The 376,016-nt window shown below is 49.7% G+C and carries 306 protein-coding genes, 4 pseudogenes and 1 CRISPR repeat array (1 of these 311 running past the window's edge); of the genes and pseudogenes, 165 read left to right on the plus strand and 145 right to left on the minus strand.

Going from position 1 to position 376,016, the window contains the following annotated elements; genetic code table 11:
- The 11 genes from HJG54_RS32940 to HJG54_RS32990 form a co-directional block, all read left to right on the plus strand.
- On the plus strand, window positions 1–3,221 hold the end of the coding sequence (locus tag HJG54_RS32940; protein WP_316436086.1) for a non-ribosomal peptide synthetase/type I polyketide synthase. The gene continues 4,393 nt to the left of window position 1, outside the view; 3,221 of the gene's 7,614 nt are visible here — the last part of the coding sequence; its start codon lies off the left edge, out of view; it ends in the stop codon at window positions 3,219–3,221.
- Window positions 3,222–3,223: 2 nt separating this feature from the next.
- On the plus strand, window positions 3,224–3,619 hold the full coding sequence (locus HJG54_RS32945) for a hypothetical protein (protein WP_316436087.1): 396 nt from the start codon (window positions 3,224–3,226) through the stop codon (window positions 3,617–3,619).
- Window positions 3,620–3,731: 112 nt separating this feature from the next.
- Complete coding sequence (locus tag HJG54_RS32950; RefSeq protein WP_316436088.1) at window positions 3,732–4,490, plus strand: FkbM family methyltransferase; 759 nt, start codon at window positions 3,732–3,734, stop codon at window positions 4,488–4,490.
- A 31-nt stretch (window positions 4,491–4,521) separates the two neighbouring features.
- Window positions 4,522–5,469, plus strand: coding sequence for a glycosyltransferase family 8 protein (locus HJG54_RS32955; protein ID WP_316436089.1), 948 nt, complete (start codon window positions 4,522–4,524; stop codon window positions 5,467–5,469).
- Window positions 5,470–5,507: 38 nt separating this feature from the next.
- Entirely contained in the window at window positions 5,508–7,295 is a 1,788-nt protein-coding gene (locus HJG54_RS32960; RefSeq protein WP_316436090.1) for a methyltransferase, TIGR04325 family, read from the plus strand.
- Window positions 7,296–7,477: 182 nt separating this feature from the next.
- Window positions 7,478–8,839 (plus strand): hypothetical protein, encoded by a 1,362-nt coding sequence (locus HJG54_RS32965; protein ID WP_316436091.1) that lies wholly within the window; start codon window positions 7,478–7,480, stop codon window positions 8,837–8,839.
- A gap of 90 nt (window positions 8,840–8,929) precedes the next feature.
- Window positions 8,930–12,235 carry a non-ribosomal peptide synthetase gene (locus HJG54_RS32970; protein ID WP_316436093.1) on the plus strand — a complete coding sequence of 1,102 codons (3,306 nt, stop codon included), beginning with the start codon at window positions 8,930–8,932 and terminating at the stop codon, window positions 12,233–12,235.
- Complete coding sequence (locus HJG54_RS32975) at window positions 12,232–15,456, plus strand: condensation domain-containing protein (RefSeq protein ID WP_316436094.1); 3,225 nt, start codon at window positions 12,232–12,234, stop codon at window positions 15,454–15,456. The genes HJG54_RS32970 and HJG54_RS32975 overlap by 4 nt, the downstream gene beginning before the upstream one ends.
- On the plus strand, window positions 15,457–17,244 hold the full coding sequence (locus HJG54_RS32980; RefSeq protein WP_316436095.1) for an ABC transporter ATP-binding protein: 1,788 nt from the start codon (window positions 15,457–15,459) through the stop codon (window positions 17,242–17,244).
- Between the two features lie 108 nt (window positions 17,245–17,352).
- Window positions 17,353–18,183 (plus strand): class I SAM-dependent methyltransferase, encoded by an 831-nt coding sequence (locus tag HJG54_RS32985; RefSeq protein WP_316436097.1) that lies wholly within the window; start codon window positions 17,353–17,355, stop codon window positions 18,181–18,183.
- A 42-nt stretch (window positions 18,184–18,225) separates the two neighbouring features.
- On the plus strand, window positions 18,226–19,506 hold the full coding sequence (locus HJG54_RS32990) for a glycosyltransferase family 4 protein (RefSeq protein WP_316436098.1): 1,281 nt from the start codon (window positions 18,226–18,228) through the stop codon (window positions 19,504–19,506).
- Window positions 19,507–19,704: 198 nt separating this feature from the next.
- Here HJG54_RS32990 and HJG54_RS32995 read toward each other — a convergent pair whose 3' ends face one another.
- The 5 genes from HJG54_RS32995 to HJG54_RS33015 all read right to left on the minus strand — a co-directional run bounded on the left by HJG54_RS32995 (window position 19,705) and on the right by HJG54_RS33015 (window position 24,314).
- A complete protein-coding gene (locus HJG54_RS32995) occupies window positions 19,705–20,352 on the minus strand; it encodes an acyltransferase (RefSeq protein ID WP_316436100.1) in 648 nt (215 codons plus the stop codon).
- Between the two features lie 34 nt (window positions 20,353–20,386).
- Window positions 20,387–21,253 carry a glycosyltransferase family 4 protein gene (locus HJG54_RS33000; RefSeq protein ID WP_316436102.1) on the minus strand — a complete coding sequence of 289 codons (867 nt, stop codon included), beginning with the start codon at window positions 21,251–21,253 and terminating at the stop codon, window positions 20,387–20,389.
- Window positions 21,254–21,501: 248 nt separating this feature from the next.
- Window positions 21,502–22,602 (minus strand): exostosin domain-containing protein, encoded by a 1,101-nt coding sequence (locus tag HJG54_RS33005; protein WP_316436103.1) that lies wholly within the window; start codon window positions 22,600–22,602, stop codon window positions 21,502–21,504.
- Between the two features lie 12 nt (window positions 22,603–22,614).
- Window positions 22,615–23,541 (minus strand): DUF6625 family protein, encoded by a 927-nt coding sequence (locus tag HJG54_RS33010; RefSeq protein WP_316436105.1) that lies wholly within the window; start codon window positions 23,539–23,541, stop codon window positions 22,615–22,617.
- A gap of 47 nt (window positions 23,542–23,588) precedes the next feature.
- A complete protein-coding gene (locus HJG54_RS33015; protein WP_316436107.1) occupies window positions 23,589–24,314 on the minus strand; it encodes a class I SAM-dependent methyltransferase in 726 nt (241 codons plus the stop codon).
- 790 nt (window positions 24,315–25,104) lie between these two features.
- On the opposite strand from HJG54_RS33015, the gene HJG54_RS33020 reads away from it, so the two are divergent.
- The 5 genes from HJG54_RS33020 (at window position 25,105) to HJG54_RS33040 (ending at window position 30,987) form a co-directional block, all read left to right on the plus strand.
- A complete protein-coding gene (locus HJG54_RS33020; RefSeq protein WP_316436108.1) occupies window positions 25,105–26,406 on the plus strand; it encodes a glycosyltransferase in 1,302 nt (433 codons plus the stop codon).
- Window positions 26,407–26,421: 15 nt separating this feature from the next.
- Window positions 26,422–27,573: a glycosyltransferase family 4 protein gene (locus tag HJG54_RS33025; RefSeq protein WP_316436110.1), complete on the plus strand. Its 1,152-nt coding sequence runs from the start codon at window positions 26,422–26,424 to the stop codon at window positions 27,571–27,573.
- Window positions 27,574–27,577: 4 nt separating this feature from the next.
- Window positions 27,578–28,873 carry a glycosyltransferase gene (locus HJG54_RS33030; protein ID WP_316436112.1) on the plus strand — a complete coding sequence of 432 codons (1,296 nt, stop codon included), beginning with the start codon at window positions 27,578–27,580 and terminating at the stop codon, window positions 28,871–28,873.
- A 72-nt stretch (window positions 28,874–28,945) separates the two neighbouring features.
- On the plus strand, window positions 28,946–29,581 hold the full coding sequence (locus tag HJG54_RS33035; protein WP_316436113.1) for a class I SAM-dependent methyltransferase: 636 nt from the start codon (window positions 28,946–28,948) through the stop codon (window positions 29,579–29,581).
- A 20-nt stretch (window positions 29,582–29,601) separates the two neighbouring features.
- Complete coding sequence (locus HJG54_RS33040; RefSeq protein WP_316436114.1) at window positions 29,602–30,987, plus strand: hypothetical protein; 1,386 nt, start codon at window positions 29,602–29,604, stop codon at window positions 30,985–30,987.
- 211 nt (window positions 30,988–31,198) lie between these two features.
- On the opposite strand, the gene HJG54_RS33045 is transcribed toward HJG54_RS33040, so the two are convergent.
- Window positions 31,199–32,419, minus strand: coding sequence for an RNA-guided endonuclease InsQ/TnpB family protein (locus tag HJG54_RS33045; protein ID WP_316431235.1), 1,221 nt, complete (start codon window positions 32,417–32,419; stop codon window positions 31,199–31,201).
- A 33-nt stretch (window positions 32,420–32,452) separates the two neighbouring features.
- On the opposite strand from HJG54_RS33045, the gene tnpA reads away from it, so the two are divergent.
- Window positions 32,453–32,917, plus strand: a complete 465-nt coding sequence (gene tnpA, locus HJG54_RS33050; protein ID WP_316436116.1) for an IS200/IS605 family transposase — start codon at window positions 32,453–32,455, stop codon at window positions 32,915–32,917.
- Window positions 32,918–32,977: 60 nt separating this feature from the next.
- Here tnpA and HJG54_RS33055 read toward each other — a convergent pair whose 3' ends face one another.
- Window positions 32,978–33,304: a 3-oxoacyl-[acyl-carrier-protein] synthase III C-terminal domain-containing protein gene (locus HJG54_RS33055; RefSeq protein WP_316436118.1), complete on the minus strand. Its 327-nt coding sequence runs from the start codon at window positions 33,302–33,304 to the stop codon at window positions 32,978–32,980.
- 29 nt (window positions 33,305–33,333) lie between these two features.
- On the opposite strand from HJG54_RS33055, the gene HJG54_RS33060 reads away from it, so the two are divergent.
- Entirely contained in the window at window positions 33,334–33,765 is a 432-nt protein-coding gene (locus tag HJG54_RS33060) for a response regulator transcription factor (protein WP_316436120.1), read from the plus strand.
- Here the strand turns inward: HJG54_RS33060 and HJG54_RS33065 are convergent.
- The 5 genes from HJG54_RS33065 to HJG54_RS33085 form a co-directional block, all read right to left on the minus strand.
- Window positions 33,733–35,241, minus strand: a complete 1,509-nt coding sequence (locus HJG54_RS33065; protein ID WP_316436121.1) for a mannitol dehydrogenase family protein — start codon at window positions 35,239–35,241, stop codon at window positions 33,733–33,735. The two genes, HJG54_RS33060 and HJG54_RS33065, sit on opposite strands and share 33 nt — an antisense overlap.
- Window positions 35,198–36,352: an ABC transporter ATP-binding protein gene (locus HJG54_RS33070; protein ID WP_316436124.1), complete on the minus strand. Its 1,155-nt coding sequence runs from the start codon at window positions 36,350–36,352 to the stop codon at window positions 35,198–35,200. Before HJG54_RS33070 ends, HJG54_RS33065 begins: the two co-directional genes overlap by 44 nt.
- A gap of 120 nt (window positions 36,353–36,472) precedes the next feature.
- Window positions 36,473–37,294, minus strand: a complete 822-nt coding sequence (locus tag HJG54_RS33075) for a carbohydrate ABC transporter permease (RefSeq protein ID WP_316436126.1) — start codon at window positions 37,292–37,294, stop codon at window positions 36,473–36,475.
- 45 nt (window positions 37,295–37,339) lie between these two features.
- Window positions 37,340–38,260, minus strand: a complete 921-nt coding sequence (locus HJG54_RS33080) for a carbohydrate ABC transporter permease (RefSeq protein ID WP_036011584.1) — start codon at window positions 38,258–38,260, stop codon at window positions 37,340–37,342.
- Between the two features lie 102 nt (window positions 38,261–38,362).
- Window positions 38,363–39,631 (minus strand): sugar ABC transporter substrate-binding protein, encoded by a 1,269-nt coding sequence (locus HJG54_RS33085; protein ID WP_316436129.1) that lies wholly within the window; start codon window positions 39,629–39,631, stop codon window positions 38,363–38,365.
- A 235-nt stretch (window positions 39,632–39,866) separates the two neighbouring features.
- Here HJG54_RS33085 and HJG54_RS33090 point away from each other — a divergent pair, with 235 nt between their 5' ends.
- The 3 genes from HJG54_RS33090 to HJG54_RS33100 all read left to right on the plus strand — a co-directional run bounded on the left by HJG54_RS33090 (window position 39,867) and on the right by HJG54_RS33100 (window position 42,647).
- A complete protein-coding gene (locus HJG54_RS33090; RefSeq protein WP_316436131.1) occupies window positions 39,867–40,670 on the plus strand; it encodes an SDR family NAD(P)-dependent oxidoreductase in 804 nt (267 codons plus the stop codon).
- A gap of 62 nt (window positions 40,671–40,732) precedes the next feature.
- Window positions 40,733–41,539, plus strand: coding sequence for a pentapeptide repeat-containing protein (locus HJG54_RS33095; protein WP_316436133.1), 807 nt, complete (start codon window positions 40,733–40,735; stop codon window positions 41,537–41,539).
- A 133-nt stretch (window positions 41,540–41,672) separates the two neighbouring features.
- Complete coding sequence (locus tag HJG54_RS33100) at window positions 41,673–42,647, plus strand: sugar-binding transcriptional regulator (protein ID WP_316436135.1); 975 nt, start codon at window positions 41,673–41,675, stop codon at window positions 42,645–42,647.
- Between the two features lie 481 nt (window positions 42,648–43,128).
- On the opposite strand, the gene xylB is transcribed toward HJG54_RS33100, so the two are convergent.
- Together xylB and HJG54_RS33110 are read right to left on the minus strand one after the other, a co-directional pair.
- A complete protein-coding gene (xylB, locus tag HJG54_RS33105) occupies window positions 43,129–44,598 on the minus strand; it encodes a xylulokinase (protein ID WP_316436136.1) in 1,470 nt (489 codons plus the stop codon).
- Window positions 44,591–45,931 (minus strand): NAD(P)/FAD-dependent oxidoreductase, encoded by a 1,341-nt coding sequence (locus tag HJG54_RS33110; RefSeq protein WP_316436138.1) that lies wholly within the window; start codon window positions 45,929–45,931, stop codon window positions 44,591–44,593. Before HJG54_RS33110 ends, xylB begins: the two co-directional genes overlap by 8 nt.
- A gap of 1,102 nt (window positions 45,932–47,033) precedes the next feature.
- Here HJG54_RS33110 and HJG54_RS33115 point away from each other — a divergent pair.
- The 7 genes from HJG54_RS33115 (at window position 47,034) to HJG54_RS33145 (ending at window position 54,277) form a co-directional block, all read left to right on the plus strand.
- Window positions 47,034–47,384: a PAS domain S-box protein gene (locus HJG54_RS33115; RefSeq protein WP_316436140.1), complete on the plus strand. Its 351-nt coding sequence runs from the start codon at window positions 47,034–47,036 to the stop codon at window positions 47,382–47,384.
- 23 nt (window positions 47,385–47,407) lie between these two features.
- Entirely contained in the window at window positions 47,408–48,625 is a 1,218-nt protein-coding gene (locus tag HJG54_RS33120; protein WP_316436143.1) for a PP2C family protein-serine/threonine phosphatase, read from the plus strand.
- A gap of 17 nt (window positions 48,626–48,642) precedes the next feature.
- A complete protein-coding gene (locus tag HJG54_RS33125) occupies window positions 48,643–49,236 on the plus strand; it encodes a slr1658 superfamily regulator (RefSeq protein ID WP_316436144.1) in 594 nt (197 codons plus the stop codon).
- 63 nt (window positions 49,237–49,299) lie between these two features.
- Window positions 49,300–49,659 (plus strand): slr1659 superfamily regulator, encoded by a 360-nt coding sequence (locus HJG54_RS33130; RefSeq protein WP_211628332.1) that lies wholly within the window; start codon window positions 49,300–49,302, stop codon window positions 49,657–49,659.
- Between the two features lie 33 nt (window positions 49,660–49,692).
- Entirely contained in the window at window positions 49,693–52,326 is a 2,634-nt protein-coding gene (locus HJG54_RS33135; RefSeq protein WP_316436145.1) for an ATP-binding protein, read from the plus strand.
- Window positions 52,301–53,812 (plus strand): ATP-binding protein, encoded by a 1,512-nt coding sequence (locus HJG54_RS33140; RefSeq protein ID WP_316436146.1) that lies wholly within the window; start codon window positions 52,301–52,303, stop codon window positions 53,810–53,812. Before HJG54_RS33135 ends, HJG54_RS33140 begins: the two co-directional genes overlap by 26 nt.
- Window positions 53,813–53,896: 84 nt before the next feature.
- A complete protein-coding gene (locus tag HJG54_RS33145) occupies window positions 53,897–54,277 on the plus strand; it encodes a response regulator (protein WP_316436148.1) in 381 nt (126 codons plus the stop codon).
- A gap of 294 nt (window positions 54,278–54,571) precedes the next feature.
- On the opposite strand, the gene HJG54_RS33150 is transcribed toward HJG54_RS33145, so the two are convergent.
- The 5 genes from HJG54_RS33150 to HJG54_RS33170 form a co-directional block, all read right to left on the minus strand.
- The gene (locus HJG54_RS33150) at window positions 54,572–55,405 is read right to left on the minus strand and encodes an enoyl-CoA hydratase/isomerase family protein (RefSeq protein ID WP_316436149.1); all 834 of its coding nucleotides are present in this window, start codon (window positions 55,403–55,405) and stop codon (window positions 54,572–54,574) included.
- A 124-nt stretch (window positions 55,406–55,529) separates the two neighbouring features.
- A complete protein-coding gene (locus HJG54_RS33155; RefSeq protein ID WP_316436150.1) occupies window positions 55,530–55,790 on the minus strand; it encodes a hypothetical protein in 261 nt (86 codons plus the stop codon).
- A 252-nt stretch (window positions 55,791–56,042) separates the two neighbouring features.
- The gene (locus tag HJG54_RS33160; RefSeq protein WP_316436151.1) at window positions 56,043–56,357 is read right to left on the minus strand and encodes a muconolactone Delta-isomerase; all 315 of its coding nucleotides are present in this window, start codon (window positions 56,355–56,357) and stop codon (window positions 56,043–56,045) included.
- 120 nt (window positions 56,358–56,477) lie between these two features.
- The gene (locus tag HJG54_RS33165) at window positions 56,478–56,837 is read right to left on the minus strand and encodes a Uma2 family endonuclease (protein WP_316436152.1); all 360 of its coding nucleotides are present in this window, start codon (window positions 56,835–56,837) and stop codon (window positions 56,478–56,480) included.
- 325 nt (window positions 56,838–57,162) lie between these two features.
- On the minus strand, window positions 57,163–58,182 hold the full coding sequence (locus tag HJG54_RS33170; protein WP_316436153.1) for a calcium-binding protein: 1,020 nt from the start codon (window positions 58,180–58,182) through the stop codon (window positions 57,163–57,165).
- 309 nt (window positions 58,183–58,491) lie between these two features.
- On the opposite strand from HJG54_RS33170, the gene HJG54_RS33175 reads away from it, so the two are divergent.
- The gene (locus tag HJG54_RS33175) at window positions 58,492–58,584 is read left to right on the plus strand and encodes a DUF4058 family protein (protein WP_316437108.1); all 93 of its coding nucleotides are present in this window, start codon (window positions 58,492–58,494) and stop codon (window positions 58,582–58,584) included.
- 138 nt (window positions 58,585–58,722) lie between these two features.
- On the opposite strand, the gene HJG54_RS33180 is transcribed toward HJG54_RS33175, so the two are convergent.
- From HJG54_RS33180 to HJG54_RS33215, 8 genes are all read right to left on the minus strand, one after another.
- Window positions 58,723–59,382, minus strand: coding sequence for a calcium-binding protein (locus HJG54_RS33180; RefSeq protein WP_316436154.1), 660 nt, complete (start codon window positions 59,380–59,382; stop codon window positions 58,723–58,725).
- 332 nt (window positions 59,383–59,714) lie between these two features.
- Window positions 59,715–60,491, minus strand: a complete 777-nt coding sequence (locus tag HJG54_RS33185) for an alpha/beta fold hydrolase (RefSeq protein WP_316436155.1) — start codon at window positions 60,489–60,491, stop codon at window positions 59,715–59,717.
- Between the two features lie 53 nt (window positions 60,492–60,544).
- Window positions 60,545–61,273 (minus strand): peptidylprolyl isomerase, encoded by a 729-nt coding sequence (locus tag HJG54_RS33190; protein ID WP_316436156.1) that lies wholly within the window; start codon window positions 61,271–61,273, stop codon window positions 60,545–60,547.
- A 105-nt stretch (window positions 61,274–61,378) separates the two neighbouring features.
- Window positions 61,379–62,128 carry a hypothetical protein gene (locus tag HJG54_RS33195; RefSeq protein ID WP_316436157.1) on the minus strand — a complete coding sequence of 250 codons (750 nt, stop codon included), beginning with the start codon at window positions 62,126–62,128 and terminating at the stop codon, window positions 61,379–61,381.
- A 423-nt stretch (window positions 62,129–62,551) separates the two neighbouring features.
- Entirely contained in the window at window positions 62,552–66,856 is a 4,305-nt protein-coding gene (locus HJG54_RS33200; protein WP_316436158.1) for a BTAD domain-containing putative transcriptional regulator, read from the minus strand.
- Between the two features lie 143 nt (window positions 66,857–66,999).
- On the minus strand, window positions 67,000–68,298 hold the full coding sequence (locus tag HJG54_RS33205) for a calcium-binding protein (RefSeq protein ID WP_316436159.1): 1,299 nt from the start codon (window positions 68,296–68,298) through the stop codon (window positions 67,000–67,002).
- Window positions 68,299–68,389: 91 nt separating this feature from the next.
- Window positions 68,390–69,217 (minus strand): SDR family oxidoreductase, encoded by an 828-nt coding sequence (locus tag HJG54_RS33210; protein WP_316436160.1) that lies wholly within the window; start codon window positions 69,215–69,217, stop codon window positions 68,390–68,392.
- A 369-nt stretch (window positions 69,218–69,586) separates the two neighbouring features.
- Window positions 69,587–70,465, minus strand: a complete 879-nt coding sequence (locus tag HJG54_RS33215; protein WP_316436162.1) for a DMT family transporter — start codon at window positions 70,463–70,465, stop codon at window positions 69,587–69,589.
- A 114-nt stretch (window positions 70,466–70,579) separates the two neighbouring features.
- Here HJG54_RS33215 and HJG54_RS33220 point away from each other — a divergent pair, with 114 nt between their 5' ends.
- Window positions 70,580–71,038: an Lrp/AsnC family transcriptional regulator gene (locus HJG54_RS33220; protein WP_316436163.1), complete on the plus strand. Its 459-nt coding sequence runs from the start codon at window positions 70,580–70,582 to the stop codon at window positions 71,036–71,038.
- Window positions 71,039–71,078: 40 nt separating this feature from the next.
- Here HJG54_RS33220 and HJG54_RS33225 read toward each other — a convergent pair whose 3' ends face one another.
- The 4 genes from HJG54_RS33225 to HJG54_RS33240 form a co-directional block, all read right to left on the minus strand.
- A complete protein-coding gene (locus HJG54_RS33225; protein WP_316436165.1) occupies window positions 71,079–72,506 on the minus strand; it encodes a SulP family inorganic anion transporter in 1,428 nt (475 codons plus the stop codon).
- Between the two features lie 283 nt (window positions 72,507–72,789).
- Window positions 72,790–73,512: an orotidine 5'-phosphate decarboxylase / HUMPS family protein gene (locus HJG54_RS33230; protein WP_316436166.1), complete on the minus strand. Its 723-nt coding sequence runs from the start codon at window positions 73,510–73,512 to the stop codon at window positions 72,790–72,792.
- Window positions 73,513–73,587: 75 nt separating this feature from the next.
- Window positions 73,588–74,205 (minus strand): 6-phospho-3-hexuloisomerase, encoded by a 618-nt coding sequence (gene hxlB / locus HJG54_RS33235; protein WP_316436167.1) that lies wholly within the window; start codon window positions 74,203–74,205, stop codon window positions 73,588–73,590.
- Window positions 74,206–74,325: 120 nt separating this feature from the next.
- Window positions 74,326–74,520 (minus strand): DUF4278 domain-containing protein, encoded by a 195-nt coding sequence (locus HJG54_RS33240; protein ID WP_316436169.1) that lies wholly within the window; start codon window positions 74,518–74,520, stop codon window positions 74,326–74,328.
- Window positions 74,521–74,644: 124 nt separating this feature from the next.
- Here HJG54_RS33240 and HJG54_RS33245 point away from each other — a divergent pair, with 124 nt between their 5' ends.
- Entirely contained in the window at window positions 74,645–77,056 is a 2,412-nt protein-coding gene (locus tag HJG54_RS33245; RefSeq protein ID WP_316436170.1) for a response regulator, read from the plus strand.
- A gap of 43 nt (window positions 77,057–77,099) precedes the next feature.
- Here the strand turns inward: HJG54_RS33245 and HJG54_RS33250 are convergent, their stop codons facing one another.
- A complete protein-coding gene (locus tag HJG54_RS33250; RefSeq protein ID WP_316436171.1) occupies window positions 77,100–84,329 on the minus strand; it encodes a PAS domain-containing protein in 7,230 nt (2,409 codons plus the stop codon).
- A 644-nt stretch (window positions 84,330–84,973) separates the two neighbouring features.
- Here HJG54_RS33250 and HJG54_RS33255 point away from each other — a divergent pair.
- The 4 genes and pseudogenes from HJG54_RS33255 (at window position 84,974) to HJG54_RS33270 (ending at window position 87,781) form a co-directional block, all read left to right on the plus strand.
- Window positions 84,974–85,411, plus strand: coding sequence for a hypothetical protein (locus HJG54_RS33255; RefSeq protein ID WP_316436172.1), 438 nt, complete (start codon window positions 84,974–84,976; stop codon window positions 85,409–85,411).
- Between the two features lie 47 nt (window positions 85,412–85,458).
- A pseudogene (locus HJG54_RS33260) lies at window positions 85,459–85,821 on the plus strand (acetyl-CoA C-acyltransferase); the annotation flags it as partial.
- Window positions 85,822–86,038: 217 nt separating this feature from the next.
- Window positions 86,039–86,761 carry an SDR family oxidoreductase gene (locus tag HJG54_RS33265; RefSeq protein WP_316436173.1) on the plus strand — a complete coding sequence of 241 codons (723 nt, stop codon included), beginning with the start codon at window positions 86,039–86,041 and terminating at the stop codon, window positions 86,759–86,761.
- A 138-nt stretch (window positions 86,762–86,899) separates the two neighbouring features.
- Window positions 86,900–87,781, plus strand: a complete 882-nt coding sequence (locus HJG54_RS33270) for an alpha/beta fold hydrolase (protein ID WP_316436174.1) — start codon at window positions 86,900–86,902, stop codon at window positions 87,779–87,781.
- 148 nt (window positions 87,782–87,929) lie between these two features.
- Here HJG54_RS33270 and HJG54_RS33275 read toward each other — a convergent pair whose 3' ends face one another.
- Window positions 87,930–91,196, minus strand: a complete 3,267-nt coding sequence (locus HJG54_RS33275) for a PAS domain S-box protein (protein WP_316436175.1) — start codon at window positions 91,194–91,196, stop codon at window positions 87,930–87,932.
- 743 nt (window positions 91,197–91,939) lie between these two features.
- On the opposite strand from HJG54_RS33275, the gene HJG54_RS33280 reads away from it, so the two are divergent.
- Together HJG54_RS33280 and HJG54_RS33285 are read left to right on the plus strand one after the other, a co-directional pair.
- Window positions 91,940–95,530, plus strand: coding sequence for a PAS domain-containing protein (locus HJG54_RS33280; protein ID WP_316436176.1), 3,591 nt, complete (start codon window positions 91,940–91,942; stop codon window positions 95,528–95,530).
- A gap of 57 nt (window positions 95,531–95,587) precedes the next feature.
- Window positions 95,588–99,247 carry a PAS domain S-box protein gene (locus HJG54_RS33285; protein ID WP_316436178.1) on the plus strand — a complete coding sequence of 1,220 codons (3,660 nt, stop codon included), beginning with the start codon at window positions 95,588–95,590 and terminating at the stop codon, window positions 99,245–99,247.
- A 92-nt stretch (window positions 99,248–99,339) separates the two neighbouring features.
- On the opposite strand, the gene HJG54_RS33290 is transcribed toward HJG54_RS33285, so the two are convergent.
- A complete protein-coding gene (locus tag HJG54_RS33290; RefSeq protein WP_316436180.1) occupies window positions 99,340–99,687 on the minus strand; it encodes a hypothetical protein in 348 nt (115 codons plus the stop codon).
- Window positions 99,688–99,772: 85 nt separating this feature from the next.
- On the opposite strand from HJG54_RS33290, the gene rppA reads away from it, so the two are divergent.
- From rppA to HJG54_RS33310, 4 genes are all read left to right on the plus strand, one after another.
- The gene (gene rppA, locus HJG54_RS33295; protein WP_036011629.1) at window positions 99,773–100,456 is read left to right on the plus strand and encodes a two-component system response regulator RppA; all 684 of its coding nucleotides are present in this window, start codon (window positions 99,773–99,775) and stop codon (window positions 100,454–100,456) included.
- Window positions 100,449–101,678, plus strand: a complete 1,230-nt coding sequence (locus HJG54_RS33300; RefSeq protein ID WP_316436182.1) for a sensor histidine kinase — start codon at window positions 100,449–100,451, stop codon at window positions 101,676–101,678. Before rppA ends, HJG54_RS33300 begins: the two co-directional genes overlap by 8 nt.
- Window positions 101,679–101,929: 251 nt before the next feature.
- The gene (locus tag HJG54_RS33305) at window positions 101,930–102,670 is read left to right on the plus strand and encodes a trypsin-like peptidase domain-containing protein (RefSeq protein WP_316436183.1); all 741 of its coding nucleotides are present in this window, start codon (window positions 101,930–101,932) and stop codon (window positions 102,668–102,670) included.
- Between the two features lie 30 nt (window positions 102,671–102,700).
- The gene (locus HJG54_RS33310; protein ID WP_316436184.1) at window positions 102,701–103,099 is read left to right on the plus strand and encodes a hypothetical protein; all 399 of its coding nucleotides are present in this window, start codon (window positions 102,701–102,703) and stop codon (window positions 103,097–103,099) included.
- 114 nt (window positions 103,100–103,213) lie between these two features.
- Here the strand turns inward: HJG54_RS33310 and HJG54_RS33315 are convergent, their stop codons facing one another.
- Together HJG54_RS33315 and HJG54_RS33320 are read right to left on the minus strand one after the other, a co-directional pair.
- Window positions 103,214–103,651: a hypothetical protein gene (locus HJG54_RS33315; RefSeq protein ID WP_316436185.1), complete on the minus strand. Its 438-nt coding sequence runs from the start codon at window positions 103,649–103,651 to the stop codon at window positions 103,214–103,216.
- 660 nt (window positions 103,652–104,311) lie between these two features.
- Window positions 104,312–104,527, minus strand: coding sequence for a hypothetical protein (locus tag HJG54_RS33320; protein ID WP_316436186.1), 216 nt, complete (start codon window positions 104,525–104,527; stop codon window positions 104,312–104,314).
- A 781-nt stretch (window positions 104,528–105,308) separates the two neighbouring features.
- Here HJG54_RS33320 and HJG54_RS33325 point away from each other — a divergent pair.
- A complete protein-coding gene (locus HJG54_RS33325; protein WP_316436187.1) occupies window positions 105,309–106,916 on the plus strand; it encodes a helix-turn-helix domain-containing protein in 1,608 nt (535 codons plus the stop codon).
- Window positions 106,917–107,099: 183 nt separating this feature from the next.
- Here the strand turns inward: HJG54_RS33325 and HJG54_RS33330 are convergent, their stop codons facing one another.
- The 5 genes from HJG54_RS33330 to HJG54_RS33350 are packed head-to-tail and all read right to left on the minus strand — an operon-like array spanning window position 107,100 to window position 115,955.
- On the minus strand, window positions 107,100–107,615 hold the full coding sequence (locus tag HJG54_RS33330) for a hypothetical protein (RefSeq protein WP_316436188.1): 516 nt from the start codon (window positions 107,613–107,615) through the stop codon (window positions 107,100–107,102).
- A 15-nt stretch (window positions 107,616–107,630) separates the two neighbouring features.
- The gene (locus HJG54_RS33335) at window positions 107,631–110,810 is read right to left on the minus strand and encodes a response regulator (RefSeq protein WP_316436189.1); all 3,180 of its coding nucleotides are present in this window, start codon (window positions 110,808–110,810) and stop codon (window positions 107,631–107,633) included.
- 18 nt (window positions 110,811–110,828) lie between these two features.
- On the minus strand, window positions 110,829–114,557 hold the full coding sequence (locus HJG54_RS33340; RefSeq protein ID WP_316436190.1) for a GAF domain-containing protein: 3,729 nt from the start codon (window positions 114,555–114,557) through the stop codon (window positions 110,829–110,831).
- 49 nt (window positions 114,558–114,606) lie between these two features.
- A complete protein-coding gene (locus tag HJG54_RS33345) occupies window positions 114,607–115,572 on the minus strand; it encodes a chemotaxis protein CheW (RefSeq protein WP_316436191.1) in 966 nt (321 codons plus the stop codon).
- Between the two features lie 5 nt (window positions 115,573–115,577).
- The gene (locus HJG54_RS33350; protein WP_316436193.1) at window positions 115,578–115,955 is read right to left on the minus strand and encodes a response regulator; all 378 of its coding nucleotides are present in this window, start codon (window positions 115,953–115,955) and stop codon (window positions 115,578–115,580) included.
- 993 nt (window positions 115,956–116,948) lie between these two features.
- Between HJG54_RS33350 and HJG54_RS33355 the strand changes: the two genes are divergently transcribed.
- Entirely contained in the window at window positions 116,949–118,157 is a 1,209-nt protein-coding gene (locus tag HJG54_RS33355) for a response regulator (RefSeq protein WP_316436194.1), read from the plus strand.
- Between the two features lie 103 nt (window positions 118,158–118,260).
- Here HJG54_RS33355 and HJG54_RS33360 read toward each other — a convergent pair whose 3' ends face one another.
- On the minus strand, window positions 118,261–118,902 hold the full coding sequence (locus HJG54_RS33360) for an FMN-dependent NADH-azoreductase (RefSeq protein WP_316436195.1): 642 nt from the start codon (window positions 118,900–118,902) through the stop codon (window positions 118,261–118,263).
- Window positions 118,903–118,912: 10 nt separating this feature from the next.
- Window positions 118,913–119,083: pseudogene (locus HJG54_RS35680) on the minus strand (Rid family hydrolase); the annotation flags it as partial.
- 252 nt (window positions 119,084–119,335) lie between these two features.
- Between HJG54_RS35680 and HJG54_RS33365 the strand changes: the two are divergent.
- From HJG54_RS33365 to HJG54_RS33500, 29 genes are all read left to right on the plus strand, one after another.
- Window positions 119,336–119,989 (plus strand): helix-turn-helix transcriptional regulator, encoded by a 654-nt coding sequence (locus HJG54_RS33365; protein ID WP_316436197.1) that lies wholly within the window; start codon window positions 119,336–119,338, stop codon window positions 119,987–119,989.
- A 1,163-nt stretch (window positions 119,990–121,152) separates the two neighbouring features.
- Complete coding sequence (locus HJG54_RS33370; protein WP_316436199.1) at window positions 121,153–121,812, plus strand: Pvc16 family protein; 660 nt, start codon at window positions 121,153–121,155, stop codon at window positions 121,810–121,812.
- A 143-nt stretch (window positions 121,813–121,955) separates the two neighbouring features.
- Entirely contained in the window at window positions 121,956–123,176 is a 1,221-nt protein-coding gene (locus tag HJG54_RS33375) for a phage tail sheath family protein (RefSeq protein ID WP_316436201.1), read from the plus strand.
- Window positions 123,177–123,271: 95 nt separating this feature from the next.
- A complete protein-coding gene (locus HJG54_RS33380) occupies window positions 123,272–123,697 on the plus strand; it encodes a phage tail protein (RefSeq protein WP_316436203.1) in 426 nt (141 codons plus the stop codon).
- Window positions 123,698–123,714: 17 nt separating this feature from the next.
- Window positions 123,715–124,080 carry a hypothetical protein gene (locus HJG54_RS33385; protein WP_036011669.1) on the plus strand — a complete coding sequence of 122 codons (366 nt, stop codon included), beginning with the start codon at window positions 123,715–123,717 and terminating at the stop codon, window positions 124,078–124,080.
- An 8-nt stretch (window positions 124,081–124,088) separates the two neighbouring features.
- Window positions 124,089–124,241: a DUF6760 family protein gene (locus HJG54_RS35685; RefSeq protein WP_420717444.1), complete on the plus strand. Its 153-nt coding sequence runs from the start codon at window positions 124,089–124,091 to the stop codon at window positions 124,239–124,241.
- Window positions 124,238–125,458 (plus strand): hypothetical protein, encoded by a 1,221-nt coding sequence (locus tag HJG54_RS33390; protein ID WP_316436205.1) that lies wholly within the window; start codon window positions 124,238–124,240, stop codon window positions 125,456–125,458. The genes HJG54_RS35685 and HJG54_RS33390 overlap by 4 nt, the downstream gene beginning before the upstream one ends.
- Window positions 125,458–126,141: a CIS tube protein gene (locus HJG54_RS33395; protein ID WP_316436206.1), complete on the plus strand. Its 684-nt coding sequence runs from the start codon at window positions 125,458–125,460 to the stop codon at window positions 126,139–126,141. Before HJG54_RS33390 ends, HJG54_RS33395 begins: the two co-directional genes overlap by 1 nt.
- A gap of 42 nt (window positions 126,142–126,183) precedes the next feature.
- Window positions 126,184–127,242, plus strand: coding sequence for a phage late control D family protein (locus tag HJG54_RS33400; protein ID WP_316436208.1), 1,059 nt, complete (start codon window positions 126,184–126,186; stop codon window positions 127,240–127,242).
- On the plus strand, window positions 127,239–127,886 hold the full coding sequence (locus HJG54_RS33405) for a phage baseplate assembly protein V (protein WP_316436210.1): 648 nt from the start codon (window positions 127,239–127,241) through the stop codon (window positions 127,884–127,886). Before HJG54_RS33400 ends, HJG54_RS33405 begins: the two co-directional genes overlap by 4 nt.
- Before the next feature lie 14 nt (window positions 127,887–127,900).
- Complete coding sequence (locus HJG54_RS33410; protein WP_316436211.1) at window positions 127,901–128,293, plus strand: PAAR domain-containing protein; 393 nt, start codon at window positions 127,901–127,903, stop codon at window positions 128,291–128,293.
- Between the two features lie 48 nt (window positions 128,294–128,341).
- A complete protein-coding gene (locus HJG54_RS33415) occupies window positions 128,342–128,746 on the plus strand; it encodes a GPW/gp25 family protein (protein ID WP_036011681.1) in 405 nt (134 codons plus the stop codon).
- Window positions 128,743–131,820, plus strand: coding sequence for a putative baseplate assembly protein (locus tag HJG54_RS33420; RefSeq protein WP_316436213.1), 3,078 nt, complete (start codon window positions 128,743–128,745; stop codon window positions 131,818–131,820). Before HJG54_RS33415 ends, HJG54_RS33420 begins: the two co-directional genes overlap by 4 nt.
- Before the next feature lie 66 nt (window positions 131,821–131,886).
- Window positions 131,887–132,867 (plus strand): baseplate J/gp47 family protein, encoded by a 981-nt coding sequence (locus HJG54_RS33425; protein WP_316436215.1) that lies wholly within the window; start codon window positions 131,887–131,889, stop codon window positions 132,865–132,867.
- A gap of 11 nt (window positions 132,868–132,878) precedes the next feature.
- Entirely contained in the window at window positions 132,879–133,577 is a 699-nt protein-coding gene (locus HJG54_RS33430; RefSeq protein WP_316436217.1) for a phage tail protein, read from the plus strand.
- 35 nt (window positions 133,578–133,612) lie between these two features.
- Complete coding sequence (locus tag HJG54_RS33435; protein ID WP_316436219.1) at window positions 133,613–134,623, plus strand: hypothetical protein; 1,011 nt, start codon at window positions 133,613–133,615, stop codon at window positions 134,621–134,623.
- Window positions 134,624–134,827: 204 nt separating this feature from the next.
- Window positions 134,828–136,336 (plus strand): DUF4157 domain-containing protein, encoded by a 1,509-nt coding sequence (locus tag HJG54_RS33440; RefSeq protein ID WP_316436221.1) that lies wholly within the window; start codon window positions 134,828–134,830, stop codon window positions 136,334–136,336.
- Window positions 136,337–136,503: 167 nt separating this feature from the next.
- Window positions 136,504–138,633, plus strand: coding sequence for an ATP-binding protein (locus tag HJG54_RS33445; protein WP_316436223.1), 2,130 nt, complete (start codon window positions 136,504–136,506; stop codon window positions 138,631–138,633).
- A gap of 171 nt (window positions 138,634–138,804) precedes the next feature.
- Window positions 138,805–139,284 carry a GNAT family N-acetyltransferase gene (locus HJG54_RS33450; RefSeq protein ID WP_316436224.1) on the plus strand — a complete coding sequence of 160 codons (480 nt, stop codon included), beginning with the start codon at window positions 138,805–138,807 and terminating at the stop codon, window positions 139,282–139,284.
- Between the two features lie 277 nt (window positions 139,285–139,561).
- Complete coding sequence (locus tag HJG54_RS33455; RefSeq protein ID WP_316436225.1) at window positions 139,562–140,437, plus strand: helix-turn-helix transcriptional regulator; 876 nt, start codon at window positions 139,562–139,564, stop codon at window positions 140,435–140,437.
- Between the two features lie 100 nt (window positions 140,438–140,537).
- Window positions 140,538–141,149 carry an FMN-dependent NADH-azoreductase gene (locus HJG54_RS33460; RefSeq protein WP_316436226.1) on the plus strand — a complete coding sequence of 204 codons (612 nt, stop codon included), beginning with the start codon at window positions 140,538–140,540 and terminating at the stop codon, window positions 141,147–141,149.
- A gap of 17 nt (window positions 141,150–141,166) precedes the next feature.
- Window positions 141,167–141,583 carry a nuclear transport factor 2 family protein gene (locus tag HJG54_RS33465; protein WP_316436227.1) on the plus strand — a complete coding sequence of 139 codons (417 nt, stop codon included), beginning with the start codon at window positions 141,167–141,169 and terminating at the stop codon, window positions 141,581–141,583.
- A 151-nt stretch (window positions 141,584–141,734) separates the two neighbouring features.
- Window positions 141,735–142,550 (plus strand): SDR family oxidoreductase, encoded by an 816-nt coding sequence (locus HJG54_RS33470; protein WP_316436229.1) that lies wholly within the window; start codon window positions 141,735–141,737, stop codon window positions 142,548–142,550.
- A 707-nt stretch (window positions 142,551–143,257) separates the two neighbouring features.
- A complete protein-coding gene (crtW, locus tag HJG54_RS33475; protein ID WP_316436230.1) occupies window positions 143,258–144,043 on the plus strand; it encodes a beta-carotene ketolase CrtW in 786 nt (261 codons plus the stop codon).
- A gap of 28 nt (window positions 144,044–144,071) precedes the next feature.
- Window positions 144,072–145,340, plus strand: a complete 1,269-nt coding sequence (locus HJG54_RS33480; RefSeq protein WP_316436232.1) for a glycosyltransferase — start codon at window positions 144,072–144,074, stop codon at window positions 145,338–145,340.
- Between the two features lie 143 nt (window positions 145,341–145,483).
- Window positions 145,484–146,113, plus strand: coding sequence for an SGNH/GDSL hydrolase family protein (locus tag HJG54_RS33485; RefSeq protein WP_316436234.1), 630 nt, complete (start codon window positions 145,484–145,486; stop codon window positions 146,111–146,113).
- A 204-nt stretch (window positions 146,114–146,317) separates the two neighbouring features.
- Entirely contained in the window at window positions 146,318–147,838 is a 1,521-nt protein-coding gene (locus HJG54_RS33490; RefSeq protein ID WP_316436235.1) for an ABC transporter substrate-binding protein, read from the plus strand.
- 200 nt (window positions 147,839–148,038) lie between these two features.
- On the plus strand, window positions 148,039–148,899 hold the full coding sequence (locus tag HJG54_RS33495) for an ABC transporter permease (RefSeq protein ID WP_316436236.1): 861 nt from the start codon (window positions 148,039–148,041) through the stop codon (window positions 148,897–148,899).
- 26 nt (window positions 148,900–148,925) lie between these two features.
- A complete protein-coding gene (locus HJG54_RS33500) occupies window positions 148,926–149,753 on the plus strand; it encodes an ABC transporter ATP-binding protein (protein WP_316436238.1) in 828 nt (275 codons plus the stop codon).
- Here HJG54_RS33500 and HJG54_RS33505 read toward each other — a convergent pair.
- A complete protein-coding gene (locus tag HJG54_RS33505) occupies window positions 149,750–151,843 on the minus strand; it encodes a LysR substrate-binding domain-containing protein (protein ID WP_316436239.1) in 2,094 nt (697 codons plus the stop codon). The genes HJG54_RS33500 and HJG54_RS33505 overlap by 4 nt on opposite strands.
- Window positions 151,844–152,496: 653 nt before the next feature.
- Between HJG54_RS33505 and HJG54_RS33510 the strand changes: the two genes are divergently transcribed.
- The 7 genes from HJG54_RS33510 (at window position 152,497) to pflB (ending at window position 162,984) form a co-directional block, all read left to right on the plus strand.
- Window positions 152,497–154,200 carry a fumarate reductase/succinate dehydrogenase flavoprotein subunit gene (locus HJG54_RS33510; protein ID WP_316436240.1) on the plus strand — a complete coding sequence of 568 codons (1,704 nt, stop codon included), beginning with the start codon at window positions 152,497–152,499 and terminating at the stop codon, window positions 154,198–154,200.
- A 112-nt stretch (window positions 154,201–154,312) separates the two neighbouring features.
- The gene (locus tag HJG54_RS33515; RefSeq protein WP_036011745.1) at window positions 154,313–154,540 is read left to right on the plus strand and encodes a 4Fe-4S dicluster domain-containing protein; all 228 of its coding nucleotides are present in this window, start codon (window positions 154,313–154,315) and stop codon (window positions 154,538–154,540) included.
- Between the two features lie 34 nt (window positions 154,541–154,574).
- Entirely contained in the window at window positions 154,575–155,561 is a 987-nt protein-coding gene (locus HJG54_RS33520; RefSeq protein ID WP_316436241.1) for a HEAT repeat domain-containing protein, read from the plus strand.
- Entirely contained in the window at window positions 155,554–156,657 is a 1,104-nt protein-coding gene (locus tag HJG54_RS33525; protein ID WP_316436242.1) for an Mrp/NBP35 family ATP-binding protein, read from the plus strand. The genes HJG54_RS33520 and HJG54_RS33525 overlap by 8 nt, the downstream gene beginning before the upstream one ends.
- 184 nt (window positions 156,658–156,841) lie before the next feature.
- Window positions 156,842–157,807: a YeiH family protein gene (locus HJG54_RS33530; protein ID WP_316436243.1), complete on the plus strand. Its 966-nt coding sequence runs from the start codon at window positions 156,842–156,844 to the stop codon at window positions 157,805–157,807.
- A gap of 349 nt (window positions 157,808–158,156) precedes the next feature.
- Window positions 158,157–160,583: a phosphoenolpyruvate synthase gene (ppsA, locus tag HJG54_RS33535; RefSeq protein ID WP_316436245.1), complete on the plus strand. Its 2,427-nt coding sequence runs from the start codon at window positions 158,157–158,159 to the stop codon at window positions 160,581–160,583.
- A gap of 172 nt (window positions 160,584–160,755) precedes the next feature.
- A complete protein-coding gene (gene pflB, locus HJG54_RS33540) occupies window positions 160,756–162,984 on the plus strand; it encodes a formate C-acetyltransferase (RefSeq protein ID WP_316436246.1) in 2,229 nt (742 codons plus the stop codon).
- 44 nt (window positions 162,985–163,028) lie between these two features.
- Here the strand turns inward: pflB and HJG54_RS33545 are convergent, their stop codons facing one another.
- Window positions 163,029–163,652: a response regulator transcription factor gene (locus tag HJG54_RS33545; protein ID WP_316436247.1), complete on the minus strand. Its 624-nt coding sequence runs from the start codon at window positions 163,650–163,652 to the stop codon at window positions 163,029–163,031.
- A gap of 440 nt (window positions 163,653–164,092) precedes the next feature.
- Window positions 164,093–164,695: a Crp/Fnr family transcriptional regulator gene (locus tag HJG54_RS33550; RefSeq protein WP_316436248.1), complete on the minus strand. Its 603-nt coding sequence runs from the start codon at window positions 164,693–164,695 to the stop codon at window positions 164,093–164,095.
- A 121-nt stretch (window positions 164,696–164,816) separates the two neighbouring features.
- On the opposite strand from HJG54_RS33550, the gene HJG54_RS33555 reads away from it, so the two are divergent.
- The 7 genes from HJG54_RS33555 (at window position 164,817) to HJG54_RS33585 (ending at window position 171,050) form a co-directional block, all read left to right on the plus strand.
- Entirely contained in the window at window positions 164,817–164,966 is a 150-nt protein-coding gene (locus HJG54_RS33555) for a hypothetical protein (RefSeq protein ID WP_316436249.1), read from the plus strand.
- 438 nt (window positions 164,967–165,404) lie between these two features.
- Window positions 165,405–166,238, plus strand: a complete 834-nt coding sequence (locus HJG54_RS33560; RefSeq protein WP_316436250.1) for a sensor histidine kinase — start codon at window positions 165,405–165,407, stop codon at window positions 166,236–166,238.
- Between the two features lie 90 nt (window positions 166,239–166,328).
- A complete protein-coding gene (locus HJG54_RS33565) occupies window positions 166,329–166,814 on the plus strand; it encodes a DsbA family protein (RefSeq protein ID WP_316436251.1) in 486 nt (161 codons plus the stop codon).
- 340 nt (window positions 166,815–167,154) lie between these two features.
- Window positions 167,155–167,991, plus strand: a complete 837-nt coding sequence (locus HJG54_RS33570; RefSeq protein WP_316436252.1) for a hypothetical protein — start codon at window positions 167,155–167,157, stop codon at window positions 167,989–167,991.
- Window positions 167,992–168,019: 28 nt separating this feature from the next.
- Window positions 168,020–169,678, plus strand: coding sequence for a hypothetical protein (locus tag HJG54_RS33575; RefSeq protein WP_316436254.1), 1,659 nt, complete (start codon window positions 168,020–168,022; stop codon window positions 169,676–169,678).
- A gap of 427 nt (window positions 169,679–170,105) precedes the next feature.
- Complete coding sequence (locus HJG54_RS33580) at window positions 170,106–170,294, plus strand: hypothetical protein (RefSeq protein ID WP_316436256.1); 189 nt, start codon at window positions 170,106–170,108, stop codon at window positions 170,292–170,294.
- A 204-nt stretch (window positions 170,295–170,498) separates the two neighbouring features.
- Complete coding sequence (locus HJG54_RS33585) at window positions 170,499–171,050, plus strand: hypothetical protein (protein ID WP_316436258.1); 552 nt, start codon at window positions 170,499–170,501, stop codon at window positions 171,048–171,050.
- A gap of 57 nt (window positions 171,051–171,107) precedes the next feature.
- Here the strand turns inward: HJG54_RS33585 and HJG54_RS33590 are convergent, their stop codons facing one another.
- The 3 genes from HJG54_RS33590 to HJG54_RS33600 form a co-directional block, all read right to left on the minus strand.
- Window positions 171,108–172,262 carry an iron-siderophore ABC transporter substrate-binding protein gene (locus tag HJG54_RS33590; protein WP_316436259.1) on the minus strand — a complete coding sequence of 385 codons (1,155 nt, stop codon included), beginning with the start codon at window positions 172,260–172,262 and terminating at the stop codon, window positions 171,108–171,110.
- 28 nt (window positions 172,263–172,290) lie between these two features.
- On the minus strand, window positions 172,291–174,831 hold the full coding sequence (locus tag HJG54_RS33595) for a TonB-dependent receptor (RefSeq protein ID WP_316436260.1): 2,541 nt from the start codon (window positions 174,829–174,831) through the stop codon (window positions 172,291–172,293).
- Window positions 174,832–174,962: 131 nt separating this feature from the next.
- Window positions 174,963–175,976: a helix-turn-helix transcriptional regulator gene (locus HJG54_RS33600; protein WP_316436262.1), complete on the minus strand. Its 1,014-nt coding sequence runs from the start codon at window positions 175,974–175,976 to the stop codon at window positions 174,963–174,965.
- Between the two features lie 940 nt (window positions 175,977–176,916).
- On the opposite strand from HJG54_RS33600, the gene HJG54_RS33605 reads away from it, so the two are divergent.
- Window positions 176,917–177,165, plus strand: coding sequence for a hypothetical protein (locus HJG54_RS33605; RefSeq protein WP_316436264.1), 249 nt, complete (start codon window positions 176,917–176,919; stop codon window positions 177,163–177,165).
- 369 nt (window positions 177,166–177,534) lie between these two features.
- Here HJG54_RS33605 and HJG54_RS33610 read toward each other — a convergent pair whose 3' ends face one another.
- Window positions 177,535–180,276, minus strand: a complete 2,742-nt coding sequence (locus HJG54_RS33610) for an MGH1-like glycoside hydrolase domain-containing protein (RefSeq protein WP_316436265.1) — start codon at window positions 180,274–180,276, stop codon at window positions 177,535–177,537.
- A 1,244-nt stretch (window positions 180,277–181,520) separates the two neighbouring features.
- On the opposite strand from HJG54_RS33610, the gene HJG54_RS33615 reads away from it, so the two are divergent.
- The 5 genes from HJG54_RS33615 to HJG54_RS33635 all read left to right on the plus strand — a co-directional run bounded on the left by HJG54_RS33615 (window position 181,521) and on the right by HJG54_RS33635 (window position 186,310).
- Window positions 181,521–182,171: a DUF1269 domain-containing protein gene (locus HJG54_RS33615; RefSeq protein WP_316436266.1), complete on the plus strand. Its 651-nt coding sequence runs from the start codon at window positions 181,521–181,523 to the stop codon at window positions 182,169–182,171.
- A gap of 60 nt (window positions 182,172–182,231) precedes the next feature.
- A complete protein-coding gene (locus HJG54_RS33620; RefSeq protein ID WP_316436268.1) occupies window positions 182,232–183,032 on the plus strand; it encodes a DUF1269 domain-containing protein in 801 nt (266 codons plus the stop codon).
- A 97-nt stretch (window positions 183,033–183,129) separates the two neighbouring features.
- Window positions 183,130–183,756 (plus strand): hypothetical protein, encoded by a 627-nt coding sequence (locus tag HJG54_RS33625; RefSeq protein WP_316436270.1) that lies wholly within the window; start codon window positions 183,130–183,132, stop codon window positions 183,754–183,756.
- 466 nt (window positions 183,757–184,222) lie between these two features.
- Window positions 184,223–185,068, plus strand: coding sequence for a bile acid:sodium symporter family protein (locus tag HJG54_RS33630; protein WP_316436272.1), 846 nt, complete (start codon window positions 184,223–184,225; stop codon window positions 185,066–185,068).
- A 255-nt stretch (window positions 185,069–185,323) separates the two neighbouring features.
- Complete coding sequence (locus HJG54_RS33635) at window positions 185,324–186,310, plus strand: MBL fold metallo-hydrolase (protein WP_316436274.1); 987 nt, start codon at window positions 185,324–185,326, stop codon at window positions 186,308–186,310.
- A gap of 72 nt (window positions 186,311–186,382) precedes the next feature.
- On the opposite strand, the gene HJG54_RS33640 is transcribed toward HJG54_RS33635, so the two are convergent.
- The 6 genes from HJG54_RS33640 to HJG54_RS33665 all read right to left on the minus strand — a co-directional run bounded on the left by HJG54_RS33640 (window position 186,383) and on the right by HJG54_RS33665 (window position 201,172).
- Window positions 186,383–187,522, minus strand: a complete 1,140-nt coding sequence (locus HJG54_RS33640; RefSeq protein ID WP_316436275.1) for a glycoside hydrolase family 5 protein — start codon at window positions 187,520–187,522, stop codon at window positions 186,383–186,385.
- Window positions 187,523–187,945: 423 nt separating this feature from the next.
- Entirely contained in the window at window positions 187,946–188,596 is a 651-nt protein-coding gene (locus tag HJG54_RS33645; RefSeq protein WP_316436276.1) for a DUF924 family protein, read from the minus strand.
- Window positions 188,597–188,752: 156 nt separating this feature from the next.
- A complete protein-coding gene (locus HJG54_RS33650; protein WP_316435597.1) occupies window positions 188,753–189,337 on the minus strand; it encodes an IS630 family transposase in 585 nt (194 codons plus the stop codon).
- Window positions 189,298–189,783, minus strand: a complete 486-nt coding sequence (locus tag HJG54_RS33655) for a helix-turn-helix domain-containing protein (protein WP_316430114.1) — start codon at window positions 189,781–189,783, stop codon at window positions 189,298–189,300. The genes HJG54_RS33650 and HJG54_RS33655 overlap by 40 nt, the downstream gene beginning before the upstream one ends.
- Window positions 189,784–189,912: 129 nt before the next feature.
- Window positions 189,913–199,980: a neuraminidase-like domain-containing protein gene (locus HJG54_RS33660; protein ID WP_316436277.1), complete on the minus strand. Its 10,068-nt coding sequence runs from the start codon at window positions 199,978–199,980 to the stop codon at window positions 189,913–189,915.
- Between the two features lie 127 nt (window positions 199,981–200,107).
- The gene (locus HJG54_RS33665) at window positions 200,108–201,172 is read right to left on the minus strand and encodes an encapsulin (protein ID WP_316436279.1); all 1,065 of its coding nucleotides are present in this window, start codon (window positions 201,170–201,172) and stop codon (window positions 200,108–200,110) included.
- 96 nt (window positions 201,173–201,268) lie between these two features.
- Between HJG54_RS33665 and HJG54_RS33670 the strand changes: the two genes are divergently transcribed.
- Complete coding sequence (locus HJG54_RS33670) at window positions 201,269–201,535, plus strand: hypothetical protein (RefSeq protein WP_316436281.1); 267 nt, start codon at window positions 201,269–201,271, stop codon at window positions 201,533–201,535.
- 85 nt (window positions 201,536–201,620) lie between these two features.
- On the opposite strand, the gene vapC is transcribed toward HJG54_RS33670, so the two are convergent.
- From vapC to HJG54_RS33700, 6 genes are all read right to left on the minus strand, one after another.
- Window positions 201,621–202,031 (minus strand): type II toxin-antitoxin system tRNA(fMet)-specific endonuclease VapC, encoded by a 411-nt coding sequence (gene vapC, locus HJG54_RS33675; protein ID WP_316436282.1) that lies wholly within the window; start codon window positions 202,029–202,031, stop codon window positions 201,621–201,623.
- Between the two features lie 314 nt (window positions 202,032–202,345).
- The gene (locus HJG54_RS33680) at window positions 202,346–202,669 is read right to left on the minus strand and encodes a hypothetical protein (RefSeq protein ID WP_316436284.1); all 324 of its coding nucleotides are present in this window, start codon (window positions 202,667–202,669) and stop codon (window positions 202,346–202,348) included.
- Window positions 202,670–202,913: 244 nt separating this feature from the next.
- Window positions 202,914–210,761 (minus strand): SpvB/TcaC N-terminal domain-containing protein, encoded by a 7,848-nt coding sequence (locus tag HJG54_RS33685; protein ID WP_316436286.1) that lies wholly within the window; start codon window positions 210,759–210,761, stop codon window positions 202,914–202,916.
- A gap of 737 nt (window positions 210,762–211,498) precedes the next feature.
- Complete coding sequence (locus HJG54_RS33690; protein ID WP_316436287.1) at window positions 211,499–212,392, minus strand: AraC family transcriptional regulator; 894 nt, start codon at window positions 212,390–212,392, stop codon at window positions 211,499–211,501.
- Window positions 212,393–213,053: 661 nt separating this feature from the next.
- On the minus strand, window positions 213,054–213,452 hold the full coding sequence (locus tag HJG54_RS33695; protein WP_036011777.1) for a hypothetical protein: 399 nt from the start codon (window positions 213,450–213,452) through the stop codon (window positions 213,054–213,056).
- A gap of 434 nt (window positions 213,453–213,886) precedes the next feature.
- Window positions 213,887–215,980 carry a potassium channel family protein gene (locus HJG54_RS33700; RefSeq protein WP_316436289.1) on the minus strand — a complete coding sequence of 698 codons (2,094 nt, stop codon included), beginning with the start codon at window positions 215,978–215,980 and terminating at the stop codon, window positions 213,887–213,889.
- A gap of 702 nt (window positions 215,981–216,682) precedes the next feature.
- Here HJG54_RS33700 and HJG54_RS33705 point away from each other — a divergent pair.
- Window positions 216,683–217,045 (plus strand): response regulator transcription factor, encoded by a 363-nt coding sequence (locus HJG54_RS33705; protein ID WP_316436291.1) that lies wholly within the window; start codon window positions 216,683–216,685, stop codon window positions 217,043–217,045.
- On the opposite strand, the gene HJG54_RS33710 is transcribed toward HJG54_RS33705, so the two are convergent.
- From HJG54_RS33710 to HJG54_RS33725, 4 genes are all read right to left on the minus strand, one after another.
- A complete protein-coding gene (locus HJG54_RS33710; RefSeq protein ID WP_316436292.1) occupies window positions 217,002–217,808 on the minus strand; it encodes a DUF928 domain-containing protein in 807 nt (268 codons plus the stop codon). The two genes, HJG54_RS33705 and HJG54_RS33710, sit on opposite strands and share 44 nt — an antisense overlap.
- Window positions 217,809–217,843: 35 nt before the next feature.
- Entirely contained in the window at window positions 217,844–220,183 is a 2,340-nt protein-coding gene (locus HJG54_RS33715) for a CHASE2 domain-containing protein (protein ID WP_316436293.1), read from the minus strand.
- Between the two features lie 104 nt (window positions 220,184–220,287).
- Complete coding sequence (locus HJG54_RS33720; RefSeq protein WP_316436294.1) at window positions 220,288–221,370, minus strand: DUF1822 family protein; 1,083 nt, start codon at window positions 221,368–221,370, stop codon at window positions 220,288–220,290.
- A 90-nt stretch (window positions 221,371–221,460) separates the two neighbouring features.
- Complete coding sequence (locus HJG54_RS33725) at window positions 221,461–222,156, minus strand: hypothetical protein (protein WP_316436296.1); 696 nt, start codon at window positions 222,154–222,156, stop codon at window positions 221,461–221,463.
- Window positions 222,157–222,961: 805 nt separating this feature from the next.
- On the opposite strand from HJG54_RS33725, the gene HJG54_RS33730 reads away from it, so the two are divergent.
- From HJG54_RS33730 to HJG54_RS33745, 4 genes are all read left to right on the plus strand, one after another.
- The gene (locus HJG54_RS33730) at window positions 222,962–224,506 is read left to right on the plus strand and encodes an NF038122 family metalloprotease (protein WP_316436297.1); all 1,545 of its coding nucleotides are present in this window, start codon (window positions 222,962–222,964) and stop codon (window positions 224,504–224,506) included.
- Window positions 224,507–224,830: 324 nt separating this feature from the next.
- Window positions 224,831–227,599 carry an S-layer family protein gene (locus HJG54_RS33735; protein ID WP_316436298.1) on the plus strand — a complete coding sequence of 923 codons (2,769 nt, stop codon included), beginning with the start codon at window positions 224,831–224,833 and terminating at the stop codon, window positions 227,597–227,599.
- A complete protein-coding gene (locus HJG54_RS33740) occupies window positions 227,596–230,409 on the plus strand; it encodes a CHAT domain-containing protein (protein ID WP_316436300.1) in 2,814 nt (937 codons plus the stop codon). The genes HJG54_RS33735 and HJG54_RS33740 overlap by 4 nt, the downstream gene beginning before the upstream one ends.
- Before the next feature lie 383 nt (window positions 230,410–230,792).
- On the plus strand, window positions 230,793–231,146 hold the full coding sequence (locus HJG54_RS33745; RefSeq protein ID WP_316436302.1) for a hypothetical protein: 354 nt from the start codon (window positions 230,793–230,795) through the stop codon (window positions 231,144–231,146).
- Between the two features lie 11 nt (window positions 231,147–231,157).
- On the opposite strand, the gene HJG54_RS33750 is transcribed toward HJG54_RS33745, so the two are convergent.
- The 14 genes from HJG54_RS33750 to cas3 all read right to left on the minus strand — a co-directional run bounded on the left by HJG54_RS33750 (window position 231,158) and on the right by cas3 (window position 251,854).
- Window positions 231,158–232,945 (minus strand): ABC transporter ATP-binding protein, encoded by a 1,788-nt coding sequence (locus tag HJG54_RS33750; protein ID WP_316436303.1) that lies wholly within the window; start codon window positions 232,943–232,945, stop codon window positions 231,158–231,160.
- Window positions 232,942–234,765, minus strand: coding sequence for an ABC transporter ATP-binding protein (locus tag HJG54_RS33755; RefSeq protein WP_316436305.1), 1,824 nt, complete (start codon window positions 234,763–234,765; stop codon window positions 232,942–232,944). The genes HJG54_RS33750 and HJG54_RS33755 overlap by 4 nt, the downstream gene beginning before the upstream one ends.
- A gap of 69 nt (window positions 234,766–234,834) precedes the next feature.
- On the minus strand, window positions 234,835–235,398 hold the full coding sequence (locus HJG54_RS33760) for a Uma2 family endonuclease (RefSeq protein WP_316436306.1): 564 nt from the start codon (window positions 235,396–235,398) through the stop codon (window positions 234,835–234,837).
- A gap of 252 nt (window positions 235,399–235,650) precedes the next feature.
- A CRISPR array of direct repeats spans window positions 235,651–239,456; the repeat unit is 37 nt; unit sequence GTTTCAGTCCCGTTGCCGGGATTCAAGTATTGGCGAC.
- Window positions 239,457–239,850: 394 nt separating this feature from the next.
- Entirely contained in the window at window positions 239,851–240,144 is a 294-nt protein-coding gene (cas2, locus tag HJG54_RS33765) for a CRISPR-associated endonuclease Cas2 (protein ID WP_316436307.1), read from the minus strand.
- Window positions 240,141–241,118: a type I-D CRISPR-associated endonuclease Cas1d gene (gene cas1d / locus HJG54_RS33770; protein ID WP_316436308.1), complete on the minus strand. Its 978-nt coding sequence runs from the start codon at window positions 241,116–241,118 to the stop codon at window positions 240,141–240,143. Before cas1d ends, cas2 begins: the two co-directional genes overlap by 4 nt.
- 19 nt (window positions 241,119–241,137) lie before the next feature.
- On the minus strand, window positions 241,138–241,734 hold the full coding sequence (gene cas4, locus HJG54_RS33775; protein WP_316436309.1) for a CRISPR-associated protein Cas4: 597 nt from the start codon (window positions 241,732–241,734) through the stop codon (window positions 241,138–241,140).
- 70 nt (window positions 241,735–241,804) lie between these two features.
- Window positions 241,805–242,632 (minus strand): CRISPR-associated endoribonuclease Cas6, encoded by an 828-nt coding sequence (gene cas6, locus HJG54_RS33780; RefSeq protein WP_316436310.1) that lies wholly within the window; start codon window positions 242,630–242,632, stop codon window positions 241,805–241,807.
- Between the two features lie 3 nt (window positions 242,633–242,635).
- Window positions 242,636–243,337: a type I-D CRISPR-associated protein Cas5/Csc1 gene (gene cas5d / locus HJG54_RS33785; RefSeq protein ID WP_316436311.1), complete on the minus strand. Its 702-nt coding sequence runs from the start codon at window positions 243,335–243,337 to the stop codon at window positions 242,636–242,638.
- 14 nt (window positions 243,338–243,351) lie between these two features.
- Complete coding sequence (gene cas7d / locus HJG54_RS33790; RefSeq protein ID WP_316436312.1) at window positions 243,352–244,350, minus strand: type I-D CRISPR-associated protein Cas7/Csc2; 999 nt, start codon at window positions 244,348–244,350, stop codon at window positions 243,352–243,354.
- 66 nt (window positions 244,351–244,416) lie between these two features.
- Window positions 244,417–247,830 carry a type I-D CRISPR-associated protein Cas10d/Csc3 gene (gene cas10d, locus HJG54_RS33795; protein ID WP_316436313.1) on the minus strand — a complete coding sequence of 1,138 codons (3,414 nt, stop codon included), beginning with the start codon at window positions 247,828–247,830 and terminating at the stop codon, window positions 244,417–244,419.
- Complete coding sequence (gene hepT / locus HJG54_RS33800; RefSeq protein ID WP_316436314.1) at window positions 247,814–248,266, minus strand: type VII toxin-antitoxin system HepT family RNase toxin; 453 nt, start codon at window positions 248,264–248,266, stop codon at window positions 247,814–247,816. The genes cas10d and hepT overlap by 17 nt, the downstream gene beginning before the upstream one ends.
- Entirely contained in the window at window positions 248,263–248,940 is a 678-nt protein-coding gene (gene mntA, locus HJG54_RS33805; RefSeq protein ID WP_316436315.1) for a type VII toxin-antitoxin system MntA family adenylyltransferase antitoxin, read from the minus strand. The genes hepT and mntA overlap by 4 nt, the downstream gene beginning before the upstream one ends.
- A 263-nt stretch (window positions 248,941–249,203) precedes the next feature.
- A complete protein-coding gene (locus HJG54_RS33810) occupies window positions 249,204–249,401 on the minus strand; it encodes a hypothetical protein (protein ID WP_316436316.1) in 198 nt (65 codons plus the stop codon).
- A 275-nt stretch (window positions 249,402–249,676) separates the two neighbouring features.
- Window positions 249,677–251,854, minus strand: a complete 2,178-nt coding sequence (cas3, locus tag HJG54_RS33815) for a type I-D CRISPR-associated helicase Cas3' (protein ID WP_316436317.1) — start codon at window positions 251,852–251,854, stop codon at window positions 249,677–249,679.
- Between the two features lie 88 nt (window positions 251,855–251,942).
- Here cas3 and HJG54_RS33820 point away from each other — a divergent pair, with 88 nt between their 5' ends.
- Together HJG54_RS33820 and HJG54_RS35690 are read left to right on the plus strand one after the other, a co-directional pair.
- On the plus strand, window positions 251,943–252,815 hold the full coding sequence (locus tag HJG54_RS33820; protein WP_316436318.1) for a WYL domain-containing protein: 873 nt from the start codon (window positions 251,943–251,945) through the stop codon (window positions 252,813–252,815).
- Between the two features lie 80 nt (window positions 252,816–252,895).
- On the plus strand, window positions 252,896–253,177 hold the full coding sequence (locus HJG54_RS35690; protein WP_420717438.1) for a WYL domain-containing protein: 282 nt from the start codon (window positions 252,896–252,898) through the stop codon (window positions 253,175–253,177).
- Here the strand turns inward: HJG54_RS35690 and HJG54_RS33830 are convergent.
- A complete protein-coding gene (locus tag HJG54_RS33830; protein WP_316436321.1) occupies window positions 253,167–253,334 on the minus strand; it encodes a hypothetical protein in 168 nt (55 codons plus the stop codon). The genes HJG54_RS35690 and HJG54_RS33830 overlap by 11 nt on opposite strands.
- Window positions 253,335–253,516: 182 nt before the next feature.
- On the opposite strand from HJG54_RS33830, the gene HJG54_RS33835 reads away from it, so the two are divergent.
- Entirely contained in the window at window positions 253,517–254,227 is a 711-nt protein-coding gene (locus HJG54_RS33835; RefSeq protein ID WP_316436322.1) for a DUF4058 family protein, read from the plus strand.
- An 80-nt stretch (window positions 254,228–254,307) separates the two neighbouring features.
- Here the strand turns inward: HJG54_RS33835 and galT are convergent, their stop codons facing one another.
- Window positions 254,308–255,387, minus strand: coding sequence for a galactose-1-phosphate uridylyltransferase (gene galT, locus HJG54_RS33840; protein WP_316436323.1), 1,080 nt, complete (start codon window positions 255,385–255,387; stop codon window positions 254,308–254,310).
- A gap of 364 nt (window positions 255,388–255,751) precedes the next feature.
- On the opposite strand from galT, the gene HJG54_RS33845 reads away from it, so the two are divergent.
- Window positions 255,752–256,213 carry a DUF4383 domain-containing protein gene (locus HJG54_RS33845; RefSeq protein ID WP_316436324.1) on the plus strand — a complete coding sequence of 154 codons (462 nt, stop codon included), beginning with the start codon at window positions 255,752–255,754 and terminating at the stop codon, window positions 256,211–256,213.
- 103 nt (window positions 256,214–256,316) lie between these two features.
- Here the strand turns inward: HJG54_RS33845 and HJG54_RS33850 are convergent, their stop codons facing one another.
- Complete coding sequence (locus tag HJG54_RS33850; RefSeq protein ID WP_316436325.1) at window positions 256,317–258,188, minus strand: glycoside hydrolase family 2 TIM barrel-domain containing protein; 1,872 nt, start codon at window positions 258,186–258,188, stop codon at window positions 256,317–256,319.
- Window positions 258,189–258,923: 735 nt separating this feature from the next.
- Here HJG54_RS33850 and HJG54_RS33855 point away from each other — a divergent pair.
- The 12 genes from HJG54_RS33855 (at window position 258,924) to HJG54_RS33910 (ending at window position 277,836) form a co-directional block, all read left to right on the plus strand.
- Window positions 258,924–259,730: a phytanoyl-CoA dioxygenase family protein gene (locus HJG54_RS33855; protein WP_316436326.1), complete on the plus strand. Its 807-nt coding sequence runs from the start codon at window positions 258,924–258,926 to the stop codon at window positions 259,728–259,730.
- Window positions 259,730–260,791, plus strand: a complete 1,062-nt coding sequence (locus HJG54_RS33860) for a glycoside hydrolase family 43 protein (protein WP_316436327.1) — start codon at window positions 259,730–259,732, stop codon at window positions 260,789–260,791. The genes HJG54_RS33855 and HJG54_RS33860 overlap by 1 nt, the downstream gene beginning before the upstream one ends.
- A 395-nt stretch (window positions 260,792–261,186) precedes the next feature.
- The gene (gene glf, locus HJG54_RS33865) at window positions 261,187–263,808 is read left to right on the plus strand and encodes a UDP-galactopyranose mutase (protein ID WP_316436328.1); all 2,622 of its coding nucleotides are present in this window, start codon (window positions 261,187–261,189) and stop codon (window positions 263,806–263,808) included.
- 36 nt (window positions 263,809–263,844) lie between these two features.
- On the plus strand, window positions 263,845–266,073 hold the full coding sequence (locus tag HJG54_RS33870) for a family 1 glycosylhydrolase (protein WP_316436329.1): 2,229 nt from the start codon (window positions 263,845–263,847) through the stop codon (window positions 266,071–266,073).
- Between the two features lie 433 nt (window positions 266,074–266,506).
- Complete coding sequence (locus HJG54_RS33875) at window positions 266,507–267,073, plus strand: hypothetical protein (protein WP_316436330.1); 567 nt, start codon at window positions 266,507–266,509, stop codon at window positions 267,071–267,073.
- A gap of 11 nt (window positions 267,074–267,084) precedes the next feature.
- Entirely contained in the window at window positions 267,085–268,725 is a 1,641-nt protein-coding gene (locus tag HJG54_RS33880) for a RecQ family ATP-dependent DNA helicase (protein ID WP_316436331.1), read from the plus strand.
- Between the two features lie 246 nt (window positions 268,726–268,971).
- Window positions 268,972–269,232: a hypothetical protein gene (locus HJG54_RS33885; protein ID WP_316436332.1), complete on the plus strand. Its 261-nt coding sequence runs from the start codon at window positions 268,972–268,974 to the stop codon at window positions 269,230–269,232.
- A 134-nt stretch (window positions 269,233–269,366) separates the two neighbouring features.
- The gene (locus tag HJG54_RS33890) at window positions 269,367–270,500 is read left to right on the plus strand and encodes a hypothetical protein (RefSeq protein ID WP_316436333.1); all 1,134 of its coding nucleotides are present in this window, start codon (window positions 269,367–269,369) and stop codon (window positions 270,498–270,500) included.
- A gap of 340 nt (window positions 270,501–270,840) precedes the next feature.
- Window positions 270,841–272,991: a CHASE3 domain-containing protein gene (locus HJG54_RS33895; protein ID WP_316436335.1), complete on the plus strand. Its 2,151-nt coding sequence runs from the start codon at window positions 270,841–270,843 to the stop codon at window positions 272,989–272,991.
- Entirely contained in the window at window positions 272,984–274,498 is a 1,515-nt protein-coding gene (locus tag HJG54_RS33900; protein WP_316436336.1) for a sensor histidine kinase, read from the plus strand. The genes HJG54_RS33895 and HJG54_RS33900 overlap by 8 nt, the downstream gene beginning before the upstream one ends.
- Before the next feature lie 71 nt (window positions 274,499–274,569).
- The gene (locus HJG54_RS33905; RefSeq protein WP_316436337.1) at window positions 274,570–275,022 is read left to right on the plus strand and encodes a response regulator; all 453 of its coding nucleotides are present in this window, start codon (window positions 274,570–274,572) and stop codon (window positions 275,020–275,022) included.
- Window positions 275,023–275,850: 828 nt separating this feature from the next.
- Entirely contained in the window at window positions 275,851–277,836 is a 1,986-nt protein-coding gene (locus HJG54_RS33910; protein ID WP_316436338.1) for a response regulator, read from the plus strand.
- Window positions 277,837–277,908: 72 nt separating this feature from the next.
- Here HJG54_RS33910 and HJG54_RS33915 read toward each other — a convergent pair whose 3' ends face one another.
- Together HJG54_RS33915 and HJG54_RS33920 are read right to left on the minus strand one after the other, a co-directional pair.
- Window positions 277,909–278,232: a hypothetical protein gene (locus HJG54_RS33915; protein ID WP_316436339.1), complete on the minus strand. Its 324-nt coding sequence runs from the start codon at window positions 278,230–278,232 to the stop codon at window positions 277,909–277,911.
- Window positions 278,233–278,449: 217 nt separating this feature from the next.
- Window positions 278,450–281,155, minus strand: coding sequence for a CHAT domain-containing tetratricopeptide repeat protein (locus HJG54_RS33920; protein ID WP_316436341.1), 2,706 nt, complete (start codon window positions 281,153–281,155; stop codon window positions 278,450–278,452).
- Between the two features lie 499 nt (window positions 281,156–281,654).
- Here HJG54_RS33920 and HJG54_RS33925 point away from each other — a divergent pair, with 499 nt between their 5' ends.
- Window positions 281,655–281,924 (plus strand): hypothetical protein, encoded by a 270-nt coding sequence (locus HJG54_RS33925; protein ID WP_316436342.1) that lies wholly within the window; start codon window positions 281,655–281,657, stop codon window positions 281,922–281,924.
- A 59-nt stretch (window positions 281,925–281,983) separates the two neighbouring features.
- Here HJG54_RS33925 and HJG54_RS33930 read toward each other — a convergent pair whose 3' ends face one another.
- The 3 genes from HJG54_RS33930 to HJG54_RS33940 all read right to left on the minus strand — a co-directional run bounded on the left by HJG54_RS33930 (window position 281,984) and on the right by HJG54_RS33940 (window position 284,182).
- Window positions 281,984–282,211 (minus strand): hypothetical protein, encoded by a 228-nt coding sequence (locus HJG54_RS33930; RefSeq protein ID WP_316436343.1) that lies wholly within the window; start codon window positions 282,209–282,211, stop codon window positions 281,984–281,986.
- 112 nt (window positions 282,212–282,323) lie between these two features.
- The gene (locus HJG54_RS33935; RefSeq protein ID WP_316436344.1) at window positions 282,324–283,514 is read right to left on the minus strand and encodes an MFS transporter; all 1,191 of its coding nucleotides are present in this window, start codon (window positions 283,512–283,514) and stop codon (window positions 282,324–282,326) included.
- A complete protein-coding gene (locus HJG54_RS33940) occupies window positions 283,511–284,182 on the minus strand; it encodes an HAD family hydrolase (protein WP_316436345.1) in 672 nt (223 codons plus the stop codon). Before HJG54_RS33940 ends, HJG54_RS33935 begins: the two co-directional genes overlap by 4 nt.
- 87 nt (window positions 284,183–284,269) lie before the next feature.
- Here HJG54_RS33940 and HJG54_RS33945 point away from each other — a divergent pair, with 87 nt between their 5' ends.
- On the plus strand, window positions 284,270–285,469 hold the full coding sequence (locus HJG54_RS33945) for an ROK family transcriptional regulator (RefSeq protein ID WP_316436347.1): 1,200 nt from the start codon (window positions 284,270–284,272) through the stop codon (window positions 285,467–285,469).
- A 10-nt stretch (window positions 285,470–285,479) separates the two neighbouring features.
- Here the strand turns inward: HJG54_RS33945 and HJG54_RS33950 are convergent, their stop codons facing one another.
- Complete coding sequence (locus HJG54_RS33950; protein ID WP_316436348.1) at window positions 285,480–286,451, minus strand: NAD-dependent epimerase/dehydratase family protein; 972 nt, start codon at window positions 286,449–286,451, stop codon at window positions 285,480–285,482.
- Window positions 286,452–286,582: 131 nt separating this feature from the next.
- On the opposite strand from HJG54_RS33950, the gene HJG54_RS33955 reads away from it, so the two are divergent.
- Window positions 286,583–286,945 carry a MerR family DNA-binding protein gene (locus HJG54_RS33955; protein ID WP_316436350.1) on the plus strand — a complete coding sequence of 121 codons (363 nt, stop codon included), beginning with the start codon at window positions 286,583–286,585 and terminating at the stop codon, window positions 286,943–286,945.
- Between the two features lie 18 nt (window positions 286,946–286,963).
- Here HJG54_RS33955 and HJG54_RS33960 read toward each other — a convergent pair whose 3' ends face one another.
- The 8 genes from HJG54_RS33960 to HJG54_RS33995 all read right to left on the minus strand — a co-directional run bounded on the left by HJG54_RS33960 (window position 286,964) and on the right by HJG54_RS33995 (window position 292,166).
- Window positions 286,964–287,371, minus strand: coding sequence for a WxcM-like domain-containing protein (locus HJG54_RS33960; protein WP_316436351.1), 408 nt, complete (start codon window positions 287,369–287,371; stop codon window positions 286,964–286,966).
- Window positions 287,372–287,457: 86 nt separating this feature from the next.
- Entirely contained in the window at window positions 287,458–287,970 is a 513-nt protein-coding gene (locus tag HJG54_RS33965) for a DUF1579 domain-containing protein (RefSeq protein WP_316436352.1), read from the minus strand.
- A 63-nt stretch (window positions 287,971–288,033) separates the two neighbouring features.
- Window positions 288,034–288,453: a VOC family protein gene (locus tag HJG54_RS33970; RefSeq protein WP_316436353.1), complete on the minus strand. Its 420-nt coding sequence runs from the start codon at window positions 288,451–288,453 to the stop codon at window positions 288,034–288,036.
- A 309-nt stretch (window positions 288,454–288,762) separates the two neighbouring features.
- A complete protein-coding gene (locus HJG54_RS33975; protein WP_316436355.1) occupies window positions 288,763–289,686 on the minus strand; it encodes a transglutaminase-like domain-containing protein in 924 nt (307 codons plus the stop codon).
- A gap of 30 nt (window positions 289,687–289,716) precedes the next feature.
- Window positions 289,717–290,115, minus strand: coding sequence for a GFA family protein (locus HJG54_RS33980; RefSeq protein WP_316436356.1), 399 nt, complete (start codon window positions 290,113–290,115; stop codon window positions 289,717–289,719).
- Window positions 290,112–290,600, minus strand: coding sequence for an SRPBCC domain-containing protein (locus HJG54_RS33985; RefSeq protein ID WP_316436357.1), 489 nt, complete (start codon window positions 290,598–290,600; stop codon window positions 290,112–290,114). Before HJG54_RS33985 ends, HJG54_RS33980 begins: the two co-directional genes overlap by 4 nt.
- A 144-nt stretch (window positions 290,601–290,744) precedes the next feature.
- A complete protein-coding gene (locus tag HJG54_RS33990; RefSeq protein ID WP_316436358.1) occupies window positions 290,745–291,734 on the minus strand; it encodes an SRPBCC family protein in 990 nt (329 codons plus the stop codon).
- A gap of 60 nt (window positions 291,735–291,794) precedes the next feature.
- Window positions 291,795–292,166, minus strand: a complete 372-nt coding sequence (locus HJG54_RS33995; protein WP_316436360.1) for a metalloregulator ArsR/SmtB family transcription factor — start codon at window positions 292,164–292,166, stop codon at window positions 291,795–291,797.
- Window positions 292,167–292,450: 284 nt separating this feature from the next.
- On the opposite strand from HJG54_RS33995, the gene HJG54_RS34000 reads away from it, so the two are divergent.
- Complete coding sequence (locus HJG54_RS34000; RefSeq protein ID WP_316436362.1) at window positions 292,451–292,918, plus strand: DUF29 domain-containing protein; 468 nt, start codon at window positions 292,451–292,453, stop codon at window positions 292,916–292,918.
- Window positions 292,919–292,942: 24 nt separating this feature from the next.
- Here HJG54_RS34000 and HJG54_RS34005 read toward each other — a convergent pair whose 3' ends face one another.
- Both HJG54_RS34005 and HJG54_RS34010 read right to left on the minus strand, forming a co-directional pair.
- Window positions 292,943–293,413, minus strand: a complete 471-nt coding sequence (locus HJG54_RS34005) for a DUF1772 domain-containing protein (protein ID WP_316436363.1) — start codon at window positions 293,411–293,413, stop codon at window positions 292,943–292,945.
- Window positions 293,414–293,419: 6 nt separating this feature from the next.
- The gene (locus tag HJG54_RS34010; protein WP_316436365.1) at window positions 293,420–294,052 is read right to left on the minus strand and encodes an FMN-dependent NADH-azoreductase; all 633 of its coding nucleotides are present in this window, start codon (window positions 294,050–294,052) and stop codon (window positions 293,420–293,422) included.
- Window positions 294,053–294,434: 382 nt separating this feature from the next.
- Between HJG54_RS34010 and HJG54_RS34015 the strand changes: the two genes are divergently transcribed.
- From HJG54_RS34015 to HJG54_RS34080, 14 genes and pseudogenes are all read left to right on the plus strand, one after another.
- Entirely contained in the window at window positions 294,435–296,750 is a 2,316-nt protein-coding gene (locus HJG54_RS34015; protein WP_316436366.1) for an NACHT domain-containing protein, read from the plus strand.
- Between the two features lie 166 nt (window positions 296,751–296,916).
- The gene (locus HJG54_RS34020; RefSeq protein ID WP_316436367.1) at window positions 296,917–297,399 is read left to right on the plus strand and encodes an allophycocyanin; all 483 of its coding nucleotides are present in this window, start codon (window positions 296,917–296,919) and stop codon (window positions 297,397–297,399) included.
- A 695-nt stretch (window positions 297,400–298,094) separates the two neighbouring features.
- Window positions 298,095–298,508 (plus strand): hypothetical protein, encoded by a 414-nt coding sequence (locus HJG54_RS34025; protein WP_316436368.1) that lies wholly within the window; start codon window positions 298,095–298,097, stop codon window positions 298,506–298,508.
- 8 nt (window positions 298,509–298,516) lie between these two features.
- Entirely contained in the window at window positions 298,517–298,972 is a 456-nt protein-coding gene (locus HJG54_RS34030) for a response regulator (RefSeq protein WP_316436369.1), read from the plus strand.
- Window positions 298,973–299,240: 268 nt separating this feature from the next.
- Entirely contained in the window at window positions 299,241–299,549 is a 309-nt protein-coding gene (psb34, locus tag HJG54_RS34035) for a photosystem II assembly protein Psb34 (protein WP_316436370.1), read from the plus strand.
- A gap of 191 nt (window positions 299,550–299,740) precedes the next feature.
- A complete protein-coding gene (locus HJG54_RS34040) occupies window positions 299,741–300,715 on the plus strand; it encodes an orange carotenoid protein N-terminal domain-containing protein (RefSeq protein WP_316436371.1) in 975 nt (324 codons plus the stop codon).
- A 305-nt stretch (window positions 300,716–301,020) separates the two neighbouring features.
- On the plus strand, window positions 301,021–301,575 hold the full coding sequence (locus HJG54_RS34045) for a pentapeptide repeat-containing protein (RefSeq protein WP_316436372.1): 555 nt from the start codon (window positions 301,021–301,023) through the stop codon (window positions 301,573–301,575).
- Between the two features lie 4 nt (window positions 301,576–301,579).
- Window positions 301,580–302,077 (plus strand): SRPBCC family protein, encoded by a 498-nt coding sequence (locus tag HJG54_RS34050; protein WP_316436373.1) that lies wholly within the window; start codon window positions 301,580–301,582, stop codon window positions 302,075–302,077.
- A gap of 372 nt (window positions 302,078–302,449) precedes the next feature.
- On the plus strand, window positions 302,450–302,581 hold the full coding sequence (locus tag HJG54_RS34055) for a hypothetical protein (RefSeq protein ID WP_316436374.1): 132 nt from the start codon (window positions 302,450–302,452) through the stop codon (window positions 302,579–302,581).
- 420 nt (window positions 302,582–303,001) lie between these two features.
- The gene (locus tag HJG54_RS34060) at window positions 303,002–303,199 is read left to right on the plus strand and encodes an NblA/ycf18 family protein (protein ID WP_036011902.1); all 198 of its coding nucleotides are present in this window, start codon (window positions 303,002–303,004) and stop codon (window positions 303,197–303,199) included.
- Between the two features lie 135 nt (window positions 303,200–303,334).
- Window positions 303,335–303,457 (plus strand): annotated as a pseudogene (locus tag HJG54_RS34065) (chlorophyll a/b-binding protein); the annotation flags it as partial.
- Window positions 303,458–303,483: 26 nt separating this feature from the next.
- A complete protein-coding gene (locus tag HJG54_RS34070) occupies window positions 303,484–303,615 on the plus strand; it encodes an AAA family ATPase (protein ID WP_316436378.1) in 132 nt (43 codons plus the stop codon).
- A gap of 257 nt (window positions 303,616–303,872) precedes the next feature.
- Window positions 303,873–304,172 (plus strand): P-II family nitrogen regulator, encoded by a 300-nt coding sequence (locus tag HJG54_RS34075; protein ID WP_316436380.1) that lies wholly within the window; start codon window positions 303,873–303,875, stop codon window positions 304,170–304,172.
- Window positions 304,173–304,533: 361 nt separating this feature from the next.
- Entirely contained in the window at window positions 304,534–304,935 is a 402-nt protein-coding gene (locus tag HJG54_RS34080) for a fasciclin domain-containing protein (protein WP_036011914.1), read from the plus strand.
- Between the two features lie 113 nt (window positions 304,936–305,048).
- On the opposite strand, the gene HJG54_RS34085 is transcribed toward HJG54_RS34080, so the two are convergent.
- The 7 genes from HJG54_RS34085 to HJG54_RS34115 all read right to left on the minus strand — a co-directional run bounded on the left by HJG54_RS34085 (window position 305,049) and on the right by HJG54_RS34115 (window position 313,990).
- On the minus strand, window positions 305,049–305,396 hold the full coding sequence (locus tag HJG54_RS34085; protein ID WP_316436382.1) for a hypothetical protein: 348 nt from the start codon (window positions 305,394–305,396) through the stop codon (window positions 305,049–305,051).
- A gap of 31 nt (window positions 305,397–305,427) precedes the next feature.
- The gene (locus HJG54_RS34090; protein ID WP_316436384.1) at window positions 305,428–306,117 is read right to left on the minus strand and encodes an OmpA family protein; all 690 of its coding nucleotides are present in this window, start codon (window positions 306,115–306,117) and stop codon (window positions 305,428–305,430) included.
- Between the two features lie 161 nt (window positions 306,118–306,278).
- The gene (locus tag HJG54_RS34095; protein WP_316436386.1) at window positions 306,279–307,064 is read right to left on the minus strand and encodes a hypothetical protein; all 786 of its coding nucleotides are present in this window, start codon (window positions 307,062–307,064) and stop codon (window positions 306,279–306,281) included.
- Window positions 307,061–307,546, minus strand: a complete 486-nt coding sequence (locus HJG54_RS34100; protein ID WP_316436387.1) for a hypothetical protein — start codon at window positions 307,544–307,546, stop codon at window positions 307,061–307,063. The genes HJG54_RS34095 and HJG54_RS34100 overlap by 4 nt, the downstream gene beginning before the upstream one ends.
- Window positions 307,547–307,689: 143 nt before the next feature.
- On the minus strand, window positions 307,690–309,996 hold the full coding sequence (locus HJG54_RS34105; RefSeq protein ID WP_316436389.1) for an EAL domain-containing protein: 2,307 nt from the start codon (window positions 309,994–309,996) through the stop codon (window positions 307,690–307,692).
- 617 nt (window positions 309,997–310,613) lie between these two features.
- Window positions 310,614–312,404 (minus strand): AAA family ATPase, encoded by a 1,791-nt coding sequence (locus tag HJG54_RS34110; protein ID WP_316436391.1) that lies wholly within the window; start codon window positions 312,402–312,404, stop codon window positions 310,614–310,616.
- A 110-nt stretch (window positions 312,405–312,514) separates the two neighbouring features.
- Window positions 312,515–313,990 carry a helix-turn-helix domain-containing protein gene (locus HJG54_RS34115; RefSeq protein ID WP_051926146.1) on the minus strand — a complete coding sequence of 492 codons (1,476 nt, stop codon included), beginning with the start codon at window positions 313,988–313,990 and terminating at the stop codon, window positions 312,515–312,517.
- A gap of 562 nt (window positions 313,991–314,552) precedes the next feature.
- Between HJG54_RS34115 and HJG54_RS34120 the strand changes: the two genes are divergently transcribed.
- Complete coding sequence (locus HJG54_RS34120; protein ID WP_051926169.1) at window positions 314,553–314,996, plus strand: helix-turn-helix domain-containing protein; 444 nt, start codon at window positions 314,553–314,555, stop codon at window positions 314,994–314,996.
- Window positions 314,997–315,073: 77 nt separating this feature from the next.
- Here HJG54_RS34120 and HJG54_RS34125 read toward each other — a convergent pair whose 3' ends face one another.
- From HJG54_RS34125 to HJG54_RS34140, 4 genes are all read right to left on the minus strand, one after another.
- Window positions 315,074–315,826, minus strand: a complete 753-nt coding sequence (locus tag HJG54_RS34125; protein WP_316436393.1) for a phycobilisome rod-core linker polypeptide — start codon at window positions 315,824–315,826, stop codon at window positions 315,074–315,076.
- A gap of 148 nt (window positions 315,827–315,974) precedes the next feature.
- The gene (locus HJG54_RS34130; RefSeq protein ID WP_316436395.1) at window positions 315,975–316,691 is read right to left on the minus strand and encodes a phycobilisome rod-core linker polypeptide; all 717 of its coding nucleotides are present in this window, start codon (window positions 316,689–316,691) and stop codon (window positions 315,975–315,977) included.
- Window positions 316,692–316,951: 260 nt separating this feature from the next.
- Window positions 316,952–317,383, minus strand: coding sequence for a hypothetical protein (locus tag HJG54_RS34135; RefSeq protein ID WP_316436396.1), 432 nt, complete (start codon window positions 317,381–317,383; stop codon window positions 316,952–316,954).
- 129 nt (window positions 317,384–317,512) lie between these two features.
- Window positions 317,513–318,094 (minus strand): phycobiliprotein lyase, encoded by a 582-nt coding sequence (locus HJG54_RS34140; protein ID WP_316436397.1) that lies wholly within the window; start codon window positions 318,092–318,094, stop codon window positions 317,513–317,515.
- Window positions 318,095–318,312: 218 nt separating this feature from the next.
- Here HJG54_RS34140 and HJG54_RS34145 point away from each other — a divergent pair, with 218 nt between their 5' ends.
- Window positions 318,313–318,495: an NblA/ycf18 family protein gene (locus tag HJG54_RS34145; protein WP_316436398.1), complete on the plus strand. Its 183-nt coding sequence runs from the start codon at window positions 318,313–318,315 to the stop codon at window positions 318,493–318,495.
- A gap of 6 nt (window positions 318,496–318,501) precedes the next feature.
- On the opposite strand, the gene HJG54_RS34150 is transcribed toward HJG54_RS34145, so the two are convergent.
- From HJG54_RS34150 to HJG54_RS34225, 17 genes are all read right to left on the minus strand, one after another.
- Window positions 318,502–319,605: a class I fructose-bisphosphate aldolase gene (locus tag HJG54_RS34150; protein WP_316436400.1), complete on the minus strand. Its 1,104-nt coding sequence runs from the start codon at window positions 319,603–319,605 to the stop codon at window positions 318,502–318,504.
- 272 nt (window positions 319,606–319,877) lie between these two features.
- Entirely contained in the window at window positions 319,878–320,174 is a 297-nt protein-coding gene (locus HJG54_RS34155) for a hypothetical protein (protein WP_316436401.1), read from the minus strand.
- A gap of 28 nt (window positions 320,175–320,202) precedes the next feature.
- Window positions 320,203–320,514, minus strand: coding sequence for a hypothetical protein (locus tag HJG54_RS34160; protein ID WP_316436402.1), 312 nt, complete (start codon window positions 320,512–320,514; stop codon window positions 320,203–320,205).
- A gap of 61 nt (window positions 320,515–320,575) precedes the next feature.
- A complete protein-coding gene (locus tag HJG54_RS34165; RefSeq protein ID WP_316436403.1) occupies window positions 320,576–321,004 on the minus strand; it encodes a hypothetical protein in 429 nt (142 codons plus the stop codon).
- Window positions 321,005–321,386: 382 nt separating this feature from the next.
- On the minus strand, window positions 321,387–321,875 hold the full coding sequence (locus tag HJG54_RS34170) for a polymorphic toxin-type HINT domain-containing protein (RefSeq protein WP_316436404.1): 489 nt from the start codon (window positions 321,873–321,875) through the stop codon (window positions 321,387–321,389).
- A gap of 194 nt (window positions 321,876–322,069) precedes the next feature.
- Entirely contained in the window at window positions 322,070–322,369 is a 300-nt protein-coding gene (locus HJG54_RS34175) for a hypothetical protein (RefSeq protein ID WP_316436406.1), read from the minus strand.
- 214 nt (window positions 322,370–322,583) lie between these two features.
- Window positions 322,584–323,021, minus strand: a complete 438-nt coding sequence (locus HJG54_RS34180) for a hypothetical protein (RefSeq protein ID WP_316436407.1) — start codon at window positions 323,019–323,021, stop codon at window positions 322,584–322,586.
- 10 nt (window positions 323,022–323,031) lie between these two features.
- On the minus strand, window positions 323,032–323,328 hold the full coding sequence (locus HJG54_RS34185) for a hypothetical protein (protein ID WP_316436408.1): 297 nt from the start codon (window positions 323,326–323,328) through the stop codon (window positions 323,032–323,034).
- Between the two features lie 216 nt (window positions 323,329–323,544).
- Complete coding sequence (locus tag HJG54_RS34190) at window positions 323,545–324,051, minus strand: hypothetical protein (protein WP_316436409.1); 507 nt, start codon at window positions 324,049–324,051, stop codon at window positions 323,545–323,547.
- Window positions 324,052–324,055: 4 nt separating this feature from the next.
- The gene (locus HJG54_RS34195; RefSeq protein ID WP_316436411.1) at window positions 324,056–326,983 is read right to left on the minus strand and encodes a polymorphic toxin-type HINT domain-containing protein; all 2,928 of its coding nucleotides are present in this window, start codon (window positions 326,981–326,983) and stop codon (window positions 324,056–324,058) included.
- 17 nt (window positions 326,984–327,000) lie between these two features.
- Window positions 327,001–327,405 carry a competence protein ComJ gene (gene comJ / locus HJG54_RS34200; protein ID WP_316436413.1) on the minus strand — a complete coding sequence of 135 codons (405 nt, stop codon included), beginning with the start codon at window positions 327,403–327,405 and terminating at the stop codon, window positions 327,001–327,003.
- Window positions 327,336–327,524: a competence protein ComJ gene (gene comJ / locus HJG54_RS35695; RefSeq protein WP_420717423.1), complete on the minus strand. Its 189-nt coding sequence runs from the start codon at window positions 327,522–327,524 to the stop codon at window positions 327,336–327,338. The genes comJ (HJG54_RS34200) and comJ (HJG54_RS35695) overlap by 70 nt, the downstream gene beginning before the upstream one ends.
- A 72-nt stretch (window positions 327,525–327,596) precedes the next feature.
- Window positions 327,597–327,917 (minus strand): NucA/NucB deoxyribonuclease domain-containing protein, encoded by a 321-nt coding sequence (locus tag HJG54_RS34205; RefSeq protein ID WP_316436414.1) that lies wholly within the window; start codon window positions 327,915–327,917, stop codon window positions 327,597–327,599.
- 347 nt (window positions 327,918–328,264) lie between these two features.
- A complete protein-coding gene (locus HJG54_RS34210; RefSeq protein WP_316436415.1) occupies window positions 328,265–329,005 on the minus strand; it encodes a hypothetical protein in 741 nt (246 codons plus the stop codon).
- Between the two features lie 145 nt (window positions 329,006–329,150).
- Window positions 329,151–334,814, minus strand: coding sequence for a S8 family serine peptidase (locus HJG54_RS34215; protein WP_316436416.1), 5,664 nt, complete (start codon window positions 334,812–334,814; stop codon window positions 329,151–329,153).
- 483 nt (window positions 334,815–335,297) lie between these two features.
- A complete protein-coding gene (locus tag HJG54_RS34220) occupies window positions 335,298–335,924 on the minus strand; it encodes a chromophore lyase CpcT/CpeT (RefSeq protein ID WP_316436417.1) in 627 nt (208 codons plus the stop codon).
- A 60-nt stretch (window positions 335,925–335,984) separates the two neighbouring features.
- Entirely contained in the window at window positions 335,985–336,515 is a 531-nt protein-coding gene (locus HJG54_RS34225; RefSeq protein ID WP_316436419.1) for a phycobiliprotein lyase, read from the minus strand.
- A gap of 435 nt (window positions 336,516–336,950) precedes the next feature.
- On the opposite strand from HJG54_RS34225, the gene HJG54_RS34230 reads away from it, so the two are divergent.
- On the plus strand, window positions 336,951–337,097 hold the full coding sequence (locus HJG54_RS34230; RefSeq protein WP_316436421.1) for a hypothetical protein: 147 nt from the start codon (window positions 336,951–336,953) through the stop codon (window positions 337,095–337,097).
- A 12-nt stretch (window positions 337,098–337,109) separates the two neighbouring features.
- Here the strand turns inward: HJG54_RS34230 and HJG54_RS34235 are convergent, their stop codons facing one another.
- Complete coding sequence (locus HJG54_RS34235; protein WP_316436423.1) at window positions 337,110–337,898, minus strand: pentapeptide repeat-containing protein; 789 nt, start codon at window positions 337,896–337,898, stop codon at window positions 337,110–337,112.
- Between HJG54_RS34235 and HJG54_RS34240 the strand changes: the two genes are divergently transcribed.
- The gene (locus HJG54_RS34240) at window positions 337,892–338,680 is read left to right on the plus strand and encodes a phycobiliprotein lyase (RefSeq protein ID WP_316436424.1); all 789 of its coding nucleotides are present in this window, start codon (window positions 337,892–337,894) and stop codon (window positions 338,678–338,680) included. The genes HJG54_RS34235 and HJG54_RS34240 overlap by 7 nt on opposite strands.
- Before the next feature lie 86 nt (window positions 338,681–338,766).
- Window positions 338,767–339,666, plus strand: a complete 900-nt coding sequence (locus HJG54_RS34245) for a HEAT repeat domain-containing protein (RefSeq protein WP_316436425.1) — start codon at window positions 338,767–338,769, stop codon at window positions 339,664–339,666.
- Between the two features lie 17 nt (window positions 339,667–339,683).
- Here the strand turns inward: HJG54_RS34245 and HJG54_RS34250 are convergent, their stop codons facing one another.
- The 5 genes from HJG54_RS34250 to HJG54_RS34270 all read right to left on the minus strand — a co-directional run bounded on the left by HJG54_RS34250 (window position 339,684) and on the right by HJG54_RS34270 (window position 343,868).
- On the minus strand, window positions 339,684–340,301 hold the full coding sequence (locus tag HJG54_RS34250) for a HEAT repeat domain-containing protein (RefSeq protein ID WP_316436427.1): 618 nt from the start codon (window positions 340,299–340,301) through the stop codon (window positions 339,684–339,686).
- A gap of 75 nt (window positions 340,302–340,376) precedes the next feature.
- Window positions 340,377–341,675: a HEAT repeat domain-containing protein gene (locus HJG54_RS34255; RefSeq protein ID WP_316436429.1), complete on the minus strand. Its 1,299-nt coding sequence runs from the start codon at window positions 341,673–341,675 to the stop codon at window positions 340,377–340,379.
- A 290-nt stretch (window positions 341,676–341,965) separates the two neighbouring features.
- Entirely contained in the window at window positions 341,966–342,460 is a 495-nt protein-coding gene (gene cpeA, locus HJG54_RS34260; RefSeq protein WP_036009800.1) for a C-phycoerythrin subunit alpha, read from the minus strand.
- A 64-nt stretch (window positions 342,461–342,524) separates the two neighbouring features.
- The gene (gene cpeB, locus HJG54_RS34265) at window positions 342,525–343,079 is read right to left on the minus strand and encodes a C-phycoerythrin subunit beta (protein WP_036011943.1); all 555 of its coding nucleotides are present in this window, start codon (window positions 343,077–343,079) and stop codon (window positions 342,525–342,527) included.
- 339 nt (window positions 343,080–343,418) lie between these two features.
- Window positions 343,419–343,868, minus strand: a complete 450-nt coding sequence (locus tag HJG54_RS34270) for a hypothetical protein (RefSeq protein WP_316436434.1) — start codon at window positions 343,866–343,868, stop codon at window positions 343,419–343,421.
- 182 nt (window positions 343,869–344,050) lie between these two features.
- Here HJG54_RS34270 and HJG54_RS34275 point away from each other — a divergent pair, with 182 nt between their 5' ends.
- Both HJG54_RS34275 and HJG54_RS34280 read left to right on the plus strand, forming a co-directional pair.
- Entirely contained in the window at window positions 344,051–344,782 is a 732-nt protein-coding gene (locus tag HJG54_RS34275) for a 15,16-dihydrobiliverdin:ferredoxin oxidoreductase (RefSeq protein WP_316436436.1), read from the plus strand.
- A 58-nt stretch (window positions 344,783–344,840) separates the two neighbouring features.
- Window positions 344,841–345,584, plus strand: coding sequence for a phycoerythrobilin:ferredoxin oxidoreductase (locus tag HJG54_RS34280; protein WP_316436437.1), 744 nt, complete (start codon window positions 344,841–344,843; stop codon window positions 345,582–345,584).
- Between the two features lie 43 nt (window positions 345,585–345,627).
- Here HJG54_RS34280 and HJG54_RS34285 read toward each other — a convergent pair whose 3' ends face one another.
- From HJG54_RS34285 to HJG54_RS34295, 3 genes are all read right to left on the minus strand, one after another.
- On the minus strand, window positions 345,628–346,521 hold the full coding sequence (locus HJG54_RS34285; RefSeq protein ID WP_316436439.1) for a DUF1963 domain-containing protein: 894 nt from the start codon (window positions 346,519–346,521) through the stop codon (window positions 345,628–345,630).
- 731 nt (window positions 346,522–347,252) lie between these two features.
- Window positions 347,253–347,837 (minus strand): IS630 family transposase, encoded by a 585-nt coding sequence (locus tag HJG54_RS34290; protein WP_316435597.1) that lies wholly within the window; start codon window positions 347,835–347,837, stop codon window positions 347,253–347,255.
- Window positions 347,798–348,283 (minus strand): helix-turn-helix domain-containing protein, encoded by a 486-nt coding sequence (locus tag HJG54_RS34295; RefSeq protein ID WP_316430114.1) that lies wholly within the window; start codon window positions 348,281–348,283, stop codon window positions 347,798–347,800. Before HJG54_RS34295 ends, HJG54_RS34290 begins: the two co-directional genes overlap by 40 nt.
- A gap of 1,329 nt (window positions 348,284–349,612) precedes the next feature.
- Here HJG54_RS34295 and HJG54_RS34300 point away from each other — a divergent pair.
- A pseudogene (locus HJG54_RS34300) lies at window positions 349,613–349,957 on the plus strand (phycoerythrobilin:ferredoxin oxidoreductase); the annotation flags it as partial.
- Window positions 349,958–350,189: 232 nt separating this feature from the next.
- Here HJG54_RS34300 and HJG54_RS34305 read toward each other — a convergent pair.
- Entirely contained in the window at window positions 350,190–350,939 is a 750-nt protein-coding gene (locus HJG54_RS34305) for a Uma2 family endonuclease (RefSeq protein WP_316436441.1), read from the minus strand.
- Window positions 350,940–351,475: 536 nt separating this feature from the next.
- On the opposite strand from HJG54_RS34305, the gene HJG54_RS34310 reads away from it, so the two are divergent.
- From HJG54_RS34310 to cpcA, 3 genes are all read left to right on the plus strand, one after another.
- Window positions 351,476–351,706, plus strand: a complete 231-nt coding sequence (locus HJG54_RS34310) for a hypothetical protein (protein ID WP_316436443.1) — start codon at window positions 351,476–351,478, stop codon at window positions 351,704–351,706.
- A 387-nt stretch (window positions 351,707–352,093) separates the two neighbouring features.
- Entirely contained in the window at window positions 352,094–352,612 is a 519-nt protein-coding gene (locus tag HJG54_RS34315; RefSeq protein ID WP_316436444.1) for a phycocyanin subunit beta, read from the plus strand.
- A gap of 73 nt (window positions 352,613–352,685) precedes the next feature.
- Entirely contained in the window at window positions 352,686–353,174 is a 489-nt protein-coding gene (gene cpcA, locus HJG54_RS34320) for a phycocyanin subunit alpha (protein WP_036009782.1), read from the plus strand.
- Between the two features lie 110 nt (window positions 353,175–353,284).
- On the opposite strand, the gene HJG54_RS34325 is transcribed toward cpcA, so the two are convergent.
- From HJG54_RS34325 to HJG54_RS34335, 3 genes are all read right to left on the minus strand, one after another.
- Entirely contained in the window at window positions 353,285–353,725 is a 441-nt protein-coding gene (locus HJG54_RS34325; RefSeq protein WP_316436445.1) for a PIN domain-containing protein, read from the minus strand.
- Window positions 353,715–353,972 (minus strand): CopG family transcriptional regulator, encoded by a 258-nt coding sequence (locus HJG54_RS34330; RefSeq protein ID WP_316436446.1) that lies wholly within the window; start codon window positions 353,970–353,972, stop codon window positions 353,715–353,717. Before HJG54_RS34330 ends, HJG54_RS34325 begins: the two co-directional genes overlap by 11 nt.
- A 104-nt stretch (window positions 353,973–354,076) precedes the next feature.
- Window positions 354,077–354,538: a DUF29 domain-containing protein gene (locus HJG54_RS34335; protein WP_316436447.1), complete on the minus strand. Its 462-nt coding sequence runs from the start codon at window positions 354,536–354,538 to the stop codon at window positions 354,077–354,079.
- A 509-nt stretch (window positions 354,539–355,047) separates the two neighbouring features.
- Here HJG54_RS34335 and HJG54_RS34340 point away from each other — a divergent pair.
- The 7 genes from HJG54_RS34340 to HJG54_RS34370 all read left to right on the plus strand — a co-directional run bounded on the left by HJG54_RS34340 (window position 355,048) and on the right by HJG54_RS34370 (window position 358,322).
- On the plus strand, window positions 355,048–355,239 hold the full coding sequence (locus HJG54_RS34340; protein WP_316436448.1) for a hypothetical protein: 192 nt from the start codon (window positions 355,048–355,050) through the stop codon (window positions 355,237–355,239).
- Window positions 355,240–355,294: 55 nt separating this feature from the next.
- Window positions 355,295–355,591, plus strand: coding sequence for a type II toxin-antitoxin system RelE family toxin (locus HJG54_RS34345; protein ID WP_316436450.1), 297 nt, complete (start codon window positions 355,295–355,297; stop codon window positions 355,589–355,591).
- Window positions 355,588–355,833, plus strand: a complete 246-nt coding sequence (locus HJG54_RS34350) for a hypothetical protein (RefSeq protein WP_316436452.1) — start codon at window positions 355,588–355,590, stop codon at window positions 355,831–355,833. The genes HJG54_RS34345 and HJG54_RS34350 overlap by 4 nt, the downstream gene beginning before the upstream one ends.
- Window positions 355,834–355,861: 28 nt before the next feature.
- Window positions 355,862–356,089 (plus strand): hypothetical protein, encoded by a 228-nt coding sequence (locus HJG54_RS34355; protein ID WP_316436453.1) that lies wholly within the window; start codon window positions 355,862–355,864, stop codon window positions 356,087–356,089.
- A 38-nt stretch (window positions 356,090–356,127) separates the two neighbouring features.
- Window positions 356,128–356,472, plus strand: a complete 345-nt coding sequence (locus HJG54_RS34360) for a type II toxin-antitoxin system VapC family toxin (protein ID WP_316436454.1) — start codon at window positions 356,128–356,130, stop codon at window positions 356,470–356,472.
- A gap of 60 nt (window positions 356,473–356,532) precedes the next feature.
- The gene (locus HJG54_RS34365) at window positions 356,533–357,378 is read left to right on the plus strand and encodes a HEAT repeat domain-containing protein (protein ID WP_316436456.1); all 846 of its coding nucleotides are present in this window, start codon (window positions 356,533–356,535) and stop codon (window positions 357,376–357,378) included.
- 131 nt (window positions 357,379–357,509) lie between these two features.
- On the plus strand, window positions 357,510–358,322 hold the full coding sequence (locus HJG54_RS34370) for a HEAT repeat domain-containing protein (RefSeq protein WP_316436457.1): 813 nt from the start codon (window positions 357,510–357,512) through the stop codon (window positions 358,320–358,322).
- Window positions 358,323–358,417: 95 nt separating this feature from the next.
- Here the strand turns inward: HJG54_RS34370 and HJG54_RS34375 are convergent, their stop codons facing one another.
- Window positions 358,418–358,663 carry a hypothetical protein gene (locus HJG54_RS34375; protein WP_316436458.1) on the minus strand — a complete coding sequence of 82 codons (246 nt, stop codon included), beginning with the start codon at window positions 358,661–358,663 and terminating at the stop codon, window positions 358,418–358,420.
- 682 nt (window positions 358,664–359,345) lie between these two features.
- Here HJG54_RS34375 and HJG54_RS34380 point away from each other — a divergent pair.
- From HJG54_RS34380 to HJG54_RS34405, 6 genes are all read left to right on the plus strand, one after another.
- On the plus strand, window positions 359,346–359,516 hold the full coding sequence (locus HJG54_RS34380; RefSeq protein WP_316436460.1) for a hypothetical protein: 171 nt from the start codon (window positions 359,346–359,348) through the stop codon (window positions 359,514–359,516).
- A 265-nt stretch (window positions 359,517–359,781) separates the two neighbouring features.
- Entirely contained in the window at window positions 359,782–360,096 is a 315-nt protein-coding gene (locus HJG54_RS34385) for a hypothetical protein (protein ID WP_316436461.1), read from the plus strand.
- A 192-nt stretch (window positions 360,097–360,288) separates the two neighbouring features.
- Entirely contained in the window at window positions 360,289–360,867 is a 579-nt protein-coding gene (locus HJG54_RS34390; protein ID WP_316436462.1) for a WD40 repeat domain-containing protein, read from the plus strand.
- An 18-nt stretch (window positions 360,868–360,885) separates the two neighbouring features.
- Entirely contained in the window at window positions 360,886–361,956 is a 1,071-nt protein-coding gene (locus HJG54_RS34395) for a WD40 repeat domain-containing protein (RefSeq protein WP_316436463.1), read from the plus strand.
- Window positions 361,953–362,951, plus strand: a complete 999-nt coding sequence (locus tag HJG54_RS34400; RefSeq protein WP_316436464.1) for a L,D-transpeptidase family protein — start codon at window positions 361,953–361,955, stop codon at window positions 362,949–362,951. The genes HJG54_RS34395 and HJG54_RS34400 overlap by 4 nt, the downstream gene beginning before the upstream one ends.
- A gap of 231 nt (window positions 362,952–363,182) precedes the next feature.
- Window positions 363,183–363,419, plus strand: a complete 237-nt coding sequence (locus HJG54_RS34405; RefSeq protein WP_316436466.1) for a hypothetical protein — start codon at window positions 363,183–363,185, stop codon at window positions 363,417–363,419.
- Between the two features lie 40 nt (window positions 363,420–363,459).
- Here the strand turns inward: HJG54_RS34405 and HJG54_RS34410 are convergent, their stop codons facing one another.
- The 3 genes from HJG54_RS34410 to HJG54_RS34420 all read right to left on the minus strand — a co-directional run bounded on the left by HJG54_RS34410 (window position 363,460) and on the right by HJG54_RS34420 (window position 365,722).
- Window positions 363,460–363,942, minus strand: coding sequence for a glutathione peroxidase (locus tag HJG54_RS34410; RefSeq protein ID WP_316436468.1), 483 nt, complete (start codon window positions 363,940–363,942; stop codon window positions 363,460–363,462).
- A gap of 29 nt (window positions 363,943–363,971) precedes the next feature.
- Complete coding sequence (locus HJG54_RS34415; protein ID WP_316436469.1) at window positions 363,972–364,502, minus strand: phycobiliprotein lyase; 531 nt, start codon at window positions 364,500–364,502, stop codon at window positions 363,972–363,974.
- Between the two features lie 560 nt (window positions 364,503–365,062).
- A complete protein-coding gene (locus tag HJG54_RS34420) occupies window positions 365,063–365,722 on the minus strand; it encodes a HEAT repeat domain-containing protein (RefSeq protein ID WP_316436470.1) in 660 nt (219 codons plus the stop codon).
- Window positions 365,723–365,970: 248 nt separating this feature from the next.
- Between HJG54_RS34420 and psb34 (HJG54_RS34425) the strand changes: the two genes are divergently transcribed.
- From psb34 (HJG54_RS34425) to HJG54_RS34455, 7 genes are all read left to right on the plus strand, one after another.
- A complete protein-coding gene (gene psb34, locus HJG54_RS34425; RefSeq protein ID WP_036009753.1) occupies window positions 365,971–366,138 on the plus strand; it encodes a photosystem II assembly protein Psb34 in 168 nt (55 codons plus the stop codon).
- Between the two features lie 230 nt (window positions 366,139–366,368).
- Window positions 366,369–366,950 carry a phycobilisome protein gene (locus HJG54_RS34430; RefSeq protein WP_316436471.1) on the plus strand — a complete coding sequence of 194 codons (582 nt, stop codon included), beginning with the start codon at window positions 366,369–366,371 and terminating at the stop codon, window positions 366,948–366,950.
- A 54-nt stretch (window positions 366,951–367,004) separates the two neighbouring features.
- Window positions 367,005–367,709, plus strand: a complete 705-nt coding sequence (locus tag HJG54_RS34435) for an ankyrin repeat domain-containing protein (protein WP_316436472.1) — start codon at window positions 367,005–367,007, stop codon at window positions 367,707–367,709.
- 268 nt (window positions 367,710–367,977) lie between these two features.
- Complete coding sequence (locus tag HJG54_RS34440) at window positions 367,978–368,532, plus strand: phycobiliprotein lyase (RefSeq protein WP_316436473.1); 555 nt, start codon at window positions 367,978–367,980, stop codon at window positions 368,530–368,532.
- A gap of 365 nt (window positions 368,533–368,897) precedes the next feature.
- Window positions 368,898–369,758 carry a phycobilisome linker polypeptide gene (locus HJG54_RS34445; RefSeq protein ID WP_316436474.1) on the plus strand — a complete coding sequence of 287 codons (861 nt, stop codon included), beginning with the start codon at window positions 368,898–368,900 and terminating at the stop codon, window positions 369,756–369,758.
- A 141-nt stretch (window positions 369,759–369,899) separates the two neighbouring features.
- Entirely contained in the window at window positions 369,900–370,640 is a 741-nt protein-coding gene (locus tag HJG54_RS34450) for a phycobilisome rod-core linker polypeptide (protein ID WP_316436475.1), read from the plus strand.
- A gap of 98 nt (window positions 370,641–370,738) precedes the next feature.
- Window positions 370,739–371,497: a phycobilisome rod-core linker polypeptide gene (locus HJG54_RS34455; protein ID WP_316436476.1), complete on the plus strand. Its 759-nt coding sequence runs from the start codon at window positions 370,739–370,741 to the stop codon at window positions 371,495–371,497.
- Window positions 371,498–372,767: 1,270 nt separating this feature from the next.
- On the opposite strand, the gene HJG54_RS34460 is transcribed toward HJG54_RS34455, so the two are convergent.
- Window positions 372,768–374,705 (minus strand): protelomerase family protein, encoded by a 1,938-nt coding sequence (locus tag HJG54_RS34460; RefSeq protein WP_316436477.1) that lies wholly within the window; start codon window positions 374,703–374,705, stop codon window positions 372,768–372,770.
- Between the two features lie 269 nt (window positions 374,706–374,974).
- Here HJG54_RS34460 and HJG54_RS34465 point away from each other — a divergent pair, with 269 nt between their 5' ends.
- Complete coding sequence (locus HJG54_RS34465; RefSeq protein ID WP_316436478.1) at window positions 374,975–375,640, plus strand: transposase family protein; 666 nt, start codon at window positions 374,975–374,977, stop codon at window positions 375,638–375,640.
- Window positions 375,573–375,896, plus strand: a complete 324-nt coding sequence (locus HJG54_RS35700) for a transposase family protein (protein WP_420717425.1) — start codon at window positions 375,573–375,575, stop codon at window positions 375,894–375,896. The genes HJG54_RS34465 and HJG54_RS35700 overlap by 68 nt, the downstream gene beginning before the upstream one ends.
- The last annotated feature ends 120 nt before the right edge of the window (window positions 375,897–376,016 follow it).

Below are 376,016 nucleotides of genomic sequence, written 5' to 3' on the forward strand. Positions count from 1 at the left end.
ATTTGCGCCAAGTGCTGTACCTGGTGGAATCGCAAGAAACTGCAGCTGAACTGTTGCAACAAACGGTTTATACCCAGCCTGCACTGTTTGCTGTGGAGTATGCGTTGGCTCAACTTTGGCAAAGCTGGGGAGTTCAGCCTGCTGCGATGATTGGGCACAGCATCGGCGAGTTCGTCGCGGCCTGTTTGGCAGGTGTGTTCTCACTGGAAAATGCCCTGACCTTGGTAGCAACACGCGGACGCATGATGGCCGAATTACCGCCTGGAGCCATGCTTTCTGTTCGTCTAGCTGCTGCCGAGGTTGAGCCACACCTATCTGCCGATCTAGCCATCGCGGCGATCAACGGTCCTGCCCTTTGTGTGGTCTCTGGCCCAACCGCACAAATTGCTCAATTACAGCAGAAGTTAGAAGCCGCCGAAGTTGCCTGCAAGCTGCTCCACACGTCCCATGCGTTCCATTCGCCGATGATGGAGTCGATAATCGAACCCTTTGGCCAATTGGTTCGTACCGTTCAACTTTCACCACCCCGCATTCCGTTTGTTTCAACCGTAACAGCTAATTGGATCACCAATTCTGAGGCTACCGATCCGACCTATTGGGCCAACCATCTGCGGGCAACTGTGCGCTTTGCAGAAGGTGTACAAACTCTCTGGCAACAGCCTCAGCGGGTCCTGTTGGAGGTTGGACCACGCACCACTGCCGCCACGTTAGCTCGGCAGCAAGCCACCGATCTCAATCAACAAATCGCGATTTCTTCGCTGGGTAGCACGACTGAAGACAACACCGAAGCGGCCACTCTCCTGCAGGCAATGGGACAGCTCTGGTTGGCTGGCGTATCGTTTGATTGGCAGAGTGTATACGCCAACGAAAAACGCCGGCGGATTCCATTGCCGACCTATCCGTTTGAACGCAAACGCTACTGGATCGATCCTAAACCTGTAGCTTCAGCCGTTTCTGCTGGAGCAATTATCTCTGAGCCAATCCAGACCACTCCCCTGTCCCCCGCGGAATCTACCCATACTTCACTTAAATCCCTTCCCGCAGTCTCTACACCTATGTCTGATTCCCTTGTGCAACGCATTATCCCTTTACTCAAAGAAGTAGTGCAAACAACTTCTGGCTTGGAGATTGCGAACGTCAGCGATGACCTCACCTTCCTGGAGATGGGGCTAGACTCTTTGTCACTAACTCAAGTGGCAATGGCCTTTAAGAAACAGTTCAAGCTAAAAATCACGTTTCGGAATTTACTGGAAGACTATCCGAATCTAGCAACCTTAGCGGCATTTCTCGCTCAAACCTTACCGCCCGATGTTCTGCCTGCACCGGAGTCTAGGCCTGTTGCTGCATCTACCCCTCTATCTCCCCTTACAGACCTGACTGACTTCATGCCTGAAGCTACTTCCCCTGCTTTGAATGGCAATGGTTACAGTAAGGGCAACGAGAATGGTAAGGATGAGCGCAATGTCACTCCTTCCCAGATGGCAACTGCTCACATCGGAACCAGTGCGATTGAGACATTAGTGGCGCAACAGTTGCAAATTATGAATCAGCAGCTTGAACTGTTGCGTCAAGCTGGAATGGCTTCTGCCGCAACTTCTGCTGCTCCGGCCCTGCCCCCCACTCCGGCCCCTGCCCCGCTGCCGCCGGTTTCCCCTGCTCCGACTCCAACCAACGATCGCCGACCCGGAGCCAAAATTGAGAAAACCAGTAGCGGTAGCCTGACGCCAGACCAGCAGCAGGCTCTCGACCGCATCATTGCCCGCTACACGATTCGCACTCAGGAATCCAAGCGCCAGACTCAAGAGCACCGTCGTTACCTTGCTGATCCACGCACGGTTTCGGGATTCTGCCCAACCCTGAAGGAAATGGTTTATCCAATTATCACCGACCGCTCTGCTGGCTCTAAGCTGTGGGATGTAGACGGCAATGAATATGTGGATTTGACCAACGGCTTTGGCCTTAACTTCTTTGGTTGGAATCCAGACTTTGTGAAGGAAGCCGTGATCGCCCAAATGGAAAAGGGTATTGAGATCGGTCCCCAAACTCCTTTAGCTGGAAAGGTTGCCAAGCTGATCAGCGAATTTACGGGTATGGAGCGGATTGCTTTCTGCAATACAGGGTCCGAGGCAGTTATGGCAACGCTGCGCCTCGCGCGTACCGTCACAGGACGTGATTTGGTTGCCACCTTTACCGGAGATTATCATGGCACCTTCGATGAAGTGCTGTACCGACCGGGACCAAACCTAAGAACCATGCCAGCGGCTCCAGGTATTCTTCCCTCGATGTTTGAAAATCTGCTGGTGCTTGATTACGGTACTCCTGAATCGCTAGAAATTCTGCGAAACCGAGCAGATGAACTGGCGGCCATTCTGGTGGAACCGGTTCGTAGCCGCGATCCTGGGTTGCAGCCAAAAGAGTTTCTGCAAGATCTGCGCCGTTTGACCGAACAGTCGGGCACAGCGTACATCTTCGATGAAGTGGTCACCGGTTTTCGATCCCATCCAGGCGGTGCTCAAGCCTATTTTGGTGTCCAGGCAGACATGGCAACCTATGGCAAAGTCGTCGGAGGTGGGTTGCCAATCGGGATTGTAGCGGGTAAGGCCGAGTACATGGATGCCTTAGATGGAGGCTTCTGGCAGTACGGCGATGATTCTATTCCGGAGGTGGGCGTTACTTTCTTTGCGGGCACCTTTGTCCGCCATCCGATGGCCCTAGCGGCAGCAGAAGCCGTGTTGCTGAAACTAAAAGCAGGTGGCATAGAGCTGCAACAATCACTAACAGAAAAAGTTGACAAATTTGCAACGCATTTAAATCAGCATTTTGAGCGGGTGGGTGCACCAATCAAAATCGACCATTTCACGTCTTATTTCTACATTTCTTATCCCACCGAACTGCCCTACGCTCAGCTTTTATTTTACCTATTGCGAGAAAAAGGCGTTCATATCTGGGATCATCGCCCCTGCTTCTTTACCCTGTCACACACAGATGCCGATATTGAATTTGTAACTCGTGCCTTCAAAGATAGCGTGGCAGAGTTACAAGCCATCGGATTTCTTCCAGGTGTTACTCCGGTCAATACAGTACCAAACGGCAAGATTGATCGGAACTGCCCACCCCAGCCGGGTGCTCGTTTAGGCAAAGATCCTGAAGGTAATCCAGCTTGGTATATTCCTGATCCCAATCGACCTGGAAAATATTTGCAAGTTGCAGGAGTGACATGAATATGTCCTTAGTGACCTCCCATGCTAGTTTGCTGGAGCAAATTGTAGATGAGCTAGAAAGATTGACGGAGCGACCCCTAAGGCAACAACACACCTGTTTTGAAACCTATATTTTTGCCCCTTCGCTTTTCCAGAATCGCCATTTTGCCTGTGAGCCAAGTTCGCTATTCCTCCTTCACGAAGAAAATGAAGTCTCCCGTCATGATAAAGATTGCTCAATTCTTATTTCACTAATTTCATTTCCAGGCGAAGATAGAACAGTAAGTGTAAATTTGTGTGCTCTCAAACTACCCCTTTTAAATTTCAGAGAAGGTGGCAATAAGAAGGAGATAAAAACTAAGGATTTATCAGAAAAAGCAGTCTCAATTGTCCACCGTAAATCGTGCTCACTTAGATAAAGATCCGGAAGAAAATTCTACTTGGTTATCCTCGATTCCAATCGATATGGAGAATATTTGCAAGTCGGAACTGCCTCCTAAATAGTTACTCTCTGAGACACAGAAAAGTAAGATGAAACTTCTAGATCAAGTGATTGAAAAAGTAATTAATAAATTGGAGTATCATGAATCTCCGCTAGCAGCGAAGTATCGCTCGTTCATCCATTTTGCTTTCGAAATTGAAGGAATCAAAATTCCAATGGGCGATCATATTTCGCCTAAGGTGCAAAGAGCCTTTCATTATAGCTGCTATGAAAGACCAGAAATTGAAACCTTGAAGTCCTATCTTGCATCTGATGACGTTGTGATGGAGCTAGGAACAGGTTTGGGCTTACTGTCTATTTACTGCGCCCAAAAGATTGGCTCTGATAGAATTTTTAGCTATGAAGCAAATCCTAGGCTAGAACCCTACATCAGAAAAAATTACCAATTAAATCAGGTTTCCCCTTCGCTTGATATTTGTCTATTAAGCAACACAACTGGCGAACAAGATTTTTACATCACGAAAGACTTTTGGGCATCATCTACTGTACCTCCGGTACACTATGAGGTTGCAGAAGTTGTCAAAGTTCCTGTTAAAAGCTTTGATGTGGAAGTACAGCGCATTGATCCAACTTTTCTAATTGTTGATATCGAAGGAGGAGAATACTCTCTAATCGAAAATTTCAATCTTCGTAACAGCAATATTTGTAAAATCATGATCGAAATTCATACTATGTCTTTAAGCTCACATGAAGTTGAAGCTTTAAAGTCTAAATTGTTCAATGCAGGATTTAAACTTGTTTCCGACTACGTTGATATTGGACAAGAAGTTGCTTTTCTTCAACGCTGAATTAACTTAGAACCTAGTTTGGGCCAACTATATGCAGATAAGTTCATCATCGAGCAAAATTAACGGCTTATATGCACAAAAGCAAGATTCAGTTGTGGTGGTTTGCGCGGCTGATAACAACTATGCGATGCCACTTGCTGTAACGATTCGTTCTGCATTGGAGCATCTTGAAAGTAACAAAAAAATGCTTCTTTTTGTGATTGATGATGGCATCTATCCACGTGTCAAGTGCCGAATTGTCAAGTCGTTACCTGCTGAACGATGTGAAGTTCGTTGGCTACCCAGACCTGAGCAAGCTGAGATGCAAACCATTCTGAATGAGGAGAATGCAAAGTTTACAGTTTTCTCGAAGGCAACACTTTATCGGCTCATGATTCCTGAGCTGCTACCACGGGAGTTCTCAAAAGCAATCTATTTAGATTGTGATTTAGTTGTCAAAGCAGACATTAGTAAGCTGTGGGAAATGGATCTGGGAGACAACTATCTGCTTGCTGCCTGCACAAAATATGTACGTATTGTCTCTCACTCTAGAGGTCTCGCCAATTGGCGAGAGTTAGGATTTGCCCCAGACGATAAACACTTAAGTGCTGGAGTTCTAGTTCTTAATCTCGACAAATGGCGGTCGAATAATTTGTGTGCTATAGCTCTAGACTATATTGTTCACAATCACCAATATATTCGGGGTATGGATAACGATGTTCTGGTCGCTATTGTTCGGAACGGTTGGGGTGAATTAGATTTACGGTGGAACAACACAGAAGCTCGAAGAATGACCCAGGAAGAAATTGATGATTCCTATATCCTACATTACACCTCTCCTGAAAAACCCTGGTCGGTTCCGCAGAATAATCCTGCTACTGACTTGTTTTTTCACTACCTGCGAATGACTGATTGGAAAGGCTACCGTCAGGACATCCCTCAACGGCTCTGGCGTCGCTTGAAGCGAGAGGTAAAGCAATTGCAGCAACGCGCCTTTTAGCTTTCACTTTTTCTATCTGGAAACCTAGGAATTGTTGTATGTCTTCTACCCAATTTCAACCGTGCTATCCAACTTCTCTGTCTGTACCCGAACGGATTATCAAGGCAGAAACAGGCAGTTTCAGTCAGCAGTTTAATCAAACCTCTTTCCGATTCTCGCATAACCTAGCTGACCATCCTCTATTTGAAATTCCGCGTTTAGTTGAATTAGCAGAATTCGTTTCAACCCACTTAGGACCGGAGAAAGTAACCTGTCTGGTAGGGGGACAAGTGCCGGTTGGCTGCAAATGGTCAGATCGAGTCCATAAAGGTCGGGTAGAAGAAGCAATTGCTCATATCGAAGAATCGGGTTCGTTGGTGTTGATCAACGATGCTGAAGTTGATCCAGAATATTGCGCCTTACTTGAGCAGATTATTCTGGAGCTAGAGACGCTCACAGGTGTTCCGCTACGGCAAGAAATCACCTGGATGGACGCCTATATTTTTATTACCTCACCCAATACCATCACTAACTATCACATTGATCACGAGTCTAATTTCCTATTTCAAATCAAAGGTGAAAAAGAGGTTAATCTCTTTGACCAGAAAGACCGCTCCATCCTCACTGAAGAGGAGCTAGAAGCCTTTTATGTGGGCAATGTGGAAGCTGCGGATTATCACCCTGAACACCAGTCTAAAGCCAGTGTCTATCACCTCACACCTGGTGAAGGGGTTCATCATCCGGTTAATGCGCCCCACTGGGTGAAAACCAAACAGCAATTTTCAGTCACCCTGAGTATTAACTTTTACTTACGATCGTTTGATTTGAAAGCTAGGATTTACCAAGCAAACTACTTTTTGCGTAAGCTCAAGCTCAAACCAACCCCACCCGGGCAATCGGTCTGGCAAGATACACTTAAAATTCAGTTGATTGGGCTATTTTCTACCCAAAAACCGATTACAAAACAGGATGTTCACAAATCAGGTATCAACCAGATCAAGAAATTACTTGGACTACCAGTTCGAGCGGTTCGTAAGCTGCAACAGTTCCCTGAAACCTTGCTGCTGAATGCTCCTGTTATTTCTGACTACTATCGGTTTTACTGGTGCTTTCCACGCAAAACAGCTGCTTGCCGAGGAGTATACAGCACCTTTGCAGAGGCATTGCAGGCCCTTCCAGCCAACGCTCGCATTAGTCACAATCAGCCTGACATGCATGAGCAAGCCTCTGTCTCAGAATATACAGCTTGTCGGGTATTAGGACGATTGGATCCCTTTGACTACCCGATGTTGCCCTGGTTACGACAAGCCTTAGAGGACAGTACTACAGTCTTTGACTTAGGCGGTAATGTGGGAGTTAGTTACTATGGCTTCCAAAACCACATCACCTTTCCTGAGAACCTATGCTGGACGGTGTGTGAACTTTCGGAACTAGTGAACGCCGGAGAAAAATTAGCGCGGGAAACCAACAGTTCTGCTCTTAAATTCACCACCGAGCTAGTGGATGCAGACGGTTACGATATTTTGTTGACTATAGGAACGCTGCAATACATTGAGCCGACTTTGGCAACTCTTCTAAGTCAGTTTAAAACCAAACCAAGGCATCTTTTGATTAATCATACACCCTTCTATGAAGGTCCAACGTTTGTAACCTTGCAAAACTTGGGTTATGCCTTTAGTCCATACAAAGTTGAGAATCGGTTGAGCTTTATTCAAGCGTTGCAGTCCGTTGGCTATGAACTAATAGATAGCTGCCAACTCGATCGCCAATGCCGGATTCCTTTTCATGCCAATCGCCAAGTTACTGCTTACTATGGCTTTTATTTCAAATTGATTGAAATTCATTGATTGAAACTTAACGTTAAGGTACTGCCCTTCTTGATTGATTAGCAACTCTGAAAATTTTAGTATGACTATGTTCATCTGCCATTAACTTGACTATGGTTTGTTCCCAGTGGAGACTACCTGCCCTGATGCTGTTAATTCTAGTTCTACCTCTTGCCAACTTGGGGTGGAAAAGCTGGATGGCAATGACTCCACAGCCCCCGGCAAATCCTTTGAATAGCGACAATACGAGTTCTGACTTTTCGCAGGGAAGCTATTACGAGGTTTCAATTCCGTTGGCACAATCAACAGATCAGGAACTACTGGCTCACTATAGGCTATGGGTTCCGGCTAATGTCGTTTCCCTGCGTGGATTAATTGTGAAACAGCATGGCTGTGGTGATCCAGCCAAAGTGACGGGACTTGATCACGCCAACGACTTACAGTGGCAGGCATTGGCCGCGAAGCATCAGTTTGCCCTTCTAGGTACTCAACTTCCGGCCGTTTACCCCATGTGTGTAGACGAAGCGGCTGAAGATAGAGTTGCAGAGCAGTCCTATCTAGATGCTTTAAGCGCGTTAGCCGAGAAGAGCCATCGTCCAGAGCTAGACCAGATCCCCTGGGCTTTGTGGGGACACTCAGGTGGGGCAGATTGGGCCATGCAAATGCTGCATCATTATCCGGAGCGAGTCGTTGCCGTTGTTAACGTTCGATGTGGAGGCATTCTACTCTCCTCCGGTACATCGGAGATCTTGAATTTGAATCCTGAGTCCGTCCCCGAAATGCTTGACGTGCCTGTTCTTTGGACAATTGGCGAGAGAGAACCTCACGTACAACAATGTGTAACGTTGCCTGGGCAGATTTTCTCTAAGTTCAGAAAAGCGGGAGCAATTTGGGCCATTGCAGTAGAAGCGAATGCAGGTCACGAATCTGGTGATACGCGGTTTCTTGCTATTCCCTATCTAGACGCCATCTTAGCGGCACGGTTGACGGACCGTACTCCATTACAGCCAATTGATGCCGCTCAAGGATGGTTGGGCAATCCATCTACCCATGACGTAACACTAGCCGAACAGTATCAAGGGAATGCGTTAGAAGCGGCTTGGTTGCCTGACGAGAAAACAGCTCGTGTCTGGCAGCAGTATATTACTGGAAATACTTGGGCTCAGTTGAGAAATGGGTTCTGCCGAGTAGGAGAAAAATTTTCTGTCTTGAGACTAATGCAGTACTCCGCCGAAAGCTGCTATTCCAGTAAGATTACACCAACTCGAAAACCTGATGCTCCCACCCACGTTCGGGTGACAAGATTGGGCGAAGAGGTTGTTCTAACCTGGCGCTTCTTGCCAGATTTAGAAAATGGATTACCCGCGTTTCGAATTTACCGGGGTAGTGCTTTACTCAAAACAATTCAGGGGCAGGGTTACAACTTTGGAGATGCGCCAGTGCCTCCTGATGTTGTGCTAGAGTTTCGCGATCAAATAATCAAGGAAGGTGCTATTTATACCGTGTCAGCAGTGAATACTTTGGGTGAAAGTGTTTCTCAACCAATGCAATTAAGTGAGCAATGAGATAGCTAATAAAAAGTGGTTATTTTATAAAACGAATATTTGACAGATTTTTCGCATGGTTCTAGTGTCTGGTCGGTTTAGAGGTGATGTATGAATTCGTATTCTGTTGGTCAGCAGTTGGCGGTAGCGGCAGTCGATTTTGATCCCTTTGCTGGCGGAGAAATTTTACTAACGGCTTTAGCAACCGAATCTCAAAAAGAAATTTGGGCATCGGTGCGGATGGGAGATGATGCGAATTGCGCATATAACGAATCACAGATTCTACGTCTGCACGGAACATTAAATATTGAAGCCCTACAAGTTGCCCTTCAGGAACTGGTAGGGCGACATGAGTCCCTACGCATGACCTTCAGCCCAGATGGAACGACGCTCTGTATCAATGTCAATCAATTGCTAGCGGTGCCGCTGGTTGATCTATCCGGCTGGAATGAGCAGGAACGGAGTGTCCAGTTGGATCAGTTGCTGCGTGAGGAGGTGAAGCAGCCCTTTGACTTGGAGCATGGACCGCTATTCCGGGTGCAATTACTTCGATTGTCAGCAGGTGAACATTGGCTGTTGATGACGGCTCATCATATTATTTGTGATGGTTGGTCTTGGAGCGTCTTAATTCCAGATTTAGGCAAAATCTACTCGGCTTTAGTGCAGGGTGAAATGCCTGAGTTAGAAGCAGCCGATCGGTTTAGTGACTATGCACTCACGCTGGAAGAAAATGCAGGTAGCGAGGAAGCGGTTGCAACAGAAGCATTCTGGTTAGAGCAATTCTCCCAGTCAATTCCAGTTCTAGATTTTCCAACCGATCGACCTCGTCCGGCGGTTCGTACCTTTGATGCGGCTCGTGAGGACTGGACACTGCCCTCATCATTAGTCACCGCTCTGAAACAGCTCGGTACCGCAGCAGGCTGTAGTTTCATGACAACGATGCTGGCGAGTTTTGAGGTATTCCTGCATCGTTTGACTGGGCAGGACGACATTGTGGTCGGTGTTCCTGCTGCTGGTCAAGCTGCGTCTGGTCACTATAATCTGGTCGGGCATTGTGTGAACCTCTTACCGCTGCGTACCACGGTAGAGGGCCAGTTACGATTTAGCGATTACCTGAAACAACGGCAGTCTACCGTTCTGAATGCCTACGACCATCAACAGTTTACCTTCGGTAATTTAGTTAGAAAACTCTCGATTCCTCGTGATTCTAGCCGCATTCCCTTGGTACCAATCGCCTTCAACATTGATCAAGGTTTGACTGGCGACCAACTGCCTTATGCCGGACTAGAGGTTGAATTTTGTTCCAATCCACGCGCCTATGAGAACTTTGAACTGTTTATTAACGCAACAGAACTGAACGGCGAGGTTACGTTAGAGTGCCAGTACAATACCAATCTGTTTGATCCGAAAACCATCCACCGCCGCTTAGCAGAATTTGAAACGCTGCTGACAGCAATTGCGGCTAATCCTAATCAAACCATTGCTATCCTGCCGCTGCTACCCGAAGCAGAATGGCAACTCTTGCAAGCTTGGAACCAAACACAAACAGCTTATCCAAGCCAAAGCACCGTTCACGAGCTGTTTGAGGCTCAGGTGGAGCAATCTCCCAATGCCGTTGCCGTTATTTTTGCCGAGCGCCTAGGCGATGTAGAGCACTATCAGCAACTTACCTATCAAGAGTTGAACCAGCGGAGTAACCAGTTGGCTCATTATCTACAAAGGTTGGGAGTGGGTCCTGAGACACGGATTGGGATCTACATGAACCGTTCCCTAGATGTAATTGTAGGAATATTAGGTGCCCTGAAAGCTGGAGGAGCCTATGTTCCGCTAGATCCTGCTTACCCAGCAGAGCGAATTAATTTTATGCTGCAAGATACGCAGGTGCAAATTGTACTGACGCAGCAGTCTCTAGCGCAGAAATTACCGCAAACGACTCCAGTTAAAGTTTGTCTAGATGCGGATTGGCAGAATATTGTCCAGGAGAGTTCCAGCAACCTTAGCAAGAATACAACAGCCGATAGCTTGCTGTATATCATGTATACCTCTGGCTCGACTGGTAAGCCGAAGGGGGTGTGTATTCCCCATCGAGGTGCTGTGCGGCTAGTCAAAGGCAATGACTACACCAGCTTTAGTTCAGATGAAGTTTTTCTACAGCTCGCTCCTCTCGCCTTCGATGCTTCAACATTAGAAATTTGGGGCGCATTACTGAATGGGGCAAGGGTGGTCATCTTTCCAGGCGATCAACCATCGATGGATGAACTAGCCTATGTGATTCAACAGTATCACATCACGACGCTCTGGCTAACAGCTGGTTTGTTTCATCTCATGGTCGATGAGAACCTGGAGGCACTCAAGCCACTGCGATATTTGCTGGCCGGGGGAGATGTTCTCTCGGTTCCCCATGTCAAGAAATTCCGACAGCAGGCAAAGGAATGCAGATTGATTAACGGCTATGGACCAACTGAGAATACAACCTTTACCTGTTGTTACCCGATTCCAGAACCTGAAGCAATTGGTTTATCTGTACCCATTGGTTGTCCAATTGCCAATACCCAGATTTATATTCTCGATCGCTATGGGCAGCCGGCACCGATTGGGATACCCGGTGAACTTCACATCGGTGGGGATGGATTGGCACACGGCTATTGGAATCGCCCAGAACTGACCGAAGCCAAATTTGTTCCGAACCCATTGAGCGATGGACCAGAACGGCTGTACAAGACGGGTGACATGGTGCGGTTGCTGCCGGATGGCATTGTTGAGTTTCTGGGACGGATTGATCAACAAGTCAAAATTAGAGGCTTCCGGATTGAGTTAGGAGAAGTAGAAGCCGCTTTGAATCAGTATCCAGCAGTGCAGAGCTGTGTCGTGGTAGCCCACAAAAAAGCGCCCGCTGATGAACGTCTGATCGCCTATGTTGTCCAAAATGTTGTTCAGAATCAAGGCAGAAGTGCAACAACGGCTGAACTGCGTAATTATCTAAAGCAGCAGTTGCCTAACTACATGATTCCTACAAACTTTGTGGTACTGGATAGCTTGCCGCTGACTGCCAACGGTAAGGTAGATCGCAAGGCGCTGCCTGAACTAGATGTTGTCCGTGATCTAACTGAGAGCTACGTGGCTCCTCGCACACCCACTGAACAGCAAGTAGTAGAAATCTGGCAGCAAATTTTGCAGCTAGAACGAGTTGGGATCTATGATAATTTCTTTGATTTGGGTGGACATTCGTTGGTGGCGACCCAAGTTCTTTCTCGCCTACGGCAAAAATTAGGAGTAGATTTGCCCTTACGAACGTTTTTTGAGGTGCCAATGGTTGCTGATTTAGCAGAACGGGTTGAAACCGTTTGTTGGCTAATGAAAGCTACATCAGAACCAAGTTCCGATACTACCTCTAGTTATGACGAGGGCGAGCTATGAAATCCTTAGAATTACTTTTGTCTGAGTTACGGTCGCGGCAGGTTCAACTTTGGCTAGAGGGCGATCGTCTGCGTTATCGTGCGCCTGAAGGAAGGCTCTCACCTGACGATCTGGCTGAGTTACGTGATCGTAAACGTGAACTTATTGAATTTTTGCAGGACATCAAGCAATGTTCTAGTGTTGAACAATCTGCGTTGCAACCGGTTTCCAGAACAGGTGATTTGCCGCTGTCTTTTGCTCAGCAGCGGTTTTGGTTTCTCTATCAGTTTGAACCCGATAGCCCTGCCAACAACATGCCCGTTGTCATGCGGTTTACGGGCAATTTGAACGTCGATATTCTTAAGCGCAGTGTTGCAGCAATAGTTCGCCGCCACGAAATTCTACGCTCCCGCTTTCCCATGGTTGAGGGGAAACCCGTGCTGGTGATTGATTCGGAGCTAGAAGTGGAATTACACCATGTTGATCTGCGAGCCATTCCGGATGCGCAGCGCGAGGAAGAAGCACACCACCGAGCCACTGAAGCAGCACGTCAGCCCTTTGATCTAGAGCAGGGCCGCCTGCTACGGTTGACCCTATTTCAACTGGCAGAGCAGAATCACCTGCTGCTGTGGAATATGCCTTGCATTATCTGCGATGGGACTTCCTCTGATCTGTTCTATCGAGAGCTGACTACGATCTACCGGGCACTGGCTCTGAACGAACCTGTGGTTTTACCAGAGTTGCCGATTCAGTATGTAGATTTTGCTCACTGGCAGCGGCAACATTTGCAGGGAGAGGTTCTCGAATCTCATTTGAACTATTGGAAGCAGCAGCTAAACAATCCTCTGACCGCCTTACCGCTACCGACCGATTATCCGCGACCGTCTGGCTTACGGACCTGTTGCGGTGATCGCTATGCGCGAATGTTGCCCAAATCGTTGCATCAGGCCTTGCTTTACCTCAGTCAGCAACTAGGCACAACCCTATTTGTGGTCTTGCTGTCCGCCTTTGATATACTCCTTCATCGCTATTCTCAGCAAGATGACGTTCTCACCACCTTTGTCAGTTCTGGTCGTAATCGAATCGAGACAGAGAACCTGATCGGCTTTTTCTCGAATACGCTGATTCTGCGGACTCAGTTTGAGCCAGAACTCACGTTCCGGGAATTGGTCCAGCGCATTCATCGTCAAAATCTGGATGCCTATGCGCACCAGGAATTACCGTTCGAACGTCTCATCGATGCTCTAAGCCCAGATCAACGGCAAGGGCGATCGCCGCTGTTCCAGACTAAATTTACGCTTAACCCGCCTTGGACCAATGGACAGGGAATGGCCGCTGTGGTCTTACCCGATTTGCACATCGAATCGTTGTTTGGCTATATCTATCACGGAAAAACTAAGTATGACTTCATCCTGGTGACGCGGGAACAAGACCAAGGCTTAGGAGCTGTGATTGATTACAATGCAGAGCTGTTCTCGGCTGCAACGATTGAACGGGCGATGGATCACTTCCAGATGATTCTTGAGAATGTTGTCGTTGACCCAGATCAGGCAATCGCCACTTTACCGCTACTTACTGCGGCAGAACATCGGCTTCTAGCCGATTGGAGCCGAATTAAAAAGGATCTCACCTCTATCCTGGTCGGAACTGAATTGCTTGAGCACCTAAAGCAATCGGGAGTGGCAATCGAGCAATGGATGACTCAGGTGCAGAGCCATGTGCTTGACCGTCATTTACAGCCTGTGCCTATCGGAGTCAGCGGTGAGTTATATCTGAGTGACAAGATTTGTAACCAGGATGGACTAAAGCTTGATTCCCTGCCTGCTGGGAGCTTGATTACTAACTCTTCGACACATTCCTCAATCCAGGATTTAGCCGTCTGTCTTTATCCAACCGGAGTCACAGTCCGCTATTTGCCTAGTGGTGAGTTAGAGTTAGCCTCTACTAGTCAGAGTACCGATAGTAACTCAATTCCAAACCAGTCTAATGTTCTAGATTCCTCTACTCGGCCAATCAGTTCTCCAGATCGAATTGAGCAAGCGCTGACCGAGATTTGGCAAAGTCTTCTAGGTATAGAAACCATTAGCATGCGAGATAATTTCTTTGATCTGGGAGGGCATTCCTTATTAGCCGTGCGGCTGTTTACCCAAATTGAAGAGAAATTTGAGCAGCGACTGCCTCTATCCACCTTGTTACAGGCTCCAACGATTGAACAACTCTCCGCGGTGTTGCGACAACAGGAAGCAGAAATTTCCTGGTCTCCCTTAGTGGAAATCCAGACGGGCGACGCTGAAAAACTGCCCTTATTCTGCGTGCATGGGGGAGGTTTCAATGTTTTAGTCTACCGTGACCTTGCTCTAAATCTTGGCCCTGATCGCCCAGTCTATGGTCTACAAGCCCAAGGATTGCATGGCCGAGGTGGAATTAAAAGCAACCGACTTGAAGATATTGCAGCTGATTACATCAACGAAATTCGTCGTGTACAGCCCCAAGGTCCCTATTACCTCTCAGGGCTGTCTAATGGTGGCAACATTGCCTTGGAAATGGCTCAACAGTTGCAAACGCAAGGAGAGCAAGTTGCCCTACTGGCTATGTTTGACAGCTATGGCCCAGATGGTATTACTCTCTTACCACCGCTTCCTCGACTAATTTCCTCGCTGGGGTATGCCCTACGCTATAGTCTGCCTCGGTTTGGTAGCCGTATTAGAGAAAAAGGACTGGGAAACCTTTTGCAAGCTTTGAAACAGCAAATTCTCTCTGCCTCACAACCAAGCACCACAGCAAGCGATTCAGAAGTAAGGAAGTTATCATCTACCAAGACTCTTCCGTTCAATCACTTGCATGCTTACTTCGCTGAAAATTGGATGAACACTATCAGTCAGCGTATTTTAGAATATTCACCTTGGTCGTTCTTGACACCAGCAACGCAACTAAAAAGCGTAGAGGGTTCCCTCTCTGACACACTCAGAGCGCTGGAGGAAGAGTATAGTAAAATCCACAAATCCTATAAGTTGCGTCCCTACAGTGGCAAAATTACGCTCTTTCTAGCTCAGGAATGCCCACCCGGCTACAAGCGCGATCCGGCCTTAGGGTGGAATAAGATTGCAACATCTGGTGTAGAGGTATATTCTATTCCAGGGCATCACATGTCCATTATGCAGTCGAGGATTTTAGCTGATTGCCTCAAAGACTGCATAGACTCTACTCTTCGGCAAGAGAATCATCAAGCAGAGGAAGCCTAGATGCTTAAGTTCATCACTAAATTTCTCTATGTTCTCCAGGATAAGAAAAAGGCTCTCTTGATCATGATCATCCTGTTCCTTGTTGTTTCCCTCATGGAAGCCTTAGGAACTGGAATGGTTGGACCATTTATCACGTTAGCAACTCATCCCAATGCAGTTCAGGAGAATGTTTTGCTCAACCGAATCTATACAGCTTTCTCCTTTGCTTCCCCTCACCAGTTTTTGATACTAACGGGTTGCTTGATTATTGTTGTTTTTTATCTCAAAGCGATTCTCAGTTTTAAGGCTCAAAAATATATTTTTGATTTTAGCTTTGGGCAGCAAGGAGAGTTGAGTTCGCGGCTGATGCGTTTGTACTTAGCTGCGCCATACACTTTTCACCTCGATAGAAATAGCGCAGCATTGATTCAGAATATTGTCAATGAAACTCATACGGTAGCCAATGGGCTGTTGATTCCCCTGCTCATGTCTATATCTAACTTGGTCATTATTGCAGCGTTGGTTGTTTTACTAGTGGCAACTAACGTTTTAGCCACCTTGGTAATTGCTGGAATTTTGATCGCTTCATTTGTGCTATTCCATCAGTTCAAGGACCGGTTAAGCCAATGGGGGAAGGATGGATCTGACGCTCGAACAGCTATGATCCGTGTGATTAATCATGGTCTAGGCGGTTTGAAAGAAACGCGAGTAATTGGCTGTGAAGCACATTTTGAAAAACAGTTGCAGGAGCAGGCCCAGAAATTTGCTACCAGTTCTAGTCTAGCTGTTAGTTTTTCTAATTTGCCTCGCTATATGATCGAGGCCGTTTTAATCACCTTTTTGATCATTTTTACGTTTTTATTTCTTGTTCTCAATCAGCAAAATGCTCAGAATCTAAGTGCCGTATTAGGGATTTTTGCCCTAGCTTCAATTCGCCTATTGCCAGCGGCGGGAAATCTACTGTCTTCGATCAACGGAATTCGCTACAACAGCTATGCGTTGGATAAGTTATACCTTGACCTAAAGGAACTAGAGCAGTTTCAGTCACGAACATTCGATGCGAGCGGCATGACTCGGCAGGCAGCAGATTCGAGTTACTGCGAGCATATGACGTTTTTGCATCAGATCGCACTTAACAACGTTACCTATGCCTATCCAAATTCCTCGGCTAACGCTCTGCAGGGTATCTCCTTGAACATCCGGAAAGGGCAGTCAATTGGTTTGATTGGCAAATCAGGTGCCGGTAAAACAACTCTCGTTGATGTGATTCTGGGACTGTTGATCCCCCAATCTGGCGATATTCAAGTCGATGGTGTTTCCATATACGAAAATCTGCGAGCTTGGCAGAATATCATTGCCTATGTTCCTCAGTCTATCTTTTTGATTGATGACACATTAGAACACAATGTTGCTTTTGGTGTACCCAAGCACTTGATTGATCAAGACCGATTATGGAAAGCGATTGAAGCTGCTCAATTATCTGAATTAGTTGAGCAACTCCCTTCAGGAATTGACACGATGGTCGGAGAGAGGGGTGTGTTACTCTCTGGAGGGCAGCGTCAGCGGGTGGGGATTGCCAGGGCGCTATATCATGAACGCGAAATTTTAGTATTTGACGAAGCTACAGCGGCTTTAGATAACGAGACTGAGGAATTAGTTACAGAAGCTATCAAGTCCCTTAGTGGTATCAAGACCATGATCATCATTGCCCATCGTCTATCTACGATTGAACACTGTGACTGTATTTATTCACTTCAAGAAGGTCGAGTTTTCAAATCAGGAACTTATGAGGAAGTGGTGCTCACCTAACCAACAATTCAATTGATTCCAAACTTAGGAATCATACCAAACAAATCAAACGAAATTATTCAGTTGTAATTCTATCAATCTCAGATTGAAGCTTGTAACTTAAGCCATATGAGTACTTCTTTAGATTTGACAGGGTTGCCAGAACAGGCAGAACAGGAAATTAGAAGATTAATCGGAAACATTGAGAAGCCCTTTCTCACGGTTGAAGAGCTTTGGGAAAAAATTGACCAAGCCTGGGATGAGCAAGGGTGCAATAATATAAAGCTTGACTGGGAACGAATTGCTTTGTTCTATAACCATCCAGTATGGTTATTGAATGGTCTATTTTCTGAGCAAGACACTATATCTTTAAACTATCGTTATGCAATTTTAGATTGGATTAGTGCCAATCGGCAGAACATCACCTCCGTGGTTGATTATGGTGGTGGGTTTGGTACCGTTGCTCGAATAATTGCTGAAAAAGAGAAGGATTTATTGATTCATATTTATGAACCTTACCCCCATGCTTTTGCACTTGAAAGGCTCAAGAAATACCAAAACATAAGATTTGTTAATATATTGACAAATTCCTACAACTGTCTAATTAGTTTAGATGTGCTTGAACATGTGCCGGATCCATTAAAGATCCTTGGTGAAATGATTAATTCAGTTAATGTAGGAGGATATTTGATCATTGCAAATCATTTCCATCCTGTGATCCAATGTCACTTACCCTGTACTTTCCATTTACGCTACACTTTCAATTACTTTGCCAGACTAATGGGTCTCCAGTTCCTTGGATCTTGCCAAGGAAGCCACGCCTTCGTGTATAGGAAAGTTTCTGATCACCCAGTTAACTGGCTTCTCGTTAGACAAGCAGAAAAGATTTCAAAAATTGCATTTCCCCTCCTGTCGAGAGTTCACCCCAGGTATCAAAAACTCAAAGCAAAATTCTATTAACCGCCTTAATTTAATTGAATTAAATTAAATTGGAAGTATTCAATGAAAGTTTTACACCTCAGCTCCTTTGATAGTTCTGGTGGTGCCGCCCGCGCTGCTTATCGCATTCATGTAGGGCTGAAGCAGATTGGCATTGATTCTCAAATGCTGGTTCAGTATCAAGCGATCCGGGATCAGACTGTATTAACAGTTGAGGATAAAGTTAAGGCTAAACTGCGATCAATCTTAGATTCATCGATCTCTAAGTTTCGCTCTCCGACTCACTACCTGTTCTCCCCACAGTGGATTCCTGATGCGGTCGCGGCCAAAGTTGCTCAGATCGATCCTGATATTATCAATCTCAACTGGGTTTGTAATAGTTTTCTCAGAATTGAAACCTTACTACGATTGCAAAAACCGCTGGTTTGGACATTGCAGGATATGTGGCCGTTTACCGGTGGCTGTCACTACAGTTTAGGTTGCGATCGCTATCAGGTAACCTGTGGTCATTGCCCTCAGCTCAACAGCACTAAGGAGCAGGATTTATCGCGCTGGGTTTGGCAGCGAAAAGCAAAGGCATGGCAACACTTAAACCTAGCCATTGTTGCTCCCAGTCAGTGGATGGCGAAGGCAGCCAAGGGCTCTTCTCTATTCAGAAATTTGCGGATTGAGGTGATTCCATTTGGATTGGATACCACAGTCTTCAAACCGCTCGATATGCGAGTTGCACGGGACCTGCTGAACTTACCGCAAAATAAACAGCTAGTTCTCTTCGGCGCGATCGATGCAACTGGCGACAAACGGAAAGGATTTCACTTGTTGCAGGCTGCTCTAGAACGCTTACGTCAAGCTGACTGGAGTGAGCGCATTGAGCTAATCATATTTGGCTCGTCTGCTCCTGATAACCCACTGGATTTGGGGTTTGAGGCGCATTTTCTAGGCCATTTACATGATGATTTGTCACTGCGGATTGCCTACGCTGCAGCCGATGTGATGATTGCGCCTTCAATTGAAGAGTCCTTTGGACAAACAGCTTCGGAAGCTCTGGCCTGTGGAACCCCCGTTGTTGTGTTCCGCGATACCGGCTTAGCCGACATTGTGGATCATCTGCAAAATGGTTATATAGCCCAGCACTGCGATATTCAAGATTTAGCACAAGGTATTGCCTGGATTTTGTCAAGTGAGCAGCACCATGAACTTCGGGTTGCAGCACGTAGGAAAGCTGAGCAAGCGTTTAGCTTTGAAGTAGTGGGAAAACAGCATCTAAGCTTGTACGAAGAAATTTTGCAAGAAACCAGGTGCAACCAAGGTTTACTTGAAGCTTTTACTCATTCAGTCCTATAAGCTCGTGGAGAAAAGCAATAGACTATCGGGTATTGATTTGTTCTAAACTTGAACCCACAATATTCTAACCAGCATCATAAACAATATCGGGAGAGAAGCCTTCATCTCTCTGAGCATAAGCTGCAGCATCGTAACCAAAAATTCGAGCATTTTCTTTTGATTCCATGAAATAGCTCCATTTCTACTGTTTTATCACTCTTATCGCCGAACCCAGTCATTAGGGCATTCAAATGCGCGAATAATCCTAGCCGGAACGCCAGCAGCAATACATCGCTCTGGAATTTCCTTGGTAACAATTGAGCCAGCTCCAACAACAGAATGATTACCGATTTTGACGCCAGGTAGTATTACGGCTCCTGTACCGATCCAAACATTTGAACCGATGTGAACACTAGCATATCTCCATTCATTTGGAGTAATTTCGTGTAAATCAGTATCGTAAATTGTGACTCTGTCACCAATTTTTGCATAGGAACCAATCACAACTTGTGTAGAAGCCCAAATTCTTACCCCTTCATTGATGAATGAATAATCTCCAATTTCCAAATGAGCGCCTGGACATCGAACATCCAGCACTGTCTTGATTCGATTGTTCAGAAACTCGCATTCTTTACCAAGAATGCAACGAGCTTGTTGATGGATATTGAATTCTGGCAAAAGCTTTCCAGAGAATAAAGGAGGTGCTGAAAAATCAACTTTTTTCTGCAAAAGCTTCAGATAAGCCGCAGCTAGCAGTCTTTTGCCTGCTAAATAGCAATGTTTCAGTTCTCTCCGGAGTTCTTCATTTAGAGAGCGATTGCTAGAGTCACCTGTAAAATATTCAGATTTTTCAGAATTTTGATTCATATTTCTGTACGGGGTGACCATCAAGCTCCTAGGTTTAAGTAGCAAGTTCAACATACAGCTGACCGTATTGTTTGGCTACTACGTCCCATGAATAATTTTCTGCTACGAAGTTTCGAGCTTTCTGAGCGAAACACTGACGTTGCTCATTAGACCAACATGAAATTTCTCGTAATCGATCAGCCCAGAGCTGTAACTGATCCCCAGGTAACATCCATCCGGTCACATCTGGAATAATAGCTTCAGGCATCGAAGTCTTGGGTTGAGCCAAAATTGGTACTCCCATAGCTGAAGCTTCCAATACAGTCAACGGCAGCCCTTCTAATTCAGAAGGAAATACTAGCGATATTGTGCCTGCCATTAAGTCTCTCACCATGCTTCTAGGTGCATATCCTAGCATCTTCAGGTTGGGGTATGCTTGGGCTGCTTCAGTATAATGCTGCTTTTCCTGACCATTGTAGAAACCGCCTACCATGACGAAATCTAGATGGGGCAAAAGCGATGCCAACTGCATGAAAATATCAGGTCGCTTGCGAGGAGTCAAAATGCCCACAAACAGCACATAGGGTTGATTAATGCCTAGTTGTTCTAGATCAATAGGTTGGCTTTTTGTTGGCGCAAAAAAGTTTAGGTCCACACCGCTGGGGATTACTGCATCGACTTTACGGCCAAATTTTGCGTAAATATCTTCTGCAACCGCATGGCTGACAGCAGCTAAAACATCAGCTCGGTAAATTGATGTCACATACTGCTGATAATATTGGTCGTTTTCATGCGGTTGAATCGGAGCAGTAAAGATATGTACACACTTGCCAAAGCTCCGGGCTTTAGCTAGAGTTGCCGCCACTAAGTTTCGAGGAGTTGCCGAAGCATGATGAACAATATCAAACGGCTGCCGCAGCACGTCAATTGGCTTGATCTTGTGGATATGAGGTTGGCTCCAAAGTGATTGGCTCAGGGTCTGGTCTTCGTCAGACGTGGGGCTGCTGAAGGAGTAGAAATCAATCTGGGGATTACGAAATGTCAGTTCCCGCAGTGAAGTTGATACTGGAAACTTCCATCGGTCTAAATTAATTGGATATAAAACTCTCATCATCGTTTTTAAAATACGTTGCCAGTCGCCAGTGGAAGATGTAAGGGGTTAGTGGCTAGTCAGACAGCTAATGCAGAACTTTCTAAAACTTCAAAATAGCGATATAAGTGCGAGAAAAACCCTTCGGGTGATAGCTTACTCTTCCACAGTTCTCTGCATTCATGCTGTAACTCAATAAATCTTGTAGGAGATATAGATGCATGAAACTCAGCGATCTTCTGATCGATCACTGTAAGTTCAGTTTCTTTAACATAAACACAATATTTTTTCCAGTCGATATCGAACTCCAGCGGAAATACGCAGTCAGTATCTAGAATAACTGGGATTCTTCCACAGCAGAGTGTTTCATATAACCGATTCGAGTGATTGCCCGAACCACGACAGCAGAAAATATAGTCACTATTCAACATATTTTGGGTAAACACATTTCTGTAATTCTGCGTTTGACTCGGTTCGCCGCCTATTAACCCAGCCTGCTGCCGTATCACAAAATTCATTTCCACCAGAGGTGACTGACTGAGGCGTGAGAGAGCTAATGATCTGATAATATGACCTGTGTAATAGGGGGGAATTTCTTGCTTTGGTTTAGGTACCACCTTTCTAAGATGATAGAGCATAGTTTTCGCATGGGTTTTGAAGCTTTTGCCAGCGGCATACCCGCAGAAACCGATAACTGGTTTTTCTCTTTTTTGTCTGACTGTCATCTGCCCATCAAAGCAGGTTTTGACTAGATCCTCCGTCCAGGTGGGTGAGAGGAACTCATTTGACTTTCGAGTAGAGCGATATAAGGAATCGCGAAAAGAGAGATCTATATCGAAAGGCACTGGAAGATGAGAGCAATCTCCCGAGAAAAATCCAATGACTGGTTTAGAGAAAGCTTTCGAGACTGCGATTAACTGATTTGACCTGGTTGCTACTTCTTCCTGGGCAAAAAACTCCAGATCATTGGGTAATATGGCGAAATCAGCTTCTGGTAAGGGCGCAATTTCAAAGTATGAAGATGCTGACTGTATAAAATCTTGAAGCGCTGGGATAGCAATGGTTGCATTCCAGAGTTGATGGCACTGCTGTGACGGAATTCCCCAGAATGGGTAAAGCAGGGGGATGAGGGGAGCGCGCTCTGAAAAATATTGTCTATCTGCAAAAAATTTGAGTTTCATGCCATCGCTCGCTTAATGTTTTGCAAGACTATAGAATAACTCTGTTGCTTTGGCGGGCAGAGGGGTAAAACCTTTAGAGCTAATACACCAACCCTGACTAAGATCGGTTAATGCGGGATCAATTAGATGGGGCAGAGTCTCCCACGCTGCTTTATCCCCAAATCGCTTGGGTAAATATTTACTTGATTTCCAATTCATAAAATGTAAATATAAAAACTCACCGCCAAATTCATTTGTTAGCTTGCCTTGATACCAGTACCACTCATCGGGATAATTATAGGTTCCATCCATCCAGGGCCATTCAACCAGAGGTGAGGCGAAGCGTTCTTTGAAAAGATGATGTCGTTTGTAGGGATCGATTAGCCCCCATAGCTTCAACAGTGCAGATGGCAGTAATCGATAGCCCTTTAGTACTCTGGTCAGCCAGTATTCATCGACCCCCTGAATTTGGGGGTGAGTCATTAGTTGCTGCCAACTCGGAATCTGTTGGAAAGCATGAATCCATCGGTCCTCGTTCTTCAGCAGAAATAGATGACCCGAAACTCGGTCCTGCAAGGTCGAGATTGTGTTGTGGCAAAGAATGTCATCCGTATAAAACCCGCGAATATCGCCATAAATGACATCAAGATCACCAAAACCGAAATAATCGTAGCCAGCCAGATATTCGTGATGAATCAAACCGTATGCTGGTTTAACATCACAGAGCTTATAGGGATACTCTACTGTAAATGAAATATTGAGGCGCTCGGAAATTAATTGCTGGTACTGCGGATAGGTGAAATTAACAAAACGAATATTTGGAGGAGTGCAATTAGGTAAGGGGCAATCAGTAAAGAACAACCAGTCGATGCTTGGATTCCATCGACAGGATTCCAAATAGAATGGAAACCATTCAGGCCATTGCCCGAAATAGGGAATGATGAGCAGAATTTTTTTCATCAGAGGCAGTTAAGTGAGTTAGCTTCATGCCAATGGGTTTCAATCTTTTAAGGTTGACGACAAACAACAACGATGTCTTCCGCCAAGAGGGGAATCTTGCTCAAAACGAAGTCTCGAACTTTCTCGCGAAGTGCGTTACCAGTATGGTCGAACTTACACATCTGAATCTGCTCGACCTGTAACCCCGCCTGATGCACCACTTTCCAGATTGTGTAGGGGGTAAACCAGTAGCGATGATCACTATTGATCACTTCTAGGCTTTTGAAAGCCAGTCTAATATTGCTCGCCTTGAATGCATTAGGTACAGTAATCACAATCCGGTCGATACAGTTACCGTAGGTTGCAGCGAACGTTCGCAGAAACAGCACCGGGCTATCCACATGCTCGATCACCTCGCCGAAAATCACATAATCCCAATGCTTGGAGGCAATTGCGTCGATCGGATGAGGATCTGTGATATCTCCGTAACAGATGTTTGTAATATTGAGCTGCGTGCGTGCGAATTCAATTCCTGCTTGATTGATATCGATGCCCAAACATGTGGAGGCCGATTGGGAAATGCGGCCATGCAGCCAACGATTGTTTTGCAGCCGCTGCTGAATTAGCGGCACATGGTCTAAGCAACCAATATGCAGTGCCGTCTTTCCACGTACCAGGTCTTCTACAAATCCCATTCGGTCTTGCGGACCTTCCGCCTGCTCCACTTTCAGCGGCAGCACGTCATTGAACTCCTTGCCCTCGACGTAGGGTAATGTCTCTGCTGTTAGTTCCATAATTATTGCTATCAGTGCTTGCTAATGCTAAATTAACAGGTGCTCTAAATTCTCGTAAAGAAACCGTCACAAACTAACTGAATGGCTCACTTTAATTGCTTTCCGTATTATTCTGACTTCTTGCAAGCATCCAAACTTTCAACATCCCTAGCTCAGCTTAAACCCTGATTAGCTGAAAATAAGTAATTGACTTTTTAAGCAAATTAATCTTTATCAACCTGCTCGACATTCTACTTCAGAAGGACCAGAAAGGGGAAGCTTTAATGATACTCAGTATGTAAGTTTTTCATAGCATTTGATTAGGATATTGCTTCTACCTTACTCGGGCACCGCATAGAATGGCTATACGATCGCAATGCTTGGCGAATGCTATAGGCTATTTCTAGTCGAGAAATTATCGACGGAAATATGCTTGGCACTGTAAAAGAAAGAAGTTAAACATGTTTCTCGACTAACTTATACGTTATTTCAAACAACTCTGAGTTACGTTGTAAATTCAAAACGCTCAGTGTCAGTTTAAGAGGATGTTTGAAAAGTAGTCTATTGTGACTTTAAGCGCTCATTGATCTCCCTGCCTCCCTTTCGAACAGAGGAACCAAATTCGCAGTTCCCTTTTATGCAAGAGGAGTTTAGGGGAATTTAGCCCCTTTGCCACACACGGTAAGACCTTTAAACTCAACGTACCTTCTAGCGGGATATGATAACGAGTTGAATGGGAGAGTTGAAAAAGAAAGTTGAAAAAGAGAGTTAAAAAGATACAGTTCTTTAAATGCACTATTTTCAATTGGATATGATCGCAGAGTCTGATGCGGGTCAAGGTGCAGAAGCATTGATGCTATTCTCGCCTTGGTGCTATGGTCACTATCCCAGTTATTTGTATCACTTAATTCGCTATTGGCAGCATTCTCATCGTCAGAGTATCCAGGGTGCTTCTAATAATGCTCTCAATAGCACTCTCAGCACTCTCAATATTGTCGTTGTGCCAAGGTTTTTTCAGGAGCATCAAGACGTGGTTGAACTAGCCACGGCTGGGCCTGCAACGATTCGGTTCATTGCGACCACGTTAGAAGAGCAGAAAAATGTGGAAACCGCTGCTTCTGGATATAGACGAGCCTTCGCTCAATATGATTTGATGGTTCGTTATGCGGAGCGGTTGAAGGCATCTCAGGGTTTAGTGATGTACTTTGACTCGTGCCAACTGCCATTTGTGGCTGGCTTGAAACTGCCCTGCCCGTTTTCTGGCATCTATTTTCGACCCACTTGGCACTATGGTCAGTTTACGTTAGTTGCCCCTACTTGGCGAGAGCAGATGCAGCGATGGCGAGAGCGGTTTTTCCTGAACCGACTGTTAGCCCATCCTCAGTTTAGAACGCTTTTCTGTCTGGATCCGTTTGTAGTCGATAGGATCAACAAAGGGCGTCGAACTGCCCCAGCGGTCTATTTGCCAGATCCGGTCGAGTTTAAGGCGGCTGCCATTGGCGAAATTGCAGCTCTGAAAGCTCGTTTGCAAATCGAACCGGGTCGGCGCATCCTGATGGCTTTTGGTCGGTTGGCCGATGCTCGTAAAGGAACCTCTGAGCTGGTTGCGGCCCTATCTTTACTGCCGATTGAGCGTTGTCGTCAACTCTGTCTACTTTTAGTGGGAGAACCCGACCCAAACGGACAGGCCACTTTAGAGCAATGGCTTTTGCCGCTGCGTCAGTCTCTGCCGATTCAGATTGTCACCAACTACAGCTACGTGCCTGAATCTGAGGTGTCTCACTATTTTCAACTCGCTGATCTGATTCTGGCCCCTTATCAACGGCATGTGGGCATGAGCGGTATCCTGTTACTGGCCGCTGCTGCTCAGAAACCTGTTCTCAGTTCTAACTATGGTCTGATGGGGGAACTCGTCATTCGCTATGGCTTGGGGCTAGCGGTAGATACCACCTGTCCGAAGCAAATTACCCAAGCTCTCTATCGCTTTCTGCTAGAGCCAATTGACTGTTTGTTTAATTCCAAGCAAGCCCGCTGCTTTGCCGAGCAGAATTCTCCTGAGCAATTTGCCAGTACGATTTTTCAGCATCTCCAATCTCACCCAATCAGCGCCTAACTGAGAACCTAAACTATGGACGGAACGGGTTTACGGATTGCTTGGCTATTTCCCTCGCTCGCTTTTGCCAATTACTGGCATCCCGTCTTGAGTGAGTACACGAAACTCTATCCCCAAACTATCGTTTACACTGGCGAATGGCATGGGTTTGCGGCGGGTTTCGAGAATACTTTTCAGCTAGTCACCGTGGGTCAGATGCAGTTCATCGCCGCGCATCGGTCTAAAGTTGGCTACAGCCAGGGCTTTATCAAAGCTTCTCCTGCGATTGTGCCGCATCTGCTTCAATTTAGACCCAACGTAATTTTCACAACCGGCTTTTGCATTTGGACAATATTGGCCGTTTTATTCAAGCCAATTGGTCGTTGGCGGATTGTCTTGCTTTATGAAGGCAGTGCCCCCGGTGTCGATTATTGCCATTCACCGTTCCGACTGTTCCTCAGACGCATCCTTGGCTGGTCGGCCGATGCCTGTATTACCAACAGCTTGGCCGGGCAGGAGTATCTCACCAAAGTTTTAAACATCAGCAAGGCGAAGGTGAGGGCGCAACCCTACCAAGTCCCGAATGCACAGGCATTATTGACCCAGGTTTCCGATCCTGATCTCAGCTTGTCGTCTCGGCGGCCTATCTTTCTGTTTACTGGTCAGCTCATTCCCCGCAAGGGTTTGCGTCAGTTGTTAGAAGCCTGCCAGATTTTACAGCATTGGAGATACCAAAACTATACGCTGTTAATTGCCGGAGATGGTCCCGAGCGGGAGGAACTCCAAGCCTTCAGTCGAGCCGCGCAACTCGAATCCTGTGTTCAGTGGCTGGGATGGATTAGCTATGGTCAGCTCGGAGCTTACTTTCGCATGGCGGATGTGTTTATTTTGCCAACGTTGGAAGATACCTGGGGCATGGTAATCCTAGAGGCAATGGCGTTCGGTAAACCGATTCTCTGTTCCCAATGGGCGGGAGCCTCGGAATTGGTGATAGAAGGAGAAAACGGCTATCGATTTGATGCCCATGATCCCCAGACGATTGCAGCAGCGATGCGTCGGTTAATAGACTGTCCAGAACTGATCCCCCGAATGGGGCAGCGATCCCAGGAGTTGATTGCGACCTATACGCCAGAGGCATCTGCTCTGTTTCTCGCCAAGGTTACAGATGCAGTAATAGGAGTGATATAGCATTATGAACGGTCAATTACAAATAGATTCTACGCTTGAATTGTATCCCAACCCATCGCTGAAAGTGCTTTTATCTGCCTATGCCTGCGAACCAGGGCGGGGATCAGAACCAGGTGTGGGCTGGAATACGGCTAAGGAAATTGCTCGACGACATCAGGTTTGGGTTTTAACTTCTCATACCCATCGTAGCGCCATCGAAGCTGAACTGAGTCAGAACCCGATTCCCAATCTGTATTTTATCTATCTGGACCCCTTTGGTTGGGTTTATGATTGGTCTAAAGAAGGTAAACGGGCCCATTGGGATGTTCATTTGCATTACTATTGCTGGCAAATCTATGCTTACTTCACAGCGAAGCGGTGGCACAGCATTATCAACTTTGATCTCGTACATCATGTTACCTATGTCAAATACTCCAGCCCTAGCTTTGTAAGCCTGCTGCCAATCCCGTTCATTTGGGGACCGGTGGGCGGCGGCGAAACGGCACCTGTTGCTTTCTGGCACGATTTTAGTTTGCGGGCTAAGGTTTATGAAATCGTCCGCATGGTGGCTCATCGCCTGGGTGAGTATGATCCCTTTGTGCGGATGACAGCACGGCGAAGTCAGGTGGCTTGGGCAACCACAAACGATACCGCCATCCGACTCCGTAAAATGGGTGCTGCTCTGGTTGAAGTAGGTTCAGAATCTGGCTTGTGCCAACCAGAGATTGAACAGTTGGGCCAATGGTCTCCTCTAGAGGGCGAGCCAATGCGCTTTATTAGCATGGCGCGGTTACTGCATTGGAAAGGTCTTCATCTGGGCATCAGGGCGTTTGCTCAGGCTAAGCTGCCCGATGATACAGAATACTGGATTTTTGGTGAAGGGCCGGAACAGAAGCACTTACAAGCACTCAGTCATCAACTGCGGCTGGGTAATCGGGTCAAGTTTTGGGGCCGACTGGCTAGGGAAGAATCGCTGGCTAAATTGGGCAAATGCCAAGTGCTGGTTCATCCTAGCCTGCATGATTCCGGCGGATGGGTTTGTTTGGAAGCGATGGCAGCGGGGCGTCCAGTCATTTGCTTAGATTTAGGTGGTCCTGGTGTTCAAGTTACGGCAGCAACAGGCTTCAAGATTCCAGCTCTCGATCCAGAGCAGGTGGTTCATGATATGGCCGAGGCGATGACGAAATTGGCGGCTAACTCGGAGTTACGCCAGCAGATGGGACAGGCAGGTCAGCATCGAGTTCGAGAAGCATATAGCTGGTCACGCAAAGCCGAGCACTTAGCGGAAGTGTATCGTCGGTCGCTGAGATGGCCCGCTTGAAGAGCCAAAACACAGCATTCTAAATGCTGAATCTGTGGCTGCTCATTTAGTTCATCTAATTATCAATCAACTATGAAAACCTACGAAGAATTAAACCTGGCCCAAACCGAGAGTGAAACGGATTCGTTTACGCTAGATCGATATCGGCAGTTTTTTCAACATTTTCCTAGAGGCGTGGAGACGGTATTGGATGTTGGGTGTAATACTGGCAGAGGCGGCCAAATTCTGAAAGCATTGCAGCCCAGCTTGAAAATTGCCGGGTTAGATTGTGTTGAGAGCAGACTAAAACGTATCCCTAAGTCAATCTACGATCGAGCGATATGTTCCTATTCAACGAGTATCAACAGTCAAGATGCTGAATTTGATGTTGTAGTTGCTGGAGAATTTATCGAACATCTTTATCCAGATGATGTCACCCAGACGCTAAAGGAGTTTTATCGTATCCTCAAACCGAATGCACGCTTACTGCTGACAACGCCTAATCCTGACTACCTGCGATTGAAGTTAACGGGTGGGAGTGTTTTAGGTGGAGCGCATGTATCTCAACACTTCATTGGGAATCTGCGGCAACTTTTGGAGAGCTGTGGATTTGTGAATATTCGCATTTTAGGCAGTGGCAAGGTCTCGCGATTGCTCGGTGAACGTTGCCCTGTACTAGCGTTCTACGGTAGCTACCTAGCGATTGCTGACAAAGCCTCTCAATCTTAGCGGTGTCTATAGCCTAATTTATGCAAACCGCAGCCTCTTACGAAACAAAACGGCAAGCTTATATCAGCAGCACCAATCTGGTGATTTTGGCTTTTGCTTCGGCCTTTTTTCCCAGAGTGCTGATGATGGTCAAGTTTCCATCTCTGGTGAATTTTTTGCATTTTGCAATTGTACCCTTAGCTTTTGCTGTTGCTATCAGTAAAGCTCGTTCGACCGATCGGCAGCAGATTGCTGTTTCTAAAAAAATTCTGTTTGCGCTTTTTCTACTGCTATCAGTTGGCTTTGCTAGCGCCTTTATCAATGATGCTGGCATTATCAACGTGATTCTGCATTTTTTGCTATTTGCAGAACCGTTTATGCTACTGTTAGCGATTATTTGTATTCCTATGTCACCTGAAACGTTAACGCGATTTCGAGCGTTTGTGGTAGGTTTTGGTTTTGTCAATCTGACATTTGCGCTGATTCAAAAATTTGTCCTCAAGTGGGATACTTGCTTTTGCTCACCGGGGGGATGGGGGGATGGAGATGCCATCAAAGGTGTCTTTATTAATCAGGGCTCGGGTCATGTGGTTAGTGCTTCGATCTCGGCTTCGCTGGCAGCCTACTTCTTCTTTGCGGCATCAAATCGGCCTTTGTGGTTGCGAGCGTTAGTGCTAGCAGCAGCGTTCATTCATATTCTTGTCTCGGATGCTAAGCAAGTGATTCTAGTTGCCGGTGCGGCTTTTGCTTTGCTATCGCTCTTTAATATGAAAGATGTTCGAAAAGCAATTCTTTACACGATTCTGTTTATTCTGGCAGTTTATGGATTCAGTTGGGCTGTAGGGCAATTTGAGTTTCTCTCTGCCTATTTAACCTGGGCTAGACCAGAACTCTATGGCCCAGATGGAGAAGCAACCCAGTTTAAGTTATCGGGAATTAGTATTGTTTCTAGTCATATGAAATCACCGTTCAACTGGTGGTTTGGTTTGGGTCCCGGTCATACAATTGATCGGTTAGGGGGCTGGATGCTCAAGGATTATGCTAGCTTACTCACTCCATTAGGAGCAACGAGCACCACGATCGCGAATGAAGTTTGGCGATTTATGGGACAAAGTTGGTTAGCCAATGGGAGCAGTATGTTTGCGCCCTTTTTCGGCTGGGCAGCGATCTGGGGTGATTTGGGTGTAATTGGATTGGGTGCCTATTTGTATCTTGCTTGGCTGATTTGGCATGATCTATGCCTGGATGATGATATTTCTAAATGGCAAATGCTGACCGTTTTTGTAAATGGTCTAATTTTTACTCAAATGCAAGAGCCAGGCTACATGCTGTTTATTGCTGCTTTAGTCGGCTTGCGGTGGCATGAAAAAACGGCTAAAAATCGGCAAAGCATTAGTAGGGATGAAGCGTTTGTTGAAGCTGTATGATTGCGCTTGCAAATATCCTTCAAATGCTTTCCTTGTATCATAACTGATTCATGAGTGTCCTCATGTCTGTTTAGGCAACCATAAAAAGCGAGGACGATTCCCCATCAGTTGCTCGTAATCACTATCCATAGATAGGGCTTTTTCTTCCTGCCGCACTCGATCTACCATCAGCAGCGCATTGATAAAAGTGACATACTCCCGACGCTGACAGCTACGCTGTACAGCGCGGGCTTCTACGGTGACTCTCGACTACCGCCAAGACATTTCCCGTAAGTTGACGCGCCTGATGACCCACGGCACGTTTTTTGATATTAATCGCAGCGTTCAAATCCCGACAGAGGAAAAGCCCACAATTGGGGCAACAATGCACCCTATCAGCAAGCGGTTTCGGAACTCTCTCACCACAACCAGAACAGTCAATACTTGTACCGTTTGGGTTCTCAGGTAAGGTTAGCTTCCCGGCTCTCTCAGCCTTGTTAGCCCCAATCGCCAAGAATTGACCCCATCCAGCATCTAGCACTGATTTGGCTAGTCTTGTCTTTGCCAGCCCTTTAATATTCAGTTTTTCGTGAATGATGACGTCATACTTTTCAAGCAACCAACTCCACACTTTGAAATGGAAATCTTTCCGTTGCCGTGCAATCTTTAGATGCAGTTTTGCTACCCGATTGACAGCCTTTTTGCGACGGTTTGAACCCTTCTGTTTGCAGGATACAAAGCGCTGCAACTTGGCTAGTTTCTTCTGCGCTTTGCGGAAGTATTGAGGGACTTCCACCCGCTCATTGTTGGATGTAACCAAAAACTCTTTTAGCCCCAAGTCAATGCCAACCGAATTATCCCAATCTACATCAGGACTAGACTCAGGAACAGAATCATCTTGCAGGCTGAGGGTGACATACCATCCGTCCGCTTTGTGAGTGATGATGGCTGACTTAACCTCAAACCCTGTGGGTAGTGGACGATGCCAAATCACCTGGACTCTACCAATCTTAGGTAGTTCAATTTTGTTGCCGTCAATCCAATCAATCAAAGCTTGAGGATAGGTAAAACTGCGGTATCTACCAGCACCCTTAAATCTTGGCCTCCCTGACTTCTTTCCGTTGCAGTCCCCTTTGATGTAGCGATCAAAAGCGAGTTTTACCCGCTTCACCATGTCTTGCAGCATTTGAGAATGAATCTCTTTGTACCAGGGTCTATCTTGCTTCAAACCGACTAGAGCGCGTTTCTGCCCGTAGTATTCAGGTTGCTCTCTCGGTTCAGCAATACTGCAAACCAGAGGGCATGAGTTGATTGCACAGCGATTCATTTCCCACCAATCAAACCGATCTGCCAGCATCCAGTTGTATTGATGCCGCAGCCTATCAAGCCACCTGTTGAGCGTGGTTTGTTGTTCGGTCGTTGGAAGTAGTTTGTATTGGTATGCAAGTCTCATGCTACGATTATAACACGCTCATTAGAAATGACAATGCCAAAAGACAGTTACATTGCAAGATCTAGAGGTATTAGCCGTTTGTACGCTCACCTAGTATTAACTCCAAAGTACAGAAAAAGCGTAATTAGCCTCGAAATGCTTGAAAGGTTGATAGAAATTGTCAAAGATCTCTGCGAGAAATGGCAGTGTGATTTGATTGAATGCAACGGTGAGCCGGATCATTTGCACGTTTTGTTCAGATACGCTCCACAAATGCAACTCAGCAAGTTCATCGACAACCTGAAAAGTGTATCCAGTAGACGAATTAGATCAGAGTTTGAATCTGAACTGAGAAAAGTTTACTGGAACTGGGATAAAGGTTTCTGGAATGAATCCTACTCGATTGACTCGTGTGGGCATGCACCTCTCCCTGTGCTGATTCGGTATGTTGAGAATCAAAGCAAATTGCTCCTTCGCTCCGCTCAGTCACGCGACTCTCCCACGCGACGTTCACCCTAACGGGTAGAACGCGGGGCTTCCCGTCTAGGAGCTAAAAGTGAAGTGCGAGAAGTACTTGGGCTACCACTTTAACAAGACAGCTTCTTGAGCAAATCCCGGCCCCATGCCAATCATCAAACCGTAGGAGCCATTGGGAATCTGTTGCTGCATCAGCTCATTCAACATGTAAATTACTGTACCCGAAGATATGTTACCAATTTTTGCTAATGTATTCCAGCTGGGCTGTACCCGCTCGTCTGCTAAAGCAAATTCCGACTGAATAGTTTTGATTACTTTGGGACCACCAGGGTGAATAACCCAGTAGTCAATGTCGCTGATTGAGAGCTGGTGTTTCTCCAAGAGCTGATGCACCACTTTATGAACACCAATGGCTGCAAACTCAGACACTTCTGCCTTCAAAATATTGCGGAAGCATCTTGCGGATAACCGTTCAAGTAATCTGCCACCCGTGCCAAGCCAACCGTACCGCCCGCACAGCCGTAGCCAAACAACGGCAGGCGTTTGATCTGTGGAGAAAAGGGAATTCGATTTATCAGCCGGGTTTCATGGTTCAGAAGGGCTATACCCAGATTGGCCCTGGGCTTTCTAGCGCCGTGTTTCAGCGACCTGCCTCTCCCCCCTCAACCGAACGGGCTGTTGACTGGGAGCTACTAACGCCACGAGAGCGCGATATTGTTGGCTGGATTGTGCAGGGAGCCAGCAATCGAGAAATTGCGCAGGCGCTTTATATCTCGGAAAAAACCGTGAAAAACAATATCACCAATATTCTGAGCCGGTTAAATTTGCGCGACCGCACTCAGTTGGCGATTGTAGCATTACAGCAGGGATTGGGTGGTAAGCAATTGTGACAACGTTGCTTGTGCTCCAAGTTCAGATAGATTCTGCAGATGATGCGTCACGGCTGCAACGAAATGGGAGGATTGGCAGAGATCGCCAAACAGCTCAGATAGGCTGAGCAGATGACTTGGATCAGCTCCTCCCGACTGAGCGCGTTGAGTCAGGGTATCCGCCATTGGATCATCTACTGAAATTGGCTGGCCTTGGTCATCTTGGCCATTTAAGTAGCGGAACCAGGCCGCGATCGTCAGGCTCAAGTAGTCAATTGCTCCATCCTGCTGCAGCTTGTCTCGCAAAGAGCTGAGTACCCATTTGGGCACTTTCGCCGAGCCGTTTAAACTGACACGAGGCAGTTGGTCTCGAATCTTGGGATTGGCAAACCGTTCAATTAAAGTTTGCTTGTATTGGTCGAGATCGATGCCAGGCACGGGTTGAAGCGTGGGCGTGACTTCTGCCATTAGGTGCTCAACCGCCTGCCGAATCAGTGGATCTGCCATTGTTTCATGAACATAGGAGTAGCCCATCAGCGTACCCAGGTAGCCAATTAGCAGGTGGCTAGCGTTGAGTAGCCGGATCTTCATCATCTCGTAAGGATGAACATCGTCCGTAAATTGAACCCCAACGGTTTCTAACTGTGGTCTACCGGCACAGAAATTGTCCTCAACCACCCATTGCAAAAACGGTTCTGCAACGACCGGCCACGCATCCTCAATGCCAAATTGGTCTCGCACCATTTCGATGTCTGCTGGAGTTGTGGCAGGAGTAATGCGATCGACCATGCAGTTGGGAAAGGCAACGTGGTCAGCAATCCAGCGACCTAATTCTGGATCCCGCAATTCTGCAAAGCTGGTCAACATTTTCTTGACAATGTTGCCGTTACCCTGGAGATTGTCGCAGGACAGAACCGTGAAGGGCGTTAAGCCCTGCCGCTGCCGTTGATCAAGAGCGGCTGTGAGAAAACCATACACACCCATCGGCTGGTCTGGATGCTGAAGGTCATGCTGAATCGTGGGATGATTGACATCAAATTCGCCGCTGCCTTCGATGTAGTAGTACCCGCCTTCGGTAATGGTGAGGGTAACGATCCGGCAGTTGGGATGGGCCAATGCATCAATTACGACCTGTCGATTCTCCGGTGCAAATAGGTACTGAGTGATTGCCCCAATCACTCTAGCGTCATCGCGTTCAGGCGAACGTTCGACCAGAGTGTACAAACAATCCTGGGAATTTAAGGCATCCCGCATCCGTTTGTCCCATTCCAGCAGGCCCACTCCACAGATGCCCCAATCGCTATTGGGAGTTTGATGAAAGTATTGATCGAGATAGAGAGCCTGGTGCGCTCGATGAAATCCACCGACACCGATATGGATGATACTATTGGTGATTTGATGGCGATCGTATTGAGGAACGTGAACGCGGCTGGCTAAGTCAGGCAAGGATGCTTCATTCAGCTTGATAGCTGACTCGGTTTTGATAGGGTTGTTCATGAGTTTCGCTCATTAAGTGATGACGACGAGTTTTGGGAATAGACTCACCGTTTTGATCAAACAAATGACAAAAATCACCGTTGATGTGGACGAAGGCGCGATCATGCGTGCGGCTGGGATTGTCGCCGTCAGTTTGCACAATCAGCGTGTCGCCACCGGCAATCCTGACGTAGAGAAATGTTTCTCCACCCAATCGCTCGACGACCAGCACCTCACCCGTCAAGGTTGGCTGGTTTGGATCAAGCCTCAGGTGTTCGGGTCGGATGCCCAAAGTGGCTCTGTCTCCTACAGAGAGGCTGCTTGGTTTAACCGGAATCGTGACGCTGGCATCGCCAGGAAGCTGAACCGTGGTTCCCGAATCATTGACAGCCGATACCGTGACCGTCAGGAAGTTCATTTTGGGTGAACCAATAAATCCAGCGACGAACAGATTGCGGGGTTGGTGGTATAGCTCCAGCGGTGAGCCAACTTGTTCAACCACACCACCCTGCAACACGACAATCTTATCAGCCAGCGTCATTGCTTCCACCTGATCGTGAGTCACATAAATCATTGTGGTTTGTAGACTGTCGTGCAGACTGGCCAACTCCAGCCGCATCTGCACCCGTAACGCGGCATCCAGGTTGGATAGAGGTTCATCAAACAGGAATACCTTAGGATTGCGAACTAAGGCACGCCCAATCGCCACCCGCTGTCGCTGGCCCCCAGATAGTTCCTTGGGTTTGCGGTTGAGTAGGGGTTCCAATTGCAGAATGCGAGCGACATCCCGTGCCCGTTCTAGCCGCTGTTGTTTGGGTACTCCCGCCAGACGCAGGCTAAATGCCATGTTTTCTGCCACAGTCATGTGAGGATACAGGGCATAGGTCTGAAATACCATTGCCAATCCTCGTTTATCGGGCGGCACATCATTTACCCTTTCTCCATCAATCAACAAATCACCAGACGAAATATCCTCTAGCCCCGCAATCATGCGCAGCAAGGTTGATTTCCCGCAGCCCGACGGCCCGACAAATACTACAAACTCGCGATCATTAATATCGAGGTCAATGCCTTTGATGATTTCAACATCGGTGTACTGTTTATGGATATTTCTTAAAGTAACGGTAGACATGAACGGCTCCTAATTGGGTAATTCATTAATTAAAGGTGGGGGAGAATTTCAATTTCATCTTCCCTATCTTCTCCATCTTCCCTATCTTCCCTATCTTCCCTACCTTCCCTATCTTCCTCTCTACTTGACGGCTCCAAATGTGAGACCTCGAACTAATTGCCGTTGGCTCAACCAACCAAAGATCAAAATGGGTGCGATTGCCAACGTGGATGCAGCCGACAATTTTGCCCAAAACAAGCCCTGGGGGCTAGAGAAAGAAGCAATAAAGGCGGTGAGTGGAGCTGCATCAAATGTGGTTAAGTTGAGGCTCCAGAAAGCTTCATTCCAGGCCAGAATGATCGACAGCAGAGCCGTAGAAGCAATTCCTGGCAACGCGAGGGGTAGCAAGACATGACGCAGCTCTTGTTGAGTGCTGGCACCATCCATGCGATCGGCTTCCAGAATTTCTTTAGGCACTTCTTTGAAAAAGCTGTAAATCATCCAAACGACAATCGGTAGGTTGATCAGCGTGTAGATAATAATCAGACCAATGCGAGAATCCAATAAACCCGCTTCCCGACACAAAATGTAGACCGGAACCAACACCCCAACCGAGGGCAGCATTTTGGTGGACAGCATCCACATCAACGTCCCCTTCGTGCGTTTGGTTGGAAAGAATGCCATTGCATAGGCAGCAGGGATGGCCAGCAGCAGTGCCAGGAAGGTTGATCCTAGCGAAACAGCAATACTATTCAGCGCATAGTTGAAATAGTTCGCCCGGTCTTGAATTGCCACATAGTTCTCCAACGTGGGCCGGAAAAATAACTGCGGGGGTGTGGCAACCGCAGCGACTTCCGTTTTGAAACTGGTGAGAAACATCCAGAAAATCGGGAAAAACAGGAGGACAGCTACTAACCAGCCCAGCACTGCCCATAGCCATTGACGAGAGTTTTTACGTGCCATTTCAAGTGTCCTTTAAGTTCCTATTAAGTCCCTATTGAGTTCCCCTTAAGTATCTAAATTGCGAGCTACACTCCGCATTAGAAAGATCGCGACGATGTTTGCCAGAATTACGGCAATCAAACCACCGGCTGAAGCACCACCCACATCAAATTCCAGCAGTGCTTTCAGGAAGATGTAGTAGGCAAGGTTTGTGGTTGCCAATCCAGGGCCACCTCCGGTCGTAACAAAAATCTCCGCAAAAATGGTGAGGAAGAAGATTGTTTCGATCATGGCCACCACGGCGATTGCGCGGCTGAGGTGGGGCAGCATTACAAACCGGAACAGGGCGATTGGCTTGGCTCCATCCATGCGAGCTGCTTCGATCTGTTCGTGATCTAGCGATTGAATGGCTGTTAACAAAATCAGCAACGCAAAGGGCAACCATTCCCACGACACAATGATGATGATCGCCAGCAATGGCAAATTGGCGAACCAGTCAATTGCCCCCAGACCCAAGCCCCTGGTAATTTGAGCAATCAGCCCATTCACCGGGTGCATCAGCATGTTTTTCCAGATCAGCGCACTGACGGTGGGCATGACAAAAAAGGGAGAAATTGCCAGCACTCGCGCAATTCCCTGACCGGGAAACTCCTGATCGAACAGAATAGCAAGTAATGTACCCAGTCCAATCGTGATCACTAGAACTGAGACAACCAAAATGATCGTGATGCCAATCGAAATCCAAAAGCCCGGATCACTCAGGATGAACGTGAAATTACCCAGCCCGATGAATTCTCGCGCATCTGGATTCAGTAAGTTATACCGCTGAAACGAAAACCCGATTGTCATTGCCAGTGGCACAATCATCCACAACAGCAAGGCAATCACCGAAGGGGCAACCAGCGGCAATGTTGAAACCTGACGGCGAGTGCGTTGCTCAGGCGGTCGAGTTTCAGGATGACGGTCTACAGCTAATGAAGAGGACATAATTTAATAACTGTAAATGGAATTGCCTCGAAATTCTACTTGCAAGGGTGCAGTCAGGTCGATATTTCTGATGGATATGAAGATTGTTCGCCAAATATGTCCCTACCTGATATATCCTGTGTGTCTCATAAAGCGTTCTGTTGAGGTTTGGGATTGCTGCAATGCTCGCTCGACGGATGTATTGCCGGTCAATGCAGCGGCCATCGTTTGCCCAACCGATGCTCCAATCGCCTGGAATTCTGGAATATCCACATACTGCACTCCTTTGTAAGGCGTGGGCTGGGCAGCGGGTTGGGTGATATCAGCCGATTGGATCGATCTCAGCACAATCGAGGCAAAGGGAGCCGCTTTTTGATAGTTGGGATTCTCGTAGGTAGAAGTCCGCGTTCCTGGTGGGACAGCCACCCAACCGTTCTGGTTGGCAACTAATTGGATGTACTCTTTTGATGTCGCCCAGGCAATAAATCGTTCCGCTGCTTCGGGTGATTTTGAAGTTTTGGGAATTGCCAGTGCCCAGGCCCACAGCCAGTTAGAACCGTTGGGATAATTTTCGATCGGGGCGCGAGCAAAACCTACCTTATCATACACGTTCGATTCTTTCGGATTGGAAATCAACCCTGCGGCAACGGTTGCATCCACCCACATGCCGCACTTGCCGGTGGAGAACAGCGCTAAATTCTCATTGAATCCGTTAGAGCTGGCTCCTGGCGGACCGTAGTTTTGCATCAGATCGACATAGTAGCCAATTGCTGCTTCCCAGGCGGGCGTATTAAGGGTGGGATTCCAATTCATGTCAAACCATTGGCCGCCAAAGGTATTCACCAAGGTGGTGAGGAATGCCATGTTTTCGCCCCAACCCGGTTTTCCGCGTAAACAAATTCCATAAACTCCATTCTGAGGATTGTGGATTTTGCTGGCCCACTCCTTCACCTGAGCATAGGTTGGCTGTTCAGGAACCGTAATTCCAGCATTCGCAAATAGATCCTTGCGGTAATACAGCATTGAGCTTTCTGCATAGAACGGCACTGCATAGAGTTGACCGTCACTGGAAAGCCCTTCTCGGACGGGTTTGAGCAAATCGTTCACATCGTAACTGGCAGGCAAATTTAACGGCCTTAACCAATCGCGTCTCGCCCAGATTGGCGTTTCATAGGATCCGATGGTCAACACGTCAAATTGCCCGCCCTGACTGGCAACATCAGTCGTGGTGCGTTGGCGTAACACATTTTCTTCCAACACCACCCATCTCAGTTCAATATCAGGATTCGCTTCCTCAAACTGATTGGAAAGCCCCTGCATGATGATCATGTCGCCGTTGTTGACGGTGGCAATTGTCAATCTTGTTTTTCCTGCCGCTTGTGAACTTGGCATACAAGCATGCAGTGATTGCACTAAAAATAGACCAATGATGAAAACAATAATGATCTTGGCGGAGCGGAAGATACGCATCGCTAGCTCCTTCTATTAAAACTTGAGCAAGTAATTTTGGTTTTATGCTCTGTCTTTGAGCAAAAGCTCAATAATAGAAATCATACAGAGCTGAGTTCTAAAACTTAGGCGTTGGCAGATATTTGAAACAATTCTTGATTAATAAGGAGTTAAGAACGTGACGGCAAGCGCAACGTATCAGTTTGCAGGAAAAACTATTTTAATTACAGGCGGGGCTGGCGATATTGGTAAAGCGACGGCGCAGCGTTTTGCAGCCAATGGAGCTGGCGTCGTTCTGTTAGATCTGAATCAAACCAAAATGGCAGATGTAGTTCAAGAATTGCAACATTACCATGTGCCCATTGATGCCTTTTACTGTGATGTAACGAGTGTTGATAGCGTAGCGCAGGCATTTTCCCAGGCTGTAACACAGTGTAAACGGATCGATTATATATTTAACAACGCAGGCTACCAAGGAGTATTTGCCAAAACTGACAACTACCCTGAGGATGATTTTCAGAAGGTGATCGATATTAATGTAATCGGCGTTTTTCACGTTCTCAAAGCTGCCGCCCAGCATCTACGTAATTCAGGCGGTGGTGCGATTGTCAATATGGCAAGCCATGCGGGTGTCGATGGACCTCCCAACATGCTGGCCTATGCGGCCTCTAAGTTCGCGGTGATTGGCATGACTCAAACTGCTGCCAAAGATTTAGCGCCCTATGGAATTCGAGTCAATGCGCTTTCGCCTTCGCTGATTGGACCCGGCGTGATGTGGACCCGGCAAACTGAATTGCAGGCGGCAGTGGGTTCGCAGTATTTTGATTCCGATCCCAAGGTTGTCGAACAACAAATGATTCATTCGGTGCCCATGCGTCGTCTCGGCAGTTTAGAAGAGGTAGCGAACGGGGTCGCCTTTCTGATGAGCGATGAAGCAAGCTATATCACTGGATTTAACCTGGACATTACGGGAGGGCAGTAGGGAGTGATTAAGAATGACCAAAAGCAATTAAGAGCATTCAAGTAGAGGCGGTTGGATGTAGCATGAGACGCAAACAGGCTTTTAATCGGGTTGAGAGAATGATGCAGCAGATCCCAACTTGGTCATTTGCAACAGGTTCTGTGCTGATTCTGGCTGTGATTGCGCTTTGGTTGGAAGTAGATACGATTCAGTCATGGCGGGATGCGGTAAAGGTGCTGTTTGAGCATGCAGAATCGATCGCAATTGTGGCAGCCGTGGTCTTCTTTTTTAAGGAAGCTCCCAACCGAAAGGCGCAAAAGCACTATGAAGCCTGGCAGGTGATTGATCATGCAGCGGCAGCTCAGGTGTCAACCAGCTATGCTCGCATTCAAGCCCTTCAGGATCTGAATCAAGATGGCGTTTCCTTGAGGGGCATTCATCTTCCGGGTGCTCACTTGCAGGAGATTAACCTACAGGGAGCGATTCTCACCTGTGCCGATCTCAGCCATGCCGATCTGGTCAAAGCAAACCTCGCGAACGCCAACCTCAGCCATGCCAACCTCGGCTACGCCAACTTGATCGATGCAAATTTGCGAGGTGCGAACCTGATGGATGCGGACCTCAGCTATGCAATTCTAGGAATCGCCGATCTCAGTGGGGCGAACCTGATGGATGCGGACTTGGTGGGTGCGAACCTGATGGATGCCGACCTCAGCCACGCCGATCTCAAAGGCGCGACCCTCACCGATGCAGACTTAAGCTGTACCGATCTGAGGCAAGCCAAGAATTGGACGCTAACCCAAATTAAGTCGGCTCTGTTCTGGGAGAAAGCGATTCACGAACCATCCGTTTGGCGGAAACTGAACCTGGATTCGGAATTCAATCTGTGAAAACTGCAGTATCATCAAGAGAAGTTTGAGCAAAAAATCATCCTTTGGGCAGTTGCTATTTCTGAAGTTGATCCTAATTAGGCCAACCGAATGACTGTTCAGATCCTAGGGTACTGGTACATTGAGGTGGGGCATGAGAGATCCCGTTTCTGAACGCCGCGATCGCAAATTGGACCTTGCAGCTCATGCTGCCTGGCTCTATTATATTGCTGGCAATACTCAAGAAGAAGTAGCCGTTAAACTGCGTGTTTCTCGTCAAGCGGCTCAACGTCTGATCTCCTTGGCTGTGAGTGAGAAGCTAATCAAGTTTCGCCTCGACCATCCTTTAAAAGGATGTATTGAATTAGCTGAAGCATTACGGGATAAATTTCAACTGTCTTTGTGCGAAGTTGTTCCCAGCAGTGGTAGTGATGTTGACTGCTGCAAGGGCATTAGCACCTGTGCTGCCAATTACCTGGAAACCTATCTGACCGCCAAAACTCCAACTATCCTGGCTTTCTCCTCTGGACGGACGCTAAGGGCTATGGTGGAGCAAATTCCCACAATGGATCAGCCCCAACACAAAATTGTCTCGATTATTGGTAATATGTCCCACTGTGGGCGGGCCGGTCGCTATGAAGTTGTGATGCACCTGTCCGATCGCGTTGGCTCCCAAGCGTTTCCAGTCCCGACACCCGTGGTGGCCACGAATGTTGAAGAACGGCAGCTCTTACAAACGCAGCGCTCGTTTATCACAGTGAAAAATCTGGCAGAGCAGGCTAGAGCAACCTTTGTTGGCATTAGTCATGTTGCTTGGAATGCCCCACTCCATCAGGACGGATTCATTAATGACGACGAGGTTGCTGAACTGATTGACTTGGGAGCCGTCGGAGAGATTGCCGGTTGGGCATACGATTGCCAGGGAGTTTTGCTGCAGCAAGGAACCAACCGTCGGGTTGCCAGTGTACCGCTGCAACAGCCCGCTCAACGGCTGATGATTGGTGTAGCAGGCGGTGAAAAAAAGGTGGAAGCGATTTTAGCTGCTCTGCACGGCAAACTGATTACTGGGCTGATCACCGACGAGAGGGTAGCTCAAGTGATTCTTGCCAAACTGAACTTGCTAAACTGAAGCCAAACCGAAAGCGTGACAAAGCTAGAACAAAATTCAGAATAAAGGTCACTATAAGGTACGCGACAAAACTGCCAAAGCACAAAATATATCAACTACCAATATTTCAACGATTGGTCCGCGGTTGCCGATAGAGCGGTTTATCTAACCAGAACATCATAGTCTGCTGATTATCAAACGGCTTCAAATTTCTAAGTTTAGAGAAGATGCTGCGGCAATCGGAGGGGCGGTACTGGTTTACCAATCGCTGTTTCAGATGCCCGATTTGTTGCTGCTTTATCAATAGCCATGTCATACCAATTCTTAGTTTTAAGTTTTGGCTTCCGGTGAGTCAGCCGAACCGAGTTTTGAATTACGGAAGCTGCATACCGCAACTCATCGAATGCTGTAATCTGTAGCCCGATTAAAGGGAAATGGTATCAGATGGATGGTATCTTCACTATCGAAGGATTTGGAAAATTTTGTATAAAAATTACTCTATTCAGTAGCGAACTACTTTCAAAGCTTCATACAATCGTTTGTATTTCTGAAATGCAGATTCATACACTGAATTTTCTTTTGGCTGTACAACATCACTCATTTGCGGCAAGATCTGGAATGCGGTTTCTAAGTTGGCATATGCTCCAACTCCTACCATGGCTAAAATTGCCGCTCCGTAGGCAGCACCTTCTTCGGCTTGGGGGGCAATCAATTCGGTTTGCAACACATCCGCCAGAATTTGTAACCAAACGCCTGATCGTGCTCCTCCTCCGGTTGCTAACAGTTGATGGAGGGGGGTAATGGTGTGAATCACATCCAATGCTTCTCGCAGGCTAAAGGCAACGCCCTCCAGAATCGCCCGAATCAAATCAGCTTGCGTATGGGCCAACGAGAGATTAGCCCAGCTTCCCCGAGCATCTGGATCGAGATGAGGGCTGCGTTCTCCTGCCAGATGGGGCAAAAACAAAACGTTCCGTGCGCCGGCGGGTGATCTGGCTGCCAGTTCCATCAAATCGGGATAGGATATATGCGGCACCAACGTATCTCGATACCAGCGCAACGAGCCACCTGCCGCTAATGTCACACCCAACAGGTGATAGCCACCATCGGCATGACAAAACAAATGCACCCGGCCGGCGGGATCAGGAACAGGACGATTGCAGGGGGCAAAAATCACCCCCGATGTGCCGATACTGAGACTGCCCCGGTTCAGATTGCTAGCAGAAATGCCCAATCCAATAGCGGCAGCGGCATTATCACCTCCGCCAGCAATGACTGGTAGTCGATTGGGTAATCCTACACGGGTTGCTATTTCTGGTTTCAGGTGTCCGGCGATTGCAGTCGATGCAACCACGGTCGGAAACCAAGCCAGATTCAGATCAAGTGCCGTCAGAATATCTGTGTCCCACTGGCGGGTTGCCAGGTTCAAGCAGCCTGTTCCTGAGGCATCCGAAGGTTCTGTAACGGCTGCTCCGGTTAACACATAGCCTAAGTAATCCTTGGGCAGCAAAATTTGCTGTACTTGAGCATAGGCTTGAGGTTCTGCGGTTCGCAACCAAACCAGTTTTGGAAGCTGAAAACCGGTAATGGCAGGGTTGCCCGTGCGTTGAATCAACTCTTGCCGGGGAATCGTCGCTTCGATGGCGGCCACGGCTTTGCCAGTCCGCTGATCATTCCATAAAATTGCCGGTCGAATTGCCTGCCCGTTAGCATCGAGCGCAACCATGCCATGCATTTGTCCTGACAAACCGAGGCCAATCGGGCGATTTTCGCCAAGCTGTTGCACCACATCTGACAAAGCTGCCAAACTAGCTTCTACCCAATCGGATGGTTTTTGCTCGGTCCAGCCAGGTTGTGGGGTGAGCAGTGCATAACTTTTCGTGGTCTGAGCAATCAATTGCCCATGCAGATCAACGGCAATGGCTCGCACTCCTCCTGTCCCCAAATCCAGACCGATCACAACATCAGCCAAGTTTCCCTCCCAGTTCCGAATGATTCAACGTTTGCTCCTGTGTAATTAAACGCGATCCACCTTTGCGGCTGAAGTAATTCCAGAACCACTGAATCATCACAATCAGTTTATTGTCAAACTCAATCAGGTAATAAATGTGAGCAAACACCCAAATCAGCCAAGCCAGAAATCCAGAAAGTTTTAACCAGCCCAGGTTCACCACAGCCGCATTTTGTCCAATTACCGCCAAGCTACCAACATCGGTGTAGTGGAAGGCGGGCAGTTCTCGTTGCTGCAAACGATGCCGAATCAGTTTAGCCACATAAGCACCTTGCTGCATGGCTACAGGAGCAACTCCGGGCAGGGGTTGGTTACCCTGATGGGCATAATGAGCCAGATCGCCAATTACAAAAATATCGGGTTGTCCCGGCACACTCAGATCCGGATTGACAATTACCCGTCCGGCCCGATCAAGCGTTGCACCGGTTCGCTCAGCTAGCACTTGACCCATGCCCGAAGCGCGAACGCCAGCCGCCCAAAGTACCGTTTTGGCTGGAATGATCTCAGTTTGTTCACCCCGACGCACTGTAACTGCATCCTCTGTTATGCCTGTAACTAGGGACTGGGTTTGTACTGTCACTCCCAATTCTGCTAAAGATTTTGCTGCAACGGCTGAAAGCTTGGGCGGGTAGGTTGGTAAAACGCGATCAACTCCTTCCAGTAACAGAATCCGAGTTTCTCGGGTATCAATGCTGCGAAAATCGTGTTTCAACGCATGATGGGCCAATTCCCCTAAGGCTCCAGCTAACTCTACACCCGTAGGGCCGCCACCTACCACCACAAAGGTCAACCAAGCCCGTCGCTTTGCTAAATCGGATTCTGTTTCAGCCGCTTCGAAGGCTCGAAAAATCCGTCGCCGCATTTCGATTGCATCTTCAACGGTTTTGAGTCCCGGTGCCACCTCTGCCCATTGATCATGACCAAAGTAATGGTGACTAACGCCCGTTGCCACAATCAAGGTATCGTAAGGCAATGTTCCAGTTTGTAAACTGACGTGATGGCGTTCGGGATCAATATCTATTACCTCATCCATCAACACTCTGACATTCCGGTAATGGCTGAGAATCGCTCGTAGGGGGGATGAAATGTCACCAGGAGAGAGCTTTCCGGTCGCAACTTGGTAGAGTAACGGCTGAAAAAGATGAAAGTTGCGCTTGTCAATTAAGGTAATCTCAAACTGTTTAGAACGTCCCAGAGCTTTAGCGGCATATAAGCCACCAAACCCGCCGCCAACAATCACAATTCGATGAGCAGCGGGATCGCGATCCGCATTCGTAATCGGAAGCTGTTCCATGTCAGTCAGGTGCCCGTCAATAGGTCTATGCAAAGCAGATTTAATTTGCGGAGGTTACTCTTTTTGCTTGTTACTCTTTTCTCTGTAGCGACAATTTGACAGAGCGAAATAGATGCGAGTTTCCGCAGTTGCAGAAAGTTGCAGAAATTGCAGAACTTATTGCAGGATTCTCAGAACTGAGGCTTGTATAAATCGCTCTTGCTCTAAGTGTATTAGAACTTCTGCAGATTGTTTAGCCACAGTACCATTGTTTTGGCTCAGCTTCACTAAAATTCATCCTAAAGAAGTACATTACTATGTGTTTACAGAAAATTACAAATGAATTTACGGATATAGATAAAGGGTAGACCAGGATTTGTAAACGCATTTGTTTAAATTGAATACATAGATCTTAATCTCGTTTGGGTGAGGGGTGAGGGGTGAGGGGTGAGGGGTGAGGGGTAAGGGGTGGGGGGTGAGGGTGTTGACTATCAAGCGCTCGGGTTAGTAACACGATATCAAAGCCAGAACCATGAGTTTCGACACATTGATGCATATCTGCCACTTTGAACGTGATTTTGAGCCCGAAGATATGCAGCCATCGGGAAACAATCGGGAAGAAGGAGATTCAGCAAGCAATAAAAATACTGGGAAATAAATGATGATCAACATGACTGAGGATCGCCTTGGTTTAAGAGGATGTTTAAAAAGTATCAAAAGTGTTGCATTGCCCCTCACTGCCCACCAGTGGGGGACTTCCGATCCCGTATTTCTGGTTCACAGTCCCCCCTCGCGCTTCGAGCGCGGCAACGAACAGAATGGGGGATGTAGGAGGCGGTTCGGGTTGCATCGGCGACCTTTAAAACACCCTCTAAGACAGGTTGCTGCTTTCCCAGGTATGCCTAATCTCCAAGCGATTTTATTTACTAACCCGAGCGCTTGATAGTCAACACCCTCCCCCCTTACCCCCCACCCCTCACCCCTCACCCCTCCCCGAAACACTATTCACTATTTACTGCTCTCCTTAGTAAACCTTGAAGAGTTTCTGTGCTTTTGCCAAATATAGAAGAACTGCTGATAAACTGCTTTCAGCATTCTTCACCATCAATCCGTCTACCCAGCTATGAAGACGATCGAGCAGCTTAAACAAGAAACGCAGGTTCCTGTCATTGTAGTCGATGAGCAGGGGTTTATTACCTATATCAATCAATGTTTTCAAGAAACCTATCTTTGGGATATCGAATTGATTGGTAAAACCTTACTCGATGTGATTCCTGATAGTTTTCATGACGCTCACAACTTAGGCTTTTCTCGCTTCTCAATGACTGAAAAGTCGAATATTCTTGACCATCCAATCAATGCCAAAGTAATCACCAAAGATGGTCGTGCAGTTTGGTCAGAGCACTGGTTGATCGCTGAGCAGCTAGAAGGAACCTGGTGGTTTGGCGCGACGTTACGGCCTTTAGATCTGTGAAGCTTGCGGGAGGGCAGTCAGTCATGGAGCGTGATTTAGCGATCATCGTCAGAGAGCTACGGGCAACGTTGGGGAAAATGGAGCTAGCGCTAGGCTCGATTGATGAGGCGATTGTTTGGACAGGCGAAGATGCAACGATTCAGTGGTGCAATACTCGCTTTGATCAGTTGGTTGACAAGCTGCACATCGCCATTTTGGGCAATAGCCTTCTAGAGTTGCTGCCCCTCACCTGTCAAGGAGACCCAGTGACAACTGCCAATCATCCGGTCGTTGCCGTCTTACAAAACGCCTACAAAACCACCGAGTATGAGTTTCACCCGTTTGATCGACCCTTGATTTTAGAAATTTCTGGCGCTTGTCTGGAGTTCAAGACCGGCGAAAGGGCAGCTGTGCTCACCATTCGGGATGTTACCGAGCGTAAGCGGATGGAAGAAACCTTGATCCTGGCAAATCAAGAAATTACCGCGTTGAATCGGAAATTAGAAGCTGAGAATCTGCGGATGAGTGCCGAACTCGATGTGACTCGCAAACTTCAGCAAATGATTCTGCCCCGATCAGAAGAACTGGCGGCGATTACGTCATTGGACATTGCCGGATTTATGGAGCCAGCGGACGAAGTAGGCGGTGATTATTATGATGTGCTGCAGTGCGATGAGGTGATTACAATCGGGATTGGCGATGTTACCGGACATGGATTGGAAAGTGGAATTTTGATGGTGATGACCCAAACCGCGGTGCGAACTTTGTCAGAGATGCGAGAAGCCGATCCAGTTAAGTTCTTAGATACGCTCAATCGAGCGATTTATCAAAATATCCAGCGGATGAACTCGGATCGCAGTTTGACCTTGGCAATTTTGAACTATGCCGACCATCAACTCAGCATTAGCGGTCAGCATGAAGAAACGTTGATTGTGCGTGCCAATGGTGTCATCGAGCGCATCAATACTAAAAATCTAGGTTTTCCAATCGGATTAGATGATGCGATTGCTCCGTTTATCAGTCATGCCTCGATTCGTCTGGAATCGGGCGATGGGATTGTGTTGTATACCGACGGCATCACGGAGGCAGAAAATTTGGCAGGCGAACAGTACGGCATCGAACGACTTTGTGGCACCGTAGCCCAGAACTGGCAGGCAACTGCTGAGGAGATCAAACAGCGGGTAATTGCCGATGTGCATCACCATATTGGCGAGCAAAAGATTTTTGATGACATTACATTGCTGGTGCTGAAGCAAAAATAGGAGGGAAGATGGTTATTATGAACGAAGTTGAAATCTATGGCGACTTCAAACTGGTCTCTGCTACCAAAAAGCAGGAGTTTTTGCAAATCAACTTTTCGCCTAGCTCGGTATCGATTCAGCAACGCTGGCGTAACAACGGCCTATCAGCCGATTTTGCAGCCGATTATTTAACCACGTTTTTCCCGGCTGTCAGCGATAGCTCTAGCGCCCGTCGCAAACAGGCAGAAATCAAAAGTGCCGTTAGCTATGTGGCAAACGAACTGTTAGAGAATGCGATGAAGTTCAACTATACCGACTATCCAATTCAGTTCGGCATGCATTTGCTGAATGAACCAGAAGTGACTGTAATTCTATATACTACCAACAGTCTTTCAGAAACAGCGATGAAAAAATTCAAGCAGTTTATTCAAACTCTAAGTGAATCCGATCCCGCCGAACTCTATTTGCAACAGCTGGAGAGAAGTGCCGAGAGTGAAGCAGAGACAACGTCAATGGTAGGGATATTAACCATGATCACCGATCATGCTGCTAAGCTCGGCTGGAAGTTTGAGCCTGCTCCAGACGATCCTACCATTTTGATGGTTACGACAATGGTTCAGCTTGCGGTTTAGTAAGAAATTGCGTTCATTCCCGTTTTAATTGCTTTGAACTTGGTTATAGGAGCTGCAATATCGATGGTGACTCAAGAGGTGCAAGGAGAAAATTACAACGTTGTTTATGATCACACAGTGGCGACCATCTATTTTCAAGGATCCCTGCGGTTGAGCGGCATGGCCGACTATCAACCGATTGCCGATTTGCTCAATCAGGCCAGCGAACAGGCTGATACCTCAATCACTCTAGATCTAAAAGCATTAAATTTTCTCAACAGCTCTGGAATCAATATGCTGTCTAAGTTTGTGATTGGCATGCGGAAGAAGAATACGGTGCAAGTAATTGTCAGGGGATCGGAGGAGGTGCCGTGGCAGGAAAAGTCACTGCAGAATCTGCAGCGGCTGATGCCAACACTTCAGCTTGAGTTGGAAGCGCCGTAGTTACTATTAATTTTCACGGGAATCAATCAGCCTATGTCACTGTCCAGAGAGGAGCTACTGCAACAAATTGAACAGCTACAGATGCAGCTGGAAGAGTTGCAGGCTGAAAATGCCGATCTGGAAATCTTAGTGGAGACGATCACCGAACATTCCACCAGTTTAGAAAATCAAATCTACGAAAAAAACGAGCAGATGACGAGCTATCTGCAGCAGGTCGATAAGGTGACGGCAGCGGCAGCGGCAATCGAAGCCGACAGCTTTAAGCCGGAAAGTCTGGATGAAGTGGCGACTCGTGATGATGAGCTAGGACGACTGGCGCGAGTATTTCAGCAAATGGCGCAGACGATCAAGACCCGAGAAAAAGAGCTGGCGGAAGCGAAAGACCAGCTCGAAGCGGTTCTGGATGCGGTTCCCGGTTCGATTTCCTGGCTGGATGATGGCGGTGTATACATTGGCGTGAATCGCCATTTGGCCGAAAATTGGAATCTATCGCAGGATGCGTTTGTGGGACAGGAAGTCGGGTTTGTGCAGGGCAGTTCGCAACTCGCTCAATTTATGCGGCAGTTTCTCGCTAGCCCAGAAAATACCGCCTCTCAGGTGGTCGAAATGGATGTCAACGACTCCAAACGCTACTACCTGATTGCTGCCCGTAAGTATCTTCAGGGTAAGGCCACGGTTTCGGTCGGAATTGATCTGGAACGTCAGCTCAAACGTGCCCTGCTGCTGGAACAAATTACGCAGGATATCCGCCAAAGTCTTGATATTCAGCAAATCTTTCAGGCGACGGTGAATCAAATCGGTCGGGCCTTTAGTGTCGATCGCTGTTTGCTTTTCAGCACGGCTGCTGCCGGTCGCTTTCGGGTTGTAGCGGAATATTTGGTTCCAGAGTGTCAATCGCTGCTCGGCATTGAAGTTGCCCGTCAAGAAGCACCCAGCTTGATTCGTAGTTTTGCCCAAGATCGAGCCATTGCTAGCGCCGATGTCTATGCTGACCCTACCTTAGCAAGTGCAACCGATCTTTACCAACGCTATGCTATTCGCTCGCTGATGACGGTTAGAACCTCCTACCAAGGTGAACCGAATGGTGCGATTGTGATTCATCAATGTAGCCGTTCTCGTCAGTGGAGCCAAGATGAAGTTGAACTGTTAGAAGCCGTGGCGGCCCAAGTCGGAATTGCGATTGCCCAAGCCAAACTGCTAGAGCAGGAAAAGCAGCAGCGACAGGCTCTCGAAGCCGCCAAACGCAGTGCGGAAATTGCCAATCGCTCTAAAAGCGAATTTTTGGCCAACATGAGTCATGAATTGCGAACGCCACTCAATGCAATTTTGGGATTTGCTCAGCTAATGGAGCGGGATAGGACGCTGACAAATGAACAGCGCGATTCGTTAGCCATCATCAACCGCAGTGGTGAACATTTGCTGAATTTGATCAATGACGTGCTGGAGATGTCCAAAATCGAAGCGGGACGGGCGGCATTAACCCCAGATCCATTCGATCTGCATCAGCTTTTGCAAACGCTGCAAGAAATGTTTCAAATCCGCGCCAGTGCCAAACGGTTGTCATTGCAATTTGATGTGGCAAAGCATGTGCCGCGCTACATTGTCAGCGACGAGGGTAAACTGCGTCAGGTTTTGATCAATCTGCTCAGCAACGCGATCAAGTTTACCGAGACGGGCAGCGTCAAACTGCGGGTGAGAGCGAAACAGGAGCCAACAGGCACCGAGCGATATGTCCTGCACTTCAAGCTAGAAGATACGGGCCGAGGCATTGCCCCCAACGAAATGAATCAGATTTTTGAGCCATTTGTGCAGGCACGCAGCATTCAAATTGAGGGTGGTACGGGACTGGGACTGGCGATTAGCCGTCAGTTTGTGCGGCTGCTGGGAGGAGAAATCCGGGTCAAGAGTAAGCTAGGGCAAGGCTCAATTTTTAGCTTCAAAATCCAGGCGACATTGGCCGATGCCAGCCAAATTGCTGCCCAACCGCTTCAGCAGCGTGTGCTGGGACTGGCTCCCGATCAGCCAACTCGCCGCATCTTGATCGTAGATGACAAGCCAGAAAACCGCGATTTACTCGATCGCCTGCTGACAAAAGTTGGCTTTGCGACTCGGACGGCCAAGAATGGAGCGGAGGCGATTTCCTGCTGGCAAGAATGGCATCCGGATCTAATCTGCATGGATATGCGGATGCCAATCATGGATGGCTATGAAGCAACACAGCAGATCAAATCGCAACCGCAAGGAAAAGACACCGTGATCTTGGCCCTCACTGCCACAGCCTTCGAAGAACAGCGGGCGCAAATTCTGGCCGTCGGCTGCGATGACTTTGTGCGGAAACCGTTTCGAGAATCGCTGATTTTGATTAAACTGGCCGAATACCTTGGCGTGCAGTATCTTTATGAATCGAGTCAAGCGGAATCGAAGCCAGTCCTTCCGGCCTTGACCGCTGAGTCGTTGCAGGTGATGCCGCCCGCCTGGATTGCCGCATTGCGTCAAGCCGCAATTGAAGTTGATGCGGAAGCGATTTTACAGTTGCTTCAAGCCATTCCCCCCACGCATGAGGCGCTCGCGGCTGGACTCACCCAGCTAACGCGACAGTTCTGCTTTAGCGAGATTTTAGACCTGACGCAAGAGGATAGCCATGTCGAATCCAGCGATATCCCCTAAGGCCAATATTTTAGTAATCGACGATACGCCCGAAAATCTCTACTTGCTATCCTCGATGCTGACCGAGCGCGGTTACAAAGTCCGTAGCGTCACCAAAGGATCTGACGGCTTACGCGGTGCGCAGGCGGCTCCCCCTGATTTGATTTTGCTGGATGTGCGCATGCCCGAAATGGACGGCTACGAAGTCTGTCAACAGTTGCAGCAGCACGAGCGCACCAAAGAAATTCCGGTGATTTTTATTAGCGCCTCTGGAGAAGTGTTGGATAAGGTGCAAGCCTTTGGTGTTGGCGGTGTGGATTACATCACCAAACCATTTCAGGTGGAAGAAGTGCTGGCCCGGATCGAAACGCATTTGATGCTGCGTCGGCTCCATGCCCAGCTTGAAGCCCAAAATGCTCAACTCGAAACGCAAAACGCTCAGCTTCAGCAAGAAATTCGCGAACGCGCCGCCGCCGAAGAAAAGTTTGCCAAAGCCTTTCGCGCTAGTCCCAGCCCGATTGCAATTCTCACTCTGGCAGAGCAACGGTTTATTGAGGTCAACCCCAGTTTTCTGCGAATGAGCAGCTACACTGAAACTGAAATCTTGAACCGAACCATCGTAGAACTGAAGCTAGTGACGGCCAACACCTATGAACAAATAGTGCAACTCTTTCAAGAGAAAGGCGTTTTACAGAATCAAGAACTTGAGATTTGTACTAAACATAACGAAATTAGAACGGTTCTGCTGTCAATGGAGCAAATTGAACTAGCAGGAATTCCGTGTATTTTGAATATCATCAATGACATCACAGAATACAAGCGTCTAGAAAACGAATTTATCTCTCTGGTCAGCCATGAGCTGCGAACGCCACTCAATTCATTAATTGGTTCACTCGATCTGTTGCGAACGGGCAAACTCGGCAGCTTGAGCGAGAAAGGACAGCAGGTTCTCGACATTGCCATCAGCAACTCGGTCCGCCTGATTCGTTTGGTGAATGACATTCTCGATCTGGAGCGGATTAAGTTGGGCAAAATCACCATGCAGAAAGTGCAGTGCCAAGCAGAGAGTCTGTTAGCTGAAGCAATCGAGGCGATGCAGTCGATGGCAGAACAGGCCAAAGTTGTACTCAAGGGCGAGGCAATTGCTGCTGAATTCTGGGCTGACCCTGATCGCCTGCTGCAAATGCTGACCAACCTGCTCAGCAACGCCATCAAGTTCTCTGAACCGAAACAAACCGTTTGGCTGCGTGCGTGCGTGCAATCTGACCAACTCCACATTCAAGTTGCCGATCAGGGCCGGGGAATTCCTACCGATCAACTTCAACGCATCTTTGAGCCATTTCAGCAGGTGGACGCTTCCGACTCACGCGAAAAGGGCGGCACTGGCTTGGGCTTGGCTATCTGCCGTAGCATTGTGGAGCAGCATCAGGGCCAGATCTGGGTAGAGAGCAGCCTGGGTGAGGGCAGTACGTTTCATATTTTGTTGCCGTTAAGAATGGATGAGTGAATAGGCCAATAATAGACGGGTAGATGATAAACGAAGCAATGATTAGTAGAAGGCGATCTGGTTGATCAGAGGAAACGCAGGAAGATGAGTAAACGAGTTTTACTGGTAGATGATGAGGAGGATGCTCGGACGATTGCCCAACTGGCGCTAGAAATGAGTACGGATTGGACGATTCTAACGGCGAGTTCTGGACCAGAGGCGATCCGATTAGCTGCATCCGAGCATCCAGATGTGATTCTACTCGATATGATGATGCCAGGAATGGATGGACGAACGACCTTACAGCAGCTCAAAACCAATCCAGCAACGCAATCGATTCCGGTAATTTTGGCAACGGCGAAAGTGCAACCTTCGGAGCGAGCCAGTTTAGAAAAACTAGAGGTAATTGCTGTTTTTACAAAGCCAATTCGTCCATTGGAGCTGGCCGAGCAAATTTTGGAAGCGTTGAATAAAGAGGAGATGTAATTACTGTCATCCTAGCGTCTGCACCACTTCTGCCCAATCCAGAGCCAGAATCCTAACCCGCTGAGACCAATTGCGACCAGATGCCAACCGGTTGAATATTAGAGGCGATTCCAGTAAGCATTCCAATCACGAGAGCGAAACTACCCATTACCATTCGAGCCGTGGATTCATGATGCCGCCAGTTGAAATGCAGTTTAGGAAATTGAAATAGTCTTTACTGATTACGATGAAAATATCTCATGTGCTGCTCGATTTTAGTCGAAAATAACAACTCCATTACCAAATCATCGCCAATCAAACGCGAATTGAGTGATACAACGCGCTTCTACTTACTTTCACCGCAGCATAGTTAGGTTGCCGCTTTTGCAAAAATGCAGCTAATCCTTCTCGCCCTTCAGGTGAGTTTGCACTCATGGCGATTTGCTGCCGTTCTGCTAAGAGTTGTTCAGTCAGAGTGTTATGGTACGCTTCATTCATCAGCCGCTTCACCCGTCCCAGCGCCTCGATGGGCATCTGCGAAACACGGGCTGCTAAGGCAAGCGCTTCAGCTTGAAGTTGCTGGTGCGGCACCACTTTCGTGACTAAACCTAATTCCAGCGATTGAGCCGCAAAAATCGCTTCATCCAGCATGACAATCTCTAAAGCGCGTCCCATACCGATCAAGCGAGGCAAGGTAAATGTGCCGCCAACCGGCAACGATAATCCATGCGATGTATTCGACTGTTTGAGATAGGCGCTATCGACCATGATCCGCAAATCGCAAGCCAGTGCTAGAAACAAACCTGCCCCTGCAGCTGCACCATTGATGGCGGCAATTACGGGTTTAGACATGGTGCGAATCTGTTCTACACAGTCATGTAGGATGGCTGTTAATGCCAAAAATGCATCGCCCGGATATTTGGGATTTGTTTCTACTGCAAACTTCAAGTCGCCGCCGGAACAAAAGCCCAGCCCGCTACCTGTGATTAAAATGGCGCGAATCGCTGGATTTTGGCTGGCTGAGGTGAGTTGTTCTTGCAGTGCAACTGCCATCTCCGCGTCGATTGCATTCAGAACGCTCGGACGGTTCAGAGTCAAAATTAAAATATCACCTTGAATAGCAACAAGCAGAGGAGTAGAGGTGTTCATGATGGTTAGGATGGGTTGCTAGGTTGTTCTGAGGTTGCTTATAGTGTAAAAAGCAATCGGGAAAAGGCAAGCGGATTTTGCTAAATTGGATTCGGCTGCGTACTGTCGAACGAGCGATTAAAGATCAAGGCATTGGATATGGTTTGCTCAGCCTTTGTGGCAGTAGCTGCCTGTTGAGCTTGATGCTGAACGGTTCGTAGTTTCTCTGGGCATTCCTGCTGCAATTGCGCCAATCTGTCCGGATGACGAGTGCGATCGATCCAAACGGCTTACTGTTGATAGTAACTCCGTTCATGGTCAGGGCCGCATTTGCCCCTGTTCCTAGAATTGCCAGCAAACCAGTCGTGAGGATGAGAGTGGTGGGAAGAATTTGTTTGAGTTGCATAATCGTTGTTCCTCGAATTAATGGGTGAGCTTTGTTGTTGAACAAACTTTAAGATTCTACGATTTGCCATTGGCAAACTAATTTGCCGTTTTCAATTACCCATTCCGCAGTCAGCTTGGATTTTGCTGCTGTCTTTCGGTTAAAAGTGGGGATGGGATGAGCGACAGAGCGAGAAAGAGATTTCATGAGTCGAATTCCTTGAGTGAACTTATTTTCAGAATAGAAACGAATCGGGAAGACTTCGGGAAGAAATCAATTTAGAAGACGTTGACGTACATCAGTAGCAAAGTCTTCATAGCGTCTTAGAGAAGTCACTTGCACCTGTACATGCTGTCCCATCTTTTTCATGATCGGTAAATCGAACAGAATTTGATCTAAGACATCGGGCGATGCAACATCGACTACGGCAATTACGCGCCGCATGCCTACACATTTCCACAAATCCAGCACGATTCCTTGCTGTTTGGCTCCCAGCGCAGCTTCGGCTTCTTCAGCCCAGACGGTAAACAGCTCTTGCTGAGACAGGCCAGTCGGGTACTCGACTTGGAAATCCAGATGATACAACATAGTGAATATTCCTCTTGAATTGCTTTTTGGCAAGAAGTTGAGCTAGTGTGTTCTCTCTTGTTCTCTTTATAAAAAGCAATCGGGAGGAAATCGGGAGGCTATCTAGCATTTGCGCAAGATCTATAGAAGTACAGCTACCGCGAGCGTCACATCAGGAAATACTAGGGGACTAATACTGCCTGAAATGAACTCCTGGCGAGACTGGTATTTTCCATCTATGGGGTCACGAAACACAACCAGGATGCTTTGCTTCAGATTGACCACCCAATATTCAGGAATGCCTGCTGCTGCGTAGATGTCAGCTTTCACATCTAAATCTTTATCTAGGCTAGTGTTGGAATATTCTATTACCCAAAAAATGTTTTCTGGGTAGGGGTGATGATTCAGGTAGTTGTCTTCTACTCGTTGAACGATAGCGATGTCGGGTTCAGGTTCAGAGCTGTTGGGTAGAGTGATTGGTGCACCGATGCGAATTTGCACGCGATTCCCCAAAACCCCTGCCAGTTGCTCCTGCGTGGTGGTACGCTTACTCGCATGGGAGTTACTTCTGGCGGCATTTCGACAATCACTCCGTTCAGTAGTTCGACATGGCAATCGTCCCAGATTCCCACCTCGACCATGCGATGATATCGTTCAAGCGTGATTTTTGCTGGAACGAGTGAAGCTAGGTTAGGCAACGCTTGCGTCATGGTGACATCTCAACAGGAATCTCGCTGCGTATTTGTTGATTTTACCATCAGACAAATGTTAAAAGATAGCCTCCAGTAATTCCAGAGACTATCTTGCTGCGTTCTTCTGTTAGTGTCTAGAGATAGTTAAGCTGAGACAAACTAAAGTTCGTTGGAGAATTCCGCACAATCGCGACTAAATCATCTGCTCGTCCCAACTGCCCATTATTATCGAGATCGCGGTAAATTCCGGTACCATTGAAGCCAAGCGGCCTACCACCCAGAACATATTTGCTTGCCGAGCCTTCTAGGAAAATCTTGTCTTCGCGGGTGAAATCTTGGATCAAGGCATAATCTCCATTCTTTCCACCTACATAAAAAACATCGTTCTGATCAGCGAGAACAAACTCATCAGCACCAGTGCCGCCGAGCAACGAATCCTGTTCACTGACTCCTTTACCTAATGCACCACCTGATGCACCTTTGATCGTATCAAGACCCGCCGCACCCTCAAGGAAGTCATTGCCTTGCTCACCCTCTAGAAGGTCATTGTCAGCCTCACCGAACAGTCGATCGGTGTGAATGCCACCGCGCAGAGTATCACCACCACGACCGCCAATCAGTCTGTCATCTCCAGCCAACCCGACCAGGAAGTTACCCCGCTCATTGCCTTGGATGCGATTATGCAGATCGTTGCCTGTGCCCCTCCATGCTAGAGGTAAACCACCACCATCAACACCTCCAGAAATCAGGGTTAAGTTTTCGACATTAGCGCTGAGCGTAAAACTGGTGTTTGTAAAGACAATATCGAAGCCTAAATCCGCTGCTTCAATTACAATATCAGTACTAGCATCGACAAAATAAGTATCATTACCTGCACCTCCCTCCATTTGATCAATGCCTATTCCACCATCGAGAGCATCGTTTTCGCTGCCCCCTAGTAGGTGATCGTTACCACCCAATCCTTCCAGGATATCTTCACCTGCGAAACCTATAATTGTGTCATCTCCTGCGGCACCTACGAGTCTGGGATGAAATACACCTTCATTGTCAAATGTACCATTGTCGTTGAATGTCGAACCTACAACGTTAGCCAAAACATCGTCCATTGAATTTCTCCTAAAACTTGAATTACTTTTGTAAGGAAGTTGAGTCATTGCTCTCTTTTCCTATGTTCTATTTATGGAAAGAAATCGGGAAGAAATCGAGAATTGACTAAACTAATCAAGCAGTAAATCTATCTAACATTAATAAGACTAAAAAAGGACGCATTTTCTACGTCCGTTAAAGTTGTAAATATTCGCACTATAATTTGGTACCGACTCCCCTCATCCATCACTGTCTACTATAGCTTCAGCATTAACTTCCACTAAAAATTCTTCCTTCGCCAGAGTTGTACACCTAAAATTAGAGAGTGGACTAGCCTATAGACAGTGAGTCAACCTATGCCAAGCCCCTTTTCAGGGATGAATCCCTATCTAGAACAACCCGAATTCTGGTCAGACTTCCACAATCAGCTAGTGGTGGGGATCTGGCTCGCTCGTTGGTGCTGCTGCTAATTCCAAAGTACCGCGTCATAACTTGACTAAGCTGATGAATTTGCATAATCAAATCTCTAAGATGAGTAAATGAATTAATCGAAATTAATCGAATACTATGTTTCAAGCCAAATAGTGACAGATATTCTTATCGCTAAGTCATAGTTCTAGAGGGATGAAATCTCTACCTGAGATATTGGGATTTCCTTGGAAGGTGGCAATTTTGCCAAAACCACCGAATCCGGAAGCTGAACGATTGGTGTTTAAAAACAGCGATCCCGTGCTGCGGCTGTAAACAATTGAGGCGCTTGATGTCGCCGCTAGACTATCATTGGCAACACTGGCAAAGTCTATATTGATGTTATTGAACGCTAAACCTGTAATTTTGTCGGTGCCAGCAACGAAGTCGGTTACAATATCCTGATCTGTTCCTCCAAAGGCAAGCCGAAAATCAAAGATATCAGCTCCTCCCCCACCTGTCATCCGGTCGCTGCCTAAACCACCGATGAATACATCATTTCCGGCACCTGCGGTCAATGTATCATCACCACTAAAACCTTGCAGGATATTGTTACCAAAGAAATCATTGATTGTGTCATTGTCCCCATTTCCTGATAAGTTATCGTTGCCAACTCCACCGTCAATAAAATCATTGCCATTGCCGCCAGCAACGGTATCATTGCCATCACCTGCAAAAATGGAATCGTTGCCGCCTGCTGCTTCAATCACATCATTTAAATCGAATCCATTAATCAGATCTGCTTGTTCAGTTCCGACCAGTTTAGAAGCACTGCCAAATCCATCATTGATAATTGCCATAGGTTTCTCCTTTTCCTACATATGATGTTTCAAGATAAATTGCATTGATCTTTATTTGAATTGTCCTCTCAATGCTTTATCTCAATGCTTTAAAGGTAGAAGGTAAAAGGGAAGAGATCGGGAAGATTGCTATTCAAGTAAAATTTATTGTGCTCAGGAGAACGGCTTTCAGAGAGGCTATTGCTCATAATAAAATAGCCCCTAGCGATGCCAGAGACTATGATATAGAGCTGTATCAGTGAATGACCGTGATCAAGCACTGCTTAATTCATGGCAAAGATTGTCTATTGCCTTGAATACGAATGGGATAGACCTGGATAAAACGCCACATCCTACTCAAGCAAAAAGCGAGATACTGCCTCGGCATACATCCTCGGTGCTGTGGTCATACCTTCGTGTGCCTGACCGGGTAGCGCTTCGATGCGGACATCTGGAAGGACAGCAGCCAGCGCATCAGTGATATAGAGATCGCGGGGACTTTCGGTACCGATTTGCAGTAGCACCGGAACTGGAAGGTTGCGAAAACGTTCGGGATTGAAGCCGTATTGGCTCAGCGCACGCAGATCACCCAGCGATGCCTTAGCGTCGGCGATGATCGGTGGCCACAGCTCTGTCCTTCGCAATTGCTCCAGCTCTTCAAGTGGGATCAACAGCTGATCGTGGAAGAATGATAGGGCGAAACCTTCCCAGTTGCCGGATTCTGCCAGTGCCTCCAACCGCTCCATAGCTTGCTGATCAACAATGCGGGGCCGAGGAGCTTCGTAAAGCACCAGCTTGCGCACGCGATCGGGAACTTTGACGGCTGCGGCCAGCGCGGTTTGAGCACCATAGGAGTGACCCAAGAGAAAAACAGGTTCGTCGATTGCTCGAATCAGCGTCACGACATCGGTACTCTCATCATCAAGGCTGTGACCTTCAGTGGCGTCCGTTTCACCTCGACCGCGACGGGCGATGGCGTAGACGGTAAATTGTTTCTCAAACAAAGGTTTTACGAATTCCCAGTTAGTGATATGGTCACTGAAGGAACCATGTACGAGCACTAGAGGTGGCCCGCTGCCATATTGGTCGTAGGAAACTGTGGTGTGAGTGGGTGAGGTGAAATATTGCATGGGTTGATCTCCAATTAGTTAGAAGTGCCAAAAAATCTAGAAGGTTGAACTGCTTATTTGGGAAAGATTGAATCGATTTGCATTTGTTCTTGTATCCAAGCTTCAAACAGTTCACGCAGCAACCGCTGACGCATTGGGACATTTAATTGGGCTGGAATCAACTTCTCTAGCCGAACGATCAGAATCCAGTTTCCTAGAGCGAGGGGCGACCAAAGTTGGCCAGGTTGGCTGATGGCTAACAGATGGGCTAATGCTGGATGCAAGCTGCCCAACTCGACTGGACCAATCGTGCTATTGATTTGGGCTTCTGGTGCTTGCGAGTATTCGTAAGCTACGTCGGCAAAAGATTGTTCGTTCTCCTGAATCCGAAAGTAAAGTTCTTCAGCTATTTCGGCATCTTGAACGCGAATCATTGAGTAGATGACTCGATCCAATTCAGTTTTGCGTCTCAGGAAATAAGACTCCAACTTGTGTTTCCACTGTTGATGTTTAAATTTCTCGATCTTGAGCAATCGGGGAATGAAAACGGTTTCTAAAAACTCCTGATCTATACTGTGATGCTTGAGCCAAGCTTGTCGATCCGTTTCGTCAAGCAGTTGATTTTCTTCATAGAATTGCTGGTGTGCGAGTGTCAGTTCGTCTTCGGTACAGGTCATGGATGCAATTGCATCATCGATGATGCTCTCACGCTGTAATTGGGGCATCATCCGGTAGCTGGCGAGCCGTGGAAAAATGTCTGCTTCACTGATGATGCGGTTACGAAGCTGTAAACTTGCGGTCATGCGATTGGGCTGCCTCTCGAGATAGTTGAACAAGATCTACGTATTTGTTAGATACGAATGCCATATCATTGCTGATACAGCATTCATCGCTGATTTGGAACTGATCTAGATTACGACTGGGGCAACGGTCATGGTGTAATTTGCGTTGCCTGAAACTTGAGAAGCTTGCAGAAAGTAGTTTCCTACCTCTAATTCGCGAGTGAATACCTCCGATCTAGTGCCTCCTCTACGCGATGTCGTCATTGCCTCCCCTGGATCGACGATCCGATTGTTGTTTCTGTCTTGAATCAACCTAAAATCAGCATCAGCAGTTAGATCCTTGAGTTCAAAGCGATAAGAGCCTTTGTCGAGGACAGCCAGTATGGCGGTATCTGTGTTGTCAGTGTCACCTACAGAGCCTTTAAAAGATTGGAGGCGACTGTTGTTGAACAAAGGACTAAACGAATGTTCTCTAGCAAGGATTTTGCTGGGTGTGCTGACCGGGTCAGCCGATAGTTTCAAGCTGTAGGGTCTGGAGATACCAAAGTCAATCGTCTGCTTTTCCCGACTCACTCTGGCGATATAGCTGCCTGGATCAACATCTGAAGCAAAAGCTGATAGGTTAATTGCTTCATTTGTTCTAGTATTGGAATTAATGGCAATCTGCTTGTCGGCTCCATCAACTACACCATTGCCATTGAAATCGCGAAATACTTGAACGGTAAGAGATTCGGGGCCAACCACTCCCAGATTGATATTGCGATCGCTAGTTACACTAAAACTGTAAGTGTCTTCAAAGTTAGAAAGATTAATGGTGCGAGTTGGATTACTGACACCGCTTGTGAGGGATAGGGCACCAAGATTAAATTCGGCCATTGTATTACTCCTTTGGGATTTTGTGTCAAAATTCAATTTGAACGAAACGAGGATACAGATACAGCGTTTTTTCATTCATGTGAGCTACAGGAGGTGCGGGAGCAAAGCCCCCACGCAGGAGCAGTGCCCCTGCACCCCGTTTTTCGTACTTCACTAGTCTGAAAAAGGCTGTAAGAAAAGCCAAGAACTAAAATGATTGAAATCAACTCTTGACTCATTTGCTTGGCAGCATTACCTCGTTTCATCTGAAACTAAACTAACGATCCCAGCGATCCAGAACTGATCCAGAACCGCTCCAGAACTGCTCCAAAAGCGAGGTATGCCAACCCGTTGAAATTGAGAAAAGTCAGAAAAAGTCGGATTACTCACGTGGGATGGTTTTCTAGAAGCTGAGTCAAGTTGCTCTGCTGTGACGCCTCCAAGCTATCCCACTGCCCCCAATGCTCTCAGCGTTTGCTTTTGTGCCTCGGTTAAGCCTGTGACGCCGCTAATGTTCATGCCTTCGTAGGGGCGATCTACCCTTAACGTGTTCAGGCACTCTCCCGTTTTTACATCCCATAGCTTAATGGTTTCATCCGCACTGCTGCTGGCCAAACATTGATTTTGAGGATTAAACGCCACCGAGACTACCCAATTGGTATGTCCATGCAATGTTTTCCAGAGTGTTCCAGTTTGAATATCCCAAAGTTTAACCGTTTGATCGGTGTCTCCACTGGCCAGAAGCGCCCCATCAGGACTGAAGGCAACAGACCAGATGCCGCTATTGCCCGCTTGCAGTGTTCTCAGCAATTCGCCTGTACGAATGTCCCAGAGTTTGATCGTGTTATCACTGCTGCTGCTCGCCAGCAACTGACCATTTGGGCTGACGCTAACTGACCACAAGCGGTGCGTATGACCAACCAAGGTATTCAACAGTCGGCCTGTCTCAACCTGCCAAAGCTTCAAGGTATTATCACCGCTACCGCTCACCAGAAGCAGCGAATCCGCTGCATGATACTCCTGCTGTTCGGAACCGGCAACTGCGTCGGAACATTCCTGCTGATTGGCTGAAAAAAGCACCGGGCAACATTTGACCGACCAGACGCCGCTAGCATGCCCCTGTAGAACTCTGATTAGTTGACCCTTGGAGGCATCCCATAACCTGACTGTGTGGTCGTAGCTGCCGCTAGCCAGGATCGCTGGCCGCTCGTCCAGGGTAGTGCGATTGGACATGGTTTGATTAGGCAATGGGCAAAATTCAACCGAGAGTACCCAGCTTTTGTGACCCGATAGGGTATGGAGCAGTCGCTTAGTCTGGACATCCCACAGTTTGATGGTTTGGTCATCACTGCCGCTAGCCAGGGTTTGTCCGTCAGGACTCCAGGCTACCGATCTGACCCAGTTGGTATGCCCCTGCAATGTTGTTGTCAGTTGGCCGCGGTTGGCATCCCACAGCCTCACTGTCTGATCGTAATGAGCACTCGCCAGCATTTGTCCATCCGGACTCCAGGCGATGGCTCTGGTCCAGTTGGCACTTCCCTGTAAGGTTCTCATCAGGTGCCCTGTCTGGGTATCCCACAGCTTCACCGTTTGGTCAGGGCTGCCACTCGCCAGCAGGTTGCCATCTGGACTAAATTTCACCGACCAGATGCCGCTAGAATGACCTTGCAGCGTTTTCATCAGCTCACCCGTATTGGCATTCCATAACCTCACACAATGGTCTGCACTGCCACTGGCTAACCGCTGTCCATCCGGACTCCAGGTCACTGAACAGACGCCATCGCTGTGTCCCTGTAATATCCGCATGGCTTGTCCGCGCTTCACATCCCACAGCCGAATCGTGTGATCCATACTGCCGCTAGCCAGGGTTTTGCCATCCGGACTCCAAGCTACCGACCAGACCCAATCCGTATGAGCCTGTAGCGTTTTCAGCCGTTGTCCTTTGCCCACATCCCAAAGTTGGATAGTTTGATCATCGCCGCTGCTCGCCAGCAGGGCACCATCCGGACTCCAAACCACTGCCCTGACCCAGTTGGTATGGCCTCGCAGAATTCTTAAGGGCTGCCCAGTTTGGACATCCCACAGCTTGACGGTATGATCGTAATTACCAGCCGCTAGAGTCTGACCATCCGGGCTAAAATTTACAGAACAAATTCCGATCGTATCTTCTAAGGTTCTAATTAATCTGCCACTCGGTATCTCCCAAAGCTTGATACTTTTGTCATCGTTGCCGCTTGCCAAGATGTGACCATCTGGACTAAAAGCAATCGAGCTGATTTGATCCGTATGTCCTTCTAGCGTCAAAAACAATTGTCCATCGCTAATTTGCCACAGCCGAATGTTGCCATTGGTTTCTCCGGCGGCCAGCAGCTTTCCGTCGGGACTAAAGGCAACCGACAGCACTGCGCCAATAATTTGGGTAAAAACGGATTTGGTAAACATCGAGTTGGCGAAATTGACGCGATGTAGCTGGCTTCTTTGCAAATAGGCGTGACAGATCAGCAGCCCAGAAAAATCGAAATCAACTAAATCAATACCAAGATGAGAACAAAGGTTGATTAAGTTGCCCGCCGCATAGACCGGCGAAGTTGACCAACGTTGCAGCAACGTGAGAATTTCACACAGGCGTTTTTCGAGTTTGACGGGTGTACCAAAAACCGTAAACAACTTGGTAGCAATCGCTCCTAAAATCAGATGGTTTTGGGTTTCTCTAACATACTCTTTCACCGTTGTTTTGAGCAGCGCATGGCTACCCAACCAATCGATATCCTTATCGGTGATTTCGGTGGCAATCTGGTCTGCCAGCCGCTCGGTAACATATTCCATCACCACGGGCTGTTGCGTGTAGTTACCTGCTCGCACTTCAATTAGAGAACGCCACTGCAACGATTCCAGTGCCTCTAGTACGGCAATCCGAGACACCTTAGGAACAATATCTTCAATCAGTTCAGCAACGCTTGTCCATGCTCGATTGATCGCCAACCAGTACATGATCGTTGCTTCTAGTCTGGAGAGCCGCTCGAAGTGCTGATCCAACAAGCGACGAATTCCGTTGAAAACAACCGTATCTTCTTCTAAGAATGCAGTGATCTCACCGCTGAATATATCTTTGATGCTAGTCACGACAATCTTGAGCGCCAGGGGATTGTAGCCATACTGCTCGGCTAGCCTTTGTTTGTCTACTTCAGACCCAGATAAGCCTCTGGTTTCGATGATCGCTCGAGCGGTTTCTGAGGAGCCACCTAATTGGAGCGTGCGCACGGCTGCCGTCCCCTCCAGAACTGCAACTTCGGCAGGTTTCTCACGGCTGGTGAGTAAGACGCAACTCTGGTGCTGTACCTCTCCCAGTAGCTTGAATAATTCACCATACGCCTCGTAACCTGGACGATATTGCCCCGCTCGATTGCCCTCTTGAAAAATCGTTTCCATGTTATCGAGGATGACCAGACAGCGGCGCGCCTTCAACCAATGAATCAACCGCCTCGTCTCTGCTTTGATGTCCTGTTGCTCAGACAGAAACGGCACCAGTTCAGCTAATAGAATATCGAGTGGGGGCGCATTACGCAGCGATCGCCAAATTACGCACTGGAAGGGCAAATGGCTAGTAGCTTGCTTTTGCGTAGCAGTTGGGTGGATGGGAGGCGAGTTAGTTATATTTTTATTCCCACTCTCACTTATTATCTCGTTCGTATTCTCGTTGTTGATTAGTTCCTTTGCTACCTTCACGGCCAAAGCGGTTTTGCCGATTCCACCCATACCCAAGAGCAAAATCAGACGACAACGATCATTCACAATCCACTCATGCAAGGTTGCCCGTTCCGTTTCTCGCCCGTAGAAGACAGAGACATCGATTGCTTCACCCCAGTCTGTCTGAATCGGAGCAGCAGGTGGCGGCGAGGCAGTGGCAGTGGTAGGCGTGGCAGCAGTGAAAACAGTGGAAACAGTGGAAACGGTAGCAGATGAATCTTTTGCTGAATCCTGCAAAACAGGCTGCTCTAGAAGAGTTTGATCATCCTCATCTAGAAGGCGCTGATAGAGAGTACGGGTTGTCAAACTCGGATCAACACCCAACTCCTCGCGCAGCACCGTCATGCATTGATGATAAACCTGCAACGCTCTGGCCCGATCGCCATTCAACCCATACAATCGCATCAGGGTGCCGTAGGTGGCTTCATTTAGCGCATCGACCCGCAGCATTTGTTGCGCATAGGTCAGCGCAGTTTGATAATCGTGCTGTTCTTCTAGTAGATTAACGAGTTGAGTTAATGTCCGCAGGTAGAGTTGCTGCAATCGTTCCCGTTCGGCCAACAGCCACTCATCGTCATAATCGGGTAACAGATCACCGCGATATAAGGCAATGGCTTTTTCTTGCTCAGCTCGGACGATCCGCCAAGCGGTTGCCAGCTCTGCTGCTTTCACGGCTGCTTCAAATTCAGCGACATCCACGGTGAAATTGGCGTTAGACAGCCATTGTAATGTTTTGGTGTCTACCTGCAAATACTCGTCTGGATTCGGCAAGGCATGACGCAAATGACTCAATTCTTTACGCAGATTAGCTCGTGCTTGAGCATCACTTGATTCAGGCCAAAGGTGAAAGGCAATCCGCTGACGGGGCTGGGGAGTATGACAATTGAGCACCAAGTAGGACAACAAAGCCTGCGTTCGTCCTCTAGCGATTTCTGTAATCGAACGTTCGCCATAGATTAGGGAAAAGCCTCCTAATAGCCTGATGATCAAGGTTCGAGACATAGTGCTCAGCGATCTGGCAGCAGAGAGCAGCCCTTTGCAGGTGAGGCTTCCCATTCTAGTTAATTTTATTATCATTTCATGAGAGTTAAAGAATCTCATTACTCCGAATAAAATAACAGCGCATTCTAGGTTGATGCTCAGAATCAAGCTGCGATCACAGGTACTTCCATGCCCTTGAAACTAGTGAAGTCAACCGCCACAAAATCCTCAGCTCCAATCTGATTGGCACGTACTCCTTGGAGGATGGCGAGTTTTTCACCCCCTAGGCCAATCACCGTATTGCCTCTTCTTTGAGTAATGTCCAGCATCTCAACAGTGACGGCGTTTGCCAGCCCTAACTGATCAACACCATTGCGGAAGTCTTTGATCACATCCACACCTGTTTCCGGAGCCAGCACAAATGTATCGCTGCCTGCCCCGCCGATCAAAGTATCCCTACCTAAACCACCAAAGAGAATGTCGTCGCCTGTTCCGCCATCGATAATGTCATTACCGGCACCGCCAACTGCAATATCGTCACCATCTAACGTAGAGATGCGATCGTTGCCGCCTCTACCGTCGAAGATCCCACTACGGTTGAGTTGCCCTATCAGGTTTTGGCTGGTATTGGTGCCAATGTTCGTAGGAGTGCTGTTGTTTAAATTTGCAGAACGAGGTTGATTGGTTATGAGCGGTGTTGTATCAAGAAACATGGTGTAGCTAACGTTAGCAGAGGAAATAGCTCGCGGAATAATGACATAGTCACCCACAGGCAAGGAAGCAACTTCAAGGCTCTGACCTAAAACGAGTCCTGCAACGTTTTGAGTCCCTGATCTGGTAATAACAGAACCATCAAGTCTTGCTAGCCTCACATCTCTTGCTGCTGTTCCTCCTGAGCTGGTATTTAGAAAGGCACTAAGTTTGGTCGGTACATTTACTCTAAAACGGTAGGCATCTTCAATATCGCCAATTCCTAATGTTCCCTGTACTGCCCGGTCATCATTAAGAACATCAAGATTTTGAGGTTGAGGAAGCTGATTGGGTTCCCGATCTGGCCCCAGTCCTGCTGTTGCTCTAAGGTTGAGCGTGTAATTAGTATTGCGTGACCCATCGCCCAGAATCCGCAGGAAATAGTCGCCTGTGTCTAACCCATCGACATTAAAGCTACCGCCATTACGGCTGACATTAAACTGTTTGATGACTTCGGAAGAATCAACAAAGTTGTTGCTATTGAGACTACGAATTAGCTCTACGCTTGTGCTCGTGCTCAACCCTGTGATGGAGACGTTAAGGTTGCCAAAGTTGCTAAGAATAGAGAGTCTGAGAAAGTCAACTGGATCATCACCGCTATTGATAGAGTCAGAGTGTGAATCGAAAAATACTAAGCCATCGGCTGCATTGGCAGGTATCTGCACACCGAGATCGGTTGCCTGAAAGAGGGTGTTATTGGTATCACGTGCCATGATCAGTTCTCCTGAATAAATGTGTTGTCGGCGTTAGGTTATGTATTAATGAACGCATTGATGTTGTGCAAAGTGAAAAGTCGTTACTGCTTTAGCGGCCAAGTTGAATATCTAAGGGATACACTGTATCTATAATCGATGCACCTCCATCTACATGGAGAATCTGTCCCGTGATAAAGCTTGCTTCTGGACTACAGAGGAGCATGACGGCATTGGCTACATCCTCTGGTGTTCCCAGTCGCCGCATCGGTGTCCAGCCGCTTTCATGCCACTTCTGAGTCGCTTCCTGGATTTCGGATGGAAGTGAGCGCAACACACCGCCTTCAATGGGATTGGGTTCCCCGAAAATACAGCCGGGACTGATGCCATTTACGGTGATGCCGCGTGGAGCTAGAGCCACGGCAAAGTAACGACACAGCGAATCCAGCGCTGCTTTTGCGGTTCCCATTGCTGCCCAGGGTTGCCAGCTTCCGGTACGCCCACTCGGCGCATAGGTGATGGTTACAATTCTGCCGCCGTCAGGCATTAAATCGGCGATTTTTTGCACACTCAGCAGAAAGGCTTGAGCTTGAGAATCGATTGCGGTCCGCCAGTGGTCTAGCGACATTTCTAGCGGTGACTGATAGAACAACGGTAGATCAGGCCGAGCATTGCTGACAAAAATGTCGAGCTTCCCAAATTTGTCCTGAACTTGGCTGAATAACCGATCAATTGCTTCGGACTGGGACACATCGGCTTGCACAACAAAGCCATCCGCCCCTCGCTGCTGAATTTGCAACAGCGTATCGTGAGCGGCTGCCTGATTTTGATAATAGTGAACGGCAACCTGAACTCCTTGCTCAGCTAGCTTCAGAGCAATTGCCCTGCCAATGCCGCGTGAACTGCCTGTAACTAATGCAAATCTATTGGTAAAGAACATGATAATTTCCCAGGTTAATTAAGAAGAAAAAACGTTTATTAGAACGTTCAGTCAACCGGTAATCTGTAGCGAGTATAACGCCATCAATACTATTTGCGTCAACGTAGAAAAGACAGCTAGCTTGCCTCTCTGTTTTACACTAAAGTCAACGATTAAATTAATACTGAATTTTCGGAACCCCTGTTGTCAAGGTCAGCATCGCTTGGATTGGATAGTATTAAATACCACAGCAAGTGAGTTGCATGGCTGTCTCCCCAAGGTTTGTAAGTTAGATTGATTTTTGAGATATTTTTGATATTTTTAAGGTAGACAGCAAAAGGGAAGAGATCGAGAAGATAACAAAGGATGTTGAAAAGTTCAAGAGCCGGATTAGCCGCTAGATTTTCGACGTTGCTGGAAATTGACCAGCACCACTCCCAAAATTGCCAACCCACCTCCGAGAAGAGAGGTTAAGCTAGGAATTTCTTGTAGCCAAAACCAAGCAATCACAATCGCTATTACTGGAACAAAATAGAGGAAACTGGTGGCTTGCGATGCTGGAATATTAGCTAAAACATAGGACCAGGTGAAATAAGCCAGAGCAGCCGGACCAATACCCAGATAAATCACAGCCAGCGTAGCAGCAGATGGCGCAGCACTCACGGTGGATAGCAATCCAGGGGAAAAAGGCAGTAAGAAAACTGTTCCTGACAGCAGCGCGTAGATTGTAAATTGAATCGGGCGATAGCGTTGCAGAGCCGGTTTTGAGATCACAAAGTAAACAGCCTGAGCGAAAGCGGCAAGTAGCACTAATCCCGCTCCCCAATTGAGCTGCATGTCGCCCGCCTCTCCCAAGGCAAGAATGGCCGCGCCGGTAAAGCTAATCGCAATTCCTAGCCAACCTTGCCACGAGGAGCGCTCTCCCAGAAAGGTCGTTGCTAGCAGCGTTGTCCAAATCGGGGCCGTGTTGACTAGCAAGCTAGCCGCACCTGCCGTAACGGTTTGTTCACCCGCATTGAGGGCAAGATTATAGACCGTGATGCCAATAAACCCTGCCAGCGCAATCAGGGGAAAATCTTTTGGTTTCGGACGAGGAACTCGCTGAATCATGGCATAGATCAACAGAATCACAGATGCCACGAGAAATCTGAGCAATGCCAAATGAATTGGACTATAGGCTACTAGAGCAGCCCGAATCCCAACGAAAGCAGAGGCCCAGAGCACGACAGTCAAGATGATTGCCCCTGTTAGAAGAAGTTGGTGTTTCATAATTGCACCATAGAAGATGATGCAAACATTATGAAAGCAATATGGCCCAATTTACAGATGCTAGCGAAGGTTATAGGATGGTTTTAACCTCTTTATTGACGGCAGAAAATAGTGATGACTTACGAAACGAAAGTTGATTTGGATGAGATTGATTGGCAGCTTCTCGACGCGCTTCAGGAAGATGCCAGATTATCCTACACGGAGTTGGGAAAACAAGTGGGACTAACCCGTCCGGCTGTGGCGGAAAGAGTTCGACGACTCGAAGAGCGGGGTGTAATTACAGGCTACCGAGCTGAGGTTGATCCGGTTAAGCTAGGGTTGCCGATTCTGGCGTTTGTGCGGATTGGGGCAATTGGAGATGTGTTTGCATCGGTTGCCAAAGTTGTAGTTGAAATCCCGGAAGTATTGGAGTGTCATCGGGGGACAGGAGGAGAATGCTTTATCTTGAAAGTGCGAGTCGCTTCTTTGCCGCATTTAGAAGCCGTTATCGATCGACTCACCAAATTTGGGCAAGTTACAACTTCAATTGTGTTGTCTTCAGTTCTAACACAGCGTCCGATATCGCATAGGTAGGCTAATCAGATATCACATTACTTTTATGAATCAGTTTAAGTTATGGAGTACGCATCAAGTGACTTAGTACAACCAAAGTCATGAAGCTTCCTAGAATCATTAGGACAATCAAGGTGATTCTGGCAACAGGACGCCTGCGAGTCATAAAAGACAGCAGAACTACCGCAATCCAACCCACTAAAATTCCGCACAGAAAACCAACAGAAGCCGTTATGCCTAGAATCAGAACTACAATGCCATAGTCTAGACTAGATAACCTCGATCGCGCCTCAATCAACCACTCGACCAACATCGAAATTCCCAAATACAGCAGCAATCCCCCCAAAACTGCCTTTGGGAAATAGGATAACAGTGTTGGACCCAAACCGAGTGCAGCTAGGCAAACGATAGCGCTAATCACTCCCATTAGGCGAGTTCTGCCCCCCATTTTATGGGCCAAAATAGAATCACTTAAAGTATGGAAGCAGACAATGCCGCTGTTGAGGCCGACAACCAAATTTGCCAATCCAGTCACTTTTAGTTCACGGTTTAGATCAATGGTTTGCTGAGTGGCTAATGCCAAACCTCTAGAGGCTAACAGCACAGACAACGCACTAATCATCGCAACCGTGATCATACCGCTCAGCTGATCTGTAACTATCGACCAGTGAATTTGCGGCAGATGAGACAGATTCAGCGGTTCCCAAGCCCCTTTCATAGAAAAAGGTCCAAGCAATAGACCCTGTCTGCTTGCTTCGACAACAGACATGTTGATAACTGATAAGAACCCATAAAAAATACCGATGCTACCCAATAAATTGATGGGCATGACCAGAAAATGGGTATAGCGTCGTGAAATAACTAATAGATGAACGGCAAATAGTAAGCCAGGTGCCCATCGAATCCATTCTGAGGAATGAAAAAGTGAAAATAGACGGGAAATACTGAGAGAATCATCGGTCATCACCTCAAATGCGCCCTGAACCAATAGCCACCCTGTACTGGCGAGAAAACCGCCGACTACAGAATGAGGCACTCGCTTTACCCATTCTCCAACTCTTAGCAGTCCTAGACTCAGCAGAAAAACTCCTGTTACCAAAGAGGTGAGTGCAATAGTGGCAATGATGGTGATTAAAATCTCTGTGTCGGATGTGGAAGCAGGCAGCCGTTTGACGATTGTCGCAGCACTCCAGCCCAGAATCGCCGCAGGCACCGGATCTAAGTCGGCAATGATGCCCGGAAAAGAACTGGTCAAAGCCACCAGAGTCCGCGTGATTGCACTACTAAATAGCACCATGCCAATCCCAACAGGCAGATAGCTGGAAAGACTACCAGAGAAAATCAAGCTGGCAAATGAGATATTTAGCAATACTCCGACTGTCCCAGTGACGATACCTGTGGTGAGGCTAGGCATTAACCGATGGGGCTGAACTATTTGCTGCAATAGCTGCCGTTGAAATTGGGTTTGAGTTCTTGGGGAATGGGGCATAATTCCTCGATTGGCGGCTGGAAATTAGCCACTAGTGGATGAAGCGATTGAACAGCAGATCAGCAATCCCTTCTTAGAGGATGTTTTAAAAGTCGCTATTGCAACCCGAACCGCCCCCTAAATCCCCCATCAATGGGGACTTTGAACCAGAGATACGGGATCGGAAGTCCCCCACTAGTGGGGGATTTAGGGGGCGATGCAGTACTTCTGATACTTTTCAAACACTCTCTTAGATTGCTGACTGGTGACGTTGTTTGAGAACTGCCTGACGTTTAAGATCTGCCTAAGCGGTAATCAGCGGCTTTACGGATTGGGGAAGCTGCTCGATTTCGTTCAGAAATTGATCGATCGCCCCATGGGGATTGGGACTGCGGGTAATTGCACTTCCTACAGCAATCGCAAAAATTTTGCCTGCTGCAACATAGGGGCGCAAATCTTTGACATTACTGGGCTTGAGTCCGCCCATCGCTACGACTTGAGTTGGGGAATCTTGCAGCTGTTGACAGACTTTTGCAATCAGAGCGCTGGGAGTCTTTCCGGCAGCCTGTTCGCTCCATCCCGTATGGCAACTAATCAATTTGGCTCCCATGTCAGCGAGTTCCTGTGCTCTTTGCATTTTCCAGTCGTCATCTAGGCAAGCCATCAAATCAAAAGCGACCTGCTTATTGTCGGCATTGGCACCCGCGATCGCCTCTTGAATGGCCTCATTCGGAGCGGTTGCCATCACGGTGACTAAATCCGTTCCAGCCGCATAGTAGAGTTTCCCTTCGGCAATATAGGGAACATCGTAGCCCTTGAAATCTGCAACCAAAGTTTGTCCATTGCCGAGCCGTTGCCGAAATTCAGTCACAATCGGAACACCCTCTAGCGCGGCCTGAATCAGCGTTGGTCTACCAATTTCATGAATCATTTGGCGATCCGGATGAACAGCCAGAATTGTATCCAGCATCTTCAAGCATTCGGCTGTCGAGGTATAGTCGTAAGCAATCCATAGGTAAGGTTTCATGGTAGTTCTCCGTCCCGGTTGAGGGAATCAGATAGATAACAAAAAGTTTGCGAACGTTGAATCAAACAGCCTACGTTACTCTAAATTAGTGTGCATTGCCCAAAGAGACTGTGTGCTCTTATTTAGGGTGCGAGATAAAACATGGAATAGGGCATCAAGTAAAAGCAATGTAGATTGTTCAAACAACGATCCTGCGAATTGCTGCGACCGTGCTGCTTCTCGCTCGTGCTTTGTTACGGCTGCCAGTTCGACGGTCAGATCGGCGAGTGCGGCAAGAGGCGAGGTTTTGTTGGCAGTAATAACCGCAAGCTGCGCTCCAATAGTCTTTGCGGTTACAGCCATCGCACAGACGCTCCCCGTGTTTCCTGACCCAGAGCAGGTGATTAGTAGGTCTCCTTGTTCAATGGCAGGTGTAATCGTTTCACCGACTACATAAACTTGGCAACCTAGATGCATGATGCGCATTGCTGCCATCCGCATCACCAAACCACTGCGGCCTCCGCCAAACACAAAGATCCGGTTTGCTTCAGTAATGGCTTGAGCCAGGTGTTCGAGCGCGGCATAAACTGTCTCATTTAGCACTCGTCGATTTTCGTCCAAAATTAGCTGAACGGACTGGGCAAAGCCTTCATACGGAACTGAGTTACTCGTTTGAGTTGAATAATGAATGTCACGATAAGTGAGTTGCATCATGGGTCTTTCCTTTGAATTGACTTGTAGTTGGCTTTTGGCTGTAGCTGGCTGTATCCGGCTGTAGGCAGACTGGTTTCAAGGTAGAAAGCAATCGGGAGGAAATCGGGAAGATGGCAATATTCATTTCGAATAGAACAGCGTCTTGCGGTAAGGCACTCCCATAAATTGCAGTTGACAGTTCAGAGCGGTGCTAGGATTAGCAGGTCGAGTCAGCGAGTAAGGAATACCGCGATAGCGGGCGATGATCTCGGAAGATGGGATTACTTCAGCGTGAACGTCTGAGTGGTATTGGTTGCCACGATAGGTTAGCTGCATGGTTGGTTCTCCTAAGGTTTATTAGTTGGATTGATTTCTGAGCTGCTTTTAAGGTAAGAAGCAAAAGGGAAGAGATCGGGAAGATGGGGACAGGCGGCAGCAAAATTTTGGAGACGAATCGAGAATGCGGATCTTGCTGATTGAAGACGACGAAATTCTGAGTGATTTGCTGGTGCGCTCGCTGACTCAGCAACGCTATGCCGTTGATCACATTGACGACGGCAGCATGGGATGGGAATATGCCCAAGGCGCTGACTATGATTTGATTCTGATGGATGTGGGTTTGCCCAAACTCGACGGCATTTCCCTCTGCCAACGGCTGCGATCGCAGGGTTGCAAAACCCCGATTCTGCTGATTACGGCCAAAGATGCTGCTACCGATCGAATCCGAGGACTGGATGCCGGAGCTGACGATTATCTGATTAAGCCGCTCGATTTTGGTGAACTGCAAGCGCGGGTGCGGGCATTGCTGCGGCGTGGCGAAGTTGCTCCTACAACGGTGTTAGAAATTGCCGGTCTTCAGCTCGATCCTAGCCAGAAGCGCGTCGTTTATCAGGATCAGCCCTTAAAGCTGACGCCAAAAGAATACGGCTTGCTAGAGCTATTTCTGCGCAACCCCACCCGTTTGTTCAGCCGTACCTATATGATTGAGCACCTGTGGACATTCGACGATTTACCTTCAGACGAAGGCGTAAAAGCCCATATTAAAGGACTGCGACAAAAGCTCAAGAAAGCCAGCGATCTAGACTGGATTGAAAATATTTACGGCATGGGCTATCGGCTCCATCCTCAAATCCTTGCACGCCCCACTCCGCCCCACACGCCTGCTCCGCCATTGAGTGCTCCATTGCCAGAGCAGTCTGGTTTACGCGACCGGCAAGGTGTGCAGCAGCAAATGGAGCAAACTTTTGCTAAGCTCTGGCAGCAGTATCAGGGCACAATGCAGCAGCGGCTTGCAATCTTGCAGCAGGCAGCAATGGCAGTGCCAACTCTGACGCCTGAACTGCGTCAAGATGCCGCCCATGCGGCCCACAAGTTAGCCGGGGTTTTGGGTGCGTTTGGCAAAGACGAAGGCACTGAACTGTCTCGAACGATTGAACGAATATTAACAGAAGATACTGCATCAGAATTGCAAACCTTACCCACACTGCTGCATCGATTAGAAGCACACTTAAATCTACCTGTTGTTCAAACGCATGAAAATACGGCCATAGATTTAAATATTCAATCACAAAAGCAATCACAATCACAATCACAAACGCAATCACAGTCACAATCACAATCACAATCACAGCTAAAACTTTCCTCAAGTACCGAAACCGTTCCAGCACCCTTGCAGATTTTACTGATTGGGGTTGATCCGCAACTACATCTGGCGCTTCAGCAGCAAACAACGATTGCCGCTTGGCACAACTGTTCAACCGTCACTGAGGCTCACCGTTGGCTCAACGATCATCAGCCCAATTTGTTGATTCTCAGTCTCGACGCTCAGCTAGAGGGGTTGGCGCTATTGGCAACTACCCGCACCGTACCATCGATCGTTCTAACCTCGGCAACCAATTTGAATGACCGAGTGGCGATGGCTCAGGCGGGAGCGCGGCGGATTTTTGTGCAGCCCGTGACTGCTACGCAGATCTGGGAAACCGCTGCCCATCTGCTGCAATCAACGGAAACAACTCGCATTTTAGCGGTTGATGATGACCCCATACTGCTGGCAACGCTGCCGCCACTGCTGTCGCCTTGGGGGTTTTCTGTAACCGGACTGGCAAATCCAGAGGAATTCTGGCAGAGCTTGGAGGCCGTTAATCCCCATTTGCTGATTCTCGACGTGGAAATGCCCTATTTGAGCGGTATCGAACTCTGTCAGGCAGTGCGCACTGATTCCCGCTGGCAAGACCTGCCGATTTTGTTTCTGTCTGCTCGTAGCGATCGCTCTACAATTCAGCAGATTTTTGCTGCTGGAGCCGATGATTATGTCAGCAAACCAGTTGTGGCGGAAGAGCTAGTGACGCGCGTCAGCAACCGGCTTGACCGTATTCGCCTCTTGCAGCGGCTTTCAACTCAAGATCCAATCACCGGGTTGCTGAATCAACCTCAGTCGCAGCGTATCCTGGAAACACTGATCCAGCAGGCCACTCCTGAGTCCCCGCTCAGTGTTGCTACTCTGACGGCAACAGACTTAGAGAACATCAACCTGCACTACGGTCACATAAGCGGTAATCAAGTATTGCAACAGTGGGCACGACTGCTGCGAACTGAATTGCAGAGTGCAGAACTGCTTGCCTACTGGGGATCTGGTGTATTTGTTGTTGCTTTACCCGGACTCGATGCCGAAGCTGCCAAAGTTTATCTAGAAACGATAACTCGGCAACTGCGACAGCAGATTTTTTCCGCTTCCATAGCAGATTCACCAATCCAGTTTGATCGCTTTCAAGTTAATATTCGCTGTGGCGTAGCCCAATGTCCACGAGACGGTGTGACCGTACAGACTCTTTATCAAGCAAGCTGCCAGCCGCTTCAGCAGGGTGAGACTTGAATGCAGCGCGGCGATCGTCCGCCATCGGTTTGTCAACAACGAATTAATCAGGATTACCTTCAGTTTGTTTGGGTTTAATCAGGCTGGTAATTGTCTGGATTAATGCTTGGGGATCGATGGGTTTAGCCAGGTGCTGTTGAAAGCCTGCGGCCATAGCTTGCTGATAGTCAATTTCTCCGGCATAGGCCGTCAGCGCAATTGCGGGAATCGTGCCGCCCTGTTCTGGTGGCAATGTTCTAATCTGTCGCACCAACATGTACCCATCCACATCCGGCATGCCAATATCGCTCAGGAGGATATCTGGTTGGAACTGCGTCAGTGTTGTGAGTGCCTCGCTGGCGGTCGCTGTAGCGAGCACATTGGCTCCATGCAGCTCTAGCAAAAAGGCCAGAAACTCGCGGGTATTAGCATCATCATCGACCACCAGGATGCGAATGTCCTGCAAATTCAGCGATGGTTCAGCCGCGTCTGTATTTGGACCTGTCGCTAATTGATGGGGCATCAGCGGCAGCCGAACGGTAAAGGTCGCGCCCTGCCCTTCACCCGCACTGTCGGCCTGCACCGTGCCCCCATGCAGTTCTACCAGATAGCGGACAATCGCCAGCCCCAACCCCAGCCCACCAAAGCGGCGGGTGGTAGCCGAACTCTCCTGGCGAAAGTGGTCAAACACATAGGGCAGGAAGTCTGGTGCAATCCCCTTGCCGGTGTCGGTGATGGTGATGCGGGCGTAGGGGGAGGCAGATGCGGCTCGTGAGCCTTGCTGAACGAGGGAAGGTGGGGAAGGTGGGGAAGGTGGGGAAGATGGGGAAGATGGGGAAGATGGGGAAGAGCTTGCTTCCCTATCCCCCCTCGTTCGATGACGCTCACGAGTTGCATTCCCCCTCGTTCGGCGAGGCTCACCAGCTGCATCTGCCTCCTCCCCCTCTCGCTCCAGCCGTACCTCCACTCGCCCTCCTTCTGGAGTGAACTTGACGGCATTGGAGAGCAGGTTCCACACGACCTGCTGCAAGCGACCGGCATCACCCGAGACCGCTCCGACATCGGGGGCAAACTGGGTATGAAGCTGAATCGCCTTGGCCTCTGCGGCTAGTCGTACCGTTTCCATCGCCGCTTGAATGGTGGCGACCAGGTCAACCGGCTGGGGGTCTAAACTCAACTTGCCGCGCAGGATGCGGGAGATATCGAGCAGGTCGTTGATCAGTTGGGCCTGCATCTGGGCGTTGCGTTCGATCACCTCGATGGCCCGCTCGCTCTTGTGGGCATCCAACTGACCAGAGCGGAGCAGCTTGGCCCAGCCGACGATGGGGTTGAGGGGAGCGCGCAGTTCGTGGGAGACGACGGCAAGGAACTCGTCCTTGATGCGGTTGGCGGCTTCGGCAGCTTCACGGGCGGCTTGTGCTTGCTGTAGAATGCGTTCACGATCGCGTTCAGTCTGAACGCGATCGCTGATATCCTGCATCATAATATTAACGCCTAAGACTTGACCTGCTGAATCAATCAGCGGGTAGTAGCTAGACAACCAGGTGCGCTCAACTCCGGGCAGGGCAGGGGCTGTACCGCGAACCTCCTGATTTAGAATGGGGAGCCGTGTTTCAACCACTTGCTGATATAACGGCTCTATTGCTTCCCTCAAATCTGGAACAATTTCCCAAACGTTCCGCCTCAGATGCTCTGCTACAGGTAGACCGGTCATGTCCGCCATTTGTTGGTTAAGGCGAACAAATCGCTGATTTAAATCGAGGAAACATAATCCAACAGGTGCAGTTGCATAGATCGCGGCAATTTCTGCCACCTGTTGTTGAGCAATGGCTTCGCTTTGCCGGAGTGCCGCTTCTGCCTGTTTGCGATCGGTGATGTTTGTACAGAGGATAGTGATCCCCTCATAGGTTGGATAGACTCGATTCTCAAACCAGGTGCCCCAGGTGTCGTAGTAATACTCAAACTGTACCGGAGTCTGTTCGCGCATTGCCTGATGCAGGCGATCGTAAAACTCCGTTCCAACCAAATCGGGGAAGAGATCCCAATGGCATCTGCCCAAAATTTGATCGCGAGACTTTCGCATTGTGGTCGCCGCTTGAGAATTGAGATAAACGACGCGCCAATCGCGATCGAACAAGACAAAATCTTCGCGGATGCTTTCTAAAAGTGCGTATAGCCTACGTTCTGCAATTTCTGCCTGCTGGCGCAGAGTTTGTTCTTGTTGCAGCAACCGTTCCCGTTCTTGTTCAGCTTGCTTGCGCTCGGTAATGTCAAGAAAATAAGCAACGCCGCGATCGTGATAACCCGGTAATAAAGCACCGCCAATTAAGATGGGAACTTGAGTGCCATCCTTGCGGATGTAGGCTTTTTCAAACGGAGGACAAACCCCTTCTGCCAACAGGTGGGCTTGCATCGCTGTGTCAATTTCATGAAACTCTGGTGGCGTGATGTCGATCCAACGAACTTGTCCAGATTGCAGTTCTTCTCGGCTATAGCCCAGCATTTGTATTGCCATTTCGTTGCCGTCAGTAATGCAGCCAGACGCATCCCAGAACAGGATGCCGACCATGTTGGACTCCACCACACCCCGAAAGCGCGCTTCACTTTCGCGTAAATTAATCTCACTCTGCTTCAGTTCTGAAACATCAATGGCGGCACAGGTAATGCCAATAATTTGATTATTTTCATCTTGTAATGGTTCTACGGTTAAGTCGTAGTAGTAGTTCGTTCCCTCTCTTGTAATTTTGATTTCTTCACGCGCACCGATTCCCGTTTCCAGAACTTGTTGTTTGATCGCGGTGAGAGGTTCTGCATCTTCGGGTGGTAAATAGTCGCGATCGTGCTTGCCAAGCATCTCATGTAAATCATGCAGCACCGGGTTGTGAATCCAGGTGTACTTCAATTCATGATCCTGGTTAAATACGGTAATTGGGGCGTTCTGTAATGCTACACGCAGCCGTTCTTCAGCCTCGCGTAATGCCAATTCAGTTTGTTTACGTTCGGTAATGTCACTAAAGAAGATGGCGACTCCATCCTCCAGCTTGACGGTCATATTGCGGAACCAGCCAGTAATGCCGTCTGCGTTGTAAGACAGTTCAATGTCATGAGGCTCTCCGGTTTCTACGACTCGCACATAGCGTTCAAATAATTCGCTGTTCAATTCATTGCCTGGAAGTACTTCCAGCAGTCGTTGACCGACTAATTCTTCCACCGGATGCTTGAGAATTTCCGCTGCTTTGGGATTCACATAGGTCCAGACAAAATCGACGATTGCTCCGGTTTCATCGCGCAGGCTATCGAGAATGGTAAACGCATCGAGGGAAAGCTCCTGACTGACGCGAAGCCGTTCTTCGCTGCGACGCAGGGCTTCCTCGGCTTGTTTGCGATCGGTAATGTCGTAGTTGATGCCGTCGAAGCAGATCGGCGTGCCGTCCGGTGCGTAGATTGCTTTTCCAGCCGATCGAATCCAACGAATTTCCCCGGTGTCTGGATTTACAGCCCGATGGTCAATCTGGTACAAAGTCCGATCGCGCAGCGACGCTTCAATTGCCAAGCGGGTTGGCTCTCGATCGTCTGGATGCAAGCGGCTCCAGAATAGCTCGACGGTGGGTTCAACATCTGGTGGAACGAAGAAAAACTCCCTGGTGCGATTGTCCCAATTCAGAGTATTCAGCGGTAGCGAGTTTAGCCATAGCCCAATGCCAGTATTGTCCAGCACAAAAGCAAGGCGCTCGCGGTTTAGACGCAAGTCTTCCTCTGCTTGTTTGCGAGCGGTGATATCTAGATCGGTTACTCCCACACCAATGGCTTCTCCGTCTGGGAGACACACTGGAAAATAGTTCACTAAGCAATGTCGTATCTGATCAGCGGGATTGGTTGCCCCGACCACTTCCTGATTCAGCAACGGCGTTTTGGTTTCCATCACCTGTTGAAAAATCGGCTCAACAGTCGATGCCCAATTAGGCAGCACTTCCCGTAGGGTGCGTCCGAGATGCTCGCTCAACGGGATGCCATTAATTGCTGCTAGGGCATCATTGGCATAAACATACCGCCAATTGCGATCGAAAAATGCCATACCAACGGGTGAACTGGCAATAAAAGCATTGAGAATGGTTTCACTCCGGCGCAAAGCCGTTTCGATCGCCACGCGCTGGGTAATATCGACAAAGGCTCCCAGCACGCCTCTGACGTTGCCCTGCTCATCCCGCAAAGGAGAGCAGTAACAGAGCAGTTTAACCACTGTGCCGTCAGGATGAACCAGATCCAAAACCTCATCTTTAACTTCGGTGTTATGGATTGCGGCATATTGCATCGGCAAGTTTTCGATGGGGATTTCTGCACCCTCTCGGCACAAGCGATAGATCGGGCGCTCTTCGAGTGGCGCACTCTGGGAAGCATTTGCATCGATCGGAACGCGCGTCAGTTCAGACAGATAGGGATTGACGCGAATCGTGCGGCACTCCGGGTCGAGGGCAATCGCGACGCCAACGGGCAGCAAATGAAACAGGGTTTGCAGTTCAGTAACGCGATGGCTCAATTGCTGATTCAGCTGCTGAATTTCGGCCTCGGCTTGTTTCCGTTCGGCTTCGATGCGCTTGCGGTCACTGATGTCCGCCAAAAAGACCGTCACGCCCTCGGGCGAAGGATAACCCCGGTTCTCAATCCAGCAATTTTTGGGGGAATGAAAATACTCAAACTGCACCGCGACCTGTTCGCCCATGGCTCGATGCAGTTGAGGGTAAGCATCGGCTTCAACCGCCTCGGGAAACACGTCCCAAACGTTAAACCCAAGCAGGGCTTCTCGCGGCATTCCAGCGATTTCGCAGACGCGATCGTTGACGTAGGTGAAACACCAGTTGCGATCGAGCGTGTAAACTCCATCGCTAATGCTAGCCAACACCATTTCTACCTTTTGCTGAGCCGCTTCTGCTTCTAGCCTCAGGGCTTGTTCTCGTTGGGTTGCCTCTTGTCGCAGTTGGGCCAGCTTCAAGTTGGCTTCGACTCGCGCTAGCAGTTCACGGGCAGAAAAGGGTTTAGTCAAGTAATCATCAGCGCCGGCTGCCAGTCCTTCGATCCGCGCTTCTTCACCAGCCCGGGCCGACAAGAGGATGATTGGGATGTCTTGTGTCGTCGGGTCAGCCCGCAGCGACCGCAGTAGCTCGAACCCGCCCATTTCTGGCATCATCACATCGGTCAAAACCAGGTCGGGACGCTGCTGCCGAATTGCCGTTAGCGCCGCAACTCCATCCGCGACGGTTTCTACCTGATACTGCTGGCCCAACAGTCGCTTCAGGTAGTCCCGCATATCGGCATTATCGTCGGCTAGCAGAATTCGCGCCGTTGCAGCAGAGAGCTTGGGCTGAGCTGGCAGGGGTAGGGGCAGTTCCGGGGTCAGAGCCTCTGAACTGCCGTTGGGTTGGGCCGACCAACGTAACACCTCCTCCACGTAAGGCGTTGCGCCAGTCGCCGTAGAAGCCAACGTTCGAGTTGCGCCGATGCGTTCGGCTTCGCCGCGTTGTAGACGAGCACTAGGCAGATGAGCACAACCCATCGGAATTGCGACCGTGAAGCAGGTGCCCTGACCGACCGCACTACTCACCCGAATCGTGCCATTATGCAGCTTGACTAATTCCTGCACCAACGCCAACCCAATGCCCGACCCCTCATAGCTGCGTCCTCTGGCTCCCTTCACCCGATGGAACCGCTCAAAAATGTGGGGTAACTCTTCCGCCGGAATGCCAGTTCCCGTGTCTCGCACTTCTAGTTCAACTTGGTCATTGACCGCATGTAGGGAAACGGCAATTTCCCCTTCGAAGGTGAATTTGAAGGCATTTGAGAGCAGATTTAAGACTATCTTCTCCCACATTTCCCGATCGACGTAAACCGGCTCAGGCAGTGGAGGACAGTCTATCTGCAAGCGCATTCCGGCCCGCTCGATCGCTGAGCGAAAGCCCCCAGCTAAATCAGCCGTCAACGTTGCCAGGTCAGTTGGCTCATAAACGGCTTGAATTCGACCCGCTTCAATCCGGGAAAAGTCCAACAGCGTATTGACCAGCTTTAGCAGACGTTGGGAGTTGCGGTAGACAATTTCGAGCTGTTCTTTCAGGGTGGATGGGTGCTCGCCTACTCTCCCATACTCCCCCTCTTCCAAACTTGCCAGGGTATCCTCCAGGGGATTGAGCATCAGGGTCAGCGGGGTGCGAAACTCGTGGCTGATGTTGCTAAAAAAGGTGGTCTTGGCCCGATCCAGTTCTGCCAAGGCTTCGGCGCGTTGGCGTTCTTCTTCGTAGGCGCGAGCATTGGCGATGGCCAAAGCAATTTGTCCAGCAACCTGATTGAAAAAATCACAGTAGGACTCATCCAGGCGGCGACGAGGGCTGGCGACCGCGATCAGCACCCCAGTGACCTTTCCTTGGCTTGTAACAGAAAACGGCACTACCATTGCTTCCTGCGGTGGTTCTGGCCACGGGCTGCCAGGAAGGGCACCAAAGCGAGTGGGTAGATCGGTGATAGTTTGAGATTGGCCCGTCTGCACTGCCCGCGCGATCAACCAGTTATCCAGATCAGGTGCTGCCGTCAGGTTGATGCTCGCAGGACTGATGGTGCTATCGGGTATAACCTCAGTGCTACCGCAGAGGTGGGCATATGTTCCGTCCTGGTCAATTAGATAGAGAAGCGCAAACGGAATGTCCAGCGGATCTGATCTGAACGCCTCAAGCATCAAACTACATGATTCTTCGGCAGTTTTAGCAATTCCGGTTTTTGCAGCTATATTCCGCAGCAGTTGGGCACGACGCTCGTTCAACACCCGATAGGTTGTTTCAGTCACAACGTTGAATACCCCTTCCACAACCCCTGCTTGCCCTTGAATTGGGTTGAAGGTGTACTCAAAGAAGCATTCTTCGGTGTAGCCAAACCGATACATTGATAGCAAGGTGTCTTTGTGAAAGGTGCCCTCGCCTGTTGCCAAAACACTCGCTAGCTCTGCTCCAATGTCGTCCCAAATTTCGGACCAAACTTCCTGTGCAGGACGCCCCAATGACCAGGGATGCTTATCCCCTACAATGGGTCGCCAAGCGTCGTTGTATAGCAGCGAGTGCTCTGCCCCCCAGTAGATGGCAATAGGAAAACGGGAATTGAGGCAAATGCCCAGCGTTGAGCGCAAGCTTTGGGGCCAGGTTTCAACCGCACGCAGTGATGTTTGCGACCAGTCATACGATCGCATCAGCCTTGCCATTTCGCTGTTACCAACAAAAATAGTTTCGGGAGTATTAGCGCTCATCTCATCGGACATAGGTACGGATTCGAAGCAGAGTAGACACTATAGGCTGAGCGGGGCTACTATCTCTTCAGCCGCAGCTATTCCAAAAGCTAATCCCTGATAGCCAACCCCACTATACCTCCGTGCAGATTCTCTACCATTTGGTAGATTCAGAAATCTATCCAGAGATGGAGATTGGCAACAGGTGGGTGGTTTGAGCCAACGTAAAATACCTACTTCATTTCATCATAGTCTTCTACTTGCGACGGACGCTAACCGAGTCAAGACAGGTTTAGGTTGAAATGGTAATAAAGCATGTATTTCTGTATCATGTATCACAAACACTCTCTGGCTATGATTGATTACATTATTTTTTCTATTGTCGTTTTTTCTTTACTGGGTTTAGCTTTTTCTGAATGTTTACTGTTTATTAGCTAAAAGCCTGGTTAGAAAAGTAGCGACCTATCTTGCACTAGTCCCCCCATCCCCAAGCGTTTCGCTTTAATGGTTCTGTAAATGCATGGATCACAGACATGAATCAATATAGCCAAAATTCTACTCAATGCATTGTTTCTTGTCTAATTTCTTTTCCATTTGCTGCTATTTGATTTCTAATTTTTCTTTTAACAACGGCGGCGATTCGATCTGGAGATGCAGATCTGGTGCTGGCAGGTGGCATGGAGTCGATGTCCCAGAGCGGGTTTTTCCTGTCCCACCGGGCGAGATGGGGCTATAAATTTCTGCTGGGAAGTCCAGAACCCCTCACGGATATTTTGCTGTACGACGGTTTGACAGACCCCACCACAGCAGAGGCAATGGGAGCGCAAGCTGAACGGTTAGCCGCCGACTACGGCATTACCCGGCATGATCTCGACGAAATTGCTCTATATTCGCAGCAACGAGCAGCGATCGCCACTGAAAAAGGACATTTCAAGCAGGAAATTGCTCCCATTCAGATTGAAAGCAAAAAGGGGATGCAGTGGATCGAGCAAGACGAAGGCATCCGTTTGGATACCACCCTGGAAAGTCTGACCAAGCTCAAGCCTGCTTTTCAGCCAGACGGGGTGTTTACGGCGGGCAACAGCAGCCAAATCTCAACGGAGCGGCAGCACTAGTCTTAGCCAGTCAAGATGCAGTTGATCGCTATCAGCTTAAACCGTTAGCGCGAATTCTGGGTGGAGCTTGGGCGGGGGGCGAGGCATGGCGCTTTCCAGAGGTGCCGATTCTGGCGGTGCAGAAGCTGTTAGACAAGCTGAAGTTGCAGATTCACGATTTTGACCTATTTGAAAACAACGAAGCCTTTGCCCTCAGCAATGTGTTGTTTCACCGCATGCTGGATGTGCCCTACGAAACGCTCAATGTCTATGGTGGGGCGATCGCACTGGGGCATCCGATCGGGGCTTCGGGTGCTCGCATTATCGTTACCTTGCTCAATGCCTTGCGCCATCAAGATGGGCACCTTGGTTTAGCGGCGGTCTGTCACGGTACAGGGGGCGGCACGGCGATCGCCCTGGAACGGCTTTGAGAGTTAATTTGTAAACAACCGTTTCGATCCCCCTAAATCCCCCTTAGCAAGGGGGACTTGAGCATCGGAGCCGAGTTCCCCCCTTGTGAAGGGGGGCTAGGGGGGATCAAACCATACCGATGGTTTCGGAGCTTTAGGTTCACTTTATAAATTGGCTTTGAAACCAGGCTTTAGATACGTAAAACACCGATTTCAGCACAGAAAAGGAGATTCAGGGATGCTTTCGTTAGGGTTGGAAGATAAAACCGTCTTGGTTACTGGGGGAAGTCGAGGCATTGGAGCGGCGATCGTGCGCCTGTTAGATATATTGGGAGCCAGGGTCGCCTACACCTACCGCAGTGAGCACAACGACCCGCCCCAAGGACTGGCGCTTCAGGCAGACGTGACTGACCCTGCTGCCATGAATGCCGTTGCTGAAAAGGTTGAACATAGCCTCAGCCCAATTTATGGGGTGGTTGCCAATGCGGGAATGACGCGCGACAAGGTTTTTCCGAAACTGACTACCGAAGATTGGAATGGCGTTGTGGACACCAACCTGAACGGTCTCTACAATACTCTAAAACCAATTATTCCTAAGCTGTATGAACGGCAGATGGGAGCAGTAGTGTGCATCACCTCGATCTCCGGCGAACGGGGGAATGTAGGTCAGACCAACTATGCCGCCTCTAAGGCAGCGGCGATCGGGTTTACAAAATCTCTCTCGCGGGAAGCGGCGCGGTATGGAGTACGAGCCAATGCTGTTGCTCCGGGATTCATTGAAACCGATATGCTGAAACCGATCCCCGATGCCATTAAAGAACGCATTCTCGCTGAAATTCCCTTCCGACGCTTTGGCAAACCGGAAGAGATTGCCTGGGCAGTGGCATTCCTGCTCTCGCCGATCGCCAGCAGCTATATTACGGGCACGGTTTTGCGGGTCAACGGTGCCCATCACACCTGATCTTGAACCCCGAATCCTGATATACCATTCCCCATCCACCGTTCGGCTGAGCCGCTCACGGCGAAGCCCATCCACCCTAACGCCTGCCGCGACGCTACGCGAACCACCCACCTACTCAAGTAATTCTGGGAGTTTCCTGTGGAACCTAACGTTAAAGAACAGCAGATTGAAATTAACGGCCTGACCATTGCTTATCTGGTCTCAGATCACCCTGAGGTTGAGCAGTCTGCTCCGCCGCTGGTGTTGCTGCATGGAAATGGTGAGAGCGCCTTTGATTGGATGTGGGTGTTGCCTAAACTTGCCTGCCGCTACCGGGTTTATGCACTCGATTCTCCGGGTACCGGGCAGAGCAGTAAACCCGATCGCGCTTATTCGTTGGATTTCCTGACGCGGGTTGTGCTCGATTTTCTAGAAGCCCTGAACCTGGAGCGAGCAATTCTGGTGGGCAACTCCTTGGGAGGACTCATCGCCTTGCGAATTGCCCTCAACGATCCCGAAAAAGTAGCGGCTCTCATCCTGGTAGATAGTGCCGGCTTGGGAGAAGCCATTAACCCCTTATTGTCACAAATGACGCTGCCCGTCTATGGAGAAGCGGCGATCGCCTGGAGTAAGCCGATCCTCAATGCCAAACTGCGGGTCTGGGCGAGAACGGCTCTGCTGTTTGCCAACCCTCTGACTGCCCCCCAAGATTGGATCACCGTCCAAGAAAAACTTACCCAAACACCGGGATTTTTAGAAGCAACTCTCTCGTCACTGCGGGCAATCGCCAACCCTTTCAGGCAGAATTGCATCTTGCTCGATGATTTACCTCAGTTGCAGATGCCAACCCAGATCATTTGGGGCGAAAAAGACTTGATATTGCCGAAATATCAGGCTGAGGATGCGGTACGCCGCCGCCAGAAAGGACAGCTCAGTATCATTCCCAATGCGGGACATGTGCCCCATATTGAGCAACCTGATTTGTTTGTGGAAGCTATCAATCGGTTCCTCAATCAACTCTCTTATACCATTTCCCTTTGATTGGGCTACAGATCACCAAGCTCAACCGGCTAGATTGGACAGGGTCCGTAACTCAAAACTCAAAACTCAAAACTAAGAACTAGTATTATACCGAAGCATCGGGATAGCCTCATCAACCTTTGGATAGTTGAGTGAGTTTTTATTTCGCTCAGGAATGCGAAAGCAAATTAGCGATTGCCCCGATTAATACCTGAGGTTCGATCGGTTTGGCAATGTGTCGTTGAAAGCCTGCGGCCATAGCCTGCTGATAGTCAATTTCTCCAGCATAAGCAGTCAATGCAATTGCGGGAATCGTGCCTCCTTGCTCTGGTGGTAAGGCTCTGATCTGCCGCATCAGCATGTAGCCATCCACATAGGGCATGCCAATATCGCTCAACAGCACCTCTGGCTTGAATTGCGTCAGTGTCGTGAGTGCCTCGCTGGCGGTGGCGGTGGCGATCACCCTTGCCCCGTGTAACTCCAGCAAGAAGGCCAGAAACTCGCGGGTATTGTCATCATCATCCACGACCAGAATGCGAGTACCCTGCAAATTCAGAGAGGATGCAGAGGGTTTTGGATCTGGCTTCGTCGCGGGTTGATGGGGCATCAGCGGTAGTGTGACGGTAAAGGTAGCGCCCTGTCCTTCGCCGGGGCTGTCTGCCTGCACGGCTCCTCCATGCAGTTCTACTAGATAGCGGACAATTGCCAGTCCTAACCCTAGCCCACCGAAGTGGCGGGTGGTGGCCGAACTCTCTTGGCGGAATTGGTCAAACACATAGGGCAGAAAATCAGCAGGAATGCCCTTGCCGGTGTCAGTGACAGTGATTTGGGCTTGAGAGTCACTGCGTTCCAGTCGAATGTCTACTCGTCCTCCTTCTGGAGTGAACTTAACGGCATTGGAGAGCAGGTTCCACACCACTTGCTGCAAGCGGCCGGCATCACCGGAGACTGGCCCGACATCGGGGGCAAACTGAGTGTGAATTTGAATCGATTTGGCGTCTGCCGCCAGTCGCACGGTTTCCATTGCGGCTTGAATGGTGACAACTAGATCGACGGGTTGGGTATCTAAACTCAACTTGCCGCGCAGAATGCGGGAGACGTCTAGCAGGTCGTTGATCAGTTGAGCCTGCATTTGGGCATTGCGCTCAATCACTTCCAACGCCCGATCGGTTTTTTCTGCGTCTAATTGGCGGCTTCGCAGCAGCTTTGACCAACCGAGGATCGGGTTGAGGGGCGTTCGTAATTCATGGGATACCACGGCTAGAAACTCATCCTTGATCCGGCTCGCGGCTTCGGCGGCTTCGCGGGCAGCTTGTTCGCGGGCAAGGAGCTGTTCTCGTTCCTCTGCAAGGCGCAAGCGAATGGCTTCGGCGCGTTTGTGTTCGGTGATGTTGAGGACGGTTCCAATAAAACGCACGGGTTCGCGGTTTGAGTTGAAATAAACTTGTCCTTTAGCAGCGACCCACCGTTCGATGCCATCTGCAATCCCAATCGTGCGGTATTCTGCGTCATAGTGACCGCCACTTTCTGGCTCAAACGACCGTTGCACGATGTTACGTACCCGGTCCCGCTCGTCGGGATGCAGGCTCTTGTAAAAGATGTCGATACTGGTTTGAGCATCGGCAGGTAGGCCAAACAGAGCTTTCCAGGTTGTGTCGCAAACCAGTTCGTTGGTAGCCAGGTTCCAGTCCCAGGTGCCGAGTTGCGCTGATTCTAGCGCCATCCGCAGACGATCTTCACTTTGGCGCAGTGCTGCTTCTATCTGGTTGCGTTCAGCTTCAACTCGCTTGCGGTCGGTGATGTCCAGCAGGACACCGCGGGTTGAAACTAGGGTGCCGTTTGCATCATAGCTGGCACTACCTCGGGCGAGAATCCAACGTACAGTGCCATCGGGCCATTGGGTGCGGTATTCATTTTCGGTGTGGGTTGGACCGGCCTGTAAATCGCTGACGATAGTTTGAATCAACGAGCGATCGTCGGGGTGAACGGCATCCAAAAACACCTGCATCGTCATTTCGGTATGGGCAGGTAGGCCAAACATCGCTTTGGCGCGGTCGGTCCAGGTGAGGCTGTCGGTTGCCACATCCCAATACCACATGCCCAAATTGGCTCCTTCTGTTGCCAGTCGAAGCTGCTCTTCACTTTTCCGCAGAGCAGTCTCAGTCAAAACCCGCTGCGTAATATCGATAAAGGCGGCCAGTACGCCTCGAACATTGCCCTGCTCATCCCACAACGGAGAGCAATAGGAGAGCAGCTTAAACAGCGTGCCATCTGGATGCACAAGATCTAGAACTTCATCCCTCACCTCGGTGTTATGACGGGCAGCGTACTGCATGGGCAAATCTGCAACCGGGATCTCGGCTCCATTCCGACACAAGCGATAGGCCGGACGAACTTCCGGTGGTGCACTTTGGGAGGCGTTGGCAGTAACTGGGACCCGAATCAGTTCCGACAGGTACGGATTGACGCGAATCGTATGGCAATCTGGATCTGCCGCGATCGCGACGCCAATCGGCAGCAAGTCGAACAGGGTCTGTAGCTCGTTGATCCGATGAGTGAGCTGCTGATTTAGGGTTTGCAGTTCAGCTTCCGTGCGTTTGCGTGCCGTAACGTCTCGATAGAAAATGCCGAGGCCGTCTTGCGAGGGGTAGGCATAGATTTCTAGCCAGACATCGTAGTCAGGAGCGGAATAATAGCGATGTTCAAAGTGAACGGGGACCTGCTCTGCCATGGCCCGCCGGTACTGGTGTTCCACAGCGGTGCCAACCGAGGCTGGCCATTCTTCCCAGTGGGTTTTGCCCAGCGATTCCGCACGCGGCTTGTGGTTGATCCGTTCGGCTGCGGCATTCAGGTAAATAATCCGCCAATCCTGGTCAAGCGCCACAAAAGCATCGGACATATGTTCCAGCAGATGGGTGAGCCGCTGTTGAGCCGCTTCTGCTTCAATTCGTAGCTGCTGCTCGCGATGCAGTGCTTCTTCCCGGGCCTGTGCGGCTAATTTTTCCTGCGTAATGTCTCGCACTTCGATGATGGTGCCAATAACGCGATCGTCCTCGCGAATTGGACTAGCAGTGTAAGCAACCGGATAAAAGTGGCCGTCTTTGTGGATAAAGACCTCTTCTCCCTGCTCCTGATTATTTTGGGGAAAGGCACGGTCGATTGGGCACTCGCATAAGGGGTAGGGGCGACCATCCGGGCGCGTATGGTGAATCACATCGTGCAGGGTACGCCCTTTTGTTTCGTCTAAACGGTAACCAGTCAGCGTTTCTGCTGCTGGGTTCATATATATACACTGCTGGTGCTCGTCCATAATGAACAGGGCGAGCGTAGCGTTATTACAGATTACTTCCAGAAGACGCTTATAAAAATCAGAAGTTTGAGATTCTTGAGGTAAACGATGGTATTCACTCAATGATACAATTTGATCGGATTTCATACTCGTTTTGCTTCGAACTTCTGAATATTAAGCTAATTATTTACTTAACTGTCAATATAAAAAATTAACTATGTTTCTAGTAGTGTTCTGTTGCTGATAGCCATCGCTGATAGCTTTTACTAGTTTTTATATTCTCAAGCATTACTATGAGCAGTCTAGGATAGACTGCCTCCTTGCACATCCTCTACCATTGGGTAGGATTTGTAATCTACCCTTGGAGTGAGCTTTAGCACTCAGTTAAGATGTGGTTGGACTATGGCAAAATTTAACCTGATTTAACCTATAGTTGAGCAAGATCTAAGCTGAGACAGGATGTAAGCTGAGGCAAGAGCTAAGCTAATGGAGCGGCTGAAGCTGTTAAAGATGCCTCTTGATCTCTACCCCAGGTGGGGTACGCTGCTGCTCTATCTGTTTTATGCTTCCTCCTAAAGGTAGAGAAAACAACCATGCCAGTTACAATGGGCCAGTTACAACGCCGTCAACCGAGAGATTTAGGGGCCACCTAGGGGAGGAAAATCATATCCCGTCTATTTCCAGATCTGGATATATGGTAGGTTCGCAGAGAAAACTGTTAAATTCAATTTTCAGAAAGCTATAAAACGCTATAAATAGAGAAAGTTATAAACAAAGATTGGTATGCGGTTAGTATACGATTAATAACGGATAGTAACAAATACTGATATTGAATTCCCAAATCCGATGATAAAGGGTTGGGCAAGTAGACTGGAAGGAATGCAAAGACCATGACATCTGAGATGGGGCAACTGAACTTAGACGATATTTTAATCACCGAAGGATTGTCCCATCGCTCGCCCAGATCGCCTGATCTGAAGGCAGAAAATGCTGCCCTCCGCACTTTGGCACGACAATTGCTTGAGCAACCTCAAACCATGCTCAAAACGTTAGTCACCCTTGCCAAAGACCTCTGCCAAGCAGGTACAGCCGGAGTGAGTTTGCTAGAAAGCACATCCAGCGGCGAAGCTATCTTCCGCTGGGTGGCGATTGCCGGAGCGCTAGAACGCTACGAGCGGGGAACAATCCCTTGTCACCTTAGCCCTTGTGGTGTCTGTTTAGAGCGCCAATCGCCTCAGCTTTACGCCTATCCGGCACGACATTTTACTGAGCTGCAATTTATCGACCCCCAGATTGTGGAGGGTCTGGCGATTCCGTTGATGGCCGTGGGTGAACCCCTAGGCGTGATTTGGATTGTCTCCCACGATGCCCAGCGGCAGTTTGATGCTGAAGATGTGCGGGTGATGACCAGTCTGGCGGATTTTACCGCTACCGCCCTGCATAATGACCAGATCCGTCAGTCCTTACAGCAACGCGAAGCAGAACTCCGGGTCGTCACCAATACTGTCCCGGTTCTGATTTCCTTTGTGGATCGGGAGCAGCGCTACCGCTTCAATAACCGCACCTATGAAGAATGGTTTGGGCAATCTGCCGCCGCGGTTTATGGTAAGACGCTCTGGGAGGTGCTGGGTGAATCGGCGTATCGCACGCTTCGTCCCTATGTGGAGCAGGTTTTGAGCGGGGAACTGGTGACATTTGAGAGCGAGGTTCCCTATCAAGATGGCGGCAGGCGCTATGTACAAGCCACCTATGTTCCCCGCTTTGACAGCCAAGCTACGGTCGAAGGATTTGTGGCGTTGGTAAGTGACATTAGCGAACGCAAGCAAGCTGAGGCTGCCCTCCGCCAAGGTGAAGAACGCTTGCGGATTGCCCAACAGGCTGCTAAAGCTGGCGTCTGGGACTGGGATGTCCTCACGAATCAAGTGACTTGGTCCGAGGAATATTACCAGCTCTATGGTCTGGATCCGGCCACTACTCAACCCTCCTACGAAAACTGGCTGGCAGCAATTCTAGAGCCAGATCGCGCTCATGCCGATCGCGCTGCCCGTGAGTCCCTAGAGCATCAGACCAATCTCAACGTCGAGTTTCGGATTCTTCACCCTACCCAGGGGGAACGCTGGATTACGGCGATGGGTCAAACTTTCTATGACGCTAACCACCGGCCCATCCGCATGACCGGAATTGCCCTAGATACAACTGACCGCAAACGCGCAGAAGAAGCGCTGCGCCAGAGTGAATTCAAGTATCAAACCTTGGTAAAAAACATGCCAGGGATGATTTACCGTTATGTTCCTAACCCGCAGGGTAAGGATAGCTTTACCTATGTCAGTTCTGGTTCTCGTCAGCTGTTTGAATTAGCACCGGAAACCATTCTGCAAGATGCGAACGCCCTCTGGTCCCTGATTCATCCTGAGGATTTACCGTCGCTACAATCCTCTGTAAACACTGCTATCGTCAACTCAACCGACTGGCAGTGGGAAGGCCGCATTATCACCCCGTCTGGCCAACTTAAGTGGATTCAGGGCAAGTCTCGTGTGGAAGAAACCGAGCATGGCAAGGTGTGGGATGGCTTGCTGATTGATATTAGCGACCGCAAACAAGCCGAACTTGAACGCGAACAACTGCTGACTCGTGAGCGTCACTACATCAACCAATTGCAGGGCTTAACCACCGCTGCCCTGACGATCAACTCTGCCCTTTCGGTGGAGCAGGTGCTGCAACTGATTACCGATCAGGCCGCTGCCATTATTGGAGCGCATCAATCGGTCACCAGCATGGCCTTGAACCAGAACTGGGCGCAGGCCATTACTGCGGTTTACCTATCTGACAAATACGCCCAGTGGCGAGGCTATGACGAGAAACCAGACGGCTCCGGCATCTACGCCTGTGTGTGTCATCTGAATCAACCTATGCGGCTAACCCAAGCTGAACTAGAGTCCCATCCCCGCTGGCAAGGGTTCGGCCAAGCGGTCGCCAATCACCCTCCCATGCGCGGCTGGCTGGCAGCTCCCCTAGTTGGACGAGAGGGCCAAAACATTGGCCTAATTCAGCTTTCCGATAAGTATGAGGGAGAGTTCAGCGAAACCGATGAAGTGATTCTAGTGCAGCTAGCGCAAATGGCTTCGGTTGCTGTTGAAAATGCCCGACTGTATGAAGCGGAACGGCAGACCCGAGCCGCTGCCGAAGCATCTCGCGAAGAGGCCCAAGCTGCCAATCGAATTAAAGATGAATTTCTTGCTGTACTTTCCCATGAACTGCGCTCGCCCCTCAATCCAATTCTCGGCTGGGTCAAACTGCTGCGAAATCGCAAGCTGAATGCAGAAAAGACAACCGAAGCGCTAGCCAGCATTGAACGCAACGCCAAACTGCAAGCTGAACTCATCGAAGATTTGCTCGATGTCTCCCGCATCTTGCGCGGCAAACTCAGCCTCAATATGGTGCCCGTTGATCTCAAGTCCACCATTGCAGCCGCTATGGACACTGTGCGACTGGCCGCAGACGCCAAGCGAATTGAGCTGCACTTCACCGTCAGCACCGGAGTAGACGCAACCCCCTCCCCACCTCAACTGCTGCAGGTGATGGGCGATGCAGGCCGCCTACAGCAGGTCGTGTGGAATCTGCTCTCCAATGCCGTCAAGTTCACCCCCGAAGGAGGGCGAGTGGAGGTACGGCTGGAGCGAGTTGATGAGGGAGATAGGGGAGGTAGGGGAGATAGGGGAGCAGAGTCTTCCCCATCTTCCCCATCTTCCCCATCTTCCCCATCTCCCTCCCCTTCCCCTCCCTACGCCCGCATCACCGTCACTGACACGGGCAAGGGGATTGCGCCGGAGTTCCTGCCCTATGTGTTTGACTACTTCCGGCAGGAGGATGGTACGACGACGCGCCGGTTTGGTGGTTTGGGATTGGGGTTGGCGATCGTGCGTTACTTGGTGGAGTTGCATGGCGGTACCGTTCAGGTCGCTAGTCCGGGTGCAGGTCAGGGAGCTACCTTTACGGTCAGATTGCCGCTGTTAAAGAGCGAAGAGACGGTGCGGGAGAGGAAAGCAGCCCCACGCGCTTCTGCCCTGTCCCATTCCCTGGCTGGCTTACGCATTCTAGTCGTGGATGATGATGCGGATACGCGAAACTTGATTGTTTTTCTGTTACAGCAGGCGGGAGCAGCGGTAACAGCCGTTGCATCAGCTAGCGAGGCGTTTGCACTTTTAACTCAAGCAAAACTAGACCTGCTGTTAAGCGATATTGGTATGCCAGACATAGATGGCTATATGTTGCTGCGGCAGGTACGTGCCTTACCCCCAGAACAGGGAGGCACTATTCCCGCGATTGCCCTCACTGCCTATGCTGGAGAAATCAATCAGCAGCGGGCAGCTGCCGCTGGATTCCAGGGTCATATTGCTAAACCAGTGGAGCCGGAAGCATTGATCCAGGCAATTACAGCATTAAACCCTCGCCCTCTGCCGCTGATCAGCGAAACTGGCTAAGATCAAGGCTGTCCTACTTTCACCGTTTCATCGCCGCCCTTCTTGCCGACTCCGCCCATGTCTGACCCAGTCCCTGAACCTGCCTTGTCCCCATCTCAAGCTGCTGAATTATTTGCCTTATCCGCAACGGACCAACCCGAACTAGCAATTACTGAACCCCAGACGGCCCCTGCCTGCCCAAAAGGGCAGGAGATGCTGAGGGTGCTGCTGGATAGTGTGCAAGCAGGAATTGTTGCCTGTAATGCCGAGGGCATTTTGACGCTCTTTAATCGGACTGCCCGTCAATTTCATGGTCTGCCAGAACAACCCCTGCCGCCGGACCAATGGGCCGAATATTACGACCTATATAGACCCGATGGCAAAACTCGCATGCCCAAAACAGAGATTCCCCTGTTTCGTGCTTTGCAGGGGGAAATTGTTGATCAGGTGGAGATGGTGATTGCTCCCAAAACGGGTATGAGACGGACCTTGCTAGCGAGTGGGCAGGCAATTGTGAATGCCCAAGGGGAAAAACAGGGAGCTGTGGTAGTGATGCATGACATCACGGAGCGGAAACTAATTGAAAACGCATTGCGGAAGAGTGAAGCTCAACTGTCTAGTATCTTTCAAACCATTCCCAATGGCATAGTTATCCTGGATCAGAAGGGCCGGTTGATCACGGCCAATTCAGCCGCAGAACAGATTTTAAGGCTAACTCGGAGCGATTTGACAGAGCGGCTGTACAACGACCCATCTTGGTCGATTACGACCGTGGATGGGCAGCCCTTTCCTGATCAGGAATTGCCGTTTGTCCAGGTGATGCAAACCGGCAAACCTGTCTATGCCGTTGAACATGCTATTACCCACTCTGACGGTACCAGGATTATTCTGTCCATCAATGCCTCTCCTTTATTCGACACAGACGAGAACATCACCCATGTAATTACTGCGATTAGCGATATTACCGAGCGCAAACAGGCCGAAGCCAGCCTGCGGGAGTCGGAAGAACGCTATCGGTCTGTGATTGAAGCGGCGGCTGAAGGAATTGTGTTACAGCATAGCGATGGCACGATCTTCACCTGTAACGCCAGTGCCGAACGAATTTTGGGTCTGACGGCAGCCCAGATGATGGGACGTACCTCTCTAGATCCCCGCTGGGCTGCGATCTACGAAGATGGTTCCCCGTTCCCCGGTGAACTGCATCCGGCGATGGTGACGCTGCGAACTGGCGCACCCCAGTCCAATGTTGTGATGGGAATTTGCAAACCCGATGGCAGCTTGACCTGGATTTCTATCAACACCCGTCCGTTATTTCAACCCGGTCATTCAATGCCCTTTGCGGTGGTCGCTTCCTTTTTTGACATCACCGAACGCAAACAGGCGGAGGCCGTGCGCTTGCGTCTTGCCGAGGAACAGGCCCAACTGATGCGCGAGCAGGCAGCCCGTTTAGAAGCTGAAGCAGAACAGCGCCGCGCTAGCTTTTTGGCCGAGGTGAGTACGGTATTGGCTTCATCTCTAGATTACGAACAAACCCTGCAAAGTGTGGCTCAGCTAGCCGTTCCCTATTTTGCTGACTGGTGCAGTGTGGATCTGTTGAATGACGACGGTACTATTAGTCGCGTTGCAGTAGCTCATTCCGATCCAGAAAAAGTGCAATTGGGATGGGAATTAGCCCAACGCTTTCCCAGACATTTAGACGATGGATACGGCATTTCCCAGGTAATGAAAACTGGACAGAGCGAAATTGCCATCGAGATTACCGATGAGCAACTGGCGGCATCTGTCCCTAATCCTGACTACTTAGAAATTCTGCGCGGCGTAGGCTTAAAGTCCTGTATTATTTCGCCGCTGCCAGCTCGAGAACGAGTGCTGGGTAGCATCACGTTTGTGTTTACCGAATCGAACCGCCACTACAACCTAGACGATCTGAGGCTAGCGGAAGATTTAGCGCGTCGAGCCGCCATCGCTATCGATAATGCCCACCTTTATCACATGGCGCAGCAGGCCAAACAAGCCGCCGAAAAAGCTGCTGAACGCACGGCTCGCTTGCAAACCGTAACCGCTGCTCTCTCAGAATCTCTCACGCCGGAGCAGGTCGCAGAGGTGATTGTAGAGCAGAGTATGGCAGCCCTCGCAGCAGATGCGGCCCTTGTGGCCCTCCTCAACCCAGAGGGGACTGCCCTAGAAATTGTGCGAGCGGTGGGGTATGCCGCCAGTCCGGAGGAGATTCAGCAGCCCTTTCCTATCCAGTCTGCTCTTCCGTTGGCGGAAGCGGTCCGAACCGGGCAGCCAGTCTGGGCCGAGCCATTATCCGAACGGCTAGCCCGCTATCCCCATCTAGCAGAGACCTACCAGCGCTTTCCCTTCCAGACTTGGGTTTCGCTGCCGTTAATAGTTGAAGGCAAAGCCGTGGGTGGGCTATCGCTGTCATTTCTGCCGTTTAAACAGCTCAGTCAGGACGAGCGCGAGTTCATTCTGGCCCTCAGCCGTCAGTGTGCTCAGGCAATTTCCCGCGCCCAGTTGTATGAAGCAGAACGTCAGGCCAGAGCCGAAGCAGAGCAAGCCAACCGAGTCAAAGATGAGTTTCTCGCGATTCTTTCCCACGAGCTACGCACCCCCCTCAACCCGATTTTGGGCTGGTCAAAGCTCCTGCAAATTCAGCCCCTCGACGAACAAAAGACGCGACAGGCGTTAGCCACGATCGAACGCAACGCCAAACTGCAAGCTGAACTCATCGAAGATTTGCTCGATGTCTCCCGCATCTTGCGCGGCAAACTCAGCCTTGATGTAGCTCCAGTTGATCTCAAGTCCACCATTGCAGCCGCTATGGACACTGTGCGACTGGCCGCAGACGCCAAGCGAATTGAGCTGCACTTCACTATCAGCACCGGAGTAGACGCAACTCCCTCCCCACCTCGACTGCTGCAGGTGATGGGCGATGCAGGCCGCCTACAGCAGGTCGTGTGGAATCTGCTCTCCAATGCCGTCAAGTTCACCCCAGAAGGAGGGCGAGTGGAGGTACGGCTGGAACGCAGTGACTCTCAAGCCCAAATCACTGTTACTGACACGGGCAAGGGGATTGCGCCGGAGTTCCTGCCCTATGTGTTTGACTACTTCCGGCAAGAAGATGGGACGACGACGCGCCGGTTTGGTGGCTTGGGCTTGGGGTTGGCGATCGTGCGTCATATTACTGAACTGCATGGAGGGACCGTTTGGGCAGAGAGTTTGGGGGAAGGATTGGGAGCAACCTTTACGGTGCAATTGCCTTTAATGACCAGTGCGGGCAGTGTTGATCAGCAAGAGGAATCTCCAATGATGGCTAACTTGACTGGATTAAAAGTCTTAGCCGTCGATGACGATGACGATATTCGAGAATTGATTGAATTTATTTTGCAGCAAGCTGGAGCAGAGGTGCGGGTTGTTGCTTCTGCCGTTGAGGTTCTACAACAGCTAGACCTATTTGCACCAGATCTACTGATTTGCGATATCGGCATGCCTGAAATGGATGGATATATGCTGATGCGGCAGATTAGAGATCGCCAAATCAGGCAAGCAACTGGACAGTTTTCTCAAACTCTGCCCAAAGCCATTGCCCTGACAGCCTATGCCGGAGAACTTGATCAGCAACAAGCGCTCACCGCCGGATTTCAACTTCACCTGGCTAAACCGGTCGAGCCGGAGCAGCTAATTCGGGCGATTGTGACTCTGCTGCATCAGCATCCAGCGAGCGCAGATTAGCCGCGAGCCAGCAGTCCAAGCCTCTGCTCTGTTGCAGTAAAACCTGAAGTTGGGCTGTGATAGTTGAATGGTAAGCCCTTATTTCACCTGCCTTACTTCACCTGATAGCGAATCAGGGCTTTCACCTGCTGAGGAGAGAGTTTGAGCTGCTGTGCGATGACTGCTTCTAGCTGACGGGCATCGGTTGCGGAAATCTCAAACGTTTGCTGTTTGATCACGCTGGTGACGGCTCGCACACTAACTTGAGAAACGCCGCGATCGCGATCGATAGCAACCTTGATCGACAGAACTTGTTCGGTAGGCGATGGCTGCGGCTCGACTTGCAATGCTGGTGCAGTTGGGTTCGGGCGATTTAGCAACTGCTGCCCAATCAGGCTGCTGCCTGCCCAAAATAGCAGGCCCAACAGCGGCAATGCAAGCCAATCCAGTCCAAAACGCATCGGTGAATTATCTGGCAAACTTACTTGGCAGACTTATCTGGCAAACTTATCTGGCAAACTAAAGAAATCGAGCCGCTTACAGCCTATGGTCATTCTACTAGTGGAGGACGATCCGGAACAATTAGAGCCGCTGCATGCTGCCCTGTCGCAAGCTGGGCATGTTGTGGATGCGGTTGCGGATGGGGAAACGGCCCAGTGGCTATTGACTTCTAAGTCGTATGATCTGCTGATTTTAGACTGGATGCTGCCAAATGTGAGTGGCCTGCAACTCTGTCAACACTACCGCCAAATGGGCAACACGGCTCCGGTGCTGATGCTGACTGCCAAAGACACGACGCCTGACAAAGTGGCAGGGCTGGATGCGGGAGCGGATGACTATTTGGTGAAGCCGGTGGATCTGATCGAGCTGTTGGCGCGAGTGCGGGCACTGGGTAGGCGGTCGCCGCTGTGGAATGGTGAAACTTTGGTGCTGGAAGATTTACAGTTGCATACCAATCGGTTGATGCTCGAACGCGATCAGCAGACGACTCAGCTTTCGATGCGCGAATTTCAGCTGATGGAGTATCTGATGCGCCATCCCAATCAACTGCTCTCGCGGGATCAGATCGAGCGAGCGCTGTGGGAGTGGGGCACGCAGCCGGAAAGCAACGCCGTTTCAACTCTGGTGCGTCGTTTGCGACAGCGGCTGGAATCGGTTGGGGCAAAAGATTGGTTAGAGACGGTATACGGCATGGGGTATCGGTTTGCGCCGCCCAAAGCCGATGTTTAATCAGAGCCGGCAACGATTGGCCTATTGGTTCACCCTGTCGATGGGCGGGATTTTGATTTTCTTTGCGGCAGTTGTCTATTCGCGAGAAGTGCAAACCCAATTGCGAACATTTGATCAGGATCTGTATGCCCGCAGCAAAGCAATCACGACTGCCAGTAACTACCAGTTTGCTCAAAACCAGTGGCGCGTTGATTTGGGCAGCCCGCAAGGCGAGATTGTCTATATTCGCTGGTACGATGCCACGGGTAGGCTACAGCAGTTTGTCGGCGATCGGCCCAGGCAACAGGCAGTTGGAGCGCTTGGCTTTGAAACGCTGGTGCTGGATCAGCAGGCGCTGCGTCAAGTGACGTTGCCCGTGTATCGTCAGCGTGCGCTGCTTGGCTATTTGCAGGTGGCGGTGTCGCTTGCCCCGGTTCATGCAACATTGCAGCAGACCCAGTTGTTTCTGGCCCTGGGTGTTCCAGTGACGCTCGGTTTGATTGGCCTGACCGGCTGGGGGTTGGGCGGATTAGCCATGCAGCCGATTCGCCGTTCCTATACTCAGCTTCAGCGATTTACTGCTGATGCGTCTCATGAATTGCGCGCGCCGCTGGCGGCCATTTTGAGTAACGCCCAGGTGGGTCTGTTGGCCCCCGCGGATGATACAGTCCGGCCTCGGCAACGGTTAGAAAAAATCGTTGACACCACTAAGCGGATGAATAGCTTGGTCAACAATTTGCTGTTTCTGGCGCGTCACGATGGCAAACTTGCTCCGGAAGCATTGCGAAGCGTGGATCTGGTGTCTCTGCTGCAACCGTTAGCGGCGGATTATGCCGCTCAAGCCGCAGACCAGGAATTAAGCTTCGTCAGCCAGTTGCCAAATCAACCGATACCTTTGCAGGCTGATCCGGAATTGCTGCAGCAAGCAGTTAAAAACCTGCTCGATAACGCGATCAAATACACTTTGGCAGGCGGCACAATCGAGCTACAGGTGTTTAGCCAAGGGCGACGGGCCATGATTCAGGTGCGAGATAGCGGCAGCGGCATTCCGGCAGTTGATTTGCCGCATATTTTCGATCGGTTTTACCGAGTTGATCAGGCTAGAACGCGAGAAACCGGCGGTTTTGGGTTAGGGCTGGCGATCGCGCAGCAAATTGTGCAGGCCCATGGCGGACAAATCAGAGTCAGTAGTGTCCTAGGGCAGGGATCCATGTTTGCGATTGAACTGCCACTGAAGCCATAGGGTGTGACCAAAGAGCGTGACCAAAGAGCGTGACCAAAGAGCGTGACACTTTCTTGTCATTTTTGCGGCTCACAATATCAGGTAGAGGTAAGAAACAGTCCGATGCGCTGCGTGAATGACCGCTGATTTGTCCGCTCAAAACCGTTATGCCTGATCCAAGCTAGCTGTGGTTTTAGGCATTGGTCTGACCGGATGTAGCGAGCCGCCGCATTTCTAGAATGCTTACTTACTGCCATTTCCTAACTCCTCACATGAACAAGTCAGCTGTTTATCTATCCACATTGCTGGTCGGTTCGATTGTTAGTGTCTCGCTTCTGAATCGTCCGACTCCTATTCAATCGCAACCGCTTGAACCAATGGCCGCTCAGTCTAGCCAGACCAATACCAATTTTGTTACCGCTGTCGTTCAAGAAGTTAGTCCGGCAGTTGTGCGGATTGACTCAACTCGATCATCGTTCCGGAATCAATCTGGTATTGCGCGCGGTACTGGCTCAGGCTTTATTTTTGATGCTAGCGGTTTGATCTTAACGAATGCCCATGTAGTCAATCGGGCTACGAGCGTCCGAGTTACCTTAAACGATGGACGCACCTTTACCGGACAGGTCCTGGGGGCGGATGCATCTTCAGATGTTGCGGTTGTGCGCATTCCTGCTAACAATTTGCCGGTTGCGCCCTTGGGCAATTCAGCTCAAGTCCAGCCGGGGGAATGGGCAATCGCCATTGGCAACCCGCTAGGGCTAGATCAGACCGTCACTGTCGGCATTGTCAGCGCTACCAATCGAGCGGGCAGTGCGATCGGCTCCCCTAATCAACGGGACAGCTTTATTCAAACCGACGCGGCCATCAATCCTGGTAATTCTGGCGGGCCACTGCTGAATCAGCAAGGCGAAGTGATCGGCATTAATACGGCGATTATTGGCCGCACACAAGGCTTAGGGTTTGCTATTCCGATTGATCGAGCGCAGGCAATTGCGGCTCGGATTGTGGGTTGATTCAAGATCAATTCAAGGAGAAGATCATTTATGCTGAAACTTTTTCATCTTGGTTTAGCGGTTACGACTGCCTTTGGGATTGCGTCTGCTGCAATGACCCCTCCCGCCCTAGCGACTGAAGCCAACTCGACCCGCCGTTCTACCAATCCTGAACAGACAGTTGCAGCGGTTGCAATTTTGGGTACGGGTGCGGCCTTGATTGCCTATAGCGCCACGCGGGGTAATGATTTGCCTGAGTTCAATCACTCTGAGAAGGGTGACCAGACCAACTTCCAACTCCAAAAGAAACTGCTGCGGCTGCTGCACAACGATCGCAATGCTGCCAAGCGGCTACTGGCTCACGTTAAGCAAACGCATCCTGATCGCTCAGCAAATTGGGTGTTGGAGAAAGTGATTTATGACTTAGAGCGCGATCGAAACCGACATTAATTGCAGTTGATTAGTTAGCTGTTTTTGCGATTATTTTTGCTAACTGTTTTTGCTAACTATAAAGCCCTCTAAATAAATTTCTAGAGGGCTTTATTTTAGTTGAACGCGAGGCGTTTATCGCGCTGAAGTTAATTCAGAATTAGACTCTTCTGTAGCTCTAATTGATTGAATTACTTCTGGTGGAATCTCGATCGCAAACTCAGTTGGAACAGCCAAAGGATTGGCCAATTGAGTTGGCAAAACTTCTGGCTGCATGTCTGCCTCTAGCGGCTCAGATTTGCGATCAAACCGTCGCTTGAGAAACACACCTCCTGCCAACAACCCACCCAAAACAGCAAAGCTTGCTCCGACAATTCCCAATTTGTTGAGATCGTTCAGATCGGCTTGGGTTGTAGTTGGATCAGCCGTTGGATTGCTCGAAGGTGCGCTGTCGGTTATCCCGCCTTGCTGACTGAAGATACAGGGTTTGGCCTGAGCCATTTCTGGCAGCAAAACTGCACCCACCAGAGCAGACGTTGCTACAACCGCTGCAATCGTAGACTTTAGTTTCATGATTGTCTCCTGTGAAAGTTGTTGAAATTAGCACTCAATTTAGACATGTAATCATCAGACAAGGGCCATCAGATTTACAGTCATTCAGAAACACAATCAGATGAATGAATACAGCGTAAAGTCCACTAATAGTATAGAGACAAACTGAGGTTTTATTTCAGTTTTTGTTGATACAAAATCTTGATGATTAAGCGCTTAGAAAATGGAATGTTTTATTTTTAATTCATTTTTAATTTAATTCATGTCCAATCATGTATAAGACTAGATGAATTTACTCTACTGCCTAGGGCATCTCTCTTGAGTTAGGAGAATGGGATCTAAAAATAAGTAGGTAGGCTAAATTAATCTTCGCTCCACAATGCCGGGTCTCGACTCCGCTCAACCCTCTGCTTCCCGAAACGTTGCGCATTGAGCGGAGTCGAAATGCGTCTTCTCAATCATTGCGCCCACCTACTTACAGCCTTTTTCAGGCTAGTGAAGTACGAAAAACGGGGTGCAGGGGCAGTGCCCCTGCGTGGGGGCGAAGCCGCCACACCCCCTGTACCTCACATGAGTGAAAAACGCTGTAATTCGCTATTTGTATCAGCCTCTGCTTAGTTTCACATCAATCCTAGGAAAGACATGAGTAAATTATCATTTCATCAGTAAGACAACAATCATTCAATCACTGCTGCGTTCGCTAGCCAATACTTGGGCTATTGCCTCTGGCAGGTCTTCTAACCCTGTGTCTGCTTCGGTGGCTTTAACAGGCGAGACAAATGTGTAGCTGGGGTCGCATTCGCCAGTATCATACACTTGCACCACCCACTTGTCGGGCAGTCCTGCGACGCCAATTTCCACCACATACCAAGTTTCCCCGATGGGTCGTACACTCAATACAGAAAACCATTCCTGCTCATCGGCTCATTCCGCTGCCTGAGTTGGAAGCTATCAGGGATGTACTCAGTTCTCAGAACTACTTTGCTGCAATCGACTGCCACAAACGCTGGAGGCAGGGTACAGGTATTTTCTACGACAGGAATGAGTGCTTATGGGTCAGGGGACTAGTATGTTGCCTTGCTATTGGTCGTCTGACAAATCTTCATTGCTGCACTAGTCAGCATAAAAATACTAAAGCTAACTCCTGTTGCATTGCTTGTGCAAGGAGTTGTTGATATTTTATCTGTAACTTTGGTTACTAAACGAAAACTCAGAATACTCATCGTGAACCCATTTCAGATAAAGCTTAAGAAATTGTTTAATCGCTTAAATTGAACAAAATAAGGCAATGTTCTTATTTATAACTGTGGAGATAGCGCTGACTCACCCAAATTGAGATAGCACGTTGTCTAGTCAGATTCGCCCAGTCCATTGGTTCCCTGCTCGGTTCATTGCTCAAAGTTTGCTTACTGCGGAAATGCAGAAAAGGGATCTGGGATGCCCTGTGTATACACCCTGGCCTAACCGAAGGCAGGGAAATAACCCAACCGTGGTTTAAAGTCCCCCTTATCAAGGGGGATTTAGGGGGAACAAACCCAAGTCTAGTGAGCAAAACAAATTCATCTTTGATCTACTCAACCTAGTGTTGGGGGCTGTTTTGCTGGCCTTGTCAATCTTGTCAATCTTTTCGATCGTGTCAATTTAATCGCATCAACCTTGTAATTCACCGTGTAATTCTATGGCGCACAGTATTACAAACCGTTGTATCCAATGTGGTGATTGCATGCCCCAATGTCCCAAGGGGGCGATCAAATCGGTAGATGAGGAACTATGGATTGATCCGATGCTGTGTGACGACTGTAAAGATTATGCAGATGAACCACAATGCGTCAGTATTTGTCCGATTGACCGCCCCCCTGTGCCGCTACAGGCCAAGAAAGGACGCTGCAAAACTACGGCCACCACCTTGCCTAGCCCCAGCTTGTTTGCCAACGGCAAAAGTAATCCGTTTGCCTCTGCGATTGTGGTATGGGAAGCATGTAACGTGCTAGCTCAAGGTCAATCCCTGTCGTGGAAGCCGGATTCAGATGGCAAGCTGTGCTATGAGCGGCAGGTGAATGGCGGACGAGGATCAATTGCGTTTCGCCTCACCCAGCCCCTCGACGCAGAGGATTCCCTGCCGTTTGACAGTACTACGGCTGAAGCTGACCTTGCCGCTTGGGATGTACGTGTCGCGTGTTTGCATCTAATTTATGCTGCCCATGCCACTGCGCTGGAGCAACCCTGGCAACAGGACTTTGTGATTAGCGATCGTCAGATTGAAGAGTACCTGGGCTTAGAGAAGCGCAAAGACCTCAGCAAGCTGGCTAAACTGACCCTGATCAAACAATTGGTCGAACAGCCCTGCAAACTCCAGCTCGATATTCACTGGTCGCAACAGGGCCGAGTCCGAGAGTTGTCGCTGCATCAGAGCCGCCTCTGGCATTTATTAGAAATTCACCATTATTTTCAGGAAGATGACCTGGGCTGCAAACACCTGACGGGACTCACCTTCCGTATCAAAGCAGGTGCTTGGGCTAAACACTTTCTCAACCGGCAGGCCGCCAGAGAAGGGACCGCCTTTTATCAGTATGGCAGTCTGCCAAAGTCCCTGCTGCGCACGGTTACAAGCATTTGGCAACAGCACGAAGGAGCGGCACGGATGATGCTCTGGCTGCTATTTAAAGCAAAGTTAGGCAATGAGCAGCGCCTGACAGTGCCTACCTTGATGCGCATTGCCTACGGAGAAACGAAACTGTTACAGGCTGCCAGCCAACGAGAAGAACGCAAACGCCTGCTGCGCTCGTTTGAAAGCGATCTGGAAGTGCTGCATCAATATGGCCTTAAACCTCTGTTCGATCCCCACACCTATCCATCCGACATTCAACCCCTCTGGGTCCGACTAGCCGAGTTACCCGACGATGCTGAAGCCGCTTTAGAGTTTTGGATCAATGACGGTAGCCGCGAGAACCGTCTCACTGATGCTGCTCCACGGGACAAATGGCACCGGCTGATGCAGGCGCGGTTACTTTCGTTTGAATTACCAGACGGGTGGGACGTGCAAGCATCTCAAGCTACGCAGCGCAAATTACGACAGTCACAGCGCAAACAGGTCGCTCATCCCCGCTCTACCCTTTCAGCTCAGCAGATTGCGGCTGCTAGAAAAACGTTGCAACTGAGCCAGCGAGAGTTAGCCAACCATGTTGGTAAGAGCCAGAGCTGGGTGCGCGATATCGAAAGTGGACGCTTACAGGTTAGCGCTAAAGATACTCAAACGCTGTTAAAGGTGCTGGGTATGGCACTATAAATTAAATTTTTTGGCGTTGCTGAATTTAGGATGATTTTGCTCCTCAATTCCCCAATTTCAATTTATAGTTCGTAAATTGGAGATGCTCCTCCGACTTCCAATCCATAGCCCTGAGGGCAAGCCAGAAAGGGAGATCGGAATCTTCTAACTCCTGGCTCCTACCCCCTCGATGAATTTCTCAACTCATTGAGAACTGCTATATAGCGCTTGCTGTAAATCCAGCAGCAGAATGGTGAGAGTAGTTCCTTTATAAGGTAATACAACCATATGCTTTGCAATACTGCCAATGGTTTGACGGTAATGGGGCGGTAGGATTTGAACCTCAGATAGCGGCATTTCTAGTAAGATGGGTAGCCCATCAACTGGAATTGCGCAGCGCTCGCCAGTTTGGGACCAAACAATTACGACATAGGAATGCGGTTTTGTGAAGGGTTGCTGCTGATTAATACCCCTAGCGCTCGATTGAACTAGGTGATGCAACTCTAACCAAATCAGGGGATGATTCTCCCATAGGGCTAATGAGTTTGTTTCGCTGCCCTGGCTGGCTAACGCAGAGGATGCAATCACCTTGAGAATGGCGGTTGCTGGCAGCGCCAGCCAATGATTTGCCACTTGAAAGATGGCAGCTTTGCACGCTTTCGTTGCCGGCTTGAGCTTGCCGGGTGAGCCGGGTAAGAACACGGGAAGAGCAGAATTCATGAAGCTACTCCATGTTTAAAGCTTGTGTGGAGAAGAGGAGTGCAGCAGGCAATCGACCGTTGTTAATAGCTCATGGCGGACATAGGGTTTTGTGAAATAGGCAACAGCACCCAGAGCTAGCGCAAGCTGACGGTGCTTGGCACTATTACGTGATGTCAGAACCACGATAGGAATGGTTGTCAATGCTGCATCCTGTTGAACTTGGCTGAGGAACTCAAACCCGTTTAAACGCGGCATTTCCAGATCGCAAATCACCAAGTTAATGTTGGGATGTTGTCGCAGTTGTGCTAGTGCCTCTAGTCCATTCTCAGCCTGATGAACAGTGTACCCAGACTGCTGGAACAACCGGGTCAGGTCATGGCGGAGGGTCAGTGAATCATCCACTACCAAAATTGTTGCCGGAGGCGGTTGAACTTGCGTTTGGGTTGGTTCTAGTGGAGACGTAGGCTTGCCTGATGCTAACGCAACTGAAAAGCGGGAAACGGCTGATATGCCAGCGGGCAGTGCATATTCTGGGAGGGATTCCACCTCGGTGGTGAGCTGCATCAGGACTTCAACGTCGATTGCCAGTGCCAAGCGGCTATTACTCAAAATGCAGCAGCCATACACATAGGGCGGCGGCGCAATTGCCGATCCTAACGAGCGAATGACCAGCTCTTGCTCTCCCAGCACCCGGTCCACTACAAGCCCCCGGTAGCCATAGATCGTTTGCAGCAAGAGGACGGGAGTGATTTCAAATTGATCAAATTTCTTGGGCTTCAAAGCAGAGGTTGAAAATTGGCATTCGGAATGGGTCTGAGTATAGAGCTGGAAACTAGTTTCAGCATAGTGAACTAATTCAGATAGAGAATACAACGGCACTAGCAATTCCTCTTCTTGCTGCCAGTGCATCACCAACTGCTCGCCTCCGAGGACACTAATTTGACTCGGTTTGGGAACGATAATTTGTTCAACTCGCTCAACGGGGAGTGCATAGAAAAATCCTTGCGCTTGACATACTAGGAGCCTGGTTGTAGTTAACGAGAGCGGAATTTTGAGGGTAAAGGTAGTTCCCTGTTGGGGAGAGGTGCTGATGGTGACAGAACCATTGATTGTCTGTAATTGATTTTTAACCACATTTAGACCAATACCACGACCAGAGAGGTCACTGACCTGAGATGCGGTTGAGAACCCTGGTTGAAATAGTAAATCTAATAACTGAGACTCGGGAATGGTGCTTGCCTGTTCAGCCGTAATCAACCTTAACGCAATGGAGTGCCGGACAACGCGCTGTAGATCAATGCCCTGTCCATCATCCTTCACGTCGATCACGGTTTGATTTCCATGTTGACTTGCCCGAATTTCAATCCGTCCCACCTCTGATTTGCCACGAGCACGCCGAACCTCAGGGGGTTCAATGCCGTGATCAAACGCATTGCGCAGCAGGTGCAGTAGCGGATCGTATAGCTTCTCCGCCACAGATTTATCAACTAACACATTCCCACCGCCTAAAATCAACTCTACCGGCTTGCCGTGAGCCGATCCGAGTTGCTGGAGTACCCGTGGAAAGCGATTTAACAGATCGCGGAGGGGATGCATGCGCAGGGCCGTTAAATCCTCGCGCACCTGTCGCAGGACTCGTCGTTGGGCGTCAAGGGTGCGTCTGGATTGTCGCGCTAACTGCTCTACCGTCTCGCTGATTTCGTTGAGTTGTCCGGTTTGATTGAGGGCGGCCCGCATCAGCAGGCGCAGATCCGGATAGCGATCGACCTCCAGCGCATCGAAACTGGCTATCAAAGCAGGTGTGGTCCAGGATATCCCCAGATCGGACGCAATCGAGGCAACCGGTACCGCAGTCGAGCCGAGTAATCTGCCAGACTCAACCAGACTTAGCCAGCGCTCAATCCAATCCTGCAATTGGTACAGAGTTTGTTGATGTTGCTGCAAGGACGACCGTAACTCCTGAATTGTTGTTCGCAACTGTTGGTCGTGATTGGTCTGTTTGCTTTGGTTGATCAGCAACTCGCCCGCCAAATAATCGAGATGCTTCAGCTGTTCGACCTCAACCCGTACCGGCTCAGGAGATGGTCGCTGCATTGGCTCTTTCACCGACTCTGGCAAAGGCGGTGTGGACTGGGCTGTTGAACTGGTTGGCGGCGGTTCAGTCGGCAATTCAGTCGGCAAATCAGTTGGCAAATCAGTTGGCAGATCAGTTGGCAAATCAGTTGGCAATGAGGGGGAATGGGGCGGTGTAATGGTCGTAGCAGCGGACTCCTCAGTGCTATCGCTCTGACCGAACAAATCATCGAGACTGAGTGACGAACTAACTGGTTTTGCTGCTCCAGACTCGCTAAATAAGGGTGCGATGGCAGGTGCTAGAGAAATGACTGGATGGGTCTCTGCCGCAGGAGATGAGCAGGCCGGGGATGGCATGGCGAGGGCTTGCAGCGCCGGTGAGGGAGTAATGGGTTGAGCTGAATCTGGTGATCGATCTTCTGTCAACCGTCTGGCTCGCGCTTGTGAAAAATCCTCCAGCGCCAATTGGGCAATGGTCATGACTTGATCGGGATGTGCGGCTAATGCGGTCAGGGCTGTTTGGGCTATTGCTGCGAATTCAGGCAACTCCAACGACTCTGCCAAACCCAGAAATACTTCTGCCTTTTTGCCCAGCTCGGATGCGACGGCCTCAGGGCTGCCGTGCTGGAGGGTTTGGGCTAGTTCTTGCAGTCGTTGTGCCATCACCGTTTCAACCACCGATCGCACCACATCAAACCCTAGTTCCATCGCCGTGGGCAGCGGTGCCGCTGGATCAAATCCATCCCCTAGTTTGTGTTTCAATTTTGCCACCGTAGCAGTAGCCCGATGCAGCACCTCTTGCCGATCGATTTGCCCAACTGTCAGCTCAGCTATCAGCGCCAGCCGCAGACATTCATAGCCCTCAAACAGGATGGCTTCTACTTCTGCATCGATGTCAATATTGGGGTTGTACAGTGCCTTGAAGATCCCCTCCAGCCCATGGGCAACCTGCTTAACGGTGTCCAACTCAACACTGGCGGCAGCGCCCTTCAACGTATGCGCCGATCGCATTAAGCTGTGCACTTTGTGGGTGGAGTGGTCTTCGCGCAGCGTCAGCAACTCCAGCTCAATCCGTTTAAGGATATCTTGAGCTTCGGTAAGGAAGGTAGCATAGCCTTCGGTCAGCGTTGGGTCTGTCATAGCCTCAGTTCCACCTTCTCAGTTCACCTTGAATTGCTTGGCGCTCGCTTGCAGGGCTTTTGCAGTATCTAGAAGCTGCTGGAAGGAGATGGCGATGTGGCGGGATTCGCTAAAGGTCTCGTTAGCAATCGTTGCCACATGGCTCATGGTTTGGGTCACGGATTGCGATTGTTGAGTTTGTGCCTGGGTCGATTGGGTAATGCGCTGCACTAATTCCTGGATCTGGGCAGTTGCCGTGACGATGGCGTTCAGGGTCTGCCGCGCTTGAGTGACACGGTTCGTGCCGCCCACTACCTGCTCAATCCCCAGCTCCATTGCCGTGGCAACCGCCGTGGTCTCGGTTTGAATCTCCTGCACCAGCTTTTCAATATCAGTTGTTGCATCCGCCGACTGTTGGGCCAATGAACGCACCTCATCTGCCACCACCGCAAAGCCCCGTCCATAGTCGCCAGCTCGGGTTGCTTCTATCGCCGCATTCAAGGCCAATAATTGAGTTTGGCTGGTGAAATTATGAATCAAGCTGACCACTTTCGAGATTTTTTGGGAAGACTCACTCAAACGCTTGATTTTCTGGCTGGTTTCAGACACGGTGGCTCGAATCGACTGAATTCCTTCCACAGTTAGGTTCATCGCCAAATCGCCTTGTTGCACAATCTCGTTGGCTTGTTGGACTGCTACTTCCACCTGTTTAGCATTGTCAGCGACGGCTTGAGTGACCTGCACCATGCCTTGTACCTGTTCTAGGGCTTGCGTTAGCTCCTGAACAGCTTGCTGTGCCTGTTGTGAAAGCTGGGCAATCGAGGTTTTACTGGCCTGGGAGGTCTGCTCTACGCTGTCCGCACTCGCTTGTACCTGTAAAACAATTTTGCGCAGCGATTGCAGGGTGTTATTGTACGCCGCGGCAACTGTTCCGACTTCATCTTCGGTGATAGGGGCACGCACCGTCAGATCGCCCTGCAAGGCCGGTCCGAGCGAAGCCAGTAACTGGACTACGGACTGCTGCAAGGTTTCTTTAGCGGTCTTCTCTCGCTCGGCGGCTGCGGCCAACTGCTGAGCTTGTGCCTGTAACTGTTCTAGATATCCCGCCTGCTGCAAGGCAATCCCCAACTGGGCACCCAACTGGGACATCAGGTTGATTTCTGCCTCTTCCCAATGCCGCGGCCCCGTGTTTTGATAGGCCGCCAACAGACCCCAAAGCTGCTCTCCAGCGAAAATCGGCACAACCAGGTAGGCTTTCACCTCAAACTGTTCCAGGATTTCAATGTGGCAGGGTGAATGCTGCGTCATGTAAATATCGTCAACGGCGAAGTTTTCATGATTGCGATAGCGCCCACCCTGGGTTTCCTGCAAATGGGTATCATCCCAAACAGTTTTGACAGTAGGACTGACCAACTGTCCCCAGCCGGCTCCAACAGATTCGGCGATGAACTCACCGCCCCAGTCGGGCTTGAAGCGATAGATGGCTACCCGATCAACTTGCAGCAACTGCCGGAGTTGTTGCGTGGTGGTACCAAAAATCGTTTCCACATCTTTGGACAAGCGGATCTTGTCGATCAGGGATTGTCCAACCCGGTCGATAATTCGCAAGAAGTTGCGCTGGCGCTCGGCGGCTTTGGCCAGTTCTGCCGTTTGGGTTTGCAGTTGCGCCAAATACTCGGCTTGCTGAATTGCCACTCCCAATTGGTCTGCCACTCGCATTAGCAACTGCACTTCTGCTTCATCCCAGTGACGAGGTGCGCTGTTTTGAAACGCCGAAAGCAAGCCCCAAAGTTTCTGGCCTTGAAAAATTGCCACGACCGCACAGGATTTTACCTCGAAGGATTCCAAGGCTTCAATGTGGCAATCAGTTAAAGGCCGCTTCGGTTTTTGCGGGTTAAATTTGCCCTCTTCCCAAATCGTTTCACCCAGGTAAATATCATCCACCACGAAGGGTTGATTCTGCTGAAACCGACCGCCTTGTTGTTCGTTCAAGTAGGGGTCTTCCCAACCACTGCCCACTAGCTTGCGCCAGCCACCTGCCTCGGATTCGGTAATGAAATCGCCAAAATAGTCCTCCCGGAATTTATAAATGGTCACTCGCTCGATGCCGAACAGTCGCCGCACTTCCTGGGTTGTGGTGCTAAAAATGCTTGCTAGATCGGACACTTGTCGAATCTTAGTGATGACGCGGTTCAACGCCTGCTCTTGCTGCGCCACCTGCGATAGCTGGGCCGCTTGTTCCGCTTGCTGAATCGCAATCCCTAGTTGATCCGCGATCCGGGTTAAGATCAAAACTTCTGAGTCCTGCCACTGGCGCGGACCCGTATTTTGGTAGGCCGCCAACAGGCCCCACACTTTCTGTCCCTGATAGATGGGAACGATCAGATAAGCGCGGACTTCATAGCGTTGTAAAATCTCGACGTAACATTCGTCTAGTCCAGAGTTGAGGATATCCTCGATCACAAAATGGCTGCGGTTTTGGCTCTGCCCTCCTTGTGTTGCACGCATGTAGTCGTCTTGGTGTGGCCAGTCAAACAGGAAGGTGCGCATGCCACAGCGTCGATCACTGTCCTTCAGAAAGGCGCGATCCGGCTCTTTCACTACCGGTGTCCAGCCGCTGGCCACAGATTCTGCCACAAACTGACCGTTCCAATCTGGATTAAAGCGATAAATCGCCACTCGATCGCACTTCAGCAACCGCCGCACTTCCTGGGTAGTAGTGCGGAAAATGGTATCCACATCCAACGATTGCTGAATTCGGGTCATGGCTCTGGAGAGAACCTGCTCCCGCTCGGCCCACTGCTGCTGCTGAGCACGAAATTCCACTGGTTGCAATGCCAAGGTCAGTTCAATCGCCACTTGTGCCAGCAAATTTACTTCTACTTCTTGCCAGACTCTCACCTGAAGGCATTGGTGCGCTGCCAGCAGTCCCCAAAGCTGCCCATCCACCCAAACCGGCACCGCCAAACTGGATTTTACCTGGAATTTATCTAACAACTGCTTCCAGTAGGGCGAAGGATTCACTTGGGTAATATCGGCAATGGCGACTGCCTGCCGGCGAGCATATTCAGTCGCTTGATCCAAGCCAAACCAGAGGGCAGACATGGTTTCGCCTAAGGCAGGCGTCCAGCTCGACTCTAGGGCTTCTGCCACCACGACGCCTTGACTATCCGTGCTAAAGCGATACAGCAACACCCGATCAGCTTGTAAACACTCTCGCACTTGGGCAACCGTAATCTGAAAAACCTCTTCCAAATCAGTGGCTTGACGAATCTGACGCGCGATCCGCAACGATTGCTGCCGAATTGCCTGAAGAGACTCTTGCACCGCAGATGCCAATAAGTGATCTAATTCAGTAGACGCAGCTTGGACCAGTTCTACAGTGTGCTGCATCTTTTCTTGCAGTTCAGGACGATCGTATTCTCCTGCGGTTTCCAGTTCTTGTTTGACCGTTATTACTTCAGTTGTCACCTGTTGCATTGTCTGACTCAGCCTGCCCACAGCAGATGGAGGTGACGTAACATGATTGTTTCCTTGATCGTTAAAGCGATCATTCAAGCCAACTTGACCTATGCGAGCATCAACGGAATCAGCGAATACAGAAGTACCCGATGGATTTAACCAATTGGCCTTCGATGTGGATACATGAACCACACCCATTGGCGGCACCCAACTGTGTAGCGTTTGGCTAGAACCCGACTCTGAATGCTCACGGTTCACGGTGTGGTTTAAATCAGGATTGGTTTGATTAGTTGAAGAGCTGGTCATAACAAAATCTCCATTCCGAGCTAAAGTCGGGGTATCTTATACGAATTGGCTAGGATAAATGCACGCAATGGACTTGCAAGAGTGGATCTTGAATCAAGGCGTTCGCGTTCAGAACAGGGATTCCTGATGGGCTGAAATAGCCTTGCATAATAGATAACAGTTTGGCGGGAAAGGCTGAGGTCGGTAGCTGTAATCGCTGCGGATTGTGGGTTTCAATTTCGCTTAATCGCGGTACAACGATTCCAAAATAGTTACGATCAGTTTGAATCACAATGGTTGTCAAGGTTTCCATTGACGGGAGATTCAATCCAGAGGCAAAATTCAATTGCTGTGCTAAGTCCACCAGCCACAGCATCTCCCCCCGCCAGTTGTAAATTCCCAGAACGCAATTCGGCATATGGGGAACCGGCAAAATCTCTACCACAGGTATTTTTAGCACCTGCTGAATCTGGCTGAGCGGCAACAGGGCTGTTTCCTCGGTATTCAAGTAGAAGCACAAAAATCGTTGTTCATTCGCCGCAAAATTGGTTGCAGTAAGATGAGCAAGATCGAGTGTTTCTGGATCAAATGCAGAACTGGCCAAGAGAGAAGACGGGAGTGCATCACTATTTTCCTCCTTTTCCTCGTTGGGTACAAGGCCTTGATTCAGCCACCGGATCAGGGAGGGGGCGCTATAGTCCATTTCAGGAGATGCGGTCACTCTTCCCTCTAGCTCAATCTCTTCGTACCACGTTGGTACGCTTTGCCCTCGTTGATACCCACCCACTTTCACTAATCGAATGGATTCCGGTTGCAGGTCAGCAAGATTCTGACGAATAAAGGCAATCATTTCTTCTTGATCTGGAACTGGCAATGCTTCTAAAAGAATGCCTAGACAATGATGATTCCAGCCCACTTTTGCAGTAATGCCTTTGGGATTCAGAATATGGTTAATTAGCGCAGCAATCGCGCTCGGATCGCCTTTCCTAGCTAGCGATAGAATATCTTGAAGCTCTAAGAATTGCGGAATACTCATCGGGTTTATCCTTTCAGGAGTTGCTGAACAGTCTGTACGAGCTGCTGCTGATCCACAGGTTTGGGCAAATAGGCATCTGCTCCTAGCAAATTTCCCCACAACTTATCGCCCTCGGTGCCCTTAGACGAGCAAATCACCACTGGAATGGATACTGTGACAGGATTGGTCTTCAGCTCAAGGCAGAGTTCAAACCCACTTTGCCCAGGCAAAATCACATCTAGCACGATCAAATCCGGCTTGAGCCGATGCAGTTTTTCTTGGGCTTCCTCAACGCTGCCAACACTCACCACCGTTAAACCAGACTGCTGCAAGTAGTCCGTCAACCGTTTTGAGTCGGTTAAACTATCTTCAACTAATAATACTGTGCTCATCATTTTTGACATTATTTACACCGAGTACTTATCCTGATTCGGAAAACTTAAATCAGCAAAAATATCTATAAAGCGCAAAAAATTAATAGATTCTTAATTTAAGGTTGATTGGATTATCTTTTTACCAGCTTATGAACTAAATCTTCATCATATAAAAGATGTATCTAATATGCTCAAAGATAAAAAATGAAAACTAAAGTTCTAGCCAATTCAACGCAATACGAGTGGGTTGCAGCGTAACCTATACGGCAACTGCTAGCATATCTAACTATTACACTCAAGCGAGTACAACTGAGGCAAGCTAAAGTGGTTGAAGAATTCAGAGAAACACATGCTTCTATCGTTTATGAAACGGTTTTTAGAATTTTTAACCTTGCGGAGATACCCTGAAGCGATGCCAATTTCGTTACGTTCGCGTGTGAAAACAGTGATCTCATAGATGTTATTACAACGAATAGCACGTAATTATCATCAAATCAGAATCTCACTAAATATCTTTACCAATTCTTTATCTTGGGTAATGACTTTGCTATGCAATCCTATATCAGTTGTAGGATGGAAGTCAGAAACCAGAAGTCAGAAACCAGAAGTCAGAAACCAGAAGTCAGAAACCAGAAGTCAAGAACTAGAGTGTTTCTTAACTCTCGACAATGAATTTTTCAACTCATTTAGGGCTGCTACAGGCAATCTTTGAAGTGATTCATTTTACTCCAAAGGCATTTGTTAAGTTTTTTGTCCAGTTTCATGATTGCCAATAGTTTGTTGGAATAAACCTTAAAACCCTGTTGTGAGAACGAAGCGCAAGCATTTGAGCTGGGCAGATTTGCCTAGCCTAATTTCCAAACAACAGCGCAACGGATGAAAAGGCATTTAAAGCTATTAGCCTAGGCACTAAAGTCGGCTTGATAGATCATCTATATACCGAGTTGATTATGAATACTCCTCAAACCTGATGCAATTGAGTATTCTCAGAATAAATGTTTAATTTTTTCAGTATGCGATCCAATGATTATTCCAAAATCGTTTAGCTTCACTCAATTTCAAAATACAGCATTTATCACGGTTGAAAGCATCACTGCTTTAGCAAATCAACTTCTGTTTTGTAGCCAAGAGGAATTCACCGGTCAATTAGATTTACAATTTCAATCGACTCAGAAGGTATGGAGTTTGTATTTTAAGAAGGGGTCTTTGATTTGGGGAGCAGGTGGCGTTCATCCAGTTCGTCGCTGCTATAGGCAATTAGTGCAGTGTAATTTAATACCTGCGATTGCACCAAACTATATGAAGGATACCCTCTGGTCAAGCGATGAAGTGCTGGCATTATTGATGCAAGACCAGCTTCAACCAAACGATATGGATGCAATCGTTCGAGGTCTAGGGCAAGAAATCTTGTTCGATCTTTGCCAGCAGTGGCAATACTTGCCCTCCTCTAAGCTCCAGATGAAATTTAACTATACGCAGTCCAACCTTCAGTCGGCTGCTGGAATTCCAGTTAAGGAAGTTTGGTCGCAGTCCCTACAGGATTGGTGGGCATGGCAGCAAAGCGGGCTAGCGGCTTACTCTCCTAATCAAGCTCCCTTAATCTGGGACGGGAAAGGGTTACAGCAGCAAGTTTTATCAAGTACCTACCGAACCCTTGCCGCTATGATCAACGGCCAGCAAACGTTAAGGGATATAGCCGTTCAATCGAACAAAACCGTATTAACCTTGATGAGAGCATTAATTTCCTATATCGATCAAGGACTAATTAGACTAGTAGAAATTGAAGACCTACAGCTACCGCAAGCGGCTTTGCTGTTACGATCAGCCTCTGGTTCTTCTCTCGCCAGTTCAAACCCATTACTAAAGATACCTCTGATCGCTTATGTTGATGATCATGAAGAAGACGGGAAACAAATGCATAGAATTCTCAGCGACTTAGGGTATCGCTGCATTCATATTCAAGATCCAATTCAGACATTACCTCTTCTGCTTGATCATAAACCTGATTTGATCTTCTTAGATCTAGTGATGCCGATTATCAATGGGTATGAAGTCTGTGCTCAAATCCGTCGTATTTCAAAATTCAAAGATACACCGATTATTATTCTCACCAGCAGCGATGGCATTGTTGATCGAGCCAGGGCAAAATTTGTTGGCTCAACAGGCTTTTTAGCCAAGCCCATCAAGGTTGACAAGGTAGAAGCTGTGCTGCAAAAGTACTTACCATGGTAGCAGTCAATTTGGTAAGCCAGAACTGATCTGCCCCACTGCCACCCGTCAGTAAGCTATCTTCTCGGCAGAGGTGGTCGAGCAGCTCGTTGTTTGAATTTGTGCTCTACTGAGTTTTCAAAGCTGCAATGAACGTTTGGATTTCCGCATGGGCGTTTGCCAGCGATTGCTGACGCGCCTCTGCTCCTCCTGCCAGGTTATCAGCATGAATAAAAGTGATATCTGTAATGCCTAGCACTTCAAATATTGCGCGCAGATAGGGTTCTTGAAAATCTTGATAGGCATAAGCCGTGCCAGAGCGGTAATTATCACTCCTGGCTGTGACAATCACCATTTTCTTATGCTTGACTAACCCCTCATAGATCAAGCCATTTCCAGTGTCCTTGACAGCCAGTGTCCGATTTATTCTGACAATTTGATCAATATAGGCTTTAAAGTTGGCTGGAATACTGAGATTATACATGGGGATACCAAAGATGTAATAATCAGCCGCCAAAAATTCGTCCACTAGTTGATCCGAAAGGGCGATCGCAGCAGTGAGTTCAGGCGTTCTAGCTTCGGGTGATGCAAATGAGGCTGCGATCCAATTTTCGTCGATGAAGGGAACTGGATAGTGACCCAAATCGCGGTAGGTAATGGAATCCTCTGGAAACGCTTTTGTCCAAGATGTGATGAATCTTTTGGTTAACTGACGCGAGATGGAACGATCGCCTCTCGGACTAGAGTCAAGATGCAGAATATGGGCCATTGATTAATTCCTATTTTAGAGAACGGGATACTGATCGAAACTGCTGCCTTTCGGCATCATCCACTGAAAGCAGCGTAATTTTCACCACTTGATCTGGAGTTGCTCCAACCGCCGCTAGAGCGGTTTGCAGATTAAAAAACGCCTGCTTGAGTTGAGCTGCAAAGCCGGCTGCAATTGGATTACCATGCTCATCTTCACCTTATTGTCCGGCAATCTAAACGAGGGTGCTATCAGCGGGAACTAAAACTATCTGGGTATAGCCATAGTGAGTAGGATTGACCAATCCATCTGGATTGAGGTGCTGAATTGTTTTAATCATGGTGAATTGTTCAGAAGCGCAGGTTGAGTTAATTGGCTTATTAAAGCAAAAGCTTTAGAAAGTATTGTAGATGGATAGATTGACTTTGTAAAGAATTTTCTTTATTTTGTAAATATGGGAACCAATGCTCAGAAAAAATCAGCCACCAATCGGACCCGGCGAGCTATCGTCAATATTCTCAAGCAGCAAGGGGCTACAGATGCGCAAGAACTAGCTGCTCACTTGGGTATTTCAGCGATGGCGGTTCGGCAGCACCTCTATGCGCTGCAAGCAGAACAGTTGGTGACCTATCACGAAGAAGCGCGCGAAATGGGGCGGCCTGCTAAGCTCTGGCAACTCACTCCTGCCGCCGATCGCTTATTTCCTGATGGTTATGCCGACCTGACGCTAAGCTTGCTCGATTCGGTCAAGGAAGCCTTTGGTGAGGCTGGGCTAGAGCAACTCCTAGATGTGAGAACGCGCCATCAACTGGAGGCGTACCAGTCTGCTATTCCCGCTCAAGCCTCCCTGAGCCAAAAACTAGAAGCTTTGGCAAGCCTGCGAACCGAAGAGGGCTATATGGCTGAGGTCCAAACCCTTGATGATGGTACGTTTCTGCTGATTGAAAATCACTGCCCGATTTGTGCCGCTGCCACTGCCTGTACGGGGCTATGTGCCAGAGAATTAGAAATATTTCAGCGTATTTTGCTAGATGCGGTTGTGGAACGAACAGAGCATATTATTGCTGGTGAGCGACGCTGTGTGTACCGAGTTTCACGTCAAGACTAGAGTCAATTCTGCACCCTATAGCTTTTTCTACTCTGGTAAGGTACGAGGCGTGTGTGTGGAAGCTGCAGATTATTCATAAATAAGTACAGCAAATTGGGCTAACATTCCAGCAATCGACGCAATTTTATAACTTTCGTTGATGGCAACGCAGTTCGCTACGACTAAAGATATACCCCTAATGGCTGCTACCGCTTCCAAATGGCTAGATCAGAATCTTTATTTCGTGGATGTACGATTAATCCGTTTTTCAGATGTCTGCATAGAGCGGATCAGTTTAGGATGCAACTAAGTAGGTGGGCGCAATGATTGAGAAGACGCATTTCGACTCCGCTCAATGCGCAACGTTTCGGGAAGCAGAGGGTTGAGCGGAGTCGAGACCCGGCATTGTGGAGCGAAGATTAATTTAGCCTACCTACTTATATAAAAATTATGAAGTACAAAAAATGAGGTGCAGGAGCCGCGCCCCGGCGTGGGGCGAAGCCCCCACACCCCCCATACCTCACATGAGTGAAAAATGCTGTAAGTCAATTTGCTCGAATTCATCTGCTCAATAAAGTGGGTGTCAGAGCCTTATCTGAGAACTGCAATAGTTCAAGGAAAAAATCTTTTTAATCCTTTAGCAAATGGTTGTTTTATAGAAATTAATAGAAGACAAAGTTTTATTTCTTTTATTTTGCAATAAATTCAGCTAATTCTATTAGCAAATAATGTGCTGTTTAAGATTTTAGAAATTTGAATTTCTGCTTATCATATATTTGATTAAATGACCTAAATTATTTTGCTTCGCTCTGCTCCTCTTGCTTTAGGCATGAGAGCAGAGTTTCTAATTTAAAGTTTTACCAGGCATCTGTTAAAAATTCTATTGAGATTTTATGGCGTTACTTCAGACTTTTTCTGACTTTTTCAGGCTGACTTGTTTGCTCAAAAGTTCTAAATTGAATTCAAGGTCAAGTCGAGCAATCAATCGGAAATGGAGAAACTAAACTTGATTTTTACAAGTTCGGTTGCTCTGTCTAATCTAAGATTGCTAGCCCATGATTGGCACATATAAAACATTACAAATTAGACAGATTGTAGGTAAACCAGAAGAGGCAAAGCAATGAAAGAGTATAGAGGTTATGAATCAGTAATTGTTCTTCAATTCAATAGACTTCGGTAATCTTATGATTGATGACTTAAGCAAAACGCTTTCCACTGTCCTGACTACGGCTGGAGCGCATCAGTTAACCACCGCCTTGATATCGTTCGATCGTCCCACTGCCCAATTTAATCCACAGCAAACAGCTATCAATCTATTTCTATTTGATATTCGTGAAAATGTCGAACTTCGCAGTAATGAACCCATCGTTACGCGCAGTGATACGCAAGCCACGATTCGCCGTCCGCCAATGCGGGTGGACTGTAGTTACTTGGTCACAGCGTGGGCAGTCGGAGGCACAGAAGTTGCACTTCAGGAGCAGCTTTTGTTGAGCCAGGTGCTTCAGGTGCTGGCGCGTCACCCGACAATTCCCCCATCCTATTTGCAGGGTAGTTTAAAACGGGCTTCAGCGACTCTAGCGAATCGTGTTGTGAATTCATCCAATGTTGATCCGTCAGGAGAACCATCTCCGGTTCCCTTAAGTGTGGCAGTCCCAGCCGCTTCTCGACAGCCAACAGAGTTCTGGACTTCGCTCGGTATTCCGGTGCGGGCTTGTCTAGTGGTGACTGCAACCATTGCTCTTGATTTAAATGATCCGATCCCAAACACATTTCCACTGGTCATCAGTCATGCTATCGAACTAGGGACTATCGCAGGAGACACTGTTTCCAAAAAAACTTTCTAGATTGTTACAAGTTCAGCAGCCTGCCTAACCCCCTCAAAATTCCTCGTTGATTTGCAGTTGAGTTGAGAATTCGCTTTAGTTAAGTGAATCCCTACTGTGTATTCTGACTATGTTTTTAATCATCATTTCACTAGGAGAAAATCATGTCTCAATATTTATCACCCGGTGTTTACGTTGAAGAAGTACCACCATCGGCAAGACCGATTGCGGGAGTAGGAACCAGCACAGCAGGTTTCGTTGGTGTTGTCCCCGATGAAGTCGTTATGCCTGCCCAACCGGGCAAGTTTACGACTACCAGCGAAAACAAAACCGTGCCGTTACTCTATCCGGTAGCCGAGGCGGGAAAACCCCTTCTGATCACTAGTTGGGAACAGTTCAAGAATGCGTTTGGCGACTTTCAGTCCAAATCCTCTAATGCCAACGCGACTGATGCAGACTTTGCAGCGTACCAGCAGTTACAACATGCTGTATATGGATTCTTCAACAACGGTGGCACACGCTGTTGGGTGATTCGAGTAGCAGAATCTTCTGATCTGGCTGATCCTAGTAATCTACTCACACAATTAGCAGCAATTGATGAAATTACCATCGTTGCCATTCCTGGAGCTACAAAGCAAGCGCAGCACACTGCTATCTTGAGTCATTGTTTTAGTTTGCAAGACCGGGTTGCAATTCTCGATGGCATTAACGATGCAGATTTGACACCGGAGTCAATCGCTCCTGCCGGACGTAGTGAAGCAGGCAGCTATGGCGCGATTTATTTCCCGTGGATTCAAGTCTTTGATCCGATCGCCAAAGCCAATATGACGATTCCGCCCTCTGGACATATTGCCGGAATTTATGCTCGCAGTGATAGTAGTCGAGGCGTATTCAAAGCACCCGCGAACGAGATGATTGTGGGAGCGCTGGATGCCGATCGTCGCCTCAGCAAAGCGGATCAGGACGGACTCAATCCAGAGGGAATTAACGTCATTCGCGTTTTCAATGGCACGGTGAAGGTCTGGGGTGCGCGTACTCGTGCGGACGAAGCCAATTCAGAATTTCGCTACATCAGCACCCGTCGCTTTATGAACTTCCTGCGGGAATCGATCGATCAGGGCACTCAGTTCGTGGTGTTTGAACCGAACAGTCCTGCTCTGTGGCAACGCATCACCCGCTCCGTTAGTGACTTTTTGCTGACCCAATGGCAATCGGGCGCACTGTTTGGAGAAACGCCCAAGCAAGCTTTCTTTGTTAAATGCGATGCTGAAACCAACCCACCGAACGTGCGGGAACTGGGTCAGGTGGTGACTGAAATTGGTGTGGCGATCGTCAAGCCTGCGGAGTTTGTTGTCTTCCGAATTCAACAGACCACTGGAAACTAATCCATTAGCATTACAGGTAATAGACATTGAAACTTCTGTTTATTTCTATTGCCTTATTCCACTATCCATTCACTTAATCACGGAGAAATTTAATCATGGCAAGACTTGATCCTTACAAGAACTACCGCTTTCTGGTTGAAATTGACGGTATCGTGCAGGCGGGTTTTCAGGAGTGCAGCGGTCTGAGTTCGGAAGTTCAGGTTGTGGAATATCGGGAAGGCGGCGACCCAATGAATGTGCGAAAACTGCCAGGAACTGCGAAGTACTCGGATATTACGCTGAAGTGGGGCATGACTGATTCTCGCGAACTTTATGACTGGCATCTGACCGCTGTGAACGGACAACTCCAGCGCAAGAATGGCTCGGTGATTGTCCTTGATGATGCGGGTCAGGAAAAAGTTCGCTGGAACTTCTTTAGCGCCTGGGCAACTAAGTACGCTGCACCTGACTTGAATGCAAAAGGGAATGATGTGGCAATCGAGACGCTAACGATTTGCTGTGAACGAATGCAACGAGTTTAATCACTGGAGAGACAACAATGTTACGAACAGAATACGAATTTAGTTTACCTAATGGATTTATTGATAGTGAGGGCAACCTGCACAAGGAAGGCGTAATGCGGTTGGCGACTGCCGCAGATGAGATTGTACCCCTCAAAGATCCGCGAGTACAGAATAATCCTGCATATCTGCTGGTGCTGCTGCTATCACGGGTTGTGACGCGACTCGGTGCGGTCGAACTCATCAATCCCAAAGTCATTGAGGGTTTGTTTGCCGGAGATCTGGCTTATCTCCAGGAATTCTATAACCGCATCAATGGCAACGGTACGCGATCGCTCCACGTCACCTGTCCCCACTGTCAACAAGCCTATCAGGTGGAGCTTGATCAACCGGGGGAATTGTAGGCTACCCGATCGGTCGCCTCTACGAAGAGGTAGCCTACCTGGCTTACCATTTTCACTGGTCACAGGAGGTGCTGGTGGAAATGGAGCATCGAGAACGACGGCAGTGGGTCGCAGAGGTTGCCCGAATGAATCAACGATGTAATGAAGGTGGTTCATCATGACAGAACTGCAAGCAAAACTCCTCCAGCGTCAGCAAACCCCTGCGGGCGTGATCAATACCTGGCAGCAGCACTGTCATGATGTGGCTCTACAAACCCACATTGATCGCCTAATGAGACGGTTGACGCTACCCGAACGACTGTTGCATCGTTATACGGTTGGAGTAACAAAACCCGCACTCGGCCAACGGTTCAATGTACGCCGAGTTGAGAGCATGAGCTGGGAACAGGCTGAAGTGGAATGGCGCTTCCACGGCACTCCTGAAGCCTCATCCTCGCTCATGACAGTGAAGCCGGATGCAGATCAACGAGTTGTTCCAGTCTTCTTTTCGCAATCGATGAATCTCATCGAAACAAAGAATTCTGCTGTTAATAATTCTGTATCTCACCCATCAGTGATTGCGTCTTCAAATGAAGCAAAATTCGTAACTTCTGTATCTACTCCGGAATCCTCAAAATCCTCGATGTTTCCTTTAACAGGAGGTGATTCACCTGCCACCTTTCGGATTCGTCGGACAGTGTCTCGTTCAATAGAATCCCAACCTGTTTCTGATACTCAGCAGACTACATTGCCACTGGTGCGATTGCCTCAATCCTCTGGGAAAGGAACAATTCCATCTGAAATGATGCTTGCAATTCAGCCAAATTCCGCAGCAACGCAGTCTGATTTACCCGTGATGAAACCGCAGTCGAATGTAGCGTCGCCGTCTGAGCAATTCAATTCCCCATCTCTCAAACGGCAGCCGATTTTAGCTGTGGTGCGATCACTCCAGCCACCGGAGCCAGCATCACAACTGAAGCAAATACTGAAGGTCAAAGCAACGCCCGCTTTAGTTAACCGCCGTTCAATGTCCCCGGCACAAGATATCACCCTTCCAGTGATTAAAGTAGAGTCCAATTCTTTGGGGAGGTTGGCTGACATGGTGCAGCCCTCACCGGTGAGGCAGCAATCGCTTCAGCAGGAAGGTTCTCACTCAGAGTCATCTGGGGCAATCGCCGCTCTACCGCTGGTGATGCCGATTGCCCGGTCTAAAATGGATGATTCTGCGGTTGCAGTGAATGAGCCAGCATTGCAAGTAGGAAATGCGATCGCCACACCCTCACCTCTCCGAGATCCCCAACCTGCTCAACCCGTCAATATCGAGAAAGTTGCGGACCAAGTGAGTCGGCTGCTCTCTCGCCGCTTAATGATTGAACGTAAACGTCGAGGTGTTCACTGATGAGTACGAGTCTGGAAAAGTTAACGATTACGCCAATCGTGATCAAAAATAATCAATTAGAACAGCGCCTGCCGCCCATTTCGGTGCTATTTAATCCCGAAAGCTACACAATTAGCAAAACGGTTAACTGGTCAAAAAAAACGTCCGAACAGTTCAATGCTCCTTTGTCCTTCTTTAGCGGTGGAGATAGCCGTGTACTGAGTCTTCAACTGTTCTTTGATGTCACAATTCCCGTCAATGCTCAGGGGCAGACGGTGGTGCTGGAGGATGTGCGGCAGGAGAGTAACAAAATTGTTGCCCTAACGCGAATCGAGCGCGATGAGCAGCACCCGCGCATCTGTGAGATGGCCTGGGGCAACTCGCCGGTTGGTTCTGACTTTCCCTTTGTTGGCATGATCACCAGCCTGACGCAAAAATTTAGCCAGTTCTCTCGCAACGGCAAGCCGATTCGGGCAACATTAGATGTGACATTTACGGAATATCTAAATCCTGAGTTAGACAAGCGCAAGACTGATCCTGAATTGACCACTCAGGTGATCCGAGGAGGGGCAACGCTGGATGGCATTACTGCCGAGCTTTACCACGATCCTAAACGATGGCGCGTGATTGCTGAAGCAAACGGGATTGATGATCCTCGTCATCTCCAGGTTGGCCGAACACTGCTCATTCCCAACATCAATTAGTCGCAAGATTCATGACAAAATTATCGCTTTGAGGTTGGAACTATGCCGCTGCAAACTTTGCTCAATAGTCGGTTTCAGATACTCGTCAATCAATCCAAACTGCCGATGGCAGTGGAAGCTTACCTCGATAGCATTACGGTAGAGATCGATCGCAACTTACCCGGTTTGTTTCAAATCGAGTTTATAGGTCTGGATTTTGCAGAAGTTCCTGCTCATTTCTCACCGGGAGCGATTGTTGATATTCAACTAGGATTTGACCAGCCCGAACCGTTAATTAAAGGTGAAATTTTGGGACTAGAGCCGCAGTTTAGCAGTGCTCAGCCTCCTCGGCTCACGGTTTGGGGATGCGATTCCCTGCATCGATTACAGTGGGGAACCAAAACGCGCACCTTTTTGAATACAACCGATAGTGCGATCGCCCAGAAGATTGCTTCTGAAGCATTATTAGTTCTGCAAACCGCGGAAAGTCCGGTGGTGCATGAATATGTAATGCAGGCAAACCAAACGGATCTGCAATTCCTTTTGCAGCGGGCACAGCAGGTTGGCTATGAACTATTTATGGCGGATGGAACGCTGTTCTTTCAGCCGATTTTGCAAAATACATCGCCTCGACAAGTCCTCACATTGGGACAAAACCTGCTGGAGTTTTACCCTCGGTTCTCGCTCATGTCACAGGCGGCTAAGGTCACGGTAAAAGGGTGGGATATATTTCAAAAACAGGCAATTGCTGAAACTAAAAATGCCGGGAAATTTGCTCAGGTGAACGATTCTAATCTTGCAGTGCGTGGAGAAGTGCTAGCTCGAAGATCTGGAGCCGCCGCAGCAGTAATAACCAATCGCCCCGTAAACACTTCAACGGCACAGCAAATGGCTCAGACACAACTCGACCAAACTGCCCTGGAACTGGTGACAGCCGAAGGAACCTGCGTTGGCAATTCACAAATTCGACCAGGAACGATGGTTTTGATTCAGGGTCTAGATGGACAACCGGGCGGTCAATACAGTTTTGAGGGCAAATATTACGTCACGGGAGTCACCCATCGCTTCGACGTTGTTCAAGGCTATCTCACCGACTTTAAAGCAAAGAGGAACGCACAATGAACTGGCTCGATCATCTGACAGAATCGTCAATTGCTCGTATGGAAACGCAGCGAATTTATGGAGTCGTGATTGCTGTGGTCACAAACAATAAAGACCCGCAAAAGCTAGGACGAATGAAACTCAGGTTTCCCTGGCTCTCTGACCAGGAAGAAAGTAACTGGACTCGCATGGCAGTACCGATGGCAGGACGCGATCGCGGCTTCTTTTTCTTGCCTGAAGTGAACGATGAAGTATTAGTTGCATTTGAACAAGGTGATCCCAACTATCCCTACATAATAGGCGCATTGTGGAACGGCAAGGACGTTCCCCCTGAGACAAATCAGGATGGTCAAAATGATACTCGCGTTATTAAATCTCGCAGTGGTCATATTGTGCGATTGAATGACAAACAGGGAGCAGAAAAGATCGAGATTATTGACAAAACGGGCAATAACCGGATTACGTTAGATGCCACAAAGAATACGATTTCAATTCAAAGTGATCAAGACATCGAACTTTCTGCACCACAAGGAGCGATTAAATTAAGAGCAAATAAAATCCAAATAGAGGCAACTGCAACTACAGAGATCAAATCACAGGCAGAAATGAACTTCAAAACAAATGGAATTCTGAATCTTAAAGGAACATTAATTAATTTGAATTAAACCTGAGAGGATCTATGGGACAACCTGCTGCTAAATTAGGCGATCGCATTCTTGCTGTTGATACTCACTTTGTTCTCGTTCCTGGGCTGCCCAGCCCTATATTACTTCCCCATCCCTTTACAGGAACCATCAACAGCAACCTGAGCAATAACGTCAACATCATGGGGCGACCCGCTGCCACCGTTGGCAGTCAAGCAACCAACCTGCCGCCCCACATTCCTGCCCCTCCTGGCACCTCGTTTCAAATTCCGCCCAGCAATTTAGGCACGATTCAGTTCGGAAGTTTAACCGTGAACATTAACGGCAAAATGGCAGCGCGAAATGGCGATACGGCACTGACCTGTAATGATCCTGGTGACTTGCCGGTGGGTAAGGTCGTGGCAACTGGAACAGTGATGATCGGTTAGATGCTTTTAGATATTTTAGATTAGATACTTTAGAACAGAGCAGGAACAATGGCTAAATTATTTCTAGGACGCGGTTTAGGATTTCCAATTCAATCGATCGAGGATGGCAGTTTGCAAATGGCAGACTATGAAGAGAGCGTCCGCCAGTCGATTTTAATGATTTTAGGAACTGCCAAGGGGGAAAGAGTGATGCGCCCTGACTTTGGCTGTGATATCTATAACATGGTGTTTGAAATGCAAACGGCGACGACGGCTGGACGAATTTCTCAGGCAGTTCAAGATGCGTTGCTGAAACTGGAACCTCGCATTGATGTGATTGATGTCCAGACGATACCAGAATCGGATGGGGATGGCGAGCGCCTCGTTGTGAATCTTCGCTATCAAGTCCGCGCCACAAACAATGCATTTAACCTGGTCTATCCCTTTTATTTAGAAAGGAGCGTCGGTGCATGATTTCCCGTACCTTCAAAGTCGATCCTAGAACAGCAGAAGACATTAGCCAACAACTTAGGCAATTGATATCTATTTACATGCCGGAGCAGTTTCCGACAGCGGATAAGGTTGCTAATCAGGGAGTTCAAGCTGCTCTGATCGCCGCCGCTGCTCGCCATGCTGAACTGATCATTCAACGGTTGAATCAAGTTCCTAACAAAAACCTGCTGGCATTTCTGAATCTGCTTGGAGCTTCTCAACTCCCCCCCCAAGCGGCGCGGGTGCCTTTAACCTTTTTTCTAGCTCAAGGGAGCAGTACTGATGCCGTCGTGCCTGCTGGAACGTCGGTTGCCACCCCTGCCAGCAACGGGCAAGCAGCACTGACCTTCCAAACCGAGCAGGAACTGATTGTGACGGCAACCCAACTCACGTCCGTGTTGGTTCGTGATCCGCTGAGCGATCGCTTTGCCGATTACAGTGCGATTGCCTTTACCTCCAGTCTGGATGGTGTTCCGATCTTTGCGGCGAATCAGCCAATCGAACACAGTTTCTTTATTGGCAGCAATGCGCTATTTTCCCTGCCCAGCATCCAGTCAATTTCTCTAACGCTACAGCTTAAGGACATTACCAATTTCGACTCAAAGCAACTTCAGTGGGAAGTTTGGGATGGGCAGTCTGGTGTGGCGTTAAAGCTCGATCAGGGCAACGTTACAGCCAATGACACAGTTCTAAATGACACAGTTCTGTCGGACACGATCGCCTTTCGGTTTACAACGCCCCCTGCTATTCCACTGCAATCCATTCAAGCGGTTCCCCCTAATCGCTGGCTGCGCTGCCGCCTATCACGTCCGATTACACCACTTATTTCTCAAGGAGTTTCTGCACAGCAGCTCCCCGAAATTCAGTCGATGCGGCTCCAGGTAACGGCGGGGCGATCGCAGCTTCCCATTGAGGCGGCTTTCAGCAATCAAACGCCAGTGGATTTGAAACAGCCCTTCTTCCCATTTGGACAGAAACCACGCTTTGGTGATACGCTCTATCTCGCCTGTCAGGAAGGATTCGCTTTCGCTGGATCTCAAGTGTCACTGAGCTTCGAGGTTGCTGATCCAACTGCGCTAGGGATGGTTGTTCCACCGGACAGTCAGAAGCCACAGCCACAACTGCAATGGGAGTTTTGGAACGGACAGATCTGGAAGGCTATTGGTACATCAAATCGGTCGGGTGCAATCGCTAATTCAAGCAATTTTGTTGACAATACTCAGGCATTTACAAAAATAGGAATAAACACGGTTCAGTTTACGCTTTCTGATCAACCACAGCAGCTAAGTGTCAATGGAACCAATAACTTCTGGATTCGCATCAGAATTATTGCAGGTGACTACGGAAAAGAAGCGCAGTATACCCAAGATAACAGAGCAAACATCACCTCATTTACGCCAGCCTCTTTCCTACCGCCAGTGATCAATACAATCACAGTAGGCTATACCTTGACCACGGCTGCATCATCACCCGAACAAATCCTGACTTACAATGATTTTACCTATCAGGCAATTAATCCAGGGACACCATTTACGCCATTTCAGCCGCTTGAAGACACGACTCAAACACTTTACTTGGGATTTCAACCACCCGCAGGACAGGCATTCCCGAATCGTCCGCTCAATCTGTACTGGTCGATAGCGGAGACTCTTTATGGCACATCACCTGCCCCTCTGTCTGCCGTGAAATGGGAGTATTGGAATGGCGATCGCTGGACAGCTTTAACCGTCAAAGATGGAACGCAAAATTTAAGCCATTCTGGATTGGTTGAATTTCTGGTTCCCGCTGATTTTGCGCTTCGTCAAGAGTTTGGCATTGAGCAATACTGGCTGCGGCTGGTTGCAGAGGCAACGGATGCAAATACACCACGACTGCATCAGTTGATCCCGAATACAGTTTATGCCACTCAGTCCACCACCATCGAGCAAGAGATTTTAGGGTCAAGTCAGGGAACTGCAAATCAGGTATTCCGAACGGCTCAAGTTCCCGTGCTGAGAGGACAAACGGTTCAGGTGAGAGAGTTGGAACAGATTGGGAATAGACAGGCGATCCCCAACTCAACCTTACCGAATCAGAATAGCAATCAGAACAATGTCCAAAATAATAATCAGAATAATGGTCAGAACATAATTCAACCTGCCACAGAAGCATGGATTGAATGGCAAGAGGTTCCTGATTTCTACGGTTCTGGAGTAGGCGATCGCCACTACACACTCAATCATCTAACGGGAGAGGTCACATTCGGTGATGGCTTGAATGGACGTATTCCTCCACTAGGTGCAAACAATGTGAGAATTCAATATCAAATCGGTGGCGGAACTGCTGGAAACTGCCTTGCTAACCGTGTAGTTGAACTCAAGACGACAGTTCCGTTCATCGATCGCGTCAGCAATCTGATTCCGGCGGCCGGTGGAACTGATGCCGAATCCCTCGATGCTCTAAAAGACCGTGCTCCGCGCGTCGTTCGCCACGGAGGACGAGCCGTAACGATTGAAGACTACGAAGATTTGGCGATGCTAGCATCCCCTGCCGTTGCAAGAGTCAAATGTCTGCCCAGTCGCAATCCCACGACAATCGACGTCCAGCCTCCCACTGTTGACCCTGGCTTTGTCAGCGTTGTGATCGTGCCTCAATCTACCGACCTCAAGCCAATTCCCAGTCTGGAACTGGTTAAGCGCGTGCAAACCTACCTAGAAGCCAACGCCATCCCAACTGTCAACATTGCCGTGGTTGGCCCCGTTTATATCCAAGTCAGCATTACCGCAGAGATCAGCCTGCAAAGCCCCGATCGCACCAGAGAAGTCGATCTTGCCCTTCACCAAAGCCTGACTCGCTTCCTCCATCCCCTGACGGGCGGTTTCGACGGCAAAGGCTGGATCTTCGGTCGAGAACCCCACAAATCTGACCTCTACGCTCTCCTCGAATCAATTCCCGGTGTCGATCACATCCGTAGTCTCACCATCACCCAGACCCCAGACTTCCCCAACACCGAACAGAGCAATCGCGCCCTCATCTATTCCGGCACCCACACCCTCAACTTAATATTCAGCTCTTAATTCAACCCAAACTCACCCAACAATCCCCCCTCCATCTCCCTACCCCCCACCCCCTACCCCCCACCCATGCCCCTCCAACTCCCCAACCTCGACGATCGCACCTACGACGATTTGGTACAGGAAGCCATCAGTCTGATTCCATCCTACGCGCCGGAGTGGACAAACTATAACGCTTCCGATCCGGGTATCACCTTGATTGAACTGTTTGCTTATCTGAGCGAAATGTTGATTTACCGATTGAATCGGGTGACGAATGCCAACCGTCAGGCATTTCTCAACCTGATAGTTGGGTTAGATGACAAAGGACAGAAACGCTATCCCGCCCCGCTAGATGAAACGACGCTGAATCAGGAAATTCAAAAAGCCGTTTTGCAACTACGACAGTCCGATCGCGCCATCACCCTTGCCGATTTTGAACGTCATGCTGTTGCGATTCGGCAGGTTGCCCGCGCCCATTGTATTCCCCTTCGCAATCTAGCAACAGGCGATATGCAAAGCGGTGACTTACCCGGTCACATCAGCGTCGTGATTGTGCCAACGTTGCCTGCTGATACTGCGTTCACCCCCACCGCACTCCAACCCACAGCGGACATGATTCAAGCCGTCAGCAACGACCTGGAACAGCGGCGACTGCTGACAACCCGTGTGCATGTGGTGGGTGCTAAATTTGTTTCGATTGGCATCCAGCTAGAGATTCACCTGAAAACCGATGCGCTGGAAACCACCGTGCGATCGCTGGTCGAAACCACACTCAAAGAATTTCTACATCCACTGCGGGGTGACACAAACGGTACAGGCTGGGAGTTTGGTCGCAGTGTGTTTGTGTCTGAAATCTATGAACTGCTCGATCAACTTCCGGGCATAGAGTTTATTGTTCCAGATAATGATCAACCTGAGTTGCACCTGGTTAGTTCTCAGAATTTTGCTTTCACGAGTGGCGATCGCCTGCTCAAAACCGATCGCGGCGATTTGATTGGCATTCGGCTATTTGCAAATGAACTGGTTCACCTTTCACAAATTCAGCTTACTTTTCCCACCTTTAGCTAACCCTTAATCCTATGGTGACTACAATTCGTTCTCCCAGTCGTCTACTGGAATATTTGCCCGTCATCTATCGAGATGATCCGTTTGTCGGTCAATTTCTGCTGGCATTTGAAAAACTCATGCTGGGTTTCGAGGATGATGTTTCGGTTCCCAAACTGAATCCGTCGGATGCTGAATCTGTTGCTTTAGAGGTTCACATTGCCAACATCGCCACCTATTTTGATCCGCTGCAAACCCCGGCTGATTTTCTGCCCTGGCTCGCCAGTTGGACTGCCCTTGCCCTACGTGCCGATCTGCCTATTCCGGTACAGCGTCAGTTTGTGGCGAATATTATGCGCTACTACCGCTTCCGCGGCACCAAAGCGAACCTGCAAGAATTGCTCAGTTTGTTTGTACAGGGAAAGCCAACAATCGAGGAAACGTCTAACCTGGAATTCCAGATTGGAGTTCATTCCACGATTGGAAAAGATACTTTCCTGCGAGGCGGCGCGGCTCATTTCTTCACGGTTAAAATCGTCCTCCCCGAATCCTTGCAGAACAACCGCTCGCAGCTTGCACGACAATTGGCGATTGCCAGCGCCTTGATCGAACTGGAAAAGCCCGCCCACACTCACTATCAACTGATTCCGATTTTCCCCGGCACGATGCAGGTGGGAACAATTTCAACAGTCGGTGTCGATACCGTTCTCGGTAATATACCTACTGCATCTTAGTAATTTTTACGCACAACTTTCAGGAGAATCTAATTATGGACACTATTCAACGGCTTAACTACTTTACGTCTCAGTTTCTGGTCGAAAATGACTTCCAGGATGAACAGTCTTATCATCGCAATATGCGATTGCTGCATAATAAATCTCTTCATACGTTTGGCGTAGTCAATGGATTGACAGTAACGCAAGTAGGCAACCAGCAGATCAAAGTCAGCGCAGGAATGGCAATCGACAAAAATGGTCAAGAAATCGTGCTGCTGAGTGATTCTGATACCTTCACGCTTAGCGGCAACAATACCGATGTCTTTGTCACGCTGCAATACACCGAATCGCCCGATGTTCCTGACACCACCAGTGGTTTGACGAATCGGTTTCGACGCACGACCGAGAGATTTCAGATCGCGAGTTCCACCACAAAACCTGCGGCAGATGGCTCGGTGATTCAAGTGGCAAGAGTCACTGTGGATAGCAGCGGTAATATTCAGAGGATTAATAACGACGATCGAATTTTGGCAGGAGCGGCGATCGCCCCTAACTCGATTCGCACAGATCAACTGGCAGATGGCAGCATCACGGCTGCAAAAATCGCAAATGCGGCTGTGGGTACTTCTGCCCTAGCGGACAATTCCATTACGGCTGCAAAAATCGCTGACGGCTCAGTCAGGACATCCGAACTGGCAAATGGTGCGGTGACCGCAGACAAACTCGATCCGGCGCTCCAGACGCAACTTTCCGTAAGCGGCATGATTTTGATGTGGACAGGCAGTGTGAATAATGTTCCTGCTGGCTGGGCTTTGTGTAATGGTCAGAACGGCACACCTGATTTGCGCGAACGATTCATTATGGGTTTGTCAACTGACAATGACTCTAGAAGAGGAGGGCAAGCCACCCACAGTCACGCTGTTCCAGCCACACCGCAAACTAACACCAGAGATGTAGCACCCGGTTCAAACTTCGGAATGGCGATCAATATACATACCCACACTACAGATGTGCAAAGCAACCTACCTCCCTTCTTTAAGCTTGCTTTCATTATGAAGCTCTAGACATTGGTGAGCTTGAACAAAGTGAAACCTAATACTGGCGACTTTGTTGGGTTTTGCTAAACTCAACCCTATCTACAAATGATCTGCACAAAGTACACGATCGCTCTTCCACTCTGTTGCTCTCATTTGTTAATGGGGGCGATCGTTCCTCCCTCAATCATTCTCATCCTCAATCCCCATTCCATTCTTCAGGAGATTCCCGCCATGACCTCCCAACGCGCCGCCCAGGCCAAAACGACCCAATCGGCTCAACCTGCGCCTCAAGCCCCTGCGCCTCAAAAGCCCGCCACCCATCCCCTGCTGCATCTGCAACGTCAGGTCGGCAACCAGGCAGCTACATCAATGATTCAGGCAAAGCTGACCGTGGGTGAACCGAATGATGTGTACGAGCAGGAAGCCGATCGCGTTGCCGCCGCCGTGGTCAATCAAATTCACGCAGCTCCGGCTCAAGCGACTCAATCTGCCCTGCAAACTAAACCGCGAATTCAGCGGATGTCGGATGTTGCTGGAATGGCAGTTTCACCGGATGTCGAGTCTGCAATTCAGCAGGCACGAGGCGGCGGGCACCCCCTAGATGAGAGTATTCGCGTTCCGATGGAACAGGCGTTTGGGGCAGATTTTAGTGGGGTGAGAGTGCATGCGGATGGGGAGAGCGATCGGCTAGCGCGATCGATTCAGGCACGGGCGTTTACGACAGGACAAGATATCTTCTTCAGTCAAGGAACCTATGATTTTAATAGCCGCACTGGACAAAACTTACTTGCCCATGAATTAACTCACGTCGTTCAACAGAATAAAACTCTTTCCACCCACATTGCCCAAAGAATGTTTAAGCATCCAAAGCCAAGCACAGAAAAGAAGGAAGCAGATTTTAAGCCTTCTGGAGAAAATCAGAAATCGACTGAAATTCTATTTGTTATTCCTCAAGGAAATAAATCGAAAGAAGAGTTGGCAATCCCCAGCGACAGCAATTCTTCTAATCTATACGAAAAAGAAAAGCTTGAAAACTTTAGACCCTACGGAGAAAAGTATCGTGAATTTAATGATGTAAAAATTGAATTTAAGCCAATAGAGGGAAAGGTGTCTGATGATTTATATTCCAATTCGATAAAGCAGCTTAAAATTGGTGGAATGATTTATGAGGCAAAAATAAAAAAGGGTTTGAAGGTAAGTTCAAATCAAAGTAAAATTGGTTTTACGCAAACTTACGATGAAGAAGAGAGTGAAGCAACTTATAAGTGTGGGGAGCAGGAAAAAACATTCTTTCTAAATGTGAAAGAACGACATCGTGATGCATATAATCCTGAAAGTATCTGGACTCACGATGAGGATGTAATAACTGTGAAGAAAACAACAGATTACCCTATATCAGTGGAATCAAGAGACGAACCATCCCATCCAATTCATGCAGAAGTAACTAGTAAAACTGGTAAAATATGGAGATTGATTCGAATGAAGGGATTGTTGAGGTTTACTACAGCATTGCGATGGAAACCGAAAGATTGGTCAGAACGCCAGGTAGAAGGAAAATGGGAAGTAGTGTATGACTACAACCACAGTAAAGGCCACTTAAGTTCAAATTCAAAGGTGACAAAGGCTTCAGGAGTGCCTCATAGGGCTCCCCAAAAACAAACTTTGCTGGGACTTCCACATGCGAATAGTAATGTAAAGCCATTAGTTCCGCGGAACGATGATAAAGGATGGGATGAATAACGTGAATATACTATTCTGGGAGCGAACCATCCCAACTCCAACTATTCTTACAAGTGCGTTACGGCTTCCCATCACCCCATTCCTCCTCATTCCAAATCATCACCTAACACACCCTAAAAAACTAACGAATGACTCGACTCAAATAAACCACCTGAACTGAGGTCGTAATGATTACCCCACTCGCCCCGATCGCCTCACCCCGCTCCCTCCTCACTGCCCTCCGATTGCTCGACTCCTTCCTCCAAACCGCGATCGTCCACGCTCAGATTGCCCACGGCACAGCCCCCTTCACCGACCCCTATCAGGGGCTATATGTCACTCAGGATCAGGTGATGCGTGACTTGGAGCGAGAACCCGGTGAGGCTCCCCTGCCCGATCACCCCCACTTCCTCCAGCAAATTGACGCAGCCGTTCAGGAATCGATTGCTCTGACAAAACTGCAACAAACCTTTCAGCTTTCCAGCTTTGAGATGGCGATCGTGCTGATGGCGATTGCGCCTGAAATCGATCTGCGCTACGAACGCATCTACGCCTACCTGCAAGACGACATCACCCGCAAACGCCCTACAGTTCAACTGGCCCTCAATCTACTCTGCGCCACCGCAACAGATAAATTGCATTGTCGCGATCGCTTCTCTGCTCATTCGCCGTTGATTCGTTATGGTATTCTTCATCTGGTTCCTGATCCCAATCAAATCCAGCCGCCGCTTTTAGCGCATTACCTCAAACTCGACGAGCAAATCACCCGTTTCCTCACCCACACTCCTGGCTTAGATGGACGGCTACAGCCGTTTAGCCAACTGATTCAGCCTGCGATTGCCGTGGAGCAACTTCCCCTTAGTGCCGACCTTCAGCAAATGCTGCACAATCTGTGTAATCACTCCGCTTCCCTGCCGCCACTCTATCTCCACGATATGGGCGGACTGGCAGATCGAGTCGCAGGCGTGATCGCCCATCGTTGCAACCGATCGCTGCTCACTGTCGATCTGTGCATTGCCCACCGTCTCAATACCAATCTGGAATCTATCCTGCGCCTGTTATGCCGGGAAGCCCAGATGCAAAATGCGATCGTCCACCTGCCGGGAATCGATAAATTACTAGAGACGGACGCACCGTTCCGACTGCTGGAAATTTTGGGCGAGTATTCCGGCATTCATATTCTCTCGGGTCAAACCCTGCCGCCTGCGCTGAACGGACAGGCAATGACGATCGCCCTCCCGCTGCCCGATTTTGCCCAACAGCAAACCTACTGGCAAATGCAACTGCACGATCGCGGCATTGCCCTGGAGCCAGAAGCCGTCAATCAACTGAGCAATCGCTTTCGTCTCACACCGGAGCAGATTGATCGGGCAATTGCCACTGCCTGCATCAATGCCACTTACCGCACACCAAGCCCGTCTGCAATACCAGAAATGGCTGACCTTTTTACCGCAGCACGGCAACAGTGTGGGCAGGAACTCAAAGGGCTGGCGAATAAGCTAACGCCTCACTACACCTGGAACGATATGGTGTTACCCGAAGAGACATTCGAGCAGCTTCGGGAGGTGTGCAACTATGCCAAGTATCGATCGACCGTTCTGGGGCAGTGGGGATTTGGGCGCAAACTGTCGCTGGGCAAAGGTATCAGTATGTTGTTTTGCGGATCTCCCGGAACCGGAAAAACAATGGCCGCTGAGGTGATCGCCACTGATCTGCAACTCGATCTCTATCGGATTGATTTGTCGCAAATTGTCAGCAAATACATTGGCGAAACTGAGAAAAACCTCGATCGCATTTTCACTGCTGCCGAACGTGCCAACGCCATTCTATTTTTTGACGAAGCCGATGCCCTGTTTGGCAAACGATCGGACGTCAAAGACGCTCACGATCGCTACGCCAACCTGGAGGTGGGCTATCTGCTGCAAAAAATGGAGGAATACACAGGTGTTTCTGTCCTGGCGACTAATCTCCGACAGAATATTGATGATGCGTTTATCCGACGAATTCAGGCGATTGTCGAATTTCCATTTCCTGATGAGGCGGCTCGCTATCACCTCTGGCAGGTCGTCTTTCCGGTTGAAACACCGCTGGATGAGGCGATCGATTTTGCTTTTCTGGCACAAAAAATTAAACTGGCAGGTGGCAACATCAAAAACATTGCGTTAGCAGCAGCTTTTTCGGCGGCAAGTGCAGGTGAAAGGGTGAGTATGCATCATCTGTTGAAAGCAGCTCAGCGAGAATATCAGAAATCAGGACGCACTTGGGAAGCACCTATTTCGCAGCATTACTTATACGACGACGATTGCTTCATCCAATAACCAGACCTTACTTGGTACTCGATAATCTTTCATTAGACGATTGCAGAAATTGATGACAAATGCGTATGGATTGAGAGACATATGAATGAGCACATTTAGGCGCGTTAGATTAATTTAGGACAGCTACCGCGATGAGCTGAATTTTTGTTGTTAACAAAAGTTGATACGAATATGCGAATTGCACCTTACAATCCTGATCACCTCGATGCTGTTGTTCGGCTTTCGCTGCGAGCTTGGTCTCCGGTGTTTGAGTCGATTCAAAACGCAATGGACGCTGAGGTATATCGAGTATTCTATCCCGACGGTTGGCAGGTGAGCCAGCAAAAAGCAGTCGAAGAGGTCTGTGCTGCAAAAGATACTCACGTCTGGGTTGCAATTGACATAGATTCAATTGTCGGCTTTGTTGCCGTGAAACTTCACTCAGAAGACAGTATGGGTGAAATTTATATGGTTGCGGTTGATCCAGTCGCTCAAGGTCAAGGCATTGGCAGTGCGCTAATTGAATTTGTGTTGGCTTGGATGAAAGAAGCAGGGATGGCAATCGCGATGGTTGAAACTGGAGGAGATTCTGGCCATGCTCCAGCTCGTCACACCTATGAAAAGGCCGGCTTTGGGCTGTTTCCAGTTGCCCGATATTTCAAGAAGCTCTAGCTTCAGATGGAGATCGAGTTGCTGTTGCCTTGAAACCTTTGCAGGGGCAATGAAAATCGCTCGATTCCTGCTTGCCATCCAGCGTAAATTCTCGCCTACCATCTGCGCTCAAATGGTCGAAATCAACGGTTTACCTAGCGTCCTCCATAGCGGAAGTGACATTAATAGTGTGATACGTTTGAGATTATCGAAGGCTATATTAAAATTATCGATAGCGTGTGGAACCTAGAGAAACTGAAACGGCTGAGTCAGCATGTAACAGTGAGTTATAGAAACCGTGACTAATCCTACACCCAATAAACTGCCTTTGATTCTTCCTCGCTCGCCAATCTTGGTGAGTGACAGTTCGAGTTGGGAAAACATTGGCTTTGCTCACTTTCAGCAACCGCCCTGCAGCGTGCCGGAGTTTGTATCGCCTCGGCATATTCTTTGTCTCAATGCGGGTAAGCCCGTGAGATTGAAGCAGGTTGTGGATGGCGAGCGTAAGGTGGTTGACTCAATTCCAGGTGATTTAGCAATTTATCCTGCTGCTCTATGTCAACAGTTTTCCTGGGATAGCGAAGCGGAGTTCTTTAATCTGTTTCTGGAGCCATCATTTGTTACGCGGGTAGGCTCTGATTTGTTTGGCAGCGATCGTTTAGAACTGGTTCCTCAGCTAGGAATACTCTCTGATCCGCTGATTTATCAAATTAGTTTGGCGCTAAAAACGTCTTTGGAGACCGATGGGGCGACTAGCAGACTTTATGCGGATGCCATCGCCCAGGCGTTAGTTGTCCATCTCCTGACTCGATATTCAACTCATTCACGCCAGATTAAACTGATTGCAGGTGGTTTTACTCAAGCGCAATGGAAACAAATTGTTGATTTCATTTATGCAAATCTGGATAGGAATATTCACTTAGCTGAGCTGGCAGAACTTGTACAATTCAGTCCCTACCATTTTGCACACCTATTCAAGCAATCAACCCATATATCTCCACATCAGTATCTGATTCGTTGTCGAATTGAACGAGCTAAACAACTGATGGCGATGGGTATGTCGCTCGCAGAAGTTGCTCAGACGGTTGGTTTTGCCAGTCAAGGACATTTCACCTACCATTTCAAACGGCTTGTAGGCGTGACCCCCAAAGTGTTTCTGCGACGCGTACCTTAGCAGAAACCGCAAGAACGTTGAAAATGGTCGCAAGAATCTTGAAGAGGCGCATTGGAGTATTGCCGCATACTGAATTCATAAGCTGATTGAGGGTTTGCTTATGAGACGTATTCTTCACATTGATGCGAGCTATAGTGGTGAAAAGTCGGTATCACGAGTGTTGTCTCGAATATTCATCACGGCTTGGCAGAAGTTTCACCCTGAAGCCTTGGTCCTCTACCGAGATTTAGGGCGTTTTCCAGTTCCCTATATTAATGAAAACTGGATTGCAGCCATTCATTCACCACCCGAAACTCATACGCCGGAGATGATTCAAGCTTTGGAGGCATCTAATCCATTGCTGGAAGAGTTTTTGTCAGTTGATTGCTACGTTTTTGGAATACCCATGTATGGCTTTACAATCCCGGCAACGCTTAAAGCCTATCTTGAACATTTGATTCGTATTGGCTGCACTTACGAAGTAGATGAAGCCGGAGTTCGAGGACTCGTTCACGGCAAAAAAGCTCTGTTTATCACTAGTCGTGGCGGCAACTATGCGTCGGGTTCCCCCTTTGGTGAAGATCATCAAGAACCATACCTACGAACCATTTTTGGATCGTTTGGAATACAGGATGTTGAATTTGTCAACGTCAATAATCTAGTCTTAGGTGACCGAGAGAAATCTATGCTAGCGGCTCAAGCCAGTCTTCAAACCTTAGCGACTCACTGGTAAAACTGGAGGAAGATCTGATGTCACAGGAAAATCTAGAAACGATTCGTTGCCTCTTTCAGGCTGTCGAAAACCGAGATGTTGCTGGCGTGCTTGCCGCTTACGCTCCGGAGATTGTCATCCGCGATGCCGCATCATTGCCCTATGGAGGTATCCATCACGGTCTAGAAGGAGCAAAACACCATATTGAAATTGCAGCGCAAACTTGGAATCATCTCCAACCTGAAGCTGCTAGAAAGATGAATGGCGTTTTTCTGGATGCAGGTGAGTATGTGGTTGTGCTTTGGCGGTTGAAAGGACTGGAGGCACATAGCGGCAGAACGCTTGATTCGCCAGTGGTCAGCATCTACAGAATGCGGGATAAAAAAATTATTGAATCCCAAATGTTTTACGCGGAGACGACTGCAATTGTGGAGTTCCTGGCAGATAGGTCTTAAGCCTAGTGGGCATTGAAGTTGGCACGATATTGCCCCACCGACAAACTATCGGTTAGAACTTGCTTAATGGCACAACCATCGCTATAAACTCTATCCACTTATACTAGATGCAGAGAACGCATTGTTGATTTGAGAAGCGGAGCGGAGGCTGATGGAACGAGTACTAGTAGCGGGCGCAACCGGCGGAGTTGGACAATTGGTAGTCGCCAAACTGTTAGAGCAGGGCTACACTGTGCGCGTCCTCAGCCGCCGTGCCGAGAAAGCAAAGCAAATGTTTCAGGATCAAGTTGAAATTGCCCTCGGCGATACCCGCGATCCACAGACGCTGCCAACTGCGCTGCAAGACATCACCTATTTAATCTGCTGCACCGGCACCACAGCCTTTCCTTCGGCCAAATGGGGTTTTCAGTTTGATTCAGAGCTGAATCCCCTGCAGCAACTCTGGACTTGGAGCAAGGTGTTTACAGATGCCAACTATCGTCAGGCCAAGGCTACTAACAGCCCTCAGCAGGTGGATGCTGAAGGAGTACAGCACCTTGTAGCGGCGGCTCCTAGAACCCTGAAGCGTTTTGTGTTTATTTCATCTTGTGGCGTTGAGCGGAAAGATAAACCGCCCTATAGCGTGTTGAATGCCTTTGGTGTCTTAGATGCGAAACAGCAAGGAGAAACGGCCATCATCCAATCGGGGCTGCCCTATACGATTATCCGTCCCAGTCGGTTGATTGACGGTCCCTTTACGTCGTCTGATCTCAATACTTTGCTGAAAGCTTCTACTCAAGGCAAGCTAGGCGTTGTGATTGGCACGGGCGATACTCTTAACGGACAGACGAGTCGGATTGATGTAGCCGCCGCTTGCGTTGAATGTCTGCGCTATCCCGTAACTGAAAATAAAGTGTTTGAGCTGATCAATCAAGGCAGTAGGCCAGCAGCGATTGATTGGGAAGCGCTGTTTGCTCAATTGGCCTAATTTGGTGCTACCTGTTGGTTTAATAGCGATTGGTTTAATAGCGATTGTGTTCAGTTTCACAATGGAACTACATTCGAGTCCTGCCTCTGGACGGACATCGACGGCTGGCATTCTGATTAACTTGGAAATAGCCAAGCAAAATAGCCAAGCTTGTGACTCTGACCACTAACGGGGGAGGAAACTGGAATGCCTGATGCTGAAATGCCCAACCAAGAAGCAACGGCACTATCGTAAGGGCGAAGCATTTGCGTCAGAAGCTCTGTAGCTATGCCTTGGATTCATTTCGCAAATGCTTCGCCCTTACGATTTCCTCTCAGTCAAACACAGCATCGAGGCAATGGTTCGCCTGCAAAGACGCCTATTGCCTCTTCTCATTCAAGTTTTCTCATTCTCAAGGTTTTGGGAATCTGCATCCAAAGACGGAACGCAGCAACCAATTAACTCAATAAGATTAATCATGTAACTTAAAAACCTATTATTGTTTCACGGTATGACTACAGCTTAGCTAATAGTTTTAATCACATAACATTAACTCATAGAATTGACTTCTCATTATCAATCAAATTTGTTTTCAAAATCGGTAACAATGTCAATTTCTGATAGTGCAAATACTGTACTCATTGAAGTTTGATTTATACAACTATTTGGTATCTCTTTCATTTGCACCACTCAGAATGCACCACCATTGATTGGAATGAGCAAGACGTATGACTTCGATTGTGTTCGATACCACCCAGAACGTTTCAGAGATTAAGCAAGAGATTAAGCAGCTAACCCGCAAACAAAATTCAGCCTATGGCCTTCTCATTGCCCTTAGTTTAATTGGATTGTGGGCAATTAGCCTGAGCCTACTGTTTTCGATTCATTTGGACCAATTCCCGGTTTGGTTAATTCTGCCTGCCATACTCTGGCAAATGTTTCTCTACACAGGGCTATTCATTACAGCTCATGATGCCATGCATGGCGCGGTTTATCCCCAATCAGCCAAGGTCAATCATTTTCTGGGAGCATTGGCTGTGACCTGCTATGGGTTGTTCTCCTATCGGGAACTGCTGGAAAAACATTGGCTGCATCACCGCTATCCGGCCAGCGCTCAAGATCCAGACTTTCATGACGGTGAACACAACCATCCTGTACGCTGGTATTTCTACTTCATGAGTCGCTACTGGCAATGGAAGCAGTTGATTGGGCTAACGCTAGTTTATATTCTATTGCGCTATGTCCTACATATACCTCAGAGTAACCTGCTGGTATTTTGGGTGATACCTTCACTGCTTAGTTCAGTGCAGTTATTCTACTTTGGCACGTTTCTAACCCATAATGAGCCAAGCGAAGGGTTTAACAATAGCCATCGCGCTCGGACTAATCCTTTGCCACCATTCTGGTCGTTTATTACCTGCTATCACTTTGGTTATCACGAAGAGCATCATGAACACCCATCCGTGGCTTGGTGGCAGTTACCAATCGTACATCGACTGCATCGTTCTTGCTAATTCTTTGGTTATGTTCTAAAACCCGTTTATGACGCACTTTGGTATTATCTGTCCACCCTATCCAGGCCATTTGAATCCCCTCTCTGCGCTCGGACGAGAATTACAGGGGCGGGGTCATCGGGTGACTATCCTGCACATTTCTGACCTGGAAGCAAAAATTCGTTCAGAAGGGTTGGAGTATTACCCAATTGGGCAAACGAGCTACCAACCCGGTTCACTGGCGGCCAGTTTCAAGCAGCTCACCCAGTTCAGCGAAATTGAAGCGCTGCGCTACTCGGTAGATTTTTGTCGTCATATGACCGAGATTATCTGCCAGGATGCTCCTGCTGCCATTCGGTCTATTGGCATCGAAGCGCTACTTGTGGACCAGCTAGAACCAGAAGGCCAAAGCGTAGCCCAATATCTGGATCTACCGTTTATTTGCATCAGTTCGGGTCAAACGATTCATCGCCGCTCGGATGTACCGCCCTTCTTTACTCCCTGGACCTACTCCAAGGCAAGCTGGACTCGTCTGCGCAATGCAGTGGCTTACCAAATTCTCGACTGGAGCTGTCAGCCGATTCTAGGCGTAATCAATCACTATGGCCAACGGTGGAAGTTGCCACCCTATCGCAAAATTTACGAGTCGATTGCCAAAACCCACATCAGTCAACAGCTCGCTGCCTTTGAGTTTCCGATTCCCGACATACCCGGTCGTTTTCATTACACCGGACCCTTTCGCAATCCATCGCCTCGGTTGTCTACTTTCCCATTTACTCAACTGACCGGACAGCCGTTAATCTATGCGTCTTTAGGCAGCGTTCAAAACACGAAACAGGAAATTTTCCACTGCATTGCGGCGGCCTGTCAGGGGTTAGATCTCCAGCTAGTAATTGCCCACGGCGGCGGCCTGAGTCCAGAAGCGATTCAAGCCTTGCCGGGTTCGCCCTTGGTCGTGGAATATGCACCGCAGTTAGATGTATTAGCCAAAGCTAGCTTGACCATTACCCATGGCGGTATGAATACTGTTCTCGATTCGCTTAGCTGCGGCGTTCCCCTAGTTGCTATACCCATCACCTTTGAACAACCCGGCACCGGCGCGCGAATTCGCTGGACTAAAACTGGAGAAGTTCTGGCTTTATCTCGCCTACAGGTTCCTACATTACAAACAGCAATTCAGCGCGTCTTAGCCGACTCCAGCTATTCGCAGAATGCCTTGAAGTTTCAAACCGCGATTCAACAAGCCCGCGGCGTTAAGCGAGCAGCAGATATTGTGGAACAAGCTGTTGGTGCTGATAGAATAGCTCAAGCAGCCTAGCTCCTGCGTCCCAGATCTGGAACTGTAATTCCGTGCTATGAGTCTGAGAACCAAGCATAGCGACAGATACCCAGAGCAATTACTAACTCCTGACTTCTGACTCCTAGCTCCTATCTTCCCTAGCGTCCGACTCAACAAAACTAATGATAACCCTCTATACCTTTGGTGATTCGATTCTCGACTGTGGACACTACAACGAGTTTGGTCTTCACCCTGGTCAACTGCTGGTTCGGAACAATGATGTGCTATTTCCCGAATTTGCGGGTCAGGATCTCAGCTCTAGGGAACCGGCTCGGCTAGAGCATCGAGCTGTTGATGGTGCGACGGTTGAGGATTTACCCGCTCAAATCCAGGGATTAAGGGTTGAGGAGCCTGCGATTGCCCTGATCACGATTGGCGGTAACGATCTGTTGCAGGGATTGATTCAAGACACCGGCAGGGGGATGGATGCCTTTGCGGATGCCCTTGATCACTTTGTTCAGCATTTGCCGATTCGACCTGTTCTATTGGGCAATGTATACGATCCTAGTTTAGGCGATGATGACCGCAATTTTCTCAATATTGATCCAGCGATCGCTCGCAAAAGTCTTCAGCGTATAAACATAATAATTCAAGAAATTGCTAACCGCTATGGGCAGTTGGTCGATCTGCATGCTCACTTTCTCACCGGCGATCCGTCCTGGTTCACTGCCATCATCGAGCCAAGTCTAAGAGGTGCTTCAGAAGTGCGGCGGGCGTTTCTTCCTTATTTGGGATTGTCTAAACAAGCCTAGGATGATTGAGCTAGAGCAGGGCAGCCAGATTGGTTCTGCTAAAATGCTTCGGCCTACCGCAGCTAGCCATAAACAAAATATATCAACTCAGTTAAGACTTTTATCAGTCAAGTGCCCCTGTTTCCAAAAGATGTATATCGATTTACAGATGGGTATCCAAACTACTGGATTAATAAGTTCCAAATGAGTTGAATAATTTGAGTAATGCAACATAAGAACTGGCTCAAGCAAGGAATTGCGTCATGTTTGGTGATGGCTTCAGTGGCAATAGTCAGTGGTTGTTCTAGTACAAACTCTGAGCAGACGAGTGCGAATAACAATTCTGGTAACAACTCTGGAAAAGTCATCCGCATTGCGATTGGAACGCAGGATCAGGTGATCAATACGGCGGTGGGTGGGGCGACTGTTAGAGAACTAGGACTGCTAGAAAAACATTTGCCCAAAACTGGTGAATACGAAGGTGTCAAGTATGATATCCAGTGGTCGAGCTACACGTCTGGGCCGCCGATTACCAACAAAATGCTGGCTGACCAAATCGATATTGGTCTGATGGGCGATTTCCCGGCCACGATTAACCTGATTAAGTTTCAGCAGGAAGCGCAGGATGTGGACTCAATTTTTATCGGCACCCTGGCTTACAGCGCTACCGGAGCAGGAAACGCGGTGGTTGTCCCGAAAGACAGTGCTGCAACGAGCCTGCCAGACCTGAAGGGAAAAACGATCTCTGTCCCCTTTGGATCGGCAGCTCACGGCATGCTTCTGAAGGCTTTGAAACAAGCTGGCATTAATCCCGACAAGGATGTCAAGCTGATTAGCCAGTCTCCGGAAGTGGGTGGTTCGAGTCTGCGGACTGGGCAAATCGATGCCCATGCTGACTTTGTCCCGTTTGGAGAGCTATTTCCCTTCCGGGGATTTGCCAAAAAGATTTTTGATGGTGCTCAAACGGGAATACCCACGCTGCATGGAATTGTAGTGCGCTCGGATTTTGCCCAAGACCATCCTGAGATTGTCGTGGCCTACTTAAAGGCAGTGCTGGAAGCCAATCAAATGTTCCGCGAAAAGCCGGAGGAACTAGCGGCCCAAATTGAGGAATGGTCTGGCGTGGAAAAAGAAGTGGTCTACATGTTTTTGGGACCCTCTGGGCTGCAATCGCTTGACCCTACGGTGCGAGCTGTTCAAGTGAATGCCCTCAAGAATAGTATTGCTACATTGACGAGCTTGGGTAAAATTGAGAAGCCGGTCAACCCGGATGAAGTCGTGAATTGGATCGATGAAAACTACCTCAAGCAAGCGATGAACGAACTGGGACTGAAATACGAGGAAGTTGTCGCGGTGGGTGAGGATTTTCAGATTAGCGGTAAAGATGCCCTGACGGGTGAACCGATTCAAGATCCAAAGATGGCGGCGCAGTATTGGGTGCAAGGGGAAGATACCGTCACCAACTTTGCCTCGGTTAGCAACATGCTGAAAGCCTTGGCAAAATTGCAGGCGGATGGTAAAACAGCGGATGCCATGTTTGTGCATGACCTCAACAACGGTTGGAAGCTATTCGCCGAAAATTCCTACTTTGTGACTCAAGGGGATGAGGTAGCGGCGTTCCTCCTGGAATCAGATGCGCAGGCGTTTGCAGCCAAAACGGGAGGACAGGTGACGGCATTTAGAGGGTTGCAGCAAACCTATGCTGGCAAACCTGTACTGGTCGGAGCAGCACTCGGTGGCGGCTGAAGACGCGGCAACATAGACCAAACCTGCCTGTCAATTTTGGGGAGCAAAATCTGCTCAAAGTCCCTGCTTCGGGGATGCCCGCTAAGGCTATAGGGAGGTTGAAGGGGTCGCAGGGAATCTGAAATTCTAAAAATTGATTCCTCATTCAGCAACGCCCAAACGATTAGTATTTCTGGATGTCTTCATATAGAGGTTTAATCATGGCGGTGACAACTTCCCGAACGGCGGGACGCTCTAGCCGGGGCTGGATGCATTGGGCTACATCCAAGGGCATTCGTGTCTTTTCAAGGCAACGTTCCATTCGGCAATTCATTTCTCTGCTGCTGTTTTTTGGATGTTGGCAACTTCTCTGTACTATCAACTTCAAATTGTTTGTCAGCTTTGAGTTTGTGCCTTCCCCGCTTGAGGTTTTTCAGGCAACGGTGGCTTTCCTCACCCAAGATCCGATGGTGCATATCTGGGCCAGTGTGCTGCGGGTGCTGCTGGGCTATGCAATCGCTGCCTGTCTCGGTGTGGGTTTGGGCGTCCTGATTGGTTGGTTTGAGAAGGTGGAAGACCTGACGATGCCGGCTTTGGAACTGCTGCGCCCCATCCCAGCCGTAGCTTGGATTCCGCTGGCGATTCTGATGTTTCCTAATGCGGAGTCGGGTATGGTTTACATTACGTTCATCGGGGCGTTCTTTCCGATTTTAATCAGCACGATCAAAGGCGTGGAGAGCACCCTCAGCGATATGGTGTTAATTCGAGTCGGACAGTGCCTCGGCGCTCGGCCCTGGCACATGTTTAAAGACATTGTGATTCCCGGCTCCCTACCCAGCATCGCGAGTGGACTGACGATTGGCATGGGGAATGCCTGGTTTTGTTTGGTAACGGCTGAAATTCTAGCTGGCCGCTATGGCGTAGGGTATCTGACCTGGGAATCCTACGTGACTTCTAACTATCCCCCGATTGTCATGGGCATGTTGCTGATCGGCTGTATGGGAGCCTTTAGTTCTTGGGTTGTGAGCCGTGCGATGGGTGCACTGATGCCGTGGCGAGTGATTAAAAAGCAGGATTCCTAGTGTAGTTGATTGAGGATAAATAATTCATGTTGATGCAGCAGACGAAGCAACACGCTACCACCAAAGGAGCGGTTCTGATAGAGGGGCTTTCCGTCATTTTCCGGCGTCGCGGACTCGTTAATCCGGTTCTAGAATCGATTCACCTCCAGATTCAGCCGGGAGAATTTGTTTGTTTACTGGGTCCTTCTGGATGCGGTAAATCAACCTTGTTGAATGTGATTGCTGGGTTTATTAAGCCAACCGAAGGCTATGTTATGGTCGATCACATGCCGATTACATCACCAGGAGCAGATCGCGGGTTTGTGTTTCAGCAGTATTCTTTGCTGCCCTGGAAAACCACGTTTGAAAATGTCGAGTTTGGGCTGAAGATTCGGGGCATGGCAAAGGCAGAACGAGCGGCACTCGTGAATGATTACCTCAACCGGGTGGGGCTTTACAAACATCGCAACAGCTATCCGAGTCAACTTTCGGGCGGCATGCAGCAGCGGGCGAGTATTGTGCGGGCCTTGGTGAATTCTCCGTCGGTGCTGTTGATGGACGAACCCTTCGCAGCACTCGATGCCCAAACTCGTCACATGATGCAGGAATTATTGCTCGATATTTGGAGCGATTTGAATACAACCGTGATTTTTGTCACTCATGATATTGAGGAAGCATTATTCCTGGGCGATCGCATCTGTGTGATGGGGGTACAACCGGGGCGTATCAAGGCTGAAATTGGCAACACTCTCCAGCGTCCCCGCCATTTCGATGACACCTTATCGAATGAATTCACCCAACTGCATCGACAGGTGTTTGAACTCATTCGGGAGGAAACGTTAAAAAGTATGGAGCAGAGTATGGAAGTTGCCTAGAGGCTGGCCCTTGCTGTCTCTAAAAACTCAGATTGAATCCAGCGATTCAAGTTAATCTGCCGCAGGTGTTCGTTGCCCGAAATCATTGCCAACTGACAAATATGCTCGTTTACCCAGTCGGTGCGGATTTGAGTTTCGGAGAAAAACAGTCCTTGCTTCTGCAGATCTGTTCCTATGGCATCGTCTTTACCGCGCCCACAGAGGGTTTTGGCAACGATGGCAGCTTCTACATTCACCCAACGGCTCACTAGGGTTGGGGCGATTGGTGTGGTGGCATACCAGTACTGAGCTGCCAGTAGGGCTTTCAGATAGGCAACGACCACCTCTGGGTAGGTTTCGGCCAACGCTTGCTGCACGACGACTCCGTGAAAGGTAGGGAGCCGGTCAACATTACTTTCTGACAAGCGCCGAAAGCCGCCTTTATGCTTAGCAATTTCATGGAAGGGGGCAAAGTAGGCGTAGCCATCTACCTGCTGGAGGCGTTTGCTGCGGCTTTGGGGATTAAGTGTGTCAATCGAGGTTAGCTTCACGTCATCGAGCAGGTGTTTGCGATGGAGTGAACGCATGATCATACCATGAGCGGCAGAGCTGAAGGGCACCGCAATCACGCGGCCTCTGAGGTCTTCAAAACTGTTCAGTAAGGAGCGGTGGGGGACAATCACATCATTCCCAGCTCCGTCTGGATTACTGGCAACGAAGCTGATCAACCGCGTCTCTGCCAGGGTTCCCGCATTTTGCTGCACCGCGCTCAGCAACAGGGGATAGTCGCCCAGTACGCCAATGTCAATTTGCTTTGACTGAAGCCCTGCTACAATCGGCGCACCAGACGAATAGTCCCACCATTGAATCTGGTACTGCGTGCCGCTATACCGGCCTTCGCGGGGCAGAAAGTGCTCTAGTAGCCCCAGCTTTTGGATTATTAAACCTGCCGTCACGGTTTGGATCGTGTGGTTCTGCGTCCCGATGGTGAGCGTCAGAGGTTTGGTATGCTGCGGGATAGGCGACCGTACATGCACACTAGGCGACTGGAACCGGGCTACCTGAGGAGTTGGAGACAAAGCAGCCTTCCCTGACTGCGATGGGTCTTGAGCCTTGGCATGAGCGGCGATTGAAGCTTCCCGGTGTGACCATTGCCCAAACGGCTGAATTCCCTTCTCTGCCAAGTTGACAAAATTCTGGATGGGTTCTAATCCATGTTGCCGCTGGGAACCCGATTGTCCCAAGGATGCCAAACACTGACTAAACCGTTTTGGCAACAATAAAAACAACGGCGTACCCAAGGCAAATTCCTCTAACGGCACCAGCTTGATCAGATTCGCCTGTTGCTCGACCTGAAACTCTAGATTCGAGACAAAACTGAGGTAATGCCCTTCCAACAGGTAAGTGCGGATCAAATTGGGAGAGTCTACATACTCAACCTGGGAGAAATTCGCCAAACTTAAACCCAATTCCTCTAAACGTTTCTCCAAAATGATGCGACTGGGAGCCGTTTCGGGCGACAAAACCCAAGGGTGATGATACAGCTCTTTCAAGCTCAGCCAGGGCTGTTGTGCTAGGGTATGACTGGCTGAAACGACCAGCGAATAATGAATTGTATCGATAATAATTTCTGCAATTTCATCAAAGCCGGAGAAACTGAGGTCCGAAATACCAACATCTACTTCCCCCGATGTTACAGCTCGGTATAACTGATCCACTGAATCAAACTGTGAACATTTCGTTTGCACGTCAGGATATTGCTGACGATAGCGAAATAAAAGCGAGGGCAACCAATGATTCGCTGTATCCGACATACAGCCAATTTTCAGGGTGCTCCGTTTCCCTTGCTTCAGTTCCTCAATCTCCTGCACTAAACGAGTTTCGAGATTCACCAATTCAGGACCTTTATCGAGTAAATATTGACCGATTAACGTCAGCTCAACTCGCCGCCCTAGGCGATGAAATAACGTCGTTCCCAATTCTGATTCCAACGAACGAATTTTAGCGCTAACGGCTGGTTGAGTCAGATTGAGTGCATCGGCAGCTTCCGTGAAACTTAAGTATCTAGCTACTTCTAAAAAGACCTTAAGCTGATAAATTTCCATAGTCATCAACCTACCAATAACGCAAGATTGAGATCTCTCTAAACCCCCCTAAACCTCCTGTGGGGATGCGCCTTCTACCAAATACTTCAGTGAATGATGCAGATGCCGAACCGCCCCCCAGCCCCCAATTTTGGGGGAGCCGAGCTAATCAAAGTCCCCCAGGATTGGGGGATTTAGGCTTCGACGTGAGCTCAGCCGAACGGGGCCAGGATTTGCATCATATACAAACATATGGTATTCGGTGTAGAAAAAGGAGACTTCAAGCATTTAGCTCGACTCCCTACTTTTTATAGGCTTTGCCTGCTCGTTAGGGTAGGAGGGTTAGAGAGGACCAGGTGTAAAAGCTATCTCAATCTCCTGTGTCCTGTGTCCTGTGTCCTGTCTCCGGTTCGGCTGAGATCACCGTCGCTCGCGGAGCGCGTTCCACGAACGAAGCCTGTCTCCTCCTGCCTCCTCAACTCAACTTTCCGCTTCCCATTCTAAGTTGTTATGAGTCTATAAAAGGCTTGAATTGGAAAACTGTAATTCTAAGCACAAATGGTCTTGATGCCCTCGTTTGATCTGCCTATGATGAGGAGCGAAACGGCAAGGAATTCAGGAGCTTTACCCGTTTCTTCTCAAGGTTATTCATTGCCATACAAGCTGAGGGAGAGTTTTTAGTGAATACTCAGTATTTGAAGACTGATTTTTTGGTCGTTGGCGGTGGTACGGCTGGAACAATGGCAGCCATCAAGGCCAAACAAGCCAACCCAGAAGGTGAAGTATTGATTCTAGAAAAGGCAAATATTCGTCGCAGTGGAGCGATTGCGATGGGAATGGACGGAGTGAATACTGCCGTGATTCCCGGTAACTCTACACCCGAACAGTATGTGCGAGAAATTACCATTGCCAATGATGGCATTCTGAATCAAAAAGCGGTGTATGAAACGGGTCGATTAGGCTTTTCCGTGATTCAAGAACTAGAAAGCTGGGGCGTGAAATTCCAAAAAGATCACGAAGGCAACTACGACCTGAAGCAAGTGCATCGGGTCGGTAAGTACGTGCTGCCAATGCCAGAAGGAAAAGATTTGAAAAAAATTCTGGCCCGTCAGGTGAAACGACATGGCGTCACTGTGACGAATCGCGTCATGGCCACCCGGGTGATGGTGCAAAACGGACGAGTCACTGGAGCGGTGGGGTTTGATGTGCGAAATGGCGACTTTGTTGTGATTCAGGCCAAAGCGGTGGTGCTCTGTACTGGAGCCTGCGGACGACTGGGCCTGCCTGCCTCTGGCTACCTCTACGGCACCTACGAAAACCCTACGAACGCTGGAGATGGCTACTCGATGGCGTACCATGCGGGAGCTGAGTTGACCAACATTGAATGTTTTCAGATTAATCCGCTAATCAAAGACTACAACGGTCCCGCTTGTGCCTATGTGGCCAGTCCCTTTGGGGCGTACACCGCCAATGCAGAAGGGCATCGCTTTATTAGCTGCGACTACTGGAGCGGCCAGATGATGCTGGAGATCTGGAAAGAACTCAACTCTGGCAAAGGTCCGGTACATCTGAAAATGTATCACCTCGACGACGATACGATTTCCGAAATCGAGCGGATTCTCTGGGACAATGAGCGCCCCAGTCGGGGACGATTCCACGCCGAACGGGGAGAAAACTACCGCACCCACGGTGTGGAAATGAATATCTCCGAGATTGGGCTGTGCAGTGGTCACAGTGCCTCTGGAGTCTGGGTGAACGAGAGAGCAGAAACAACCGTACCCGGTCTCTATGCGGCTGGCGATATGGCGAGTGTGCCCCATAACTACATGATTGGGGCCTTTGTTTACGGGCGGATTGCTGGCGAGAGCGCAATGGACTATATCAGTGGGTTAGACCATATAGAACCGGATCTAGAGTTCCTGACGGCGGAAAAAGAACGCATCTACCGTCCCTTACAGCAACCCAACGGTATTCCCCATACCCAGGTTGAGTATAAACTGCGGCGGTTAGTCAACGATTACCTCCAACCGCCCAAATCTCCACACAAGATGGAAATTGGTTTGGAAAAATTTGCCGATTACCAAGCAACGCTGAATCTGATGGGTGCCCAAGACCCCCACGAACTGATGCGCTGCATGGAAGTTCACTTTATCCGCGACTGTGCTGAGATGGCGGCACGGGCCTCCCTATTCCGCAAGGAAAGCCGTTGGGGACTCTATCACTACCGCCTCGATTATCCCGAAAAGAACAATGAAGAGTGGTTCTGCCATGTCAACCTGAAAAAGAGCGAGATTGGGGCCATGGAGCTATTCAAGCGCCCGGTTGAGCCATACATTGTAGATGTGGATCTGGAAACCGAGGTATACGATGTGGCGGTACGTTAGGTATGGGCGAAGCATTTGTTGATAGATCTTACACTTGAGTTCTGAGTTATTTAACAAATGCTTCGCCTCTACCCATTGTCGTAATTGAAACTGTTCATCTCAGGAAAATCTCATGGCTTTAACCACTCAGCGTGTTGATGTCCCCGTCATTGTAGACGAATCGAAGTGTCTGGAAAAATGTGTTGCCTGTATCGAGGTCTGTCCGCTGGATGTGCTGGCGAAGAATCCTGAAACGGGCAAAGCCTATATGAAATACGATGAATGTTGGTTCTGTCTGCCCTGTGAAAAGGAATGCCCGACCAATGCGATTACGGTTCAGATTCCGTTTCTACTGCGCTAGGTCTAAAAAAGTATATGATTAAGGAGACAGAGCTATGTATACTGCCAATACCGATCCAGATATTGATCAGTGGATTGAGATGCTGCAATCGCCGGAGGTGAACGATCGCTTGGTTGCGGTCAAAACGCTGCAACATTTGGGAGATGAGGGTGCGATTGAGGGTTTGATTCTGGCCCTGAAGGATGAAAGCCCTGCGGTGCAGAAAATTGCGGTGACGACACTGTGGGAATTCGCCAATCCAGTAGCGATTCCGGCTTTGATCGAGTGTTTGGGGTCACCTCACGCAGATATCCGCGAAGAAGCGCTTTCGGCTTTGAAGGAATTGGTTGCTGCGGATGATTTGCTTAAGCTACTCGATGCCTTGCATCAGAATGACATCCATGTCCAGATCAATGTGCTGATTCTGCTGCGCAAAATTCATGATGCTCAAGCATTGCCTTATGTTCTGCCCTTTTTCGAGTCCGAACATGCTAGCTTGCGAGAAGCGGCTGTTACTACCCTGCGCTATTTGAATCAGGTGGTGCGCTGTCAGCCAGCTTTAGCGTTGGTGCAAGATCCGGTTGAGACTGTGCGTCGGGCGGCGGTTCTCACCTTGGGCCATCTGACAGACTCAGACGTTGTGCTGTTGCTGTGTCAGGCGTTGACTGCTGATGCGGATTGGCAAGTGCGCCGCAATGCTGCCCAATCGCTGGAGCTACTCGCCGATCCAGCCGCGATTGAGGCCCTGGTTGCGGCAATGGACGATCCAGAATGGCAGGTGCGGAAGTTTACTGCCCGGGCGCTGCAAAAGCTTCTAGAAAAAACCACTGATCTCCGAGCCATGCCTGCACTGATCAAAGCCCTGACCGATGAATACTCAGATGTGCGTCGGGATGCGGCAACGGCTCTGGGGAATTTAGGCAATGCAGATGCCCTGCCCGCGCTGCAACAAACCTTGAATGACCCGGATGTAGATGTGCGAATCTTCTCCCAGCGTGCGATTGATAAAATTCAAAAGTTGCCAAAAGCCTCCCATGCCTAGCCATTCTTCTCCATTCCAACGATCTGATCTACCCCAGCCGGAACCTGCTCCTGATCCGCTTACCCTGGCGCGTAAAACTGAAGTAACGCAGCATCTCAAACGTATTCACGAACCGATTCTCGGCAACGATATCGTCAGCTTGGGCATGGTGCGCAATTTGCAAGTGGTGAATGACTACGTCTATTTGCGGCTCTACGTGGGGCGACATCAGTATGCTTTACAGAGACAAGTACAGCAAACACTCTCGGAGCTGATCTGGTGCAAGAAGGTGTATGTGCAGCTCTGCACAATCCCAGGGGTGCGAATTACGTTGGCCGTTTCTAGCGGCAAAGGCGGTGTGGGTAAATCCACCACTGCTGTCAATTTGGCTGCTGCCCTCAGCCGCACCGGAGCCAAAGTCGGTCTACTCGATGCTGATATCTATGGTCCCAATGTGCCGCAAATGCTGGGGCTAAGTCAGTCTACGGTATCAGTCACCGAGACCCCCGATGGTCAACGCTTTTTGCCCTTAGAAGCTCACGGCATCAAGCTAATGTCGGTTGGATTGTTGGCAGAACGAGATCATCCGCTGGCGTGGCGCGGTCCGGTGATGCACAAGATCTTGACCCAATTTATCCATGAGGTCGAGTGGGGCGAACTCGATTACCTGCTGATTGATCTGCCGCCCGGTACCGGAGATGCCCAGATTACGATCGTGCAGGAAAGTCCCATTTGTGGAGTGATCATGGTGACCACACCGCAACAGGTTGCCGTTTCAGACGTGCGCCGCAGTGTGCAGATGTTCCGTCGGGTTGGAGTGCCTGTCCTGGGATTAATTGAAAACATGAGTTACCTGCTGTGTGAACATTGTGGTGAACCAACTCCGATTTTTGGCCGGGGCGGAGGTACCCAAATTGCTACTGAACTGCATGTGCCGCTCTGGGGACAAATCCCGATTGACCCGCGCATTTGTGAGTTGGGAGATCAGGGAGAACCGCTGCCCCTAAAATTACCGACTGCGCCCTTAAGCCTGATCTTTGCTCAAATTGCCAACGGTTTGAACGCTACCTTTGGCATCAGTACTGCACTAGAGCCAGAGCTGCAAGAAACCGCCTAAACTGTCTTGCTGCGCAGTCCCGCCATCAGAATGAGTCGATGATAACTGGCAACCAAACCTCGTTCTGAACAATTCCATAGGAATCGACATGAAGATGTTATTCAGGTCAAACCTGAGACGATCACTGTCCCCTACACTTCTTCTCAACTTGAGAGATCAGAGTATTGCCCTGCTTCCGGGTCTGATGCTAACGGCACTAATTGCTGCTTTTTCTTTGTTAATCGAACATGCACTAACGCTTACTTTTTTTAATCCATTATTAATTTCTGTTTTCGTGGGTATGGCAGTTCAGAATTTCTGGGGTACTCCCAGCCGCTTCCGGGCTGGGATTCATTGCTCCATGAAACGAATTCTGCGGCTAGCGGTGATCTTGCTGGGACTCAAACTCAGTTTGACTGAGGTGTTAGCGGTTGGTCCAGTTGGGTTAATGATTGTGATCTCCAGCAGCGTTAGTACTTTTTATCTAACCTGCTGGTTAGGGCGATATCTGCATATTAACCGCAAGCTAACCCACCTGATTGCTGCAGGGACTGCTATTTGTGGTGCCTCTGCTGTGGTGGCTACCAATTCCGTAATAGACAGTTCCGAGGAAGATATGGCCTATGCTATTACTGCCATTACCGGATTCGGTACCTGCGCCATGCTGCTGTATCCCTGGGTTCCTGCCTTATTCCAGATCAGTCCCCAAGCTTTTGGGATTTGGTGTGGAGCCTCGATTCATGAAGTAGCGCAAGTAATTGCCGCAGGATTTCAAAATGGAGTCATCAGTGGTGAGTTCGCTACAATTACAAAGTTATCGCGTGTATTGCTCCTGATTCCAATCGTTGGCTTCCTGGGTTGGGAGAATCAGTATTCAAATTTGAATTCTAATAAGACGAAACATCGGTTTAAAATTCCTGTTCCTTGGTTCGTTGTATTCTTTGCTTTATTAGTATTTGTTAATAGCCTCAATCTTGTACCCGAAAGCATAAAATCTCTTACACTTTCAGTAAATCAATTTCTCCTCTGTATGTCGCTTGCCGCTATGGGGTTAGAGACAACGTTGAAGCGACTGACAAAAATTGGCTTTAAGCCCATCTATCTAGCGGCTGCATCCTGGCTCTTCCTTTCCCTGGTCAGCCTGCTGATGACCAGCTTTATGGTGAGCTAGGCCCGATAGCCAGTGTTACTAAGGAGAGCAGTAAATGGTGAATAGTGTTTCGGTGAGGGGTGAGGGGTGGGGGGCTTCGACGCGAGTGCACTGCCCCCATGGGGCCAGAAAAATCAGCCGAGCGGTGAGGGGGTTGACTATAAGGCGCTCGGGTTGGTATGGCAGTGTTGCAATTCTTAATGCTCAAACAAATTCCCCTCTTTTCTGGGCAATTCCTTCCCTTCGCTCCTCCTCACAAGTTCCCCATATTCTTTTCCTATAACCAGAACTGTAGAGTCTAGAAACAGCTAGCGCCGGCTCGTTTCTCAAGCCTACTTTTATATCCAACCAGGCTGGAGGAAAAGATTCCATGCTACCAACAACAGCCACTGCATTAAATTCAAAAACTAAAGCCTTTGTTCTACAATTTCGGGACGTTGGGATTACAGATATTCCCCTAGTGGGCGGCAAGAATGCCTCTTTGGGTGAGATGCTGCAACAGTTGACGCCCAAGGGCATTAGTGTACCGGATGGATTTGCCACCACCGCTCATGCCTATCGTTATTTTGTCGAAATTGCCGGGCTAGAAGAGAAGCTCCGCCGTCTGTTTGCCGATCTAGATGTAGAAGATGTGCTCAGTTTGCGTCAGGTCGGTAAGCAAGCCCGCTCGCTGGTTCTGCAAACGCCCTTTCCCGATGAGCTACAGGAAGCGATTGTTGCAGGATACCAGAAGCTATGCGACCGTTACGGTCCAGATACTGACGTAGCAGTTCGATCGAGCGCCACTGCCGAAGACCTGCCCGATGCCAGCTTTGCCGGACAGCAGGAAACCTATCTGAATGTACATGGTGTGCAAGGCGTGCTGGATGCCTGCCATAAGTGCTTTGCCTCGATTTTTACTGACCGGGCTATCTCTTACCGGCAGATCAAAGGGTTTGACCACTTCAATGTTGCCCTTTCGGTCGGGGTGCAGAAAATGGTGCGTTCCGATCTAGCCACCTCTGGGGTAATGTTCTCAATCGATACAGAAACTGGCTTTAAAGATGCGGCGCTGATTACAGCAGCCTACGGTCTAGGAGAAAATGTAGTGCAGGGTGCGGTGAATCCAGATGAGTATCTGGTGTTTAAGCCTACCTTGAAGCAAGGCTTCCAACCGATTCTGGAAAAGCGGCTGGGCACCAAAGAAATCAAGATGGTCTATGACTTGGGCGGCTCGAAGTTTACCAAGAACGTGTCTGTACCGCCTGAACAACGCCATCAGTTTGCCCTCAGCGATGCGGAGATTCTCACTCTGGCTCGCTGGGCTTGCGAAATCGAAGACCACTACTCGAATGTCCGGAGAATTTATACACCAATGGACATTGAATGGGCGAAGGATGGCGTGACGAACGAGCTATTCATTGTGCAGGCGCGGCCCGAAACCGTGCAATCGCAAAAAATACAAAATATTTTGCGGAGCTATGAACTGCAGCACAAAAGCAATGTTTTGGTGAAAGGTCGAGCTGTTGGAGAAATGATTGGTCAGGGTAAGGCCAGGGTAATTCTGGATGTCCACAAGATCGATCAGTTTCAAGCCGGTGAAGTGCTCGTTACGAATCGCACCGATCCGGACTGGGAACCGATTATGAAACGGGCGAGCGCCATCGTCACCAATCAGGGTGGACGCACCTGCCACGCGGCAATTATTGCCAGAGAAATGGGTATTCCAGCTATTGTCGGTTGTGGTAATGCCACGACAGTGCTGCAAACCGGACAGGAAGTGACGGTCTCCTGTGCCGAAGGGGAAGAAGGGCGAGTCTACAGCGGCTTGTTACCCTTTGAAATCAAACAGGTGGCGTTAGAGAATTTGCCCCGCACCCGTACCAACATCTTGATGAATGTGGGCAATCCAGAAGAGGCTTTTAGCCTATCGGCTATTCCCAATGATGGCGTTGGCCTAGCGCGGATGGAATTCATTATTGCTAACCAGATTCAGGCCCATCCGCTGGCGCTGCTGCACTTTGATCAGTTGGAGGATGAATTAGCCCGCTACAAGATTGCCGAACTAACCGCCCAATACGAAGACAAGGCTCAGTTCTTTGTAGACAAGCTAGCTCAAGGGATTGGCACCATCGCTGCCGCCTTTTATCCCAAGCCGGTGATTGTGCGCCTGTCGGATTTCAAGAGCAATGAATACGCTAATCTTCTGGGGGGCCGCCAGTTTGAACCCGAAGAAGAAAACCCGATGATTGGTTGGCGAGGCGCTTCGCGCTACTATGACGATCGCTATCGGGATGGGTTTGCTTTAGAGTGTCAGGCGATGAAGCGCGTCCGGGATGAAATGGGCTTGACCAATGTAATTCTGATGGTGCCGTTCTGTCGAACTCCAGAAGAAGGCGAAGCGGTACTGGCCGAGATGGCCAAGCATGGGCTAGTTCGGGGTGAAAATGGCCTGCAAGTCTATGTGATGTGCGAGCTACCCAGTAACGTAACTCTAGCCGATGAGTTCAGTGAAGTCTTCGATGGCTTTTCGATTGGCTCAAACGACCTGACGCAGCTAACCCTCGGACTCGACCGCGATTCTTCCCTGGTAGCTCGCCTATTCGATGAACGCAACAAAGCCGTCAAGCGCATGATTGCCAAAGCAATCGTTACAGCCAAACAGCACAACCGCAAGATCGGCATCTGTGGTCAAGCGCCCAGCGACTACCCAGAGTTTGCTCGCTTCTTGGTGGAACAAGGCATCGATTCGATTAGCCTTAACCCGGATTCGGTGCTGAAGACGCTGCTGGCAATTGCCGCCGTTGAAGCTGGCTAGCGTTCAACGGTTTTCCCCACAAGTTCCTCAAATTCTTCCTCTATAACGAATATGGACCGAGAAACGAGTTTCCAGTGACCAAGCAACCCTCCAACCCTCTAAATTTTTCTGCAACCTGCCACTTGAGACTCATTGCTTAACCGTCACCACTCCTATAGGAGGCAAAAAGTTTATGTTTGAGCAATGGCAAGGATTTCATTCCGGTAATTGGATGAACGAAATCGATGTCCGCAACTTCATCCAGACCAACTACACGCCCTATGAAGGCGATGAAGCGTTTCTGACTGGGCCAACCGTTCGGACCGATGCCCTCTGGAATCAGGTGAAAGCGTTAATGGCGCAAGAACGAGAAAAGGGCATTCTGGACGCCGATACGGCAATCGTTTCCACAGTGACGTCCCACCCTCCCGGCTACATTGATTCGACATTAGAGCAAATTGTGGGCCTACAGACCGACAAACCCTTGAGACGGGCCATCATGCCGTTTGGTGGGATTCGAGTCGTGAAAGCCTCGCTGGAAGCCTATGGGTATCAGCTAGAACCAGCCACCGAGGAAATCTTCACCAAATATCGCAAAACCCATAACGACGGTGTATTCGATGGCTACACCAAAGAGATGCGCTTGGCGCGGCACTCAGGCATCATTACCGGCTTACCAGACGCCTACGGTCGAGGCCGAATTATTGGTGATTACCGGCGGGTACCGCTGTATGGCGTAGATCGGCTGATTGACGATAAGAAAACCCAGCTCGAATCGCTGGAAGTAGACACGATTGACAGCTACACAATTGGTCTACGCGAAGAACTCAATGAACAAATTAGAGCCTTGTTTGAACTGAAGCAAATGGCGGCCAGCTACGGTTGCGAGATCGGTCGTCCCGCTGCGAATGCGAAAGAGGCCGTGCAGTGGCTGTATCTGGCCTATCTGGCTGCGGTGAAAGAGCAGAATGGGGCGGCTATGTCCTTGGGGCGGGTCTCGACGTTTTTGGATATTTACTTTGAGCGCGACTTACAACAGGGTGTCTTTAGCGAATCAGAACTGCAAGAGCTAATTGACCACTTTGTGATGAAGCTGCGGATGGTGCGGTTTTTGCGCACGCCGGAATATAACGAGCTATTCTCTGGTGATCCTACCTGGGTGACGGAATCGATTGGCGGTGTTGGTGTGGATGGGAGACCACTGGTGACCCGCACCAGTTTCCGGATTCTCAATACGCTGTACACCTTGGGTCCTGCTCCCGAACCGAACCTGACGGTGCTATGGTCCGAACGATTGCCGCTTCCCTTCAAACGCTATTGTGCGAAAGCCTCAGCTCAAACTAGCTCAATTCAGTACGAAAACGATGATCTGATGCGGCCCTACTGGGGGGATGATTACGCGATTGCCTGCTGCGTCTCAGCGATGCGAATTGGCAAACAGATGCAGTTCTTTGGGGCACGGGTGAATCTGGCTAAGTGCTTGCTGTATGCCATCAACGGCGGCAAAGACGAGAAATCCGGTGAACAGATTGGACCTACCTATTCTCCAATTACTGCCGAATACTTAGATTACGATGAGGTAATGCAGAAGTTTACCCACATGATGGCTTGGTTGGCAAAAGCCTACATCAACACGCTGAATGTAATCCACTACATGCATGATAAATACTGCTACGAGCGTTTGGAAATGGCGCTACATGACCGCGATGTCTTTCGGACTATGGCCTGCGGCATTGCTGGGTTATCGGTTGTGGCAGACTCGTTGTCAGCTATCAAGTATGCCAAAGTCAAAGCGATTCGGAATCCGGCTGGACTAGTCGTTGATTATCAGATTGAAGGCGATTTTCCCAAGTACGGTAATAACGACGACCGAGTTGATCAGATCGCGGTTGATCTGGTGAAGCAGTTTATGAATCAACTGAAGCAGCACAAAACCTATCGAGACGCAGTTCCGACCCAATCTGTATTAACCATCACCTCTAACGTAGTCTATGGCAAGAAAACCGGTAACACACCCGATGGCCGTAAAGCCGGAGAACCCTTTGCGCCCGGAGCCAATCCCATGCATGGACGAGATAGCAAGGGCGCGATTGCATCACTGGCCTCGGTTGCCAAACTCCCCTATGCCTACGCACAAGACGGTATCTCGAACACGTTTTCGATTGTTCCTGGAGCGCTAGGCAAAACTGAGGAGGATCAATTCACTAATCTAGTGGGAATGCTGGATGGTTATTTCCACGACGGCGGGCACCACATCAATGTGAATGTTCTGAATCGCGAGATGCTGCTGGATGCGATAGATCATCCCGAACTCTATCCGCAGTTAACCATCCGCGTTTCTGGCTATGCGGTCAACTTTATCAAGCTGACTCGTGAGCAACAGTTGGATGTGATCAAGCGCACGTTCCACGATCGGTTCTAATGGTTCTCAATTGAATGGTTTGCAATTGAATAGTTTTCGATTGATCAGAGTCGAGCCAGCCCGCGCTTCAGCGCAATTGTGACGGCTTGAGTGCGATCGCTGGCTCCCAATTTTTCCAAAATGTTGCGGACATGGAATTTGACCGTACCCTCCACGATGCAAAGTTCTTCACTGATGGTGCGATTGCTTTTTCCCTGCACCATCAGCTGCAACACCTCCATTTCCCGATCTGTCAATTCAGAGTCGGAAAACCGCTCGGTCAGCTTTTGAGCAACGGATGACATCACGTATTTCTGGCCAGCATGAACTCTACGAATGGCTTCAAACAATTCCTGACAGGGCACATGCTTGAGCAAGTAGCCGCAGGCTCCAGCACGCAAAGCTTGATAGATGTCTTCATCGCCGTCGTGGATAGTGAGGATGATAATCCGCGCTTGGGGAAATTGGTTTCGTAGTGTGACAACGATATCTGTACCTTCCATTTCCGGCATGCGTATGTCCATCAATAGAATATCGGGGCGATGCTGCTGATATTGGGCAATTGCTTCAGGTCCATTCTTTGCCAAAGCCACTACCTGAAAGTCAGGCTGTTTTTCTAATAAGGCAGATAAACCTTCACGCATTGGAGGGTGGTTGTCTGCAATTAATAACCGAATGGGAACCAGCATCTGGTGATTTGTCCTTTCTTTCTGAAGCAACTCAAACCTTTGCCCAACCACGTTTGGAACGAATATATCAGAAGAGTGAAATAATCCACTTGATTGAAATCAATTTAAGGATTTCTTCAAGAGAGTTTTTAGGGCTTGTGTAGAGAGGAGTTAGGAGTTAAAAGGTCTGGTAGGAACAGGTTTTGGCAAAAGGTCGAGCGCAGATAGAGTGGAAATCTGCTAGGGCTGTCTGTGTAGGAACTAGAAGTGATTGGTAATCTGGGCGTAGCGCTTGCAATAAGAGACTTCAACTTATGAGAAGTCTGATAATATTTGATGAATTATACGAGTAAGATAAAAGTCACTTGCTTAGGATATTAGAATGAGCACAAAAAGTATATTATGTATAAAATTTTTGATTAATTGAGCGCTGTGCATAATTTGATATAACCTACTGATCTCTAACGATGCAAAATAATCCGGCCACGCTCACGGCTGATGTAACGTTCTTCTTGAAGTTGGGCTAAGGCGCGGGAGAGACTTTCGGGAGTTAGATCTAGATTGTAGGCAATTTCCTTTAAGGGACGATCGAGAACGATCACATTCGTGCCTGCTGGAACAGTAACTCGCAAGTAATTCAATACTCGTTCCGAGGCAGAACGAATGCTGCGAATTTGCATCATCACCTTGGTCATATGTAACCGATAGGCCACCTCTCCTAAAAAAGCCATCATCAACGAAGGATTTTGGGAAAGGGCGTTAATGAATGCCTGTTTGGGAATAGCCAAGACCTCGGCAGGTTCTTCTACGACAGCCGTACAGAGGTATTTATCGGAGACAATCAGGACCTCGGCTAAGAAGTTGCCTGACATGAGTGTATAGTGATTTACCGTCTGCCCTAATTCGGTATAGTGCAGCAGGCGAATCACGCCAGATTCTACGTAATAGATATAATTGGCAGGATCTCCATCTAGAAATAAGCACTCTTTCCCAGTCAGTGAGCGTCGAGTAATCTGGCTTTTCAGGTCTGCGGGTAGGTCGTCAAGATTGAATCGTGGCAACATAGGTGGCTTTTAGACTCAGGTAGAATAGACAGAACAGAGTGTTAAGCAGGTCGTGCTTATCGACCTTGAAACTTACCACAATCAACGCGATTTGAAAATGATTTCTAAGTAGAAAAACTCTTTGACCTGCTTGACTGAAAAATCGTTTGCTCATAGCGGTTCTAGACGCGGAGCGGCTTCTCGTAGCGTAACCGCCGCTATCCAAACCAAGTCGGCGACTCGGCTGAGCTTCGTCGAACGCCCTGAGCCGACCAGTCTTGTGGATGAATAACCCGCGAAGGCAGGTTTAGTCTGTGTAGGTGCGGCTTCGAGCTGCCAGTGCTTGAACTATGTTGTTTACTTACAGCCTTTTCCAGGCTAATGAAGTACAAAAAATGGGGTGGGCCGTGTCCCTGCGTAGGGGCGAAGCCCCCACATCCCTCGTACCTTACCAGAGTGGAAAAAGCTATAGTCAGATGGATGCATAGAAGACAGCTACTGGCAGTCAATTGATCCTGACCGTAAGTATAGGATTTTCCCTATCCTAAAGGCATAACTCAGTTTTAAGCTTTGGTTTAGGTTGAAGACTATTTTGATAGGCAGTGGTTTTTAGTAGGCGACTTCCTAAACTGAAATCAACTTAAGATTTTTTTAATACTCTTTTCATCTGCGCCACAAGTTTCGTTCATCTAAACTGAATCCACCCAAACAACCGAAATGGAGATTTGCAATGCAATTCACTCAAGCAGAACTGATCTCACCAAGCGATAAAGTCGTTCCTCTCTCGAAGCAACGATTGGCTGAATCTAGACATCAGCAGACTCGAAAGACTGTACCAACTTCTGCGCCGGTGACGGTTGAACAGCACGCGGCCATGATTGTTCATGAGATGCGAAGCCCATTGTGCGTCATCTTAAATGTCTTGGAAGCCTGTCAGAAAATGCCATTAAATCAACTTGAGCAGACTCGATTGCTGATGGCCGTGGAGGAAGCAGAGCGATTGAAGCGGATGACTGATCAAATTTTGGCCTATGCCCATGCTTCCCATGCTTCCATGCTTTTATGGCAAGACGTTCGATTGGTCGATTTAATCCATGAAGTGATACAGCTCTCTGCGGATTTGACGATTGCGGCCAGTCGCCAAATTGTTTTTGTTCCCATGATTTGTGATGGTGTTTGTAATGATATTTCCCATGATATTTGTGATGGCACTGTAAAAGGCGATCGCGATAAGCTCAAGCAGGTTTTCCTGAATCTTTTGGTCAATGCTTGCGAGGCCGTCCATCCTGGAGAGGTAATCACCATTCAGGTTCAAGTCACTCCTCGGATCAATCAGATCTCGATGCAAATCCGTAATGGTGGAACTCCGATTCCTCCTCACTTAATCGCGGCTCTAGGGCATTATCCAGTTACAACTAAATCATCGGGCCACGGGCTAGGGCTGATGATTGTGAGAGAAATTATTGCTGCCCATGCTGGAACAGTAGAGATTCAATCTTCTAAACAGCTAGGCACTACTGTTTGTGTCAGGTTGCCACTTATTCAAACGGTCAGTGAGCAGTGAGTTTTGCATTTTCGATTTTCGCATTGCCTCTATGTCAATATCGGAGTTCTAGTGAATATACTTATTTTCCCTGTGAGCAGCCGCGATCATATGCAGGGATCGCTAACGGCACCAATCACACTCGTCCAATATGGGGACTATCAATGTCCCCACTGCGCTGAAGCTTACCTGATTATTCAAGCATTGCAGCAGCAGTTAGGCGAACAATTATGCTTTGTGTATCGGCATTTTCCCTGCCATGATATTCATCCAGATGCTCAACATGCAGCAGAAGCGGCAGAAGCAGCAGGAAGCCAAGATAGGTTTTGGCAGATGCATGACTGTCTATATAGAAATCACCAGGAACTCAGTAATGGCCATTTAGTTGAATATGCGAGTAGACTCGATTTGAATATCAATCAATTTCTTAGAGAAGTAACAGGGGACATGCATGTGAATCGGATTCAGCAGGACCTGCAAAGCGGTAAGGCAAGCGGTGTGTCAACAACTCCTGCTTTCTTTATTAATAACTATCGCTACAACGGCTCATTGACTCAAGATGCTCTCTTAACTGCAATCGAACTGGTTAAACAATGATATTTGCGAATTATGTAATGTACAGTAAATAGACACACTGGCGTTGCTGAATAGAGGTATGAATCGCTCTTGTGCTCACTTCAGCGTTGAGCCAGGTATATGCTGAAATTTAGCTATATACTGTGCACACTAAGCAAAGGTTTCACTTCTCTTCCTTTAGGCTGATATTTTTGAAGCTATTTAATGCTTAAACGTATAGCTAATTACATTCAGGTCGGAATCGCGTTTGAGAAGCAATTTATGGTTGGTGGAAGACATGTATCACATTCTAGTCACATTTATGGTCGAACCTGAAAGATAACGTCGATTATGCTGTTATGAACATTGACTGGAGAAACTCATGCGACTCCGGGTTGTGATTATTCTGGTTGCGTTGCTCGGACTGGCTGGCTTCCTGGGCTACCAGATGGAACTTGCTCTACCAGCTAAGCCTCCCGATCTGAATGCCACCTACACCCCTCTTACCCATTCTGCGCCGCGAGGGATTGGGTCCTATGATGTGTTGGGTCAGGTGATCAGCAAAGCAGAAGCCGAGCAACTCCTGCAAACCGAAGCCGGACGCGAGCATCTATCTCCTGAGAATGGTGCGGTTGAAATCACCGAGGATCTGCTTGAGCTGGGGCGGAGAACATTTTATCAAGAGACATTTGGTAATGATGTACTGTTTACTGATGTCGTGGGAATTCTGGATGGACCGCTAGGAATTAGCAAACTAGCAAAATCCATCTTGGCCTTGAAAGGACAACCTACCTCCAATCTTCAGGTAACGCTGGATGAGGAGGTGAAGCTGGGCAATCGCACCTTCCCAGCTGGCACCATGATCAACACAGGACTGGATGTTGCCGAAGGCTCTTTAGTGCCGTTAGGGCTGGTGAATCACTTCGATCATGGCAAACTGCGGGTCGGGATTACCTGTGCTCTTTGTCACGCCACGGTGAATGAACAAACAGGGCGAGTCATCGAAGGAGCCACCAACACAGATATCAATCTAGGAATGCTGCTGGCAATGGCGGCCAATTCCGCTGTGCTATTTCGGCAAACGGATGTGAAGCCCACTGAAATTCCGGCTGACGGACAGACCTACCTGAATAGCGAAGGTGAAATGGCCCAATTGCCCGATCCCCAACTGATGGAAGACACAGTGGATGAGGCGTTTTTATCCCTCATCATAAGGTAAAAAACATGAGCACAAACTTAAAATCAGCGTGAAAACAGAAACCGTTTCAGATGGAACTTTACTGGGTGCGGGTCGATCCGGACAAGTTTACCTAGTCGAATCTAACGACATTGCTATTGCCAGGAAGATATTCCAAAGCGATGGATTGACGAAGTTAGTTCACTATGTTTTTTTCGGTGTGCCCAATTCCTACATTTGGAATGAAGGCGCAATTCGCTGTGCTTATTACCGCCGCAAGCTATTGGCAGAGCTGGTGCAATTCTGGTTTGGTGATAGATTGAGAGTAGCGGACGCAATCGCCACTGCATGGAATGAATCATTCAAAGCCTATCAATTAGACACAGAATATGTCCAGGGCAGAAGTATTGCGCTTTGCCAACCGTTTACCTATCGCAGAAGGCGTGAATTACCCGTACTGACGCGGCAGATCATGCGTCCCCTACAGCAACGGCTGATGGAAGCGGGATTTGATGGCTTGGTCTGGCAGGCTGGCAAGGGCAACCCGGTGGCGCTGAATAATTTCTTGTTGACCAATGTAGAACCTAGCCAGATTAACGATATCTACAACTACCAGTTTGTTTGGATTGACTTAGAATCTGGCGTGCCGGCACTGTTTCCGCTAAACATTCTGACTCTATTTTCGTTCTATATTCCAAAAGCGATTCAGTATCGCCATGCCCTGTTTGACGACGTGGACATTTGCAGGCTGAAGCGATATATTGCCAATCATAGAGACGCTATCATTGAACAGTTAGGCCAGCAACGATACGAAGCAATTGCCGAAAATATTGCCCATTTAGCCCAGCACCAGCGGGACTGGAAAACCACAAAAGGTATTGAGCAAAGTATCCAATACCAGCTCAAGAAAGGTAAACTCACTCCACAACAGGCAGACTGGTATGCTAATCACCCCATGCAATGGTATGGTCGAGAACTGTTCCGAGTAGCCAAGAAGGTTGGTTACAAACTAACTACGCTGCCCGTCATTCTCCTGACAAAACTCTTAAACAAGCTAAAACAAATCCAATACAGGCAAGTATTGCTCAACACCTGGAAGGCGTTAACGTCGCAACGCTATCGTTTGACTATGGTTAGAAATTCGATTCAGGAGCGAGTCAAAATCTGGAAGGACCGGAAGCAACTCACCGATGAGGAAGCTGATTTCTTAAGCCAACGGTTGCAGCAAGAGCGGAGCAGCAGCTATCTAGTTGATCTGAGCGTTTACCTGGCGATTAAAGTGATCATCCTGCTGTTTGAAATTTCGGTTCTGCCGCTGCTGTTTGGTATGGGGGTAATTAACGAAGTCGCCTTTGGATTATTTTTTGTGATTGATGGGCCAATCCTGCGGTCGATTTACACCCTCTATCGGATGATTCAAGCTGTAATTGCCGGGTTTGAAATCCCCTGGGTTGCATTTTTGATTGGTCTGATTCCCTTTATTGGTAATGTTGCTTACGCTTGTCAGGTGATTTACTCCACAGCTGGTAAAAAGGCAAAGGTGGCTCGTTTTATTGTCTACGATACCTTTACCCGCTTAGGCACGAAGATTCCCATTTGGGGCGGAGCCGATACTTTCACCGAACATGCCTTGAATCGGTGCGCCTACTGGCTGATTCGCCGCCTGGAAACTCTGTTTGGCCACAACAAGCGGCGATCTCAACCACACAACTATCGTTCGTTCTCGTAGAAGTGGATTTCTCAACGCGCGCGTACTTCACTCGGAGTGACAGCAGCTATGAAGTGTTGAGTTGCGATCTCTAGGCCAGCCGTTTATGTTGCGGTATTTTACCTGGTGGTGCAGCAACTTGAGGGCAATGTGCTCCCTCCAATCGTGCAGCAGGTCGTCTCACTTCTGTGACCATGTTTGAGTTTGTTGTCCGGCCTATCTTCAAGGTAAAAACGTACCAATCTGATGATTTTTATGTTCATTAAAGTATAAAAAACAATAGAACTAGATTCTATAATTTTTTATAAACCAGTACGTTAGCAAATTTCAAAAGATGGAATCTACAATTTGATAGACGAGACTGATGGGTGAGTCTTTCACAATGGGTCTAACCAAGTTACTTTTTCGATATTGATTGCTGTGGTGCTATTTACTCCAGGAAGGAATTATGAGCAAGATTACTGCGTTATTTGCTTCACTGATTGGGTTCTCGATCTTACTCGCTGCCTGTGAACCTGCCGGAACAGGTAGAACCGGAACGCCAGAAACGACTCCTACTCCACCTCCAGCCGATAGCCCAGGTGTTTCTCCAACTGTACCAACGGATCCAACCGTGTCACCCCCCCCATCTCCTTAGCTGCTAAGGGCAATAAATGCAGGTAATCGCAGAATACCGCATGATTCGCACCGCTGGCTTCAGTCATTCCTGCTCTTACGTCTTTGATCTTCTCATTTGAGACTATTTCTTGTATACCAGGCAATTATGCGTTTGCGTCGCTTTGTAGCTTTAGCATTGGCAAGCATAGCAATCCTTTTACTGATTTGGATTTCCTCGCCTGCAATGATTCTTCCACCTATCCAACCTGACAACCCTGTTATGGTGTATGTGGCTGAGCACGGAATGCATGCTAGGTTGGTGTTGCCAATGGATCAGAGGCGGCTGATTCAATATGCTTATGGGGATTGGAAGTATTATGCGCTCAATCAACAAGACTGGGAGAATACGATTGCTGCCAGTCTGATTCCTACTCAAGGTGCTTTAGGGCGACGAGAATTTAATCATCTCGCTGAACTGCAGCAGGTTTCACAGCAGGAACGGGCAACTCTCCTGGGTTTTGCCGTGGCTGGCGCGGATGCAATTCAATTACTGCAAGCACTCAATCAACGGTTCGATCACCAAATTCACACTCGTGTTCAAAATCTTCGCACCGGACTCACACTGGTTCAGGATGAACAGGATTACACGCTATTCCACAACAGCAATCATGAGCTAGTGATGTGGTTGAAAGCCTTGGGTTGTCGGGTGCGAGGCTTTGTTTTGTGGGCAAACTTTGATCTCTGGACCGACTATCTTGATTGGTGGAGTAACATTCGATCGCATTTCCTGAGGTAATTTCCCAACTCGTTGGGTTATTAGGCGCAGAACAAGCAATCTCTCCCTTTGGACCTATTACTCCAGCAATGTGAAAGAAGTCCCCCCTAGCCCCCAATTTTGGGGAGAACCAGCTCGTAACTCTTCAAAGCCTCCAGTATGGGGGGTGGGGGCAGCGAAGGCTTGGACTCCTTGCCGGTATGCTCCGGCCTGCTTTAACCTCTCGGGACGATGAGCGGCAGAGAATGGCTGGAGTGATGTGACGGGCTGATCAACCAGGTAGCGAAACAAATCGTCAATCACGGCATTCGCAGCTAGCGGTCCCGCTCCAATCCAGTAACCCGGAACCTGATAGACTTTGCCCTGCTGCACAGCGTCCAACTGCGACCAGAGCGGATCTGCTTTCAACTGCTCTAGGGCAGCCTGCGCTTCTTGTTGGCGTTGCTGATTGTAGCCATAGGTCCACATAAAGATCACATCACCATCGGCATCCCGAATGCGTTCTCTGGAAATCTCGTAAGCAGCTCCCGATTTGTCTTGCGCTGGAGGACGAGGCAGTCCGGCATCGTCTAGGATGGTGCCGATGAAAACATCCTTAAGGTACAGACTGATGTGGGTTGGGTAGACACGCACCACAGACACTTTGGTTTGTTTCAACCGGCTACCCATCTGAGTTTTGAAGATTTCTAACCGATTGTTATAGTCTTGCAGGATTTGTTCTGCCGCAGCGGTTTTTCCCAATGCCTCAGCAAAGTTGAGGAGTGCTGCTTTCCAATCTTTTATGTCTTTATGGAGCGTTAAAACAGTTGGGGCAATTTGTGATAATTGGCTATATGTTTGCTGATGATACATTGTGCCTAGAATCAAGTCTGGCTGGAGCGCTAGTATTTTCTCCAGGCTTGGTTCGCCTTCGCTGCCGAGGTTTTCAATTCCTGCGGTTTTGTCTTGCAGATAGGACGGCATAGTCTCAAACATCACGCTGCCCACAGGTTTACTTTGCAATGCCAAGATGCATTCTAGAGTATATTCATCCAATGCAATAATTCGGCTGGGCTGAGCCGGAACCTCTGTCTTTCCCATCCCATGTTCAACGATGTGTGTAGTTGAAGACCTCTGTAGTTCCACATTGTTGTTTGCGCTACCTGCAACTCGTTCGATAGTGCTGCTATTGCAGGCAAACACCCAGATCAAAGTGATGATCACCAGCAGCATTCGTGTGATGGATCGATGCATTGTTCTTATCAGGTAACGCCTCATTCTCCTAAAACTCCACCGCTACGCTGCCCAGGATGGTGAAGGGTTCACCCGGTCGAACCGTGACGCGGCCAAAATCCGCGCCTGCAAAATACTGTTCATCAAGCAGGTTCTTGACATTGAGCGCAATTCTCCAGTTATCTCGACGGTAATAGATCGCTGCATCGGTGCGGAGAAAGGACGGCAATTCATAGGTGTTATCAAAGTCGCCCGGTCGGTTATCGACGTAGAATAAGCCGATGCCAAATCCCAATCCCTGAAGCGTTCCGCTCTGAATTTCATAAGTTGTCCAGAGGCTTGCCGTGTTAGGGGCAACATTGGCGATGCGTAATCCTTCTGGAAAAAAGGGATCGGCACCGCTTTCTGTGACTTCTGCATCGGTGTAGGCATAGGAGGCAATGATATTCCAACCGGGTAGAATTTCCCCGGCAACATCAAATTCAATACCTTGGCTGCGAACTTCTCCCAACGGTAGCGAAAAGTTGGGATCATCCGGGTCGGTGGTGGCAACATTGGTTTTGGTAATGTGGTACGCTGCTAAATTTGCGATCAGGCGATCGTCCAGAAATTCACCGCGAATGCCAATTTCAAACTGTCGTCCCCGCTCTGGTTCCAGGAAAGAGCCATCGGATTGGGTGAAGGCGTTGGGCTGAAAGGATTGGCTATAGCTGGCATACAGGGACAGTGGCTCAATTGGCTGATAGACGATGCCAATTCGGGGAGAGAAAGCATCTTCGTTTTGGTTACTGCTAGAGCCATCCAGAAAATTAGTTGAACGTTGATCAATGATGTCGAAGCGTCCGCCTACTAGCAGATGCAAGTTGTCTAGTAAATCAATCTGATTCTGGATAAAAAAGCCGATCGTGTTGGTGGCATTAAAGCGATCGATGGTTAGTAGCGGCAGGTCCGACCGCTCGGGCCGGACGGCACCGTAGTCTGGATCAAAAATATTGATAGATGGGGTAGACTCGGCGGCTCGCGTATTGCCGCGCAGGGTATTGCGACTCCAATCCACGCCCACGAGCAGCGTGTGTTCAATTGGACCGGTTGAAAATTCTCCCACTAGCTCGGTTTGTAGGGCATAACTCTCACGATAGTCCTCATTGGAACGCAGATTGCGAGATAATTCCCCCGTTGCTTCGTCTAAACTACTAGGCTGGAAGGCATAATCGAACGAATCGGTAAACAGCATTCGGAAGGCGTTGCGCACCCGCCAGTTGTCGCTAAAGCGATGCTCAAAGCGATATCCTACGCCAATTTCCTCTACTTCTCGCAGATCATCCCGCTCGCCCAACACCCGGCTGATAGGAATGTCTGCCACCGCATCACCAAGCACCACTAAGCCCCGATCGAAGGGGCGCTCATCGCGCACGTAATCAAATTCTAGAGTCAGATCGGTGCGATTGCTTATTTGCCATGTCAATACTGGAGCGACAAAGTAGCGTTCGCTGTAGCGGCTGAAGTTGCGAAAGCCGTCTTGATTGAGATAGGCAGCGTTGAGGCGATATAGCAGCGTTTCATCGTCATTTAAGGGACCTGAAAGGTCGATTGTCGGGCGAGCAAAGCCGTAGTTGCCCAACTCTAGTTCTGTTGAGTAATAGGGATCAGCCAACGGCATTTCAGTGATGAAGTTGATCACACCTCCTGGTTCCAGGTTGCCATAGAGCACTGAGGCTGGACCTTTCAGCACTTCGATCCGTTCAATATTGGCAAATTCTCGAATGCCCTGAGCATTGTCTCGAAAGCCATTGCGCAAATACAAATCAAAGGAGGGAAATCCTCGAATCACGAAGCCTCCATCCTGGGTGTTCCCGAACGTGTTTCCCGGTACGACTCCGCTGACGTTGCGAACTGCTTCTTCCAGTTCAATCACCTGTTGATCTTCCAGAACTTGGCGGGGAACCACCTGAATTGATTGGGGAATATCGCGCAGGGGGGTATCGGTGCGGGTGGCGGTCGTTGCCTCATCCACCTGATAGCCTGCTTGCTCCCCTGTCACCACGACCTGAATTGCATCTTCAGCATCATCAGCTGCGTCTGTTCCCGGAACTACACTCAACACTAAGCTTTGGGCATCTGCCCGGATTTCGCCCGTTGGCGGTGCCCCCAATCCCGTAATTGCTACTCGCACCCAATTATCAGGCAGACTTGTGACTGAAATTAACGCGATTCCCTCGGCTGGATTTGCTTGCTGAAACTCATTTCCCTCTGGTAAGGTTAGCGCCGCATTGGGAATCTCGACAATCAAGGCATTGCCAACGACAGACGTTGATGGTTCAGGCAGTTGCCCGGCTGCGGTTTCCAGGATCACGTCAATTCCTGTATCAGTAGCATTGAGTTGGATTCCCGTGACTTGTATGATTGCAACCTGAGCAATTTGTGCAAGCCATTCCTCGACGGTTGTGGCAGGCTGTTCTAAAGCGCTGGGCTGGCCTCCCTTTTCATCCTGCTGGTTTCCACTCTCTTCGGCCCAAGCTATTGGAGCGAGCAGCAACAAAACCGCTCCTGTCAATCCTATTGACCCCCACCGCTGCTGTTTCAACACCATCCTTACCGAACTCCATCTACTGCCACAAATGCAAATAGTTCTCACTTAGATGGATAGAATGGTAAGCCTTTCTGCTGATACTGTCTTATCGCAAACGGATTTTTGTTATCGCAAACGGATTTTTTTAACCTTTAAACCAGGTAAGACCTGGGACTAACGCCAAATTGCTTGCGAAACGCCGAACTAAACGATGGCAAACTGGCATAACCGACAGCATGAGCGACATCTGTGATCTTCATTTGTTGGCTAGTGAGTAAGATTCGGGCTTTCTCCATCCGTTGAGTATGTAAGTACCCAAATACGGTAGTTCCATAAAGCTGACGGAAGCCTCGCTTCAATTTGTAATCATTTAACCCCACTTTTCGGGCTAACTCCAGTAAGGAAGGTGGATTTTCCAGATGTTGCATCAGAATCTCTCTGGCTTGATGAACCCGATCGACATCGCTGAGAGAAAGGTTACAGGAGTCAGGTAATTTGTCCCGTTCTGTTGCCTGATCTAGCCATAAAATGAGTAGTTCCAATGCTTTACTTTCCAGGTAGAACTGGCGAGTCCAATCTTGATAGGGGCAGTTTAGAATTTGCTGTAGAACCACATGCATTTCAGGAGAGGTTGTTTCTAGCCGATAAAAGGGCGGCGGTACCTCTTGTTCCTCAATTAGGTATCTCAGTTCCTTGGGCAGGGTAGAGACAGATCCGCAGCTCATTTGCCGTAGAGTTTTGGTTTGAATGCCGACTCGCACTTTGGTGATGCGATCGCCAGCCCATCGATCTTCCGTTTCCCTGCCTTCATGGATAAACTCCAGGTGGTTTTTGCCAGGTACTTCAAAAACGTAGTCCGTTAGCCCATGATGGATCGTTCTGACAGTTCCAGAAACCACGAAACTGATGCAGCAGGGGTTGTCTGGATAGGTGTCATAACAATATTGACTACTGATAGTTACATCTTCCCAAAGCTCGTAGTCACAGATCTCTAAGTGCAGCCCATTGCGGAGTGGAATCCATTGCTCGCTACCCTGGCCCAGTCGCCCAGAGAGTTTGTAGACTTGTTCAGATAAATCCAATGGGTCAGTCGTACCGCTCTCTTCCTGATGCCACTCCTGATGCCACAGCTCGCTCCAATCCGAATCCGAAAGTTTTAAGCTCATTAGCAAATCTCCAACATAGCTAGGGGCACGCTGCGGCCACAAAGCTGCTTCCCTATCTTAAATGAGAGTCATTAGCAATTATATCACAATACCCGTTGCTTTCTATAAGGACAATTTTCTGGCAATTCCTGCCATACTCACCATTGCTGAGTATCCCTGGAACGAGAAATCAGGCGAACCGATTAGATCTGCCTACGCTCCAATTATCCGTGAATATATGGATTGCGTAACGAGGTGATGTGGAAGCCGGCATGATAGGCTAACTGACAAAAATCGATATCAATACGCTGAACGATCTACTACACGATAATAAACATTCCTGCGAACGCTTGAAATAACACTGCATAACCTAGACACCATATCAATCTGACTAAACATATCTCAAACCTATCCTCCCCTAGTTCCCTACGGTGTACGCACAAGTCCTCTCAGCCCCCTTTCCTGGAATGTCCGCACGGCTATAATCCCCCATGCATGAGAGACTTCCGACTTTATCTATCCAACGAGCGAGTCGTTTGACAAACTGCAGGCGATCTGGTGGAACGAGAGAACAAGCAGGTTCAAAGTCCTCCACTAGTGGGGGATTGAGAGGGCGGCAAGAACGAGGACACTGACAGAATCAACTGTGTGTACACCATAGCCTTAGTAAGGAAAAAGGTAAATAATTTCCTCTATGCGGTTGCATTTAGAGCGCAATGCCGCTATTGTATCAGATTAAGATTGTTGCTTCTGTGGGCACAATCGGGCTACCCAAAAATTTAGCCGTCGCCCCTAGCTGTTGAGCGCAGCACCAGGGCGACTAACCCCTTCGACTGTCAACCCAGTCTGGGAGGCTAGTGGAGTATTGTAACACTCCTTAGCCATCCTGCGCTGTATGTTTGGCGGGGTGGCTAAATTTTTGGGGTTTCTTCCAACCCTAAAAATTCCAAGGAGTGTTTCTATGGCAGATGAATTTCTGTCCGATTTACCGTTTCCGCTCAATTCACCCAACCTTTCTTCTAGTTCAAATTTTGGTGATCGAGAGCGTCTTCGTTTGATTCTAATTGGCTCTACCGCAGGCGTACAGGAAATGATTCACCGTCAGCACCAGGCTGGCATTGCCGATGCGGGTTCCTGGAGTCGGTTACTGCCCGTGCCCAATTCGGATGAGGTGATGAGTATTTTGCTGCTGTATCGGCGGAGGGGGTAGGGAGTGGGGAGTGGGGGGTAGGGAGTGGGGAGTGGGGAGTGGGGAGTGGGGAGTGGGGGGTAGGGAGTGGGGGGTAGGGAGTGGGGAGTGGGGGGTAGGGAGTGGGGAGTAGGTGGGCTACAGTGTACACATACTCACCCGAGCGCTTTATAGTCAACACCCTCACCGCTCGGCTGATTTTTCTGGCCCCATGGGGGCAGTGCGCTCGCATCGAAGCCCCTCACCCCTCACCCCTCACCCCTTACCCCTCACCGCTCGGCTGATTTTTCTGGCCCCATGGGGGCAGTGCGCTCGCGTCGAAGCCCCTCACCCCTTACCCCTCACCCCTCACCTTGGTCACTCTAGGCGGAATAAAGTGATGAACGAGGACTATAGGCCCTGATATTCCTGATTGAGCTGAAATTCTGTGTGGGCACTGGTCATGAGTTTTTCTACTACTTCAGGCACCAACGTACCGTAGGCTTGAATGACTTGGGCAATGCAGCCCGTCCAACCGGTTTGATGACTCGCGCCAATCCCAGCACCAATATCACCATGAAAGTATTCGTAGAACAAAATTAGATCTTGCCAATGTGGATCGGTTTGGAATTTTTTGGCAGCTCCATAAACCGGGCGCTCGCCTTTGTCATTTTTGAGGAACAAACGAGTCAGCCGATTGCCTAACTCCTGGGCTACTTCAAACAGAGTCCTATACTGTCCCGATCCGGTGGGGCATTCCACCTTAAAATCATCTCCGTAGTAGGCATGGAGTCGTCGCAGGGCGCTGATAAACAAAATATTAACAGGCATCCAGACGGGGCCGCGCCAGTTGGAGTTGCCGCCAAACATACCTGTGTTTGATTCTGCGGGCAGATAGTCTACCCGGAATTCTTGACCGGCATGAGAAAACACAAACGGATGGTCCTGGTGATAGCGGGAAAGGGAGCGAATTCCATAGGGGCTAAAAAATTCGCTTTCATCCAGCATGCGAGCCAGCACTCGCCGCAATTTTTGCTCGTTAAAGACCGATAGCATGTAGCGCCCTGCCATACCGGGCTGAGTGGGCAAATGGATATTGGCAGTCAGGTCGGGACGGCGGAGCTTAAATTCTTCGACGTAGTTGCGGAAGTTGGGCAGTTTGGCAAAGTCATCAGCATCAAAAATTGCGACTGCCGCCAGGGGAAGTAATCCCACCAGCGAACGCACTTTCAGCCGCATGGCTTGACCATCGGGCAGGCGGAGGACATCGTAGAAGAAGCCATCTTCCTCATCCCACATTTCATCTTGTTGGATGCCAATGCGGTCCATTGCGCCGGCAATCCAGGTGGTATGCTCAAAGAACTTGATCACAAATTCTTCGTATTCAGGATTGTCTATCGCCAGCTCTATCGCAATCCGCAACATTTGCTGGCTAAAAAAGACCATCCAGGCTGTACCATCCGCCTGCTCTAGCCAGCCGCCTGTCGGCAAGGGGGAACTGCGGTCAAACACGCTGATGTTATCGAGTCCTAGAAAGCCCCCTTCAAATACATTATTGCCGCGGCGATCCTTGCGGTTAACCCACCAGGTAAAGTTAACGAGTAGCTTCGAGAAAATATATTTAAGAAAGTTGAGGTCTCCCTCGCCCTGGTTGCGCGCCTTATCCATCAGATACACCTGCATCGTGGCGTAGGCATGAACCGGCGGATTGACATCACTAAAATTCCACTCATAGGCCGGAATTTGACCATTCGGGTGCTGATAGGTATTTCGCAGCATCAAACCGAGCTGGGACTTGGCAAACTCGGTGTCTACCATGGCTAGCGGCAGCATATGAAACGCCAGATCCCAGGCTGCAAACCAGGGGTACTCCCACTTGTCTGGCATTGAGATAATATCCTTACTATATAGATGCAACCATGCGCCATTACGTACATCGTCAAGTTGGTCAGACCAGGGTGTTACGTTGCGCTCGTTCAGCCACTGATTCACATCGTAGTAAAAATATTGCTTTGACCAGAGCATCCCTGCTAATGCTTGCCGCATCACCCGGACCCGATCCGGATCAGTTGCAAGGGCCGCAGGTGTAATCGAGTCGTAGAAAGCGTCGGCTTCCTGATGCCGAGTTTGCAGTGTGGATTCAAATGCGGCAAACGGATCGGTGAGATGAGCAGGAGCAGTGCGAGTCAATCGCAGGCGAATCGTCTGGATTGATCCAGGTTCCACATGCAGATGATAGTGGGGGGCAGCTTTGGTGCCGGTCTGGGCCGGATTGACGGCATCCTGCTGGCCCTGGATCAGGTAATGATGAAACGCATCTTTGACGTAGGGGCTGGGATTCGGGGTAGCAAACAGGCGAGCAAAATTGGTTTCGTTTTCGGTAAACAAGAGGGGGACCGGGCGATCGCAATAAAAATAATAGTCAGATAATACCTTTTGGATCTGCGGGTCAGGATGATGCGCATGGATCACAGTCCCAGTCGTGCCGACTTTCTGCAAAATTGGCTTAACACCGCCATTCCAGGACCAGGTATTGCGAAACCACAGCGTCGGTAGAACATCTAAACTAGCAGCAGTAGGACCACGATTGCAAACGCTAATCTGAATCAAAATATCTTCTGCTTCTGCTTTGGCGTATTCAACAAATACATCGAAGTAGGCATCGTGATCAAAAATACCGGTATCTAATAATTCATATTCCAATTCATAGCGACTGCGCTGCCGATTGGTGTTGAGCAAATCATCGTAGGGATAGGCTGATTGCGGATATTTATAGAGATATTTCATACACGAGTGAGTGGGCGTACTGTCAAGATAAAAGTAATACTCCTTGACATCTTCGCCGTGATTTCCTTCGCTGTTGGTCAACCCAAATAGGCGCTCTTTCAGAATTGGATCCTTACCGTTCCACAGAGCCAATGCAAAACACAAAATCTGGTGATCGTCTGAGATGCCACCCAGTCCATCTTCACCCCAGTGATAGGCCCGCGACCGCGCCTGATCATGCGGAAAATAATTCCAGGCGTTGCCATCGTTGCTGTAGTCTTCCCGCACGGTTCCCCACTGCCGCTCACTCAGATAGGGTCCCCATTTGTGCCAGCGGTGAATGCCGTCACGTGATTCCGTGAGTCGTGTTTGTTCTGCTACCATCATATTTAGTCGATTACTCTGCTGAACTGTGTTCGTTGCTCCCACTATTAATACCGCTTTCTACTGGCTTGCTGTGTGCTCCCTGCAACTTTATTTTGCGGATAGTCGCAGCTTGACATCTATTCTAGGGCTGAAGGTATGTCTCATTTGGCCTCTATCTTAAGGGTGAATCTATTGGATATTAGCAAAAATTTTTACTGCATTAAAGTTGGTTGGTATAGAACATTAAAGTTGGTTGGTGTAGAAGAGAGCATTGAATAGTCTGGCAAACACAAACCGAAGCGGTTAAAACTGCCACTATACAAACTAAGTTGCTGACTCGGTTAAGCTTCGTTGAACGCCCTGCGCTGACTATTGGTTGAGCTGAGTAACTTGCGCAGGTTTTGTCTGTGTAGGTGTGACTTCGAGCCGTCAGCCTCAGAGTTCTGTCAGTCAAGCAGGCTAGAGATATCACTAAATAAAAGCTGGTGGGCGATATGACAATGTGTACGCGGTGTAATGTTATTGACACCTCCACTTTGTTGATCTGGTGTGCTGCTATGTATCCTAGTTAACCTCCGTTGTTGCTCTCATTCCCACTAAAATTAATAGAAGCAACCTTTCCTTTAAAGAAATTTAATGTCTCCCTTGTTGAAATTTTCAACAGACTCATCTAATCTACTTTTGTACCTATTTAGATAGATGTTTATCTTTGGTAGAGTAAATCTGGCAGGATAAATTGGTTCTGGCTTGTATAGACCAGGCATAGATTAGGTTTTGATAGGCTCTTCAGTAGAACGCACTTATTAGGTAATTTTGAGATTGTATTGGTAGATACGTTGTATAAGTTGCCCCAATTTCGATTCGGTGATTGTTGGCTCACATATTCAGTGATTGTTGATTTGTAGCTAGGGGCTTAATTAAAGTGCGGCAGTACGGACCATATTTTTGTGGTCCCTGCTTTTCACGCGAGGGTTTAGGAGTTCCAATTGCACGCTGGTTTGTTCAGCAGTTTGCGATCCAGCGTTGCTGGAGTTCCTTGATGAACGTTCACTCAATCTGCTTTTAATCTGCTGTTCCTGAATTTTGGGGAATGGCTGAATCAGTGTGTCTATCGCTCTGAGACTGGTTGTGCTGTCAGCGCTCCAGCATCTCGATTAAGCTGCTTGCAATTGCAAGTCGTTCAAACCGTCTCAGACATTCACCTCGAACACTCAGTTACCTAATACCAACATCTGACACCAAGCTAATACCAAGGAGAATAAATCATGGAAACTCCAGTTCAAGTAATTGTGGCGGCGTTTAGCACACCTGAGGGTGCTAGTGAAGTGATGGATAGCCTCAAGCAAGGTAAGAAAGACGGCTTGATTGGCATTGTAGACGCCGCAGTTGTGGTCAAGGATGCCGATGGCAAAGTCAAGATTACCGACTCCAAGCGACGCACTGCTAAGGGGTTGGTGACCGGCGGATTGGTTGGTGGGCTAGTTGGCCTGCTGGCGGCCCCACCGGTTGGTGCAGCAGCCCTGGGAGGTGGAGTGATTGGAGCATTGGTTGGTAAGTTGCGGAGTGCGCCACTCAAGGCTGAAATGAAGAGCATTAGCTCGGCTCTACCGCCAGGAAGCTCGGCCATTGTAGCCACGATCGAACATAGCTGGGTCTCGCAATTACAAACGGCTCTGATCGCCGATGGTGCCCAACTGATCCACGATTCGATTCAGGCTGACATTGCCGAGCAGTTGAATGCCGGTGGCAATGTGCTGTATACCGCAGGCAGTGGCTCTTTGGGGTCTGGAGTTGTTCGTATGGCGGGGACAGAGACCGACACTCAGGTTGGCGGTGTGCTGGTCGGCGAGAATGGGACGATTGTAGACAATGCCGTGATTACCAATGAACCGTTGGAAGAGACCGTTGCCGGTTAAAGTCAGCCAAATGTGGCCTCTGAATTCACTTTAATTTGTGACTGGAAGGAGAAAACCAAAATGGAAAAAATGGTTGTTGTTGTTTTCGATAGCGAAAGCGGTGCTTACAACGGTTTGAATGCGATCAAGCAACTGCATCAGCAGGCCGATTTGGCTGTGTTTGCCGTTGCAGTGATTGCGAAAGATGCCGATGGCACGGTCAATGTCCGTCAATCTGCTGATCCGGGTCCGATTGGTACCCTGTTTGGTGCCTGTCTGGGTGGCCTGATCGGCATTCTGGCTGGGCCAGCGGGTGTAGCGGCTGGCATGACTGGTGGCTATGTCGGTGGAGCGATGGGCGATCTAGATCGGATGGGCATTAATCTGGAATTTTTGGATGATGTCAGCAGGGTGCTAACTCCTGGAAAAGCAGCCCTTGTCGCCCATGTGGATGAATACTGGACAACGCCTCTAGACACGGCAATGCAGCCGCTGGGTGGAACCGTATTCCGCAAAGTTCGTTCTGAAGTTGTGGATGAGCAAATCGATCGCGATATCCGCGAAACTCAGGCGGAACTGCAAGCATTGCAAGAAGAGTACGATGCTGCCGCAGCAGAGCAAAAGGCGAAAATCCAGGCGAAGATGGATGCTACTCGCACCAAACTTCAGACCAAGATTGATGCTGCCAATAAGTGGATGAAAGATGCCGAGCAGCAGGCCGAGTCCAAGGTGGCGGTTCTGAAGGACCAGGCGAAAGCAGCCAGCGACAAGCAAAAAGCCCAGATCGAGAAGCAGGTCAACGAAATTCAGGCTAACCTTGCGAAACGGCAAGAAAAGCTGAAGCAATCGGCTGCTTCTGTGCGTGAAGCCCTAACCGTTTAGTCTGCCACTGGCGTTGCTGATCAGATTGACGGATTCTACCCCAGCTATCAGCACGCCTGTTTTTCCCTCTTTCCCTAACACTATCAAAATCTCAACCATGATGAAACTTCTAACCATCAACCAGGCTTTCAAAACTGCGTTCTTAAGCGTTCTCGCGGCTGCTTTATTCCTTTTCATCAATGTGCCAGTTGCTGATGCGGTTTCCTTGCCATCGCAAGCTGAAGTTCAAGCCAATTTTGAACAGGCTCAAGATCAATTTGAACAGTTTGTGAAGCAGTCACAGAAAACGTTGAGCAAGCAAATCAGTGAAACCCAAAAGGCGCTGAAGAATCTTCCCGACAGCATCGAGAAATCAACTGCCGAATTTGATGCAGCCCACCGCAAGGCCGTTTTGGCAGATTTGCAAGCAGCTCAACAGAAGTTAGAGGAGACGGCAAAAGCCTACGAGCAATATGCTCAACAGGCAGATGAATTAGAGCAAGAAATGCTGCAATCGGCGAAACAGTCTCGCGCTGAGTTGAAGGCAGGAACGCAGCAGAAAGTAGAAGATGTGAAAGAGTCGTTGAACCTGACGGCTGATGCCATCAACGTTCTGTTGGATGATACGAAGAAAGCAATGAGTGACACGAGTACTTTCTCTAAGGTGAGATTGAATCAGCACCTTCAAGCATTGCAGAATGCATTGGATACATCGGATCAGGCTTTGAAGACGCTGTTCAAATAACGGCTGGATCTGAGCTGCAAGCATGATTGTGCTGCAGTGTTGGGCTACCACAATCATGCCGTTTCAGTCGATTGAAAATGAAATCATTTTGATTACTAGATCTGGGTTCGTTCGCGCAGCATGTGCATCGCACAATCCCCCTCTGTAAGCTACGGTGTACACAGATCTCGATTGCGATTCAATGCAAAGATTTGATCCCCCTAAATCCCCCTTACATAAGGGGGACTTCAATCCCTGATTGTCCGGTTCCCCCCTTTCGTAAGGGGGGCTAGGGGGGATCAACATAATTTACGCTCTCCTAAGTTTTCCTGTTGATAGTGCGGGCGCTGATTGCTCGAAGTCAGGTGGCTTGGAAATGCAAACAAAGCTCGGTTTATGTCCCATAAAATGTCCCATAATAATGGGATGGCGGAATCGCAGCCAGAAATGACAGCCAACCGCCGAGTGAGTTAAGCATTTCAGCCAGATGAACATCATAGCGCTCGCCTTCAATCTCAGTATGATGGCTACCGTTTTTGCCTACGGACTACGGGCCAGATCCGACGACCTCAACTACCTGTTTCGACGACCGCGTCTCCTGTTCGTGTCGCTCCTGGCGATGTTTGTTGTCGTGCCAACGGCTGCTCTACTGCTGGCCATGACGCTCGACCTGCCTCTGGGAGCTAAGGTGGCGATGGTGGCTCTGGCGATCTCACCGACTTCGCCGCTGCTGCCGAAACAAGAGCGGGAATCGGGTGGTCACGGGTCGTATGCAGTCGGGCTATCGGTGACTGTGGTTCTGCTGTCACAACTGATCACACCCGGCCTCGTCGTGTTTCTGGGGCGATTGATGAGCAAGCCGTTTGCCCTCGATCCATTGGCAGTTGTGGAACTAATGCTGGTTGTGGCGCTGCTGCCGTTGATTGCAGGCATGATCGTCCGCAAACTCTTGGGGGTGGGCGTGGAGCAGGCTAGCGAACCGATTATGCGGATTGCGAACATTGTGATGTTAGTTGCGCTGGTGGTGGTGCTGGCCATCACGCTACCCAAGGTTTGGTCCTTTGTCAGTGTGATGGTTGTCCTTGCGTTTACCCTGTATAACCTGGCGGCATTCGCCATAGGAGACCTGCTGGGTGGGACGCAACCAGATCATGCGATCGTGCTGGCATTTTCCTGTGCCAATCGGCATCCCGCCATTCCGCTCACGATTGCCGCCGCGAGTTATCCAGGACAGAACTTTGCTGTAGCCATTATTCTCTGCCTGATCGTGAATGGCATTGTGGCCAAACTATACCTGAGCTGGCGGCGTCAACAGGTTGTGGCCCTAAAATAAGGTGTGTTTAATCCCACTGATGCTACTGCTACGCGGATTTTTGATTTGAATACGCTGATTGCGCTAGCTATATATGCTCTATTGGGCTTACTAGCGATCGCAGTTTTAAATTATTTGCAAAGACAAGAGCCTGATTAGAGGGGTGGGGCAGAGAATAAATTGACGAAAACATTTATCATAAAATTCTCTTATTACTACACAAAATATATGGAGAAAGGATTCATCCGAGGTATTATATTTGTCCTCTTTGAAATATTGATCGTCACACTCATCGTCGGTTTGAATTTCTTTCCTACTCCGGCTGCTCTCGCTTCAGGAATCATCGACCGCTACAGTTCCTATTACTTGAGTCAGAACGACCAGGAACCCAGAAACGGAGCCATCAAGGTAACGTTTTTCGGAACGACCATGCTGCTGTTTGATGATGGGGAAACACGGCTAATGCTGGATGGCTATATTACCCGTCCATCCTTGATCAGCCGTCGGATCAGAGACATCAGCACCGATCCAGCTCTCGTCGATGCGGCTCTAGCCCGCGCCCAGGTTGACAAGGTGGATGCGCTGTTTGTGGCCCATTCCCATTTCGACCATGCCCTTGACATTGCCTACATCGCTCAGAAAACAGGTGCCCACCTCTATGGCTCTGAATCCACCCTGAATATTGGTCGCGGGGGCGATCTACCCGAAGAGCAGATGACCTTCTATGAGCCGGGGAGTCCGGTGCCGATTGGCAAGTTTATCGTGACCGTTCTGCCTTCCAAGCACTCGCCGCCGGTGCGGGGAGTCAACGATAATCTTGGCATGGTGATTGACCACCCACTCCGCCAACCTGCCGATTTCTTTGACTATGTGGAGGGCGGATCCTTCGACTTCCTGATCCAACACGGCGATCACGCTATTTTTGTCAAACCTGCCGCCAACTATATTGAGGGGGCGCTGGATCAGGTGCGAGCCGATGTGCTCTTCCTGGCAACGGGAACCCTTGGCAACCAGGATGCGGCCTTCCGGGAAGCCTTCTACGAGCAGACGGTGGCGAAGGTGCAGCCAACGCTCGTCATTCCGGTTCACTGGGACAACTTTAACAAGCCGTTGAGTGATTCCTTAACGGCCCTCACGCCTTTGGATCTAAAAATTAGCTTCGACTTTCTGATTCCACGGTTAACGGCTGATCAGATTCGATTTGGCATCATGCAAGGATTTCAGAGTATACTCCTGTTTGATAACGAAAGAAATAGTAGCTGATCCTTTGGCTGACGGCACCAAATCAGGACAATCGTAATGACGATACAGTGATTGCAGTTCTACGAACAACGTTTAATTTCTAATCTGAAGCTGCGACAAGTCATGAGGAAGCAGTCCTAGCTCGATGGCCTTGCCCATATCCCAAATATCGAACTTGGCTTCATCACCAAGACATTTGTAACTCCAGTAACACCAGGCCGTTGCGTGCTCCCAAGCCTTAAAGTGCGCATCAGCAACGTTTCGATAGTAGTCATCTCTCTCTTTGCCAGCCAGCGTTGTTGCAGCCTTTCTCGACGCAGTGTCAAGGCTCCACTCACCCACCAAGACTGGAAAATATTGAGACATCTCTGTTACAATACTGCCCATTTCGTTCTTGATGTAGGCTAGGTGGTCGTCAAGCTCACCATCTCCGTACTTTAATGCGAATGTCATGAGGTATAAGTGCGTATCCACGACGACATTCTTGAAGTCCGGTGTTTTGAAAAACTCCACCCATTCCTTGATGCGGAAGCCGTCATGGAATACGACTGTCACGTCGTCTGCCTGCGCCCGAATCCTTGAATAGGCTTGCGTGTAGAAGCGCTTGAGGAAATCGGTTGGTACGGCTTCTGACCCTGCGGCATAGGCTTTATCCACGGCTGGATATCGCTTGGGCACATCAACCAGATCCCACAACTCTGGAGAGATCGGTTCATTCAGCACCTCGATGCCCCAGAGATTTTTGTTGTCCCGATATCGCTCTGCTAGTCGTTCAAGCACAGTCAATGCGAACTCGACATGCTCTGGGTTTTTGTGAAACTTACAAACACCACAAATGCCACCATTATCGAACCCATTCTGGCTATCTGGTACGGTATGCAAATCAATCAAGATCTTGAGCTTGTATCGCTCTGCCCATTTGAATGCCTTGTCCAGGTAGTCAATGCATCCGATGTATGGCTCATAGTCGCCAAAGATGTAGAAGGGAATTGGAATCCGCACGAAATCAATGCCCCTGGCAGCCAGGTAGGCAAAATCTCGATCCGTGATGTAGGAGTCGCGATGCACCTTATAGCGTTCACGTTTTACGGTCTCGCTTAGTGCTCTGACTAGCTGATAATCGTCTTCCACCGATGTTCCATCTTCTAGAAGAAAGAGTTCTGGACTCATCCACTTTTCCAACACCAGCCAATTACCCAGGTTGACGCCTTTAGCGATGGTTTTAGATTGCATAGGTACCTCTCTTGAAAGTAGAGCTAGTCATTATCAAGGTTTTACCGTTGCCTATACCGTTCAGCCGCGCCCTCCAGACAACACTAAAATGGCTCTCAGAAAGCTGTACTGCATCGCTGTGCAACCCCCGTTTCGGTCAATGCTAACGCAGGGGTTGATGATATCACTTGGCAATAGGTTGATAATAATCTTAAATTTGCAGCAAAGGTCTCTGGATGCAGCAATGCGGTTGTTGCAGACGCTGTTTCATGATAACTGATCTTATGCCTTTGCTCAAGAATATAATTAATAATGATCGTTTTAATAATGATTGTTTCATCACATCGATGATTACTGGTGATGTAACGCTGCATCTCAGTTTGTCAGCGGCTAATACCAGCGGCGATGACAGGTAGTCTGATAGGTTCAAGAACTAGACAGAAATTACGGTAGATGCGGCGGGAGCGATCGTGTATGAACGAGCTGCTCTGTGGCAAGATACTGGAGTTCATCGGGAGTAGAGAGTCGTCCTAATATCTGATTGCGATGGGGATGACGACCGAATCGAGCAACGACATCGCGATGCCGATGGGCTTGTTCTGCGGAGAATTCTAGCAAGGCTCGATAGTCCTGAGGGGCTTCCTGCACTAGGTCGTCTGCCAGTTTGGTCACGAGTTCCAAATTGCTCAAATCTTCGGAATGTCCCAGCGGCAGGAAGAAGAATGTCTTCTCCCAGGGCGTATTAAGAGCTGCGTAATCACCAACTTTAATGCCTTCTAGTGCCAGCGCACAAGCTTTTGCATCCTGAGCGAATGCCTGAGCTGTTCCCCGATAAATGGTGCGTGAAAATTGGTCGAGGACGAGGATCAGAGCCAATCGCGACCGAGGTGCGTGTGACCAGGCGTCTAGCTCACCTCGAATAGCACATTCCAGTAACGGCGAAAACTGCTGGATGATTTCAGCATCTCCGCCGCCTTGAAACCACCATTGCCACTGGCGAATTAAGGCAGCCGGATTCTTCTCTGGCAACTGGGGAAACCAAAACTGAAGCACATCTTCAAAGATCAAGACCGAGTCGTTTTTGATGTAATCCATTAGTTTAGCTCAACTACAAACAGAACACTGGAAAGGTTCCCACTGCTAGGCGAGATGTTTAGAGTCACGATCATCTATTTAGTTAAGATAAACAGTTTCAACTGGAATGTCGGTCCGAAAAGGTCAGAAGTTTTGGCAGCCGCAGCTACAGCCATCCTAGATAGGAGATGAACAGTAGCCGTACATAAACGCCTTGGCGAAAGCAAAGGTTTGACAATGCGTGACCAATTGAAACAGAAACTTGACCGACCCAAATCTTCTACACATTCGTGCATACTTGCGAATAAACTGCTTCGCTTGTAACCAAACATCCTCAACTGGATTCTGCTCAGGTGCATTAGGGGCTAAGCGAATACAGGTAATCTTCCACGCCTCAGTCGGTAAGCCTCCATTGGTCTGCTCCAGAAATTCCTGCACCACCTTTGAGCGGTGGTAGCTCACCCCATCCCAGACAATCACCAGGCGCGTGTTCTCAACATACAAAGACTGGAGATACTGTAGGAAGGCAACCGTATTCTCTTCGTTGCCTGCGCTGTACTCTTTGACAACAAACTGCTTGGTGAGATAATCCAATGCCCCATAGTAGGTCTGTCGTTGCTTGGTAGACTTGACTTCCACATCCACCCGTTGCTTGCGGCGGCTCCACCCATAGCCACTGATATCGCCCCACAACAGGTGGCATTCGTCGAGAAATAAAACTCTTAATTGTCCATCGGCGATCTCAGATTGATGCGTTGCCAGTAGCGCTTCAAGTTCTCTTTTTTTTCCTGAACCAGAGTTTCATCCTTGTCAGGGTGAACCGGTTGTGCCTTCTTCCAACTGAAGCCAGCGTCTCTGAGCAGGGCATAGTAGCTCTGGAGTGATTGGTAGACCACCCCATACTCATCCTCAATGTGGTCAATTACCTCCTGGAGTGTCCAAGCATCCTGCCCGTCGAGCCACCGAAACAACGCTTGCTTCTGCTCACAATCGAGATAGCCTTGGGTGCCCCAATAGTTGGAGCGCAGTCCCTCCACACCTGAGCATTCGTAGCGTTGATGGCTAGCTGTGATGAAGCCAACCGACACTTGCAGAATGTCACGGATCTCCCGATAGCTGTGACCGCCTTGACTCATCTGCACAGCGAGTGCACGCTTGAGTTCCAACGGAGGTGGGTTACTTTGAATGAACTGTTCGAGCGTTTCCATCGGCTGAGGGGGTAAAGTTTGGGGCACGTCCTCAGCCTACCATTTGTTCACATCCTATTTAGGATGCCTATATGGAGAGAAAATGGAGTATACCTTAATTTTTTCCGTCAATACTTTTTAAATGGCTGCTTAGAGTTCCAATTGATATTTAATCACCAGCCAAGCGTCCTTCAACATATCTGCGGTGAGGGGCACAGGATCATTGACCTGAAGTGCCCAGAATCCATGCAAATCCTCAGATAGGTCGATGGCTTCATATTGCTGCAATGAATCGATCCCGGCTCCCGGTTCTAGCTCAACGTCGAACGTTGCGTTATCAGGATTTAACGTCTCAAGTTGGGCAGACTTGAGCAGGGAAATTGTCAATCCGGTTGCAGGGGGAGCAAGGCGAACGAAAAGCATAGCGCTTTGGATTGCTAGACCACTGACCTTCTGACTATTGGCAAAGAAGGGCAAGCGTTCCTTTAGATTGCCCAAGACAAACACCTGGTTGGCCACATCGGGTTCGGGATGCAGGAAGCGGTACCACTCATCCGGAAATTCGTGCTTCAGGCTCAACATGCGGAATAGACCTTCCCGTTGACTGAGTTCCGAGGCATTTTCCACATAGTCGATCAGATGCTCCACGGCAGCGGTTTTAAGCATAGCCCCGCCCTCACAGGAGGTATAGCGGAGATGGATAATCACATCAGATATAGTTTGATAGTCAAATTGGTGGAATTCTTGCGGCAGTTCTAACCGCCAACTGCTGATTGCCCCAGCTCCCTCAAACGGCATGTAGCGCTCATCCCGGAAGTTGAGTTCAAATACACCACTGTCATTTTGTCCCTGACTGACGGCAATAGCCGTGGTGGGAATCGGGTTATAGACGAAGCGTTCATCGGCTTCTTCTAACTTCTTAGCGTAATCAGATGCATTTGCGGCAAGTTTGCTATTCCTATACTCGTGTTTTAACAGGCGCAGGGTGCAGTTCAGACTGGTATAGGGTCCGACTACACAAGGAACGGAAACCGAGACTGTTTTGATGCGGCGCTTGTAATGTCCAGGGTAATCCAGATCAAAGCTCTCTTCTGGAATATCAAATTCGCATATCCCGGTTTCTTTCAGTTGAATCAATGCCAGAGGGTTATGGAGTTGCAGCGAAACATGCTTGGTGATTTCGTAATCGTGCGGTTTGGTTGCCACATAGGCATTTTCCAGATGCTTTAAGGCTAGGTAAAGCTGCTCTCCCGCCAGGAAGCCGTCCTTGGCGCTGTCCCAGTAACCAAATTTGATCAAATCAGAGGTGGCAAGCCCCATTTCAAACCGGAAGACTTTTTCGGCTTTTTTGGCTAAGTCATAGGCAAAGGAGTAGGCTTGGTAATACAAATCTTTGAGGCGATCGCTCATCCATTGGTAAAGCTGTTCATTCGAGTATTTATTCCGAATAAACTCTTCTACTTCTTTGGTTTGCTCAATCTGGATCTGATGGTGATCAATTTCGAGTTGGGCAATATCTCGTCTGATTTTCTGAGCGGTAACTTGTTTGTCGATTTGCATCAGCTCGTGGCCCGCCAGGTTTGCCTGAAGGATGCGCTCTTGCTGTTGGCGCGTGAAGCCTGCTTTCCGGGCAGCGGCGGAAGATTGGAAGGTTTTATCATTTACTCCAACTTGCAGACCTCTTGCAACAGCTTGTATGACGTTTCCAATCTGCGGTCCTCCCCAACTTACTCCTAACCCTATACCGATAGGTTTGGCATCAATGCTAGCAATAGGAATAGCATGAAAAATACTGGCTAAAGCTTCCGAAACTCCTACTCCTAACTGCAAATCCCTAGATTGCTTCGCTTTCTTGATCTCTTCCTCTTCCGGTGGAATCAACTTCAATCCACCATCTTTCTTGATTTCAGGGATTTGGTTGGGCAGTTCAGCAAACTCTACGTCCACTGTGGGTACATCTACATCTGCGTCGATGATCTGCAAATAGTAGTTCAGTCGATGTTCAGGGGCTTTGCGATTTTGTTCCAGACTCGCCAGATTGGCATTGGCTTCCTCGAGCTGCTGGTTTCTCACCTCCATGATCAGATTCTGCATCCGGGTGTCGTGCTGCGCCCGTAAAATCGAGAGGCTTTCCCCATCTTTCTTCTCTAAAGCTGAGAGCAGAGCACTGCCTAGGGATTTAACTTCCGACGTGACTTCTAAGGCCCGCTGCAACAGGTAATTAAAGCGATAGTTAGGCATGGGGGTGCTGAGGTCGTTGAGCACACTGCTGATGCTCAGCCCTTGAGCCGCCGCCTGAACCAGCAAAGCTGGATCGAGGGGCGAACCGAATAAATCCATCTCTCTGAACACGCCTTCAATATTGAGACAATGGCGAATTTTGAACAGGCGATCGGCTACCGTATTCCAGTATTCCAGCAGTTTCGGGTTGTCGGGCAGGCAGAAATAGAGCGTTGTGGCAAACCCGTAGACATTGACGTAATGCGGCTTTCCGTTGGAGATGACTTGCGGCACTGCAATCTGGTTGCTAAAGGGAAAGATCAGCTCCAGATCAACGATTGCGTTGGAGAAGGCGTTCCATTGGTCTAGCAGAGAGTTGTAGGTCTGAGGCTGAATTTTGCCGCGTTTGGGAATGATTTCTGGGCGTGGACCCAAGATATGACCAGCCAGCACATAGAGTTGAGTAGCCTGGTTGAGGGTTTCAATCGTGTCCTGACGGAAGAGGTGATCTCCCCAGGCGATCAGGTTGTCGATGTATTTCATCACCACCCATTTCATGTAGGCGGTGGGACGAGAACGGGCAATCACATGGGGTTGAAACGGATTGTCTCGCCACTCGCTAATCTCTTCGTCAGGCGTGTTGGGATCGAGGCGGTTAAAGATTTGCTCCAAGACATTCTGGCTATCGGTTACCCGAAATGGCAGGAATTTCCAGACGTTTCTGATATCGCCTTTGACATTAATCGGATCAAAAATATAGTGCCACCACTGCATCGCCTCTTCAAAGCGTTGAGACTTGGTCAGGTGGTCTGCTAATAAAGCAACCGAATGGAACAGAGCTTCCCAGTTATAGATCGCATAAGGACGTTTTAGCTCATGGTAATCAATCCCATTATTTGAGCCATAGCGATCGTCCGAAAGCAGAACTAGCTGATCGAAGATCTTGTTGATTTCTCCCCTCCTGAGCAAGCCCAACATATCTCTAGTTTTATCGTGCTGAAAGGAGTAGGTTTTGTTGTATTCAATGAAGAAAACTTCGTTATTCTGGTTATTCTCTAGAAACCTGGGTGACCAGAAGTCGCCAGGATCGTTGTCAGCACCAACTGCTTGGATGGGAACGATTGCAGATGGTGCAAGTCCCATCCGATGGAAAACATTCTGTCCAAACCACAGCAAGGGGACGGTATTAGAGACTCTTCCTTCTATCTTGCCGATCTGATTGCCATCAAAATAGAAGGATTGAGTCAGTACAATCCTCTCCTGACTTGAAAACCTACTTCTGAAAAACTCTGTATTACTATTGATTAATTCTTCTGTGACATTAGATATCCTACCTAAATAATAAGGTTGAATAAAGACGAAATCATCTTTAACAAACGGAGCAAAAATGAACTTCTCCCGTTCAACTAACAGCTTAAATGTATGTTCATTTGAGCCTTCTTCAAGATCTCTCTGAGAATAAATTGCGTCGCTTGATAGTTGTTTGGGGGTCCATTTGCCCTCTTTGTACTCACTCCAGCCTAATTTAATTTCCCAGTATATCAAGGGAGTGCTTTGGGACATGGTTGTCGTTTCAGCACTGCTGGCAGCCGTCATCCTGTTCTTGAGCGGACTATCCCAATTCTTCTGCATAAATTGGGGAAAAATGATAAACAGCCGGTTCCGCCAAACGACTGGCACTACAAAAGTTCCGTTTTTGATTAATTTGCCGCTTCTATCTTCAATATCAACACTAGGAATATCCAGATCGATTTTTTCCCAAGGATACCAGTCTTCATAATCAAACCTATAGTAACGGTAGAAAAAGAAGTAGGGAGCATTGCGGGTTCTGGCTATAACATGCAATATTCTCGCGTTTCCCTCTCCTTCAATAAATTGCCCGACGACTTCGAGGTTAGCAACTTCATCAACCTGAACGATATATTTAGTCAAGGCACTTGTGACGGTATCTTGGCTTACATCATTCTGTAGCAATTCAGATTCCAATTCCTGGAAGAATGGACTCTTGACATCTCGCAATTCAGGGCGAATCCAGTTTTCGGGATAGAGAAACACTTTGCGGTTGGCTTCCCAAACCCGGTAGAGGGCCATCCATTCCCAGCGTTCCCGGTCCAGTACCTCCGCAGACACTCCATACTTGGCTTCCAGTCCCAAGAAACATCGCTGTACGAACAACTGCACCGACGAGAGCGCCTGCCGGATCCGGGAGGTTTTCATACAGGCATCCATTTGCACATCAATCAGGAAAAATTCAAACAGGCTGTCGGCATCTCTGACGCCCCATTCCATCAGCACAGGCTGAGCTAACAAGTAGGCGAGCAATGCCTCTCTTTGATTGGTGCGGAGCTGATCGTGGGTTGGCTTGATCGCTTCCTCCCATTGTTCCTGGGAATAGCGGGCTCGAATCGCTTGCTGAATATTACTGGCGATTTTGCGGTTCCCAGTAAAACTAGACGTGGGTTGTCCCCACTGGAACAGATCTCCCATGCCAACACCAATCTTTTTGGCAACCCGCAGCGTCTCTTGCAGTTTGAGCAGGTTTGCCTCGTCGCGAAAATGCTCTGGATGGAACAGGTTAAAGTGTTGAGGCAGAATCATTTTATAGATATCGGACTCCTCCCATCCCGTCAGGGCATGGATTTGCGCCACCAATGACGGCTCACCTTCCGCCTCTTGAGCTTGATGCGTCCAGCGGAAGAACTCCACCAGACTTAATTCAGTAGATGGTAAGCTCTTCTGCAAGCGATAGAAGGCTTCTAGCCTTAACCATTGGGGAAACGATAGGGCATTGAAATCCAGGTCGTCAAAATGAGCTGCAAACTGACGGAAAAATTCTAGCTCCTCCAGTTTCATGGCAAAGCCCTTGACCAGCATGGCAACTTTTTGCAACTGAATATAGGCGATTCGGAATGCTTCGGTTCGGAGTGCGGGAAAGAGAACCTTATCGGAAATTTTCACCTGGGCTTGCTGATTGAATTTCATGAATAGTCCGATGATATTTCCATTCTCATCTTCGTCGTATCCTTCCAAGATGAATGGATAGGCTTGACCGGCTTTCAGAAAACTCGTAGGACTCTCGTAGAAATTGATCTGCTCTTCATCGGTGCGCACAGGAGCAGACCACTGGAGTTGATGGTTGAAGGTTAAGCTAGCCTCTCCTTCTGCCTCTAGCAGAAAAGTATACTTGCCATCCTTCTCCGGTATAAAGAATCCTTGCCAACGTTGGGCTTCCACCTCTGGGTCTTTCTGTTCCTTCAGGCGAATAATTTCTTGGTAAAGCGGCTCACCCTGTGATGTTCGAATCACTTCCATGACTAGAGTTTGGGTTATATCCAAAGACGTACCCAAATTCCCTGCCAACATCTGTACTACCAACCGCTGCCGCAACATTTCTCTCAGATAAGGCATGAAGGCTCTGGTCAGATACACTCGTTTTTGGAATCCGCTATCCTGCGCTGGATTTTCAGGACTAACCTGATCGTTAGCCAACAACATGGCAGCTGCCGCAGCCGGGTCAGCAAAGATGGGCCAGAGGGCATCGGCGAAGAACCTAACTGGCTGGTCAAAAATTTTATGCGCAGCGATCTGGAATTTTTCTTGATCGTCCGTATCGCTAATTAGATCAGCCAGAGCAATCACCTTTTCCCGATCGGATTCACGCAAAATTCCCGTGACTTGCAAGCCCTTGGTACCGCTAAACTGTACTCGCTGTAGAAAAGTTTGAAACTCGCCACCAGGCTGTTGCTCTTCTTCTTTGCGTCGCGCCAGCATGAATGCTGTAATCGCATCCTGATCGGTTTGGTTTAACTTCGTGCTGTATTTGCGGCGAGTGTTGTCTAGATAAACAGTAGTTCCCTGAATCAACCCAATGATTTGTTCGACGATCGCACCGTCGTAGAGTAAACTCAATTTGCTGCGTAACAGTTCTTCCGTTGCCTCCTGATCATTCTTAATATCGGCGTGGTCTATTTCTATTTGCAGCAGAGTATCTCTGAGGGTGATCGCCAGTTGAAAAATAGCAGCCATACTGGGACGGAGTGGACGGAGTGCATCATCCTGATCCCAGATCAAATAATTCAACTCTCGCGGACTGAATCCAGAATCTTCGATCCGGGCAAATAGCTGGTAGAACTCTAGCGTCTGCGTCGGTTTCCCGAAGGGTTGGGCTAGCTCTCGCATTAGCGATAAAACGCCAGGAAGTTCCTTAATTTGGAGACCCAGAGTTTTGGCTAGTAGAATATGGCGATAGAGTTTAGAGACATTGTCCAGGGTGAGTGGATAGCAATCATTATTCTGAGTCAACTCATCAGGAGCCGCGATCAGAGCGATCATCGTCTCGATCATCGTCACATCGACCTTGAGAGCCGCCATCAGCACAGGCAGATGATCATTAAAACATTCGGTTCCAGTCAGATAGGTGTCGAATTCATCGGCTTGAAAGACATCATCTACGGCAAGCAGGTTGTATTTCAGAAATAGGCGTTCGTAGAGGGAATTTTCGCCCTCGATGCCAATCGGTGCCCAATAGGTCAATAATTGAGCCAGTTCTAGTCCGGTAATCTCCAGCAACTTTTTCACCGCCACGAGTTGCTCAATCAGCTCAGGCGTGATGTCTTGCAGGACTTGAGAAATCGGCTCTGGTTGACAATCGGCTTCTGGCCTGGAGGGACGGGGGTTGGCAGTCAATGCAGGAGCAGACTTTCTTAGGCTAGAACCATTGTTAGCTTCTGCATCCTCTGGCTCGATCGGCTTAGAGGGAAGCAAGGCCACAAACCGATTGGGAATCAAAAGATGAACTCCTGCAACAGGTTTTACTGTGGTTTCGCCCACGCCTGTAATGGCCTGATCTACCTCTGCTACGGCCCAGCCCAGTTTGCACCAGAGCCGGATCAAGCGATGGAAGCGATCATATTCGGCTGTGACAAGATCGGTGCCGTCTAGATGTTTCAGTTGAGTTTTAGTCAGATCGCAGGTTTCCTGAGAGCCAGAACAGACAAAGGGCAGCCGGTTGCCAGAGTGCAAAATAAACAGTCTGAGATTGTTTACCTTACCAATTTCCCCATTGATACCCGTAAAATCTCCGCCAAAAATTGAAACGGAATTGCTGAAATCCTCATCGAATACTAATGTACTTGTATTAGTATCTAAATGTCCGACAAATTTCTTTGGATCGGACCTGAGTACATAAATTTGACAATCCGAATCAAGATAGAGGTCGATAAACGAACCGGCATCATCCGTGCCCCAAATCACCCATAGGCGAATCGTTCCCTCGATACATTGACAGGCAGAACCATTGTCTAAAACAATCAGTTTGCCAATTTTGGCAAAGTATTTATAGACCCAACATTCCACATAGTCTTTGTCAAAATCATCGTTGTCGGATTGGGAGGCCGGAGGGATAGCCGTAAGTGTCTGATCAACCGGTCCTGCCGAGCCATTGTTAGCAGACTGATCGGCGTCTAGGGCATCCTGGAGAAACTGCACCAGCTTCGCGTATTTCAAGCGAATATCTGTTTGGCTAGGATCAACTAAGCTTTGCAGATAACGATAGCTGAAGCGGAGGCTATTCATATAGGCCAGTGCTTTGCCTGACAGATAGTTAGGATTGATGTAGCGCGTTTTTAGCAGCTCGATCAGCTCCACATACTGGATGTTGGTTCGCCGCAGAAACCCCACGATTTGAGTTGACTGGGCAGGCTTGACCCATTTCAATTCGTCCAGCATTTGGCTTTCGGTATCAATGCCATAGTAATCCCAGGTATCTCTTAAACCAATTTTTTGGTGATATTGGGCCAGGGTTAAATTGGTTTCCTGCTTCAGTTCGTACCATTCCTGAGTATAAAAGCCCTCTTTTGTCAGGATGCCGTATTCTGCTTCTGTGAGCTGGAGAAATTCAGCCGCGATGGCTCGATCGATCGACTGCACCTGTAATTCCTGGAGTCGGGTGGCGTGTTCGAGTTCTGCATCACTCGGGTTCTCTCCAACCTGCAGCGGAACATCGATACGGAAGGTGTCCAACAGCTCGTAACGGCTGGTGCCCAGATAGTTGAGATAGAGTCGAGCCGAGTCGATGGGCTGATCATAGGGTAGCCGACAGACCGGATACACTACTTTGCTTAAGGTGAGATAGGCGGCGTAGTTTGTATGTTGCGGTTCAGCCAATAATTCACCGCTGCTTTCGTCGTCCACATTATAGGCAAAAATAGTAGCCTGTTTGGGGCTATGAGCATCTGCCTTATAGGTATTCAGATGATTCACAAAACTTTCCATCACCTCATTCACAAGGTCGATATATGGGATGAGGGTGTTTGTATTTTCGCAGGTGAGTTGTAGGTTTCCCAAATCGGGACGACGGCGAAACAGCTTTTCCAGCGGAGTATTGTTGATGCCGGCTTTCCCACTATTGTCGTTTTCTAGTTCCAGATTATTGTTGCGTAGATATTGAAATAGCTCCACCAGATAGGCAGCAGGGCTATATACCGAATTGCAGTGCTCACACTCACACAGGTCTACACTGCCGAACAGCGTCTCGAAATTGATCGGAATATTTTTCTGCTGGGCAACGCCTATAACCTGCTCTCTGCGCGTATCAACCGACGCCTCGCCGTGAATCATCCGGACAGAGGCACCCAGAACCGCCTGCCGCAGGGCAATGTAAGCGTGCTCATTGCGCACAGTAATAGTCTGAGCATTGCGATGAATGGTACGGGCAACCTCTTCTCCTCCCAATCGTTCCGCAAACAGACTGACAAAGCGTTCCAGTGGGATCTCATTGATGGCATAGGCGGAGGTCAGGTTGGTTTTCAGTAGAGTCGGTAATGCTTCAGCTCTGGGGCTGACCGCAGACAGGCGTTGCAGTTTCTTTAACCGATCCACGACCTGTTCCCGGTGGGCTTCTGGGACTGGTTGCAAACTATCGGGGTTCTGGAAAACTTGAAGCACCGAGGTGTTTCGCAAGTCCAGATGCGGCTGATGCTCAAAGAAAGCAAGCAGACCATGCCGAATGTTTTGATCGTCTGCGGCAATTTCTTCGTCTTGCACCATCCGGTGAATTACCGCCGTTGGCTCCATCCGAAACAGGCGGTCGCTGATTCGGGTTGCTAACCGTTCCAAGCGTTCGTCTGCGTCTTCTCCATCTTGACCTTCGGGAACGCCGGTGGTGCGAATCAGTGTCTTGAGATTTTCTTTTCTGTAATTGCGGGCAATATCGCGGAGGCTGTGGATACGGTCGTCATGAACAAATGCTGCAGTCAGATTTTCCTGATCCTCCAACAGTTCTGCTACATGGTGAGTAAAGGTGAGATGCTCAATTGTGTCCTGCTCGAACTCCTCGCTTGCTTCTAGGCGAGCTTTAAGCTGATTAAATTCTCCTTCACTTTCAGCAAACAGCTGTTCTAGTTTGGCCTTTTGCGTTCTCGTTTTAATTCCCAATGTCAGATTTTTCAGGTGTTTCTGTTTGCGAGTTGAAAGCTGAGGAGGAATGGTCTGATCACGATTCGTAGAATGCTGCGGAGGTTCAGGTGGTGAATTCGTGTAGGTGCCTATCGTTGGTGAATCAGTTGAGCTAATGTTTGGGGGAATGTTCAGAGGAATGGTTTTGGGAATAGTTGGAGCAGACGTTGATTTAATCAGTTCAGCTCCTTCCACCACACGAAACGAGGATGTGAATGCCTCAAACGCAGATTCGGAGGGGACTTGCCGACCGGCACAGCGGCAAACAGGGACATAGTCTACTCGGTCGCCTGGTTGAAAGGCGGGGAGTGTGGCTCTGAAGTATTGCGACCGGCGATCGCGGCCATTGGGCAAATATCGAGCTGGAATCGTCGCAATGGCCCCCTGATTCACCCGGTAGTGGATTGCGACTTCATTGCTAGCGTCGGCTGGATATACACCAACCGTAACGGTCACAGCTTGACCGGCGGCAACCAAGTCTGACGGGGCGGCTGCGTCGGGGGTGCCGTACCATAGGGAAATGCCTTCATGCTCGATACGCATGGCTCGTCTCCTGTGCGTGAGGTAATGGGATCAGCAGGGATTCACCGACATTGAGCCGTGAAGGCATCGGGGCAGCAAGCCACCCAACCTCCAGGAATCCCCGTTGGCGAAGTGAGACCGGAATCGGCTAGGTGGGCCGTCCGCTGGCGAACTCTAAACGCACCACGGCTGAACGGTCCTTTAACCGCAGCGCAAACCGTTTGAAGACGCGGAACAACCAGTCGCCGTCGTTGTCTTGAGTGACGAATTCAGTTCTGGCATCAATAGCGACGACTAAATCCGCCGTGTTGCCACCCAGCGAGAGCAGCAGGCCAGTATTGGGACGCAGGGTACCAGTGCCATAGAAGTGGGTGTCTTCTCCATGCTGCGTGCCTCCGTCATAAGCAGACATCCCTTTGTGGCAGGAGTGCATGCCTTTGCTGTAGAACCCATCGGTAACTAGGCGAGCCACGCGATCGGCGGGCATGATCAGGGTGGTGGGCAAGGGGGCAAAGGTATCGGCATAGATTTCATAATGCAGCACCAGCGCGTAAGGACCATAGTGGGCCTGTGCCAGTCGTTCACCTCCTTGCAAAGCCGAATAGGCTCGTGCCACCGCCCCAAAGGTATTTTCGCCCCAACGCTGGAGAAGATTCGGTGAGTCCAGCACCGGCACGGGCACCACTTGCGGATTATTGGGCGTGTCGGCAGGAGGGGCATCGAGCAAGCCAATCCCAGCCCGACCTGATTTCACCGTAACTTTTCGCTCTCGAAAAATCGGATGCTGGTTCTCTCCCGGTTCAATCGCCGATCGTCCCTGAAATAGCACAATATCTTCGGCTTGAGAAAGCAGGTTGGCGGCACGAGTCGCCAGGGTAACAGCCGTCATTAAGTCGTCTTCGCATTCCACCTGTTGGCGCGTCAGACAAAACTCAGCAACCAGTTCGATCAACTCTACCGTATCGGCTTCCCGAACTGATAATTTTTGCTGTCTACCAACCAGAATCGTATCGGAAGGAACGGTAAGCTGACAGTGGTTCACGGGTACGATCGGCAGAAATTTGGCAGCCACTCTGGTTCGCTTGCATTCATCATGAACGGCGCGGTCGATGCGATTCCAAATTTCATCACTCCAGGGGACATGGCATCTCCCTTTGTGGGTTGTTGGACTCGTTTCAACATTGGTTAGAGTGTTTTTTATCAGAGGTTCCATTGATTTTCTCCTTAGTTGATGAGTAGGTATGGATCGATGAATCGGTGATGCACAGTTGAGGGTTAGAATAGGGGTACAATCGAAAGCCCATGATCTATGACGGATGAGTTAAACCAGGCGCAAGTCTATGTAGATGCCAATGGATCTTTGGTAATTAATGCTCCTTTCTGGAAAGCCTTAGGGCTAGCAAGAGATACCCTGATTGCCCATTTGAAAGAAGGGACTTTGGTGCTTGAGAAGCAATCTACGATTAAGCAACGGCTGAAGGCTCGGTTTTCAACATTGTCTAAGGGTAAAAGCCTTGCAACTGAGTTGATGGCTGAGCGTCGGATGGAAGCGAACAGGGAAAATGACATTTGGTAGTGGAAATTTGAGAAAATTGGGTTTCGTTGCTTAACCCAACCTACGAGATTGGGTGATCGCGTTTGTACTTAGGGTTCTTAGTTCATTACACTTGTTGATTGCTCTGCCAATCTTCGATTTTTAAGTCCTGTACCCGATTGAATTCTCGAACATTATGAGTAATCAATGTCAAGTCGTGGGCTAAGGCGATCGCGGCGATTTGCAAATCATAGGGTCCGATAGGAGTTCCTTGAGATGACAATTGAGCACGAATACGTCCACAAATGTGAGCGGCTTCATCATCAAAGGAAAGAGAAACAAATAATTCAAGGAATTCTTGCTGCTGTCTGATGGCTTTAGTTGGGTTGTTACTTCGCATCGCCCCGTAAAATAATTCGGCCTTTGTGACTGAGCAAATGGCTGTCTCAGGCAGATGAGTTAGTAGTTGTTGGGTAACAGGAGAATCAGCAAATTTCAGGTGATGGACACAAGCATTGGTATCGAGGAGATACATCATAGGGACTCACGCACCTCATATTCTCCTTGGGGTGGTCGTTCTAAGTCGGGAACGCTCCCAGCTGTATTTTGTAGGATAGAGAGCCATTTGGTTTTCTGAGGTCGAATAATTACTGTTACATCTTGATTTTTGAGTTCGTCAGGAAGTTGTACTTGTAAGAGTCCATCTGAGCCGATATGGAATTGTAAGGTAATTGGTTGCATTGGGTTTCTCCTGTTTTTCTATGGCTAGTATTTAGGGTAAAAGGTTTGAGCTAAAGAGTTTGGGCAGTGCTTTGCTAACGCTAACACAGGCTACAAGATTGGGCGATCGCATTACGAGATGAGGCGATTGCAGAGTTGGAGCAGAGCTGTAATGCGATGTTTTATCAGTTGAACCTGGGAATAGAGATTCATAGTTCGCTGAGTTTGCTCAGTTTCTATGGTGTATCGGGTGAATGAGGTTTTAGCTAAGGCGGCTAGTTGCGGGGCAGGATCAGGGGGAACAGTTCTAGAACCAAAGGGGGAGCCTCCCTGGTTTTGCCAATGAACGAACCAAGCGTAGTCGTATTCAGAATCCGGTGATTCATTTTTCAAGAGATACTGAGCCGTCACAATGCCGCCGCGAGTTTGGTTGTCTACTTCCACTGTTGGGAACACGTGCTTTTCCTCTGTTTCTCGAAGGCATTTCGATTGGCGTTTGTAGGAATCAATACTTGATAGATACCAACCATTGTTTTCATTTGAATTTGCATTTTCAGCCCTCTTAATTTTCATGCTTTGAATGCTTGTTCGTACTTGATAGAGTTGGGTTCTGTTATCTCAACTCAACCCATGATATGAGGCGAACGCAATATCGAGATGATTTAGACAATCTGAATCAATTAAGTATTAATTGCAATGATTATCTAAAGCTTTTGTTGAATATATTTTTGCTTCCTCGTGGTGCGACGTTTAGCGTACGAACATCAAGTCTTAAATTTATTAATTTTTTGTCATTAGACATAACCTGTAATCTCAACCATTTTCCTCTAAGAGTACCTGTGTATTCAACATGTTGTCCCAGTTTCTCTAAGTGTTCTACAAGTGCTTCAATTCGTCCCATTTGATAGTTTGCCTCAAAGGTTCCTGCAACCAAATTAGACGGTGTCTCTCCCTCACCAAATCTCCTTCCTTTGAGATGCAACCACTCTGACTTCATTAGTGATTCTGGAATTTCAGTCACTTCACTAGCACTCTTACCCATGACTGCACTAGCAGATTGACGCGGTGGTAAATTTACCTTGGGATCTAGGCTGGAGTAGCTAAATTGTCGTACTGGTGGAATAAAGTTGTTACTTGAAGTTTTTGGAGGTAATAAAGTTGTAGGAGAAGCATTTGTTAGACCAACTCCCATTTCAATGCCAGCAACACCTGCAGAAATGAATGTCTCTGCCATATCTCCGTGAATTTCGGCAACATGTGGTGAGTTTCCAAGCGCTTCGGAAGTGAATTCTCCCGCGCTACGCATCACAGTATCAGATTCCTCACCCATTATTAATTGTCGAAATCCAGCTTGGGCAAAATCAGCTCCAACAACTTGACTCCCTCCAGAGGGTACAAGCATAGCTGTTATGCCACCAGATAGTTTTGCAGCACCTCCAATTCGCAACCGAGTTCTACCACTCAAATTCATAAATTCTGGCCCTCCATTCTCGAACTGCTCTCTTCGCATTTGTTGTATATCAGCAATATGTATACGCAACGTTAAATCTATCCACTCACGCCAAAGCTCGTTTTCTCTACTCAGTAACAAAACTCGCTCTCGTTCTAAACGACTATCAATATTTGGTTCGATTTCACGTAGAGCATCTGCCATTCCTACTTGTGCATGCCATGTCTGTACTGCCAGATTGTGTTTTTCGGCAGACACTTCATATGCCGTAATTTCTCCCTGGGTGGGTCGCTTAGAAGTTCCAGTTGGGTCAATAAAATTGATTGGGTTTAGCTGAGAGTAGGCAAACATATTCAATCCATCTCTAATACCAATCGGATCAACTGATGTCCACCTACCTAACCACGATGCGTAGTACCTCGCACCGTGATAGTACAATCCTGTCTCCTCATCTCGCTCCATCCCCGTGTAACGATATCGCTTCAAACTGACCTCAGCCACACTGCGCCCAGCCTGATACGCGGTCGTGCCGTAGGGATGGTATTCCTCATAGGAAAGCACGGCTCCGTCAGCATCCAGTTCTAGAGAAGCAGAGCCTAAATGATTGCTGAGTTGATAGCGACGAATGGGCGTGAGTAAGTCGGTGGGTGAGTTAATGCCATCTCCTACATCAAGCGTCTTTGTTTCTACTAATGCAATCCGCTGCTGGTCATCCATTACATGCAACGTTTCCCGCTCCAGCGTTACTGTATTACCATCGCCGCCGTATTCCCGATAAATCTCAAACCCGCCTAGATAGATGCGTTCATTCATCCGAGTCGGAGTTTGTCCTGTAGCGGCGGAGCGCTCTGTAACCTTCCGCACCCGCTGACCACCTGCATCGTAGACGTAGTAAGTAATTTCTGGCGTACCCCCATCATTGCGGACTTGCTTCGAGGACGCCTGAAGCTGATCGTTGAAATCCCATCGCATTAACGGTAAGTGAGGCATTTCAATCATATTACCGTGGACATCATAACTATAGTTGCCCCATTGATCTTGCGGTAGGCTGGTTCGCAGCAGTCGGTTATTCTCCTCTGCATATTCATAGTTGCGTGTCCAGCTTCCACCATTAGCCGCGTGAATCATTGCCAGAATATTGCCCACCGGATCATACTGATATTCTTCGGTGTAGTTCCGCATCGCCTGAGCATCGTTGGGATGGGGTAGGTTCCGGCGGGTGGAATCATTGAAGTCATAATGGGGCTTCAGATCCGACCGCTCGTCTGGAAGATTATTCGTCGTTTGGCCGATATGTTCGCGCCCAGTGGCCTGGATCAGTTGGTAGAGCGCGTCATAGGTATAGTCATTACTGGGAGATACGACTTGTCCATTGAAGAAGATTGTCTGCTGAGCCTGATCGCGAATAGACGTGATGTTCCCCACCGGATCGTAGGTGTAATGCAAATCCTGGAGCTGGGATGAATCGGATATACGAATCGTTCGTAGATTGATTAAGCGAAACGTTTCGCGGTCGTAGCTATATTCGGTTCGTACCCCATTGTTGTATTCGATTAAGGTACGCTGGCCCTTCTCGTTGTAGTCAATGTTGGTCACGAATGGAATCAATTCACCTGCACCGCGCAATCGGACCGACATTTGCTCTAGCAAGTTTGCCTCGTTGTAGGTCGGTCGTGTTTCACTGCCGTCTGGAGCAATCACGCTAATGGGTCGATTCAAGGCGTCATAGGTGGTACTAATTGTGAAGTCTCTTTCTACGAGGAGTGCAACAGTCTGGTCGATCACAGCACGATCTAAAACATTAGTTGGTTCAATGTTTAGCAAAGGTTCAATGGCCGTCCAATCCATCTGCTCCTTATACTCACGAGCAATTTGGCGACGGCTGCGGAGGGAATTGCCTTTGAAATCATAAGCTTCTTCGAGATTCGTGGCTGGATTCTGTCCGGAGTAGATGCCGATGCCAGCGCTATCAAAGCTCATGAACGGTTTGCCGCGCAGGTTCAAAGTAGCGGCATTGGGTACTTGTTCCCCGTATACGGTACGTTCCACTAGTCGTTCTGAGGTTTCCGGCGACTGCACCAACAAGTGGGTCGGACGCTGCAATGCGTCATACAGCAGCCGTGTTTCAAATCCCCGACTGTTCCAGCCCCGAATCGGATTACCCGCCACGTTATTCAACATCCAGCGTTCCCCTGCATCGGAACTGAGGGAATAGAGCGAATGACTCAGCAGATTGTAGGCAGTAGTCTCAATGATAGGATTGCCATTGCCATCCCGCAGCGGTTGTCCCTGGGCATCACGAGTGACAATCGCATTCACCATCACCAGATTACCGCGAGCATCTTCGATAAAAAGCTGATTGCCTTCGATGTCTAATCCCACTCGCGTTTCTGGTTGACCAAACTCGCCTCTATCCTGAATCGTTAAAATCGGACGACCCAACGTATCCAGATGAATGATCGTGGGTGTATCGGCATGGGCTGCCGTTTTCTGCGCGGCCTGCTGTTCTGTGATTCCAAGCTGTCCATCGATGCGCTGCTCATACCAGGTTGGGGCATACTCGCTCTCGGCCAATCCGCTGAAGAAGCTGCTCACATGCTCGTCTTCGGCTGGATTGAGCAGCACCGTATCGTTCATATCCCAGGTGGTTTGCTGCCAGGGATCAAACACGACTTTCTCGTAGGTGTGATTTGGATGCAGCGTCGCAATCACTCGCTCAATCGGGTCATAGAAAATGATCGGAGTAACGCCACATTCCACCAGTCCCGGTTCACGCTCATAGGCATGAGTGGGGCTAAAGAACGGCTCGTATTGTTTAACCGGTTTGCCTTTATTGTTGAAAATCGTGCGGCCCGTTCCCAGCCAGCGAGAATCCACAGGCTCGAAATTTTGGTCACAGCGCAACACCCCAGCGGCATCCCGGACCGGAGCCAGTCCCGGTTCTGCCTGAATCTTCGTCTGAATTTGCCGCCCAAACCCGTCTGAGTAACCAACACTCACCTGAATTTTCAGCCCATCCACAGGCAACGGATCGCTACTATGAGTTTCCCGCGCCAGCGTTGCCGCAAACGCAGGTTCACCCGATGTCATAAACCGCTCCAGGTCATAGATCGTCCGAGTCGTGGCATTCCCGAGCAGCGACGTGGCCATAGCCAACGGATCGGCATAAAATGCATCGATCTCCTGCGGCAGTAAATCAGCCCTGACCGTCTCATCCAGCAAATCACCCTGATTTTCGCCTTCTTTACCCATCACGGCGGTTGCCGCTACCATGCCCAGTGCATCAAACAGCACCTGAGCACGATTTTGGTTAGGATCGGTTAATTCACGAGGTTGCAGAACGCGATAGTCATTGTTAACGCCAACGATATTGCCTAGTGGATCTGCGGTTTGAACCGTTAGGAGATGGTAATGGTCATAGACCGTAGTATAAATCTGCTCAAATGGGTCAATGGTTTGGATCGGTAAATAAAAATGTGCTGAATCAAAAATCGCGCGTCCAGACGGAATCCACCACAGGTCATCCTGCTGCACATAGCGCCCTTCCTGGCTGAGAATCGTGTCATTGACGCGGTTGCCATAAACCCGCTCCAGCAGCCCAGGCGTAAACGCCAGCCGATAGGTTTCAAAGGGCAACGCCAGGGATTCTAGCTCACCCAACGGCAGCGGACCCGATAAATCATTGCGGAGGTAGAGAATCCGATCGCGCTCCACTAGCCGCTTTTCCACAGTTCCTGTAGTTGGCTGCACCTCGTAGCTGATCTCTGCCGCGTTTTGAACCGCTTGTCGCAGTTCATCTAGCGCGAATCGATTATCTTCAGATTTGGATAAACTCGTAATCTCATACATTCGCGTTTCGACTGGCACCCCAATCCGGTAGAAAGTTGGTGAGTCGGAGCGATGGATCACATCCACTTCTGTGTAGGTGATGTAGGTTTGGCTTTGGGCGTTCTGGACTCTGGGATGTTCAGGCAATGCGGCTGCTCGTCTGGGATAGGCTACTGCCGCAGATTTCCTCACAGTGCCAAATCCGTCTACTTCCAAGGTCAATTGATGACCAACCCGCGGATCATCGGGATTACGGTCGTAGGCATAGTGAATTGCTTCACTCGGATGCACAAAGAACACCGCATACTGTTGATCTTGCCTTGGCTGTAGCCAGCAGATTTGATAATTGCTTTCTGTCACACTATAGGGATGTACGCTGGCCGCTGGATCATCCAGGGCATACACTTCCTGCCTCAGCACACTGCCCTTTAGGGCACGGCAGGCTTCGCGTTCCTCCTGGACGGTGAGCCGACGCGGCATCACGGTTCCAGTCGAGAGCGTCAAGCCGATGGGAATCAGCGTATCGGGCAGTAGCATCGTCTGGAATTCGGCATCGCTGATTTCGGGTTCCCGATAGTATTCGCTCTCAGCCAAATAGGTGGAGAGGTGGTCGCGGTCAATAAAAACGCCGGTATGAAACCAGGTCTTGGTTAAAACCGGCGGCAGATGGAAGGCGGCATCGGTGGCATTCGTTGCCCCTTCCTGTTGAAATTCAGCAAACGATTCTGTATCCAGTTGCTCCACATAGCCAAAGCCGCGAAACTCCCGCTCCTCTCCGTCAAAATAACCGTGCCGATAGCGGTAGCGGCTGACAAAGCGATTGCCGGAAATCCGATCAATTGTCTCGACCCGTTCCACTAGCTGCACCGGAAAGGGAATCCTGGTAATCCAAGGCGTTCCGGCTTGCTTATCCGCCAGATAAAACTGGGTCGATGCCGCATAGTGCAACTGCGTCTCTGCGCCCAGGTTATTGTGAATCACCCGCAGCAAATGGGGCTTCTGACCTCCCATCAGATCGATGTACTGCATCCGCTGAGCAAATGATCCCGGCAGCGGCGACGACCAGACCAGACAGGCCGTGCCATTCCCAAACAGATCCACCGTCTGCACCGAGGCCAAGGGATCGATTTTGGGAAAATTCCGCAGTCGATGCGGTTCACTCCAGCGATTGCCTGCTTGATTAAACCAGAGACTCACCGCCTCGCGTCCCAGGTAGATCATATCCGTTGTGCCCGATCCATCGATGTCGGCCAGCCGAATTCGACGCTGCTCAAATGACTCTGGATGGTCAAAATAGGGAGCTTGACCCATTGTCACTTTGGCCCCAAACTGCCCATAGCCCCGATTAGACCAGTAGCAGACCTCGCCATTGCGAATCCGCACAATATCATTCAGCCCATCGCCGTCCATATCGGCTAGGTAAATGGATTGAGTGCCATCGGCAAACACCAGAGCCGGACCCCGCTCCTCATCCTGTCGCATGCGAGCCACAGATGCAGCTCCGAACCCCGCCTCTGCTTGTGAAGGGTACCAAACAAACACCTGATGCTCAGAAATCAGCAGATCGGCATGACCGTCGCCGTTCAGATCGATCCACCTCAAATTGGGATCATGCCAATCCAGGTTGGGGATGGACTTAAACGGTCGAAAGGTAGCCCAGTCCTGCTGGTGTCCCCGCTCATAGAAACCAGCCAACCCCCGATTCAGCAACACCAGATCGAGCTGACCATCTCCGGCCAAATCCAGCAACCGCTGCTGGCTGTCCTGCAAATCAGAACCTGTCGGTTTGGTCGCCACCAACTGCACCGCAGCAAACCGCGCGTCTCCCAAATTTGCTTTGTAAAACCAGCCCTCGGCCTGCTGTGTCAAAATGCCGGAAATTCCTTCCCCATCTAAATCCAACCACTGATAAACGGCATTATCCAAACCGATGGGCAGATTTTTCAAGCTCTCGGCATCAATGGTGTGAATCGTCTCGTGAACGTGAGGGCGATCGTAGATGAGTTGGAGGGGAGGCAGCGATCGGCGCTGATAGGGCTGAGTTGCCGTTGCTCTGACGTATCCGGTCTGGGTTGCCGAAATCAGGTAGGTAGCCACCGGATCTTTGTCATAGCGAAAATCAGTCGAGCGCACCAGAGTCCAATCGGTGCCTAACTCCTCGAATCGATGAAACATCAACACCCGACGACAGAGCCGCTGTGTGCGCATCTCAAAGCCTGAGCGGAAGCTGGAGAAGGCATCGGGACGATGGGGCCAAAGTTGATCTTCATCTGGGGTCGGGTTATCGGTTGCTAACCGCTCCTCTAGAGACAATTCCTCTAGCGTGCTGTCATCGAGGCGCGGATCAGGGGTGCCATGCTCGCCATAGTCAAATACCACCTGGAACAGCCAATTATCGCGCTCATAGGGGTGCTGGTTTCCGTAGAAAATCTGCTTCAGATAGCGGTTGGTGTAGCTCTGTCCGTAAGCCAGTCGGTTTTTCTCCTGCACCTGCGTCAGACTGACATTGTCTGGATTTTCCTGCTTGTATTGGTAAAGAATCACATTGCCCTTGTCGTCGTAGCTTTCGCAGAGCAGCCATTCAAATATCCTGGCAGGCTGGGCCGGATCAACAATGCGACTCTCTCCAGTTTTGCCATACACGCTGGTGATATGGTCTTGGGTTACAGAACGCCAGTGCACATCCCCCGTTCCTTGGTGCTGCCAGCGCTCAATCCGGGCAAATAATCCTTCGATGCGAGGTCGATAGCGTTGGACCGCATAGGTGCCGGTATGGGGATAACTCGATAGCACCGCATCAACCGCATCATCAGGAATTGAATCCTGCAGCACATCGTCCGGTACCATCGGCAACCATTCGTCTCGCACCCAATCACCACCTTCCCAAACCAAGGTCGGCACCAGATCTTCCGCTCCTGACAGCAGAAAAGTATCCGAATCCTCTGCATCGCGATATTGCGGCAATCCCTTCTGCGTCTTGCGAGTAATCGAGGGCACACCCAAACTCCACCCCAGACCAAATATTCCATTACCCGCACCAGAGTCATAGTGAAGCGAAAGTTGAGGAGAAAAACCCGATCGCCCTGGAGAGACAGCAACTGGAACGCTGAGTGAACCGGTCCCAGTCATCGGATTCATATCAAACTTTTCACCGATGCCCTGAATTGCGCCGCCACCCTTGGGCAACGAAACCGCCGCAGGAGGAGTCACATAGCCATACTTGCCATTGGCAGCCTGATTATCATCAGCGTTTGCAGACGAGGAAAACATCACGATTTCCTTTTGAGGTTCTGGATTTTAGAAGCTTGATAACGCTCGTAGAGCTTGTTTGTAAACCAAGATTGAGATCCCCCTAAATCCCCCTTGATAAGGGGGACTTCAATCCTGGTTTGTATGGGCTGCGCCTACAGTTCCCCCCTTGATTTAAGGGGGGGTAGGGGGGATCTTCGACTTGTGTGTACACCGTAGCTTATCCAAGGGGGGAACCGTAGGTGAAGCATACACCAATCGGGGATTGAAGTCCCCCCTATCCTACGCCAAAGGCGCGTCCCCGCAGGGGTTTAGGGGGATTGTGCTGTGCACATGCTGCGCGAACGAACCTAAGTCTAGTAATCCAAACGAAGCATTTTCGATTTACTGGGTCTCGTATTTCAAGCAGCTATCTGTCGCATCATCTCCTGGCTCCTAACTCCTGACTCCTGACTCCTGACTCCTGACTCCTCAACCCACTTCACTACTCACCTAGAATTCAGCCATGGGTTCATTCTGTAGACAATTGTTTAATCTGTCAGTACCCTTGAGGGTGCTTTTTGCAGCCGGGAAACAGGCTGGGATAAAGGTCAAACGTTGTATTTGCATATAGGGATGGTTGCATCGCGTCACCTTCCGCTTAATTTTTCTGGCATGTACATCGACGATAAATCACTGCATCAGAAAGTTCCTGCACGTTTTTGCGATCAATGCACGATCTTGCGCTTGTTTCCGTGTCTTCTTATTAAGCCTCTTCGTCAATGTAAATTAATGAATGTTCTTGGCGTTACTCCAGTCAAACGCTTGAAGTGGCGATGGAGATGGCTTTGGTGTGTGAATCCACAGGTGATGGCGACTTCACTCAGGCTCATGCCTCCCCGTTTTAGAAGTTGTTTGGCTCGCTCTACCCGTTGTTGAATCACGTACTGATGCGGGCTAAGCCCGACAGACTGCTTAAACTGCCGACAAAAATAATAGCGGCTCATACCCAAATCATCAGCGATGGCATTCAAAGAAAGCTCCTGTGCCAAGTGCTCCTGGATATAGGCAATTGCCTGTTTTAGCTTTTGCTGGGGTAATCCACCTTCATACTCCTGTACTGAAAACGTCCGAGTGGAATAGGTTTGCAGCAAATGAACCGCTAAAAAGGTGGCGGCTGATTCGGCATAAAGGCGACTACTGGCACCATTGATCTGAAGCTGTGTTTTTAATCTCACTCCAATTTGATGAATCAGCGCATCCTGCATAATCAGATGTGGTATTAGCTCAAATTGATCCGTATCGAGTAGTTCTACAGCGTTGCGATTCAACAGTTCAGGCTCTAAATGCAGTAAAAGAATATGAGCATTGCGATCCCAACGAATGGCTTGGGGTACGTGCATCGGGCAGAGTGCTACAGCCCCCGTAAACATGAAGCCGCTTTGCGAATTTTTGTCTAAAATTCGTTCTACCTGAAATCCTGAACCTAGATTAATCGTAAGAACGAATTCGTCAAGCGTATACTCGGGTGTTTCTCCTGGCGGTAGCAGTAGTTGATCAACCCTGACTCCGCTCAAGATTTTCCCACTCGAAAGCAACGCCGATTGGGAGAGGAACTCTGGATAAACATGGTTGTAACTTGCATCAACACCTGGTGGTTCTGCATCTGGCATTGTTTTACTCAGGAGGTTTTACTCAGGAAGTTTTACTCAGGAATACGGAGGGTACTCGTTAATTTTAACTTGGTTGCGACAAAACTTGGTCGAGCTGCATAAATGGTCCAGCCTGGACTTAAATAAAACACATAGCACTATAAAAAATATATTTTAGAGTGAACATAGGTGAGTAGAGGAATGGGATATATACCTACTCTAGCTGCTGCACAGAAGCTCAGCCCTCTTTTCTTGGATCTCGCAGGCGCTAGGACCCATAAATGGGAGACTTCCGAGCCAGATCATTGAGCCAGATTACTGGGCCAGATCACTGGGCTTACCAAATCGAATGATCAACTTTGTCTAATCAAAGTCCCCCAGAATGGGGGATTTAGGCTTCGAACGCTCAGCCGAACGGGGGCGATAAAGACTGAAACGAAGTCAGTTAAAACTACGAAAGGTGAAGCCCGTGTGCCAGCACATACCGACAAGAAGTGGCTTGAAGTTCCCCTTCATCTACGAAGGCGCATCCCCGCTGGGGTTTAGGAGGCTTAGCGCCTGCGGCATACCCTGCGGGAAGCACGCAACAAGAAAAGGGGAATCGAAAGGCTACTGCAATGACAAAAGGGTTTTTAAAACAGGCCCTAGTGATCCAAACAAATTCATTTTCGATCTACTGAGGCTATCTGGCGAATAAGGTAGCCAGCAGGCTAAGGATAAGAGTAATCGCCAGAGCAACCAGCATAATGACAATTAGCCAATATTGTAGGGTGTAAAGCTTGCGCAATTCACCTAGTGCGCCCATAATGTTTTCGATATCCGATCCGGTTGTACTCACGACTCGATTGAAAGCTTGGGCAGCGTTGCGGGTCCAGATCCCTGTCAGCAGCAGGAATACTCCTTGAATGATGGCACCAAAGTCAAATCTACCCTGGGAAGCGGCAGCAACCAAAGCTAGCACTCCACCGATAAAGGCTAGGATCGCTCCAACAATCATTAAAGTGCCGACAAAATTCATTTTTTTGCCAAGATCGCCAATCAGTTCATTCTGGCTGCCGCTAAATTCGTATTCTTGTATCATGACTTATTCCTTGAAATTATCCAGTATCCTGACTGAAAGAGAAAGCAGTTGTTTCAGTTCTCAAAATACTGAACTATTTACAGTAAAGTCAACTACAGAAACTCAACTATAGAAAGTCAACTATAGCCGTCGCCACAACAATATCTCTGTTCTGGTAAACACGATATAATATCAAATCCGACTAAACGCCCTAGATTTCAATGCCGCGTTGTACGGGCGTTTCGCCGAAACGCCTCTACGCGAACTCTGGCTGATCAACCGGATTTGATATAACTAGATTAGACGCAACAGAGAACAGCCGATTTTGGCCGAACTACGACAGCTTGACGAGCAACTGATATTCTTCAGAGTATTGGCCGATTCTAACTCGGTGGCTGATCGTCAGCAGCAGAACGGTAAGCGGCCAAATGCAGGATTAATAGTCACTAGAGTCACTAAGACAACGGCGTCAGCGTCATTGGCAGCCTGCGGCTTAGCTCCTGCTGCAATTTGTGTGCCTGGTAGTCGTACAGCAACAGGTCAATGCTGCCCGGCAGATTTTCCATGAATGCTCTCGCTGTATTGAGACCACAGCCTGAGATACGGGCTAAGTCATTGCCACAGTAGTGCAAAAAAGATGGATTCAGAGGTTTTTGGGCAGTCAGTCGCCAGCGGCTAGGCGGTGCTAGATCGCCATGTTCAATGCGGCGCAGGCCGTTGAGGGACGCCAAAACCACTAGCCGATCGCCTTCATAGAGCTGGCGTTCATCTGGCGGAAACAAATATTCAGCTACGTCCTCACCTAACGTTTGATTTGCCCGTTGATGAAATACAGGAACAACGCCATACCCGTAAGCAACTTGAAACAACGATTTACCAATCAAGGTATCATTTGCACTAATCAAATACTCGGTAACAAGAATGGTTTGCTGATTCAAACGAAATAATCCCAGAATATTTTCACCAAAGGCGGCCCCGGCAAAGGCTTCGGCGGCCAGCTCGTTAGATGCAAAGGCTTTTGAGTCCGGCAAAAGATTCAAGACATTATTTCTGAATCGTTGATCGTAGGTGCGGATGATCAGCCCAATCGAGCGCTCGACCTGTTGAGCTTGATTCTGTGCCATCAGGGCCACTTCCAGATTCAGCATCTGATCATCGGTTACAACTACCACGCTTTTAGCCATTGCCAAATTTACCCGCGCCAGCTCAGTGATGGTATCACCAACCAGCAACGGAATTGAAGCAGAACGCTGTATGTTCTCTATCCGCTCAGTAATGGCAACGACAGGTTGTTTAAACTCCCTTAAAATCGCCGCAACCCGCTGGCCCAATCGCCCAAACCCCACTACCACGACATGATTTTGCTTAGGAATAGGGGGACGACGGTGCAAAAATTCAAAGCGAGAACTGAGGAGATTGTCTGTAATCAAGCCCAGTACACCCAAAACTGAAGCGATACTAGCCAGGGAAATCAAACCACAGATAAACTGCACCCAGCCCGGTGCAGGATCGGCTTCCAAACCGCCAAACACATCACCATAGCCGCCCAGGATTAAAATAAATGCTGTGGAAGTAGCCTGCTGCCAAGATAAACCGAGGGTTTGTTGCAGCAACACAGCACCGAGCGTCCACAGCAGCAAGGCAATGCCGACGCCGATGGCGATCACTTGCCGACTGCGCTGAGCCTGTAACCATCCGGCTAAGGTTTGCAGATTGTCCCGCCAGTTGCGCCGTAGGACGGTTCGGAGCGGTTTGCCTAATCGCTGCAGCGGTTGTTCTAGGACGGTCGTTTTTGATGGGGCAGTCGGAGTACTTGACTCAACCAATTCGACATAAGCGACCGTATCGCCAGCGGTGATGCTAGTTGAGCTGGTCCATTGATAGAAAGCGCGGGTAGGAATCTGAGCGGCATTGGCCGGATTGTAGCTTAACAGGCGGTAAGTTCGTTTGTGGAGAGAAATGGCTAGACCAGCATCAAAGCGGTAGTCTTTTGGCTGCACAGTTTGCTCGACAACTTGAAAGCGGTAGTCATCGATCGTGAACCATCCCAGGATACCTTGCTGAAGTCCTGCGAGGGCAAAGGAGGAAGCCGGAAGTTCGGTTGGCTCAAACGCGACGAAATCCTGAAATTGCTGTTTTAGCAACTGATTCAAATTTCGCCGCGATGATCGCATGACTATGCGAATCTCTGGGTTCAAGCGACGAGCGACGATAGCGGTTTCAACGTTCACACTTTCATTGCTAGTAACGAGCAAGATAGTCCGACATCGTTGAATTCCAGCTTGCAACAATACTGCCTCATCGCGACAATCGCCTAGAATCAGGTGCCCTGACAGCAGAGCCGGCAAATCTTGCACTTCCCACTCTGAGGGGTGCTGTCTGTCAATGGCTGTGATATGAATTTGGGCATCACCGAGCGCAAATCGTCTGAGGTTGAGAATGCAGTATTGGCCCAGGTTACCTAGGCCGCAAACTAAGAAGTGATCAATGTCGTTCGTATCCGAGACGGTAGCTGAGGATTGAGAGCGAGTGGGATGGGTTGGAGTCATAGAGAGTACAAAGATGAATGGACTCGTTGCCTCTCGGACGGATGTCTGTTAGCCTGCTTGGTTGTAAGGAAGTCGCCTCCTCATGAATCTCTTTGGGCACTTCTATCATGCCATGCCACAGGAGACGACAACAGCCAGTCCCTTTCTTTAGTCAGTATTACAAGTCACTATTACAAATGAGCCTATAGCCATCCTTTGCAGGATATGAAGGGGTGCAGGGGTGAAACCCCTGCGTGGGGGCACTGCCCCCACACCCCCTGTTCACAACCTGTTTATGAAAGCTGTAGATACCATGGGGTTTTTGATAGGGGAAATAGGCGGCTTTGCCAGAATTAGCAACAAGGCGATTGAGACGATACGCGGTATGGGCTATCCTGGCAAAGAGGATGAGAATGTCCTCATTAAGTGTTCATTTGCTTCTTAAACCGCTAATTTAATGTAAAGGTATCCGTTCTTACAGTCAATTTACAGTTCTACGGCTAGTCGATTGTAACCAGCTCTCAGGGTGTTGTTAGGTGTTAGTCAAGATGGGAGTCAGGGTAGCGAGCAAGGTTTCATTGCTCGTTTTTATGCAATGGATAGGATCACCTGAGCATATTTCTGATGATAAATTGAGGGTAATCTCTTTCTGATGCTTGTCTGGCCTCCTCTCAAATTTAGAAACCAATCACTGAAATCCGTCATATGTACATGGTTTTAACGATGCCTCAGATTTTGATTGTGGAAGACGAACCCCGGATAGCAGCTTTCCTGGAAAAGGGTTTGCAAAAGCATGGCTATGAAACAGCCATTGCCACAAACGGAGAGGAGGCACTTCAGATGGTGCAACAGGGAATTTTTGACCTACTGTTGCTCGATTTGGGCTTGCCGCTCAAGGATGGTTGGACTGTGCTGAGGGAGTTACAGCGAACTCAGGACCGAATGCCCGAAGTGATTATTTTGACCGCTAGGGCTGATGACCGAGATTATGCCCAGAGTATAGAGCTTGGGGCCAGAGCCTATATTACTAAGCCCTTTCGCTTTAATGAGCTGCTGGGGCAGGTAGAAGCGATTCTGCGTGCTTAGGATCGGCGAGATTGCTCTTATTCAAGTCTGATTCAAGCCCACAGCAAGGCACAAGCGGTTCTGTTGCTAGCTCACTCAAGCCGACGGATTGCAATAGCTCCATCCAGCTACTGCGAGCTGTGCCATTGTGAGGCGCATTTTGTAGCTGAGTTGCTGTACTGTCGATCGCATCGTACCAGAGATTCTCGCTGACATAGAGATTGGAATGTTCCGTCGTCGGCAGAGACGCCAACTGCTGCTGAAGCTCTGGACGCTCTAGCCGCCGAATCGCCCCATTCACAAACACAAATCGCTCTTGATTCTCAGCATCGCACTGCACCAGTAAATACCATTCGTAGCTTTGGGCGGTATCAAGAATCACGGACTCTGGTAGACGCAGATTGACAATGCCGGGAGCCGTTTCGTTTCCTGCAATAGTTTTGGTATAGACCAGATTATCCTGGCTGTCTTTGAGCACAAATTCGATTGCATGTTGGTCGGTGAGGCGATAGGGCAGGTAAAACCAGAGGCCAGGTGACTGAGCCAGTGTGTAGCCAGTGCTGCTGTCGGGCACAAGGGCGGTGAGCGGTGGTTTGTCGGCAATCAGACAAGAGCCACGACTCCCTCCTCCCCTACGGCGACGGGGTCTACCCACATCGGAAAATTCTGGAGCAGCCTGGGCAACCGTAGGAATTCGAGGTTGCTGAATCGTTGGTTGCGCTGAGATGGGTGTAGCTACTGGAATGCTAACGAGAAGGAAACTAAGAACACTAAATTGAATCAAACGTTTTTTTGGGGATGACTTTGTGTGATACATGACTAGGTGTAGGTAATGAGATAAATTAAGCGATGAGCCGCGCCTGCACTACTGCTGATCGCCAATCCAATCGCGGCTGGAATCAGAGGCAGCCACCAACCCTGCAGCAAACCACCATAGCTGATCCCGCCCAAGAGGAGGATGGCTCCAACTCCAGCTAGCCCTATTGACAACGGCGAGCGGCAAACGAGTACCAGTGCCCCGCCCAGCGTGGTCCAGATCCAAATCCAGACGATTTCGGCCCCGTTGGGTAAACTCTGCAGCAGCGGTCGTTGATTGAGGACGGTACTCAGGAGTTGGCTCGTCATGTGGGCTTGGATCACCACTCCGGGCAGTTTTTGCATTGGGTCGGCTTGGCTGTAGGGTGTGAGGAAGTAGTCTTTGAAGCTGGGGGCGACCGTACCGATGAGGACAATCCGGTCGCGGACCAGATCAGCGAGTTGGGGATCGAGAGCACCGCTCAGAATTTCGCCCAGCGTCACCTGATCGGCGGGTGGATGGACGGCCCGATAGTTGAGCATCACCTGATAGCCAAGGGCATCGAGCTGGTGATAGCCGCCGCTGTCGGGGCGCAGTTGCGGAAAGCGAGTCTCGCCGATCTGAACTGTTCCTGTGGCATCGCGAGTTGTCTGGATGCCCTGGGCGGCTAAGTAACGCTGAGCTAGCCGGAAGCTAAAGGCCGTATCGGTGACGCAAAACGAGGTGGGAGCTGCCGCCATGCCCAGAATTTGCCGTCGCACCACGCCATCGGGATCAATTGGCAGATCGCTGAAGCTGAGCCGCTCGTTGGGAATGCCGGCTAGGGGTTTGGTGCCACCGCCTTCCCCCACTTCACAGACGGCGACAAACTGCGGTACTTGTTGAAGTTGCGCCTCTAGCCCAGAAGCCGGATCAATCGGAAAATCGCGGTAGAGGTCGAGTCCTACTACTCGCGGCTGATGTGGACGCAGTTTTTCTAGCAGTTGGGCCAAGGCCCGATCCGAGAGAGATGCCCCTCGCCGTTCTTGCGCATCTTGCTGCTGCACATCCTGATCGGTAATGGTGACTAGCAGCAGGCGGGAGTCGGGCGGTTCGGCAGGACGGAGGCGCATCAGTTGATCAAATGCGGTTAGCTCTAGCGCTTGCAGGCCGCCCAGATAGCGGACGCCAATCACTCCCACTGCTACGAGGCTGGTCAACAGCATCGGCCAGCGCAGTTTTTGGGCGGAATGGGGAGCCGCAGGTGCTGGGAGAGTCCGCCAATCCATCGGCGGCTCGGCTGGATTCTGGCAAATCAGCGGTAGCCAAGTAGCGCAAGGATAGTCACCTTCCAGCTTTTCCAGCTTTTCGCGGGCTTCGCGGACAGCGGCATGGAGGCTGCACCCACTGGCAAACTGGGTGAGAAACTCCCGAAAAAATGTCTGCGCCACTAGATCGGGCACGAGTTCACGCATCACGATTACCTGGGGAATTTGCAGATCAGCCAGTGCCTGTGCCAATCCCAGCCCGTCGCACGAGTTGAAAATAGCCAGCTTCAATCCCTGTCGGATGGCTCGCTTTAAGGCGTGACGCAACTGATCCAGCGTTAGGCTTTGGTGGGAGTTGAGATAGATTCGTCCGGTCTCGCTGGTGTCCAGATCTTCGGTTTGGCTGTGACCGGCGAAAAACAAAATATCCCAGCCGCGCTGATCCCAGAGGTGTTCGTGCAGTTCTTGATAGCTGGGCTGCGTCAGAAACAGCGGTGTTGCATTTGGGAGGGCTTCGAGTACCTGTCGGTCGCTCTGCACGTCGATTTGTTCACTATTGCCCAACACTGCCAGAATTCGCATGCTGCCAGTAGACTGAGGCCGGTCGGGAACACGCTCATAGGTAGCTACGCTGAGGGTCACTTCTGCCTGGGGAAAGTCTTCAAAAAAGTTCCACAGGTGCCAGGGCAAGCGTCGCAGCAACGGATCGTTCGTTTGGATAATCACCTGAATTGCATCGGTTGGATCAAACAAGCGACTCAATTTGCGATCGATGGCATGAAAGGATTCAGCATTTAGCCACTGGTTCAACCGCCGCCGCAACTGCTGCGCCAAATCGCTAAACTCAACTTCGGAAAAATGGGTGACACCGCTAGTAGAGATGGTAATCGCTCGTGGGGCTGACCACTGTGGCTGTCCTCCCCGCTCTCGGTAGAACTCGCGATAGAGCAACTGCCAGCGTCGATAGAGCTGCTCTAGTTCGGGTGCAGGCGGCAAACTGCCGATGTACTGCATGGGATAGTGGTTTTCGGCCCGATTCGAAACCTGAGCGATCACGTTTGGACAACCGCTGTGTACATCTCCTATACCTAAGTTGAGAACAACTAGATGACTCATCGTGCTATTAATCGTACTATTAGCCGCAGCCGACCAGAACTAACCAAAGGAGCAACAAACAGGAATAAAAGAAAACCAGCAAGAATCAGAGCAATAAAGAGCAATCACAGCACAAAACTTTCGCTAATACAGACTTCGCCTAAACTGACCTGGATCTCGAAAATATCGCTTGCCTCGCCACGAAAATGCCGCAGTTGAATGTAGCTGTCCTGCTCTCTAGAGCAGATTTCTTGCAGCAGTTCGCCCGCCTCGCTCAGCATGGTCAATTTGAGATGCGGCGGCAAATAGCTGTTACCAGGAGCCGGATAGAGCTGCACGAGCACATTCATACTGGTGTCTGGATTCAGCGTAATTGCCAGAGACAGCACGACCGACTGCCCCTCTAACTCCATGCCAACATCGATCAGTTTGGCTTGCCGCACTGTAATCTCATGCTGACTCTGACTGCGAACAGCCACCATCGGCATCTGACTACTGCCTAACACCTGTTCGATTGGCTGCCAACCAGTTTCAACGATTCCTTCTAGCCAGTTTCTCAGATTGATCATGGGATGACTCGGATTTCTTGCAGGTCTGGGGACAGGGACAGAGGCAGGTTGAGAGGTAGGGGCAGTCATGGGCGGGGCAGGCGTAGTTCCAGCGAGCGGCGGAGCAACTGGGAGTATATCTGGAAGTACATCTGGGAGCGCATCTATGAGCGCCTCTGGGAGTGCATCTGTAAGTGCATTCGGAGCTGCCAAGGACTGCAAATGGGTCAGAAACTGCTCTAATGATTGTAGTTCGGTCAGCGGCAGATTGGGGGCTGGTGTTGGCGTAAAGCCTAGCAGTGTTGCTGATTTCAGTGTCGGATCCAACTGCACTGCCATGTAGCCGATCCGATCCGCCTCCGCATCTGGCGAAATCGATAGCACTTCTGCATCGGATTGCACAACACAGCACTCCAGCTTACCGTAGGGTTTGAGCCACAGGTCTGCCACATCAATCAATTTCGCCATCCAGGGATCGTGCCAGTCGCTCTGCTCAAGATCGGTTTCGATCCCCATACAGCGCAGGTAAAAGTCAACGGCATAAACCGCTAGCGCCTTCAAATAGGTTGGCTGAGTTTGGGATCCTTGCTGTTGGGCCATTGCATGAGCTGCAAATGAAAGCGGTACAGTAAAGGTAAGCGGCTCTATGGTTTGATTCATAGCTGATTTCGCTGCACTCCAACCATTAGTAACATAAGCATCCGTAGCAACAGGTATTTATCTATAACTACTGCCAGCAGGGCAGTTTAACTATACTTCTAAGTACTTTTTGAAATAGGGAATCAGATGTTTGAGTTGACGATTAAAGAAACTGCAAAGTGTCTGGGATGGAATATCCAAAGTGGCGGCAACTTCGGGCCAGGTTTTGCCTTCCACAAACTTAGCAATCGCCAATGTCTGAAACGTTATGTCGGGGCGCTCTCGCAACCGCTGTTTTTTGAGTAGCCCTTCGGGATCCTGTTGCAAAAATTGCTGGATGGGCAGATCGGCCTCTGGAGCAGGAGACGACCTGGGTAAATCCTCCAGAGAAGGAAGGCGGACCGGAAAGCGACTGCCTGTCGGCATTTGGGTGATGCCCTGCTTCTGATAGTCTTTCACTACTTCAGTAAACTGATGCTGTAATCGAAAGTTCACCCATGCCATGACTGGATTTTCTGGTTTATATTGCTCAACTGTTTGGCAGATGATCAACAGCGTTCGTTGCAGGGCTTCGTTGTATAGGTCTTCGTAAAGGCTAGCCGGCCAAATCGACCGCTGTGGATGCCCTAATTTGCCCGATCGCAGAATTTCGTTCACCAGCCGATTCAAACAATGCCGCCGTTCCGGACTGGAGGAGTCTAAAGCTTGGATCGCTTGAATCCACTTGGCTAGCCTTGCCTCTAACGGATCCTGAGCCGCATCCGGTGCCGCGGTCGAATCATAAATATCCTCCTGCCTATCCACCATGAATCTGCTCCGCCGTTTTGAAGTCAATCGGCATTCTGCACCCAGTGGCTACAGCTCGCGCTTCACCTCCCTGCATTGTCGTATTTCTCTACTAACGATTCTGCTTGCATTTGCCCAATCAATGGAACTTGTTACAAATCTTAACATCAAATTCTTTTCCGGTATACAGCCTTTTTCAGGCTAGTGAAGAACGAAAAACCGGGTGTAGGGGCGGTGCCCTTGTGTGGGCGAAGCCCCCCCATCCCCCATCCCTCACATGAGTGAAAAACGCTGTAGTTCTACAAACGATGCGTTACGGTGAGTAGCAAAAAGACGGAATGGTAGCAAGGAATCTAATCAGGAACAAATTTTTAGATGAAGCGAGGAGGTGATAATTCTTAAAAAACAGATTAGCGTGATGATCAACGAGAGTGGTCACCACAAATCATCAAATTGGATGAGAGTTTTCTCATGTTTTGCATAGAAGCGATCATGGTAGATACTTGATTGGATGAGAGTTTTCTCATGTTTCGTTCTTCGTCTGGATAGATGGGCTAGACTATTCTACGCAACCCTCTATAGCAATGAAATGTAGCAATGAAATAATCTAACAAATTTTCAATTGGAGAAACTCAATTAGAGAAACTCAATTAGAGAGACCCAATTAGAGAAACCCAATTTAAAGCTGAGGTTGAATCAGGATCTTCGTTCGGCATGGCTGATTTAGTGCTCTACCTACTGGTCCAGTTCGATTGTTGGCCGGTAAAGCTACTGCTTGTGGCTTGAAATGATTTAACTCACCTGAAAACTTCTGAGAGCCTTAGCTATGAATATTGTATTCACCTACGGTCCAGGTACAACGCTGGAGCAGATGGTCGCCTTTGAAACGGCGGGTCGTCTCTGGTCTACCTACTTCACGGATGATGTAACGGTCAATATCTATGTTGAACCCAGCAGCACTCTGCCGACGGGTGTTGCCGGTGGCGCACTGATGGGAATTGAGGCAGATCAGTCCTACTCAACTTGGCGCACTCAGCTGGCTGCCGATCGCAAGTCAGCCGATGATCAAACCGTTCACCAAAACCTGCCCAGCAATACCAACTCCTTTACGGCCTGGGTGAATCAGATCGGCCCGGACGGCATGACCTCCAATAAGCTGGAGCAGAGCAGCAATACGCTGAACCTGAGCCGCGCCAATGCCAAAGCATTGGGAATGCGAAATCCACAGGATGGTGGACTCGACGGCTACATTCTGATGAACGATCAGTTGACTAGCCTGGGATTGAACTGGAACTACGAATTGAACGGTACTCCTCCAGCTAACAGTATCGACTTTTTTAGTGTGGCTGTACATGAAATTGGACATGTACTTGGCTTCTATAGTGGTGTTGATCCGTCTGGATGGCAGTTGACTCCAATCGCCGGCTTTGGCGACGACGATGACGATGACGATGATAATGGCACGGGCACCGTTGAGCTAGACCCTAGAGGGCCACTGAAGAATGCCACTAGCCTTGACATGATGCGCTTCTCAAACGAAGGCAAACTCGATTTGGTGGTTGGCGGTAGTCCTTTCTTTTCCATCAACGGCGGCACAACCAAGAACGCAGATTTTGCCACCGGTGTAGATCGCAGCTTGGGCGGTGATGGGTATCAAGCCAGCCATTGGAAATCGAGTGGTGGCGGTTTGGGCATCATGGAGCCAGACATTGATCTGGGATCACGACGCAATGTTACTGGACTAGATCGTCGAGGATTTGATGTAATCGGCTGGGATCCGGGTACGGCTAGCGTTGATCTGCTGGCGCTTCAAACCCAGGCCAAACAGTTTTTGGCTCAGCGCTTGGGGGTGACGGTAGCGCAGCTAGAGGCCAATCCAGCCTTGGCGCAGCAATTGACTCAAGATCGCAGTCAAGATGTGGCATTCATGGTTGAGCAGAGCCAGATCTATGAATGGCGGCGTAGTCGCAGAGCCAGATCGAGCGGCTGGTGGCATGAATTTAATACCGCGAATCCGGCGGCAGCCACTGCTGATACAGCCAATGCACCCGCTAATAATCTCGCTACCGGCTGGACAGGGATTGCTGTGACAGAACCTGACGGACTGATCAATGGTCTGAGTAGCAGTAGCGGCAGTCAGCCCCCACTCCCTCAGCAGGGCAGCCTGGAAACCAGCAGCGTCACGCCTCTGCCATTGAATTTGCCATTGAACTCAGACTTGCTGAATTCAGCCCTAACCTCTAGTGATTTGAGTGACGCGACTTCACTGTCCTTTGGTCAGAAAGGTCTCACGGCAATCGAGGCTTTGGATCCCAATTATTTAATTGGTTCAGAGCTGATTGGTTCAGGAGTGCTATCATCTGCGTTTTAGGCATGGGCGATTTTGTGACCAGATTTTGTGACCAGATTTTGTGACCAAATTTTTTGGTCAGATTTTGTAGCCTGGTATCTGTAGCAATAATCTGTAGCAATAGGATCATCCCTTCCCCATCTGCTTCGGATCGAATCAGCCGATAATCTGAGAGGATGGTTGAAACGTTTAATCTCTTGTTTGACTCCTGAACTTGTCCTCGGCTGTATATTCATGTCTGTATTTCGCTTGATCCAAATCTGTTTCATCCCTAGCGTAAGCAAAAATTTGCTTGTATCGATTGGGTTGTGCCTAGTGCAGGTTGGCAGCGTAGCAGCAACACGAGTGGCAGCTCAGATTGTTCCTGACCGCACTTTGCCACAGTCCAGCCGGATTGAGACGCGAGGCAACATTCAGGAGATTACTGGCGGAACGCGGGCAGGTCGTAATTTATTCCACAGCTTTGAGCGATTTTCTGTGCCGGAGGGGGGCACCGCTTTCTTTAATAATCCTGCCGCGATTGAGTCGATTTTTAGTCGCGTCACGGGTGGTTCAGCCTCACGCATTAATGGCCTGATTCGGGCTAACAGCGCTAATTTGTTTCTAATTAATCCAAACGGGATTATTTTTGGCCGTAATGCCTCCTTGGCGATTGGTGGGAGCTTTGTGGGTAGCACTGCCGAGCGGATTCGCTTTGCAGATGGGGCAGAATTTAGCGCTGTGAATCCGCCGGCAACGCCGCTGCTGACCGTGAGTTTGCCGGTAGGTTTACAGTTTGGGGACAATCCCGCGCCGATTCAAGTGCAGGGACCGGGGCACGGGCTGTTTCTCGATTCGCCAGAAAATCCCACGGTCAACCGCACCAATCGTCCTGCTGGGCTAGCCGTGAATCCGGGACAAACCTTAGCGCTGGTGGGCGGCAACCTCACCCTAGAGGGCGGCAACCTGACTGCACCGGCAGGCCGGATTGAGCTGGGTAGTGTAGCAGCCGGGGAGGCACGGTTGGTCGCGCTGACTGAGCCTCAGGCTCCCCAGAACTGGCGTTTGGGCTATGCTGGCGTGGAGCAGTTTGGAGATGTGCGGCTGCGGCAGGCGGCTTCGCTTGAGACCAGCGGCAATCGGGGGGGCGCGATTCAGGTGCAGGGGCGCAATATTCAGATCACCGGCACTTCGGCTCTGTTGGCCGATACGCTGGGAACGGGAGCAGGCGGTTCGCTTAGTCTCAGGGCCAGTGAGGGAATTCAGGTGTCTGGGTTTCGGGTAGGCTCTAGCGGCCCTTTTGTTAGCCGTCTCTCTACCGATGTGGCAGCCGGTGCGACCGGAGCAGGAGGCCGTGTGTTGCTGGTGACTCCCCGCATCCAGATCGACAATGGCGGCCAGATTTCGAGCGGCACGTTTGGCGGTGGCAATGCGGGAAGTCTGCAGGTTCAAACTACGGCGTTGGAGATCAGCGGTGGTTCACCCATCGGGCCGAGTGGCTTGTTTACTTCAGTTGAAGCAATAGCCAGCGGCAATGGAGGCAGGTTGACGATTAACGCCGAGCGGCTCCGCCTCACCGATGGGGCGCAAGTTGCAGCCAGTACGTTTGGAGCAGGCGATGCAGGTCGAATGGCAGTGCAGGCCAAGCAAGTCGAACTCCAGGGCAATGGCAGCGGTTTGTTTGCCACCGTGGAGCCGGGAGCTAGCGGCAACGGCAATACCCTGACCCTGATCGCCGATCAACTGCAAATTCGGGACGGTGCTCAGATCACCACCTTAACGGCTGGGGATGGCAACGCCGGCAATCTAACGGTCCGAGCCGAGCAGATCGAGTTGGTGGGCGGAACCAGGCAGTTCGCGAGCGGGCTGTCAACTTCGGTAGAACCAGAAGCAACGGGTCGGGGCGGCAGTTTAACCGTCAGTGCTGGACAACTGCGAATTCGGCAGGGGGGGCAGATTTCTGCAACCACCTTTGGCTCAGGAGCGGCAGGCCAGGTGACAATTCAGGCGGAGCAAATCGACGTTAGCGGTGGCACGGCGCAGGGTCCCAGTACAATCGCGGCAGCTTCTACAGCATCTGGAAACGGTGGCAATCTTGTGATCACGACAGACCAATTGCGCGTGTCAGACGGCGGACAGATTGTGACCGCAACGGCAGGCAGTGGCAACGCCGGCAATTTAACCATCAATGCCTCCGACTCGGTAGCGCTTTCTGGCCGTACACCCTTTGGTAGCAGTGGCTTGTTTGCCAGTGCCTTAGCAGAAGGGGCAGGCGGCAACCTGAATATCACCACCGAACGCTTGAGCGTTGCAGACGGAGCGGTGATTAGCGTTAGCAATTTCCCCAGCGGCGATCCGAGCCGACCTCCGGGTCAGGGCGGGGTGGGTAACCTAACGGTCAACGCAAATCAAATCCGCCTGAATCGAGAAGCTGTATTGACTGCTGATTCTGCTGCAGGTACTCGCGGCAACATTACGCTGCAATCTGATAATATTTTGCTACGACAGCGGAGTGCTATTACAACAAATGCTATCGGTAACGCTCGTGGTGGTAACATTGCAATTGATACAACGATTTTGGCCGCCGCCGCAAATAGCGATATTACCGCTAATGCTCAAAATAATTTTGGTGGACAGGTGTTGATCAGGGCTGAAGCTGTTTTGGGAACGCAGGCCCGCCCGCAGTTGACTCGCTTCAGCGACATTACGGCCTCTTCTGCGTTAGGACCCCAGTTCAGCGGTACGGTCCAGATCAATGCGCCCGATGTGGACCCTAATCGTGGTCTCGTGCAACTGCCTGCTAACCTGATCGACGCTAGCAACCAAATCGCTGCTGTTTGTGAGCAAACCGAGGGCAACAGCTTTGTCGTTACCGGGCGCGGCGGTCTACCGGAAGCGCCAACTCAGCTGTTGCGCGGTGAAACCATTTGGGAAGACCTGCGGATATCAGAGATGGAACATCGTGGAAGCGCAAGCGAAACTAGCCGAAGTGTGCAGCCTAACCTGAACGAGAACAGACTAGTAGAAGCCCAGGGCTGGCGAATCAACGCAACCGGCCAAATCATCTTGCTAGCGTCACCAGCGTCATCCCGAATTGCAGTAGACTGTGCCAAGAGACAGGATGAGCCAACATGAAACTGCGGCAATGGCTACACCACTTCTCTAATCAGGTCTACAAGCGGCTTAGCAGATTTCATTCTCGACACCGGTTGGAGGACTGTCTAAAGCGAAAATTAAGGCTAAAGCTAAAGCTAAAGCTAAGCCTACAGCTAAGACTACCGTTGAGCCAACGGTCGAGGTATCGAAGCTGTGGTTTGGCAATTCTGGCTGTTTTCACCTTTCTTTGTGTGTTCCAGCCCTTTTCCATCTCCTGGCCTCTGGTCGCTGCGCCAACTCATCGCATTGATGCTTCGTTTTTGGCAGCTCAGTTGCATCTCTCAGAGCCAGAACCCGATGCCTACGCTACGCAAACCACGGCAGACTCGCCGATCGAACCCCTGATTGAACAGGGACGGCAATCCTACCAGGCAGGCCAATACGCAGACGCCATCACGCTCTGGCAGCAGGCCTTGACCGCCGCCCAGAACGCCGATGATTCCCTCCAACAGGCGCGCTGTTTCAACTATTTGGCGCTGGCCTATCTGAAGCTAGCCGATTGGCAACGAGCCGAACAGGCGATTGCTGAGAGTAGGCAGCGGCTGACCCCTCAGCCGAACCCGCAGCTTCTAGCTCAGGTGCTCAACACCCAGGGACAGGTGCAGTTGGGGCTGGGGCAGCCGGAAGCGGCTCTGGCGAGCTGGCAACAGGCCGAAACCTACTATGCCGCTGCCCAGGATCTGCAGGGACAGATCGGCAGCCAGATCAACCAAGCCCAAGCGTTACAGACCCTGGGGCTATATCGCCGTGCCCAACGTTTACTTGAAGCGATCAACCAGCGCTTGCAGTCCCAACCTGATTCGCCGCTGAAGGCGCTGGGGCTGAGTAGTCTGGGCACTGTTCTACAGGTCGCGGGTAACTTGACCGAGTCCCAGCAGGTGTTGCAGCAGAGTTTAGCCATTGCCGAACAGCTTGATATGCGAGCACAGCTCAGCGATATCCAATTCAGTTTGGCCAACACCCTGCGCAGTCTACAGTCCACCCCAGAAGCTCTCCAGCTCTATCAACAGGCTGCCAATACGGCCCTCACCCCAGTTGGACGACTCCAGGCCCAGCTCAATCGCCTCAGCCTGCTGCTCGACACCCAGCAAAATGTCGCGGCCCAAATGCTCGCGGCTCAGATCCTGTCCGACGACCCGGACAATCCGCTCCAGCTCAATCGCCTTCCCCCCAGTCGGGATGCCGTCTACCTGCAAGTCAACTTCGCCACCCAGTTAGGCCAATTGGCCGCCAGGTTGACCCAAGCCGACGTCCAAGCCGATGCCCAGGCTAACGCTCAAACCGTGACCCAAACCGCCGCCCAGATCCTGATGCGCACGATTCAGCAGGCGCAAAGTCTATCCGACCCGCGGGCCGAATCCTATGCCGTCGGTCAGTTGGCCCACCTCTATGAGCAAACTCAACAGTGGCAGACGGCCCAAACCCTCAGCCAACGGGCACTGTTGCTGGCGCAATCGGTCAACGCGGATGATATTGCCTATCGCTGGCAATGGCAGCTAGGGCGAATTCTGAAACAAAGCGACCCCCCCGCCGCTAAGGCGGTCTACAGCGAAGCTCTGCAAACCTTAAACCTGATCCGGCGAGATTTACTGTCTACCCATCCGGAATTTCAGGTCTCGTTTCGCAGCGATGTTGAGCCACTTTACCGTGAGCTGGTGGATCTGTTGGTGCAGCCGGATGCCAGCCCTGCTGATTTGCAGCTAGCCCGCGAAGCCATCGAAGCTCTGCGCGTCGCCGAACTAGAAAACTTCTTTCGCTCTGCCTGTATTGAACCGGCCCAGCAAATCGACAGCATCGACCCAACCGCCGCCATTTTCTATCCAATTTTGCTGCCCAATCAGCTTTTGGTGATTACGTCGCTGCCCGACCAACCCCTGCGTTATCATGTGGCCCCCGTGTCGCAAACCGAAGTCGAGCGCGTTGTGGAAAGCTTTCGCCGACGGTTGATTCTGCCCTACACCTCGGATCGGGAAATTCAAGAGCTAGCCCAGCAACTCTATAGCTGGATGATTCAACCCATGGCGGCCACACTGCGCGAAAACCAGATTCAAACGCTGGTGTTTGTGCAGGATGGGGCACTGCAATCGATTCCGATGGCGGCTCTCTATGACGGTGAGCGCTACCTGATTGAAACCTACAGCATTGCGCTTACCCCTGGTCTGCGTTTATTTGGACCAAAGCCGCTAGAGCAAGTTGCCTTAACGGCTGTGACGGCAGGCTTAACCGAATCGCGTCATAGCTTTGAACCACTGGAATTCGTCGAAGTTGAACTCACCCAAATTCGCTCTGCCATTCCTGGCGATATCCTGCTGAATCAAGACTTTACCAGCTCTAGCCTCTCTACGACGGTCAATGCTTCTGCGGCTCCCATTCTGCACATTGCTACCCACGGGCAGTTTAGCTCGCAGTCGGATCAAACCTTTATCTTGGCCTGGGATCAGCCGATTACGGTGAGTCGATTTAGCCAACTGCTACAAGCGAGACAAGAGCGGCCCAACACGCTGGAACTGCTGGTGTTGAGTGCCTGTGAAACTGCCATCGGAGACAAACGCGCTGCCTTGGGCTTGGCGGGCATGGCTGTGCAGTCGGGTGCTCGCAGTACATTGGCCTCCCTTTGGCTGATTGACGATGAATCCACACCGCTGTTGATGACGCAATTTTATCAAGAGCTGAAAACCGGCCTCAGCAGAGCCGCTGCCCTACGACAGGCCCAGTTAAGTCTATTACAAGGACCGTATCGACACCCCCGCTTTTGGGCGGCGTTTGTCTTGTTGGGCAACTGGCGCTAGGCAATAGTTGCTGACTTGTTTTTGCTTGAGTATCTGCCATTCATGGGGGATTTAGGCTTCGACGTGAGCTCAGCCGAACGGGGGCTAAAACGCCTCGAATCCTAACCAACTCGATTTGTGTGTACACCGTAGCTTAAGTAAAGGGGGGAAGAGGCGAAGCCTGTGCGCAGCACCTACCAATCAGGGATTGAAGTCCCCCTTATCCTACGCCGAAGGCGCATCCCCGTAGGGGTTTAGGGGGATTTAGGGGGATCTCCCCTTGCATTGAGTCGCGATCGAGATCTGTGTACATGGTAGCCATACCTCACATGAGTGAAAAACGCTGTAAGTAAAATGATTGGATAGACTCAAATCATGCAACCACATTCGAGGCGACGACAACTATGCCCCTATCGCCAGTTCAACCCCTGCTAGAAACTTGGCTACCAGCCTCCTGGGATGAGTTTGTCAAACTTGCTGACAACCCAGCCTCCGCCAAGCTGAAAGGCTACTACTACTGCGGTCATATGAGATTTGAACCCATATCTACCGGCTCTGATCACTCCAATGACCATGCCTTGATTCTGTTTGCCCTTTCATTCTTTGCAGCTGATCACGGCATTCCCATTCGCCATATTCGCAAATCGCAGGTGTTACTGGGCTTAAAGCTAGAGATTTTGGAGCAGGCACTTCAGCGCAGCCGTCAGGAAAATCAGTCAGCTACGACGGCCTGGTTGATCGAGCAATTGCGGGCTTAGTGCGGCTTGTCTCACTTGATTGAAACCGTCGTTCCATCTCCCAATTGCAGTGCATATAGATTGGCATACACTCCACCCTTCGCAATCAATTCTGTGTGCGTTCCTCGTTCTATAATCTGCCCTTGTTGAATCACCAACACCTGATCGGCTTGCGTCACAGTGCTGAGTCGGTGAGCAATCACAAAGCTGGTGCGTCCCCGCAACAAACGACTGATCGCGTCCTGCACGAGCGCTTCAGTGCGTGTGTCAATGCTGCTGGTGGCTTCGTCGAGAATCAAAATGCGCGGATTGATCAACACGGCACGGGCAATGCTGACGAGTTGGCGTTGACCTTGACTGAGGGGAGCACCCCGTTCTCCGAGTTGGGTAGCGTAGCCTTGGGGCAGCGAGCGGATGAATTCGTGCACATTGGCCAATTGGGCAGCGGCCTCAATCTCGGCTTGGCTAGCGTCCGGTCTACCGAAGGCGATATTTTCGGCCACCGTGCCGCTAAACAGAAGGTTATCTTGCAAAACAATTCCCATCTGGCGGCGCAGACTCGCCTGGGTCACGTCTCGGACATCGATGCCGTCAATTTTCACGGCTCCGCTAGTGACATCGTAGAAGCGCAGAATTAGATTAATAATCGTGCTTTTTCCGGCTCCGGTTGGTCCCACCAACGCGATCATTTGCCCTGCTTGCGCCTCTAGATTCACCTGTTTGAGCACTAGCTGGGATGGGCTATAGCCAAAGGACACCTGTTCAAACGTAACGGTGCCTTGAATTGGCGGCATGGTGATCGCATTGGGGGCGTCATTCAACTGCGAGGGTTCATCTAATAGGAAAAAGATGCGTTCTAGTCCGGCTAGGGCCGACTGGGCCTGAGTATAAAACTGACTGAGGATTTGAATTGGACGGAAGAAAAGCTGGACATAGATCAGGAACGCCGTCACGACGCCCACGGTTGCGGCTCCGGTCACGGCCAGATAGCCACCATAGGCCAAAACGGCGGCGGTGGCTAGGGTATTGAGAAAGTCGATCGACGGTAGGAAGGCGGCAGTAATTGCCACGGCCTGCACATTGGCATCGCGATTAGCGGCATTGACTGACTCAAATTCCTCGATGTTCATTTCGACTCGGTTAAAGGCTTGCGCTTCCCGGACGCTGGTGATTCCTTCTTCTAAGCGAGTCGAGAGTTCGCCGATGGTTTTGCGGGTGACGCGGAATCTGGCTCTGGCCCAGCGCGAAAATAATCCGGTGGTAAAAATCATCAAGGGTACAACCAGATTGCTTAGCAGACCAAGCTGGAAATTTATCGAGAACATAGCGATGATGATCCCGACTAAGCTGAACAAATTTCCCAGCATTTGGGCTACCGTCAAGCCAAACGCCTGATTGACCGTATTGACATCGTTCAGCAGGCGGCTCATCAAATCTCCGGCTTCGCTGCGGTCAAAAAAGCTAATCGGCAAACTTTGAATCTTCGTGAAAATATCCTGCCGCAGTTGGGCCAGCGTTCGCTGCATAATCGAACCAACCCGCAGAATTTGACCTCGGATTGCCCAAACACCGAGGAAGTAGATCAGAACGAGTCCCCCTAGCATCAACATCAGTCCAGACAAATTTCCCGGCACAATCAAGTTGTCGATTGACCAACCAATTAAAAATGGCCCAATCGACTGAGTGACTGCTCCGATGGCAACTAGCAGAATGGCAATTGGAATTTCTCGGCGATAGAGACGGAAATATTGTAAGAAACGTTGCAGCGTCGGCAACTGCTGTCCAGCTTTTTGGTCTGATGCCACCACAGGTGCTCTCATGCTTGCTCCTTTGCTGCCTTGACTGATTTTTCTAAGATTGGGGTTCTTGAAACGGGTGTTTTAACCTGCGATTCCAAAATCACACCATAGAGGGGACTAGTTTCCATCAACTGCTCATGGGTGCCCTGCGCCACTAGCTGGCCTTTGTCCATCAGCAGAATCCGATCGGCGTTTTGCACGGTGCTGATGCGTTGGGCAATCACGAATGCGGTGCAGGTTTTTTGCCGCATCAGATCATCGAGGGCAGCATGAATTTGGGCGGCGGTTCGGGCATCCACTGCCGAGGTGCTGTCATCCAGAATCAAAATACTGTAGTCGGTGAGTAAGGTCCGGGCGATGGCAATCCGCTGCTTCTGGCCACCGGAGAGACCGACTCCCCGCTCACCCACAACGGTATCGTACCCCTGCGGCAGGCTGCTGATAAAATCGTGAATTTGCGCTGTTTGAGCTGCTTCAATGACCTCTTCCAACGGAGCGTCCGGCTTGGCGTAGGCAATATTCTCCCGCAAGCTGCCGGAAAACAGCGTCGTTTCCTGAAACACAATGCCGATATGCGCTCGCAAACTGTGCAAGGTAAAGTCGCGCACATCTTGCCCGTCGATGCGGACCGCGCCGGATGTTACGTCATAGAAGCGGGGAATCAGGTTCATGATCGTACTTTTTCCTGATCCGGTCATGCCCAGAATCGCAATTAGCTCCTTGGGTTTAGTTTCAAACGAAATATTTTTGAGGGCTTCGGTAGCCGACCCCGGATAGCGAAAACAGACATTTTCAAAGGTAATCCGCCCGCCGCAAGTCCTAAACGATACGGCATGGGGCCGATCGCGGATTTCAATTTCCGCATCCACCACTTCGTACACCCGATCGGCAGAGGCCGCAGCCTGAGCAATCGCCGGAGCCGCAAACCCAATCAGCAAGATCGGCTGCAAAATCAACAGCAAGTAGGAATTAAACGCCACCAGTTCCCCAATCGAAAAGCGATCGGCAATCACTGCTGCCCCACCGTAGCCCACTACCACTACCGTGACCAGGTTACTCAGCAGAAACATAAACGGAAACGTGTTGCGAATTGCCCGAATGGTTTTCATGTTGCTGTCGATCAACATGCGATTCAGCCGGGTATAGCGGGCTGTTTCGGCGTCGCCCCGCACAAAGGCTTTCACCACCCGCACTCCGAACAGGTTTTCTTGCAGCACCGCGTTCAGATCGCCGAGTTGCTGCTGCACCAAGCGAAATACATTGCTGGTTTTCTTGAGAAACCGCACCATCAACCAGCCGGAGAGGGGAATCACCGTCAGCGTAATCAAGGCTAGCTCCCAGTTCATCAGCAGCAATATTACGGCGATGCTGATCAATGTTACGACTGCGCTAATCACCTGAATCAGACTGGTGCTGAGAAAGGTGCGGATCTGCTCGATATCGCTGGTCACTCGCGTCAGCAGTTGGGAGGTCTGGGCCTGATCGTGGTAGCTAAAGCTGAGGTTCTGAATTTTGCTGAAAATCTTGTTTCGCAAGTCATAGGCCACGCCTTGAGAGGCGGCCTCGGCCCAGAAGCTTTGTCCAAAGTTGAACAGGCCCCGCGCAATTGCCGCGACGACCATCCATGCTGCACTCAGTAGCACCACATCCAGATTTTTTTGGGCAATGCCCTGATCAATCCCCCAGCGAAACAGTTGGGGTGTGAGGGCATAGGCTGCTGTGAGCAGTAACGAGCTGACCAAGGCACCGGCAGCCAGCCAGCGATAGGCAGACAGGCTCTTGAGGACGCGGGGCAGCGAACCGGAAGAGGGGTCTTGGGAAGCAGGGGGGAGTTGAACCAAAGCAATCGACCTCCGCAAAGGGGCAGTGAACGAGGATATGCCTCTTGCCTTAGGGTAATGCGAAATGGCTTAACGGAAAAACTCAGATACGCGACAGCTAAAATCTGGCAGCAGCGGGGAAGTCAGCGTATCGGTGGCAAAGAGGGTTACTACTAGCCTCAGCAGGGCAGCTTGGCGACGATAAACTTCGAGTTGCTGGATCCGCCAGTCTAGAATCCAATATTCCTGCACGCCTCGTTCGGCGTAAAGCTTGAGTTTCGTTTCTCGGTCGCGACGCTCATGCTGGGTTCCTGGGGAAAGTACTTCAACAATCAGTTCAGGAGCAACGGTGAAATGCCCTTCTTCATCGATTCCGACTGCCATTCGCTCATGGCTAATCCAAATCACATCTGGAATCACATTATCGGCATCGTCAAAAATGACTCCCGGTGTCGGCACTGGTTCTCCCAATTGCGATATCGATGACCAGGTATTCAGCAGACTGTAGGTTTGTCCAATGACTTTTTGGTGTTTCCAATGGGGAGCGCGAGTCATCAGCAGATGTCCATCAATAATCTCGTAGCGGTGACTGCTCTCTGGCAGGAGCTTGAGGTCTTCAGTGGTCCAATAGACGCGATCGGGAGCGGGTGTCATGGGGAGTATTGAGGAATCATTGGACATGCCTTTATCATACTGGCTTCTTCCATTGGGTCGAAGTGACCCTTGCTGCAAGGCAAACTGCAAGCTTTTTAGCCCAGCTGTCAGGGAAGCCTCTGAAAAACTAGGCAGATTGTAACTGCTGCATTAACCAAGTTGCTGCTGCTGTATTCGTCTCGGTTGCCAGACGTTCAGTCGTTTGTTCAATGGCGACTACAGTAGGCTATGCGGACGGAGAACTTTGGAAGTGTTTCAGTCCCGTTGCCGGGATTAAGTTATTAGCGACAAACAATGTCTCGTGGTCCCATTGCGGTCCAGACTCGTTTCAGTCCCGTTGCCGGGATTCAAGTATTGGCGACGGCCGCCATCCTCTTCATGCCATCCCCTTCGTCAGGGTTTCAGTCCCGTTGCCGGGATTCAAGTATTGGCGACTCTTGGATAGGACACAGCTTTTTTAGAACCTTCAAATGTTTCAGTCCCGTTGCCGGGATTCAAGTATTGGCGACTCCATTTGTTAGCGTCGGTGCTGGGAAGTTCACCATCATAGGGTTTGGCTAGAGTTGGAGTTTCAGTCCCGTTGCCGGGATTCAAGTATTGGCGACGGCCGCCATCCTCTTCATGCCATCCCCTTCGTCAGGGTTTCAGTCCCGTTGCCGGGATTCAAGTATTGGCGACATAGCGTAACGGTACTTCCGAACGTGGTGAGCGGGTGTTTCAGTCCCGTTGCCGGGATTCAAGTATTGGCGACTCTCGGCCTGCTCTTGCGAATTGAAGCCGAAATACGCAGTTTCAGTCCCGTTGCCGGGATTCAAGTATTGGCGACAGCAACGTTGCAGAAGTGATAAGTTAAATTCCAGCTGTTTCAGTCCCGTTGCCGGGATTCAAGTATTGGCGACCCAGACCCCTATCCACCCCAGCCAGACTACCCAGACGTTTCAGTCCCGTTGCCGGGATTCAAGTATTGGCGACACCCTGGTTTTCGATCGGGAAAGTCTGACTCACAGCGTTTCAGTCCCGTTGCCGGGATTCAAGTATTGGCGACCACTTCTGTTCCCACCACATTTGGCGATGAACTGTAGTTTCAGTCCCGTTGCCGGGATTCAAGTATTGGCGACTTGATTCCTCGCGCAGGCAAGGTCTTCAGCCCGCAAGTTTCAGTCCCGTTGCCGGGATTCAAGTATTGGCGACAGCCAGCTCTGCCAATCGCTTTTGCTCTTCATCTTGAGTTTCAGTCCCGTTGCCGGGATTCAAGTATTGGCGACCGCGACAGCGCCGACGGCGCCGCTGAAATAAGTTGAAGTTTCAGTCCCGTTGCCGGGATTCAAGTATTGGCGACTACCGTATTTCAGTCGGAAGAATCAAAGTTTCGGAGTTTCAGTCCCGTTGCCGGGATTCAAGTATTGGCGACTTGTTGAACATCCCTGCATTCAAGCTGATCGAGTTTGTTTCAGTCCCGTTGCCGGGATTCAAGTATTGGCGACATCCCGGTTCAGGGTGATTTGGTCGAAGACGGGGCGAGTTTCAGTCCCGTTGCCGGGATTCAAGTATTGGCGACCTTACGCAGAGCGACTTTCAGAGATTTTACTGACTTGTTTCAGTCCCGTTGCCGGGATTCAAGTATTGGCGACTAGAACGAATCGATCCAACCCAAGAATTTCATAGTCGTTTCAGTCCCGTTGCCGGGATTCAAGTATTGGCGACCCCTCATAGCGAAGATAACGCCGCTCCTGAAAGAAAGTTTCAGTCCCGTTGCCGGGATTCAAGTATTGGCGACCTAACCCTGTAACTGAGGAGGAATTTTAGATGACGGTTTCAGTCCCGTTGCCGGGATTCAAGTATTGGCGACGATATTACCAAGCTAACCAACCTTGAACATGAACTGCGGTTTCAGTCCCGTTGCCGGGATTCAAGTATTGGCGACCAGCCAGCTCTGCCAATCGCTTTTGCTCTTCATCTTGAGTTTCAGTCCCGTTGCCGGGATTCAAGTATTGGCGACCAATGCCAGCGAGTCAGTTCGTGCCGTCAACGCCTAGTTTCAGTCCCGTTGCCGGGATTCAAGTATTGGCGACTGGTTGGTGAGGGGTTTCGGCATGGTCTTTATTGAGTAGTTTCAGTCCCGTTGCCGGGATTCAAGTATTGGCGACGTACGGAAGGCAGGCGGGACCATGTGGATATCAGTCGTTTCAGTCCCGTTGCCGGGATTCAAGTATTGGCGACACCCATAACGGTCGCCCTGCGACAGGCAGAAGCAGAGTTTCAGTCCCGTTGCCGGGATTCAAGTATTGGCGACGACATCGTTGGGCTGGATGACTGGCTTTTTCATAAGTGTTTCAGTCCCGTTGCCGGGATTCAAGTATTGGCGACGCCGTTGCCGCAGGCTGCTCCACTGCATTAATGCGCTGGTTTCAGTCCCGTTGCCGGGATTCAAGTATTGGCGACCAAGGGCTGACTGATACTCTGCTTTGGCAATTGCATTGTTTCAGTCCCGTTGCCGGGATTCAAGTATTGGCGACCACTCCTACGGATCGAAACTGAGTTAGAGCAGCTCTTGTTTCAGTCCCGTTGCCGGGATTCAAGTATTGGCGACCCGAAGCGACGCTGGTGAAGTCGTTCAAGCGCCCAGAGTTTCAGTCCCGTTGCCGGGATTCAAGTATTGGCGACATTGCAGATTTCTTGCAAAATCTCTTGCTGGTTGAGGTTTCAGTCCCGTTGCCGGGATTCAAGTATTGGCGACCCCTAGCGTAGTGCCTGGATTTGCCGGGCTATTAAAGTTTCAGTCCCGTTGCCGGGATTCAAGTATTGGCGACATCGATTGGGATTGATCTCGGACTGGAACGCTTCGCGTTTCAGTCCCGTTGCCGGGATTCAAGTATTGGCGACGCAGCGTGCTGATTCCCAGACTTGCCTTTAATCTAAAGTTTCAGTCCCGTTGCCGGGATTCAAGTATTGGCGACCGTCCTAGTTGGCGATATTTCGTGGGTCGAGCTAGCGTTTCAGTCCCGTTGCCGGGATTCAAGTATTGGCGACCCCCGCCCCCAGTCACCTATCCAGAATCCTATCTACGTTTCAGTCCCGTTGCCGGGATTCAAGTATTGGCGACCCGTGGTTTTTCTGTTCCCGGCAATGACCGGCAGCCCGTTTCAGTCCCGTTGCCGGGATTCAAGTATTGGCGACCCGCGCCAACCTACACACTTATTGGTCCCCGTCCGCTTCGGTTTCAGTCCCGTTGCCGGGATTCAAGTATTGGCGACAGCTTTAGAATTCGTCAGCCGTTGCCGCAGGCTGCTCGTTTCAGTCCCGTTGCCGGGATTCAAGTATTGGCGACGCTTTGCCCGACTCCCTCCATCCGCGATATTCCAAAGTTTCAGTCCCGTTGCCGGGATTCAAGTATTGGCGACCCAATCGTGCAGCCCCAATGTAAATGAGATCCAGTGTTTCAGTCCCGTTGCCGGGATTCAAGTATTGGCGACTTGCGCGGGTTGCACTTGAGCAGACTCTACGTTGAGTTTCAGTCCCGTTGCCGGGATTCAAGTATTGGCGACTGCCCATCTCCAGATCCAAGCAGCTTGATTTGTTCTGTTTCAGTCCCGTTGCCGGGATTCAAGTATTGGCGACACGCATTTTGGGCGGTCATGATCCGCTTGATGTAGTTGTTTCAGTCCCGTTGCCGGGATTCAAGTATTGGCGACTGCCCATATTGATGTTAATCGAAACGTTGTTATTGCGTTTCAGTCCCGTTGCCGGGATTCAAGTATTGGCGACTGAAAACATTGCGGCGACACGCAAAAAGAGACGATTGTTTCAGTCCCGTTGCCGGGATTCAAGTATTGGCGACCTCATTCTCGCCCATCCAACCAAAATCAGTATAAAAACGTTTCAGTCCCGTTGCCGGGATTCAAGTATTGGCGACTTCAACCGCATCAATTCCTTGTTGGCGAGATGTGCTGTTTCAGTCCCGTTGCCGGGATTCAAGTATTGGCGACAATTATTGTTGCTACTAAAACAGTTTTTAAGTCTGGTTTCAGTCCCGTTGCCGGGATTCAAGTATTGGCGACTCCGTAGCCTGGAAAGCAGAGTACACCGGCCTTCCAGCCACCATTTTCGCAAAGGTGTCATCAGAAGTCAAATAGCCCCGCTCAAATCGTTGCTTTTGGGCTAAGTTGAGTGGCTGCTTGCGTACAAAACTATTGATTTTTCAAGGTTCCGACGATTTTGGCAAACCCCCCAGGGTTTTGGTCCCCGCTTCGGTTTGTCAAAAATTTCTATCCTCCAATATATTACAGCCTTTTTCAGGCTAGTGAAGTACGAAAAACGGGGTGCAGAGGCAGTGCCCCTGCGTGGAGGCGAAGCCCCACACCCCCCATCCTTCACATGAGCAAAAAACACTGTATGAGTTGCAGAACAAAGCCGAATATTTTAGATTTCAAACAGAATCGCACAGCGCAACCCTTAGAGAATGATTGCCGTTGTTTGGCGTGGTTTCTCTGACCCATAAGTTAGAGTGCGCTTCACGGCTCCAGCATCCAGTATATAAATGCGGACAGAATCTTCATCCAGTTTGATAATCGTTTCAATCTGAATTTGCAATTTAGCAAACTGTACCGCAGTCAGAAAGCATTCAAAAACGCTGTATTGAGTCCACTGTCCATAGCCGGAAAGTAGCTTATGCAAACGAGTCCGCCGCTTATTCGCAGCTTTAGTATCCGGCAGATCGTAAATGATTAGATAAAACAGTGTAATCATCGCAAAATCAGCGGCTTGTAAGGAATCTCTTCTTGGAGATGACGGCCCAGCAAACGTGCCTGTAACTCAATCGCCCGCCGGTAGGTGCAGCGATAGCCAAAAACAGGATGGGTAAATTCGCTGGACATCTTGCGTTCAAACGCCTGGAGAAAACGTTTTCGCCCATCATCCGATAATCGATAAGCTCCCAAACTCTCTGTAAAATCCTTGGGTTGCAGCTCCCGGTTATTCAGCACAGCTAGCACAATATTGTCAGCCACTAGTGGCCTAAACTCTTCCATCAAATCCAGCACCAGAGCAGGTTGACCATGATGCACCTCATGCAAATACCCGATGTACGGATCTAGCCCTGCCAGATGAACCGCAGTTGTCACCTGACCCCGCAGCAGACCATAGGCAAAGCTCAACAGCGAATTGACCGGGTCAGTTGGTGGACGACGGTTTCTGCCAGTAAACGACCAGGAATCGCCCATCATCACCTGCCAGAGCGCAAAATATTCGCGAGCCGCCATTCCTTCAATGCCTCGCGCTTTGTCCAGCGTTGTTTGTTGCTCAACCTGCTTTTTCCGCAGCTTCAAGGGATTCTCACTCTGCCCATGTCGATACAAAACGGTGTACTGGTTGTGAATTTTGGCGGCAACGATTGCTCTAACGAGGTCTAAACGACGAGTGGCATCGAGATAAAGCGCATACTGCGCCAAACGTAGTTGCCCATTCCGGGAAGATCCGGGAAGCGCACTGCCCAAATACGTCCCGAAACTGGAAAGATAATGAACCGGCATACCCAGCTCCAGCGCATAAACTAGAGCATCTCCCGTCACTTGCGGATTACCCATCAGCACAACCTGTTCTACCGTTTGAGCCGGAACTGCTCGCTTTTGCCAGCGACCATCTTCCTGCTTCAGAGCAACGGTAAATGCTTCGTGAGATTTACTCAATACCGCATCCGGCTGAGTGATATAAAGAATTGACATCGGATTTTCCTGGTATTGATTACTGAATCGTGAACGACTGAGGCTGCATCAGATGTTTGACTTCAAACGGTAGGCAAATTCCCTCAAGACTGCAAGCCTGACATTTTTTAGCCTGATCAATTGGAGCAGGCATTGACATTTGGGCCGCAGTCCGTGCAGCCGCGATTGCGTTCTCGGTCATTTGTCTGAGTTGCGCAGTGAAGATCACGTTTTGCCTGCGGCGATTGGCATGATAAAAAATTTCGCCATACCCAATCGATTGTCCCGTGCGTTCCTCTAGACACAGGGCAGCTCCGCAAAGCTGGAAATGGTCATTCACATGCTTCGCCATCTTTCCCTTCTTGTATTCAACCGGAATTAACTGACCGTCTCGTTCTTCAACGGCATCAATAATCCCAGCGACCTGAAGTCGATCGCTCCAGACCCATTGCTGCTGGTGAATTCGTGTCTCTCCTTCCTGAATCACGGCTGCTTCGTTAATGTTGCGATGTAAGTGACGACCGAGGATAATATGCTCGTTATCTGCCATCTCACCCAACACATATTCAAAATAAAACCGGCGTGGACAATATTCCCAGGCGTTCAGATAGGCCAGGGGCAAATAGTCTTCAATCATTGGCTAAAGAAATGTGATAGTTATCGGTTCCAATTAGTAAGAGGCTACAACAAGTCGCTAAAAGCATGATTTAATTGACCCGTTGCGCCATTCCCATTCCCATTGGAGTTTTTCGCCCAACTCCTGCATACAGTGCAAAATCTGCTAGTGCATTGATTTGTTGAATCTGGATTGGTTCTATGTCTCCTAATATTTGAAACGTTATATCTCCAACGCATCCGATCAACTTACTGCGGCTATCAATCGCAATCTCAGTGCGGATGTCAAAATAGCTGGGATAGATTGGCTCTAAAATCGCTTCAGAAAAAGGATTGCCACTGTAATGGTTCCACTTCCGTAACAAACTGAGAAACACAAAATCTTTGGTTGGTAATGCGCAATCATACTTTGTCTGCCGAAAGGTTGTCGGGGTGCAAAATCGAAAGTGAAGCTGACGTTTTTCGTCGGAAGCTTGCTCCCAGAGTTGGGTATAGGTGACAAAATTTGCCCAGGGTTGGCTTACCTGTGGAGTTCCTAATACGCTCACGACTTGCAAATCGGCTGCTCCTAAGTGCCATGCTTGAGATGGATTCAGGTTAAGCCAAAGGTGCATCAGTTTGCTAAACAGCGCATCGTCCAGTAACGACACACGCCACCAGCAAGAAGTGCCTGCCGGAATTGAGCGATCGTGCTGCCACTGAAGTAATTGAGTTTTCTGGTTGTCTCTTCGACTAGACGCAACTTGTAAAGGACTAAGCGTAAACGCTTTCTCCGATTCTTGTTGATGTAAGATCGCTGCCAACTCTGGATCAACTGATCTCACCAGATCCAAAAATAATGCATGGAGATGCCGACCACTCAAATGAGCCTGAGGAATGGGCGATCGGGGAAGCAGGTTGAGAACAAGACTGTAGGGCATAGGTTAACCAAATCGATACTGCATCTGAGCCGGAAGTTTCAGATCCAGCCCTTCAAAGGTGTAAAACTCTCCTACCATGCGCACATTGCGAATTAGGCTGACGGGAGGCATATTCACCGTGTCGTAGCTTAAGATCTGATTGGTAAACATTACGTCTAGCGGGTTGAGTGGAAATGACACGTTGATTTCCCTAGCTTGATGCTGCTGTGGTATTGGCAAAAGCGTTGCTTCCAACTTGGCTTTACTGGCCCATTTACCAATTCGCACCCAGCGCGGTAAGCTGAGCGACTTTTCGGTAATTACGAAAAACTCAAACAGGCTTTCGGGAGCAATTTCTTTCGTTCGGCCAAAGCTGGGAATATTCCTTTCCGTTTGCTTCATTTCAACGTGATAGCAGTTATCGGCATATTTCCAGGTGTTTAGAGTTGTAGTGTAATGAACCGCCCAACCAGGTGTAACATAAATTCCTTGCTGATTGAGCGGAATTAGATGTGCTTTGTATTGTGGAACCTGCTCAGCACAGAAATAGCAGTAGGGATGTTCTACAACTGCTGTGTTAAGTTGTGGGTTGTCTACCAGTCCCAAAACGTAGGCCAGCGCATAATTATGCAAAATTGGCTCAGTCTCATACAATCGACCAATTTCACGAGTGGCAAAGTACAGGCTGTCGTGCAGCTCTAACGTACAGCGATAGATTTGCGGCATGAGTAATTCCCTCCTTATTTAACTGCCGCTTTTTTCTTGCTAATATGCTTTTCGGCATAAGCTTTAGCTTCTAAATCTGCCTGCTGTAAAATTGACCGAATGCCTTCTTCGCTACCAATCAGCGTTTTTACTTCATCTAACATCGGCTTAAACGCCTCTCCAATCAAATCGGTATGCACAATAAATTCCTCCTGCAATAGATCGGAAATTGTCTGACTGGCCGCATCCAATACCGAATCTTCATTCAGCGGATCAAGCGACTGGGTATCCGCTTGCATTGCGTCATGAATGGCCTGTGTCCAGCGCAGATTGCTGACAATTTCACCATCGGCAAAGACTACCCCAATCAGTTGATTACGAACTCGCCCGGTACGAGTGGTTTGGGCACCATAGTGGCGTGTTCTGAGAATATTGTTGAACACGTAAAGAAAACTAGCTTCAGTTGGATCTTTGAGCGTAACGATGCTGGGGAAAAATACTTGAGGTCGAATGTGATCCTGTTGATTGATCCGGCTAGTTACCTCTCCTGGCTTGGAATTCGCTTCGCCTTTTGAGGCCATTGTGCCATTTTCAAACGGAGCATTGAGCGTAAAGGTTTCATGAGACTGATCGAATGCCGTGATCGAAAATGCAGTATCCACAACGACCTTTGATTTTTCAGAACCTGAGTCACCGATGGCAAAGCCATAGATAATGCAATCTGGATTATCCATTGCAAACTTGACGTTATACTCGCATTCTTCCGCAGTCATAAAGCCGTAGCTGCGGAGTAGTTCGCGTCCCACTAGTCGTTCTGGGGTAGACTGCTTTCGCTTAAACATCGCGAGACGGCTGATCGGCGTTGGATCAACAATTCCAGCCCTCACGCGAGTTTTGTTGAGTTCACCGTCTGTTTGAAACAGCGGATAGGATTCGGTGATTCGAATGGTTAGAAAATGGGCGTATTTGCCCATTGGCTTGTAGGGAATTTCAGCGTGAAAAAACTGGGAATCGACACGTTTGAGCAATGCCATGTTAGTCTCCTGGTTAATCTAAAAACTTGAATTCAGTCAATACATCTAAGAATGAGTTAACTGAGTTTAGCCATCATCTTCTTCAGGTTGAACTGGTTCTCCTTTCGCGGCTAACTCTTGATTCTCCTTATCCTGTGCTAGTCGATACAGGAATTCACAGGTATCTCGAATTAGATTAAGCTGCCGTCCAGCTAGTCTGGCCCGGTCGCCTGCAAAGGCTTGCTCAAACAGGTTTTCTACAAAATAGCGGGCAAACGCCAGAATTGCCTGTCGCTCAGCTTCTCGATCTGAAATGACTGCAAAGCCCTCAGCTCGTGAAGCTCGCACCCGATCCATGAGCTTAAATACCTCAGAAGCAACTGCCATGACCAGGGTTTCGCCGTAAAACACGCTCGATTCAGCTTTGAGGATGACTTCGGCAGCAACATCAATCGGCTTGAGTACAGCATTCGCTTTTGGATTATAGCGTTTACCAGCCCGATAAAACTGACGGTATAAATCAGTGAGCTTTTGAGGATGATTGATTGGGGATGATTCTTGCACAATAAGCTGCTCCAGAGATGAATCAAAGTTAACTTGCGGATCGAAACAAGGATAGAAGTGATAAGTATAGAGACGAATCTTCTCAATACGAGCCGTTTCGCTTTCTTGCTTTCGCACCCAGCGATTCAGATAGTTAAATACGTAAAGTGGGCTGGTTTCAAAGTCCCTGGCTAGCTCAGTCAGCTTGCTCCAGTTCGGGTCGTACCCACCTTTGCCCTGCTTGGCATTCACGTCTAAATGAATGGCATAGGCGGCTGTGAGTCTATTTAAGGGTGCGGAACGCTGAGTTCCATCTGCCGTTCGCCAGCCTTGCAAAATTGCATCTAGTCGAAATCGCTCCTGACCACAGAGCATCCGAAATGCTTGAGGAGCACTGTCGAGAAATACACTTTCCTCAAACTCAGCACCATCATTGAAAGGTGGAATCGGCGATTCAGATACAACCATTTTGACATCCAGAATCAGCGGAAACGCAAAGGCCAACCAAGTAGGCATCACCCAGGACTCTGTGTCAGTAGGGTCTTTCCCCGGCGGCAGTGCCATAAAGTAAAACGTCAGCGGCTGGTCATCTGGATAGGACAACTTAAAGCTGCGGTCACGTCGATAGTTCGGATCGGTTTCAGGTAGCGCCATGCGCTGTTCTAGGTCTTCGTCCATCAAAAAGGCATCGACCGTTTGATACTGAAATTGACTGAAATCAGCCTGCAAATCTTTAGAAATAAAATGGTTTCGCAGGCTGGTATCAAACCGCGTTTGAGCAATACTGCGATAGGCTTTCTGTAAAAATTTGTTGGTTTCAGGCGTGAAATAGTAAGTGGGATAAAAGTAGAGATACCGATATTTGCCGTCCTCAAACCGTTTGCCAGTGGCTTGGGTTTGATTCATCAAAATCTGCCGCAGCATAATCTCCAGACCTGCAATGCTAGAGATACTGCGTTTGGCGTTGGAGCCACCCAACATTTGCTTGTTAGTGTAAACCTGCGGTGTAAACAGCACTTCTGCTTCCATCTGCTCTTTAACGCTGTAGGCAGAGTGCGAAATCGAGCAAATGGCCTGCTTGCCCCGTCCTGTTCTTTTAGCAGCACTATAGCCAGCAAATTCTTTCAAGAACATTTCGGCTTGCTCAGTTGCCGATTGAGTTTTAGTAACAGTAGGCAGCATTACCACACGCTGTATCCAATCTCGCAGATCGTCCCAACCGTCAACCAATTGATACTGAGCCACAATTGGTTTAATTAAATCTGCAACATACTCAATAATTTTTTCACCGACTTCTCGCACATTTTCAATACCTGAACCGTCCAGATACCGTGTAGCAAGAAAGTACCATTCATAGGGAACTCCGCCTGTATTTCCGGGTAGCTTGTTCTCTTTCAGCGTCGTGTTAATGGCCTGAATCTCTCGAATTTGAGGTAAATAGGCTGCAAGGCCCAAAAACTCAGCAACTCGATGCACCAAATTACTGGGCGTGAGTTCGACGGGTGGCAATTCAGCCAATGTTTTCTGTTTTTTGCGAGCCTGCGCTCTTGCTTTGACTACCTGATCAATTTGCTCTACTCGATTACCCCAAATTTTACGACTGATCACATCTCCGAACTCAGCCAGTTGGTCAATTCGAATATCGTCTTTCAGGCTAAAGTCAGAGTCAGCCGAGAGCGCTCCTACTTGCTGAAATTTCTTGAGGTTTGCACTGCGGTTGGGTGCAACTGAGGATTTATTCGAAGAGAGAATCCGCAAGGTAGCGTTCAGAGCAATTTCCATCAAGCCGCGATCGTCACAAAATAGCCGATAGTAGTCAGCATATTTCATGCCTTTACCGTCCCGACCAAAACCTGTTTGTCTGAGCTTCAACTGCTCAAAACAGAGTTGCTTGATTTTAGCAACGACCCGATTCGGCAACCCACCTGGATCAATGGGTGGCGCATTTCGATCTGCCAGGTAAATAACGCCTGTAGGTAAATACAGCAGTGGTTCATAGTAGATGCAGTCCTCTGTATTCAGTTGTGTATGAGCTTCCATCACTGCATTGTTCACTATGTTGGTGAGAACACCCTGGTTTTCGGCAATGCTGTGATAGGTAAATCGGAGCTGACCATCGCTGAGTTCATGAATTAGCTCTTTGAGGCGGGTGTGCTCCGCATCCTGCGGATGTTTGACAATTGAAGCAAAAGAATCTGCAAGGCAGGTCAGATTTGATAGATTTCGCAACGTTCGATCATTCAAACTTGGATTTAACCCGTATTCAGAAAAGTTCCAGTTTGTATCCCAACGACGCTGAGCGTTGTATGCAATGCAGAGCAGATCATCAATATATTCTGTGTAAGCGCTTGGGGTTTTTGGGCTGATCAGGTAATCCAGCCCGAGCTGCTGCACTTTCTGCTGAATGATTTGACGATGCTCCTCTACGGTTAGTTTGCGACAGTCATTGGGTACATCTGGAAATTTCTCGAAGTCATGCAAAATAAAACCCGCAATCACTAGCCTGCGTTCCCGTTCCCGCACAACCCGTCTGATTGTTGTGTTCAGTCTTTCCAGCCGCTGCTCAACCAGATTTGCTGGAAATAGACCATTTAATAAATGTGTATTTAAAGATTGATCAGCAGCATTATCGCGCCGGACTTTGGCCTGGTCTGCTGCGGTTCGCTGACGATCAAGTTCATCAAAAAAATTGCCGCCCTTTGCCGTTACCCCAATCGCGATCTCCAGCAAGTTGGGTAATACATAGTTCGCAAAATCATTCATCACAGCGTCATCAGGATTTTGCGCCTGAATAGCAGCTCGCAAGAGTTTGAGTGTTAGTAATTCGCGCTGGGCAGGTTCAATCGTTCGATTGGCGACTGCTTCTAAGTCAGTATCGTCCTCTAGCCAGTCGCTTTCTAACGTTGATGTTCCATCTAACGATGACAAGATAGATAGTTGATCAGGTTCCTGGTTCACGGGATTCATCCAAACGATTCAAGTAGAGGTTAATTGCCTGAACATATTGAGAAAACTGATTTACAGCCATCGGGATGGCTGCAAAAACGATGCGATGATCAATTTCATCGTATTGATGTACCAATCGATTTCGCATTCCAGCAGCCTGTGCAAGTTGTTCTGCTAATGCTAAATTGATCACTCCACGTCTGCCTGCTTTGATGAATGAGTCAAAATAGGTTTCAGGTGTATCTTGATATAGCTCAACTAATAAATCTGAATTAATGTCTGAGGCTGCTTCAACCACAACCTGCAAGAGTCTCTCTGCAATTAACTGTTGATCGAAATCTTCCAGATAGTTTTCTAGTGAGATCTGGCTAAATTGTTGTAGTCGAGTCAGGCATTTGAGGATGAGCTGAATTTTGGACTCAATGCTTTGATATTTGGTTCTATTCATACCGAAAGTTTTTGCAACCCCAACTCAATGCTGCGTTTACGCAGTTTGCGAAATTTCGCGGTGTCAGCATAGGTTTTCCAGGCTCTACGGCGAAACTGGGTGAACTCACCCGACTGTTGCTCATAGAGCAGAATTCCATCTCGTGCCACAGCATAGGCCAAAGTAGGAGAGCAAAACTGGAGATCGATGCAATCAATTTGGTTATCTAACAGATGGTACGTTTGTTGAAGAACTCCCCAGATTCGAAATGCATCCAAGCCTCCAGATTCATAGTGCTGTCGCAGTGTTTCATCACAGAGAAATGCAAAATCCCAATCGCTGCCTGAGCGATGATCCCCTCTGGCTCTAGAACCAAACAGCACCAGCAGCTTTAAATAGGGCACCTGTTCCAGAATTTGAGGAATTGCTGTTTTCAGATCAGGTAGGGATTGGGGCTGCTTGACTGTCAGATGTTGCTCCGCTTGCAGCACGAGGTTCTGAGCATACAGCAAACAGGCTTGGATGTCAGCCGCTTCCAGCTCTGGATATTTTTCTAGCAGCGACTCGATTGTTTCTCCAGCAGCAAGGCTACCTAAAATTTGTTCGACAGAGAGTCGGTGATTCCGAATCCTTAGCTTGGCATGGGGCAGATTGGGAGCGTTTGTGATGCGTTCTAAGGGATTGTGTTGGTTCATCTGCTATGTCCCTGGTTAAAACGTGTCTTGGTCATGTTCAGTTACTCAATTGTTCTCTGTAGTTTCAGAAAAGAGGGAAGCCGCCTTACAATTACAGTTCTAAGATTCAGTTTTTCCAGTGACTTAACCAGCCTTGCTAAATAGACAGCTTTGGGGGTTGAGACTACTTACGCCTGGACTTAACGCTGCAAGCTATTGAAAGCTTCCCTCGGTAAAGCAGATTTTGCTCTTCGCAGAATCTGCTCTGAAAACAGTAACTCCGATTAAAATCTAAGCAACCGATAGTGGTGTTTCATGCCATCGCGTTCGGTTTCGATCGAATAGCGTTTGTCTCGCGCTTGTTTGATGGTAGCCCCGAACCGCCATCCTACTTTCTTGGCCAATTCATCACCCCAGTGCCAATCGCCATCAGCAAGAACCTCCAGCAACAAATCTACTTTGGTTTTCTTCAGACTTCTCATTAAATTCCTCCTTACAGAAAATTATGTAGTTCAAAAGAACTATGTAGTTTGACAAAACCAACCTAACTCAAGCGACAGCAATTAGCAAGCAGTTAGTTCAGACTTATTTGACCAGTTAAATACATCAGCACTTCGAGATGACTGATAGAATATCGGGAAGCGGAGTGCGTGACTCACTGAATCCCGGTTACGGGACTGAAACAAATAGGTCTGCACTTAATGGTGCAAGCTTTTCAGTCTCCGCCTGATTGAATCCCGGCTACGGGACTGAAACCCTAAAGAAAGATTGCTTCACCTCCCTGCCTACGGCGCAACTGATAGGCCAGCGTGTCCAGCAGCATCGCGCTCTGCTCGAAGGCAATAGAGTAGGGCGCAACTGGATCGTGGTAGCTGGAGGGGTCGCTGATTGGGTAAATCTGGAAATGCATCGGCAGGCGTAGCTTAAATCGCACCTCAGAAACGGGGTGGGGAACCACATAGCAAACTAACGCTTGCTTGCAGAGCCGCCGGTTAATCTCAACTGCCCAGCGGTTATTAGGTTGCCAGATTTCAATTCCCTTTAGCACCTGCACCCGCCAAGCTGCTGCTACTGATGACAAACCGCTGCCGTAGGTAAACTTCCAGTCCAAGCGCTCTTCCCGGTAGCCCAGCAGCTTAAAGAAGGCGAGACAGTGAGCAAAGCGGCCCTTGGGAATGGGTTGACCAATCTGCTGAGCTGTCTCATTCAATGTCCGCATAAACGCCGCTTCTGTCCAGGATTCAATTTCTAAGTTGCTGAGAATGCCTGATAGGTCATAGGTTTTGAAGCGATCAGCGACATTGGGTTCACTCAGATCATACAAACCGCACTGCAATGGACTCGATCCTCGAAAGCTCTGGGCATCTTCATAAATGGGATTGCCTTTGGTCTGACCAGAGAGCTGCTGCCACTCCCGTTCCCAGTCTCTGACCCGACTGTTTAGTTCGTTGAACTTGCAGTCGAAAACCTGTTCAGCCTGTTGTTTGAAGGCAGCTAAGCTACCCGCATACTGCTGCTGAATGGTCTTATGAGACAGTTTGCGCCCCAGAGACAGCGACTGGAAGGCTCCCCACCGTCTGTAGTAGCCCTGAAAGCTGTTGATCGAGCGATATTTCTCCCAAATCGTACTGTGCAGAAAGGGTCGATCGTAAACGCCATCCGGCGTGAGCGGCGGTGTATCTCCAGCAAACAGCCGCTCTACAAAAAAGTTGGGTACCAGTGCATAGGCAACAAAGCCATCAAATTGCACAAACTCTCCGGCCTGATCATAGCCTTCATGCCGCCCTAAGCGCCCTAGACGCTGAATAAAATTGCCAGCATCAGCAGATTCAAAAATCAGAAAGTTAATTTTAAAGTCAACCCCGACATCAATCGTGCTAGTTCCTAGAACCAAATCTGCTGCTAGTGATGCTGCACGGGTTTGCTGTCCAGAAAGCCCAGTATTTTCGCCAACAACCAAGCCATGCGGTTGTAGAGCAGCCTGGAAAAAAGGCAGCAAGCGTTTGATAGCAGCAATTGAATTGAGAATAATTGCCCCTTTGCTGCTGGGATGCGTTTGAAACTGCTCCAGAATTAGATCAACATTTTGCTTCAGCCAGGTTTCAGAGGCTTTTGCTGAAGATTCGATCGGCACAAAATTGAGTTGAATAGAGCCTGCTACTCGCCGCCAGTTAGCTGCAACAAGCTGTTCCTGTTGCTCTGGCGTAACTGGGAACTGATATTTGCCTTGCTCAATGGGATTGATCACTCGACAGCGAAAGCCTGCCTGTCGAAGCCGTTGCATAAGTGCTTCATCAGGTGTTGCAGAAAGAAACAGAAATTTTTTGCGGCGATTCGTGCTGCGAATCAACAGCATTGTATTGATTACACTTGAAATTTGTGGAGCTGCGAATACATGAAACTCGTCAAAAATAAATAGATCAAAATCTTTATCAATTCGGCCCCACAGCTTATCAGGGCTATCGCCTGGAATTAGATAGGCACCGCGATGTAGATAGTGAAAAATATCAGGATTGGTCAGCAGTAACTCTGCTTGGCCGCTGTGTGTTGAAATTGCAGCAGACTTTCTCAGTTCTTCATTTTCAGCATAGGTTTCTAGCGTTGCGCCACTTAAGCGTACCACTCGCGGTTCATTCTGAGGTTCAAACAAATCAATATATCGCTGGGTTTGGCTTTCCTGATCTCGTGCTAATTCATTTGTGGGATAAAGCGCGATTGCAGTGCAGTCTCCCTGAAGCACAGAGAGTTGTGCTGCCAAGCTTTTACCGTCTCCGGTCATTGCTGTGTTAAATACAACATCCACATCCGGATCACGTAATGCCGTAAGTGTCTCAATCTGATGCCAAACTAAGGACCAGCCTGCGGGTAGCTGAATATCAAAACAAGCCTCAGCAGGACAAGAATAAACAGGGTGGAGCGTAATGGGGTAAGCCATAGTGTGTACGCAACGGCTTGCAATACACCTATACTGTCATGCATGATGGAAATGTGCAAGTACAAAATGTACGTACACTGAGGTAGTTATGGGTCGCCGAGGACAATCAATTACACTTGCCATTTCTGAGCGAGACAAGGTCCAACTTGAAAACCTGGCCCTGGAGCTAGGAATTACCTGGGGCGACCGCCCCAATATTTCCAAGCTGGTCGAAGCCATTGCCCGCCGCAAACTGCTGATTAGAGCCAACTACGATTGGACAGCCGACCGCATCAACGCGCTTAACCAGGCCCGTATTGCGCTCGTTGATGCCGGAAACATTGAAGCTTCGATGGTTGTTGCCCAATTGTTGCTGGAGCGGAGTGAAATTGCCCTGCCCCTGCGCGCTGAGCTAGATCAATTTGTCGCACACCCTGTGCAACCCTGGCGGCTGGCAATTGAGCACTATATCCGCCAGAGTCAGCCCTTTCAGTTGTCCTATCAAGATGCAGCCGAGCAGGTCTGGCAGTTTACAATTCGCTATGCTGAACTGACAACCCACGAAGACCGGCAGTACCTCGACTGCTGGTGTGACGAAACGACCGGAAATCAGGATTTACCCGAACTAGCGCACAACCGGTGTCTGCGGCTCGACCGAATTACCGATGCCTCTGTTGCGCCTGTGTCAGGCCAATGGCATGGCGGACTGGCGACGATTCTTGTCGAGATGCACCTGTTTCGTGGACTGGCTTTCGCCTATCGTAGCAAAACAAACCAGGACGAGGTCAATGAATGGTTAACAGACAGTCCCCAGGTGCGGCGAGTGGTGCGGCGAGTATCCAGTACATTCTGGTTGTTGCGAGAAATTTCGCGTTACTGGGAAGATTGCATCATTCTTTCACCTCAGAGTTTGCGGATGCGGATGCAGAAGAAGGTTGAAGCGATGCATCGTCTATATGATAGTGTTCAGGATGAATCGTAACTACGATTGGCATGAGGTTTTCAGTCTAGTAAAGCAATAATCTCATTCCCTGGACCTATAGCCACTTCCCAACCCTAAAAATCCGCTACCGCTTATTCGGTGCTCTCAAACAGTACGAACCCCGGCGATCGCACGAACAGGTAGTACAGCACGAAGCAGATCACTACATTGAAGTTGTCACCGAGGAAGATTCCTGCTTCTGGTTCCGTCAGCGAATGCTGCAATACGGAGCCAGTGCCAAGGTCATTGAGCCGGAGTGGTTGGCTGAGCAACTGAGGGAAACTCTAGAGAAGGCATGTACCAATTACAGGGCAACCCAGACCATAGAGGTTGCCCCTAAACCCAAAGAAATCAGATGCTGAGAGCTTGTCGGATCGTTTCCATGATCCACCCCATGAGAGCACCATCACTCATACCTTTGAAATATGGAGCATCATTGATACCCATCTGAGTTTTCAAAGTCGTAGCAATTGCCACAAGATAAGGGGAGAGATTGTTCTGGTGCAGGTTTTGGGTCATAATGATCTCCATATTGGTATGGTGATTCAATTATGAATCCTGGCAACGGGACTGATAGCTTTTCAAAACGTTCTCATGTGGGGGCGTTGTTTTTTTAGGTGCTACTGCTGAGGCAATATGAGCACTATCCTCAGCAAGCGGAAATTTGGATCGGGGTTAAGCAAGGTTCTTGATCAACTTCTATGTCACTTCTTGATCACTTTCGCCCTCCTCTCAGTACCCGACGACATTGGCACAGCTTCCACAATGCCTGGTCAACCTATCTGGCAGATGACTTGAATCAGCGATTGCCAGAGGGATACTTTGCGGAACCCAACGCTCAATTTGGGATTGAAATTGATGTGGCTACATACACTGAAGTGGGATCTGGTACTCCACCTCGCTGGACTGAAGAATATCCGCAGTGGACGCCTGAATCGCCAACAGTAACGCTACCCTTCCAATTGAATACAGACATCGTTGAAGTACAAGTCTTGAGTTTTCAAGAAGGACCAACGTTGGTGGGTGCAATTGAGTTGATCAGCCCTGCGAATAAAGATCGTCCGGCTCATCGAGATGCCTTTACCTCCAAATGCCAAACCTATCTGCAGCAAGGAATTGGACTGATTATTGTAGATGTGGTGACAACGCTATCCGCAAATTTGCACAACGAGTTGATGAAACGATTGGAAATGCCGATTGAACCAATGGACGCTGATCTGTATGCGATTGCCTACCGAGTTGCAGAAACGAGCGAGTCGCCGCATCTAGATATTTGGCAAGAAGCTCTCAGGGTTGGCAGCCCGCTTCCCATTCTGCCTCTCTATCTCAAAGGAGGGCTGTATCTACCGATCAACTTGGAGGAGACTTACCATTACACCTGTATTCGACAGCGGATTCCTGAATCAACATAAGCTACAGTGTCACTCAGCTAAAATCGCAATGATTTTCCTGTGCTGGCCTAGAGGGATTGGGTGCAATAGTTTTCTATTGGCTATAGCGTCACTATCACCGCCTGAAGTTCCTTTGCCTTTTCCTCAGGCAGCGCATCGTTAGCAAACATACCCGCAGCCAGCTCGGTACCCGCCAGATACTTGAGCCGGTTTTGGGTGCGATAGGGTGGATAGAATTCCGCATGTAGGTGCCATTCTGGATGGGAACCCTGGGTTGGGGCTTGGAACCAGGCCATCAGGTAGGGAAAGGGGCGATTCCAGAGGCCGTCATACTTCAGCGTTATGGTTTTCAGCGCTTTGGCTAAGCCCTGCCGCTGTTGAGGAGATACATCACTCAGGGTGGCAACTGGGTCAATGGGGGCCAGCCAAACCTCGTAGGGATAGCGGGCACAGCTTGGCACAAAGGCAATGGCAGTTTCGTCCTGATAGAGAATGCGCTGATTGTCCTCAACCTCTTTCTGAATTAAATCCTGCAATAGTCCTCGTTGATGTTTTCGATAATATTCTTGTTGACATTGCTGCATCCGCGCCGGTACAGGCGGCACAAACGGATAGGCGTAAATTTGACCGTGGGGATGGTGTAGTGTTACTCCTACCTCGACACCTTTGTTTTCAAATGGTAAGACATATTGAATCTCAGCATGACGGCCAATCACCTGCGTTCGGTCAGCCCAAACTTCTAACAGCAGTTCCAGATGATCTAACGGCAGCAGGCTCAGGTAGGATTGAGGGTCTTGGGTAAACACAACCACTTCGCAAATGCCTTGAGCGGGTAAGGTGGGTACAATGCTGGCGGGTGGATCATGGGCAGCCAGCGTCAACGAGGGAAAGCGGTTGTCGAACACGGCAATGTCGTACTCTCCCTGGGGTAGTTCGGTGGGGAATTTGGGGTCAATGGTGGGCGCGAGGGGATTGTATTCGGGCGGAGGCATGAAGGTTCGCCCTTGTCGGTGACTAGCATAGGCCACCCATTCGCCTCGCAGCGGATGCCAGCGCAGGTGGGGATTGGCGGTCACGGGTTCGTCACTGGGGCTGGGCGCAATAATGCCACTCGCAATGGGGGAACGGCTATAGAGCGTTAGGGTGCGGCCATCGGGTTTAGGCAGGATTTGAAAATACATGCTTGGTTTCTGCAAGGTTGAATAGGTACCATTTTGGCTTCTAGGCTATTTCAATCATGGCTGAATCTGATTTAGTTTGGTTTGATTGATGGAGCAGTTCTAAAAATTCCCACCTTGGGCAGACTAATTTTTTCTCGGTTTTAGCGCAGACTAAAAGCAGCTAAAGGCTGATCTAGATTCTCAATAGCGTTATACAAATTCCTCAAGTAAAAATTACCAAGAATTACCCCTCTACATCTTCAGAAATTGGCCTTGGTGGAGGTAGGTGCCAGGAATCACGCCGGTATAAATCCTACTGTTTTTAGTTCTAACTTTTAGCTTTAGCAATTTTAGCTTTGACGATCAATTACAACGGAGCATGACTATGGGAGCACGCTATTTCGCTTTAATTAGCGGTATTATCTATCTTCTGATTGGTATCTTTGGATTCGTTCCGGGCATGGTTGCCACGCCGGGCACAGGTGGACCTGAAGTGGTTCTAAATGAAGGGTACGGCTACCTGCTCAACCTATTTCCGATTAATGTCCTCCACAATATAGTTCATCTGGCCGTTGGTGCCTGGGGATTATTTGCCTACCGCAGCTATATCCAGGCTCGCACCTACTCACGCGGTTTGGCCATTTTCTATGGCATTTTAGCTGTGATGGGACTGTTGCCGGTACTGAATACAGTTTTTGGCTTGATTCCCATCTTTGGTCATAATGTCTGGCTACATGCCCTGACTGCTGCCATTGCTGCCTACTTTGGGTTCAAGACGCCTACCCCTGCCGATATCCGCGAGCATGAACGCGAGGTGGTAACGGGCCGTTCTCGTGGGCGTTTTTGAGTTGGCTGATCTGGCTCCGCAACGGGCTTTAGAAGTAGCTATACCTGGCGTTTGAGTTTAATCAAGTTCAGGTATAGCTTTGTTTTGGCTGGTATGTTGAACTTCAGTGACACTGGTTACCACAGTGCAACTGGGTATGAATTGAGTTTGACGCCCCCTCCAGGTGAACGGTTGTTAACACGGTGGGTTGTGATGTGCTCCAGCCCATTGTGGCAGCTCGAATTGCCTCAAGCGGGAATTTGGGGGTGCGGTCGGCATAGAGCAAACCGTTGGCTTCTTGGAATGTGTCGGTTAACTGGGTGTAGCAGAAACCGCTAAACAGTTCGATTTGGTTCACGGCAGTTAGAAGGGCGGTGTAGCGAGTTTGCAGCTCAGACACTTCCGCAGAACGCACATAGCCCCAAATGCTGTGATCGTCTGGTTTACCATAGGCGATGCCGCCAAATTCGGTTAGCATAATCGGCTGGCCTTGATGGGGGTAGCCATCTAGGGTTAATACTCGCCCACCTGGACGTTGGCGATCAAACAAATCGGACAACTTTACTTCTGGGCCATAGCGGTTGATTAGCTGAACCGGATTATTGTCATAGTCGTGGATGGCAAGGATATCGGTAGCTGTACTTTCCCAGCCGTCGTTGCCCACTACCGGGCGGGTTGAATCGAGGGCTTTGGTGAGGTGGTAAAGGGCTTGCACATAGTTGCGGTGGGCAGGAGTGGCGGTCAGATCAGGAACGCCCCAGGATTCGTTAAATGGCACCCAAACCACAATACAGGGGTGGCTAGCGTCTCGTTTGATCACTTCAGCCCACTCTTTCATCATTCGTTCTACGGCTTTGGGCGTGAACCGATAGGCGCTCGGCATTTCTTCCCATACCAATAGCCCCAGCACATCGGCCCAGTAAAGGAAACGAGGATCTTCTACTTTTTGGTGTTTGCGGACGCCGTTGAACCCCATTTGCTTCACCAACTCCACATCCCGCTGCAAGGCTTCCCCGGAAGGAGGTGTCATTAGCGATTCTGGCCAATAGCCCTGGTCGAGTACGAGCCGTAAATAGTAAGGTTGTCCATTGAGCATAAACCGATCGCGATGGATGCTGACGGTGCGCATGGCGGTGTAGGACTGCACCTGATCTAGCAGCTGGTTGTTTTGCCAGAGCTGGACCTCAGCCTGGATCAGCGTCGGTTTTTCTGGACTCCAGAGCAGTTCGTTGCGGTAATCGTCAATGCCTGGATCGGAGAGGGCAATGCGGCGATGGATTTCTCCGTTCAGCACTTCGTAGGTGTCATTGACCAGCAACTGTTTGCCCGCCGTGAGCTTGACTTTGATTTGCACATTCTCTTGCTGCTGCCCAGTCACAAAAGCTTCAAAGCCAATTTCCCAGCGTTCAAAATGGGGCGTCCAGCGAATCGAGTCGATGTAGGTTGCTGGCACTTGCTCGACCCATACCGTTTGCCAGATGCCGCTCGTGCGGGGATACCAGATGCTATGGGGATGTAACTGCCAGTCCTGTTTGCCGCGAGGCTTGGCCAGATCAAACGGATCATCCTCGGCCCAAACCGTAACTCGCTGCTTGCCATCGGGATTCAGCACGGCAGTAATATCAGCACTAAAAGGAGTATGACCGCCTTCGTGCTCTGCCACAAATTGGCCATTGACCCAAACCCGAGCGCAATAGTCTACCGCGCCGAAATGCAGCAGCACCCGTTTGCCAGTCGATGCTACAGCAGTTGGGACATCTTGGCCATCGATAGATGGCAGCTCAAATTCTCGTTCGTACCAGCAGTTGGGATGAAAGCCGGTATCATAAATCCCACTTTGGATAGATTCGGGCGCAAACGGAACCTCGATAATATGCGTCCAGGTTGCAATGTCGCTTGGTTGACGGTAGTCTCCAGCATCGTCAAAGCTAAACTTCCACGGACCGTTAAGGCACAGCCAGTTAGATCGCTGCAGTTGCGGACGCGGGTAAGCCATGTCAGGCAGGTTCAAAGTGTCTGAGTTTGAGATGACGCAAGGTTGGGCGTCCTCAAGGCATTTGCCAAATGCTTTCATCAGATTTCTACTGTCTCTTGAAAGGGGATTCTCTTTAGGCTAGGAGATAAAGCGGTTTATTACAAATCGCTTTATCTTCCTTTCTCTATGGTATCCCCGGATTTTGGAGAATATTTACGTTTCAACCCAATTTTTAGTCGTTGTTTTTCAGTTCAAGTGCCAATTTGGGTCGAATTAGCTCGGATTAGGTTGGTTTGAGTGAATTTCAGCAGCTAAGTAAAAAAGAATTCAATTTGTAAATCTGTAATGTGTTTGTTAACACAATAACTCTCAATATTTTGATATCTGTCTAAGTATTGACAAAAGAAAAACAAAGAACAAACTTTTTTTACAATTTGGCGAAAAGTAAACTGTCTGCTCTCGACCGAGCGGAATAATAGAAAACGGTATTCCTGATTACTTCGTCGGCTTACAGCCTTTTCCAGGCTAATGAAGGACAAAAAATGGGGTGCAGGGGCCATGCCCCTGTGTGGGGGCGAAGCCTTCCACCCCTCGTACCTTACCAGAGTGGAAAAGCTATATAACTTTGTGAGGCTACGACTTGTCGGGTTCGTCGGGGGGCTTGGTCTTTGGGGAGTACGCAGCCTTGGGGAGCAGACAGAGCATCAGGGGTACCCAGAGAACTAATCACCTATCGCCACAAAAACACATGGTTCTATGGTTCAAACTATCCCTACTGCTCACTTCACGACCGATAATCTAGATCAACTGGCCGCAGACCTGAATCGAGATGGCATCTGTATTCTGCGCGGTCTGTTGGATCAAAAGCTAATTCAAGGGTGGGCTGCCGCCTTTGAGCAGTTGTTTCAGCAGCGGCAACAGCAGCCTGGTGGTCTGGCTCCGCGGGAACAGGCTCGCTATTATCTGACGCTGCCCTGGGTAGCTCCGTTTGCTGATGCGGCTGTGTTTGCTAATCCGGTGATTTTGGCAGTGCTGGATCGGGTTTTTGCTCAAGAATATCACTTGGTGCAGCTAGGAGCGGATGTGCCGGTGCAGGGATCTCAGTATCAGGAGATCCACCGGGATTTTCGTCCGTTGTTTTCTGACCAGATTGTGACGCCGCTCTATGCCTTGGCGGTCAATTTTCCGCTTGTGGAGGTAACAGCCGAGAATGGCCCCTTCCAGATGGCGCGAGGCACTCATGTTTTGTCGCGGCAAGCTGGACTTGCGAAAATTCAGTCTGGAGAAATTCCGATCGAGTCATTCTACTTGCAGCCGGGAGATGTGATGATTCGCTCCCCGCTGGCTTTGCATCGAGGCTCCCCCAACCGTACCAACCAGCCCCGGCCTATGATTGTGATGGGCTATGCGATGCACTGGCTGCACACGCCAAAAGTAGAGCTGACGCTGCCTCACGATTACTACAGCTGCCTGCCGAAACCGACTAGAGAACTACTGCGCTGCCAGGTCGTGGAGCAGTTGCCCTTTCAGCAGATTGAAACCTATATTAACTTCAAGTATTAATGGCGAAACGACGCACCTACACCAATCCGGTCTACGCGGGCTACTTTGCTGATCCCTTTGCCTGGGAACATGGTGGCACCTATTATGCCATCGGTACGGGTGCGCCAGAAGCGGCAGGACAGGTAGATATAGCTGTTGATCAACGAGTTAAGGAAAATAGGAACACAACCGTTGCTGTGTCGGTCGATAAAGTCGGTAAAATAACGGTTGCTTCTGTCTTCCCGCTGCTATATTCAGAAGATTTTGTTACCTGGCAGTTTGCTGGTTATGCACTAGTGCGTCCCGATTCTGCCTTGGGAGATAGCTTTTGGGCACCGGAAGTTGCCTATTGCGACGGTATATTTTATCTGTATTATTCGGTGGGCTGGGAAGACAAACAGCATCAGTTGCGGGTAGCCACCAGTGAGCATCCCTTGGGTCCCTATCACGACATCGGTTCACCGCTACTACAAACTGATCCCCCTTTTGCGATTGATCCCCATCCGTTTCGGGATGACGATGGACAATGGTACCTGTTTTATGCCTGTGACTTTTTAGACACCGCAGCCGGTGCCAGAGCTGGTACGGCCCTGAAGGTAGACCGATTGATCAGCATGACCCAGCTTGCCGGAGAAAGTAGGGTTGTGCTACGAGCACACTCAGACTGGCAGCGCTTTTTGGCAAGCCGTTCCATGTACGGCGGTATCTATGATTGGCATACTCTAGAAGGCCCCTGTGTTCGGAAGCATGCCGGTCGCTACTACTGCTTTTACAGCGGTGGGCGCTGGGAAACCGAGAGCTATGGAGTTGATTATGGAGTAGCCGATACGGTGATGGGTGACTACTCTGATGCTGGGAATAAATCCGGTCCGCGAGTGCTGCGTTCAATCCCAAATCGGGTACTGGGACCGGGGCACAATTCAATCGTGGTTTCACCCGATCATCAGGATGAATATATCGTTTACCATGCATGGAATCAATCGAAGACAAAGCGACAAATGTGCTTAGATAAGCTAATTTGGACGCCGGATGGTCCCCGCTGTCTAGGTCCTACCTGGCTACTGCAAACCGTCAATAGCTGATAGCTGTATTTCTAATAACAGGTTAATTTAGCTAAATTCTATTCTCTAGTTAGAGGACCTGATTTGCTGCTCCTGTTTCCTTAGGTAGAAGCATAATAATTATAAACGCATTCTTATATAGTAAGAGCATATCACCAAGAATTGATGGTGAAAATCTTCATCCGTGGCGATAGAGCTTCACGGCGACTGATCGAGCGAACAATTTCCTGAGCTTATTCTAGATATTCCCCTGGGATATTTATTCTGATCTTTTGGACCGTTGCTTCGGGCTGTTACTTTCATCTCTGTCAATCTGCTTCGGATCCTTGCTTTAAATTCTTGATTCAAAAATGGGGACAAATCTGGCTCAACATGAGTAGCGCCGGTGATCAACGTCAAGTAATTGGGATTAAACAATGACTCAATCTAATATGCAAAATACTAATCCGAAAAATGGCAATGGCGATTACGGCTCTAATTATTCTCACAACCCAGACGCTCAACCTAATTCGCAGAATGGAAGCGTATCGGCTAATCCGCTTGCCTCTAGAAGTTTATATCTATCTAGCCCCCAATTTACTGACTCGTTGGCTGATTCGTTGTCTACCCAGACGGCATCTCGTCCAACGGCGACTGGCCTTCCCGATCTAGTTTGCTTATCTCACTTGCGCTGGAATTTTGTGTTTCAACGGCCTCAACATTTGCTAACGCGCTGTGCTCAAGCTCGACGAGTTTTCTTTATCGAAGAACCGATCGTGCAGCCGCAGATTTTGGCTCATGTGCAAGTGAGCAATCCGATTGGCAATCTGTGGGTCGTAGTGCCCCATTTGCCAGAAGGGTTGAGTGAAGCTGCAATGCAGACCACTCAACGATTGTTGCTAGACAATCTATTTTCAGAGCACAGCATTCAGCACTATATTTGCTGGTACTACACTCCAATGGCGTTGTCGTTTACTGAACATTTGCAGCCGTTGCTAGTAGTGTATGACTGTATGGATGAGCTGTCAGCCTTTAAAAACGCTCCTGCCGCCCTCAAAAACCGTGAGACTCAACTTTTGCAACGAGCCGATCTGGTATTTACCGGCGGTCAGAGCCTGTATGCAGTCAAGCGCGATCAGCACCCGAATGTGTATGCGTTTCCTAGCAGTGTAGATGTGCCCCACTTTGCCCAAGCTCGCACTCTAACTCAGGAGCCACCCGATCAGGCTGCTATTCCCCATCCTCGGCTCGGTTTCTTTGGTGTGATTGACGAGCGCATGGATATTGAACTGCTGGCAGGCGTGGCCGAAGCTCGACCGGATTGGCATTTGGTGATTATTGGCCCGGTGGTTAAAATCGATCCGGCCAGCTTACCTCAGAAAGACAACATTCACTATTTGGGTGCCAAAGACTACCAGGCACTACCGACCTACTTGGCCGGCTGGGATCTGGCCATACTGCCCTTTGCCCGCAATGAGTCTACCCGTTTCATTAGCCCTACCAAAACACCAGAATATTTGGCTGCGGGGAAACCGGTTGTATCGACCTCTATCCAAGATGTGGTGCGTCCCTATGGGCAGCAGGGCATGGTGTATATTGCTGATACGGTGCCTGAGTTCGTGGTCGCTGCCGATATCGCTATGCAAATGGATGTTCATCAGTCGGGTTGGCTCAGCCGAGTTGATGCGTTTCTAGAACAAATTTCCTGGGACCGCACCTGGGCCTCGATGTTGAAGTTGATTGAGGAGACAATCGACGCAAAACAAGCTAGCTTAACAGATGCAAGCAGCTCGAATAGTGCTGGTGCTTACAGTAATGGCAATATTGCTGTTGATATCAAGAATAGCGTTAGTAATAGCGCTGCTAGAAATAGCGCTAATGGCAAAAATAACAACGGCGAAATAGCTCAATCGGCTGGGTTAGGTGCTCCAGGAGTGGTGACGCGTGAGTATTTGTTTGACTATTTGATTGTGGGAGCTGGGTTTTCGGGTAGCGTGATTGCTGAGCGGCTAGCTTCCCAATTGGGTAAGAAGGTGCTGGTTGTGGATCGGCGTAACCATATTGGAGGGAATGCTTACGATCACTATGATCAGGCGGGTATCCTGGTGCACAAATACGGTCCTCATATTTTCCACACAAATTCCCGTGAGGTATTTGAGTATTTGTCTCAATTTACCGAATGGCGTTCCTATGAGCATCGCGTGCGGGCCAGTGTAGATGGACAGCTCGTTCCGATTCCAATCAACTTAGATACTATCAATACCCTATACGGCCTTAATCTCAACTCGTTTGAAGTCGAAGATTTTCTCAAATCCCTGGCTGAACCGCGTGAGTCGATCCGCACCTCGGAAGATGTGGTGATTAGCAAAGTGGGACGAGTGCTGTACGAGAAATTTTTCCGAGGCTATACCCGCAAGCAGTGGGGACTCGATCCATCTGAGCTGGATAAGTCAGTGATTGCCCGAATTCCGACCCGCACCAATCGAGATGACCGATATTTTACTGACACCTATCAAGCAATGCCGCTGTACGGCTTTACCCAGATGTTCCAGCACATGCTGTCCCATCCCAATATCAAGGTGATGCTCAACACTGACTATCGGGAAATTGTCAAAGGGATTCCTTGCCGCGAAATGGTCTACACCGGTCCGATCGATGAGTTTTTTGATTACCGCTATGGCAAACTGCCTTACCGCTCACTGGATTTCAAGCATGAAACTCACAACATGCCAGTCTACCAGCCTGCTCCGGTAATCAACTATCCGAACGAGCATCTCTACACTCGTGTCACCGAATTTAAGTACCTGACTGGTCAGGAGCACGCTAAAACTAGCATTGTCTACGAGTTTCCTAAAGCCGAAGGCGATCCCTACTATCCGGTACCCCGTCCAGAGAACGCCGAGATCTACAAACAATACAAAACCCTTGCTGACGCAACGCCAGGTGTATATTTCACCGGGCGTTTAGCAACCTACAAGTATTACAACATGGATCAATGCGTGGCTCAGGCACTGACAGTTTATAAGCAAATGGCTAATAAAGCGATGCTGATGGTTTAAGAGTGCGTGTCTATTCGAAATACGGCAGTAAACGCTATGGCGACGAATACAGAAGCTGCACCTTTGGAACTGTGGGCTGGTTTGGAATGCACAGTAAATCGAGTTGGAGATATCTATTTTGATCAACTAGACCGCAATGGTCACGCCCATCGCCTGGATGATTTAGACCGCTTTGCCGAGATGGGTATTCGCACGCTTCGCTATCCAGTTCTGTGGGAGCGGATTGCGCCGCATGGATTAGAGCAGGCCGATTGGTCCTGGGCGGATCAGCGGCTGGAACGGTTGCGTCAATTAAACATTCGTCCGATTGTAGGGCTGGTACACCACGGCAGTGGCCCTCGCCATACCAATTTGCTGGATCCGGCCTTTCCCAACCAATTAGCGGAATTTGCCCAGGCGGTGAGTCAACGCTATCCCTGGATCAGCCACTACACACCGGTCAATGAACCCTTGACCACGGCTCGCTTTAGTAGCCTCTATGGCTACTGGTACCCTCATTGCCGAGATGATGTTGCGTTTATTCGGACTTTGTTGCAGCAATGTCGTGGAGTGGTGCTGGCGATGCAGGCGATCCGGCGGGTGAATCCAGAGGCGAAACTCGTGCAAACCGAGGATTTCGGCAAAACCTTTAGTACACCGCTACTGGCCTATCAGGCCGAGTTCGAGAATCAGCGGCGCTGGCTGACGTTTGATTTGCTGTGTGGGCGGTTAGATTCTGCCCATCCGCTCTGGTCCTATCTCCAGTCTTTAGGGATTCAGCAATCCGAGTTGGAGTGGTTTCTCGATTCTGCCTGTCCGCCCGATATTCTCGGCATTAACCACTATCTGACGAGCGAGCGGTTTCTCGACGAACGCTTAGAGCATTACCCAAACCATACTCACGGTGGTAACGGACGCCATCAATATGCTGATGTTGAAGCGGTACGGGTGCGGCAGGACGGCATTGCTGGCCCTCAAGCTTTGTTGCAGGAAGTCTGGGAGCGTTATCAGTTACCCTTGGCCGTTACTGAAGTGCATTTGGGCTGTACACGCGAGGAGCAGTTACGCTGGCTGAAGGAAGTCTGGGACGCCGCTCAACGGCTGCGCGCTGCCAATGTAGACATCCGGGCTGTGACGGTCTGGTCGCTGCTGGGTGCCTACGATTGGAACAGTTTACTGACTCGCGTGGAGCATCACTACGAACCTGGTGTGTTCGATCTGCGTGCTCCTCAACCCCGCTCGACGGCTCTCGCTGCCATGATGCGCTACTTGGCTCAAGGCAAGCCTTACGACCATCCGCTGCTGGATGTACCGGGCTGGTGGCGACGGGATGAACGATTGCTGTATCCGCCGGTAGATGAGAAAGGAGTGGACGCAACCTGTGAGCCTCGCCAAACGGGAGGAATAGGCGGCAATCCATTAGGGAAAAGTGCGGTTACTAGCGTTAAACCGGTGTTGATTACGGGAGCGACGGGAACATTGGGACGGGCGTTTGCACGGGTTTGTCAAGGGCGGGGGATTCCCTATCGGTTGCTGACGCGGCAAGAGTTAGATATTACCAATCCGCTGTCGGTGCAGCGAGCGTTGGAATGGTGGCACCCCTGGGCAGTGATCAATACGGCAGGATATGTACGGGTAGATGAGGCAGAACAGCACCCCCTGCTCTGTCGGCAAATTAACGCAGAAGGGGTCGCGATTTTGGCAGAAGCCTGTGTCGAGCGCCAGATCGCGCTAGTGACTTTCTCGTCGGATTTGGTATTTGATGGCAACCAAACTCAACCCTATTTAGAAAGCGATATAGTATCGCCACTGAATGTTTATGGCTACACCAAAGCGGTGGCTGAGCAGTGGGTGCTGTCGCTTCATCCCTGCTCGCTGGTGATCCGCACGAGTGCTTTCTTTGGCCCCTGGGATGAGTACAACTTTCTGACGATTGCACTGCGAGCGCTCGCCTCTGGCCAATCGTTTGTAGCGGCTGAGGATGCGGTTGTTTCACCAACCTATGTACCCGATTTGGTTCACGCTACGCTCGATCTGCTGATCGATGGCGAATGCGGTATTTGGCATCTGGCCAACACGGGAGCGATGGCTTGGGCTGAGTTGGCCCGTTTTACAGCTAAAATGGCTGGATTAGATACCCACGGGATTGAAGCGCGTCCGCTGCAAAGTTTGGGTCTGGCTGCTCCTCGGCCCAGCTATAGTGTGCTCAGCAGTGAGCGGGGAATTTTGTTGCCGTCGTTGGAGCGAGCAATTGACTGCTATTTGCGGGAGTGTGGGTTTTGTTGAGGACAGGGAGATGGCGGCTCGTGAACCTCGCCGAACGAGGGAGGTGGCGGCTCGTGAACCTCGCCGAACGAGGGGAGATGGGGAAGCAGTCTGACTCCCGTCGGCTGACGCTCTGGGAAGCCTGACTCCTGTCTCCCTAATGCCAAATTTGTTCAGTCAGTGTTCTGCTTCACTCTCCTCTTTTACCAAAACTATGTCTCTAGCAGTAGCTATCCTCAGGGCAAAATAGCTGGATTTCCTGCTTTAGACCGACCAAGGTTGCTGCAATAAATGTTTACATGTGATTAAGGTTTATTTGAACCATTTGCATAAAGTTAGTCGAAGGTAGAAATTGGAGAAATTGGTAAAGCGCTGTTGATAGGTACAGTGTATTTGTCGAATGTATTTGTACGAAAGAGTCTTTGAACGACAAGTGGAAATAGGATAAAAGAATATGGTTAATCAAACAGCTCAGATGCGAGGAATTGGGGTTTTTTCTGATCAAGAATCGCTGGCAGAGGCGCTACAGCAATTAAAAGCGAATAACTTTGCAATGGAGCGCATTTCGGTGATTGCCAGAGATGCGGACGACTCTCAGAACGTAGAAGGGGCTGAGGTGAGTGATGAAGTGGGCGATCAGAAGGTTAGGTCGGCGACTGGCATTGTTACCGATGCAGTTCGGAGTGCTACCTGGGGTTCGCTGTTGGTGGGGCTAAGCAGTTTGGCGATTCCCGGATTGGGGGCAATTATTGCCGTTGGTTCGGTGGGTACAGCTTTGCTGGCGGGTTTTGCCGGTACGGGCTTGAGTTTGGCAGAGTTCAACAATATGGCGAATGCATTCATGAAGCTGGGCGTCCCGGAAACTGAGGCTAGAATGTACGCGGAAGCTCTCAGCACTGGCCAAAATCTGGTGATTGTCGAGGGCAGCGACGCCGAAGTGCAGCAAGCCGAAGCTGTATTCAAGAACAGTGAGGTGCAAAACTGGAGCACCCATCCGGCTCAGGCGATTGAATCACGGTAGCTAGCTTGGCAATGGCAAAAAAACAACTAAACCTCGAACGGGTCGCGCAGGAGCGATTTGGCTTTTCAGAGTGGCGACCTGGGCAGAAACAGGCGATTGAAGCGGTTTTATCGGGGCGGGATACGCTGGCAATTATGCCTACTGGCTCCGGTAAGTCAGCGATTTATCAGATCGCCGCTTTTTTGATTCCGGGCTGCACGGTGGTGGTTTCGCCGCTGGTGGCGCTGCAACGGGACCAAGCACAGTCGATTGCTACCCAGCCGATTGGCGATGCTGCCGTGGTTAACTCGGCCATTTCCGCCTCAGATCGGCAAGAAGCCTTTGAGCAGTTGGAAGAGGGCGATCTGGAGTTTCTGTTTTTAGCGCCAGAACAGCTCAGTAACCCCGAAACGTTTGAGCGATTGCAGACGGCTGAACCGACGCTATTTGTGATCGATGAAGTGCATTGTGTCAGCGCTTGGGGCCATGACTTTCGGCCTGACTATCTGCGGCTGGGGCAGGTGATCGAGTCGTTGGGACATCCGCGCATTTTAGCTCTGACGGCAACGGCAGCTCCCTTGGTGCAGACCGAGATCATAGAGCGATTGGGCATGAAAAAACCGGCGGTAATCGTGCAGGGATTTGATCGCCCTAGTATTGAACTTAGCGTCGAGCGGTTTGAGCAGGATGATGATAAGCAAGCCTATTTGATTCAGCAGGTGCTGCGAGCCGAGAAGCCGGGTTTGGTCTATGCGGCCACCCGAAGGCGCACGGAGGAGTTGGCAGAGGTGCTAGAGCAGGCCGGGGTGCGGGCTGGATTTTATCATGCCGGGATGAAGGCGGCTGAGCGTCGGCAGTTTGAAACGGCCTTTATGCAGAACGAGATTGAGGTGCTGGTGGCGACTACGGCCTTTGGTATGGGAATTGATAAACCCAATATTCGCTTTGTGTTTCATGCTGATATTAGCGATTCTATTGATTCTTACTATCAAGAAATCGGTCGGGCCGGACGGGATGGGGAACCTGCTAGAGCAGTTCTGTTTTACAATCCAGCCGATTTGAGTCTCAAGCGTTTCTTTTCAGGTCGGGGCGAGGTTCAGCCAGAAGTTATTTGCTTGATGCTGACAGCAGTTGCAACGTCTCCTCAGCCCATTTCTGTAAAACAGCTCCAGGAAAAGACTGAATTGTCTAAACTAAAGCTAAATAAGCTGTTGAATAGTCTGACGGAAATTGATGTACTAGAGGTATCCCCGTCAGGAGAAATCAGCTTTTGTGAACCAATAGATAACCTAGAAGCAGTAAGTCAGTACGTAGCTGAAAAAATCACTCAAGCGCAGAAACAGCGACAGAAATTTGAACAGTCGCGTTTAGAGATGATGCGGAGCTATGCCGATGTGAAAGGCTGCCGACGGGAGTATCTCCTCAACTATTTTGGCGAACAGTACAACAGCCCCTGCAATAACTGTGATAACTGCAAAGCCGGAGTGAGCGTTGAAGCGTCCAGCCATCAACCCTATGCTCTGAATTCTCAAGTGACCCACAAGGAATGGGGCTTGGGAACGGTGTTGCGCTATGAGGGCGATAAAGTAACGATTTTGTTTGATCGGGTTGGCTACAAAACGCTGGATATCCAGACGGCGTTGTTGCGTCGGCTGCTCCAGCGAGTTACTTGATCCCTAGCCTATAGGTAGATTTGCAACTTTCTGGAAGAAATAGCGATAATCATTCGTTTTCGTTTGTTATTTTCGTCTTGCTATCATCTCCATCTTTGGAGTTGAACATACTAGCCTAATCTTCTCCTTCGGGTAGAACAGATTCGAGCTTTTTTAGGATAGCACTATAGATAAGAGTTTATGAAGCGATTCAGGCTAGGTATAGCCAAGGATCAATTGAACTCTTGCTGAATTGAGGAATTTATTATGTCTGGACAAATATGCTGGTTGGAAGGCTTTGCAACCAATGGCGAAAAGATTTTGCATATGCGTTTGCAGCCCCATGAGCCGTGGAAGCCATACACTGCTTTTCCGGGATTGAGTGTACCAGACTATGACATTCCCAGAGGTTCTAAAGGATGGGCTACCTGCCAAATGCTCTTAAAAGCAGGTTGGGAACTGATTCCATCTAACCAAGCAAAAGCGAGACCTGCAATGGTGCCCTTAGCGAGTGCTGCTCAGCGTTGATTGGTGGCTGTTTTGAATCGCCCCTAGCTGTTGGAGAGATGCCGTCAATTACCAATGCAAGTAAATGCCGACTAGATGCCGAGCAAATGGCGACCCAGGCATACCGTTGAAAATCACCTGAAGGTTCTGAAACTATGTCTGATAATTTTAACAGCAACAGCAATATGAGCGTTGCATCTAACCACCCGTCTGAGTCATTGTCTAAGTCATTGTCTGAATCATTGTCTGAATCATTGTCTGAGCCATTGCTTGGGCCAGTATCTGGGGCAGCACCTGAGTCAGTATTTGAGCCAGCATTTGAGCCAGTATCTGAGCCAGTATCCGAAGGTGCATTAGAAGCCGATCAGTTCACGATTCAGCTAAAGCGTGCAATTTGGCTCATTGGTATTCTAGCCTGGATATTTAGCTTCAGCGACCGCGGTATTGCTGCCTTCAAGGATGGCTATCTCTCCCTCACCGAAGGATTGGTGTTACTGGCTATTTTTGTACTGTTTCTAAGTTGGGTTTCGCTCAAACCCCAACCTCAGCCCCAGCCGCAAAAGGTAGCCCCACCCAAATTACCTTTCAGTTTTTATCCGGCTCAAAATCATCTGGCTGCGGCCCAAGCCCGCATGGACGAACTGCAACCCTACCACCTGATCAGCCAGTCCTATCTTTTGCCCTATCCCTATCTGGCACAAATCTATCATCTGCTGAATCTGAAGCATCTGGAAACCATCCATAGCTTTAGTTTGAATAACCTGAAGGTGGTTAAAGTTAGCTCGCTGGAAAAAACCGAGCAGGGTGGTATCGTCACGTTTCAGACCATGCTGGATTCGCCGCTGAACATTCTGCGGATCTGGCGCGAAACGATAGCCGAAGTCAAGCTGACGCTGCACACGCCCTATACGGTGGAATTGGGAATTCCGGTCTATGGCGATAAGATAATCATTGTGTTGTTTAATGCCATTCCTCTGAGTGGCACGGAACACCAATTTTGCGTAGACATCTACAGCAACCTCAACTGGTACAAACCCGCTCTCAAACCCATCCTCCACTTTGCTTCCCTGTTAACCCTGATCGAGGATTTGCCCTATCTGGAAGCCCTGACGCGCAAGGTGCAGCACCTGTCCCAGCTCGATCGCGTCCAACTCGACAAATATCTCGACAAACAGCTCGATAAACTCGATAAAACCATTAACCACGAGATGTGGCTGTTCAATCGCTTTATCGGCCTGTATGGCGCTAACCTGTGGGGAGGGTTGGAGTTGGCTGAAGCAACGACGTGAGGGATTGACTCCCCCAAATCCCCTGTCTCCTAAGTCCCCCACCTGGGGGACTTTTGATCGTTGTTCATCAAACGAGCGAGTCGTTTTATACCATTTCCCTTTGATTGGGCTACAGATCACCAAGCTCAACCGGCTAGATTGGGCAGGGTCCGTAACTCAAAACTCAAAACTCAAAACTAAGAACTGGTATTACAAGCCGCAGACGATGCTGGTGGACGGTGAGAATAAGCAAGAGGGTTCAAAGTTCCCGACTTATGGGAGATGTAGGAGGCAGGGGCAAGAGGCAAACCTGACAAAACACAGTACCCTAGAAATGCCCCTCTCAGGTGAGGTTTAGGGCATGGTTCTATTACTTCCCCGCTCGGTGACTCTGGGCTTAGGCTCGGCTTTGGCGCTGCTGTTGGTGAATGCGGCGGTCTCGTATCGCAACACGCAAGCCCTGTTTGACAATGAGCAGCAAGTCAACGAGACCTATCGGGTGTTGAGCCAATTGGAACAAACCCTGTCTACCCTCAAGGATGCCGAAACTGGTGGGCGGGGTTATGTAATAACCGGCAAAGAGAATTACCTCGAACCGTATCGGGATGCGGTGACTCGCATAAATCAGCAGCTAGAGGGATTGCGTCAGCTCACTAGCGATGATCCACTCCAGCAGCAGCGGCTGCAAGCCCTAGAGCAGGAGGTGGAAACCAAGCTCGATTATCTGCAAACCCAGATCGAGATTCGGCGGAACCAAGGCTTAGAGGCGGCGATTCAGTTCACGAACCAAACCGAGCGCGGCAGGGAGTTGATGGATCAGGTGCGGCAGCAGGTGGCGGTGATGCAGGCTGAGGAAAACCAGCGCTTACAGCAGCGCCAGCAGCAATCAGCCAGAATGTTGAGTTTGGTGCTGGCGACCTTTGCGGTCGTGAATGGCCTAGGTGTGTTGCTGATTGGAGTAATTTATTATCTGCTGCGTCGAGATGCCTGGCGACGGCAACGAGAGGCCAAACAAAGTGAGGGACTGTTTCGGCAGTTGGAAGCAGAACGCAACCAACTGCGGGAGAGTGAACAAAGGCTGCACCGGGTGATTTTAGAAGCGCCGCTGCCTCTGATTTTGCATACCGAGGGCGGCGAAGTGGTACAGATCAACCGCATGTGGACCGAGCTTTCGGGTTACACTCAGGCGGATATGCCGACTGTAGACGACTGGATCAATCTGGCCTATCGCCGTGAGCAACGCCCAGTCCAAGCCAGCATCCGCGCCAAAATTAACACCCTCTACCAAGTTGACCAGCGGGTCGAAGAAGGCGAAATTGCAATTATCACCGCTCGCGGAGAGCAGCGGATTTGGGAGTTCTTTTCTGCCCCAATTGGCAATTTACCCGATGGCCGTCGCTTAGTGATTACTGCCGCCCTTGACATTACCGATCGCAAACAGGCCGAAGCCGCCCTGCGAGAACTCAACACCACCCTAGAGCAGCGTGTCGCTGACCGCACTGCCGAACTTCAGGACGCCAACGACGCCCTCAAAGCCTTTACCTACTCGGTTTCCCATGACCTGCGGGCACCCCTGCGCACCCTGCAAGGCTTCACCCAAGCGCTGCAAGAAGACTGTGCCGACCAAATCGATGAACTGGGGCAGAGCTACATCGACTACATCATGGAAGGTGCCCAACAAATGGACACCCTGATTTCCGATTTGCTAGCCTACAGCCGCCTCAGTCGCGTCGAAATCAACCTCTATCCCGTAGACCTGGATGCAGCCCTCAGCGAAGTTTTGCAACAGCTTTCGCAATCGATCCAAGCCCACCATGCCCAAATCCACATCCATTCCCCGCTTCCCCCCGTCCAAGCTCACCGCACTACCCTCATCCAAGTCCTGACCAACCTGCTCAGCAACGCCCTCAAATTTGTACCTGCCGACGTAACTCCAAAGATAGAGATCTGGGCAGAAGCCTTAGCCAATCAGGAGAGAGAGGAAACAGGCGACAGGAGGCAAAATGAGAGCAATCAGCGGTCAGGGGTCAGGCTTCCCAGAGCGTCAGCCGACGGGAGTCAGGCTTCCCAGAGCGTCAGCCGACGGGAGCCAGGCTTCCCAGAGCGTCAGCCGACGGGAGCCAGGAGCCAGGCTTCCCCACCTCCCTCGTTCGGCGAGGCTCACGAGCCGCCATCTTCCTCGTTCGGCGAGGCTCACGGGTCGCCATCTCCCCTCGTTCGGCGAGGCTCACGAGCCGCATCTCCCCCACCCCCTACCCTGATACGCTTATGGGTGAAAGACAACGGTATCGGCATTGCACCAGAACATCAAGAGCGGATCTTTCGCGTGTTTGAACGGCTGCATGGCGTTGAATCCTACCCCGGTACGGGCATCGGTTTGGCGATTGTGCGTAAAGGGCTAGAGCGCATGGGCGGTCAGGCAGGAGTGGAGTCGCAGCTTGGTGAGGGCAGTCGCTTCTGGATTGCATTGCCTGGGGCCGTTCTCTCGTCGAATGGTGTAGGTGATGACTGAAACATTAAAGCAAGATCAGGTTATACGCATATTAATTGTGGATGACAACCCCTCCGATCGGGTGTTGATTATCCGCGAGTTGCAGCAGCAGTTTCCTCGATTAGAAGCGCAAGAGATTCGAGATCAGGAGAGTTTTGACCGGGCAATGGCGGCCAATGCGTTTAATTTAGTAATTACTGACTATCAGATCCGCTGGAACAATGGGCTGGAGGTGCTGCGGATGGTGAAGGCTCGCTATCCCTACTGTCCGGTGATTATGTTCACCAACACAGGCAGCGAAGAAATTGCGGTCGAGGCAATGAAAACCGGACTCGATGACTATGTGTTGAAGGAGCCAAGTCGGCGGGTGCGGCTCTCGGCAGCGGTGCAGGTGGCGCTAGAGCGGTCGGCTCGCGAGCGGCAGGCGGCCAAGTTGGAAATTCGCTTGCAGAGCTTGTTGAATCAACTGCGGGTGGGGGTGTTTCGGGCTAATGCCCAGGGGCAACTGCTGGAGTGTAATCCGTCGTTTTTAGAGCTATTGGGCTACGATTCCCTCAGCCAAGCCCAAGCGGAAAATAGCCTTGATCTGCAAGCACGCTATGCCCAGCTCAGCCAACTGCCGCCGCCCCAGCGCGATGATTGGGAGGTGCGATTGCGCCGCAGCGATGGCTCGTTTGTCTGGACCTTGATCAGCACAACGCTGAATCGCTTCGATAGTGAAACTGTCCTGGATGGCCTAATCGAAGACATCAGTAGCCGCAAACAGGCCGAACTAGAAGTGCAGCGCCTCAATCTGTCCTTAGAACAGCGGGTTCAGGAACGTACCGCCCAGCTCGCTGCCGCTAACCAAGCCCTAGAAGAATTTGCCTATTCCGTTTCCCATGACCTGCGGGAACCTCTGCGGGCGATTCAGGGCTTTAGTTCTCTGCTGCTCGAAGAAACCAGCCAACAGCTCGACAACCGCAGTTTGGGCCATTTGCAGCGGATTCTGGAAAGCAGCCGCTATGCCGATCGCTTAATTCAAGATTTGCTCACCTACAGCCAGCTCAGCCGTGTGGATGTGCCGGTCCAGCCGCTGAACCTGACGGCATTGGTGATGGAGGTAGCCGAGCAGCTACAGCCACAAATCCAGCAGCGGCAGGCGGTTGTCAACCTGCTGGAACCCTTGGGCGAGGTGCTGGCGAACCGAACGATTTTGATGCAGGTGCTGACCAATCTATTAACTAATGCGCTGAAGTTTGTGCCTTTAGACGTAGTGCCGCAGATCACAATTAAGGCGGAAATATTGGCTGGTTCCGTTAAGCTGTGGGTAGAAGATAACGGTATTGGGATTAATTCTGAGGCGCAGAGCCGTATATTTAATGTATTTGAGCGGCTACATGGTAGTGAAAGTTACCCTGGTACGGGCATTGGTCTAGCGATTGTGCGTAAGGGCGTGGAACGGATGGGCGGCCAAGTCGGTGTCGAGTCGCAGCTCGGTGAAGGCAGCCGCTTCTGGATTCAGTTGCCCAGTGTAGAAGAGACATAACTTCAGCAGAAGCATATAGGGAGCACCCGTAAGGAGCATCAGTGACATGAGCAAGGGCAGGGAGTAAGGGTATGAGTGACGAGCAGGAAATCATTTTGCTGGTGGAGGATAACCCCAAGGATGTGCTGCTAATTCAGCGGGCGATTCGTCGCGCCGAGGTCAAGATTGGTGTGCAAGTTGTCAACGATGGCGATAGCGCTGTGGCCTACCTGGCCGGAGAAGGAGCCTATCAAGACCGGATGCTACATCCGCTGCCCATCCTGGTTCTGCTCGACCTCAAGCTACCGCGCCGATCGGGGGCGGAAGTGCTGCTGTGGTTACGCCAACAGCCGGCTCTCAAACGTCTGCCCGTTGTTGTGCTGACCGCCTCCAGAGAATATGCCGACATCAACCATGTCTATGACCTGGGGGCCAACGCCTACATGGTGAAACCCTTCGCGTTTGATGACTTAGTCCAAATTGTCCATACGCTTAACCTGCACTGGATCGTCCTGAATGAAAAACCGCACCTCCGCTCAAATTGAGAGCCTGTACAGCATTTTGTGGCAATCCGATTGTCTCGGCTTCATCTCTCACCTGCGCATCAACGGCGAGCGGTCAAGATGCCCGCATTGCATCTACCGTTTAACCGGGTTGATCTACTTGTTGATCTACTTAGAGACTGCTTGTAAATGAATTTTAAGAGGCTAGAATCGACTTCACATCTGATCCTCCCTAACCCTCCTTATTTAAGGAGGGAACCGAGTCAAATCTCTGAAGTCCCCCTTTTTAAGGGGGATTTAGGGGGATCTCAATCTTTGTTTACAACAAGCGAGTCAAATCTCTGAAGTCCCCCTTTTTAAGGGGGATTTAGGGGGATCTCAATCTTTGTTTACAAACAAGCTCTTAAAATGTGATCCTGCACTTTGACAGAGCATACTGTAAATCTATCTAGGGGGAGATGTAGTTTAAGTTATGATCCTAAATTTTAAGGAAAGCTCTGAAATGGGAGAACAGCTGATCCGAAAAGTCTGATTGATCAGCCCTCATTCCTAGAAGGGCAATTTGCGTCAGCGCACTGCTCCACCAAAACTATCGTCTGTACAACTCCTATTCGGCTTCCTTATACATATAGTGCCTGCATAATGCCTGTACAATATCAAGATATAGAATTGTGGTTATGGTCTTTAATTATTATGTTGATTTTTCAATCAATACAATAATGTTTCAAATAGTATTCTAAGCAATATTCCAAACTCTGATTTCCAAAGAAAGTTTCAAGCCAAATTTCACAGTCTTCATCGCCCTTTTGGCTCATACCTCCTGATTCCTAACTCCTAATCTTTGTCTTCTTCCCTCTCATCTCTTCTCCCATGCTCCACCTGCTGCTAATCGACGACAACCCCCAAGACCGGACGCTCATCGTGCGCGAACTGGAGCGGGCGTTTGCCGAGTTGACAATTACTGAAGTGGGTCAGCCGGAGATGCTAGAGCAGGCGATTACCGCAGGCCGGTTTGACCTAACAATTACCGACTATTTGCTGCGCTGGAGCGATGGACTGACGGTTTTGCGGACCCTCAAGGCACGCTATCCGGAACGTCCGGTGATTATGTTTACCAACAGCGGCTCCCAGGAAATTGCCGTTGAAGCAATGAAATCGGGACTGGATGACTACATCATTAAATCGCCTAGTCACTATGTGCGCCTACCGGCGGCGATTCGTTTGGCACTGGAGCGGGCTTCTATACGGCGTCAACTGGCCGGAGTCGAAGCACGGCTGCAAACCCTCACCAATCGGTTAGAAGTTGGGGTGTATCGCCTCACCTCCGAAGGAGCGCTGATCGATGCCAATCCTGCTTTTTTGCGCCTGCTGGGTCTGAGTGCATTGACGCAAGTGCCAGCCAATCAGAGCTTAGCGACCTATTTTGCTCCACCAGACTATCGGCTTTTGTTGTCTCAACTCCAGCAAAATGGCAGTATGCGCGACCGCGAATTCCAGATCCGGCAGGCCAATGGCAATTTGATCTGGGTCCGCCTCAGCAAAACCGTCACCGAAGTTGACGGCATCCAGGTAATTGACGGCCTGATCGAAGATATTTCTGCCCGCAAGCAAATCGAGTTGGAAAATCAGCAGCTTTATCTGGAAGCGCGACGAGCCAACCAACTCAAGGATGAATTTTTAGCAATTGTCTCTCACGAACTGCGGACGCCTCTCAACGCCATACTGGGCTGGGCCAACATCCTCAAAACACAGCAGCCTAGTCCTGAAACGATTCGCAAAGCTCTCGATGTGATCGAACGAAATGCCCGTCTGCAAACCAAACTGATCAACGATATTCTCGATATCTCGCGCATCACCCGAAATCAGCTCTCTCTGAATCGCCAGCCCGTTGATTTAATTCCAGTCCTGCAATCCGCCATTGATGACATCCAGCCCAGCGCTAACGCCAAATCCATTCAAATCATCACCGAATTCGACTCCACCACCGGTCAAGTCCTGGGCGATCCAGAACGGCTAGAACAAGTTATCTGGAACGTATTATCGAATGCCGTTAAGTTCACTACCGATAACGGAAAAATTACTATTAAGTTGGAACGAGTCGGGGCAGGAGCCAGGAGCCAGAATACTCCCCCATCTCCCTCGTTCGGCGAGGCTCACGAGCCGCCATCCCCTCGCTCATCCTACGCTCAAATCACCATCAGCGACACCGGCAAGGGCATCAGCCCCGAATTCCTGCCCCATGTGTTTGATCGGTTCCGGCAGGCGGATGGCTCTAGGACTAGGGCGCACGGTGGCTTGGGATTGGGGTTGGCGATTGCGCAGCATTTGGTGGAGATGCATGACGGGATCATTCAGGTCAGCAGCGAGGGATTGGACAAGGGAGCCACGTTTACAATTTGTCTGCCGCTGATTGATCCGGTGCCGGTGCCAGCCATTGGAAGTGGAGTGACATTAAACGATGATCAACTCCTGAAGGGATTGACCATTCTCACAGTCGATGATGAAGAAGATACGGTCGAGTTAACGCAGTTCATGCTGCAAAGTTACGGTGCTGAGGTGACTGTTGCCTATTCAGCTAAAGATGCCCTGGAGCAGTTGCGTAACAGCTCGGTGGATGTACCCATTGATTTATTGATTAGTGATATTGGCATGCCTAACGCCGATGGTTACTGGTTAATTCGCCAAGTGCGTGCCCTGCCAGGACCAATTGGCCAAATTCCGGCAATTGCTCTGACTGCCTATGTGCGCGAGGAAGAACAAGCCCAAATCGCTGCGGCTGATTTTCAAGCGCATGTCTCTAAACCTGTTGATCCAACCGAACTGTTGGAGGCGATCCGCAAAGTAGCACAGCGGTAAGGAATGGCGCGCTGAGAAAAGCAGACCGCAGAGATGCACAAGTATCTGCCTTCTCCTGCCTTTTTCTGGCTCCTATGCTTTCGGCCTAATTTGCCGTGCCAAGTCGCGGTAGTAATCCATCTCTTTGCTATTTGTATTTCGGTTAGATCGCGACCGACTTGGACGTTCTGAAGTTGGCGTGGGGCTGGGTTTGGTTTCTGGCGTTGGGGTCGCAATTGTTGGATTGGGTTGACTGGGCGATTGGCTGGTAGGCTCTGCATCGAGGAAGTAGCCTTCGCGGTCGTATCCCAGCAGAGTGCTGAACAATTGCCAGAGGCGACTAAACTGCTGGCTCAAGAAGTGCCAAATCTGCCCAAAGACGGCAATAAAACGGATCCAAGCGTTGCGTATTAGCATGGCTCTATGTGTAGCTTTATCTACAGCTTTATCTACAGCTTTATCTATGGCCCTATTCAAAACTTGATATCCCCCTGACGATATGCGATCAGAGGGAGAGTTCGCTATGACTAAACTATGGGGAATTATGTGGTCGAATTCTACCCCTCGCACCTAGCTGTCATTATCTGCCCGTCAATAGAGCTTGACCTCTCTCGCAGGATGGGTTTGGGTTGCCCTACAGCCAGTTGCCAATCAAGATGAAGGGTGCCCAATAGGCTGGGCGGGCGGTTGTTCCGCCGGCGCGAATCACTTCAATTTGGGCTTTTTGCAGAGCAGCGGCGCGGCTGTCGGTGCTGTTTTTGAGGTAGCCATAGAATTGGGCAGCAATTTTGGCGGTGGTGGCATCGTCGGCAAACCAGAGAGAGGCTAGGGCGCTTTTAGCACCGGCCTGAATGGCAACGCCCGCTAGCCCCAAGGCGGCTCGGTCATCTCCGGTGGCGGTTTGGCATGCTGTTAAGGCGAGCAGTTCGATCCGGTCGCGGTATTTGGCTGCCCGCAGCAGTTGATCCAATTCAGTAATGGTTAACTTTTGGGCATTGCCGGTCACCAGGAAGGTATCTTCGGGTTCGGTGCCAAACTCGCCGTGGGTAGCGATATGCACGACTGGATAGGCTTCTTGTTCTAGCTCTTGCTTGATCCGCTCGCGAGTAAACTCCTGATCGAGGAGGGGCTTGCTGCCCGGAAGCTGGCGTTCCACCTCGCTAATTTCGCCAGCAACGTTGTCCAGGCTCGAAAAGGAGCGGGTGTCTATGGTTGTAGACTGGGTTAGCCCAAGGGCCAGAGCTTTGAGATTTTCGCGTTCTAGCGGTTTGGCGTCGGTGAGGGTCAAGCTTGGCGTCGTGGCAATGGCGTAGGTTTCGACTAGGAATTGTTGTGTCTTGGCGTTGTAAAGCGCTGCCATCGGTACACTGCGGAGAATGCCATCCTGAATAAACACCAAGGTGCTGATCTGCGCTTGTTCTAGTGTATCGGCAAAGGGAGCCACGATCCAGTCGTAGAGGGTTTCGGCATATCGTGGATCAAAGACTTTATAATCGCGTTCTAGTTCACGCCGATATTCGTTAATTGTGTTGCTGATAGTATCCTGCTCAAGTTCAATCCAATGGATCTGCTGTTTACCTTGTGGTAGGCTAACGATAATTGCAGTGCGGTCAGTTAAAATCACGGAATTAAATACGGCAGTATTTTGATCTGCTCCTAGATTGGCAACTGTTGCTTGGGTGGGGGCAACCACAATGCAGTTATCGCCAAAGTAATTTTGTAGTTCCGCCAGTTTTAGCGAATCTAGCGTTTCCAGTGCTTGGGAAACATTTGCCTGCTGCTGGAGGGAGGTTGGCGCAGATTGGGTGCCGCCCTGCTCTAGCCGTAGAGCGACCAACTCTCGATAGAGCGGATCAATTGTGTCCCGAAAGTCATATTGGAGATCGCGATTGGCTGAGAGGAGGTCACCACGAATCGTCTCTAGGGTGGCGATGGCGCGTTCGTAGGCGGTGATGGCGGCTTCCTGCCGCTTCTGGGCCTGCAAAATTCGCCCGGTTTGCCACTCCCACAGATAGAGGCTATCCTTTGCCAGCAAGTCTTGATCTGCGGCCCAACGCGCTTTCTGAGTCAGGTTCAGCGCCTGAGTGTAGTTGGTTTGGCATTCATAGAGATGTCCTAATTCACCTAACCCAAACGATTCAGCCCGTCGATCACCAATCCGTTGGCTAATCTCTATCGCCTGTTGCAAAAGCTGGGCCGCCTCTGGTGCTACCGCCTCTGCTAAACACTGGAGCGGAGAAACCCGTTGAGTAACTGTGCTTGGCTGCAACAGATGCGCTAGATCGATTGCGGCGTAGGCTTTTGTTTGTGAATCGGGTAGGGTCTGCCACAGTTGGAGGGCTTGCTGCACGGCAGCCTTGGCTGCATCAGGTTGATCGGTACGGTAGAAGGGGGCAACCGAACTCAGTAAGACCCGCAGTTGACTAGAGGTTGGACTGGAACTTCGGCCAGAATCCGACTCGGCTAAAATCAACCCCTGCTGAAAATAGCTCAATGCCTGCCGATCGGCTTGCTGTCCGATTTGCCGTCGCTGGGTTGCTTCCTGCCGATCGCCCCGTTGTTCTGCTGAGTTGGCGCGCCGATAGCTAAGCTGGGCTAGACTCACATGGGCATTGCCGAGGCTATTCAAGGTGGCGAGTCGATAGGTAGGTTGTTCAAGCGTTTCGACGACCGCTAGCGCCTGCTGCAAAACCTGAATCGCTCGATTGTAATCCCCAATCAGCCGATAGGCTTCACCCAAACTGCCCAGGGCCGCCGCTGTTCCGATGTCGTCGTTGTTTTGTTGGGCCAGTGCTACGGCACTGTTGACACTGCACGTTGTTCCATCGCCACACAACAGGGCAATAGCCTGTCGATTTTGTCCTAACCGACTTAGAGCCTGGGCCTGCTCGGTCAGCATTCGGCCCGCCTGCTGGAGATGGCCGAGCTGCCGATAGATATCTACTGCCTGCTGCCAATAGGTGAGTGCCTCAGAAACCTGGCCGATCTGCTGATGGGCGCGAGCCAGATTTTCCAGCACAATGGCTGCCTGCTCAAGCTGTTGGCTGTCTTGATAGATTGACAGAGCCGCCTGCCAGAGCGGAAGCGCAGCGGCAATATCTCCTGCCTGATAGCGCTCGACGCCTTGCTGTACTAACTGCTGTGCTGATTGCTGGGTTGATTGCTGGAGTACTGGATTGGGAGCTGTCTGGGCCAATCCTGCTGGTCCTACAGGTGCTGGCCATTCACTGAGCCATTGAACTGACTGAGGAGCAGGTATCAAACTGAACAGCAGAAAGCCAAACAAAACCAAGACCGCAAAGCGCAGTGATTTGAAGATAGGACGGCATCGATTCCCCATGATCGCTCCAGTGTCTCTAGCTAATAGACGCCAGCCCTAAGGTTTGAGTCTGGGCCGCGTTCACTGATTTTTTCCAATAGCGTACCAGACCGATCCAGGTGTCAGTCCCATACCCACCGAATTTATTTACAGTTTCTATTTGCAGGTCTCATTTGCAGGTTTCGGCAAGCGATGCTTCCAGCTTGGCAAAGCAACTGGACGCAAATCGGCAAGCAGATTGGCAGAAAGCCTGCATGAGTTCGGCAGTAGGTTTCTTTACTCTGATATCAAGCTCAATTCATTCAATCCAGGAATAGCCCTATGTGCCGCATATTCTTTGTTCATCTAATTGATGCTCTGTTGGCTGTGGGTGGAGTAATAGCGATCAGCACGGTGGATGCAGCACCGCTCATGGTTGAAGGGAGCAGCGTTCAGCCAGTTCATTCTGCGGCTAATTGCTGGGTATGGGTGGGAGCACTAATGGCTGAGTTACCGGAATCAGCACCAGAGGAGAAAAGCAATGAGCGACCCAAAAAATACAATCAAGATCGAAGTCAGGGAACCTGGTTTTCAAGTTGTGCAGGAATCTACTATTAAATATGAAAAAATTTCGGAGAAGCAGCCGGAAGAGAAAACAGAACCGAACGTCTTAGGAATGATTCTGTGGATTTATGCCATCCTAGTGGCCCTGCTACTGTTACTGCCGCCAGTGGACCCAACGGTCAGCCCAGGCGACCAGATACGGTTCCATAGGCTGCCGGTGGAGCCAATGGCTGAGTCGCAGCCCTAGTATGTTCACTTGAAGTATGTTCACCCGAAGTATGTTCGCCTGAAAGCAAAACAGTACACCTAAGGCTGATCAACATCTGCCTGGCTAGAGTCATCACCGTGGGGCAAGATTGACTGGTCCGCGTCCATAGTGCGGGATGGAACATTCAAATGCTTTCTAGCCATATCTTCTGCCAGCATTTGATCGTTCTGGTTTTCAAACTGACTTTCGTCCAGCAAGTGGTCGCGGCGGGCTGCTTCGTCCCGAGTGGGCGGTGCTCCGTTTTTCCAGCGATATTTAAAATCCATAATTGCCAATTCGATCGATGGGATCGCATCTAAAATTTACTGGATTTATCGTAATTGACAACGGCTAAGGCTGCCTCTGCCTATGGGTAAAGCTAGAGCTAATCCCTTGGGTTTAAACCTCTCGCAGAGGAGCATGGTTGACTAGCCAGCGGTGCAGGATTAGCATTACCACTGCGAGCGGAACCATGAACATAGGAATGACTTCCAGGCTGATTTGATTTGCTAGCCAACCTACGGTTGTGGGAATACTGACGGCTCCGATACTGCCAACGCTGGTTAAAAAGCCAATTGCTGCCGGAACGAATGCCGATGGAACGCGGCGCGGCATCAGCCAGATCGTGGTAGGGAAAATCGCTGCCAGGGAAAATCCAATCAATGGTAGACTCCAGAGTTGATTAGGAAAGAGCCACCAAATCAACAGGCCAACCGTGAGTAGGGTAAGAGAGCTGTTAATCAGCCGAATTGCGCCCATCTGCTTCATCAATTGCCCCATACTCAATCGGCCCAACGTCAATCCGAACCAGTAGGCTGTGATACTATAGCCTGCTACGGCGACGGGGGTATTGCGACTCATGGTTTGAACAGTATAGGCCCAATTTCCTAGCGACACTTCGGTCCCCACATAGACCAGCAGCAGTAAGCCTGCAACCAACACAATCGGTTCTTGCAACGCCAGACGAAGATTGGTTACTGCACTTTGATCAGAGATTGGTGCTGATGAATGCATAATTGGATGCGCTTGAGAAACGACCCAAAGCATACCGATTACTAACAGGCCAACAATCCCAGCAAACACCCAATACACCGACCGCCAACTCACGCCCATCGTCAGCAGGGTCGTGGCAATGGCTGGTCCTGAAAGCGCTCCAATCCCGTAGAAAGCATGCAGCAATCCCATCAAATTAGCACTGCGCTGATTGTGCGCCATATAAGTATTGATGCCGGCATCGACTAGCCCAATTCCCAGTCCTAATAGCGTGCCTGTAATTACCATGACAGTCCAATATGGGGTTGCAGCATAGATGCACAAGGCGCTCGTGATACTGACAGCGGCCAGCAAAATCATCCGTGCTAACCCGATGCGATGACTCAGTAAACTGCTGGTAAGGGCCGCGACGACATAACCGCTGATTTGACTGAAGAAGAGCGCGGTAACTGTTGCGGTGGTCAGATTGTAGGTCGCTAAGATCGAGGGCAACAGCACTCCTAAGCCACTCTCGGCAACCGCGATGGCAATAAAGGCGTAAAACGCTAGAGCTACGCCAATCCAGGTTGGAGCAGAATGGCGCTTGATTGGCTTCATAGATCTCTCCCTATATTGCTCCCTATATTGCTCTCTAGAATGCGCACGTCAATCCAGCGCATACCGGCCCGCTGAGCGGCCTCCAGCCCCAGATCGCTATCTTCATAGACAATGCAGTCGGAGGGCGCAACTCCCATCCGTTCAGCCGCCAGCAGAAATAGATCTGGCTCAGGTTTGCCCGCTGCGACATCGTTGAGCGTGACGATGGTATCAAACAGCGAACGCAGCCCAATTGCTTCGATAGTGGATTCGACAACCGATTTTTGCCCATTTGAGGCCACGGCCATTGGCACTTTGCCATAGTTTGCCTCAGCGATGGCAGCCACAGCGGGTACGGCTTGTACTTGATGGATCAGGCGGGCAAACTGCTGCTGTCGTTCTGCTTCGAGTTTCTGCTCGTCAATGGCGTGACCAAAGGTTTGATTGAACGCTTTTGCAAACGCGGCTGCGGTTAAGCCAGTACGTTCGTAGTACCAGTCCTGGGCTAACACAGCTCCAAATTTGCCTAAGGCAGCCTGCCATACCTGAAAATGTACAGGTAGGGTGTGGGCGAGCGTCCCGTCACAGTCAAAAATCAGCGCCGTATAGGGAGATTGGGGAGCAATCCGCGGATCGAGCGGATGTTGATTAATCCTAGGCAGTGCCAAATTTACGGGTTGGGGTGACATAAACTAATCTCTAACGTCAACTCTCTAACATCAATATCTCTATGCTAATTTGTTTGTTAGATAAACAAATTAACAGATGAAATTTTTATGCCTGCCCATCGAGAGTCGTTTTCTAGCAGCCATCCTGCCGTATTGAAGCAGATCAACACCGCACGGTTGCTGGAATTACTGCGCTGTCGTGCTCCAATTGCCCGAGCTGAGCTGGCCCGCCTGACGGGATTGACCCGCTCAACGGTCACGGTAATCACGGCAGAATTGATTGCGCAAGGGCTAGTGCGGGAAAGTGGGGAGGTTTCTTCGGCTCGCGGTAGCGGTCGTCCGGGAGTCGGACTCATGCTCAACCCAAATGGGGCGTTTTTTATTGGCGCAGCAATCGAAGCGGAGCACTTGACGGTCGTGAAGCTGGATTTAGCAGCGCAAATCGTGGCCCGAATTCAGCAGCCCTTAGTTGGAACGGAACCACGGCCCGTATTAGAAACATTAGTGCAGCTGATCAATCAGATTCGTCAGACTGAACCTGCTAGCGATCTCCGGCTCAGGGGAGTCGGATTAACGATTCAGGGAGTATTGAACTTGGCTGGGGTTGTGATTCGTGCGCCATTTCTGGACTGGTCCGGTGTGGATCTGCGCTACTATCTACAACCCCATCTCGATTTGCCCTTATTTGTTGATAATGATGCCAATGCGGCTGCGTTAGCTGAGTTATATCTAGGTAATGCCACACAAAGCCCATGCTTGCTCTATATTTTGATTAACAACGGTATCGGTAGTGGCATTGTTATTAACAATCGCGTTTTTCGGGGTGCCTATGGCACGGCTGGAGAAATTAGCGCCCTGATGAGCGATCCCCCTGGACAGGATAATCCCTACGAGTGTGGGCATCGCGTTGGCAAAGAGGACTTGCTGAATCGCTATCGTGAACAGGGCGGCAGGGCAACGAGTTTACTGGAACTGGTAGAGCGCTTGGCAGCAGGAGAATCCATTGCCCATACCGTTGTGCAAGAGTGGGCAGAAATTTTGGCACGAGGATTAATCAGCGTTGCTAGTCTGCTCAACCCAGAACAAATTGTCTTGGGTGGGCCTTTGACCGTCTTGTTTCCCTATGTCAAAGACACCCTCACCAACCAATTACGGAATCAAATGCCACGCCAGGGTGAACACGGGTTCTTTAGTAATCCCAAAGCTAGGTTGACCGTATCGGCATTTGGTGAGGATGCTGCGGCAGTGGGTGGTGCTGTCTTGGCCTATCAATCGCTGTTTCAGGTTCCGGATCTAGTTTTGTTATGAGATGCATATTTCATCGATAGAGATTTACCAACTCTGTCAACCCAGAATCGCGAGTCACAATTGGAACATAGCCGAGTTCTTGCTGCGCTTTGCGATCGGTGAAGGTCACTTCTTGCCCAATCAACCGAACCATTGTTCGAGTAATTGGCGGAATATCTTTACGCTGTGTTATTCTCCAAATTGTTTCCATCAATCCAGCAACATTCCAGGCTAGCCATCTTGGAATACTCAACTGTCCTGGTTTTACTCCAACAATGTGTAGCAAAGTTGTCACCCATCTGCGAAACTGCACAACATCTCCATCACTCAAGAAGTAGGCTTGTCCGCCCGGACTTCGTTCTGCTGCTAGAATTGCTCCATGACAAACATTGGCAACATGAGTTGTCATGTAAGGATAATTGCCTTGGTCGATCCAGATGAATTGTCCGGTATTTACGGCTGTTGCTAGCTGAGGCAATACATGATCTCCATTTCCCCAAATCCAGGAAGGCCGAACCACCGAGGTTCTAAATTCTGGTCGATTTGCTGCAATCACTCGTTGTTCTGCGATGCTTTTTGTAGCAATGTAAGGAGAAAATTTAGGTTGCTTGAGCGGATAAGTTTCATCGATTTGAGATAGGGGTTGACAATCGAAGACAGAAGCTGCTGCACCAACCTGGACAAAGCACGGAACATTTGCCGCTCGTGCTGCTGCCAAGCTACACTCAGTCCCAACCACATTGGTTTCATAAAAAGCTTTGTATGAACCCCAAATGCTTAGAAGACCTGCAATGTGGAATACAACATCGCAATCTTGCATGCCTCGGAGCATTGCTTGTTTGTCTAGTAAATCACCTTGAACCGCCTTAGCGCCTGATTGAGCCACTTGTTTTGTAGCCCGCTCGGATCGTGCCAAAGCAATCACCTCATCTCCACGAGCGCACAGTATCTGAATCATACGGCGACCAACAAACCCGGAACCACCTGTGACAAAAACGCGCATAATCCTCCTATAACGCTCAGGCATCTTCTCAAAGAATGAGTTTATAGAGCGTCCAATGTATTTCGTTTCAGTGTAAGCTGTGGAGTATAGTCCACAGTCAAGCGACAATTTCAAAATTTAGGGGGACTACAATGTTGATTGGTGAATTGGCAAATGAAACAGGCTTGTCGAAGGATACAATCCGCTTCTACGAAAAATTGGGATTGATTGAGGCGAAATCACGGCCAGCAGGGACGAGAACCTATATGGAATTCGGTCCGGAGATGATAGAACGAGTTGTCCTGATTACACAAGGTAAATCTTTAGGATTCACACTCCATGAAATTAAGCATCTGATCAATACCTGGGGAAATGATTCGGTACCGATTGCTGAAAAACTAGAAGTCATTGATCGCAAACTTGAGGAGATCGATGGAAAAATTTGTCAACTTGAGGAAATCAAACGTTATCTAACTAGAAAGCGCAATAGAATTACTCAAACCTCGCCAGATTAAATACTTTAAGACTGATTGCTATAAGGGGCGATGCTGCGTTCCCTCACCGGGCGTAATAAATAACAGAGAGCTGAGTGAATGAACTTTGGCAGTATGCCAGATTCCACGCGGCACCAACACATAATCACCTGGAGCATTCAGAGAGACAGAGTTTTTAGTTCCATTTTGCTCTAAGATAAAATCAACCTGACCCGACAGGAGACAGACAAACTCTTCTCCAGCAGGATGCATTTCCCAGCTATTCCAGCTTTCCTCAAAGTTATAGTGTGAAATTAACCGCTTTCCTTTGAAATCATCGAATTTCTGTTCAAGATCTTCGTAAAAGCGATGGTTCACCGCAATTGGGATAGCATCACCATTGTCTCCAAGCACAACGTAGGTAGAGGTAATGTTAGAGATGTTAGAGGAAGTTTGTTCACTAGTCATTCAATTGCCTCCCAAAAATCATAAATGGAGATTTGGCAATATAGAAGCTGGATAATGCTCTATAGCTCAGGTCAGGCATTTTGTAATTACTTGCGCCGGTAGTTCACAGTCATGAACTGATGCCATTGCCCATCTTCACCCAGGGCATGGGACGTCATCACTCGATGGTTATTGTCTTTCAACTCAATCACGTCCTTGTACTTTGCCATTTTGCCATCACCAGACATTGACGGCCCCTCATTATTCAGCGTCAACACGGTTTCCGAGGCATCTAGTTCACCCTCGTATAGCCAAAGGTACGACATCATTGACCCAACCCAGGTGCCGACGAATTTTTGCTGCTGTGGGTTGTAGCCAATTGTCATCACGGTTGTAGCGGCACCGCACCCAGGCATTTCTCCCTCTCCTTCGGCTAGCACCCAGAAACCGCCTAGAGATTTCACAGTTTCAGTTCCGGTTGCCTTTACAGGAGGTTGATCGGATCCCATGATTGCTTCGCTTTCATAGACCCACTCGCCAACCAGCTTTTGCAACCACTCATGTTCCTTTTGAGGTTCAGACTGCATGGTAGATTCTTGTAGAGTTTGGTTCGTTTCCATATTTTTGCTCCTTTGTACTGGATTGCCGAATATTCAAGAATAGGTAGCGTGTGGAGGCTCGGTTCAGGCTGCTTGATCGCAGTTAATCATCCAAGGAATCCCGAATTGATCGACGAGCATGCCAAAACGGTAGGCCCAGAAGGTTTGCTGCAAAGGCATCCGCACGGTACCGTTTTCCGCCAGCGTGTGAAAGATGCGCTCTGCTTCTGCTGGATCAGTGAGGCTAATCGATACAGAAAACCCTTGGGGGGTTTCAGTGTATCCCGGTGGATTATCAGAACCCATCAATTCCTGATCACCAATTTTCAATCCCACATGCATGATTTTATGTCGCCATTCTACTGGCATTTTGTCTGTCATGGATGCATCTGGTGATTCTGCATAGGTCATCAGGGCTGTGATTTTACCACCCAAGCATTGTTCATAAAACTTGAATGCTGCTTCACATTGGCCGTTAAACATTAGATATGGATTTAATTGCATTATGGTACTCCTTGAGTAGATGGTCAAATCAATGATTGAATGAACTACTGACTAGTTGAGGAATAGCGCTCGGCTTTCAAAATATTGATCTGCCGACTGGTAGCTTTCTAGAAAAACTGACGGTTTGCCAGAAAATCAGAGAGGAAGTCAGGCTGCGAAAACTAGAGTTTAGATAGCAAGTCTAGATAGCTGGAAATTTGACGTTTTCTCTACTAGCTGTCTAGAGTAAAAGATGAGGTTCCCTCACTTGAGTTCAGTTCAATTGTACTATATTTTGTCGAGCACACTGCTTGCCGCAACTTATTTTAATTAGAAAGATCCAGAAAGAGCGTTGAAGTTGTTCTCAATTCTTTCCAGGCAATTCAGTACTCCGTTGCAGACTGTAGCAGGTACGCGCAGCCGATCGTCGCTTTCATAGCGTTTACACAGTTCTGGTAAGGAAGTATCGGGTGATTGAGCAAGGGCAGCCAAGTCATCAAAAAAACCAAGCTGCTCCTGATTCAACAATTCATTCGAAGGAGGAATAGCGCCCCAAACGTCCCAAGGCAGCATTTCTACTTTGTTGAGCGCTGCAACATCACGAATAAGTTCCCCAGCAATAAACCAAAGTCCGCGCAAGTCGCCCTTGAAAATCCCAAACTTTGCTGGATCCGCAGTACCTGACCGACACTGCACCCAAGCATCGCTCGCCATGATGAAGTTATGTCGTGGTACATCCAGAATGTTGTGCTCAATCTTTAATTTCTCTCGCCAAATTTCGTCGAATTGTGGATCGACAATAATCCAACGTGATTCTAGAGCATGCCAATATTCGCAGACTACATGTTCTTCAAAGTAAGGTGGATTGAAATAAGTGCCGAATCCACAACGATATCGCGCAGGAATGCGCTTAGCTCGCAGGATGGCGACAAGCAACAGCGCAAAGTGATGACAAATTCCAATCAACCGCTGATTAGCAGGTCGAGCCACGGAAAGCGGCTGATCGTTGAGCGCGAGGAGATACTCTAACATACTCTCAATCGAGCGAAGATGGGTTTCACGTTTGCGCTGCTCTGGAATTGTAAAACCATAAAAGTCGCGTGCTACATATTGGTACAGCACTAGACCTTGAATAATGTGGGTTAATTTGCTAATACTGTTTGGCAACTCATGAAGCAGGGTGGTGTATTGTCCAGCAGATGTCATCGCAGTCGGATGCGAATAGAAATCGAGTATTTGTTGTTGTGTTGTCATACAAACTCATAAAGTAAAGAAGATCAAAATTTATAGATGCTGGATCTCGATTGGTGATGATTGCCAGTTGTTGTGGCGACCATCAACATAAGTGATTGGTGAATTGATGAGTTCAGCAATCTCGACATCATCCAAACAGGTAACATGAATGGCATAGAATTTGCCTTCTGGACCCTCTCCCCAACCGAATGAACGCACTCCGCAGTGCTTGCAAAACAAATGGTGAATGTTTTTGGTGTTGAACTGGTATTCGGTTAGATCGGCGCTGCCTGCGAGGAACCGAAATGAATTAGGTGGAACTGTAGCGAGCCAAGTTCTTGTCTTAGTACAAATTGAGCAGTTGCATTTGAAGGTACCCTGACTCAAATCAAGATCGGCTTCATAGCGAACGGCACCGCAATGACAGCTTCCTTTGTAGGTCTTCTTCATGAAATTTCTCCTAGCCTTGCATCTGCTAGATAGACTTCGAGGCGATCGAAACATTCAGACCAACCGGTTTGATGCGAATTCCGTGACTCAACAGACTCGAAAATAGCTTGGTGGAAGGTCATCCGTGTCTTGCGGCCCTGTTCTGTTAGGGTGATGGTGACAAGGGTTTGGTGTTTGGGTTTGCCCTGTTCATCCTCCCAAGCAAATGTAAAAACCAGCCGCTCTGGCTCAACGATCTGTTGGTAAATACCCTGCATCCAATGGTTTGTGCCTTCGGGGGATTGAATACAGGCTCGATAGGTGCCGCCCAATCGCACATCCATCTGACAGAAGGTAGTTGTAAAATCCTTGGGGCCTAACCAGCGCGCAAAATGTTCTGGCTGAGTCCAGACCTGGAACACAAGGCTACGCGGTGCGTCAAATATACGGGTGATTGTGAGTTCGCGTTCAGATGTCGCTAATGACTCCTGATTTTTTGCAATCATGATGCTTTTCCATGTATTATGTTCTGTACAACCATACGTCAAGGTGAAGACAGATTCGATATTCACCTAATCAACTACTTTTGCTTCAATGGCGTTTGATTGCTGTGACTGCGCATATTGTGATACTAGAATCGTAGACTGCATCTACATCATTGATTTGAGCAGGTCCTCAAGGCGGTTGAGAGTTTGCTGTAGTCCCACGTCCATCCCCGATTGCAGATGCCCATCTCGCTGCTCCTTCGAGTGATGTTGAATCAGGATATGTAAGGTTGTTTTACCGTTCTGCTCGGTTAGCGTTAGCGTATTCAGGTGATCGCTGTTGGGAACGGGTTCGTAGCGTTCAGTGGCAACTAACCGCTCTGGCGGCACAATCTCACGGTACTCGCCTGAAAATCCGTGCTCAGTGCCGTTGCTGGGGTCATACAAGACATAGCGCCAACTGCCGCCCACGCGCAGATCGATTTCGCAAACGGTCATTGTCATGCTGCCGCAACCGAACCAGCGTTTGACATGTTCAGGTTTGGTCCATGCCTCGAAGACAAGCTGACGCGGAGCATTGAAGACGCGAGTCACAGCAATCTCCCGATCCGACGGTAACGTTAGCGTGAAACCATCCTGCTGATGTTTGAGCTGGGTTGCTAAGAATTCATCAAGGCAATCGAAGCTAGAATTCCATCCAGCAACCACGCCCATTTCTTCATGCTTGCGGCGATCCTCATCTGTGGCATGTACAATCTGGAGCGTCAGTTTGGTCTTGTCGCCCATCTCCTCGAACAGGATAGTCATCACTATTCCCTGGGGTAGATCCGCGTTGATCACCTGCTCAAACCCCTCATCAAATTCATCACTGGTGACAATGCGTTCAGGAGGTACAATTTCGCGAAAAACACCTTTGGCCGGATACTCGGTCCCATCTGGACTTACCATCACATAGCGCCATTGACCACCCGGACGCAGATCTAGCTCAGTCACATGGGTCGTAAAGCCTGCTGGTCCCCACCATTGCTCAATCTGGTTTAGCTCGGTCCACGCTTTGAATACGAGTTCTCGCGGTGCATTGAAGATGCGGGTAATAATAAGCTCGCACTCGTTTTGCGTACCATGCGCATCAGCAGCACTATTTTGTTTCAACATGTTATTTCTCCTTGAGAATAGAACGGTAGCATCAGCCTGTACTACCGTATGTACCGCAGGTCAGGTTTCGCCCTCCTGCTGTTCCTTCGCTTGCAATTCCTGGAGATATTCATCCAACCGATCGAAACTCTGTTCCCAAAACTGACGATACTGCTCAATCCAATTTGCCGCGTCCTTCAGCGGTTCTACCTCTAGCCGACAGGGTCGCCACTGTGCTTCTCGACTCCGGGTGATCAATCCAGCTCGCTCTAGCACCTTGAGATGCTTGGAAATGGCAGGCAAACTCATCTCAAAGGGTTCGGCTAGTTCTGTCACCGATGCTTCACCCTTGGCAAGATGGGCCAGGATGGCCCGCCGAGTCGGATCGGCAAGGGCAGCAAAGGTGTTGCTCAATTGCTCCTCTTTCAGAGACGCTTCGTGAACAGTGGACATTCGGAAGGTATTTAACCGCGCAGTTAATTAACCACTAGGTTAAATGTACTAGTCGAGAAAGTCAAGCCCTAATTTCGGAGACGGCGCTTGCGCTGTTTTTGGGATGTTCGAAAGCCTTTTATTTGTTTGCCTGGATCTTAAATGGGTGATTTGTTCTAGCTATAGCAACGGGCAAAACAGACCTCTGGGATTGCTAAACCCCTGGCTCGCCCGCCATCGGAAACGGTTCTCACGGCTTCAACTGTGGTTATACAATGAGAACGGGACGTTAGCAGGAAGCTGTTATGCAAATTCACTCTCAATCTCAACCAGCTTCATCACTTTATGAACAGGACTTTTATCTATGGTTGCAACAGATGGCACAGTTACTCAAAATACGGAATTTTGAGGAGGTTGATTGGGATAATTTGATTGAAGAAATTGAAAGCATGGGACGCAGCGAAAAGCGAGAATTGAAGAGCCGCTTAATCGTCTTAATTGAACATTTGCTCAAGTTAATCTACTGGGAAGCCGAGAAAGGAAATAACGCTCATGGGTGGCGAAGCACGATCATTGAGCAGAGAAATCAGATTGAACTTGCCCTGGAAGACAGTCCGAGTCTCGGATCTCTGCTACCAGAGATATTTCTGGATTGCTATAAAAAGGCGCGGCAAGGAGCGTTGCGGAAATACCAGCTATCCCATGATCTATTTCCCGAAGAACCCCCTTTTCAAGTAGAAGATGTTCTCAATCCAAACTATTTACCTGAGTAGAAAACCTGTTTCAACCTGCTAGCCTTACCTTAACTTTAAGGCAATTGTCAGCAATGTAGCGGCTGCCAGCGCGGTTATTGTGCGAACATGGTTCCAAAGCGTCCAATTGGTTAGATATCTATTCCAGTGGTTTGCGGCTTCAGGGCTATCAGGTTTGACGGCGGCTAACGCGTTATTCAGCGGTACATTGAAAGCAATCGTCACTACAACTGTTCCGATTAGATAAAGCAAACTACCTACTAGCAAATAAACTGAACCGAGTTGGTGCCACTTGAACAGCGAGGCGATTACCCACCCAAGGCAAGCCGCCCCTGTACCAAACAGCGCCACCATGAATAATGGATTAATCGCCGTGATATTGATCGCCTGCATGGCGACAACGCCGTCTCTGGGCTGAAGTCGAGCTAGCGCACTCATGACAAAGGTCGAGAAAGCAAAGAAAACTCCGGCCACTAGCCCACAACCTAATGCTGTGAATAGCTTTAATGTAAACATAGACTCTTACCTTCCTACGAGTTGAGCAATTTGGGTGCGAGCATGGGCAATCGATTCTGCCAAACCTGTACCGCCTAATTCATCATTTTCAACATGCACAAAGGTAACATCGGTAATCCCAATGAAACCAAACACCGTTCTCAAATAGGGATCTTGATAATTCAACATCTCGTATCGCTTACCTGTTCCATAACCAGATGCTCCGCGTGCTGTGATGATAAACATTTGCTTACCTAAAACTAACGGCTTGTAAGGGTTTTCAGCATTCTCTGGGGTAAATTCAAAGGTGCGCCCAATTCGGACAATTTGATCAATATAGGCTTTCAGCATACTGGGAATGCTGTAGTTGTACATGGGAACACCAATCACATAGATATCGGCAGCCAACAGTTCGTCTACTAGCTGATCGCTGATGTGAATAGCATCTTGAAGATCGAGAGTACGTTGGGTTGGAGGAGTATAAGCCGCCGCAATCCAGGATTCCGTGATGTGAGGAACAGGGTTGCGACCGATATCCCGATAGGTAACGGTATTTGCCGGATGGGTTCGTTTCCAAGCTTCAACAAATTCTCTAGTGAATCGACGTGACCGCGAGCGTTCATCTCGTGGGCTTGAATCGATGTGCAATAGATGAGCCATATCGTTTTTCTGGTGAATTACCTTTTTAGCATAGGCAACTTATTCTCGGCTCAGCTATCTAATTCTTGTGGTACTGTCAAAATCTTGTTGTCAGTTTTTATGTGCCAAGCCCATGATGCTCGGATTCAAGCAGGTGATGCTGCAAAGTCCAGGCACTGGTGCAGCCTGACATGAACTGAATATGCCGATTATCCACCCGTATAGAGCTTACTTTTGCTGTAAAAATTTGGATTTAATTTCAAACCTGCTAGTGATCAAAGCTGCTGCTTTAGATTTTGTATGATTTCACTAGAGTGAAAAGCGTCTACCATAGAGAAAGCAGTAAGATGTTTGATTTTTATAAAAATTTAGGTTTCAAGTCTTGATATGAGTTTTTTATTGTATGGTCAAGCGATCGCTCCGGGCATCCCCTGCTGGCATTCAACGGGCTAGACGCGCCTTTGCTTTGAAGGGATGGACGCAGGAAAACCTGGCAGGGGAGGTGAACTTAAAGACCCGTCAGCCCATCTGGCGATTTTTTACCGGCCAACCCGTTGATCGGCAAATTTTCCTAGCAGTCTGTTCGATCCTCGATCTAGATTGGCGAGAGACTGCACTAAATCCGCCCGCAGATTTTCCTGAACCTGGAGAGACTGTTGATACAACTCTTCTAGAGGATATCGATGCGCTGGTGCAACGGGTGCGCTCACCCCATCATGACACCATTCAAAACCAGTGCGGCATCTTGCAGCTATTAGACATCAATCGCCCGGTCAGCTTGGATGACATCTATGTAGATGTCAATATTTTGGAGGACATTGCTAGTCAACAGCAGTTCGAGATCGCTGATCTGCGCCACCTAGGCCCCGCCGAATTTAATCGAGTTGGGCTGGGATTTGTAGAGCAGAAGCAAATTCCGGGCATGCATGCCGTTGAAATCTATTCAAAGCTGAGAATTTTGGGTAAACCAGGGGTCGGCAAAACGACCTTTTTGCAATATCTGGCGATTCAGTGTAACCGGGGCGAGTTTGCTGCTGATCAAGTGCCAATTTTTATTTTATTGAGAGAGTTTGCAGAAGAGTCCAGGCGCAGTGGCGAATTTAGCCTTTTTAATACCATTTATCAGGCGTTTCTCACCTCTGGAATTTCGAACCCGGCTGTGGTTGAAACCTTGCTGCAAGCGGGCCGAGTTCTGCTGCTACTGGATGGCATGGATGAAGTGCGCAACCAGGACATCGCCGCCGTACTTAAAGAAATTCGTAAATTCTCGGATAAATATTACAAAAATCGATTTGTGGCATCTTGTCGCACTGCCTCCCAAAAGCTGCGGTTGCGAGGCTTCACCGATGTGGAAGTTGCGCCCTTTACGCAAGCCCAGATCACGACCTTTGCACAAAAATGGTTTGTTGCTCTGACTAAAACAACGGCTCAATCAGGGTATGATCAGGCTGCTCAGTTCATTCAAAAGTTAGATTTACCAGAAAATTGGCAGTTTCGCCAACTGGTGGTGACGCCTCTGTTTCTGCATCTTGCCTGCTGGGTATTTCAGGGTCAAGGGAAATTGCCGACCAAGCGAACCGAGTTTTATAAGCAAGGGCTGGATTTGCTGCTGGGTAAATGGGATGAAGCTAAAGGGGTTGAACGTGACGACGCCTACCGAGAATTCCTATTGCCCCAAAAGCTGAGGTTGTTGAGTCAACTTGCAGCAGTAACCTTTGAGCAGGGTCAATACTTTTTTGAACAACGCACCATTGAACAGTATATTGGGGACTATTTGCGGAGCCTGCCCGGTGCAATCTTGGAATCCGAGGAACTCCAACTTGAAAGCGAAGCGATGCTGAAAGCGATCGAAGCGCAACATGGACTCTTGATCGAACGAGCACGCGGAATTTTTTCGTTTTCCTATCTGGCATTTCAAGAATATTTCACGGCGCGCAAAATTGTTGCCAGTCATAATCTGGGGGGATTAGAGCAAGCGCTGGGAGGGCTGGTCAGTCACATTACCGATCCGCACTGGCGGGAAATATTTCTGTTGACGGCGGCCATGTTACGCAGTGCCGATTCGCTAGTGCAGTTGATGAAGCACCAGATTGATGCCTTAGTTGCCCAAGACCCTTATCTGCAAGATTTTTTGCTGTGGGCTAGTCAAAAATCCCAGGCGATTCCAACCGAACCGAACATTGCGACCGCACGAGCCTTCTATCTTGCCCTTGGCCGCAATCCGCATACGTTAGATCACTTTACGTTAGCTAGCACCCTCGACCAGGGAATGTTTTTAGATGCGGCGCTGGATCATTTGTTGCTGGAGTTTGCTACCAACTACAGCCAGGATTTTGCCTATGTTAATGCTTGTAGTGAAGCACTCAACAACATTCTGGTGATGGTGCTAGATGCTGGATTTTACAAATCTCTTCAACAATTGCGAGATCAATTGCCTGCTCCGAACCAAAACCGGGAACGGCTTCAGGCTTGGTGGCAAGAAAACTATTCGGTTTGGGTAGCACAGGTGAGAGACACGATCGCCCATTACCGCAATCTTTATCACCCGTGGCAGTTTACTCCTGAGCAACAGCAGGTACTACAACACTACTATGATGCCAATCAACTCTTGATCGATTGTTTGAATAGCAACTGCGAGGTGACAGCGGCAATTCGGCAAGAGATTACAGCCACGTTGCTGCTGCCGAAACAGGAACTCGAAGATCGGGAATGGCAATGAAACATGACGCTGCCTTCTGTAGAACCTTTGTCTGTAATCACGTTTTGTGCCCTGATCAATCAATTCACTCAGGAAATGAAACAGTCATCTGTCACACTAATAGGAGTTGTAACGCAGTACAGATGAACAATTCTCAAATTCAATAAGGACTTTAAGGAACCCGTTAATGAGTATCATCAAGAAAATCATTGTGAATGCAGATGCGGAATGTCGCTATCTCACTCCTGGAGAAATGGATCAGATCAAGTATTTTGTCATGAGTGGCGATCGCCGCCTGCGCTTGGTCAAAACTTTGACGGACAGTCGTGAGCGCATTGTTAAGCAAGCCGCAAGTCAGTTATTCCAACGTCGTCCCGACTTGGTTGCTCCAGGGGGGAATGCCTATGGCGATGAAATGACAGCCACTTGCCTGCGGGATATGGATTACTATTTGCGCTTGATTACCTATAGTGTGGCGGCCGGAGAAACCACTCCCATTGAGGAGATTGGGGTGATTGGAGTTCGCCAGATGTACAAATCCCTCGGTACGCCTATTGCTGCTGTTGCTGAAGGCATTCGTGCTATGAAGGCAATGACGACTTCCTTGATGTCAGGAGAGGATGCTAGTGAAGTAGGCGCTTATTTTGATTACTTGATTAATGCGCTTTAGTGAGATGACGACTTTATATTGCGGTTTGCAGTGTATTATGTTTTGTAACTTATTCAACCTGATTTCTAAGCAGACAAAATACGCCTGCAATTGCACCTGAAATAATTGTCGATGCGATTTATCAAGTAAGTCTATCAAGTAAGCCTATCAAGCAAGCCGTCTTCGATATCATTTTTCTCGCCTGGTTGATTCAAGATTTGAACTACCAGGTTTTTTATTTGGGGGGTTCCCTGTTTCACAGATAAACGTTTGTGAGATATTTTATACATATTCAATCTTTTGTTGCTGATCAATTAATTTTTGTATCGTAATCAACCAATTCATGCGGGGAATCAAGCGGTGATTGTCTAGAGTGGCAATGAGGCAAAATTATCCATTCCATGCGGACTTTAAATTAAAGATGGATAGTCTATTAATCGATCTGACAACCTGATCAAACCAATCTATAACGAGCAGATATATCTGTCCGTGTTGCTCAACCGTTTTACGCTGTTGCGGATGGAAATAGTCATCCATAGTAGTATTGCCTAAGTAGTATTGTCTAAGTAGTATTGCCTCATCCTACGCAAATGTAGGTTGACTGAGCTGCAATCCCTCATCCTTAAGGTCGATTGGTTTAGGAACCTTCTCATTGTTTTTTCAATTTGCTTTTGCAATTCTAATCGAAGACCCTGACAAGGAGTTTGATGATTGCCATGGCACTCACTGAAATGACATTCGATGATCTAATGCGACTGGAGCAGTTTCGTAATGAACGTCTGCGTAGCTTCTTCGCTGAAAGTTTATTGCATTGTGTCTTCCGCCGTGACGGCCATAAAGTGCTGCTCATTTGTTGTCCAGAAGCTTGGATTGTGGATAAGTTACTAACAGACTTAGAAGAGTTATGCGATTACGCATGGCTGATCTTAGGATCTGAAGCGATCGCGCTATATTTCGCCCAAGAGGAAATTTGTCGCATTGGACATAATAGAGTTCATTATGAAGTTCATAGTAAAATTCATAATAGAGTGCATAAGGCTTCGATTGGTATTCGTCACAACATTCTAAGAAGGAGTTGGCCACTTCAGAAAGATTGTAATAGAAGTTCCTTCCGCTTAAAATCCCTGTAAATATCAATATGTTACTTACAAATGAATTCCTTCTAAACCCTAGAATCCTCGAAGATGTTCAAATCCTTGTAGTAGAAAACGATTGTGATAGCAGAGAACTGTATGCTATTTTGCTAGAAAATCAGGGTGCAACCGTGACAACATCTGGATCGATCCAAGATGCATTAAGCTTTCTAGATTGGGGCGTTCCCGACCTGTTGATTTGTGAAATCAGATTCTTGGGTGAAAGTGTTTACCCATTGCTGCAACGAATCAAATCCCTTCGTATCACTGGCAGAAAGATTCCCATCCTAGTCACTTCAACCTGTTCTCCAATCAGCCTGACTCAACAATTGATGGTAAAGGTTGAAGCGTATTTACTCAAACCCATTGACATTGACGATTTTGTTCATCAGGTTTGGGATCTTCTCCTGCCCAGTGTCAGACTTGTTAGAAAATCAGAGATAGTAAGCAGCAGTTGCTAAGATGCTCTACAAGTGCTGAATCTAGGACGCGTTTTCAACAAGAATGCCCCCTTGATGTTAAGCAGGTCAACAAATTAAACAATAGATAGAGTGCGGGCATCTTGCCCCTGCCAGCGTCTCGTTGGTACTATCGAATCCTCAAAATAATGATATTGATCTGCTTAAGTCCTAGGGTGTATGGCTTTGAGCGATTAGTAGCCAATTTGGCAATGCGTTTGTTGTTTAAATAGACTATAATTGTTAGTACAGAACCTACTTGAGGAATCCCATGAGCTACATTAAAACCCAAGGGAAAACCCTCAACCCTAATGAAAAAAATCGAAGTGATGGTAGTGAACTGATTCCTGCTGAAGTTCAAGCCAATGTTCGCCTTAATGAAGCCGACTTGATTGATGCTTCTTTTACAGTTGGCTACACCATCGATGATGAAGGACTGATCAACAACTTCACAATTGAGCCTGATATGTACCTATCAGATTATCCTTCACTCCGACAACAGCGACACTATATTGTTCTAGGAGCAGGAGCTTTCTCCCTGGTTGTTCTCCTTCTTCTGACTGCTTTTCTGGTTAGTTAGATATCTATGGTGCTGCTCAGATTCATATATGTTGTTCTTTTGAATCTGAGCAATGTATGTCCACCACTGGCAATCTAATCTAGACAATCAAACCATCTGCAACCAATTTTTTCATTGATGCGACTGTATTTCTTTCTCTAGACCAGTTGCATCATTCTATTGCTGATAAGTAATCCAGCGCAATCAAAATTTTGGAGTTTTCTATGCCTTTCACTACAGAATCTGCTCAGTCTATCTTTTCTGATACGCGGATTGCTACCGTTGTTCCTAAAACAATCGCACAATTTAACCAACTCAAAGCAGAAGATCAACTGGCATTGATCTGGTTTGCCTTTACTGAAATGGGTAAGACAATTACTATTGCGGCTCCAGGAGCTGCCAACATGCTGTTTGCACAAAATGTCCTCGACCAGATTAAGCAGATGCCTGCTGCCGAGCAAACACAGGTCATGTGTGATTTGGCGAATCATGCTGATACCCCCATTTGTCGGACCTATGGTTCTTTGACAATGAACATCAAGCTTGGCTTCTGGAACCAGTTGGGCGAATGGATGGAACAGGGAATTGTTGCTCCCATTCCTAAAGGCTATCAGCTTTCTTCTAAAGCAAGGTCTGTGTTAAAGGCCATTGAAGCTGCTGATCCAGGGCAGCAAATTACCATCCTCCGCAACATTGTGGTTGGCATGGGATTTGACTCAGAGGACTTAGACCGACCCCAGAAAGTGGTTGATCCTGTTGTTGTTCCAACTGAATTGGCGAACCGAACTCAAGTCAAGATTGAAGGGCTGACCCATTCTACGGTGTTAAGCTATATCGACAACATGAATGCGAATGACTTTGAGGCAGCCTCCAACCTATTTGTGGCCAACGGTGCCCTACAACCCCCCTTCCAAAAACCAATCATTGGTCGTGAATCAATCCTTAGGTATATGCGCGAGGAATGTATGGGACTTAAGCTAATACCAGCACAAGGTGTTGTTGAAAGCCCAGAAGAGGGATACACCCCTATCAAAGTAACTGGCAAGGTTCAGACTCCTTGGTTTGGCAGCAGCGTGGGCATGAACATTGTGTGGCGATTTTTGCTTGATCCTGAAGGCAAGATTTTCTTTGTAGCGATCGATCTATTAGCTTCACCTAGAGAATTGTTAACTTTAGTTCGGCGCTAATCTTTGGAACATCAGTTCTATAAATTTTGATAGATATTGATACTGGATTGGGAGAGGTAATCTTGTGAGATCTAATTTTCTCAATCCATTTCTCTCCACCCTGCTTTACGAGAAAAAATACTCTTCACAGCTCGTTTCATTTAGATGTGCTACATTTATTCTGCATTTCTGAAAGTTTATACCTCTTGAAGCGCTGCAATATCGAAAGACTAAAGATTCTACTCAAATCCAGGACTCTACTTAAACCCAGGACTGATCTTGAATAACAATCACTACTAATACTAAACTGAAGGCGAAGGGAAAAAATGGATGCTCAAGAGATTCTGAGACTTTACGCAACAGGACACCGCGACTTTAGTCATGTTAATCTGGTTCAAGTTTGTTTGACGAATGCAAAGCTAATTGGTGCCAAACTAATTGGTGCTGAATTGGTTGGAGCTGACTTACGTGGGGTGGATTTAACTGAGGCTCACCTCAATCAAGCAAGGCTCAATCAAGCCAATTTAGCTCATGCAGCAATGATTCAAGCCTGTCTAACCCATGCTGATTTGAGTGGAGCAGACCTGAGTGGAGCCAATTTAACTCATGCTGATTTGAGTGGAGCAGACCTGAGTGGAGCTAAATTAGGGGGAACGGATTTAAGGGAAGCTGACCTCAGCAAAGCGGATTTGAGTGGTGCTGACCTACGCGGAGCAGATTTATGTAGAGCGAATTTGAAGGAAACGGACCTCAGTAACGCAAATTTGGATGGGGCATATTTAGACGAAGCAGATTTAACCGGAGCAGATATTGAGGGAGCCAAGATTGATAAGGCAGGATTGAGGGGAACCCGAATGCCTGATGGGGTTGTTTATGCCTAATTCAATGGATCATTCTAAACTGATGCTTCAACGTAGTGTAGAAGTGGAAGTAGATTGTTCTGTGCAGCAAGTTTATGATCTCTGGGAAAACTTGGAGAACGTGCCGCGTTGGATGCCATTGGTAAAAAGCGTCAAGCGTTTACAAGAGGACGATGAATTGTGGCGCTGGACGTTTGGGCTAGAATTCCCGTTACTAATTGAATGGACCTCGCGCATTACTCAGCGCATTCCCCTACGGCTAATTGCCTGGAGTTCGGTTTCTGGACTCTCGAACCAGGGATTTGCTGAATTCTTTCCAACGGATCGAGGCTGCCGTTTGCGCTTGACCCTTGCTTTCGATCTGCCAGGAGGAATTGTAGGGGTATTCTTGGAGAAGATGGGTTTAGATCGTTGGCTAGAGACAAATTTAAAAGAGAGTTTGAACCGCTTTCAGTCTCAAATTGAAGCGGAAGTACTTCGGCAGAGCGTTACACAGAATAATGCTGCTTATTCTATTGAATAAAGGTGAATAAAGGCTATTGAATGAAGCCCTTCGCCTGCTTGGATGTCTTATGAAGTTGCCTACGCTGAGATGCAGCAGATGGTGCTTTAGCTACCCAATTTGGGCTTTTAAATTTGACTGAAATAAAAGTATAGGTTCAGGTATCTGAAATGAGAAATGGTTAAGGCTAGTAATTGCGAAGTATGATAGATATATAGATGGCGAAAATGCTATACGTTGCGAGTTAACTAATATAGGCGCTAATGAGGCTTTGAAACGATATGCATATGAAAAAATAAATTTCAGATTGCAAGATTTGAGGAATTTAAGCTTCATTTAAGCTTAGGATTTCGCAAACGATTCGCTTAAACTGAGTTTGGTAGGAGAATTGTGATGTCAAAGCAACAAAAAGGGAACAGAGAAGCCAAAAAACCGAAAGCAGCTTCTGATGGAACTAAGAAACAAAAGAAAGATCCCAAACGGCATGATGGCACTATTACAGGGCTATTTGGTGATTCAAAATAACTCTTGTTGATGTGATTTAATCCTGCTCACTTAATTTAGTTCGACTCCCACTACTAATTTAATAAGAGTAGGTGGGAGTTTTTTATTAAACAAATAACCCAGGAAATGAAACACTATGGTGTCAAAGTTAAGTTGGTAAGCAAAGGTAACATCAAACGTAGGGCAGGATGCCTGCTGGCGGCAGATCTGCGCTATAGATTTACCGCTTTATCGGGTTGCTAGCTCAATAGAAGTAATTGATTGAATCAAGCTTTTAAAGTCAAAAACTAAGAAAATAAGCTGCAACAATATTCCTCAAAACGGTCAATGATGTAAATAGTTTGTTATACTAATTTATATGACAATATAGTCAAGAATTTGATTCCATCTTTGTCATCAGATTCATAATTTTCGTCCTAATTAGATCACGGGGAGCTAGCTATGGATCAGGCGATTGAACTCACTCTAGAGCAGGATTTTAACCTCAGAAACTTTGCAGATCTAGTTCAGCAAATGTCTCTTGAGCAAGCGCAAAAATTCCTGATTGAGCAACACAAACTCATGATGCTTCGGGAAACAATGTATCGGGATCTGCTAAAGCGTGAATGGAAATTAGATGTGAATTTTATCTCCCTTTGAGATGGCAGACAAATCCCGCATCTCATAGCTAACTTGATTCTTACAATTACACTACTTGGGGTAAATATCATGGCAGACTCTACAAAAGTAACATCTTCCAACGTTGGGGAAACCTCGAATCGTAACGGCTGGGTTTGGGGATTTACCCTCCAATCTGAGATTTGGAATGGTCGTTTGGCGATGATCGGATTTGTGTCTGCTCTTCTAGTTGAATTGGTTTCTGGTCAAGGCGTGCTTCACTTCTGGAATTTGATCTAAGTTAGTACGCTGATTGACCCTGTATTGTGTTCATCGATGAGTTGGATGCAATCGGCAAATCGCATAACAGTAGTAGGTTATACGACGGCAATGATGGGCAGGAACAGACGCTGAATCAGTTGCTATCTGAGATCAATGGATTTTCCGCCGTGCCATGAGCGATGAAATGGCTCAAGCGATCGATAGTGAAGTGAAAGAAATCGTTGAAACTGCTCATCAATAGGCGCTAGCAACGATTAAGCACAATCGGGATTTGCTAGAAACTATCACCATGCAACTTCTGGAAACAGAGGCACTCGAAGGAGAAAAACTGCATCAGTTGTTGATCCAGGTTCAGGTTGCAACCTAGTGCTCGTACAATTTCAGTCTGCTTCAAGAAGATTTAATCAGCAATACAACTATTTTTGGGGGTTTTATGCCTTCTTCTTTAACACAAGGTGTTCTCGTCACAATTATTGGTGAAGCTGTTTTACAGGATCGTCTGATCCACCTGCTCACAAAACTTGGTGTGTCTGGCTACACGATTATTCCAGCGCAAGGTGCCGGCAGTCATGGGAGACGTATGGGTGATATGGCGGGATATAACACTAATATTGAGCTTAAAACAATCGTTGCCCCAGAGACATCTGATCAGTTGCTGGAAGATCTGAAGCCGCTTCAATCTAATCACGCTTTAATTGCTTTCCGACAAGCTGTAGAGGGTTTGTTTGATTAGATTCTTGGTGTTTTCGATACACTTCTGGTCCAATCAATCAACTTCGTGCTGAGGAGCAGTTAGCCCGGAGAAGAGGCATCAAAGCCCGGAGTCTCTGACCCCCGGATGTAGGAAAAGTTCTCTCAAAGGTTTCTAAAGAAAAAGCACTGACGGTTTTTCCGCTGCGTGTCGAAGACGACAGTATTTGGGTAGATGTATAAGAGTAAATAAGCAGTTAGTCTACTCTTGCACAGCTCATAAACATATATAAAACGAAATTTGTCGTATAAATTTGAGTATATAAATGCTATACTAACTAGTGTTGACCAATCATATTAACCAGATGAAAAAGTTGACAGATGACACATACTAGGTAAAACACATGGCTGATATTGTTGATACTGCTGTTAATGCTGGTTCTTTCAGCACCCTGGTTGCTGCCGTCAAAGCTGCTGGTTTAGTCGAAACCCTTAAAGGTAAAGGGCCATTTACGGTGTTTGCTCCAACGGATGAGGCATTTGCCAAGTTACCTGAAGGTACAGTGGATGGACTCCTCAAGGACATTCCCCAGCTCAAGAAAATCCTGACCTATCATGTTATAGCTGGCAAGGTCATGGCGGCGGATGTGACGAAGCTAAAATCAGCTAAAACCGTTGAAGGTTCAGATGTGGCGATCAATGCCTCCAAAGGCGTTAAGGTGAATGATTCTACAGTAACAACCCCTGATGTGGCGGCTGACAATGGTGTCATTCACATCATTGATACTGTGTTAATTCCTGCATAAACCCTTTCCCAAGAGTAGCAACTGCTGTTCTTGGGCCTACAATTTTTGTAGCTAGGCTTGACTGAGTTCTACCTGTCGCTCTTGCTCTAGCTTCTGAGATAGTTGCCCTACTGCTAAAGTTCTGCCCCAACTTGCTGAGAAACGATGATTCTACCTCGGATAAAATGATGCTCCTCTTTGCGCTCGTTACAAGGTTCTACAATCATCGTGCCATCTACTCTCGCATAGAACTGAGCGCAAAGTTTACCTTCGTGCTGATTAATCAGAGCCAGAATTTGATCTGAGGTCATTCCAGCAAAGTCATAGACATTAAGCTGACAAATGGGGCACTTTCTGACTGAGCGATCGCCTACCATCGCTCTCCAAGAAACTGTACAAGGCTCCTGCACTGTAATTTTTACGTCTGCAATCTGACGAATTGCCCTCAGCCGCCTTTCTTTGCGGGATAGCTTTTTTGACATAGCTGAACTCCCTGAAAATAGAGGTAAGGAATTAAGAACTGCTAGTACGAACAATAATCTCAACCCGGCGGTTCTTCTGTCGTCCTTGAGGGTTATCAGATCCGTCTGAATTGGTGTTGGGGCTCACAGGTTGACTTTCTCCTAACCCTTTCACCATCAATTGCTCAGGATTCATATTTTTGTTTGTAATCAGCCATTGCCGTACTGATTCTGCTCTGCGTTTAGAAAGATCTAAGTTATACGTGTCGCTACCAATAGAATCAGTATGTCCGTGAATTTTAATGGGATCATTAGCAAATCGTTGGTCAATCGAGTCCGATATTTGTTGCAGGGCTGCTTCAGCATCAGGTCGTAGGTCGGCTTTGTCAAAGTCAAATAAGATGTCTGCTGGAAGTGTATAGATCGTGGTGTCTTGAGCTTGCTGGATTTTTATATTGGGGAACGTTATCTCTGGGAAGTCAACCTGTGGAAAATCAGCCTCTGGAAAGTTGACGTTTGGGAACTCGGCTTGCGGGAAATTAGCCCGTGGAATCTTAGCCTGCGGAAACTTGGCCTCTGGAAATTTGGCCTGTGGAATCTTAGGTTTAGAAACATTGACATGGTTTTTTGAATCTGTCGCTGAATTATCCTCAGTGGGGGAAACTGCATCTTGTTGACCGCCGCATGCGGCCAGATTGAATACAACCAGAAAAATGGTGATGAAGGAGTAACTCTTGTTCATTGATTAAGCTAAGGAAGGGATTGCTAATTCTTCAATGAAGTTTTCTCTCTACTCTACTTTACTCTACGTTAATTCAACTACAGTAGGCTTTGCAAAAGCTTAGCATAATCGAATTAATGCACAAGCGATTCTTAAGGAGAACAATTCCAGGACTCCTGACTTCAGCCCTTTTCGGCAAGCATCACTCGAATTTCCATTTGGTAAAATGCTTGGGCTGAATCAAGCAAATGAGACGAAGGTCGGACAGCTTCTAGCGGGTAGCCACTTAATAGCAGTCCTAACCACAGCTCAACTGGAGCTAGATTGGTCTGTTGTTGAAGCTGCTTGAAGGTAACATGTAAACGGCCTGCTTGCCGATATTGGGCTAGGATTTGGGCAATCTGAGTTTGCCACTGCTGCGGTCGTTCTTCCCCAGCGAGGTCGGCGAGTTGGGCTTGGGTTAATTGGGTTTGCTCGAACTGGTCTACCATTGCCAGCATAGTTTCTAGCGGCACCGGTGCGGCCAGAGATGAATCCTTGGTTGGGCGTGGGCGTCGCTGCAATTTAGGTGCAGAGTCGGGGGGTGCTAGGAGCGAGGAAAGGTCAAACGTCACCGATTGGCGCACGAGTCCAGTCCAGTCGCTTGCTTCGATGCCTTCAGCCGTTTGGCGGTTCCATTCGGCTAGCCATTCGGCGGATTTGCGGTCGAGCAGATGGGCGAGGCGCTCCAGCACTTCTGATGCTACGGTGAGCTGTTCGCGTAAGCGGGATGTAGTCCTTACCGGATTCGGCTCGGTCAACAAATCCTGCATCACGGATTCAAAGGCGTCAATACCATCGATGACTTGGACCAGTTCCGGCATCTGATCCACCACTTGCGTGGCTTCGTCCAACCAATCCCATAAATTCAAGTAACTGTTACTGTGTCTCATGTCTTGATTCGTACCTTGTCTCATGTCATGGCTCATAACAGTTCCTCCAGTCGCTGCGTCGGATTCAGGTGACAATCTGCCACAGGACAGGGATGGCGAGATAGGGGCAGATCTACCATTTCCCGAAACAAAGCAACCGAGGTGCCGCTGTGGTGCGTAAAGGTTTCTAGCACCGACTGCAAGTACATCCGCAACACTCGGTCCGTTAGCGCCCCGCAGTGAATTGGACGAGTTTTAGCAATTAGCTGATCTCCCCGGTACAGCTCGGCGGCAATCGCATGCAGAATATTGCCCTCGATCAGATAGCGATAGAGAATAGCATAGACTGTGTCTGGCAAGGGTACATCTAGCACTGGCACTGGTTCATTCACTTGATGAGTTTGGGCTAAGGCCAGCTTGTGGCGATAGAACGAGCGACGCTTATGGCACAACTGACTATCCCAGCAGGCTTTTTGCCGAGCTTCTGAGGCAGAGAGTAGCGCACATTGCTGGCACCGTTGATTAACAGGCTTTGGCATTGAAACACCCCTAGCTGGGTCTCAAGCAGTTACCACAGCATAGCAAGTTTGTGGTAGAGAAATAGGGGGGTGGCTAGCTTCTGCGCAACGGTTGGACGAATGGAGGTGAATGAATTGAGCTGGTGCTTTGTTGGGTGACAGAATTAGCTTAGGGAAAGTAGGGTACGAATTTCCGCATCGCTGATTTGCACTAAACGATTCCGCCCCTGGACCTTGGCTCGATAAAGTCCTTGATCGGCTGCCATCACCAATGCGACAGGCGAAGAGCTGTAGTTGGGAATCATGGTTGCAACTCCAAGGCTGAGCGTAACATATTTACAAACTTGGGAACGGGCATGGGGGAGTTGTAATTCACTGATATTGGCCTGAATTTTTTCTGCTACCGTAATGGCTGCTTTGGCATCTGTGCTCGACAGAATCACCGCAAATTCTTCACCGCCATAGCGGGCCACTAAATCTGCTGGATGTTTAACGGTACGGGCAATAGCCTTGGCAACTTGCCTTAAGGCATCATCTCCGGCTAAATGTCCGTAGGTATCGTTGTAGAGTTTGAAGTAATCTACGTCACAGAGAATCAAGGAGAGGGGCGATTGTTTGCGGGCCAGTCGCTGCCACTCAGCCTCGAAATATTCGTCAAAGCAGCGGCGGTTAGCAACTTGGGTCAAACCATCAGAACAAGCTAAACGCTGCAATTCTTGGTTGGCCTGCTGGAGCTGTTGATATAGTTCAGATTGCTGAATAGCAATTCCGGCCTGAATTGCTAGTTGCTTGAATAAGTCGATTTCCGGCTGCTGCCAACGTCTGGGGCCGCGACACTGGTGCGCAATTAGTAAGCCCCACAAGCGCTCTTGCTGCAAAATTGGCACTACGAGATTGGCTCGGATCTGAAATTGTTGCAGTAGTTCCACATGGCATTGGGTTAGGTCAGCGCTGTAGATGTCCTCAATCGCTTTGATTTGCCCTTGTTGATACTCATAAGCGTAGGTTGTTTGAAAGCAGCTATCCATTACATGTAAGCCAATAATAGGCATCCAGCCCTCAGCGACTGATTCCACGGCTACTTTGCCGCTCCAATCGGGTTCAAAGCGGTACAGAACTACTCGATCCACATCAAAAAGCTGACGAAGTTCGGTTGCTGTGGTTTGCAGAATTTCCGTCAGGTTGAGCGATTGGTGAATTCGTTGCGTTACAGCAGCCACAATTCGATCCGAGTCGCTGGGTTGCCATCTGACCTGTGGCTCAGTCTGATTGGGTTGCGGGATACCAATTGTAAAACGAGGGGTTGCCGTCACAGGAACAGCAGCGGGTTTGGCGATCAAATAGCCTTGGACAAAGTTGGCTCCGTGCGCTTGCAGCCAGTGCAGTTCTTCAATGGATTCCACGCCTTCTGCAACGGTTTTGATATCTAGTTTCTGAGTAATTTCTAGAATTTTCTGCGTGATGTGAGCTTTGTAACTGTCTTGATGGACATTGCGAATCAGCTCCATGTCGAGTTTGAGAAAATCTGGCCGCAGTTGATGCAGCAGATTGAGGCTAGAGTAGCCAGAGCCAAGATCGTCGAGGGCAATTAAAAACCCTGCTTGTCGGTAGTAGTTTAGGATGGATTGCAGATGCTCCAGCGTTTGTGGTTTATCTGACTCGATCACCTCAAACACAATATGATCATGGGGAATGCCCGCCTGATCAATCGCTTCAACGGTGCTGCGTAAACATGAAACTGGATCATAGAGGGCTGTGGGCGAAAAATTGATGAATAGGTGATTGCTGATCTGATAGTGACTGGCTTGAGCAATGGCGCTGAGACGAGCGCTTCGATCCAGTTGGGGCAACAGTCCGGCCTCAATTGCCAACTCCAAGATGGCTCCGGGCATGACCAGATTGCCTTGTTCGTCCAGCCCCCGCAGCAGAGCCTCGTAGCCAAAAATATGGGATGTGTTGTCAACCTGCACAATCGGTTGAAAATGACTGGTGAAACGCTGGTTGGTCAACATGCTGAGCAACCAGTCGGACTGGCTGAACTTGATGAAGCGTTGCAGGGAAGTTATATCGCTAAAATCGTGGAGCTGGGGCTGTACGGCCCCTCGAATAAACAAAGCCTGCGTGTCTTGAAGTTCCTTTGGCGAAAGCAACACAGCCAAATTTCGAGCGACCTCTTTTGTTTGTCCTGCACTGCATTTGATGCTGAGACCATGCCGCTCCTGCATTGATTCAAATTCCAGGTTGGCTTTGCCCAAATAGCGTTTGATTTTTTGAATCGTGTGATAGGTCGGGAACCAAAGATAGAGTTTTCCTGCTTCTGCAAACGGACAGATGATTGCTTGATCGCAGACGCAAGATGATGAGTTAGAAGATAGGTCAGAAGACAGTCGATTAGAAGACAGGCGGTCAGAAGACAGTGGATTAGAAGAAGTCTGGTGGGCACAAGATGATGCAGGCAACGATGAATCCATAGGTCGGCTACAATGCTCAGGCACAGTTTATTTAAATAGTGCCCTCAATGGGGTGTCAGGATACATAAGCGCATGAGCTGAGTACGGAAAATTGGTCCGAGGTCTAGTTCAGTATAAGATGTGAGGCTCACGAAACATAGCGCTTGTCTAGAATTTAAACTTGGTGCAGCAGGTGAAAGCATGGACCATACCTGCCTCGCCAAGTATTTTTAAACGAATCTAGTGCTTTTAACTTGCTCAAATTGGTCTTAAAAATCCTCCTTAAGATAGAGGACACTTGCCATGCTCGCAACAAGTTTTAGTATCATTGAGCACTTGGGTAGCGTGATTTTATCCTGTACTTATGTTCGCTGCATTGTTTAGCGTATTGTTCATTAGGCAGGGCCTAACAGTTTAAATTTGATAAATGCTGCTACAGAGTGTGAATTTGCAGAGTATTTCATCTCAAATTCCAGATGCTGATTCGTTTGAAGTGTGAGCAGAACGATTATTTCAGTACACTGTTTGAATCATTGCATAATGCAGCAACGCCAATCTCAAGAACGCACGTTAGCAGTGCTCGTGGCATCCCATGTTGCTTAACTGGGTTGTTTAATTGGGTTGTTTAACTGGGTTGTTTAACTGGCCATCGCCCGTTGATTCTCCAAGCGCTGAAAGGCAATCAGGAAATCTTCTGTTGTAATCCGGATAGCGCTTGGATCGTTTAAGCCTTCTACTCGGTAACGCCGAATAGCCTCTAGGGCAGCCTGATTACTCAACAGCGCTAAGTCGGCTCCATTCCATCCAGCCGTGCGTTCAGCCCAAGCGGCCAGATTGACATCCTGTAGGGGGCGTTCGCTGTTGTGGACTTGCAGAATTGCATAGCGGCTGTCCTGATTGGGCAAGTCGATTTTGAGCTGCAAATCTAACCGTCCAGCTCGCAGCAGAGCTGGATCCAACGCTTCAGGGCGGTTAGTTGCGCCAATTAACATGACGTTGAGGCATTCCTGTAATCCGTCTAGCTCGGTTAAAAGCTGACCCACCACCCGGTCGCTGACGCCGGAATCGCTCTGGTAACTGCCTCGGGCCGGAGCTAAGGTATCAATTTCATCAATGAATACAATGCAGGGGGCGGCTTGTCTGGCTTTGGTGAACAGTTCCCGCACTGCTTCTTCCGATGCGCCTACCCATTTGCTCAACAGTTCTGGGCCATTCACGGCAATGAAATTAGCTCGCGCTTGGGCAGCGACCGCTTTCGCCAACAGGGTTTTACCCGTGCCGGGTGGCCCCCAGAGCAGGATGCCGCGAGGTGCTTTGGCTTTGGTGCGGTGATAGAGGTCTGGATAGAGTAAGGCTCCTTCAACGGATTCTTGCAGGGTTTGCTTCACGGCTTCTAAGCCGCCAATGTCGTCCCAAGATAGTTTGGGCACCTCGACTTCAATGGCTCGCAGAACGGCGGGCTTGATTTGCTTGAGAGCCTGGAGAAAATCGGTTTGAGTGACGCTCAACCGGGTTGGCATGGGACTATCCAGCGATGGCAGCAGGCGACGCAGCGAGGTGTAGGCAGCTTTTTGGCAGAGCGCTTTCAGATCAGCTCCAACCATTCCCACTGACAGATCGGCAATTACGTCCAGGTCTACCGAGGCATCGAGCGGCATCGGAGCGGTCATCAGCCGCAGAATTTCTAGGCGTCCAGCCCGGTCAGGTACGCGAAACTGCACCTCGCGGTCAAATCGTCCGGGGCGGCGTAGGGCCGGATCGAGATGCTCGGACCGATTGGTGGCGGCTAGGACAATGACCCCTTTGGTCTTGGCAAATCCATCCATCAGGCTCAGAAGTTGAGCCACGACGCGCTTTTCTACCTCGCCCTCTACTTTGCTGCGATCTGGAGCTAAGCTGTCAATTTCGTCGATGAAGACAATGCAAGGGGCCGAACGAGCCGCTTTCTGAAACAGACTGCGCAAGCGGCCTTCCGCTTCTCCGTAGTAGCGCCCCATCACCTCTGGTCCGACAATCGCAATATAATTTACGCCCAAATCGGCGGCTAAGGCACGAGCGGTGAGGGTTTTACCTGTACCGGGAGGACCCACTAGCAGCACGCCCGTTGTTGGTTCTAACCCCAACAGACTAAGCAGATCGGGTCGTTTCAACGGCAGCTCCACCAGTTCCCGCAGCTCACGCACGACCTCAGATAGGCCACCAATGCCGCTCAAGGGGACAGTTTCAGGTGGATTGTCGCTGTCTAGATCGGTTTCTAGAGTTTGCTCTTGATGTGCTGGGGCCGCTCGGTTGGGTGAGCTATAGCGGATGTCAGTGCGCTCGGTTCTAAATTCAGACTCGGCTCGGCCTTCGATCACCCGTACCACATCCAAAAGGCTTTCTAAGCCTTGGTCCATCAGTTCTTCAAATTCGCGAAATAAGTTATCCATGCCTTTTCTCTACAACACACCTGCAACCGCTCGGTGCCTTCAGTATAGACACCAGAGTTTGTAGACGGTTGGTGACTGTTTCAGTCTCGTTACAAAGGCTTGATCAGGCTCTAAGCATGGGCCTGAAACGTCTGCCGCAAAACGGCTTCATTTTCGGCGCTAATGTTGCGCTCGTTGTTTTCAATGAGTGAAATTAAGCCCTGACTGAGGCCGGAAAGGGAGGCTAATTTACGCTGGCTCCAGCCCCTGGCGGTGCGCAATGCTCGTACTTGGGCACCCGTTAGCATCAGTTCGGGCTGATAGGCGGCGAGCTGCTGTGCTTGTTGAGCGTCGGGTTCCTTGATGGCCGCCACTTCGTTGACTAGAGTATCTTCGGGCGTGATCCAGAGGCGGGCTGCCAGTAGCCGGTCGAAAAAACCGCGCGGACGCTGGAAATTTTCCCGTCCAAACCCGGCTGGGCGGATTTCTAGCGGATAGGTTTCATCATCAAATCGTAATTGCCAGCCCCGTTCATGCAGTGTTAACAGGTCATCATCCCAGGTGTTGGCCAACTTTTTGCGCAACTCACTATTTTTTTTGGCCTGTTCAATCTTTTGCTCACCGTAAGCAATTTCCATTAATGCCTGCACATTGAGCGGCTGGCTGCGGCTGAATTGGGTCTTAAACAGTAACCAGACCATTAATCGTGCGGCTCCTGGATGATGTTGCCAGATGCTCATCACGCTTTCCAGCAATGTTCTGGGTAACATCCCGTACTGATAATAGGCAGTTTTACTGCGACGGCCTTCTTCGTTAAGAAAATATTTGGCCCAGAGGCCAGCTCGGACAATAAAGGTCATGCCGATCAGCTCTTTGTTGCCATTGATATCCTGCTGGTAGTGGTAGCGAGTTCCTAGTAGATGCCAGAGGCGTCCTTCTTCAATCGTAATTTCTTTTTTGCCCGGAGCCGACCAGGAAATGAAGGTGGTAATTTTGCAAGGCTGTTTCACCAATTCTTCAATTAAGGCTAATTTGGCTTGTCGGTTTTTGTCGGTGCGTTTTTTTAAACCCAGGTAGGCTTCGAGCTGGCGATCATCGATGACTAACTCTTGCTCCCAGGGCTTTTCCAACTGGGTAGCGTGCGCCGCGTAGATTAAATGCATGCAGGCTGCGCGGATATCAAACGATTCCACCACTGCTAAGGCGGCAGCTCCTGCAAGGGCGGCAGGGTATTCATCTTCAATGTTCTCAGTGACCCAAAAGTGAACGGCTCCTTTGCCGTCACCGATATCTTTGGCGTAGCAGAGTCGCCCCTGTGGATCGACAATCCACGGTAGATTGACATTTTGGGCCAGAACATTGCTCGCTTCCCAGATTGGTAGCGCTGATGCCACACGGGTCGTTTCGCTATCGGTAAACAGGTCAGGATTGGTTTTGGGACGGTCACTGCTGGGGGTAGATTGCCAAGACTCGGTGAGGTCGAGTTCCAGGCTAGTAGGAGCCACGTCTGCAGGCAGCCCTTTTGCTTTGCTCCGAGATGATGGATTGGGGTGGCCATCCTGGCTGGGAGCGGGATGATTCTGGGTCAAGCGTTTCTTACGTGGCATCCTAATCTTCTTCCTAACACAGAGCCTAATAGGGGAAACTTCCAATCCAATTCCCCTTGTTTAGGGGGAAGGGCAGAGCATCTAGCCATTAAGACTACAATCAACCCCTGTCCAAACATTTTGATCAGCAAGCAAAGCTACTGAAATGTTAATCATAAGGATGATTCTGTCAAGTGTAAGTAATAAATGCCTGTGTCGATCTATCCAGTAAGATTTTGTGTGGCAAACTGCCCGAAACTAGTAGCTTTTTTTTCAGGGAGTTGCTCGCTAACTGTTGCGGATTGCCTCTGTAATGAAAGTATCAGAAACAGCGTTTGATACAGTTAATCTGCATGCTTTCATCATCCTCAGTTTGGCGCTTCATGGGGATAGGAGCGGTTTGTCGATCGGATTTCTGCATCTCTGGCTACTGTCAACAGCAAGTATCGTTTACTGAGTGTTAAATTTAACTCGCTATTGAGCTAAGAATTCTAAACTGATCCAGGCATAAAGTAATAATTTAGGCTAAGCCATGCCCTATCGTTTATGATTGTGAAGCATATAGTTGATGTGGACTAGAGAAATGCCAGCGAGGTTACAAATACAAGCGAAGGATTGCTCTCCCTTAGGGTTGCTGATTTTGCAATATTTGGAAGAGCACCATATCAGCATGAATCGCTTGGCAGAAATGGCAGATATTCCCCAACCGCGCTTACGAGGAGCTTGTTTTAAGGGCACTTGCCCCACGCCAGAAACGCTGAGAAAACTCTCTAAGGTTATGGGAATGCATCATCTAGAGCTTTACACGCTTGCCTATGAAGGCAGAATAGTTAAGCGCCCAGAAGACGCAGACGATTACTTGGATAGCTTAATTCGAGAACTGTTTGAGACCGCTCGTGAAATGGATCTAGTTCCACCGAAGCAGCGCCCCTCGAAAGCAAGGATCGAGCGAGCATTGAGAGAGTTGGGGTTTGCCCACCAAGATGAACGGCAGGTTGAAAAAATAAGAACCCTCCGCAGTTTGTAGGAGGGTTTTGGGAAGATCAATTAATTTGTTGGCCCGTTTATTAGGCCCATCGTAGCGCCCATAGGCGCTACCTCGGTTTATTTTCTATAGGGGACCTGGTTAAGGAAGTCCACATTTTGAGCGGAGAGGCGCTGAGGGGGATTGGCTTTAGGGTCAATCGAGCGGGCCATGGCGAGGAAGTTCGCGGGGTCACCGGCTTTGGCTTGTTGGTCTTGAGGTTTATAAGAGCGAGTGGCATTTTGCCAGATCATTTGGGGGAAGCCAAGCTTGCGGCGGTAGTATTCATCATATCTGGGGGACTTGATATTAAAGGGGAGATTGCCTTGGGCGCGACCGGGGAGAGAGCGGCGGCGCTGATAGGGGACAATCGAGTCACCAAAGGCATCGAGGTATTCTGGGGAATTGAGGAGTTGGTCGACAAAGCCCTTGAGGCCTTGAGTGGCGACGACAATCGACCAGGCAATTTTTTCGCGTTCATTAAAGACATCACGACCGAGGACGCGCTGGACGGTTTGTTCGACAAAGCGATAGTTACTATTGAGGTCATAGAAACTGCGCTTATAGGTATTAGAGAGGAGTAAGCCGCGGACGAAATCGCGGACAGTAATTTGGCCCGCGCGGAGTTGGGATTCGAGGAAGGGTTCGCGGTCGGCTGCAAAGGCATGGAAAAAGAGTTGGCGATAGGCGGCCTCGATGAGGGTATCCATATCGGAGGGCGAGAGGAGATTATCGCTGGAGAAGATGCGAGGTTGGTCATCACCGGGGACATCAAAGCCCGTGACGCGGACATTTTGGGACGAGGGGGAATAGGACAAAAGAGGAATAGCCACGCTAAAACAAGCTCCCTACGCAAACGAACGGTACGAAAATCAACCCTGATCATACGGCGGGTGGGGTGCTTTATTCGCTTTAGTCTGATAAAGTGTTACGGAACTTCATGAAGCGAGGGGTTAGGGGAGCGGGGTTAGGAGAGTGGGGTTAGGAGAGCGGGAGGAGGAGGAGGGATTGGAGGGTGAGTAAGGCGAGGGACAGCAGGAGGGCGGAGAGCAGCAGCAGGGCGATGCGGGGCCAGGGCCAGGTCTGCCAGGCGGGCGGGGTTCTGTGCTGGGGGCTAGGTGCGAGAGCCGGCTGGGATAGGCGATAGGCGGGGCCATAGCGAGGGGTGCGCTGAAACGGGAGGTGGCCGAGGCGTTGGTGGGGGAGAATGCGGCGGCGTTGAAAGGGGACGGTATGGTCACCAAAGGTTTGGGTATACTCCGGGGACTCCAGCAGGGCGTCGATGAACGCCGTCCAGCCCTGGGCCGCCACGATCATCGCCCAAGCCAGTGACTCCCGGTGATGAAAGACCGAGCGGCCCAGGACCCGCTGAAACACCAAATCGACAAAGCGATAATTATTATTGACCTCATAATTGAGCCGCCGAAAGGCATCCGAGGTGAGTAAGCCGCGAATAAACTGCTTCACCGTGATCTGCCCCGCGCGCAGTTGGGATTCCAACCGGAGCTGACGGGTGCAAGCGAGCATTTGTTGCTCATGAAAGATCTGGCGATAGGCCGCGTGAATCAGTTGCTCCAGCTCATCAGCGGTGCGGTAGTCGGTTGTAAAGCGTCTAGGGTGCTCATCGCCAGGCACTTCATAGCCCGCGACGCGGGTATAGTCCGAGGCCGGAGCAAACGCTAAGGGCGAAATAGCCATGTCAGATATCCTCACAGACGTAACGACAGCGGATCAGGAAGCCGCCAAGCCACAAGGACCCTGCCGGCCCGCTTCCTGTCCTCACCATACGACGCCATGAGTATTTAGACTTAAGCGGTTCATCAAAAGTAATCCATCAACTCCAACGACCAACTTGATAGAGGTTTATCTATTCCTTGTGTCCGTCGGTTGAGCGGCAGCCGCGGCACCGGTCCGCCCCAGGGAGATGGCATCGGTCAGCGCGAGCGGATGTAGCAGCCTCAGTGGGAGCGGGGCGGCGAATGAGCGCGTCCCTGCCAGAAGGCGTGAGGGTCCGGGGTGCGAGCATAGGCCGGAGCTGCTGGCCAGCAGGCCGGCGGAGCCGATAGGGGCGGCAGCCTCAAATTCAGCCCGCGCGCGAGATGCGCCAGCACCTCGACAAACTCGCGCGGATGGCCCGGCACGCCGAGATGGGCATGGGCATACTCATGAGCCACCAAGGCCAACCAATCCGCCGGCATGACCCGACCGACATCGACCAGGATAGTGACCGGATGCGTCTGAAGATTACAAACGCCATCGAGGCCCAAGCGGTGGGAGAGCGGCACCGCAAAGAGGGCGATTGAGCGCTGCTGCCAGGGATGAAAACAGGCCTGACAGGCCCGCCCCAAGTCAGCGACCTGAGCATTGACCGTCTCGATGTGCTGGCCCATCCAGACACAGATCGAGCGGCGAAGCTCGAGCTGATAAACCAGATCAATCAACTCCGGTTCCGGGGCCAAGGCCCGCATCTGATAGAGATAGGCCAACCCCCGCTGCTCCGACTCGATGGACGGCATAGGCTACCAGCCCAACAGCGAGAAATACTCCGCCGGCGCATTCTCGTCGGGCGAGAGCGCCGCCTCAGTGCGCACCTCGGTACAGAAGGTGGCCGTACTAAAGCCACCAAAGCGTTTGACCGTACTGGTGCGCAAGCGCAGATTGGGGCTGGCAAACCAAAAGCGCTCAATCGAACTCATCGTGTCATAGTCGGTGATCAAAATCAGCCCATCCGCCTCGTCCATCTGGAACTGACCCACCACCGGCACAATTTCGGCATAGCCGCGTTCGCGCAGCAACTGCCCCGAGCGCTGGCTCGCATCCTCGGGCACCAGGGCAAACACGGTCGAGCCGGTATGAGTGTCATCCTCCGAGCGGTCCCAGGCCATCGACCCGTCCCAGCGCACATAAGCGCCGCCAATCGCCGTGGCCGGGTCCACCTGATGCAGCTGACAAATCGCCACGACCTGCGGATCATCGGCGGCCAGCGGTTCGACGACAATCTCAGACTCGCCCGCTTCGGTGCGGCGAAAGGCCAAATGGTGAGTGGTGCGCAACGAGCGCCAGTGGCCGGCACTGTGGTGAAAAAACTCAATCGCATTCATGCGCCGCGTATTGTCTCCTTCAAACTACATAGACCGCAATCGGTAGGCCCGCCCCACAGCGGTCCATCCCCAGATCGATGATAGACCTTGACCCCCCATGCTTCACTAAAGATACCTAAAGAGTAGAACACCCAGAAAATCGACACTTTGTCAAGGTATGTGTTACGTTATTTAACAACTAATAGAGTTAGCCCCCGAGTAGAGCAAGGAGCACGAGCATGGAGCTACCGATTGGACTGAGTTTAGAGCAGCAATTCAACCTACGCGCCTATGCCGACCAAATCAAGCAGCTCAATCAAGAGCAGGCGCAGGAAATGTTGCTCGAAGTGTTACGGCAGTTGATGATCAAAGAAAACGTGATCAAGTCCCTGCTCAAAGACGATTTGCTCAAGCCGGTGTAGGGGCCGTTAGGCAATTGTCACCTCCGGCGAGAGATAAACGTCTTGAATCACGTGAAACAATTGCACTCCTTCGGCAAAGGGGCGTTGAAAGGTTTTGCGCCCCGAGATTAGGCCACAGCCGCCGGCGCGTTTATTGATCACGGCGGTGCGCACGGCGTCGGCGAAGTCCGTTTTGCCTGAGGCGCCGCCCGAATTAATTAAGCCGGCCCGGCCGGCATAGCAATTGAGCACCTGATAGCGGGTCAAATCAATCGGATGGGGCGTGGTCAGTTCCGAATACAGGCGCGGGTCAGTTTTACCATAGCCCTGACCGATGGCCTGAGCCACGGCCTGATAACCCCCATTCACCTCCGGCAGCTTCTGTTTAATTAAATCAGCTTCAATCGTGACGCCTAAGTGATTGGCTTGTCCGGTCAAGTCGGCGGCTAGATGATAATCCTGGTCTTGCTTGAAGGCCGGATGGCGCAGATAGCACCACAGAATCGTGGCCATACCCAACTCATGGGCGCGGGCAAAGGCGCGGCTGACGTCCTGGATCTGACGGCCCGATTCGGGTGAGCCAAAGTAAATCGTGGCTCCAACCGCGACTGCGCCTAGATTCCAAGCTTGTTCGACCGAGGCAAATAGAAGCTGGTCAAACTGATTGGGCACGCTCAGCAGTTCGTTGTGATTCAGTTTGAGAATAAACGGAATCTTGTGGGCATAGCGGCGCGAGACACTGCCGAGCACCCCCAGGGTTGTGGCCACGGCATTACAGCCGCCTTCGATGGCGAGTTTGATAATATTCTCGCTGTCAAAATAGATCGGGTTGGGAGCAAACGAGGCGCCGGCCGAATGTTCGATGCCTTGGTCGACCGGCAAAATCGAGAGATAGCCGGTATTGGCCAGCCGGCCGTGCGAGTAGAGGTGCTGCAGACTGCGCAGCACCTGAGGGGAACGGTCGGTGGGGGCAAAGATCCGGTCGACCCAATCGGGACCGGGCAAATGCAGTAAGTCTTTGGGCACTTTGGCTTGATAGGACAGCAGATCGTCGGCTTCATCGCCGAGCAGGGATGCAATAGACGCGGGCGCGGATAGCGAGGCAACCACAAGAACCTCCACCAATAACACGAGGATGGCATGAGTCGGGCTTGCAGCAAGCCACGGCTGCTCTCTTCACGATAGCGAATCGCTGCGATAGCCGGGGCTGAGCGCGGGTGATAATTCGGTCTGAGGGCAGAGTGTGAATCGGGAAGACGCGAGAGGATCAAGGGGGGGTGGGGCGGCCATGCGGTCTTTGCTGTGATTTGAGTTCACCCATTCCTGGAGTCAAACAGGGGCGATAGTGATCTCTTCATCGAGCAGGATCAACGCAAAACTATCCTGCTAACACTACAGTTACTTTATTCTTCGAACGAGTTTGCCTGTTTCAAAAGCCGTTTCATATTGTGGATAGCCTCATGAACTAAAGTTCTACTTTCCCAACTCAAGCTCGTTTCTCCGCGATCCCGTGCAACTGCATAAACTTGTTCGAGCGTCCACCATTCACTGCGAAAAGCATCGACCCATACTTTCTGATTGTCTATGTTGTCGAGTATGCGCTGAAGGCGATTAATTAGAGCGTGAATAGATAGTTTTTCTGCTTCAAATTCTTCGATGCACTTTTCTAGAAGCCTGCATCTTGTTTCTAGATTACTCATGGTCAAGCTAAACGGCTTAGAAAGTAAGCTAGTATTCCTCAATTTTACCATCTGTCCTTTCCACGTTATAAACCATCTTGTCTAACCAAACATACGCTTCTTCGTCTGAGTTCTCATCAATTACCTGGTTTGCATCATTGTTCACTAGGTTTAATGGTTGTCCTGGCTCGAGTTGTCGATTCTGAATAATAGAGGAAATCTTCAACCAATCAGCTTGACTTTTAGCATGATTAGCTATGCTATTCCTGGCGTTTTTAATTGCATCCACATAAAATTCATTGTTGAAGAATATGCTGACAAATTTTTGAATCAACTTGTAATTACTTTCACTATGATTCATTGCCTGTAATTGATCATTTTCGTCCTCAGTGATTGTTCTACCAGATCACAACCAAGATGACTCACTTGCCTACTGAAAGATTCAGTATTTTGTAAGCAATATTTCTCCACCACCATATGTATTGATCAGCAGCAATGCTTGCATTATAAGTGACCAAATTTGCTATGTTTAAGCCTGGGCAATATCTAAATTCAACATCTGCCTTTATCGTTAGTGCTCCATCATTCAGAAAAGCGGCATGTTGATAGGGTTCTTTTGCTAAGAGGAGTTCCTCTAGGTGTAAGTATGCCTCTAGCCAATGTACTACATCATCATCTACGAATAAGTAAATTCCCTCGCTAAATTGCTCAATAAGCGCCCCACTGAGTAGTATTTTTTCGTATCCCATATCTAACAATCTATTCTTCACCATGCGGAGATCTAAACTCCGAAGAATTTGAGTTGATCGAGGTGTATAATTAACGTTTAAGTGAGCTGTTTTGAAATTCATCTATCAATCCTCTACAGTGTTGGAGCAAGGTTATGATAGTCAGGGTGTTCAGGTCAATTGGAAATGTATGAAGCCCGTCTGATTTCCGAATGACTATGGCTCTATCAGCAGGATCTATAATGTATCGCTGACTGGGTGGCGTACCCGTAGGTGGATACTCATCATATACCCTTACAATTCCACCTGCTCCTTCCTCGATAGGAATAGAATAACCTACATTCATTTCCATTTTATCAATGTCTAGGGTTGCAACTGCTCTCTCTGCGGCTTTTCGTGAAAACCATCTACCTTGAGGTTGTCTGGTTACTCTTGCTCTTGAGACTACATTCGCTATTGGACGATCTGGTCCATGTGGACCATCAGTTACATCTTCAAGACGTATTTAACTTCTTGGATCGCAGTTAGCATTATGAACTAAAATTCCAAGAGTTGTAACGAAATAGGTATGAAGCTCCTCAACCTTGATGGTATAAACTCTGGTTCTCTCTTGGTTCGCTTGCGTATTCTTGACCTCACAAAGGACTCCAGTGCTTGAGATCAATGCATCGCCTAGTTGCAACTCTCCAGCCTGGACCCCTCCTTGTCCTGGCACCCAAAACGGATGCTCTGGGGTACAGGTAATGGTCTCTTCCCCGACTTGAATATCCAAGACAACCGCAACCTCCCGCACAAAGGTCTGGAGGATTTGACCTGCCTTGACGACTCCCGTTTCTGGATCACAAGCGAGCACCCACTCTGCGACTGGCAGGGTTTCAATCGCTCGGTATCCGGTTGGCGTTAATACTAAGGTTCCGGCTACAAAACAAGTTGCTGCTAAGGCTTCATCAGCGCTCTGACGAGCCAAGAGTGCTTCCGGAGAATCGGGTGCCATCTGTTCCAAGAAGTCTGCCGCCTGATCGGCTTGCTGTGCCGCCTTTTAGGCGTTGGCTCAATCACCGGCCTCGGCAGCGGTTTTGGCAAGATCACTACCTGCTTCAGCTTGAAATCAGAGTGAAGCAATAGTGGTATCTTTGTCTGAAGACTATTTACTGTTCAAGCCGAATCGACTTGGAAGACAATTCACAGTTAATATTCCTCAATTTTGCCATCTGTCCTTTCGACGTTATAAACCATCTTGTCTAGCCAAACATATGCTTCATCGTCTGTATTGTCGTCCAAAATCTTGTTCGCTGCTTCGTGAACCAGCTTAAGTGGCTGATCAGGTAGAAGAGATCGACTTTGAATGGTTGTCATAACTTTAAACCAATTTTGCTGATACATAGTCTCAGTAGAAATCGCTTTTCTAGCCCTTTCAACAGCTATGACATAATGTTCATGATCAAAGAATTCTCGAAGGAAATTCCAAATCAGTTCATAATGGTTCATATTATTATTACCTCCTCAAGGATATGTAGGAAAGGCACTTTCAAGACGAAAACCATCGGGTGCTGCTGAGTCAGCACGAAAGCTAATTGTAATTTTAGTGGTCTCTCCTAGATTGACTGGTTGAATTACGGGATTCCTCCGACTACCAACGTTCGTAAATCCTACACCTGTTGGTGCACCGTAATCATTAGGAACTTGTCGCTCGTCCGTATGCCTACACAAATACGATTGGATTCCCTTCCCTTCTAGCCGCTTGAATAAGTTCTGTCATACTTTGAATGAATTGCTCTAGAAGTACTGTTCGATTTTCGTCTAATTGTCGTTTGAGTAGGTTGATCTCAGCTTCTAGCTGATCTAATTCTCCTAGATCTAGTGTGTCTCCACAGTGAGATCCACTGTACAGTACCTTCTCCAGAAGTAAAGAAGTTCCATCCGGAAATAGGTTTGAGATTGCTTTACTGAAATAGCCGATGTCGCTGGAATTGCCCAGTCTACACTGAGCTGCTATAAAATTAGCACTTGGATAATTAGACGCAAGATTGTAATCCGCAATAAAAGCTTCACCTGTTTCTTCATCGACTTGAAGACTATCTGAATCAATATCAATCTTCAAGTGATTCCTATGAGTGTAAACGACAGCATCTAAACCCATACTCATCTCCTTAAAAAGTGACAGTTTCTTCTGTCGTTAAAACTGTAACACGTCCTTCTAAACCTCCAATATTGCCTTGAGCACGTAGGATTTGGAGGCGTGCATTCTCTGCTGATATCGGAACGTTTCTAGCATCCACGAGGATTTGCTCACCCTGCTGGGCAGCCTTTTGTATAGCATTTTTGAGAGTGTTTGGACCAGCACTGGTTAAAGTTTTAAGTTCTGTAGGAACGCCATTAATTCGGAAGTCAGGAGTTTTACTAGAACCTCTTGGGACGATTTCAACGGCTTTACCTTTCCCAGTCATTCTTCTACCATGCTTCTCTCGACTGGATTGATATCGTTTAGATTACCCATCAGTGTTCCAGGTGATACTTTCTCTTGGACTGCTTCGATTCAGATTTCCAAGCAGATGACGAAAAAGCAGATTGAATTACGTTGGTTACATCAGTTTTCATTTTTGCTCTCGCCTAAAAGAATTCATTGAGCTTCACTGGCGACAGCTTTGGATACAATACATTCTTTATGTGTAGATTAGTTTTTGTCGTAGGTCGCTGATAAAATCATCCATGTCGAACAAGTAGGACCAATCATCTTCTCTATTGCTTAATGATATCTCACCTGCTCCCCGGTGGTAACCAATGATGATTTCTGGAATATTGGCTCCACGTAGAGCAAATCTTAAAGAGTGGCGTTGACGAAACTCAAATAAGGCATCAAACCAGTGATCCTCGGCATCTTGCTCGTTCTCCGAAAATTCCTTCTCTTGTAATCGGTTTAGAGCCTGAGCCAAACTTTCTGATGGTAACGGTGAACTACCGTCAATCGATAAAACTTCACTGCGAATGAAGTCTTGATTTTCTTCAAACCATGCTTTTAGCCCGCTCAGGTCCCACTGGGTTTGAAGCAAGGACACTAGCTGATGGTCTGTCAGTAGCGAAATCGAAATGCACCCCCAAATTTCGGAGTTTGTCTCGTTCTGCTGAATGTTGTGGCTCAATTCAAATTGAAAACGAAGTTTATTATCCATCGATTTACGCTTTTCCGCGAAGAAATCTACCGTATTCTGACCTTGTTATAATTCCTGTATCCCGCAACGTTCTTAAAACTGCTGTAGGAACTTCATTTCCAGGTACAGGATATCCATGGTACCCCCCAATATTGTCTGGTTGAAATTCATACATTTTCCCGTTGTGATAGCCATAGACTTGTCTTCCATTAGGACCCAGGATACCTTCATCTAATACCTGTTGAGCAGTTGTTGGATCAAGATCCATCTCTGTTCCCCAACCACCAGGTTCATGTTTAGGACTAGGGGAATAACGTCTCTCACAGGTATTGTGAACCAAGCAACCCAAATGAGAAACGAAGTAGGTATGCAACTCCTCAACTTCAACGTTGTAGACTTCAAAGTGCCCTTCCTGTTGTTCAATAGCTGTGATTGAAACAATCTGAGCGTCGCTGGTCAACAGTGGCATCCCTACGCTTAACTGTCCTGCGGCTGTCCATCCCTGTCCTGGCACCCAGAAAGGATGCTCTGGGGTACAGGTAATGGTCTCCTCCCCGACTTGAATATCCAAGACAACCGGAACCTCGCGCACAAAGGTTTGCAGAACCCGACATGCTTTCACGACTCCCGTTTCTGGATCACAAGCGAGCACCCACGCTCCGACTGGCAGGGTTTCAATCGCTCGGTATCCGGTTGGCGTCAATACCAAAGTTCCCGCTACAAAACAAGCCGCTTCGAGGGCTTCATCAGCGCTCTGGCGGGCCAAGGTTGCCTCCGGAGAGCCAGGTGCCATCTGTTCTAAGAAGTCCGTCGCCTGGTCGGCTTGCTGTGCCGCCTTTTGGGCGTTGGCTAGATCACCGGCCGCACCCGCCGCTTTTGCTGCATCACTCGCGCCTTGAACCGCTCTGGCAATATCCCCGGCCTTCTGGATTAGCTTCCCCACATCGCTAACGTAGGGCAGAATGCCAATCATGCGCTCCCACGCAGCCAGGTCTTCGCCCGTGATCAAATCCTTGCCAGTCACGGCCTCGACCAGCCCTTTGAGTTCCCCCACCCCCGGCGTCAGATCCAACGCCAAACTCACACCCGGACCCAGCAGATGTGACAGATCTAGGGTGGGAGGAGCTGGCAGCGTCAGATCGACTGCTCCGTCCTCCTGGGTGCTCACTCGGCCACGGGTGGAGCCAGCGTGTTCCTCAACCAGCTCGCCATTGTGCCAGACGCGACGCGACCACGACTCGCTCCAGTCAGCAACGCCAGCCTCAATCAAGCGCGAATGGGTGCTTGACCACTCCTCGGTGCGCGACCAACGGCGACCCTCAGCGTCTACTCCCGATTCGGTGGTGGACGTGCTTAGGGTGGTGCGAATCGTCTGCTTGCCATTGCCGTCGTCATAGTTCTGGTGGGTATAGTCGTAGATCTGTTCTCGGGCAACCGATTGAGAGCGTCCTTGCGCGTCATACTCAGTGCGGCTTTGCCAATCGGTCGAGCGAGAGTGGGACTGGGTGTAGACCAACCCGGTCTCGTATTGCTCGCGCGTATAGTGATGCCAATAGCGGTCCTCCTCGATCTGGTCAATCACCCGCCAGGTCTGGCCGTCATAAATCGTTTTGATCTGCCGTTTGGTTTGCTGGGATTGGCCGCCCGCATGAACTGTTTCGGGTGCGCTGGTGGCATCCTGATTGAAAAAGTGATCACGAAAGCGGGAGGTGATAAGAGTCTCTTCGGTGCCAAATCTCAGCGTATTGATCCAGTCATCCGTGAGGTTGGTATCCTTCTGTTCCTCCCAATCGGTTTCTTTTTCATAGAAATTCGAGATTCCCCACTGTTTGTACTGGCTAGTTTCCTTTGCGGTTTTCTTAGAGTATTCATCGAAATCATACTGCGTGTGATCAAACCCAGGTCGATACTCTCGTTGCGTATGGCGGTAATTCTGACTGGAATCGGTGCTGTGACTGTTAATCGTCAGGTGGCCAATCTGAACCGATCTGGTTTCGTCGGTACTGGTGGAGTAGGAAAACTGCTCACTGGTTCCGGTATCCCCAGTCGGGCTATCATCATGCTGCTCGGTGCCGCGTTCGTCATACGTACTGGTGCCGTGGCTGGTTCGCGTGAGGAGGCCATCGTCATAGCGGTTTTGAGAGTGGGATTGCGATTGGTGATGCCATTGCTGGGTATAGTCAAATTCCCCATGCGCTTGGATTTGCCATTGCCGCTTCACGATTCCAGAGCCAAAATAGTGGCTGGAGGAACTGGATCGGTCATCCTGGTTGGACTCGGATTCGGTGCGGGTATAGTCCAACGTGGATCGGCCTGTGCCATAGTAATCCCCGGTGACGATGTAGGTTTCCTGATAGGCGGCTGGACGTTCCCGCGCGATGGCCTCAACGTGACTGGAGGCCGGAAACAAAGGGCGTGCCACCTGGTTCGAGAGCACTCGCTCGGTGGGAATGGGCCGTACTGATTGCGCCCTCTCGACGGCTGCCGTGCCATTCAAGATCCCGGCTCCGGTTTGGCTATCCCATCCGGGTGTGTGGATATCGATGGCCGTGGCCTTGAGAAGGTCAATGACCTGCGGATAGCTCAAGGCGGGATTGGCAGCCCAGACCTGCGAGACTACTCCCGTGACTTGTGCCGTGGCCACCGAGGTTCCAGCCATAGATGGCATGGCTATTCCAGGCATGAAGGCCGAAGCGTCTGCCAACCGTCCCGGCGCGACCAAATCCACGTTCCAACCCGCTAGCGAGTCGGGTGCATGATTATCTGGCTGACTGGCTCCGACAATCAGGAGATGGTCAAATTCGGTGGCAGCCTGGGCTAAGGCCGACGAGCGGCCTGGAGCATTGCCGGCAGCAGCCACCACAATCACGCCATGCTGTTGGGCAACCTGTCCGAGCGCCAGCAGATTTGGGATTTGGGCCTGAAGCTGGGTGGCTAGTTCGGAATCGAGCAAGCTGCTAGTCAGCCTCCTCAAGCGGGTTCTGCTGCCATCAGCAGTGGGTAGGTGGGTGACAACCGCTCATCGGCTCGTAAGATTTCAGGTTGGACCGATTCCTGAGGAATGAACGTCAAACGGCACCAACTTGGCAGTAAGGCGGCTTTTCTGCCTTGATAGGCTGGATCCTGCCTGTATTCTGCTCTCACGCCAGCTTCAAACACGAGAGCATAGTTCCCTTCAGGAATTGAGACTAGGCTGCTACCTGGTCGATCAATCACACTTTGAACGGCAACAGTGCCAGAGGAACCAACCGAAAAAGGCACTACGATGGCGCGAATTGTATCCTCTTGAATACTGGCGTGATCAGCTAGCCACACCTCAATCTTGACTCGGTACTTTGAGTAAGTGTTCCAAAGGATACACTCCCTGGTCGCCAAGTAAAGCCTTGAGCGGCATGTTGGGGCAGCCAGTCATTGTAAGGATACTCAAGGCTGGGATCAAAAACGGCAACTTGATTGTATAAAGCCCTTAATTGGAATGATGCAAGCAGTTTCATTGTTCAATTCAAAAAGCACATGAACATCTGAGTAGCGTTTAGGCATGATAGCGGTGATCTTCTGAGACCCTTCTAGCTATTGCCAAATAGCTCTTCATAATTTGTGATGATCTCAACTTTATCCCCATCACTATAGGGTTCAAGCAGTCGCCCTATCACTGCACCTGCTCCTCGATTCTGGGACTCATTGATTGGTCTCACATGCGCCCTACCATAATTCTCGACAAACATAGCGGGTGGATATTCATCCAAATCTTGTCCCGGCCGTGGATCAGGATTAGCAGGATTGTCGTAGTATCTGGTTTGAGATTCATTGCGTCGCTGGTCAAGACGTTGTTTGTTGCGGTCAATTGTTAGTATTCTCGGATATCCATAGCTCCATGCATCTACCACATGGTCTGCAACGATCCTTCTGGATGGCCGATCGGTTTCCTGTCTTTGATCCCCAGTTGTCCAGCTTTAGGTAATTCACGTCTCAACTGCCATCCCAAGTTCATCAAGGGAATCATGGGGTGATCGTTCCATTCATGCAATCGCTGGATCGCCTGCTGAGGATTGGCACAAATGATCGTTTCAGGCGTCTGTTGACCGAAAGCCCGGTAAGCTCGATGGATGGCGGCTTCAATCCGTTCAGGATTCGTGGGGCCAGTAGCATACTTGAGCGCAAACCATTGCTTGCGGTAAGTTGGAAGTAACGCGGCTTGCTGAGGGAGAAGAGACGCTATACCCTACATTCTCGCTCAGTCGGTTTGAATCCAGCGAGTTCGACAATTCTCACAATAGGACCCATCAAACGATCGATCCTCAGACGTCAGCTTAGCACCACAGTACGGGCAGTAAGCGAGCTGAAGCGCGGCAGGATGATGCTCTTCCCGCAGCGGAGTATCCACGATCGCCCAGTAGTCCTCTGCGGCGGCGGCGACTGGATCGGCGTCACGGTGGAATTGAACGGCCTGTCCCAACAACGTCTGACACGCAAGCAACCCTTGATTGACTAGCATCTCTGTCAGTCGCGCGAGCCTAGGTGCTAGCGGTTTTACTCCCTGCGATTCGGGGTCCGGGTGCTGCGCAAGCTGCTGCAACTCGTTTCTAGCGACCTGAAGCGTTGTGGCGAGTTGTTGTAAGTTTTTGTGCAACCGATCAAGGCAAGCCGAAGCGTCTCTAACATCCCAATCGATTTCAACCTGGCTGAGGCGTTCACTTTCTGCTAAGAGTGCCTGCTCGTTGAACAGTTGAGCGATGAGCCTAAGCAATTCAGCGTAATGGAACGAGACCACATGTTCAAGGCCAGCACTGATACTGCTCAGCTGATAGCGCAGCGATAGGAAGTCCTCTGGCGTACAGAACCGCCTCCTAGCCAGTTCCTCGACTTCCTGACCAAGATTCATCAACTCGGAACGCAGTGCCTTAATCTGAAAACGCAGGTCATTGAAGGCTTTGGTGTTTGGTAAACCGGGTAGTATCGAAGAACATTGGCTCATAGGGTTTGTTGAGATGCTTGTAGCCAAGTCATTGGGTTGGAATAGGGTGCAGGGGCAGAACCTCTAACTGAGGATACAAATCCCCGCACCTCTGCTTGTCTAATATTCTCAGCAAGCTGGCAGCAGCTATGCTTTCCATTCTAAATTATCGCGGTGGCGGAAGGAAAGGAGGAGTAGGTTCTCCCCTGCGTTTAGCTACTTCAGCTAGTGCTCTCTCTATTTCTTCAATTTGTTCATCTGTAAATTTCTTACGTAATTCCCGCAACACTTGTTTTCGAGTAGCACCTTTGATTGCAGTTTGAATATTTTTGAGAAATGCCTTGATTTCTCTCCACCAATGATTTTCAGGATCTTCACTTGGATCTGGAGGTTCTCCTGAAGGAATGCCACCAACGGACGAAACTCGTAAATAACGAGCTAAGTGCTGAGCAAGTTTGGTTGTTTCTCCAAACAGTTTTCCTGTATTGATGGGGAAGAAGTTTTGCTGAACAACATCTTCTACCAGCCCACGGAATCCTTCAAGTGCTTGACTAGCCGAACCGCTAATTTGACTGATAAGCTGAATTATTCTATCGCCAATATCAGCGACCGTATCTGTCGTAGTGTCAACGATGATTTTGAAGGCTTCCTCAGCTTCATTGTTGTTAGTGCCAATTAAAGAAATGGTTATCCCTACAGCAGAGACAACAATCAGCACATCTAAAACAACGATGGGTATTGCTATTGCGGCAGCATGTAAGGATTCATCTTGCAAAGAAGGAAGAGAATAAACTTTCTCACTATCTTTGCTAGTTAGATCGGCAATGAAATTTTGCAGGTGGGTAGCAGCAATCTTAATATCTGTTTCATTCTCAGCCTCCCAAATCTTAAGGAGGAAATTACTTGGATCAGCAACTACCACGTCTGTGGAGTGTAAGGTTAGATACAACGCTCCGAGATCAACATTACTTTTTATGAAAGCCGCATCATTCAACTTTCCATTGAGAGCACTAAATTGGTTGAGGGCCATTAGGAGCTTTTGTTCATACTCCATCATTTGAATAGAATTGCCTGCGCCTTTCAAAAACTTTCCAAGCTCTATGGCTCCCTTCTGCAATCCAGCTCCATCTTGAGAAGTCCATAGTGTATCCAGGAAGAAGTTGAGCGGTGGTTCGCTCGCGGTTGCCATTGGATTGAGTGCCGCATACGCTCTTGCCAGTTCCACCAATGCCTTAACCCATGCCGGGTCATCGAGCGACTCCGCGAGTTCCGGTTGGCTGCGAGCGGCTGCAATCAGTTTGGCTGGAAACAACAGCGCTGGCAGCGAGGACTGCTGAGTTCCCGCTTTGACAAACCACTTGAAGTCAATCCCAAACAGCTTGGCATCCCAACTCGACTGGACTGCCAACGCTTCGGAGAACAATCCTCCCACCCATGGGTCCAGCAATCCATGACACTGCCACTGTTGAGCAACCTGTCCGAGCGCCAGCAGATCTGGGATTTGGGCCTGAAGCTGGGCGGCTAGTTCGGAATCGAGCAAGCTGCTCGCGTGATCCAGAATCGCCGCCAACTTCTCCGGATACGAGTGGTGGCTGAGGTCGGTGCCATCCGATTCCCCCGTTTGTTCTAAAAGCTGAAGCAGCTCAGCCGCGAGTTCGTCACTGTACTTCAACTCCTGTGCACCCACCGCATCGGGCGTCGCTGTAATCAGTCCGACCCCAGACTGGGTCTGGCGGCCTTGTCGCGTGTAGCTGAGTTGCTCACTCCAGCGATCGGCCTCAACATCCGAGAGCCAGCCGAGTTTGGTCCAGGACCACATGACGCTTTCAGGGTCGAGATCGGTGCCGAACTGGGACTGAGCGCGGCTAATCTGCAACGACCAGGAATCGGCATCGACAGCATCGGTTTTGCGATAGGCATAGCTCAAACTAGCGGTGGTTTTGCGAAACTGTTCCGTTCCATCGCTAACGTGGTTGTGTTCCGATTCAGTCGTTGAGTGAAAGCGCTGGTGTTTCTGAAGGGTTCCCCGCCCATCGAGGGTTTCACGCTCTGCCCGCTCTCGGGTTTTAGTTTGAATCTCGGTCGAATCAAACTGCATTCCGTTGACTTGCGTCACCTGGCTGCGCGTACGACTTTCTTGCCGATATTCGCTGCTGCCGCTGCCGGTTTGCTCTCCGATATAGGTGGTTTGCGTTTGCCCAGCAGTAGAGCGCAGGCCCCAAAATGCTTCTGTTTCCTTAATTTGCTCCGCATCACTGAGTTTGCTCAAGATAGTCTCAGATTCCTCGATCGCCTCGCTGGTACCGATGGTGATTTCCGTGTCGGTGTTGATTGTGGTTTGCACGTGGGTCCGCAGCTGATTCGCCAGCTTTGTGGTTTGATTCGTGGTCCACCGGCCAAACTCCTCAATCACCCGCTCTTCGGTTTCTTGCTGTTGCGCCTGATCCTGGCGACGAGTTTCTGTGCGGCTGGAATCCCGGTAGTGGCTTTGCTCGGTGGTGTAATCGCTGGATGATTCCCGCTGCATGCGCTCGGTGCGATTGACGAGTTCCTGGCCGTCGCGATTGCGATAGTACTGATGAGACGTGTACCCTTGAGTCCGTTGGCTATGACGGCTGAGGCCAGTCAGGGTATCGCGGCTGTAGGAAATTTCTGCTTCGGTGCCCTTTTCCCAACTGCCATCCTCATAATGTCGTTCTCCAGCCGATTTGTACCATTCAAATTGGGATTGGGATTCGCCTTTGGAAAAATGAGAACGGCGGTAAGTGTCCGTACCATCAACTGTTTGTGTCGAGGTGAAGGAGTCATGGAAGCGCCGTGCCTGTTGGCGATAGAAATCAGGACTCCAGCTTCCGTTTCCCTGATTTTGAATCAACTCCCGGTCGGTGTCAGTCGGGGTGGTTTTGGTGCGGTTCGAGGAGAAGAAGAAGCGCACGGATCCGGCGACTGGAGTGCCGGTTGTGGTGCGAATCTCTGTGACTGTGTTGGTTTCAGTCCCGCCGTCTGGACTGCCGCCGGATCCATCCTGTCCAGTTGGGCTACTAGGGCTACCAGGATTACCACTCGAACCGCTACCAGCGTTGCCTCCCGCACCCCCGCCAGAACTCCCACCACCACTAGGGCCATCGACTGGAGCGGGGACATTGCTGGGAGGAATGACGACGGGTACCCCAGTGCCCACGGTGTACCAGGTACTCTGTCCATTGGGTTGGATACTCAAATAACCATTCGTGTAATAATGCGTTGTCGTTCCATTGCTCACCACTGTTTTGTCAAAGGCTCCTGCGGTTTCAGGAACGTTGCCTTGGCCGGGTTGGGGGGCATTGGGCAAATTGGGTGTGGATGTAGAAGCCGGTGGCGTTATATCTTGCCATTGAGCGGTCGCAGGATCATACCAAGCGGCTTTGCGCTCATCGTACCAGATGGAGACTTCGTGACGATGCCCTTGGTCATCCTTGAAATAGAAAGACAACCGTTTCGAGATGAAATCGAACGAGACGCCATCCCAAGTGCCAATATTCGTCGGCAAATTCACTTGTTCGGGGTGTGAAGTTGGATCATCGGTATAGACAATCCGAAACCTTGGGTTATCTGACAAATCATCGGGTGTATCATCCACAAAAATCACTTCAACCGGCTGGATCACCAAGCGTTCTTCATCGTAGTAGAAGCTTTCGACATGTAAAACCACCAGTTTGCCATCGGGCATGTAGTGGAAGTAGGTGCCGCGATGGCCGCGTTCTGAATACATCAATTGTCCCGCAGCATTGTAGGCATCTTGCCCAACTGGCTGACCGAAACGGTCGTAGAAGATATCGGCATACGAACCATTCTCATAAGTTACACGAGACCTAAAGCCGTTTTCACCATCGGTGGCCCGTTCACTCGCAGTTACATAGCCTGCGCCACTCCAAGTTAAGGGAGCGATCCGCGCCAGCGGAGTGTAAGGTTCTGGCTCGACGAGTTTGGCCAAGCTGACCGCCCCAATCATGTTTAATAATCCGGCCCCAGTTTCAGCATCCCAACCGAATTCACCGATATCGATTGCCGTTCGTTTGAGAATCTCGATGACTTGACGATAATTGAGGTCAGGATTCGCCGCCCAGACGTGAGAAATTGCTCCTGTCACCTGGGCTGCCGCAATCGAGCTACCGGCCATCGTACCCATGCTAACGCCAACCGTAGAAACAATGGGCTGTGATGCTGTTCCGCCCGGTGCGACAATATCCAGCCCAGCGCCATAGCTGGAATACAACGCACGTTTCATTTGATGGGCGCTCCCCACGGTGATGATGTTATCGAACTCTTGCGAGGCTTGTCCCAACGCCGACATCACCCCACCATCGTTGCCTGCTGCTGCCACGATGATCACACCATGCTGACGTGCATATTCGATTGCCACTCGTTCTTGCGGTGTTAACTCATAGCGTGTGGTGACCGACCCATCCGGGTTAATTTGCGTCAAATCAAAACTGAGATTGACCACGGCATTCGGTTGACCTGAGGCTTTGGCCGCTTCGACAAACTCGATGAGGGCTTCGGCCCACCGCCCCGATCCCACCGCTCGACTGATCCAAATCGGAGCCGCATCATTGATGCCATCGATGCCCAAGCCATTGTTTCGCGTTGCCGCAATCATGCCCAAGATAGGCGTGCCATGCTCATGGCCGTCACCCGGTTGCAGCAAAGGATTCCCATCGCCATCGAGATAATCTGGACCCAGCGTGATCCGGTGATAATTCAAATCCGGATGAGCCGCGGCAAAGCCGGTATCAATGATGCCAATCAAGGGCTGCTGCGGGTCAAGTCGGGTGTTGGCTGTTACATACTCAAGCAACTGTTGGCCCAGTGGCGTAGTGCGCCAATCCCGGCGGGGCGCAATCAATGCATCAATGGGCGTGGCTCGACCAATCGCACCTTGAATGTGAATGATGACATCGTTATAGTCACGGTCGCTGCGGCGATCGGTCCGCAGGTCTTCAAAGGCCAAGAAATGCCCCGCGCCAGTGACATTGCCAATCTGTCCAACCTGAACGGCGTGATTGGGATTGGCGGTTGCCAGCGAAAATAAGGGACGTTTCGCGCCGGATCGCTTCGGTCGCTCGAACACCTCTTGGACCGTGCCATGCGGGACGAGCATGAAGCCAAAGCGTGTTCCCGGCTGCATCCTCACGGTTTTCACGCCCTTATATATACCCGCATTCACGTCCTTGTCGTCGGGAAAGGCCCCGCTCAAGCGAGCCGCGTCGGTGGCATCTTGAATCACAACCGCGCCGAGGTGCGAATCGCTGAGGGCACGACGGGCCGCCTCCCGCATGAAGGCCCGCGAACCCGGTTGGAAGGTCTCTAATCCTTCGAGCGAGAATAGGGCTAGCTCGCCCTCATAGGCTCCGCCGTCATAGAGATAATCAAGGCTGACAAGTCCTGAGGGGCCGACGGTAAATACCCCACTGCTAACGGTCTCGCTCATCCAAGCGCTGGTTGTTGCGGTGAAGTCGCCCATTGCAGAATGGTCAGCTTGAACCAACGCGGTGTTATCAGGTGTGCCCGTTAAGGCATCGAACGATTGATGATGGCTAGCTCTCGCTGGATTAGCTTGAACTAGGCTGGGGTTGACTCGGTGAGTAGTTGTCCGTGGAACAACGGTGGAATGATCAGCGTGATAAGCGTAAATAGAGGGCGATTCAATCGCTGCTGTAACGATTGGCAGTGAAGTGGGCGGCTCACGGTTTGGCATCAGCGGATCGAGCGGTGAACCTGGAATCAACCCCTGACTGTCGAGGATCGCAGCTTGAAAGGAGGTAGAAGCACTCTGCAACTCGTTGCTCATCGTTCTATTTAGTCAAGAAAACGAAGTAATTGAGGTCAGCAGAAATCAGGCACTGCTGCGTTGAGTTAGCAACAATGGCTCGAAAAATTCTGTGGTTGTGAAAGACTGTTGCAAGTCGGGTCAATCACCCATTGGCCTCAGTTTAAACCCGTTCCAATGAGCGGCCTTGATCAGAACTACGGAATTTCAAGATGGATGTTTGATGAAGCCGTGGCTGGGTTTGTGAAGCTTCGTTAAAGCATGAAGCAACCAATCTAGAGAGTTAAGCTGACTGAACTGGCTCACGGAATTGAACCTGATTGGTTGACCGTTGAGCTGAGGCCGGAGCGAGGAAGCGCCAGTGCCAGTGCCGCAGTGCCGCATCACGAACGCATGGCGTCTGAGTTAGCGCAGGGTAGGTGTGAACCAGTTATTGCTGGTGCCACATGATGAGAGGTAAGCAGAAGCTGGCCGATGGCTGTACTGAAGCGCTCCCTGAGCCGATCACGGCAATTGCGGTAATTCCTCAGCGAACGAGGCTTGCTTGTCAAACACGAGTGGGCCAAACTCAGATCCCCACACCGGCTGATGCGTAGTGGGGTCAAAGCCGCGGTCTAAACTAATCCAGGTGGTTTCGGTGAGTTCGACCTGGCTGACCAGATAGGTGGGACAGCCCTGTTTGGTAATCAAACAGCGATTGCCGGGTTCAACCGCACCGTGGAACGCATCACCTTGCCGCCGAAACACCATCGAACAATGATCGCGGCGCGTGATCTGGTCGGGGCGAATCGAGTGCAGAATACTGAGTTCACGCGCCGCTCCAGCATAGCGCAGGGCATCGGTGAGGGCATAATTTTCGATATAAATCGCATCGCCCTGGTCGATCAAGCGATGCACACCCTGACGATAGGGCCGCCACCAATCATAGTCATACACCTGCTCGGAATAGAGGCCAATCCCACCAAAAAACTCGAACGGCAAGGGCCGGAAAAAGATATGAATATGAGCAAACTGCTGCGGCTGGGCTTGGGCCTGCTGGAAATTGCTAAAATGACTCGCCATCCACTGGGCCAAGGTCAGCAGATCGAACGACGGGGTGAAGGGGGATGAGGCAGCCGAAGAGAAGGACATGAGAATCAACGTGAATCGAACAATGAACGGAACAACGAACAAGACTCGCCAGCTTGCCGTCTAGGTCGAGGATGACTGACGAATCTCCGAGGAAAATGAGGCGGTGACCACCCCTGTGCCAGCACTGGTTTTGATCAGGGAGACGCGGCAGCGCACATTCGGATTGACGAACCAAATTTTTTCTTCGGCGGCAGCCCGGTCATAGGCTGTAGTGAGGACAAACGTGCCATCCTCACTCAGATAGTACTCGCCGATGGCCGCAATGGCTTCGGCGTACCCCTGGTCGCGCAATAGCTTGCCGTGATTTGTCTGGGTGGGGTCAGGAATCGGCACCAAGACACAACTGCCCTGCACCTCGTTTTCATCCCAATCGGATTGTCCCTGCCAACTCATGCGAAAGGGCGACACGGCCAGGGCCGGATCAATCGCATACTGCTGGCATAAGCCGATTACCGCTGGATCCTCGGGGGCCAGGGCAACAATCTCAATCTCCGACTGAATGGCTTCAAAATGGCCAAATGCCAAATGATGGGCACTGCGCTGCGACCGCCAGCGGCCAACTGAATTCGCGACAAACGCTGTAATATCCATCCCCTCATTCACACCTGAATTCGCAACTGTATACAACTACCTATACCCCTCAACCCGATGCACCGGCGCAAGGGGCCTGGGCGAGATTGACTGCCGGCCTCGAGGCGCGGCTGCCCCAACCAGTCCCAGCATCCAAATTGTAAATCCCGCTGGCCCCCCCTGCACCCAGCCCGCCTCAATTCAGGCGGCTAAAAGTACCCCCTGCGGGAGGGGGCAGACTGAATCGGCCTTTCTATAGTGAAGGTAGGCTTGATTCCTGGCTGTCGCGTCCTCTAAACAAAACGTAATAATCTTGACAGAATTTGCGGCCAAGAGGCGCAGAATAAAGGGAAGCCACGGACGGCATGGATTGAGTTGAAGGTCTAGGAGGACAGAATGGCGGAGATTCCGACGGGTGGGCAAATGCTGTGGAAGCGCGAGGGCGAGGAGCGTGTGTTGCACTTACGCCACAACGACTCGGAGCCGTGGCGGCCCTACGAAGACTTTCCGCAGTATGCGCTGCCGGATCCCGACGGGTTTTCCAAAGGGATTGCGACGTTTCTGGCGCTGTTGAAAAAGGATTGGATCGCGGTGCAATCCTAGTTACAGCGGGTGCTACTCGCTCAAACTGGCCCGGGTGGTTTTGAGCGTCAGCGGGTGAATCGCATCGAGTTGGGCGGGCGGATGATTCAGCAGGCGCTGGCGCATCGCGGCGCTCAGCCCTTGCACGAGCGTAAAATCGGCCCCGGCAATGCTCTCGAACTGCTCGAATTCGACCTCGCTGAAATCGGCCGCCCGCAGATCCACGCCCGCGAGGTTGGCGCCATTCAGCCGTGCCTGCCGCAAATAGGCTCCCGTCAGCGTTGCTCCGCGCAAATCGGCCTGCACGAGTCGGGCCCCCTGCAGATCGGCCCCGGTTAGGTCGGCCCCCCCGAGATACGCCCCCAATAGCTGGGCGCCGGCTAGATCGGTCTGGCGCAGATTGGCCGTATTGAGCGGCGCGCCATTCAGCTGAGCACCCGGGCCAATCGCTCCGGCTGAGCGGTAGGCAAAGCCGTCGGGGAATTGGGTCTGACGGTCGTAGTAAGCGCCCTGCAGGCGCGCCTCGCGTAAATCAGCGCCGCGCAGATCGCTCCCTCTGAGATCGACGCGATACAGGCAGGCTCCGGTCAGATTGGCGTTGTGCAGGACGGCGCCGCGCAAGTCAGCGCCGCGCAGATCGGCCCCGTGCAGATCGGCCCGCCTGAGGTTGGTGTGGCGCAAATCGGCGCGAATCAAAATCGCCTGCGCCAGCTGAGCGGCCTCTAGATCCAGGCCCTTCAGATCAATCTGGTACAAATCGGCGTGGTCTAGCCTTACGTTGGCGTGGACGGCCTGTCGCACGGCGTCTGGAGAAGTTGGCATCGGGCAGGGTCTCCTGGACAATCACAGCATCCCGCTTCAGAGGTATTGTACCGTTTTGGGTTCCCTCGCTGGAGCCGCTGGAGCCGCTGGAGCCGATTGATCCGAAGGACGCTAGAACGGTATGCTCGGACAGGCGGAATGCAGCAGCCCAGTGCGAAGTGAGGGAAATGGCAATGGCGGTGGCTCCGATGACGATGATGGACTTTTTTCACAAAAGTGAAGGCGTCTGGTTCACCCAGCGCAGCGTGCATCATTTTGATGCCGTCCCCGATGAATCGGGCCAATCGCGGTTGCAGGTGCAGGTCATTGCGGTTGATGACCCCCAGATTGCCCAAATCTGTAAGCTGCAAGGAATTGATCCGGCGTTGGCCAAGGGCGGCGCTCGCTTTCTCTGGCAGGCGCATGACGCGAGCGCGACGGTCAATCCTGAGCAGGCGGCGGTGTTGGTGGATGTGCCGGATGATGCTACCGGGCAAGCGGGCAAACTGTTGCGCAATCAAGGCTATGTCGAAAAGATTCCGGTCGTCAGCCGCTATTGGTTTGGCCAGGATGGGATTTTGACGATTGAGACCGAGTATGAGCATCATCAAGGTCAGGAACGCTGCTGGTTTATTACCGACGATTTTCGGGTGCGGGTCAGCACGGTGCGGATGATCAACGGCATCTATTTGATGACCTATTGTTCGGAACAACGCTATGTTTCAGATGCTGACTTAGCGGCGATGATTGAGCACAATCGGGCCAGGGCGGCCAACTCCAGCCCAGACCGCCCAGAATCATGAAACAATAGAAACGGGGCGGTGAGTCCTGCCCCAAGGCTAGCTAGTGATAGAGTTGAATTCGATTGAATGCGATAGATGCACGATAGATGAGTGACTTGCACCAGTTGGAATCGTCTGCGTTGGATCCGGCGGCCAATGATGCCTTGATCGAGGCCGTGAATCACCAAATTACCTTGGGCACGCTGGACCCGAGTGAGCCGTTGCTGCGGCGATTGGTTGAGGGGTTGGGCGATCCGCGCGGCCTGATGCGCTTACGGTTTGCCGAAACCCTCGGCGAGATTGGCGAAGTGGCTACACCGGTGCTGGTGGCGGCCTTAGCAGACCATCCGAATGTGGTGGTGCGGCGTGCGGCGGCCAAAACCCTGACCTTGATTGCCGATCCGACCGCGGTGCCGGCGTTGCTGCAGGCGTTTTTGCACGATGAGGATATGGTAGTACGCAGTTCTTCGGCTGGGGCGCTGGCCCGCACCGGAGAAGCGGCGGTTCCTGCGCTGTTGACCATTTTGGCCTCGCCGGATCAGCCGGAAGATATTAAGGGGCATGCGGCCTGGGCCTTAGCCTTTATTGGCTCAGAAGCGTCAGACCATCTCTATCGCGCCCTCGATGATGCTTCGCTGGATGTGCGCTGTGCCGTGATTGGGGCGCTGGGGCATGTGGCGCAGGAACAGCCCGATGCCCAGGCGGGTCAACTGCTGGTGGCGGCCCTCCGCGATCCGGAACCGCTGATTCGCACCGAAGCCGCGGCCGCCCTGGGGCAGGTCCATGATCCGGCCGCGGTGCCGCCGTTGCTCGAGGCGATTCACGATCCAGCGTTAGATGTACGCAAAGCGGCAATCAATGCGCTGGGAAAAATGGGTGATCCCGCTGCCTTGGCACCGCTGCAAGCCCTGCTGAATGCGGAGTCTGCAGCCGAACCCGAGGTGGTGCGGGTGCTGGCGAAACTGGCGGTGGCTCAGATCGAGCGACAGGCCGATGCAGATTGGTAATTGCATCGGTGCATGAGCTAGCGTTCGCCGCGCTGAAAGCGATTGGTCATCTCCAGCCGAGACAGGGCGCTAGTTGCCGTTTCGCGCACATAGGAGTCGGTGGTTTGATTTTGAATTAAGTCTTGCAGCACTGCGACGCCGCGACTATCGCCAATCGACGCTAGGGCATTGACAATCGACACGCCCAAGGCTGGATTATCGCTGGTGCGCAGCGCCTGAATCAACACCTCTACAACTTCGGGGGTGCCAATTTCGCCTAGGGCCATCACCGCGGCGATATGCACGACCGGATTGGGATCACTGAGGGCGGTTTGCAATCCGGCGATGCCTGTTTCAGGAAATGGCTGTTCTGGATAGTTGAGGGCGACTTGGGCCAAGGCTTTGGCAGCACTGCCCCGCACGGTGACATTCTCGCTGTGGAGCAGCGCCTCGACGAGGGGGGGCACGGCATCCATGCCAATCGCGCCTAGGGCTTTGACGGCCGCTCGTCGATAGTTCGTATCGGCGTCATCGAGGATGGCCATCAACCGAGGAATCGTGGTCTCGTCTCGCTGTTCGACTAACTGCCACATCGCCTCGTCGCGCAGATGGGGATTGGGATGTTTGAGCTGTTGAAATAATGCTTCGGTAGACATAGAAGTGGAGATATAAGTGGTCAGATCAGTAGAGAGATTAGGGCATCAGTAGGCGACAAATAACACGGCTAAAGGTCAGTTTGCTGGGGCGGTGGGTTGAGTCGATCTGAGCCTGGTCTGAGCTTTGGCTTGAATGATCCAATCATCCTGGTCGTTCACGTGGGCATAGCCGCTGGGATCGCCCAACTGGTCCAGCGCCATCAGTACGGCATATTTGAGGTCCCAGATCGGGGTATCGAGGCAGCGGTGGAGTTCGCCAATCGCCTGCGGATCGCCCAGTTCGGCGAGCGCAATCGCGGCGGCGGCCCGAGATTTCTGGAATTGGGGTTGCGGGTTGTGCAAGGCGGTGATCAGCAGCTCATAGGCCGGGGCATGCCGCAGCCAGCCAAACAGCTTGATTACATGGAAATGCGCGCCATAGTCGCTGTGGGCTTCGTCCGCATAGGTGGCCAACAAAGCGGCGGGAGCCTCATCGGCATACTGCTCCAGGATGGTCTGTGTGGCCAGGTAGCACCGCCCAAAGTCGGTTTCGTATAACTCGCGGATCAGAAACGCGAGGCTGGGCGGCTGATCATAGGCATGCACCAACTGCAAATCCTGGGGATGATCGCGCAGCACTTGTTCGAGGTGGGGCTGAATCTGGGTAAACGAAAGCGTCCCGGTGGTCAAGCCGGCCTCAGCCAATAGGCGAATGCCGCGTAAGCGAAATACAAGCGAAACGGGGCAGCGAGCAATTGCCGGAATCGCATCGTAATAGCGGGCGTCAATCAAATCCTGAATCGATAAGCGCCGCGCTAAAACATTGGCATGTTGCAACAGCGCCACCACCTGCGGCATCCTCTGATAGTCGCCCGTGAGCCGGCAAACGGCGGTGATGGCTGCACTGGCGATCAGCGGGTCGGCATCGGTGACAAAGCGCTGAATCTGAGCCAGAGCGGGCGTGTAATTCAGCTTGGCCAGGGTGTGAATAATCACGCGATAGGTTTGCCCAGGTTGGTCGAGCAATTGGGCCAGGTCGGCTAAGAGGCGTGGATCCTGGGTGCCAATTTCGCCAATCGCCCAAGCGGCATTTTCGACTAGATAACAATCATCGTCGTGCAAACAGGCATGAATCAGCGGCAGGGCTGCCGTCGCGTGGAGCCGTCCCAGCGTTTCTACGGCTTTGCGTCGCACGATCCGATTTTGCAGGGCTGGATCGGTTTGCTGCACGGCCCGCATCAAAGCGGCGATGGCACGCTCGCTGGGGAAATGCACTAAATGCGAGGCGGCAATGTAGCGCGAATCCGCTTCCCCAACTTGATCGTGAGGCGTATCTAAAACGACAATCGCCTGCTCTTCGCTGAGATCAAATAGTTGAAAAAAGCGTTTATCCATAATTGATAAAAAACCTGGCTGATTCAGCAATGAATTCACCGATCGCTCGATGAATGGCTCGATGAATGACCTGAATAATGACCTGAATTAATGACCTGAATAATGCACTGAATCTAGAATAACAATTGGCTAATTCAGGCTGTAGATAGAGCGGCAGCCCCCTCCAGACAACAATAAACCTGGAGATTCTGAGCCACAGCTGCACCGTCAAGCGGCAAAGCCAAGTGCTCAGACCCTCCAGGTCGTTTGGGTCAACTACCCTGTAATCCGCTCAGATCGCACTGCGGTCACTAGGACAGCGAGTTGATGGCGTAGTCAAGCAGGGCGTTGTACTCGGTCAGGGCTTGAGCCGACATATCGCGCGGAGCACAGCCACGGTTGCGAGCGAAGCTGAGGGCTTCGACATAGGGTGCGGTGGGCAGACCGAGAGCACGATACACTTCCTTCTGGCCAGCAATGCCCCACTCATCGAGCGGACCGGTACCGCCAACCACCAAGCAGTATTGAATCAGGCGCATGTAGTGCTTGATGTCACGCAGACACTTGGCTTTGAAGGTGTCGGTAGAGTTTGCTTCACCCGCATTGTTCAGGTAGGGATATTTCTTGATGCACGCATCATAAGCTTCCCGAGCTACGTTATCGAGGTTGTTGGCCAGCTTCTCTGCGGCTTCTAGGCGAGCAGCGGCCCGTTGGATCGAACCCTGAACCGATTCGAGATCCGAGGTGCTCGGAAACCGTCCGGCTGCATCAGCCGCTGCAATCACGGTAGTAACAACAGATTTCATGTCTTGAATCTCCCAATAGTTTCGAGTATGGATTGTGGTTTGAGGAATCGAAATCCAAAGCGACCTAGCTGAGGGCCGAAATCACGCGATCAAAGTAGCTCGATGCTTCGGCCACCAGGCTGGCGCAGCGATCCTCAACGACGGGAGTTCCCATCTTGCGCAGTTTGGCACCGGCAAATTGCTCGCTGGGGTTGTCTTGAATATGAGCGGCCGCTTGCGCTTTCATGATTTGCACCGCCCGCACGGTGGAGGTGGTGGGCACGCCAAGCGCTGCATAGGTTTCTTTCAACCCGTTGAGGCAGCGATCGTCAAGCACCGAGGCATCACCAGCCAACAGCGCATAGGTGACATAGCGCAAAATGATTTCGGCATCGCGCAGGCAAGCGGCCATCCGACGGTTGGGATAGCAGTTGCCGCCCGCTTGGATCAAGCCTTGGTTCTCACAGATCATGCCTGCTACCGCGTCCGAGACCATGCAGCTCGCGTTCGACGCAATCGCATTCACTGCATCCAGACGACGGTTTCCTTCGGCCACAAACTTTCTTAATGCACTGATATCTGATACAACAGACGTGCTGGCATCGGCTGCGACAACAGCTCTAGAAAAAGCGTCAAGCATTTCGCTCTCCTTAAAATAGTAGTCTGTAAAAACTGCCTGTTGCTGGAACAAGACACTAATGACCATAAAAGACGACCTGAACCGCCGTCTCAGTTATGAAAAACAAAGTAACAATCCTTAATAATTAAATCGGTCTAGGGACCGATCTGCGTCGGTGCGGGTAACGCGAGTGGGTGTTTCCGGTGACACGGTGAGTCAGCCGGTTATTGCATTCGGTTGCAGCATAAAAATTCCCGGCTGTCTCCATTGGGAGAGCCGGTCGTCAACTAATGATTTAACCATTCTGACTTCTAGCTTCTAGCTTCTGGCGTTTGGCGTCTAGCTCCTGCCTCCTGCCTCCTAAAGCACCAACAGCACCGCAGTGCGCAGGTCATGAATCGCTTGCTCAAGCTGCTCGATGGTGAGACTTTGGTCGTCGGTGGCCCTTTGTTTCACTTGATCGCTGACGATTTTGCCAATCCCGGCGGTGCCGGCTCCGGAGGCAAAGGTGATCACGCCAGCGAGCGTCGTGACGGGAAACAGCATCAGGGCAGCTCCAGTCAGCATCACGACTAAGCCGGCTCCACCGGAGGCGAGTGTGACAATATCACTCCCTAACCGGGCGCTATTGCGAGTTTGTTCTAGCTCCTGCTGTTTGCGCTCTAGAGCGGCAATGACGAGTTTGGCTTCCTCGAGGCTCATCGCTAAACCCAGCCAATCGACGGGTGTGGTGTCGGGGTGCTGCCCGACTTCAATTCGATGCTGATCAATCAACTGGGAAGCAAACGCGATCACGGCTGGTAATGACATGGCGACCCAACTCCAACACTAGGGGTTGGCGTCTATCCTAACCTGGCATTGTTAAGGAATATTACTTTGTAGTTCAGAAAAGAGACTGGGGTTGGGAGAATCCCCTATGCTGCAAAAGATGTGGTCCGCTCCAAGGAGTGTGCCATCGGCAGTGTTTCTGACGGCGTCCGTGGACATCCCCTATGTACCAGCCCTTTCGTGACTATCTCGAACAGTCCTTATCGCAAAACTTTGAGCTACAGGCGCGCCCAATTCCAGCCGGCCTTGCAACTCGGGTGAGTGAACGGGGTCGCCATCCGGCCACGATTCGCAGTTGGTGTTATCAATGTCCGCAGTTGCGCAAGATTCGCTACACCTACATTGATGCGGGGGAAAGTGCGCAGATTTTTAATAGCGTGATTTATCCCAATCATCAGTATGATCTGCCGCTATTGGGGATTGATTTTCTCTCGTTTGGTAAGGTGAAAAACCTGATTGTGATGGATTTTCAGCCGTTATTTCAAGATCAGGCCTATCAAGCCCGCTATATTCAGCCGCTGCAAACGTTGCACGACCGCTATCCGGATCTGGCTCAGAATTTGGAAATGAAATTCTATGATGCCAATCAGTATTTTTCTAAATATCTTTTGTTTGCCAAAACCGATGCCGAAACGGTGGCCACTCGCGTGTTTGCCGCGTTTCAAGACTATCTCAACCTCTATTGGCAGTTATTAGATCAAGCGGAACCCCTGAGCGACCCGGATGCCATCGCGCGGATTGGGCAGGCGCAAAAAGATTACGACCAATACAGCGCGGACCGCGACCCGGCCTCAGGCTTGTTTAGCAGCTACTTTGGCCACGAGTGGGCCGAACGGTTTCTCTACGAGTTTTTGTTTGAAGATGCGGTGCCGTTGGCGGTGGCGGCAAGCCGCTAAGCGGCATCCAGTTCCATGAATATCAATATTCAGCTTTGCTTGTGACCGGAGGTTTGCCATGACGCTGTATCAACCGTTTCTCGATTGGGCCGTGGCGCGGTTGCACGAGCGGCTGGACTTACAGCCTTATCCGATTCCAGCCGGGTTTGAGGCGAAGCAGGCGATGGTGGGTAAAGGCAAGCATGCCTCGCTGGTGCAAACCACAAGTACGGCGTTTCAATCGGACAAGCTGCGGCAGATTCGGGCGGCGCATGTGCAGGGTGGCGCGGCGTTGCAGGTGCTGAATTTTGTGATCTTTCCGCGGCTGAATTATGACTTGCCGTTTTTTGGGGCGGATTTGGTGACGCTGCCGGGCGGCCATTTGATTGCGCTGGATATGCAGCCGTTGTTTCGGGACGATCCTGAGTATCAAGCGAAATACACGGCCCCGATCTGGCCGATCTTTGAGCGCTATCGCCAGCAGCTCGAGTGGGGCGGCGAGTTTCCTGAAGATGCCCAAGCCTTTTTTTCGCCCGCCTTTTTGTGGACGCGGCCCAAGGAGACGAATGTGGTGGAAACGCAGGTGTTGGCTGCCTTTCAGGACTATCTCAATGCCTATTTAGACTTGGTGGAGCAGGCCGAACCCGTCAGCGATGTGGTGCAGTTGCAGGCGATTGAGGCGGCGCAGTTGCGCTATATCCGCTATCGGGCCGAGAAGGACCCGGCTCGCGGTATGTTCACGCGCTTTTATGGCCCAGACTGGACCGAGGCGTATATTCACGGGTTTTTGTTTGATTTAGAGCGGCAGCAGGTGCAGCGGTGAGATCCAATTCGCGTTCGGTTGGCGTTACTATAGCGGTTCAGCTTCAAGTCGATTGAATCATCCAGTGAATGTTGTGGTGATCATCGATAAACAAATACAGCGTGCCAATACTGCCCCAGCGCAGAAACGAATCTGGCGCATCGGTGGCCCCAAAGCGAGCGGCAAACCATGCTTGATCCAAGCGAGCCGCCCGGTTCAAGAATGGATAGGGCCAGCATTGATCGGGCACCGTTGAGGTCAATTGAGCCAAAAATCGCCCTGGCAGTGGCTCTGGTTGCTGAATCCAGTCTGGACTGCCGCCGATTTTGGTCGCCGAATAAATCGTGGGCAAATCGTCGCTGATTGCTGGGAACTCGTAACGGTCGATATCTGGGTAATCATCGGTTCTAAAGATGGAACCATAGCAAGGAAACGGTTGCCACTCAACGGCGGGAATCATCTCGACACTTACCAGCGGAAACTCACCCAGGTTGACCCATTCCACTTCAATCGACGGCTGGGCTAAAGTCGAGTCTTCCTGATCGAGGATCGGACCATAGGCATCGCACTCGGCAAACAGCAGCAGCAGATCACCGGGCAGCTTGCCGACAATATCGTGCGAATCAGCAAAGCAGAACTGGGCGATAAACGTGAGGGGTCGATTTGAGGCGGTGTGTGGCCAAGCTTGCTGCGCTGCGCGATAGGGCAGTCCACCGATTTTGGTGATCTCGCGTTTGGGTGATTCGCCTTCGGCAAAGATAAACACATCCGTGGGCGTGGCCTGATGAGTGCGCGTGGCCAAGTTTGCCCTCTCACGCAGGTGCTCGTTCCAAACCAGTTGCAACGGTCCGACGAGGTCGGTATAGGCTTGCTGCAAAGCTTGACTTGATACCTGTGGCAGGATTTCCTGTTGGAATATTTCCTGCCAGTGCGCCAGATGCAAACGATCATGCAGCATACCTGAAAACTATAGAGTGAAGAATCAATACACTATGGTCTAAAGCTTCTAAACCATCTCGTAAATTTACTATGATCAGCTTTTGAAAGCAATACACCATTATCTGTAGAATTGCCACCTCCGAATTCTAGAGGTTTTATGTGATGCGCTTCATATGGTTCTGAAGGAAACTGCCACCCTTTTTCTCGGTACAATCGTACAAGAGGAGAACGAATATCCTTTCTTCTACAAGGTGGTGTGGTGCTAGGGGCATCATCACATCGATTGAAAGGTCCTCGGGGAAAAGGCACCTGCCGAAATCCTAAGCCAAACCGATCCAACACACTAATATTAGGATACGCCGCACCTTGATCATTAAACCACCAAGCGGTTTCCCTTTCATAGGTAAGTGGAGTACCTCTAGAAGAAGTAAAGTTACCTACAGCTTTAACTTTAATGCGTGAAGTACGCTGCACCCTATAGGTACTTTGAATTTCACAAGATTTTCCTCCACATCTCTTACTTCGTCGAGTTGAACTTATCAATGTATACTGATTTGGAGCACCAACATTTGCTTCATATAACTCAATTTGCAGCGAGATTACGGTTCCTTGGCTACATGATACATTCGCTTTGTACGTTAAAGGAGCGGTATCATTTGGGTAAATTAACTCAACAGCAAAATCATCACAAAATAAATTGCGTGTTGTTGAAGACTTATTAGAGTAACTTAAATCATCACTACAGCCATCCTAGATAGGAGATGAACAGTAGCCGTACATAAACGCCTTGGCGAAAGCAAAGGTTTGACAATGCGTGACCAATTGAAACAGAAACTTGACCGACCCAAATCTTCTACACATTCGTGCATACTTGCGAATAAACTGCTTCGCTTGTAACCAAACATCCTCAACTGGATTCTGCTCAGGTGCATTAGGGGCTAAGCGAATACAGGTAATCTTCCACGCCTCAGTCGGTAAGCCTCCATTGGTCTGCTCCAGAAATTCCTGCACCACCTTTGAGCGGTGGTAGCTCACCCCATCCCAGACAATCACCAGGCGCGTGTTCTCAACATACAAAGACTGGAGATACTGTAGGAAGGCAACCGTATTCTCTTCGTTGCCTGCGCTGTACTCTTTGACAACAAACTGCTTGGTGAGATAATCCAATGCCCCATAGTAGGTCTGTCGTTGCTTGGTAGACTTGACTTCCACATCCACCCGTTGCTTGCGGCGGCTCCACCCATAGCCACTGATATCGCCCCACAACAGGTGGCATTCGTCGAGAAATAAAACTCTTAATTGTCCATCGGCGATCTCAGATTGATGCGTTGCCAGTAGCGCTTCAAGTTCTCTTTTTTTTCCTGAACCAGAGTTTCATCCTTGTCAGGGTGAACCGGTTGTGCCTTCTTCCAACTGAAGCCAGCGTCTCTGAGCAGGGCATAGTAGCTCTGGAGTGATTGGTAGACCACCCCATACTCATCCTCAATGTGGTCAATTACCTCCTGGAGTGTCCAAGCATCCTGCCCGTCGAGCCACCGAAACAACGCTTGCTTCTGCTCACAATCGAGATAGCCTTGGGTGCCCCAATAGTTGGAGCGCAGTCCCTCCACACCTGAGCATTCGTAGCGTTGATGGCTAGCTGTGATGAAGCCAACCGACACTTGCAGAATGTCACGGATCTCCCGATAGCTGTGACCGCCTTGACTCATCTGCACAGCGAGTGCACGCTTGAGTTCCAACGGAGGTGGGTTACTTTGAATGAACTGTTCGAGCGTTTCCATCGGCTGAGGGGGTAAAGTTTGGGGCACGTCCTCAGCCTACCATTTGTTCACATCCTATTTAGGATGCCTATATCTAAAGGCCCACTTTTGGAAGTGATGACAAAAGAACTTTTACTACTTAGATACTCCCCTTTAACGATATCGAAGGATAGTTGAGAGGCAGAATTTACAATCGACTTGTTAGACTTTTCATCCTCTTTTGAGAAACTAGGAAAAGAAATGGAAAAGAAGAAGAGGGGAAGAATGAAAAACTTTACAAGCTTTTTCATTTGATTAGTTCTGCTCCTTTTTTGGAACTAGTAGATCCTGAGGATATAATTTGCACATCCAAGTCATCAGGTAGTAAGGACAAAAATCCTTAGAACGACTTTCTCTAATAAAATTCTCAGTAATTTTTATTACTACCTCCAACAGTTCTACTATTGGTAGCTGCCTACGTCACATGATTTAGTTATGCTAGTATCATTTATAGAAGAACATATTGCACCGTAACTTCTAGTGCTAGTGCTAGTAATTGAACTACTGGAAGGAACTGCTATCTGCTCATATTCCTGAGGTGAAATAGTTGGCTTTGAACAAAGATTAGTTAGATCAACAACATCTCCGTTGCTTCTTTGTATGAAGCAAAACGGAGTGTCTTGTGCATGACTTGAATAATCACTTTCATTGAAGTTTTGTCCAAATACAGCCTTTGTTTCCAATGTGAAGCTTGCTAGAGTGAAGATTATTATACTAATTTCTTTTGAGCAAGCTCTTAATGACAAAAAATACGCAGGGGTGCAAATAGATGGAAGCATAATACCAGAACTTGAAGCACAGAACAGTAGTAGACTATTTGCTGATTGAGCAAACGCGAGAGAATAAGCTTAAGATGCATCAATAGAAACTCGAAGCAAATGTGAGTTTCTATTTTATATATGACTGCGATGGTGACATTGTACTCGTTATTGAACTTGATCGACTATTCATAAACTTTGCTATTCCCTCGAAATAGCCACCTGCTAGATCGCTTGAACACATGAGATTTTTTAACTCTGGTTCTTTCCTAAACCAATTTGTTAGCTTGCAAAATTGTGTTGAGAAAGCCGCCTAGTCTTTACTGTTGTCAACCAAAATTCTTAATGCCAAACTCTTCTTAGGTACTACAGCTTTCACAAACAGGTTGTGAACAGGGGGTGTGGGGCGGTGCCCCCACGCAGGGGTGAAACCCCTGCACCCCGTTCATATCCTGCAAAGGATGGCTATAAGTGACGTAAGACTTCAGGAACTGTACTCAATTGAAGCAGAGATTTCTAAGCCTGTAAATATGAGTTTCAGAAAAGGAATTATCAGCAGCTCGAGTGGGGCGGTGAGTTTCCCGCAGATGCCCAAGCCTTTTTTTCGCCGGCGTTTTTGTGGACGCGGCCCAAGCAGACGAGCGTGGTGGAAACGCAGGTGTTTGCTGCCTTTCAGGACTATCTCAATGCCTATTTAGACTTGGTCGAGCAGGCCGAACCCGTGACCGATGTGGTGCAGTTGCAGGCGATTGAGGCGGCGCAGTTGCGCTATATCCGCTATCGGGCCGAGAAGGATCCGGCTCGCGGCATGTTCACGCGCTTTTATGGGCCAGACTGGACCGAGGCGTATATTCACGGGTTTTTGTTTGATTTAGAGCGGCAGCAGGTGAAGTCCTGAGGAGGCCGTTAAGCAATCACGACCAGTTGGGTTGGATCGAGGAGCGGTTGGGTGGTGAGGGTGGCAATCTGAATCGTTGCAGCGCCGCTTTGATTGCCATTGGCATCATAGAATAGGGTGCCGGTGGTTGAATTGTAAATGAAGCGCTGGGCGGCATGGGTGGGAGTGGTTGCCCCTGGAGTCGAGAAGACCTGGCTGGCGGTGAGGCCCGTTCCTGGCGTTAAGCCTTGAGTTATAGTTCATCCTCTGGGTTGAGGCCGAGTGCTCTCAGGCGGTCGGCGAGTCGTTCAGCCCGTTGTCGTTCCTGTTCAGCTTCGGTCAAAATCCAATCGCCATTGGCGTCAAACCAGCGTAGCCAGCGCCGCTCAATGCCGGCATGCTCGCCTTGCCATAGCCCCAGACCTAAGCTGATTTCCGGCAGCCAAACTCGCGGTTCCGGCAGCGTCAGTTCTTGATAATGGCCGGCCTGTAAGGTAAACACTTGCAGCTGGTCGCTATAGCGACTGAAGGTCACATAATAAGGAATCCGCAAAATTTGCTCATACACCTGCCATTTAGTGGGCGGTTGGTTTCGGTCTCGCTGGGTGCGTCCTAAATCCTCGGCTTCGGTGCCGGGTGACAGCAACTCCACCACCACAAACGGGCTGATGCCCTCCTGCCAGATCACATAACTGAGGCGCAACTCTCGACCTTCATAGAGCCTCGATACCCCGACCACGCCAAACCAGTCGGGGCGTTTGTAGCGGCTTGGGTAGCGAACATCGTAATAGAGATTCAGGTCGCTGCCACTAAATACCTGCTCTGGCGAGTAGGTCGGCGGCTGGAAGGTGAGGCGCAGCAGTTCGGGTTGCAGGTCATGAAACTGATCGGGCAAGCCAGGTTCCTCCGGGTCTTCGCTGGGGAGATCGTACATCGTGGGCAGGGTCTCTTTCGCCGGACGAGGCGGATCGGTTTGTTCAATCCAGGGTTTAGTGAAGGACATGGGCAACCTCGCAAAGCACCAATGGATGGAGTCATTCTAGCGTAGGGTCAAGTCACCCTAAACCGGCGAATTTTGGCTCAACCGGGTTGAATCAGATGATTGGCTGCTGTGAATAAACTCACGATTGCTACCGAATAAGTGAACAATAAGCTGAGCAATCAATTCTTAACCTTGTAAACCAAAATGGCAAACAGCAGTGTATCTAGATTGAATTTTGCCTGAACCGTTGAATGCTATTTATCGAATGCAATCTGAACGGAGAACAACTATGGCAATGTTAACGTTGAAGAATCTTTGCTGCATCGAAACCGAAGACTGGACCAGAGCAGATGAACCCTATCTGCGGGTGAATGGGTCTACTAAATGGCGCGTAGCTTAAACGATGAAGATGTCGATTTATTGAATAAAAGGGCAATCCGCTGCAAGTCAGCTTTAACGGGCAAACAACGATTAGCCTGCATGAGCAAGACGTTGGCTGGTTTGATGACGATGATTTCCTGGGCAGTTGGAAAGTCACTCGTCAAGCGGCGGTGGCGGTGGCCGGTGAACTCGTCGGTCCGGTTGACTTGGGCCAACTCGACCCCAACTTGTATGCCATCTTGACCGTGAGCCAACCTAGTCAACTCGGGCTGCCGCAGCGAATCGGGGCTGATGTGGTGATTGTGCGCTTAGAGCAGCAGATCCCGGCTCAGCGCGATGTGCGATGCGGCAACGTTTGCTCGCTGAACAAGGGGCTGCGTGGCTGCCCACCCAACTGCGGCAACTAATCGAGGCCGGCGCCATCCATCTCACCTGACTCCCCCACAATTGTCAAAATTCGTAACAAACATTTGATCCAACTACATAGTATAAAAAAGAAGGTGGAAGGCACCCAATGCCAGGATTCATTTGCATGACCCGGCGTTGAGCGACCGACCCAGTCCTCATAAGAACCCAAATGCGGCTCCCCTGGTTTTCAGAAAGCCTGGCTTGTTGCAATGATTTGTAACAAACTGGGCTGAAAAATGAGGCAGTGAGACGCAGGCTGATGGGGAAACGTGTTCGCGCGTAGAGGCCCCTCAGTAGTACTCATCAGGTTAGAACCCAACCGTAACTGAGCTTGATTCAGTGTTCAATTGGACCTCACTCAACCAAACAGATAGGAGATTGAGTTTATGTTAGATGCGTTTGCTAAGGTTGTTTCCCAGGCTGATGCACGGGGTGAATACCTCAGTTCTTCTCAATTAGATGCCCTCAGCGCTATGGTTGCCGATGGTAACAAGCGGATGGACATCGTGAACCGCATCACCAGCAATGCCTCCACGATTGTGGCGAATGCGGCGCGCAGCCTGTTTGATGAGCAGCCTCAGCTGATTGCTCCGGGTGGCAATGCCTACACCAACCGGCGGATGGCGGCCTGCTTGCGCGATATGGAAATTATCTTGCGCTATGTCACCTATGCGATGTTTGCCGGCGATGCCTCGGTGCTTGACGATCGCTGCCTCAACGGTCTGCGGGAAACCTACTTGGCGCTGGGGACTCCGGGTGCATCGGTAGCCGTGGGCGTCCAGAAAATGAAGGATGCGGCGATTGCGATTGCCAACGACCGCAACAACATCACCCCGGGCGATTGCAGCAACCTGATCGCAGAACTGGGTGGCTATTTTGATCGCGCTGCTAGCGCCGTCGCCTAGTCGCGTTGCGCGGCTGATTCACGAATTCTCGTTTGTATTGATTTACCGATATTACTTGGGAGATAACCTGACCATGAAGACTCCTTTAACCGAAGCCGTGGCTGCGGCAGATTCGCAAGGCCGGTTCCTCAGCTCGACCGAAATGCAGGCTGCCTTTGGTCGGTTCCGGCAGGCGGCGGCTAGCCTGGAAGCTGCGAAAGCGCTGTCGTCGAAGGCGCAAAGCTTGGCTGAAGGTGCGGCCAATGCGGTGTACCAAAAGTTCCCCTACACGACCCAAATGCAAGGCCCAAACTATGCCTCGACCAACACGGGTCGCTCGAAGTGCGTGCGGGACATTGGCTACTACCTGCGCATGGTCACCTACTGCTTGGTGGTGGGCGGCACTGGCCCGATGGACGATTACCTGATCAGCGGTCTGGCTGAAATCAACCGCACCTTTGATCTGTCGCCGAGCTGGTATGTGGAAGCCCTCAAGTACATCAAGGCCAACCACGGTCTGTCGGGTGACCCGGCGGTAGAAGCCAACTCCTACATCGACTATGCAATCAATGCCCTCAGCTAATTCAGCGGGTTGATTTAGTCGGTTTAATCTGGCCCGGAGTGATGAACGGTTGTCGCGTGTCGATGAGAGTTGATTGCTCCGGGCCTTGCTTTTGGTTGACGCAGTAGAATTCAGCAGCATTGAAACTCATCTGCTAAGGGATTGGTAAAGCGCACCCCTTCTACAATTGCTCCGGCATTAAAATCCTCGCTGTAAATTTCAGTAATCTGATTCAGCCGAGCCGTGGCCCAAATTTGGGCATCCCAGTACTGAAACTGGTGAGTTTCTACGCCTCGAACGGCTTCCAGCGTAATTAAGCCTGTGAGTTCAACGACTTGACAAGTGCTGAGATAATTGCGAATGCGTCCAAGTGCTTCTATTGGAGTCAGCAGCGGTCGGTTAGCGCGAGTGGTTGCCATAAAAAACTCACCCATGATTTGGGGGCTAATCACGGCACTGGCCCTTTGAATTAATGCATCCACGACGGTGATCGCGCGTTCTTGCTTACTCGGCTCGAAGCTGTCGTAAAGATAAACCAAAATATTGGTGTCCAACAGAACTTTATCGTTCATAGAGGTCTGCTCGTTGCCAATCGCGCCCACCGGGTAAGGCAGGACGTTGCTTGTGTTGGGCAATGAAGGCTTTTTCGGCTTGCCATGCAGCTAGGTTGGGCGACGGTGCATGCACCGCACTAAGATGCTGATCTAACGCTTGGCGAATAATTTCGGCTTCACTGACTCCAGTTTGTTGGGCAATGCGTTTGAGAAGGGTGTCTTGTCGAGCGTCTAAATAGATTTGCTTGCGGACTTTGGCCATCATACGGATAACATAATGTATACAGCACATTATACATTACTATTTTAAGTGGGTGGAAGTGAGGCAATGGGTCTCAATGGATTGGGCAGGGCGGGTTCACAGCTTGATTAACCGTTGAACGGATTGGATGCTGAATCTGGCTCTGGCCAAAACTCAGGATTCAGCGTTTGCTCTAGTGTGTAGGGACAAAGTTCTGGAAACACCTGCTCACTCAACTGTGTTTCTTGAATGGCAATGGCTAAACCGAGTTGATAGGCATCGGCAAAGCCCTGTTCCAAATAGGGTCGCAGACTGGGGCTATCTTGCAAGAGCAGCTTGATTTGAATACGCTGTTCTCGAATTGTGCCTAACCAGCTATTGCTGCGATGTTCGGACTGGAACTGCCATTTCAATAAATGTCCCAGCAAAACAGCTAAGCGATTGCGTAACTCTTGCCGTTCTTTGCGACCCAAGGTTTCGAGTTCCTCAATTAGATTGGGTGTGTCTAATTGCTGCCACTGCTGAGTTTTGAGCAACGTCACCTGCTCTTGGGTCCAAGCATAGAAGTCGGTTTCGTAGAGGGAGAGCATTTTAACCTATTGCACTTTTGCAATCAACTTCATTACGGAGACTGATCAGCAGTGATCTAATATTGAGAACGTTCCAATTTTGAGAACGTCATGTTGTCCGGATTATCCGAACAATGTCTTGATGAGACTGGATTTGAGCTAATCCGTTAAATTATCTAACCCTGGTGTTTTTACTTGAATAAATTAGTATGAAAATATACAATAATATCACTGTTTTCAAATCAGAGAGAAAATAGTCGTACTCTAGAATCATTGTAGGAAAAGACTTGTAGAATATTCGTTTCCTAGCCGTGTGCGTAAAAAATTGAGTGATTTTAAGTTGACGTTTCATGTTTCAACCATGTAAGATAAAGGCATCCAGAAAGAATTTGTCAAGCCTGCCTATTGCGATCTCTCGTGAGGGCGGGCTAAGCTTGTTTATATCGAGGCGTTGACAAATTCTTTCTGGATAAAAGTATTTGTTCAGTGTCCTCGACGTAAACCGTTTCACCTCATGGAGGGCACTGCTTATGGAAGAAGCTGACTCTTTCAGCCTCGAACTCAAAGCACCTGGCAATTTTTTCCTAAAGCTAATTGCACGGGGGAAGGTTACTGTATTTGTATTTGGGGGAGTGATTGTGTTAGTCGGTGGGACAGTGTTGTGGATCAATTATTCACAACAACCTACGTTCTTACCTGCTGAAATTCACTCGCAGCAATAGTGGAGCAGAGGAGGCTCTGCGGATTCGTTCTGTGGGGCCTTTAGAATAGCAAGTGATGCAGTTCACAATTGAAATTACCGAAGAGGCGATTGAGGATCTAGAGTATTTTGATAAAGCCACACGAGTCATGATTCTCGATGCCATTGAACGGCAGCTTAGTGATCAACCTTTGCAAGAAACTCGAAACCGCAAACCGCTACGGCCTGGATCACAATTTAACTGGGAGTTACGCATTGGCAGCTACCGCGTTTTTTATGATGTGATTGAGGCTATTGTAGTTGTGAGTGTGGTTGCGGTGGGATACAAAGATCGGAATAAACTCTATATTCGCAATCAAGAAGTCAACGTATGAAAACTGTTGATTTGGCTCAGGCTAATCTGACGGTAGCTGAACTGATTGAACTGGCAGAACAGGACACGCTGATTCTAAAGAAACCCGATGGGACAGAGTTTGTATTGTCGCTAGTGGATGATTTGGCGGCTGAAGTGGACGCCTTACGGCAAAACGAGGAATTCATCGCTTTTCTCTCTTGGCGCTCTGGCTCAACTCGTCGAGTTTCTCTGGCAGATGCCCGCAAACGATTAGGAATTTGAAAGGTTGACCTTCTCTGACATGACTAGCATGGAACCCTCGATCATCCAAACTATCGTTCAGCAATTAGAAGGATTGCCTCAACCATCACAGCAGCAGGTGCTGGAGTTTGTCCGCTCGCTGGCTCATTCGCAGCTTCAAGGTATTTCTGGTGCTCAGCTGTTGCAATTTGCGGGCACCATTCCAAGCGATGATCTCCAGTTGATGCGCGAGGCCATTGAGCAAGACTGTGAACAAGTGGATTGGAATGAGTGGTAGATATTTGCTCGATACCAATACCAACACCAACATCATCATTGCGCATTGCGCTTTTTGCCAATGAATCAACGGTTCGAGAGCATCTAGCTGAAGCTACCGAAGTGTTTATCCCTTGCATTGCCATTGCTGAATTGAATTATGGGGCGCGCAAATCAAGCCGAGTGCAGGCCAACTTAGCTCGGATCGACGCATTCGTTGCCAGCACTGGGGTGCTTGGCTGTGATGCAACTCCGGCCCGTTGGTATGGTGAAATTAAATATTCGTTGCGCCTCAAAGGTTGCCCCCTGCCTGAAAATGATAGTTGGATTGCCGCGATTGCAGGTCAACCTGATTTACGCCTGGTCAGTCGCGATGCCCATTTTCAGGAAATCGAATCCGTCTAGCTTGTCGTCTGGTCGGTCACTCAACCAAGGTGTTTTTCATATCCTTTATCCCATCCTCCTATGCCCGAACAACCGTTTGATCACGATACCAACGAGGCCATCAGCAGCGATTCACTCACCGTCGAGCAGGCCATCGCCAACCTCCAAGGCGAAGATCTGGGCCTGCGGGTGTATGCGGCCTGGTGGCTGGGCCGGTTTCGTGTCGATGAACCCCTCGCCATTGATATTTTGATCACAGCCCTAGACGATGAGGCCGACCGCACCGAGGCCGGGGGCTATCCCCTGCGGCGCAATGCGGCTCGTGCCTTGGGGAAATTGGGTGATCGGCGGGCGGTGCCGGCTCTGATTCAAGCCCTCAGCTGCTCGGATTTCTATGTGCGGGAAGCGGCGGCCCAGTCGTTGGAACTCTTAGGAGACCCAAGCGGGATTCCGGCCTTGCTCGCTCTACTGCAAGATCAAATTCCTGGCACGCTACCGGCTCCCGAACCGCCCTATCTGGTGCAGCCCTACGACGCCATTCTAGAAGCCCTCGGCACCCTACAGGCGGGCGCAGCGGTTCCCTTGATTGTGCCGTTTTTGCAGCATGAAATTCCCCGGATTCAATATGCGGCGGCGCGTGCCCTGTATCAATTGACGCCAGACCCGCGTGAGGCCAGTCAGTATGGCGATCGCTTGGTGGCGGCACTGGCCGGCGATGAATTGCAACTGCGGCGGGCCGCCTTGGCTGATTTGGGCGCGATTGGCTATCTGGCAGCCGCCGAACCGATTGCCCAAACCCTAGCTGAAAATAGCCTCAAGCTGATTGCCCTCAAAGGTCTCTTAGAAACCCAAATTCAGCAACGCCAGCCACCTGGCTTAAACGAGGGGGCCATCCGGGTGATGGCGTTGATGGATGAGTTGCTATAGGGCCGCTCGTTTGAATTGCGATTGAGCGATTGAATCGATTTGTTACACCTGACCCCAACCGCTCGCATTGCGGGCCATCGGCATTCGACAATACCATATAGACCTGATCATCAATCCTGTTTTCTGCCTCCATGCCAGATACTCTCAAGACTCTGATTGCGGCGGTTGATGCGGCGGATTCGTCGGCCCGCTTGCTCGAAGCTGTGCAAGACTTAGCAAATGCAGCGGACGTTGGGGCGGTGCCTACGCTGATTGCGGCCCTCAGCTACAACAATCCAGGAGCGGCGGTGGCCGCGGTAGATGGGTTAATCAAAATTGGAGAACCGGCGGTGCCGGCGCTGCTGGATCAGCTGGACCGGCATAACTATACGGCACGAGCCTGGGCGATTCGGGCGTTGGCCGGGATTGGCGATCCGCGAGGTCTGACGACCCTCTTGGGAGCGGCCACCGCTGATTTTGCCATGAGTGTGCGGCGCGCGGCGGCGCGGGGGTTAGGCACGCTCAACTGGCCTCAGTTTCCAGCCGATGAGTTAGAAATGGCCCAGGCTGAGGCATTGGATGCGCTGCTGTTTGTCTGCGATGACGAAGAATGGGTGGTGCGCTACGCGGCGGTAACTGGCCTGCAAGCCTTGGCGGCAGCGATCTGGCATAGCCAACCAGATTGGCGCACGCCGATTCTGGCGAAATTGGAGCAGCTCGGCACTCAGGATCCAATTTGGGCGGTGCGGGCGCGGGTGTGGTGGGCGCAACAGCAGTTACAGCAACTGCCGGAACCGCCAACGTCGGTCGGGGCCGAACCCATCCACGAGGTGATTGCCAACTGGCGCTCAACGCTGGAAAACCTCTATCGCCGCAAATCGCAAGAACGGCCCCTACCCGAAGGCGATCCGCGTCGGTTTCGAGATTTGGCTGCGTCGATGACGGTTCCGTTACCCGAGGCTTGAACTGCTGCTTGGCTACCGATCCATCGCTCTGACGGCAAGTCAGTCAACTCGTCAGAGTTTTTGAAGTTCAAAACCCCAAAGGGGTCGGAACGACTCTAATAGGGTTGACCACAGCGGGCCTGCAACTCGGTTTCGGATAATCCAAAATTCTGCTGCCGACAAAGCAAGACTTGGGCCGTGCGCTGTTGGGCATAAAACCGATGGGCGAACCATCCTAGCGGAGCACCCAACAATAAGGCTCCGAGTCCGATGCCAATCAACAAACTATTGACTAAATCCCGCCGATGAATGCGTTCTCGTGCTTGAATTTGCTCCGAAGAGGTGGGTTTGGTCTCGTGCATCGCCGCATCCTTAAACGACTATTTCTACCAAACCAATCTGAGCGGCGTCTAGCCTCTCTCGGAGTAGGGAGGAGGAGGTCTGACCCCGGACGGATTTTAGAATTGGGCGAGATAAACGCGACATCGCTCTTAACTGAGAAAAAGTTCAGGGTGTTCTCAGGTTGAATTCAGCTTCAGGCGTTAAGCTAGTCGGCACGATCCAAATGTGCCACAAAAGCACTTGTGGATGTGGTTGAGGATTGAACTGCAAAACGAATTTCTATTGACGCATTGAAATCCACCCTAATTAAAAGCTATTTTACTGGTCTGAGTGCTCTAGAAACTAGGTTGGCTGAAAGTTAAGATGAGTCGCAGTATTAAACGTTAAACGATAAATTAAAGTTCCATTAATAAATCTGAAAAATAGACCTAAATGATAAGCATTTAGGTCTATTTTTGCTGAAAATAAGTAGATGTAATTTTTAATATTACCGAGTCTTTTATGCTAACGCAATTTATATATCATAGTTTGGGCTAAAATCCAGAAAAATTACCCAGACGGGTACTTTTAAACTTAAGTTTCCGAAACGCAAATGGATTGACTTGAAACTGTGTTTAGAACAACTTTACCACCTTTAAATTCATTAGGAGTTCTATTCATGTCTCAATCCTTTGAACGATTCCCATTCGGCTGAACATTCCGGTGTTTATTGAACCCTATCCCTTCATTAAACCTGCGCTTGGTGTGAAGCAAACGCTACCCGTGCATCTCGAACCGACGCTGGTTGTTCAACCCGAAGTGCAAGCGAAACCACCGGTTTGTTTACCTCAACCGATTTATCAATACGACGTCCAAGCTGTTGACGAGGGATGACAATAACCGAATCCCATTGCTGTAGGAATGCGAGTGGGTCGGACAGACCCTGTTCATCCACTCCTCCTATCTTCAGTTTATCATTCCTTAACGCATCTATGCTTGATTACTTTAACCATCTTTTTGATAATTCTAAGTGAGGTCACTGATGAACGAGCCAATTTCCCCCAACGGTCAGGAGTATGGTGCAAACGGTGCTCCCCCCCCTGCTAAATGGCGTAAAGCTACATCCTGTGAATGAAAACCCCCGAAGGGATGGACGCCCGTGTCTCCTCCTAACGGTAAAAATAAAGCCTGGAATGACGCTGATCTCTGGCTGATCTGGAGTTCGGCCCAGTCGATCCAGCAAACCTCGAGCACGATCTCAAAATTAACCTGGGCCTTATTTGGCTTGGGGACGCTGCTGCTGCTCGGCAGCGTGATCATGGCGTGGACCTACCCCAGAGTGATCCATACCAATACCAGTCGAGAAGTGATCACCACGACGAAAGAATCTAATTCAATCAAAGATGTCTCAAAGGATATCCCAAAAGATAACTATGTCGATCCCCGCTATTATCGGCCACGTGCCCTGTGGTAAAACATCACTGCTCTTTCTCATATCTTACTGATAAGTTCTGAAGTAATTTCAGCATCATGGCTGGCCTCTGTTAAGGGGTTCGTGCATGCATTAATCTGGTCATACTGAATACGATACCCTTGCCTATCATCTGACCTGCTTCATTGCCTTAAACGACTTATGTACAACCGCTTCTGGTTTGCCGAGCAACCGATGGTCTCAACCGCAAAACCGCGGGTGATGTCGCCCCCGGCGACCCCCCTCCAATCTGGACTGCGCAACTTGGTCTGGCGATATGCGCTGCTGCTGCTGGGGGCTGGATTGGTGGCTGCCCCATGCATCTGGAGGGACTGGATGCAGCAGCAAAAGCTGGCCTTGGCAACGCAGGCCGCTGAGGTTCAACAGCAATTGGAACGCGATCCATTCATGGGCCTCGTTGCCGCGGTCGATGCGGTGGGTCAAAATCGAGCCCGACTGCCGCACCTGTTACCCGCGGTGCAAGCAAATTTGCTCACGGCGGTGCAAACCGCAAAAGAGCGCTATCGCCTGACGTTGAACCATCCCATCTCGACGCTGCGCTTTAGCCCCGATCAGCAAACACTGGCTATTGGCCTACAATCCGGCAATGCAGTGCTCTGGTCGCGGCAGGGATCTCAGCAGGTGTTGCCGGGAAATGGGGCGGCGATTGGTGCGATGGAGTTTAGTCCGGACGGTCAGATCCTGCTGGCCAATCCCGCCGCCGCGACGGGTCAGATCCAGCGGTGGCCGCTCACCAAGGAGCTGAGTTGGTAACGGCCAGATTGGGCAAGGATGACGGCGGTAGCCTTTAGCGCAGATGGGCAGTCGCTGATCACGGGCAGCAATGGCGGCAATGTGCGATTGTGGACGCGCCAAGGGGAGTGGATTGGTCGCCTGGATCCGCCCCATCAAGGTGCGGTAACGGCGGTGGCCAGTCAGGCGGCAACGCTGGTGAGTGCGGGTGAGGATGGCCGAATTTATCTGTGGAATGCCAAGGGCGAACGATTGGGCTATCTGTGGGCTGGGGCGAAGGTGAGCGCAATGCGGGTGAGTCAGTCTGGGCAGCGGATTTTCGTCGCAGACCAGCAGCGACACCAGGTATTTCTGTGGAATGGAGCGGCCGGGCAATGGAGCCAGTTTTTGCTCGGTCAAACGCCTAGGGTCCGCTCGGCAGACTTGAGTGCCGACAATGCCCTGGTGGCTCAAGGCTTGGCGAATGGCACGATCCAACTCTCGCCGCTGGCTGCCCCCGCATCTGCTCTGCCGGCGCAACCGCTGCGCGGCCATAGCGGGGCGGTGACGACGGTGCTGTTTAGCCCCGATCAACAAACACTGGTCAGCGGTGGCAGTGATGGCACGGTGCGTTTGTGGGATGTAGCGGACGCTACCCTGCTCACCCGCTTTCATCTGCAGGAATGGAGTGCCCAGCCGCTACAGACGGTGGCCCTGAGCCCGGATGGCAACCAGATCGCGATACGTGATGGGAGTGGGCAAATCCAGATTCGCAATCGCCACCAGCCACTCCTGGCAGCCATTGAGGGGCCGGCTCAGTCAGCGCTGCACCTGCGCTGGAGTGCCGATAGTCAAACTCTGGCCGTGCAATCTGGCTCCAGCCTCAGCCTGTGGACTCTCAACGGTGAAGTGGTCCGGCGGATCCCGCTTGCACGGCAGCCCCCCCTCGACTCGTTTGCCCTCAGTCCGACGGGAGAGCACCTGCTGACGGTGAGTCCGGCTGGGATGCAACTGTGGCACCTGCCGGCTCCAGACAAACCTGAACAGTCTGGGCAGGCGCTGGGTCAACCGATTCCCCTTACCCAAGCGCCGCACTATATGCCGTTAGCCCGGATGGACGCTACGCGGTGAGTGGCTGGGCCTCGACCGATTCCCTCTCCGGCACTTCCAATGGCCAAACCTGCTTGTGGCAGATCACCCCACCCCTATCCTCACCTGCCAGCCAGCCGCTGGCCAGCCACACGGCACTATTTAGCCCCGATGGTCAGACCGTGATGATTGGCGCTGCGGATGGCCGTCTGCAGGAATGGAATCATCAGGGGCAATCGCTGCAAACCCTCGCGGTGCATGCGGCCCCGATTACCGCCATTGCCTTGACGGCCGATGGTCAAACGCTGGTGAGCGGCAGTGCGGATGGCACGCTTCAGCTCAACGATCGGCACGGTAACCGCATCGGCCACCCCTTGGTCGGGCATCAAAGTGCGATTGCCGCGATCGCGGTGCACGAGGCCCAGGGAGAAAAAACGATTGTCAGCCTCAGCCAGGATCGGGAAGTGCGACTGTGGCAGGGCGATTGGCGCAGCTGGTTAGCAACAGCCTGCCGGCGAATTCAGGACCATCCACTGGTGCAGTCGCCCGTCACTGAGACCCAGCGTCGCGCCCAAGCGGTTTGTGCCTCGATGCCCCCGTTGCCCGTTGCGGTGACCGCGCCTCTTGCCCCAGCGGCCAAGCCGGCGGCAACGATTCGCTTAGTCGTCCAGCTGAGCCAACGCCGGGTGCAGGTCTATGAAGGCAAACAGGTGAAAGCTAGCTATCCGGTAGCGGTTGGTCAAGCTGGTTGGGAGACGCCGACGGGCCAGTTTCAGGTGTTTCAAATGCTGCAACAGCCCGGTTGGACCCATCCCCTGACCGATGCAGCGGTGCCGGCAGGAGCGAATAATCCCTTAGGCGAGCGCTGGATCGGGTTTTGGAGCGACGGTCACCAGGCGATTGGGTTTCATGGCACGCCGGATCCAGCCTCGGTGGGAACCGCTGCCTCCCACGGCTGTTTGCGGATGTATAACGAAGACGTGCGCGCCCTCTATGACTGGGTCCAACTCGGAACGCCGGTTACTGTCGAACCGTAAGCGAATGGTGACTCAACCTGAACCGCCCGCAGGCCACTGCCCACTGCTCAAGGGGCCGTTTACAGAATTGAGCGACAATCCATCTGAAACACGGCAACAACCTGAGACAATGAAACAAGATAGACCACCCCCTGACTCGCCGTCAGACCACTAGCCTTGCTGTCATTTGAGCGCTGGGGTGAGGCGATTCGCTGGTCACTTGTTGCACTCCTTGGGTAGGACTTCTGGATTATGAGCGAACCGTTACAATCTTCACCGGCCACGGCAGCAGAACTGGCCGAAGTGATTGCCGAATTTGAACACTATCGCGAACGATTGGTCAACGAAACGCTGGAAACGGCCCAACGGGCCAAAATGCCAAAAGCAACCGTAATGGCCAAACTCGAACCTGAGTTAGCCAAAATTGACGCGGCTCTGCAATCGTTGCGCGAGCAGCAGGCGAGCTTGGGCAACGCTGACCGCTCCTGAAACAGGACCTCTGCAGGTTGCTGGACACCTGCACCGCTGCTCAAGCCGCTAATTCGCGTTCAATGGCGCGGATCAGTTCTGGCGCATCAGGAGCGACCGCGCTTTTAAAGCGGGCCACAACTGCGCCGTGTTTGTTGATCAAAAATTTCTCGAAGTTCCAGGCTACCTCCCCTTTGGGGTCGGTCTGGGTGAGTTTGGCATAAAGTGGATGCTGCTGGGCACCTTTGGCATGCACTTTGTCAAATAGGGGAAAGGTCACCCCATAGCGGGTCTGGCAAAACTGCTGAATTTTGTCGAGGCTATCGGGTTCCTGCATGCCGTAGTCGTTGCAAGGAAAGGCCAGAATCTCCAACCCCTGCTGGCGATACGTCTGATACAGCGCTTCCAACCCCTGATATTGAGACGTGTAGCCGCAGTAAGAGGCGACGTTGACAATCAGCAGCACGTTGCCGAGGTAATCGCTCAGGGCTTTGGCGTGACCCTCAATCGTCGTAACGCAAAGATCCGTGATGGTTGTACTCATGGGAAGACGTTGCTCTCCTGCCCGTTCACCTACTTCAACCGCTTTTCGAGATACTGCCCAATCATCTGCTCTTCCCCAGCCCGCGAAATGATGGTCTGCCGGGTGCGGTACTGGGTGCCAATCAGTTTGACTTCTTCTTCAAACGAGTTGCCGCTGTATTCGGTCTTGAGGCACATGGTTTTAGGATCACGCATGTAAAACTGAGCGGTGATCGGCTTGCCGGTGGAAAAACCGCGATCGCGATACAACAAATTGCCCAAGACGCCAAACAAGGTCGAACCGGTCAGGGTTTTGGGACTCGGACCAATATAATTGCTCTGCCAGGTGGTTAAGGCTCCAGAGGTCAGCACGGTTTCCTCCTCTAACTGGTGCATCCGGGCCAGTTGAAGCAATGGCTCGCTGCCCTGGGGCAAAAACTGCACGGTTAAATAACTGATCACCTCTTGCGTCTCGCCATCCTTGAGGGTGTAATAGCGTCGATGCGATTCCCACTCGCCCTCCGACTGCTGAAAATAGGCTTCTACAATAGGGGCTAGATCTAGCTGGACGGTCTGAATCATGCGGCGCTATCCTCTCTCAGGGGTGGTTTGCAAATGAATGGACGATCTTGACATCAACCGCTGAGCTAAAAATGCCCCCAGCGGAACTCTTGAACCGTTAGTCAAGCAATTCAAAACAATTGTTTACATTTTGTTAGATTTCTTCATGGTAGTGCAGACCGGACCATCGAAGCAACGTGGGGTGGGCGTTAACCGGGGCTAGAGAGGCTATCGGAATGGCATGAAATGGCATGTTCGCTCCTGTCTGGCCTCAGTTTTGCCTCCCTGCTTTAGGGCATAACCTCAGGGCATTGGCTCGAAACACTGCCCAAATTTTGCCAAACTCACAGCTAAATTCTGTAAGTACTTATACTCAGCATCGTAAAGTTTGGATAAATTTTAAAAATTTGTAAATTTATCGCCATTAGGATGCCGAAGTATGCATTCAAATCTAATTGCACTATAGCGCAGGGCGAGGTGGTCTACCTAGCGTCTTGAGAGGTATTGCTTTGGAGGGGGTGGGGGATGGGGACGGCCCGTGTAGCCTGACTTTTGACTTCTGACTTCTAACTTCTAAACCGCTACGGCAGTAAGGTCTCTAGGGCGGCGGCGGCGACGCGGTGATCGGGATCGTGGCGCAGTTCGATCAAGCCGGCTTGGGCGTCGGAGTGGGGAAACGATTTGAGCGCATAGGCGACATGCTGCCGAACTTGCCAGGAGGGGGCGTGGCGGTGGTGCAGAATTTGGGCGAGGGCGAGGGCGGCCTGCTGGGTTGGAGCAAGGGTGGCGAGGGCGTCAATCGCGGCAGCCTGCACAATGGCATCGTCGCTACTGAGGGACTGCAGGCAAGCTTCGTAGAGTTCGTCTGGGCATTCGAGATCCACCAGGGCTGCCATAATGCTGCGCCGCACCAGCCAATGATCGTCTTGAATGCAGGCTTGCACTAAGTGAGCAGCAGAGATGCGACCAAATAAGGACAGGGAATTGGCGGCTTCGGCTCGGACGCTGGGTGTATTGTCGAATTTCATCAGTTCCAGCAGCGCGGCAAAGGATTCGGCGGTTTGCTGTTTGCCTAACCCCATGGCTACAAAGGTGCGCACCAAAAATTCTGGATCATGCAGATGCTGGAGTAAACGCGGCACCGCGATCTCGACGCTGTAGTCTTTGAGGGCCGAAATCGCCTTGAGCCGATACTGATAATCAGAGTTTCGTAAGTTTGCTTCGATGTCAGATAACTCCATGCCCAATCCCTAGCCTGCGGCCAGCACAATCAGCCGCGATCATCCTTCACTTTAATCGGAAATGGAACGGGCGAGTGGAGTGTCCAGCCTCCGAGACCCCAAAGAAAGTCTACCCCCTACCCCCTACCCCCTAATCACCCCTAGAAGAAATTCCAATATCACAAACTTGAAAAACTATTGCAATTTCGTTACATATTTGTTACATTTATTTACATAAAGACATAGATTGTTACAAAGGAGCGAGGGTTATGCAGACGAGAAGTGCAGAGGGGCTATTAAATTTGTATGCGACCGAGCCGGCTATGTATTACGCGGAGTTTCCGTCGGTTGAGCAGCAGCGGCGCTATGCGTTTCAGGGAGCGTTGGCTGTGCTGTTGGTTGTGACGACGCTGTTAACGGCATTGGCGGTCAGCTAAGTCAGCTCAGCATTGGGTTAACGGGGTGTTTCAAGCGATTACAAGATTTGAGCCTTAGCAGATTCTGCTAAGGCTTTTTTGTGAGTTGCGGCTGGGATGCGGGATGGCTTTGTAGGGCGGCTTTGCTGAGGCTGGCGGTGAACAGAAGTGGAACACTCAAGGGATACTGGAAGTGGATATCCACTCAGTCATGATTGGTGCCCTACAGCCAGAACAATTGATAATTGCTTATGCCTGCTCAATTTAATGACGCGATTCGAGAACTGATTCAAAACGCGAGAATTGTCAGCTTTACCGGTTGGCAGTCTACCCATCCGGCTGAAGCGATTGCCTTGTTTCAAGCGGCAGATGATCAGGGACGCTATCTAAGTCAGGCGGATTGTGCCCACTTGCAAACGCTGGTGCCAAGTCGAGCGGCGGGGTTGCCGGTGGCGCAGCAGTTGCGTGATCAAGTGGCGGAGATTGTGGATGAAGCGCGAGCTGGCGTTTTGGATACCTTTCCAACGATTACCCAACCGGGGGGTGGTCTCTATCCAAGCGAGCGAGCGGAGGCGTGCTGGCGCGATTTTTGGCATTTTCTGCGCTGCATCACCTACGGAATTGCTGGCCAGCATCTTGACTATACGAGCCCAGAAGGGCTGCACTATATGCGGTTGCTCTATCAAGAACTGCAGGTGCCGCTCGATGCAATGGTGGTGGGCCTCGAGGGCATTAAAACCGCGAGCCTCAACCGGGTCGCACGGGGTCAACCGGACGCCCTAGCGCCCTATTTTGATCACCTGATCGTCCAGTTAAGCCAGTTTCGCACTTAGATTCTCATGGTCAATGGGGGAATGGTTGAATCGGCTGATGCGTTTGATTGATCTATGATTGCTGCGGATGATGAACTAATCAAAGCCTCCATTCAAGGCGATGCCGACAGGGCAGCGGTGCTGTTGGCGCAAGGAGCCAATCCCAACACGACAGGGGTGACAACGGCCATTGGCCGCGGCAATACGGCGCTGATGTGGGCGGCAGTCGAGGGGCATTGGGCTGTGGTGCAGCTGTTGTTGCAGCAGGGCGCAGACCCCAATTGGCGCAATTCGGCGGGGTTCTCGGCCCTGATGTATGCGGCAGAATCGGATCGACGCGAGATTGTCATCACGCTTTTGGATGCCGGTGCCGCGATTGAGGGGACCAATGCTTACGGGGAAACGGTGCTGATGGCGATTGCTCGCAAAGGCCATGCCGATATTGTGCAGCGACTGGTTGCTCTGGGTGCCCCAATTAATGCCGTGAATAAGATAGGAGATACAGCGCTGTATCTGGCAGTAGATAATGGTCATGCCTATGTGGTGAAAACGTTAATCGCTTTGGGGGCTGAGGTCAATACCCATAATCTAGGTGGCTGGACCCCTCTGATGATGGCCTCGGCCAGAGGTGACCTCGATACAATGGAAATTTTGATTCAAGCGGGGGCCGATCTGCATGCCAAAAACAACTGGGGGGCAACGGCCTTGAGGGAAGCCCGACGCTCGTTTCGTGCTGATCAAGCCGTAGCGTTACTCAAACAGGCCGGCGCGGTGGAATGAGGGTTGAGGGATGTGCGTAGGGTCTTGGTCGGAGAACGTCTGCGGTCTGAGCGGGTGGCGCTACATCAGAATCTGGCTCTAAGCCATCGCTGCGAGTCCGCTCGCCAATAGCACTTACAATATCTCCTAGCATAGGGTGCCAACCACCCTCGCCCAATTCAACCCTTGCTACTGAACCTGCAAAATCGAGACCGCAAAGCGCAAAGCGCAAAGGTCTCTGACCGAGATGCGACGCGAACAAACCTTAGCCCTTCATCCTCTCTTTTTCATGAGTACCCTATCCACGTTTCACCAATTTTTTGACCATTGTGTCGGCAGCTGGAAGACCGAGCGGACCTATCATTATTTGACTCAGCCGCTGGTGGAGCGCTCGCATACCGATTTTGTGATTCATCCGCTCACGGTCGAGCAAAAGCAAACGGTGTTGAGCGATAACCAGTATGAGCCGACGGCCGTTGAGGCGTTGCCGGGATTCCATCTGGAGTTTCATACGGTCTCGGAAACGGGTGAAACGGTAGCGCAGGCGCTGAATATGCTGTTTGTGCCGAAGGGCGAAGCAGAGACGATTTTGAGCGGGGATTATCTGCGAGACCGGGCCTACGAGGAGGCCCGTCCGATTATTTCCCAGTTTCGCTTTAACCCCAACACCGGGGAACTGCTGATGAAAACCTACTATACGCGGGTGGTCTCGGTTGACTCGATTACGCTGGTCAATCCCCGCCTGCGGATTCGCAAAATTCTTAACTACCGCCGTCCGGCTGAGGGTGAACCGCTAACAGATGTGGTGCTGGTGGGATTTGGGGTTGAACAAAAAGCTGATTAAGCAATTGCATGCAGCGATTTGAGTTGGGGTGGACGGTTGAGTAGATCCCTGAACTTGGCTGAGAACCGGCTGCTCAGTGGCCTCATCCTCTCAGCGACAAAGTTCACAATTCTTGATGAGCATTGTTACAACCTTGTATGAATATTAGATCATAACAATGCGTATAAAGCTTATAAAATAGCTGCAACGCTACTTCTACCGTGGGTTTCTGTAGGACTCTACGGTGGAATGTCACGATGGCCCTCTGGGCCGTGCGGAGCACGATCAAGACTGAGGAATCGAGTTGCACGTTTGGGTAATTCTGAAATTCCTTAACATCTTGAAACAATTCTTCTCAACCGCTGTTGTTTAACAGGAGATTGTGAATGGCTTTTGGACCAGCGTCCCGATTGGGGGTTAGCCTGTTTGATGAAACCCCGCCTCTGGAGCGGGTGCCCGGTAGTTCGGCCGACGAACTGGAAACGATGATCCGGGCGGTATATCGGCAGGTGTTAGGCAATGCCTATGTGATGGAAAGCGAGCGGCTGGCCGTGCCGGAATCGCAGTTCAAGCAGGGCGATCTGAGTGTGCGCGAGTTTGTGCGGGCTGTGGCCAAGTCGGATTTGTATCGGTCTCGGTTCTTCGAGAATGTGCCGCGCTATCGCGCCATTGAGCTGAATTTTCGCCATTTGCTGGGGCGAGCACCGGATGGCTACGAGGAAATGAAGCAGCACAGTGCTATTCTCGATACGCAAGGCTTTGAGGCGGAAATCGATTCCTACCTCGACAGCGATGAGTACCAAAATCGGTATGGGGAAAACATCGTTCCTTACATTCATGGCTATAAGAGTCAAGGCAAGACGATGGTGCAGTTTACCCATATGTTTGAATTGGTGCGTGGTGCGTCGAGCAGCTCGCTGAAGGGCAACCTAGCCGGTAAAAGCCCGCGGTTGAACGCGCTGGTGATTCAGGCAACTCCCACGGCGGTCGTTTCTCCGGGTAGCAGTGGAGCGACCTTCCGCACGCCACCGGGTGTGGCCCGGACGCGCTTGGGTGTGGGCGCTAGCGAAGGCGGTAAGGTCTACCGGATTGAAGTGACCGGCTACCGCTCGAATACGGTCAACAACATTTCTAAATTCCGTCGCAGTAATCAGGTTTATCTGGTTCCTTACGAGAAGTTATCTCAAGAATATCAACGCATTCATCGTCAAGGTGGAGTGATCGCTAGTATCACGCCGATCGATTAACGGCGGTTCTGCGGTCGTTGCATTGTCTAAAGTGTGTGTACGCTTTAGACCTTTTTGCTATTCCTAATTTCGTATTTTGCGCTCTGCAATATGCGGTACTTCGCTGTGTTGACATTTCATAATTAGTAAGGAGATCCATCGATGTCATTAGAACTGTGGCCAACGAGCAGTCTCGAGGATGTAGAGACGATTATTCGCGCGGTGTATAAGCAGGTTTTGGGAAATCCGCATGTGATGGAGAGCGAGCGGTTGGTGGCGGCGGAATCGCAGTTGTGTAACCGCACGATCACGGTGCGAGAATTTGTTCGGATTGTGGCGAAATCTGACTTTTACCGGTCGCGCTATTTCGAGCCTTGTGCCCCTTATCGGTTTGTTGAACTCAATTTCAAGCATTTGCTGGGCCGTGCGCCGCAAGATCAAGCGGAAGTGTCTGAGCATATCCGCCGCTGTGTGGAGCAGGGCTATGACGCGGAGATCGATTCGTATATTGATAGCGACGAGTATCAGTCGGCGTTTGGGGAACATATGGTGCCTTATTTCCGAGGTACGGTCAGCCAACCTGGCCAAAAGCAGGTGGTCTACAACCGCATGTTTGCCCTCGATCGGGGTCCAAGCCAGATTGACAGTGCGGTGCGCAGCTCGCAGCTCGTCTATGCTGTCGCGACTAATAGCCCGACGCCAATTCGGCCTGCAACGAGCCGCGGGGGAGCCTATGCTGCGACTGAAAAGCTGTTTAAGATCGTGGCCACTGGCGCAAAATTCGATAGTCCGCGTCGTCGCAGCACTACTGAATACATTGTTTCTGGCAGCAAAATGACGCCCCAAATCCAGCGGATTAATCGCACGGGCGCTCGGATTGTCAGCATTACTGAAATCGCCTAGGACATAGTCTGATCGGTCTGACCCCGGGCCAGTGCGGTGGGCTATGCTCACCCCACTGGTCTCAACTTCAATCCTATTCACCTTTAGGAGCGTTGCATATGGCACTTTGGGTAATGGCATCCGAGCCAGTGGAACTGCGGCCAGCGGCTAGCGAAGCAGAGTTGCAAACGGTGATTCGTGCGGTGTATCGCCAGGTGTTGGGCAATCGACACCTGATGGAAAGTCAGTGCCTGACCGAGGCCGAATCGCTGCTGCGTCAAGGCGAACTGACGGTGCGAGGGTTTGTGCGGCAGGTGGCGCAATCTGATCTGTATCGGTCGCTGTTTTTTGAATCGTCTTCGCCTTATCGCTTTATTGAACTGAATTTTAAGCATTTACTGGGGCGTGCCCCGATTGATCAAACGGAAATTGCGGAACATGTGCAGCGCTATGTGCGCGATGGCTATGCGGCCGAAATTGATTCCTATCTCGATAGCGACGAATACCAGCGCAGTTTTGGTGAACATCAAGTCCCCTATGAGCGCGGTAGCCAAACTCAAGCGGGACTAAAAGCGGTTGCCTTTAATCGCAGTTTGGCATTGATGCGTGGTTTCGCCGCTAGCGATAGCGGCAGATCTGCTCAGTTGATTACTGATCTGGCGGCTAATTTGCCCACTCCGATTCTGGCCCCAACGGGCGCAGGAGCCTATACTAATTCGAACAAACGGTTCCGGATTACGATCGCGGCGGCCAATCTCGGTCCACGCACCAATCGCAGTCGATTCACCGTAGAGGTTAATTACGAGCAGTTGTCATCCAAAATTCAAAGCATTCATAGAACGGGTGGCAAAATTGTTCGCATCAGCGAAGTGACTTGAGTGGAGGATAGGGGCTAGCTGTCAACGCTTGACGTGGAGCTAGTCCATGGCTGCACGATGGTTGTGCGATCAAGCGTCTGCGAAACCGTGGCCACGGTTGGATATCGTCGTGTGGAGACTCGCTCGTCTGAAACGGCATCGATTAATTAGGGTCAGATGATCAAATTGATATCGCAATCTGTGGCTGCAGGCTGTCACTTTATACGCTGAAGTTGAACAAAAAACGATGCTTAAACCGATTAAGTTCGGGTGTTTAAAGTGTTGCGACCATGGTTCGGTAATAGTCAAGCGAAAACGTTTGCTGTTGCGGGGCTGCGTTGAATCTGTCTATCTAGGGTGGATTGAGTGTAATGGTGGTGAAACGTATTCAGTGAGTGAGGTAGAAGTGATCGAGACGCGCTGGGCAAGTTGGAAATGCAGATTGGGTGTGCGAACGTACAAATCAACGCACACCCTGGTCTGGGATTCAGGCTTTGGCACTCTATGGTTTGAGAAACGGGAGAGTTTTACTGATGACATCCCCCTCATTCAAGCCCTCGCTTAACCCTCTGCTCCCGGTCGAGCTAGAGACCATTAAGGCTAAGATGCTACCCCCTGTAGCGCAAAAGAAAATGCAAGGCTGGATCCGTAGTCGCCATCTGGTGTGCTCGGGACATTTTTTTGTGTTTGAGACGGTTGACTATAGTGCGGTAGAACGATTTACCGAATGTGTGACTGTGTTAGGAGGAACTCTAATATCTGTGGAGCCGATTGATAAGATCTGGATGGGCGGACATCGGCAGGTGATCCTTTACCAGGCTAAGGCAAGTTTACATACACCGTGTCATGATCTTAGGCATTATTGGATTAAATACGGTAGTTTCAGAACTCGTTTCGATGGGCGTGAGTCTATCCCGTAAATTGCATCGACGCAGCTATCCATACCTCCACGAAAGCGGATGTGAATTCTGCTTTTGATGTGTCTAAAGCGCTTAAAATCAAGATAGAGAGCGGTTAGCAGCTGCTCTTCTACATTTCTACCGCTGATATTTCTCCTCTTGCCCTGCTTCGATATCTTGAATTGCAGGTTGATAGTTAGCCCCAAGTGTTGCAGCTATCTATACTCAGACATCGATGTTTGATGCCAGCGACTCAAGTATAGCTACTATCAGCATTCAAATCGATCAAATTAAGTACGGTTCCATACCTATACCTGACAGTTTGCTTTGTGCAAGTATAGATGTCTTTGCGAGCAATGGATCTGCCTTGATGGTGATTGCTCTGCTCGTATTTAGGCAGGATATTCTGCCTCTGTGCTGTCTTGTGCTGTCTTGTGCCAACGGCCATTGGCGACATCCTCAATTGAAGGTAGTCCGGTAATGGTATTGCGCGATCGGTTTTGCATCAGGCCCAGGCCATAGTGACTGTGATGTGCTTCAATTTCTGCGGTGCGGCTTCCTGGCGCATTCGCCTTACCAATGACAGCTTCCCAAGCGGTCTGCCCACATAACTCACCCCGCACCCGGACCTTCTTCAGAGCAGCGACCCCAATCATGATTCTGTGGCTGCGCACTCGTCCGGGTGCATCATTGTAGGCGATAATCTGGTCAATAGCGGCATTGACCTTTTCGAGTGCCACTTCACTGGAGCGATTAGGCTTGAGGGTGTCTCCTCTCATCTGCTTAGACTGAGTGGTGTGCAGATTTATTGTGGATGCCGCAATCCCAATGGCTGGCTCATCCCCTTGCATCTGGGGCGATTGTAGCGGTATCGAGGGTGTGGTTTGTGTTTGTCCTGGTTCAAGTGAGGTCTGCTGCTCACGAGATAGCAGCACCTCGGTCAAACGAGACATCTGCCGGGTTAGAGTCAGCATCTGCTGGGAGAGTTGTTCCCAGAGCGGTGGAGTAGCTTCAGGAGAAGGTGAAGTGACTGGTGTTTTGTCCACCGCTTCGATTGCCTTTGCTGAGATCCCAGGTGTTCCCTCATCGTGCTTCACTGTTCGATCTGCCTGTTGCTCTGTTTTGACCAAATCAATCAAATGAATGACATCGGCATCTGGTTCTTCCGCCTGCTTGCTCCCAAGCTGATGCTCGACCCAATCGAGGAAGTGGCCAATCCGGTCGGGCTGATTGTTTGCCACAATCCCTAATTGCTCCAGACACCGCTGTAACCGTTCCACATCGGTGCGCCACACACGCACCTTCGCCTCCCGCTGTTTCTTGGCTGGGAGTTGAGCCAGTGTTTCTGCCATCTGTGCTACTTGCTTGCGCTCAAATGCTTCAATCACTTCAATGCCTCCTAACCCCAACTTAATTCCTTGCCTGCCATCGAGATTACCTTTCCCATCACCAATCTTGTAATCGTTGTAATGCCTACCCGCGGCCAGCGATCGGCGTAATTCTTTCCCTTGTGTATCCAACAGTGCAAAATGCCCTTGAATCTGTGCCTTAAATTCATCCGCATCGACAGTGGGTGGACAATACCAGAACACAGCAATTGCCCCATACACAGAGCGAAACAAATGGGTGTAAAGATTATCTTCCCCCTCGCGTACTGGTACTAATCCTGAAAAATGCTTATCACAAGCTACTGCAACCGCATGGCTGTACTTAGCATTGATCTGCCGGACCGATAGTCCCTGACAGTTCACCCACCCTCGCAACTTCCTTAATGCTGCAATCACTCGGTCTGCTGTTGTCAGAGTGGGAATCTCAAACGACAGTCGCTGACTTTCGCCTTTGCGCTTGAGTGCTCCGGTAAAGCGCACACTCCACTGCGATTGCTTCTCGAACTCAGCCGTTGCCAAAATTTCACTCGATCTTCGCCCGGTAAGCACTGTCAGCCCTGCTGCCACTGCTGCCCAATCTCGTGATTCCAACAATCGTACTGCTTTTGCCACAATTGCTTCCGGGTCATCAATCAGCTTCACATGCTCATTGCGTCGTGCGACTGCCTTCTGACTCAACTCATTAATGGCTATCCATTGCGCTGTTGAAAACTTCATTGATTCCAACGCTACATGGTCTGAGTCAATCGCCTTGAGTGCATTTCTCACCTCCTGCATCACCCCTGCCTGCTGCCGTAGTGTCGTCAATCCATGTTCTACCCACTGCTGCTTCATCCACTCTGCCCACTGCTTGGCAACTGTTTGACCTTCTGGTGTATCTTGAAGCGAACGAACCGCAGGCAAATACTGCTTTTCAAACAATTCCTTGAGCCACTGCCGCATCACTTACTTCATCCCCTTGCGCTTTATCTTGAACTATTCCTATCCATACATAATAATACCTAAAAATATAAAATATATACCTGAATCTGTGCATATAAGCAATCTATATCTCATTTTTTATACCCATATCTTTTTATTCGTATATCTAACCTGTTGGCAGCTTGCATTTATAGAAACCGTTTATAATAGATTTCATCGGAAATAAGCTAGATTAATGAAAATAAGCTAGATTAATAGAAAAAAGTCGAGGGTAAACTGCGGAGTTTACGATGCTGTCTTACAAGCAAGTTCAGAACAAATCACGAGTGCTACAAAGCCTGACAGGGCTGAACGTGAAAGAATTTGAGCAGTTGCTGGTGAGTTTTGAGCGAGCTTGGCAAGATTATGTCGAAGAATACTATATAAAGCCAGGGCGACAACGTCGTTATGGGGGAGGACGAACCCCACAACTAAAGCAATCTTGTGACAAGTTACTGTTTATTCTGGTCTACTATCGGTTGTATCCAACCCAAGAGGTGCAAGGCTTTCTGTTTGGTATCGGTCAGCCTCAAGCCCATGAGTGGGTGCATAAACTCAGTCGAGTCAGTCGAGTGTTGAGCCAAGCTTTAGGGTATGAGAAACAGTTGCCAGAACGAGCACCGTATCGTTTAGAGGAGGTGCTCAACGAGTGCCCTAGCTTGGAATTGATCATTGATGGAACGGAGCGTCGGATGAACCGACCCAAGGACAAAGCCCGTCGAAAGCAGTATTACAGCGGAAAAAAGAAGGGGTTTACGCTCAAAAATAACTTGGTCAGCGAACGTCGGGGCAAGGTGGTGTATTTGAGTGACACCTTTGAGGGCAAAAAGCATGACAAAGCCATCTGTGATGAGGAGGATTATCAGTTCCCAGAGGGCAGCAAGCTGTGGAAAGATATCTGGATTTCAGGGGTATGAACCAGAGGGGGTAACGACGTTCCAACCGAAGAAGAAACCCCGCAAGCGAGAATTGAGTGGGACAGATAAGGAGCGAAATCGAGAGATATCCAAACAACGAGTTGAGATTGAGCATCACATCAGTGGCACCAAGCGATGCAATATTGTGGTGCATCCGTTAAGGAGCCGAACGGATCATTTTGCTGATGATGTGATGGAAACAGCTTGTGGCTTACATAACTTTCGGCTCACGCATCGGAAGTTAGTGACTGCCTAGATAGCAATTCCCAAAGCTGCCTATTTATGTTTCTTCTACCTTATTTCCGATTAAGTTTACTATACATATACTTTATTTGGTCATATAAGAGCCTTAAAAATATTTGTATGTATGAGATAT

This window comes from Leptolyngbya sp. NK1-12 (assembly GCF_032598965.1).
GTDB lineage: Bacteria > Cyanobacteriota > Cyanobacteriia > Elainellales > Elainellaceae > Elainella.

Excerpts from the sequence above, each read along its gene's own strand:
- HJG54_RS34420 (WP_316436470.1), bottom strand. The coding sequence starts at position 365,722 with ATGGAGTTATCTGACATCGAAGCAAACTTACGAAACTCTGATTATCAG.
- HJG54_RS33725 (WP_316436296.1), bottom strand. The coding sequence starts at position 222,156 with ATGGTGGATAGGCAGGAGGATATTTATGATTCGACCGCGGCACCGGAT.
- HJG54_RS33140 (WP_316436146.1), top strand. The coding sequence starts at position 52,301 with ATGTCGAATCCAGCGATATCCCCTAAGGCCAATATTTTAGTAATCGAC.
- HJG54_RS34345 (WP_316436450.1), top strand. The coding sequence starts at position 355,295 with ATGCAGTTCACAATTGAAATTACCGAAGAGGCGATTGAGGATCTAGAG.
- HJG54_RS34155 (WP_316436401.1), bottom strand. The coding sequence starts at position 320,174 with ATGAGTAATCTAGAAACAAGATGCAGGCTTCTAGAAAAGTGCATCGAA.
- HJG54_RS34335 (WP_316436447.1), bottom strand. The coding sequence starts at position 354,538 with ATGCTCTCCCTCTACGAAACCGACTTCTATGCTTGGACCCAAGAGCAG.
- HJG54_RS34080 (WP_036011914.1), top strand. The coding sequence starts at position 304,534 with ATGGCTGATATTGTTGATACTGCTGTTAATGCTGGTTCTTTCAGCACC.
- HJG54_RS33905 (WP_316436337.1), top strand. The coding sequence starts at position 274,570 with ATGAGTGACGAGCAGGAAATCATTTTGCTGGTGGAGGATAACCCCAAG.
- HJG54_RS33445 (WP_316436223.1), top strand. The coding sequence starts at position 136,504 with ATGATTACCCCACTCGCCCCGATCGCCTCACCCCGCTCCCTCCTCACT.
- HJG54_RS34285 (WP_316436439.1), bottom strand. The coding sequence starts at position 346,521 with ATGCTGCATGATCGTTTGCATCTGGCGCACTGGCAGGAAATATTCCAA.
- HJG54_RS34215 (WP_316436416.1), bottom strand. The coding sequence starts at position 334,814 with ATGAGCAACGAGTTGCAGAGTGCTTCTACCTCCTTTCAAGCTGCGATC.
- HJG54_RS33655 (WP_316430114.1), bottom strand. The coding sequence starts at position 189,783 with ATGGAAACGCTCGAACAGTTCATTCAAAGTAACCCACCTCCGTTGGAA.
- HJG54_RS34395 (WP_316436463.1), top strand. The coding sequence starts at position 360,886 with ATGACGGCGGTAGCCTTTAGCGCAGATGGGCAGTCGCTGATCACGGGC.
- cas1d (WP_316436308.1), bottom strand. The coding sequence starts at position 241,118 with ATGTCAATTCTTTATATCACTCAGCCGGATGCGGTATTGAGTAAATCT.
- HJG54_RS33400 (WP_316436208.1), top strand. The coding sequence starts at position 126,184 with ATGCCGCTGCAAACTTTGCTCAATAGTCGGTTTCAGATACTCGTCAAT.
- HJG54_RS33880 (WP_316436331.1), top strand. The coding sequence starts at position 267,085 with ATGGCAAAAAAACAACTAAACCTCGAACGGGTCGCGCAGGAGCGATTT.
- HJG54_RS34275 (WP_316436436.1), top strand. The coding sequence starts at position 344,051 with ATGTACCAGCCCTTTCGTGACTATCTCGAACAGTCCTTATCGCAAAAC.
- HJG54_RS33395 (WP_316436206.1), top strand. The coding sequence starts at position 125,458 with ATGAGTACGAGTCTGGAAAAGTTAACGATTACGCCAATCGTGATCAAA.
- HJG54_RS33620 (WP_316436268.1), top strand. The coding sequence starts at position 182,232 with ATGGAAAAAATGGTTGTTGTTGTTTTCGATAGCGAAAGCGGTGCTTAC.
- HJG54_RS33975 (WP_316436355.1), bottom strand. The coding sequence starts at position 289,686 with ATGACAACACAACAACAAATACTCGATTTCTATTCGCATCCGACTGCG.
- HJG54_RS33885 (WP_316436332.1), top strand. The coding sequence starts at position 268,972 with ATGTCTGGACAAATATGCTGGTTGGAAGGCTTTGCAACCAATGGCGAA.
- HJG54_RS33045 (WP_316431235.1), bottom strand. The coding sequence starts at position 32,419 with ATGAGACTTGCATACCAATACAAACTACTTCCAACGACCGAACAACAA.
- HJG54_RS33425 (WP_316436215.1), top strand. The coding sequence starts at position 131,887 with ATGCCCCTCCAACTCCCCAACCTCGACGATCGCACCTACGACGATTTG.
- HJG54_RS33900 (WP_316436336.1), top strand. The coding sequence starts at position 272,984 with ATGACTGAAACATTAAAGCAAGATCAGGTTATACGCATATTAATTGTG.
- HJG54_RS34350 (WP_316436452.1), top strand. The coding sequence starts at position 355,588 with ATGAAAACTGTTGATTTGGCTCAGGCTAATCTGACGGTAGCTGAACTG.
- HJG54_RS34165 (WP_316436403.1), bottom strand. The coding sequence starts at position 321,004 with ATGAATTTCAAAACAGCTCACTTAAACGTTAATTATACACCTCGATCA.
- HJG54_RS34030 (WP_316436369.1), top strand. The coding sequence starts at position 298,517 with ATGTTACTTACAAATGAATTCCTTCTAAACCCTAGAATCCTCGAAGAT.
- HJG54_RS33695 (WP_036011777.1), bottom strand. The coding sequence starts at position 213,452 with ATGATACAAGAATACGAATTTAGCGGCAGCCAGAATGAACTGATTGGC.
- HJG54_RS33550 (WP_316436248.1), bottom strand. The coding sequence starts at position 164,695 with ATGTTGCCACGATTCAATCTTGACGACCTACCCGCAGACCTGAAAAGC.
- vapC (WP_316436282.1), bottom strand. The coding sequence starts at position 202,031 with ATGATGTATCTCCTCGATACCAATGCTTGTGTCCATCACCTGAAATTT.
- HJG54_RS34055 (WP_316436374.1), top strand. The coding sequence starts at position 302,450 with ATGTCAAAGCAACAAAAAGGGAACAGAGAAGCCAAAAAACCGAAAGCA.
- cpeA (WP_036009800.1), bottom strand. The coding sequence starts at position 342,460 with ATGAAATCTGTTGTTACTACCGTGATTGCAGCGGCTGATGCAGCCGGA.
- HJG54_RS33720 (WP_316436294.1), bottom strand. The coding sequence starts at position 221,370 with ATGAATCAAACCATAGAGCCGCTTACCTTTACTGTACCGCTTTCATTT.
- HJG54_RS33145 (WP_316436148.1), top strand. The coding sequence starts at position 53,897 with ATGAGTAAACGAGTTTTACTGGTAGATGATGAGGAGGATGCTCGGACG.
- HJG54_RS32975 (WP_316436094.1), top strand. The coding sequence starts at position 12,232 with ATGAAATCCTTAGAATTACTTTTGTCTGAGTTACGGTCGCGGCAGGTT.
- HJG54_RS33405 (WP_316436210.1), top strand. The coding sequence starts at position 127,239 with ATGAACTGGCTCGATCATCTGACAGAATCGTCAATTGCTCGTATGGAA.
- HJG54_RS33010 (WP_316436105.1), bottom strand. The coding sequence starts at position 23,541 with ATGAAAAAAATTCTGCTCATCATTCCCTATTTCGGGCAATGGCCTGAA.
- HJG54_RS33070 (WP_316436124.1), bottom strand. The coding sequence starts at position 36,352 with ATGTCTACCGTTACTTTAAGAAATATCCATAAACAGTACACCGATGTT.
- HJG54_RS33305 (WP_316436183.1), top strand. The coding sequence starts at position 101,930 with ATGAACAAGTCAGCTGTTTATCTATCCACATTGCTGGTCGGTTCGATT.
- HJG54_RS33640 (WP_316436275.1), bottom strand. The coding sequence starts at position 187,522 with ATGCAATCTAAAACCATCGCTAAAGGCGTCAACCTGGGTAATTGGCTG.
- HJG54_RS34005 (WP_316436363.1), bottom strand. The coding sequence starts at position 293,413 with ATGTTTACATTAAAGCTATTCACAGCATTAGGTTGTGGGCTAGTGGCC.
- HJG54_RS33230 (WP_316436166.1), bottom strand. The coding sequence starts at position 73,512 with ATGAAACCTTACCTATGGATTGCTTACGACTATACCTCGACAGCCGAA.
- HJG54_RS32990 (WP_316436098.1), top strand. The coding sequence starts at position 18,226 with ATGAAAGTTTTACACCTCAGCTCCTTTGATAGTTCTGGTGGTGCCGCC.
- HJG54_RS34020 (WP_316436367.1), top strand. The coding sequence starts at position 296,917 with ATGAGTATCATCAAGAAAATCATTGTGAATGCAGATGCGGAATGTCGC.
- HJG54_RS32950 (WP_316436088.1), top strand. The coding sequence starts at position 3,732 with ATGAAACTTCTAGATCAAGTGATTGAAAAAGTAATTAATAAATTGGAG.
- HJG54_RS33925 (WP_316436342.1), top strand. The coding sequence starts at position 281,655 with ATGAGCGACCCAAAAAATACAATCAAGATCGAAGTCAGGGAACCTGGT.
- HJG54_RS33170 (WP_316436153.1), bottom strand. The coding sequence starts at position 58,182 with ATGACTCAACTTCCTTACAAAAGTAATTCAAGTTTTAGGAGAAATTCA.
- HJG54_RS34110 (WP_316436391.1), bottom strand. The coding sequence starts at position 312,404 with ATGGATAACTTATTTCGCGAATTTGAAGAACTGATGGACCAAGGCTTA.
- HJG54_RS33085 (WP_316436129.1), bottom strand. The coding sequence starts at position 39,631 with ATGCCAAGTTCACAAGCGGCAGGAAAAACAAGATTGACAATTGCCACC.
- HJG54_RS33150 (WP_316436149.1), bottom strand. The coding sequence starts at position 55,405 with ATGAACACCTCTACTCCTCTGCTTGTTGCTATTCAAGGTGATATTTTA.
- HJG54_RS33910 (WP_316436338.1), top strand. The coding sequence starts at position 275,851 with ATGCTCCACCTGCTGCTAATCGACGACAACCCCCAAGACCGGACGCTC.
- HJG54_RS33370 (WP_316436199.1), top strand. The coding sequence starts at position 121,153 with ATGATTGATGACTTAAGCAAAACGCTTTCCACTGTCCTGACTACGGCT.
- HJG54_RS33350 (WP_316436193.1), bottom strand. The coding sequence starts at position 115,955 with ATGTCAAAAATGATGAGCACAGTATTATTAGTTGAAGATAGTTTAACC.
- HJG54_RS33040 (WP_316436114.1), top strand. The coding sequence starts at position 29,602 with ATGCAAACCGCAGCCTCTTACGAAACAAAACGGCAAGCTTATATCAGC.
- crtW (WP_316436230.1), top strand. The coding sequence starts at position 143,258 with ATGACTTCGATTGTGTTCGATACCACCCAGAACGTTTCAGAGATTAAG.
- HJG54_RS33935 (WP_316436344.1), bottom strand. The coding sequence starts at position 283,514 with ATGAAGCCAATCAAGCGCCATTCTGCTCCAACCTGGATTGGCGTAGCT.
- HJG54_RS33600 (WP_316436262.1), bottom strand. The coding sequence starts at position 175,976 with ATGAGCTTAAAACTTTCGGATTCGGATTGGAGCGAGCTGTGGCATCAG.
- HJG54_RS34085 (WP_316436382.1), bottom strand. The coding sequence starts at position 305,396 with ATGTCAAAAAAGCTATCCCGCAAAGAAAGGCGGCTGAGGGCAATTCGT.
- HJG54_RS32960 (WP_316436090.1), top strand. The coding sequence starts at position 5,508 with ATGTCTTCTACCCAATTTCAACCGTGCTATCCAACTTCTCTGTCTGTA.
- HJG54_RS33435 (WP_316436219.1), top strand. The coding sequence starts at position 133,613 with ATGGACACTATTCAACGGCTTAACTACTTTACGTCTCAGTTTCTGGTC.
- HJG54_RS34130 (WP_316436395.1), bottom strand. The coding sequence starts at position 316,691 with ATGGCTATTTCGCCCTTAGCGTTTGCTCCGGCCTCGGACTATACCCGC.
- HJG54_RS34355 (WP_316436453.1), top strand. The coding sequence starts at position 355,862 with ATGGAACCCTCGATCATCCAAACTATCGTTCAGCAATTAGAAGGATTG.
- HJG54_RS33255 (WP_316436172.1), top strand. The coding sequence starts at position 84,974 with ATGGAGTCGATGTCCCAGAGCGGGTTTTTCCTGTCCCACCGGGCGAGA.
- psb34 (WP_036009753.1), top strand. The coding sequence starts at position 365,971 with ATGCAGACGAGAAGTGCAGAGGGGCTATTAAATTTGTATGCGACCGAG.
- HJG54_RS33190 (WP_316436156.1), bottom strand. The coding sequence starts at position 61,273 with ATGACCGCAAGTTTACAGCTTCGTAACCGCATCATCAGTGAAGCAGAC.
- HJG54_RS33645 (WP_316436276.1), bottom strand. The coding sequence starts at position 188,596 with ATGGATTACATCAAAAACGACTCGGTCTTGATCTTTGAAGATGTGCTT.
- HJG54_RS33345 (WP_316436191.1), bottom strand. The coding sequence starts at position 115,572 with ATGAGTATTCCGCAATTCTTAGAGCTTCAAGATATTCTATCGCTAGCT.
- HJG54_RS34245 (WP_316436425.1), top strand. The coding sequence starts at position 338,767 with ATGAGTGACTTGCACCAGTTGGAATCGTCTGCGTTGGATCCGGCGGCC.
- HJG54_RS34010 (WP_316436365.1), bottom strand. The coding sequence starts at position 294,052 with ATGGCTCATCTATTGCACATCGATTCAAGCCCACGAGATGAACGCTCG.
- HJG54_RS33450 (WP_316436224.1), top strand. The coding sequence starts at position 138,805 with ATGCGAATTGCACCTTACAATCCTGATCACCTCGATGCTGTTGTTCGG.
- HJG54_RS33180 (WP_316436154.1), bottom strand. The coding sequence starts at position 59,382 with ATGGCAATTATCAATGATGGATTTGGCAGTGCTTCTAAACTGGTCGGA.
- HJG54_RS33410 (WP_316436211.1), top strand. The coding sequence starts at position 127,901 with ATGGGACAACCTGCTGCTAAATTAGGCGATCGCATTCTTGCTGTTGAT.
- HJG54_RS33495 (WP_316436236.1), top strand. The coding sequence starts at position 148,039 with ATGGCGGTGACAACTTCCCGAACGGCGGGACGCTCTAGCCGGGGCTGG.
- HJG54_RS34270 (WP_316436434.1), bottom strand. The coding sequence starts at position 343,868 with ATGTCATTACCAGCCGTGATCGCGTTTGCTTCCCAGTTGATTGATCAG.
- HJG54_RS33745 (WP_316436302.1), top strand. The coding sequence starts at position 230,793 with ATGCCCCTATCGCCAGTTCAACCCCTGCTAGAAACTTGGCTACCAGCC.
- HJG54_RS33505 (WP_316436239.1), bottom strand. The coding sequence starts at position 151,843 with ATGACTATGGAAATTTATCAGCTTAAGGTCTTTTTAGAAGTAGCTAGA.
- HJG54_RS34045 (WP_316436372.1), top strand. The coding sequence starts at position 301,021 with ATGGATGCTCAAGAGATTCTGAGACTTTACGCAACAGGACACCGCGAC.
- HJG54_RS34135 (WP_316436396.1), bottom strand. The coding sequence starts at position 317,383 with ATGGGCCAGCACATCGAGACGGTCAATGCTCAGGTCGCTGACTTGGGG.
- HJG54_RS33960 (WP_316436351.1), bottom strand. The coding sequence starts at position 287,371 with ATGACTAGTGAACAAACTTCCTCTAACATCTCTAACATTACCTCTACC.
- HJG54_RS34365 (WP_316436456.1), top strand. The coding sequence starts at position 356,533 with ATGCCCGAACAACCGTTTGATCACGATACCAACGAGGCCATCAGCAGC.
- HJG54_RS33380 (WP_316436203.1), top strand. The coding sequence starts at position 123,272 with ATGGCAAGACTTGATCCTTACAAGAACTACCGCTTTCTGGTTGAAATT.
- HJG54_RS34100 (WP_316436387.1), bottom strand. The coding sequence starts at position 307,546 with ATGCCAAAGCCTGTTAATCAACGGTGCCAGCAATGTGCGCTACTCTCT.
- HJG54_RS34145 (WP_316436398.1), top strand. The coding sequence starts at position 318,313 with ATGGAGCTACCGATTGGACTGAGTTTAGAGCAGCAATTCAACCTACGC.
- HJG54_RS33585 (WP_316436258.1), top strand. The coding sequence starts at position 170,499 with ATGATTCTTCCACCTATCCAACCTGACAACCCTGTTATGGTGTATGTG.
- HJG54_RS33690 (WP_316436287.1), bottom strand. The coding sequence starts at position 212,392 with ATGCCAGATGCAGAACCACCAGGTGTTGATGCAAGTTACAACCATGTT.
- HJG54_RS34255 (WP_316436429.1), bottom strand. The coding sequence starts at position 341,675 with ATGGATAAACGCTTTTTTCAACTATTTGATCTCAGCGAAGAGCAGGCG.
- HJG54_RS34060 (WP_036011902.1), top strand. The coding sequence starts at position 303,002 with ATGGATCAGGCGATTGAACTCACTCTAGAGCAGGATTTTAACCTCAGA.
- HJG54_RS32995 (WP_316436100.1), bottom strand. The coding sequence starts at position 20,352 with ATGAATCAAAATTCTGAAAAATCTGAATATTTTACAGGTGACTCTAGC.
- HJG54_RS34370 (WP_316436457.1), top strand. The coding sequence starts at position 357,510 with ATGCCAGATACTCTCAAGACTCTGATTGCGGCGGTTGATGCGGCGGAT.
- HJG54_RS33950 (WP_316436348.1), bottom strand. The coding sequence starts at position 286,451 with ATGCGCGTTTTTGTCACAGGTGGTTCCGGGTTTGTTGGTCGCCGTATG.
- rppA (WP_036011629.1), top strand. The coding sequence starts at position 99,773 with ATGGTCATTCTACTAGTGGAGGACGATCCGGAACAATTAGAGCCGCTG.
- HJG54_RS34185 (WP_316436408.1), bottom strand. The coding sequence starts at position 323,328 with ATGACTGGGAAAGGTAAAGCCGTTGAAATCGTCCCAAGAGGTTCTAGT.
- HJG54_RS33215 (WP_316436162.1), bottom strand. The coding sequence starts at position 70,465 with ATGAAACACCAACTTCTTCTAACAGGGGCAATCATCTTGACTGTCGTG.
- hxlB (WP_316436167.1), bottom strand. The coding sequence starts at position 74,205 with ATGATGCAACTCACTTATCGTGACATTCATTATTCAACTCAAACGAGT.
- HJG54_RS33985 (WP_316436357.1), bottom strand. The coding sequence starts at position 290,600 with ATGATTGCAAAAAATCAGGAGTCATTAGCGACATCTGAACGCGAACTC.
- HJG54_RS33420 (WP_316436213.1), top strand. The coding sequence starts at position 128,743 with ATGATTTCCCGTACCTTCAAAGTCGATCCTAGAACAGCAGAAGACATT.
- HJG54_RS34220 (WP_316436417.1), bottom strand. The coding sequence starts at position 335,924 with ATGTCCTTCTCTTCGGCTGCCTCATCCCCCTTCACCCCGTCGTTCGAT.
- HJG54_RS34280 (WP_316436437.1), top strand. The coding sequence starts at position 344,841 with ATGACGCTGTATCAACCGTTTCTCGATTGGGCCGTGGCGCGGTTGCAC.
- HJG54_RS33750 (WP_316436303.1), bottom strand. The coding sequence starts at position 232,945 with ATGAGAGCACCTGTGGTGGCATCAGACCAAAAAGCTGGACAGCAGTTG.
- HJG54_RS34000 (WP_316436362.1), top strand. The coding sequence starts at position 292,451 with ATGCAAATTCACTCTCAATCTCAACCAGCTTCATCACTTTATGAACAG.
- HJG54_RS33580 (WP_316436256.1), top strand. The coding sequence starts at position 170,106 with ATGAGCAAGATTACTGCGTTATTTGCTTCACTGATTGGGTTCTCGATC.
- HJG54_RS33715 (WP_316436293.1), bottom strand. The coding sequence starts at position 220,183 with ATGAGTCATCTAGTTGTTCTCAACTTAGGTATAGGAGATGTACACAGC.
- tnpA (WP_316436116.1), top strand. The coding sequence starts at position 32,453 with ATGCCAAAAGACAGTTACATTGCAAGATCTAGAGGTATTAGCCGTTTG.
- HJG54_RS34410 (WP_316436468.1), bottom strand. The coding sequence starts at position 363,942 with ATGAGTACAACCATCACGGATCTTTGCGTTACGACGATTGAGGGTCAC.
- HJG54_RS33035 (WP_316436113.1), top strand. The coding sequence starts at position 28,946 with ATGAAAACCTACGAAGAATTAAACCTGGCCCAAACCGAGAGTGAAACG.
- HJG54_RS33565 (WP_316436251.1), top strand. The coding sequence starts at position 166,329 with ATGCAGGGATCGCTAACGGCACCAATCACACTCGTCCAATATGGGGAC.
- HJG54_RS34170 (WP_316436404.1), bottom strand. The coding sequence starts at position 321,875 with ATGGCACCCGATTCTCCGGAAGCACTCTTGGCTCGTCAGAGCGCTGAT.
- HJG54_RS33285 (WP_316436178.1), top strand. The coding sequence starts at position 95,588 with ATGTCTGACCCAGTCCCTGAACCTGCCTTGTCCCCATCTCAAGCTGCT.
- HJG54_RS34405 (WP_316436466.1), top strand. The coding sequence starts at position 363,183 with ATGAGCGAACCGTTACAATCTTCACCGGCCACGGCAGCAGAACTGGCC.
- HJG54_RS33310 (WP_316436184.1), top strand. The coding sequence starts at position 102,701 with ATGCTGAAACTTTTTCATCTTGGTTTAGCGGTTACGACTGCCTTTGGG.
- HJG54_RS33860 (WP_316436327.1), top strand. The coding sequence starts at position 259,730 with ATGGCGAAACGACGCACCTACACCAATCCGGTCTACGCGGGCTACTTT.
- HJG54_RS33610 (WP_316436265.1), bottom strand. The coding sequence starts at position 180,276 with ATGATGGTAGCAGAACAAACACGACTCACGGAATCACGTGACGGCATT.
- HJG54_RS34115 (WP_051926146.1), bottom strand. The coding sequence starts at position 313,990 with ATGCCACGTAAGAAACGCTTGACCCAGAATCATCCCGCTCCCAGCCAG.
- HJG54_RS33590 (WP_316436259.1), bottom strand. The coding sequence starts at position 172,262 with ATGCATCGATCCATCACACGAATGCTGCTGGTGATCATCACTTTGATC.
- HJG54_RS33835 (WP_316436322.1), top strand. The coding sequence starts at position 253,517 with ATGTCACTTCTTGATCACTTTCGCCCTCCTCTCAGTACCCGACGACAT.
- HJG54_RS34235 (WP_316436423.1), bottom strand. The coding sequence starts at position 337,898 with ATGCCAACTTCTCCAGACGCCGTGCGACAGGCCGTCCACGCCAACGTA.
- HJG54_RS33210 (WP_316436160.1), bottom strand. The coding sequence starts at position 69,217 with ATGTTCTTTACCAATAGATTTGCATTAGTTACAGGCAGTTCACGCGGC.
- HJG54_RS33200 (WP_316436158.1), bottom strand. The coding sequence starts at position 66,856 with ATGTCTCGAACCTTGATCATCAGGCTATTAGGAGGCTTTTCCCTAATC.
- HJG54_RS33980 (WP_316436356.1), bottom strand. The coding sequence starts at position 290,115 with ATGAAGAAGACCTACAAAGGAAGCTGTCATTGCGGTGCCGTTCGCTAT.
- HJG54_RS34225 (WP_316436419.1), bottom strand. The coding sequence starts at position 336,515 with ATGGATATTACAGCGTTTGTCGCGAATTCAGTTGGCCGCTGGCGGTCG.
- HJG54_RS33760 (WP_316436306.1), bottom strand. The coding sequence starts at position 235,398 with ATGACACCCGCTCCCGATCGCGTCTATTGGACCACTGAAGACCTCAAG.
- HJG54_RS32965 (WP_316436091.1), top strand. The coding sequence starts at position 7,478 with ATGACTCCACAGCCCCCGGCAAATCCTTTGAATAGCGACAATACGAGT.
- HJG54_RS33515 (WP_036011745.1), top strand. The coding sequence starts at position 154,313 with ATGGCTTTAACCACTCAGCGTGTTGATGTCCCCGTCATTGTAGACGAA.
- HJG54_RS33995 (WP_316436360.1), bottom strand. The coding sequence starts at position 292,166 with ATGTCCACTGTTCACGAAGCGTCTCTGAAAGAGGAGCAATTGAGCAAC.
- pflB (WP_316436246.1), top strand. The coding sequence starts at position 160,756 with ATGTTTGAGCAATGGCAAGGATTTCATTCCGGTAATTGGATGAACGAA.
- HJG54_RS33520 (WP_316436241.1), top strand. The coding sequence starts at position 154,575 with ATGTATACTGCCAATACCGATCCAGATATTGATCAGTGGATTGAGATG.
- HJG54_RS33390 (WP_316436205.1), top strand. The coding sequence starts at position 124,238 with ATGACAGAACTGCAAGCAAAACTCCTCCAGCGTCAGCAAACCCCTGCG.
- HJG54_RS33490 (WP_316436235.1), top strand. The coding sequence starts at position 146,318 with ATGCAACATAAGAACTGGCTCAAGCAAGGAATTGCGTCATGTTTGGTG.
- HJG54_RS33375 (WP_316436201.1), top strand. The coding sequence starts at position 121,956 with ATGTCTCAATATTTATCACCCGGTGTTTACGTTGAAGAAGTACCACCA.
- HJG54_RS34445 (WP_316436474.1), top strand. The coding sequence starts at position 368,898 with ATGGCTTTTGGACCAGCGTCCCGATTGGGGGTTAGCCTGTTTGATGAA.
- HJG54_RS33155 (WP_316436150.1), bottom strand. The coding sequence starts at position 55,790 with ATGCAACTCAAACAAATTCTTCCCACCACTCTCATCCTCACGACTGGT.
- HJG54_RS34440 (WP_316436473.1), top strand. The coding sequence starts at position 367,978 with ATGAGTACCCTATCCACGTTTCACCAATTTTTTGACCATTGTGTCGGC.
- HJG54_RS34180 (WP_316436407.1), bottom strand. The coding sequence starts at position 323,021 with ATGGGTTTAGATGCTGTCGTTTACACTCATAGGAATCACTTGAAGATT.
- HJG54_RS33195 (WP_316436157.1), bottom strand. The coding sequence starts at position 62,128 with ATGGCCGAATTTAATCTTGGTGCCCTATCCCTCACAAGCGGTGTCAGT.
- HJG54_RS34325 (WP_316436445.1), bottom strand. The coding sequence starts at position 353,725 with ATGAACGATAAAGTTCTGTTGGACACCAATATTTTGGTTTATCTTTAC.
- HJG54_RS33965 (WP_316436352.1), bottom strand. The coding sequence starts at position 287,970 with ATGGAAACGAACCAAACTCTACAAGAATCTACCATGCAGTCTGAACCT.
- HJG54_RS33245 (WP_316436170.1), top strand. The coding sequence starts at position 74,645 with ATGCGGATCTTGCTGATTGAAGACGACGAAATTCTGAGTGATTTGCTG.
- HJG54_RS33125 (WP_316436144.1), top strand. The coding sequence starts at position 48,643 with ATGAACGAAGTTGAAATCTATGGCGACTTCAAACTGGTCTCTGCTACC.
- HJG54_RS33970 (WP_316436353.1), bottom strand. The coding sequence starts at position 288,453 with ATGCAATTAAATCCATATCTAATGTTTAACGGCCAATGTGAAGCAGCA.
- HJG54_RS33920 (WP_316436341.1), bottom strand. The coding sequence starts at position 281,155 with ATGGGGAATCGATGCCGTCCTATCTTCAAATCACTGCGCTTTGCGGTC.
- HJG54_RS33250 (WP_316436171.1), bottom strand. The coding sequence starts at position 84,329 with ATGTCCGATGAGATGAGCGCTAATACTCCCGAAACTATTTTTGTTGGT.
- HJG54_RS33075 (WP_316436126.1), bottom strand. The coding sequence starts at position 37,294 with ATGGCACGTAAAAACTCTCGTCAATGGCTATGGGCAGTGCTGGGCTGG.
- psb34 (WP_316436370.1), top strand. The coding sequence starts at position 299,241 with ATGAGCTACATTAAAACCCAAGGGAAAACCCTCAACCCTAATGAAAAA.
- HJG54_RS33930 (WP_316436343.1), bottom strand. The coding sequence starts at position 282,211 with ATGGATTTTAAATATCGCTGGAAAAACGGAGCACCGCCCACTCGGGAC.
- HJG54_RS34435 (WP_316436472.1), top strand. The coding sequence starts at position 367,005 with ATGATTGCTGCGGATGATGAACTAATCAAAGCCTCCATTCAAGGCGAT.
- HJG54_RS34015 (WP_316436366.1), top strand. The coding sequence starts at position 294,435 with ATGGTCAAGCGATCGCTCCGGGCATCCCCTGCTGGCATTCAACGGGCT.
- HJG54_RS33915 (WP_316436339.1), bottom strand. The coding sequence starts at position 278,232 with ATGCTAATACGCAACGCTTGGATCCGTTTTATTGCCGTCTTTGGGCAG.
- HJG54_RS33175 (WP_316437108.1), top strand. The coding sequence starts at position 58,492 with ATGAATCCCTATCTAGAACAACCCGAATTCTGGTCAGACTTCCACAAT.
- HJG54_RS33730 (WP_316436297.1), top strand. The coding sequence starts at position 222,962 with ATGAATATTGTATTCACCTACGGTCCAGGTACAACGCTGGAGCAGATG.
- HJG54_RS33110 (WP_316436138.1), bottom strand. The coding sequence starts at position 45,931 with ATGGAACAGCTTCCGATTACGAATGCGGATCGCGATCCCGCTGCTCAT.
- HJG54_RS34295 (WP_316430114.1), bottom strand. The coding sequence starts at position 348,283 with ATGGAAACGCTCGAACAGTTCATTCAAAGTAACCCACCTCCGTTGGAA.
- HJG54_RS34330 (WP_316436446.1), bottom strand. The coding sequence starts at position 353,972 with ATGATGGCCAAAGTCCGCAAGCAAATCTATTTAGACGCTCGACAAGAC.
- HJG54_RS34190 (WP_316436409.1), bottom strand. The coding sequence starts at position 324,051 with ATGGATAATAAACTTCGTTTTCAATTTGAATTGAGCCACAACATTCAG.
- HJG54_RS33480 (WP_316436232.1), top strand. The coding sequence starts at position 144,072 with ATGACGCACTTTGGTATTATCTGTCCACCCTATCCAGGCCATTTGAAT.
- HJG54_RS33485 (WP_316436234.1), top strand. The coding sequence starts at position 145,484 with ATGATAACCCTCTATACCTTTGGTGATTCGATTCTCGACTGTGGACAC.
- HJG54_RS34105 (WP_316436389.1), bottom strand. The coding sequence starts at position 309,996 with ATGGATTCATCGTTGCCTGCATCATCTTGTGCCCACCAGACTTCTTCT.
- HJG54_RS33135 (WP_316436145.1), top strand. The coding sequence starts at position 49,693 with ATGTCACTGTCCAGAGAGGAGCTACTGCAACAAATTGAACAGCTACAG.
- HJG54_RS33615 (WP_316436266.1), top strand. The coding sequence starts at position 181,521 with ATGGAAACTCCAGTTCAAGTAATTGTGGCGGCGTTTAGCACACCTGAG.
- HJG54_RS33065 (WP_316436121.1), bottom strand. The coding sequence starts at position 35,241 with ATGAACAACCCTATCAAAACCGAGTCAGCTATCAAGCTGAATGAAGCA.
- HJG54_RS33115 (WP_316436140.1), top strand. The coding sequence starts at position 47,034 with ATGAAGACGATCGAGCAGCTTAAACAAGAAACGCAGGTTCCTGTCATT.
- HJG54_RS34175 (WP_316436406.1), bottom strand. The coding sequence starts at position 322,369 with ATGAACCATTATGAACTGATTTGGAATTTCCTTCGAGAATTCTTTGAT.
- HJG54_RS33015 (WP_316436107.1), bottom strand. The coding sequence starts at position 24,314 with ATGGAACTAACAGCAGAGACATTACCCTACGTCGAGGGCAAGGAGTTC.
- HJG54_RS33630 (WP_316436272.1), top strand. The coding sequence starts at position 184,223 with ATGAACATCATAGCGCTCGCCTTCAATCTCAGTATGATGGCTACCGTT.
- HJG54_RS33025 (WP_316436110.1), top strand. The coding sequence starts at position 26,422 with ATGGACGGAACGGGTTTACGGATTGCTTGGCTATTTCCCTCGCTCGCT.
- HJG54_RS33945 (WP_316436347.1), top strand. The coding sequence starts at position 284,270 with ATGCCTGCCCATCGAGAGTCGTTTTCTAGCAGCCATCCTGCCGTATTG.
- HJG54_RS33205 (WP_316436159.1), bottom strand. The coding sequence starts at position 68,298 with ATGGCACGTGATACCAATAACACCCTCTTTCAGGCAACCGATCTCGGT.
- HJG54_RS34390 (WP_316436462.1), top strand. The coding sequence starts at position 360,289 with ATGGTCTCAACCGCAAAACCGCGGGTGATGTCGCCCCCGGCGACCCCC.
- HJG54_RS33340 (WP_316436190.1), bottom strand. The coding sequence starts at position 114,557 with ATGACCAGCTCTTCAACTAATCAAACCAATCCTGATTTAAACCACACC.
- HJG54_RS33095 (WP_316436133.1), top strand. The coding sequence starts at position 40,733 with ATGAGACGCAAACAGGCTTTTAATCGGGTTGAGAGAATGATGCAGCAG.
- HJG54_RS33700 (WP_316436289.1), bottom strand. The coding sequence starts at position 215,980 with ATGACTCCAACCCATCCCACTCGCTCTCAATCCTCAGCTACCGTCTCG.
- HJG54_RS33130 (WP_211628332.1), top strand. The coding sequence starts at position 49,300 with ATGGTGACTCAAGAGGTGCAAGGAGAAAATTACAACGTTGTTTATGAT.
- HJG54_RS34025 (WP_316436368.1), top strand. The coding sequence starts at position 298,095 with ATGGCACTCACTGAAATGACATTCGATGATCTAATGCGACTGGAGCAG.
- HJG54_RS33265 (WP_316436173.1), top strand. The coding sequence starts at position 86,039 with ATGCTTTCGTTAGGGTTGGAAGATAAAACCGTCTTGGTTACTGGGGGA.
- cas6 (WP_316436310.1), bottom strand. The coding sequence starts at position 242,632 with ATGCCCTACAGTCTTGTTCTCAACCTGCTTCCCCGATCGCCCATTCCT.
- HJG54_RS33220 (WP_316436163.1), top strand. The coding sequence starts at position 70,580 with ATGACTTACGAAACGAAAGTTGATTTGGATGAGATTGATTGGCAGCTT.
- HJG54_RS33855 (WP_316436326.1), top strand. The coding sequence starts at position 258,924 with ATGGTTCAAACTATCCCTACTGCTCACTTCACGACCGATAATCTAGAT.
- HJG54_RS33005 (WP_316436103.1), bottom strand. The coding sequence starts at position 22,602 with ATGAAACTCAAATTTTTTGCAGATAGACAATATTTTTCAGAGCGCGCT.
- HJG54_RS32945 (WP_316436087.1), top strand. The coding sequence starts at position 3,224 with ATGTCCTTAGTGACCTCCCATGCTAGTTTGCTGGAGCAAATTGTAGAT.
- HJG54_RS33080 (WP_036011584.1), bottom strand. The coding sequence starts at position 38,260 with ATGTCCTCTTCATTAGCTGTAGACCGTCATCCTGAAACTCGACCGCCT.
- HJG54_RS34050 (WP_316436373.1), top strand. The coding sequence starts at position 301,580 with ATGGATCATTCTAAACTGATGCTTCAACGTAGTGTAGAAGTGGAAGTA.
- HJG54_RS33605 (WP_316436264.1), top strand. The coding sequence starts at position 176,917 with ATGGCAGATGAATTTCTGTCCGATTTACCGTTTCCGCTCAATTCACCC.
- HJG54_RS33560 (WP_316436250.1), top strand. The coding sequence starts at position 165,405 with ATGCAATTCACTCAAGCAGAACTGATCTCACCAAGCGATAAAGTCGTT.
- cas3 (WP_316436317.1), bottom strand. The coding sequence starts at position 251,854 with ATGGCTTACCCCATTACGCTCCACCCTGTTTATTCTTGTCCTGCTGAG.
- HJG54_RS33685 (WP_316436286.1), bottom strand. The coding sequence starts at position 210,761 with ATGTTTTCCTCGTCTGCAAACGCTGATGATAATCAGGCTGCCAATGGC.
- HJG54_RS34090 (WP_316436384.1), bottom strand. The coding sequence starts at position 306,117 with ATGAACAAGAGTTACTCCTTCATCACCATTTTTCTGGTTGTATTCAAT.
- glf (WP_316436328.1), top strand. The coding sequence starts at position 261,187 with ATGACTCAATCTAATATGCAAAATACTAATCCGAAAAATGGCAATGGC.
- HJG54_RS33460 (WP_316436226.1), top strand. The coding sequence starts at position 140,538 with ATGAGACGTATTCTTCACATTGATGCGAGCTATAGTGGTGAAAAGTCG.
- HJG54_RS32955 (WP_316436089.1), top strand. The coding sequence starts at position 4,522 with ATGCAGATAAGTTCATCATCGAGCAAAATTAACGGCTTATATGCACAA.
- HJG54_RS33020 (WP_316436108.1), top strand. The coding sequence starts at position 25,105 with ATGATCGCAGAGTCTGATGCGGGTCAAGGTGCAGAAGCATTGATGCTA.
- hepT (WP_316436314.1), bottom strand. The coding sequence starts at position 248,266 with ATGAATAGAACCAAATATCAAAGCATTGAGTCCAAAATTCAGCTCATC.
- HJG54_RS33300 (WP_316436182.1), top strand. The coding sequence starts at position 100,449 with ATGTTTAATCAGAGCCGGCAACGATTGGCCTATTGGTTCACCCTGTCG.
- HJG54_RS33665 (WP_316436279.1), bottom strand. The coding sequence starts at position 201,172 with ATGGAACCTCTGATAAAAAACACTCTAACCAATGTTGAAACGAGTCCA.
- HJG54_RS34250 (WP_316436427.1), bottom strand. The coding sequence starts at position 340,301 with ATGTCTACCGAAGCATTATTTCAACAGCTCAAACATCCCAATCCCCAT.
- HJG54_RS33830 (WP_316436321.1), bottom strand. The coding sequence starts at position 253,334 with ATGACCCAAAACCTGCACCAGAACAATCTCTCCCCTTATCTTGTGGCA.
- HJG54_RS34460 (WP_316436477.1), bottom strand. The coding sequence starts at position 374,705 with ATGCGGCAGTGGCTCAAGGAATTGTTTGAAAAGCAGTATTTGCCTGCG.
- HJG54_RS33430 (WP_316436217.1), top strand. The coding sequence starts at position 132,879 with ATGGTGACTACAATTCGTTCTCCCAGTCGTCTACTGGAATATTTGCCC.
- cpeB (WP_036011943.1), bottom strand. The coding sequence starts at position 343,079 with ATGCTTGACGCTTTTTCTAGAGCTGTTGTCGCAGCCGATGCCAGCACG.
- mntA (WP_316436315.1), bottom strand. The coding sequence starts at position 248,940 with ATGAACCAACACAATCCCTTAGAACGCATCACAAACGCTCCCAATCTG.
- ppsA (WP_316436245.1), top strand. The coding sequence starts at position 158,157 with ATGCTACCAACAACAGCCACTGCATTAAATTCAAAAACTAAAGCCTTT.
- HJG54_RS33595 (WP_316436260.1), bottom strand. The coding sequence starts at position 174,831 with ATGGTGTTGAAACAGCAGCGGTGGGGGTCAATAGGATTGACAGGAGCG.
- HJG54_RS33810 (WP_316436316.1), bottom strand. The coding sequence starts at position 249,401 with ATGAGAAGTCTGAAGAAAACCAAAGTAGATTTGTTGCTGGAGGTTCTT.
- HJG54_RS33325 (WP_316436187.1), top strand. The coding sequence starts at position 105,309 with ATGGCGCACAGTATTACAAACCGTTGTATCCAATGTGGTGATTGCATG.
- HJG54_RS33465 (WP_316436227.1), top strand. The coding sequence starts at position 141,167 with ATGTCACAGGAAAATCTAGAAACGATTCGTTGCCTCTTTCAGGCTGTC.
- HJG54_RS33895 (WP_316436335.1), top strand. The coding sequence starts at position 270,841 with ATGGTTCTATTACTTCCCCGCTCGGTGACTCTGGGCTTAGGCTCGGCT.
- HJG54_RS34375 (WP_316436458.1), bottom strand. The coding sequence starts at position 358,663 with ATGCACGAGACCAAACCCACCTCTTCGGAGCAAATTCAAGCACGAGAA.
- HJG54_RS34315 (WP_316436444.1), top strand. The coding sequence starts at position 352,094 with ATGTTAGATGCGTTTGCTAAGGTTGTTTCCCAGGCTGATGCACGGGGT.
- cas5d (WP_316436311.1), bottom strand. The coding sequence starts at position 243,337 with ATGCCGCAAATCTATCGCTGTACGTTAGAGCTGCACGACAGCCTGTAC.
- HJG54_RS33225 (WP_316436165.1), bottom strand. The coding sequence starts at position 72,506 with ATGCCCCATTCCCCAAGAACTCAAACCCAATTTCAACGGCAGCTATTG.
- HJG54_RS33525 (WP_316436242.1), top strand. The coding sequence starts at position 155,554 with ATGCCTAGCCATTCTTCTCCATTCCAACGATCTGATCTACCCCAGCCG.
- cas4 (WP_316436309.1), bottom strand. The coding sequence starts at position 241,734 with ATGATTGAAGACTATTTGCCCCTGGCCTATCTGAACGCCTGGGAATAT.
- HJG54_RS33740 (WP_316436300.1), top strand. The coding sequence starts at position 227,596 with ATGAAACTGCGGCAATGGCTACACCACTTCTCTAATCAGGTCTACAAG.
- HJG54_RS33160 (WP_316436151.1), bottom strand. The coding sequence starts at position 56,357 with ATGTTGTATCATCTGGATTTCCAAGTCGAGTACCCGACTGGCCTGTCT.
- HJG54_RS33530 (WP_316436243.1), top strand. The coding sequence starts at position 156,842 with ATGCTAACGGCACTAATTGCTGCTTTTTCTTTGTTAATCGAACATGCA.
- HJG54_RS33670 (WP_316436281.1), top strand. The coding sequence starts at position 201,269 with ATGACGGATGAGTTAAACCAGGCGCAAGTCTATGTAGATGCCAATGGA.
- HJG54_RS33660 (WP_316436277.1), bottom strand. The coding sequence starts at position 199,980 with ATGCGTATCGAGCATGAAGGCATTTCCCTATGGTACGGCACCCCCGAC.
- HJG54_RS32980 (WP_316436095.1), top strand. The coding sequence starts at position 15,457 with ATGCTTAAGTTCATCACTAAATTTCTCTATGTTCTCCAGGATAAGAAA.
- HJG54_RS33850 (WP_316436325.1), bottom strand. The coding sequence starts at position 258,188 with ATGGCTTACCCGCGTCCGCAACTGCAGCGATCTAACTGGCTGTGCCTT.
- HJG54_RS34415 (WP_316436469.1), bottom strand. The coding sequence starts at position 364,502 with ATGATTCAGACCGTCCAGCTAGATCTAGCCCCTATTGTAGAAGCCTAT.
- HJG54_RS34120 (WP_051926169.1), top strand. The coding sequence starts at position 314,553 with ATGCCAGCGAGGTTACAAATACAAGCGAAGGATTGCTCTCCCTTAGGG.
- HJG54_RS33890 (WP_316436333.1), top strand. The coding sequence starts at position 269,367 with ATGTCTGATAATTTTAACAGCAACAGCAATATGAGCGTTGCATCTAAC.
- HJG54_RS33545 (WP_316436247.1), bottom strand. The coding sequence starts at position 163,652 with ATGCTGGTTCCCATTCGGTTATTAATTGCAGACAACCACCCTCCAATG.
- HJG54_RS33955 (WP_316436350.1), top strand. The coding sequence starts at position 286,583 with ATGTTGATTGGTGAATTGGCAAATGAAACAGGCTTGTCGAAGGATACA.
- HJG54_RS34095 (WP_316436386.1), bottom strand. The coding sequence starts at position 307,064 with ATGAGCCATGACATGAGACAAGGTACGAATCAAGACATGAGACACAGT.
- HJG54_RS33240 (WP_316436169.1), bottom strand. The coding sequence starts at position 74,520 with ATGCAGCTAACCTATCGTGGCAACCAATACCACTCAGACGTTCACGCT.
- HJG54_RS33360 (WP_316436195.1), bottom strand. The coding sequence starts at position 118,902 with ATGGCCCATATTCTGCATCTTGACTCTAGTCCGAGAGGCGATCGTTCC.
- HJG54_RS33940 (WP_316436345.1), bottom strand. The coding sequence starts at position 284,182 with ATGTCACCCCAACCCGTAAATTTGGCACTGCCTAGGATTAATCAACAT.
- cas7d (WP_316436312.1), bottom strand. The coding sequence starts at position 244,350 with ATGGCATTGCTCAAACGTGTCGATTCCCAGTTTTTTCACGCTGAAATT.
- galT (WP_316436323.1), bottom strand. The coding sequence starts at position 255,387 with ATGTATTTTCAAATCCTGCCTAAACCCGATGGCCGCACCCTAACGCTC.
- HJG54_RS33845 (WP_316436324.1), top strand. The coding sequence starts at position 255,752 with ATGGGAGCACGCTATTTCGCTTTAATTAGCGGTATTATCTATCTTCTG.
- HJG54_RS33470 (WP_316436229.1), top strand. The coding sequence starts at position 141,735 with ATGGAACGAGTACTAGTAGCGGGCGCAACCGGCGGAGTTGGACAATTG.
- HJG54_RS34340 (WP_316436448.1), top strand. The coding sequence starts at position 355,048 with ATGGAAGAAGCTGACTCTTTCAGCCTCGAACTCAAAGCACCTGGCAAT.
- HJG54_RS34160 (WP_316436402.1), bottom strand. The coding sequence starts at position 320,514 with ATGAATCATAGTGAAAGTAATTACAAGTTGATTCAAAAATTTGTCAGC.
- HJG54_RS33385 (WP_036011669.1), top strand. The coding sequence starts at position 123,715 with ATGTTACGAACAGAATACGAATTTAGTTTACCTAATGGATTTATTGAT.
- HJG54_RS34455 (WP_316436476.1), top strand. The coding sequence starts at position 370,739 with ATGGCACTTTGGGTAATGGCATCCGAGCCAGTGGAACTGCGGCCAGCG.
- HJG54_RS33570 (WP_316436252.1), top strand. The coding sequence starts at position 167,155 with ATGCGACTCCGGGTTGTGATTATTCTGGTTGCGTTGCTCGGACTGGCT.
- HJG54_RS33440 (WP_316436221.1), top strand. The coding sequence starts at position 134,828 with ATGACCTCCCAACGCGCCGCCCAGGCCAAAACGACCCAATCGGCTCAA.
- HJG54_RS34210 (WP_316436415.1), bottom strand. The coding sequence starts at position 329,005 with ATGAGCCAATGTTCTTCGATACTACCCGGTTTACCAAACACCAAAGCC.
- HJG54_RS33275 (WP_316436175.1), bottom strand. The coding sequence starts at position 91,196 with ATGAAATCCGATCAAATTGTATCATTGAGTGAATACCATCGTTTACCT.
- HJG54_RS34450 (WP_316436475.1), top strand. The coding sequence starts at position 369,900 with ATGTCATTAGAACTGTGGCCAACGAGCAGTCTCGAGGATGTAGAGACG.
- HJG54_RS33625 (WP_316436270.1), top strand. The coding sequence starts at position 183,130 with ATGATGAAACTTCTAACCATCAACCAGGCTTTCAAAACTGCGTTCTTA.
- HJG54_RS32970 (WP_316436093.1), top strand. The coding sequence starts at position 8,930 with ATGAATTCGTATTCTGTTGGTCAGCAGTTGGCGGTAGCGGCAGTCGAT.
- HJG54_RS34075 (WP_316436380.1), top strand. The coding sequence starts at position 303,873 with ATGCCTTCTTCTTTAACACAAGGTGTTCTCGTCACAATTATTGGTGAA.
- HJG54_RS33185 (WP_316436155.1), bottom strand. The coding sequence starts at position 60,491 with ATGCAATATTTCACCTCACCCACTCACACCACAGTTTCCTACGACCAA.
- HJG54_RS33335 (WP_316436189.1), bottom strand. The coding sequence starts at position 110,810 with ATGACAGACCCAACGCTGACCGAAGGCTATGCTACCTTCCTTACCGAA.
- HJG54_RS34305 (WP_316436441.1), bottom strand. The coding sequence starts at position 350,939 with ATGTCCTTCACTAAACCCTGGATTGAACAAACCGATCCGCCTCGTCCG.
- comJ (WP_420717423.1), bottom strand. The coding sequence starts at position 327,524 with ATGAAACTGCTTGCATCATTCCAATTAAGGGCTTTATACAATCAAGTT.
- HJG54_RS33290 (WP_316436180.1), bottom strand. The coding sequence starts at position 99,687 with ATGCGTTTTGGACTGGATTGGCTTGCATTGCCGCTGTTGGGCCTGCTA.
- HJG54_RS33870 (WP_316436329.1), top strand. The coding sequence starts at position 263,845 with ATGGCGACGAATACAGAAGCTGCACCTTTGGAACTGTGGGCTGGTTTG.
- HJG54_RS33355 (WP_316436194.1), top strand. The coding sequence starts at position 116,949 with ATGATTATTCCAAAATCGTTTAGCTTCACTCAATTTCAAAATACAGCA.
- HJG54_RS33820 (WP_316436318.1), top strand. The coding sequence starts at position 251,943 with ATGGGTCGCCGAGGACAATCAATTACACTTGCCATTTCTGAGCGAGAC.
- cas2 (WP_316436307.1), bottom strand. The coding sequence starts at position 240,144 with ATGATTACACTGTTTTATCTAATCATTTACGATCTGCCGGATACTAAA.
- HJG54_RS33030 (WP_316436112.1), top strand. The coding sequence starts at position 27,578 with ATGAACGGTCAATTACAAATAGATTCTACGCTTGAATTGTATCCCAAC.
- HJG54_RS34430 (WP_316436471.1), top strand. The coding sequence starts at position 366,369 with ATGCCTGCTCAATTTAATGACGCGATTCGAGAACTGATTCAAAACGCG.
- HJG54_RS34465 (WP_316436478.1), top strand. The coding sequence starts at position 374,975 with ATGCTGTCTTACAAGCAAGTTCAGAACAAATCACGAGTGCTACAAAGC.
- HJG54_RS33315 (WP_316436185.1), bottom strand. The coding sequence starts at position 103,651 with ATGAAACTAAAGTCTACGATTGCAGCGGTTGTAGCAACGTCTGCTCTG.
- HJG54_RS35700 (WP_420717425.1), top strand. The coding sequence starts at position 375,573 with ATGAGGAGGATTATCAGTTCCCAGAGGGCAGCAAGCTGTGGAAAGATA.
- HJG54_RS33330 (WP_316436188.1), bottom strand. The coding sequence starts at position 107,615 with ATGAATTCTGCTCTTCCCGTGTTCTTACCCGGCTCACCCGGCAAGCTC.
- HJG54_RS33280 (WP_316436176.1), top strand. The coding sequence starts at position 91,940 with ATGACATCTGAGATGGGGCAACTGAACTTAGACGATATTTTAATCACC.
- HJG54_RS33100 (WP_316436135.1), top strand. The coding sequence starts at position 41,673 with ATGAGAGATCCCGTTTCTGAACGCCGCGATCGCAAATTGGACCTTGCA.
- HJG54_RS33365 (WP_316436197.1), top strand. The coding sequence starts at position 119,336 with ATGGGAACCAATGCTCAGAAAAAATCAGCCACCAATCGGACCCGGCGA.
- HJG54_RS33875 (WP_316436330.1), top strand. The coding sequence starts at position 266,507 with ATGGTTAATCAAACAGCTCAGATGCGAGGAATTGGGGTTTTTTCTGAT.
- HJG54_RS33415 (WP_036011681.1), top strand. The coding sequence starts at position 128,342 with ATGGCTAAATTATTTCTAGGACGCGGTTTAGGATTTCCAATTCAATCG.
- HJG54_RS33500 (WP_316436238.1), top strand. The coding sequence starts at position 148,926 with ATGTTGATGCAGCAGACGAAGCAACACGCTACCACCAAAGGAGCGGTT.
- HJG54_RS33705 (WP_316436291.1), top strand. The coding sequence starts at position 216,683 with ATGCCTCAGATTTTGATTGTGGAAGACGAACCCCGGATAGCAGCTTTC.
- HJG54_RS33990 (WP_316436358.1), bottom strand. The coding sequence starts at position 291,734 with ATGTTGAAACAAAATAGTGCTGCTGATGCGCATGGTACGCAAAACGAG.
- cpcA (WP_036009782.1), top strand. The coding sequence starts at position 352,686 with ATGAAGACTCCTTTAACCGAAGCCGTGGCTGCGGCAGATTCGCAAGGC.
- HJG54_RS33120 (WP_316436143.1), top strand. The coding sequence starts at position 47,408 with ATGGAGCGTGATTTAGCGATCATCGTCAGAGAGCTACGGGCAACGTTG.
- HJG54_RS34140 (WP_316436397.1), bottom strand. The coding sequence starts at position 318,094 with ATGAATGCGATTGAGTTTTTTCACCACAGTGCCGGCCACTGGCGCTCG.
- HJG54_RS32985 (WP_316436097.1), top strand. The coding sequence starts at position 17,353 with ATGAGTACTTCTTTAGATTTGACAGGGTTGCCAGAACAGGCAGAACAG.